The sequence below is a fragment of the Paraburkholderia aromaticivorans genome, from assembly GCF_002278075.1.
GTDB lineage: Bacteria > Pseudomonadota > Gammaproteobacteria > Burkholderiales > Burkholderiaceae > Paraburkholderia > Paraburkholderia aromaticivorans.
This window is the reverse complement of the sequence record NZ_CP022989.1, coordinates 1880239-2337051: the sequence shown is the minus strand read 5'-3', so window position 1 is coordinate 2337051 and position 456813 is coordinate 1880239. Positions and strand designations below refer to the sequence as shown.

Sequence of the window (456813 nt, the reverse complement as noted above, 5' to 3'; positions counted from 1 at the left end):
GAAACGACAGGTTCACGCGGCGGGTCCTTGTAAGGAAAATGTCATGGACTAGCGCGCCGGCTAAGGCTCTGCGGGCGCGTCAAAGGCGCACCGATTATGCCTGGCTGCAATGTCAGCGCCAAGCGTTTGAATGGAGTTCGAGGAAATATTGTGCGTCGCGTCACAACTCGAAACCGTTGTTACGCGGCAGAAAACGAATGGGCGGCGTGGATGGCGGCCCCAGCAATCGGCACAACGAAATGTGCGCTGAGCAGACCAGTCTTCGGCAAGACGCCTATCGAAGGGGAAGCAACGAAGGCAATCCGGCGACCCGAATCAGCGCTCGAGCTTGTAGAAAAAGTAGACCGTGCTTGCCGCGAACATGCCGAATAACGCCACACCCATTGCCATTGCGAGATCCATACAGCCTCCTGAGCCGATCTTGCCCGGTGGTCGAAGTTACCCGGCAGTCAAACGAATTATCAGAAGGATGGCCCTTGCGCGACACCCGCAATTTCCCCAGAAGGGTTTCCCCGTAGCGGAAAGCAGCGCAAAATCGTTGCTTTGGCGGCGCGCCGCGCGGCAAATCTCCGACGCTCACTGTCGTTCACCGTCGCTCCAAGCCGCGATCGCGCCGCCTTCGGAACCGCTTTATCCGCCATCAACCCCTTACCCATCAGCCCATCGACCATGCCCCTCTCCCCGCAACAGGACATTCTCGAGATCGACCAGGACGCGTCCGTGCTCCGTTTCGCCCCGCAAGCCGGCGGCCGTTTGATGTCATGGACGATCGACGGCGAAGCGGTCATTTACTGGCCGGAGCACGCCGACTGGAGCCAGCCCGCGCGGATCCGCGGCGGCAATCCGCTGCTGTTCCCGTTCCTCGGCCGGCACAGGGTGGACGGCAAGATCGGCTACTGGCGCGACGCCAAAGGCACGGTGCGCGAACTGCCGATGCACGGCTTCGCGCGCGACCTGCCGTTCGATGCCCACGCCGACGTGCACGGCGCCGGGCTGCGCCTGATTCTCACCGATAGCAAGGCGACCCGCCACGGCTATCCGTTCGGCTTCCGTTTCGAGACCGCGTACAGCCTCGCCGATGCGCGCACGCTCGACGTCACTTTCACCACCACCAATACCGGCGACGCGCGCCTGCCCTACTACGCCGGTCACCACTTCTACTTCACGTTGCCGCACACACAGCGCGCCGAGACCGCGCTGGAGTTGCCGCGCACCGAACGGCGCTATCAGCAGGACGACGGTTCGATCAGCGCCGCCGAGCCCGGCGAAGCGCGCTACACGCTAGACGAGGCGCGTATTCACGACCGCTTCCATTGCCTCGCCGGGACGCCGGATCAACCGGTGCGCCTCATCGCGCCGGGTCTGAACAGGGTCGTCACGATCGATCTGCAAAGGCCGGGCTCGATACCCTGGTACGCCGTGACAACGTGGACGGAAGCGGCGGAGTCGGACTTCTACTGTGTCGAGCCGTGGCTCGGCCTGCCGGACGCGATTCACAACGGCATGGGTTTGCGCTGGCTGGAACCGGGGCAAACCGAGGTCGCGGCGCTGCGTATTTCCGTCGACAAGCTGGGTTGATCGCGGGAATTGCCACGGAGGCCCGCCGCAGGATTCGCAGCGGGCTTTCGCCACGAATTTCGCTGCATTTCGCCGCACGCCGCCCCGCGCGAGACCGTCGCGCTGCCCGCTTTTCGTCTGCTGCAACGCAAAACCGTTAGAATCGGTCGCTTTGCATCTACCTGCCGCGTGATCGGGATCGGCGCGCGGCAGCGCTTTGCGAGGTCCAATGCTCAACACAAGAAGAATGATGAAACGGCTCGCGTGCGCGTCGTTGGTGGCACTGCTCGCCGCGTGCGGGTCAGCGCCGGTCGGGCCGGGGTTCTATCGCGTGGAACAAGGCGATACGCTGTCGAAGATCGCGCGCAGTAACCGGCAATCGGTACAAAGCATCGTGCGCTGGAACAATTTGACCAATCCGGACAGCATCGAGGTCGGCCAGGTCCTGCGCGTCGCGCCGCCGGGCGGCGCCGCGTCGACCAGTGGCGCCGTGCGCAGCGGCGGCAGCGGCAGCGCTGCTTCCCCCGCGCCGCGCCCAGCGCCCGCCGACAGCGCGCCGTCGGCGGCGCCGGCTTCGACGATCTCGCTGGTGTGGCCCGCCGACGGCACGGTCATCCGCCGTTTCGACGGCGCCAATTCGAAAGGCATCGATATTTCGGCGGCAGCGGGCACGCCCGTCGTCGCTGCGGCGCCTGGTACGGTCGTCTACGCGGGCAACGGCCTGCGCGGCTACGGCAACCTGTTGATTCTCAAACACAACGCCGAGTATTTGACCGCCTACGCGCACAACCGCCTGCTGCTGGTGAAGGAGGGCCAATCGGTCGCGCGCGGCGAGAAAATCGCCGAAATGGGCGACACTGATACCGACCGAGTGATGCTGCACTTCGAACTGCGCTATCAGGGTCGTTCGATCGATCCGTCGCGGGCGCTGCCGCCGCGCTAGCGGCCGGCCGGAAGCGCGGACCGGCGGGTCCGTCGCCAGCTGCCATCCGGCCTGCGCGGTCCGCCTATGCGTGTCTGGCGCCGGCGCTGTTCCGCCTCTGGCGCTCGCCTCGACAGGTGTCCGTCTCCCTCGCCCAGCCATGTCTGGCACGCGCCCTGCAATCGGGCCCCGGGAACCCGGTGTGCTATAAGACGCCCAATCAGGACACGACGTGACCTCACTTCACGTCCCTTTCCGTTATTTGTAAGGAATTTCTATGAAGCGCGCATTTGCGTCCGCCGCGACGGCTGCGACGATCGGTCTCGGCCTGTTGGCGCTCGGCAGCCTCGCCGGCTGCTCCAGCACCACCACCATGACCTACCTGCCGAGCGGCGACACCGGCTTTGCAATCAACTGCAGCGGCAGCGATGCGAGTTCGAGCTGGGCCGAGTGCTACAAACGCGCGGGCGAAGTCTGCGGCAACTATGGCTACGACGTCGTTTCGAAAGACGTCGACAACGGGGCAACCTCGGGTGGCACGGTCGGCGGCATTTTCGGCGCCAATGTGAAAAACCGGTCGATGGTGGTTCGCTGCAAGCAATAACTGCGGCGCCGCGCGAGGCGCGCGGCCGCTCGAACTAGCGGCGCCAGCGTCCCGACCGCGGGTCGATGCGCGCGGCGAAGGCGAGCAGCAGGCCGAGCGCAATCGGGCAGATGCCGAGAAAAATGAGTAGCGCGGTCATGTTCGAGAAAGGAAAGGTAAGCTTTCATGATCTGCCGCACATATGAATTCGCGGTGACTCGGGCCTGAGTCCGACGAAAAAAAAGCCCGGCACGAGGCCGGGCTAACGGGGGTTCGGCGCATATCGGCAAAGGACCGGTTCACCATGCGCCAGAACGAAATCTAACAACCCGCTTTTACAAGCGCAATATATTAATTGCGCATGCAATGTGACGCGGCGTACCGAGTCCGCGCCATGTGAACTAAAGAAGTCGGAAATAAACAGGCTCAATACGCCGAGCATTTCAGCTGAAACGCCGGTAATGCCACGATTCAAAACCCGTGCCTGCCCCGGCAGCGCGCGCGGCGCCCGAACATCGTTGAAAGCGCCGGGAAAAGCCTGAGGAAAGGCGTCTGGCCGATTTCGGCTAACCCATCCAGCATGTTTCGGACGCTTTGCGTCTTGCGTAGCTTTAGTGCGCCAACGCACCCTTTGCAGCAATTAACCGAATGGACCTTGCCTTGAGGGGATTCAATAAACCCGCCGAGTTCGTCACAACAAATTCGCGAATGGCGAAAATACACAAAACAGTAAATCCACCGACAAATGGTGATTCTAAAAATCCACCCGTATTTAATGATTCGACAAATCGAATCATCAGTACTGGCATCAGATCGTTCAAGCTGGCCGATTGGCTAAAATCGGCCGCCTAAAAAACCGTGTCTACATGACGCGCAAACCCAATTCGGTGACGAGCACGGCCGCCTGCGCATGCGAGATCGTCGCGCCCTTGAAGAGCGCCGCATCGACGAGCCGCACGCCGCTCAGGTCGGCTTCGCGCAGGTCCGCGCCGTCGAAGCGCGCGCCTTTCAGATGCGCGTCCTTCAGGCTGCCGCCGTCGAAGACCGCATCGCGGAAATCGACCCCGGCGAGATCGGCGTCGGAAAAATCCAGCTGCTGCAGGGTGGCTTTGCGAAACGACAGGCCGCGCAAGTGCGCGCCGACCAGCAGCGTTTCGACGAAGTTCAGGCCCAGCGCCGTGCACGCCTCGAAATTGGCGCCGGTCAGCTTGCAGCTATGAAACGACGCCGACGCGAGCTTGGCGCGCCGCCAACCGCTGTTGTTCAGGTCGCTCGACTGAAACTGCGCGTCGACCAGATCGGCTGACGCGAAATCCGCTTCGCGGCCGCGGCAACGGACCCAGCGGGTATGCGAAAGCGTCGCGCCGAAAAACGAGGTCTCGGCGATCGTGCAGCGATGAAACTCGGCGCCGCGCAAATCGAGTCGCGACAGGTCCACACCTTCGAAGTCGCAGCCGGTGAAATGAAGCGGCGCCTTATGGCCGGCGACGTTCGCCGCGATGAGTTGCTCGACTTCGGCACGCGTGAGCGTCGCGTCGGACACGATGTGCGGGGGCGCGCCCGCTGCCGGCGCCGTTGAATCCAGTGACATGAAGGTTAGAATCGATTTCGAAAGACGGATAGCCTACCGGAACGCGAGCCCCGCTGGCGGCCCGCGCCGATGGTTTATAGTAACGACCCCGCCAAATCCCGCTTACGATGACTTCCAACGACGCCACCCATAGTCCGCTGTACGCGAAGCTGCTTGCCGAAACCGCCCGGATCGGCTGGCCCGAACTCGAACGCTTCTTTGCGCGCGGCATGCTGCTGCGCGTGGCGCGCGACCTCGACCTGGTGAGCGTTGCCGAGGCCATTGCCGGCGACGACACCACGCAGGTCGCGCAATGGCTATCCGCGGGCTTCGTCGAGCGCGTGCAGGCGGAAACGGCCGCCGACTTCGCCGCGCGCGACCCCGACCTGTGGGCAGTCGTCGTCTCGCCCTGGGTGTGCGTGCAGGAACGCAGTTGAGCGACGCCGCGCCCGACGCGGACCCGTCGGCAGCGGCGCCCGCCGTTCCCGTGCACTGGCACCGCCGGGTGCTCGCGCTGGCGTTTCCCGTCGTCCTCGCCAATCTCACGCAGCCGATTCTCGGCGCGGTCGACACCGCCGTCGCCGGCCATCTGGACGGCGCGTCGTATCTGGGGGGCGTGGCGCTCGGCGGGCTCTTTTTCAACTTCGTGTTCTGGGGCTTCGGCTTCCTGCGCATGGGCACCACGGGTCTGGTCGCGCAGTCGCATGGCGCGAACGACCACGCCGGGTTGCGCGACAACGTCGTACGCGCGCTGCTGCTGGCAGCGGCGATCGGCGCCACGGTGCTGGCGCTGCAAGTGCCGTTGATCGATTACGCGCTGGGCGTGATAGGCGGCAGCGAAGCGGTGCAAACGAATGCACGGCTCTATTGTCACGCGCGCATCTGGGCCGCGCCGCTCGCGCTCGGCAATTACGTGGTGCTCGGCTGGCTGCTCGGCACGCAGCAGGTGCGGCTCGCGTTGCTCTCGCAGGTGTTCATCAACAGCGTGAACATTGCGGCCGTCCTGCTGTACGTGTACGTGTTCGATTGGGGCGTCGCCGGCATCGGCGCGGCCACGGCCACCGCCGACGCACTCGGCTTCGTGCTCGGCGCCGCGCTCTTATGGCACGGCAGGCCGCGTGGCTTGCCCGCGCTGAACCGCGCCGCACTGTTCGACGCGGCCGCCATCAAGCGGCTGGTGGTGCTCAATCGCGACATCTTCGTTCGCACCTTGTGCCTGCTGTCGTCGTTCGGCTGGTTTGCGCACCTGGGCGCGAGGCAAGGCGACGCCACCCTCGCCGCGAATGCGCTGCTGCTCAATTTTCAGACCTTCATGGCCTACGGGCTCGACGGCTTCGCGCACGCCGCCGAAGCGCTGGTCGGCGCGGCGATCGGCGCGCGCGACCGGCATGCGCTCACGCAGGCGGTCAAGGTGACGGCGCTGTGGTCCACATTCGGCGCGCTGGGGTTCTCGCTGGTGTATTGGGGCGCAGGCTCGTGGATCGTCCAACGTCTGACCGACCAGGCCGCCGTGCGCGCTACCGCCGAGATGTATCTGCCGTGGGCGGCACTCTCGCCGGTGGTGTCGGTGTGGGGCTTTCTGCTCGACGGCGTGTTCATCGGCGCGACCCGCACGCGCGAGCTGATGACGTCGATGGTGGCGTCGTTCGCACTGTTCGTGGCGGCTTCGTGGGCTTTGCTGGCGCTGTACGGCAATCACGGCTTGTGGGCCGCGATGCTGATTTTCATGGCGCTGCGTGGTCTGACGCTCGGCCGCTATGTGCCGGGCGTCCTGCGCGGCATGGCGGCTGCGACGGCTTAGGTGGCTTAGGTGGCTCAGGTGGCTCAGGTGGCTCAGGTGGCTCAGGTGGCTCAGGTGGCTCAGGTGGCTCAGGTGGCTCAGGTGGCTCAGGTGGCTCAGGCGGCTCAGGCGGCTCAGGCGGCCAAGGTAATCGCGGCGGGACCGGGCGGGACAGCGGGCGCAATCGCCGCTCGTTTCGCATCGCGGCAGCCCGTTACGGCTTGAAACAAATGCACACATATCGGGCGCACCGCTCGCCCTAGCATGACTTCAGCCCGCGCTCTCCGCGCGAACAGTTTGCGCGGGTCAGAGGTGCCGGCGTGCCCGCGCCGGTGCTTCGTCTGCGCTATTCATCTGCGTTGCCGATTCGGTCCTCAGCGGACGCTCAAGGCGCAACCGGCGCCGGCACCAGCGTTGGCGGCCGCGTGTCGGTGGGGACACCGTGATAGTCGGCGGGATCTTGCGGCGGCTGGCCGCCATGGTGGCCGGACGGATTGTCCGCACAGCCGGCAAGGCCGGCAATCAACAGCAACGCAAGCGTCGGAACACGGATCATAAACAGGTAGTCTCTCGAAGCAAAATTTGAAAAGCGGCGGCCCAGTAGTGACCCGGCAGACGCAAGCGCCGAGAGTCTAACCGCAAAGCGTAATCCCTGATGCCGTGACGAGCGGCGTGCTCCTCCCATTTGGTCGCGTGTGATCTACTATAAAGTCACCGCCGCATGTCAAAGGAGGCTGCCATGGATGCTGAAACGATCGCGGGCCTGATCGGACTCGCAATAGGCCTGCTCGTGTTACTCGCGCTGTCGATTTTTGAAGCGAGAACGTATCGGCGCGAACACGACGGCGAAGGCATGGTGCATCACTGGCTCACTCATCAGCAGATGCCGCATTGGATGCGTCGCCGGCACTGAACGGGAAACCGACCGCCGGACGATGATCTCCAGGCTGCGGCGTGGCTGCGGCGGCCGGGGTTTGGTTGTGCCTCGCGCAGGAAGCAAGCGCGGCGGCCGCACGTCAAAACAATGCGCGGTGGCTTAGGCCCGGCATCGGCGCTTTTCGCGCTAAATCCCCTGCTTGACCCACGCGTCGCAAACCGCTTGCCTGCGAGCGCACGGCCGCGCAACGCTCGAGGTTGAACGCTGCCCGCTCGAAGGTCGACGCCGCCAATCTCACTCATCGCCTTCCGTCCGTCGGGCACACGCCTTGCTGCGCTACAGCCTGCAAGGCGCGCGCAGATTGCGCGCAAATGTCCCGGCGTGAACGCGCCGAACCAACCAGACTAACTGGCTAAGGCTAGACAGGGAGAAACCAGAATGACCATCGGAACCATACTGCTTATCGTGCTCATCCTCCTGCTGATCGGTGCGCTGCCGAGCTGGCCGTATAGCAGCGGCTGGGGCTACCGGCCCACCGGACTCGTGGGCGTCGTGCTGATCATCGTGATCGTCTTGCTGCTGATGGGACGCATATAACGGACGCGGCCGTGAGTCGCATTTGAGCGTGCGTTTCGGTGCGGCGCAAATCGTGATTGACTCTGGCACCCAATGCCACGTAGAATCTCGGATTCGTCGGAGCGTAGCGCAGCCTGGTAGCGCATCTGATTTGGGATCAGAGGGTCGAAGGTTCGAATCCTTTCGCTCCGACCACGAAAAGCAACACGAAACCCGCGTAGCCTCCGGCTTCGCGGGTTTTTGCTTTTGGGCTTCGCGCTTGCGACATGGTGCGATAAGGCGCGATAAGGCGCGATAAGGAACTATCAACTGCGACGATCAACTACGACGACAGGCTGTGACGACCAACTGCGCGACCAACAGCGCGACCAACAGCGCGATCAACTGCGAACACCGACTGCGAGCGCCCTGCTGCGGCGCTTTTCACGGTCCGCCCGAGCCGTCGCCTTGCGGCCGCACGGGCCCGCGTGCGACAGTGATCAAAACCCGGCGCGTGTCGCCTCAGGCACAAGCGCCGCAACAGAGTCAAGGAGACACGCATGGATCTGATCCTTTGGCGTCACGCCGAAGCCGAAGACATCGCCAGCACGGACCTCGCGCGAGCGCTCACCACTCGTGGCCGCAAGCAGGCGCAAAGCGTGGCCAAATGGCTGCGCACCCGGCTGCCCGCTGACGCCGTCGTGCTCGTGAGCCCGGCCGTGCGCACCATCCAGACCGCCGAGACCTTGAGCGATCAGTATCGCGTCGTGCGCGAACTCGCGCCCAACGCCAGCGCGGACAATGTGCTCGAAGCGGCCGGCTGGCCCAAGGGCGTCGCGCAGACGGTGGTGATCGTCGGCCATCAACCGACGCTCGGCCACGTTGCCGCCCGCCTGCTCGGGGATAGCGAAGCGAGCTGGCCGCTCAAGAAAGCGGGCGTATGGTGGATTGCGAGCCGTGAACGTGACGGCGACGACCAGGCCGTGCTGCGCGCCGCGATGAGCCCCGATCTGGTCTGAATCGGTTCAAGCGGGCCTGCCCCATAAGAAACCACGCGGCGCCCGAATGCCGCCGGGCCGGTCGCGGTGGTCGCGGTGGTCGCGGTGGTCGCGGTGGTCGCGGTGGTCGCACTGGTCGCGCGCCTCGCATGCCTTGCACGCGCTACGCGCATCATCGGGATCGCGCAGCCCGGGGCATGTGCCTCTCCAAACTGTTGCGCCATTCCATTGCTTTCGCTAGGGAACACCACCACGCCGCGCCCCTCGCTCGGGAACAGCACCCCCGCTCCTTTCGCGAGACCAACACCCCTCCCAGCTCCTTTCGCGCGGCGCCGACACTCGCCGGCCCCACCGGCGACATTACAAGGCGCGCGCACGCAGCTTACGCGCAGTCATCCAATCGTCACGGCTTTGCCATGCGAGCGTCACCAGGCGTTACTACATTGGCGAAAAAAGAAATCTCCCTTTTTTCGACCAGGACCCCCCATGCGAGAACTGCCGACGCCTACCCTGCCCCTCGCTTCGATCTTCGAGTCGCGCCGTCTGCCGCGCGCGGAGGAGACGGTCACCGCCCAGCATCGTCTGCAGGTGACGTGGGCGCGTACCGACGAGGAACTGCGCGAAGCGCAGCGTCTGCGCTACCGCGTGTTCGCCGACGAAATGGGCGCACGCCTGACGGGCCCCGCGGGTCTCGACGTCGATTCGTTCGATACCTATTGCGACCACCTGCTGGTACGCGATCTCGACACGCTGAAAGTGGTCGGCACGTATCGCGCGTTGCCGCCGCATCAGGCCGCGCGGATCGGCCGCCTGTATGCAGAAAGCGAATTCGACGTGTCGCGCCTGACGCACCTGCGCGCCAAGATGGTCGAAGTGGGCCGGTCATGCGTGCATCCCGACTATCGCAGCGGCTCGGTGATCATGTCGCTGTGGGCCGGTCTCGCCGCCTACATGAAGCACAACGGCTACGAGACGATGCTCGGCTGCGCGAGTGTCGCGATGGTCGACGGCGGCCACTACGCGGCGAATCTCTATTGCTCGCTGCGCGAAAGCGCGCTGACTGCGCCGGAATATCGCGCGTTTCCGCACACGCCGTTGCCGGTCGACGAATTGCAAACGGGCGCCGAAGTGGCCCCGCCGCCGCTCGTGAAGGGCTATCTGCGCCTCGGCGCCAAAATTTGCGGCGCACCGGCATGGGATCCCGACTTCAATACCGCGGATTTTCTGACGCTGTTCCGTTTGTCCGATATCAATGCGCGTTACGCTCGCCATTTCCTCGGCGATGCATTGCCGCGCTGAGCGAACTCGGCCGCACGGCGCGCCTCGATGCGCGCCGGCAAACAAACGGCAGTAAAAAAAACCCGGCGACATGCCGGGCTTTTTCATTCATGCGCGAGGCGCAGCGCCTCAATCGTCCGTATAGACCACGCGATATGGAATGCCGACCTTTTCCCACTCCGCGGCTTCCTGAATCAGGCTGTAGTCGGTGAGCGGATTGTTGGCCACCCACTCGTTCGGCAAACGCACCTCATAACCGCCGTTGACCTGCGCCACCGAAATACCCGGCAAGCCGACATCCGCACGCCGGCGGCACAGCAGCGCAGCGAGCCGCAGACAGAACAGCAGCGGCCATTCCACTTCGCGCGTTTGCGACAGCTTGCCGAGTTTGCCCGCGTGACCGAGCACGAGCGCGGCGAGCCGCGCCTGGTCGGTGCGTGAAAAGCCCGGCATGTCCGCGTTGCTGGCAATGTAGGCCGAATGCTTGTGATACGCGCTGTGCGAGATCGACAGGCCGATTTCGTGCAGCGCCGCCGCCCAGCCGATAAACATGCGGTTTTCCGCCCGGCGTTCTTCGTCGGGTTCCGCGAACTGGTCGTAAAAGCGCACCGCGAGTTCGCCGATGCGCCCCGCCTGGGCCCGATCCACGCCATAGCGGCGCATGAAACCCTCCGCCGTCACCGTGCGCATGTCTTCGTGCTGCGAACGGCCCAGCAGGTCGTACAGCACGCCCAGGCGCAACGCGCCGTCCGTGGTGTCGACATATTCGACGCCGAGTTCGTCGAACACCGCGATCATGATCGACAGGCCACCGGCCAGCACCGGAACGCGATCGCCCTTCAACGCGACGAGCTTCAGCCGATTGACGTTCTCCGCCTTGATCAGCGCGCGCTTGAGCCGTTCGAGCCCACCGCGCGAGATGCCGTGCGTGATGCCCGGATCGTTGAAGCCGTTCGCTTCAACCAGTTCGGCGAGCGCGCGCGCGGTGCCCGACGAGCCGATCGCCTGTTCCCAGCCGGTTTTCTTGTACTCGGCGGAAATGATCTGGATTTCGCGCCCCGCGGCGAGTTCGGCCTGGCGCATGGTGTATTCGTCGACGTTGCCGGCCGGGAAAAACGCGCGGCTATGGCTCACACAGCCGATATACAGGCTCTCCATCTTGATCGGCGTGTAATGCGAGCCGATGATGAATTCCGTCGAACCACCGCCGATATCGACCACGAGGCGCTTACCGGGGCTCGCAGGCACGGAGTGTGCAGCGCCCGCGTAGATCAGGCGTGCTTCTTCGCGCCCGGCAATGACCTCGATCGGAAAACCCAGCGCGGCTTGCGCCTCGCCGAGAAATTCGCCGGCGTTCTTGGCGATGCGCAACGTATTGGTGGCGACCGCGCGCACGTGGTCGGGGTGAAAGTCGCGCAGACGCTCGCCGAAACGCTTGAGCGCGTCCCATCCGCGCACCTGCGACGCGCGGTCGAGCATCTTGTCGCGCGACAGGCCGGCCGCCAGACGGACCGGCTCGCGCAACGCGTCCACCTGATAAATCTGGCTGCCTGCGTCGGTTTCCTCGACCCGGCCGACGATCAGCCGGAAGCTGTTCGAGCCGAGATCGACGGCAGCGAGGAGTTGTGGCGTAGTGACCATCGAGTAAGCGGACTCCATGCGCGCGAGCGCGGCGGCGGAAGATGCGTGGGAAGCCGGGTGCCCACTCGGTGCCTTGGGCGCCTTCTGGCCAGCCGCGCTGTTCAAAGACGCCATTCTAAGCGTACCGGAGCTCACGATGTCACCTCGCAGCGTTGGGGGGAACTATGCTCCCATATGAACTGCGTCATATTGACGACACGCAGCGAATCCGGCGTAAAATTTAAAACATCGAGAATGTCATAACAACGTCATCATACTGTGAGAATTTCCGAGCGTCTTTCCGCCTCTCTTCCCGACATTCCATTCTCGCTGCCGATGTCCATCCGCTACCCCTTATTGAATCGCGAGCTGGGCATTCTGGGTTTCAACGAGCGTGTGTTGGCACAAGCTGCCGACCCAGCCGTCCCTTTGCTCGAACGCCTGCGCTTCATCTGCATCACCAGTAGCAATCTCGACGAATTCTTCGAAGTCCGCATGGCCGGACTGCAGGAGCAGATGCGCGACAACCCCGGCGCGCTGTCGCCGGACGGCATGTCGCTGCAGCACGTCTACGACCTCGTGGTCGAACGCGCGCAGAAGCTCGTGCATCGTCAATACACCATGCTGCACGACACCGTGCTCACCGCGCTCGAAGCGGAAGGCATCTATTTTCACGGCACGGAAGCGTGGAACGAAGCGCAGACCGAATGGGCGCGCAACTACTTCTTCGACGAACTGTTGCCGGTGCTCACGCCGATCGGCCTCGATCCTGCGCATCCGTTTCCACGTGTGCTCAACAAGAGCCTGAACTTCGTCGTCGAACTGGAAGGCAAAGACGCGTTCGGCCGTCAGGCAATGATGGGTATCGTGCAGGCGCCGCGCGCGCTGCCCAGGCTCGTGCGCATGCCGCAAGACCTGTCGGGATATCCGCACGGCTTCGTGCTGCTGAGCTCGTTGTTGCAGCGCTTTGTCGGCGAGCTGTTTCCGAATCTCGTCGTGCGCAGTTGCAATCAGTTTCGCATCACGCGTAACAGCGAACTGTTCGTCGACGAAGACGAAATCACCAACCTGCGTGTCGCGCTGCAGGGTGAATTGCCGGCGCGGCATCTGGGCAATGCGGTGCGGCTCGAAGTGTCGGCGGACACGCCCACGCATGTGGTGCGGCGCCTGCTCGACGAAAGCAGCCTGTCCAATAAGGATTGCTATTACGCCGACGGCCCCGTCAATCTGGTGCGGCTGATGCAATTGCCGGAGATGGTGGACCGCCCCGATCTGAAATTCGTGCCGCACATTCCCGCGATTCCGCCGCAGATCGCGAACAGCACCAGCATGTTCGATGTGATCGATCAGGGCGACGTGTTGCTGCATCACCCGTACGAAAGTTTTCAGCCCGTGCTCGAACTGTTGCTGCAGGCGGCCAAAGATCCGAACGTGGTGGCCATCAAGCAGACCATCTACCGCACCGGCACCGATTCGCCGCTGATGGACGCGCTGATGCAAGCCGCGCGCAATGGCAAGGAAGTCACGGTGGTGGTGGAACTGCTCGCGCGTTTCGACGAAGAAACCAACATCAACTGGGCCTCGCAGCTCGAAGCGGTCGGCGCGCACGTCGTGTACGGCGTGGTGGGCCACAAGTGCCATGCGAAGATGATGCTGATCGTGCGACGCGTGTCGGTGGGCGGCAAGACCACGCTCAAGCGTTACGTCCACCTCGGCACCGGCAACTATCATCCACGTACCGCGCGTCTTTACACCGACTTCGGCCTGATGACCGCCGATCAGAAAATCTGCGAAGACGTGCATCACGTGTTCCAGCAGCTGACCGGCATTGGCGGCGAACTGAAGCTGCACGAGTTGTGGCAATCGCCGTTTACGCTGCATCCCAAACTGGTCGAGGCGATTCGCGCCGAAGCCGAGCATGCGCGCGCTGGCAAGAAGGCGCGCATCGTCGCGAAGATGAACGCGCTGCTCGAACCCACGGTGATCGCCGAGTTGTATGAAGCCGCGCGGGCCGGCGTGAAGATCGATCTGATCGTGCGTGGCGTGTGTTCGTTGCAGCCGGGCGTGGCGGGCCTCTCGGAGAACATCACCGTGCGCTCGATCGTCGGGCGTTTTCTCGAACATCACCGTATCTTCTACTTCTACGACGATGGCAAGGAACAGGTGTATCTGTCGAGCGCCGACTGGATGGACCGCAATTTCTTCCGCCGCGTGGAAGTCGCGTTCCCGGTCAACAACCGGCGTCTTAAGCGGCGCGTGATCGCCGAGGGTCTGTCGGCGTTTCTCGGCGACAATCAGTCCGCGTGGCTGATGCAAAGCGACGGGCATTATCGGCGCCGCCGGCCGGGCAAGTCCTCGCGCAACGCGCAGATGAGTCTGCTGGGGAAATTCTGTTCGTGATGTTGCGCTCGCTTCGGCGAGCCGCGAGGAATCGCGACGCGCGTAAAAAAGCCCGCTACGCGCGGGCTTTTTTACAGGCCGGGTCAGTTACGTCAAACCGGTGCCGGTTGCCGGCGCGCCGTGCGATACACCGGGAAGCGCACCGTAAACGTGCTGCCCCGCCCCTCTTCGCTCTTCACGTCGAGCTGCGCATCGTGACGTTGCAGCACATGTTTGACGATCGCGAGTCCGAGGCCCGTACCGCCTGTGTCGCGCGAACGGCTGCGATCGACGCGATAGAAGCGCTCGGTCAGCCGCGGAATATCCGCGGCGGGAATGCCCAGTCCGCTGTCCGTCACCGAAAACACCGCATGACCGCCTTGCGCGTGCCAAAACACCTTGATGGCGCCGCCGTCCGGCGTGTAGCGGATCGCGTTCGTGACGAGATTGCCGAACGCGCTGAGAATTTCCGTTTCGACGCCGGTGACGGTGAGCCCTTCGTCGGCATCGAACACGATCTTGTGATGATCGCTCGACAGGCTATGCGCGTCGTCGCGCAAATGCCGCAACACCGCGCGCATGTCGATCATCTGATCGCTCGGCGGCTTGTTGTCGCCCTCGAGTTTGGCGAGCACCAGCAGATCGCTGACGATGTGGCGCATGCGCGAAGCTTGCTGCTCCATCAGTTCGAGATAGCGCGAACGTTCGCCCTCGCTCAACGGCAATTCACGCATGGTCTCGAGAAAGCCCGAGAGCACCGTGAGCGGCGTCTTCAACTCATGCGAAACATTGGCGACGAAGTCGCGGCGCATCGCGTCGGTCCGCTCCAGTTCGGTGATGTCCTGCGAGAGCACCAGCTTGCGGTTTTCGCCGTACGGAAAGACCTGCACCGAGAGCACGTTTTGCCGTTTGTCGCCCATGCCGCGCATGATCAGCATCTCTTCGTACCGATGCGAATTCAGGTAACGCACGAACTCCGGCTGACGCACCAGATGGGTGATGTGCTGGCGCAGATCGCGCTTCGCATCCAGTCCGAAATGGAGTTCGGAGATCGCGTTGCACCACTCGATCTGATCATGATCGTCGAGCATCGCCACGCCGTTCGGCGAAGCCTGGATGGCCTGAATGAAACGCGAATGCTGCTGCTCGACCTGACGCACCTGGGCGTGCCAGCGCTTCGCGAGCTTGTGCAAACGGTAGTAGATTTCGCCCCAGATGCCGGGGGCGCTCGGCACTTCGCCGTACACCGGCGCATCGAGCAAATGCCACAGCCGCTGCTTATGGAAGGTGCTGAAAACGCTCTGCGCGAGCAGCATGACGATCGCGAGGACGAGCGCTGCCTTGACGTTCACCAGTGCGCCGACCACCACGCACAGAACAGCCAGCAGCACGACCGACACGATGGAGCGCGCCCAGATGATGTTCATGGTCTAGCGATCGAAGAAAGAAGCGTAAGCGCCGGAAGGGAAAATCGCGGCGCCGAACGTGGCGAAGCGTGACGAACAGCGGCGATGACGCACCCGGTGCGTTCGGCCGGTAAGCCGCCACCGTGAACGTCAGGCGCTCTTCGCGAGCCGGTAGCCGCTGCCGCGCACCGTCTCAATCATAGCATCGCACCCGGCCGGCTTGAGGGCCGCACGCAGGCGCTTGATATGCACGTCGACCGTGCGCTCTTCGACGAACACGTGATCGCCCCACACCTGATCGAGCAGTTGCGTGCGGCTGTGCACGCGCTCCGGGTGCGTCATGAAGAAATGCAGCAGACGGAATTCCGTCGGGCCGAGTTCGAGCTTGATCTCGCTGCCTTCGGCATGCGCGGCCACGCGGTGTGTGGCCGGATCGAGCTTCAGGCCGTTGATCGCGACCACGTCTTCGGTCAACTGCGGCGCACGGCGGCGCAGCACCGCCTTGATGCGCGCCATCAGTTCTTTCGGCGAGAACGGCTTGGTGACGTAGTCGTCGGCGCCGATTTCGAGGCCGAGCACCTTGTCCTGCTCGTCGCCACGCGCGGTCAGCATGATGATCGGGATATGCTTCGTGCGCTCGTTGTTGCGCAGATCACGCGCGAACGCAATGCCCGATTTCCCCGGCAACATCCAGTCGAGCAGCACGAGGTCGGGCAGTACGTCGCTGATCAGGTTTTGCGCCTGCTCCGCGTTGTACGCGCGAATCGGGCAGTGTCCGGCGTGTTGAAGATTGACCGAAATCAGTTCGGAAATGGCGGGCTCATCTTCAATGACGAGAATGCTGCTGGGCATCGGCACCTCTGGTCCTTATGTCTGGATTAACTGAGTGCTTCGCGTTCGAGCGCGTCGCGCGACTTGTGCCGTACGTCGGTGCCCTTCACGATGTAAATGATGAACTCCGCGATGTTCTTCGCGTGGTCGCCGATCCGCTCGATCGCCTTGGCGATGAACAGAAAGTCGAGGCCCACCGAGATCGAACGCGGATCTTCCGTCATGTACGAAATCAGCTTGCGCACGAAAGCGCGGAATTCTTCGTCGATCGCCTTATCGTCGCGCACGATCTGCGCGGCGGCAACCGTGTCGAGGCGCGCGAACGCGTCGAGCGCGCGGCGCAGAATCGACACCGCCATTTCACCCGACAACTTGATCTCGGCGATGTTGATGGTGCGCGAGGCGCCGTCTTCCATCAACCGCTTGGTACGCTTGGCGATTTTTTCGGCTTCGTCGCCGGCGCGCTCGAGATTCGTGATGGTCTTCGAAATCGCGATCAAGAGACGCAGGTCACGCGCGGCCGGCTGACGGCGCGCGATGATATTGCTGCACTCTTCGTCGATCTCCACTTCCATCTTGTTCAGACGCTCTTCCGCGGCGATCACCTGCTCGGCGATGTCGAGATCGAATTCGTTGAGCGCCTGCATGGCCTTGACGATCTGCGATTCGACCAGGCCGCCCATTTCGAGCACCTTGGAGGAAACCAGATTCAGGTCGGCGTCGAACTGGCTGGACAGGTGTTTGTCGGACATGTCGTACTCCCTTGTTTGGCTCGGCGATTTAGCCGAAGCGGCCAGTGATGTAGTCCTCGGTTTCTTTGCGGACCGGCTTGATGAAGATCTTTTCGGTGTCGCCGAATTCGATCAACTCGCCGAGGTACATATAGGCAGTGTAGTCCGAACAGCGGGCCGCCTGTTGCATGTTGTGCGTGACGATCACCACCGTGTAGTCGCTCTTCAGTTCGGCGATCAGCTCTTCGATGCGGCCCGTCGAGATCGGGTCCAGCGCCGAACACGGCTCGTCGAGCAGGAGTACTTCGGGACGGATCGCGATGCCGCGCGCAATGCACAGACGCTGCTGCTGACCGCCCGACAGACCGTAGCCGCTCTGCCCGAGCTTGTCCTTCACTTCGTTCCATAGCGCGGCCTTGGTCAGCGCCCATTCCACGCGGTCGTCCATTTCCGAGCGCGGCAGCGTCTCGAACATCTTCACACCGAATGCGATGTTGTCGTAGATCGACATCGGAAACGGCGTCGGCTTCTGGAACACCATGCCGATCCGCGCGCGCAGCAGCGAGATATCGCGCTTGGAGGTCAGCAGGTTTTCGCCGTCCATCAGGATCTCGCCCTCGGCACGCTGCTCCGGATAGAGCGCGTACATCTTGTTGAGCGTGCGCAGCAGCGTGGACTTGCCGCAACCCGACGGACCGATGAACGCGGTCACCTTGCCTTCCGGGATCTGCAGGTTGATGTTCTTCAGCGCGTGATACTTGCCGTAGAAGAAATTCAGGTCGTTGATCTCGATCTTCGGGCGCGACGGCGCTTGCGACTGGCCGCTTTGCACGGGGTCGAAACCGGCGGGCGCGGTGGGACGCGCGATCGGATTGAGTTGAGTTTCTGCCATATTCATCGGATTACACTCCGCCCTTACTTGTTCGTGAAGATCGTGCGCGCGAGGATGTTCAGTCCCAGCACCGCGAGCGTGATCAGGAAGACGCCGGCCCACGCGAGCGATTGCCACTGCGCGAACGGGCTCATCGCAAACTTGTAGATCGTGACCGGCAGGTTCGCGACCGGCTGGCCCATGTCCAGCGAGAAGAACTGGTTCGACAGCGCCGTGAACAGCAGCGGCGCGGTTTCGCCTGCGATGCGCGCCACGCCGAGCAACACGCCGGTGACGATACCCGCGATGGAAGCCTTCAGCGTGATCGACAGCACCATCTTCCACTTCGGCGTGCCGAGCGCGAACGCCGCTTCACGCAATGCGTTCGGCACCAGTTTCAGCATGTTCTCGGTGGTGCGGATCACGATCGGGATCTGCAGCAACGCGAGCGCGAACACGCCGGCCCAGCCGCTGAAGTGGCCCATCTTCGCGACAACCAGCGCATACACGAACAGACCGACCACGATCGAGGGCGCCGACAACAGAATGTCGTTGATAAAACGCGTGAGGCTCGCGAGCCAGCCTTTCTGGCCGTATTCGGCAAGATACACGCCGGCGAGAATGCCGATCGGCGTGCCCACGAACGTGGCGAGCGCGACCAGCATCAAGCTGCCGACGATCGCGTTGGCAAGGCCACCGCCATCGGTGTTTGGCGGCGGTGTCGATTGCGTGAACAACTCGACCGACAAGCCGCCGACACCCAGGCGCAACGTCGTGTACAGAATCCAGATCAGCCACAGCAGACCGAACGCCATCGCCGCGAGCGACAAGGTCAGTGCGATCGCGTTCTTCATGCGGCGGCGGCCTTGCAGACGCACGCGCATCGCCTCGAGCGCGGCAGCGTCGGTCGAACCCGGCATATTCAAGGTGGGCTGGCTCATTTCGCGCCCTCCCCTTTTTCGAGGCGAAGCAGCATGATCTTCGAAATCGCCAGCACGATGAAAGTGATCACGAACAGAATGAGGCCGAGCTCCATCAGCGCCGACGTATGCAGGCCCGGATCCGCTTCGGCGAATTCGTTGGCAAGCGCCGACGTGATGCTGTTACCCGGCGAAAAGAGCGACACGTTGTCGAGCAGATTGGTGTTGCCGATCACGAACGTGACCGCCATGGTCTCGCCAAGCGCGCGACCCAGACCCAGCATGACGCCGCCGATCACGCCGCTTTTGGTGAAGGGCAGCACGATCTTCCACATCACTTCCCACGTCGTGCAGCCGATGCCGTAAGCCGACTCTTTCAGCAACACCGGCGTGACTTCGAACACGTCGCGCATCACCGAGGCGATGTACGGAATGATCATGATCGCGAGAATCACACCCGCGCACAGGATGCCGATGCCGATCGGCGCGCCCTGAAACAGCGCACCGACCACCGGAATCCCGCCGAGCACCGCGCCGAGCGGTTTTTCGAACCACGTCGCGAAGATCGGCGCGAACACCAGCAGACCCCACATGCCGTACACGATCGACGGAATCGCGGCGAGCAGTTCGATCGCGATGCCGAGCGGCCGGCGCAGCCACGCGGGCGCGAGTTCAGTCAGGAAAAGCGCAATGCCGAAGCTGACGGGCACCGCGATGATGAGCGCGATGATCGAGGTGGCGATCGTGCCGTAGATCGGCACCAGGGCGCCGAATTGCTTGCTGGGTGGATCCCACTCGGCGGTCCACAGGAAGCTGAGACCGAATTGCCTGATCGACGGCAGGGACGCGACGATCAGCGACACGATGATGCCGCCGAGCAGCAGCAAAGTGATGATGGCGGCGAGGCGCGCGAGACCGCCGAAGATCACGTCGCCGGCACGGCCAGGCGCTTTCTGCTGCGACGCGTTGCCGGGCGGGGTCGACCTGCTCGCGCCGGACGCTAATTGGATATCGGACATGAGAGCCTGATGGACCTGTTTCCAGTTGCCGTATGACACGTGTCGTGCGGCCGGTAATGCCGAGGGTTAAAGCCGTTGGCCGTCCCCACATGAGGACGGCCAACGTGTTACGTACTACGGATGCACACCGCCCGACTTACTCGGCGATTGCCTTGCCCGAAGCATCCTTCACCTTCGACTTCCACTGCGTGCGGATTTCCGACACAACCGAATCCGGCAGCGAGATGTAGTCCAGATCGTTCGCGGCTTGCGTGCCGTTCTTGAATGCCCAGTCGAAGAACTTCAGCGTTTCGGTGCCTTGCGGCGCCTTGTCCTGCGTCGTGTGAAGCAGCACGAACGTCGCGCCGACGATCGGCCATGCGTTCTTGCCCGGCTCGTTCGTCAGGATCTGGTAGAACGACTTCGACCAGTCCGCGCCTGCTGCCGCTGCCTTGAAGGTGTCCGTCTTCGGCTCGACCACCGCGCCCGACGAGTTCTTCAGCGCGACATACGTCATGTGGTTCTGCTTCGCGTACGCCCATTCCACGTAGCCGATCGCGCCCGGCAGACGTTGCACGAAGGCCGCGACGCCGTCGTTACCCTTGCCGCCCGTGCCCGTCGGCCAGTTGACCGTCGAACCTTCGCCGACCTTCGACTTCCAGTCCGCGTTGACCTTCGACAGGTAGTTCGTCCAGATGAAGCTGGTGCCCGAACCATCGGCGCGGCGAACCACGGCGATGTCGGTATCCGGCAGCTTGACCTTCGGGTTCAGCGCAACGATCGCCGGATCATTCCACTTCTTGATCTTGCCCAGATAGATGTCGCCGAGCACTTCGCCCGACAGCGTCAGTTCAGCCGGCTTCACGCCCGGCACGTTGACGACCGGTACCACGCCGCCGACCACCGTCGGGAACTGGAACAGGCCTTCCTTGGCGAGCTCGTCGTCCTTCAGCGGAGCGTCCGAACCGGCGAAGTCGACGGTCTTCGCGACGATCTGCTTCACGCCGCCCGACGAACCGATACCCTGGTAGTTAACCTTACCGCCGCCGGACTTCTGATAGGCGTCGGCCCACTTCGTGTAAATCGGTGCTGCGAAGGTGCTGCCCGCGCCGGTGATGTCTGCGGCTTGCGCTGCGATCGCGAAAAGCGCGCCAGCGACGCCAGCGAACACGGTTTGCATCAATTTCATGAGACCTCCAAGGTGTGAGCGGTGTGAGCGAGTAACACGAATACCGCGAAGCTTAGGGTCTCTTTGTGACAGTAACGTGACTAACCGTGAAACGGATGTGACAGTGGGATTACTAGGATGAAAGGCTTTCAAACGGGAGATTGCCGGTGTCTGAGGAGGTCAAAGGCGCCGCTCTACAGATTAGGCGAAAAAGACGGGGCGCGAACGTTTGCGCGTGAAAGGTGGGGGGCAGCGGGCGGCTGGCGGCTGGCGGCTGGCAGTTCGGCGACGGAAGGCGGGGTGGACGGCAGGCGTCCAGCAGCGCGACGGCGGAAGGCGGGGGTGGACGGCAGGCGTCCGGCAGCGCGACGGCGGAAGGCGGAGTGCTGCCAGAAAGATAGCTGGAGGATCCAACTGTTTTGCACGGCGCCTCTTGCCAGCGGACCCGAGCGCCAGCCGGCGGCGGGACGATTCTGCGATGTCCCGCCGCGCTGCGCCCTGCAGGCGCGCGGCTTAGGCTGTCGCCTGCTTCACCGCGCTGGCAATCGACTCCGCATGATGAACGGCGTCGGCGACATTTTCCGCTTCGACCATCACGCGCAGCACCGGCTCGGTGCCGGATGCGCGAATCAGCACGCGGCCGCGGCCGTTCAATGCGTCCTCGGCCTTGGCAATGGCGCGGCGGATCACATCGCTGCCCTTCCAGTCCGCGTCGGGCTTCATACGTACGTTGATCAGCTTTTGCGGGAACAGCGTGACGCCGTCGAGCAACTCAGCGAGCGTTTTATCGCTGCGCTTCATGGCGGCCAGCACCAGCAACGCGGAGACAATGCCGTCGCCGGTGGAATGGCGGTCGAGCGAGAGAATATGGCCGGAGCCTTCAGCCCCAAGTTGCCAGCCGTGTTCGCGCAACTGCTCCAGCACGTAACGGTCGCCGACCGCCGCGCGCACGAACTTCACGCCGGCAGCCTGCAACGCGACTTCCACCGCCATATTCGTCATCAAGGTGCCGACTGCGCCATCCACCTTGCCCTCGGTCGCAATCCGATCCTTGACCAGGATGTACAGCAATTCATCGCCGTTATACAGGCGGCCCGCGGCATCGACCACCTGCAGCCGGTCGGCGTCGCCGTCGAGCGCGATGCCGAGATCGGCATGATTCGCTCGCACCGCGCGCACCAGCGCATCCGGTGCGGTCGCGCCGACACCATCGTTGATGTTGAAACCGTTCGGCGCAACACCGATCGGAATCACATCGGCGCCGAGTTCGTGGAACACATGCGGCGCGACGTCGTACGCGGCGCCGTGCGCACAGTCGACGACCAGCTTCAGGCCGCGCAGGTCAAACGCAGCCGGAAAGGTGCTCTTGCAGAACTCGATGTAACGACCGGCCGCGTCGTCAAGACGGCGCGCCTTGCCGAGTTGCTCGGACGCCGCGCAGGCGAGCGGCTGATCGAGTTGCTCTTCGATCTGCGCTTCCACTTCGTCGGGCAGCTTGTTGCCGTCGGCGGAGAAGAATTTGATGCCGTTGTCGTAGTACGGATTGTGCGATGCGCTGATCACCACGCCCGCGGCGAGCCGCAATGCGCGGGTCAGATAGGCGATGCCGGGAGTCGGCATCGGGCCGGCCAGCATCACGTCCACACCCGCCGCGGAGAAGCCCGCTTCGAGCGCCGCTTCGAGCATATAGCCCGACACCCGCGTGTCTTTACCGATCAACACGGTTGGCCGCGTGCCCGTCCTCGCCCAGCGGTCCGCACCCACCAATACCTTGCCGGCCGCATAGCCGAGCCGCAATACAAATTCCGGCGTAATAGGCCCTTCGCCGACTTTGCCCCGAATGCCGTCCGTTCCGAAATAACGACGTGCCATGTTTTATGTTCCTCCTTGGCTTACGGGCTCAGCCGCGCGTGCGGCTGTGATTCGCCGCTTCGCGCATGGCTGCCCAGACTTTCAATGCATCGACTGTTTGCGCGACGTCGTGCACGCGCAGAATCGCAGCACCTCGTTCGGCGGCGCACACCGCCGCCGCAATGCTGCCCGCGACGCGTTCCGGCGCCGGGCGTCCCACTACCGCGCCGATCATCGACTTGCGCGACATGCCGGCAAGAATCGGATAAGACGGCTCGGCGCGCGGCGCCGTATCCCGCAGGTGGGCAAGCAACGCGTAATTATGCTCGACCACGGCCTTGCCGAAGCCGAAACCCGGATCCACGCTGATGCGCTCGCGCGCGATGCCCGCCTGCGCAAGCGTTGCGACCCGTTCCTCGAGAAACTCCCGCACCGCGCTCACCACGTCGTCATACGCGGGCTCGCCGAGCTGCATGGTCTGCGGCTCACCGAGCATATGCATGACGCATAGTCCGCAGTCACTGCTGCGCACCGCATCGATGGCGCCGGGCATCCGGAAGCCCCAGATGTCGTTGATCAAATCTGCGCCCGCAGCCAATGCGTGACGCATCACTTCCGGCTTATACGTGTCGACCGAAAGCGGCACATTCGCGCCGCGCAATTGCTCGACGAGCGGAATCACGCGTTCGAGTTCCTCGTCGAGCGGCACCGGCGGCGCACCGGGCCGCGTCGATTCGCCGCCGATGTCGATGATGTCCGCGCCGTCGAGCATCATGCGCTCGGCCTGGCGCAACGCATCACCGCGCATCGCGTATTGACCGCCGTCGGAAAAAGAATCAGGTGTGACGTTCAGAATGCCCATGACCAACGGGCGCTCAAAGGTCAGCTTGAAACGGCCACACTGCAATGGCTCGGGAACAGGTAAAGAAGGGAATTCGACTTTCGACACGTGGTGGTGCTTCACGCAAACGGATAAATGCAAAACGGGCCGGTGTGATACACACCGGCCCGCACTTTCTAGTGGTCGCCGATCAGGCCGGTGCCGTTGCGCTACCCGGCTTGACCTCGGTACCCGGGCTGCCGCCCGAAGAGGCGTCGCTTGCCGACGGCGGCGAGCTCTTCGGCGAGCGCGGCGGACGGCCTGCCATGATGTCGTTGATCTGATCAGCGTCGATCGTTTCCCACTCCATCAGTGCGGCGGTCATTGCCTCGACCTTGTCGCGGTTCTCGTCCAGCAGGCGCTTCGCGAGGTTGTACTGCTCGTCCAGCACACGGCGGATTTCGGCGTCGACCTTCTGCTGCGTCGCTTCCGAAATGGTGCGCGTGAAACCGCGGCCAAATGGCGTGGCGTCGTTTTCGTCGTCCACATAGACCATCGGTCCGAGCGCGTCCGTCATGCCGAAGCGGGCCACCATGGCACGCGCGGTTTGCGTCGCCTTGTTGAAGTCGTCCGATGCGCCAGTGCTGATCAGGTTCAGGAACAACTCTTCCGCTACGCGGCCACCGAACAGGATCGCGAGACGATCCAGCAGATAGTCCTTCGAATACGTTTCGTTGTCATGCTCCGGCAACTGCCACGTCACGCCCAGGGCACGGCCGCGCGGAATGATCGTGACCTTGTGCACCGGATCGGCCTTCGGCAGCAACTTGGCGATCACCGCATGGCCCGACTCGTGGTACGCCGTAGCACGCTTCGATTCTTCGCGGATCACGGCCGACTTGCGCTCCGGACCCATGAAGATCTTGTCCTTCGCGTCTTCGAAATCCGTCATTTCAACGATGCGCTTGCCGCGGCGAGCTGCGAACAAGGCCGCTTCGTTCACGAGGTTCGCGAGATCGGCGCCCGAGAATCCCGGCGTGCCGCGCGCGATCACCGCTGCATCGACGTCGTTCGAAATCGGCACCTTGCGCAGGTGGACCTTCATGATGTGTTCACGGCCGCGAATGTCCGGCAGACCCACGTACACCTGACGGTCGAAACGGCCCGGACGCAACAGCGCCTTGTCGAGCACGTCCGAGCGGTTCGTTGCAGCGATCACGATCACGCCCGAGTTCGCTTCGAAGCCGTCCATCTCCACCAGCATCTGGTTGAGCGTCTGTTCGCGTTCGTCGTTCCCGCCGCCCATGCCAGCGCCACGATGACGGCCGACCGCGTCGATTTCGTCGATGAACACGATGCACGGTGCATGCTTCTTGGCCTGCTCGAACATGTCGCGCACACGAGCCGCGCCGACACCGACGAACATTTCGACGAAGTCCGAACCCGAGATGCTGAAGAACGGCACTTTCGCTTCGCCGGCAATGGCTCGCGCCAACAGCGTCTTACCGGTTCCCGGTGGGCCGACCAGCAGCACGCCGCGCGGAATGCGGCCACCCAGCTTCTGAAATTTCTGCGGATCACGAAGGAAGTCGACCAGTTCGGAGACTTCTTCCTTGGCTTCGTCGCAACCGGCGACGTCGGTGAAATTGATTGCGTTGTTGTTTTCGTCGATCAGACGCGCACGGGATTTACCGAACGAGAACGCACCGCCTTTCCCGCCTCCCTGCATCTGTCGCATCATGTAGAACCAGAAACCGATAATCAGGATCGTCGGCCCGAGGTAGTACAGCGCGGACACCAGCGCATTGGGTTCGTCATCAGCCTTGCCGCTCACCTGAACGCCATACTTCATCAGATCGCCGACCATCCAGATGTCGCCGGGCGACACGATCTGGTACTTCTGGCCGTCTGCTGGAGTGACCGTGAGGTTCCGCCCCTGGACAATGACGTTCTTGACTTTGCCGTTCTTTGCGTCGTCCATGAACTGCGAATAGGAAACGCCTTCCTGGACACGGGGCTTGTCGAACTGCTTGAACACCGTAAACAGCACCAGTGCGATAACCAGCCACACTGCTGCTTTCGAAAACATATTGTTGTTCAAAGCACCACTCCTTCACTTAGACGGGCGCCTACATTTGCCTTGCGGCACCACGAAAGCATTCTAATCCAGTCCGCAGACCCCTGCCATAAGGTTTCACTACCACACAAATAGGACAGCGGGCCATTGCAGCACCCGTTTCCGAGGTCGTGATCGCATTAACGGCAGATGCGGAACCGTCCTGCAGCGCCCCTATGCGGGCCGCTTGAGATGCTTACCCAAAATAAACGTTTCTGACGATTTGTCCCGCGACGCCTTTGGCTTGCGGGCCCCCACCACCTTGAACTGATGCTTGAACTTTTCGACAATCTGGCTGTAACCGCTGCCGTGAAAGCATTTGACTAAAAGGGCACCATCCGGCTTCAAGTGATTTTGTGAGAATTCCAGCGCGAGATCGCATAAGTGCTCGATTCGCGCGGCATCCGCCACCGCCACTCCCGACAGGTTGGGCGCCATATCCGAAATTACAAGATCAACCTGGCGTTCGCCGACCAATTCTTCCAGTTGCGCGAGAACCGAGTCTTCGCGGAAGTCGCCCTGAATGAAGTGGACGTCGGCAACCGGCTCCATCGGCAGCAGGTCCAGCGCGATGATCGTGCCGTCGATCCCGCCTTCGCGTTCCGCGTCGCGTTGGGCGCCTTTCGCAAGCTTGTTGCGCGCGTACTGGCTCCAACTGCCCGGCGTGGAACCCAGGTCGACGATGACCTGCCCCGGGCGGATCAGCTTGTCCTGCTCGTCGATTTCCTTGAGCTTGTAGGCTGCGCGGGCGCGATAGCCCTCCCGCTGCGCCATTTTCACGTACGGGTCGTTGATGTGGTCATGCAGCCACGCGGTGTTGAACTTGTTTTTTGCCATTAAACGTTGAACTCTTGCTGCGTGATGTCACGCTTTAGCGGATAATACGCGGTTAATTCGCGCGGCCACCGCCAAAACTGGCGGCCATCCGCGATTCTGTTGTTCTGACGCGCCGCCCTGCTGAATCGCCTCGATCAAGTCATTCGAACGACTGAACCGGGGACCGCAGGTGCCGCCATTTTAGTCGAGTCTCCCACTTTCCATGCCCGCCCTCAAAGTCTCTTCCGACCAACGCGCCGAGTTGCGCTCCCAGGCACATGCGCTCAAACCGGTCGTGCTCGTCGGCGCCGAAGGCTTGACCGACGCTGTGCTCTCCGAGATCAAGGTCCACCTTGGCGCTCATCAGCTCATCAAAATCCGCGTGTTCGGCGACGAACGCGAAGCGCGCCTTGCGATCTACGAACAAATCTGCGACAAGCTGAACGCCGCGCCGATCCAGCATATCGGCAAGCTGCTGGTGATCTGGAAACCGGAAGCCGCACAACCGGCGGTGAAGGCCAAACGCGGCGCGCTGCCGAGCGCGCGTGAAGCCGCGGTGGAAGCCAAGCCAGCCAAGGGCCGCGCGCCGCGCGTCGTGACGGTCGTGAAGCCCAGCGAAATTCCGATGCGCAAGCCCAAGGCAAAAGCAGTGGTGGTGCGCGGTAATGAACGTGTTACCCAAGGCGGCAACATCAAGCGCGCCAAGAAACGCCAAACCAGCGCGAAGCGTTCGCATCAGTCGTCGAAATAAACGAATGACGAGAGGTGCGGACGCACTGCGCACCTCGGCAACGGCTGCCGAATAGGACTTCTCGCAAGCTCAACATTGCTCAGCGAAACCGCGAGCGCAGTTTGCACCCAAGCAGAAGATCTCCGCCAGTGCGTCGCGTCAGCCCGTGACCTTACCCGCCGCGTTGCGGGTACCCTGCTCCGCCGCCGCAACGCCCGCGCCCGCGGGCAACTTCCACACAAGCGCCACGCCAAGCAGGCTCTCGATCAGATAGAACAGACTCGACACGCCGTGCAGGATGCCGAAGCGCGTGGCATACACCGAATGGCCAACGTCGCTGCCCGCTTCGAGCGCAGCAATGCGCATGGCATTCATGAACGGCTGCAACGCGAAGTAGCCAACGAGCACGCAAACGAGCATGCCGGCGATCAGCCAGCGCAAGCGTCGATAGGCATCGCCGCCGCGGCGAACCAGTACGTTCGCAAGACCGAGCAGCAAAATGCCGCACACCGCACCCAGCACGCCTTCAATGCGAAACAGTTGCGCCGCGACCGCGCCCGCCGTCACTCGGTCGAGCGAGCTGAACAGCACGGGTGCGACGGCATAGCCGATAGTCAACAGACTACCGACCCACACCACCGTCAATAACCGGAACAATCGATGCGGCATCTGGGGCACCCGTGGCGCGCTCAAACGTAACTGACCGCGATGATTTCGTATTCGCGCACGCCGCCCGGTGCCTGCACCGACGCCACGTCGCCTTCCGACTTGCCGATCAGGGCGCGCGCGATCGGCGAGCTGATCGAGATCAGGCCATGGTCGATGTCCGCTTCGTCGTCGCCGACGATCTGATATTTGACGGACGCACCCGAATCCAGGTCTTCCAGTTCCACTGTTGCACCGAACACCACGCGACCATCCGCCTCCACCGCCGCCGGGTCGATCACCTGCGCGCCGGCCAGCTTCGATTCGATTTCGGCAATGCGGCCCTCGATAAAGCCCTGCTTTTCCTTCGCCGCGTCGTATTCGGCGTTTTCCGACAGATCGCCCTGGGCACGCGCTTCCGCGATCGAATTGATCACCGAGGGACGCTCAACCGATTTCAGGCGCTGCAATTCGTCGCGCAACATTTCCGCGCCGCGCTTAGTCAATGGAACAGTGCTCATAAACAACTCTATGCAAAAAGACAGCCGTAAAAAAAATCACCGCGGTTAAGTGCATTCCGCGGGGGCCAGAGCACCGGGCAAAACCCGGCGCCAAGCACCTGCGGAACGCCGCTTAACCGCGGCACTTACATCTTGGACAGGTATTCGAAGCCTTAGTTTAGGCGAGCATGGAGGCCTTGTAAATCATAGACTTCCAGGTCCTTCAAATAGCGCAAACCTTCCACGGCGGCACGCGCACCGGACATCGTCGTGTAGTACGTGACCTTGTTCGCCTGAGCGCTCATGCGAATCGAACGCGAGTCGGCGATCGCGGCGCGGGTTTCGTCGACCGTCGTGAAGACCAGCGCGATCTCGCCGTTCTTGATCATGTCGACGATGTGCGGACGGCCGTCCTTCACCTTGTTGACGACCTTGACCGGCACGCCGGCCGCTTCGATCGCGGCGGCCGTACCCTTGGTCGCGACAATCGGGTAACCGAGTTCGTGCAGCATGCGCGCGACTTCGACGGCCTTCGGCTTGTCGGCGTCCATCACGGTCAACAGCACCGTGCCCGACTCCGGCAAACGCGAACCCGCGGCGAGCTGCGATTTGAACAAAGCTTCGCCGAAGGTTTGACCCACGCCCATCACTTCGCCGGTTGAACGCATTTCCGGCCCGAGCACCGGATCGACTGCCGGGAACTTGACGAACGGGAACACCGCTTCCTTCACGCTGAAGTACGGCGGGTCGATTTCCTTCGTCACCCCCTGCTGCGCCAGCGTCTGACCGACCATGGCGCGCGCCGCGATCTTCGCGAGCGGCAGGCTGGTCGCCTTCGACACGTACGGCACCGTACGCGAGGCGCGCGGGTTCACTTCGAGCACGTAGATGATGTCCTGTTTCGAACCATCCGCCTGCGGCACCTGCTGGATCGCGAACTGCACGTTCATCAGGCCGACCACGTTCAGCGCTTTCGCCATCGCACCGGTCTGGCGCTTCAGTTCAGCCACGGTCTCCTTCGACAGCGAATACGGCGGCAGCGAACAGGCCGAGTCGCCCGAGTGCACGCCCGCCTGCTCGATGTGCTCCATCACGCCGCCGATGAACACGGCTTCACCGTCGGAGATGCAGTCCACGTCGCATTCGATCGCGTCGTTCAGGAAGCGGTCGAGCAGCACCGGCGAGTCGTTCGACACCTTCACGGCCTCGCGCATGTAGCGCTCCAGGTCGCGCGGCTCGTGGACGATTTCCATCGCGCGGCCGCCAAGCACGTACGACGGACGCACCACCAGCGGATAGCCGATTTCGTCGGCGAGCTTGAGCGCCTCGTCTTCGGCGCGCGCGGTGCGGTTCGGCGGCTGACGCAGACCGAGGTCCTGCAGCAGCTTCTGGAAACGCTCGCGGTCTTCGGCGGCGTCGATCATGTCCGGCGACGTGCCGATGATCGGCACACCGTTCGCTTCGAGATCGAGCGCGAGCTTCAGCGGCGTCTGACCGCCGTATTGCACGATCACGCCGACCGGCTTTTCCTTGTCGACGATTTCGAGCACGTCTTCGAGCGTCAGCGATTCGAAGTACAGACGATCGGACGTGTCGTAGTCGGTCGAAACGGTTTCAGGGTTGCAGTTGACCATGATCGTTTCGTAGCCGTCTTCGCGCATGGCGAGCGCGGCGTGCACGCAGCAGTAGTCGAACTCGATGCCCTGGCCGATCCGGTTCGGGCCGCCGCCCAGCACCATGATCTTCTTGTTGCTGGTCGGATTCGCTTCGCACTCTTCCTCGTAGGTCGAGTACATGTAGGCGGTTTTCGTGGCGAACTCGGCCGCGCAGGTGTCGACGCGCTTGTACACCGGGCGCACGTTCAGTTCGATCCGGCGTTGACGCACTTCCGCCGGCTTCGCGCCGAGCAGTTTGGCGAGACGCCGATCCGAGAAGCCGCTTTGCTTCAGGTACTTCAGTTCATCCTTCGAGAGGCTCGCGAGCGTGCGGCCTGCGAGCGCCTTTTCCTTCAGGATGATCTGTTCGATCTGTGCGAGGAACCACGGGTCGATCGAGGTTTCTTCGAAAATCTCTTCGGCCGTCATGCCGACACGGAACGCGTCGCCCACGTACCAGATGCGATCCGGACCGGCTTCGCCGATCTCGCGGATGATCTCGTCGCGGTTATCGGTCTTTTCGTCCAGACCGTCCACGCCGACTTCCAGACCGCGCAGCGCTTTCTGGAACGACTCCTGGAACGTGCGGCCAATGGCCATCACTTCGCCGACCGACTTCATCTGCGTGGTCAGGCGCGAATCGGCTTCGCGGAATTTTTCGAACGCGAAACGCGGAATCTTGGTGACGACGTAGTCGATCGTAGGTTCGAACGACGCCGGGGTCTGGCCGCCGGTGATTTCGTTCTTCAACTCATCCAGCGTGTAGCCGACGGCGAGCTTGGCCGCGACCTTCGCGATCGGAAAGCCCGTTGCCTTCGAAGCCAATGCCGACGAGCGCGACACACGCGGATTCATTTCGATCACGATCATCCGGCCGTCTTTCGGATTGATCGAGAACTGCACGTTCGAACCGCCGGTATCGACGCCGATCTCGCGCAGCACCGCGAGCGATGCGTTACGCAGGACCTGGTATTCCTTGTCAGTGAGCGTTTGCGCCGGCGCGACGGTGATCGAGTCGCCGGTGTGGATGCCCATCGGGTCCAGGTTTTCGATCGAGCAAACGATGATGCAGTTGTCCTTCTTGTCGCGGACCACTTCCATCTCGTACTCTTTCCAGCCCAGCAGTGACTCTTCGATCAGCAGCTCGCGCGTGGGCGACAGGTCGAGACCGCGCTTGCAGATCTCTTCGAATTCGTCGCGGTTGTACGCGATGCCGCCGCCCGAACCGCCCAGCGTGAACGACGGACGAATCACCACCGGATAACCGCCGCTGCCGGTTTGCGCGGCGATGTCGGCCTGCACCTGGAGCGCTTCTTCCATGGAGTGCGCGGTGCCCGATTTGGCCGAACCGAGGCCAATTTTCGTCATCGCGTCCTTGAACTTCTGGCGGTCTTCCGCCTTGTCGATCGCTTCCGGCGACGCGCCGATCAGCTCGACCTTGTACTTCTCCAGCACACCGTGCGCGTGCAGATCGAGCGCGCAGTTCAGCGCGGTCTGGCCGCCCATCGTCGGCAGGATCGCGTCCGGGCGCTCCTTCGCGATGATGCGCTCGACCACTTCCCACGTGATCGGCTCGATATAGGTCACGTCGGCCGTGTTCGGGTCGGTCATGATCGTCGCCGGATTGCTGTTGACGAGAATGACCTTGTAGCCTTCCTCACGCAGCGCCTTGCATGCCTGCGCGCCCGAGTAGTCGAACTCGCACGCCTGGCCGATGATGATCGGACCCGCGCCGATGATGAGGATGCTCTTGATGTCTGTCCGCTTGGGCATAACGCTCTCGCTAATGTATTCCTGAATTCTTTCCGTCGGCGCGCGCCGTTCCTACGTTGCGCGCGCTCTGCTCTGTCTGGTCCGGCTCGCCGCGTGTTCGTCGCGTGTTCGTCGCGTGTTCGTCGCGCGTTGGTCGATCACGCGCGGCGCGGCGTGAGCCGTGCACGACGAGGCTTTGGCGCCGCCTTATGCCGCAGCGGTCTTGCCGGCCTTCTTCGTGTCCATCAACGCCGTGAAGCGGTCGAACAGATAGGCGATGTCATGCGGGCCGGGCGACGCTTCCGGGTGACCCTGGAAGCAGAACGCCGGCTTGTCGGTCAGCGCGAAGCCCTGCAGCGTGCCGTCGAACAGCGAGACGTGCGTGGCGCGGGCGTTGGCGGGCAGCGTGTCGGCATCGACCGCGAAGCCGTGGTTCTGCGACGTGATCACCACGCGGCCGTCGTCCAGATCTTTCACCGGATGGTTCGCGCCGTGGTGGCCGGTCTTCATCTTCATGGTCTTGGCGCCGACCGCGAGGCCCATGATCTGATGGCCGAGGCAGATGCCGAAAGTCGGAATGCCGCGCTCGATCAGTTCCTTTGTGGCGCGGATCGCGTAGTCGCACGGTTCCGGATCGCCCGGGCCGTTCGACAGGAAGACGCCGTCCGGATTGAGCGCGAGCGCGTCAGCGGCGCTAGCTTGCGCCGGCAGCACGGTAACGTGGCAGCCGCGCTCGGCCAGCATGCGCAGGATGTTGTACTTGACGCCGTAGTCGAACGCCACGACGCGGTACTTCGGCGCATTCTGCGTGCCGTAGCCGCTGCCCAGACGCCATTCGGTCTGGGTCCACTCGTAGGATTCCTTCGTCGACACGACCTTCGCGAGGTCCATGCCCGAGAGGCCGGGGAATGAGCGTGCGAGTTCGATGGCGCGGGCTTCGTCGTCCGAACCGGCGAGAATCGCGCCGTTCTGCGCGCCCTTGTCGCGCAGAACGCGGGTCAGCATGCGGGTATCCAGACCGGCGATGGCGACCACGCCTTCGTCCTGCAGATATTGCTGGAGCGTGCGCTCCATGCGGAAGTTCGACGCGAGAACCGGCAGATCGCGAATGATCAGGCCGGCGGCATGGACTTTCGTCGCTTCGACGTCTTCGGCGTTCACGCCGACGTTGCCGATATGCGGATACGTGAGGGTCACGATCTGGCGCGCGTAGCTTGGGTCAGTCAGGATTTCCTGATAACCGGTGATAGCGGTGTTGAACACGACTTCGCCGATGGTATGCCCGGGGGCGCCGATCGAGTAACCACGAAAGACCGTGCCGTCGGCGAGCGCGAGCAGAGCGGGAGAAAATGACGGCAACACGGGAGACTCCTTGGGGAACACCCTGTTGCCGACCTGCCTATCCGACTGCGAGCCGCAGCGAAACGCATCTGGGATGCGCGCGCAGACTCGCTCGCGAACTGCCGTTGACGTTGCAAGGGGCGCGATGAGTCCATTGTGTGGACGAATCGGCTGGGAACCAGTCCTGGGGCCCTGCTTGCTACGCCAGTGGCGCGCGGCGGATGAACGGTATGGGAGAGGTAGGCGCTAGGGTGCGGGTTGATAAGCTCAAACCTTGAAATTATAGCTTGAAACTACCCTTCTCTCCAAATCCGAGATAGCGGCAACGCTTGGGGGAGCGCGCCCCCAACTCGCTCAAAGCCTTGCCAGGCTTGGCATCGGCGGCTCCCGCTGGCATTTTTGCCGGCCCGGAACGGGGCAGCGCCGGCAAAATCGCGCACGATCGGTGCAGCGGCGCGGCAGACCGGCTCAAGCGCCCTGTTCGGCGTGGGCTTCGGCCGGGCGCACCAACCGGCGGCCAGGCAATACGTACCAGACCGCGCTCAACACCTGCAGCACCACAAGAACGCCCCACACCGTCAGATGCGCGGTCGCCGGATAATGGCCGTCGGTCGCCGGCCAATACGACAGCATAGCGCCAACGCCGATCTGGAAGCCGAAAATCAGCAGGAAGATGATCAACGTCAGTGTGGTATTCACTCGGCCAATCATCTGCGCCGGGAAGTGCCGCGCCATGACCGCATAGCTGAGAATGCCGGCGCCGCCGAAGATGCCGTACGCCGCCCACAGGAGAGCCGCGGGCAGCGGCGCCTTGAACATGATCAACAACTGCGTCAGAACGTACAGCGCCATGCCGACGCCGCAAAACACATAAAGCGAGATGCCGCGCCGCTCGAGACCGCGCGCCGCCGCGCCGAACCCCACGCAACCGGCCATCATCGCGAAGCCGAGAATCGACACCAGCGCTGCCGCCTCGCGCGGCTCGAAGCCCTGCACGTCCCGCAGCCACGCACCGACCCAGAGCGACTGCATCGCATAGAAGACGCCTTGTGTGACCACCGGGAACGACGCGATCTTCCAGAACGCCGCGCTGCGCAGAATATGCAGCGTGCCTTTGAACTGCGCGCCGAGACTCGCCTGATGATGCGTTTCCTTTGTGTCGGGCGCGAGCGTCCACTGTGCCAAGGCAACCAGCACGGTGAGCAAACCGAGACCGACGCAAACCGAGCGCCAGCTGGCGAAGGTCAGCACCCACGTCAGCGGCGAGCCGACCATCACGCCGCCGAAGCCGCCGATCGCCATCACCAGTCCGTTCATCAGCGGCAGGCGCGCCGGCGCGAAGTGCTGCGCCAATGCCTTGAACGCGGCGCCAAGACAGACCGAGACGCCGACGCCGATCAGCAGGCGCCCGGCCATCATCGTGCCGACGCCGTGCGCTGCGCCGAACACCCAGATGCCGAGCGCGGCAACTAGCAGCGTGGCGGCCGTCACCCGCCGCGCGCCGAAGTGATCGAGCAGGACGCCGGCGGGAATCTGCGCCCCCGCGAAGCCGAGAAAATAGAGACTGGTGAGCAAGCCCAGATCCGCCGCCGACAGGCCGAGATCACGGGTAATGAAAGGTGCAAAGCCGAGATTGACGCCGCGAAACACGTAGGAAACGAAGTAGCCGGCGGAGAACAGCAAAAAGACTCGCAGTTGGGTCGACGACATGAGCTCTTGAATTATCCGGCTGGCCGAATCGGTTTGATCGAAGCACGAAAGATAAAGGAAAAGCGCCGGCTTGACCCGAAATGATCGGAGGAATGAAAAACGCCGTCACCACGGGTGACGGCGTTGGAAAAAGCACGGTGCGTGATCGAAGCGCAATTCATGCGCTGCCCCCGCAACGCATGTGGTCACTACCGTGTGAGCCGCTATTGGTCTACTTACCCTTCTTCGCGTTGGCCGCGGTCTTCGGGCGGCTCTCTGCCGCAGCCTTCGACGCCTTGCTGGACGTGGAAGCCGATACCTTGGTTATCTTGCCCTTATTGGCGCCAGATGCCGTCGGCTTGCTGACCTTCTCTACCGGCTCGGAGACCTTCACCACGGCTGACCGGCCACGACCCTTTTTCTTATCGTAGCGCGAATCGCTTCTCGTGTCCGCGACATGGGTGCCGATCTTCTCGACGCCGCCGCCCTGCACGTCGGTAGCGATGCGCTCAGGGCCCGGCTCGCTCGGCATGGCCTTGCCGACCGGCACGTGCAGCACGATTACCTGGCCACGCGAAACGCTGTCCCGATGCGTGCGATTCCATGACTTCAACTGACCGACCGACACGCCATAACGCACGGCGATGGCGGCCATGGTCTGATTGCGTCGCACGCGGATCAGCATCTTGCGGGTGTCGGGGACGTCGGGCTCCATGGCCAGCACGGCGCTTTCAGCCACGTCGGCGCTGATGTCTTCGTCGTCGTCCGAACCGCGCGGCACCACGATCGTGGAGCCGGGCTTCAGGCGCATGCCGACTGGAATCTTGTTCACTTCCATCAGCGTATCGGCATCCACGCCGATCTTTTGCGCGATCGCCGCCGGCGCCGCGCGCTCGGTGACCGTGTAGGTGGTCCACGACGAAAGCGCGCCGGAATAGGTCTTCAGATTGCGTTCGAACGCGCTGGCGTTGTCGAACGGCAACAGGATTTGCGGCTGCGTGGCGCCGAGAATGACCGGCTTCCTGAACGACGGATTCAGCGAGCGGAATTCGTCAGTGGACAGATTCGCGAGCTTCGCGGCCATGTCCACGTCGATATCGTGCGAGGTGGTCACCGTCACGAAATACGGGTGGTTCGGAATGGACGGCAACGTGAGCCCGTACATTTGCGGATTCGTCACGATGTTCTTCACCGCCTGCAGCTTGGGCACGTAATTGCGCGTCTCGTTCGGCATGCGCAGGCTCAAGTAGTCGGTGGGCAGGCCTGCCGCTTCGTTGCGCGCGATCGCGCGCTGCACGTTGCCCTCGCCCCAGTTGTACGCCGCGAGCGCCAACTGCCAGTCGCCGAACATGTCATGCAGACGCGACAGGTAGTCGAGCGCGGCGCTGGTCGAGGCCAGCACATCGCGGCGCTCGTCCTGCCACATGTTCTGCTTGAGGTTATAGGTGCGACCCGTGCCCGGCATGAACTGCCACATGCCGGCCGCCTTCGCCACCGACAAAGCCTGCGGGCTGTACGCCGACTCGATGAACGGCAGCAAGGCGAGCTCGGTCGGCATATGGCGCGCTTCGAGCTCTTCGACGATGTGGTACAGGTACTTCTGCGAGCGCTCGGTCATGCGCTGCACGTAATCGGGGCGTTGTGCATACCAGTTGACCTGCATGTCGACGAGGTCGGTTTGCAGATCCGGCATCTGGAAACCACGGCGAATACGGCCCCAGAGGTCGGCGTCTGCGCTCGTCAGTTGCGAGACGGAGCCCTGGTCGACGTTGATCGTCTCTTTGGCGGTGGCGCTTTTGCGAAGGGCGTCGGCGACGGCTTGCTGACTGGCGGGGTTGGTTGCGGTGGAAAGGCTGCTCGTCGTTGGTCCCTGGCTCGCGCAGGCGGCGAGCGTCAGGACCAGCAACGCACTAAAGATAAATCGCATGAACGTCTCGGCTTCCACAAGGGCTGGAATTTGCAGCCGATAGTACGAAACGGCAACGTTTACGTCAATCGGAAAATTGCGAAAAAATCAAGTAAATCTTAGGCTTGGCGAATTCTTCCGATTCTTCGCGTGAACAACTCCTTTCATTGGATCGGGTCAACGGAAGCGGTTTTTCCATTCACGCATCAGCGTAAAGGCTGTCAATCGATCGGGCACTTTTTCGTGCAACTGATCTTGCAGGCTCGCCTGCACCGCCGGCTGGCCGGCGCGCAAAAACGGATTCACCGCGCGTTCGTGGGCGATCGTGGTGGGCAGGGTCGGCACGCCGCGCGCGCGTAGCTCGCTCGCCTTGTCGCGCCAGGTTTGCAGTTCGGCGTTGCCCGGCTCACAGGCGAGCGCGAAGCGGATATTCGACAGCGTGTACTCGTGCGCGCAATGAACCTCGGTCTCGCCCGGCAGCGCGGCAAGCGCGTCGAGCGATGCGAGCATCTGCTTCGGCGTGCCTTCGAACAGCCGGCCGCAACCGCAGGCGAACAGCGTGTCGCCGCAAAACACGTGCGGCGTGCCGCCCGGGGCGGCCGCCTGAAAATAGGCGATGTGGCCGCTCGTGTGGCCCGGCACGTCGAGCACGCTCAATTCGAGCGCGGGGGCCGCAATCGACACGTGAGCGCCATTTTTCAGACGCTGCGTGAGGTGCTCGATCGCTTCACCGGCGGGGCCGTAGACGGGCACGGCCTGGCCATTCAGCAGATCGGCTACCCCGCCGACGTGGTCTTGATGATGGTGCGTGAGTAAAATAGCGCTCAGCCGCCAACCTCGTTTCGCCAGATAGGCTTGCACGGGGGCGGCCTCACCCGGATCGACGACCACTGCAGAATGTCCGTCGGAAACGACCCAGATGTAATTGTCATCAAACGCCGGGACCGGTACGTACTCGAGCGCATTCATAGGCGACGCATTCTCTGATATGACTGATCGAGCGATTATAGACTGGCCCGCCTGGACCGATTCGCCGCCCGGCCGCTACGTGCTCGAGTGGGAGCAGACCCAGCTCGACCGCGTGGTGTCGGACGTGTTCGGCTACCATGCGCTGCAACTCGGCCTGCCGCAGCTCGACGCGTTGCGCGAAAACCGCATGCCGTGCCGCGGGCTCGTGCTCGACGCCGCGAGCGGCGCGAGCGCGCCCTACGCTTTTCCGCGCGGCCCCGTCCATGCCGGCGGCAACGGTGCTCGCAACGGTTCTGGCCACGGCGGCGCACAAGGCGGACTGGTCGGTCTGCCGGCGCCGGCCGGGCGCAGTGCCGTGTGGTGCGACCTGCTGGACTTGCCGTTCGAAGCACAGAGCGTCGATCTGATCGTGATGCCGCACACGCTGGAATTCACGAGCGACCCACACCGTCTGCTGCGCGAAGCCGAGCGCGTGCTGATGCCCGAAGGCCAGTTGATCATTCTCGGCTTCAACTCGCTGTCGCTGTGGGGCGCGCGGCAATCGGTCGGCAAGATGACCGGCCGGCCTTTCGTCCCGGCGGCAGTCGACCTGATCGCTTTCACGCGCCTGAAAGACTGGATCAAACTGCTGGGCTTCGACCTTGAACGCGGGCGCTTCGGCTGCTATCGTCCGCCGCTCGGCAGCGAACAATGGCTGTCGCGCTACGGTTTCATGGAAGCCGCCGGCGACCGCTGGTGGCCGATTTTCGGCGCCACCTACATGATCAAGGCGATCAAGCGCGTGCGCGGCATGCGCCTCGTCGGCCCGCTGAAAGTGAAGAAACCCGTCCTTGCCGCGGGCCTCGCGCCCGCCGCCACACCGAATACACGCAACCACACTCAATGACTTCCGATCTCATCGATATTTATACCGACGGCGCCTGCAAGGGCAACCCGGGCCCCGGCGGCTGGGGCGCGTTGCTGCGCTTCGGCGACCAGGAAAAAGAACTGTTCGGCGGCGAAGCGAATACCACCAATAACCGCATGGAACTGATGGGCGTGATCGCCGCGCTCGAAGCACTGAAGCGCCCCTGCAAGGCGGTCGTGCACACCGACTCGCAATACGTGCAGAAAGGCATCAGCGAGTGGATTCACGGCTGGAAGAAGAAAGGCTGGATCACCGCAGCGAGGCAGCCGGTCAAGAACGCCGATCTCTGGAAGCGGCTCGATGCACTCGTTGCGCAACACGAGATCGAATGGCGCTGGGTGCGCGGGCACAATGGACACCCGGAAAATGAGCGCGCCGATCAGTTGGCCAATCGCGGCGTCGCGTCACTCGCGCAGCTTTGATTCCTGCTGTGACGGCCGCGCCGGCTTGCCGGCGCGCACCCTCTTCTTTCGCTGCAATTTTTTGAGGCAGGCTAATCCGACATGCGTCAACTCATCCTCGATACCGAAACCACCGGCCTGAATGCCCGCACCGGCGACCGGATTCTCGAACTCGGCTGTGTCGAGCTGGTGAACCGCCGGCTCACCGGCAACAACCTGCACTTCTACATCAACCCGGAACGCGACAGCGATCCGGGCGCTCTGGCCGTTCACGGTCTCACCACCGAATTCCTGAGCGACAAGCCGAAGTTCGGCGAGATCGCCGACCAGTTCCGCGACTTCATTCAGGGCGCGGACCTGATCATCCACAACGCACCCTTCGATATCGGTTTTCTGGACGTCGAGTTCGCCTTGCTGGGCTTGCCGCCGGTGAGTACCTACTGCGGGGAAATCATCGACACGCTGGCGCGCGCCAAACAGATGTTCCCCGGCAAGCGCAATTCACTCGACGCGCTGTGCGATCGCTTCGGCATCAGCAACGCGCACCGCACGCTGCACGGCGCGCTGCTCGACTCGGAACTGCTCGCCGAAGTCTACCTGGCGATGACGCGCGGCCAGGAAAGCCTCGTCATCGACATGCTCGGGGACTCGCACGCCGGCGGCGATGCGCGCACGCCGCGTGTCGCGCTCGATTCGCTGGATCTGGTCGTGATCGCCGCCAGCGACGACGAACTCGCGGCACACCAGGCGGTGCTCGACGGCCTCGACAAGGCGATCAAGGGCACGAGCGTGTGGCGGCTCGAACCGGCGCCGGCCGCGGATGAGCAAACCGCTTAAAAAAATACTGGACGAGCTCGAAAATCCCTGACATAATTCGGCTCTCTTCGGGTGGTTAGCTCAGCGGTAGAGCACTGCCTTCACACGGCAGGGGTCACTGGTTCGATCCCAGTACTACCCACCAGAATTTTGGTGTGTCGATCACCGGAGACTAAAGGGCTTACGCAGCAATGCGTAAGCCCTTTTTCATTTGCTGTCGCGCCGTTTTCACGCGCCAAAAACCGTACGGAATGCCAGGTAGCTTCGGGAGTGCACTGAAACGGCCGGACACTCGCCTCGTCCCCTTCGAGTCGCATCACTCAAAACGATAGGGTCGCCACGAACCGCCGGCCTCATCGCGCTTTGACGTCAATAACGAATCTTCGTACGTTTGCGGCTGCCAAATACTGCTGATATAGTTGGCACTCGGGCATTCGCCCCGTCCTTTTCCTTCACTTCATTCGACCATCGGGAGGCGCCACATGTTTGCAATGCGTATCGCCGCCCCTGGCACGGTCTCGCGAGCGTTGTCGCGACCTTAAGTCGTTCCGGTCGCCCATTCGCCGCTCACGCGGTTCCGCCTGAAAAGGCAATCCGCGCAATTCCCAGACAGTCCGCAGTTCCCTCGCCGACACACACCGGCGCGTTTTGACTGTCTCGTCCTTTCGCTTCTGACTGGAAACCCCGGTGCGCCCACGCGTCACGGGGTCGTGGCAAATGACCAGAAAAAAACTCGATTTTCGCGGACAAGCCTTCAAGGACGTCCTCGGCTTCACCTTCCATCATTGGGCGCAACAGCCCTGGCGCATCCTCGTTATTACGGCGCTGGTGCTGCTCTCCGCGTTGGCCGACGTGCTCACGCCGATGTTCGCCGGACACCTCGTCGACGCCATCGCGTCCGGCGCGGCCAGCAACGCCGTCGCCTGCCGAGCGGCGCTCACCGCCTTCTGCGTGCTGGGCGCGCTCGGCCTCGGCGCCACACTGCTGCGGCAAGGCGTGTACTTCAACATCATCCGGCTCACGCTCAAGATGATGAGTGAGATCGCCGCGAACGCGTTTCATCGCGTGCAACGCTTTTCGACCGACTGGCATGCCAACAGCTTCGCAGGCTCGACGGTGCGCAAGATCACGCGCGGTATGTGGGCGCTCGACCTGCTCAACGACACGCTGCTGATCGCGCTGTTGCCGTCGCTCGTCATGCTGGTCGGCGCCACGCTCCTGCTGGGCTGGCGCTGGCCGATGATGGGCGCGGTCGTCGGCATCGGCTCGGTGCTGTATATCGCGGTGACCGTGGCCATGTCGCTCGGCTTCGTGGCGCCGGCCGCGCGCCTTGCGAACGCGTGGGATACGCGCATGGGCGGCGCGCTTGCCGACGCGGTCAGTTGCAACGGCGTGGTCAAGGCGTTCGGCGCGGAAGATCGGGAAGAAGTCCTGCTCGCGCGCGTGATCGGCAAGTGGCGGCACCGCACGCGCCGCACGTGGATGCGCGGCACGATCAACGGCGGCGTCCAGGGCGGCATGCTGGTGGCAATCCAGGCCGCGATTCTCGGCGCGGCCCTGTTGTTGTGGGCGCGCGGCGAGGCGAGCGTCGGCGACATCACGTTCGCGCTGACCATGTTCTTCATGCTGCAAGGCTATCTGCGCGACGTGGGCATGCACATCCGCAACCTGCAACGCTCGGTCAACGACATGGAGGAACTGGTATCTCTGGAAAGCCAACCGCTCGGTATCGAGGACCGGCCCGGCGCAGGTCCGATCGCGATCGGCCAGGGCGAGATCCGTTTCGAGCACGTCACCTTCCATTACGGGAGCAGCGGCCAGCCGCTCTACGACAATTTCTCCGTGCGCATTGCGCCGGGCGAGCGCGTCGGGCTCGTCGGGCATTCGGGTTCGGGGAAGACCACGTTCATCAAGCTGATCCAGCGGCTCTACGACATTTCGGAAGGCCGGATCACAATCGACGGTCAGGATATCGCCAAGGTCCGGCAGGCGTCGTTGCGCAGTCAGATCGCGATCGTGCAGCAGGAGCCGGTGCTGTTTCACCGCTCGCTCGCCGAGAACATCGCGTATGCGCGGCCCGGCGCGAGCCGCGCCGAGATCGAGCGCGCCGCCAGGCTGGCGAGCGCGCACGACTTCATCGCCGCGCTGCCCAAGGGCTACGACACGCTGGTCGGTGAACGCGGGGTCAAGCTGTCGGGGGGTGAACGTCAGCGCGTCGCCATCGCGCGGGCGTTTCTCGCCGACGCGCCGATCCTGATTCTGGACGAGGCCACGTCGAGTCTCGACAGCGAAAGCGAAGTGCTGATCCAGCAAGCCATGGAGCGGCTGATGATGGGCCGCACCACGCTGGTGGTGGCACACCGCCTTTCCACCGTGCGTGCGCTGGACCGGTTGCTGGTGCTGGATAAAGGCAAGGTGATCGAGGAAGGCAGCCACGACGCGCTGATCAAACTCGAGAAAGGCCTCTACCGGCGGCTGTTCGAGCGTCAGGCACTGGAATTGATCAAAGGTCTGGGTGAACCGGAACTCGCGAATCAGGCCTCGCGGCCGAGCGTGAACCGGACGGACGATTCCAGCTTGCTGGTCGGAAAGTGAACGACGCCCGGCGTGCTCGACGTCAGCCAGAAACCGCCGGTATGCGCCGGCGGTCTTCTGGCGGCGTTTCGCCGCTGATGGTTCTTCCGGGCGCTCGATGACGACGTGGGCGCCGCTCTTCGCGCGCCCGCCATTCGCCCCTGGGCCGCAAGCTACACGCCCGCAGGCAAGCCCACGCCACGCGCCATCCCGGTGGCCGCAAACACCATCAGCACCAACAAGATCGTCTGGATCACGCTCAAGCGCGCGTAGGAGCGCGCCTTGTGCAGATCGGGCGCGGCGCCTTTCCTGACCGCTGCGCGCCAACGCATCAGCGCGAGCATCGACGGCACTTCGAGGATGAGAATGGCGACGAAGAGCGTCATCTTGACGTGAAAGAGCGGCTCGTGGAGATAGTAGTCGGCGCCCTTCTCGAAGCCCCCGAAGGCGCGCATCAACCCGGAGACGACCAGCACCAATGCCGAGATGCCCCAGCGGGTATCCGCGCGGAAAGCGGATCGCAGCGCGGCCGGCACCGTGGCGCGGCGTAGCGCCCACGTGCGCCGCAAAATCGACGCGAGTGCAAAGCCATAAGCAAGCAGATGGATGGCGGCAAGCAACCAGCGAACCAGCATGGCGACTCCTGCAAAGGACGCAATACGATCGTTGTATGTCTTACTCGCCCGCGCTGAAGCGCCGGGCGTCACGACTTCATTATCGACTACGGCTCGATTTACAACGCCTGCTTCGGCCACGGGGTGTGGCCAACTGCACAAACAGCCGGACTCAGACCTGCCGCAAGGATGTGTCAAGCGCACGGGCCGCGACCCGATCGCGTTCCGTCGTGAGCGCGGTACGGAACACGGTTTGCCGGTTGTGCCCCGCCGCGGCCGGCGAATCCCACAGTAACTCGATTTTCGGACGGCGGCCGAAGGCGCCGCGTGCCAGCGACGGCGCGGCTGCCACCGCAAGCGATGCGCCGGAGCCGTTCGGCTCGCCCACGGCGCCGAACGCCACGGCCGGAGTGGGCGTGGGCGTCGGTCGCGCCGCTTGGCCGGCGGCCCAGCGCACGGACAATTCGCGCGCGTCGTACTGCCCCACCTTGCGGCGCTCCGCCCACACGATGACCGTCCGCGTGACCGGATCGAGCGAGACCGCATAGCGGCCGATCGCAAAGCGGCGCGCGGCGATATTGGTACGCCACAGCGCGCGCGGCCGGCAGATCCACAACACGGCTGCGTACAGCGCCGGCGCGGCCAGCAACCAGCCATTGGACGCCGCCACCGCGTTGGCGGCGCGGCGCCAGCCGGCGCTCGCCGCGAACGCACCGACCGACCAGACCGCGAACAGGAAACCGAGAAAAGCGAACAGACGCAACGCTTGCCGCAGCCATTGCGGCAGCGGATGAAACGGACGCTCGGCCACGGCCCGCGCGCCCGGCAGGAAGATCAGAAGGAACAGGAAGACGAGGTTGATGCAGGCCCACGGCGAGGACACCATAGCCAGCATCGATGCGCCCGCATCCATCTGCGCCATCGAAAAAAGCCAGCGAGCAAGGAGCACGAGACCGATGGCGCGCAACGCGAAAATCGTTCCGGCGCCGGGCGCCGCGTTCGCACGCGTCTCTTTCGTTCTCGCCAAGGCATCCTCCTGTCGTCGGCGGCGCCGCGGCCAAATTCGCGGCACGGCCATTATAGGGATATTACGGAGAGTGGCTCATTCTTACCGGCGCAAACCCCTCACTTTCGTCGGTTCATTGTAAAAAACGCGGCGCGCTTGCAACAACGCCCCGTGGGCCGGTGGCGCACGGGGCGTTGCTGGCGGCTGGCGAAGCGCCGCGAGGCGCTTGTTCGACCGTTTCGACTCTTTTATCGGTCGTGCATCAGCCGGTGTCGATTAGCCTGCGTTGACTTCGCGCAGCACGGTGCGATGCTTCTGACGCAGCAGTTCTTCATACGTGGCGACGTAGTTCCGCGCCATGACCTTCGACGAGAAGCGCGATTCGAACGCCTTGCGCACGTTGGCGCGCGGCAGCGTGTGCAGACGCTTCAATGCGGCGACCGCGCTGATTTCGTCTTCGACGACGAAGCCCGACACGCCGTTTTCGATCACTTCCGGCACCGAACCGCGGTTGAACGCGATCACCGGCGTACCGCACGCCATCGCTTCGATCATGACCAGACCGAAGGGCTCCGGCCAGTCGATCGGGAACACCAGTGCATGCGCGTTGCCGAGGAACTCACGCTTTTCGGCTTCGCCGATTTCGCCGATGTACTCGACGTGCGGGAGCGCCATCAGCGGCTTGATCACTTCTTCGTAATAGGCACGGTCGGCCTTGTCGATCTTGGCGGCGACCTTGAGCTTCATGCCTGCCTGGCCGGCGATACGGATCGCGCGGTCGAGGCCCTTCTCCGGCGAGACGCGGCCGAGGAAAGCGAGGTAGCCCGGCTCGACGTTCGGAATCGGCGTGAGCACGTTTTCCGGCAGGCCGTGATAGACGGTTTGCAGCCAGTTCGCCTGTTGCAGCGGAATACGCTGGTTGTCCGAAATCGACACCACCGGCACGTCGCTGAACGTGTTGAAGATCGGCTGCAGTTCCGGCAGGTCGAGACGGCCGTGCAGCGTGGTCAGGAACGGCACCGGCTGGCGGGCGAACAACGAGAACGGGTAGTAGTCGATGTGGAAATGCAGCACGTCGAACTCGTCCGCGCGGCGGCGCACTTCTTCGAGCAGCAGCATGTGCGGCGCCATCACGTCGCGGATGGTCGGGTCGAGGCGCAGCGCCTGCGGCCAGAACGCTTCGAGTTTCGCCGAGGTTTGCGAATCGCCGCTCGCAAAGAGCGTGACGTCGTGGCCCTGTTCAACCAAAGCTTCGGTCAGATAGGACACCACGCGTTCCGTACCACCATACAGCTTGGGAGGAACCGCCTCGTGCAACGGAGCGATTTGAGCGATTCGCATAATGAAGAACTCCTCGTAAAAAATCAGGCAAAGGTACTGCGTTTGGTAAAAGCGACTCGCTTGCTCGCCAGGGCAGTCTGGCCGGATATGCCGGCGCGGGCCTGATTCTTTCGAGAAATCCTGCGATGGATCGCTTGGGTAGTGAGCCCAGACCCGTGATCAGCGTCTGCGCATGTGCCGGTAAACGCACACATGACACCTACGTTGACAAACTGTCAGAAATTTCGGCGGGCCTACAGAGCATGCATTATCGATGCCGGGAGTCTCGCTGCACCACAACATTTCAAAGTCTTTACGTTGTTACAAAGGGGAAACACTTTGCAAACCCTTGTTTTATAAGACAGTTCTACAGTGTCGACTGGCTCGCAGCGCAGCATTGCCGAGGCACCGCCGGCAGCACCTGCGTCAAGTTTGCCGGCATCCGTTGAAGAAATGCCGCATCGCCGTTGAATGCAATTTGTAATTATATCCAGAAAAGAATCCGCGGACTGCGTTAACGTGACCCGCTGGCGGGTCGAGCAATAGCAGGCCGCGGACGTCCATCGCGAGATCAATCGCGCCAAGGCCCGATAACACAGGGCGCAATCGCTTTTGCATGTTTACAATGCGAAGCATCGGCTTCACGGCCGCCGTCTTTCACGTGGCCCGCGCTTTGCATGCACAACCCCGAACCCATCGACCTTCACGATCAATTGGAACATTTAACCGTCGCCCAGCGTAATGCCCAGGACGCAAAGCTCGCGAGCTATGCGCACCGGCCGCTCGCGTTTCTTTTCCGCTTCATTCGCCGCCATCCGCTCGCGCATGCGATCGTGCTGTGCAGCGTGTTCGCGGCCGTCGGCTGTGCGCTCGCTTCTCAATATGCGATCAAGCATCTGATCGACGTGCTCGGCGAAGGGCGGCACCATCCCGGTCCGCTGTGGGGTGCGTTCGCCATCCTCGTCGGCCTGATCGCCGCCGACAACCTGCTGTGGCGCGTCGGCGGCTGGGTCGCCGCGCATACGTTCGTCGCCGTGACGGGCGACCTGCGGCGCGACCTGTTCCAGTATTTGAGCGGGCATTCGCCCACCTATTACTCCGAGAAACAGCCAGGCATGCTCGCGAGCCGGATCACGGCCACCTCGAACGCGGTCTACACGGCGGAGAACACCACCGCGTGGAACGTGCTGCCGCCCTGCATCGCCGTGCTCGGCGCGATCGTCATGATCACCGCGGTGAATCCGCTGATGGCCGGCGGCCTGATGCTGTGCTCGGCAATCCTGTCGGTCGTGTTGTACAAACTGGCGGGCCGCGGCTCTGCGCGCCATCACCATTTCGCCACCAAGGCGGCCTCGGTGGACGGCGAGCTGGTCGACGTGATCAGCAACATGGGCCTCGTGCGCGCTTTCGGCATGACGTTGCGCGAGCAGCAGCGGTTCGGCGCCACGGTCAAGGCCGAGATGGACGCGCGCCAGCAAAGCCTGCTGTATCTGGAAAAGCTGCGCCTGCTGCATGCCGTGATCACCGCGCTGCTGTCGGCGGGCTTGCTGGGCTGGGCGTTGTGGCTGTGGGATCAAGGCCGGGCGACCTCGGGCGACATCGTGCTCGTCAGCTCGCTCGGCTTCACGATCCTGCACGGCACGCGCGATCTGGCCGTGGCGCTCGTGGATGTCACGCAGCACGTGGCGCGTCTCGCGGAGGCCGTGCGCACGCTGCTCGAGCCGCACGGCATGCCCGACCGCAACGACGCCACCGAGCTCGTGCCGCAAGGCGGCCGCATCGATTTCGAAAGCGTGACGTTCGCCTATCCGCGCCGCCGACCGATTCTCGACCACTTCGACCTGCATATCCAACCCGGCCAGCGCGTCGGCCTGATCGGCAAGTCGGGCGCGGGCAAATCCACGGTGCTGGCGCTGTTGCAGCGTTTCTATGAAACCCAGGGCGGCGCGATCAAGGTCGACGGCCAGGACATCGCCACGGTCACCCAGGAGAGCTTGCGGCACGCGATTGCGCTGGTGCCGCAGGACATCTCGCTGTTCCATCGCACGGTGTACGAGAACATTGCCTATGGGCGCCCGGAAGCGACCCGAGAAGAAGTGCTCGCGGCCGCGCGCGAGGCCCGTTGCGCGGACTTTATCGAGGCTATGCCGGAAGGCTACGACACGATCGTCGGCGATCGCGGCGTGAAGTTGTCGGGCGGCCAGCGTCAACGCATCGCGATTGCACGCGCGATCCTGAAGAACGCGCCGATCCTGCTGCTCGACGAAGCGACTTCGGCGCTCGACAGTTCGTCGGAAGAAGCGATTCAGAAGGCGCTCGACCGGTTGATGGTCGGCCGCACCGTGGTCGCGATCGCGCACCGCCTGTCCACGCTGAACAACTTCGACAGGATCATCGTGATGAGCGCCGGCAAGGTCATCGACGACGGCAGCCCGGACGAGTTGCGCCAGCGCCCGGGCCTGTATCGCGATCTGCTGAGCAAGCAGTATGGCAAGGGCACGACGCTGCACATCGGCGGCAAGAAGGTCGACGAGCAGCACGTGGTCTGAGCCCGCGCACGGCGCACCCAGCGCCGCTGCTTCGTCGCCGATGCGCCCCTCGTCAAATGAAAATGAAAAAGCCGCTCTTCGAGCGGCTTTTCTGCTTTTCCCCCCCGACACCAGCGGCGCCGAACGCGCCTACCCGGCCTGAGTGTCGCGTACGGCCTTTTTCCCCGGCGCGGCGCGCGCCTTCCCGCTTCGGGTGCTCTTTGCACCAGCGACCCCCTGCAAATCGCGCATGAAGTTATCGCGCCACACCGACACATTGTTCTCGCGCAACTGCACCATCATGTCGCGATGACGTGCCTGGCGCTCCACGAGCGGCATGTCGAGCGCCCTCGCGAGCGCTTCCGCCATGCCGTCGATGTCGACCGGATTGACGATCAGCGCGCCGTCCAGTTCCTGCGCGGCGCCGGCAAAGCGCGACAGCACGAGCACGCCCGGATTCTCCGGGTCCTGCGCCGATACGTACTCCTTGGCGACGAGGTTCATGCCGTCGCGCAACGGCGTGACATAACCGACGTGCGCGGTGCGAAACAGCGCGGCCAGCACCGAGCGCTCGTATTGCTTGTGGATGTAGAGAATCGGCGTCCAGTCGAGTTCGGCGAAGCGTCCGTTGATGCGCCCCGATTCCCCTTCCAGCTGCAAGCGGATGTCCTGGTACGCGTGCATGTCGGCGCGCGTCGGCGGCGCGATCTGCAGGAACGACACCTTGTTGCGCTGCGCGGTCGTATGTTCGAGCAGACGCTCGAAGGCGCGAAAACGCTCGACCAGTCCCTTCGAATAATCGAGCCGGTCCACGCTCATGATCAGCTTGCGCGAATGCAGCGTCGCTTTCATCGTGCGCACCGGCTTGCCGCGCTCGCCCGCTTTCGCGAGTTCGGCGATCTCGTCCGGATAGACGCCGATCGGATAGGCCGCCGCGCGCAGCGTGCGGCCGAACGCGTGGATCGTCAGCGGGCCGCTTGCCGAAGCGTCCACCGTGCCGTTCGCCTCGTTGACGATGTAGTCGCAGAACGCGCGCAGATCCGGCGCCGTCTGGAAGCCGAGCAGATCGAACGAACACAGCGCTTCAACGAGTTCGCGATGCGGCGGCACCGCCAGCAGCACCTGCGAAGCCGGAAACGGAATATGCAGAAAAAAACCGATGCGATTCTTCACGCCCGCCGCACGCAGAGCCTGCGCGAACGGAATCAGGTGATAGTCGTGAACCCAGATCACATCGTCTTCGCGCAGCAGCGGCACGAGTTGTTGCGCGAGCCACGCATTGACGCGGCAGTAGCCCTCGAAGTCGTGCCGGTCGTATTGCAGCAGGTCGGCGCGATAGTGGAAGGCCGGCCACAGCGTGGCGTTGGAAAAACCTCGGTAGTACTGGTCGTAATCGCGGCGCATCAGCGCGATGGTCGCGAAGGTCACGGGGCCGCGCTCCTCGACCTTGATCTGCGGCTGGCCCGAACTGAGCACGTCGCCGCTCCAGCCGAACCACATGCCGCCGGTTTCCTTCAGCGCGTCGTACACGCCGACCGCCAGACCGCCCGCCGCCGGGCCGCCCTCCGAGATCGGCGCAACCCGGTTCGATACGATGATCAGTCGGCTCATGAAGCGCGTGTCCCGATGCAGTACGTGGTTTGTTTTGAGCGATGCGGCATGGCCATCACGCGGAACGCGCCGCCGCGACGACCGACGCCAGCCAGTCGAGCAGCGCCGGGACCGAGTCGATGCGCGTGCGCGCCATCGTCTCGCCCGGGCCGACCTTGATCGACACCCCGCCGCGTTCGTTGACGACGGCAAAGCCTTTCTCGTCGGTCAGATCGTCGCCGGCAAAGACCGGCTGGCGGCCGACGAAGGGCGGCTCGTCGAGGAACGCGCGCAACGCGCGGCCCTTGTCGACATCTTTGGGTTTGATTTCGTAGACCATCTTGCCCGGCTGCAACACATAGGAGCCGGCGTAATCGGCGACCAGCCGCCCGGTCGCCTCGCGCGCCACCGGCTCGCGATCGGGCGCGTTCCGGTAATGCAGCGCCACGGCCGCGCCCTTGATCTCGAGCAGCATGCCGGGGTTTTCGTTGACCACCTGCGCGAGCACCTGCTCCATGCGCAGGAGCCGCTCGTCATGAAAGCCGATGCGCTGCGTGTCGCCGTTCGCGTCGCGCCGCTCGGCGCCGTGCAGACCCGCAATCGGCAGATCGGGCATGCCGAGAAAAGCGTCGATGCTGTCGATACCGCGGCCCGACACGACCGCGACGGCGCCGTTGGTCAGGCGGCGCAACTCGCTCAGCAAGTCGATCACGCGGGGTCCCACCAGCACGCCGTCCGGCGTGGGAGCGAGTTCGACGAGCGTGCCGTCGAAATCGAAGAAAAATGCCGTCTCACCTGGAGACAGAACAGCCGGAAGTGCTTGCATCGGTTAGTTTTGCCTTTCAGCCTTGGGCGGCCGGAAAAGTGTGCGCATCTTACCGCGCATCCGTCAATTTTTCGAGAAAGTAAGCCTGGACACAAGCCCAGCCGGACGCGGCGCATGGTCACCGCCGGCGATTGCATTCAAAACGACAACAATCCGGCTTCATGCAGCTTTCAGCCGCCTGCGTCAAATTGCCCCGCAAAACGCGCACCCGCGGGCGGTGCGCGACGTCGTCGCCGATTTTGCGATACAGTCGCAGCCACGCAGATCATTGCCGTTACGACCATATTTGCACACTATGACGGCCCGCGCCGTTGCGCGCGAATCGAGCAGCGCCGCTCATGGGCGCATTGGCGCCGCAATTCAATCGAGTCACTGAACCCTGCTTTGTTCCCGATCTTCTCATTCCGCCACCCGCACACGCACCTCACCTCCTCACACGGGCTGCGCCGCGCGCGGCTGCTTGCGCTGACGATCGTGCTGGGCGCACTCACGGCGCTGGCCGGCTGCACGCATCGCCAGGAAACGTGGCAGTTGACCAATGTGACCGGCCATCTGCCGGATCTCGATTTCACGCTGACCGGCGACGATGGCCGCGCCGTCAAAGGTGACGCGTTCAAGGGCCGCACTTCGCTCGTTTATTTCGGCTATACGCATTGCCCGGATGTCTGCCCCGAAACGATGGGCCGGTTGATGCAGGTGCTCGGCAAGCTCGGCCCCGACGCCCAGAAGGTGCGTATTCTGTTCATCACCGTCGATCCGGCGCGCGACACGGCGCAAGCCTTGCGCGAGTACGTGGGCGCTTTCGACTCGCAACACGCCGAAGGGCTGACCGGCACCGACTGGCAGATCGAGTCGCTCGCCAAGCGTTACCGCGTCACCTACCAGATGGAAAAACGCGACCCGAGCGGCAACTACGAAGTCACCCATAGTTCCGCCGTCTATGTGTTCGACAGCCAGGGCCACGCGCGCCTTTTGGCCACCGACCACGACACGCCCGATGCGATCGCACGAGACCTGCGCCGTATCATTGAAGACCGTTCCTGACCTTTCCCGAGTTCATTCATGTCGATCAAGATCAAGACGTTTGCCGCACTGAGTTGCGCCCTCGCCCTCTCGTTTGGTGTTGCATCAACCGCACAAGCCGCCGGTGCCAACGCGGTCAGCGCGAAAAACGCGTGGGTCCGCTGGCTGCCGAACAACCTGCCCGCCGCCGGCTATGTGACGCTGGTCAACGCGAGCGACAAGCCGGTCGACCTCGTCGACATCTCCAGCAACGACTACGGTGACGCGATGCTGCATCAGACCGTGTCGAACGGCTCGTCGCAGAAGATGGTGATGGTGGACAAGCTGACGGTGCCCGCGCACGGTCAGGTCGCCATCGCGCCCGGCGGCTACCACGTGATGCTCGAAGATGCGAAGCACAAGATCGCGCCGGGCGACACCGTGCATCTCACGCTCAAGTTCTCCGACGGCGAAACGCTCGACACGCCGTTCGCCGTCAAGTCGCCGGCGCAGACGAAGTAGCCTGCCGCGATGAATCTGCTCTACTGGCTCGATCCCTGGGAGTTTTCGCCGACCGTCGTGATCGCCTTGCTGGTGCCGGCGATCCTCTTCGTGCGCGGTGCACGCAAGGCAAAGGTGTCGGTTGCCCGGCGCATCTCCTTCTGGTTCGGGCTGGTGGCGCTCTATGTCGCATTGCATACACGGCTCGACTACTTCTTCGAACACGAGTTCTTCATGCATCGCGCGCAGCATCTGGTGCTGCATCACCTCGGGCCGTTCTTCATCGCGCTGTCGTATCCGGGCGCCGCGTTGCGCGCGGGTATTCCGTTCAGCTGGCGGCAGCGCTTCGTGCGGCCGGCGCTCGAGACGCCGGTCGTGCGCCGGCTGCTCGACGTGGTGATGCATCCGGTCGTCGCGGTGACCTTGTTCGTCGGACTGATCTACTTCTGGTTGATGTCGCCCGTTCATTTCGTCGCGATGCTCGACTGGCGGCTCTATCGCGTGATGAACTGGAGCATGGTGATCGACGGCCTGCTGTTCTGGTGGCTCGTGCTCGATCCGCGCCCGGCGCCGCCGGCCCGTCTGTCGCCGGGCAAACGCGTGCTGGTGGTGATCGCCGCGATTCCGCCGCAGATCATTCTCGGCGCGTTCATCTTCTTCACGCCGCACGAGTTGTATCCGATCTACTCGATCTGCGGCCGTGCGTTCACGTGGTTGAGCCCGATGCGCGATCAGCAGATCGGCGGACTGTTGCTGTGGATTCCCGGTTCGATGATGAGCGTGATCGGCGCGCTAGTGGCCTTGCGCCACTGGATGCGTCTGTCGGCCCGCGGACGCCTGCGTGGCGAACGGCGCGTGAAGCCGGCGCACGCGATGGCGAGCACTGCTTCGGCCACTGCGGGCAAGCGCGGCTGACGCTCTGTGGCTTGCAACGATCGCAACGATTGCGGCGCACTCCACGCCTATGCCTCGCCCGGCGTTGTTGCGCCGCTTCAGGCCGAACGCATCCAGATATGCGGGATGCCGTCTTCTTCGTGCACTTCCGACACCGGCGCGAAACCGAACGCACCGTAGAAGCCTTGCAGATGCGCCTGCGCATGCAACCGGATCGGCGTATCGGGCCACTGCGCGCGAATGTGCGCGAGCGACCGTTCGAGCATGGCGTTGCCCAGACCGATACCGCGAAATGGCGCGGTCGTGAGCACACGGCCGATGCGAATATCCGTGTCGTCCGCATCAGGCAGCAGCACGCGCAGATAACCCGCGAGCGGCGGCCGTTTCTCACCGGCACCGTAGGCCAGCAGATGCCAGGCGTCCACATCGAGCCCGTCGATATCGCCGTATACGCAGTTCTGCTCGACGACGAACACCGCGCTGCGCGCCCCCAGCATTGTGTAGACCTCGAGGCTCGTCAGGTCGTTGAAGGATTTCCAGCGCCAATCGAGTTGCGCCAGCCGCGTGGCGGCGTTGTGCTGCGGTTCGGTCATGACAACGTTCTATAGAAAAGAGACACACCGCACGCATGGCGGTGAGGCGAGATTATGCCGCACGTGACGTGCTTCGCCACCGTGCCGCGCCTAGTTCCGATGCACGGAGCGCGCCTTCGACGCCTGCTTGTGGCTGTACATCGCGGCGTCGGCGGCCGCCAGCAGTTCGGCAACCGATCCGTGTCGGGCAGGATCGTATTGAATCTGCCCGACGCTATAGCGGATGTCATAGCCACGCCGTGCTTCGGCATTGCGCGCGTCCAGCATCTGCGTGAGACGGTGCGTCACTTCCTCGGTGGCGCCGCAGTCCGAATCGGAGAGCAGCACGACGAACTCGTCGCCGCCGAGCCGCCCGATCACATCGCTTTCACGCAGCGCGGTGCGCAGCACGTCGGCGAAGCGCTTCAGCGCGTGATCGCCTTCGGCGTGGCCGAACGTGTCGTTGATCTGCTTGAAATCGTTCAGATCGAAGAACAGCAGCGACGCCGGTTTTTGCATCCGCTTGCACACGTTCAGCGCATGTTGCGCGAGTGCCTCGAAACCGCGCCGGTTCGACAGAAGCGTCAGATCGTCGAGCGTGGCCAATTGCACCGCCGCCAATTCCTGCTCGGCCATGCGCGCCAGATCGCGCAGCAATTCGCGCTCTTCTTCGTCGAGGCCATGCGGCTTGGTGTCGATCAGACAGAGCGTGCCGAGCTTGCTGCCGTTGGGCACCGTCAGCGGACAGCCGGCGTAGAAACGGATATTCGGGTTGTCCGTGACGAGCGGATTGTCGTAAAACCGCTCGTCCGCAAAGGTGTCGGGCACCATCATGATTTCGTCGCCGAGGATCGCGTGCGCGCAGAACGACACGTCACGCGAGGTCTCGCTCGCTGTCAAACCGACGCACGACTTGAACCACTGGCGCTCGGCGTCGACGAGGCTAACGAGCGCGATGGGCACCCCGAAGAGCCGCCTGGCGAGCCGCGTCAGGCGGTCGAAACGCTCTTCCGGCGAGGTATCGAGAATATGCAGCGCACGCAGGGTGTCGAGACGGGCGCTTTCGTTACTGGGTGTCGGCGGACCATGCATGTTGGTATTCCCCAAGGCGACCGGTGCGGCCGAGGCGGTTGGCGGTTAGTTTATAGCGACATGCCTTGTGTTGGGGCAAGACCAGCGCGAGAGAGTTCCCCCGGCTTGCATGCGTGCGGCATCGGCATGCGAACCGATGCGCGCGGCATCGTGCCGAGACGCCGATGCGGCAATGGGGTGACGGCGGGTTGACGACGGGTCGGCTACAGGTCGACAGAGACCGGCTCGACGGGCCGCGCAAGACAGTCGATCAGGTTGCGAGGCCCGCACAAATGCAGCGCGCCGACGACCACCAACGTGCGCTCCGTCCGCGGGAGCAACTCCACGAGGCGTGCCGCCCATGCGCGATTGCGCGCATCGAGAATCGCATGCCGGATGCCTGGCAGATTGAACATCGGCGACTCGGTGGCAATGCGGTGCACTGTCGGCAGATCGCCCTCCAGCCAGGCCGCATGCATGCGCTCGAGCGTGCGCTGCGGTTCGTCGAGATCGGCCATCAGGAGATCGAGCGCCGCGCCGACCGCATCGAGCGGAATCGATTCGAGCGCCGCGGCCACCTCCTGCGCGGTCTCGAGATACCGGTAGGGTTTGGCCTGCGTGACCGCCGAGCGCAGCATGCGCGGCTCGACACCCTCCACCACCTGCTGGAACAGCGTCGGCGCGACGATCAACGCGGCCCACGGACGCAGATCGGCGAGCGGCGCCAGCGGACCTTCAACGGGCCACGCCGCGTGAAGCCGCTGCCATGCGTCGGCGGACAACAAAGGTTGCAGTCGAGCGACGCCGTCTTGCCCGGCGGCCTTCAGAAACGGAAGGATGGTCGGCGGGTCGGACTCGAAGACGAGCGCTTCGGCCCAGTCATATGCTTCGGCAATCCATGGCGGGGTTCGGCGGCTCGCAGCGGGAAAGAGATGCATCGAGCCGAGCAGGCGAACGTGGGTGCCGGTGAGTTGTAGGTACATGCAGCCTCGGTGTGGACAAGCAATCATGCAAAGAAGCCCGCGCGCCGTTCAATCGATCAAGCGTGGAATCAAGCGCGGAATCAAGCGCGGCGCCGCTCCCCAACCCGTTCGCACGGTGAATGCGACGGATAGCAGAAAGGCGTTCTGCCAGAGGTGAAGGTCAACGCGGATCGGTTGATTCGATCGGTTGATGCAGCGCGAACCATGAATTGTGCGCCACATCGGCGACGATACCGGCAGTGCGCAGAATTAGCGCGACTGTCAGGAGCGATTCTGACTCGGTAACGACGAGCTAACGACAGGCTCGCTGGACGAGTTCGGGACAAGCTGCGAGCAAGAAGAATGGATATGCGCTAAACACGCCGATCATCGCGACGGCCAACTGGCTCGAGACAGCGTGCACTCGTGATGAGTACCGCCACCGTGCGAGCGTCTGCATTCGTGCGGCCGGAGAATGCACAAAAAAGAAAAGCCCCGACGGGTCGGGGCTTTTCTTGACATCAACTACTGGAGGCGCGAGCCGGAGTCGAACCGGCCTAAACGGCTTTGCAGGCCGCTGCATAACCGCTTTGCTATCGCGCCGCAAGCGGACTGGAACCTAGCAACAGATTCGCAGATTCTGTCTGGTGGACAACCGGAAAGACCGGACCACCAAACAAAAAGGGAAGCGTTGCTTCCCCTTATGTATGGAGCGGGAGACGAGGCTCGAACTCGCGACCTCAACCTTGGCAAGGTTGCGCTCTACCAACTGAGCTACTCCCGCATTGCACTGCTTCACAACGCGCTGCCTGTTCACTTAGCCAAACTACTTCGCGAAACAATGCGCTGCTTAAAAAATTGGAGCGGGAGACGAGGCTCGAACTCGCGACCTCAACCTTGGCAAGGTTGCGCTCTACCAACTGAGCTACTCCCGCATTGTGCTGCTTTTGCCCTGCTAACTGCTGCCTTGTTACTGCAACTACGCGCTTACTGCCACCGACGTTTCGAACTGCGTGCATCGGAGAAACGAGATTATGGAGAAACGACTGAAACGTGTCAACCCCTTTTGCGAATCTCTTTTACCGAACAGATTTCACTCACGCTGCAGCGAAGTTCGGACACGCGCCAGACGCCTTCACCACGTCGCGCAATCAGGCCGCACCGCTTCGCTCGCGAATCTGCGGCCATGCGAGTTTCATGTAATAGAGCATCGACCAGATGGTCAGGAACGCGGCCAGATAGATGAGCCACAGGCCCCATACACGCGTGTCGATCACCACGCCACCACCGAACGGCAGCGGACCATAAAACAGCAGCATGGGGATCGCCACCATCTGGCAAACCGTCTTGAACTTGCCAAGCGAATTGACCGCGACGCTCTTCGACGCGCCGATCTGCGCCATCCACTCCCGCAGCGCCGAAATCGCGATCTCGCGCCCGACGATCACGAGCGCAATCGCCGAATCGATTCGCGCGAGTTGCACGAGCACCAGCAACGCGGCGGTCACCATCAGCTTGTCGGCGACCGGATCGAGAAACGCGCCGAATGCCGAGGTCTGATTCCACTTGCGCGCCAGAAAGCCGTCGAACCAGTCGGTCAGCGCCGCCAGAATGAAGATCGTCGCGGCCGCCAGATTGCGGTGCGCGGGGCTCATCATCATGTCGGGCAAATAGAACACGCCGACGACGAGCGGAATCAGGACGATCCGCAGCCAAGTCAGGAAAATCGGGAAATTAAACGGCATGGGCAGGCGCAGCGTCTGGCAAGGGAGATGCAATTGTGCCGTGTCACAGGGCCTGCCACAAGCAAAGCGGCGCGCGGGTCCTCAGCCGCGCGCCGCTCGAAGGCCATGAGCGGTCCGCCCAGACCCGCCGCAATCAATGCAACTGGCGGTAAATCTGCTCGGCGAGCGCCTGCGAAATGCCCTCCACGCTCGCCAGGTCTTCGACACTGGCGGCGACCACGCCGCGCAGTCCGCCAAACCGCGCGAGCAGCCGTTGGCGCCGCTTCGCGCCCACGCCTTCGAGTTCTTCGAGCCGCGAGGTCTGGCGCGTTTTGCCGCGCTTCGCGCGCATGCCGGTGATGGCGAAGCGGTGCGCTTCGTCGCGAATCTGCGCGACCAGCATCAGCGCGGCGCTTTCCTTGCCGAGCTCGAGCGGCGCGCGGCCGTCGGCGAAAATGAGCGTTTCGAGGCCGACCTTGCGCCCCTCGCCCTTCGCGACACCGACCAGCATGCCGGTATCGAGACCCAGTTCTGTGAACACCTGGCGCGCGATTTCGACCTGACCCTTGCCGCCGTCGATCAATACGATGGTCGGCAAGACGCCGCCGGCCGCGACCGGCTCCGCAGCGTCCGACGCAAGCGACGGATCCGCGGCCGCGTCGCTTTGCAACGCGGCGGCTTCGTCGGCGGCATTCGCGGCGGCTTGCGCGACCATCTTCTCGTAGCGGCGCGTGAGCACCTGGCGCATCGCGGCGTAATCGTCGCCGGGCGTAATGCCGGTGATGTTGTAGCGGCGGTATTCCGAGGACTGCATCTTGTGATGGTGATACACCACGCACGAGGCCTGCGTCGCCTCGCCCATGGTGTGGCTGATGTCGAAACATTCGATGCGCAGATGCGCGAGATCGTCGCACTCCATGCCGAGCGTGTCGGTGAGCGCACGCGTGCGAGCCTGTTGCGAACCCTGTTCCGAGAGCAGGCGCGCGAGCGCGAGCCGCGCGTTCTGCTCGGCCATGGCGAGCCACGCGCGCCGCTGTCCTTGCGGCTGACGCAGCACGGTCACCTTGTGACCCGCCTGCTCGATCAGCACGTCGACCAGTTCGCGCGTGGCGGGCGCGTGGCTGACCACCAGCACCGGCGGCACGCGGTTGCCCAGATAATGCTGGGCGATGAACGCTTCTAGCACTTCGGATTCGATGCCGCCGGCTGCGCGGCCTTTGCGCGGTTTCGCGGGTGCAGAGTCGGAGTCGGAGTCGCCTTCTTCGGACTCGGTGTCCTGTTCGCCCTGTTCGTCCGGTTCGTCCTGTTCCCGCTCTTCGTCTTCCGGGGGCATATCTCGCGCGATCGCGAGGGCGTCGGCGGTGGCGGCCGACTCCGCCTTGCCATCCATGTCCTCTTCGGCGCGCGAGCCGGGATCGGCAGCGACATCGGCCGGCGCCACGTCGCCTTCCGCCAGCCCGCCCTCATCCGCCGTCAACGCGCTCTCCACATGCGCCGGGAAGTACGCCTTGTCGCCCAGATGCCGTCCGCCGCGCACCATCGCAAGATTCACGCAGACACGGCCGCCGAGCGCGACCACCGCGAGAATATCCACGTCGCTGTCGCTGCCGACTTCGATCGCCTGCTGATGCAGCACTGTCGACAGCGAACTCATCTGGTTACGCACCGCCGCAGCCTGCTCGAATTTCAGCTCGCTCGCGAAGGCGTGCATTTTCTGCTCGAGCTCGCTCATCACTTCGCCCTGGCGGCCGAGCAGAAAGCGCGAAGCGTTGGCGACGTCGCGCGCGTAATCCTCTTCGCTGATGGCCGCGACACACGGCGCCGTGCAGCGGCCGATCTGATGCAGCAGACAGGGCCGCGTGCGATTGTTGAACACGGAGTCTTCGCAGGTGCGCAACTGAAACACGCGCTGCAGGATCTGGATGCTCTCGCGCACCGCCCACGCACTCGGAAACGGACCGAAGTACTGATTCTTGCGATCCACCGCGCCACGGTAATACGCCATGCGCGGAAACTTGTGCCCGGTGAGTTTCAGGTAGGGGTACGACTTGTCGTCGCGAAACAGAATGTTGTAGCGCGGCGCAAGCGCCTTGATCAGATTGTTTTCGAGCAGAAGCGCTTCGGCCTCGGAACGCGTGACGGTGGTTTCGATGCGCGCAATGCGCGTCACCATCATCGCGATACGCGGCGATAGCAGCGTCTTCGTGAAGTAGCTCGAGACGCGCTTCTTCAGGTCGCGTGCCTTGCCCACGTAGAGCACCGCGCCGTGCGTATCGTAATAGCGATAGACGCCGGGCAGATGCGGCAATTGGGTGAGCACTTTTTTCGGCTCGAAAGCGTCGGTTGCTTCGGGTTCAGTCATGCAGAATCGGTTGGGTGGGACGTCTGGCGAAGCCTTGCCCCGTGTGCCGCGCGCTTCCTCGAAGCTCAGTACGCCTCGCGCGCGCAATCGTGAACGGGTGCTTTAGAATCGCCAGTTTAGAGCATTCCGCGTGCGTTCGAACCCTGTCGCCTCGATTCGGCCCACGCGTCCGCGGCCGCCGGTAACGTCGCGCCGCAGCAGGCTCCGATTGCGCGAACTGCGCCGCTCCTTCCATCCGTTCCAATCCGCGATCCAGGCCACCATGTCTTCCGCCACGCCCCAACCTGACCACGCCAACGACGCGCCCGCGGCGATCGCCTGCGACATCTTCTGCGCGGTGATCGACAATTTCGGCGACATCGGCGTGTGCTGGCGCCTCGCGCGCCAACTCGCGAGAGAACACGGCTGGCAGGTGCGCGTGTTCGTCGACGACCTGCAGGCATTTCGGAAGCTGTGCCCGTCGCTGATGCCGCAGCGCGCTCGCCAGACGGTGAGCGGCATCGTCGTCGAGCACTGGCACGAGCCGACCCACGCGGGCGATACGCTCGAAGTAGCCGATGTCGTGATCGAGGCGTTCGCCTGCGAACTGCCGCCCATCTATGTCGCCGCGATGGCCGCGCGCGAGCGCTCGCCCGTCTGGCTCAACCTCGAATATCTGAGCGCGGAGGACTGGGTCGCGGATTTTCATCTGCGGCCGTCGCCCCATCCACGCTATGCACTCACCAAGACCTTCTTTTTCCCCGGCCTCGGCCCGGGCACCGGCGGCGTGCTGAAGGAACGGCAGCTGGACGGCGCGCGCGCGGCTTTCGAAGCGTCGCCAAGCGCGCACGAGGCCTGGTGGCGGCAAGCCACTGGCCACGCGCCGCCGCCCGCCGCGGCCACCGTCGTCTCGCTGTTCGCCTACGAAAATCCCGCCGTCGACAGCCTGCTCGAACAATGGCGCGACGGCGCCCGCCCGGTCGTCCTGCTGGTGCCCGAAGGCCGCATCTCGGGGGCGCTCGCGCGCTTCTTCGGCCTGCCTTCGTTCGCTGCCGGCTCGCACGCCGCACGCGGAAACCTCAGCGCACATGCGCTCGCCTTCACCGACCAGGCCGGCTACGATGCGCTGCTCTGGGTCAGCGACATCAATTTCGTGCGCGGCGAAGACTCGTTCGTGCGCGCGCAATGGGCTGCCAAGCCCTTCGTCTGGCACATCTACCCGCAAGCCGACGACGCCCATCTGCCCAAGCTCGACGCGGCGCTCGCGCACTACGCGCGCACCCTGCCCACCGACGCGCGCGACGCCCTTGGACGTTTCTGGCACGCGTGGAACGGCGCCGGCCGGCCGGACTGGGCGGAATTGCAGCATCACTTGCCGGCGCTCGAGCGCCGTGCGGCCGAATGGGCCGGCGAGCTGGCTCAAGTGGGCGACCTCGCCGGAAATCTGGCCTTGTTCGCAAAAACTCAGTTAAAATAAGCGGTTATCCAACGGCCGACGACGCAAGCGCGGCCCGATCGCAGCGGCAGAATCCGGCCAATTGGCTTGACCGGCCCGTCGACCCCGTATCGAAAGATGCGAGACAGTCCCCACATCAAAGTGTGAATGGCTGAAATGTCAAAAAAGGGACGTATGTTGCGGATCGGCGCCACTCGTGTACCCGCCCGCACAGGGTAAAAAGCAGGTAACGGAATGCTGGGAATGGCACAGGCCGAAAGTCGCGGCCCGAGAGCCAGCCCCCGCGGCAAGCCGGCCACGCCTTTACTCGCTCGCAACCCGCCAGGCCGCTTCAGGCGGCGCGGCGCGCAGCGGGCGAAACGCCGAAGCCGCTTGCGCCGTATGCCGTTGAGCAAAAGTTGAAGCTACTTATTTCGTACAGGACAGTTTTATGAAGACCGCACAGGAACTCCGCACCGGTAACGTCGTGATGATCGGCGCAGACGCAATGGTTGTGCAAAAGGCCGAATACAACAAATCGGGCCGCAACTCCGCCGTCGTCAAGATGAAATTCAAGAATCTGCTGACCGGCGCAGGCATGGAAAGCGTGTACAAGGCTGACGACAAGTTCGACGTCGTCGTGCTGGAGCGCAAGGAAGTCACGTACTCGTACTTCGCTGACCCGATGTACGTGTTCATGGACGCCGACTACAACCAGTTCGAAGTCGAAAGCGAAATGATGGGCGACGCCCTTCATTACCTCGAAGACGGCATGGCTTGCGAAGTCGTGTTCTACAACGAGAAAGCCATCTCGGTCGAACTGCCGACCACGCTGGTCCGCGAAATCATCTACACGGAACCGGCTGTCAAGGGCGACACGTCGTCGGGCAAGGTGTTGAAGAACGCCAAGCTGAACACCGGTTTCGAACTGCAAGTGCCGCTCTTCTGCAACATCGGCGACAAGATCGAAATCGACACGCGTACGCACGAGTACCGCAGCCGCGCTTAAAGCGCCCTGCTCGCTTGAATCCAGCGCCGCCACCGCGGCGCTGAGAAAAAATGGCAAAAAAAAGCGCCCACATTGGGCGCTTTTTCTTTTTCTTGCTGCCGTGTATGGTTGAGGAAAACTTTACCGGCAATCTTCTCGGAATTGCACACCGCCATCCCAAATTTTCCCGTGCCGAGCCCAGCAAGTCATTGATTAATCTACGCAAATCATGTTGGCACAGTTCATGCTTATCTCAGAACATAGGCCGAAACGGCTTTAGAAACGGCTTTAATTTCTTCAACTCGGGAGATGCCACATGAATAACGACATCGCTGAAGGCAAATGGAAGCAGATGGTCGGCAAAGCCAAGACGGCGTGGGGCGAACTGACAGATGACGAATTGACCAAGGCCGAAGGGCGCGCTGAGAAGCTGGTCGGTCTGATCCAGGAACGTTACGGCAAGACGCGCCAACAAGCCGAACTCGAAGTGCGCCGTTTTTTCGATAGCAACCGGGATTTCTGACAGCCCGACTGAAGGAAATACAGGTGCCGCCCAAACTTACAACACGTCAGGATGGGCTTCACAGTGTGCTAACGCACAGGTCGAGCAGTACCCGAATCGGATTGCCGCGCGCCTGCCTGAAGTCCCACACGCCGCAAAGCCAGCCGGGTCCGGCCGCCGCTCTCGCCCCGCACAGGCGTGGCGCGGGCATGCGGCACTGCTTTCGACCGTACCGGCCTGCTTCGCGCCCCGTACCGCGCGCCGATGTACCGGCGCAGCGGGCTGTTCATCCATCTAAAAAATTGCGCTCGCCATGCCACACGCCCTGATTGTTGAAGATGATCCTAATAGCCTGTCGGGCCTGTCCGCCATCCTCGCCGCCGACGGCTTCTCCGTCGACACCGCGACCACCATTGCGGAGGCCCGGGCCGCGTTGACACGCTTCATTCCCGACGTCGTGCTGGTCGACCTGAATCTGCCGGACGGCAGCGGGCTCGATGTGCTGCAGCATCTGCCCGCCCATCCGCCTGGCGGCGCCCTGCCCGTGATCGTGATGACCGGCAATGCGACGGTGGAAAGCGCAATCGAGGGATTGCGGCACGGCATCTGGGACTACTTGCTGAAACCGGTCAACATTCCGCGCTTACGCAGTCTGCTCGCGCGCATCCCGCGTCCGTACGAACTGACGGAAGAAGTGCAGACACTGCGCGCGTCGCTGCGCCGGCTAGGCCGCTTCGGTTCGATGCTCGGCCGGAGCAGCGCGATTCAGCACGTGTACGACACGATCGAGCACGTTGCGCCGACTGAAGCCGCCGTGCTGATTTCCGGCGAAGTCGGCACCGGCAAGCAGACGGCCGCGCGCACTATCCACGATATGAGCCGGCGCCGTAAAGGCCCGTTCGTCACGCTGGATTGCCGCAGCGCTGGCAGCGCGGGCGCGCCGCGCTCGCTCGACAGCCTGCTGTTCGGCCACGAACGCGGTGCGTTCAGCGGCGCCGAGCAGCGCGAACCGGGCCTGTTCGAGCAGGCGAGCGGCGGCACGCTGTTCATCGACGAAATTGCCGAATTGCCGCGCGACCAGCAGGAAGCGCTGTTGCGTGCGCTCGATTCGCAGACCTTCATGCGCGTGGGCGGGACCAATCAGGTCGTGACGGATTTCCGGCTGATCGCCTCCACGCGCAAGGCTCCGCGCGCGGCGGTGGCCGACGGCAGCCTGCACGCAGATCTGGCGCTGCGCCTCGAAGCGGCCGCCGTGACGCTGCCGCCGCTGCGCGAGCGTGGCGAAGATCCGGCGCTGATCGCCCAGGCGGTTGTCGACGATCTGAACCACGAAGGGGCAGCGGGCGGCACGCCGGGAGCCACCAAGCAGATCGGACCGAACTTTCTGCGCGAGTGTCTCGCCTACGAATGGCCGGGCAATGTGCGCGAGTTGCAAGACCGCGTGCGGCGCGCGTATCACGCGTCCGGCGACGTGCTGGAGTCGTTGCGCGCCGATGAGGCGGGCTCGGCCAATGGGCGCGATCTGAACGGCAGCCGGGTGCAGGTGACGGTGGGCACACCGCTCGCGGACGTGGAGGAAATGCTGATTCGCGCCACGCTCGACGCGGTGGGCGGTACACGTCACCGGGCGGCGTCGCTCCTCGGCATCAGTCCGAAGACGTTGTACAACAAGCTGCAACGCATGCGCTTGAACTGAGCGCCGCCCGGCGTCCCGACGTTCGAGATTCGCTTCAGTTGAAAAAACGGCACCTTCGAGGTGCCGTTTTCCTGCCCGCTTATCCGCCGCTCACGCCACTCAGGCGAACGCGCTACGCAACAATGCCTGCGCCTGCAGATACTGCGGCTCGGCGACCAGCTTGCTCCACTTCAAGGCCTTGCCGCGCGGGCGCATGCGCTTGAGCCGCCGCTGCGATTCCTTCGACGGCGTGAAGCGCAGCGCATCCAGCACCTTCTCCGCCTCGTCTGGCTGATTGCAGATCAGCACCATGTCGCAGCCGGCCTGCAGCGCGGCGGTGGCGCCCTCGGTCAGCGTGCCGCCCTGGCGCGCGGCTTCCATGGAAAGGTCGTCGCTGAAAATCGCGCCTTCGAAGCGCAGCTTGTTGCGCAGAACGTCCTGCAGCCAGACGCGCGAGAAACCCGCCGGCTTCGCATCGATTTTCGGATAGACCACGTGCGCGGGAATGACCGACCCCAGCGACAAACCGAGCCAGTCATAAGGCGCCGCGTCGTCATGCAGGATTTCGTCGAGCGAACGGTCGTCGACCGGCATGGCGACGTGCGAATCCGCCTGCGCGAAGCCATGCCCCGGAAAGTGCTTGCCGCAATTGCTCATGCCCGCCAGCGCGAGCCCGTGATTCAGGCTCTTCGCCAGCAAGGTCACCACGCGCGGATCGCGGTGGAACGAACGGTCGCCGATCACCTGCGATTGTCCGTAGTTCAGGTCGAGCACCGGCGTGAAGCTCATGTCGATACCGCACGCGCGCAACTCCGTCGCGAGGATATAGCCGACAGCGGTCGTCACTTTGGTGGCGTGCAATACATCGCTGTCCCACAACGCGCCGAGCTTGCCCATGGCCGGCAGCACCGTGAAGCCGTCGGTGCGAAAGCGCTGCACGCGGCCGCCTTCGTGATCGACGGCGATCAGCAGATCCTCGCGGATCGCGCGGATCGAATCGGTCAGCGCGATCAGCTGCGCGCGGCTCTCATAGTGGCGCGCGAACAGGATCACACCGCCGGTCATGGGATGCGCAAGGCGGCGCTTGTCGTCGTCGTTCAGCGTTTTGCCGACCACGTCGAGCATCACGGGTCCGGGTTTGGTTTTCATCGATTTCCGCTGGAAAAAGCCTGAAGCAAAGGAAGACGCGGCCGGCGTGCGCCGCGCCCGGAATATTTTCTATTCGGCGGCGCCAAGCGCCGCGGCGGGCCGCGTCTGCGCGGTTTCCGCGATCACGAACGACACCGCATAATCACGCTCGTCGCTGATCGTGACGCGCGCCGTGATGCCGCGTGCGTCGAGCCATTCGGCCAGCTCGCCGGAGGCGACCACCATCGGTTCGCCGCTCGGCTTGTTGAGCGTTTGCAGCGCGCGCCACGTCATCGGCCAGCGCATGCCGAGGCCGATCGCTTTCGAAAACGCTTCTTTCGCCGAGAACCGGGTGGCGAGAAAGGCGAGCCCGCGCGCCGCCGAGCGGGCGTGCCGCGCATGATAGACGCGCAGTTCGTCGGGGCCGAGCACCTTTTCGGCGAAACGGCCATGGGTGCGTGTCATGACCGCGGCCACGCGGCTCACCTGAACGATGTCGGTACCGATGCCATAGATCGTCATGCGCGAGCCGCCGCCTCAGGTTATCAGGAGCGCGCGCCGAGACGCGCGGCGACCATGATCGCCTTCATCTCGCGCACCGCGTTGTCCCAGCCGGCAAAGATCGCATGCGCGACGATCGCGTGGCCGATATTCAGTTCGTCGATGCCCTCGATCGCGGCAATCTGCTGGACGTTCGTATAGTGCAAACCGTGCCCCGCGTTGACCTTGATGCCGAGCGTCGCGCCGAAATCGACGGCGCGCACCACGCGCTCGAATTCGCGCTGCTGTTCGGCGGGATCGTGGGCTTCGGCGTAACGGCCGGTGTGCAGTTCGATCACCGGCGCGCCGGCTTCGTGCGCGGCGCGAATCTGCGTTTCTTCCGGATCGATGAAAAGCGACACCCGCGAGTTCGCTGCAGCGAGTTGCCTGCAGGCGGCGCGCACGGTTTCGAACTGGCCGGCGACGTCGAGGCCGCCCTCCGTGGTCAGCTCCTGGCGCTTTTCCGGCACGAGGCAAACGTCGTGCGGCTGGACTTCACAGGCAATGTCGAGCATTTCCTGTGTGACCGCGCATTCGAGATTCATGCGCGTCTTCAGGAGCGGGCGCAGCTTGCGCACGTCGGCATCGACGATATGACGGCGGTCTTCACGCAGGTGCAGCGTGATGACGTCCGCGCCGGCCTCTTCGGCCATCAGCGCGGCGCGGATCGGATCGGGGTAGGAAGTGCCGCGCGCGTTGCGCAGCGTGGCGACGTGATCGATGTTCACGCCCAGGTCAATCACATTCGGCGACGTAAGAAAGAAGCTCATAAGTTCTGCAAGTCGATCAGGATCTGGCGCGTCGCGAGCGGCGTGCCGCCAAGGTAAGTGTTGAGCAGAAAGCGCATCAGCGTCTTGCTTTGCGCCACGGTCTGCGCTCGATGGTAATCGTCCTGCTCCATGTCGAGCAAGGTCTGACCGGCGATCACCGGCCATTGCGCGGGCAGATCGTCGGAAGCCTCGCGCACGCCGCGCTCCGGGTCGAACACATAGCGGCCGTCGGCGCGCACCGCTTTGCGCGCGACGGTGCGATCCAGCGCCATCGCATAGCCGGTTTCGCGCAGCAGCACGCGCTCGAATGAACGCAACACCTGCACGGGTGGCTCGTCGTGCGCGAGACGCGTCATCGTGACGACGTAGTGATGGAACAGTTGCGGATGCGGGTCTTCGCGCGCGCAGAACTTGACCAGCAGTTCGTTGACGTAGAAGCCGCACAGCAGCGCGTCGCCAGCCAGCGGCAACATGCCGCCGACCCACTCGGCACCGGTCAGCGTGCGCACTTCGGATTTTCCCGACCATGACAGCGCGAGCGGCTGAAACGTCTGCAACACACCGCGCAGCGCCGAATGCGGACGCTTCGCGCCCTTCGCGACGAGCGCAAGACGGCCGTGATCGCGCGAGAGCACGTCGATGATCAGACTGGTCTCGCGATACGGATAGCTGTGGAGAACGAAAGCGGGTTGCTCCGCGATCCGATAGTCGGACGCGGAGGTGCGTGGCGCCCGGCGGGACGGTGCGCGGGCCGGCGACTTCTGCGGCTCGCCCTCGGCGCCCGGCGTGGTCTTGCTGGAAGATTTTCGGTTGCTACGAGCGGGTTTGGACGGCTCGCGTGCCGGCGCGGCCGGCTCCGGGTCGTCCGGGTCAGCGTCGGAATTCAGCGTCATCCACGCGTCATTCGTACCCATACGCACGAAGTCCGGCTTCGTTGTCGGCCCAGCCGCTCTTCACCTTGATGAAGGTTTCCAGATACACCGGACCGTCGAACAGCTTTTCCATGTCGTGGCGCGCTTCGGTGCTGATCTGCTTCAGCTTGGCGCCCTTCTGGCCGATGATCATTGCCTTGTGCGTATCGCGGTCGACCATGATGGTCGCGAAGATACGGCGCAGTCGCCCTTCGGTTTCGAACTTGTCGATCAGCACCGTGCTCGTGTACGGCAGTTCGTCACCGGTCCAGCGGAACACTTTCTCGCGCAGGATTTCCGCGGCGAGGAAACGCTCGCTGCGATCGGTCAGGTCGTCTTCGCCGTAGATCGGCGCGCCTTCCGGCAGGAACGGCTTGACGGTCGCCATCAGACGCTTGATGTCGTCGGTATTTTTCGCCGACAGCGGCACGATCTCGGCGAACTTGTGCAGCCCGCTGACCTGCTGCATGAACGGGAACAGCGAGTCCTTATCCGACACGCGATCGAGCTTGTTCGCGATCAGCAGCGCGGGCACCGACGGCGGAATCAGGTCGAGCACTTTCTGATCGTCCGGGCCGAAACGGCCCGCTTCGATCACGAACAGGATCGCATCGACCGAAGTCAGCGTGGACGTGACCGCGCGATTGAGGGAACGGTTCAGCGCGCCGCTATGCTTGGTCTGAAAACCCGGCGTGTCGACGAAAATGTATTGCGCGTCTTCGAGCGTGTGAATGCCCGTGATGCGGTGGCGCGTAGTCTGCGCCTTGCGCGACGTGATACTGACTTTCTGGCCGACCAGCGCGTTCATCAGCGTGGACTTGCCGACGTTGGGGCGGCCGACGATCGCGACCATGCCGCAGCGAAAACCAGTGGGAGTGGGAGCGTTCATATTCGGGCTACGGCAAGTTCGGATCGACACGCGCGATAGGCGCGCCGATGGCAATCAATGGCCCGCGTCGGCGACGCGCGTTTGCACCGCGTCGGCTACGCCGGGTTCGTGTTCGGTCGGTGCTGCGGTGCCGGGTGCGGCCTCGCGGTTGCGAAGTTTGTCGACGCCGCGCGCGGCGGCGGCGTCCGGTTTGGCTTCGGCGGATTTTGCTTCCACGGACTTTGTATCTGGCTTTTCGGCGGGCTTTTCGGCGGGCTTTTCGGCGGATTTCTCCGCCGCTGCTTTGTCCGCGGGACGGTCGCCCGCGTGGCCCGCGTGGGCGGCCGACTTTTCTGCCTTCTCAGCCTTTTCCGCGCGCTCGGCTTTATCTTGTCCGCTGTACTCCACATGCGCGGCGCGAATTACCGCCAGCGGCGCGGCGACAACGCCCGGCGCGGACCGCTCAGTGGCGGAGTCCGCCGTGGCCGCCGTCCGGCCTTCACCGCGACCCGCTGCACGCTCGCTCTTGCGATCCGGACTGCGCAAATCCAGCGCGGCTTGCACGCCGGTCACGCCGGGTACGATCTCCGGTTCGACGTGCTTTGCCGCACGAGCGCTTTTCGAGCGCTTGGGTTTGGCGACCATGGCGGGCGCCGCTGCCATCACCTCGTCGAGCGCTTTCTTGGCCGCCGCCTGCTCCGCCGCGCGCCGGCTTGCGCCGGAACCGGAAACTTTCACATCCAGCTTCGGCACCGTGCATTCGACTTCGAATTGCTGATTGTGCGCCGCACCATGCGTGGCGACGACCGTATAGGTCGGCAGCGCGATCTTGTGGCCTTGCAGATATTCCTGCAGCAGCGTCTTGGCATCTTTGCCGAGCGTGCGCGGGTCGATGTGATCGAGAATCGGCACGTAAAGACGCTTGATGACCGTCTGGGCGGCCTCGAAGCCACCGTCGAGGAACACTGCGCCCAGCACGGCTTCGAGCGTGTCAGCGAGGATCGAGGGCCGGCGAAAGCCACCGCTGCGCAATTCGCCTTCGCCTAGCCGCAGGCCTTCGGAGATATTGAGGGCCTGAGCGATTTCGTAAAGCGACTGCTGTTTGACCAGATTGGCACGGACGCGCGACAGGTCGCCTTCGTCCAGTTTGCCGAAACGTTGGAACAAAAGCGCAGCCACCGCGCAATTGAGAACGGAGTCGCCGAGAAACTCGAGCCGTTCGTTATGCGTGGAGCTATGACTGCGGTGCGTTAAAGCCTGGCGCAACAATTCCGCATTGCGAAATTCGTAGCGCAGACGGCTTTCCAACGGAGATAGGGGCATGGGCAGAGTATAACGCGGGCGCCTGACCCGGCGAAAACGCGGGACAGCCAGCGGAAAAAGCGTGGTGAAGCGACGTTACCGCAGGATCTTAAAGTAGCGTGATAACACGCCGCGAGTCGCATGGCCTTGCACAGGCCAACCCCGCGGCGTGTCGTGCAAACGACGCACGCGAACTCAGTTGAATGAGCCGATGCGTTTCAGATTGCTGAAGTTCATCCAGATAAAAAACGCGCGGCCGACGATATTGTTGTCCGGCGCAAAACCCCAATAGCGGCTATCCGCGCTGTTATCACGGTTGTCGCCCATCATGAAGTAATTGCCCGGCGGCACTTTGCAGATCACACCGCGCGCGTTGTACGTGCAGTTGTCGCGATACGGATAATCTTCCGCGCCGACGATGAACGGCGGCACAGCGGGATTGTTCAGAATCGCATTCTTGCGGCCGTCGAGATTTTCCTCGAATTGCTTCGCGTAGCCCATGCGTTCGTCGTCGAGGTAATCAGGCAGCGGCGTTTCCGGCACCGGCTTGCCGTTGATCGTGAGCTGCTTGTCCTGATACGCGACGGTGTCGCCAGGCAAGCCGATCACGCGCTTGATGTAGTCGACCGATTCGTCTTTCGGGTAACGGAACACCACCACGTCGCCACGTTGCAGCGGACGGCCTGCGGTGATTTTCGTGTTGGTGATCGGCAGACGGATGCCGTAGTCGAATTTATTCACGAGGATGAAGTCGCCGACCAGCAGCGTCGGCACCATCGAACCCGAAGGAATCTTGAACGGCTCGACCACGAACGAGCGCACCACGAACACCACCAGAATCACCGGGAAAAAGCTGGCCGAATACTCGAGCCACCACGGTTGGCGCAGCTTGTCGTCACGCAGGCGCGCACGCGTTTGCGCCGCGTTTTCGTCGGCGAAACGCTCGCCCACGCGTGCCTGCTGGCGGTCGAACTCGGCGACCGCGGCCTCCGCCGCGCGCCGCCGTTGCGGCATGAAAACCAGTTTGTCTGCGACCCATGCGACGCCCGTCAAAATGACGAGCACAAAAAGAATCAGCGCAAAATTCATAGGGTTCCGTTGTTCGTCTTATTTGTCTTCGACACGCAGAATGGCGAGGAAAGCCTCTTGCGGAATCTCGACCGATCCCACCTGCTTCATTCGCTTCTTGCCTGCCTTTTGCTTTTCCAGCAGCTTCTTCTTACGAGAAATGTCGCCGCCGTAGCATTTTGCCAGCACGTTCTTACGCAACGCTTTAATGTTTTCGCGCGCAATAATATTCGCGCCGATGGTGGCCTGAATCGCCACGTCGTACATCTGGCGCGGAATTAGTTCGCGCATTTTCGCCGCGACTTCGCGGCCGCGATACTGGCTTTGCGAACGATGGACGATGACCGACAACGCGTCGACCTTGTCACCGTTGATCAGCATGTCGACCTTCACCACGTCTGCCGCGCGATATTCCTTGAACTCGTAATCCATCGACGCATAGCCGCGCGAGATCGACTTCAGGCGATCGAAGAAATCGAGCACGACTTCGCCCATCGGGATTTCGTAGGTCAACTGCACCTGACGGCCGTGATACTGCATGTTGATCTGCGTGCCGCGCTTTTGCGTGCACAGCGTGATCACCGAGCCGACGTAGTCTTGCGGCATGTACAGATTCACGGTGACGATCGGCTCGCGCACTTCTTCGATCTTCGACGGTTCCGGCATCTTGGCCGGGTTCTCGACCATGATGGTCGTGCCGTCACGCTGCAGGACCTCGTACACCACGGTCGGCGCCGTGGTGATCAGGTCCATGTCGAACTCGCGCTCGAGACGTTCCTGCACGATCTCCATGTGCAGCAGACCCAGGAAGCCACAGCGGAAACCGAAGCCGAGCGCCTGCGACACTTCCGGCTCGTACATCAGCGAGGCATCGTTCAGTTTCAGCTTTTCCAGCGAATCACGCAGCGCGTCGTACTGGTTCGCTTCGACCGGATACAGCCCGGCGAACACCTGCGGCTTCACTTCCTTGAAACCCGGCAGCGGCTCGGCGGCCGGACGGTTCACCAGCGTGACCGTGTCGCCCACCTTCGCCGCGGCCAATTCCTTGATGCCGGCGATGATGAAGCCCACCTGCCCGGCCGACAGCGATTCGAGATTCTTCGACTTCGGCGTAAACACGCCGATATGCTCGACCGGATACTGCGCGCCGGTCGCCATCATGCGGATCTTGTCCTTGGGACGCAGCGTGCCGTTGACGATACGCACCAGCATCACGACGCCGACGTAGTTGTCGAACCACGAGTCGATGATCAGCGCCTGCAGCGGCGCTTGCGGATCGCCCTTGGGCGGCGGCACTTTGGCGATCAATGCTTCGAGCACGTCTTCGACGCCGAGGCCCGTCTTCGCGCTGCAATGCGTGGCGTCGGTCGCGTCGATGCCGATCACGTCTTCGATTTCGGCGATCGCGTTTTCAGGGTTCGCCGCCGGCAGATCGATCTTGTTGAGCACCGGAATCACGTCGACGCCGAGCTCGATTGCCGTGTAGCAGTTCGCCACGGTTTGCGCTTCCACGCCCTGGCTCGCGTCGACGACCAGCAGCGCGCCTTCGCAGGCGGACAGCGAGCGGCTGACTTCGTACGAGAAGTCGACGTGGCCCGGCGTGTCGATCATGTTCAGGTTGTAGACCTGCCCGTCACGGGCTTTGTACGTCAGTGCGGCGGTTTGTGCCTTGATGGTGATGCCGCGCTCGCGTTCGAGATCCATCGAATCGAGCACTTGGGATTCCATCTCGCGGTCGGACAGGCCGCCGCAGATCTGGATGATGCGATCGGCGAGCGTCGACTTGCCATGGTCGATGTGCGCAATGATCGAGAAGTTACGAATATGATCCATTCAGTGCCGATCAAGCGAAAAAGGCGCGCTCGGACAATAGCGGAGCACGCCTTGTAAGTAGGTGAAAAACCTATCTATTTTAGCCGAAAAGGCTATCGCCCGGGCATCTTGCGAAGCCCGGGCGGAAAAGACGGCTCAGCAGCCATCTTGCATGGGACTGCAACAGGCGCATTGGCGCACGTAACCGCTAAAACGCCAACGCTGATCCAGAGGTGAGGTGTGAAACCCGGAGTGGACAGCGCGACGCTTATGCTGCGTTCGAACCCCGGTACAGGTTCAGGTGTGCGCCGCGATCCCGCGTGGCGAGCGCGGCACGAACCCGCGCTACGTCGAGGTGATAGTGACACAGTTCGACGCCGTCACAGACCAGAACCGGTACCAGCTCGTTGTAACGGGCTTCCAGCGAGGGATCGGCGTCGACGTCGATCACCTCGACCTGCGCGCCGAACTCGGCCAGCAAGGGCTCGAGCGCGGCACGCATGTCGTCGCAAAGATGGCACCACGCGCGCCCGTAGAGCGTGAGCAGCACCGCTTTCGTCATTTCTGCGCGCTGCGCGGGCGGATCGGCACGAACTGCGTGTTCTCGCCGCGGCGAACCAGCAACGCGACCATCTTCTGCGAATCGAGGCGCGAACTCACGTCGTCGAACTGCTTCGCGCTCGTGATGTCCGTATCGCCTACCCGCAGGATGATGTCACCCTTTTGCAAGCCGACGCGCGCTGCGGGACCGTCCGCGGCGTCGACCTGCACACCGTTATGCAGCTTCAGCGCCTTCAACTGGTCGGGGGGGATGTCGCTGACGGCGAGGCCCAGCGCGTTCGTGGCACGCTGCTTCGGCGGCTGCGGCTTCTTCTGGTCCGCCTTGGCCGTCTTGTCCGGCTGCATCTCGGCGATCGTCACCGGCAGATCACGTGTCTGGCCCTTGCGCCAGATCGTGATCGTCGACCTCGTGCCCGGCTTCGTGTCGCCGACCATGCGCGGCAGGTCGGTTGCCGTGTCGACCGAATGGCCGTTGAACTTCAGGATGATGTCGCCCGGCTGCACGCCGGCCTTATCCGCCGGACCGCCCGGTTCGACGCTGCTGACCAGCGCGCCCTGCGCCTTCGGCAGGCCGAGCGAATCGGCCACGTCTTTGGTCACTTCGCCGATCGCCACCGCGATCCTGCCCCGCACGACCTTGCCCGACGCCTTCAACTGATCGGCCACGCGCATCGCCTCGTCGATCGGAATCGCGAACGAAATGCCCATGAAACCGCCGGTGCGGCTGTAGATCTGCGAGTTGATGCCGATCACCTCGCCTTGCATATTGATGAGCGGACCGCCCGAGTTACCCGGATTGACCGCCACGTCGGTCTGGATGAACGGCAGATAGTCGCCCGTGTCGCGCCCCTTGGCGCTGACGATACCGGCCGTCACCGTATTCTCGAGACCGAACGGCGAGCCGATCGCGACCACCCATTCACCGACGCGAACCTTGTTCGAGTCGCCGATGGTAATGGTCGGCAGATTGGCCGCGTTGATCTTGACGACCGCGACGTCGGTACGATCGTCGACACCGATCAGCTTCGCCTTGAATTCGCGCTTGTCGGTGAGCGTGACGTAAATTGTGTCCGCGTCGTCGATGACGTGCGCGTTGGTCATCACGTAACCGTCCGCCGACAGGATAAAGCCCGAGCCCACGCCGCTGTTCTGTTCCGGATCGCTGCTATCCGGCGAGTCCTGGCTGCCGCCGCTACCGCCACTGCCGCCGTTGTCGCCGCCGCGCGGCGAACCCGGCGATTGCGGGGACTGCGGCAACGGAATGCCGAAGAAGCGCCGGAAAAACTCCGACATGTCGCCGTCGTCCATGCCCGGCGGCAACCCGCTGCGGGCGCCGCTGCTCGACACGCGTGTGGTCGTGCGAATGTTGACGACCGCCGGGCCGACCTTGTCGACGAGGTCAGTGAAGTCCGGCAGATTGACGGCGGGAGCCGCCGACGCCGTATGCGGCAGGAGCGGCAAACACGCCGCTACCACCGCGGCCGCGAGGAATTTGCGCACCGAGAAAGTCGTCATATCGTAGCAAGCCGAGGGATTCAGGATTCGGAGGATTACTTGGGAGCTTTGTATTCTATGGCAGACGCAAATTGCTGCAATGTGGTCTGGGGCACTTCACCAAGAAGAGTAATCCAGAAGTCACCGCGACGCTTGACGAGCACGTGCGTGGCGCCGCTGCTGCCCGCGCCTTCCTTGCGCGTGTTGTTTTCCACCGGTTCGACAAACACCGAAATGGCCGCGAGGCCATCGGAGAACACCGCCTGATCGACCGGAATGGTCGGCTGGCCCGCGTCGCGCGCAGCCATGGGACGGCGCAGTTCACGGATCTTGCGGAAGCCGGGCACTGTCGGCGCGATCTGCCAGCCTTGCGCAGCCATGTCCACAGGCTCGACCGGCGGGTGCACCACGGTCCAACCCGCCATATTACGAATACCGGTGACGATGCCGGCCTTGTCGACCGGCACGCCGATCCGAATTTGCGAAAACGACAATTGCTCGAGCACCTGGCCATTCGGGTCGAGCGTCTGGGCACGCAGCAGGAGACCGGTTTTCTTGTCTGCCCACAGCTTGTACGCAAAGCGATAGGCGTCTTTCGGATCGAGTTCGATCACCTGGCTATCGACACCGGCGACACGGTCGTCGCCGAGCAGCTTGGGTTCGTAGACCGACAGCACCTGCTCGCCGCTGACGGCAAGCAGCGCCGGGAACGAGTCCTTGTTCTGACGCTTCTCGACGACGCACAGATGCCGCTCCGGCACGAACGTGTAGAGCTCTTCGTTATGACGCAGCATTTTGCGCGGCTTGCCGTCGAGGCTTTCGAGCTGCTCGAACTCGCCATCCGTACGGGTCGCGTAGTGCGCGATCCGCGACGTTTGAACGAAATTGCCGCGCTGGTAGACGAACGCGCCCTCGTAATTTTGCTGCTGCGCGGCCTGATGGATGCGATCGAGAAGATCCGCAGCCGTGCGACGGGCCACGAGCGGATCGTCGGTTTGTGCAAAGACCCGCGGTGTAGCGGACAACAATACGGCTGCGCAGAACAGAAATGCCGGCAGCCGCCCCCAGATAGTCGTTTTATTCAACCGCGGAATCTGCATCAAACTATTGGCCTTGCGTAGAAACAGCGGCAGCACGAATCAGCGGCATCGAGCCCGGCATGACCGGTTGTTGCGCGAATTGCTGGTGAGCTTCCAGATACTGATCGAGACTCGCGTCACGAATGATGTTGGCGTCTTGCGCGACTGGCTGAACCGTAGCCGCCGGCACCGAAGCCATGGCCACGCGTTGCAGCGCATCACCATGCGACTGGACCGAGGCGAGTTGCGCCATGCCCGGGTCGCCCGGCACGCCTTGCAGCTGCGGCACGACGATCCACGTGAGCGTGGCGGCAGCGGCCGCGACCGCAAAGGCCGGCACAACACGGCGGCGCAGCGCCAGCAACCGGCGCGCAACCGGCATGGCGGCGGGCGCCAGCACATGCGGCTCGTTGTCCAGGCGCGCGGCAAAACCGCTCAGGAACGCGCTGCTCGCCGCCGGGCTGACCGCCAGATCGTCAGAACGCAAAGCGTCGCCGATCAGGTGATAGCTCGACCAGGCGGCGCGATCCTCGCCATTCAGCCCGGAAATAAACGTGTCCAGATTCAGATGCTCTTCGCCGACCAGCTCACCATCGACAAAAGCGGACAGACGCTCGCCGCGCGAGCTGGCTTGCGATTGCATCGAGACCGACCCCATGATGCTCCCCATCTTACAAATACCCCGTAGTGACACCACTAATCCAGATATTGCACCCGCGCCCCGCCCGGCCGCCTGGTGGTTTACCAGCGCTTGCCTTCAGGTGTGTCAAGCAACGGACGCAATTTTGCCGCAATGGCTTCGCGAGCGCGGAAAATTCGTGATCTGACCGTGCCGATTGGGCAACCCATCATCTCAGCGATTTCCTCGTAGCTCAAACCTTCAATTTCACGAAGAGTAATGGCGGTGCGCAGCTCTTCCGGTAAAACCGCCATCGCAGCATTGACCGTCTCAGCGATCTGCTTGCTCATCAACATCGACTCAGGCGTGTTGATATCCCTTAGTTGGTCCGCGTCCGAGAAAGTTTCAGCTTCTTCAGCATCTGCTTCGGTCGAGGTCGGCGCGCGCCGTCCCTGGGTCGCAAGGTAGTTCTTTGCCGTGTTGACGGCAATCCGGTACAACCACGTATAAAAGGCCGATTCCCCGCGAAACTGCGGCAACGCCCGGTACGCCTTGATAAAAGCGTCCTGAGCGACGTCTTCCACCTCGGCGGGGTCGCGCACGAGGCGCGAGATCAGCCGGAGAATCTTGCGGTGGTATTTGGAGACCAGAAGCTCGAACGCGGCCTTGTCGCCCTTCTGGACGCGTTCGACCAGCACCTGATCAATTTCTTTTTCGCTCACCTGATAAATCCGTTAACTATAGGGCGCATGGCGGGGCACCATTGTAGCGTCCCCATCAACTAGGCACGTTACGCCGGTAACAGCGGTTACAGTCGTTACAGTCAGGCGCCGGCGCCACGCCGGCCCAGCACGGCCAGTTCCCGGAAGACGGGCGCCGGGAGCGCGTCGGCGGCCAGCAGCAAGGTCCGCGAGCGGCCCTGTTCCGGCCGCAGCGCCAGAATCAGCAAGCGGCCGCTCCACTGCGAACAGCCGGTAATGCGCCCTTGCGCCAGCAGCGCGCCTGTCCGGCCCCATAGGGACAACCCGTGCGCCCCGATTTTCAGCGCGACCGGCCGCGCGCGCTCATATCTCAGTGCACAAAGCGTGAGCCATGCCCATATAACGAGCGTCAACGGAACCGCCTGCGAGGCGCCCAAATGCGACGCGAGGCAAGCAAAAACGGCCGACGTCGCCGTCAGGACGAAAACGGCCAGCGCAGCCCATATAGCAACGGAGCGCCGCAGCGCAATTCGCTGCGGCGCTCCGTCGAGGGTTGCAGATTCAGGGGAAAGCGCCGGCAAAACCGGCGCCGTCGACTGGCGCGCCACCAACTATCAGGCGATCAGGCGCGCTTGAAAACCAGCGTGCCGTTCGTGCCGCCGAACCCGAACGAGTTCTTCAGCGCCACGTCGATCTTCATTTCCCGCGCGGTGTTGGCGCAGTAGTCCAGATCGCAGGCCGGATCCTGGTTGAAGATGTTGATCGTCGGCGGCGACACTTGATGATGCACGGCCAGCACGGTGAACACCGACTCCAGACCGCCGGCGCCGCCCAGCAGGTGCCCCGTCATCGACTTGGTCGAGTTCACGACCATGTCTTTGGCGTGGTCGCCGAAAGCGCGCTTGATGCCGGTGGTTTCAGCCAGGTCGCCGAGCGGCGTGGACGTGCCGTGCGCGTTCAGGTAATTCACCTGATCCGTGTTGATGCCCGCGTTCTTCAAGGCGGCCAGCATGCAGCGGCGCGCGCCGTCGCCGTCTTCCAGCGGCGCGGTCATGTGATAGGCGTCGCCGCTCATCCCGTAGCCGCTGACTTCGGCGTAAATCTTCGCGCCACGCGCCTTCGCGTGCTCGTATTCCTCGAGCACCATGACGCCGGCGCCCTCGCCCAGCACAAAACCGTCGCGATCCTTGTCCCACGGACGGCTCGCCGTGGCCGGATCGTCATTGCGTTGCGACAGCGCACGCGCCGCCGCAAAGCCGCCGACGCCCAACGGCGACACGGTCGATTCCGCGCCGCCCGCGATCATTACGTCGGCGTCACCGTATTCGATCAGGCGCGAAGCCTCGCCGATACAGTGCAGGCCCGTGGTACAGGCGGTGACGATCGCCAGATTCGGTCCCTTGATGCCGAACTTGATCGACAGATGACCGGAAATCATATTGATGATCGACGCCGGCACGAAGAACGGCGAAATACGGCGTGGGCCGCGATTGAGCAGTTCGGTTTGCGTCACTTCGATCATCGGCAAGCCGCCGATGCCCGAACCGACCACGACACCGATACGCTCCGAATTCTCGTCGGTGACTTCGAGGCCGCTGTCCTGCATCGCCTGGATGCCTGCAGCCACGCCGTAATGGATGAACGTATCCATGTGGCGCGCTTCCTTACCGGGGATGTAGTCCTCGATATTGAAGCCCTTCACCTCGCCGGCGAAACGAGTCGAAAAGTTCGACGCATCGAACTTCGTGATATTGGCAATACCCGACTTGCCAGCGACCAGATTGGCCCAGCCGTCGGCAACATTATTGCCAACAGGCGAAATCAGCCCCAGGCCTGTAACAACAACACGACGGCGGCTCACGGTAACCCCTTTTTCATAGATGACAAAAACAAAAGCCACAGCGGCCTCAGGAACCTGCCCTGTGTGCCCCGTGGCTGTTAGGCGCCCACACACCCGGTGCTTCGCACCAGGCCCCCCCGACGGGAGCAATCCCCAAAGGGTACTTCCTGCGGGGCGGAAAACGCGGGGCGGCCCGGCGTTTTCTTGAAAGTCGGCAATCGCGCGAAAAGTTGCGCTTTCAACATCGCTGGCTCCTGCGTGGCAAAACGCGCGGCAAAAAGCGCCAACCCTGCTGGCGTCGGCAACCGACACGGCAGGGTGTCATACGCCGCCAACGCAGAAACGCAGGCGCGAATGACCTTAGGCCTTGACGTTCGCGCGAGCGTAGTCGATTGCTTGCTGAACGGTGGTGATCTTCTCGGCTTCTTCATCCGGAATTTCCATGCCGAACTCGTCTTCGAGGGCCATCACGAGTTCAACGGTGTCGAGCGAGTCGGCGCCGAGGTCGTTCACGAACGAAGCTTCGTTCTTGATCTCAGCTTCTGCAACGCCCAGTTGTTCTGCGACGATCTTCTTGACGCGCTGTTCGATATTGTCCATTACCCCTCCAAGGGAAAAGAAGTTCAAAAATACAGGTGCGCGCATTTTATCAGGTTTGACCCGGCAAAAAAGCGGCGCATCGGGTTGCTGTCAAGGCATGCGCCTGACACATTTACAAACGCATCAAGGCGCGGATAGTAACCGAATTTGGTTACGACATGTACATCCCGCCGTTCACATGCAATGTCGTGCCGGTGATATACCCGGCTTGCGGGGACGCCAGAAACGCCACGGCGTGCGCGATATCTTCCGGACTGCCGAGGCGCCCTAGCGGAATCTGCGTCTTCAGCGCCGTTTGCTGGTCTTCCGGCAAGGTCTTGGTCATGTCGGTATCGATGAAGCCGGGCGCGACGCAATTCACCGTGATGCCGCGACTGCCGATCTCGCGTGCCAGCGCGCGCGTCATGCCCGCCACACCCGCTTTCGCGGCGGCGTAGTTGACTTGCCCCGGGTTGCCGGCCGAGCCGACCACCGACGTGATGTTGATGATGCGGCCGCCCTTCGCCTTCATCATGGGCCGCAGCACAGCGCGCGACAGACGGAACACCGACTTGAGGTTGGTGTCGATCACCGCGTCCCAGTCGTCGTCCTTCATGCGCATGGCGAGTTGATCCTGCGTGATGCCGGCGTTGTTCACCAGCACATTCAGCGCGCCGAATTCCTTCACCGTGCCGTCGATCAGCGCTTCCGCCGCCGCCGCGTCGTTCACGTTGAGCACCGCGCCACGGCCGTTCACGCCGGCCGCACTCAGCGCTTCGCTGATCGCGGCCGCGCCGCTTTCGCTGGTCGCCGTGCCGATCACCGTCGCGCCCTGGCGCGCCAGTTCCATCGCGATTGCACGGCCGATGCCACGCGAAGCGCCGGTCACGATTGCGATCTGTTTATCGAGAGTCTTTTCCATCTTGTCAGTCCGGATGCCCTTCGGAGGGCTGATTGATTCGTGATGCGATGTACTGATGCCAGTGCGCGGCGCGTGCTGTCAGTCACGCACCCGCTTTGCTCAGCCTGCCGTCACCAGGTTGAGCGTCTCTTCGAGCGAAGCCGGATCGAAAATCGACGCGCCGACCAGATTGCCGTCGATACGCTTGGTCAGTCCCGCAAGGACCTTGCCCGGACCGCATTCGATCACGTGGGTGACGCCTTGGGCCGACATTGCCTGAACGCCCTCGACCCACCGCACCGCGCCGGCCGCCTGGCGCACCAGCGCATCCTTGATGCCAGCCGGTTCGTTGACCACCGCGACGTCGACGTTGTTGACGACCGGAATGGCCGGCACCTGCACGTCGACGCTCGCCAGATACTCGCGCAATTGGTCCGACGCGGGCTTGAGCAGCGACGAGTGGAACGGCGCCGAAACCGGCAGCGGCAGCGCGCGCTTGGCGCCCTTCGCCTTTGCGACTTCGCAGGCCTTTTCCACCGCGGCCTTGTGGCCCGCGATCACGACCTGCGCCGGCGCATTGAAATTGACCGCTTCGACAACGCCCGCAACCGATGCTTCGGCGCACACCGCGCGCACCGTGTCGTCGTCGAGACCGAGAATCGCGGCCATGCCGCCTTCACCGACCGGCACCGCCGTTTGCATGGCTTGCGCGCGAAAGCGTACGAGCGGCACGGCATCGCGAAACGCGATTGCGCCCGCCGCGACCAGCGCGGTGTATTCACCCAGGCTATGGCCAGCGAGAATCGCCGGTTTCGGACCGCCGGCCTGCAACCACGCGCGATACATCGCGTAAGAGGCGGTCAGCATGACCGGCTGCGTGTTGGTGGTGAGGTTCAGATCTTCGGCGGGGCCTTCGGCAATCAGCTTGCCGAGATCCTGGTTGAGCGCATCGGAGGCTTCCTGGATCGTCTCACGCACGACCGCGTGATCGGCAAACGCGTTGAGCATGCCGACCGACTGCGAACCCTGGCCGGGAAAAACGAACGCAAATTTCATATCGTCCCCAAAATCGATGTTGTCAGATGTGGGTGGCGCGCCCGGTTAACGGCGAGCGCGCTCAAACGTAGCCGAGCGCCGCGAAGAGCGCTCGCCATCACGTCGCCGCTATCAGTAGCGGATGACCGACGCGCCCCACGTGAAGCCGCCGCCGACGCCTTCGATCAGCACGTTCTGACCGCGCTTGATGCGGCCGTCGCGCACTGCGACGTCGAATGCGAGCGGAATGGACGCAGCCGACGTATTGCCGTGCTCGCCCACTGTGACGACCATGCGTTCCTGCGGCAAGCCGAGCTTGCGGCAGGTGCTTTGCATGATGCGGATATTCGCCTGATGCGGAATCAGCCAGTCGATCTGCTCAGCCGACAGATTGGCCTTCTCGAGCGCTTCGACCGCGACTTTTTCGAGCACGTTGACGGCGAGCTTGAACACGGCCTGCCCATCCATATGCAGGAACGCACTGCCGGCCACGACACCGCCGTTCACGTTGCCCGGCGTGCAGAGAATGTTCGAATGGCTGCCGTCCGCGTGCAGCGCGCTCGCCAGCACGCCAGGCTCTTCCGACGCCTGCAGGATCACCGCGCCCGCGCCGTCGCCGAACAGTACGCACGTGGTGCGGTCTTTGAAATCGAGAATGCGCGAGAAAGTTTCCGCGCCGATCACAAGCGCCGTACGGTGCTGACCGCTGCGAATGAAGCTGTCCGCCGTCGCCACCGCATAAGCAAAACCGGAACAGACGGCCTGAACGTCGAAGGCCGCGCCGTGGTTCTTGATGCCGAGCTTGTTTTGCAACAGGCACGCCGTGCTCGGAAACACGAAGTCCGGCGTGGAGGTTGCGACGATGATCAGATCGATGGACTGCGGGTCGATATCTGCCGCTTCGATCGCGCGTTGCGAAGCAATGAACGCCAGATCGCTGGTCGTGACATCAGGGTCCGCGAAATGGCGCGCATGAATGCCCGTGCGGGCCACGATCCACTCGTCGCTCGTCTCGACACCTTGCTCGGCGAGACGTTCGGTCAGATCCTGATTGGTGACGCGGTTGGGCGGCAGGTAGCTGCCGGTGCCCAGCACGCGGGAGTAAATTGTCGATTGAGCCATTATGCCTTCGAGGATTGCGCAGCGTAGGGCTCGGCTGGCTGGCCTGCGATCGGGCTTGCGTGGCCCGCACCGCTCGCGTCGCGCGCCGCCTGTTCCAGAGAACCCGCGTTCTCTTCCATTGCGCGCGCAAGGCGTTCCAGCACGCCGTTTTTGACGGCATCATACCCGCGTTTGATAGCCCACTCAAACCCGTAGGCATCCGCCGAACCGTGGCTTTTGATCACCAGCCCGCGCAGGCCGAGCAACGCGGCACCATTGTATTGCCGATGATCGACGCGTTTCTTGAAGCGCATCAATACCGGCAATGCGAGCACCGCCATCACCTTGGTCAGCCACGAACGGCCGAACTCTTCCTTGATGATGTTGGACAGCATCTGCGCGAGGCCCTCAGACGTCTTCAGCGCGACATTGCCGACAAAACCGTCGCAGACGATGACGTCGACCGTGCCTTTGAAGATATCGTTGCCTTCAACGTTACCGTGAAAGTTAAGTGTACTCGCGCGCAGCAATTCGCCGGCACGTTTGATGGTGTCGTTGCCCTTGATGACTTCTTCGCCGATATTGAGCAGGCCGATGGTGGGCCGCTCCTTACCCTCGAGCGCCGACACGAGCGCGTGCCCCATCTCCGCGAACTGCAGTAGATGCTGAGGTTCGCAGTCGACGTTGGCGCCCAGGTCGAGCATCATCGTGTAGCCATTGGGATTGGGCAGTGCCGACGCGATAGCCGGGCGTTCAATGCCCGACAGCGTTTTCAGCACATAGCGCGAGACCGCCATCAGCGCGCCGGTGTTGCCGGCGGAAATGCAGGCTTGCGCCTCGCCTTCCTTGACGCGGTTCAGCGCCACGCGCATGGAGGAATCTTTTTTCTTGCGCAGCGCGACTTCGACCGGATCGTCCATGGCGACGATCTCGGAAGCGGATACGACGGTCAGCGCCGGCAGGTCCAGAGCCTTCAACTTCTTCAGCTGCGCACGAATCGCACTTTCAATGCCGACGAGCAGCAACTGCGCATCGGGATGCGAACGAACGAAGTTGACGGCAGCGGGAACGGTCACGGACGGGCCGTGGTCGCCTCCCATGCAATCTATCGTGAGCTTTACTGTCATGGAGTGCGACGAATTTCAGGCACCCTGCATGCAACCGCAGCAGGCGCCGAAGCGCCAATTGCGATCGACACAAAAAAGCGGCAATTGAATGCCGCCTTTTTGCCGAGCCGGGAAAATGTCAAGCGAGCCGATCGCCACGCGAAACGCCAAGTGGCGGCACGCAGAGAAACGCGCAGCGAAACGATTAATCGTTCTTCGTCTTGACAACTTTCTTGCCGCGATAGTAGCCGTTCGGGCTAACGTGGTGACGCAGATGCACTTCGCCCGTGCTCGGCTCCACGGCCAGCGGCGCTGCCGTCAGAAAATCGTGCGAACGGTGCATGCCGCGCTTCGACGGCGACTTCTTATTTTGTTGAACTGCCATGACTAACTCCTAAAAATTTTCCGAATTCTAACACAGCCCGATCCGGTCTCCGCCACTGGCCGAATGGCCAATGCGCCCGCATCGCGCTCCCATGCAACTGTTCAGTGCTTCTTGTCGCCCGGCTCACCGCGCTTGAGACTCTGGAGCGCCGCGAACGGACTGGGCCGCTCGGGCTCACCACCCTCTTCAGCTTCGTCCGGTGCGCCCTCGTCGCCCTCGCCTTCGGCACCGGTCACCCCGGAGACGAGGCTCTCGTGCACTTCGGGGCAGACCTCATGCTTGGGCACGAGCGGCAAGGAAAGCAGCAACTCTTCTTCGATCAAGTCGACGAGATCGAAATGGTTCGAGCCCACGATCACTTCGACTTCATCCTCGTCGAGCGGAAACTCTTCGGCTTCCGCCTCAGTGTTGACGATCCGGTAAGTTGCATCGACGTTGAATGCCTGCAAGTACGGCGTCATGCACCGCTGACACTCGAGCCATGCAGCGCCGTGAATCGCCATCCTCAAATAAGGCTGGGGACCCTCGGTGCCGTCATCCTGCAATTCCGGCTGCGTCGACCCTTCGGCTTGCCAGGTGAACGCGGTATCGCGGTCTGGCGCTTCTGCCGGGACTTCGTTTAACATGCGCGGCAGTTGCGAGACGCGCACGACACCCGCGGCCTGACGCCCACTCCGCGCAAATTCGAACAGATCGATATCGTGCGGGTCGGACAGACCTGCAGGGTTGCCAGGATGTTGAGTCATGTGCGCTCCTGCTTCGGCAAGGGTTTCGCCGGGGTATAAACCGCGCAATACAAACCGCGGGGACAAACTGGTTGCGAGACGACCTGCGAGACCCGCCCGTTGCGCGACGCGCTTACACGTGCTTACACGCCTCACACACACCGAGACCCGCCTAGCGCAAGCATACCGATGAAAAGCCCAAAATCATATCCGTTTTGTCTTTTCGAGTCAAACACTTAAGCCCGTACGCGCGCGAACTTCGCGCGGCGCCGTACGTTCCGCCTCTCTAGCCGCTGATTGTCCATGCCAGATTCCCTGAATCGCCCGCCACGCCTGATTCTGGCGTCGAGTTCGCCTTACCGCCGCGAACTGCTCGAACGCCTGCGGGTGCCGTTCGATGTCATCGTGCCCGCGATCGACGAGACGCCGCTTGCCGGCGAGACACCCGAAATCACCGCGCTGCGGCTCGCGCAAGCCAAAGCCCGCGCGGTAGCCGGTGAGCTCCGCACCGGCGAAGCCGCGCTCGTGATCGGTTCCGACCAGGTCGCCACCTATGACGGCCTGCAGATCGGCAAGCCCGGCACCCACGCCAACGCGCTGGCGCAACTGCAAGCGATGCGCGGCCGGGAAGTCCAGTTCCATAGTGCGCTGTCCCTGTTCGACAGCCGCTCCGGGACGGCGCAAGCCGTCGACGTGATTACCCGCGTGCAATTCCGCGATCTGCCGGATGCCGCGCTCGAGGCCTATTTGCTGACCGAAACGCCCTATGACGTCGCGGGGAGCGCCAAATCCGAAGGACTCGGCATCGTCCTGCTCGATGCCATTCACTCCGACGATCCCACCGCGCTAGTCGGCCTGCCATTGATCGCGCTGTCGCGCATGCTGCTCGCAGCGGGTTATCCACTTTTGGGGGCGCGATGACCGGCACGCTCTATCTGATTCCGAACACGCTCGGCGAAGGCGACGCCGAGGCGCTCGACGCAGTGCTGCCGGCGCCGGTGCGCACCCGCGCGGCATCACTACACTATTACATCGGCGAGAACGCAAAAACCACGCGCGCGTTTCTGAAGAAGGTCGGCACGGAACGGCCGATCCAGGAAATCGAGATCCGCGAATTGAACGTCAATACGCCGGCCGGCGAGATCGACAAGCTGCTCGCGCCGCTTCTCGCCGGCACCGACGCGGGCCTGGTATCCGAAGCGGGCTGCCCGGCGGTCGCCGACCCAGGCGCCCTGCTGGTGCGCCGCGCGCACGAGCGCGGCGTGAAGGTCGTGCCGTTTGTCGGGCCCAGTTCGATTCTGCTGGCCTTGATGGCTTCCGGGCTCAACGGCCAGAGTTTTGCGTTCCACGGCTACTTGCCGGTCGATGCCACGGAGCGGGCCAAGCGTCTGCGAGAGCTCGAGCAACAGTCGCGCAAAGGCAAACAGACGCAGATCTTTATCGAGACGCCTTACCGGAATCGCGCGCTGCTCGACACGTTACTGGCGACGTGCGCGCCCTCCACGCTCGTTTGCGTGGCGGTCGATCTGACGCTGGAGACGGAGACCATCGCGAGCCGCACCGTGGCTGACTGGAAGAAAAAACCCGCGATCGATTTGCACAAGCGGCCGGCTATCTTTCTGATCCTGGCCGTTTGATTCTGACCAGACAGTGTTAGGGACAAATAAAGAGCCCCGCGCGATCAGCAAAAATCGATCGCGCGGGGCTTTTTCATGTCGACCCATCAACATCAACGCAGATTCAGCCTTGCGCCGAGCGCCATGGCGTGAACCGCGCCGCTGCCGACCGCCGCGCCGAACTTGCGCGCAACACGGTCCGTAATGCTTTCTTTCACCGTGTAGTCGACGATATCCGGCGCTTTGAAGAGCTCGCGCGCCACGAAGTCCGCGTCGCCGAAACCGTCGGCGAGGCCAAGTTCGACGCTCTTCTGGCCAGTCCAGAAAAGACCCGAGAACATGTCCGGCGTTTCATGCAGACGTTTGCCGCGCCCCTGGCGAACCGCGTCGATAAACTGCGCGTGGATCTGGTCGAGCATATCTTGAGCATGTTCGTCCATCTTCGGCGTTTCTGGCGAGAACGGATCGAAAAAACCCTTGTTCTCACCAGAAGTGTGCAGACGCCGCTGGATCCCGAGCTTATCCATCAGCCCTGTGAAACCGAAGCTGTCCATCAGCACGCCGATCGAGCCGACAATACTGGCCTTGTCCACGTAGATCTTGTCGGCGGCCGCGGCCGCGTAATAGCCGCCCGAGGCGCACATGTCGCCGACGACGACATACAGCGGAATTGACGGATATTTGGCGCGCAATCGGCGCATTTCGCTATAGATGATCCCCGCCTGCACCGGACTGCCACCCGGGCTATTGCAACGTAGGATCACCCCGGCGGTGCCCGCGTCGTCGAACGCGCTTCGCAGTGCCGTGTTGATATCTTCCGCGTTCGCGTTCGTATCTGCGGAGATCTCACCGTCGAGCGCCACCATGGCGGTGTGACGGCCGGTGGCCGCGACCTTGTCGCCGGAGAAGTCGATGGCTGCCCAGATTGCCAGCAGCAACACGATCAGGAAGACGAAGCGGAAGAAGATTCTCCAGCGCCGCGCCGCGCGCTGTTCGTTAATCGCGGCAAGCGCAATACGCTCGAGCGCCGCGCGTTCCCAGCCGGGCTCATCGGCAGGCGTGCGGGGGCGGCCTGTCAGGGACGGTTCCTTCGGCTCGGGAGTCAAATTGTCGGACATGCGGTGCAGTGGAAAAGTCGAAGAGGAGAATCAGGGCGTGTCCGGGCACAGTTCGCCATCAGGCAGCCAGAAGACGGCGCGGCCTTCCGGCGTATCGCGTTCGTCCACCTGAACCGGCCGCAATCTGCCGCCGCGGCACGGACCCCCGACGCATTTGCCCGTATCCGGCGCGTAAATCGCGCCATGTGTAGCGCACATCAAGTATAAACCGGACGATTCGAAGAACTGCCCCTCGGCCCAGTCGAGTTCCATCGGCACATGGGCGCAGCGGTTCAGGTAGCCGTACGCACGGCCATCGTAGCGAACGAAAAATACCACGACGTCGCCGCCGCCGAGTTTCGCCCCGCGACGCACGCCCGCGCCGCCGTCGACCAGTTCCGCCGACGCGCAAACGCGAACCGCCGGAGCCGCTTCTGGCGTCTGCGCGCTCATGCGTTTTCTCGCAGCCAGCCCGACAGCACACTGACGCTCGATGCCACGAATTTCGGCGACAACGCGCTCAACGAACCCGCAGGATGCGCCCCATATGTGACACCGATGCCCGCAACGCCCGCATTGATCGCCATTTGCAGGTCGTGCGTCGTATCGCCGACCATTACCGTGCGCGCGTTGTCCTGCCCGAGTTCGCGCGTCAATTCATGCAGCATGGCCGGGTGCGGCTTCGAGAACGTCTCATCGGCGCAGCGGGTGCCGTCGAACAGGCTCGTCAGGCGCGACTGGTCGAGCGCGCGGTTCAGTCCGACGCGGCTCTTACCCGTCGCCACGGCCAGCAGATAGCCCAGATCGCGCAATTCCTGCAGCATCTCGCGCACCCCGGCGAACAGCTCGGTGGTTTGATCCTTCACCAGATAATGGAAGCGATAGCGCTCGGCCAAGCGCGGATAGTCGGCGGGATCGAGGGTGGGCGCGGCGATTTGCAGCGCGTCGCGCAAACCGAGGCCGATGACGTAGCTCGCCGCCTCGTCGGCCGGAACCGGCAAGCCGAGATCGCGGCAGGCCGACTGGATGCTGCGCGTGATGTGCGCGGTCGAATCCATCAGCGTCCCGTCCCAGTCGAAGACGATCAGATCAAATTGCTCTCTAGCCATGCGGTGTCGTCTCCGGGTGTGACCCATTTCGTAATTCGTTGAGCTGCGCGATGAAGCTGCGGCATTCGGCCGGCAACGGCGCCTCGAACTGCAGCGGCGCGCCGGTTGCCGGGTGCGTGAGCTTCAGCCGGTAAGCGTGCAGGAACATGCGCTTCAAACCCGGCCTGGCGTTGGCGCGCGCCAGCGCCTTGTTCAGCGCGAAGTCGCCATATTTGGCGTCGCCGACGATCGGCAGCTCCAGATGCTGCAAGTGGACGCGGATCTGATGCGTACGCCCGGTCTTCAGTTCCGCCTCGAGCAGCGCGTACTCCGGCCAGCGGTCGATCAGATTGAAAACCGTGTGCGAAGCGAGGCCGTCCGGCTGCACGCGAACGCGCCGTTCGCCGTCCGCGGTGAGGTACTTGTGCAAAGGCTCCTTGACCGCGCGGCGGCGGCCCCAGTCGCTCGCCCAGTCGCCGTGAACGCAAGCATAGTAGCGCTTATCCATTTTGTTCTCGCGAATCTGCTCGTGCAGATTGACGAGCGCCGAGCGCTTCTTGGCGAGCATCAGAATGCCCGACGTCTCGCGATCCAGCCGATGCACCAACTCGAGGAATTTCGCCTGCGGACGCGCCTCGCGCATCTGCTCAATCACGCCGAACGCGACGCCGCTGCCACCGTGGACTGCCACACCGGCCGGTTTGTCGATCACGAGCAGGTGCTCGTCTTCAAAAATAATTTTGAAATGGGCGGCCGGCACCGGCGCCTGTGCAACCGTTTCGTTTGGTTGAGCGACGCGAATGGGCGGCACACGCACCAGATCGCCCAGCTCGAGACGGTATTGCGCGTCTATCCGGCCCTTATTCACACGCACTTCCCCGCTGCGCAGGATGCGGTAAATATGGCTTTTCGGCACGCCTTTACAGACCCGTAACAGGAAGTTGTCGATGCGCTGTCCGGCCGCGCTGTCGTCGATCTCGATCAAGGAGACCTGGTCGCTTGCGACCGATTTCTGGGATATTTTGCCTAACTCTTTCATTCTGAATATAATTTGCCCAGCAGTCTGCGGCGGCCGGCGCAGTGTTCGGAATTCGGGCGGATTGCGCAGGTGCAAGCGATAAACCGTTATTTTACTTGCGCCGGGGTCTGGTTGCTCACCCTGAAAATGAGATGCAACAAGTTGCACGCACGAAGTCAGTGCCCGGCAGGGACGGCGCCCATAGGCGCGTTCGGTCAAGGTCGGCTTCGACGGTAACGGAATTTTGGTAAAAAAGAATTTAACTTTCAGCTTCGGTATCGGGCGGTCTGACGTCCGGCTGTACGAAGCTGCAGGTTGCGAAAATACGGCGTGCGCCCGAGGCGTCTTGTAGAAAGTACAAGACATGGCGACGTCAAAATGAGGCGAGACACCCCCAGCAGGAAAAGACGCGCCGCCTGCGCGAACTTCCCGCTGCGGCACGGCCGCAGCCTTCGACCCTCCGGTCACGCGCCCAGTTGGCGCACCGGCGCGAGTGGACGAAGGCTTTTGAAGGTCTGCCGGCAGAACCCGCGGCGTGTCGGGTCGTTATTTGAAGCCGTGTTCGCATGTGCCCTGCGGCACCGCGCCCATTTTTCAATGGGGCCCGGCCCTCTCAGGCAATTCTCCCGCCAGTTTTCCCGCTCCAGCGTGCTTGTGAAAACACAATAAGGCGCGGCATGCCGCTGCCCGTATCGCCCTCGCGACTGACAACCGCGCAGCGAACGGACGGGCTAAGCCGCTCTGGAGCCGTTCAATGAAACGAATGTTGTTCAACGCGACGCAGCAGGAAGAACTGCGCGTCGCCATCGTCGATGGGCAAAAACTCATCGATATCGACATCGAAACCGCCGGGCGCGAACAGCGCAAAGGCAATATTTACAAGGGCATCATTACCCGCATCGAGCCGTCGCTCGAAGCCTGCTTCGTCAATTACGGCGAAGACCGCCACGGCTTCCTGCCGTTCAAGGAAGTCGCCCGCCAATATTTCCGCGACGGCGTCGACATGCGCTCGGCGCGCATTCAGGACGCCCTGCGCGAAGGCCAGGAACTGATCGTTCAGGTCGAAAAGGAAGAGCGCGGCAACAAGGGCGCAGCCCTCACCACCTTCATCTCGCTCGCCGGCCGGTATCTGGTGCTGATGCCGAACAACCCGCGCGGCGGCGGCGTGTCGCGCCGGATCGAAGGCGACGACCGTCAGGAATTGCGCGAAACCATGGCGCAACTGCAATTGCCGGAAGGCATGAGCATCATCGCGCGCACGGCCGGCATTGGCCGCAGCGCCGAAGAGCTGCAGTGGGACCTGAACTATCTGATGCAACTGTGGCGCGCCATCGAAGCCGCGTCGCAAAGCGGTTCGAGCGGTCAGCCGATGCTGATTTATCTCGAATCGAGCCTCGTGATCCGCGCGATTCGCGATTATTTCCAGCCGGATATCGGCGAAATCCTGATCGACACCACCGAAATTCATGACCAGGCACGCGCCTTCATGGATATCGTGATGCCGGACAATGTCAGCAAGGTGAAGCGGTATCACGACGACGTGCCGCTCTTCTCGCGCTTCCAGATCGAACACCAGATCGAAACGGCGTACTCGCGCACGGTGCCGCTGCCCTCGGGCGGCGCGATCGTGATCGATCACACCGAAGCACTGGTCGCGATCGACGTGAACTCGGCCCGCGCCACCAAGGGCGCCGACATCGAGGAAACCGCCGCGCGCACCAACCTCGAAGCCGCCGACGAAGTCGCCCGCCAGTTGCGTCTGCGCGACCTGGGCGGCCTGATCGTGATCGACTTCATCGACATGGAATCGGCCAAGAGCCAGCGCGAAGTCGAACAGCGCCTGAAAGACGCGTTGAAGCACGACCGGGCGCGCGTCCAGATGGGCAAGATCTCGCGTTTCGGCTTGATGGAACTGTCGCGTCAGCGTCTGCGTCCGGCGCTGTCCGAAGGCAGCCACGTGACCTGCCCGCGCTGTAACGGCACGGGTCACATCCGCGATACCGAATCGTCCGCGCTGCAAGTGCTGCGGATCATTCAGGAAGAAGCGATGAAGGAAAACACCGCGGCGATTCATTGCCAGGTGCCGGTTGAAGTCACCGCCTTCCTGCTGAACGAAAAGCGCGCTGAAATCAACAAGATCGAGTCGCGCTTCAAGGTCAACGTCGTCCTGATTCCGAACAAGCATCTCGACACGCCGCATTACAAGCTCGAGCGTCTGCGTCACGACGACGCGCGCCTCGACGAACCGCGCGCTTCGTGGAAGATGGCCGAAGAAGCGGCCCGCGAGCTCGAATCGGAAACCGGTTACAGCAAGCGCACGGAAGAAGCGAAGCCGAAGCAGGAAGCGGCGGTCAAGGGCATCACGCCTGAAAAACCGGCGCCGAGCGCACCGGTTCGTCCGGTTGCCGCCCCGGCTCCGGTGGCGGTTACGCCGGCCAGCGGCGGTTTCATCGGCTGGTTGAAGAATCTGTTCGGCATGCAGCCGGCGGCTCCGGCGCCTGCCGCGCCGGCCACGACCGACAAGCCGACGCGTCCGCAACGCAGCGAACGCACGGAGCGCGGTGAGCGCACCGGCGAACGCGGTGGCGAGCGCAACCGCAATCGCCGCAGCGGCGCAGGCGGCCGCGATGCGGCAGGCCGTGCCGAAGGCGCGACCGGCAGCCGTCCGGCTCAAGGCCAGCAACCGTCGCAGCCGCGTCGCGAGGAACGCGAACCGCGTGAAGCACGCGAGGGCCGCGAGCCGCGTGAAGCGCGCGAGCCGCGTGAAGCGCGCGAACCGCGTGGCAATCGTGAACCGCGTGAGGCACGCGAAGGCCGTGAGCCGCGCGAGACTCGCGAACCACGCGAGCCGCGTGAAGGTCGTGAGGTCCGCGAAAACCGTGACCGTGACAATCGCGGCAGCGACCGCGCGGAAGCCGTCGAAGGCGCACCGCGCGCCGAACGTGGCGAGCGCCGCGAACGTGGCGAGCGTGCGGAACGTGGCGAGCGCCGCAAGCCGCAAGCAGAAGCCGCTGACTCACTGACGCAAGGCGACGCACAAACGCCGGAAGAACTGACGCAAAACCAGGCCGCCCTGGGCGAAAACGGTGCGCCGGTCGATCAGGAAGCCGTGGCGCGCGAAGGCGAAGAGCGCCGCCGCCGCCGTCGCGGCCGTCGTGGTGGCCGTCGCGAGCGTGAAGAAGACGTGAACGGCAACCTGGCCGCGGATGTCGCGGAAGCTGAAGGCGACAATGCCAGCGTGACCGACGAAGCGCCGGTTCGCACGGCACATCAGCCTGTCGAGCAGAAAACGGAAGTCGACGCGGCGAAGGACGTGACGCCGGTGGAAGTGGTAGTCGCCGCTGTCGCGACTGAAACCGCGGTGGTCACCGAACTGCACGCTGCAACCGAAACGCCGGCTCTTGCCGTCGAAAAGGCGGCGAAGTCGGAAGCGGTCGTCCCGGTAGCGGAAGCGCCGGCGGCTGCGGCAATCGTCGAGCCGGTTGTCGAAGCGCCGGTGGCGCCGGTCGAAGCAGCGCAAGCCGCGCCGGCCGCGAGCGAAACGGTTTCGCTGGTCGAACCGGTTGCACGTGTCGTCGAAGCCCCGGCTCAGGTTCAAGTCGAAGCGCCGGCGTTTGCGTCGCCGCTCGAAGCGCAAGCCGCGCCGGCTCCGGTCGAAACCACGGCTCCGGCTGCGGTAGTCGAAGCTCCGGCGGCTCAGCCTGCCCCGCATGCCGAGATCGCGGAATCGAAGCCGGTCGTGACAGCGGTCGAGCCGGCGCTGGTCGAACCCCCGCCTGTTGCCGTTGCGCCGCAAGCGCCGCAGGCAGCGCGTCACGCCGCCGTGTCGGCGGAAGCCTTGAAGCCGGTGCTGGAACAAGCCGGCCTCGTCTGGGTGAACACCGACGCCGACAAGCTGCGCGCAGCTCAGGAAGCGGCCGCGCAGACCGTCAAGCCGGCTCGCGTGGTGCGCGAACGCAAATCGTTGCCGCCGCTCGACAGCGCGCCGATGCAACAAGTGGAAACGGGCAAGCACCCGCAGTAAGCTGCCCCGCCCCGCTCGGAAAGCCCGCCTTCATGGCGGGCTTTTTTTTGCCTGCCGCGCCCGAGCGCCCCCGGTATGCCACTCCCCGTATACCCCGACACGACCAGGGGTCCCACTGCCTTTCGAGGCATTTCCGATAGAATGAATCTCCAGCTTTGATTTCGAGCACTAGCCGAAGCAATCATGTCCCGACGCATCATTCCTGTTGCCGATCTCAGCGCCGTGCCGGTCATTACCGGCCCCGCGCAGACGCCTAGCGGCGCGCTGCACGACACGTTCGCGCGCCCGCTGCGCGATTTGCGCATTTCGGTCACGGATCGATGCAATTTCCGGTGCGTCTACTGCATGCCCCGGGCGGTTTTCGACAAGGACTACACGTTTTTACCGCACAGCGACCTGCTGAGCTTCGAGGAAATCGAACGGCTGGCGCGGATCTTCGTCGCGCATGGCGTCGAAAAAATCCGTCTGACGGGCGGCGAGCCATTGTTGCGCAAGAATCTGGAATTCCTGGTCGACCGGCTCGCGCGCCTGACCACGCCGGCAGGCCGCCCGCTCGATCTGACGCTGACCACCAACGGTTCGCTGCTGGAACGCAAGGCGCGCAGCCTGAAAGACGCCGGCTTGAGCCGCGTCACCGTGAGTCTGGACGCGCTCGACGACACGCTGTTTCGCCGCATGAACGACGCCGACTTCGCGGTCGCCGACGTGCTGGACGGCATTGCCGCCGCGCATGCGGTCGGCCTCGCGCCGGTCAAGGTCAACATGGTCGTCAAACGTGGCACCAACGACGGCGAAATCGTGCCCATGGCGCGCCATTTCAAAGGTTCCGGCGCGGTGCTGCGGTTTATCGAATACATGGACGTCGGCACGTCGAACGGTTGGAACATGGCTGAAGTGCTGCCCTCCGCCGAGGTGGTCACGCGCATCGCCGAGCACTTCCCGCTCGCGCCGCTCGAAGCGCACAGCGCCGCCGAGACCGCGCAGCGCTGGGGTTACGCGGACGGCAGCGGCGAGGTCGGCGTAATTTCAAGCGTGACGCGCGCATTTTGCGGCAGTTGCACGCGCGCGCGTCTCTCGACCGAAGGCAAGCTTTACCTGTGCCTGTTCGCGTCGTCGGGGCACGACCTGCGCGCGCTGGTGCGCAACGGCGCGAGCGACGCCGATATCGCCACCGCCGTGGCCGAAATCTGGCAAGGCCGCGGCGACCGCTATTCGCAACTGCGCGGCAGCCAGCCGGCCGATTCGCGTGCGCGCGACGGCCGCCGGGTTGAAATGTCGTACATCGGTGGATGAGCGGCGGCGCATGAAACCAACGCGCGAACACATCACCGGCTTGCTGCTGGCGGGCGGGCGCGGCATGCGCATGGGCGGCGCCGACAAGGGGCTGCAACCGCTGCACGGCGAGCCGCTCGCCGCCCACGTGCTCAAGCGCCTCGCGCCGCAAACCGGCGCCCTGCTGATCAGCGCCAATCGTCATCCCGAAACTTACGCCGCACTCGGCGCGCCGTTCGGCGCCACGGTCGTGGCCGATTCCCTGGCCGGATTTCCGGGCCCGCTGGCAGGCCTGCTCGCCGGGCTGCGCGCAGCCGGAACCGACTATGTGCTCAGCGCGCCCTGCGACTCACCGTGGCTGCCCGCCGACCTTGCCGAGCGCCTCGCGCATGCGCTGGACGCGAACGGCGCCGACATCGCAACGGTCGCCACCGTCGACGCGCGCGACGAGCGGTCCCTGCATCCCGTTTTCGCGTTATTGCGCACGGACCTCGCCGACGATCTGGCGGCATTCATGGAAGCCGGCGAGCGCAAAGTCCGCGCGTGGTACGCGCGCCACAAGACGGAGGAAGTCGTCTTTACCGATGAACACGCGTTTTACAATATCAATTCGCTACAAGAACTCGCCGACCTCGAGCGTGATTGAGGCCCCGGTTGAAATCCCGCTCCGGCCGCACGGCAACTGCCGCTGCCGCCTCCGGTCGCGACGTCCAGCCCTTCATGACCACGCTTAACGAATTCTCCCGCTGCGTCGCGCAGTACGATCCTCACGCGCTACCTGTTTCGGCCGCTCAGGCGATTGTTCGCCAGTGGGCCACCCCGGTCACGGCCACCGAACGCGTGCCGCTGCGCGACGCGCTCGACCGCGTGCTCGCCGCCGATGTCGTGTCGCCGATCGACGTTCCTTCGCACGACAACTCCGCCATGGACGGCTACGCGTTCAACCGCGCGGCACTCGCCACCGGTGCGCCCACCGTCGAGTTGACGGTGCGCGGCAAAGCCCTGGCCGGGCATCCGTTCACGGGTCGCGTCGAGACCACGCAATGCGTGCGCATCATGACCGGCGCCTGCCTGCCGGCCGACTGCGACACGGTCGTGCCGCAGGAACTCGTCGAGCGCGGCGCCGACTCCGGTTCGATCCGCTTTGCCGCCAACGCCGTGGCGGCCGGCGCGAACCGGCGCCTTGCCGGCGAAGATCTGGCGCGCGGCCACGCCGCGCTACGGGCGGGCCGTATCATGCGGGCGTCGGACCTTGGTTTGCTGGCCTCGCTCGGCATCGGCGAAATCAATGTCAAGCGGCGGCTGCGCGTCGCCTTTTTCTCCACCGGCGACGAATTGCGCTCGCTCGGCGAGCCGCTCGACGCAGGCTGCGTGTACGACAGCAACCGCTACACGCTGTTCGCCATGCTGCGTCGCCTGAACATCGACACACTCGACCTTGGCGTGGTGCGCGACGAGCCCACCGCGATGGAAGCCGCCTTGCGCAGCGCCGCAGCGAGCGCCGACGTGGTGCTGACCTCGGGCGGCGTGTCGGTCGGCGAGGCGGATTTCACCAGGCAACTGCTGCAAACTTTCGGCGACGTCGCCTTCTGGAGTCTCGCCATGCGGCCGGGCCGCCCGCTCGCATTCGGCCGCGTCTGGTCCGGCGAGCGGCCGGGTCTCGGGCAACCCGCGTTATTCTTCGGGTTGCCGGGCAATCCGGTCGCCGTGATGGTGACCTTCTATCAGATCGTGCGCGAGGCGCTGCTGCTGATGTCGGGCGCAACGCCGCCACGGCTGCCGTTCATTCATGCGCTGAGCCGCCGGGCCATCCGCAAGCGCCCTGGCCGCACCGAATTCCAGCGCGGCGTGGCCGAGCAGGACGCCAATGGACAATGGCACGTCACGCCAACCGGCTCGCAAAGCTCCGGCGTGCTGAGTTCGATGAGCGAAGCCAATTGCTTCATCGTACTCGGGCACGATCAAGGTGAGATCGCGGAACGGGAGAGCGTCGAAATCATGCTGTTCGACGGCCTCATCTGACGCGCGGCACACGCGACGCTCTGCACCGGCGGTCGTCATCGAGGGTCGTTTACAGCCATTTGCAGCCATTACAGCTTTACCCATTACCACTACGACACACGGGTTTGACTTACATGAAAAAACAGATTTCGTTCATTGCACCGGGACAGACGGCCAAAGCACTGATCCTCGTGTACCTGACGTTCTCGGTACCGATCGTGCTGCTGGGCGTACTAGTGGCGTTCGTGCGTTATGGTTCGGTGGAACTGAGCACGGTGTTCAGCGCGCTGCTGCTGAATGCGATTCTCGGCTTCATCCTGCTATGGATCGCATGCCATGCATACAACTGGGTTGCGTCGCGCTTCGGCGGCATTGAAATCCAGCTGACCGACGCTCCGGAAGAAGCGTAATGCCCGCGACGATCCGCGCCGCCACGCCCGACGACACGGGCGCGATCTTCGCGCTGACGTACGAACTCGCGGAGTTCGAAAGCCTCACGCATGTCTTCGTCGCAACCGAAGGCGGCTTGCGCGACGCGCTGTTCGGCGCGCGGCCCTCCATCGAGGCACTGGTTGCGGAGAACGAAGGGCGCATCGTCGCTTATGCGCTGTTCTTCCACAATTACTCGAGTTTCGTCGGCAAGCGCGGGCTATATCTCGAAGACGTCTACGTGCAACCGTCGCAACGCGGCAGCGGCCTCGGCACCGCATTGATCGAACGCCTCGCCGCGCTTGCCGTGGAACGGCAATGCGGGCGATTCGAATGGACCGTGCTGGACTGGAACCAGCAGGCCATCAGCTTCTATGAAAAGATGGGCGCGACCGTCATGCCGGACTGGCGCGTGGTGCGCCTCGCGGGTGACGCGCTTGAACGGGTGGCGGCGCGGGCAAACGCAGGGCAACTTTGCGCGCCGGTTCCATCACCGCACCGTTAGCCGCGCACACTCATTGCTCGTCGGGATCCACACCCGAGAGCGCATCGCCGAGCAACCCGCTCGCTTCCTCGCCCGGCAAGGCCTCGACGTCGCGCAATCGGCGGCTCATCACACGCGTACGGGTTTCCGCCGCCTCGATAGAACGCGTGACGGTTTCCAGTTGCGCCTTTGTCCTGGCAAGCACATCGCCGAATTTGCCGAACTCGGTTTTCACCGCGCCCAGAACCTGCCACACCTCGCTCGAACGCTTTTCGATCGCGAGCGTGCGGAAGCCCATCTGCAGACTATTGAGCAAGGCGGTCAGCGTAGTCGGCCCCGCGATCGTCACGCGATAGTCGCGCTGCAGCAGGTCCGTCAGTCCCGGCCGGCGCAATACCTCCGCATACAGACCTTCGGTCGGCAGGAACAGCAAAGCGAAATCCGTGGTGTGCGGCGGCGACACATATTTCTCGGCGATCGCGCGGGCCTCGGCGCGAATCCGCGCTTCGAGCGCGCGCGACGCGTCCTCCACTGCGACCGGATCGGCGCGCTCCTGCGCGTCGATCAGACGCTCGTAGTCTTCGCGCGGAAACTTCGCGTCGATGGGCAGCCACACCGGCGTAGCGACGCCGCCCTGCTCCGCGCGCCCCGGCAGCTTGATCGCAAACTCGACGCGCTCCGTGCTCCTCGGCACCGTCGCGATGTTCTTCGCGTACTGGTCGGCGGTGAGCAGTTGCTCGAGCAACGCCTCAAGCTGCACTTCGCCCCACGTGCCGCGCGTTTTCACGTTGGTGAGCACTTTCTTCAGATCGCCGACGCCGGCCGCCAACGTCTGCATCTCGCCCAGTCCGCGATGCACTTGCTCAAGCCGGTCGGACACCAGCTTGAACGATTCGCCCAGACGCTGTTCGAGCGTGGCATGCAGCTTTTCGTCGACGGTGCGGCGCATTTCCTCGAGCTTCGTCGAGTTGTTCGCCTCGATATCTTTCAGTCGCTGTTCGATGGTCGCGCGCACCTCGGCGAAACGGCGATCGTTCGCCTCGGTGAGTTGCCCCAGTTGCAGGCTCAGCGTATCGCCGAACTGTTTGAGCGAGCGGCCCTGCTCGTCGCGCGCCTGCTGCGCCTGCGCCTGCAGACTGTGTCGCACGGCGTCGAGTTGCTGGGCGAACCCGTCTATCTTGCCGCCCTGCACCGTCGTCATACTGCTGAACTGCGCCGCCAGTGTCTGCTGAAAATGCGCGAAGCCGCTGCTCTGTTCAGTGCGCGACACGCGCGCGGTCTCGGTGATGTCATTGCGCAATTGCCGTTCGAGACGCTCGTAGGCGTGCGCTTGCGCGTCGGTCGCGGCGTCCATGCGCTCGTTGAGCAGTTCGAACTGCTCGCTGTCTGCCGCACGGCCATGCCCACGCATCAGCAAGGCCAGCGCGATGACCAATGCGACCGCGAGCACCGCGACGGCCGCCACCAGAATCATGGTCATGAACGCGCCTTGCCGATGACCTCGGGATTGACCGGATTCGGCGGCCGGCCCGCGCGCGGGCCTTCGCCCAGGCCCGCGATCAGATTGTCCGCGGCAAGATTCGCCATGGCGCGGCGCGTGGCTTCAGTGGCGCTGGCAATGTGCGGCGTCAGCACGACGTTCGGCACGCTCAGCAAGTCCTGATTCAGATTCGGCTCGCCTTCGAACACATCGAGACCGGCGGCCGCGATTTGCCTGGAGCGCAGCGCCTCGACCAGCGCCGCGTCGTCGACGATGCCGCCGCGTGCGATGTTGGTGAGCGTCGCGGTCGGCTTCATCAACGCGAGTTCGGCCGCGCCGATCGTGTGATGGCTTTCCTTCGTGTACGGAAGAACCAGCACGACGTGATCGGCACGCCGCAACAGGTCCTGCTTGGACGCGTATTCAGCATTCAGCTCGGCCTCGATCTCCGACGCAACACGCGAACGATTGTGATAAATCACCTGCATGTTGAAGCCCCTGGCACGACGTGCCAGCGCCTGGCCGATCCGGCCCATGCCGATCACGCCGAGCGTCGAGCCATACAGATCGCTGCCGAGAAAGCCGTCATACGCCCACTTCCGCCATTTGCCCGCGCGCAGCCAGTGCTCCGATTCGGCGATGCGGCGCGCCGCCGCCATCATCAACGCCCAGCCGAAGTCCGCCGTCGATTCGTTCAGCACGTCTGGCGTATTGGTGCCGAGCACGTTGGCCGCGTTGAAGGCGGCGATGTCGAAGTTGTTGTAACCCACCGCCATATTCGACACCACGCGCAGACGCGGCGCCGCCGCGAGCACCTCCGCGCCGACCGGATCGCCCGCGGTCAGCGCGCCGTCCTTATCCGCGAGACGGCGAGCCAGCTCGTCGGCAGGCAATACGTCGCCCTGATTCCAGTCGACGTCGAAATACTGTTTGAGCCGTTCGATCACATCGGGAAAAATCGGACGGGCGACGAGGATCTTTTGCATTGCAATTCTCCGTATAGCGTGTCGAGTTCAAATGCCTCGGCGTCAAAAAAAGAGCCAGCCGGTAACGAGAAACAGCGGCAGCAACACCGCGGCGGACCAGCCCAGATAGGCGAAAAACCCGGGCATGCGAACGCCGCGCGATTCCGCGATGGCCTTCACCATGAAGTTCGGCGCATTGCCGATATACGTGTTCGCGCCCATGAACACCGCGCCGGCTGAGATCGCCGCGAGCGTGGTGGCGCCGGTGGTCATGAGCGTTTGCGCGTCGCCGCCGGCCAGGTTGAAGAACACGAGGTAAGTCGGTGCGTTATCGAGAAACGAAGATAGCAGCCCGGTCATCCAGAAGTACATCAAGTCGTGCGGCCGGCCCGACGCGTCATTAACCAGATGGACGATGCCGGCGAAGGCGCCCGCCTCGCCCGCGCGCAGAATCGTGATGACCGGCGCGATCGTCACGAAGATGCCGGCGAACAGCTTGGCCACTTCTTCGATCGGCGCCCAGTTGAAGTCGTTGCCCGCGCGAGCCGCGCGCGGCGTGAGCGCCAACGAGAGCAGCGTGACGCCGAGCAACGCGATATCGCGCACGGCATTCTGCAACGCCACGTGCGTGCCGAACACGTCGAACTCCACGCCCGGCTTCCACAGTCCGCTCATCAGCACGAGCGCGACCACCGCGGCAAGAAGCGCAAAATTGATCTTTCCATCCATGCCGAGCAGCGGCGAATCAGGCGTGGGATCGAGAAAGCGCGAGCGCTCTTCCTCGCGCCGATGAAAATAGTACGAATCGAGCGCATAGAACCCGAACAGCAACACGCCGCAGACGAACAGCATCGGCAGCGCCAGATGCACGGTGGTCCAGAAGAAGCCCACGCCCTGCAGAAAGCCGAGGAAGAGCGGCGGGTCGCCCAATGGCGAGAGCGAGCCGCCCGCGTTCGCCACCAGGAAGATAAAGAACACGACCACATGAACCACGTGCCGGCGATTGTCGTTGGCGCGCAATAACGGGCGGATCAGCAGCATGGCCGCGCCGGTGGTGCCCATGATGCTCGCCAGCACCGTGCCGAGCGCGAGAATCCCCGTGTTCAGACGCGGCGTGCCATGCAGATTGCCGTGCACGCAGATACCGCCCGCCACGGTGTACAGCGCCGTCAGCAAGACAATGAACGGAATGTATTCTTCGAGCAGCGCATGCACGAGCGTGCCGAACGCTGCGCCGGCACCGAAGCTGAGCGCGAACGGCACGAGGAACACGAGCGCCCACGCAGCCGCGATCTTGCCGAAATGGTGATGCCAGAACGCCGGCGCGATCAGCGGAAACACGGCGATCGACAGCAGCACGCCCGCGAACGGCAGCCCCCACAACGCCGACAAAGTGGCGCCGTCGAGCGTAGCGGCCGACGCCGGTTGCGGCCAGCCAGCCAGCGTCAATGCAGCCGCGAGCCCCATGCCCGTAAAGAAGGCACGTCCTTTCATAGCGTTGAAGTCCTTGTTATTGCCGGCAGCCGCGCCTGAAACCAGGCGACCCGCGGCACCGCCGCGCTTGCCGCTCAGGCGCCCTGCACGACGATTACATGCACCCGGTAAGGCCCATGCGCGCCGAGCACGATGGTTTGCTCGATATCGCCGGTACGCGAAGGCCCGGAGACGAAATTGACCGCGCGCGGAAGTTCGCCGCGTTCTTTACGGATCAGTCCGAACGCCTCTTCATGACCCGAGACGATGCGCGAAGCCGGCACGATGGCAATGTGCGTCTCCGGCAGCAGACCGGCCGACGCATATGTTTCCGGTCCGGACAGCAACACGAGCGTGCCGGTCTCGGCGGTGGCGCAGAAGCAGCCGGTGAGACCGACCACGTCGCCGTCTTGCGGCTTGCGGAATTCGACGCTGAGGCCAGCTTCGGCCCAGTGCAGCTCCTGCAGCGTTTGCCAGGCGATCGCCTGCAGCGGCAATGCATGCTGCACGAGGTAGCGATGCGCCGCCGCCGGCACGTCGCTCAGTGCCTGAACCGAATCGACGGTGGTCGCCATTTTCCGCGCCTCTTCGATGAAGCGGGCGACGAGGTCGGCCGGCATCTCCGGACGCGGCCCGGCAGGATGGCGCGCCACGTAGTCGGCGGCGGCCTCGCGCTCGACAGCGGACGGCTCCGGCTCACGCCCTTGTGCTGCGCGGATGCGCGCCAGAATGTTGCGTCGGGCAATCGATGTATCCATGTGCGAAATCCTCGTGTCGACAGCCGTGCGGGATGGCGGGAATTATACCGGCCGCCCTGCGCGCGGCCACCCTGGCCAAACGGGGTATTGCCGCGTATCGCACACGTGGCTTACGCTACAGCAGCTGGGTAGCCAACCAGGAAGCCAAGCGGGAAGCGCGTTACTTCGCCGCCTCTTCCTCGGGCTGCGCAATGCCGAACACCTGGCGCAAATAAGCGAGGTAAGCCTTGTCTTCGCACATGTTCTTGCCCGGCGAGTCCGACAGCTTCGCCACCGGCTGGCCATTGCAGCGAACCATCTTGATGACGATCTGCAGCGGGTTGTAGCCGAGGTCGTTGGTGAGATTCGTGCCGACGCCGAATGCCAGCTTGCAGCGGCCGCGAAAGCGCTCGTAGAGTTGCAGCACTTTCGGAATGTCGAGCGCGTCGGAAAACACGAGGATCTTGGTGCGCGGGTCGCAGCGATTCGCTTCGTAGTGCTTGAGCAGACGTTCGCCCCAGTCGAACGGATCGCCGGAATCGTGGCGCGCGCCGTCGAACAGCTTGCAGAAGTACATATCGAAGTCGCGCAGGAACGCTTCCATGCCGTACACGTCGGACAACGCGATGCCCAGGTCGCCGCGGTATTCCTTGGCCCACATTTCGAAGCCGAAGATCTGCGAGTCGCGCAGCCGCGGACCGAGCGCCTGACACGCCTGCAGATATTCATGCGCCATCGTGCCGAGCGGCGTGAGGCCGTGCTTCATCGCGTAGAAGACGTTGCTGGTGCCGGCGAACTGCTCGCCGAGCCCCTCTTTCAGCTTGAGGATCACTTCCTCGTGCCATTGCTTCGAGAAACGGCGGCGCGTGCCGTAGTCGGCGATCTTGCAGTCGGCGAATTCCGGACGCGCGCCGAGCAGCTTGATCTTCTCGACCAGACGGCCGCGCCCTTCGCTGTAGTCCGGCTTTTGCTGGGTATTGCGGAAGTACACTTCGTTGACGATCGCGAGCATCGGAATCTCGAACAGGATCGTATGCAGCCACGGTCCCTTGATCTCGATGTCGATTTCGCCATTGCCCTTGGGCGATGGTTCGATCGAAATGTATTTCTCGTTCAGATGGAACAGCGCGAGAAACTCGATGAAGTCGCCCTTGATGAAGCGCATGCGGCGCAGGTAGTCGAGTTCGTCGTCGGTGAAGCGAAGCTGGCAGAGCTTGCGCACTTCGTCGCGAATCTCGCCGATATACGGCACGAGATCGACATTCGGCGTACGGCAACGGAAACGGTATTCGACGTTCGCCGCGGGAAAGTGATGCAACACCACTTGCATCATCGTGAACTTGTACAGATCGGTGTCGAGCAGCGAAGTAATAATCATGATGGTGCGAACTGGACTGCAGGAAAAACGGAAGGCCCGACACGAAAGGCCCGACTCAACCATGTGCATACGGCACGCCCCGTGCGCGCCGACCTCACGCATGTTACCCGAATGCGGCCGGCCTCCGCGCGCCGCCGGGCTCTCGCGCCGCGCGCCCGACGCAGGCCTCATTGGAGCGGGGCGAAGGGCGTGTCCCTGGGCGCGCCATAAACTAATCACGAAAACATATAAAAGCCGTGGTGCGATGCTGCATGCGCCTCTTGACGTTACGATACAATAGCGCTTTTGGCGTTTGCGCCTCCCCAGATACCGCATGCAGGAGCTGCCTGAATGACTCACGTTGTGACCGAAAGCTGCATCAAGTGCCGCTATACCGACTGTGTCGATGTGTGCCCGGTGGACTGCTTTCGCGAAGGTCCCAACTTCCTCGCGATCGACCCCGATGAATGCATCGACTGCGCCGTGTGCGTGGCCGAATGCCCGGTGAACGCCATTTATGCCGAAGAAGACGTGCCGGGCGACCAGCAGAACTTCATCGAACTGAATGCCGATCTCGCGAAAAGCTGGCCGAGCATCACCAAGACCAAGGCACCGCTGCCGGAAGCCGACGAGTTCAAGGACGTGAAGGAAAAGCTCGAGCTGCTCGTGCGTTGAGTCTCGTCGCCCCCGCGTACGCAACCGAATTCGAATGAAATCGAGATGAACGCAGGGTATTGACAGCCGCTTAAGCTCCTCCTACAATTTCGTTTCTCTGCTGTTGTTGTTCTGTTCCTCGATAGCTCAGTCGGTAGAGCGCCGGACTGTTAATCCGTAGGTCCCTGGTTCGAGCCCAGGTCGAGGAGCCAAGAATTGCAAAAGCCCGTTAACCAAGACGGGCTTTTTTATGTAGATCAAGCTGTAGTTAATCAAGCTGTACTGCTGTTCCTCGATAGCTCAGTCGGTAGAGCGCCGGACTGTTAATCCGTAGGTCCCTGGTTCGAGCCCAGGTCGAGGAGCCAAAAAATTTGAAAGGCCCGCATTCGTGCGGGCCTTTTTCTTTTTGCGCGTCCCATTTCCCTACGCCGGTTCCCCTCCCCTGTTCAACACCTGGCGCCGCAATTCCAGGCGCGGCAGGTGCGCCGCGCCGCGCTCATCCACAAAAGCCCGATGACCCGCTCGCCGTTATACGATGGCGGTTTCCGGCACGCATCCCGCGCCAAGCCCAGGCGCTCCATTTCTGGCGATCCCATGAAACTCACTCTGTTGCGCATCGCGCTTGCGGCGACTGCCGCGCTTCTGCTGCCCGCGGCACACAGCGAAGAAGTCGGCAGCGTCAATACCAATTTCCATGTCACCGGTTCGGACCGCGTGGTCGTCGAGGCCTACGATGATCCGGTAGTTCAGGGCGTGACCTGCTACGTATCGCGGGCGCGTACCGGCGGCGTCAAGGGGACGCTCGGCATCGCGGAAGATCCCACCGAAGCGTCGATCGCCTGCCGTCAGGTCGGCGAAATCCACTTCACGGGCCCGGTGAAAAAACAGGCCGATGTGTTTTCGGTGAGTATGTCGCTCATCTTCAAGTCGCTGCACGTGGTGCGGGTGGTCGACGCGAAGCGCAACTCGCTGGTGTATCTCACGTACAGCGATCGGGTCGTCAGCGGTAGCGCGAAAAATAGCGTGAGTGCCGTGCCGATGCCGGCCGGCACAACGATCCCGCTGAAGTAAGCGCCCCGCCCTCCGGCAAACCGCAGCCGGCCGATGCGATGGCGGGAAGCCGGCGCATAGCCGCATTAGCCGCATCAGCCAGCCGCGCGAAGCGACACGAGACAGTGCATCACCCGGCGCTGGCAAGCTACTTCAAAAACCGGCCGCATCCGCGAGGGACCGCGAGCTACGGTAAGAAACCGCGCCATCGCGCAGCGGACGGAATCCGCGGCGCGAGCCTCGGCCGATGAAGCAGCGCCGGTCACGACGCGCTACACTGACCGGTCCTGCCGGACCTTCGCCATGACCACCGCCCATCGCTTCCAGGATTCCGCCCGCTACTGGCGCACGCCGCTTCTGCCCGGCGCGGACCTGCTCACGGCCGAGTACCACGATCACGAGTTCACACCGCATTGGCACGACGCGTACACGATTCCGGTGATCGTCGCGGGCGCCGAGGGTTATCGGTATCTCGGTTCCGACTATGTCGCCGAAGCCGGCAGCGTGCCGATCATCAATCCCGGCGAGCTGCACACCGGCTCGAAGGCGGTCGAGGCGGGCTGGCGGTATCGCGTGATGTATGCGCCGGTGGATTTCATCCACGCCCTCGCCAATGAAGTCAGCGGCAAGCCGCAGGCCTTGCCGTGGTTTGCGCCCGGGGTGATCCGCGATCCGGATCTGGCCGCGCGGCTGGCGCACGCGCATCGCCTGCTGGAAGCCGGCGGCGACGCGCTCGCCGCCGAGGCCGCCATGCTCGACGCGTTGTCCACGCTGCTGGTGCGCTATTCGCAGACGCGGCCGGAACGCTCTCGCCTCGCCACCGACGACCCACGCGTGGCGCTCATGCAGGAGCGCCTGACGGGCGAGCTCGCCGAACCCGTCACGCTCGCCGAAGTGGCTCAGGCGGCCGGGCTCTCGCCATTCCACGCGGCGCGTCTTTTCACCCAGACAACCGGTCTGCCGCCGCACGCATGGCGCAATCAGGTGCGCTTGCAGCGCGCGCTCGCGCCACTGCGCGCCGGCGTATCCGTTACGGATGTCGCGGCGGCCAGCGGCTTCACGGATCAGAGCCATTTCACGCGGCATTTCCGGCGCATGTTCGGCGTGCCGCCCGGACGCTGGCAAGGCGCCTGAAGCGGCGTTCGCGCCTGCATTGCTGGCAAGCCGCGCCCGGCCGCAAGAATGTACAAGCCCCGGCCGGCCCCGCTATGCTTCCCGAACCAAGGAGGCAAGATTGACCCATTCCACCCCGAGCCAGCCCACAAGCCACGGGCATTTAAAAGAGTTCACCGCCGGCGCGCGCGACATCATTCCGATGATGGTCGGCGCGGCGCCTTTCGGCGTCATTTACGGCACGCTCGTCGCATCCGGTCCGCTGCACCTGTGGCACGGGCAGTTGATGTCGCTCGTCGTGTTCGCCGGTTCCGCGCAGTTCATCGCACTCGGCCTGATCGCCGGCCACGCCAGTTTCGCCGTGATCTGGGCGACCACGCTCGTGGTCAATTTGCGTCACGTGCTGTATAGCGCCACGCTCGCACCGCACGTGGCCCATCTGTCGGCACGCTGGCGCTGGGCGCTCGGCGCGCTGCTCACGGACGAAGTCTTCGCGGTCGCGTGGGAGCATTACCGGCACCGGGAACCCGGCACGGTCGGCCCGCACTACTTCTTCGGCGCGGGTCTCGCCATGTACCTGAACTGGCAACTCTGGACCGTCGCCGGATTGTTGTTCGGCGCGGCGTTTCCGGGGCTGCAATCGCTCGGACTCGATTTCGCGATGGTCGCCACCTTCATCGCGATCGTCGTGCCGCAACTCGTCGCGTTGCGCTACATCGCGGCCGCCGTCACCGCGGGGACGCTGGCCTTCTTCTGGCAAGCGTGGCCGTACAAGCTCGGGCTGCTGGGCGCGGTATTCGCGGGCGTGGCGATCGGCGTGCTGCTGTCCACCTCGCGCCCGAACCTGCGCGGCACGGGCACCACCGCGGAGGCGTCGCGATGAACTATGTGGTCCTGATTCTCGGCATGGCGGCCATCACCTGGGTGATCCGCGCCGCCGTCTTCGTGCTCGGCGACCGGTTGGTGTTTCCGCCGCTCGTGCGCACCGCCCTCGGTTTCGTGCCGGTTACCGTGCTGACCGCGATCATCGTGCCGATGGCGGTTTCACCGCACGGCAGCGACGCCGAACTGACCTGGCGCAATCCGCAACTGGTCGGCGCGCTGGCTGCGGTGCTCGTCAGCGCGTTGACGCGGCGGCCGCTTCTGACCATCGCGGTCGGCCTGGCGGTGTTTTTCGCCTGGCAAGGTCTGGTGCTCAACTAGGCGCACGCCGCCTGGATGGCGGCGTCGGCTTCATCCGGCCTGCGGCACGCGCGCGCACGCCGGGCGACGCTTTGCTCTAAAGCGGGCGACGCAACCCCGCGCGCCCTTAAGTTTCCCCCCGATCCGCCGTTATGCAGTCGAGGTCCGCTCGTTGGGATACGTCCCGCCGGTTACGCGGCCACAGGCAGGAATCAAACGCGCCGGCATCGAACGCCGCGTCTCCCAAGGCCCGCGCGGCCGGTGGTGTGGCGAGGCCGCGCGGCAGGACCAAACGGGATAACTCATGGGTCAAATCACCCTCACGCTCAAAGACGAGACCATCGCGACACTGCGCAAGGATTTCGACGCGTTTCTGCGGGTATCGCTGAAGCTCGATCCGCAGTTCGCGACGCCGTCGTTTGAGGATTTTCTGCGCGCCAAGCTGCTCGACAATATGGTGCCGCTGACCGAACACGCGGTTCAGCGGATGTTGCAGGGCGGCCAGTACGCCTGGGCGAAGCGGACGCTCGACAAGGAGTTTCCGGATGTCGTCGCGATCCTGATGCGGCAGGCGGGGGAATTCGGCTTTGGCTTCGCGGCCCGCTCGGAATGGACGCCGGAAGAGCTCGCCAAGCAATGCCGGGAGTGGGCGGCGGCGATCGTCAAGGAAGCGGAAGGCGACGCCGCGCTGATCGATCCGCTCGCGGCGCAGATCAAGAGCGCGGCGCAGGACATTCAGGCGCTCGAGGAAGTCATGCAGACACCGGCCTGGCGGCTGGTCGAATCACTGCGCCAGCGCGTCTATGAGGCGAAAGTGGCGTGCGAAACGAGCGTGGGCAGCACCGCGCGCGAAAAGCTCGGCGAACTGCGCGGGCTGTTGCGGCTGGGCATTTCGCACGGTTCGTTCCAGAAACAGGAAGCGCAGCAGATCATGGAATTCCTGCGTTTGCTGAAACCGGAGATTTTCGTCGAAGAGCCGTACGACGTGTTTTCGCGTATGGCGGCCTGGTTGCGCAACTTCTTCGTGCCGCCGCGTCCGACGCCGCAGCAGCAACAACGGCAGTCGCGCTGAAAATCAGCACGGACGGAGACCAGCGCCCAGTCACCGGCAACCTGCATCTCGGGTCGGAGCGCCGCGTGTGCAGCAGGACGGCTCCGGCGCGTTCTGCCACAGGCTGGCCGCAACCGCAGCCGCTGACCCCGAAGCGACCTCACACCCGACCTCACACCCAATAGCGGCAAGGGCGGCGAGCCTAGCGTTCATTTCCCCGCGTTGCAAGGCCGCGTTGCGAGGCTAACGGTCTTTTCCTCGCGTCGCGCCCGGCGTCGATCGCACGGCGCGCCGCCGCGCTCTCAATCCCACATCTTCCTGAGTTTCGCCGCGATCTCGATCTTCGCCTGCGCGGCCGCCGCCAGCCCGGCCGCCGTGGGTGCGCTCGGCACCGGCACGCGCGGCCATGCATAGGCGTCGAACAGCGGCATCAGATGCGCAGGAATGAAGCGCGTGCGCGACGCCCACACGTGCCGATCGCCCATATGCGTCTGGTTGTGCACGTAAAAGCGCTGCGGCACGACGATATGCAGATCCTCTTTTGCGCGCGTCATCGCCACGTAAAGCAGACGGCGCTCCTCGTCGATTTCCTCTTCGCTGCCGGTGCCGAGGTCCGACGGAATGCAGCCGTCCACGCCGTTCAGCACGAACACGTTGCGCCACTCCTGCCCCTTCGCGGAATGGATCGTGGAGAGGATCAGGTAGTCCTCGTCGAGCAGCGGCACGCCGGATTCGTCGCTGGTGGCGTCGGGCGGATCGAGCGTCAGTTCGGTCAGAAAGCGTTCGCGCGACGCATACGTGCCCGCGATGCTCTCCATCTGCAACACGTCCGCATGACGGATCGCCGCGTCCTCGTGGTTGCGCTCGAGATGCGGCTCATACCAGCGGCGCACCATTTCGAATTCGGCGGGCCACGGCGTTTGCCGCCCGTACACGCTCGACATCAGCTTGACGAACGGATGCCAGTCTTCCTGCGCACGAGCCGGCGCGGCGAAGGCGGCCAGGGCGCCGCCGGCGGTGTCGGCGGGGTTGCCGCTGCCCGCGCGCGCGACGATCTCGTCGAGCACCTTCGCCGCGGTGGCGGGCCCGACGCCCGGCAGCAACTGCACGACGCGAAATCCCGCCACCCGGTCGCGCGGATTTTCCGCCCAGCGCAGCACGGCGAGCACGTCTTTCACGTGCACCGAATCGAGAAACTTCAACCCGCCGAACTTCACGAACGGAATGTTGCGCCGGGTCAGTTCGATCTCCAGCGCGGCGCTGTGATGGGCGGCGCGAAACAGCACCGCCTGCGACTTGAGCTTCATGCCCTGCTCGCGCGCCTCGAGCACCTGTTCGACGATGTAGCGCGCCTGGTCGGCCTCGTCGGCGACGCTCACCAGACGCGGGCGCTGCGCCGACGCCTTGTCGGTCCACAAATTCTTCGTGTAGCGCTCGCTGGCCAGCTCGATCACCGCATTCGACGCCGCCAGAATCGGCGCGGTCGACCGGTAATTGCGTTCGAGCGTGACCTGCTTGGCCGGTGGATCGAACTGCGCGGGGAAATCGAGAATGTTGCGCACGGTCGCGCCGCGAAACGAGTAGATCGACTGGGCGTCGTCGCCGACCACGGTCAGGCCGCGGCCGTCCGGCTTCAACGCGAGCAGGATCGACGCCTGCAGACGGTTGGTGTCCTGATACTCGTCCACCAGCACGTGGTCGAAGCGCGCCGACAGGTCGGCCGCGATGGCCGGCTCGGCGGCCATGAGCGACCAGTAAAGCAGCAGGTCGTCGTAGTCGAGCACGCTCTGCTTCTGTTTGGCCTCCACGTAGGCGGCAAACAGCACGCGCAGATCGGCCTCCCATTCACGGCACCAGGGGAACGCGTTGTCGAGCACCTGGCCGAGCGACGCGCCGGTGTTCACCACGCGCGAATAAATGGCAAAGCACGTGCCCTTCGCCGGGAAGCGCCGCTCTTTCGCCGACAGGCCGAGCTCATGGCGCACCAGATTCATCAGGTCGGCGGAATCCTCGCGGTCGTTGATCGTGAAGGCCGGCGCGAGGCCGATCAGGTCCGCGTACTCGCGCAAGAGCCGCGCGCCGACGCTGTGGAACGTGCCGGCCCACGTGAGCCCTTGCGCCAGCGCGGCCCGCGTGCCGAGCGCCGCGCCGGCGATGCGCGTGACGCGGCGGATCATTTCGAGCGCGGCGCGGCGCGAGAAGGTCAGCAGCAGGATGCGGCGCGCATCGGCGCCGTTTACGACAAGGTTGGCGACCCGGTGCGCGAGCGTGTTGGTCTTGCCGGAACCGGCGCCCGCGATCACCAGCAATGCGCCGGGTGGCGCGGTGGGCGTGTCGGCGCCGTATTCGACGGCTTCGCGCTGCGCGTCGTTGAGCTTGGCGAGCCACGCGGCGGTATCGAACGACGGGGATTCGGCGACGGAGAGCACGATCGGTTTGGGCTTGGGGTGGATTCAATATGGCGACGCATACTGTATATCCATACAACCCTCGTAGACAAGCGACCCTTTTTTCGCTCGGCGCTCCGCACGCGCCCGGCGCGCGGCGCGCGGCGGCGGCTGCATCTGAATCGCGCGCAAAAATGGCCCGTGGCTCGAAAGCGCACGGGCCTTTCGTCGAAGCCGCAACGCAATGACATTCACACGCCGGTGCGTTGCGAACAGCGACGTTGCCTACTGCTTCTTCGCATCCTTCAGATTGGCGTCGGCGCTGGCCTTGTCGGCGTCGGCCTGAGCCTCGGTCTTCGTCTTGTCGGCCTTGGCTTGCGCGACGGACGCTTTCTTGTCCGCCTTCGACTGCTCTTTGGCCGCCTTCTTGTCGGCGTGGGTGACCGGCGCCGCGGCCGGATCGCTAGCCTGAGCGAAGGCAACCGATGACAGGCAGCCCGCGATCAAGGCGGCGTAAATTCTGGACTTCAGGGACGGGTTGATACTCATGCGAGACCTCCGTGAAACGAAAAACCTGAACCACGTGATTCTTCAAACGCGCCCGGTCAAAGCGGCCGCGACGGCCATGCACACCGCCACGCGACCGCCTGGACGCTCAGCCTCAGTGCTTGACGTCGGCGCCGTCCGACTGGACGCCCGCCTGGCCTTGCATTTCCATCTTCATTTCGTTATTGGCGGCCTGCTTGTCCGCCTTCTGGTTGATCTTGGCGCCGCGCACCTGATCCTTGTACTGCTCCTTGGCGGCCTTCTGCTGATCCTTCAGCTCGGCCTTGGACGCCTTCTTCGACGCGCGATACTCGGCGTTAGCCTTCGCATTGGCGTCGCGCTTCTGCACCAGCGGGTCGGTCGAACCGGACGCCGTCAGACGCGTCGGCGGCGGCGTCACCGGCTGCACGCCCTGAGCGGCGGGCGCAGCGGGCGCAAGGTCGGCGCCTTGCGCCTGCACCTGCGGCTGGCCGTTCGTCCCCTCAGCCGGTTGCGCGGTCTGCGCGATGGCGGCGCCGGCCGCGAAAGCTGTCACAGCGGCGGCAACGGCGGTATTGATCAGAAGCGTTCGAATCTGGGTCATGACTCATCCTCTCTAAAGTTGTTGTGACGCGGGCGGCCTGTCTGGCGTTGCGCATTGTCGAGGCGCTCGGCGAGCGCGCTCTGCGTGCCTCGCCCGGTCTGCTCGCTACCGAATAAATCCGGCAGGCTTTACCACTGACCTGCACTTTACGAGTGAAGTTCTTGTTTTGCGATCGGCGTTACGCAACGTTTCACTTTCTGACAACCGCATAACATCTGCTTGCAGATGCTCACATCATCACGGCGCACACCTCGAACTTCATCCAGGGCAAGCTTCTGGCTTATGATGCGAACCCTTTTCCCGAAGGCGCAAACGCCATGCCCAATCTCGATTTCACCCTTACCGGCGACTACGTCGAACTGCACAATCTCCTGAAGATAACGGGGCTTGCGGATAGCGGCGGCTCGGCAAAAATGATGGTGGCGGACGGCGCGGTCACCGTCGACGGCCGGGTCGAAACGCGTAAAACCTGCAAAATCCGCGCGGGACAGGTCGTGTCGCTCGGCGATACGCGGATTGCAGTCCACGAGGCCTGACGGCGCGGCCATCTCCCGCGGTTCCGAAAACTCGGAGGGGCGCGCGCACCAAAATCGTGCTTCTTCCATCGACAGCGCCGCGCCTAAGCAATAAGCTCTCAGTTTCGACAAACAAACAATCGGCTGACACCTCCGGCTGGCGCTTGCCTCGCGCTTTCGTCCAGGCTCTCCGAGCCGCCGCCTTCGCCACCGCCCGCGCGACTACCGCGCCCGCCGTCGCGCTGTCGCCACATCCGCCGCCAAGCGCTCCATGACTCAATCCGGCTTCACCCGGGTGGCCGCCCGGCCGCCGACCCTGACCCGCCACGTGGCGGACACCGCCCGTCTCGCCGCGCCGCTCGCCATCGCGCAGCTTTCGCAAATGGCGATGGGCGTCACCGACACGATCCTGCTCGGCTCGCTCGGCCCCGACGCGCTGGCGGCCGGCGGCCTCGGCGCCAACCTGTTCTTCGTGGTGGTCACACTGCTGCAAGGCGTGCTGACCTCCGTCAGCGTGAGTGTGTCGCACGCGCGCGGCGCGCAGGACGAAGGCCGCGTGCCGCATATCTACTGGACGGGCTTGGTGCTGTCCGTGCTCCTGTCGGTGCCGGCGTTCTTCCTGCTCTCGTTCGCCACGCCGATCCTGCTCGCCTTCGGCGAACCCGCGCTGCTCGCCCACAACGTCGGCGAATACGCGGCGGTGCTGCGCTGGGGCTCGCTCGGCAGCCTGATCGGCGTCGGCCTGATGCGCTCGTTCCTGCCGGCCATCGGCGCGGCCAAACGGCTGCTGTGGGTGTCGCTGGTGAGCGTCGGCGTGAACGGCTTTCTCAACTACGGCCTGATCCACGGCGCCTATGGTCTGCCGCGGCTCGGTTTTCTCGGTTCGGCGGCCGCCACTTCCATCACCGTCTGGCTGAGTGCGCTCGTGCTGATGGCGCTACTACACCTGCGGCCGCGCTATCGTCATTTCGTCGTCGCCACCCGGCCGAACGTGCCGCTGATGGGCGAACTGTTCGGCATCGGCTGGCCGGTTGCGATCACCTACGGCGTCGAGTCGACGCTCTTTCTCGCCACCGGCCTGATGGTCGGCCTGCTCGGCGAATCGCAGCTGGCCGCGCATCAGATCGCGCTGAACGTCGCCTCGGTGGCCTTCATGGTGCCGCTCGCGATCGGCCAGGCGGCCAACGTGCGCGTCGGCTTCTGGTCCGGCGCCGGCCAGCCGCTCGCCGCGCGGCACGCCGGGTTCGTGGCGCTCGCGCTCGGCGTCGCTTTCATGACGCTGTCGGGCCTCGTGCTGATCGCCGCGCCGCACTGGATCGTCGGCCTCTATCTGCATCTCGACGACCTGGCCAACGCGGCCACGGTCGCGCTCGCGAGTTCGCTGCTCGGCGTGGCCGCGATCTTCCAGATCGTCGACGGCATGCAGACGGTCGGTTCCGGCTGTCTGCGCGGCCTCAAAGACACCCGTGTCCCGATGATCGCCGCCGCGTTCGGTTACTGGGTGATCGGCTTTCCGACCGGCTACACGCTGGCGTTTCACTTCGGCCTCGGCGCGCGCGGCTTGTGGTGGGGGCTCGCCGCCGGTCTCGCGAGCGTCGCGCTGCTGATGACACTGCGCTTTCACAAACTGAGCCTGCGGCGCGTGCCGGCCGCGCCCGCGGCACAGCCGGTCGAATCCGTTTGAAGCCGGGTTCGCGGCGCGTGCCGGCTCCGCTTCGCGCTGCCTTCACCCAAGGCGTTTCGGCACGGCGCGGCTGGTTGCACGCGCAACCATAGGCACGCGAGTCGTTCGCCGTGGCAGGTAGAATGCGGCGTTCCGACTCACGGCCGCCTATCCGCGCCCATGCGCCGAAAACCCACCTGCGCGCCTCAAAAAGGCCAGCGCCGCCCGAAGGCTCATCTCCCGCCATCACGGCTTGCCGCGCTCACGCGGCAGACTCCGGCGAGCACGCCACCACCGGTGTCGTGCCGCTCGACCGACCCTGCTTCTCGCGATAAAACATAATCAAGGACCACCCCTCATGCTTGCCCGCGTCACCCGTCTTTTCCCGCTCTGGGCCGTGCTCGTTTCGATTGCCGCGTACAGTTCGCCCGCTTCGTTCTCCGGCATCGCGCCGCACGTCACCGCGCTGCTGACCATCATCATGCTCGCGATGGGCGTCACGCTCTCGGTGGCCGACTTCCAGCGTGTCTTCACGCGGCCCGCGCCGGTGATCGCCGGCATCGTGCTGCACTATCTCGTCATGCCGCTCGCCGCATGGGTGATCGCCAAGGCGTTGCGCATGCCGCCGGATCTCACCGCCGGCATGGTGCTGGTGGGCAGCGTGGCGAGCGGCACGGCGTCGAACGTGATGATCTATCTGGCGCGTGGCGACGTTGCGTTGTCGGTGACGATCAGCGCGCTGTCGACCCTGGTCGGCGTATTCGCGACGCCACTGCTCACGCGGCTCTACGTGGACGCCTCGATCGCCGTCGACGTGCACGGCATGCTGATGAGCATTCTGCAGATCGTCGCGTTGCCGATCGTGATCGGGCTGATCGTCAATCATCTGTTCGGCAAAATCGTGCGCAGGATCGAACCGGTTCTGCCGCTGATCTCGATGGTCGCGATCGTGCTGATCATCGGCGCGGTGGTGGGCGGCACGCAGAAGAGCATCGCATCGGTCGGCCTCGTGGTGATGCTGGGCGTGGTGCTGCATAACGGCATCGGCCTGCTCGGCGGCTATTGGGGCGGCCGTCTGCTCGGCTTCGACGAAGCGGTGTGCCGCACGCTCGCCATCGAAGTGGGCATGCAGAACTCGGGCCTCGCCGCGACGCTCGGCAAGCTCTATTTCACGCCGATCGCGGCGTTGCCGGGCGCGCTGTTTTCGGTGTGGCACAACCTGTCGGGCTCGCTGCTCGCCGGTTACTGGGCAGGACGTCCCGCAAAAGGCTCGACGCGTGTGGAGAGCGATCAGGCGTTGCACGCCGAGCACGGCTAATCCGATTTTCACGCAGTGACGCGTGGCGCGTTCGCTTGGCGACCGCGCCACGTCGAACCGCGTCGCCCCCCGCGAGCGGCGAGCGGAACAAAGAAACCCGCTTGCCTGATTCCCCTTAGAATGCATTTCTCGACAGCGTGAACGACTCGCGCGCTGTCGCCCGCTGTCGCCATTAGAAGCCAGCAAACCAGGGGGAAAAGCGTGCCGTCGCATCCAGATCAAAGCAGGGCCGCACTGCAACGCCAGCGCGCGCTCCGCGGACCCCACGGCAAGTCCGCCTGGGGCACAACGAGACAATTCTTCCTGCTGTGCTGCGCCACGGCACTATTGGCCGCCTGTGCCACCAGGCCGCCGGCCACCGAGTTCGACCGGCACGTCACACACGCCCTGCCCGTTACGGAAACAACCCCGCTTCGCACAGCACTCGCGCCGCTCGAAGCCGCGCATCCGGATCAATCCGGTTTCCGGATCCTCCCGAACGGCACGGACGCCTTGCAGATGCGCATTGCCCTCGCGCGCGCCGCGACGCGAACCCTCGACATGCAGTACTACATCGCCAACGAGGACACCACCGGCAAGCTGCTGCTCGGTGCCGCGCTCTATGCGGCCGATCACGGCGTGCGGGTGCGCATGCTGGTCGACGATCTCAACTTCAAGGACATCGACCGCATCATGGCGGGGTTGAACTCGCACGAGAACATCGAGATTCGCGTGTTCAATCCGTTCGGCAGCGCGCAGGAAGGCATGTTCGAACGCACCACGAACGTGTTCACGCAAATCGGCCATTTCACGCGCCGCATGCATAACAAGGCGATGATCGCGGACAATCAGTTGGCGATCGTGGGCGGCCGCAATCTCGGCGACGAATATTTCAGCGCGAGCGAAACGCTGCAGTTCCGCGATCTCGACGTGCTGGCCGCGGGTCCCATCACCGCCGACATCTCCGCGAGCTTCGACGACTACTGGAACAGCAGCATCTCCTATCCGTTGCGCGTGCTGAACAAGCAGACATTCGACGCCAAGGAACTGGACCAGACTCGCGACGAGTTGCGCCAGCACTGGCGCACCAACGCCGATCCGTACAACGCGAAACCGCTGAACGCCACCCCGCTCGCTTCGCAGATCGCCAAAGATCAGCTCAGCCTCACCTGGGCGCCGGCCGAGTTCAAAGCGGACTTGCCGGAGAAGATCGTGCATCCGTCGCCGGACTATGTGAGCCCGCCCATGCAGCGGCTCGGCGAATTGATGCGCGATGCGCAGAAAGACTTCCTCGTCATCTCGCCTTACTTCGTGCCGCATGACGCCGGTGTGAAGACAGCCGGCGAACTGACGCATCGCGGCGTGCGCATCGCCGTGCTGACCAACTCGCTCGCCGCCACCGACGCGGTCGCCGTGCAGGCCGGCTACAGTCCGTTTCGCGTGCCGCTGCTGCGCCAGGGCGTCGAGTTATACGAATTCAAGCCGCAGCAGAACTCGCCGCGCGTGGGCTTCGCCGGCTCGCGCTCGCGCGCCAGTCTGCATGCAAAAACCTATGTGATCGATCGGAAGATTCTGGTGATCGGCTCGATGAACCTCGATCCGCGTTCGGCCAATCTGAACACCGAACTGGCGCTGGTGATCCATAGCCCGCCGCTCGCCGAACAGGTGGCGCAAATCTTCGAACGTGCCACGTCGCCCGAGGAAAGTTATCGCGTCACGCTCGCGGACGACGCGCAACTTGCCTATCTGCGCTCGATCGGCGCGCCGCTCTCCCCGCTCGTGTGGAGCGACGTCGAAGACGGCACGCGCCGCACCTACATATTCGATCCACAGGCCGGTTTGTACCGGAATGCGCTAACAGGTCTATTCTCCCTATTGCCCGTCAACGCAGAACTTTGAAGCGGAGTTGAACATGACTGAAGACGTACGACTGGAGCGCGACACATTCGGCGAAATCGCCGTGCCGAACGCTCGTCTATGGGGCGCGCAAACTCAGCGCTCGCTGCAGAATTTCCGCATTTCGACCGAGAAGCAATCGCCCGAACTCATCACCGCGCTGGCCGTCATCAAGCGCGCCGCCGCCGAAGTCAACCTCGGCCTCGGCGTGCTCGACGAGAGCAAGGCGAAAGCGATCATGCAGGCCGCCGACGAGATCATCGACGGCAAGCACCCGGATGAATTTCCGCTCGCCGTCTGGCAGACCGGCTCGGGCACGCAGACCAACATGAACCTCAACGAAGTGATCGCCAACCGTGCGAGCGAGCTGCTCGGCGGCGAGCGCGGCGAAGCGCGCAAGGTGCATCCGAACGACGACGTGAATCGCGGCCAGTCGTCCAACGACGTGTTTCCGACCGCCATGCACGTGGCCGCGGCCTATGCGATCGTCAAGCATCTGCTGCCGGCGCTGAAGACGCTGCGCGATACGCTCGACGGCAAAGCGAAGGCGTTCGCCGACATCGTCAAGATCGGCCGCACGCACTTGCAGGACGCCACGCCGCTTACGCTCGGGCAGGAGTTTTCGGGTTACGTCGCGCAACTGGAACACGGCATTCGTCACGTCGAATCGGCACTGCCGCATCTGTATGAACTCGCGCAGGGCGGCACCGCGGTCGGCACCGGTTTGAACGCGCATCCGCAATTCGCCGACAAGGTCGCGGCCGCCATCGGCAAGCTGACCGGTTTGCCGTTCGTCTCGGCGCCGAACAAATTCGAAGTGATGGCCGCGGCCGACGCACTGGTGTTCGCGCATGGCGCGTTGAAGACGGTGGCGGCGAGCCTGAACAAGATCGCCAACGACGTGCGCTGGCTGGCAAGCGGCCCGCGCTGCGGGCTGGGCGAACTGTCGATTCCGGAGAACGAGCCGGGCAGTTCGATCATGCCGGGCAAGGTCAATCCGACCCAGTCCGAGGCGTTGACCATGCTCTGCTCGCAGGTGTTCGGCAACGACGTCGCGGTGAATATCGGCGGCGCGAGCGGCAACTTCGAGTTGAACGTATTCCGGCCGATGATCGCGCACAACGTGCTGCAATCGGTGCGCCTGCTCGCCGACGGCGCGCACAGTTTCAACGACAACTGCGCGGTCGGCATCGAGCCGAACCGCGAGCGTATCGATACGCTGCTCAACGAATCGCTGATGCTGGTGACGGCGCTCAATCCGCACATCGGTTACGACAAGGCCGCTAAGATTGCCAAGAAGGCGCACAAGGAAGGCACGACGCTGAAGGCGGCGGCGCTTGCGCTCGGCTTCGTCACCGAGCAGCAGTTCGACGAATGGGTGCGGCCGAACGATATGGTCGGGCATCCGGCGGCGTGATCGGCCGCGTCACTGGGTACGGCACAGCGGGATCGAGTGGCGAGGCCAGGGTGTTTGAACCGCCCGGCATCGTTTGCGACACGGCAGGCCGCGCGGACACACCGCTCCCGCGGCCCTGCGAGTGGCGCGAAGGGCGCCGCTTAAACCTTCCCCTGCGCCACTTCTTCCGGCTTCAGTTCGACGATCGCGTCGAGTGCTTCCTTCACATCGATCGCGTACCTGGCAAGGCGTTTCTGTTCGTCCGTCTCCGGCACGAAGGCCGGCACGGGCACGGGCTGGCCGTTCTCGTTGACGGCGACCATCACGATCAAACAATCCGTGGTTTGCAGCAGTTCGCCGCCCTTCGGGTCGCCCGCCTGCACCGAAACGTGAATGTGCATGCTGGTGCGGCCCGTCGCCACGACCCGGGCGCGCAGCTCGACCAGGTTGCCGACCAGAATCGGCCGGCGAAAGCGGATATTGCCCACGCTGACCGTCACGCAGTAACGCCCGGACCACACCGCCGAGCACGCGTACGCGGTCTCGTCGATCCACTTCATCAACGCGCCGCCGTGCACCTTGCCGCCGAAGTTGACCGAGGTCGGTTCGGCGAGAAAGCGGAAAGTGGTTTCGGAACGGTCCAGCGGCGCTGCGGCAGGGGTGCTCATCTTGACTCCGGTCAATCGATGCATTGAAAGGAGGCGATTATACGAGCGCAATATTGACCGCGTCGCGCGCCCGGGCCGGCGGCCGGGGGAAAGCGGTCGAGCGTGCGTGCGGCGTGGGCTTTTCCCAGTGCTTTTGCTTCGCGCCCGTCATCAACCCGGCTGGGCAGCCTCGAACGCAGTCTCGCTTGGCGGCGTACCGGCCGACATGAAGCGCTCGCGATAATCGAGCGGCAGCACGCCGAAACGCCGCAAGAACGCCCGCCGCAAGTTCTGTTCGCTGCCAAAGCCGCAGTCGAGGGCGATCCGCTTGAGCGGCCGGCGCGATTCGGCGAGCGCCCGCGAGGCCGCTTCCAGCCGCAACGCCGAGACGGTTTTGGCCGGCGTGCGGCCGACCTCGTCGACATAGCGGCGTGCAAATGTACGCGGGCTCATCCGGGTTCGTTCGGCGAGCCGCTCCACCGACAGATCGTCGCGCAAATGCGCCGCCATCCAGCTATGCAAGGCCTCGAACGGTCCGTTCGCCGAGGCCTGCGCCGCCAGCGCCGCGCTGAACTGCGACTGGCCGCCCGGCCGCTTCATGAAGACCACGAGCCGCCGCGCCGCCTGCATCGCGACCGCGTGGCCGACGTCCTCCTCGATCAGCGCCAGCGCGAGGTCGATACCCGCCGTCACGCCCGCCGAAGTCCAGACCACGCCCTCGCCCTCACGGCGCCCCGCGTCGCGGATGAAGATCGGATCGGGCTCCACGTGGACGTTCGGAAAGCGGCGCGCGAGGTGCGGGGCGTCGCGCCAGTGCGTGGTGGCGCGGCGGCCGTCGAGCAGCCCCGCCGCCGCCAGATAGAACGCGCCGGTGCACACCGAGCACACCCGCCGCGCCCGCGTCGCATGGCGTCTGATCCATGCGACCAGCTCCGGCTGCAGCGTGCAGGGTTCGTCGACCGGGACGCCGGGGACGATCAGCGTGTCGATGGGCTGGTCGGCGAGCGAATCGAGCCGTTCGGTGACGATCGGCAGGCCGGGGAAAGTTTGCACTATGCCGCCGTCGATCGATGCGACCGTCGTGCGATAGGCCACGGGTCGCGCCGCACTACCGGCCGAACCGGCGGCTTTACCCGCTTCGCCGGCGCCGGCACCGTCAACGCCGTTCGCGATACCAGCGGCGCCTCCGCCCGCGGTCGCCGCGACCGTCAACTCCGCGCGCCAGAACGCCTCCAGCGGCCCGCACGCATCGAGCAGCACCAGATCCGGCGCAACCGCGAAAACAATATGACGCGCCGCCATCAGGACACCTCCCTCGCCACCTGCCGCTTGCGCGACCACGCGTAGCCGAGCGTGGCGAGCGCCGCCGCGCCGAGCAGCGGAAATATCGCGGCGTTGATCGTCGCCCAGCCGAAGCGGGCCAGCAATTGGCCCGCGAACAGCGAGCCCAGCGCGGAAAACGCAAACGTCGTGAATTCGCTGGTCGCCTGTGTCTTGGCGCGCTCCGACGGCCGGTACGATTGCGCGAGCAGCGTCGAGCCGCCGACGAACATGAAATTCCAGCCCACGCCGAGGCAAGCGAGCGCCGCGTAGAAATGCGGCAGATCGGTCGAACGCAAGGCGAGGACGCCGCATAGCGCCGACAGCGCGATACCCGCGCCGATCACCGGCAGCACGCCGAAGCGTTTGATCAGCCGCGCGGAAAACAGCGACGGCGCGAACATGCCGACCAGGTGCCACTGGATGATCGCGGCGCCGTCGCCGATCGTGTGGCCGCAAGCGAGCGCGGCGATCGGCGTGGCGGTCATCACGAACATCATCACGGCGTAGCCGAGCGCGTTATTGGCAAGAGCCGCCGCAAAGATCGGCTGCCGCACGATTTCGCCGAGCGGCCGCGCCGCCTCGTGACTCGCCGCCGTGCTCACGGCCGGTGCCGCGTCGCGATACAGCGTCGCCAGCAGCGCCACCGACAACAGCCCGAAGCCCGTTACGAGCGCATACGAACCCGCGAACGCGACCGGCGCCAGCCAGTCCTTGCTCCACGCGGCAAGGAGCGGCCCGCAGACCGCGGCCACCACGCCGCCCGCCAGCACGGTCGAAATCGCCCGGCTCTTGCCTTCGATGCCGACCGCGTCGGCGGCCGCCAGTCGGTAGTACTGCGCGAAAGCCTGGAATACGCCGACCGTCGCCGTGCCGGCGCAGAAAAGCCAGAAGCTGTGGTGAAAAATCGCCCACACGGAAACCGCACCGCCGAGCGCACCAACGCCCGCGCCGAGCACGAAACCCGCGCGCCGGCCAATGCGCGCCATCAGGAACGACGCGAAGATCGTGGTCAGCGCGGCGGCGACGGTGATCAGCGAGAACGGCAGCGTGGCGAGCGCCTTGTCGTCGGCGAGCGTGTAGCCGACCAGGCCGGTCAGCGTCAGATCGATCGATACCGATGACGTATACAGCGCCTGGCACACGGCCAGCACACGCGCGGCGCGGCGCTCGTGCGGGCCGGCGTCGCGCAGGCCAGTCGGCTGGGCGGGAAAGACGGAAGCGGCGGACGGTGGTGGCATCGATAGGTTCCGGGCGGCGGAAGTGAGATGACCCGATCGTCACATGGCTGCGGATGGCAGAGATGACAATGATGCATCAATTTCTGCCAGCCGCCGGGGTCGACCTGTGTTTATTCCAGAACGCGCCGGTCGGCCGCTTACTTGCGGACAGTGATGCCTTCGTCGATCGTGCCGTACATGGTGATGCTGCCGGTGCCCGCGCCCGAACCCGAACCCGAACCGGCGCCGCCTTGCGCGCAGGCGCCGAGCAGCAGAGCGGCGGCAATGACGGCAAGAAGAGATTTCATGACAACGTGTTCCCGCAAGGACAGATTTCGATTCTAGCCTGGCGGGCCTGCGCGGTACCGACGCGCCGGCAGGAACGCCCGTCCTCCCGGCCGGCCGACCGCGTGCGCCGGGTTTTCGTAGGTGCCGCATTCGATAGTTCACGCTAAGCTGAAACATCGAATCACCCAGCCCGATACAGTGGAGTGCATGGCGCCCTATTCGCGGCGCCTTCGGAGACGTCAGATGAGCGCCACCCTCGCAGACGAACAGAACCATTTCCCAGGCTTGAGCCGCATCGGTGCGCTGCTCGCCGATCCCGGCCGCGCCGCGATGCTGTGGGCGCTGATGGACGGCAGCGCCCGCCCGGCCGGCGAGCTGACGATGATCGCCGGGCTTTCGCCGTCGGCGGCCAGCGCCCATCTCGCGCGCCTCACCGACGGCGGCCTGCTCGCGCTCGAAGTGCGCGGCCGGCATCGCTATTTCCGGATTGCCTCGCCCGACATCGCCGCGTCGATCGAAGCGCTCGCCAATGTCGCGCAAGTCAGCGCACCGCAGCGTCCGGTGCCGCGCCCGGCGCGCACCGTGCCGCTCGACATGCGCTTTGCGCGCACCTGCTACGACCATATGGCGGGCGAGTTGTCGGTGCGCGTGTTCGAGCGGCTGATCGAACGCGGCCTGCTGACGCTGCATGGCACGTCGCTGGAAGCCACCGCCGACGGCGCCGCCCGCTTCGCCGACTGGGGCATCGACATGTCGGCGCAGAAGAGCCGGCGCCGCCGTTTTGCCTGCACCTGTCCCGACTGGAGCGAGCGGCGGCCCCACTTGGGCGGCGCCCTCGGCGCGGCGCTGCTCGACTCGTGGTCGGCGCACGGGTGGGTGGAACGCACGGAGCGGCCGCGGATTCTGCGCATCACGCCGGCTGGGCATCGTCATTTCGACGCGTTTCTGGCTGCGTAAGGCGGCTCTCGCCGCACTAAGTCTTAGCGAAAAACCGGCAATCCGCTTACGAATCGCTTTACCGAGCGCTGAATCGAGACCTTTTGTTACACGCTAGCGAGGCGGCCTTACAAAAGTGGGGGCCTTGAAACAAACGCCACGGGTACAGTGACTGCACGGACGCCGCAAGTGGCCGCGTCCGTCGGAGATAAATCATGAGAACAGTCACCCCACACTTCCCTTCGAGCCGCCGGGTCGTCGGCTATACGCTGATCGCAGCCGCCACGTTCCTGTTCGCAGCCGAGGCGCCGCTCGCGCAGGAAATCCAGCAGGCACCTCAGGCCGCCGCCGCGATGCAGAACACTGATCCGCCGGGCCGCGTCGCGCGCCTGAACTACACGGCCGGTGCGGTCACCACGGAACCGGCCGGGGCGAGCGACTGGTCGTACGCGCAGATCAACCGGCCGCTCACCACCGGCGACCAGCTGTGGAACGATCAGAACGCCCGCTCTGAGCTTCACATCGGCTCGACGGCGGTGCGCCTCGGCCCGACCACCAGCCTCGACCTGCTGAATCTCGACGACACCAGCGCCCAGCTCAAAGTCGCTCAGGGCACCCTGTCGGCGCGTGTGCGCGAACTCGCGCCGGGCTCATCGTATGAAATCGACACGCCGAATCTCGCCCTCGGCCTGAACGGCCCCGGCGACTATCGCGTCGACGTCGCGCCGGACGGCAGCAGCACCACCGTCACCGTGCGCAGCGGCAGCGCGACGGTGTACGGCGACGGCGGCCAGGTGCCGCTCGAGGCCGGACAGCAGATCCGTTTCGGTGGCACCAACCTGCAACAGCTGGCCGACAACGGCGCACCCGGCCTCGACGGCTTCGACCAGTGGGCCGCAAGCCGCGACGCCGCCGAAGACCGCTCGGTATCGGCGCGCTACGTCTCGCGCGACATCCCCGGCTATCAGGATCTCGACGCCAACGGCACGTGGCGCAGTTCGCCGCAGTACGGCGAAGTGTGGGTGCCGCGCGCGACACCCGCCGGCTGGGCGCCGTATCACGACGGCCATTGGGTATGGCAGGCGCCGTGGGGCTGGACCTGGGTCGACGACGCGCCGTGGGGCTTCGCGCCTTACCACTACGGCCGCTGGGCACAGATCGACGACACATGGGCATGGGTGCCGGGGCCGGTCGCGGTCAGCGAGCCGCCCGTCTATGCGCCCGCGCTCGTCGCTTTCGTGGGCGGCGGTGGCGGCGGCGTGAACTGGGGCGTGGATCTGGCGATCGGCGGCGCGGTGGCGGCCGGCGTCGCGTGGTTCCCGCTCGGCCCGGGCGAGCCGTGGCATCCGCACTGGGGCGATCACGATCACTGGAGCCCCGGTTACTACGACCGCGTCAACCGGACGACGATCGTCAACAACTACAACCGCAACGTGAATGTGACCAACATTCACAACACGTATATCAACTACCGCGCGCCGGGCGGCGTGACCGCAATGCCGGCGACCGCCTTCGTGCACGGCCAGCCGGTGGGACGCTTCGCCCAGAAGGTCGATCCGCGGCAATGGCGCAACGCGCAGATCAACCCGGGCGGCCCGGGAATCGCGCCAGTGCGGGAGAGTTTCGGGCCGGGTCTGCGCAATGCGAATTACCGGCCCCCTGCCGCGACAATGGGACGTCCGGTCGTGGCGACCCACAGTCCGGCGATGCCGGCGGCTTATCACGACAGCCTCGCCCAGCGTTTCGCGCAAAGCGGCGGACGGGTGTCGGGCGCCGGGCAGCCTGTCGTGCGGACGTCGGTGCCGGCGCATATGGCGGGCGGCCCGAGCGCGCTGCCCGTGCAGAACGTGCGGGTCGTGCAGTCGCATATCGCGGGACGGGCGCCTGGTATGGCGGCGGGCGCGCCGGGCGGCCCCGCCGGCGAACAGCAGGCTGGACAGCGGCCGGGCGAAGCGGCGCATGGCGGTGGGCAGCAGTTCGGTCGGGGGCCGGGCGAAGCGCCGCATGGCGGCGAACCGCAAACGCGGCCGGGCATGCCGCCGCAAATGGCCAACCAGCACCAGGAGCCTCGCGAGATGCAACGTCCGTCAAACGGTGTGCCACGTCCGCCGCAAGCGAACGGTGGCAACCCGGCGGCATGGGCACAGCAGCAACAACAGCAGCAGCGCGGTATGCCGCAGCAGGCAGCGCAGCAGCCGGCGGGCAACGAACGCCACGAGCCGGCGTGGACGCAGCCGCACACGCCGATGGCCCAGCAGCACGGCGGTCCGCAACAACAGGCGGGGCGGCCGGATGTCGCTGCGCAGCCTGGCGCGCAGCCGCAGGGAAGAGTGCCGGAGATGGCGCAACAGCAGCGCGGCGCGCCGCATCCCGCGGAGAACCCGGCGGTGCAGCAGCAACAGCAGCCGCGTCAGGATTATCATCCGCAGCCCATGCAGCAGCCGCGTCCTGAGCCGCGCCAGCAGCAGGTGCAGCAACAGCCGCGGCCGGAGTTTCATCCGCAGCCGCAGCAGCAGGCGCGTGCGCAACAGGCGCAGCAGCAACCTCGGCCGGAGTTTCATCCGCAACCGCAGCAGCCGCGCCAGGAACCGCGTCCGCAGCAAGCACAGCAGCCTCATCCTCAGGCGCAGCCTCAACACGCCGACCAGCATTCGGGCGGCGGCAACCGCGACGAGCACCACAAAGGCTAAGCGCATCTTCGTCCGGGTTCGCAGGCCGCATGAAAAAACCCCCGCGATTCGCATCGCGGGGGTTTTCTTCGTGCAGACCGGGCAGCTTGCCCGCTAGCGCTCAAACGGCCATCGGCGCCGTGAGCGGCTCGTGATGCCGGTAATCGACCAGCGAGAAGTCCGACGGCTCGATCTTCTCGAGCCATTCTGGCTCGTACACACCGGTCTTCGCATACTCGGGCACGCGGTCCGAAATCGCGAAAGCCGGGCTTTCGTACGGCTCGCGCTCTAGTTGCTGCTGCAGCATGTCGAGCTGATTCTCGTAAATATGCGCGTCGCCGATGAAATAGGTGAACCAGCGCGGCGTATACCCCGTCAGACGACCGACCAGGTGCAGCAGCGCGGCACCTTCGGTCAGATTGAACGGTGTACCCAGCCCGACGTCATTGCTGCGGATATAGAGGCACAACGAAATTTCCTTGCGCACCACGTTCGGCAGAAACTGGTAAAGCAGGTGGCAAGCCGGCAGCGCGATCTGGTCCAGCACCGCGGGGTTCCAGGCGTGAAACAGAATGCGCCGGTCCGCCGGGTTCTGCATGATCGTGTCGAGGCACTGACGCAACTGGTCGATCGCTTTGTACAGCAGCACTTTGCGGCTGCCGTCTTGTTCGAATTCGGTCACCAGCTGAAAGCCGCGTGCGCTCGCGTCGGCAAGCTGCGCGCTCGCGTCTGCGTTCAACACCTTGTAGGCGGGCCATTGGCGCCACTGCACGCCGTACACGTCGCCGAGATCGTCCGGTCCCTCGCGATAGGGATTGGCCAGCCACTGCGGATTCTGGTTGGCGTTCGCGTCCCACACCTTGCAGCCGAGGTCGCGGAAATCCGCAGCGCTGCGCGAGGCACGCAGAAACCCGACCAGTTCGCCCACCGCCGATTTGAACGCCAGCTTTTTCGTGGTGACCGCGGGAAAGCCTTGTTGAAGGTCGAAGCGCAACATGGCGCCCGGCATGCTGATGGTGCGGATGCCAGTGCGGTTCTCCTGCCACGTGCCGGTGTCGAGAATCGTGCGGACGAGGTCGAGATATTGTTTCATTCGGGTTCCTTCGACGCGGCGCCTGTCGGGATCGATCCGGGCGCCACGGGGATTGAGCGGAAAACCCGATTTTAACAAGCGCGGCCAGACGGCGCCCGGTCGGCGCGCCCGGCATCCAAAATATCGCGGGGAAACTGAAGGGGATGGCGCGCGCATAGCGCGGCGCGGTCACAGCGTGGCTCGAACGCCTTGAATCCTTCGCCGAAACCCGTTTGACCGGCCAACACAAACACGAGGCCGGTCAGACGACTCACAGATGCGGTACCGAAGCCGGCAAATCGCCGTGCGGCGAAGCCAGCGGCTCGCCTTCCATATGCCGCATGCCGTGCGAGCACAGCAGCCGGTACAACGTGACGCGCGAGATGCCGAGTTCCTGCGCGGCGTCGCCCAAGCGCCCGCGGTGGCGCAACAACGCCAGCTCGATTGCCTGGCGTTCGGCCGCCTCGCGCGCCTGCGCGAGCGAGACCGGCACGATCTCCACGTATTCGGCCAGTTCGAGATCGCGCGCCGTGATCGCACGACCTTCCGACATCACGATGGCGCGCCGCACCCGGTTGATCAGCTCGCGCACATTGCCCGGCCAGCCGTAGTTATGCAGTGCCGCGATCGCGTCCGGGGCGAAGCCGCGCAAGCGGCGGCTCGCATCTTTCTTGAAACGTTCCAGCATGTGCCGGGCAAGCAGTTCGATATCCTTACCGCGAGCGCGCAGCGGAGGTTCGTCGATCTGCAGCACGCACAGGCGGTGATACAGGTCGGAACGGAAGCGGCCCTCGATCATCGCCGCCGTCATGTCCACGTGCGTGGCCGAGATGATGCGCACGTCGACGTCGATCGCGCCGTGCCCGCCCAGCCGCTCCACTTTGCGCTCCTGCAGAAAGCGCAGCAGGCTTGCCTGACTTTCGAGCGGCAGGTCGCCGATTTCGTCGAGAAAGAGCGTGCCGCCGTTGGCCGCTTCCACCCGTCCGATCTTGCGCTGATTGGCCCCGGTGAACGCGCCGCGTTCGTAGCCGAATAGCTCGGATTGCAGCAGATGCGGCGGGATCGCGCCGCAGTTGATCGGCACGAAAGGCGCATTGCGCCGCGCCGAGCGTTCGTGAATCGCGACCGCCGTCAGTTCCTTGCCTGTGCCCGATTCACCCGAGATAAACACCGGCGCATCGGTCATCGCCACTTTGCGGATCGAGCGGAACAGCGCGAGCATGGCGTCGCACGAGCCGACCATTTCGCCTTCAGCGCCTTGCGATGCATCGTTCGAAGCGGGCTCGCCCAAGGAAATCATGCCGTATGCATGACCCACCGAGTCGACGATCCGGTCGCCCGAATACGGCACCGTCACATAGTCGAAACAATAATCGCGTACCAGCCGACGCAACGCGGCGTCCTGCAGTTGACCGGGCATGGTGGCCGCAACCCAGCCCACATTCGGCATGGTCAGGCACGATTCGAAGGCAGCGATTTCGTGTGGCTGAAAATCGCTAGACAGATCGAGCAGACCTCCCGCCGCCATTCCGGCGCGAACCGCCCGGCGCACGTCGCGCGCCGACCCTACGACTTCAACGTGCCAGCCGCGCTGATGAAACCGAGTATTCAGTTCCGCGCTCGGATCGCGCGAAACGTAAATCAGTTGTCGCGTTGCGGGTTCCATTATTCAGATCCTCTCGTCAACGAACGTTAAGGATGACGCACGCACCTGAACCGAATTCAGACACGCTGACTCATTCGGGATTCGCGCAATAGCAAAAACCGAACGGCCATTCCATTCCGTGCGGACAGCTGATCCCCAAGAAAGCGGCGTGTGTGTGTTTGAGACGGCCCGTTAGCGGGCTTTTTTAAATCTGAAGCTCTTTTCCGAGAGCTTACTATACGCGCGCCGCTTGGAAAACAGTTATGCGAATTTAATCGTGTACCCCTTACGCACCAAGGCTCTGCGAGCAAAAAACATTATTCAGCCGACGAATAAAAGATTAGTGGAAGCGCTTTACCTGACGTTGACGTGAAGGTAGTTCATACCGCCCGGATTAACAAATTAGAGGTATTTCCTGCCTGTCGTTTCAGCGCTGAAACGTTTTTGTCGAATTTCTCAATCATTGCTTCGAGGTTTCGCTTCGTGTCCTGATCCACCAATGGATTGCGCGCGATGGCACACGTTTCGCTAAATGCCGTGCACCAAGGAGACACATCATGCGACCTGTTTTCCGCATCGATCTGAGCCGCGTTGCACCATACGCGGCCCTCTGCACCGCGATCGCGCTGGCCATGCTGCCGTTTGGCGCCAATGCGCACGACGCCGAACCCGCACTATCGGCCACGCCGGCGGAATCCGCCGATGCCGGTTCCGCCACTTCCTCCGACGCGACGCTCACGCGAGCCGCCTCCATCGATACGAAAGCGCGCGCCTTCACAGGCGCCCGCCAATTCGCCGCCAACGTGCTCAGCATTCCGGCCGATGGTGCATCCATGAACGATTTCTCTCTCGACGACCAGGTGCTCTCGCGGCAACGCGGCGGCGCGCTCGGCATGGTGATGGGCGCCGGCACGCCGCAGCTCATGCGCGGCAACAGCGGCGGCGGCCGCGTGACGCTGTGGGACGAGATCGCCCCGCCCTCGCCTTTACCGATCCCGGTCGACGCGGCGCGCGCGGCCCAGGGCAACGTCGCCAGTTACCAAAGAAAGTAGCCCGAACCGATTAGCGATGCAAACAGGGGTGGCGGTGTAGCGAACACACCGCCCGCACACAAAACAAGACGCAAGCAAGGACCGACATGACCACCTCTATCCGGACGCCGCACGCCTTCAGGTCGCGGGTGTCGTCGGCCATCCTCCTGCCGGCGGCACTGGCAAGCGTCGTCGGTCTGCTTGGCGCCTCTTTTGCCGCCGACGCCCTGGCGCAACAGGCGGTCAATCCTGGCGACATCATCGTCGAGCGCACGATCACGCCGCGCGACGCTTTCATACCGGTGCCGAAAAGCCAGGACCCGGTCGCCGTGCGCGCCACCACTTTCCCGGCCAACTCGTTCAATCCGGCGGTCGCCCAGATCGTGGGCGACACCGATCTGACCAATGCGCACGGGTCCAGCGGCGTGGCGGACGGCGGCGTGCTCGGCGGCACCGGCATGCAGGCTGTCACGCAGATCCTCAGCGGCAAGGCGACCGGCAACAACGTGGCGCTGAATTCCGGCGGCATCGGCCTGCCGGCTCCGGGCATCGGCGGGACTATCACCTCGTCGGTGACGGGCGCGCTGGCGCCGCTATCGAATGCGCTGACCGGCGCGCTCGGCGGTCTGAAATGAACCCGCTCATGAGCCCGCTCAAGCTGCATTCGCTGCATGCGGCGCTGTGCGTCTGCATCGGCGGTGCCGCGCTGGTGGCGAGTCACGCCCATGCGCAATCGGTGCCGACGCTCGGCGCCACCTCGACCATCGCCAACGGCGCGGCCGCCGGCGTCACGGGCGCGTTCGCGGTCAACGAAGCGGCCGGTCTGAACAACGCGCAGGCCAATCAGATCACGGTGTCGAACGGCGGCGCGGCCGACAACGGCAACGCCAGCGTGCAGAGCGCCGCCGTGGCCGCGAAGGTCACGAGCGCGCGGGCTTCGATCGAAGCCAATGCTTTTTCGAATTCATCCGGTGCGGTGCTGGTGAACCAGTCCGCCGGAGCAGGGAATCTGCAGCGCAACAGCACCCAATTGGGCACTGCGGCGCTCGGAGTCGAGACCGTTTCGGATGGGGAGCTATCCGCGACGGCCCCGAAAAACGGCGGTCTGGGTCAATCCATCGGGGTTCGTGGGGTTCGCGAGGCAAACATTTCCAGCGATGCCTTCAAGAACGTCAACGGGATCGTGCAGATCAACCAGACGGCCGGCGCCGGTAATGCCACGGCAAACAGTTTTGTGCTCCGTCCCCCGGCGGGCACTTTTTTTAACTGACCACACTTAAGTATCGGAGCGAATCATGAAGCGCACTCTTATTGCCGCAGCCGTTCTCGTTGCCGCATCCGGCAGCGCGTTTGCCGCACCGCAAAAGGCCTACCTGTTCAATGCCACCCTGGTCGGCGAAGCGGTCGGCGTCGAAGGTCTGGTCGGCCTGTTCGGCTGCGTGCACGTGTCCAGCACGGCGGGCGCGGTGATCAACAACAACCAGACAGTCAACGTCAACGCTACGCTCAACGCGCCGGCGCAGAGCTATACGACCGGCCGCGTGACCACCACCTACAACAACCACGCTTCGTCGATCAAGGGCGGCGGCTCGGTCTTCGCGATGGCATCGCAAAGCCACTCGCAGTCGTCGGTCGGCGCGCAGGGCTATCAGGCATCGGGCGGCTATGTGTACGGCAGCCAGAGCGCCACCGTCGCGGGCGGCGGCTATCAGACCAGCCAGCAGGCAGCGGGGATCGCGGGCAGCTTCTCGCATACCAGCCAGAACTCAGGCGGCCATCTCGCGGCCGGCGGCTCGATCGGCGGCAGCTACAACTATGCGGCCTTCAACACACCGTTCTTCGGCGCCGGGACGTTCCATGCCGCCGGTGGATTGCAGGCCGGCTACAGCGAATCGAGCTACGCCAACAAATCGAGCCTTGCCGGCGGCTTCGAGGCAACGGAGGCATCCGGACAGGGCAAGGTATGGGGCTACAAGGCCAGCGAAGGGTCGGGCTTCGCCGCGGTCGGCGAACAGTCGTCGGGCTACCGGACCAGCCGGACGTCCTCCACCGACGCCTACGCCGCGGCATTCGGCATCGACGCGAGCCTTGCCACGACGGACGTATCCACGAGGGGCTCCGTGACGCAGCACATCAACACGCAAACAGCCGGCACGCTGAACGCCACGACCGGCGCCAATGCGGCCAACGGCGTCTCGGGCAACCTGGGCATCAACATCGCGGAAGGTATCAGCAACGCGCAAAGCAACGACGTGTCGCTGGCCTCGGTCGATATCGGCAACGTGTTCGGCAACGCGCAGATCTTCAATACGCAATCGACCGGTGGCAGCGCGAGGATCAACAACTTCAATCTGAACGCGTCGATCGGGGATGGCTCGCTGTCGGGTGTGACGGGCAACGTCGGGGTGAACGTCGCCTCGGGTATCGGCAACGTGCAGAACAACAGCCTCGCCGGTGCAGTGACGACCACCAAGCCGGGCAATGCGCTGACCACGGCGATGGTCGCCACGGATGACAACTCGCAAACCGCCGGCATGACGGTCACGGGTCAATTCCAGGGCACCGCGATGCTGGGCGCCAACTCGCTCGCCAACGCGTCCGGCAACATCGGCGTGAACATCGCGGGCGGCGCGGGCAACCTGCAGCACAACGGCCTCGCGATCGCCGCGCTGAACAGCGGCCACTAAGCCGGCAGCAGGCATCAGAAGCCAGCAGGCAGTCAGGGGGAGGCGCGCCGGCCGCCATACGCAGCGGCCGGCGCGTATAGAGCAGGAGACCAGCATGTCCGGGTTCAAGGGATTCCCGGCGCTACGGTTCGCTGTAGCGCTGGCAGGCTGCACGCTGTGCGCGGGCCAGAGTTGCGCACAGGCGAGCATCGACACATCCACGCTGGCGGGCGTTCCGTTGAAAAAGACGGTGCGCTCGATGAAGGACATCCGCTACAGCCACATCGTCAATCAGCAGTTCGATTACAGCTGCGGTGCGGCGGCGCTCGCTACGCTCCTCAAGTACGGCTATGGCATCGACATTCCGGAGACCGAACTGATTCGCCGGATGATGGTGTTCTCCACGCCCGAAGTGGTTGTCAAGAATGGCTTCTCCATGCTCGACATGAAGAAATTCGTCGAGACCGTCGGTTTGCGCGGCCGCGGCTTCCGGGTCAACGCCAACGCGCTCCAACACTTGCAGATTCCCGTGATGGTTCTCATGAACATCGACGGGTACGAGCATTTCGTGATCGTCAAGCATGCCCAGGATGGCCGCGTGTTCATCGCGGATCCGGCGCTCGGCAATCGCATCGTGCTCGAAGAGGACTTCATCCGGACCTGGAACGGCCTGGTATTCGCGGTCCTCGGCAAACCCTTCAGGGAGGATTCCCCGCTCTTGCAGGACAACGAGTCGCTCGCGCTCAAGCTGCGCGCCAACGCGCTGGCCAACGGCACGGCCGCGACTCCCTTCGTCGAGTACGGCTTGATCAAGGCAGACCTGTTCTGAACCACCATGAAGCAACACCTCACCCAGCTCGGGTTCGCGATCTGCACGATGATGTGCGGCTTGAGCGGACCAGGCGGCAGCGCCCAGGCAGCATCAGGCGCCGGCTCCGCGCCGGCGCCTGAACCTCTCGCGTCTCACGACATCGGTTCCGCCACCGTCAAGGTGCAACTGGTGGACGACGATGTCCTCGCCGGCCAGACCGGCAAATATGCCGGCGGCACGATGATCTCCGGCTTCGTTCTGAACGTCATTTCGCAATGGCATCTGCCCAACGGCGTGACCGCGCTCGCCCAGGGCACGCTCAGCGCCGCACAGAACGCGTCCGGACAGACGACCAGCGCCGTCAGCACGCTGGCGAGCGTGAGCGGCGGCGGCCCCGGCAGTCACACCAATGCCAATAACGCCGGGGCCAATCCCAATGCCCAGGTCAACGGAGGCCAGAGCATTTCGGTCAACGGTGTGTCGCAAGTCACTCAGGTGGCCGGCGACCGTAACAGCGGCATCAACTCCGCGCTCATCGATTTCAACAACAACGCCGCGATGCTCGCGGGCACCGCCAATGCCCCGTCAGCCGCGGCCAGCAATTCGACCGGCTCCGTCAAAGCCGGCATCTCGTTCGGCAGCGACGGCATCCGTGTCGCGCTGCAGACGCCGGCTGGACTCGCCACCCAGACCATCGCACCCGGCAACGGGCAAATCGCCCAGTTGCTGCAGATCGCGGGCAATAGCCAGCAAGCCGTCAACGCATTGCAGCTGCATTTGCAGACGCAGCAAATGTCGGCCGCCATGCTTCGTCAGTTAGGCGTTCTACAAGCTCTGCAAAACAGGAGATAAGCATGCGGGCCGCCACCCGCCGAGTGCAGCAAGAGCAGTACAGATAAGGCCGCACGCCGTCAGCCACCCTGCTGCATGGGACCGGAGACGGGAGACGGGCGACGCGCGGCCGGAAACACCGGGGGAACACAAATGAATAATCTTTCATCGAAAAAAGTGCCGCGCATGGCACTGGCGGCCATTCCGGCCGCCGTGATGCTATTCGCACTTTCCCAAGGGGCGGGCGCGCAGGCGCTCGCCGGACAATCGCTAGAAGAACGTCTGAATACGTTGATGCGGGTCGTCGACGAGCAGCAGCGGCAGATTCATTCTCTCGAGCGCCAGGTGACCAATCTGGAGATGGCGCAACGCGGCCGCGGCATACCGGGCGCCGGCGCGCCGGCCGGCAGCGAAGCCGTGGCGGAACGACCCGGCGCCGACGGCCTGTCGATGCCGTTGCCGCCGCTCGCCCAGATCAATCCGGGCGCGCCCGCGCCCGGCGGCAATACCGGCACGGCGACCGGCGTGCCCGTCTATCCGCCGCCGCCCGACAGCGGCAGCGCGGGCGGCCTGCCGTCCGCGACCGACGGCAGCGGCGCCATCGGCCAGACGCAGAAGGCGGCCGAACCGGTGCGCACGCAGGCCGAAGAAGCGGTGGTGCAGCGCGAGCACGCCCCGCTCTTCGACCACAAGCTGACGATGGACTGGGGTATCAGCGACACCTACTACGATCGCCGCCAGTTGCAGTTGTCGGGCTTCCTCGCGCTCGACGCGATTTTCCTCGGCAACATCAACCTCGGCGAGACCAAGTCGCACCAGGTGATGGCCGATCTCGATACACGCTACGGCCTGACCGACCGTATGAGCATCGACGTCGACGTGCCGTACATCTACCGGCATAGCAACTTCATTGTGGGCGGCGCGGGCGGCGCGGCGAGCACGATGTCGGACGCGGCGGTGAACAGCAGCAATATCGGCGACGTCAACTTCGGGCTTTACTACCAGTTCCTGAAGGAGACCAACAGCCTGCCGGACGTGGTCGGCAGTCTGCGCATCAAGGCGCCGACCGGCACCTCGCCGTTCGGCCTGAAGCTGGTGCAGGTGGACGCCAACAACACCAATCTGGTGGCGCCGAGCAAGCTGCCCACCGGCACCGGTTTCTGGAACATCACGGCCGGTGTCTCGCTGCTGAAGACCTACGACCCGGTCGTGCTGTTCGGCAGCCTTTCGTACACCTACAACATTGCGCGCTCGTTCGCGGACATTTCGTCGGTGCAGGGACAAACCCAGCCGGCGACGGTCAAGCTCGGCGACATCGTGCAGTTCGGCGGCGGCGTGGCGCTCGCGTTCTCCGACAAGGACTCGGCGAGCATCTCGTACACGATGGCGCTCGAACCCGAATCGAAGACGCGCGCGCCGGGGGGCTCATACGAAAAGGTGCCGGGCAGCGAAACCACCGCCGCGGCGCTGAATTTTGGCCTGAATCACGTCGTGAACAAGCACCTGACCATCAACGGCTCGGTCTCCGTGGGCTTGACGCCCGACGCGCCGAACTTCGTGGTCGGCGTGCGGTTTCCCTATACATTCTGACGTGCCAACGATACGAGGTCGAACGTGCGTGAATCACCTCACCTGACCAGTGTTGCACCGGTAGCCGGAGCGGGGGCGCATCTGCCGCGCGCGCTGCCGGGCGAGAGAGCGTCGGCCCGAACTCCGGCGGTGGCGGCGGAGCCCGGCGGCGCGGCGCCCCTGGCCGCGGTGGCCGGGTGCGGCGTCGAGCGCCTCCTGCTGTACGTGGCGCGCACGGCGGACGACACGCTGATCGCGCATCTGCAGAGTCGCGGCTGGCACGTCGTGGCGGCGCGCTCGGCGTATGAACTCGGCCGGCTGGTGAAACCCGACGTGGCATGCGCGGGCATCGTCGATCTGGCGAGCTTTCCGCCGCGCGAGCTGGCCGGGCTGGAAGCAGGTCTGCGCCAGCAGCAGGTCGGCTGGATCGCGCTCGCCACCAGCGAGCGGCTCAACGATCCGGTGGTGCGGCGTCTCGTGCGCCACTACTGTTTCGACTTCGTGAAGACGCCGGTGGCGAACGCCACGGTCGATTACCTCGTCGGCCACGCGTTCGGCATGGTGACGCTGTGCGACCCCGACGCCGCGCCGCCCGTGAACGAGTCCGGCGACGAGGAAATGGTCGGCACCTGCGAAGCCATGCAGCAGCTCTTTCGCACCATCCGCAAGGTAGCGAACACGGACGCGAGCGTGTTCATCGCGGGCGAGTCGGGCACCGGCAAGGAGCTCACCGCGCTCGCGATTCACGAGCGTTCGCCGCGCCGCAAGGCGCCGTTCATCGCGATCAATTGCGGCGCGATTCCGCACCACCTGCTGCAATCCGAACTATTCGGCTACGAACGCGGCGCCTTCACCGGCGCGAATCAGCGCAAGATAGGCCGGGTGGAAGCCGCCGACGGCGGCACTCTGCTGCTCGACGAAATCGGCGACCTGCCGCTCGAGAGCCAGGCGAGCCTGCTGCGCTTCCTGCAGGAAGGCAAGATCGAGCGGCTCGGCGGGCGCGAATCGATTCCTGTCGACGTGCGGATCATTTCCGCGACTCACGTCGATCTGGAAGGCGCGATGCGCGACGGACTGTTCCGCGCCGACCTGTTTCATCGGCTTTGCGTGCTGCGGGTGGACGAGCCGCCGCTGCGGGCGCGCGGCAAGGACATCGAAATTCTCGCGCATCACATCCTGCACAAGTTCAAGACCGACAGCGCGCGCAAGATTCGCGGCTTCACGCCGTCGGCGATCGAGGCGCTCTATAACTACAACTGGCCCGGCAACGTGCGCGAGCTGATCAACCGGGTGCGCCGCGCGATCGTGATGGCGGAGAACAAGCTGATTTCCGCCGACGACCTCGATCTCGCGCACTTCACCGGGCAGCAGACCATGACGCTCTCCCAAGCGCGCGAAGCCGCCGAAAAGCGCGCAATCGAAGCGGCGCTGCTGCGTCATCGTCACCGGCTGAACGAGGCGGCGGCGGATCTGAACATTTCGCGTGTGACGCTATATCGGCTGATGGGCCAGCATGGGCTGCGCGAAATGAGCGCCGCCGACGAGAAGGCGGCGTTCGCCGTGGACGCCGGCACGCGGGAATGATGCGTTCGCCCGTCGGTCACCGCGGCGAGCCAGACACCGCCGCGTGAACTGGCGGCCTCATCCGGCCGCCGCGCAACGCAGGGTGCGCACGGCCTGTGCGTGCCGGCTCCGATGCCGCCGCGCGCCCTGCCACCACGCCGACACCCGCCCCGGCGGTGAGGACAGGCGCGTCAGGTAGAATCAGCCGGTTACGTTCCCCTTTCCATTCGATGACGACGCTCACCCTGATCGTCGCTCGCGCCAATAACGGCGTGATCGGCCGCGACAACCAGTTGCCCTGGCGACTTCCCGAAGACCTCGCGTTCTTCAAGCGCACCACCATGGGCGCGCCCATCATCATGGGCCGCAAAACGCATGAGTCGATCGGCCGGCCCTTGCCCGGACGCCGCAACATTGTCGTGACGCGGGATGCCACGCGGCGTTTCCAGGGCTGCGATGCAGCCACGACGCTCGAAGAGGCGCTCAAGCTTGCCGCTCAGGATCAGGCGCCCGAAGCGTTCCTGATCGGCGGCGCGCAGTTGTATGAGGAAGGTTTGCGGCAGGCGGACAAGCTCATCATCACCGAAATTTCCGCCGACTTCGAAGGCGACGCCACTTTCCCCGAACTCGACGAAACCGAGTGGGAAGAAGTCGCGCATGAAACCCACCGCGCGGATGCACCGAACGACTTCGACTACGCATTCGTGACGTATCGGCGCAAAGGCGCCCGAGGCGACTGACGCCCTGCAGCCGCCCGTAGCCGCCTGACATCACGCGTGATCAACTCGCTCGAAGCAGACAGTCGCCGCCCCGCCTGAAAAAAAACGCCACGCATTATCTCGCGTGGCGTTTTCGTTTCTCCGGACGAACCGACGGCCGGCCGATCAGCGGCAAGACCGGTTTACTGCCCCGCGATCGTCATCCGCTCGATCAGCACCGAGCCGGTTTTCTTGGTGCCGCGCGTGATCGTATCCGCGCCGATCGCGACGATGTGGTGGAACATCTCCTGCAGCGTGCTCGCCACCGTGATTTCCTCGACCGGATACTGGATCTTGCCGTTCTCGACCCAGAAGCCCGACGCGCCGCGCGAGTAGTCGCCCGTCACGTAGTTCACGCCCTGCCCCATCAGTTCGGTCAGCAACAGGCCGGTGCCGAGCTTGCGCAGCATTTCCTCGAAGTCGTCTTCGGGACGCGTGTTCGAGCTCAGCAGCGACAGGTTGTGCGAGCCGCCCGCATTGCCGGTGGTCTGCATGCCGAGCTTGCGCGCCGAGTAGGTGGACAGGAAATAGCCTTCCACCACGCCGTCCTTCACCACCGAACGCTCCCGGGTGCGCACGCCTTCTTCGTCGAACGGCGCGCTGCCCATGGCGCGGGGAATATGCGGGTTTTCCACCACCTGCACGTGCGGCGCGAACACCGGCTTGCCCAGGCTGTCGACGAGGAACGAGGTCTTCCGATACAGCGCGCCGCCGCTCGTGGCCTGCACGAATGCGCCGAGCAGGCCCGCGGCGAGCGGCGCTTCGAACAGCACCGGCACCTTGCGCGTATCCAGACCGCGCGCGCCGATGCGCGCCAGCGCGCGTTGCGCCGCGTAACGGCCCACGGCTTCCGGATCGGCCAGTTCTTCGGCACTGCGCGTGGACGTGTACCAGTCGTCGCGCTGCATGTTGCGGCCGCTGCCCGCAATCGGCGCGCACGCGATGTAGTGGCGCGAGTACGGGTAACCCGCGAGGAAGCCGCGCGAGGTGGCCAGCACGAACTGCGAGTGCTGCGCCGAGACGCTCGCGCCTTCCGAATTCTTGATCTGCGGATCGGTTGCGAACGCTGCGTCTTCCGCGCGGCGTGCAATTTCCACCGCTTCGTCCGCGGACAGATTCCACGGGTGATAGAGATCGAGATCGCGCGGCGCGGTTTCCAGCAATTCGGCTTCGGCCAGACCCGCGCAGTCGTCTTCAGCCGTGAAGCGCGCGATGTTGTAGGCCGCCGCGACCGTGTCCTTCAAAGCCTGCGACGAAAAGTCCGAAGTGCTCGCGTTGCCGCGCTTGTTGCCGATGAACACCGTCACGCCGACCATCTTGTCGCGGTTGTGTTCGATCGTCTCGACTTCGCCGCGCCGCACGGAGACGGACAGGCCGTCGCCTTCGGAAATCTCGGTCGCCGCGTCGGTGCCGCCGAGCGACTTCGCGTGACGAAGGATGTCCGAGGCGATTTCCTTCAGTTCATCCTGGGTATGCGGAAAAAAGCGCTGCTTGACGTCCATGTCTGCTGCCATTGTCGTTGCCGTCCTGTTCGGGGCCGAGCGGCCCTGGGTGTGTTCGCTACGTTCGCTGTGTTCGCACCGGTCGCGCACATGCCTCGCGCATGCGCGCGTGCCCGTGTCGGGTGACGCATCCCGCGATCATAGCAAGGTACGCGACGCCGTACCTGGCATTCGCTGCGCCTTTCCTGAGCGCCGCGCCGCCATCGCTTCGCGGGGCGCGAGCCCTTGTACGCGGCAGCACGGCGGTTCGGCGGGCGCGGCACGCTACAATATCGGTATGACACGCAAAACCCGCATTCAACCGATCGAATCCGCCGAGCCGGAAGTCGACGAAAACGGCTACGACCGTCCCAGCAAGTCCCAGCTCAAGCGCGAAATGCACGAGCTGCAGGAACTGGGCGCGGCGCTGATCGCGCTGCCCAAAGACGCGCTCAAGCGCATGCCGATGCCCGAAAAGCTCGACGACGCCGTGCGCGAAGCACGCCGCATCACCGATCACGAAGGCAAGCGCCGCCAGGTGCAATACGTCGGCCGCGTGATGCGCTCGCTGCTGGACGAGGAAACCGCCGCGCTGCGCACCGCGCTCGACACCTACAACGGCGTCAACAAGGCGGAAACGGCCAAGCTCCACTGGATCGAGCGCACCCGCGAAAAACTGCTCGCCGACGACGCCGCGCTGACCGATTTCATCCGCCAGCATCCGAACGCCGACCCGCAGCAAGGCCGCACGCTGATCCGCAACGCGCGCAAGGAAGCGCAGCAAAGCAAGCCGCCGCGCTACTTCCGCGAATTGTTCCAGTGGATCAAGAACGCGGACGGCCCGTCCGCGCAGACCGACTCCGACGCCGACGACGCTCTGGACGACGAAGATGACGACCGCGACGCCTGAACCCACCGGTAAGCAGACGCGTAATCACCCCGACGAAATCGTGATCGGCCTCGTGTCGATCAGCGACCGTGCCTCCACCGGCGTCTACGAGGACAAAGGCATTCCCGCGCTGCAGGAATGGCTCGGCGCGGCGCTGACGTCGCCGTGGCAAGTGGTCACCCGCCTGATTCAGGACGATGCGCCGACCATTTCCGCCACGCTGACCGAACTGGTCGACGAGGTCGGCTGCGATCTGGTGCTGACCACCGGCGGCACCGGCCCGTCGCGCCGCGACGTGACGCCCGAGGCGACGCTTGCGGTCGCCACGAAGGAAATGCCCGGCTTCGGCGAGCAGATGCGGCAGATCAGCCTGAACTTCGTGCCGACCGCGCTTCTGTCGCGCCAGGTCGCGGTGATCCGCGAAACGGCGGAGCACGCAGCGCTGATCATCAACCTGCCGGGTCAGCCGAAGTCGATCAAGGAAACGCTGGAAGGTTTGCGCGACGCCGAAGCGGGCGGCGCGGTGAAGGTGCCGGGCATTTTCGCCGCCGTGCCGTACTGTATCGATCTGATCGGCGGGCCGTATGTGGAAACCAACGCCGACGTGGTGAAGGCGTTCCGGCCGAAGAACGCGCAGCGCGCGCCCAGGTCTGCATAGGCTGGAATCAGGGCGCGGATTGGCCGCTGTGATTTGGCCGTCTGGCTTCGATCCGGGGCTTCGGTTTTGAGTCGCGCTCTGGCGCTGGGAACTGGCAGGCGCCAGTCAGCCGCGACCAGCGAGGTGCGCCCAGCCGGAAGGCGGCGCCGCGCCGGCCAGCCACCGGCGCGTTACGCGTCGAAGCAGATCAGCCCCGTTATTCCGCACCGCCGGCGGCATCCGGCGCCGACGGGATCAGGAAGTGTTCGCGGTAGTACTTCAGTTCGTCGATCGACTCGTGAATGTCGGCGAGCGCCGTGTGCATCGCCCGTTTCTGGAAGCCCTTGTAGATGGCCGGCTGCCAGCGGCGGCACAGCTCCTTCAGCGTGCTGACGTCGAGATTGCGGTAATGGAAGAAGCGCTCCAGATCCGGCATCCAGCGGGCCATGAAGCGGCGGTCCTGGCAGATCGAGTTGCCGCACATCGGCGATTTGCCCGGCGGCACGTAGACGCTCAGGAACTCGCGGATCTGTTCGGTGGCGTCGGCCTCGCTCACCGTGGAGGCCTTCACCCGGTCGATCAGGCCCGAACGGCCATGGGTGTTCTGATTCCACTGATCCATTCTGGCGAGCGTCTCGTCGCTCTGATGAATCGCCAGAACCGGGCCTTCGACCAGTCTGTCGAGCGTCGAATTGGTCACCACCACCGCGATTTCGATGATGCGGTCGGAATCGGGCTCGAGCCCGGTCATTTCCATGTCCAGCCAGACGAGATTCATGTCGCTGCGCACGAGCGGCGGCTGTTCGGTGGATGCGAGGATGTCAGTCATGAAGGCAACCCTGATGGCCGGGCAAACGGCTTGCCTGCAAGCCCGCCTGCCGCGGCGATTGTTCGTTTGAGATTGGATTAAGCTGGTGCGAGCCGGTTTGAGCTCACCCTCCCCGCCGCGAAGCGGGAAGAAACATATAATTCTCGCATAGATACCACGGAATCCCCGGATGCCTACCCTGTACTTCACCGTTCTGTTCGTCGTCGCCGTCGTGGCGATGGTCGGCACCAAACTGTGGCTCGCGTCGCGGCAAATCCGCTTCGTGGCCCGCCATCGCGAGCAGGTGCCGAGCCAGTTCGCCGGCACCGTCGCGCTCACCGCGCACCAGCGCGCCGCCGACTACACCGTCGAGCGCACCCGTCTCACCATGATCGAGATCGTCGTCAGCGCGGCCGTGCTGATCGGCCTCACGCTGCTCGGCGGCGTGCAGGCGCTCGATCTGGGCATCTCCGACCGGCTCGGCCGTGGTTACATCGGCCAGATGGCGCTGGTCGCCGCGGTGATCGCGATCACGAGCGCAATCGACCTGCCGTTCGATTACTACCGCCAGTTCGTGGTCGAACAGCGCTTCGGCTTTAACCGCATGAGCAAGGGCATTTTCTTCGTCGACCGGATCAAGGGCGTGTTGCTCGGCGCCGCGTTCGGCCTGCCGCTGCTGTTCGTCGTGCTGTGGCTGATGAACCAGGCGGGCAGCTTGTGGTGGCTGTGGACCTGGATCGTGTGGGTCGTCTTCCAGATGCTCGTGCTGGTGCTGTATCCGTCGTTTATCGCGCCGCTTTTCAACAAGTTCGAGCCGCTCAAGGACGAAGCGCTGAAAAGCCGCATCGAAGCGCTGATGCAACGCTGCGGCTTCGCCGCCAAAGGCCTCTTCGTAATGGACGGCAGCCGCCGTTCGGCACATGGCAACGCCTACTTCACCGGTTTCGGCGCGGCCAAGCGGATCGTGTTCTTCGACACGCTGCTCGCGCGCCTGTCGGGCAGCGAGATCGAAGCCGTGCTCGCGCACGAGCTCGGCCACTTCAAGCGCCGTCACGTGATCAAGCGCATGCTCGTCACCTTCGCGATCAGTCTCGCCATGCTCGCCCTGCTCGGCTGGCTCACGCAGTGCGTGTGGTTCTATGAAGGGCTGGGCGTGCGGCCGTCGCTGGTCGGCGGCAATAGCGGCCTCGCACTGGTGCTGTTCTTCCTCGCGCTGCCGGTGTTCCTGTTCTTCGTCACGCCGCTCGGCAGCCTCAGCTCGCGCAAGCACGAGTTCGAAGCCGACGCGTTCGCAGCGACGCAGACCGACGCGCAAGACCTCGTCAACGCGCTCGTCAAGCTGTACGAGGACAACGCGTCGACCCTGACGCCCGATCCGCTCTACACCGCCTTTTACTACTCGCATCCGCCGGCGTCGCAGCGGATCGACCGCCTGCTGCGGCACGCATGAGCGGCCGCTCCCCGAAAGCGCCGCGCGCGCCGTCCGCCACGCGCGTAGGTGGCCTCGTGGTGGCCGCGCATGGCCGCCACTACCTGGTCGCGCCTGAAGACGGTGGTGCCATGCTCCAATGCTTCCCGCGCGGCAAGCGCAGCGAAGTGGCGGTGGGCGATCGTGTGATTTACGAGCCGGCTTCGGCGGATCAAGGCGTGATCGTCGAGATCGGCGAACGGCGCAATCTGCTCTATCGCTCGGATCAGTACAAGTCGAAACTGTTCGCCGCCAACCTCGATCAACTATTGATCGTGCTCGCCACCGAACCTCACTTCAGCGAAGACCTGCTCGGGCGCGCGCTCGTCGCGGCCGAGGCGAACGAGCTGAAGCCGTTGATCGTGCTGAACAAGACCGACGTCACCGATGCGCTAGAAGGCGCGCGCAAGCGGCTCGAGCCGTATCGCGCGCTGGGCTACACGGTCGTGGAAGTGTCCATCAAGACACAGCCCGAGGCCGCGCGCGCCGCATTGATCGAACATCTGCATGGTCATTCGACGCTGCTGCTCGGCCAGTCGGGTATGGGCAAGTCGACACTGGTCAATCTGCTGATTCCGAATGCGGAAGTCGCCACGCGCGAGATTTCGACGGCACTCAACAGCGGGCGCCATACGACGACTTTCACGCGCCTCTATCCGCTGCCGGACAGTGCGGACGGCATAGGCGGCTCGTTGATCGACTCGCCGGGCTTTCAGGAATTCGGCCTGCATCATCTGACCGAGGGCCGGCTCGAGCGCGCGTTTCCCGAGTTCAGGCCGTTACTGCCGAACTGCCGGTTCTACAACTGCCACCACTTGCATGAACCGGGTTGCGCGATCCTCGAAGCGGTCGCGGACGGCCGCATTCGTCGCGAGCGGCATACGCTGTATGCGCAACTGGTGCACGAAGCCAGTCAGATCGTGCGCTGACATGAAACTAATGCGCGCGCCGAATCTGCTCATCGGGCAGCACTGGGTCAATGTGCTGGCCACCGCGGGTATTGCTTGCGAGTTGCACAACCGTTACCTGAACGGCGCGCTCGGCGATATTCCGGCGGATCAGTGCTCGCCCGAGCTGTGGCTCGTCGATGAACGCGATGAGGCGATGGCGCGGAAGTTGATCGACGCGGCATCGCATGGGCCGGCGGCGGGGACGCCTGGCTGGCGCTGCGGGCAATGTGGTGAGACGCTCGAGGCGCAGTTTACGGTGTGCTGGCAATGCGGGACGGCGCGGGACCCGCGGGATGGGTGAGGCGTGGTTCTGTCGAATGGGCGTGGAGCGGTGGCTTGGGCGGATCGTGGCCGCGACAGTTTAGAACCCGGCGCGTAATCGACTTAAGTGCGCGCGCGTTGAGTGAGCTTCGGACTCACGCTCATCGGCTCTCGTGTTTCTGTTTGAGAGCGGTAGCGGATTAGTTCAGCACCGGGTGCGGGCATAAAAAAAACCGGACAATGTCCGGTTTTTTTTATGCTAGTCCGAACGACTAACGGAACGACCTCAAGCAAGCCACACCGCGATCGTCAGCATCAGCAGCAGAATCATCCACAGCACCACCGCGCGCCACACGAGGCCCACGGCCGATTGCAGCGTGCGCGGCGTGCAGTCGTCGCCGACCTGCATCGGGCCGCCGTCGCCGGTAGCCAACGCGTCGAGGCTGGAGGGCTCGGCGAGCGGCCCGCTCAAACGCGCGCCCAATGCACCGCTGCCCGCGGCCAGCAACACGCCGTCGTTCGCATCCGGCCACTGACGCGCATGGTTGCGCCATGCATAAATCGCGTCTTCGAAATTGCCGACAATCGCAAAGCCCAGCGACGTCAGCCGCGCCGGCACCCAGTCGATCACGAAGAAGGCGCGCTGCGCAAAGCTCGAAAACGCGACAGTGCGATCGTCGACCGGGCGCGCCCATGTGCGCGCCAGATATTCGGCAATCCGATAGAGCACCGCACCCGCCGGGCCGACCGGAATCAGGAACCAGAAGAACACGCCGAACACGTGCCGATGCGAAGCGACCACCGCATGGATCAGCGTATGACGCACGATCTCGCTAACGGGCATGTCGACGGTATCGAGCCCGGTCCACTCGTTCAGGATTTCACGGGCGTGCGGCACGTCGTCGTTGTTCAACGCGAGGTGGATGTCCGTGAAGTAGTGGCTGAACTGGCGAAAGCCGAGCGTGAAGTACAGCACCGCCACGTTCCACAGGAACGCCAGTGCAAAGTGAATGTGATACAGCACGTAGTAGACGAGCGCGACGCCCAGCGTCCAGGGCACCACCACCACGAGCCAGGCGAGCAAGCCATGCTTCGGCTTACCGGCATCGAAGCCGTGCGCCGCCGACTCCGCATGGTACTGAAGCAGCGCCGACACCGGATTGTTCGGCGACAGCGCTCGCACTTGTTCAATGATCAGGGCCAGCAATACAGAGAAAAAAGTCATGCGATGCGCCGTGCTTTTCGAGTTTTACGATTGTTTTATAACGATAGCACAGGGTCGGATGCGACTGAGCGCAGACGTTGACAAACACCCAACAACTGCACAGTCCTGGGCGCTTTACGCCGCGAGGAAGCGATAGAAGTTGCGCAGCATCGCCGCCGTCGCGCCCCAGATGAAGTAGTGCCCGCCGAGCCCGTTCCCGGTCTCTCCGGCGCCGGCTTGAGCCGACGCGGCCCGTGGATATGGCATGGCAAAGAAGCGCCGCTCGCCGCCCTCATAACGGAACACGCGCTCTTCGTGATGGGCGGGGTTCATAAGAAAAGCGAGCGGCACTTCGAAGACTTCGGCCACTTCGAGCGCGTCCGCCTTGACGGTAAACGGCGGATGCACAAGGCCGATGACCGGCGTCACGCGAAAGCCGGTGCCCGTTAGATAGTCAGGCAACGCACCGAGAATTTCCACACGCGAGGGCGCGAGACCGACCTCCTCCTGCGCTTCGCGCAGCGCAGTGGCGGTGGCATCGGCATCGAAAGGTTCGTGACGGCCGCCCGGAAAGCTCACCTGACCAGCATGATCGTTCAGATGGTCGGCGCGCTGGGTCAGCAGCACCGTCAGGCCGGGCTCGCGCACCACCAGCGGCACTAGCACCGCCGCGACGCGCGGATCCGCGTGAATGTCGCGCCACGGCGCTTCGACGATAGGTTCGGGAGTCCAGGCAAGGCGCTGCTCGAAGCGTGCGCGCAGGCCGTCGGGCGTGAGACGGTCGCCCGCCACCGGCGGCAGGTCGGCGCCTGTTGCTTCGACAGGCAGAGTTTCAGGCTCAAAGACGGGGCGGATCAACGGGTCTCTCGAATGAGCGGATAGGGGACATGCCGCTATTTTGACCTGGCAAACAAAAAAGCACCCGTGAGGGGTGCTTTTTCTTACAGCATTTACGCTTGGGAAGCAGCGCGGTCTTTCGAGACCAGCTTTTCCTTGATCCGGGCCGACTTGCCCGAACGGTCGCGCAGGTAGTACAGCTTCGCACGGCGCACGTCACCACGACGCTTGACGACGATGCTTGCCAGCAGCGGCGAGTACGTCTGGAACGTACGCTCGACGCCTTCGCCCGACGAAATCTTGCGGACGATGAACGACGAATTCAGACCACGGTTACGCTTGGCGATCACGACGCCTTCGTAAGCCTGAACACGCTTACGCGTACCTTCAACCACGTTCACGCTGACGATCACCGTATCGCCGGGAGCGAATTCGGGGATGGTCTTCTCGCCGAGGGCGCGCGCGATTTCTTCCTGCTCGAGTTTTGCAATCAGATTCATCACTGACTCCTAAGTCCATCTTGTCGGCGTTCGTACCTGCCTTGCACTAAGTTTCCTTATTGCGCTCGGCTACGGCCCCGATAGAGGATGGGATCACATCAGGCGCCGTGCACGCATGCACGGCGCCGCCTAATGTCCGCTCAAAAGACCCAAGGCTTTACGCCTTCGACTCTTCCTTCGCGAGACTCGCGAGCCATGCCTCGTCGGCACGGCTCAACATCTTGTTCTTCCTGGCCTTCACGATCAGATCCGGCCGTTTGTTCAACGTGTTGCGCAAGGCTTCACGCCGACGCCACGCTTCGATCTCCGCATGATGGCCGCCGAGCAGCACATCGGGCACGCGCACGCCGTTGTATTCCTCAGGACGCGTGTAATGCGGACAATCCAGCAGCACGTCGACAAAACTATCCTGCACCGCGGACTGCGAGTCGTTGAGCACACCGGGCAACTGACGCACCACGGCATCCATCAACGCCATAGCCGGCAATTCACCGCCCGACAGCACGAAGTCGCCAAGGCTGACTTCTTCGTCGACGACACGGTCGAGCAAACGCTGGTCGATCGCTTCATAGCGCCCACACAACAGGATCAGACCGGGTTCGGCAGCGAACTGCATGACGCGGTCGTGATTCAGCGTGGCACCTTGCGGCGACATCATCACGACACGCGGCGCGCCGATACCCTGCTCCGCCTGCGCCGCTTTCGCCGCGCCGATCGCGTCTTCCAGCGGCTTAGCCAGCATCACCATGCCGGGGCCGCCGCCGTACGGGCGATCGTCGATTGTGCGATAGTTGTCGGTCGTGAAATCGCGCGGATTCCACGTACGCAAACCGTAGCGCTTCTGCTTCGCCGCACGGCTGGTGATACCCCAGTCGGTCAGCGCACGAAACATGTCAGGAAAGAGCGTGACGACATCGAACTGCATCGCTCTCTCCGTTCAGCGAATGATTTTAGTAATCGGCTTCCCAGTCGACCGTGATCTGCTTCGCCGTCTGGTCCACCGTTTTGACAAAGACGCCGACGAACGGGATCAAACGCTCGCCGGTGACCGGCTTGCCGCTTTTGTCTGTAGCCGGATATTCGATACGCATTACCGAGTGCGCACCGTTGTCGATCATGTCTGCAACCTTGCCGAGATTGACCCCGGCAACGTTCACCACATCCAGACCGAGCAAGTCGACCCAGTAGAATTCGTCGGCTTCGAGAGCCGGAAATTCGCTGCGGCTGATATAGACGCGGGAGCCGCGCAGTGCCAGCGCCACGTCGCGGTCAGTGACGCCGCCCAGATGGGCCACCACACTGTCGCTATGCGTTTTCGCCTGCAATGACGGCGCCGACTTGCGCTCCTGGCCTTTAACCAGCCACCAGCGCTTCGCGCTTAGCAAAGCGTCGCCGCCATGCCCGGCGTCCGCATGAGCGGCTACCTTGACCCAGCCTTTGAGGCCGTAAGCGTCGACGATTGCACCGACCTCGACCGCGTCGGCCGGCCAGCTTTCTGCCGTTTCCATGCGCATTTCTGCTGCACCGGACCCGGCGTTTGCAACATTGGCTTTCGCCTTGCCTTCGGCTTTTTCGACCGGTTTGCGGACGAATGCACCGAACGGCGCCTGACCAGACGTCTTCGCGCGCGGGGCTGCGGCTTTTTCCTTTGCGCGACCTGAACTGCCGGAATCACGCTCAGTCATGAGAGCACCTCGCTGTCAGCTTCGACGCCTGCTTCAGCAAAACAACGCGCGCATCGGACTGCTCATTGGACCGCTCACGCAAACCGCGCGAGCCGCCGGTCGAGCCGACGACGATACGCAGGCTAGCTGGCATTAAGCAGCCGGCTGCGCCTTTGCAGCTTCCTTCACGAGACGCTCGACGGTCGGCGACAGTTGTGCGCCAACGCCTTGCCAGTACGTCAGGCGGTCTTGAGCGATACGCAGCGACTCACCCTTCGTAGCAACCGGGTTGTAGAAGCCAACGCGTTCGATAAAGCGGCCGTCACGACGGTTACGCGAATCGGTTGCGACGATGTTGTAGAACGGGCGCTTCTTGGAGCCGCCACGAGCCAAGCGGATGATGACCATACTAGAATCCTTGAAAACCGGGGTTCGGAACGACTGAAACACGCGATTATAGCGGGAAACCGACGCCATAACAAACACTTACCGGGATAAACTGAGCGACGGTGTTGCGCCGGCCATCCAGGAAGGGACCCCACACCGCGTCGAAACGCCCGAATTACCTGACGGAGCGCCCTTGAAACTCCTGCCGCCCATTGTGTTTTTGCGCGACTTTTTTAGTGCTGCCGTACGGTTCGGGTTTGCCGGCGCGGCGCGCACTTTGCGAAACAGGACCCTGCGTACAGGCACGGCTCTGTTGCTCGCCGCGGCTGCCCTGCCGGCGCTTGCCGCACTGCCGGTGGAGCGGATCAAACTGCCGCCCGGCTTCCGAATCGAAGTCTTGTCGGACGCCGTGCCGAGTGCACGCGCCATGGCGCTTTCGCCCAAAGGCATACTTTATATAGGCAGCCTCGACGGCCACGTCTACGCCCTCGAATTGCAAAATGGACGCGTAACGGCGCGCCACGTCATCGCTTCCGGGCTGGAAACGCCGGCCGGCGTGGCGTGGCACGATGGCGCGCTCTATGTTTCGGCCGTGTCGAAAATTGTACGCTTCGATGCGATCGACGCCCACCTGAACGATCCGCCCAAACCGTCCGTGGTGACCGACAGCCTGCCCACGGAGACGCACCACGGCTGGAAATTCATCGCCTTCGGCCCGGACGGCAAGCTGTACGTGCCGCAAGGCGCGCCGTGCAACGTATGTCTGAAAGACCGCAACCGTTTCGGCCTGATCGGCCGCATGGACCCGGACGGCAGCCACTATGAAGTCGTGGCACGCGGCATTCGCAATTCGGTCGGCTTCGCGTGGCATCCGGTGACGCATGAACTGTGGTTCACCGACAACGGCCGCGACCTGCTCGGCGACGACATACCGGACGACAAACTCAACCGCGCGCCGCGCGCCGGGCTGGATTTCGGCTTTCCTTACTGCCACGGCGGCGACACACCCGATCCCGAGTTCGGCAAAGATCGTCCGTGCAGTTCGTTCACGCCGCCAGCGGCCAAACTGGGTGCGCACGTCGCGGCGCTCGGCTTGCGCTTTTACAACGGTGCGATGTTTCCGCCCGCTTACCGGAACACGATCTTCATCGCCGAGCACGGTTCGTGGAACCGCGGCAAGAAGGTCGGTTATCGCGTCGTGCACGTCGTCACGGACCCCAACGGCAGCAATGCCCGCCAGGAAGTCTTTGCCGAAGGATGGCTGCAACCCGGAGAGGCCGTGTGGGGCCGTCCCGCAGACGTGTTGCCGCTGCCCGACGGTTCACTCCTGATCAGCGACGACTACGCAGGCGCGGTCTATCGCGTCACTTATTCGGCGCCCTAGCCAGACGTTGGCGACGCGCAACCGCTGGGCGCCCGCAACGCCCAGCCATCCTGCCACACCGCCCACCCGCGCCGCCGGTGCACACCCGATTCCGCCGCTGCTCACAACACCGCCCCGCTGCCGCGCCGCCCGCCACGTGGCCGGCGACCCGCGGCGGGCGTAGAATGCGCGTCGGTCCGCGCGAGCCGCGCGCCGCTCCTTTAGACCGTCCATCACTCTGCTCTCGCCTACATGTCCACCCTTGCTTCGGCTTCCCCGCGCTTCAGATCCAAGACGATAACCGCCGCACTGGCGTTCTTCTTCGGCTGCCTCGGCGTTCATCGGTTCTATCTGTACGGCACGCGCGACGTCTACGGCTGGGCTCACCTGATCGGTACGCTGATCGGCATTCCCGGCGCGATGCTGGTGGTAGCCAGCGAACGGGCCTCGATGCTTGGCTGGTTGCTGGCGTTTCCCGGTGCGGTGTCGTTGCTCGCCGCGTTTCTGGCCGCGATCGTCTACGGGCTGCGTCCGGACGAAAAGTGGGACGCGCAGTTCAACACCCACACTCAGCGCAAGAGCCGCTCTGGCTGGACAGTCATTTTCGTCGTGATCTTTTCGCTGCTGATCGGCGCTTTCCTGCTCATGACAGGGCTCGCCATCTCCTTCCAGACTTACTTCGAAGGCCAGGTTCAGGCGGCCAAAGCACTCTCGCAGTGATTCGCCGCGCACCGCGCTAAAAAAGATCCAGTTGAGGGTCGTTGCGCGCCGGTTCAGCGGCACGCGGCGCTTCCACCCGACGAAAGTGCGACATATCCAGAATGCCGCGGTCACGCCGGTTCAGCCCCAAGCAGCGTACCGCCTTCTGGAATCGCTGCTTGAGGAGGTCCGCCCACAAACCTTCTCCCTTCATTCGCGCGGAGAAGTTCGAGTCGTAGTCTTTTCCGCCCCGCATGTCCCGCACGCGACCCATGACCCGTTCGGCGCGGTCGGGAAAATGGGCCGCGAGCCAATCTTTGAATAGCGGCGCAACTTCCCACGGCAGACGCAGCACGATATAGCTCGCGTTGCTCGCCCCCGCCTCCGCACAGGCCTCCAGCACGCGCTCCATGTCCGGTTCGGTAACGAACGGAATCACCGGCGCGATGCTCACGCCAACCGGAATGCCCGCCTCGCTCAACGTGCGGATGGTGCGCAGCCGCCGTGACGGTGTGGCCGCGCGAGGTTCGAGCGTGCGGGCAATCTCGGCGTCCAGCGTGGTGATGGTGATGGCAGCCATGAATTGCCCGCGCGCCGCCATGGGCGCCAGCAGATCGAGATCGCGTTCGATCAGCGACGATTTGGTGATTGCCGCGAACGGATGGTGACGCTCGCTGAGCACTTCGATCACTCGGCGCGTGAGCCGCAAGTCACGCTCGGCGGGCTGCCACGCGTCCGTATTGACGCCCAACGCGATCGGCTCCGGCACATAGGACTTCTTCGACAGTTCCCGCTCGAGCAACTCCGGCGCGTTGATCTTGGCGTAGATCCGGCTTTCGAAGTCGAGCCCCGGTGACAGCCCCAGATAGCTGTGCGTGGGCCGTGCAAAACAATAGATGCAGCCGTGCTCGCAGCCGCGGTACGGGTTCAGCGACACGCCGAACGGAATATCCGGCGACGCATTGCGCGTGAGGATGGTCTTGGCCCGCTCTTCGAAAACCTGGGTACGCAAGACCCTGGGCTCGTCCTCGCGCTGCGCCTCCGACAGCCAGCCGTCGTCCACCGCTTCACGCTGGTCGACTTCGTAGCGGCCTTGCAAGTTCGTCACCGCGCCGCGGCCCTTGCGAGGCGCGGGCGGCGCGATCGGAAATTCATTGACGGGTGGGGAATCGGAGTCGGTCACGGCTGGAACACGGCTGGAGCACGCAAAATACAAACGGCGCAAACACCTGTACAAATATACAGTGTTTACGCCGTTTGTCGAGCCCCGACGTGCGCGTGCCCCCGCCTTCTAATCCCCGACCGCGATCGTCAGCGTTTCCTTGATCTCTTCCATCACCACGTAGCTTTTGGACTGCACCGCGCCGGGCAGTTGCAGCAGGATGTCGCCCAACAGCTTGCGGTAATCGGCCATTTCGCCGATGCGCGCCTTGATCAAGTAGTCGAAGTCGCCCGACACGAGGTGGCATTCCAACACCTCGGGGATCTTCTGCACCTCGCGGCGAAACTGGTCGAACATGTTGCCGCTCTTGTGATCGAGCGTGATCTCGACGAACACCAGCAGCGCCGCGCCTAACTCCGCCGGGTTCACGCGCGCGTGGTAGCCGGTTATGACGCCATCGCGCTCCATCCGCTTGACGCGTTCGATGCACGGCGTGACCGACAGGCCAACCTGTTCGGCCAGGTCTTTCATGGCCATGCGGCCGTCCTGCTGCAACAGGCGCAGGATCTTGTGATCGAGTTTGTCGAGAGCCCGGACCGGCTGGCGCTGTGTACGCATGATGTTTTTGCTGAAAATCTTGAAAATACAATAACAAAACCTGCCTGACTGTTAATAGTATAGCGGTTAACACTGGGCGATCAGCGTTATACCTCGTGAATCGAACGAATCCAACGACTCGACGAGCACACCGCCCTCAGACCTCATTTTTGAAAATCCTGGAGCATCTATGCGAGTCGTCGTTTTGGGCAGTGGCGTCGTCGGGGTGACGAGTGCGTACTATCTGGCACGCGCCGGTCATGAAGTAACCGTTATCGATCGCGAGGCCGGCCCGGCGCTCGAAACCAGTTTCGCCAATGCCGGCCAGATCTCGCCGGGCTACGCGTCGCCGTGGGCGGCGCCGGGCGTACCGCTAAAGGCGGTCAAGTGGATGTTCCAGAAACACGCGCCGCTGGCGATCCGCCTCGACGGCACGCAATTCCAGTTGCAATGGATGTGGCAGATGCTGCAAAACTGCACGTCGTCGCGCTATGCGGTGAACAAGGGCCGTATGGTCCGCCTCGCCGAATACAGCCGCGACTGCCTGCAGGCGCTGCGCGCCGAAACCGGCATCCAGTACGAAGGCCGCACCGGCGGCACGCTGCAGGTGTTCCGCACCCAGCAGCAATTCGACGGCGCCGCGAAAGATATCGCCGTGCTGCAGGAAGCCAATGTGCCGTACGAACTGCTGTCGCCGGCTGAACTGGCGCAAGCGGAACCGGCGCTCGCCGCGGTATCGCACAAGCTGACCGGCGGTCTGCGCCTGCCGGGCGACGAAACCGGCGACTGCCAGATGTTCACCACGCGCCTCGCCGCGCTGGCCGAACAGCTGGGCGTCAAATTCCGCTACAACACGCCGATCGACGCACTGGCGATGGCGGGCGACCGCATCGCCGGCGTGAAGTGCGGCGAAGAACTGGTGCGTGCGGATTCGTTCGTCGTCGCGCTGGGTTCGTATTCCACCCAATTCCTGTCCGGTCTCGTGAAGATCCCGGTCTATCCGCTCAAGGGTTATTCGATCACCGCGCCGATCGTCAACGAAGCGTCGGCGCCGGTGTCGACCGTGCTCGACGAGACCTACAAGATCGCGATCACGCGTTTCGACGACCGGATTCGTGTCGGCGGCATGGCCGAGATCGTCGGCTTCGACAAATCGCTGCGCCAGGCGCGTCGCGACACTCTGGAACTGTGCGTGAACGATCTTTTCCCGGGCGGCGGCGATACGTCGAAGGCTACGTTCTGGACCGGTCTGCGTCCGATGACGCCGGACGGCACGCCGATCGTCGGCCGCACGCCGGTAGCGAACCTGTTCCTGAACACGGGCCACGGCACACTGGGCTGGACCATGTCGTGCGGCTCGGGCCAACTGCTCGCCGACGTGATGTCGGGCAAGCAACCGGCCATCAAGGCAGACGACCTGTCGGTGCATCGCTATCTCGGCGAGATCGGCGGCGCCCATCGCCCAGCTTATGCGTAACGTTTAACGACGCTTCGCGAGCGGTGGACCTGGTGTGTGATCCCACAGTCCAGCGCGGCAAAAACAACGGCGCCTCACAAGGCGCCGTTTGTTTTTTCAAGCGGAGCAGAAGCAGCGTCAGAACTGATCTTCAGACAACGCCAGCACACTCTCCCCACCCTTCGCGCTGACAATCGACGCCTCCAGCGCCGACGCCTGCGTCAGCACATGCTCCGCATAGAACTGCGCGGTCGCGATCTTCGCGCCGTAGAACGAAGGATCCTCGTCGCGCTTTGCGGCCGCCACCAGCAACGCACGCGCCATCTGCCAGCCGCCGAGCACGATGCCCGCGAGCTTCAGATACGGCACGCTGCCGGCGAACACCGCGTTCGGATCACTCTTCGTATTGGCAACGACGAAATCAACGGCGGCACTCAGCGAGCGATGACCCTGCGCAAGATACTTCTTCATCGACTCGAACGCCGGACCTTGCTGCGCGCCGAGCGCCTCGACCGTTTCAGCCACGCCGGCGAGCAGCGACTTCGCCACCTTGCCGCCGTCGCGCACGGTCTTGCGGCCGATCAGATCGTTCGCCTGGATCGCGGTCGTGCCTTCGTAGATCGGCAGAATGCGCGCATCGCGGTAATACTGCGCGGCGCCGGTCTCTTCGATGAAACCCATGCCGCCATGCACCTGCACGCCGAGGCTCGTGACATCGATCGACAGCTCCGTGCTCCAGCCCTTCACGATCGGCACGAGGTATTCGTAGATCGCCTGATGTTCGGCCCGCGTGGCCTCGTTCGCGTGACGGTGCGCGATGTCGCAGTGCGCCGCGGCCACATAAGCGAGCGCGCGCGACGCTTCGGTGAGGCCGCGCATGGTCGCGAGCATGCGGCGCACGTCCGGGTGCTGGATGATCGCGACCGGTTGTTTCGCGGAGCCATCCACCGGACGGCTTTGCACCCGGTCTTTCGCGTACGCCACCGCCTTCTGGTAAGCGCGGTCCGAGATGCCCACGCCCTGCATGCCGACCGCGAAACGCGCCGCGTTCATCATGATGAACATGTACTCGAGGCCGCGATTCTCTTCGCCGATCAGATGACCGATCGCGCCGCCGTGGTCGCCGAATTGCAGCACCGCGGTCGGGCTCGCCTTGATGCCGAGCTTGTGTTCGATCGACACGCAATGCACGTCGTTGCGCGCGCCGGGCGAGCCGTCTTCATTGACGAGAAACTTCGGCACGATAAAGAGCGAAATGCCCTTCACGCCTTCCGGTGCGTTCGGCGTGCGCGCCAGCACGAGATGGGCGATGTTCTTCGCCATGTCGTGCTCGCCCCAGGTGATGAAAATCTTCGTGCCGAACAGTTTGAACGAACCGTCGCCCTGCGGCTCGGCGCGCGTGCGCACCAGCGCGAGATCGGAGCCGGCCTGCGGCTCGGTGAGGTTCATCGTGCCGGTCCATTCGCCGGAAATGAGCTTCGGCACATAGGTCTGTTTCTGCGCTTCGGTGCCGGCCGTCAGCAGCGCTTCGATCGCGCCGTCGGTGAGCAACGGACACAGCGCGAACGACAGGTTCGACGCGTTGAGCATTTCGACGCAGGGCGTCGCGATGAGCTTCGGCAGGCCCTGGCCTTCGTACTCGAGCGGATGTTGCACGCCCTGCCAGCCGCCTTCGCCGAACTGGCGGAACGCTTCCTTGAACCCGGGTGTCGCGGTGACCACGCCATCTTTCCAGCTGCTCGGATTGCGGTCGCCTTCGACGTTCAGCGGCGCGAGCACTTCGCCGCACAGTTTCGCCGACTCTTCGAGCACGGCCTGCGCGGTGTCCAGGTTCGCGTCTTCGAAGCCCGGCAGCGTCGCGATGTGTTCGAGACCGGCCAGTTCTTTCATCACGAACAGCATGTCCTTGATGGGTGCCGTATAGCTCATTTCCGTCTCCTCCGACTCTAATAAAAAAGGGCGCTGGACTTGATCGGTCCGCGCCCTTCCCGTGTTGCCAGACGCCTTTTACAAGGCGCTTCGGCGCTTAGCCCAGCTCGCTAACGAGTTCCGGCACGACCGTGAACAGATCGCCCACCAGACCGTAGTCGGCGACGCTGAAAATCGGCGCTTCCGGGTCTTTGTTGATCGCGACGATCACTTTGCTGTCCTTCATGCCGGCCAGATGCTGGATCGCACCCGAGATGCCGACCGCGACGTACAGTTGCGGCGCGACGATCTTGCCGGTCTGCCCCACCTGATAGTCGTTCGGTACGAAGCCCGCATCGACTGCGGCACGCGATGCGCCCAGCGCTGCGTTCAGCTTGTCAGCCAGCGGTTCGAGTACCTTGGTGTAGTTTTCGCCGTTGCCCAGACCCCGGCCGCCCGACACGATGATCTTCGCCGACGTCAGTTCCGGACGATCCAGCTTCGTCACTTCACGGCTCACGAACTGCGAGATGCCGCTGTCCGCTGCCGCTTCGATCTTCTCCACCGATGCGCTGCCGCCTTCCGCTGCAACCGCGTCGAAACCGGTCGAGCGGACCGTGATGACCTTGATCGGATCAGCCGATTGCACCGTGGCGATTGCGTTGCCTGCGTAGATCGGGCGCTCGAACGTGTCGGCGCTATCCACGGCCGTGATGTCGCTGATCTGCGCGACGTCCAGCTTCGCGGCGATACGCGGCGCGATGTTCTTGCCGTAGGCCGTGGCCGGCGCGAGGATGTGCGTGTAATCCTTCGCGATGTTCAGCACCGTCGCTTCGACGTTTTCCGCGAGGCCCGCTTCGAGTTGCGGCGCGTCAGCCAGCAGCACTTTGCTCACGCCTGCAATCTTCGCTGCCGCATCCGCCGCGGCCTGCGCGTTGTGACCCGCGACCAGCACGTGAATATCACCGCCGATCTTCTGGGCCGCTGCGATCGTATTCAGCGTCGCGGCCTTGATCGACGCGTTGTCGTGTTCAGCAATTACCAGATTCGTCATTTCGTCCGTCTCCTCACAGCACCTTGGCTTCGGTCTTCAGCTTCTCGACCAGCGTCTTCACGTCCGGCACCTTCACACCGGCGGAGCGCTTGGGCGGCTCGACAACCTTCAGCGTTTTCAGGCGCGGCGTCACATCAACGCCCAGGTCTTCCGGCTTGATGACTTCCAGCGGTTTCTTCTTCGCCTTCATGATGTTCGGCAGCGTCACGTAGCGCGGTTCGTTCAGGCGCAGGTCGGTGGTGATGACGGCGGGCAGCTTCAAAGACAGCGTTTCAGCGCCACCGTCCACTTCACGCGAAACCGTCGCCTTGCCGTCTGCCACGACGACCTTCGAGGCAAACGTCGCCTGCGGCAATCCGGCCAGCGCAGCCAGCATCTGGCCGGTCTGGTTCGAATCGTCGTCGATGGCCTGCTTGCCGAGAATCACCAGCTGCGGCTGTTCCTTGTCGATCAGCGCCTTCAGCAGCTTGGCTACCGCCAGCGGCTGCAGTTCTTCGCCCGACTCGATCAGGATCGCGCGATCCGCGCCGATCGCCAGCGCCGTGCGCAGCGTTTCCTGCGACTGCGTGACACCCGCCGACACGGCGATCACTTCGGTCGCCACGCCCGCTTCCTTCAAACGCACCGCTTCCTCAACCGCGATTTCGTCGAACGGATTCATCGACATCTTCACATTCGCGATGTCGACGCCCGTGCCGTCCGATTTGACTCGAACTTTCACGTTGTAATCGACCACTCTCTTGACTGGCACCAGGATTTTCATGCACACGCTCCAAAGTTACGAATACGTCAACCCAACGAACATTATAACGACTGCCCTCGCGGCAGCCCTGTCGCGGGCGCTCTAGCAGGAGGATATCGCTCCTCAGCGGCGTGACGGCAATATCGAACGATCGTTCTATTTTAATCTCGAAAAAACCCGGGAGACAACCCCGGGTCCCGACTTACGACTCTAATTCTGCATTGCCGTCGTATCTTGCTTGCTCTGCAGGCCGCCGGCTCACCAAGCGGTGATCACGGCCCCGCCGAATTTGCTTTCAACAAACTGCTTCACTTCCGGTGAATGATACGCCGCGACCAGCTTGGCGACCCACGGCTTGTTCCTGTCCGCCTCGCGAATCGCGATGATGTTCACATACGGCCCCTTCGGGTCTTCAATCGCGATGGCGTCCTGCTTGGGCTTCAGACCCGCTTCCATCGCGAAGTTGGTATTGATTGCGGCAGCGTCCACGTCGTTCAGCGAGCGCGGAATCTGCGCGGCGTCGAGCTCGACGATCTTCAGCTTCTTCGGGTTCTCGACGATATCGAGCGGCGTCGCCTTCAGGCCCGCGTCGGCGCGCAGTTTCAGCAAGCCCTGCTTTTGCAGCAACAGCAGCGCGCGGCCGCCGTTGGTCGGATCGTTCGGTACCGCGATCTTCGCGCCCGGCTGCAGTTCGGCCAGCGTCTTCACTTTCTTCGAATAGATGCCCATCGGGTACGTGACCGTATCCGCGACACGAATCAGCTTGTAGCCGCGGTCTTTCACCTGCGCCTGCAGATACGGGTCGTGCTGGTAGCTGTTCGCGTCCAGATCGCCGCCGGCGAGCGCGGCGTTCGGCTGCACGTAATCCGAGAATTCGACGATCTTGATGTTCAGACCGTTCTTCGCCGCGACCGTCTTCACGACTTCCATGATCTGCGCGTGCGGGCCGCCGGTGACGCCGACCTTGATCGAATCTTCAGCGCGAGCCGCGCCGGCAGCGAACAGCGACGCCGCGCCGAGCACGGCGGCCAGTTTGAGAATGAAACGACGTTGCATGATGGACCTTTCCAAACCTATTCGAAATTGTTGTTTTACTTATGGCTCAAACGACGCACGAGCCAATCCCCGAACGACTGCACCAACTGCACGAAGACGATCAGAATCACCACGACCGTCAACATCACTTCCGGCAGGAAACGCTGATACCCATAACGAATGCCGAGATCGCCAAGACCGCCGCCGCCGATCGCGCCGGCCATCGCCGAGTAGCCGACCAGCGAGACGAAGGTGATCGTCAGCCCGGCGACCACGCCCGGCAGCGATTCCGGCAACAACACCTTGAAGACGATCTGGCTGGTGGTCGCGCCCATCGCCTGCGCGGCTTCGATCAGTCCGCGATCCACTTCCCGCAACGCCGTCTCGACCAGACGCGCGATGAACGGCGCGGCGGCGATCGTCAGCGGCACGACGGCGGCCGCTGTTCCGATCGACGAACCCACCACGAGGCGCGTGAACGGAATCACGGCGACCAGCAGAATGATGAACGGCGTCGAGCGGACCGCATTGACGACCACGCCCATCACGCGATTCACCGCGACGTTCTGCAGCACGCCCTGGCGATCCGTCAGATACAACAGAACGCCGAGCGGCAAGCCCACCAGAGCGCCGACCAGCCCGGAAATGCCCACCATGACGAGCGTTTCCCAGAACGACTGGACGAACATGTCCAACATTTCACTCAACATACGACAGCTCCTCCACCACCACGCCCTGTTCACGCAGATACGTCAGCGCCTGCGCCACTTTCGCCGGTTCGCCGCCCGCGAGCACCGCGAGCGAGCCGAACGCCTGCCCCTGGATCTCGTCGATCTGGCCGTGCAGGATGTTGAAGTCGAGTTCGTAACGGCGAATGGTTTCCGACAGGATCGGCTGATCGACGCCGGAGCCGGTGAACGCGAGTCGCAGCAAGTGACCGCTGCCGGTCTTCAGGCGCTCCGCGACGCGCGCCTTCATGGCGGGCGGCAGCTCCTGCGCGATCACGTCGCCGATCAGCGCGCGCGTGACTTCGTGATGCGGTTGCAGGAACACGTCGATGACCTTGCCTTCTTCGACCACACGGCCCGCGTCCAGCACCGCGACGCGGTCGCAGACCTGCTTGATCACGTCCATCTGGTGCGTGATCAGCACGATCGTCAGGTTCAGTTCGCGATTGATGCGCTTGAGCAGGTCGAGAATCGCGCGGGTGGTTTCGGGGTCGAGCGCGGAAGTCGCTTCGTCGGAGAGCAGCACTTTCGGCTTGCTCGCCAGAGCGCGTGCGATGCCGACGCGCTGTTTTTGGCCGCCGCTGATCTGCGCCGGATAGCGGTCTTTTTGCGCCGACAGGCCCACCAGGTCGAGCAGCGGCAGCACGTTCGCTTCGATTTCGTCGCGCTTCATGCCGGCGAGTTCGAGCGGCAGCGCGACGTTCTCGTACACCGTGCGCGAGGACAGCAAATTGAAGTGCTGGAAGATCATGCCGATCTCGCGGCGCGCCTCGCGCAATTGCGCGGCGGGCAGCGTCGTCAGATCGCGGCCGTTGACGACGATATTGCCTTCACTCGGGCGCGTCAGCAGGTTGAGGGTGCGCACGAGCGTACTCTTGCCCGCGCCGCTGCGGCCGATGATGCCGAACACCTCGCCCGCCGGAATCGACAGATTGACGTTGTGCAGCGCCTCGACCCAGCCCCGGGGCCCGGCGAACCGCTGGGAGATATTGCGTATTTCGATCATGGAAAAACGAAACGGCGGAGGCTGCCGGCGAGCATGATGCGCTCCCGACAAGCGGCCGCCGTTGCTTTTATTGGGATTTGAGCCCGCAATTCTACCGCAGCGCTGACATTCCCTTTAATAATCAATTACGATCTTTTCATAACCCATTGGAATTAGAGGGCCGCCCGGTGCCGGATGCTCGCGCGCGGCCCGCCGCTGCGACTATGATCGGGCGGGACGAAATCAGGATAAGCGGCAGCCATGGAGATATCCCCAAGCAGCACCGCGCGGCCCGTCGGGGGCAAGCGGCACGCCGGCGAGCCGCTGCGCTCGTCGGTCACGACCGGCGACGGCGTGGAATTACCGCTGTACCGCTGGCCGGCCGTCGCGCCGATGCGCGCCACCGTGGCGCTGATCCACGGGCTCGCCGAGCACGCCGGGCGTTACGCCGCGCTCGCCGCAAGGCTGAACGCGGCCGGCATAGAACTGGTGGCGATCGATCTGCGCGGCCACGGCCACGCGCCCGGCAAGCGGGCCTATGTGAAGCGCTTCGACGACTATCTGCTGGACGCGCAAGCCTTGCTCGACGCCGCGGCGCAAAGTTGCGCGCCGCTCTTCCTGATGGGTCACAGCATGGGCGGCGCCGTGGCCGCGCTCTACGCGATCGAGCGCCTCCAGGCGAGCGGCCGGCGCCTGAACGGCCTGGTCCTGTCGAGCCCGGCGCTCGCGCCCGGCCGCGACGTGCCGCGCTGGATGCTCAAGCTGAGCCAGGTGATCAGCCGTTTCTACCCGAGCTTCCCGGCGATGAAAATCGACGCCGCGTTGCTCTCGCGCCTGCAACCCGTGGTGAACGCCAATCGCAACGATCCGCTCGTGCATCACGGCGCGATTCCCGCCCGCACCGGCGCGGAACTGTTGCTGGCGATGGCGCGCATCGAACGCGGACGGGCGGGCTTGCGGGTCCCGCTGCTGGTCTATCACGGCACCGCCGACAAGCTCACCGAACCCGACGGCAGCCGCGAATTCGGCCAGCACGCCGGCTCGCCGGACAAGACGCTGACCTTGTACGAAGGCAGCTATCACGAAACGATGAACGACATCGACCGCGACCGGGTGATCGGGGCGTTGATCGAGTGGATCGACAAACGGCTGGCGGCGAGCGCCTGAAAGCCTGAACGACGCGGCTAGCCCGCGTCACGCTTCCAGTCGGGCGGCCGTTTGTCGATGAAAGCCTGCACGCCTTCGAGCGCCGACTCATCCATCATGTTGCAAGCCATCGTCTGGCCGGCAAGCTGGTAAGCCGCTTCGATGCCCATCTCCAACTGACGATAGAAGAGCCCCTTGCCGGCGCTCACGGCTGCGGCGGGCTTCGCGCAGATGCTGGCGGCGAGCCGCGCGAGCTCCGCGTCGAGCGCATCGGCGGGGACCACGCGGTTCACGAGACCCTCCCGCTTCGCGCCCACAGCGTCGATGAAATCGCCGGTTAGCAGCATTTCAAGCGCGGCCTTACGCGACAGGTTGCGCGACAGCGGCACTGACGGCGTCGCGCAGAAGAGCCCGAGGTTCACGCCGGACACGGCAAAACGCGCCGTATCGGCCGCGACCGCCAGATCGCACATCGCGACGAGCTGACAGCCGGCCGCGGTCGCTATACCTTGCACGCGCGCGATCACCGGTTGCGGCAGGCGCTGGATCGTCATCATCAGCTTCGTGCAGCGGGCGAACAGCGTCTGGTAGTACGCGAGCGACGGCGCCGCGCGCATTTCCTTCAGATCGTGCCCCGCACAGAACGCCCGGCCGGCGCCGGCGATCACGACCACGCGCGCGTCCGACCGGCCGATCTCGCTCAACGCGGACTGCAGATCGTCGAGCATGGCTTCGGACAGCGCGTTGAAGGCGTCGGGCCGGTTCATCGTCAAACGCACGACGCCCGGCACGCCGTACGCGTCGGGTTCGATCTCGACCAGTGAAGCATGGCGCGCGTCGGCGTTCATGGCTCGCTCCTGATTGAATGGATGGCGCCCGCGCCTGGCGCGGCGGCTCAGATCCCGGCCAGCGAGCGCACGTGGGCGACCACGCTGCGCCCCAGCGCGGACAGGTTGTAGCCGCCTTCGAGACAGCTGACGATCCGCCCGCGCGCATAGCGCTTCGCGATCTCGCGGATCTGGTCGGTGATCCACGCATAATCGTCTTCGACGAGGCCCATGTTGCCGAGGTCGTCCTCGCGATGCGCGTCGAAACCGGCCGAGATGAACACCATCTCCGGCTTGAAATCATGCAGGCGCGGCAACCACAGCATGTCTACCGCCTCGCGCACCGCCATGCCTTTCGAGCGCGCAGGCATGGGCACGTTGCACATGTTGGGCGCCTGGTTGTCGGCGCCGGTGAACGGGTAGAACGGATGCTGGAAGAAACTGCACATCAGCACGCGCGAGTCGCCCGAAAAAGCCGCTTCGGTGCCGTTGCCGTGATGCACGTCGAAGTCGATGATCGCGACCCGCGAGAGGCCGTGCACTTCGAGCGCATGACGCGCGGCGATCGCGACATTGTTGAAAAAGCAGAAGCCCATGGCGCGTGCCGGCTCGGCATGGTGGCCCGGCGGCCGCACGCTGCAAAAGGCGTTGTCGTAGCGGCCTTCGATCACCGCGTCGGTCGCCGCTACCGCTGCGCCCGATGCGCGCAATGCGGCTTGCAACGTGTGCGGGTTCATCGTCGTATCGGGATCGATTTCGGCCATGCCTTCGGCGGGCGAGCGGCTGCGGATGTAGTCGACGTGGGCTTGCGTATGCACGCGCAGCAGCGCGGCTTCGTCGGCGAGCGGCGCCGACTCGCGCTCGATCAGCGAGTCGATGCGGCTCGCGATCAATTGGTCTTCGATTGCCTGCAGGCGCGCCGGGCATTCGGGATGCCATTGCCCCATATCGTGCAGCAGGCAGTCGGGGTGGGAATAAAAGCCAGTTGCCATGATTCTTTTCGGCGGCGACGCGTTTCTTGGCGCGCGCGGCGTGTCTCCATCCAACGGCGCGCGCCCTCGGCGCGCCAACATTCATCAAGTTACCACACGATGCGGCCGTAACGTGTCAGGCACAGTTTTGCGGAAAGCGTCGGGTATACTGCGCCGATCGGTTTTTCCCCCGTCTCTCCCTTGTCTCCTGCGCACCGCGCCTTAGCTCACTATGACCGTCACGCTTGCTCTGTCTGCACGAAACCGGCTACGCACCAGAACCATGGCCGCCGCACTGTCCGTCGCATCGTGCATGTTCATGGCAACCAGTCCCGCGATCGCGCAAAGCGCCGGCAAGAAACCTCCGGTGCTGCTCGCGCAAGGCCAGCCGCAACCCGCTGTGCCGCAAGGGCAAACGTTTGAAGAAGAGATCATCCCGCAGCGCTACGCGAACAATCCCAATGTCGACGCGTTCATCAACGACATGGTCGCGCGCTACGACTTCGACGAGTCCGCGCTGCACGCGCTCTTTGCCGGCGTGAGCTATTCGGCGACCGCAGTCAAGCTCGTGACGCCGCCGCCCTCCCCGGCGGTCAAGAACTGGCGCGTGTACCAATCGCGCTTTCTCGACCAGGTCCGCATCAATGCCGGCGTGCGCTTCTGGCGCGCGAACCAGGCCACGCTGCAGCGCGCCTATGAAGAGTTCGGCGTGCCGCCGGAGGTGATCGTCGGCATCATCGGCGTGGAGACGATCTATGGGCGCTTCATGGGCAACTTCCGTGTGCTCGACGCGCTGACCACGCTCAGCTTCGACTATCCGGGCACCGCCAATCGCGCGGATCGCCAGGCGACCTTCCGCAAGAATCTCGAAGACTACCTGGTGTGGACGCGCGACTCGCAGATCGACCCGACCACGGTGCTGGGCTCCTATACCGGCGCGATCGGCATTCCGCAGTTCCTGCCGAGCAGCATCGTCCAATACGCGGTGAGCTACGACGGCAACCGGCAGATCGACTTGCGCACGAGCCAGGCCGATGCGATCGGCAGCGTGGCGAATTACCTGCGTCAGAACGGTTGGGAAAGCGGCCGGCCGGTCGTGTGGAAGATCGGCTCGGACGCCGGCAGCCTCGGCGTCGCGCAAGCAGCGGCCGACGGCCAGCCCGAGCCGCACTGGCCGCTCGATCAATTGCTGCGCGCCGGGTTGCTGCTGAACGAACCCGGCGTGGATATCGCGTCGGAAGCCGGCACGCCGGTCACGGTGGTGGATCTGCCTTCGCCCGGACGCGGCACCGAGTTCATGCTGGGCTTGAAGAACTTCTACGTGCTGACGCGCTATAACCGCAGTTTCTTTTATGCGCTCGCGGTCTATCAACTGGGTCAGCGGGTCAAGGCACAGATGGAGGCTGGCGATGCGACGAATGCCGGCAACAACGCGGCGGTGCCGGCTGGCGCTTCACAATAGACGGTAGTGGGCGCGGCAGGTCCGCCTCACGCGAAGACAAAAAAAGCGCCGGTTGTGAATCGGCGCTTTTTTTCATTGACGGCCCAGAAGCCGGCCGGATACGGACCAGAAACGCCGCGACGCGTTCAAGCCGGAAACACACCGGTGGACAGATAGCGGTCGCCGCGGTCGCAAACGATGAACACGATCGTCGCGTTCTCGACTTGCCGCGCGACGCGCAGCGCCACTTCGCACGCGCCGCCCGACGAGATACCGGCAAAGATGCCTTCCACCGACGCCATGCGCCGCGCCATGGCCTCGGCGGCGGCTTGGCTCACGTTCTCCACACGATCCACGCGGCTGCGATCGAAAATTTTCGGCAGATAGGCTTCCGGCCATTTACGGATGCCCGGAATGCGCGACCCCTCTTCGGGCTGCGCGCCGATGATCTCGATCGCCTGGTTCTGCTCTTTCAGATAGGTGGACACGCCCATGATCGTGCCGGTCGTGCCCATGGACGACACGAAGTGGGTAATGCGCCCTTCGGTGTCGCGCCAGATTTCCGGGCCCGTGCCTTCGACGTGCGCGGCCGGATTATCCGGATTGGCGAACTGGTCGAGGATGATGCCCTTGCCTTCGCGCTGCATCTGCTCGGCCAGATCGCGTGCGTACTCCATGCCGCCCGTGACCGGCGTGAGAACGATCTGCGCGCCATAGGCGGCCATGCTCTGACGGCGCTCCACCGACAGATCTTCCGGCATGATCAGCACCATTTTGTAGCCACGGATCGCGGCTGCCATGGCGAGTGCGATGCCGGTGTTGCCGCTGGTCGATTCGATCAGCGTGTCGCCCGGCTTGATGCGCCCGCGCGCTTCCGCTTTCTTGATCATCGACAACGCCGGGCGATCCTTCACCGAGCCCGCAGGGTTGTTGCCCTCGAGCTTCGCAAGGATCACGTTGTTGCGGCTGCGGATCTCGTCGTCGGGAAGACGGACGAGTTGCACGAGTGGCGTATTGCCGATCGTGTCTTCAATCGTTTTGTAAGCCATATCGGTTCTGGTGCTGTCGCTGCGCAGAGTCTTAATCTGTCGATTCTAAACCACCGTGCCCGCGGCTGCCGCGCGGCCCTTCTGTCCGCATGGATGCAGGCGCCTGCCAGCGAGCGCCCGCAACGCAAAAAGCCCGCGGCTGAGAACCGCGGGAGCCAGTCATCTGCATGACAGCTGAAGGAGTGTTCGTGACGACTCCGACCATGACGGGAAACGACGGGACGGACCCGGTGCGCGACCCACCGGGCCGTGCGCCGGATCCGTGTCAGGCTATTTCTTCACGGCCACCGTGGCGTTGTTCTTTGGCGTGTTGGCCGCAGCGGCCGCGCCTTTGGTCTGTGCAGACGCCGCAGCCTGCGGGTTAGCAGCCGCGCCAGCCGGACCGATAGCGAGACCCTCCGCCTGCAGGCGCTCGACGGTATGCCCGCCCATGCCCTTGACGCGCTTGCCGAGGTCGGCCGGGTCCTTGAACGGACCATGCGCTGCACGCTCGTCGAGAATGGCTTTCGCTTTGGCGGGACCGATGCCCTTGATGCCGCGCAGCGCATCCTCATTCGCCGTGTTGACGTCGACCGCCGCATAAGCGTGGCCGAAAGCGGCGAGCATGGCCGCGGTAACCAGAATTTTTCGAAACATATGGAATCTCCCTCGTACAACCGGTTGGCGACCATCACCAACCGGGAGATTCCAGTTTAAAGAGGGATCCGAATTATTTACACCTGGCCGAATAGCCAACGTACGTAGCGATCGACCCCTTCCTGCACGCTCAGAAACGGCGCGTCGTAGCCGGCCGCGCGCAGCTTCGATTGGTCCGCCTGCGTGAAGCACTGGTACTTGCCGCGCAACGCGTCGGGGAACGGAATGTATTCGATCAGCCCGCGCTGCACCTGATCCGCGAGCGACAGCGCCGGCTCGTTGTTCAGCGTTCGCAGCGTATTGACCACCGTGCTGGCGATGTCGTTGAACGGTTGCGCGCGGCCGCTGCCGAGATTGAAGATGCCCGACTTGTCCGGATTGTCGAAGAAGAACAGGTTGACCTTCACCACGTCTTCAACCGAAACGAAGTCGCGCGTCTGTTCGCCCGCGGCATAACCGTTGTATTCGCCGAACAGCTTGACCTTGCCCTCGGCGCGGAACTGGTTGAAGTTGTGGAATGCCACCGACGCCATGCGCGCCTTGTGCGTTTCGCGCGGCCCGTACACGTTGAAATAGCGGAAGCCGGCAATCTGGCTCTTCGCGGTGGGCAGCACGCGCCGGATCACCTGATCGAACAGGAACTTCGAGTAGCCATAGACGTTCAGCGGCTGCTCGACTTCGCGTTCTTCGACGAAACGGCTCGACCCGCCATACGTTGCCGCCGACGACGCGTACAGGAACTGAACGTCCTGCGCGAGGCAGACGTCGAGCACCTCGCGGCTATAGCGGAAGTTGTTGTCCATCATGTAGCGGCCGTCGGTTTCCATCGTGTCCGAACAGGCGCCTTCGTGGAAAATCGCACGCACCTTGCCGAAGTCGCCGCGCTTGAAGCGTTCGACGAACTCGGTCTTGTCGAGGTAGTCGTCGATCTCGCAGTCGACGAGGTTCTTGAATTTGTCCGCGCGCGTCAGATTGTCGACCGCGATGATGCGTTGTTCACCGCGCTCGTTGAGCGCCTTCACGAGATTGCTGCCGATGAAACCGGCCGCGCCGGTGACGATGAGGGTCATGATTGATGATCCTGCGGTAGTGAGCTTGGCATTGGATCGGAGTCAGCGCCTGGCACTCGCTCCGATCGACAGGTTCAGTCGACGCCGCGCGGATCCCTTCGACACGCTGTCCATCAAAGCACAGCGAGGGATCCGGCGGGTCACATCAATGAAAAAGTTCGTCGTAGTCGACAGTGGCGGTGCCCAGTTTGCCGACCACGATGCCGGCCGCGCGATTCGCGAGCCCGACCGCCTCGACCAGCGTGAGGCCCGCGCCGAGCATGGCGGCCAGCGTGGCGATCACGGTGTCGCCCGCGCCCGAGACATCATACACTTCGCGTGCGACAGCCGATGCGTGCAGCACGCCGTCGTCCGAGAAGAGCGTCATGCCCTCTTCCGAGCGCGTCAGCAGCAGCGCCTTGAACTGCAACTCGGTGCGCAATTTCGTCACGCGCGCGAGCAGATCGTCTTCCGATTTCCACTGGCCGACCACCTCGCGCAACTCGGCGCGGTTCGGCGTGATCAGCGTCGCGCCGCGATAGCGTTCCCAGTCGTCGCCCTTCGGATCGACCAGCACCGGCTTGCCCGCGGCATGCGCCTTCGCGATCATCTGCGTGACGTGGGTCAGGCCGCCCTTCGCGTAGTCGGACATCAGGATCACGTCGTGCGACGGCAGCAGTTCGTCGAAGCGGGCAAGACCCGCGAGCAGCACTTCGTGCGCCGGCGAGTTTTCGAAGTCGACGCGCAATAGCTGTTGCTGGCGCGATAGCACGCGCAGCTTGATCGTGGTGAGGAGCGCCGGATCGCGTTCGAGATGCGGCTTCACTCCGCTTTCGCCCAGCAGTTGCACGATGCGCTCGCCGGGTTCGTCGTGGCCGACCACGCACAGCAAGCCGGCTTGCGCCCCGAGCGCGGCCACGTTGCGCGCGACGTTCGCCGCGCCGCCCAGGCGGTCTTCCTGACGCTGCACGTGCACGACCGGCACCGGCGCTTCCGGCGAAATGCGGTTCACGTCGCCGAACCAGTAGCGATCGAGCATGACGTCGCCCACCACCAGCACGCGCGCTGCGGCAAGCCGTTCGCGCGGCACGACGGTGAGCTGCGGCGCGGGCGAGGACGGCGTGGCGCCGGGCACGGTCTCAGGCATCGGCCGGAAGTTCAGAGGGTTGGGCATAAGGGCGTCCAATCGAGTGATAGTCGATGCCGAGTTCGGTCATCGCGTCCGGTTCATACAGGTTGCGTCCGTCGAAAATCAGCGGCGACTTCAGCACCGACTTCAGATGGACGAAATCCGGACTCTTGAATTCTTTCCATTCGGTCACGATCACGAGGGCATCGGCACCCGTGAGCGTTTCGTCCTGCGTGCTCGCGAAGGTCAGACGCGCGAACTGATCCGGTGCGTCATGCAGATCCATGGCGAACACGCGGCGCGCTTCGGTCACCGCGACCGGGTCGTAGGCGCGCACATGGGCGCCGCGCGCGAGCAGTTCCGCGATCAGGCGACGGCTCGGCGCCTCGCGCATGTCATCGGTATTCGGCTTGAACGCGAGGCCCCACACGGCGAACGTGCGGCCGCTCAGATCGTCGCCGAGCTTGCCCGTGATCTTGTGCACCAGCACGTCCTTCTGCTTGTCGTTCACTTCCTCGACCGCTTCGAGGATGCGCAGATTGTGGCCGCTTTCGCTAGCCGTGCGGATCAGCGCCTGGACGTCCTTCGGGAAACACGAGCCGCCGTAGCCGCAGCCGGCATACAGGAAGTGATAACCGATCCGCGGATCGGAGCCGATGCCGCGGCGCACCGCTTCGATATCCGCGCCGACGCGGTCCGCCAGATTCGACATTTCGTTCATGAACGAAATACGCGTGGCGAGCATCGCATTGGCGGCGTATTTCGTGAATTCGGCCGAGCGCACGTCCATGTAGAGCGTGCGTTCGTGATTGCGGTTAAACGGCGCATACAGGCGCTTCATCAGTTCGCGTGCGCGCGAGCCGGCTTCGTCTTCGTCGAGGCCGATCACGATACGGTCGGGGCGCATGAAGTCGTCGACCGCCGCGCCTTCCTTCAGAAACTCGGGGTTGGACACCACCGAGAAGCGATGTTGCGCGCTGCCCGCGAGTCCGCGTTTGGCCAGTTCTTCCTCGACCACCGCGCGCACACGCTGCGCGGTGCCGACCGGTACCGTCGATTTGTCGACGATCACCTTGAAGCCGTTCATCGTGCGGCCGATGTTGCGGGCCGCTTCGAGCACGTATTGCAGATCGGCCGAACCGTCTTCATCCGGGGGCGTGCCGACGGCGATGAACTGCACGTCGCCGTGCGCGACGCTGGCTTCGACATCCGTGGAAAACGTGATGCGGCGCGCCGCGCGCGTGCGGGCGATCATCTCCTGCAAGCCGGGCTCGTGAATCGGCACACCGCCGTTGTTGAGGATTTCGATCTTGCGCGGATCGACGTCGAGACAGAAAACGTCGTGACCGATCTCGGCGAGACACGCGCCGGTGACGAGACCCACATAGCCCGTGCCGATAATGGTGATTTTCATACGCTTTCCGGTAGAAGGTTCCGGTGATGATTCCCGGCGATAAGGCCGGTCATGAACAGGTTGCGAATTTCGCCCGCGCAGGGGCACTTGCCATGCGTCCCGCGACGGCGCGACCGCGCGACCGAAGCCGGCGCGGCCGCCTGAGCGTCAGTTCGATGCGGTGATCGGCTCGACCCGGCGCGGCGCATAGGTTTCCCAACCGCTGCAACCCGGGCACTGCCAGTAGAAGAGCCGCGCCCTGAAACCGCAATTCTGGCACGTATACCGTGGCAGATTTTTGGTGCGCTGGCGAATCAGCGTGCGCATCAATTCGAGTTCGCTGCGGCGCGGTTCTTCCGCGACGGCTTCCTGCGCCTCGAGCAGCCGCGTCATGCCCGCCAGATTCGGCGACTTCTGCATTTGCGAGCGCGCGAGCGCATGCGCGGCCTCGGGTCCGCGCAACGATGCGACGTGCTGATAGGCCACGTCCAGCAGATCGTTGGTCGGATAGCGGTCCACCCACGTGGTGAGCAGATCGGCGCCGTCTTGCGGACGGCCGAGCGCCTCGTAGGCCTTCATCAACTTTTCCGCGACCAGCGGAAGATAGGCTGGATTCTGCTCCTCCACACGCCGCCATTGGGCAATCGCCGCTTCCGGCGCGCCGCCGGCCGCGTCGACGTCGCCGAACAGGATCGTGGCGCGCACGTTGGTCGGGTTCGCCTTCAACGCGAAACCGAGCTGACGGCGAGCCTCGTCGGGCTTCTTCTGTTGCAGCGCTTCCTGCGCGAGCTCGCAGTGGAACTGCGCGATTTCCTTGTCGAGCGACTCCGCGCCCATGGTTTCCAGATGGCGGGCCGTGTCGATCGACTTGACCCAGTCCTTCTCGATTTCGTAGATGGTGAGGAGCGCGCGCTGCGCGCCCAGCGCGTAGTCGCCGGTTTCGAGCGAGCGGAAAGTTTCCTCGGCGCGATCGAGCAGCCCCGCTTTCAGGAAGTCCTGCCCCAACTCGTAGAGCGCGTGATCGCGCTCGCTGACCGGCAGGTCGGCGCGGCTCAACAGATTCTGATGCACGCGAATCGCGCGGTCCGTTTCACCGCGGCGACGGAACAGATTGCCCAGCGCGAAGTGCAACTCGACGGTTTCCGGATCGAGCTTGACCACCTCGATGAAGGCGTCGATCGCCTGGTCCGGCTGCTCGTTGAGCAGGAAGTTCAGGCCGCGAAAATACGAGCGTGGCAGGTTGGCGCTTTCGGACAGCAGCGTCTTGAGGTCGTAGCGCGCAGCCATCCAGCCGAACGCGAAAGCGACGGGTATGACGAGCAGCCACCAGAAGTCTAGATCCATGCGATTAATGCAAATGTGCGGGAAAGCGAAAACGGAAAGCCGCGCTCAAGATGCGCGGCAGGAGAAATTCAGATCAGCGGCGGCATGGGCGGTTGTTCGACCACGACCGGGGTTTCGCGCGCCACGCGCAACTCGCGCTTGAGTCGGCCATTTTCCATACGCAAGCGCAGCATAGCCGGCATCGACGACACCAGCCCGGCCAGCAACCCCACCACGAAGAACGCGAGGCCGATCAGGATCAACGGCGCCGACCATGCGTAGCCGGCGAGGAAATTCAGCGTAGCAGGTTGTGTATTGGAGAGCGCCAGCACCAGCAGCAGCACGAACACCAGCACACGGATCAGCCAGACGATAAATTTCATGTATAGGTCTCTTGACGGCAGTTGCGGGGGGACGCCGGCTTGATGACGCGTCGCGCCACGGTGTTGCCCGCGCCGAAGTGACCCGTATTGTAATTGAAGCCCTCGCGGCTGGGCAGGAATGGGCGGATTGCAGGCTTACACGGCTTGATCGTGCTGCATCTCGCCGCACGTCAATGCATCGGCGGGCGGGTGAGTTTTCCACGGTTTACGGTCCACGCAGGCGGGCTAAGTGGGTCGGTCGCCCGTCAGTCCGGGCGAAACCGAGCAAAACGTACAGGCGAAAAAAAAGCGCCCGAAGGCGCTTTTTCTGGTCTTTTGCCGACTGGCTTTGGCCGCTGACGCTACCCATGCCACGCTGCAAATAACACAGCGAGGCATTTACAGGTCGTCATCCGGCTCTTCGGCCTTCAGCGGCTCACCCGCGCGACGATCAACCCGTTCGCGCAACTCCTTGCCCGGCTTGAAGTGCGGTACGTACTTCTCAGGTACCAACACCTTCTCGCCCGACTTGGGATTACGCCCGACGCGGGAGGGACGGCGGTTAAGGCCGAAGCTGCCGAAGCCGCGAATTTCGATGCGATGACCGTTGGCAAGCGCCTCCGACATCGCATCAAGCATCGTCTTCACGGCGAAATCCGCATCTTTAAGAACAAGTTGCGGAAATCGCGTAGCCAGCTGGGCGACCAATTCCGATTTGGTCATACTGCAGCAGACCTCTCAGACTTACTGGTTCTGGCCGTCGAGCTTGGCCTTCAACAACGCGCCGAGGTTCGTCGTGCCGGTGGCAGCCGAGCTCGAGTCCGACGAAGCCAGGCCGCGGATCGCTTCCTGTTGCTCAGCCGAATCCTTGGCCTTGATCGACAGGTTGATGCCACGCGACTTGCGATCGATGTTGATGATCATCGCGTTGACCTTGTCGCCGTCCTTCAGCACGTTGCGAGCATCTTCCACGCGGTCTTGTGCGATTTCCGAAGCACGCAGGTAGCCTTCGACTTCCGCCGACAGCTGAACCACGGCACCCTTCGCGTCCACCGACTTGACCACGCCGTCGACGATCGAACCCTTGTCGTTCATTGCAACGAAGTTGCTGAACGGGTCGCCTTCGAGCTGCTTGATGCCCAGCGAGATACGTTCCTTCTCGACGTCGATGCCGAGAACGATCGCTTCCACTTCGTCGCCCTTCTTGTACTTGCGAACTGCTTCTTCGCCCGTTTCCGACCACGACAGGTCCGACAGGTGAACCAGACCGTCGATGCCGCCCGGCAGACCGATGAAGACGCCGAAGTCGGTGATCGACTTGATTGCGCCTTGCAGCTTGTCGCCCTTCTTGAAGTTGCGGCTGAAGTCGTCCCACGGGTTCGGCTTGCATTGCTTCATGCCGAGGCTGATACGGCGGCGGTCTTCGTCGATTTCGAGAACCATGACTTCGACTTCGTCGCCCAGTTGCACAACCTTCGACGGTGCAACGTTCTTGTTCGTCCAGTCCATTTCCGACACGTGAACCAGGCCTTCGATGCCCGATTCGACTTCGACGAATGCGCCGTAGTCGGTGATGTTGGTGACCTTACCGAACAGGCGCGTGCCCGACGGGTAACGGCGCGAGATGCCTTCCCACGGATCGTCGCCCAGTTGCTTGATACCCAGCGAAACGCGGTTCTTCTCTTGGTCGAACTTGAGGATCTTTGCGGTGACTTCCTGGCCAACCGACAGCACTTCGCTCGGGTGACGCACACGACGCCATGCGATGTCGGTGATGTGCAGCAGGCCGTCGATACCGCCGAGGTCCACGAACGCGCCGTAATCCGTGATGTTCTTCACCACGCCTTCCACGATCGCGCCTTCCTTCAGCGTTTCGAGCAGCTTTGCGCGCTCTTCGCCTTGGGTCGCTTCGATCACGGCACGGCGCGACAGCACCACGTTGTTACGCTTGCGATCGAGCTTGATGACGCGGAATTCCAGCGTCTTGCCTTCGTACGGGGTCGTGTCCTTGACCGGACGCGTGTCGACCAGCGAACCCGGCAGGAACGCGCGGATGCCGTTGACCATGACGGTCATGCCGCCCTTGACCTTGCCCGTGATCGTGCCGGTCACGAGTTCGTTGTTGTCGAGGGCCTTTTCCAGCGACAGCCACGAAGCCAGACGCTTCGCCTTGTCGCGCGACAGGATCGTGTCGCCATAGCCATTTTCCAGCGCGTCGATCGCGACGGAAACGAAGTCGCCCGCCTGCACTTCTACCTCGCCCGCGTCGTTCAGGAACTCTTCGAGCGGGATGTAGGCTTCGGACTTGAGACCAGCGTTGACGACCACGAAGTTGTGGTCAACGCGCACGACTTCGGCGGAAATCACTTCGCCGGCGCGCATGTCTTGCTTGGTCAGCGACTCTTCGAACAGAGCCGCAAAAGATTCGGTATTCGGGGTAGAGGTTTGCAGGTCGGACATAAAAATCAAAATTTGCATGGTTCTCGCGGTGCCCGGCTGGCCGGACGGTCAGCAACAACGGCCAAGAATGCGAATGCCACGCGGGGTTAAAGGGTTAATACAACGCTGCGCGACGATCGCGAAGCACCTACTGACAACGAACTTCTACTGCGCCCGGCGCTGATGCACAACCGGTACTTTCATCAGGCATGCGGGACTAAAGCTTCATACCATTGCACCACCTGCTCGACCGCCTGGTCGACCGATAATGCAGAGGTATCAAGCAGCTTTGCATCCGCTGCGGGCTTGAGTGGCGCGGCTACGCGCTGACTGTCACGCTCGTCGCGCTCACGCAAATCCCGGAGCAAGTCATCTATATTAGCAGAAAATCCTTTTTGGATCAATTGCTTATGCCGGCGCGCTGCGCGGGCCTCCACGCTGGCTGTCATGAACACCTTCAGCACGGCGTCCTGGAAGATCACGGTGCCCATATCGCGGCCGTCTGCGACCAGTCCCGGTTCCTTGCGAAAAGCCCGCTGGCGCGCCACCAGCGCGGCACGCACCGGCGCGTGCACGGCGATTGCCGAGGCGCGACTGCCGACTTCCTCGGCGCGAATCTCGGCCGACACGTCGGCGCCGTCGAGCTGCGCGAGCCCTTCGCGAAAAGTGATATGCAGATCGTCGATCAGCTTCACAAGCGCGGCGGCGTCTGCCGCCTCGATGTTGTAGCGCAGGCTGGCAAGCGCGGCGAGACGGTACAGCGCGCCGCTATCCAGCAAGTGGAAGCCGAGGCTCGCGGCAACCAGCGCGGCCACGGTGCCTTTGCCGGAGGCACTCGGGCCGTCGATCGTAATGACGGGCGTCTGGTGAAAGGGACGGGTCGGTTTCATCGAAAAAGTCGCACGTCAGTCGATTCGGGGTCGAATCAGGGTTGAGCAAGCGCAATGAAGCGCTCGAAATAATCGGGAAAAGTCTTGCCGACGCACTTCGGATCGTTGATCCGTACCGGCACGCCGCCGAGACTCACCAGCGAAAAGCACATGGCCATACGGTGATCGTCGTAGGTGTCGATGGCGGCGTTCGGAATCAGCTGTTCAGGCGGTTCGATGACGATGAAGTCCTCGCCTTCCTGCACCTTGGCGCCGACCTTGCGCAGTTCGGTCGCCATCGCGGCGAGCCGGTCGGTCTCCTTCACGCGCCAGCTGGCGATATTGCGCAGCGTGGTCGCGCCGTCCGCAAACAGCGCCGCGACGGCGATCGTCATCGCGGCGTCGGGAATCAGATTGCAGTCCATGTCGATCGGCTCGAGCTTGCCGCTGTCATGGCCGACACCGCGCACTTCGATCCAGTCGTCGCCCATTTGCAGATTCGCGCCCATCTTGATGAGCGCATCGGCAAAGCCGACGTCGCCCTGGATGCTGGCCCGGCCGACGCCCTCCACTCTCAGCGGCCCGCCGCCGAGCGCGCCGGCCGCGAGGAAATACGAAGCGGACGACGCGTCGCCCTCCACCATGATCGTGCCCGGCGACTGATAACGCTGCCCCGCCGGCACCACGAAGCGATGCCAGCCATGGCGTTCGACCTTGATGCCGAAGCGCTCCATCAGCTTGAGGGTGATCTCGATGTACGGCTTCGAGATCAGTTCGCCATCCACCTGTACGGTGCTCACGCCGCTTTCGGTGCGCACCAGCGGCAGCGTAATGAGAAGCGAGGTCAGGAACTGGCTCGATACGTCGCCGCGCACGGTGATCGGCGCGTCGGCGTTGATTTGCCCCGGGCGGATCCGCAGCGGCGGATAGCCTTCGTTCTCTTCGTAGTCGATCTTCGCGCCGAGCTGGCGCAGACCGTCGACCAGATCGCCGATCGGCCGCTCGTGCATACGCGGCACACCGTGAATCCGATAGTCGCCGCCATTGACGGCGAGCGCCGCCGTCAATGGACGCACCGCCGTGCCGGCGTTGCCGAGAAACAGGTCCGCCGTGCGCGCCGTGAATGCGCCACGCGTGCCGCTCACGACGCACGTGTCGCCTTCGCGCTTTACCCGCACGCCGAGTTTTTCGAGCGCGTCGAGCATCACGCGGGTGTCGTCGGAGTCGAGCAGATTCGTGATCGTCGTTTCGCCCTCGGCGAGCGCCGCCAGCAGCAGCACCCGATTCGAGATGCTCTTCGAGCCAGGCAGACGAATCGTGCCGGACGCGCGAGAGAACGGTCCGAGATCGAGGAATTCCATGATTGAGTCCAGTTTCCGGTTATTTCGACGCGTCGCTATTGGCGACGCCGGCAGCGCGCTGTTCCTGCCATTCGGTGCGCGCCACGCGCGAGCGCGCGAACACGGCTTCGAGAGCGGCGCCGTCGGCGGCTTCGATCGCCGCGCGCAAGCGCGCGAGCACCGCCGTGTAGGCGTCGAGTTCGTCGAGCAGAGCGACGCGATTGGCCACGCACACGTCGCGCCACATTTCCGGACTCGACGCGGCAATGCGCGTGAAGTCGCGAAAGCCGCCCGCGGCGAACGAAAATTTCAGCGCGGCATCAGGCGAATTGAGGATCTGCTCGACCAGCGCGAACGAAAGCACGTGCGGCAAATGGCTGACCGACGCGAACACGCGGTCGTGCTGCTCGGGCGCCATGTTCCGCACCAGCGCACCGGTGGCGCGCCACATGGCCGCGACGCACTCCACGGCGGCCGGGGCATTCTCCGGCAGCGGACACAACACGACATTGCGGCCCACATACAGGTCAGGCAGCGCCGCCTCCACGCCGCTTGCTTCGCGGCCGGCAATCGGATGCCCGGGTACGAACTGGCCGATGCGCGCGCCGAGCGCCGCACGGGCCGCGGCGACCACGTCCGACTTGGTGCTGCCGGCGTCGGTGACGATCGTCGCCGCCTCGAGAAACGGCGCGATGCGCTCGAGCAGCGGCTGCGTCTGCGCGACAGGCGCGGCCAGCAGGACGAGGTCGGCGCCTGACAGCGCGTCACGCAGCGAGGCGTCGTCGTCCAGCGCCGCCGACCCGTCGATCACGCCCAGCTCCAGAGCGCGCCCGGTGGACGCGGACGAACGTCCGACGCCGATCACCGTGCGCGCGCCCTCGGTCTCGCCCCGCTCGCGCAACGCGCGCGCGAGCGATCCGCCGATCAGGCCGACACCGAAAATTACCAGCTTGTTAAATGAAAACTCGGCCACATCGGTCACAGATTGAGCGCGCCCTTCATGCCGACGAGGCGCGCGGGTCAAGGGTTACTGCTTACGCAGCGGCCAGCGTCTTTTCGAGCGCGGCGATGAACGCTTCGTTTTCTTCCGGCAGGCCGATCGTGATGCGCAGCCACTGCGGCAAGCCGTAGTTGCCAACCGGTCGCACGATCACGCCCTGCTTGAGCAACTCGAGGTTGACGCGGTTGCCGGCCGCGTCGTCGTTGCCGACACGCACCAGCACGAAGTTGCCGTCCGACGGCACATACTCCAGACCGAGCTTGTCGAACGCTTCGGTCAGCCGGCGATAGCCCTGCGCATTCAACGCCGCGCTCTTTTCCAGGAACGCCTTGTCGTTTAGCGCGGCGATCGCCGCGGCTTGCGCCAGCGTGTTCACATTGAACGGCTGACGCAGGCGATTCAGCAGATCGGTCAATTCAGGCTGCGCAATCGCGAAACCCACCCGCAAACCGGCGAGGCCAAAGGCCTTCGAGAAGGTACGCGACACCAGCAGATTCGGATAGCGGCGCACCCACGCGATCGAGTCGTAGCGCTTCTCCTGCGGCAGATATTCCGTGTACGCCTCGTCGAGCACGACGACCACGTTGCGCGGCACCTTGTCGAGAAACGCCTCGAGTTTAGGCCCTTCGATGAACGTGCCGGTCGGGTTGTTCGGATTGGCGACGAAAATCAGGCGGGTGTCGTCGGTAATCGCCGCGAGCATTGCGTCGAGGTCGTGCCCGTACTCGACGGCCGGCACGACGATCGCGCGAGCGCCGAGGCCCTGCGTTGCCAACGCGTACACCGCGAACGAGTACTGCGCATAGACGATCGACTGGCCTTTTTCCACAAACGCGTGCGCGGCGATTTCGAGGATGTCGTTGCTGCCGTTGCCGAGCGTGATCCAGTCGGCCGGCACGCCGTAGCGCTCGCTCAGCGCGGCCTTCAGCTCGAACGCATTGGCGTCCGGATAGCGGCCGAGTTCGCTGGCGGCCTGCGCCATGGCGCGCTGCGCCGATTCCGGCATGCCGAGCGGATTCTCGTTCGACGCGAGCTTCACGATGGTCTTCTCGTCCAGATCGAATTCGCGGGCCACTTCCGAAATCGGTTTGCCTGCGATGTAAGGCGCAATGGCGCGTACGTAGGAAGGACCGAAAGACGCTGTCATGAGAATCTCCGAACGACTATGAGTAATGGAATGTGCGGCTGGCGCGCCGGGTTGCTGCGGGCCGCCGCTTGAATATCATCAGCGGGCGCGCGGATACGAGCCCAGAATCTTCAGGAACGCGGCCTTCTTGCCGAGCTCGGCGAGCGCCGCGGCAACCGCCGGATCGTCGCGATGGCCTTCGATGTCGATGTAGAAGTAGTACTCCCACGTGCCGACACGCGCCGGCCGCGATTCGAAGCGCGTCATGGACACGCTGTGACGTGCCAGTGGCTCCAGCAGTTTGACCATCGCACCCGGTTCGTTCACCACCGACACGATCAGCGACGTCTGGTCGTAACCGCTCGGGCCGGCCGGCTGCTTGCCGATCATCACGAAGCGCGTGCGGTTGTGCGGATCGTCCTGGATCAGCGCATAGGCCACTTGCAGGCCGTAATGGGTCGCGGCCCGGTCGCCGGCGATCGCCGCCACGGTCGGGTCCTCCGCTGCCATGCGCGCCGCTTCCGCGTTGCTCGACACCGCCTGGCGCTCGAGATGCGGCGCGTTGGTCGACAGCCAGCGCTGGCATTGGGCGAGCGCCTGCGCATGCGCGCACACACGCGTCACGCCGGTGAGGCCGCCGTTCAGCGTCAACAGATTGTGATGGATCGGCAAAGCCAGTTCGCCGCCGATCGTGAGTTGCGTTTGCAGCAGCAGATCGAGCGTGCGCGACACCGCGCCCTCGGTCGAGTTCTCGACCGGTACGACGCCGAATTCCGCAGCGCCGGCTTCGACTGAGCGAAACACTTCGTCGATCGACGGACACGGCAGGCCTTCGATCGACTGACCGAAGTACTCGTGCATCGCCTGTTCGCTGTAGGTGCCGACCGGGCCGAGGTAAGCGGCCTTGATGGTCTTCTCGAGCGCGCGGCTCGCTGCCATGATCTCGCGCCAGATCGCGCTGATATGCTCGCTCGCGAGCGGCCCTTCGCTCATGTCCTGCAGACGCGCGATCACCTGCTGTTCGCGCTCGGGCCTGAACACCGGCGCGTTGAAATGCTTCTTGACCTCGCCTACTTCGAGCGCTACCGCGGCGCGCTGGTTCAGGAGCGCGATCAACTGCGCATCGAGCGCGTCGATACGTTCGCGAAGAGGCTTGAGTCGGTTATTGAGTTCGTCGTCCATGCGTGAAAACGGCCCTGCCGGTAGCTACTGCACAAATGCGTGCTGGAAAGGATGCGCGCGCCCTGATGACTCAGGCGCCGCGCTGTTCGAATTCCTTCATGTATTCGACAAGCGCTTTGACGCCCTCGAGCGGGACGGCGTTATAAATCGACGCCCGCATGCCGCCGACGGACTTGTGGCCCTTTAGCTGCACCATTCCCCGCGCTTTCGCGCCGGCCAGGAAATCTTCGTTGCGCGACTCGTCGGCGAGGAAGAACGGTACGTTCATCCGCGAGCGCGAGCCGTGTTCGACCTTGTTCAGATAGAAGCTGCTCGAGTCGATCGCGTCGTACAACAGCTTCGACTTTTCGAAGTTACGCGCTTCCATCGCGGCAAGGCCGCCCTGCTTCTTCAGCCACTTGAACACCAGCCCCGCGATGTAGATCGCATAAGTGGGCGGTGTGTTGTACATCGAATTGTTCTCCGCGACGATCTTCCATTCGAACGCCGACGGGCAGATCGGCTGCGCGCGATCCAGCATGTCTTCGCGCACGACCACCACCGTCACGCCGGCCATGCCGATGTTTTTCTGCGCGCCGCCGAACAGCACGCCGTATTTGGCGATGTCCATGGGACGCGACAGGATATGCGACGACGCGTCGGCCACCAGCGGAATATCGCCGAGATCTGGAATCTCGAACGTCTCGACGCCGTGGATCGTCTCGTTCGTGCACAGATGCACATAAGCCGGGTCGTCCGACAGTTGCCACTCCGAGCGCGCGGGCGCGCGGGTGAAACCCTCGGCCGTCTGGCCGCTCGCCGCCAGATGCACGGTGCCGTACTTCTGCGCTTCCTTGAATGACTTCTGCGACCACGAACCCGTCACGACGAAATCCGCGCGCGGCTTTGCGCCCATCAGATTCATCGGCACGATCGCGTTTTCACCCAGGCCGCCGCCTTGCAGGAACAGGATGCGATGGCTGGCCGGCACCTCGAGCAAATCGCGCAGATCGACGAGCGCTTCCTCGTGGATCGACATGAACTCTTTGCCGCGATGGCTCATTTCCATCACGCTCATGCCACTGCCTCGCCAATCGAGCATTTCGTCGGCGGCTTGACGCAGAACCTCTTCGGGCATGGCCGCGGGACCGGCGGAGAAATTGAAGACACGCATCGTGAGATCCTGAAAGCAGGCGCGAAAAACGAAGATCGCGCAAAAATCGGCGAAATTAACAGCCGGCCGGCAATGGCCGTGCAGCTGACAAGGCAATCTTGCAGGCGCGATTTTCTGGCGCGGGTTTCGGACCGGGTTTCGCACCGAAAAAGAAAATGGCCGTCTGCGCGTGTGCGCAAACGGCCATTATCGCATTGTCACCGCCAAGCCGCCAAACCCGGCATGCCATCAGCCTACGAGGCGGCCTTGCCGATTGGCGGCTGGCGCGATATCAACGCAGCCTTAGGGCTCGAGCTTACTTGGCCGGCTTGACCGAAGCGACTTCCTTGTCGGCCTGGTCACGCGTTGCCTTAATCGATTGCGGCATGTACTTTTGCATCAAGCCGTTCACGACGTCGCGGCCAACCTGGTCTTGCACCTGGATGAACTTGCGGCCGGTCGGGCTCTTGTAGAACGTCGTCAGATCCTTGATTTCCGACGTGCTGTAGTACTTCGCGTACGCGTCGTACTGAGCTTGCATGGCGTCCTGACGGAAACTGTCCGTTGCGAACACCTGGCCTGCGCCGTCAACCAGCTTCGGCACTGCGTTCTTTTGCAGCGTCGGGACGGAAGCCTGCTTCTGCTTGTCCGTCATCGTCTTGTTTTCGCTCAGGGCGTCCGACAGGATTGCCGGAACCAGCTGCTTGGCTTGCATCTGGGCGCTGTTGCCGATCGCGCCGACGAGCTTCTGCGCGTCGATTGCGTCCAACAGGTCCTTGATTGCAGCCTGCTTGGCCGGGTCAACCGGTGCCGCGGCAGCAGCCGGAGCCGCCGGAGCCGAGCTCTGAAGCGCTTGAGCCATGGCGAAGGTCGGCACGAGAGCAGCCAGCAACATCAGTTGTTTGAATCGTTTTTGCATCATTACTCCCTAATAGAAATGAACTTGAACAGCAAGCTGCGCGGGACGCGTATCGGCCCGACACGCCATTATTCCCGGCGCAGCTTTCAACCAATCACTGAGACTGTAAGACGCAGACACGAATCAGGCAGCACCGCCCGATTCGCCGCCATTTTCGCCGCCGTTGCCACCTTCGGCGGGACCCTCGGCGTCGCCTTCCGCGTCACCTTCTGCTTCCGCCTCAGCAACCTGTTGCAGACCTGAAAGCTTGGTCCCTTCGTCAAGGCTGATGAGTGTAACACCTTGGGTTGCGCGTCCCATTTCCCGAATTTCCGACACCCGCGTACGGATCAGCACGCCGGTATTGGTGATCAGCATGATCTGCGCTTCCTGATCCACCAGCGTGGCGGCGACGACCCTGCCGTTGCGCTCCGAGGTCTGGATCGCGATCATGCCCTTCGTGCCGCGCCCATGACGGGTGTACTCGACGATCGGCGTACGTTTGCCGAAACCGTTCTCCGTCGCGGTGAGCACCGACTGCTGCTCGTCGCCGGCCACCAGCAACGCGATCACGTTCTGGCCGTCTTCGAGCTGCATGCCGCGTACGCCGCGCGCTTCGCGGCCCATCGGACGCACGTCGTTCTCATCGAAGCGAACCGCCTTGCCCGAATCCGAGAACAGCATCACGTCGTGCTGACCGTCCGTGATGGCAGCGCCGATCAGGTAATCGCCGTCGTCCAGACCGACCGCAATAATACCCTTGCGCAGCACACGGCCAAAGGCTTCCAGCGGCGTCTTCTTTACAGTTCCTAACGCGGTGCCCATGAAGACAAATTTGTCTGCCGAGAATTCCTTGACCGGCAAGACAACGGTGATCTTTTCGCCTTCCTGAAGCGGGAAGATATTGATGATCGGGCGGCCGCGCGAGTTCCGCGAACCTTGCGGCACTTCATAGACCTTCACGCTGTATACACGGCCGCGATTGGAGAAGCACAGAATGTGATCGTGCGTGTTCGCGATGAACAGCGTGTCGATCCAGTCGTCTTCCTTCATTGCCGTGGCCTGCTTGCCGCGACCACCCCGCTTCTGCGCGCTGTACTCGGACAGCGGCTGCGATTTCACGTAGCCCGCGTGCGACATGGTCACGACCATCTCTTGCGGCGTGATCAGATCTTCCGTGTTCAGCTCGGTCGCGTTCAGCTCGATCTTCGAGCGGCGCGCGTCGCCGAATTCGGCTTTGATCGACGTGAGTTCGTCGACGATGATGGCCGTAATGCGTTCCGGGCGGGCCAGAATGTCCAGCAGGTCGGCGATCTGCGCCATGACTTCGCGGTATTCGCCGATGATCTTGTCCTGCTCCAGGCCGGTCAAACGCTGCAGACGCATCTGCAGAATTTCCTGAGCCTGGGTGTCGGACAAACGGTACAGGCCGTCGGACTGCATACCGAACGACGGATTCAAACCGTCAGGACGATAGGCTTCCCGACCACCCGCCGACGCGTTTTCCGACTCGGCGCGCGCCAGCATCTCGCGCACCAGCGACGAATCCCACGGACGCGCCATCAATTCCTGCTTGGCGATCGGCGGAGTCGGCGCCGCTTTGATGATCGCGATGAACTCGTCGATATTAGCGAGCGCGACCGCCAGACCTTCGAGCACGTGGCCGCGCTCACGCGCCTTGCGCAGCTCGTATACCGTGCGCCGCGTCAGCACTTCCCGGCGATGCGACAGGAAGCACGACAGCATTTCCTTCAGATTCAGCAGCTTCGGCTGGCCGTCGACCAGCGCGACCATGTTCATGCCGAAGGTGTCCTGAAGCTGGGTCGCCTTGTACAGATTGTTCAGGACGACTTCCGGCACTTCGCCGCGCTTGAGTTCGATCACGACGCGCATGCCGCTCTTGTCGGACTCGTCGCGAATGTCGGAAATGCCTTCGAGCTTCTTCTCGTTGACCAGCTCGGCGATACGCTCCAGAAGCGAGCGCTTGTTCACCTGGTAAGGCAGCTCGTCGACGATGATCGCCATGCGCTGCCCGCGGTCGATTTCCTCGAAGTGCGTGAGCGCGCGCATCACCACGCGGCCGCGGCCCGTGCGATAGCCGTCGCGCACGCCGGCCACGCCGTAAATGATGCCGGCGGTCGGGAAGTCGGGCGCCGGAATGATCTCGATCAGCTCGTCGATCGTGGATTCCGGATTCTTAAGCAGATGCTGGCACGCGTCGACAACCTCATTGAGGTTGTGCGGCGGGATGTTGGTCGCCATGCCGACCGCGATGCCGGACGAGCCATTGATCAGCAGATTGGGAATACGCGCCGGCAGGATGGCCGGTTCGTTTTCACTGCCGTCGTAGTTCGGCGTGAAGTCGACCGTTTCCTTGTCGATGTCGGCCAGCAGTTCGTGGCCGATCTTCGCCATGCGGATTTCGGTGTACCGCATGGCCGCGGCGTTGTCGCCGTCGACCGAGCCGAAGTTGCCCTGACCGTCCACCAGCATGTAGCGCAGCGAAAAGTCCTGCGCCATCCGGACGATGGTGTCGTAAACAGCCGTGTCGCCGTGCGGGTGATATTTACCGATAACGTCGCCGACAATACGCGCGGACTTCTTGTACGCCCGGTTCCAGTCGTTGTTCAGTTCGTGCATCGCGTACAGCACGCGCCGGTGCACCGGCTTCAGGCCATCGCGAACATCGGGAAGCGCACGCCCTACGATCACGCTCATCGCGTAATCGAGATACGAACGGCGCATTTCCTCCTCTAGGGAGATTGGCAGAGTCTCTTTGGCGAATTGATCCATTATCCGTATCTTTTACGTGCCAAGACGGCGGCATAACTACATATCGCCGCGTCTTCGCGTAAGCATTGCAGACGCAACGCATCACGCGATTCTAACATGCCGCGAATCCGCTCCCGACGAAGGTACGTATACCTATTAGGCAGCGAATCCGAAACGCGCCTCGACGCCCTGATTTCGAGTGGGAGCAGGCTCGATTCGTGCGTGGGGCAATTCGCCGCTGAGCCATGACTGGCGGCCCCTCCGGGCGATTGCTTCTGTTGCGCATGCACCACAATTGGAAGGTGATTTGATGGGGGGCAGATTTTTTTATCGTTGGAAGGGAACGATATGGCAAAATGCCAACGCACAAAGAGTTAGACACTGCTCGAAGTCTACACAGCACGTTTTTTGTTCTACACCGATGTTATACTTCGAGCAATGTATGACTTGTCTTCGTCAACAGGCTCGCAGTAAACCTGCGGTAATCTCAATTTCGAGAGGAGAAATATGAATAAACTTTCAAAGCTCGCGTTCATTGCAGCTACCGCAGTTATGGCTGCATCCGCCATGGCGCAATCGGTGCCGGCGTCGCGACAAGCCACGAACGACAACTGGGTGAATGGTACCGGCGAATACGTGTGGATGAACGGCACGAACGAGCTTTGCTGGCGCGATGCATTCTGGACGCCGGCAACGGCTAACGCAAAGTGCGATGGCGCCCTGGTTGCCCAGGCTCCGACCCCGCCGGCTCCGGTCGCACCTGCACCGGCTATCACGAGCCAAAAGATTACGTATCAAGCGGACGCTCTGTTCGACTTCGACAAGGCAATCCTGAAGCCGGCTGGCAAGGAAAAGCTGGACGATCTGGCATCGAAGATCGGCGCGCTGAACCTGGAAGTCGTCGTCGCAACGGGTTACACGGACCGTATCGGTTCGGACAAGTACAACGACCGTCTGTCGCTGCGCCGCGCTCAAGCTGTGAAGGCATACCTGGTCAGCAAGGGCATCGAATCCAACCGCATCTACACGGAAGGCAAGGGCAAGCGCAACCCGGTCACGACCGGCTGCAACCAGAAGAACCGCAAGCAACTCATCGCCTGCCTCGCGCCGGATCGTCGCGTGGAAGTCGAAGTTGTCGGTACTTCGAAGCAGTAAGCCTCACCTTACCGCAGTATCAAAGCCCCGCTCCGGCGGGGCTTTTTTTATGTCCGGCCCTTGCGAGCGCCGTATTCGCGCAACCGGCCGAACCTTGATGGGGTGGCATTTTGCCGCCCTGTCCCTCGACCTATATACTCAGGGTTTATCCTCGAGCGCCCGCTCACCGCTCTCTTCGAGGCAGCTTCCGCCATGACCAACGCCGATCCCCACGAACTGCAGAAATTTAGCGACCTCGCACATCGTTGGTGGGACCCGAATGCCGAATTCAAGCCGCTGCACGAGCTCAATCCGATTCGCCTGAGCTGGATCGACACACATGCGCACCTCGCGGGCAAGACCGTGCTGGATATCGGCTGCGGGGGCGGCATTTTGTCCGAGTCAATGGCCGGCCTGGGTGCGCACGTCAAAGGTATCGACCTGTCAACTCAAGCGTTGGGGGTGGCCGATCTTCACAGCCTTGAAAGCGGTGTAACCGTAGATTACGAAGAAATCGCCGCCGAGGCGCTCGCCGCCCGCGAGCCCGGTACGTACGACGTCGTGACCTGCATGGAAATGCTCGAGCACGTGCCTGAACCCGCCGCCATCGTCGAGGCGTGCAAGACGCTGGTGAAGCCCGGCGGCTGGGTGTTCTTTTCTACCCTGAACCGAAACGTGAAGTCGTACCTGTTCGCCGTGATCGGTGCCGAATACATCGCGCGAATGCTGCCCAAGGGCACGCACGATTACGCGCGGTTCATTCGCCCGTCCGAATTGGCGAGCTTCGTCCGCGCCGCCAACCTGCGCACGGCCGATATCAAGGGCATCGTCTATAACCCGCTCAGCAAGCATTTCACGCTGTCCGCCGACACGAGCGTGAACTACATGCTCGCCTGCCGGCGCGACATCTGAACCGCCCCGACCTGCCGGACCTACCGAATCAATGAGCGATCCCACACCCCTGCCCCAACGCGAAGACAACGAAGACGCACTCGGTCTTTGCCTAGCTGTGCTGTTCGACCTCGACGGCACGCTCGCCGACACGGCACCCGACCTCGCGGCCGCCGTCAACAAAATGCGCCACGATCGCGGGCTCGAGATGGTGCCGCTCGAAGATCTGCGCCCATTGGCGTCCGCGGGCGCGCGCGGGCTGATCGGCGGGGCGTTTGGCATTGGCCCCGATCATCACGAGTTCGCGTCGCTGCGCGAGGAATTCCTCGCCAACTACGAAGCGGACCTGTGCATCGAGACCACGCTGTTTCCCGGCATTCCCGAGATTCTCGACGAACTCGACGCCCGTGGCGTGCGCTGGGGCATCGTCACCAACAAGGTTGCGAGGCTTACCGAACCGTTGATCGCGCAACTCGGACTGGAAGAGCGCGCCGGCTGCGTCGTCAGCGGCGACACGACGCCGCATTCGAAGCCGCACCCGGCGCCTCTGCTGCACGCCGCGCGCGAATTGGACATGGTGCCGGAACGCGTTGTGTACGTCGGCGACGATCTGCGCGATGTGCAGGCGGGCTTCGCCGCGGGCATGAAGACCATCGCAGCGGCGTACGGCTACTGCGGCAACGATATTCCACCGACGCAATGGCACGCGCAGCACGTGGTCCAATCGCCGGCTGAATTGCAGAGACTGTTGCGCGACCTCGGCTGAAGCACCGCGGCCGGCAACGCAAAGCCGGCGCACTATCGCGCTCGCCGCGTGAATGAGCCAGGACGTAGCCGTCAATCTATTGTAAAATCTACTTTGGCTCATATGTATTGAGCAACGAACCGCGGGGGCGACCTGGTTTCGACAGGGGTTGCGAAGCGGCTAGGGCATGTCGAGGACCCGTCACCTCGTTAATCAATGGGAAAAACGTAACTGCAAACGACGATACGTTCGCACTGGCAGCCTAAGGGCCGCCGTCCTCTGCCTAGTTTACTGACGGGCTAGAGTCGCAAGACCGGTAGCAATACCGACAGAGGTCATATACGTCAGTTAAGCCTTGGCGGTGTCACGACGTCCGGGTCGAAAACCTAGTGAATCGCCGTAGTGCAGCGTGTTCGTCCGCGTCGCTACGGTTAAATCAAATGACAGAACTAAACATGTAGAACTGGTCGTAGAGTGCTTCTGGACGCGGGTTCGATTCCCGCCGCCTCCACCAGAACACGTTTCAGGCAGTACATTCAAGTCTCACCGAGAACCCGTAAGTGGCCTGCTGCTTGCGGGTTTTTTGTTGTCCGCCGCTTCCTCTCATCAACTCGTACGCTGCCGCTTCCTGACGAACCGAGATCCCGAGCCACCTGCAACGAGGTGAATGGAATAAACGCGTCCGCTCATTCGTTTAATCCTCACGCGCGCGCACGCCGCGTCTCGCGCGAAACCAACACCAAGATCAGGAGCCGACATCATGCGCAAAACTCTCTTCTGCCTCGCCCTCCTCGCGCTGCAACAAAGCGCTTTCGCCGAGGCGCCGAAAATCGTCGACGGGCGCTTCGTCACGGCGGACGGCATGACGCTCTACACCTTCGACAAAGACACCACGCCGGGCGTGAGCACCTGCACCGGCGCCTGCCTGAACAATTGGCCGGCAGCCACGGCCAGCGCGTCGGACAAACCGTCCGGAGAGTGGACGTTGATCGCCGGCGCCGACGGCAAACAGCAATGGGCGTATAAAGGCCATCCGCTTTATCGCTTCGCGGCGGACAAGCAGGCGGGAGATATGAAGGGAGACGGCTTCAAGGACATGTGGCACACGGCCAAACCTTGAGCGCCCGCTACGAGGCAATGGCGGCGGCACCGCCGCCAGGCCAAACCTGACGATCAAACGAGAAGATCAAACGGAAAGGCGCCGGCAGAAAGCCGGCGCCGCACGATAAGCGGACTCGCGTGTCCGCTTATTCGTCTTTAGGACACTGCAGATTGCAGCCATTCGGATCGCCCATATCCCCGCGCTTGCGCATCGCCGATTTTTTGCTGCTCTGGTATTTGTCCGAGGGCGCCGACGCGGCGAAGGGCATTTGCGGATGTTCGGCAAGACGAAACTGATCTTGCAGGATACCGCCCGGCACACCCGGTGAATTCTGCGCGAAGGCAACTGAGGCGGTGGCGAGCAGCACACCAGCCGTCGCCACGGCGGCACATACGTGAAAATTAACTTTCATATTGTTCGGCGCGACATGGCGCGCGGTTAAGGCGGAAGCGGAAGCTTAGAGAGTATCCCAAACGAACGCCATACGCAGCGCGGAACACAGCCTGATGTTTACGGCTGCTTACGCCACGGCTTCGCCGAGGCCCTCTTCCAGCTCGACCACCTTGCCGCAGTCCTGCGGGTCATAACCTTCGAGTTGGTCGACGCTATGACGAAACGCGCTGCCGCGCAGCAGACCGATCACGCTCGCAAGCGGCGCACGCTCGAGGCGCGCGCGGTCGCAGGCGAAATAATAGTCTTCGTCGACAACCGGAATGAAGTCGAGACCGAAGTGATGCGCCGCAGGCTCCACACCGAAGCCCACATCCGCCATGCCGCTCGCAACGAACGCCGCTATCGCCGAATGCGTGAGTTCGGCTGACGCATAACCATTGACCCGGTCCGGATCCACCCCGACTTTCCGTAGCGCGAGCTCGAGTAGCATGCGCGTGCCGGAGCCGGGTTGCCGGTTGACGAAGCGAATGTCGTCGCGTGCGAGATCGCCCAGACCTGCGATTGCCCTGGGATTGCCCTTGCCGAGAAAGAGTCCCTGCTTGCGCCGCGTGAGATGCACGAGCACGTGGCGCTGCGGATCGAGCCAGCGTCGATAGGCATCGGCGCACTCCGCGCGAAACTCGCCGCGCGGCAAATGGAAGCCGGCCAGATCGCATTCGCCGCGCGCGAGCGCGCTGACAGCGTCCGCGCTGTCCCGATACTTGATGTCCACCGGCAGATCGTTGGCGACCAGCGCCGTGACCAGCGCGGCCACGGCATAGCCGTGCGACGCGAAGATGCGCACGTCGTCGGCGGGTGGAGCGAGCCAGCGGTTCAGATCGCTCGCCACCTCGCTGGCAAGCGCCTGCATATTGCCGTCGAGCCGTTCGCCGCACAGGCGCTGCGCACGCAATACCGCTTGCCCGAGTTCGGAGAGCACCGAGCCGCGACCGCGCTCCTTGGCGATCAGCGGACCACCCAAACGCTCTTCGATGCTGCGCAGCAAACCCCATGCATGACGGTAGGACAAACCCTTAAGCGTGGCCGCCTGCGCGATGCTGCCCGACTCGTCCACCAGCGCGAGCAACGGCACGACGTCCGACAGGCTGGCCTCGCGGCCATCCGGGCCCTTCACCACCAACTGCGCCTGGCACTCGATCCTGATCATATATGCTCAACTCTTTCCTATTGCGCGAGCCGAATCGCCCGCCTATTGTTCGGCTATCCCATATCGAATATACGAAGCATAAGTGCACGCATTATGAATGACAAGTGCATATATGACTTTGGAGGAGCCCCCACTTGGATGATTCCATCGCCATCGCGCCGGATCAGCTCGTGCAGCGTCACGCGCAGCCGGGAATGTCGCTGCTAGCGGTCTTGCATGCGATTCAGGACGAACTCGGTTACGTGCCGCCCGCGGCGGTCGCGCCACTCGCGCGCGTCATGAATCTGTCGCGCGCGGAAGTGCACGGCGTCATCACCTACTACCACCACTTTCGCACGCAGCCGGCCGCCCAGGTCACGGTGCAGCTGTGCCGCGCGGAAGCCTGCCGCAGCATGGGGACCGAGGCGCTCGCCCGCCATATCGAGACGCACACCGGCTGCCGCTTCGACGCCGAACACGAGCACGGCGCGACGGTGGAGCTGGAATCGGTGTATTGCCTCGGCCAATGTGCGCTGTCGCCAGCGTTGATGCTCAACGGGATCTTGCACGCCAGGGTCACGCCGCAAAAGTTCGACGCGATTTTCGCGGCCGCCAGCAAGTGCGTGGAGGTGACGGCATGACACGCATCTACGTTCCCCGTGATTCGTCGGCACTAGCGCTCGGCGCTGATGCGCTCGCTCAGGCGATCGAGGCCGAAGCGGCGCGCCGCGGCCTCGCTGTCGAACTCGTTCGCAACGGCTCGCGCGGCCTGCTGTGGCTCGAACCGCTCGTCGAAGTGCAAACGCCCGAAGGCCGCATCGGCTACGCGAATGTCGAAGCCGACGACGTCGTCGCACTGTTCGATGCAGGCTTGCTCGAAGGCGGAGCGCACGCAAAGCAGGTCGGTGCGGTCGACGAGATTCCGTATCTGAAGAAACAGCAGCGTCTGACGTTCGCGCGCATCGGCATCACCGACCCGCTTTCCATCGACGACTATGTCGCCCACGGCGGCCTCGAAGGTTTGCGCAGGGCGTTGCAGACCGACGGCGACGCCGCCTGCGAAGCGCTGATCGAATCCGGTCTGCGCGGTCGCGGCGGCGCGGCCTTCCCTGCCGGGATCAAATGGCGCACGGTACGCGGCGCGAAAGCGGCGCAGAAATACATCGTCTGCAATGCGGACGAAGGCGACTCCGGCACGTTCTCCGATCGCCTCGTGATGGAAAGCGATCCGTACGTGCTGATCGAAGGGATGATCATCGCCGGGGTCGTGACGGGCGCGACGGTGGGCTATATCTACGTGCGCAGCGAATATCCGCATTCGATCGCGACGCTCGAAGCGGCCATCGCGAAAGCACGCGCCGCCGGCTGGCTCGGCGACAGCGTGCTCGGCTCGACGGTGCATCGCTTCGAACTGTTCGTGGCCAAAGGCGCGGGCGCCTATGTGTGCGGCGAGGAAACGGCGCTGCTCGAATCGCTCGAAGGCAAGCGCGGCATTGTGCGCGCCAAGCCGCCGGTGCCGGCGCTCATCGGCCTTTACGGCCAGCCGACCGTGATCAACAACGTCATCACGCTCGCCACCGTGCCGATCATCTTCGCGCGTGGCGCGGCGTTCTACAAAGACTTCGGCATGGGCCGTTCGCGCGGCACGCTGCCGTTTCAGCTCGCGGGCAACGTCAAGCAAGGCGGGCTGGTCGAACTCGCGTTCGGCGTGACGCTGCGTGAATTGCTCTATGAGTACGGCGGCGGCACGGCGAGCGGCCGGCCCGCGCGCGCGGTGCAGGTGGGCGGCCCGCTCGGCACGTACCTGCCGGAAAGCCAGTGGGACATTCCCATGGATTACGAAGCCTATGCGGCAGTCGGCGCGGTAGTGGGCCACGGCGGCCTCGTCGTGCACGACGACACGTCGAATCTCGCCGAACTCGCGCAGTACGCCATGCACTTCTGCGCGCTCGAATCGTGCGGCAAATGCACCCCGTGCCGGATCGGCTCGACGCGCGGCGTCGAAGTGATAGGCCGGATTCGCAACGGCGATACGTCCACCCGGCAAGTGCAGCTGCTGCGCGACCTGTGCGACACGATGGTGTCCGGCTCGCTTTGCGCGATGGGCGGCATGACGCCGTTCCCGGTGCTGTCCGCGCTCGATCATTTCCCCGAAGACTTCGGTCTCGCCAACGTGTCTGAACACGCGCCGAAAGCGGCCTGACCCAGGAGCCCACCATGTCCGACATGCTTAACTCACCTGCCGGCGGCTGCGGCTCCGGCAACTGCGCGTGCAAGGCGCAAGCCCAGCAGCGCGCGACGCGTTCGTTCTTCGACGACACCGATTTCGGCACGCCCGAGCGCCACGCCGATGTCGACGTCACGCTGGAGATCGACGGCCAGTCGGTCACCGTACCCGCCGGCACCTCCGTGATGCGCGCCGCCGTCGAAGCGGGCGTCAACGTGCCGAAGCTCTGCGCGACCGATTCATTGGAACCGTTCGGCTCGTGCCGCTTGTGCCTCGTGGAAATTGAAGGCAAACGCGGCTATCCCGCCTCGTGCACGACGCCGGTCGAAGCCGGCATGAAGGTGCGCACGCAAACCGATCGTCTGCAGTCACTGCGCCGCAACGTGATGGAGCTGTACATCTCCGATCACCCGCTCGACTGCCTCACCTGCCCCGCCAACGGCGACTGCGAACTGCAGGACATGGCCGGCGTCACGGGCCTGCGCGAAGTGCGCTACGGCTTTGACGGCGCGAATCACCTGAAGGATAAGAAAGACGAGTCGAACCCGTACTTCACCTACGACCCGTCCAAGTGCATCGTCTGCAATCGCTGCGTGCGCGCGTGCGAAGAAACGCAAGGCACGTTCGCGCTGACGATCGCCGGGCGCGGTTTCGAGTCGCGCGTGGCCGCCAGCGAAGACGTGCCGTTCATGGAATCGGAATGCGTGTCGTGCGGCGCGTGCGTGGCCGCCTGCCCGACCGCGACGTTGCAGGAAAAGACCGTCATCATGCTCGGCCAGCCGGAGCATTCGGTCGTTACCACGTGCGCGTATTGCGGCGTCGGCTGCTCGTTCAAGGCCGAGATGAAGGGCAACCAGGTCGTGCGGATGGTGCCGCACAAGAACGGCCAGGCCAACGAAGGCCACGCCTGCGTGAAAGGCCGCTTCGCATGGGGCTACGCGACGCACAAGGACCGCATCACCAAGCCGATGATTCGCGCGAAGATCACCGATCCGTGGCGCGAAGTGAGTTGGGAAGAAGCGCTCACGTATGCGGCGTCGGAATTCCGCCGCATTCAGGCGAAGCATGGCCGCGATTCGATCGGCGGCATTACGTCCTCGCGTTGCACGAACGAAGAAACGTATCTGGTGCAAAAACTCGTGCGCGCCGCGTTCGGCAACAACAACGTCGACACTTGCGCGCGGGTGTGTCATTCGCCGACTGGTTACGGCCTCAAAGCAACGCTCGGCGAATCGGCAGGCACCCAAACTTTCGCCTCGGTCGATAAAGCCGACGTGATCGTGGTGATCGGCGCCAATCCGACCGACGGCCACCCGGTGTTCGGCTCGCGCCTGAAGCGCCGTGTGCGCGAAGGCGCGAAGCTGATCGTGGTCGATCCGCGGCGCATCGATATCGTCGATACGGCGCACGTGAAGGCGTCCCATCATCTGCAATTGCGGCCGGGCACCAACGTGGCCATTGTGAACGCGCTGGCGCATGTGATCGTCACCGAAGGCCTGCTCAACGAAGCGTTCGTCGCCGAGCGTTGCGAAACGCGTGCGTTCGAGCAATGGCGCGATTTCGTCGCACTGCCGGAAAACGCGCCGGAGGCGACCGAAGCGGTGACCGGCGTGCCGGCCCAAGCCGTGCGCGAGGCCGCCCGCATCTATGCGACCGGCGGCAACGCCGCGATCTACTACGGCCTGGGCGTCACCGAACACGCGCAAGGCTCGACGATGGTGATGGGCATCGCCAACCTCGCGATGGCGACGGGCAACATCGGCCGTGAAGGTGTGGGCGTCAATCCGCTGCGCGGCCAGAACAACGTGCAGGGGTCGTGCGACATGGGCTCGTTCCCGCACGAACTGCCGGGTTATCGCCACATCAGCGACACGGTCACGCGCACGCTGTTCGAAGAGGCGTGGAACGTCACGCTGCAGCCGGAGCCCGGCCTGCGCATTCCGAACATGTTCGACGCCGCCGTGCATGGCACCTTCAAGGGTCTGTACTGTCAGGGCGAGGACATCGTACAGTCGGATCCGAATACGCATCACGTGTCCGCTGCGCTGTCGGCGATGGAATGCATCGTCGTGCAGGACATCTTCCTGAACGAGACCGCCAAGTATGCGCACGTGCTGCTGCCGGGTTCGTCGTTCCTCGAAAAGGACGGCACCTTCACCAACGCGGAGCGCCGCATCTCGCGCGTGCGCAAGGTCATGCCACCGGTGCCGGGTTACGCCGACTGGGAAGTCACGGTCATGCTCGCGCGCGCGCTCGGCTATGAAATGGACTACGCGCATCCGTCGCAGATCATGGACGAGATCGCGCGTCTCACGCCGACCTTCCACGGCGTGTCGTACAAAAAGCTCGACGAGCTCGGCAGCATCCAGTGGCCGTGCAACGAGAATGCGCCGGACGGTACGCCGACCATGCATATCGATACGTTCGTGCGCGGCAAGGGCAAGTTCGTGATTACGAAGTTCATTGCGACGCCCGAGAAAGTCACGCGCAAATTCCCGCTGCTGCTCACCACGGGCCGCATCCTGTCGCAATACAACGTAGGCGCGCAAACACGCCGCACCGAGAACTCGCGCTGGCACGACGAGGACCGGCTGGAACTGCATCCGCATGATGCGGAAGAGCGCGGCATCAAGACCGGCGACTGGGTCGGCATCGAATCGCGCGCGGGTCAGACCGTGTTGCGCGCGAAGGTGACCGAGCGGATGCAGCCGGGCGTGGTCTATACGACGTTCCACTTCCCCGAATCGGGCGCGAACGTGATCACCACCGACAGCTCGGACTGGGCGACCAACTGTCCGGAATACAAGGTGACCGCGGTGCAGGTGATGCCGGTCGAACAGCCGTCGCAATGGCAGAAAGACTATTCGCGTTTCAACACCGAACAGCTCGACCTGCTCAAGCAGCGCGAGCTGGCCAACGCGACCTCGGGCAAGTGAGGCACGCCATGGACAATCAGAACCTGATCGACATGGCCAACCGGATCGGCGACTTTTTCGATTCGATGCCGGACCGTGAGGAAGCGCTCGCCGGCATCGCCGACCATATCCGCCGCTTCTGGGAGCCGCGCATGCGGCGCGCGTTGCTGGCGGAGCTCGATCACCCGGATGCGAGCGGTATCGCGATGGCGGGCATCGTCAAGGAAGCGCTCGTCAAACATCGCGCGCAACTGACGCCCGCCACGCCCGCGACGGTGTAAGGCGCGCCGCGCTCGCGGCCGCTCATGGCCCGCGCGACTCAGGCGGCCCGCATCACAGGGCCGCCTGCTCCGGTATTTCCCCGCTCACCGCGAACCAGGCTTCGCAATGCCGCAGCAGACCGTGCAGATCGGAGCCGGTGCGTCCGCGCGCGCTGATGTAGCCGTCCGGCCGCACCAGATAGAACGACGGGCGCGTGCGGCCATACGATTCGGAAAGTGCCGGGCCGCCGTCGCCGGTGGTGTCCGTGATGCGCCAGATCCGCACCGCGCCCGGCAACAATCTTTCGACGTCCGCCGCCACGCGCTCCAGTTCCGCGTCCGGCGGTGGCGCATGCTTCGCCGCGGGATCGAGCGGCGTTTCGTCGACGGGCAGCGGCGGCACCAGCAGGAACAGCGAGAAGAACGCCGGGTCGTGCAGATCGAACATGCAGCCGACGCCGGGCGCACGGCCGAGCGGTCCGTCCACCACATGCACCAGCGCGTCCGGTGCGCGCTCGCCCGCACGAGGTCCGCCGTCGAGCACCCGTTCGAGCGTCAGCGGACTGCGCCGGTACTGGATCGACAACTCGCTGATGGTGAGGCGCGCGGCGTCGCGCAACGGCCCCAGTGCGGCGAGGACCGGCATCACCCGTTCGCGCAGCAGCTTCAGCGGTCCATGATCGGCCTCGGCCATTTGCGTAATGAAGCCCGTCTGACGCAGCACGTCGCGTTCGATCGGATGACGTTCGAGGTGATAGGTGTCGAGCAGGCGGTCCGGCGCCGCGCCTTTCAACACGCGCGCGAGTTTCCAGCCGAGATTGAACGCTTCCTGAATTCCGGTGTTCATGCCCTGCGCGCCGGCCGGGCTATGCACGTGCGCGGCGTCGCCCGCGAGGAAGATGCGGCCGACGCGCAGCCGGTCCACCATACGGCTATTCACATGAAAATACGAGGACCAGGCCAGGTCCGACACGTCGACCCGCTCGCGCACGCGCCGGGCAATCAGCGCCTCGCATGCTTCGAGCGACGGCGACGGCACCCTGTTCAGCGGCGGCTCGCCCAGCACCGCGGGCGTCCCAGGCGGCGCGACGGCGGCAGGCTCGATGGCATGATCCGCGATCAGACGATGCCGGCCGTGGCCCATTGGAAATAGCGCCACCAGTCCTTCGCCTGACGCGAAGATATGGAACTCGTCTTCCGGCCAGTCGGTTTCGGCGTGCAGGTCGGCGAGCAGGAAAGTCTGCTCGAGCGTCTTGCCCTCGAAGCCCAAACCCAGCCGGTGACGGATCGTGCTATGCGCGCCGTCGGCGGCGATCATGTACGACGGGCGCATCGTCTCCGTGTGACCGTCCGCGCGGCGCAGCGTCGCCTGAAGGCCGGCGGCGCCCTGCGAGAACATGGTCAGTTCGACACCCCGCTCGATCGTCACGCCGAATGTGGCGAGATGCTCCGTCAGCAGGCGCTCGGTTACGGACTGATCGAGAAACAGCAGATACGGATAGCGCGTGTGCAGCGGATCGAAATCGAGCTGCGCGAGACGCATGCCGTTCGAAAACAGATTGGCGATGCGCGCGCGATGGCCGAGCTCGAGAAACGGTTCGATCAGCCGATGCTGCTCCAGCAATTCGAGCGTGCGCGCCTGGATGCCGATGGCCCGTGAATACGGGTTGGGCTGCATGGCTTTGTCGATCAGACGCACGGGGATGTGGGCACGCGCCAGACTCATCGCTGCGGCAAGCCCGGTTGGGCCCGCCCCGACGATCAGCACCGGCGACGCATCGTTTGCAGCAGCGTCCATGCGGAACTCCGGAGACAACAATGCGTTCTAGTGTACGCCCGGAGGGAGCCCCCTTGGGCAGCGACGCGAACCTGCTCGACGACGGTCGCATTGCATCAAGCGCGCGGCCGGCATGAGGCGGATCACCACGCCACGTCTGTGCCGTCGCCTCGCCGCGGGTTCCTGTCAGCCTCAATGCGTGTGCGGCGCGTGATCCATTGCGCAGCGATGCTGCGTCGTGCCAAGGTCCACTTGCAGCGTCGCGTGATGCATGGAAAAACGTTCGCGCAGCGTGAGAACGATGCCGTCGAGCGATTCGTCGCCGGGGTGGCCGGCCGGCATCACCAGATGCGCGCTGAGCGCATTGCCGGTGGTCGACAGCGCCCACACGTGCAGATCGTGCACGTCGACGACGCCGGGCTGCCCTGCCAGATAGTCGCGCACGCCTTGCAGATCGACGCCGGGCGGCACGGCGTCGAGCGCGAGGCGCACCGAATCGCGCAGCAAACTCCAGGTGCCGGCCACCACGACCGCCACCACGAGCAGGCTCATTACCGGGTCGAGCCACGTCCAGTTGGTGTAGAGAATCACGAGGCCGCTTATCGCGACCGCCGCCGAGATGGCGGCATCGGCCGCCATGTGCAGGAACGCGCCGCGGATGTTCAGATCATCCTGCTGCCCGCGCATGAAAAGCCAAGCGGAAATTCCGTTGATGACCACGCCGCCCATCGCCACGACGAACACCGCGAGCCCCGCCACGGGCGTCGGGTTGATCAGCCGCCCGACTGCTTCGGCGACGATCACGCCGCACGCGAACAGCAACAGTCCGGCATTGACGAGCGAGGCCAGGATCGACGAGCTGCCATAGCCGAACGTGTAGCGTGCCGACGGACGGCGCGTGGCGAGCCAGGCGGCGCCCCATGCGAGCAGCAGGCCGAGGACGTCGGAGAGATTATGGCCGGCATCGGCGAGCAGCGCGGTGGAATGGGCGAGCACGCCGTAGACCGTCTGCGCCACCACGATGGCGATGTTCAGCACCACGGCGAGGGCGAACGCGCGCCCGTGGCCGGCGACGGGGGCGTGAGCGTGGTGGTGGCCGGCGTGGCCGTGGGCGTGACTATGAGTGTGGCTAGCGTTGCCGTGGTTGCCGTGGTTGCCGTGGTTGCCGTGGTTGCCGTGGTTGCCGTGGCTACCTTTGATACCGTGACTATGACCGTCGCTGCCGTGACCGTGGCCGTGCCTCTGCCCCTCTCCCGGCTGGCCCTGCTCATGCGCTTCATGCCCCCCCCCACTTCCCGCCCAGCCAGGTTCCGCCGCAGCGTGCGCGGCTCGCTGCGCTTCGTCACCCGAACGGGCGCCCCTGCTGCCGCGCCCATCGAGCGCTCCAGGCGCGGGCGCGCCCTCGTGATCTGCCGCAGCGCCGCTCGCGGTATCCGGTTTCTTCATGACGGGTCCAGGGCATCGTTGCCGGCCGGTTCGGCCACGTGTTCGAGCATGCCGGCCAGCATCGCGCTGATGTGGCGATCGGCGGCGAGATAGAAGACCTGCTTGCCTTGCCGCTCCGCGCGCACGATCCGCGCCGCGCGCAGCAACCGCAAGTGGTGGCTCACCAGCGACGACGATAAACCGAGCGCCCCGGCGATCGCCCCGACCGCGCGCCGCTCGTCGAGACACGCCAGCACGATGCGCAACCGCGTGGGGTCGCCGAGCAGGCGAAACAGGTCGGCGAGCGGCACGATGGTGTCGACCGAAAGATCGTCGAAGCCGGCAACCGAAGTGGATGAAGCGAGGGAAGACGCCATGACGGAGGGCAGCCAGGAAGTACATATGAACATGTACTCACACATTATAGATATTGGGACGACCGGTCAAATCGGAGCGTGCCACGGCGAGTGTGGGAAAATGCGGCCTTTGCCTCACCCGAACGCCATCCCCCGTCATGCAACCTGTTTTTGACCGCGCTTTCGCGGCGCATCGTGACGGCCGCCTCGAAGACGCCGAACGCGGCTACCGCGCGACGCTCGACGGCAACCCCGCGCACGTCGATGCGTTGCATCTGCTGGGCGTCCTGCGCCACCAGCAGGGCCAGCACGCCGAAGCCGCCGAGCTCGTGCGGCGCGCAGTGAACCTGCGCCCGGAAGACGCCGCGCTGCAACTGAACCTGGGCAACGCGCTGAAGGCGCTGGGCCAGATCGACGACGCGATCGAACAGTTCCGCAATGCGCTGACGCTGGCGCCGTCGTTCCCCATGGCGCACTACAACCTGGGCAACGCCTACGCCGCGGCGGGCCGTCACGAAGACGCCGCCGACGCGTTCGAGAAATCGTTGCGCCTGCAACCGAACGACGCCTCCTCGCATAACAACCTGGGCAACGCGCTGCACGCGCTCGGACGTCACACGGAAGCCATCGCGGCGTTCCGCCGCACGCTCGAGCTGCGGCCCGGTCACGCCGGCGCGCTCAATAACATGGGCATGTCGCTGAACGCGCTCGGTCGCGCGGAAGAGGCGATCCCCTGTTTCCAGACGGCGTTGGCCGCCGAGCCGCGCTTCGTTGCCGCGCACTTCAACCTCGCCAACACGTTCGACGCCACCGGCCGCCCTGCGGAAGCCGTCGCATCGTTCCGCGCGGCGCTGGCGTTGCAGCCGAACCTGCCGCCGGCCATCTTCGGCATGGGCAATGCGCTCGCGGCATTGGGGCGGCATGCGCAGGCGCTGCCCTACCTCGAGCGCGCGGTGGGTCTCGATCCGCAATTCGCGCTCGCGTGGCTGAGTCTGGGCACCGCGCACCTGGCGCTGGGCGCGCATGGCCCCGCCGTGCGCGCATTCGATCAGGCGCTGCGCCTGCGCCCCGAGCTCGCCTCCGCGCACATGAACCGCGCCCTGGCATGGCTCGCGCTGCGCGATTTCGCGCGCGGGCTGCCGGAGTACGAGTGGCGGCTGCAAACCATGGCGCAGCCGGTGATCCAGACGCTGCCGCGCTGGCATGGCGAGCCGATCGCGCAACGCACCTTGCTGGTCCATGCCGAGCAGGGGTTCGGCGACACGCTGCAGTTCGTGCGCTTCGTCCCGCTCGTCGCGCAGCGCGCGGCGCGCATCATACTCGAAGTGCAGGCGCAACTGATACCGTTGCTGGCGCCCGCCGCGCAAGCCTGGCGCGTGACGCTGATCGCCCAGGGCGCGCCGCGCCCCGCCGCCGATCTGCAATGTCCGCTGCTGAGCCTGCCGCTCGCACTCGGCACCACCTACGACACCATTCCCGCCCGCACGCCCTATCTCGGCGCGCCGCCCGCCTACGGGCGCAAATGGCGCGGCTCGCTCGGCGGCCAGGCAAAGCGCAAGATCGGCGTTGCATGGTCGGGGCGCATCCAGCAAAACGAAACACGTTCGATGCCGCTCGCCGCGCTCGATCCGCTGTTCGCGCTCGAAGGCATCGACTGGATCGTGCTGCAACCCGAGTTGAGCGCCGACGAGCGCGCGGCGCTCGACGCGCATCCGCGCGCGGCGTCGATTCATCGCTTCGACGCCAGGATCGGCGACTTCGCGGACACGGCGGCGATCATCGAACGGCTCGACGCCGTGGTGTCGATCGATACCGCCATCGCGCACCTGGCCGGCGCGCTTCGCAAGCCGCTCTGGCTGATGCTGCCGTTCGCGGCGGATTGGCGCTGGTTTGCCGGCGAGGCACGCAGCCCCTGGTATCCGGGTGCGACGTTGGTGCGTCAGCCGCAACCCGGGGCGTGGGACGAGGTCGTCGAGGCCGTGGCGAACGAATTGCGCAAGCACTGACCGGACGGTTGAGCCAAACAAAAAACCCTCGCGTTCTGACGAACGCGAGGGTTTTGTTTTTTACCGGATGAACCGCGAACCGCGCAGCTCAGGCCGTCCGGTACTGATCGCGCGATTCCGGCGTGCGATACAACACCAGCGTCGCAATCAACCCGCACATCGCGGCCACGCCGAGGAACAGGCCCGGCGCCGCCTTATTGCCGGTGCTGTGAATCAGCAGCGTGGAGATAGCCGGCGTGAAGCCGCCGATCGTCGTAGCGAGGCTGTAGGCGAGCGAGAAACCGGCGGTCCGTACTTCCACCGGCATGACTTCGGTCAGCGCCACGACCATCCCGCCGTTATAGCTGCCGTACAGGAACGACAGCCACAATTCGACTTCCAGCAGACGCGCGAACGACGGATCCGCCACCAGCCATTGCAGCGCCGGATACGCGGTGACGATGGTCAGAATCGTGAAGGCCAGCAGCACCGGACGGCGGCCGATGCGATCCGACAGCGCGCCCGCGAGCGGCAGCCAGATCAGATTCGACAGACCGATACAGACAGTGACGACGAGCGTATCGATCGACGACAGTTTCAGCACTTCCTTGCCGAAGGTCGGCGTGTAGGCCGTGATCATGTAGAACGACACGGTGGTCATGATCACCATGCCCATGCCGCCCAGCACGATGCCCCAGTTCGCGGCCATCGTCTTCATGATCTCGCCCATCTTAGGGTGATGCTTGCGCGCCTTGAATTCCTCGGTTTCCTGCAGCGAACGGCGGATCAGGAACAGGAACGGCACGATCAGGCAGCCGATCAGGAACGGCACGCGCCAACCCCAGGCGCTCATCTGGTCGGCCGGCAGCATCTTGTTCAGGAGCACGCCGATCAGCGCGGCGAACACCACGGCAACCTGCTGGCTGCCCGACTGCCACGCGCAGTAGAAGCCCTTGTTGCCCTTGGTGGCGATCTCCGACAGATACACCGAGACGCCGCCCAGTTCGACACCGGCGGAGAAGCCCTGCAACAGCCGGCCTAACAGCACGAGCACGGGCGCGAGGACGCCGATCGTCGCGTAACCTGGAATCGACGCCACCGTGAGCGTGCCGAGCGCCATCAGGCCGAGCGTGAGGATCAGGCCTTTGCGCCGGCCGTGATGGTCGATGTAGGCGCCGAGGACGATCGCGCCGAGCGGCCGCATCAGGAAGCCCGCGCCGAACACCGACAGCGAGAGCATCAACGAGGCGAATTCGTTGCCGCTCGGGAAATAGGTCTTGGCGATCGCCGAAGCGTAGTAGCCGTAGACCATGAAGTCGTACATCTCAAGAAAGTTGCCGCTGACCACGCGGAAAACTGTCTTGACCTTGGATTCTTCCGACCCGGAAGTAGCGTGTGACGCAGTTGACATGACATTCTCTGAAGGGCCCGCTGCCACGAAACGGGCTGTGGCGGCCAGGCAGTTGAATCGATCCACCGCGCTCGGCAAGCGGATGCCTCGGACGGATACTGGAACGCGCGCCGGGGGCGCTGAATTTTCATGCTGAACGCATTCTCCCGATATCAGGGTAAACGTTGTGAAACATGCGACGCTCGCTCCACGTAATGTTACCGGTGATGATATTGTCGTGTATTGCATACAGTTTCATTACAGTGTCACCTGTGGTCACATTTTTGCAGTCCGGCATTTCCGTTGAGCACTACCGATGCGAACCACCCCTGGTCTTTCGCTGCGCCCCGCGACGCTCGCGGATGCAGCGCTCATTGCTTCGATCCACAGCAGCAGTTGGCAGGCCACCTATCGCGGCCTGTTGCCCGAGGCCTTTCTTGACGGCGAAGTCACGCGGGAGCGCGCCGCCTACTGGGAAGCGCGCCTGAGCGCGCCCGGCGGCGAACGGCGCATCGTGCTGATCGCCGAACTTGGCGGCGAACCGGCCGGTTTTGTGTGTGTTGAACGCCAACCGGAGTCAGCGTGGGGCGTGCTGCTCGATAACCTGCACGCGCGGCCGGCCTATCAGGGCATGGGGGTCGGCAAGCTGCTGATGCAAGCCGCCGAGGACTGGGCTCGCGCGCAAGGCGAGGTGCAACTCTATCTGTACGTGCTCGAAGGAAACACGCCGGCTATCGGCTTTTACGAACGGCAGGGCTGGCAGTTCGTCGGCGCCGAGCCGGATCATATGGGCGGCGTGGACATTACGGCGTTGCGTTACGTATACAGACTCGACCGATAGAACGGCTGCGGTTCGCCGTCCCGGGTTCGACCGATCATGGACGCATCGGCACCTCATTTCGGAACCGTCCGATCGTCATCCCGGCTGCTTCCAGGCATCATCTTCCGCACTCCGATGGCTTCATAGCGACACGTCCTTGCGCCTCGTTTGCTCGTCGTGAGCACGACGCCGGCGCCTGGCGTTGACGTGTGCCGTGCCGTTCAGGTATGGCGTCCGCGCGCATCGCACCGAGGCCTGAGTCCCCGCAGACCACGGGAGCGCCGATCCGCGCTCCTTTTACGAGGCGCTGGAAAAGACCGATGTCCACTATTCCCTTCACCCCGATCGAAGGCTACCTGGCACTGCCGCGCATTCGCCCGCTCGGTCATGTGCCGGCGCCCTTCGGCCGGGACTGGGCGCTGCTTCCGCCGGGCTACAGTGTGCGGGCGGAACTCAAGGCGCTGTACGCAGCCATGCTGCGCACGTTCTGCCTGAGTGATCAGGCCATCCGCTCACTCTGCCGATGGTCGCCACTCGGGGAACCACGCGCGAGCGCATCTGCGGATCGGTCTGAGTCTGCTGCGATAGCGGCGCAGACAACGGCCTTCGGCGTATCGCCCGAGGCGGCCATGCACATGGCCGTTGAAACTCCCGTTACCGCGCACGCGGTCGAGCCTGCTTATGCAACGGCGGCGCGCGGGTATGGCAACCATTGGGGGGCGTTAGCGGGCGGCGCCTGCGTACTCGGTGGCGCCGCGGTGCTGGCGTGGATCGGGTTCGATCATCTGGCGCCTCGTCACCCGGGCGCGCATGTCGCGGGCAACGTAGCGACTCATCGGGGCTCGCAGTCGGTGGACCTTCGGCCGCCCGCACCGCTTGCCAATCGCGCGGTGACCAACCCTACGGTGAGTGCGCCCGCGGCACGCGCGGCGTCCGTGCGCTCGGTTTCAAACCCGGCCGCGGCGTTTGCGCCGGCGGCCAGCCTTCCGGCGGCACCGGCATCGTCAACAGCTCCGACCCAGGCAGTGCCGTCCGCTCCTACGCGCATCTCCACTGATAGACCGGGCTCACGTCGCCAGAGCCACCTTCGCGAGAAGGCCGGCAGGCCGCACGAACAAAACCGCCAGCATGGCGCGCGGTTCGTCGCCGCAAACCAATCGCCGCACGCAGCGGCGTACGCCGGCGACCTGCCTCGCATCGCGGCTCCGGGGGTGGCGGCAAGTTTGTCGCCAAGGCCTTCGGCTGCGGGATCGTATTCGCCTCCCGCTCCGGCTCGACTCGGTGTCGACGAATATGCCGGCGTGTCGATGTCCGCAGCCATGCGCCGGCGTGACCTTGCCCCGCCACCGCACGCCGGCTCCTCGATCAACACGTCCGGCACCAATGGAACGGAGTGGATGAACCATCTGTCTCAGCGGCGAGTGACCGAGATCCCCGATCAATTCGCGAAGTGAGCACGACACGCTTTCAGCGGCGTGGCAAAAAAAAGCCCGGCCATTCGTGCGAATGGCCGGGCTTTTTTACGCTCCCGCATTTACTTCTGAATGGGCAATCCCATTTCGGTTTGCCGCTGCAGTTGCATCACTTCGCCCTGCACCTGACGCAATTGCGCCTGTGCCCTTTCCTTCTCCGCGTGCAACGCGGCCGCTTCGCCTTGCGTTTGCCGCTGATAGTCGTTGACCTTGGCCTGCTGCGTGCGAGCCACCTCGAGGTCGGCTTGCAGGCGTTTGGCGCGATCTTCGGATAACGCGATGATGTCTTCGATGTAAGCCTTCTGCGCCTGCAACTGCGTGCGACGAATCTCGACGTCGGCGAGTTGCGCGGTCTGCTGCGCAAAGCCGGCATAGACTGCTTCCGCGCGCGCCACGTCTTCAGTCTTGATGACGCGCCAGAAATGCTTGTCCTGAAATAACGCGATGTAGTACGTCATTTCCAGCGGATAGAAAAACAGACTGGCGCCATAACTGCCGTTATACGTGGTGCGCAGTTCGCTCAGCTTGGCCTCGTGAATCATCTGCATCAGCTCGGCGACATTGCCTTGCGCGTCGCCCGCCGTGGCCGGTGTGGCTGACGCCGCGCTGCGCAGCGCGTCGGCGACGGGCTGCGGCGTCAGGGTGTTGATAGCCGGCCTCGTGCCGGCCATCGGCGCGGCCTCGCCGCCTTGCGCCGCCAGCACGAGACCGCCCTGCTGCAACAGCGCACACGAAGTCGCGAGCAGCACGGCGCGCCGAACAACTAAGGGGTACTTCATACGTGCATGCTCCATGCGAATCCAGATCAGCCGCAGATTATCGCGCGGATTGGCCTTTAAGCGAAGTATTCAAATGTCGCGCAGACGAACTTTAAATCGAGATAAATGGCGGGCGAATGATTTAGCCGAATCATTGCGACAGTCCCGAAATAAAACCCGTTTGGATATGGTCAAAATGCAATCGCCCGGTCTCGTTCGGATAATTCCGAACATATTGGGGATTGGCGCGAATCCAACAGAAAACGGGCGTGAAATAGCGAGATAGAGTGCCGATCGCGATGAACACGGACTTCGCTTCAGAATAACTCGCATTCCTGACTATCTGGTTCGACGAGGAACTCGCCGAGATTTCAAAGAACAAGGATTTCCGTCGATCGCGACGCCTCGAGCGGCACGCAACGCGAAGCAAAGTTCGAAGAGGCAAGCCAGTTGCCGAACAGCAACGCCACGGAAGCACAGTACGGCAAAACGCATGAGGCGCACCATCGCGAATAGCAATGGTGCGCCTCGAAGGAACCAGCTTCTGTCATTCGGCCTTCGAACCGTGCCGCCAAAGGCGCAGGTTCGAAGGCCGAGCGAGCCGCATTAAAAACGCGTTTCGCGCGCCACCCGCAGGAAGGTATCGAGCAACGGCGTGCAGTCGAGCAATTCGTCGCCGCCCGCACGATGAAACTCCGGATGCCATTGCACACCCATCACGAACGGCGCCCGCCGGTAACGCACGGCCTCGATGATCCCGTCCGATGCCGACACGGCTTCGATATTGAGATCGCGGCCGAGCGTTTTGACCGCTTGATGGTGAATCGAATTGACGATCGCGTCGCGCCGGCCCGGGAACATATTGGCGAGCGTCGAACCGTCCGGGAAGTGAATCCCGTGCCGATGCTGATCGTAGTTTTCGTTGACGTGGGCGCCTGCGGTCGGCACATCGGTGGCGATGTCCTGATACAAGGTCCCGCCGAACGCCACATTGATCAGTTGACAGCCACGGCACACGCCGAGCACTGGCTTGCCCGACTCGATGAACTCGTGCAGCAGTTCGAGCTCGTACATGTCGCGCACGCGGTCGCCGGGCCACTCGTGGCTGGCGGCCTGCTCCGCGTAAGACTGCGGCGAGACATCCGCGCCGCCTTGCAGCAGAAGGCCGTCGAGATGCTTCGCGTAGTCACGCAAGCGGATATTGCTCGGATGCAGCATGCCCTGATGGCCGACCGTCGGAATCATGAACACCAGCACGTCGCGCGACATCACCCAATGCGCAATCGATTCCTCGAGATACTGCAAGGTCTTGCCGCGCAATCCCTTCGCGCCCGGCTCCGGATGGAAGATGCGCGCCGACACGCCGATACGCAGCGTGCGCTGCGTGATCCGCTGGCCCGCGCGATCGAACAGTTGACGCGCGCGCGCCGCGATGATGCGGCCGAACACGGTCCACGCCGAATCGCTGTGCTTCAGATAGCGCGGCGGCGACGGCGGCAATGCGTTGGGCGGCGGCGGATTGGACGCGCTGAAGTCAGGCGCCGCGCCGAAACCGGGCGGCGGCGAGCCGGCCTTCTGCTCGGCGGGGCGCGGGACCTCTTCGATGATGGTGGCGTCTTCCACCGAGGTGATCAGCTCGCCCTCGACGGGTTCGCTGCTCGCGAACGTCGGCGCGGGTTTCGGTGCGGGTTTCGTGGCGAACGTTCCAGCGCGACGCGCTTCCTTTTCATGAACCTCGGCTTCCTGCTGCGCGGTCGATGCGGCAGCCGAACTGCGTGCCTGCGCCGCGTCGCGTTGCCGCGCCGCTTGCGCATCGGTGGGCGTGACGGCCGACGCGCTGTCGGGATCGTCAGTCGACGATCGCACGGCCGCCTGCCCGGCAGCCGGCGTGGCGGCAGCCCCAGCGGCTGCGTGAGTGGGCGACGCGGCCGACGGCGTCAGCGTGTCCTTGATCGGAGACTGAATGGCATCTTCGTGCGAGAGCGGCAGCGAGGCCGCCGGTTCCTCCGGCGTAAAGCCGGGTGTCGACGCGCCGGCCGTTGCGCCGGACGGCACTGGCGACGCCGAAGGCGTGGGATTGCCGGGCGTGCCGGCGCTTTCAGGTTTGTTTTCGCTCATGACAGTCAGACAGGCGCCTTCCACGCGAACGAATGAATATGCCCTGATTATCCGCTAGCGAGGCAAGCCCCGCAAACCCGCACACAATTGCTCACATTGTTGTGACGCCTCGAAGGAATCCCCACCGAGTGGCTGCGACGCGAGTCTGTCTTAAGGATCCGGTTGTTCGTCGAAAGTTTCGCGCAAGGCGATCTGCATCGCCGCATGGATCTTGACGCACCAGCGCCACACGAGCGCCAGCAGCAACGCGGCGCAGATGAGCACCGCGGCGAGCAGGCCGGTCGGCGGCAAAATGCCGCCCGAGAGCGCCGCGACCAGCAGGAACACGCCGACCATCGAGACCACCGGCACCAGATCGGAGATTGCGTAACGGATCGCGCTCGTGAAGCGCCCCGCCGTAGCCGGTTGCACGCTGACCTCGGCAAGCAGCAAAGCCAGCGACTTGGTCTTGCGATACACGGCCACCAGAAACGGCATCGACACCACCAGCGCGGCGCTCCACAGCACGACGCGCTGCATCGGCTCCGAACTGAGCCAGTGCGCGAGCAGCGAGCTGGTATACGGCGCGCTATACGACACGACCAGAAAAATCGCCGCGACGAGCGCCAGGTTGACGGCAATCTGCAGAATGATTCGCCGCGTCATGCTGAACAGCGTCGGCTCGCCGCTTTTCGTGCTCAGACTGCCCAGCCATTGCCCGTACAGGCTGAACACGTTCGCGAGCGTGCGCGGCATGGCGTGCCCGAGGCGCTGGGTCAGCGGATCGGCCGCGCGGATCAGATACGGCGTGAACAGCGTGGTCAAGGCGGACACCGCCACCGCGATCGGATAGAGAAAAGCGCTTGTCACCTTGAGCGTCAAGCCGAGCGAAGCGATGATGAACGAGAACTCGCCGATCTGCGACACGGTCATGCCGACGCGCATGGCCGTGCGGCCGTCCTTGCCGGCGAGAAAGGTGCCGAGCCCGCACGACACGATCTTGCCGACGATCACCGCCACCGTGATCACCGCGATCGGCCATGCGTAGTCGACCAGCACGGCCGGGTTGAGCATCAGGCCGATCGTCACGAAGAAGATCGCGGAAAAGGCGTCGCGCAGCGGCGCGATCAGATGCTCGATCCGATGCAGATGGCGCGATTCGGCCATGATCGCGCCGATCAGGAACGCGCCGAGCGCGATGCTGTAGTCGAGCTTCACGACCAGCAGACAGAAGCCGAAGCAGAAACCGAGCACGGAGACGAGCAGCATCTCGTCGCTCTTCGCGCGCGCCACGTAGTTCAACGCGCGCGGCACCACCAGAATGCCGACCACCAGCGACACCGTCATGAACAGAAGCAGTTTGCCGAGCGTGACCACGGCGACGCCCGCGCTCAACTGCCCGGTCTGCGCAATGCCCGACAGCAGGACCAGCATCGCAATGGCGAGGATGTCTTCGACGATCAGAATGCCGAACACCAGTTGCGCGAAGCTTTCGCGCTTCAGACCCAGTTCCGAGAGCGCCTTGACGATGATCGTGGTCGACGAGATCGCGAGGATCGCGCCGAGAAACAGCGAATCCATCGAACTCCAGCCGAACGCGCTGCCGATTTCGTAGCCGAGCCACAGCATCAGCACGATTTCGGAGAGCGCCGCGACGATCGCCGTCGCGCCGACCTTGAAGAGTTTGCGCAGACTGAATTCGAGGCCGAGCGAAAACATCAGGAACACCACGCCGAGTTCGCCGAGCGTCTGGATGGTCTGCTCGTCGTGGATCAACTGGAACGGCGGCGTGTACGGCCCGATGATCACGCCGGCGGCAATGTAGCCCAGCACCACCGGCTGTTTCAGGCGATGGAACAGCACGGTGACGACGCCGGCGAGCGCCATCACGACCGCCAGGTCCTGAATGAAGCCGATGCCATGATGCATGAGCGATTCCTTACAAAAAGTAATGTTCCAGACGCGCAGTGTAACAAACGAACGCGCCGCGCTGAATCGCGCAAACCGCCGAACGGCGCCGGATTGCCGTGGTAGCACGAGTTGGCCCGCAGGGCGCCTGCAGCTGTCGACACCTCACCGAACCCGCGCAGCAGAATGTTTTTGACACGCTGGACTCCTGTGAAATATCACAATAATATTTGCCGAATATTTTCAGTGGAGTCGAGTTATGCAGCAGGTGTCCTTCAACGTCGCAGAGCCGGCCGGCGGCAGCCGTGCCGATATCGCCGAGGTGAATCGTCTGACCATCGCCGGATGGGCCGGGCGCGACCAGGCCGCCATCGAGCATCACATTGCCGAGCTGGCCGAACTCGGCGTCAGGCGGCCCTCCACCACGCCTTGCTTCTATCGCCTCGGCGCCGAATTGCTGACGCAGGCCGAGCAGATCGACGTGGTCGGCGTGAAGTCCAGCGGCGAAGCCGAATGCGTGCTGGTGCATTCGAAGACGGGCTTGCTCGTCACCGTCGGTTCGGACCACACCGACCGGGAAGTCGAGGCTTACGGCGTCACCGTCTCCAAGCAGGTGTGCCCGAAACCGGTCGCGCGCGACGCCTGGCGTTTCGACGAGGTCTCCGGCCACTGGGATCAACTGGAATTGCGCGCCTACGCCGTGACCAACGGCGAGCGGCGCGTCTATCAGCAAGGCAGCGTCGCCGCGCTGCTGCCGGCCGCCGACCTGCTCGCGCGCGCGCCGCTCGCATCCGGCGCGGCGATGTTTTGCGGCACGTTGCCGGTACAGGGCGGCATCGTCGGCATGGCCGACGGCGACGCGCTCGAACTCGAATTGCACGATCCCGTCCTGAACCGCACGCTGCGTCACGCGTACCGCGTGCGCGCGCTACCTATCGTCGAATGAGGCACCCATGAGCTCCCCTTCGCAATCCGCCGCCGACGCGTCTTCCGACGCGTGGCTCGAAGCCGCCGCCCTGCGCAAGATCACGTGGCGCATCATGCCGTTCCTGTTTCTCGTCTACGTGCTGTCATATCTGGACCGCGTCAACATCGGTTACGCGAAGCTGCAGTTCACCGGCGACCTTGGCCTGTCGAATGCGGCGTACGGACTCGGCGCGGGGATCTTTTTCTTCGGCTACTTCGTGTTCGAAGTGCCGAGCAACCTGCTGCTCAGGAAGTTCGGCGCGCGCGCCACGATCGCCCGCATCACGATGCTGTGGGGCGTGCTGTCGTGTCTGATGATGTTCGTGCGCTCGGAAACCATGTTCTACGTGCTGCGCTTTCTCCTCGGCGTCGCCGAAGCCGGCCTGGTGCCGGGCGTGGTGCTGTATCTGACCTTCTGGTTTCCGTCCGACCGGCGCGCGCGCATGGTCGCCGTGTTCATGGCGGCGATTCCGGTGGCGGGCATCATCGGCGCGCCGCTGTCGGGGTTTCTGATGTCGGCGCTGCATGAAGCGCACGGCTTGCGCGGCTGGCAGTGGATGTTCCTGATCGAAGGCATTCCGTCGATTCTCGCCGGCTTCTGGGCGCTCGCCGTGCTGCGCAACACGCCTGCCGAAGCCGCGTGGCTGAGCGCCGACGAAAAGCGCGTGATTCTCGGCCGCCTCGCGCGGGAAAACAGCGCGGCCGCGGCGGCCGGCGCGGAGCAGAGCCTCGCAGTCGCGCTGCGCTCGGGCCGCTTCTGGCTGCTCACGCTGATCTATTTCTGCCTCGTCACCGGCAATGCGGGCTTCTCGTTCTGGCTGCCGCAGATCGTCAAGGATCTCGGCGTGACGAACCTCGTCACCAATGGCTTCGTCACCGCGATTCCGTATCTGGCGGCGGGCATCGGCATGATCCTGATCGGGCGCTCGTCGGATATCACCGGCGAGCGGCGCTGGCACTATGCCGTGTGCTGCTTCATCGGCGCGGCGGGCCTGCTCGGCAGCGCCTCGGTAACCGACTCGATTCCGCTCGCCGTCACCGGATTGTCGATCGCGTATATCGGCATCCTCGCGGGCTTCGGCATCTTCTGGTCGATGTCGACGACGTTCCTGCAAGGCACGGCCGCCGTCGCCGGGATTGCCGTGATCAACTCGATCGCGAACCTGGCGGGCTACGTGAGCCCTTATGTGCTCGGCCTCGTCAAGGACGCGACGCATAGCGTGACGTTCGGGCTCGTGCTGATCGCGGGGGCGTTGATCGTAGGCGGCCTGGTCACGCTGATGATGCCGCGCGTCAAGGTGCAGCATGCGCCGGCGGTTTCGCCGAGCCGCGCCTGACAGGCGGGGATGGACGCGATCTGGCCACGCCCCCGGCGGGGAACGAGGGCGTCGTGCGAAACGAACGCAGGCGCGAACGGCGCGGGCGCGGGACCGCGATTCCGGCGCCTGCTGTCTGGAGAGCGCCGGCCGATCGCTCACCGGCCGTGTTGCGCGCCCGGCCCGCGCCGCGCCCGCAAAACCTTGCTCTACAATGCGGACGACATCGCCCGCTTCCTCTTCACATGACGCTTTTGCAGACCGCCCGTCCTTCCAGCCCCAGCCGCGCGAGCGCCGCCGCGAGTCTCGCCGAGCAGGCCTACGCGTTCGTCAAGCGCGAGATCATCACCTTGCGCCTGCGGCCGAGCGAGGTGCTCAACGAAGCGGAACTGATGGCGCTGACCGGCATCGGCAGGACACCGGTTCATCAGGCGCTGCACCGGCTGGTGCACGAAGGCATGCTGACCATCATGCCGCGCAAGGGCATCATGGTCCGCCCGGTTTCGCTCGACGACGTGCTCGCGATCATCGACGTGCGCCTCGTCAACGAAAGCTACTGCGTGGAGCTGGCCGCGCGGCACGCCCAACAGCATGATTACGACGCAATGCAGGCGCTACTGGACCGCTCGGCCGTGTGCGTCGCCGCGCACGATATCGAAGGCATGATGGATATCGACCGCGAGTTTCATCTGGCGATCTCGGCCGCCTCGCGCAACCCCGTGCTGGCCGACATCCTGCGCGGGCTGCACGAGCGCTCGCTGCGCTTCTGGTTCATTTCGCTGTCCGAGCCGCATCATCTGGAAGACGTGCACGAGGAACACCTCGAACTGTTTCGCCTGCTGCGTGAACGCGACGCCGAAGGCGCTCGCCGATCGGTGCAAAAGCATATCGAAGCGTTCCGCGCCACACTCTTCAATCGCATCTGATTCGAAAGCATTTAAGCCACCGCGTTTGTTAAGCCACATCGTTTGAGGCGCTACGCGGCTTCACTCGGTCCAACCGGATTCTCACCGACATCATGGCCACTGAATTCACGCCCTTCCCGCCGCTAGTCCAACTTGCCGCCGACCTCGCCGCCGGACGCACCACGAGCCGCGCGCTCGTCGAAACGGCGCTCGAACGGATCGCCGATCCGGCCGGCCAGGGCTCAGCCGTCTTCATGCACGTCGACGCCGACAGCGCCCGCGCCGCCGCCGACGCGCACGACCGCCTGCGCGCCGCCGGCACCGTGCTCTCGCCGCTCGCCGGGATTCCGGTGTCGGTCAAAGACCTGTTCGATATCGAAGGCCAGCCGACCCGCGCCGGTTCCGTCGTCCTTGCCGACGCCCCCGCCGCCAAGGCGGATGCCGTGGCGGTGGCGCGCCTGAAGCGCGCCGGCGCGGTGCTCGTCGGCCGGACCAACATGAGCGAGTTCGCCTTTTCCGGACTCGGCCTGAACCCGCACTACGGCAATCCGCTGTCGCCGTATCGGCGCGGTGTGAAGGGCGATGAACGGATTTCGGGCGGTTCGTCGTCGGGCGCGGCGGCTTCCGTCGCGGACGGCATGGCGGCCATCGCGCTCGGCACCGACACCGGCGGCTCGATCCGCATTCCGGCTGCGCTGTGCGGCCTGACCGGCTTCAAACCGACCGCCGATCGCATTCCAAGGCAAGGCGGCGTGCCGCTGTCGTCGACCCTCGATTCGTTCGGGCCGATCGGCGTTTCGGTGGCGTGCTGCGCGCTGGTCGACCGCATGCTGGCCGGGCTCGAACCGCGCATTCCGGCCGCCCGCCGGCTCGAAGGCGTGCGCCTCGGCGTGCTGACCAATTTCGTCACGGACGGTGTCGAGCCGGCCGTCGCCGCGGCGGTGGACACCGCGCTCAAGCATCTGGAAGCGGCCGGCGCGATTGTCAGCGAAGTGCGTTTCGCGCCGCTCGACCGTCTGCCGGAAATCAACCGCTTCGGGTTTTCGCCGATCGAGGCGTATGCGTGGCACCGTCCGTTGCTGGACAAGCATCGCGATCAATACGACCCGCGCGTGCTGGTGCGGATTCTGAAAGGCCAGCCCGCCAGCGCCGCCGACTATCTGGACCTGCTCGCCGAACGCGAGGCCATGCTCGCCGAAGCCGCGCGCACGCTGTGGCAGCGTTTCGACGCCGTCGTGGCGCCGACGGTGCCGGTGGTGCCTCCGCGCGTCGCCGATCTGGTCGACGACGATGACGCGTTTGGCCGCACCAACGCGCTGATCCTGCGCAATCCGAGCGTGTTCAACTTCCTCGACACCTGCGCGCTGTCGCTGCCGTGCCACCTGCGCGGCGACGCGCCGGTCGGCCTGATGCTGGCCGGCGCGCCGCACGCCGACGACGCGCTGCTGGCGATCGGCCGCGGCGCCGAAGCGGTGCTCAACGCGATTCGCTGATCGGGAAATACCTCGTAAAAGCAGGATAAGCGGCGGGGCGGAGGTTCGCGCTAGAATCGCGGGCACTCCGCCCTTTTCGTTTCCAGAGACAGCCACACGATCCATGAATAACGACACTGCGATGCTGCGCCGCGAGCGCTCCCTGCTGGTTCTGCTTGCCCTGATCTGCCTCGCCCTGGTGGGCGGCGCGCTGTATCTGCAGTACTTCCTGCACGAAGACCCGTGCCCGCTGTGCATCATCCAGCGGTATTTCTTCCTGCTGATCGCGATCTTCGCATTCCTCGGCGCGCGCTTTAACAGCTGGCGCGGCGTGCGTCTGCTGGAAGTGCTGGCGGCCTTGTCGGCGCTGGCGGGCATCGTGACGGCCGCGCGCCACGTGTATGTTCAGGCGAATCCGGGCTTTAGCTGCGGCTTCGACGCGCTGCAGCCGCTGGTCGACAGCCTGCCGCCCGCGCATTGGCTGCCGGGCGTGTTCAAGGTTGCCGGACTGTGCGAAACCGCCTATCCGCCGATCCTGGGCCTGACGCTGCCGCAATGGTCGCTGGTCGCGTTTGTGATCGCGTTCATCCCTTTGGCGCTGAGTCTCGTGCGCAACCGTCGCCGGATCGCCTGATCGGGCTGTTGCCGTCCCGGCTCTGGCCCACTTGCATTGACAGCGCCGGATTTCGCGCCGCCACCTGCGGCAGCGCGAAATCCGGCGTTTTTTCGTCCACGATCCCCCGATCCGGCGGCTGATGGACGCTCGCTTTGCCCCGCCGCACCCCGCCCCGCCTGGCTTTCCGCCCCGCACCCCGCCCACGCAACTTCCGGCCTCGGCGCGAATCGTACCTATCTCATGACCGCTTCCGAATAAGCTTCATGCGACATCGGAAATATTTTTGGGACAAGGTAATGCTATCGTCGAACCTGGATGGCGATCTACGTGCGCGAGGCCGGCTTTGGCGCGACCCCATGCGTAACGCGCGCCCGGTCCGCACTGTCTTTCGGATTCGCCATGACAACGCAAACCATCCGCTTTTATCACCAGGGGTCCGTCCGTGAGGTCGCGGACGTTCCCGCGTCGCGCACCGTGCTTCAGCACCTGCGCGAGGATCTGCACTGCACCGGCACCAAGGAAGGCTGTGCGGAAGGCGACTGCGGCGCCTGCACGGTCGTCATCGGCGAACTGGACGCTCAAGGCGGCCTCGCGCTGAAAGCGGTCAACGCCTGCATCCAGTTCCTGCCCACGCTCGACGGCCGCGCGCTCTTCACGGTCGAAGACCTGCGCGCCGCCGACGGTACGCTGCATCCCGTGCAGCAAGCCATGGTCGACTGCCACGGTTCGCAATGCGGCTTCTGCACGCCCGGCTTCGTGATGTCGATGTGGGCACTGTACGAAAACCAGCCGGTCGCCGTCGGCCTGCCCACGCGCGACGAAATCAATACCGCGCTCTCCGGCAATCTGTGCCGCTGCACCGGCTACCGGCCGATTGTCGACGCCGCGCAGAAGATGTTCGACTATCCGCACTATCCGCGCGTGACGCTGGACCGCCAGAGCGTCGCGCAACAGCTGCGCAAACTGCAACGGCGCGATACCTTCGAATACCGTGCGCCCGACACACGCGGCGCCGCGTTCGGCTCACCCGCCTTCTATGCGCCGGTTTCACTCGATGCATTCGCCAGACTGCGCGCCGAGCATCCGCAGGCACGTCTGCTCGCCGGCAGCACCGACGTCGGGCTGTGGGTCACCAAGCAATTCCGCGATCTCGGCGACCTTCTGTACATCGGCAACGTCGCCGAATTGAAGGCGATCGAGCGCGATGCGCAAACGCTGACGATCGGCGCCGCCGTCACGCTGGAAGACGCTTACGCGGCACTTGCCGTCGACTACCCCGAACTCGCCGAACTGTGGACGCGCTTTGCGTCGCTGCCGATTCGCAATGCCGGCACGCTCGGCGGCAATGTCGCTAACGGCTCGCCGATCGGCGATTCGATGCCGGCGCTGCTCGCGCTCGGCGCCGAAGTCGTGCTGCGCCATGGTCAGCAAACGCGCACGCTGCCGCTCGACGCGTTCTACCTCGGCTATCAGAAGACCGCCCTCGCCGCCGGCGAATTCGTCGCGGCGCTGCGCGTGCCGCGGCCGGTCGGCAACCTGCGCTTTCGCACCTACAAGGTGTCCAGGCGCTACGATCAGGATATCTCCGCCGTGTGCGCGGCGTTCGCGCTACACGTCGACGAACACGGCGCGATCCGCGCGGCCCGCGTCGCGTTCGGCGGCATGGCCGCCACGCCGAAGCGGGCCGCGCAAACCGAAGCCGCTCTGACTGGCGCAACATGGGATGAAAGCACCGCGCGGCAAGCCATGAATGCGCTCGCCGCCGATTACCAGCCGCTCACCGACATGCGCGCTTCGAGCGCCTATCGACTGAAGGTGGCGCGCAATCTGTTATGGCGCTTTCACCTCGAAACGCGCGATGACGCGCCGCTCGCCCTCTTCGACGTGAATGCGTTCGCGTTCGAAGCCGGCGCGCCGGACGCCGCCGTTGCGAAGGAGCCGTCGTGATGAACCGGACCGATGCTTTCATCGAACCTGCCGCCACGCACGCCGCCGCTCAGGAAAGCGACGCGTCGATCGGCGTTTCGCTGCCGCATGAATCGGCCGCGCTGCATGTGAGCGGCGAAGCCACCTACACGGACGACGTGCCCGAGTTGCAAGGCACGCTGCACGCGGCGCTCGGCCTGTCGCGCCATGCGCACGCGCGCATCGTGTCGATGGATCTGGACGCGGTCAGGAAAGCACCGGGCGTGATCGCCGTGCTGAGCGCCGAAGACATCCCCGGCGAGAACAATTGCGGCCCGGTGCTGCACGACGATCCGATTCTTGCCGTCGACACAGTGCAGTATCTCGGCCAGCCGGTGTTCGCCGTGATCGCCGAAAGCCACGAGCTCGCACGCCGTGCAGCCGCGCTCGCAAAAAGCGACGACGTGATCCGCTACGAACCGCTCGAAGCCGTGCTCACACCCGCCGAAGCGAAGGCCCGCCAGCAGTTCGTGCTGCCGCCGCTGCATCTGACACACGGCGAACCGGCTGCGAAGATCGCGGCCGCGCCGAACCGGATCAGCGGCACGTTCGAAGTGGGCGGCCAGGAACAGTTCTATCTGGAAGGCCAGATCGCGTATGCGGTGCCCAAAGAAATGGACGGCATGCTCGTCTACAGTTCGACCCAGCACCCGAGCGAAATGCAGCAGGTGGTCGCGCATATGCTCGACTGGCCGGCGCACAACGTGGTGTGCGAATGCCGGCGCATGGGCGGCGGCTTTGGCGGCAAGGAGTCGCAATCCGCGCTGTTCGCCTGCGTGGCCTCGCTGGCGGCGAAATTGCTGCGCCGTCCGGTCAAACTGCGCGCCGACCGCGACGACGATTTCATGATCACCGGCAAGCGCCACGACGCGCTCTACGCGTACGAGGCGGGCTTCGACGACAGCGGCCGCATTCTCGGCGCGCGCGTGGAAATCGCTTTGCGCGCGGGCTATTCCGCCGACCTGTCCGGCGCCGTCGCCACACGCGCGGTCTGCCACTTCGACAACGCGTACTACCTGTCCGATGTCGATATCGTGGCGCTGTGCTGCAAGACCAACACGCAATCGAACACCGCGTTCCGCGGCTTCGGCGGTCCGCAAGGCGCGCTCGTGATGGAGGTGATGCTCGACAGCATCGCGCGTCAGTTGAACTGCGACCCGCTCGACGTGCGGCTCGCCAACTACTACGGCATCGGCGAGCGCGATACGACACCCTATGGGCAGCGCGTCGAGGACAACATCATCGCGCCGCTGACCGACGAACTGCTCGGCACTAGCGACTATCGCGCCCGCCGCAAGGCGATCGCGGCGTTCAACGCGGGCAGCCCGGTGCTCAAGCGCGGCCTCGCGTTTTCGCCGGTCAAGTTCGGCATCTCGTTCAACGTGCCGTTTCTGAATCAGGCCGGCGCGCTGGTGCACGTGTACAAGGACGGCTCGGTGCTCGTCAACCACGGCGGCACGGAGATGGGCCAGGGGCTCAACACCAAAGTCGCGCAAGTGGTCGCCAATGCGCTCGGTCTGCCGCTTTCCCGCGTGCGGGTCACGGCTACCGACACCTCGAAGATCGCCAACACATCGGCGACCGCGGCCTCCACCGGCAGCGACCTGAACGGCAAAGCCGCCGAGGCGGCCGCGAAAACGATTCGCGACAGGCTCGCCGAACTCGCGGCCAGACAGCTCGGCGGCAACGCCGGCGACGTGCAATTCGCCAACGGCCAGGTGGCGGTGAACGGCGGCGCGATGCCGTTCGAACAACTGGTCGGCGCGGCCTATCTGGCGCGCGTGCAGTTGTGGTCGGACGGCTTCTACACCACGCCGAAAGTGCATTGGGACGCGAAAACGCTGACCGGCCACCCGTTTTACTATTTCGCCTACGGCGCGGCGGTGTCGGAAGTCGTGATCGACACGCTGACCGGCGAATGGAAACTGGTGCGCGCGGACCTGCTGCACGACGCCGGCCAGTCGATCAACCCGGCGATCGATATCGGCCAGGTGGAAGGCGGCTTCATTCAGGGCATGGGTTGGCTCACCACCGAGGAACTGTGGTGGAACCGCGATGGCCGTCTGATGACGCACGCGCCGTCCACGTACAAGATTCCCGCGGTAAGCGACACGCCCGCCGCGTTCCATGTACAGCTCTATCAGAACCGCAACGCCGAGCCGACCGTGTTCCGCTCGAAGGCCGTCGGCGAGCCGCCGTTGCTGTTGCCGTTCTCCGTGTTCCTCGCGATTCGCGATGCGATCGCGGCGGCCGTGCCGGACGCGCGCGAGGCGCCTGCGTTGCGTGCGCCGGCCACGCCCGAGGCCATTCTCGACGCACTGGACGCATTGCGGCCGCAGCCCGCGCCCCAATCGGCAACGGAACCGGCGACGACCGACACGACCGACACGACCGCGTGAAACGATAAGCCCACGGCCTGACACGACACGAACGCGTCAGACCACAGTCAACCGGCTGCACGGACACCCCGCGCGGCCCTGTATGGAGAACGCCGGATGCAAGCCTGGCTGCCTGACCTGCAACAACTGCTCGCGCATGGCGACGCCGCCGTGCTGGTGACGGTCGCGCGCGTCGAAGGGTCGGCGCCCCGCGAAGCCGGCACCAAGATGATCGTCACGCGCGATTCGGCGAAGCACACCATCGGCGGCGGACACCTCGAATGGAAAGCCATCGAGACCGCGCGCCAGGTGCTGCGCGACGGCATGCGCTCGCCGCACATGCGCCGGCTGGAGCGCTTCGCGCTCGGCCCGAGCCTCGGCCAGTGCTGCGGCGGCGCGGTGATACTCGCTTTCGAGCGGCTGGATGTGGGCGACCTCGGCTGGATCACGTCGCTCGCAAAGCGCGTGGCCGCGGGCCTTTCGACGGTGCGTAGCGTATCATTCGGCCCCGCGCCGGATGCGGTGATGCTGTCCGACCCCGAGCCGGGCGTCGACGGAGCTGACTGCCTGCTGTGGGACGGCGCCGGTTTCGACGACAGCGGCGCGCTGCTCACGGAAACCATCGCGCCTGGCGACTTTGCGGTCGTGCTGTTCGGCGCCGGCCATGTGGGCGCCGCGCTGGTTCGCGTGCTGGCCACGCTGCCTTGCGCGGTCCGCTGGGTGGACGAGCGCGACGCGCAATTTCCGCCCGCCCAATCGCTGCACGCGCCGAACGTGAAGATCGATCCGAACGACGCCCCTGACGAAGCCATCGACGAGGCCGCGCCGAACACGTACTTCATCGTGATGACGCACAACCATGCGCGCGATCTCGAGTTGGCCGAACGCATCCTGCGACGCGGCGACTTCGCGTTCTTCGGCATGATCGGCTCGCACAGCAAGCGCAAGCAGTTCGAGCACCGGCTGGCCGCGCGCGGCATCGATCCGTCGCTGATCGCGCGGATGAAGTGCCCGCTCGGCGTGGACGGCATCGTCGACAAGTCGCCGGAGATCATCGCGATCTCGGCGGCGGCGCAGGTGCTGCAGGCCGTCGAGGCGAACGCGGGCACGCATCGCGCCACGCAGGCGGTGTGATGCGCGGCGGCGCGGAGTCTTGCCGCGTCGCCATCGAGCTATTGCATCCGGCGCATCCGGCGCATCCGGCGCGAATCCATTCCAACGAACTCCTGACCGACCATGACTACAACAACCGTTACCTCCACGCCGCTGGCCGAGAAAACCGCACGGGCGCCGAAGGCCGAACTGCACATTCACATCGAAGGCTCGCTCGAGCCCGAACTGATTTTCGCGCTTGCCGAGCGCAACGGCGTGAAACTCGCCTACGACTCGATCGACGCGCTGCGCGCCGCCTACGCGTTCACCGACCTGCAATCGTTTCTCGACATCTACTATGCGGGCGCGAGCGTACTGCTGCACGAGCAGGACTTCTACGACATGACGATGGCCTACGTGGAACGGTGCCTCGCGGACAACGTGATTCACAGCGAAATCTTCTTCGATCCGCAGACGCACACCGAACGCGGCGTGCCGATCGCGACCGTCGTGGCCGGCATCGAGCGCGCGCTCGCCGATGCGGAAAAGCGCGGCATGACGAGCAAGCTGATTCTGTGCTTCCTGCGCCATCTGCCCGAAGAAGATGCGCTCGCCACCTTCGAAGAAGCGCTGCCTTTGTTCGAGCAATACAAGCATCGTCTGATTGGCGTGGGCCTCGATTCGTCGGAACGCGGCCACCCGCCCTCGAAGTTCGAACGCGTCTTCGCCAAGGCGCGCGCGCTCGGCCTGAAACTCGTCGCCCATGCGGGTGAAGAAGGGCCACCCTCGTATATCTACGAAGCACTCGATCTGCTGAAAGTGGACCGCGTCGATCACGGCGTGCGCAGCATCGAGGATCCGGCACTGGTCGCGCGTCTGGCCGACTCGCGTGTTGCATTGACCGTGTGCCCGCTGTCGAACCTGAAGCTCTGCGTATTCGACGATCTGACCAAACACACGTTGAAGGACCTGCTCGATCGCGGCGTGGCCGTGACGGTGAATTCCGACGATCCGGCTTACTTCGGCGGCTACGTGAACGCCAACTATCTCGCCACCATCGACGCGTTGAAGCTCAACGATGCCGAGGTCTACACGATCATCCGCAACAGCTTCGAAGCGTCGTTCGTCACGCCCGAGCAACGCCGCGAACTGATCGCGAAGCTCGACGCGCACTGGCACCCAGGCGGCCCGCGCTGACGGGCCGATGTATCGCAGCCGGCGGCGGCACGGGGCATGTGAGAGCCCTTGATCGAACCGTCGCCCGCGCTGTTCAGCTTCTCACATTCGGAGACGGTTTTCCCATGACTCAATCTGCCAGCCCGGCCAAAGCAGCCCAATCGGCATTCCGCGCGCAACTGCTGACCTTCAACGGCGATCCCGCGCAATCGCCGCACGCGGCGATCTTCAACGAGGACGGCCTCTTGATCGTCGAGGACGGCCATGTCGTCGCGGCGGGCGCGTATGCGGCGCTCGCGCCGCAACTCGCGCCCGGCACCCAGGTGCAGGACATGCGCGACAAGCTGATCGCGCCGGGTTTCATCGACACGCACATTCACTATCCGCAGACGGACATGATCGCGTCGCCCGCGCCGGGTTTGTTGCCGTGGCTCGAGACGTACACGTTCCCGACCGAGCGCCGCTTCGCCGATCCGGCTTATGCGCGCGACACGGCGAGCTTTTTCGTCGAAGAACTGCTGGCGTGCGGCACCACCACCGCGCTCGTGTATTGCACGGTCCATAAGGAATCGGCCGACGCGCTCTTCACCGAGAGCGAAGCGCGCAATCTGCGCATGGTGGCCGGCAAGGTGTTGATGGACCGCAACTGCCCCGAGTTCCTGCGCGACACCGCGCAGTCGGGCTACGACGACAGCGCCGAGCTGATCGGCCGCTGGCACAATCGCGGCCGCCAGATGTACGCGCTCACGCCGCGATTCGCACCGACTTCGACCGAAGCGCAACTGGAAGCGTGCGGCGTGCTGGCGGGCAAGCATCCGGATATCTTCATCCAGAGCCACGTCGCGGAAAATCACGACGAGGTGAAATGGGTGGCCGATCTGTTCCCGGGCCACCGCAGCTATCTGGACATCTACGACCACTACGGCCTGCTGCGCCGCCGCGCCGTGTACGGCCATTGCATCCACCTCGACGGGGAAGACCGCAAGCGCATGGCGCAAACCGGCACGCTCGCCTCGCATTGCCCGACTTCGAACCTGTTCCTCGGCAGCGGCCTGTTCGACTTCGACAAGGCCGATGAAGCCGGCATGCCGATCGCGCTCGCGACGGACGTCGGCGGCGGCACCTCGTTCTCGATGCTGCAAACCATGAACGAAGCGCACAAGGTGGCGCGCCTCACCGGCCATCATCTGACGGCCACGCGCATGTTCTATCTGGCCACCGCCGGCGCGGCGCAAGCGCTCGATCTCGCGGACAAGGTCGGCACGTTGAAGCCGAAGTCGGAAGCGGACTTCGTCGTGCTCGATCCGCGCGCAACGCCGCTGCTCGCGCGCCGCACCGCGCGCACCGAGTCGCTCGAGGAACTGCTGTTCGCGTTCGCGCTGCTCGGCGATGATCGCGCGATCTACGAAACGTATGCGGCCGGCAAGCGCGTGCATCGCCGTGATGATGGGCGGCAGGCTGCGGCGGGCGCGGCGAGGATCGCGGCTTGAGCGATCTGATTCAAGCGGTTGAATAAAGAAACGGCGCGTCGATTGCGAGGCGCCGTTTTCATTCATGCCTGCGGTGAAGGCCGCTGCGCATCGCGCGGGCCAATCACCGCTGCATGCACACCTCATGCAACGCATTCAGCCGCCGCACCGGATCGGCGACATACGGGTTCGACTCGTCCCACGCATAGCCCGCCAGCACCGCGCTGATCATGCGGCGAATCGACGGCGTCTGCTCCGGATAGAAAATGATGTCCTGCAGCGCGCCCGTGTACCAGCGCTCGACGAACGCGCGGAACGTATCGATGCCCTTGCGCAACGGCACGTCGTAATCCGCCGACCAGTCCACCGGCTCACCATCCAGTTGCCGGTTCAGGGTCTGCACCGCGAGATGCGCCGAGCGCAGCGCGATCGTCACGCCGGACGAAAACACCGGATCGAGAAACTCGCCCGCATTGCCGAGCAGCGCGTAACCCGGCCCGTGCAGGCGCTCCACGTTCGCCGCATAGCCGCCGATGTGACGCACCGGCATCAGGAACGGCGCGTTGCCGATCAGGCGGTTCAGCGTCGGCTCCTGCTGGATCAACTCACGCAGTGTCGCGTCCCGCCCGGCGTCCGGCACGTCGAGAAAACTCGCCTCGGCGACACAGCCCACCGACGAGCGTCCGCCCGCCAGAGGAATCATCCAGAACCACACGTCGCGACGCTCCGGATGCGTCGCCACGCAGATCTTGTTGCGGTCGGTGACGCCGGCCGGAATGCCGTCCTGCACGTGCGTGAAGAGCGCGGCGCGCGTGGGCATGCGCGTCGGCGCTTCGAGGTTCAGCAAGCGCGGCAACACGCGGCCGAAGCCGCTTGCGTCGAATACGAAACGCGCTTCGACCTGATACGCGCGATCCGCTTCGTCGACCACGTCGACCAACGGCGTGGCGCCGGTGTGAACCGCGCGCACCGTGTGCCCGAAGCGCACGGCGGCGCCCTGCTCCGCTGCGCAGCGAATCAGGATGTCGTCGAATACCGCGCGTTCGACCTGGTAGGTGGTGCCCCAACCCGGTGAATGCTTGTCGCGGAAGTCGAACGCCGACGACTGGTCGCGATACACGAAATGCGCGCCGTTCTTGTACTGGAAGCCGGCTTCGACCACGGCCTGCAGCATGCCCGCCTCTTCGAGGTAGGCCATGCTTTGCGGCAGCAGGCTTTCGCCGATGGAGAAGCGCGGGAAATGCTGGCGCTCCAGCACCAGCACGGAACGCCCGGCCTTGCGCAGCAGCGCCGCCGCGACAGCGCCCGCCGGTCCGGCACCGATGATCACGACATCGACCGTCGTGCGCTTTGACGAATGTGTACTCAAATTTGCCTCAATCGTTTGGCTTGCCCGGAACAGCGATTCGCTGCATCCTTACATCTCGTTGCAATTACACTCTGACAGCAAGAACAATATTTCGCCGGGGAGCCCAGCGTGTCGCCATCCGAATCATCCAGCGTCCCTTTCGTGCCGGAAACGGCGTTCGGGATCTGGTTCCTGCGTACCTACACCTGGGAACACCATGTGCTGCGGGTCGCGATCAACGACCTCAAACGTTTGATCGACACGCCCTTGCCCGAGGCACCCGTGATCGTCGACGTCGGCTGCGGCCAGGGGCTGTCGTTCCGTCTGCTCGCCGAGGCGTTCAAGCCGCGGCGCATCGTCGGCATCGACTTTCACGAACCGTCCTTGACGCTCGCCGCGCAAGCGGCCCGCGCCTGTCGCGACAAGCTCGCCGATATCGAACTGCTGCATGGCGACTGCGCGAAGCTGCCGCTGCCCGACGCGAGCGCCGATATCGTGTTCTGTCATCAAACCTTCCATCATCTCGTCGAGCAGGAACGCGCGCTCGCCGAGTTTCGCCGCGTGCTCAAACCCGGCGGCGTGCTGCTGTTCGCCGAATCCACGGATGCGTACATCAAATCGTGGGTGATCCGGCTGCTGTTCCGTCATCCCATGCAGGTGCAAAAAAGCGCCGACGGCTACCTCGACATGATCCGCCGCGGCGGCTTTAACTTTAGCGAGCGCAACATCTCGCTACCCTACCTCTGGTGGAGCCGCGCGAAAGACTTCGGTCTTCTCGAACGGCTCGGCCTGTACCGTCCGCAACCCGGCAAGCGTCGTGAAACGCTGGTCAATGTCGCGGCGGTCAAAGCCGGCTAGAGCCCGGCAACGCACCCGGCATGGTCATGCAGCAAGGCACGCGCCTGATGCGGTAAAACAGCGCGGGGCGGCGGCGAGTGCCTCGCCTTCCCGCTCCTTCTCACTACCTCTCGCGCGGGTTCGTGCTGCTCCTTCGCGCCAGTTCATGCCGGCATCGCGCCGATGCGCACGGATCCGCGTTCACTTGCGCAGCGTCACCACTTCGCCCGTCAACGCCACGCCGGCGATCACCGCGCCCGCGCCGCAGGTGTACTCGGTCGCGCTCTCACGCAATTCGTTCTTGTAGTTGCTCTTGATGTTGATCACCGCGTTGCCGCCTTCCTTGCGCGCGCGTTCCTGCAACTCGATCACCGCCGAGAGGAAAACGTGCTGGCAGGCTTGCAAATCGCTCTTGCCGAACGCGTTGGTCTTCTTGTTGGTCGCGAATTCGCCCATCGTCTTCGAAACGGCCGGATGGTGCTGACCCGCGAAATACAGCGAGATGTCCTCGCTCACTTTGCCGGGCTCGCTTTGCAAGGCCTGATCCACCGGATAGTAGTTGACCGTGTCGCGGGCAAAAGCCGGCGCGGCGCTTAGCGTGGCAAACGAAGCAAACAATGCGGCAAACAGCACGTGGCGTTTCATTGAGACTCCTTGGTCGTTGTCGTTGCTCTGGTGAGTTCTATTGCGGTCTATTTTCGATTCGGCTCAGTTCGAATCCAGCACGACGAGTTGCCCCTTCACCGCGATCGCGGCGGCGCTAGGACTGACGCCGCACGTGAAGTCGGTCGACGAATTGCTCTCGGTGCTATGAAAGCGCGTCGACACGTCGACGACGGCATTGGCGTGGCGTTCGTTCGCCGCCGCGCGCAACTTCCGCACGGCTTCGGCAAGCGCTTCGTGACAGGCTTCGTCGGGACCGGCGACCTTGCGCGCGATCCGCACCGAATACGACACGTCGCCCAGTTGCGTCTTGACCGCCGGGTGGTCCTGCTGGCCGAAATACACCGGCACGCCGCCGCGCGATTCGCCGCCGGCTGCCGCGAGCGGCAGCGACTTCACTTGCGTGGCGCATCCCGTCTGCGTCAAAGCCACGATCGCCAGCGCGCCCAATACAGCGATTCTTTTCATTTTTTTGCCCTCGTTTTTTAAAGTCGCGGCCGTTTCAGCCGCCCTGCCATGCTTCGAACATCAGGCTCGCGCAACTGCCGCCGAACCCGAATGAAACCGACATCGCCGTGCCGATGCGCGCCTCGCGCGTCGCACGCACGAGCGGCATGCCCTCGACAGCCGGTTCAGGCGTGTCGATGCCCGCCGTGCCCGCGATGAAACCATCGCGCATCATCAGCAGCGTATAGATCGCCTCGTGCGCGCCGCACGCGCCGAGCGGATGCCCCATCATCCCCTTGGTCGACGAAAACGCCGGCATGCGGCGGTCGGACGCCGCGCCGAACACTTCGTGCAACGCGCGTAGTTCTTCCAGGTCGCCGAGCGGAGTGGACGGTGCGTGCGTATTGACGTAGTCGGGCCGCTTGCCCGCTTCGTTCAGCGCACCGCGCATGGCGCGCGCGATCCCCGCCGCGCGCGGCGCGACCATGCCGGAGCTGTCCGTGCAGTCGCCGAATCCGGTGAGTTCCGCGTAGATACGCGCGCCGCGTGCGAGCGCATGATCGAGCGCTTCGAGCACCAGCACGCCGCCGCCCGAGGCGATCACGAAACCGTCGCGCTCCGTGTCGTACGGGCGCGACGCGCGATGCGGCGCGTCGTTGAAGCGGCGCGACAACGCGCCCATCGCGTCGAACATGAGCGTCATGTTGTCGTGCAGCGACTCGCTGCCGCCGGCCAGCACGATCTGCTGGCGGCCGGTCTGGATCAACTGCATGGCCTGGCCGATCGCAAGCGCCGAGGTCGTGCACGCCGATGACGGCGAATAGCCGACGCCTTCCAGCCCGAACACCTGCGCGACGTTGGCCGACGCGGTGCTGCTCATCGCATGCGGCACCGTGTACGGCGGCACCTTGTCGACGCCGCGAGCCTGGGCGACGGCCATGGCCGCGTCGTAACTGGATATCGTGCCGACGCCCGATCCGATCACCGTGCCGGCGCGCGGCGAGCGCAACGCCGCCAGATCGAGCCCCGCGTCGCCGATCGCCTTGCGCGCCGCATGGCAGGCGAATCGCGCGGTGTCGCCCATGAAGCGTTCGAGCTTGCGCTCGAACGGCGGCTCGTGCGCAACCGACGCAACCCCCGCCACCTGAGAAGCAAACCCACGCTCACGCCACGCGTCGATCCGCTCGATACGCGAGCGGCCCGTGCGCAACGCGGCGCAGACTTCGTCGAGCGTATTGCCCAGGCACGACACGATGCCCATGCCGGTCACGACCACGCGTTGCAGCGCCACGCTCATCGAACGCGCCTGAAAATCAGCGACGTATTGATGCCGCCGAACGCGAAGTTGTTGCTCATCACATGCCCGGCATCGATCTCGCGTCCGGTGCCGACGATGTAGTCCAGCGGTGCGCAGGCCGGATCGACGTTCGTCAGATTCAAGGTCGGCGCATACCAGTTGCGCTTCATCATCTCGATGGTCCACCAGGCTTCGAGCGCGCCGCACGCGCCGAGCGTGTGGCCGACATAGCTCTTGAGCGAACTGATCGGCATGCGCGCGCCGAAGGTCTGCGCGGTCGCATGGCTTTCCGCGATGTCGCCGCGATCCGTCGAGGTGCCGTGCGCGTTCACGTAGGCAATGGCTTCAGGCGGCAGTCGAGCGTCGGTGAGCGCGAGCTGCATCGCGAGCGCCATGGTTTCGGCGGTCGGCTGCGTCATATGCGCGCCGTCCGAGTTGCAGCCGAAGCCGACGATCTCAGCGTGAATCCGCGCGCCACGCGCCACCGCGTGTTCGTATTCTTCGAGCACCAGCGTGGCCGCGCCCTCGCCGACCACGAGGCCGTCGCGCGCGGCATCGAATGGACGCGGCGTCAAATGCGGCTCGTCGTTGCGCGTGCTGGTGGCGTACAGCGTGTCGAACACGGCGACCGCCGGACCCGACAGTTCCTCCGCGCCGCCCGCCAGCATCAGCGTCTGCTTGCCGGCCTGGATCGCCTCATACGCATAGCCGATTGCCTGGCTGCCCGAGGCGCACGCGCACGAAGTCGGAATGATCCGCCCTTTCAGATCCCAGAACAGGCTCACATTGACCGCGGTGGTATGCGGCATCATCTGTACGTAGCTGTTGGAGGTGACGTCGCTCATCGAGCCGGTTTCGAGCATCGTGCCGAATGCACGGATGGGCTGCACCGAGCCCGACGACGAACCGTAGGCGACGCCCATGCGGCCGTCCTTGATCAGCGCGTCGTCGGCAAGGCCCGCGTCGGCGAGCGCCAGTTCGCTCGCGCGCACCGAATACATCGAGACCGGCCCCATCGAGCGGGTTTTCTTGCGCGGATAGTACGCGGGCGTCGTGAAGTCCGGCAGCGGACACGCGAGCCGCGTATGCAGCGACTCGAAGTAATCCCACTCGGGCATGCGCCGCACGGCGTTCACGCCGCTCCTCAAACGCGTTTCGATGACGTCCCAGCTATCGCCCAACGCCGTGACGCCGCCCATGCCGGTTATGACGACCCGCTTCATCAGATCATCCCGCCATTGACGCCGATCACCTGGCGCGTGACATACGAGGCCGCGTCCGACATCAGGAAGCTGACCACGGACGCCACCTCGGCAGGCTGGCCGACGCGGTTCATCGGCACCGTCTTCAACGCCTGTTCGAGCGGCATGTCGTCGAGCATACCGGTTTCGATCAGACCCGGCGCGACGCAATTGACGGTGATGCTGCGCGACGCCAGTTCGACGGCGAGCGCCTTGGTCGCGCCGATCAGGCCGGCCTTTGCCGCGCTGTAGTTGACCTGGCCGCGGTTGCCCATCACGCCGGACACCGAAGCGATCGTGACGATCCGGCCGCCCTTGCGGGCCCGCACCATCGGCATGGTCAACGGGTGCACGACGTTGTAGAACGAGTCGAGACCGGTTTCGATCACGATGTCCCAATCTTCTTCGGTGAGCGCCGGGAACGCGGCGTCGCGGGTCACGCCCGCGCTGCATACGATGCCGTAATACGGGCCGTGTGCCGCGACATCCGCTTCGAGCACTTCGCGGCACACGGCGCGCTCGCGCACGTCGAATTGCAGCACGCGCGCGGTGCCGCCCTGCGCGGCGATGCCCGTCGCCACCGCGTCGGCTTCGCTGCGCCCGGTGCGGCAATGCACGGAGACCGCGAAGCCGTCGGCGGCCAACTTGTACGCAATCGCGCGGCCAATGCCGCGGCTTGCGCCGGTAACGAGAACGCGCCGGCTCATGAATTGAAACTCCCTTCGATGAATGACTGAAAATCGGGCGGTTGAAATACCTTGATGACGGCTTCGGCGCAGTCCACGTCGCCATGGCGGATCGTGCATTCGTAGGCGCCGTGGCCTTCTTCGCTGCGCAGCAGTTCCGTCACGTGAATCGACAACTGCGCGCCGCCGGCGAACGACGGCTGCAATGCCTTGTAGCTGCGCGAGCCGAGTAGCACGCCGGGCCGCGCGCGGCCGCCGCCGCGCATGGCCAGCAACGCGACGTGCGCGGCAATGGCCTGGGCCATCAGTTCGATGCCGATCCAGGCGGGCATGGCGCCGTCGGCATCGGCATACCACGCGTCGGCGCGCACCGTGGCGCGCGCGCTCAGCGTCTCTTCGTCGAACGTCTGCACCGCGTCGATCAGCAGCATGGTGCCGCGATGCGGGATGATCGCTTCGATCGGCTGCTGGAGCAGTTCGTCAACGGTGGGCGTGGGGGGCATCGCGCGGGTCATAGGGCAACTCATCGGGCAACTCGTCGGGCAATTCATCGCGCAAGAACGAGGCTGACGTTGCTGCCGCCGAAAGCGAACGAATTGCTCATCGCGTATTGCGCGCCGCCTTGCGAGAGGAAGCGCTCGTTTTCGACCAGATCCAGCGCGGGCAGCGCGGGATCGCTTTCGCCGTCCCACAGATGGCGCGGCAAAGGCACGTTCTCACGCGCCAGCGTCAGCCAGGCGAAGCCGAGTTCGGTGGCGCCCGCCGCGCCGAGCTGGTGACCGGTCAGCGGCTTGGTGCCGCTCGTCGCGACGCCGCCGGGAAACACGCGCGCCATCAGGTTGGCTTCCATCTCGTCATTCTTGCGCGTGGCGGTGGCGTGCAGATTCACGTAGCCGATCGCCGACGATTCGATGCCCGCATCGGCAAGCGCCGCGCGCAGCGCGAGTTCGCCGCCCACGCCCTGCGGATCCGGCGAGGAAATGTGATGCGCGTCGCTCGATTCGCCCACGCCCGCGAGGCGCACCGCCGCTTCGTCGCGGCTCATCAGGAACACGGCCGCGCCTTCGCCGACGTTGATCCCGCAGCGATTGCGGCTCATCGGATTGGCGCGCGTGGCGCTGGTCGATTCGAGCGATGCGAAACCCTGCACCGTCAACTCGCACAGCGAATCGACGCCGCCCACCACCACGGCATCGCACAGGTGCAACTGCAGCAGCCGGCGCGCCGATGCAAACGCCTTCGCGCTGGACGTGCACGCGGTCGAGATGGTGAACGCCGGACCATGCAGGCCGAGCCCGGCGGCGGCGAACGGCGCGGCCGTGCCGATTTCCATTTGCCGGTAATTGAAGTTGGCGGGCAGATCGCCTGCTTGCGCCTGATAGACGAAGGCGGCTTCGGCCGCTTCGATGCCCGACGTGCTGGTGCCGAGCACCACGCCGACACGGTGCGCGCCGTAGCGCTCGCGCGCCGCTTCCACAGCGGGCATGATCTGCGCCAGCGCGGCGAGCAGCAAGCGGTTATTGCGGCAGTCGTAGCGGGCGAGTTCGGCGCGCGGCGCGAGCTCCAGCGGCGTGAGCACGCTGCCGACGAACGCCTCGCCGATCCCCGTATGCGCGTTCGCCATACCCGGCGAGCGGCCGGCGGCGAGCGCCGGGACAATGCTCTCGAGGTCGCCGCCGAGCGCGTTGATCATGCCGAGCGCGTGCAAATAAACTGATGGCGCCTTCATGCGACCCTCCTTGATTCCGATGGCATGCCGATCGGCGCGAGCAGCACCGAGACCGCGATGCCGAGCGCGAGCGTCGCGCCGAAACTCTTCAGCGCGGGCATCGCGCTCATGCCGAGCATGCCGAACGACAACAACGTGGTGGCCGCCGACAACAACACGCCCGTCCACACCGCGCCGAGGTCGGCGTCCGCGCGCAGACAGCCTTCGCGCAGGAACACGGCATAGTTTGCGCCCACGCCCAGCACGAGCATCAGCGCGAGCCAGTTGAACAGATTCAGCGGCACGCGCGCGTAGCCGAATACGGCGAGCGTGACGCCGACGGCGAGCAGCACCGGCAACACCACGGCAATGCCGCCGCGCACGCTATAGCGCAGCATCAGCAGAACCAGCACGAGGCACAATGCGCCGCCGAGCCACCAGCCGCTATCCACGCGATACGCGCCGAACAGCTTCGACACGCTCGCAGCCTTGTCGACGAACGCGACGCCAGGCAAACCTCGCGCGGTCGCGATCAGCGCGGGTTCGTTGCGCGGCGTCACGCCTTGCGGAATGACGACCGCGGCATAGGCTTTCGCCGACGCATCGACTTCGCCGAGCCAAAGGTGTCTGTACGGTTGCGACCACGGCGCCGCGAGCCACGTATCGATCGTCAGCGGGGTTTGCGGTTTCGCGTACGCGGCGAGCCAGGCGTCGGCCACTTCATCCTTGAAGCCGGCTTGCAGGAGCGTGGCGCGCAATGCGGCGCGATCGTCGAACACACGTTGCGCGAGCAACGCGCGGTCTTCATTCTGCTGTTTCGCGGACGGCACGAATTGCGCGACCGACTGATAGCTGCCGACCTTGTTCGCCGTGCCGTTCAGCGCATCCAGTTTCGTGCCCAACGCTTCGGCGCGCTGGAGCACGAGCTCCGGCGTCTCGCCGCGCACCACGAAAAACTGCGCGCTGTTATCCACGCCGACCGCCTCGCGCACCTTGTCTTCCTGCGCGACGAGCGCGGGATCGCGCTGGATCAGCAGATGGATATCGTCGTCGCTGGTCAGACGCAGCCAGCCGGGAATCGCCAGCAACAGCAACAGTGCCGCCACGAACCACGCCCGCTTGCCGCCGATCGTGCGATGCCACCCGGTCAGCACGCGCGCCGCGCCCGCGAACACGCGCTGCGGGCTGCGTTTGGGCGCGCGCGTGAGCAGCGCGGGCAGCAGCCACAGCACGGAGGCGAACGCCGTGGTGATGCCCGCGATCGCGAAACAGGCAATCTGCTTGAGCGCAGGAAACGGCACCCACGTGAGGATTGCGTAGCCGAGCAGGCTCGTCGCGAGCGCCACGCTCAACGCGGGACGCACGGCGCGCGCGCCACGATGCGCGTCCCAATCGCGTTGCGCGCCGAGATAGACGACGAAGTACTGAATCGAATAGTCGACGGCCTCGCCAATCAGGCTCGCGCCGAATACGAGCGTCAACAGATGCAGCTTGCCGAACACCAGCATCGTCACCGCCAGCGCGCAGACAATGCCGAGCGCGGTCGACACGAAGCCGAACAACAGCAGACGCGGTGAGCGGAACACCCACATCATCAGCAGCGCGATGCCGCACAGCGAAGCAATGCCGATCAGATGCACTTCATGCTCCGACGCACCGCGCGCCGCTTGCGCGTAAAACACGGCGCCGGTTCGCGCCACCGAGACATCCGGGAACGCCTGCTTCAACGCGCCTTCGCCTTGGGCCAGCGCCGCGAGCACGGCGTGCTGCGTCTTCGTTTCGTAGGCGGAGCCCGGCAGCGTCGCGACGATCAGCACGCTGGTGGCGGCGCCGCGATGCGACACCAGCATGTTGTCTTCGAGTTCGAGATTCGAGGTGGCGAGCGGCAGGCCGCCGAGCCAATGTTCGAGCCAGCCGAACGGGTCGTCGGCGAGCGGCGTGGTGAGTCCGCCGCGCAGCGGGCTGTAGATGCGCTGGGCAAGCGTGTCCCGCAGCGTGGCGCCCACGGCGTTGCCCGCCAGCGCCGTTCGGTCGCCCGGCGCCAGCAAGCCGAACCGGTACGGCATGTATAGCGCCGCGATCTGCGACAGGTCGAACGGCGGCAGTTCCGCCGTCACGGAACCGAACGCGCCGCTCTTTTGCAATGAAGCGCCCAGTTGCTTCGCAGCGGCTTTCGCGTGCGCGTCGTCATTGCTGGTGACCAGAAAAACCGTGCGGTCGCCGAGCGCGCTCGCCAGCGTATCGACCGCCTTTTCGGCGACCGGATCTGCCTCGGTCGCGGGTAAGAGCGCGAGCAGATTGGTTTGCAGCGGCGACGGTCCGGCGAAACGCCAGCCGCAATACAGCGCCGCCACGAACGCGAGCAGCAACCACGCGGCGCGCATGCCCCACGCCTGTTTCGTGGACCGCTGTTGCAGCATCTCCATCACGGCGCCCCGAGCAGGCCGCGCTCAGCCGCGGTGAGTTCGGTGACGGCCGCGCTCTTTGTAAACTCGAGTTGGGTGACGTCGCCGTTCGCCAGCGTGATGCGCAAGTTCTGTAGATAGTCGCCGCCGCTCATCGCCAGACCTTTGATCGACTGGGCGATCTGCGGCTGGTTCGGTGTGAGTTGCATGCGCCATTGCGCGGCGCTGCCCTGGGCTTCGACGTCGAATTGCGAGTACAGCGCCGACAGATCGCCGCCGAGCATGGCGCGCATCATCTTCGAGACTTGCGCGACGCCGCGCGTGCCCTGTGCGCCGTGAGTCGTGACGCGCCCGCCATTGGCGTCGACTTCGGCGACGCCGGCGTCGGTGATGATGTAGGTGGCCTGGTAGGGCTTGTCGATCTGCCAGATCACGCCGCGCTCGCGGAAAAACACCAGCGAGCCGGTGCTGACGAGCGGCTGCTTCATCGCGGCGAGCGTTTGCGTCTGCGTGAACTGGGCGCGCACGCCCTTGGCTTGCGCGAGGCGCGCGGCGATCTGCGCGACGAGCGCGGGGTTGCCCGCGGCAGGCGCGCCCTGGGTCGCCGATGCCGCCGCGGCAGGCTGCGTCCATGCGGTCACGGCGAACACAGCGAACACAGCGGCTACGGTCGTCACGCTCAACGCGCTCAATGCGCCCACGAGCGCGGCACGCACATTCATCGTCCCCATACGCGCTCCAGCTTGTCGAACACGACCGGCGGCGAAACGAACTGCAACTCCTGGGTCGCGGCATCGACCGCGACCTGGATCGTATAGCCCTTGGTCAGCCGCGTGCCAGACGCGCAATCGACGATTTCATAGCCTATTTTCAGGCGGTTTTCGTGTTCGAGCAGTTGCGTGCGCACTTCGATCTGCTGACCGTAGGTGGCCGGCCGTACGTACTTCAGATGCGCCTCCACGATCGGCCACAGGTAACCGGACGCCTGCATCTCGCGATAGTCGTAGTCGAAAGCGCGCAGCAGCGCCGCGCGGCCGATCTCGAAGTACTTCAGATAGTGACCGTGCCAGCACACGTTCATCGCGTCGACGTCGTGGAACGGCACTTCCACGGTCGCGCTCGCGCTCAACACCTTGCGGGACCCGGTCATACGTTCGATCCTCCACGATCGTCCCGCAGCAGATCGCACGCGGCAATGCGCGCGGTCAGCGCGCGCAGCTCGTGTTCGAGCGCGCGGTCTTCCTCGACGAAGGGCGACTGCGCGCTTACGCTGTCGATAAACGTTCGCAGCGGCGCGGGCACCGGCGTTGCGCTGTCGATCTTCAACCGCAGGCGAGCGGCCTGCACCGTCGCGAGCGTATGCGCGGCGGCGACCTGCTCCGTCAGTTCCAGCACGCGCAAACAGTCGCGTGCGGCGATCGTGCCCATGCTGACCTTGTCCTGGTTGTGCGCCTCGGTGGAGCGCGAGAACACGCTGGCGGGCATGGTGTTCTTCAATGCTTCCGCGGTCCATGCGGACGACGAAATCTGCACCGCCTTGAAACCATGATTGATCGCGGCGCGCGCGGATGTCGCGCCCGACAGATTGCGCGGCAAGCCGTTATTGAAATTGACGTCGACGAGGAGCGCGAGCTGCCGGTCCATCAGATCGGCCAGATTGGCGACGGCCACCTTCAGCGAATCCATCGCGAAGGCAATATGACCGCCGTAGAAGTTGCCGCCGTGCAGCACGCGTTCGTTGTCGGGATCGATCAACGGGTTGTCGTTCGCGCTGTTCAGTTCGTTCTCGATATCGCGGCGCACCCACGAGAGCGCGTCGCGCGCCACGCCGATCACATGCGGCGCGCAGCGAATCGAATAACGGTCCTGCAGACGGTGGCCCGGCGTGTCGTCGCGCCCGGCCAGGTCGTCACGGATCCATGCCGCCGCTTCGGCCTGGCCGGCGTGCGGCTTCACTTCGAACAGCATGGCGTCGAAATGCGCGGCGCGGCCGTCGAGCGCGACGGTGCACAGCGCCGTCAGCCGCGCGGTAAGCCTCGTGAGATGGTCGGCGCGCGCGAACGCAAGACAGGCGAGACCCGTCATCACGGCGGTGCCGTTCATCAGCGCGAGCCCCTCTTTCGGCGCCAGCGTGAGCGGCGTTTGACCGAGCTCGGTCCACACGTCGCGCACGCTGCGCAACTGCCCTGCGAACATCACGTCGCGTTCGCCCGCCAGCGCGGCGGCCACATACGAGAGCGGCGTGAGATCGCCGCTCGCGCCGACCGAGCCTTCCGACGGAATGCGCGGCAACACACGATGGTTGACCAGATCGGCCAGACGTTCGAGCAACACCGAACGCACGCCGGAAAAGCCATATGCGAGCGAATTGAGCCGCGCGGCGATCACCGCGAGCGTTTGCGCGTCGTCGAGATACTGGCCCATGCCGCAGCCGTGATAACGCGTGAGTTGCAGCGGCAGCGCTTCGACCAGGTCCGTCGGCACGTCGACCACGCAGGCGTCGCCGTAACCGGTGTTCACGCCGTACACGGTCGCGCCCGCGGCCAGATGCCGGCGCAGAAAATCCGCGCCGCGCTGGATGCGCGCGCGCCATGCCGGATCGGCGCTCAACGCAACCGGCGCACCGTGCTGCGCGATCGCGACGACCTCCTCGATCGTCAGCTTGCGCCCGCCGATGACGACCGCCGCCGGCTTCAAGCCGGCGCCCGCGTTCGGCACATCGATCAGATCATGTTCGGCCATTCGCGCCTCGCTTGGGGCTGGCCCAGAAATCGAAGAAGTTGAACCATTGGTAAGGTGCCTTGCGGCAATAGTGTTCGAGACGCACGGCATAGCGCTGCGCCCACGCGGCGAGATGCTGCGCGCGTTCGCGGCGCGGCAGTTCGATGCGCTCGGCGAACGGCTCGAAGTAAAGACGGTAGCCGTCGTGCTCTTTCAGACAGAAGAACAGATAGACAGGGCAGCCCAGCGCGTGCGCGAGCACATAAGGCCCCTGCGCGAACGGCGCGGTCGAGCCGAGAAATTGCGCCTCGGTCGTGCGGCCTGCTTCGTGCGCGGGCACGCGGTCGCCGACGATCACCAGCAACTCGCCGGCATCCACGCGCTCCTGCATCATCACCGCGGTATCGGGTCCGAAGTCACGGACTTCGAGCAGATGCCGCGCGAACTCGCTATTGGCCGACGCCAGCACGCTATTGAAACGGCGCGCGTGCTCCGTGTAGACGACCGCTGTGACCTTCGCATACGCGCCCTGCGCGGCGAGCGCGCGGGTCATCTCCAGATTGCCGAGATGCGCGCCGATCACGAGCGCGCCCTTGCCGCTCGCCACCAATGCTTCGAACGCCGAAGGATCTTCGAACTTGACGTCGGCGTTGTTGACGCGGCCCGACCAGGCGGCGAGCTTGTCGAAGCCCGACTGCGCGAACGCCAGCATATGGCGGTACGCGGACAGCCAGCCGGGACGGGGCGTGCCGCCCTGCGGCGCGGCTGCGCCGAGATGCCTGAAATAGTTGCTCGAAGCCTCGCGCGCGGCGCGGCCGGTGAGCAGAAAATACGCGACGATCGGATGCAGCCAGAGCGCGGTGAAGCGCCGGCCGAACAGCTTGCAACTGAGCGCGAGCAGCGACATGCCCAGATGGCTGCCGCGTTCGGCGATACGCCACCAGTCCTGAGCGTTCTGCTCGCCCGGTTCGCTCTGCCTTTCGGCGTGCGCGGCGCGGCGCGGGATCACCTTGTGCGCGAGCAGCATCGGCAGACGCCACAGCATGCCGAACACGAGCCGCGTATGACTGCGGCTGATGCGCACGTTGTCCCACAGCACGTCGAAATGCGAGACGCCGTCCGTTGCATAGGTGACGCGCGTCGGGATCGAGCGGAACGCGGCGCGCCGCCAGTACAGACGCACGAGGATTTCGATGTCGAAGTCCATGCGCGTGGGCAGCCTCACGCTGTCGATCAAATTGCAGGCCAGCGCGAGCGGATAGAGGCGAAAGCCGCACATCGAATCGCGGATGGTCAGCGAAAGCGTTTCGATCCATACCCACACATGCGTCAGATAGCGGCCATAAAGACGCGCTTTCGGCACGCTCTCGTCGTAGACGGGGCGCCCGAGAATCACCGCGCCCGGTTCGGCGCGCGCCGCTTCGATGAAACGCGGCACGTCCGTGGCGTCGTGCTGGCCGTCGGCGTCGATCTGCAACGCGTGCGTGTAACCCGCCTTGCGCGCGGCGCGCAGCCCCGCCATCACCGCCGCGCCTTTGCCGCCGTTGACCGGCAGACGCAGCAGCGAGAGTTGCCCCGCGTATTGCTGCGCGAGCGCGGCGAGCACCTGCTGGGTAGCCTCGTCGCTGCCGTCGTCGACGACGAAAAACGGCAGGCCGTGAACCGCGAGATGGGCGACGGTCGCGCCGATCGCGTCCTGATGGTTGTAGATCGGAATGACGATGCAGGGGGAGAAAGCCGTCATGCCGGCGCCCCGTAGACGATTACGCCGGACGCGCATTCGCGGCCGTTCGCGCGGTACGCGAACTGCACGCGCCGGCGCGCCGCCTCGTGCGCGAGCGTGAGCTCGAGCACCGCGCCCGGCGACACCGGCGCCATGAACTTCAGACGATCGACGGACGCCACCGCGCGCACGGCCGGCAAGTGATCGGCGGCAAGACGTATGGCCCAGTCGACCTGGACGACGCCGGGCAGAATCGGCAGGCCGGGAAAATGGCCGGCGAAATGCGCGAGCGTGGGCGGCACGCGCAGCTCGTAATGCAGCGTGTCGCCGCTGCGCGCTTCGGCCAGCACCTCGACGCCTTCGCTGCGCGGCTCGAAGGCGGCCGCCACGGCGGCCACCGGCAGTTTGCCGCGCGCGTCGAACGGCAACGTGACGCGAAAACGCCAGTGGCGCGGCAACACCACCACGTCGAAATATTCGGCGAGATGCCGGCGCAGAACCTTTGCGAGCGCGACGCGGCCTTCGTCACGCAATGCCGCGCCGCCCGCTTCAGTCAACGCCACCACGGCGCCGACGCGCTCGCGCGAGGCGCCGGCAAGCGGCACGATCGCGGCTTGCGCCACATACGGATGCAGCGCGAGGCGCGCCTCCAGTTCGGGCAAGGACACGCGTTTGCCGTCCAGCTTGAGCACGCGGTCGAGCCGGCCTTGCAGACGGAAACGGCCATCGGCGTCGAAGGCGATCCTGTCGTCGGTACGATGCCAGCCCGCGTGATCGAGATGCGGTGAGCGGACGTTCAGTGCGCCGTCTTCGTCGCGGCGCACTTCGATGCCCGCCACCGGCTGCCACGCGTCGGTCTGATCCTGGCGTCGCCACGCGATGCCGCCGGTTTCCGTGCTGCCATAAATCTCGAGCGGCGCGGCGCCATAGGCCGCGGCGTATTCCTGCGCGGCCTCGAGCGCGAGCGGCCCGCCCGACGAGAAGAAGACGCGCGGCGCCGGCATCAGGTCGGCGAAGCCGGGCAACGCGGGCCAGCGCGACAATTGCGCGGGTGTCGAAACGATCACCGCCGCGCCGCATTGGTCGATCTGCGTTTGCAGATGCAGCGGTTCGATGCTGATCGCGCGGTCGAATGCGCGGCCGGCGGCAAGCGGCCACAACACGCGAAACAGCAAACCGTAGATGTGGTGATGCGGCACGCTCGCAAGCATCGTCGCGTCGCCGATCAGCGCGCCCCACTGCTGTTCCAGCGTATGCACTTCGGCGTTGAATTGCGCGAGCGTCTTGCGGATCGGCTTGGGGCGGCCGCTGCTGCCGGAGGTGTAGAGCGTGAGCGGGGCTCGAGCGTCGATGTGCGCTTCGTGGTTGACGGCGGCTTCGGCGCCGGGCGCAAACGGCGGCAAATCCGCGTCGGTCAGCACGGCGTCGTAAGCATCGGCGAGATCGGCCAGATAGCCCGGCGTCGCATTGGCCGGAATCACCGGCTCCTTGCCGCACGCAAGCAACGCGAAGAGCGCGCAGGCGAAATCGAACGGATCGTCGATACACAACGCATAGCGTTGCGCGCCCTGCGTTTGCACGAGCGCGATCAACGCGGCGACGCGCGCGCGAAACGCCGCGCGATCGAGCACGGTGGCGCCGTCGCGGCAAACCGGTGTCGGCAACGCGGCGCTCGCATCGACCACCGACAACAGATCGTGCAACGCGATCATGCCGCCTCCGACCGCGCGGCGCGCGGCAGCACGACCAAGTAACGCCAGATGACCTCGGCCACCAGCAATACGCCGATCAGCCCATAAGCGATCGCGCCGTTATAGAGCGACCAGTTCGCACGGCTCCAGTACAGCGCCGTATAAGCGGAAAACGCGCCGTTCAGCGCGAAGAATCCACACCACACCTGGGTCACGCGCCGCGTATGGCGCACCGCGCCTGGCGGCAAGTCCGGATTGCCGAGGCGCGCGAATTTTTCGATCATCGACGGCCCGCGCACGAGCGTCGCGCCGAACGCAATCAACAGGCCCAGATTGACGAGCGACGGATAAAGACGCAACAGCAGTTCGCTATTGGTCAGCACGATCGCCGCGGACGCGCAGCTCAGCAAACCGACCACCGTCCAGTCGATCGCGGAGAGCCGCCGCAGCGAGCTCGCGACCGGCCCGCTGCCGGCCCAACGCTGTAGCCAGAGAATCGCGAACAGCATGCAGCCGACGTAACGCGGCGTGTCCCAGCGCCACGCGCACAGGATCAGCGCGGGGTACGCGAGCTTCAACAGGATCTGCACGGCGGTTTTGCCCAGCTGGCGCGCGGTGCCGGGCGAGGCACCGTCGGCCCGCTGCGCCGCCGCTTGCGTTCGCGAGCGCGCGGCGGACATCAGCCTTGTGCCGCCAGCAGGGATTCGACCGCACCGATCACATCGCCGACGGTACGCACCGACTTGAACTCTTCCGGCTTGATGCGGCGTCCGGTCATTTCCTGCAGTTTGATCGCGAGGTCGACGGCGTCGATGCTGTCGAGATCGAGGTCTTCGAACAGATGCGCGTCGGGCGTGACACGCTCAGGCTCGATCGCGAAGTTCTCTTTGAAGATGGCGCGGATGCGCTCCAGAATCTCTGCCTCGGACACGATTTACTCCCCCTTTCTGGTTGTTTCGTTCACAGCGTGCGCCGCTTCGCGCTGGCTCGTCACGAGCGCCGCCAGCGTGCTGATCGAGCGGAAGTGTTCGCGCGTGCGCTCGTCGTTCGCTGCGATGGTCAGTTGGTATTGTTTGCGCAGCACGATGCCGATTTCGAGCGCATCGATCGAATCGAGACCGATGCCGTCGGTGTCGAACAACGGTGCATCGTCGTCGATATCCGCCGGGCTCAGATCTTCCAGATCGAGCGCTTCGATCAGAAGCTGTTTAATTTCCAGTTTTAAAGAATCCATAATCGAACAGGTGCTGAGTAATGTGTGCTTCGACGGCGCTCGTCACGCTGCGCGCAGCCAGAGCCGGTGGAGTGTCATGGGCCGCGAGCCGGTCGACGCCGAGCGGCTCGAGCACGTTCACGCGCATTCGGAACGCGCGTGCCGGCACGTCGTACCAGCGCATCTGCTTGGTGAATGCGGGCGGATCGCAGTCCATCAGCACCGGGACGATGGGTGCGCCGACTTTCAGCGCCATGTGCGCAAAACCGCGCGAAAAAGCGTGCAGCCGGTTCGGCGCGGGGCTGCGCGTGCCTTCCGGAAAAATGATCATCGTATAGCCCGCCGCGAGCTGTCTCGCGCCGGCCTCGACCAGCTCCGCCGGATCGGCATTGCTGACGTATTCCGCCGAGCGCACGATGCCCCAGAAACACGGGTTGCTCCAATGCGCGTTTTTCACCACGCAACAGGCATGCGGCGTAAGCGACAGCAGCACCATCACGTCGAGATAGGTCGGGTGATTGGCGACCACGATCGCCGGCCTGCCGGTGCGCAACGCCTGTACGCCCGACACCTCGAGTTCCATCACGCCGATGCGCTGCAACACCGCGACCAGCGCGCGGAAAAACCAGTGGATCACGCTCGTCACCGCGAACTGCCGTGACGCGCGATGCGGCCACACCCATGCAAGCGGAAACACCACCACGGAAAACAGTACGCCGCATATGCCGAAGACCACGAAGGCCATGCCGGTTGCGCAGAACCGCCAGAGATAATCAAGCCGCGCGGTCATGCCAACTCCAATGCCAGATGGCGCCGGCGCCTTGCCATGCAGCGGACAGGCCGGTTTCCAGACAATGCTGCACGGCCTGGCTCTGGGTCGCGAACCGGGTTGGCGAGGCGGCCTCGCTCGCCGTGGCTTCGCTCTCCGGCGCGGACTCCCGCGAACTCTCGCGGGACACGATGCACTCCAGTGCGCCGGTTGCCGTTTTGCTACCGAGCAGGATCGCGATCGCACCGCCCGGCACTTCGTCTTCAATCGTGCCGTACGCCGGGTCGGCCGGCTCGTCGGCATAGACCAGCAGCAGCGGCGAATCCGGCTGTGTCGCGTACTGCGCGTGGGCTTCCAGCAGCGCGTACCCGAGCGTTTCAGCACCGGCCGAAATCGCGCTCGCCGCCGAGCGGTCGCCACGCGCAATGCCGAACACGCCGGTCATCGCATTGAGCACAGACAGGCTGAAGGCGGTCGGCGACACCGGCTCGCCCGCGCTGATGGCGCGCAGGATATCCGTGGTACGCCGCAGTTCGCCGTGGCGCGAGGCGAAAACGACCCGCGTCGCGTTGTGCGCGACACAGTCGTGCGCGACCTTCAGCGCCACTCTGGACAGAGTGCTCAGACGACGCCGCACGATGGGCTCGATGAAGCCGATATCGGGTGCGGCAGATGCGGCAGCAGGCCAGCTAGACCAGCGAGCGACCGGAATAGTCCAGTGCAGATCGGGCATATCGGTGTTCGCGCGTAGAAGCGAGGAGAGGCTGAAGCGCCTGACGGACTACGGCACCGTCACAGCGTGTACGCGCCGCGCGGACCGGCAACCTCCAGCCGGGGTCGATCCAATCTTCTGATCTTATATAGGGTTCAGCCATATAACGGCACTTGGCCCCGTTTATTGAGGTACCCTCGCCGTTTGTCTGGAGAATCGTCTCCGGCTCCCTATGGTCGCGGAATCATACTGAATATTCTGGGATAAATCAGCCATAAAAGACGTATCCATCTGTATCCGTATCTGTCGTGCGACGCCCGGCGAAAAAGCCGTTGCGCACGCCGACGGGATGTTTTCCGGATGCGCGGCCAAATGCAAAACCCACTAGCGGCGTGACTTGCAGTCGTCTGGACGCGAAAACAATTCGCGGCTCTCCGCCATTACTTTCAATTAACTTTCTGAAAAAATGTTTCAGATTGGCGGGATTGCATTGCGCTGGCAAAGCACTCACACGCCGCGAGCCATTTGCACAGAAATATACGACGCCGGGTCCGTCTCAACTTCGTTCGGCGCGCAACAACCGTGAATGCGGCGGACGCAATCCCTCATGGGGCGCGACTGCGCCTGTTATACTCCGTCCCTCATTGGGGAGTAGCCGCCCCGCGGCACGTGCGCACCACGGTCATCCGGATGCGCCACACGTGTGGTTCGCGGGGGCGCCTGTCAACAGACTTGGCCTGTACGGCCATGGCAGCCGCAGCCTCTGGCCTGGCGAGACCGATGATCCACACACCGCCGCAACAGGGCCCGGCGTGTCGTGGGTCGTCGCTCGTTCATATCTCGGCCCGGGGAATCGACACAACGTGGATCACGCTTTTCTCATTTCGACCGGAGCGGTCGCGCTCGCCGAGATCGGCGACAAGACGCAATTGCTCTCGCTCGTTCTGGCGGCCCGCTATCGCAAGCCGCTGCCGATCATTCTGGGCGTCCTCGCCGCCACGCTCGTGAACCACGCCTGCGCGGGCGCGCTCGGCGCCTGGCTCGGCTCGCTGCTCACGCCGACCATCATGCGCTGGGCATTGGCCGCGTCGTTCATCGGCATGGGGCTGTGGATACTCGTTCCGGACAAGCTCGACGACGAAGAAGCCAATACCAGCCGCACGCACTTCGGCGTGTTCGGCGCGACCGTGGTCACGTTCTTTCTCGCGGAAATGGGCGACAAGACGCAGATCGCGACGGTGGCCCTCGCCGCGCGTTTTCATGACTTCTTCGGCGTGGTGGCCGGCACCACGCTCGGCATGATGATCGCCAACGTGCCCGCGATCCTGCTCGGCGACCGTTTCGCTCATCGGCTTCCGACCAAACTGGTGCACGGCATCGCGGCGGTGATGTTCGTGATTCTCGGGACGATGGCGTTGTTCGGCGTGGGCGTTTAGGCGGGTGGGCGGCCAGGCGGGGTCTAGGTCGGCCGTTGGTGCGTCGTTGGTCGGCCCGCGGCCGGCGCGTGGTCTCCGGTCGTGGTTTGCCGTTTGCCGTTTGCCGTTTGCCGTTTGCCGTTTGCCGTTTGCCGTTTGCCGTTTGCCGTTTGCCGTTTGCCGTTTGCCGTTTGCCGTTTGCCGTTTGCCGTTTGCCGTTTGCCGTTTGCCGTTTGCCGTCGCCGGTCGCGCTCGCCGGGGTCCGCTCGCCGTTCTCGGTGCGCCGTTCCGCTAGCGCGGCAGTTTAGGCCGTTTCGCGCTTGGCCGGGCTCCACCAGGACAAACGGCCCGGCAGCTCATCCCTGCGGGGCCGTTCGTTTTGTTCGCTGCCGGCGCTCGCGCTTCCACGCGTCGCCCGTCGACAGAAGCTACTGCACGACTTTCGCGCCGGAGGCCGGCGCCGGCGCCGCCGCGGGCGCGGCGCCGGTAGCAGCAATTTCATTCGATGCCGCCCCATTCCCGTTGAGCGGAATCTTCACCGTGTGAACCACACCGTTGCCGAGCGGGAAATCGGCAAGCGCGCTACGCACCAGAAAGGGCATGGCGCGAACCAGCGACGACTCGCCGCCCGAATTGCGCGCCGTCACGTTGTAGACCTCCTTGCCGGTTGTCCGCTCGGTGATCCGTATGCCGAGCAGATGCGTGAAGATCGGATAGCTCTGATTCACGTACGTGGTGGGATACGGTCCCCACGGACCCCACGGATCGAACGGCCGCCCCCAGTACGGCGCAGGCCACGGGTTGTAATACACCGGTTCAGCGACCGTCACCATATCCGAACGAATCCCGTACGACAGTCCGACCAGATAGCGCGCCTGCGCGCTGTCGACCTGCCGGAACGCGTGCGTGGCGAGCTCGCTGGCGACAAAGCGCTCGTAGGTGCTGAGTTCGAGATTGTTCTGCTGGTCCGCGGCCCGCGTGAATGCATAGGTACGGGTGGCATCGTTGCCGCTCCAGTCGGAGAAGGCCGTGACCTGGGTGGTCACGTAGGTCGTGCAGCCGGAAAGCAGCACCGTCAGCGCGGCGAGCAGCAGCGTGGCGCGGCGGGTCCATCGATCGATTTTCATGGTCTACCTCGTGAAACTTCTCAATGCCTCTGTATTGTTCGTCATGACCGGCCCGCTCGGCGCGCAAGCCTTTTTGCACCGCGCGGCCGCCCGATAATACGCTGACCAGGCATATCGGTAAAAAGTTCGCTCCGCACAATTCGCCGAGGCTTTGTACAATGGCTCGACATGCCCGGCTCGCACGCCAGAAGCGCGCCTGCCGGCTCGAGTTCCAACACTACAGAACGCCATGGCCGATACCGCAACGCCCAATGTGATTCGCCGCGCCGACTACGCGCCGCCCGCCTTCCTGATCGACACCGTCGCCCTGGAGTTCGATCTGGTTCCCGAACGCACGGTTGTCAGGAACACGATGCGCGTGCGCCGCAATCCGGAGGCGTCGCGCGCCGCGCATCTGGAGTTGATGGGCGAACAGCTCGAATTCGTCAGCGCCGCCATCGACGGCCAGCCGTTCGCCAATGCCCACGCGCACGAACACGGCCTGCTGCTCGACAATGTGCCGGACCACTTCGAACTGACGCTCACGAGCATCTGCAATCCGGCCGAGAACACCACGCTGTCGGGCCTTTATGTGTCGGGCGGCAACTTCTTCACGCAGTGCGAGGCCGAGGGCTTTCGCCGCATCACGTACTTCCTCGACCGCCCGGACGTGATGGCGACCTTCACGGTCACGCTGCGCGCCAGCAAGGCCGATTATCCGGTGCTGCTGTCCAACGGCAATCTGCTCGAAGAAGGCGATTTGCCGGACGGCCGCCACTTCGCGCGCTGGGAAGATCCGTTCAGAAAGCCGAGCTACCTGTTCGCGCTGGTCGCCGGCAAGCTCGTCGCGCTGGAAGAGCGCGTGAAGAGCGGCTCGGGCAAGGAAAAGCTGCTGCAGGTATGGGTCGAGCCGCACGATCTGGACAAGACCCGTCACGCCATGGATTCGCTGATCCATTCGATCCGTTGGGACGAGGAACGCTTCGGGCTCGAACTCGATCTGGACCGCTTCATGATCGTCGCGGTGAGCGACTTCAACATGGGCGCGATGGAGAACAAGGGGCTCAACATCTTCAACACGAAGTACGTGCTGGCGAATCCCGAAACGGCAACGGACACGGACTTCGCGAACATCGAGGCCGTGGTCGGCCACGAGTACTTCCATAACTGGACCGGCAACCGCGTGACGTGCCGCGACTGGTTCCAGCTGAGCCTGAAAGAAGGCCTGACGGTATTCCGCGATCAGGAGTTCTCGGCTGACATGGCCGGCGGCGCGACCGACGAAGCCGCGCGCGCCACCAAGCGCATCGAGGACGTGCGCGTGCTGCGCCAGATGCAGTTCGCCGAAGATGCGGGTCCAATGGCGCATCCGGTGCGCCCGGAAAGCTACGTCGAGATCAACAACTTCTACACGATGACGGTCTACGAAAAAGGCTCGGAAGTCGTGCGGATGTATCAGACCCTGTTCGGCCGCGACGGCTTCCGCAAGGGCATGGACCTTTACTTCAAGCGCCATGACGGCCAGGCCGTGACCTGCGACGATTTCCGTCATGCGCTCGCCGACGCGAATGACCGCGACCTCGCGCAATTCGAGCGCTGGTATAGCCAGGCCGGCACGCCGCGCGTGTCCGTGCGCACGCAATACGACGCCGCGCAGCATCGTTACAGCGTGACGCTCACGCAAGGCTATGGCGAAGCCGCGCCGGCCGCGCGCGAGACGCAAAAGGGTCCGCTGCTGATTCCGTTCGCGATCGGCCTGATCGGCAAAGACGGCCGCGACCTGCCTCTGCAACTGGAAGGCGAAGCGCAGGCCGGCAAGGCGACCACGCGCGTCCTCGAATTCACGCAGACCGAACAGACCTTCACGTTCGTCAACGTCGCGCAGGAGCCGCTGCCCTCGCTGTTGCGCAATTTTTCGGCGCCCGTGATCGTCGAATACGACTACTCGGCGGAACAGTTGGCGTTTCTGCTGGCCCACGACAGCGACCCGTTCAACCGCTGGGAAGCCGGCCAGCGGCTTGCCACGCGCGAGCTGCTCACGCTCGCCGGGCGCGCCGCCACCGGCGTGCCGCTGCAACTCGACGACTCGGTGGTCGCCGCGTTCGCACGCGTGCTGACCGACGAAACGCTCTCGCCTTCGTTCCGCGAACTCGCGTTGATGCTGCCTTCGGAAGCGTATCTGGCCGAGCAGATGGCCGAATCGAATCCGGCCGCCGTGCACGCCGCGCGGCAGTTCGTGCGCAAGCGCCTCGCCAATGCGCTCAGGAGCGACTGGCTCAAGCTGTACGAGCAGCACCGCACGCCGGGCGCGTATGAGGCCACGCCGGAAGCGTCCGGTCATCGTGCGCTCAAGAACCTCGCGCTGTCGTACCTCGCGGAACTGGACGATCCGGCCGAGGCCGTGCGTCTCGCGTCCGCGCAATACGACGCGGCGAACAACATGACCGACCGCGCGGCGGCGCTGTCCGCGTTGCTCAACGCGTCGGCGGCCAACGGCGGCAGCGCCGAGGCGCAGCAGGCGCTGGACGACTTCTACCAGCGCTTCGAAAAGGAGCCGCTCGTAATCGACAAGTGGTTTGCCTTGCAGGCCACGCAGCGAGGCAGCGCGCAACGTCCGGTGATCGACATCGTGCGCAAGCTGATGTCGCACCCGGCCTTCAACCTGAAGAACCCGAACCGCGCGCGCTCGCTGATTTTCAGCTTCTGTGCGGCGAACCCCGCGCAGTTCCATGCCGAAGACGGGTCAGGCTACGCGTTCTGGGCCGACCAGGTGATCGCGCTCGACGCCATCAATCCACAAGTGGCCGCCCGTCTCGCCCGCTCGCTGGAACTGTGGCGCCGCTTCACGCCGACGCTGCGCGACGGCATGCGTGCGGCGCTGGAGAAAGTCGCCGCTCAGGTGAAATCGCGCGATGTGCGCGAGATCGTGGAGAAAGCATTGGCCTGATGTCCGCCAGAGCGCGGTTCCCGCATCGAAAAGCCGGCGCGTGTTGCCGGCTTTTTTTCGTCTTGCGTTCGCCGGCGCGGCGGTGCGCGGCCGCAACGTCGGCCATCCGGACGACTGGCCGGCTCGCGTCGGCGGGGTGAAAGTAAAAGTCTTCACTTAACGGCTTACGTTTAACGCACTGCATTATATTCTCCCATGATCGCGACATTCGGCGACAAAGCTACGGCGAGCATTTTTCAAGGCAGGTTCGTGTATTCATTGCCGCTTCACATGCCGACGCTCGCGCGCCGCAAGTTGCTGATGATCGACTCCGCAGAATCCGTCCGCGACCTGCACGCGCCACCCGGCAACCGGCTGGAAGCACCGCAGGGCCAACGCAGCGGGCAGTGGAGTATCCGGATCAATGCGCAATGGCGCATCTGTTTTCATTTCGTCGACGGGCAGGCGCTGAATGTCGAAATTGTCGACTATCACTGATTATTGGGAGACCGGCATGGTTATCAAACGCTCCGATCTGGACAGCATCGATTTCTCGGACATTGACACCGGCAACAGCATCCCGGAAATTCATCCGGGCGAGATTCTGCGCAGCGAGTTCCTCGAACCGCTCGGCATGTCCGTCAATGCACTCGCACTGGCGCTGCGCGTACCGGCGCCGCGCATCAACGACGTCGTGCGCTGCAGGCGCGCTATTTCGGCCGACACCGCGTTGCGGCTCGAGCGCTACTTTGGCGCGAGCGCGCAGTTCTGGCTCAACCTGCAAATCGCTTACGACCTGCGCGTCGCCACCGCGGCCGCCGGCGAACAGATCGAACGTGAAATCGAGCCCATGCCGAAAGCGGACCGCCCGAAACTGCCGAAGGTGTCGAGCGAACACGCCCGGGCCGCGGCGCTCGCCGCGAGCGTGAGCGGCAAGCTCACAGCCAGCAAGGCGCGCCGCAAAGCCTGATTTCCGGCATGCATCGGTGGGTCCGGCGGCATGGCCGTATAAGGTTCGCGCGCAAAAGCACGGAGCCGACACAACGAACGGTTAAAATCGAACTATTCCTCAAGCCTTCCCGGAGTACAGCAATGGCATTGCAACGTCGTACCACTCTCACGAAGTACCTGATCGAGCAGCAGCGCGAGACCAACAACCTGCCGGCCGATCTGCGCCTTTTGATCGAAGTTGTCGCGCGTGCATGCAAGGCGATCAGCTACCACGTCAGCAAGGGCGCGCTGGGCGATGCGCTCGGCACGGCGGGCAGCGAGAACGTTCAAGGCGAAGTGCAGAAGAAGCTCGACATCCTGTCGAACGAAATCCTGCTCGAAGCGAATGAATGGGGCGGCAACCTCGCGGGCATGGCGTCCGAGGAAATGGAACAGTTCTTCCCGATCCCGGCGAACTATCCGAAGGGCGAATACCTGCTCGTGTTCGATCCGCTCGACGGTTCGTCGAACATCGACGTCAATGTTTCGATCGGCACGATCTTCTCCGTGTTGCGCTGCCCGGACGGCCAGCAGCCCACCGAACAATCGTTCCTGCAACCCGGCACGCAGCAGGTCGCCGCGGGGTATGCGGTGTATGGTCCGCAAACCGTGCTGGTGCTGACCACCGGCAACGGCGTGAACTGCTTCACGCTCGACCGGGAACTCGGCTCGTGGGTGCTCACGCAAAGCGATATGCGTATTCCGGTCGAAACTCGTGAATATGCGATCAACGCGTCGAACGAGCGTCACTGGTATCCGCCTGTCCAGCAGTACATCGGCGAGTTGAAGGACGGCAAGGAAGGCTCGCGTCAAAGCGACTTCAACATGCGCTGGATCGCGTCGATGGTGGCGGACGTGCACCGTATCCTGAATCGCGGCGGCATCTTCATGTATCCGGCCGACAAGCGCACGCCGGACAAGCCGGGCAAGCTGCGCCTGATGTACGAGGCGAACCCGATGGCGTTCATCGTCGAGCAGGCGGGCGGCGCCGCGACCAATGGCGAAAAACGCATCCTGGACATCCAGCCGAAAAGCCTGCATGAGCGCGTGGCCGTGTTCCTCGGCTCGAAGAGCGAGGTGGACCGGGTCACCCGCTACCACCTCGAAGCAAAAAAGTGAGTTTAGGGGCTTGCCAAACTCCTAAATAAGTCCATATAATCTCGTTTCTCCTGATGCCGGAATAGCTCAGACGGTAGAGCAGCGCATTCGTAATGCGAAGGTCGGGGGTTCGATTCCTCTTTCCGGCACCATCAAGATTCAAGCAAAAAGCCCAGTCTTCGCGACTGGGCTTTTTGTTTTCCGCGCCTGCTTTCCTGAGTGGTTGGCGCACGCTAGCGCTCGAGCATCCCGTGCTGCCCGTTACCCACGAAAATCCAGCCGATCGTATTGCGCGGTCGTGACGAGGTTGCGCGCCACGATGGAATCTTCCACGCGCGCCGGCTCCTGCCGCTGAGTGCTGTAGGCCGCGACCGCTTCGTGCGGTGCCGAAGAAAACCACAAAATCCGGCCGGCACACTCGATTCCGACCTGACGACCTTTCCAGTACACAGCGTTTTCCATGGCGACATTCTCCGAAGGGCGAAGACTGCCATCATCCGTGTTCGTGATGGCGCGTCCGTTGGCCACCGCACTGTGGGCCGCAGATAGCTGCTATCAATAACAGGCCGTGATGCCTGGCGGACAGGGCGCGCGCCGCCCTCGCCTTCACTGGCATCATCACGACTTCGACAGGCATGTTCCGTGCGACCTCATTAGCGTTCGCCCGCTCCGGCCGCCCACGCTTATTCGCTACTCATCGATATGGACGCCATCCGCAACAAGCCTCGCCCAGCACCGCCCGCTTCCGGCACGGCCGCATTCACCGGCTTCGTACGCGTGCGCGGCGCTCGCGAGCACAACCTGAAGAACGTCGACGTGCAGATTCCACGTGACGCGCTGGTCGTCTTCACCGGCGTGTCCGGTTCAGGCAAATCGTCGCTGGCGTTCGGCACGTTGTATGCCGAGGCGCAGCGGCGCTATTTCGAATCCGTCGCGCCGTATGCGCGGCGTCTGATCGACCAGGTCGGCGTGCCGGAAGTCGACGCTATCGAAGGCCTGCCGCCCGCGGTCGCCTTGCAGCAGCAGCGCGGCACGCCGAGCACGCGCTCGTCGGTGGGCAGCGTGACCACGTTGTCGAGTCTGGTGCGCATGCTGTATTCGCGCACCGGCGACTATCCGCCGAAGCAGCCCATGCTGTTCGCCGAAGATTTCTCGCCGAACACGGTGCAAGGCGCCTGCCCGACTTGCCATGGACTCGGCCGCGTGTACGAGGTCACCGAAAAATCGATGGTGCCCGACGACTCGCTGACCATTCGCGAACGCGCGATTGCCGCATGGCCGCCCGCGTGGCATGGACAGAATCTGCGCGACATTCTGGTGACGCTCGGTTACGACGTCGATACGCCGTGGCGCGACTTACCGAAGAAAGACCGCGACTGGATCCTCTTCACCGACGAACAGCCGACCGCGCCCGTCTACGCGGGCCTCACGCCGAAGGAAACCCGCGCCGCGCTCAAGCGCAAGGACGAGCCGAGCTATCAGGGCACGTTCACCGGCGCACGCCGCTACGTGCTGCACACGTTCGCGAACACCCAAAGCGCGCTGATGAAGAAACGCGTCTCGCAGTTCATGATCGGCAGCGTCTGCCCGGCCTGTCATGGCAAGCGACTCAAGAAAGAAGCGCTGTCCGTGAAGTTCGCCGGGCTCGATATCGGCGAGTTTTCGCAGTTGCCGCTCGCCCGGCTTGCCGCGATGCTCGAACCGATCGCACGCGGCGAATGGCCCGAAGCGGACGCCGCGAATTCAGGCAACAGCGCAGGCAACGGCGCAGGCAACAGCGCGGGTAAAGCCGCCAGCAAAGGCAGCGTGCTCAGCAAGAGCGCCATGCGCGATGCCGTCGACAAGCGGGTCGCCGCAGGCGGTTCCGCGCACAAAGCCTCGCCCGACGTGCGGCGCACGCCCAACCTGTCCGAGGAGAAGCGCGTCGCTGCCCAACGCATCTCGGCCGAACTGCTCGAGCGCCTGACGACGCTGGTCGATCTGGGCCTCGGCTATCTCGCGTTGGAGCGCAGCACGCCCACGCTATCGTCCGGCGAACTGCAGCGCCTGCGACTCGCCACACAGTTGTCGTCGCAATTGTTCGGCGTCGTGTACGTGCTCGATGAGCCATCAGCCGGTCTGCATCCCGCCGATGGCGAAGCACTCTTCAGCGCGTTGCAAGGATTGAAGGCGGCGGGCAATTCGCTGTTTGTCGTCGAACACGATCTGCAGATGATGCGGCGCGCCGACTGGCTGGTCGACGTCGGTCCCGCAGCGGGTGAAGCCGGCGGCCATGTGGTTTACAGCGGGCCGCCCGCCGGACTCGCGAAGGTGGAGGCGTCGCAAACGCGCCGGCATCTGTTCGCGCCGCCAGCGCCTGTCGAACGCATGCCGCGCGAGCCTGCGGGCTGGCTGCGGCTTGCCGGCATCACGCGCAACAATCTGCACGGGCTCGACGCCGCGTTTCCGCTCGGCTGTCTGACTGCCGTCACAGGCGTGTCCGGCTCCGGCAAATCGAGCCTCGTGAGCCAGGCATTGCCTGAGCTGATCGCAAGCCACCTTGGACGCGCCTTCGAAAACCCGGACGACGACGAGCAAGACCCGTTGCTCGCCGCTACCGCCATGCCGACCGGCGGCCACATCGCCGCAGGGATGGACGCCGTGCGACGGCTCGTACGCGTCGATCAGAAACCGATCGGCCGCACGCCGCGCTCCAACCTCGCCACTTACACGGGCCTGTTCGACCACGTGCGCAAACTGTTCGCCGATACGCCGCTCGCCCGCAAGCGCCGCTACAGCGCGGGCCGCTTTTCGTTCAACGTAGCGCAAGGCCGTTGCCCGACTTGCGAAGGCGAAGGCTTTGTCAGCGTCGAACTGCTGTTCCTGCCGAGCGTCTACGCGCCCTGCTCGACGTGTCACGGTAGCCGCTACAACACGCAGACGCTGGAAGTCACGTGGCGCGATAAAAATATCGCCGAGGTGCTCGGCTTCACGGTCGACGCGGCCTGCGACTTCTTCGCCGACGAAGCCAGCGTGATGCGCGCATTGAAAGTGCTGCGCGACATCGGCCTCGGCTATCTGCGGCTCGGCCAGCCGGCCACCGAGCTGTCCGGCGGCGAAGCCCAGCGCATCAAACTCGCCACCGAACTGCAACGCGCGCAACGCGGCGACACGCTGTACATCCTCGACGAACCGACCACCGGCCTGCATCCCGTCGACGTCGACCGGCTCATGGTGCAACTCCAGGGACTCGTGGATGCGGGCAATACGGTAGTGGTCGTGGAGCACGACATGCGGGTGGCCGCGCAAAGCGACTGGGTGATCGACGTCGGCCCGGGCGCCGGCGATGCCGGCGGCAAAATCGTGGCAAGCGGCACGCCAGCCCAGGTCGTGCGCGCGAAAGACAGCCGCACCGCCGAGTACCTGCGGGAACAACTCGTAGCGTGATGACGGGGGCAGCGTGAGCGCGGTCTGAGCTGGAGGCGCGAGCGCGACAAAATACGCCTACATGGCCGAGTCCGGCGATTCACGTGCGGGCGGCAGCCGGCGCAAGAATCTGCTGCGTGCGCTCGATGGCTCGCTCAAGCAATTCGACGCCGACCACATCGACCTATCGTACGACCTGCACACGTGGGATCGCGTCACGCAGATCGACGCCGCCGCGCTCGGGGTCACAAAGACCGTGCGACAAAAGCCCCGCGTTAGCCCACCGTTTCCGACGCACCGGTGGGCCGAACTTTTATTCACGCACTAATCAGGAAAAGTGTTTTCCTCGTCAACGAAACCCGCAAATCGATCGTTTACGAAACAATGAGGGCTGAATGGCTGAATTGAAGCGGTCGGTAATTAACGAACGTTCGGCCCTTTAAGGAGAAAATCCTACGAATGCGGCAGCGCACAAAATCCAGGACGCCTCGTTGATATCAGTCAATTGAAACTGGCTAGTGTGAAGAAACAGACAGTGTGTGCTGGATCGCCCGTGGGATAAGGCTGGGAAGGATGGTGGAGAAATATCGGAATGATTTGACCGGTGCAGTCCGATCGGCGCATCAACAGTGAACCGATAAATTCTATTCAAACATTCCGTTCCATTGTTGGCCTGTGCCGTTAAAGCAACAAAGAAGATGTGATCCGCATCAGCCTCTAGTGCAAAACGGGGACCGAGGCAGATAATCGGTTTGTAAAGGAGAAAGATCATGGATGCCAAACCACCGAAAGTTCCGACCCCGGATAAAGTCTTTTGCCCGGATCCGGAACCCGCTGGCGTCGAGTTTCTGGGTGCTGAACTGCCTGAGCACGTTCGCGCCTTTTTCGACGAACAACGCAAGTCGTGCGATTCGAAATAACTGTGCAGTTGCGCTATGCAGCATCAGCGTCCGCGCGCCCGGCGCGCGGTGGATGCTCGCACGCGCCCAGGTTCGCATGCTCTGGCCGATTCGTGACGCGGGGTCAGTCGGCCTGATTCGCATGACGCGCGGCCGCGTGGCCCGCGTTTGTTTCCGCGCGCCTTCAGAAACCGAGCCCATGTAATTCGGCCACCGTTTGCTTCGCGTGAAATGAAGAGACGCCGCATGATCGGCGCATCGTCTATTCTTCTGGTTTTTCTTCCGCAGCCGCTCGGCTACTGCCCTCTTCCATGAACCGTTCATACCGCTTCGGTGCGTCATGCGCGCTCGCGCTATTCGCCACACTTGCATTCATGCCGGCTCCGGCCGTCGCAGATGGTGACGATACCGCGCTCACCAATCTGATTGCGCTGGCTTCGCAGCGTCTGGCGCTCGCGGAACCGGTGGCGCGCTGGAAATGGGCAAACCATCAGGACATCACCGACACGCCGCGCGAGAACGCACTCCTCGCCGATGTGGAAAAACGCGCCGCTGCGGCGAACGTCGACCCCGCATTCGCCCGCGCCTTCTTTCAGGATCAGATCGACGCCAGCAAGGACGTGCAAAACGCACTGTTCGCCACCTGGCGCAGTACGCAAGCGCCTGAGGGGCCCGCGCCCGATCTCGCGACCAGCACGCGACCGCAGCTGGACCGGCTGACGCAATCGCTCGTGGCCGGCCTCGCGCGCGTCCAACCGCTGCGCGCTGCGCCGGATTGTCCGTCGCGCGTCGCGCAATCGCTCGCCAACTGGAAATCGCTGACGCGCTACGATTCTCTTCGCTCGAGCGCTTTGACCCGGGCGCTTGGGCACGTCTGCGAAACGGGCGGAGTGGGCGCGACGGGCTAATTGGCGCCGGCATAAAGCGCGCCACTCGCATCCGCAAGTCCGCCATGGTGGTGCAGCGCACCCGCCCGCCTTGAGCGGCGAGCAATCTATTGGCTGAAAACCGAGCACGGCAAAGCGGAACCGCTAGATCCCGAGCGCTCGGGCTTCGTCAGGCGACATTCGCCACGAGCGTTCCGCCCGACACGCTCAATGGCATCACACGCAGGCCGCGGGCAAGATGGCTTTGCAGAATACGATACGTCGACAGCTCGAACGTTCCCACGGCGCTCGACGCATGCAACTCGGCAGCCTCCGTGAGCGAAGCCGCATGGCCCACATAGCGCCAACGGTCGACGACATGAAACGCGCGCGCCTGCGAGGCTTCCTCGCGTTCCTCGAAGACGATCGGCCCCTCGAACGGCCAAGGCGCGTCCGCGGGATCGCTCTTCGCGACGCGCGGCACCCGGTTATGGCCGGGTCGCAGCTTCGCGATCCATTGCGCCTCCGCGAGCATTGCGCCCAATTCGCCGCCGGTTGCCCGCCATTCGACACGCCGCACCTGTTGCGCAAGCCGGATATCCTTGGACGAGCGCCGCTCACCGGTCAAATGTGACCGCAGTCGTTGCCGCACGCGCACGCTTCGCCCGACATAGAGAGGCAAGTCCTGCTCTCCATAGAACGCATACACGCCGCACCCCGCAGGCGCGGTGTCGAGCAGGTCTTCGGTGATGCCGCCGGCAAGCCGGTAGCGCCGCGTGGTGCGCTCGATCTGCGCGCGCAGTACATCGAGCGGCACGAGGCCGTGCAGACGTTGCCAGAATTGCCAGATCAGATCGGCGTCGGCGAGTGCGCGGTGGCGATCCGCCGGCACCAGCGTATGGCGCTCGACCAGAGCGTCGAGACCGTGGCGCTTCTCCGCCGGGAACAGCGCGCGCGACAAACGCACGGTGCACAACACATCGGGATCGAAGGCGAGCCCTACCCGGCGAAACTCGCCGCGCAGAAAACCGCGATCGAAACTCGCGTTATGCGCGACGAACAGTTTGCCGTTCAGACGCTCGAAAAGAGCCGGTGCGATCGCTTCGAAAGTCGGTGCTCCCCGCACCATCGCATTGGTGATGCCGGTGAGCTGCTGAATGAATGAAGGAATCGGTTGCTGAGGATCGACCAGACTGCTCCAGCGCGACACGCCGGCCGGTCCAACTTCGACCACACCGACTTCGGTGATGCGATGCTCGGCAGTCGAGCCGCCAGTGGTTTCAAGGTCGACGAAGACGATCGGACCATCCAGGGCCGGTTCCGGCAAAAACTGTTCAGACATGGAAAAGATTACTTTGGACGCGTGGCTTTGCGGCAAGTATGCACCAGTTGGCCCGAGTGTACCCGGCCTCCATCGTATTACGGCGGCCGTGCCGCGGCGTGACGGCGGCTTTTTTCCTGTGAGCGTGCGGTGGTGCTGAAAGCACAATTCGTTATGCTTCTTCGCCATAGACGGTCAGAAATCGCAAAGAAAGTTGCGGGTGACTTTCTCCGTCTTTCAAACTATTCCGGACCAGATAGTTAAACTCAAGCTGCAGCAAAAGGCAGCCAGTGCGGTGAACAAAAGCGCTCGCGTTTTTCGAAGGCTGTCGTGCATCTCGCTGCCCGGTGAAGCGCGCAATGGCGTTCACCGACTATTACAGCGGCTGGAAGTTCGATGCTTGCTCGCCCTTCGGCCACGCCATGACGTCGAAGGAAAACGCGCTGGTGGTTCTTTAGCGACTTGAAGCCCTCCGTGCGAATTTCCGAAATGTGCGAATAGATCCTCGCCGCCCAAATGCCACTTTATAGAACCAAGGCCCTTCGGATCGCTAAATCATTTGACGATACTGTTTCCATTTCCACTTTTCTTCGATGAATTATCAAAGTCAGGCATTGCCGAAAACCGTCGAACGAATTCAGGATATGAGGATTTCTGGAAGTCTATATGTCGCCATTAAAATGCGCGAATCGATTGTTCAGCGGCAACGCAATAACCTGAACGTCAATATTACTTAAAGAACCGTTGAAATAGATACATAATCGGGAAAATTTTCAGCGCAACTCACGGACGATGTAACAAAAGATGTTTTCCGTAAGTGTTTGTCCGACTTGCTGCATCGCATCCACGACGTGATGATGGAAACAGTAGTCGGTAGTAACGCGCTTTAGGAGATTGCCATGTTGTTCAACGAAATTCGCCGTCTCGTCACCTGGCTGACCCACTCGCACGCGAACACGGCTTCCGAGTCGCCCGCGCCGCTCGCCGATGCACCCTCCGCGTTCGAATTCGATCCGATGTGGCACGGAGACCATTGGCAGAACCTGCTGTCCTCGCCCATGGACGCCCGCCGCTATGTCATGGAAGACTGGAGCATCTCCACGACGGACAACTGGAACGAAGCGGACGGCGCAGCGCCTGCGCACTGAGCGCATTCACCTATTCACGAAGGGCGGGCGAAAAAAAGCGCGACTGTTAAAGTCGCGCCGACAAAGGTTTGGAGATCTTTTTCGTCAACGAAAAAGTCCGCTTCGGAAAGCAGAAATCAAAGTATAGCCGCTCGGCTCATTTCGATTATTCACACAAATAACAATCATCTATTGCAATAACCACAACAATTCTTTATTACGATTTATTGCGTTGTTTTTTTGCATCGATTACTGTCGCAAATCAGCAACGCAACTTCATCGCTGCTCCAGCCCCGCCTCTTCAAAACCGCCGGAAGCCTTAGCCTATAAGGCTTAAACCGCCTTCGCATATCGTTTCACAACGCGTAATACTTTATTGCGAAAATCGGAACGTCCCGTTTGCGAAGTGCCTCTCTACACTCTGCTTAACCGGAAACCGGCGCAAACGTGTTCTACGCGCTTCTCACTCGGATTACGCCTCTCGCAGCGCCCGGGTGATGGTCTCCTTAAGCCTGGGTTCAATGCCCACTCTCGCTCTCGGAGTTACAAGATGAAAAAGACACTCATGGTCACGGCCCTCACGGGGGTTTTCGCAACGGCTGCCCACGCCCAAAGCAGCGTCACGCTGTATGGCTTGATCGACGCCGGCATCACTTACACAAACAACCAGCACGGTCATAGCAACTGGCAGGAAACGAGCGGCTCGGTGAACGGCAGCCGCTGGGGCCTGCGCGGCTCTGAAGATCTGGGCGGCGGTCTGAAGGCCATTTTCACGTTGGAAAACGGCTTCGGCATCAATGACGGCACGCTCAAGCAAGGTGGCCGCGAGTTCGGCCGTCAAGCGTTCGTGGGCCTGACCAGCGACCAGTTCGGCGCTGTCACCCTGGGCCGTCAATATGACAGCATGGTCGACTACGTCGGCCCGCTGGCGTTGACCGGCACGCAATACGGCGGCACGCAGTTCGCGCACCCGTTCGACAATGACAACCTGAACAACTCGTTCCGCGTGAACAACTCGGTCAAGTACCAGAGCGTGAACTACGGCGGCTTCAAGTTCGGCGCGTTGTACGGCTTCTCGAACCAGGCCGACGGCTTCGCGAACAACCGTGCGTATAGCGCGGGTGCGTCGTACAACTGGGGCGGCCTGAACCTCGCCGCTGCTTACCTGCAACTGAACAGCAATGGCGCAACCGGCGCGGCTGCGGCGTTCAACTCGGGTGGCGCGGTGTCGAGCGACAACACGTTCTTCGCCGGCCGCCAGCAGACGTGGGGCGCAGGTGCGAACTACGCGTTCGGCCCGGCAACGTTTGGTCTCGTGTACTCGCAAACGAACCTGTCGAACCTCGCGGGTATCGGCGCCAGCGCATCCGGTCAAACGGGCGGTATCGGCTTCGCCAACAACAGCGCTCACTTCCAGAACTTTGAAGCGAACGCCCGTTATGCTTTGACGCCGGCCGTCAGCATTGCCGGTTCGTACACGTACACCCGCGCAAGCCTGGCTGGTACGCGTCCGCACTGGAACCAGTTCAACCTGCAAACCGCATACGCGCTGTCCAAGCGTACCGACGTGTACCTGCAAGGCGAGTATCAGCAAGTCAACGAAAACGCCATCGTCGATGCCGACATCAACGGTCTGGCCGCTTCGAGCAACAACAAGCAAATTGCCGTGACCGCGGGTCTGCGTCACCGCTTCTAAAGCTGCGAAGCGTAACCGCCGTCTCGAAGGCGCCGTTCGCGGCGCCTTTTTTATGCCGCGTCGTCCACGGTGTCGGGCGGGAACAAGACGGCCTGGCCAACCGGGGCAGGCCTAACTGCCGGTGTCAGGAGCCGGATATTTGACGTCCAGTATGTCGATCGGCTGGGGGCCGGCCGGGGTATACAACGTGACCGTATCGCCGATTTTCGCCTTGAGCAGCGCACGCGCAATCGGCGAGATCCAGCTCACGTGCCCGATATCCAGATCGACCTCGTCGATGCCGACAATCGTCACGGTGTGCACCTCGCCGTCTTCCGTCGCGTACTCGACAGTCGCGCCGAAGAATACCTGGTCGACGTTCTCCTGCTTGCTGCTGTCGACGATTTCAGCAAGATCGAGGCGTTTGGTGAGAAAACGGATGCGCCGGTCGATCTCGCGCAGCCGCCGTTTGCCGTAGATGTAATCGCCGTTCTCGGAGCGATCGCCGTTCGAGGCCGCCCACGACACCAGTTTGACCACCTCCGGCCGCTCGACGTCGATCAGATGCAACAGTTCGTCTCGCATGCGCCGGTAGCCGGCGGGCGTGATGTAGTTTTTCGTACCAGCGGGAACGTCCGGCTGGGCGACGTCGAGATCGTCGTCATTCTCTTCGCTCGACTCTTTGACAAAGGCCTTGTTCATGATGATCCGGTAACTGCAGCAAGCGACTGCCTATCAAGGGTACACGATCACGACGATGAGACAAATCGCAGTTACATGCTTCCCTTTTTCAAAACCTTTGCTATAATCTCGTTTCTGCGTGCGGCTGTAGCTCAGTTGGATAGAGTACTTGGCTACGAACCAAGGGGTCGTGGGTTCGAATCCTGCCAGCCGCACCACTTATTCGAGGGCCTTCCTCCTGGAAGGCCCTTACGTTTTACCCAGTTCATTGCAGTAATGCATCACCCGTTTAGCGTGCGGCTGTAGCTCAGTTGGATAGAGTACTTGGCTACGAACCAAGGGGTCGTGGGTTCGAATCCTGCCAGCCGCACCACCTATAAAGGGCCTTCCGATCGGAAGGCCCTTTGTTTTTTTGGGTCCGGCAATTCCAGGTCTCACAGCGTTCCGCCGCGATCCTGAAGGTCGCGCCGCAGCGCAGCATGCGCCATTAACGCGGCGGCGACTGAATATCCCCGATCTGCCCATCCGGGCTGGGGGCATCCCCGAATGAATGTCCCGCTACATGATCGCCGGCGATCTCCCGCTCTCCGATCGGTTGAGCCCGGCTGCCAGTCAGCGCCTGCGCCTCGTGCAGCACATCGTCCACGGTATGGCCAAAGCGACTTTCGACGAACGCCCGCAGCAGCGCAACCCGCAACGAGTCGCCCCGCCCTTCCACGGTTCGGTGACCGCCTTCGAATTCCGCGATGCAGTGTGCCGCGCCGCGGTGGGTTCTCTCGCGCACCTCGAGCCGCTGCGCGCGCTCCAGCACGGCCGCCGCAGCTTCCCATGAAGTAGACGGCGTGAAACGGCCATCCCACGGACGACCGCGGTCATTGCCGCGAATCGAAACGGTTTCGCCGCTATCGGTAAAGTGGATTTCGCGCACGAAGTCGTGCAGGCTGCGGGCGACCCAATAATCGAGTGCCAGTCCGGTGAGGTCAGCTACATTCACAAGCGTTCTCCCTGAGTTTCAGGTGAGACCCGTGCGCAGCAAGCACGTTCAGATTGGAGCGAAGAGATTGGAAACGCCCCGACGCCGGCCCTGAAACCGGCCCTGAAACCGGCTCAGGGCAACCGTCGCCGATCAATAATCCGCCCGCTCGCGGTCGATCCGCATCCCGCCGTCGTGACGGTGATGGCCTTCCTCGCTCGGCCGCTCGCGCGCAATGCGCATGACATCCGGGTTGGTCCGCACGCGGCGCATCACATTGGCCAGGTGCACGCGGTCGCTGACCTGAATCACGAAGCGCAACACCGTGGATTCCTGCGACAGGTCTTCGTCCATTGCAATGTGGACGATGTTCGCATCCGCCGACGTGATATCCGCCGCGACGCGTGCAAACACGCCCTTGGTATTCTTGACCAGCACCTTCACGGCGACATCGAACAGACGCCCAGGTTGCGGCGCCCACGCAACGTCGATCCAGCGGCCGGGGTCGCGCCGGTGGATACGCTGCGCGACACGGCAGTCGGTGGTATGAATGGCCATGCCCAGACCGATGCCGATATAGCCCATGATGTCGTCGCCCGGAATCGGACGGCAGCATGCGGACAGTTGCACCGACATCCCCTCGGTCCCGGTGATGACGACCGGTGGCGCGTGCGGGGCGTTGCTGTCGGAGCGCGAACCGTCGTCGTCGGCGTCGCGGCCGCTCATCAGCACTTCGATGCGCTTGGCCATGACCGCCGCGACACGCCGGCCGAGACCGATGTCCGCGAAAATTTCCTGACGGTTCTTGTTGCCCGTCCACTGCACGAGCTTTTCCCACGCTTCCGGCGTCACATCCGAGAGCGCCAGCCCATAGCCCTTCAACGACTGATCGACGAGCCGCTCCCCGAGCTGCACAGACTCGTTCAGGCGCATGGTCTTCAGATAATGGCGGATTGCCGAGCGCGCCTTGCCGGTGCGCACGAAACCGAGCCACGCCGGATTCGGCTTCGAATATGGCGCCGTGATGACTTCGACGATATCGCCGCTCTTCAGCTCGGTGCGCAGCGGCAGCAGTTCATTGTTGATCTTCACCGCGACGCACTGGTTGCCCAGGTCGCTGTGGATCGAATACGCGAAGTCGAGCGCCGTGGCGCCGCGCGGCAGCGCCATGATTTTCGACTTCGGCGTGAAGACGTAGACCGCGTCCGGGAACAGGTCGATCTTGACGTGCTCGAGGAATTCGCTCGAATCGCCCGCTTCGCTTTGAATGTCGAGCAACGACTTGAGCCACTGATGCGCGCGCTTCTGCACATCGTTCAGATCCGCGCCGCCGTTCTTGTAGAGCCAGTGCGCGGCCACGCCCGCTTCGGCGATCTCGTGCATCTTGCGCGTACGCACCTGGAACTCGATCGGCGCGCCGAACGGGCCGACCAGCGTGGTGTGCAGCGACTGATAGCCGTTCACCTTCGGGATCGCGATGTAATCCTTGAACTTGCCCGGCACCGGCTTGTACAGCGCGTGCAGCGCGCCGATGCAGGTGTAGCACTCCAGCGCGCTATCCACCACGACACGGAAGCCATACACGTCGAGCACCTGCGAGAACGACAACTGCTTGTCGCGCATCTTCTTGTAGATACTGAAGATGGTTTTCTCGCGACCAGTGACTTCGGCGTCGAGCTTCGCATCCGCAATGGCGCGCTGCACCGACTCGAGAATCTTGCCGACCACTTCACGCCGGTTGCCGCGCGCCGCCTTGACGGCTTTTTCGAGCGTGGCGTACCGATGCGGATTGAAGTTCGCGAAGCTCAGGTCCTGCAGCTCGCGATAGGTATTGTTCAGGCCGAGCCGGTGAGCGATCGGCGCATAGATATCCAGCGTTTCGCGCGCCACGCGGCGGCGCTTTTCCGGCGGCACCGCGCCCAGCGTGCGCATGTTGTGCAGTCGGTCGGCGAGCTTCACCAGGATCACGCGGACGTCGCGCGCCATGGCGAGCAGCATCTTGCGGAAGTTTTCCGCCTGCGCCTCTTCGCGATTGCGAAACTCCATCTTGTCCAGCTTGGACAAGCCGTCGACCAGTTCCGCGACCTTCGCGCCGAAACGCTCGGCGAGTTCGGCCTTGGTCACGCCCTGGTCTTCCATCACGTCATGCAGCAGCGCCGCCATGATCGACTGCGCGTCGAGATTCCAGCCGGCGCAGATTTCTGCGACGGCGACCGGGTGCGTGATGTACGGCTCGCCGCTCTGGCGGTACTGGCCGAGGTGGGCTTCGTCGCTGAAATGGAAGGCCGCCTTGACTTCCTTGATCTCTTCCGGCTGCAAATAGCCGGACAAGGCGGACGTCAGCTTGGCGATGGAGACGACGTCATGCCGGCGCGGTTGCTCCGGCGTGGCGGTCGGGCCGAACAGATGGCGAAACGACTGTTCGAGGACCGCGTCGATGTACTTGCGTGCAGACGAGGGCGAGTCGGCGTCGTGTTCCACTTCCGTGGCGGTGGGCGGGGTAGCACTCATGTTCGCCTCCGTAGCGGTTAGGGTTGGACGCCGGTCTGCACGTTGATCAATTACAGGTGAGGCAAATGCGCAATCGAAAACCGAACACTGCGCCTTAAACAGGCACCTTCTTCAGCATTTCGACGCCGACCTGGCCAGCCGCGATTTCGCGCAGCGCGACGACCGTGGGCTTGTCGCGGCTTTCGATCTTCGGCGTGTGGCCTTGAGCGAGCTGACGCGCGCGATAGGTTGCGGCAAGCGCGAGTTCGAAACGGTTCGGGATCTGTTTGAGGCAGTCTTCGACGGTAATGCGGGCCATGTTGGGTTCCTTCTCAGTATGTTGCTTATTCTACCTTATGTGCTGGCGTCACCGCCGCGCTCACACGTGCGGCAGGTGAATGCCGAGCTGCACGAAAAGCTGCGTGTGGCGCGCGTATTGCGAGGCGAAGCGCGAACGCGTCGCCGCCACCAGGCATTGCAACTCGCTCAGCGCGCGATCGAAGTTCTCGTTGATCACCACGTACTCCGCTTCCGCCGCGTGCGCCATCTCGCTGCCGGCCGCGAGGAGCCGCCGCGTGATCACGTTCGGCTCGTCCTGGCCGCGCTTCTTCAAACGCTCTTCGAGCGCTTCGAGCGACGGCGGCAAGATGAAGATTTCGACCGCGTTGTGAAACTGCTTTTTCACCTGTTGCGCCCCCTGCCAGTCGATTTCGAGCAGCACGTCATGGCCGCTTTTCATCTGGTCTTCGATCCACACGCGCGAGGTGCCGTAGTAGTTGCCGTGCACTTCGGCGCTTTCCAGAAACTCGCCGGCATCGTGACGCTTCATGAAATCGTCGACGGTGGTGAAGTGGTAGTGCTCGCCGTCCTGCTCCTTCGGACGCGGCGGGCGCGTCGTGTACGAAATCGACAGACGGATCGCGTCGTCGCCGGCGAGCAGCGCGTTCACCAGCGTCGACTTGCCCGCTCCCGAGGGCGCGACGACCATGAACAGGTTGCCAGGGTAAGCACCGGCGTACGGATTGCGCGGCGTTTCGCGCGTGTGGTGGTCGGTCATTTTTGTCGTGCTCCAGCCTTATTCCAGATTCTGTACTTGCTCGCGCATCTGCTCGATGAGCAGCTTTAACGTCATCGACGAATCCGCCAGTTCCTTCGCGGCCGCCTTCGAACCGAGCGTGTTCGCTTCGCGGTTGAGCTCCTGCATCATGAAGTCGAGGCGCTTGCCGACCTTGCCGCCTTTCTGGATCACGTGACGCGTTTCGTTCAGGTGAGCGGTGAGGCGCGAGAGTTCTTCGGCGATGTCGATACGGATGCCGTACATCGTCACTTCCTGGCGAATCCGTTCGTTGATTTCTTCGCGCGAGACGATGGTGGCCGCCGTATCCGGCGCGGCGATGCCGAGCGCTTCCTGCAAGCGTTCGACAATCTTCTGCTGATGCTTGGCGATCAGCTCCGGCACGAGCGGGGTGATCTTCGTGACGATCGCTTCCATTTCGGTGACGTTGGCGAGCAGCATGGTCGCCAGTTGCGCGCCTTCGCGAGCGCGCACGTCGATCAGGTCCGTGATGGCCTGCTTGCCGCAGGCGAGCACGGCGTCGCGCAGCACGTCTGGCGCCACGCCACTCTCGGCCAGAATGCCGGGCCAGCGCAGAATTTCGCCGGTGCGCAGACGCCCTGCTTCCGGAAACGTCGAGAGCACCGTGCGTTCCAGCAACGCGAGTTGCCCAAGCGCGTCACGATTGATCGAACCCGCGTTGGCGGACTGATCGCTGCGCTGCAGATTGATACGGATATCGACCTTGCCGCGCGACAGCTTGTTCATCAACATCTCGCGCAGCGTGGGTTCGCACGCGCGCACGTCTTCCGGCATGCGGAAGTTCAGGTCGAGAAAGCGCGAGTTCACGGTGCGCAGTTCGACCGATACGCTCACGCCGCCTGTGCCCGAGGCCGGGACGAGTTCGCGCGTGGCGCTCGCATAGCCAGTCATGCTGTAGATCATCGTATTTCTCGCGATTGTGGCCATGCGTTCGACGATGGCCGGAGAGTCGAATCGCCCGGCGTGTACGAGACGCGGGGCGGGGAAACGCCATTATCCCATTTTTGGCGATGAGCCCCGTGGAGAGCCAAGGCGCACGCGGGCAGCCGCCTCGCCCGATCGGCTGTAAAATCGCGCTTTCCCTCCCGCTTTTCTTCCTGACCGATTCCAACATGACCGACAACACCCAACGCCCCAGCGGCCGCCAGGCCCATCAGCTGCGCGACGTGCGCATCACGCGCCACTACACGAAGCACGCGGAGGGCTCGGTGCTGGTCGAATTCGGCGATACGAAAGTGATCTGCACCGCGAGCATCGCCGAGAGCGTGCCGTCGTTCCTGCGCGACCGCGGCCAGGGGTGGCTTACGGCCGAATACGGCATGCTGCCGCGCGCCACGCACACCCGCAGCGACCGCGAGGCCGCACGCGGCAAGCAGACGGGCCGCACCCAGGAAATCCAGCGCCTGATCGGCCGCGCGCTGCGCTCGGTGTTCGATCTCGAGAAACTCGGCGCGCGCACCCTGCATATCGACTGCGACGTGATCCAGGCCGACGGCGGCACGCGCACGGCCAGCATTACCGGCGCGTTCGTGGCGGCGCATGACGCGGTGGCCAAACTGCTGGCCACGGGCCGCATCGAAAGCTCGCCGATCACCGATTATGTCGCCGCGATTTCGGTGGGCGTCTACGACGGACTGCCGGTGCTCGACCTCGATTACGACGAAGACTCGCAGTGCGATACCGACATGAACGTGGTGATGACGGGCGCCGGCGGCTTCGTCGAAATTCAGGGCACCGCCGAAGGCGTGCCCTTCTCGCGCGACGAAATGACCGCGCTGCTGGATCTGGCAAGTGACGGCATCAATACGCTGATCGCGAAGCAAAAGGCGGCGCTGGAGCAAAAGGGTGAATGACAGGGCCAATCAGGCGAGTCCGGACGACGGCGTGGCCGCGTCCGCTTCGCCGTTGAAGCGAGTCGTGCTGGCGTCGAACAACGCGGGCAAGCTGCGCGAATTCGCGGCGTTGCTCGGCGCCGCCGGCATCGAACTGATTGCGCAGGGCGAGCTGAACGTGCCGGAAGCCGAAGAGCCGCATCCCACGTTCGTCGAAAACGCGCTCGCCAAGGCACGGCACGCGGCGAAGCTGACCGGCCTGCCCGCGCTTGCCGACGACTCCGGCCTGTGCGTGCGCGCGCTGCGTGGCGCACCGGGCGTCTATTCGGCCCGCTACGCGCAACTGGCCGGCGGTGAAAAGAGCGACGCGGCGAATAACGCCCACCTTATGACGGCATTGCAGGGCGAAACCGACCGGCGCGCGTATTACTTCTGCGTGCTGGCCCTGGTGCGTCACGCGGACGATCCCGAGCCGCTGATCGCGGAAGGCCGCTGGCATGGCGAAATACTGGATGCGCCGCGCGGCGCGCATGGCTTCGGCTACGACCCGTACTTCTTCCTGCCATCGCTGAATGCGAGCGCCGCCGAACTCGAACCGGCGGTGAAGAATGCCAGCAGCCACCGCGCGATTGCGTTGCGGCAACTGCTCGCGCGCCTGACGGAGGAAGCGTGATTCCGATCAAACCGGCGCCCGCCGATATCGGCAACGGCGTCATCAAGGCTTTCACGTCGCCGGGCAGCATCCGGCTGACGTCGTTGCCGCCTTTGGCGTTGTATGTGCATTTCCCGTGGTGCGTGCGCAAGTGTCCGTATTGCGATTTCAACTCGCACGAATGGAAAGGCGACACGTTCCCGGAGAACGAATATCTCGACGCCTTGCGCGCCGATCTCGAGATGGCGTTGCCGCTCGTCTGGGGGCGCCAGGTGCATACGGTGTTCATCGGCGGGGGCACGCCCAGCCTGCTTTCGGCGGCCGGGCTCGATCGCCTGCTGTCGGACGTGCGCGCGCTGCTGCCGCTCGACGCCGACGCGGAAATCACGCTCGAAGCCAACCCCGGCACGTTCGAAGCCGCCAAGTTCGCGCAGTTTCGCGCAAGCGGTGTGAACCGGCTCTCGGTGGGCATTCAGAGTTTCAACGAAGCGCATCTGAAGGCGCTCGGCCGCATTCACGATTCGGCGCAAGCGCGCCATGCCGTCGACGTGGCTGCGACCACCTTCGACAACTTCAATCTCGACCTGATGTTCGCATTGCCGGGGCAGACGCTCGCCGAATGCCAGGCCGATGTCGAGACGGCCTTGTCGTTCGCGCCGCCGCATCTGTCGCTCTACCACCTGACGCTCGAACCGAACACGCTGTTTGCGAAATTTCCGCCCGCCCTGCCTGACGACGATGCATCCGCCGACATGCAGGACTGGATTCACGAACGCACATCGGCTGCGGGTTACGAGCGTTATGAGGTGTCGGCGTATGCGCAGCCGCATCGGCAGAGCAAGCATAATCTGAACTACTGGCGTTTCGGCGACTATCTCGGTATCGGTGCGGGCGCGCATACCAAGCTGTCGTTCCCGAATCGCGTGCTGCGCCAGGCGCGCTACAAGCATCCCACCACGTTCATCGAGCAGGCGAAGGCCGGCAATGCGGTGCAGGAGGAGCATGAAGTCGGCACGCGCGATCTGCCGTTCGAGTTCATGCTGAATGCGCTGAGGCTGGTGGAGGGATTTCCGGTGCATCGGTTCATCGAGCGCACGGGCATGTCGATGACGTCGATCGAACCGGCTTTGCAGGAAGCCGAACGGCGCAAGCTGATCACGCGAGACCACGAAAAAATTGCGCCGACGCCGCTTGGCCAGGCGTTCCTGAACGATCTGCAAGAGCTGTTTCTGAAAGATCCGAAGTGATTGCGGTTCGACTGCATGCCGCAGTCAGGTTTTTTCAGGTTACAATTTAGGGCTTGGAGGTGTGGCCGAGTGGTTTAAGGCACCGGTCTTGAAAACCGGCGAAGGAGCAATCTTTCCGTGAGTTCGAATCTCACCGCCTCCGCCAGGATATCAATGGAAACGGGCCGAGAGGCCCGTTTTTCGTTTCTACCCGCCAAAGAATCCGCGAAAGAACCCACCAAACACGCGAATGTCCTCGGATGGGCAAATTAGTGCTTGTGGCGCATCAGGTCCCGGAGGTGATGTTCCTGGAACCAGCGGGACAGGCGCGCCTCGTTCTCGGACGTGACCCAGAGCGCCGTGCCAAACACAATCAAAATAGTTCCTATCAAAGTCGCCAACAATGAGTCGCTCATGGCAGCCTCCAAACGTCACGGCCACGCTTAAATTTTAGGCGACATCTCGAACCAATGGGAGCACCGGTGGTTATAGGAGGTCGAGGATGAGTCGTAGCAAACGAAACCATTCGCTCCCCGTCATCACCACCGCGCAGACCGAAGCCCCCGAAAAGCCAGATGGCATCGCATGCCTTCACCCGACCTCGCGCCGACGCCAAGCTTGTTCCGCAAGTTGACCAGGCAGCGATCAAAATATTTCGACCACGAGGATCGACGGCAAAGCCACGAGCGTCATTGGAAATCACCCCTCTTCCGGTGACGCTAAACCGCAACTGAAGTTGAACAGTGATGTAACGTGAACTAGCCTTAACGTCTACCGGGAAGCAAGACTTTGCATCAAGCGCCCGTCGAAAGTGCGAGCCCCTGCCGTGATCAGCCGACTCTCCCGGTCCCGGTCCAAACCGCACGACGTGGAAAAACGGAACAGATTCGAGTGGAACGTCCGCAGTGCCGCGCTACTTTGGCCTCCTTCGCGCCGGCGCTTACGTAGGCGACTTCGTCGCCGTGATGCCGAACTATCGGAGACAGCATGTCAGTGGACAACATCCAGACCATCATCGTTGTCATGATGGAGAACAGGTCGTTCGACCATGTTCTCGGCTACCTGAGCCTCAACGGGAAGGACGTCAACGGACTCTCGGCCGACCCCGCCTGGCAACAGAATTTCACGAACCTCTACGACGACAAGACATATGCCATCCACGCTCTTTCGCCGTCGACCCAACTCATCCCCGATCCGCCGCATGACCGCGCGCCGATTGCCACGCAAATAAACACACCGTGTGCGAACGGAGGCTGCCCGGAACTGGGTGGATTCGTCGCGAGCTACGCAACGCGACACCCGCCGCCAGCCGACCTTTCGATGGTGATGGGCTACTACACCGCCGACGCGCTCCCCGTTTACGATTTCTTCGCCAAAAATTTCACGGTTTGCGATAGCTGGTTCGCGCCGCTTCCCACCGGTACCCAGGCAAACCGCCTGATGGCAATGGCGGGAGAAAGTGCGATTAGCGACAATGTTTCGGGTTTTCTTCCTGAGCAGTCGCTGGTTTATGACTGGCTGACCGCACATGGCGCAAGTTGGTGTGTCTATCAGTCAGGAGGCTTCTTCCCGTTCTTTAGCTTGATGCCCAAATGGCTACCTGAAATAGTGACTTCGCTCGCTTTGCCGCTCGATGGCAACGGAGGGAGGTTCAGGCGGTATTCGCGCTTCAAGGCCGACTGGACGAACGGCTTGAGCATGCCTCAAGTCATCTTCATCGAGCCGGAATATACGGATGGGCCACACCTGGCACCGAATGACGATCACTCGCCAACTGGCGTTGCACCAGGACAAGCGTTCCTTGCCGACATCTATCAAACGATTTCTGCGTCGAAGCGGTGGGACGAGACGCTGATGATTGTCACGTACGACGAGCACGGGGGCTTCTTCGACCATGTGAGTCCCCTTGCGATTCCCACCAATGTCGCCGGTTACCAGTTTCAAACCACCGGGCTGCGGGTGCCCGCATTCCTGATTTCGCCCTATGTCACACCTGGCGGCGTTTTTTCCGGCGATCTGGACCATACGTCGATACTTCAACTGCTCGCGGATAAATTCAACGCCGGCGGCACATACTCCGCTCCGGTCAGTGCACGCACACAACTCGCGAAGCTCAGCTCCGCGCTGTCTGACGTGAAAACGCCGGGCGCCGCGCCCAGGCTCAACGTTCCCATACCGCGGAAGTCACCTGCACCGCCTCCTGCCGCGTCGCCAACAGGTCTCTCGGCATGTGCTCAAGCGTTTCGCAGCGTCGCGCTGAAAGTTCAACAGGATCATCCGGAGTTGCTCTCGTCGCCGAACTGGGGAGACCTTGCTGGCGTTGTTGCAACCTACAAGGGTGGGTCGTGAAGCAAGCTCGCCTCGACGCATCCCCCTTTTTCACCGGTGCGTCGACCTGAAAGGAAAGGCGTGTGGAGGCCGCTACCGTCATCGCCCCTCTACACGCTCGAACATCAACGCACCGACTGCTGTTTACCGTGCGAAGAAAGCGGGTCCCGTGGACCGCGAGTACAGTTTGCCGCAATGCGTGCGACCAGCGGTGCGAGGCGAGGATTGAATACCGGGATTGACGAAGCACGACATTCAGCACGAGCAACGATTGCGTCGATAGTGACTCGTGCGACGGCGCGTTGCGCGCGTGCGGCGAAGTGCTTCAAACGACGGTCGCTCACCGGTTGCCGAGCCCATATCAGCGCCGCGAACCAACCGATAATCGTCCATCCGAGCAGGACGTTCACCATGGTCAACGCGAACGCATAGTCACGGTTTCTTGCGTCCGCAATCACGGCGGGCGCGAAGTAAAGCATCAGCGCACCCAACAGAGCCGCACCTTCAACAATCTTCAGCATTTCGACACCTCGCTACAGCCTTGTTCAGCAGAGAATCCTGAAACTTAGTGACGCAAGTACACGTCACCCACCGACGCGTCGGGTTGACGGCTGCCGGACGCGAAAGATTGCGCGACCACGCCGCCGTACGAATCATTGACCAGGCCGAGCGCCTCGTTGCGTTCCGTTGCAACCGTTTGCGCGCTTTGGCCTCGTTGCGATGCCGGCGCCCCGACGGACGCACGATAAGAAGGCGCGGGCCCGTAGCCGCTCGCAAACGCAGGCGCAGCGATGGAGCTAACGGTTGCGACGAGCAACGCCGCAAGAAGTTTGCTTCTCATGATGAATCTCCAATCCGGTTCTAAGAGCGTCGCAAGTCGGAGGAGACGCGCGCCGCTGACAGGATGGAGTTTAGGTGGGATCTATCTTTTTTCTATGCCGATAGTTTGAAATCAGAATTGCTACGAGCCGAACAATGTGGCCAGAAGGTGCGGTCATGCTCACCCGGTCAGTCTATGCTTCGCATCGCTCATCGCCCCTCAACACTTCGGCTCTGACTTCAGCGCGTCCGCACCGGCGTCGTCTGAGCGTTGTCAGTGCGGAGGTAGTCTTCGGACAACTTCAGCGGGAATGACGCCATAGGCGGCTGGCGCATGGCGACACGCCGCGTCATTTTTATGCCGCTCATTGCCGATGCTTCGTATTGATCTAAACCAGCGCAGTCGCCTCGACCTCGATCTTGAAACCGTAATGCAGTTGAGGAACCGGCACGACGGCGCGCGCCGGCCGAGCGTCGCCCGCCCACCGCGCGTAGATCTGATTGAAGCTCATCCAGTGCTCGACATCGACAATGTAGACGCGCACCTGCACCAGCTGCGCGATGCTACTGCCCACGCTCTCGAGAGCAGCGCGCACGTTGGTCAACACCTGTTCGGCCTGATCCTCGAACGAAGCCTCGGAGAGCTTGTCGCCTTGCGCGGTGATCGGCAACTGTCCCGAGACGAACACAAACCCATTCGCGATCGCGACGTGGCTGTAATGACCACCCGGATTGGACAGCGTGCCGGGATTTTCTGTGCGCGGAAGATGCAAGTCGTGCTGACTACCAGCCATGAAAACCACTCCAGATGTGACGGCGCGTGAAGCCGCACGCGGCTCGTTCGCGCGCCAAGCATTCCGCTTCGCAGAGACGATGAAGCGATCGCGCCAGAGATCATGCAACGCCAGGCGCTGCCCGTTCAGGCACAGCGTCTCACACGATTATCACGCTCTAACTGACGAGCCGCTCGACCGCGTGCCTCACACGCCAAGCATTTCGAGCTTCTCGCGCGCATCCGCGCAACGGCGATTCAGGTCGCGATGCATCAACTGACTGTCGAGCAGCGCCGATACGTCAGACAACCCGTAATCAAAGCGCAAGACGTATTCGATGTCCGTGTAATCGTGATAAGCGCCGCTGTCTGCCAGCTTCTGCGCTTCAGCGAAAGCGGCGTGTTGCCGTTCGCCGTTCATCAAATCTCTGATCGCCATGATTGCCGCTCCGAGGAACAGTGGCTCCATCATAGCAATGCAAATTGACACGCACGGTCGCGCGCACACAACACCTGGTGTTTTCCGTAGACGCCGTGCGGCTCGCGCGCCATCGCACCTTAAACGGCAGCGACCGGCGCCTTGGCTCCATGCCACCTGACGACCAGAATCCGGCCGAGATAACAGAGCAGACCCGCTACCCCTACCGTGACGCCCATACCTTTGGGCGAGCCGTCCTGCCAGAGTCCGACCGCGAGGCTCGACAACGCGCCGAGCGCCAATTGCACGGCGCCGAACACGGCGGCCGCCGCGCCGGCATTCAACGGATAGCGATGCATCAGATCGGTCGTGCAGTTCGCCGACAGAAGACCGACCACGCCGACCACGAAGAACAGGCCGAACACGATCGACCACAGACCGCCCCAACCAGTCAGCGATACGAGACAGACGAACAGCGAGGCAATGCAACTCACGGTGGCGGCGAAAGAGATGATCGGCAGCGAACCGAGCCGGCCGACGAGGCGCGTATTCATGAAGTTGCCGAACATGATGCCGACGATATTCAGCGCGAACAAAAACCCGTAGTGCTGCGCCGAAACATGAAAATACTCGATGTACACGAACGGCGTCGCCGTGATGTAGGCGAACATCGACGCGAACGCCATGCCGCCGCACAGCATGTGCCCCCACGCAACCGGATCGCGCAATAGCTTGCCGTACGCGCCGAACGATTTCAGCAGCGCGGACTGCGCGCGCTTCTCGCGCGGCCACGTTTCCGGCACCTTGAGAAACGCGGTGAACGCGCACACGGTGCCGAACAGCGTCAGCACGATGAACACGACACGCCAGCCGCCGATCAGCAACAACTGCCCGCCGATCAGCGGCGCAAGCAGCGGCCCGATCGATGTGACGATGGCGAGCATCGACAACACGCGGGCGGCATCGGTCGGTCCGTGGGCGTCGCGTGCAATGGCCCGCGCCAGCACCGAAGCCGCGCCCGCGCCCAGCGCCTGCACGAAGCGGAACATCACCAGCGAGCCGATCGAGAACGACAACGCGCACGCCACGCTGGCAAGCGCATACATGACGATGCCGCCGAGCAGCACCGGCCGGCGCCCATACGTATCCGACAGCGGACCATAGAGCAGCATGCCGATCGAAAAGCCGAACATGAAGCTGGTGAGCGTGGTCTGCGCGGCGCCGGTGCTGATGACGAAAGCCTGCGCGATGGTCGGCAGGCTCGGCAGATACATATCGATCGAAATCGGCCCGCACGCGGCGAGCGCACCGAGCAACAGAATCAGCCGGCCATCGGGCCGGCTTCTGGTGGCGTGAGACATGGGAATCCAGATGAAGCGCCGCGCCGCCATCGGCAGCGGACCGGGTGAAACGGGGAAAGCAGCAGCTCGATCGCCTCGATTGTACTCGACGGTTATCCGGCTGGCAGGCTTGGGCCGTGATTGCGAGGCTGGTCGCGACGATGCCCGCACAGGCATCGACGACGCACGGCGAGCGCACCGCCTATCGGTTAAGCTGCCGCCTTAGCGTTTGCGGCAACGCGCCACGTGTTCGCGGCGCCCTTCCCCCCTATTTCCGTCTCAATTCCGCGATGACCGCCTTCCTGCTGATCTGGAGCCCCAAGAAATGGCCCTGGCCCGAGTTGCCCGACGTAGCCAAACGCGTCGCCACCGGCGTCGCGGTGGCTGATGTTTGGGGCTGCGGATTTGCGCGCGGCATCTTGCCGGGCGACCGGGTCTTCCTGCATCGTGTCGCGCAGGAACCCAAGGGCATCTTCGGCTCCGGTTATGTGACGCGTGCACCGTACGAGGTTCCGGATGCCGCGACGAAGCGAGGCTATCGTTTGTGCATCGACTTCGTATACGACTGGCTCGTCGACGCCCACGAAGGCGTGGTGATCTCGCGCGAGATGTTGCGCACGCATCCTTTCTCCGTGCAGACGTGGGACGCGCAGAGTTCCGGAACCGTGATCAAGCCGATCGCCGAAGGCGCACTGGAAAAGCGCTGGGCGGAGCTCACCGGCAAGCGCAAACCGCCGCCGCTCGATACGCCTGCGGGCCCGCCCCGTTCGAGCAAGGTCACGGCTCACGCGGCGGCGAAAAAACGCGCAGCCACGAAAAGCACGCACAAAAGCTGAGAGAGCGCACGCCCCGCAGGCATGCGAGGAAAACCTCTTCACGCTGACTCCGGTACAATTTCTCCACTTATCCCGGCGCCGCGCGACCCGCCAACAGGCGATCTGCGCCGCTGCGCCACCCCAATTCCAGTTAAACGCCATGTCCAGAAACGAAACCCTCTTCGAACGCGCGCAACGCACCATTCCCGGCGGCGTGAATTCGCCGGTCCGCGCCTTCCGCTCGGTCGGCGGCACGCCGCGCTTCATCGAGCGCGCGCAGGGCCCCTACTTCTGGGACGCGGACGGTCAGCGTTATATCGACTACATCGGCTCGTGGGGCCCGATGATCCTCGGCCACGTTCATCCGGAAGTTCTCGAAGCCGTGCAGCGCGTGCTGGGCAAGGGCTTCTCGTTCGGCGCGCCGACCGAATCGGAAGTGGAAATCGCCGAAGAAATCTGCAAACTGGTGCCCTCCATCGAACAGGTGCGCATGGTGTCGAGCGGCACCGAAGCGACCATGAGCGCGCTGCGTCTGGCTCGCGGCTTCACGAACCGCAGCCGTATCGTCAAGTTCGAAGGCTGTTATCACGGCCATGCGGACAGCCTGCTCGTGAAGGCCGGTTCGGGCCTGCTGACTTTCGGCAATCCGACCTCGGCGGGCGTGCCGGTGGATATCGCCAAACACACCACGGTGCTCGAATACAACAACGTCGCTGAACTCGAGGAAGCGTTCAAGGCGTTCGGCAACGAGATCGCCTCGGTGATCGTCGAACCGGTGGCCGGCAACATGAATCTCGTGCGCGCCACGCCCGAGTTCCTGCAAGCGCTGCGCCGCCTGTGCAGCGAGTACGGCTCGGTACTGATTTTCGACGAAGTGATGTGCGGCTTCCGCGTCGCCCTGGGTGGCGCGCAAGAGGTTTATGGCATCACGCCGGATCTGACCTGTCTCGGCAAAGTGATCGGCGGCGGCATGCCGGCCGCGGCCTTCGGCGGCCGGCGCGACATCATGGCGCACCTCGCGCCGCTCGGCGGCGTCTACCAGGCGGGCACGCTCTCGGGTAACCCGATTGCGGTGGCGGCCGGCCTGAAAACGCTGCAACTGATCCAGGCGCCCGGCTTCTACGACACGCTCGCCGCGCGCACCACCCGCCTCGTGCAAGGTCTCGCGAATGTCGCGCGTGAAGCCAGGGTGCCGTTCGCGGCCGATTCGCTCGGCGGCATGTTCGGCCTCTATTTCACCGAGTCGATCCCGACGAGCTTCGCCGAAGTCACGCAGAGCGACGTGCCGCGGTTCAATGCGTTCTTCCACAAGATGCTGGATGCCGGCGTGTACTTCGCGCCGTCGGCCTATGAAGCGGGCTTCGTTTCGATCGTGCACGACGACGCGATCGTCGACGCGACGATCGCCGCCGCGCGGGGCGCATTCGCCTCGCTCGTGGCCTGAAGCCGGCGAGACGACGCAGCGTCGAGACTGAAGCTCATGACAGCCTAGCCACCGTACCCGACCACACCCGATGTTTTCGCAAACCGATTTCGTCCATATGGAGCGCGCGCTCGCGTTGGCAAAGCGCGGCATGTACACCACCGACCCCAATCCCCGGGTTGGCTGCGTGCTCGTCAAGAACGGCGAGGTGATCGGCGAAGGCTTCACTCAACCGGCCGGTCAGGATCACGCCGAGATCCGCGCATTGAAGGATGCGCGCTCGCGCGGCCATGATCTGCGCGGCGCCACCGCCTACGTGACCCTGGAGCCGTGCAGCCACTTCGGCCGCACGCCGCCGTGCGTCAACGCGCTCATCGAAGCGCAGGTCGCGCGCGTGGTCGCGGCGATGGAAGACCCGAACCCGCTGGTATCGGGACGCGGCCTCGCCATCTTGCGCGACGCCGGCATCGAAGTGCGCTGCGGACTGCTCGCCAGCGAAGCGCACGAACTCAATATCGGTTTCGTCTCGCGTATGACGCGCGGCCGTCCGTGGGTACGCATGAAGGTCGCGGCCTCGCTGGATGGGCGCACCGGCTTGCCTTCCGGCGTCAGCCAATGGATTACGGGCGAAGCGGCACGCGCCGACGGGCACGCCTGGCGTGCCCGCGCGTCGGCGATCCTGACCGGCATCGGCACGGTCAGGGAAGACGATCCGCGCATGACGGTGCGCGCCGTCGACACGCCCCGCCAGCCGCAGCGCGTACTGATCGACAGCCAGCTCGACGTGCCGCCGCAGGCGCAGATTCTGGCCGGTCCGCCCACGCTGATCTTCTGCGGCAACCTCGATCAGCGCCATACCGATCGCGCCGACGCGTTGCGCGCGCGCGGCGCCGAGATCGTTCAACTGGCGAATCCGGCCGGCAAGGTCGATCTGCCCGCGGTGCTGAAAGTGCTCGGCGAGCGCAATGTGAACGAACTGCATGTCGAGGCGGGCTACAAGCTGAACGGCTCGCTGCTGCGCGAAGGCTGCGTCGACGAACTGCTCGTTTATCTCGCGCCGAGCCTGCTCGGGATGGATTCGATGAGCATGTTCAGTCTGGGCGCGCCAGAAACGCTCGAGGGCCGCGTCAAGCTGAACTTTCACGCGGTCGACCGGATCGGCGACGATCTGCGGATTCTCGCGCGCCTCGTGGCCGGGCCCGCGCCCGCAGCCGCACCCGAGCCCGGTGGCGATCCCGCGTCCCAACCCGTTTCGAAATGATCAAGGATTAGCACGATGTTCACAGGAATCGTCGCGGCCGTGGGCCGCATTGAATCAGTCAAGCCGCTCGGCACGGACGGCGACGCGGGCGTGCGCCTGAACGTCGAAGCCGGCGGCCTCGATCTCGGCGACGTGCAGCTCGGCGACAGCATCACGATCCAGGGCGCCTGCATGACCGTGGTCGCCAAGACCGACCATTCGTTCGAAGTCGACGTGTCGCGCGAAAGCCTGAACTGCACGGCGGGCCTCGGCGAGACCGGCGAAGTCAATCTCGAGAAGGCGCTGCGCGCGCACGACCGGCTCGGCGGCCATATCGTCTCCGGCCACGTGGACGGGCTCGGCACGGTCACGCATTTCGCGCCGGTCGGCGAATCGCACGAACTGCGCGTGCTGGCGCCGCGCGAGATCGGCCGCTATCTGGCGTACAAAGGCTCTATCACTGTCAACGGCGTCAGCTTGACCGTCAACTCGGTTAAAGATCGCGACGACGGCTGCGAATTCTCGATCAACCTGATTCCGCACACGGTCGAAGTGACCGCGCTCAAGCGTTTGCGGGAAGGCACGCAGGTGAATCTGGAGATCGATCTGATCGCGCGCTACGTGGAGCGCATGCTGAACGCGCCCAAATAACAGGCCGCAAGCCCGGCCACGCATGGGCTGGCGGCGGTGCCCCGCCGCTTTCAGCCGGTTCATGCGTCTATCGTTTTCGACGAGCATAGCAACCGCGGACGGCGCATCGCCAGTCGGCCAAACGGCCTATACCGTTCGGCGGAGGCGACTTGGGCCCGCGCGTGGCGTAAAATACGCCCTTTCTTCGAAACTCTCGCCAACATGACGCTCGCCTCCACTCCAGAGATCATCGCCGAACTGAAAGCAGGCCGGATGGTGATCCTCGTCGACGAAGAAGACCGCGAAAACGAGGGCGACCTCGTGATCGCCGCCGAATTCGTCACGCCGGAAGCGATCAATTTCATGGCCCGCTACGGCCGTGGCCTGATCTGCCTGACGCTCACGCAGGAACGCTGCAAGCTGCTGAACCTGCCGCTGATGACCTACCGCAACGGCACCCAGTACGGCACGGCGTTCACGGTCAGTATCGAAGCGGCCGAAGGCGTGACGACCGGCATCTCGGCGGCCGACCGCGCCCGCACGATCGCCACCGCGGTCGCGCCGGACGCCAAGGCCGAGCACATCGTGCAACCGGGCCACGTGTTCCCGATCATGGCGCAGCCCGGCGGCGTGCTGGTGCGCGCCGGCCATACCGAGGCGGGCTGCGACTTCACCGCGCTGGCGGGCCTCACGCCGGCCGCGGTGATCTGTGAAGTCATCAACGACGACGGCACGATGGCGCGCCTGCCCGACCTGCTGGAATTCGCGAAGGAGCACGGTCTGAAGATCGGCACGATCGCGGATCTGATCCACTATCGCAGCCGCACGGAATCGATCGTCGAGCGCATTTGCGAGCGCACCATGCAGACGGCGCACGGCGCGTTTCGCGCGGTGATGTACCTGGATCAGCCGAGCGGCCAGCCGCATATCGCGCTGGTACGCGGCGCGCCGTGCGCGGATCAGGACACGCTGGTGCGCGTGCACGAGCCGCTGTCGGTGCTGGATCTGCTCGAAGTGGGCGAATCCACCCACTCCTGGACGCTGGACGCGGCCATGAAAGAGATCGCCAAGCGCGATTGCGGCGTGATCGTGCTGCTGAACTGCGGCGATTCGAAAGACCATCTGATCGACGTTTTCAAGGCGTTCGACTCGAAGGAAAGAGCCGAGGCGCTCAAACGCCGGCCGGTCGACTTCAAGACGTACGGCATCGGCGCGCAGATTCTGCGCGAACTCGGTGTCGGCAAGATGCAGGTGCTGTCGAACCCGCGCAAGCTGGGCAGCATGTCGGGCTACGGTCTCGAAGTCACGGGCTTCGTACCGATGCCGGGCAGCACCGAGCAGGCTCCGCAACAAGGCTGATCCGACCATTCACGCGCTTGGCGCCCACTCAAAACACTACGGAATTCACATGGAAATCGGACAATACCAACCGAATCTCGACGGCGACGGACTGCGTATCGGCATCGTCCAGGCGCGTTTTAACGAACCCGTTTGCAACGGCCTCGCGGACTCCTGCATCGAAGAACTCGAACGACTTGGCGTGACCGGCGAAGACGTGCTGCTCGTCACGGTGCCGGGCGCGCTGGAAATCCCGCTGGCGCTGCAAAAGCTCGCGGAAAGCGCGCAATTCGACGCACTGATCGCGCTCGGCGCGGTGATTCGCGGCGAAACGTATCACTTCGAGCTGGTCTCGAACGAGAGCGGCGCGGGCATCACGCGTATCGGCCTCGACTTCGGCATTCCGGTCGCCAACGCGGTCCTGACCACCGAAAACGACGAACAGGCAGTTGCACGCATGACCGAAAAGGGTCGTGATGCAGCGCGCGTGGCCGTCGAAATGGCGAATCTCGCCGTCGCGCTCGAGCAACTCGGCGGTGATGACGACGAAGAAGAAGACGAAGAGGAAGAGGCATGAAGAGCGCACGCCGACGCTCCCGCGAACTGGCCACGCAGGGGCTTTACCAGTGGCTGCTGTCGGGCTCGCCCGGCGGTGAAATCGACGCGCAACTGCGCGGTGCGCAAGGCTTCGACAAAGCCGACCACGAGCATCTGGACGCCATCCTGCACGGCGTGATCCGCGATTCGGAATCACTGTCCGCGGCCATCGCCCCGTGTCTGGACCGCCCGATCGAGCAGCTCTCGCCCGTCGAGCGCGCCGTGCTGCTGGTGGCCGCGTTCGAACTGAAGAATCACGTCGATATTCCTTATCGTGTGGTCATCAACGAAGCGGTTGAACTCGCCAAGACATTCGGTGGCGCCGACGGCTACAAGTACGTGAACGGCGTGCTGGACAAGCTCTCGGCCCAACTGCGCGTGGATGAAACGCAGGCGGCTCGCAAGCGTTGAGCGCAAGGCGCATGACTACGGCCTAATCCCTGTCATGCGCCCTACCGAACGCGGCGAAGCGAAACCGCTTGCAAGGACGGCGTGTTGAGCGTGACTACACGCGCGGCACGCCTTCCCGCTTTTGCATCTGAACTGGATTTGATCGTATGAACTCCGTGACCGAACCCCTGGTGCGGCTTGCCGCACGCGTGGATGCCATCCAGCCTTTCTATGTGATGGAACTGGCCAAGGAGGCCGCGCTTCTCGAGCGCGATGGACGCGACATCATTCACATGGGAATCGGTGAACCCGATTTCACCGCGCCCGAGCCGGTCATCGAGGCGGCCGCGAGCGCGCTGCGCCGCGGCGTCACGCAATATACCAACGCGCTTGGCCTGCACGCGCTGCGCGAGGCGATCTCCGCGCATTACGCCGACTTCTACGGTGTCAGCGTGGATCCGGCGCGGATCGTCGTTACCGCCGGCGCATCGGCGGCATTGCTGCTGGCCTGCGCGGCGCTCGTCGATCGCGACGACGAAGTGCTGATGCCCGACCCTTGCTACCCGTGCAACCGTCATTTCGTGATCGCCGCCGAAGGCAAGCCGGTGATGGTGCCAAGCGGTCCGGCGGAGCGTTTCCAGCTGACCGCCGCCGACGTCGAGCGCCTCTGGAACGAGCGCACCCGTGGCGTGCTGCTCGCGTCGCCGTCGAACCCGACCGGCACGTCGATCGAACCGGCTGAACTGGAGCGCATCGTCAAGACCGTGCGGGCACGTGGCGGCTTCACGATCGTCGACGAAATCTACCAGGGGCTGAGCTATGACGCGAAGCCCGTCTCGGCGCTCTCGTTCGGCGACGACGTAGTTACCGTCAATAGCTTCTCGAAGTACTTCAACATGACGGGCTGGCGTCTGGGCTGGCTGGTGGTGCCGCCCGGCATGGTCAGCGCGTTCGAAAAGCTCGCGCAAAACCTGTTCATCTGCGCTTCCGCGCTCGCCCAGCACGCGGCGCTCGCCTGCTTCGAGCCGGACACGATTGCGATCTACGAAGCGCGCCGCCTGGAATTCAAGCGTCGCCGCGACTTCATCGCCCCGGCCCTGCAATCGCTCGGTTTCTCGGTGCCGGTCATGCCAGACGGCGCGTTCTACGTGTACGCCGATTGCCGCACGGTCGCGCATCCCGCGGCCGGTGACAGCGCGGCGCTCACCAAGGCCATGCTGCACGATGCGGGTGTGGTGCTGGTGCCTGGCATGGATTTCGGCACGCATGCGCCGAAGGAGTACATCCGGTTGTCGTACGCCACCGCCTATCCGAAGCTGGAAGAAGCGGTCGAGCGATTGGCGAAGCTCTTCGGCAAGGGCTGAGCGAAACAGCCTGCGCTCAATCGCCAGACGAAAAAAAGGACACGCCTCTCGGTGTGTCCTTTTCTTTTTTGCCGCTCTGGCATCTGACGACTGGCGCCGCCAGCGTTATGCGGCCAACCTCAGGCTCAGGTTCAAGCACCCAGCTCCGAAGCGGATGCCACGTGCTTGGTCGCGTTGGCGCTCGCATCGTCCTGCTCGGACACCGGCGTCTTCGCCGAAGTCGCCGCGCTCAACGGATGGCTACCCTCGAGCGTCACCTGCACGCGCTTGCCATTGTTAGCCGACGCAGTCGAGCTGCTATTGGTCGACGCGGTCAGAACCGGCGCCTGCGGCGCGTTGATCGGCACCTTGCGGCCACGCGCCACGTCGCGCAGACGGCCACGCTCGGCCATCACCTTGGCGCCGTAGCCGCCGTCGTCCTGCGAAGTCGAGCCGACATACAGGCGCAAGCCGCCCGGCAGCGAACCGCCACGCGCGATGCAATCCTTCAGCACCAGTGCGCCCACCTTGATGTTCGCGACCGGCTCAAGCGCGGCGCTCTGCCCGCCGAAATACTGGAACTTGTCCGAGTGCACCTTCGACATGACCTGCATCAGGCCCTGCGCGCCGACGCCACTCTCGGCATACGGGTTGAAACCCGATTCGATCGCCATCACCGACAGCAGCAGCAGCGGATCGAGACCGACTTCGTGGCCGGTGTCGAACGCGGCCTTCACGAGCTCGCTGACGGGCTCCTGAGCGACGCGATAGCGCCGAGCCAGATAGGACGCAACCAGGTCCTGCTCGCGGGTCGAGATCAGCACGCGATCGTCGCGCGCGTCGGCGGACACGCGTTGCGACGGAATCAGCCGCGCCAGCGCGGTGACGCTTTGCATGGTGCGCGGGTCGAGGCCGTTGAGCGCCGCGACGCCCATACCGGTCGAGCCGGTGGCGTCGAATGCGCCGTCGAAGCTGGTGTTGCTGACAGTGAGGCTGGTGGTGCCGTTGCTGCCGGTGGTGCCGTTGCTGCCGGTGGTGCCGGTGGTGCCGTTGCTGCCGTTGCTGCCGGTGGTGCCGTTGCTGCCGGTGGTGCCGTTGCTGCCGGTGTTGCCGTTGCTACCGATGTTGGCACTCCCGACGGCATCGGAACCGTTCGAGCTGGCCGACAGCGAGTCGTCGGAGGACGCGCCACGGGGCGGTCCGAAAGCCGGCAGCGGATTGCCCTGCAGCAGACGTGCAGGCCCGGCTTGCACGGCGGCTGAGATGACCGGCATCAACTTGGCGGCCAGCGTGCCGCGCAGGGCCGGCATCAGCCACAGTGCGACTGTCAGCACGACCGCGATACCGCCGACAATGCTGAACAGGTGATGACTCATTCGCGTCCCGCGACGCAGCACACCGCGCACAACTTGCGCAATACGCTCATCGGGACGCCACGATAACCAGGCGTTCATTCAGATCTCCCATGTTGCATGATCCGCGAACCCCGCCAGATGAACAGGCGGTACAGCACATTCGCAGAGTCAAGACATCGCGTGCTCTGTCTGGTTAGGGCAGCAGCGACGTCGGGAAAACGGCAAATACCGTTTGTGGGGAGCCGTCCTGATAGAGGTCCGCGGCATGTCGAACAACCATGCGGGCGGTGGCTCCCACGCGAAAAACCAGCGTCAGTTGGCGCTGGCGAGGACTTCAGTAAGACCGTCAGATACCGTGCAGGGGTTCGGTAAACGGTGACGCGTTGCGTCTGATGGGACCGGGGGCAGTGGTAAAAAGGTTCACGCCCTGCAACCAATGTGGACGGATTCTATGCAGGGTTTTATAGATCGTCAACACTATAGATGAGCAAATGTATAACTAATTGTAATAATGAACAGTGTTTAAACCGTCCAGAACCGCGCGGCATGCGCCTTTTCGGCGATCTCGACTCCGCCGTCTCGCCGAGGCCGTTTGGCCGATCTACGTGCGCTTGCCAACACAGGTAAAATCGACAATCGTCCTGGCGCCGCGAAACCCTGCCGCGCCCCTCCTTCCCGCCGCTTGCGCGGCAATGAACCGCACCAGATGAAATACAAAGACCTGCGAGATTTCGTCGGCCGTCTCGAGACGATCGGTGAACTGCGCCGCATCTCACAAAACGTCTCACCTGTCCTGGAAATGACCGAGCTGTGCGACCGCGTGCTGCGCGCCGGCGGCCCGGCTCTGCTGTTTGAGAGCAAGGCGCAGCATGGGTTCCCGGTGCTCGGCAACCTGTTCGGCACCCCGCGGCGGGTCGCGCTTGGCATGGGGATCGACGCGCAAGCGGGCGAAGGCGATGGTGCCGCACTCGAGTCGCTGCGCGACGTGGGCCGGCTGCTCTCCGCGTTGAAGGAACCGGAGCCGCCGAAAGGGCTGAAGGACGCCGGCAAACTGTTCTCGCTGGCGAAGGCGGTTTGGGACATGGCGCCCAAAACCGTGAGCGCGCCGCCTTGCCAGGAAATCGTCTGGGAAGGCAACGACGTGGACCTCGCGAAGCTGCCCATTCAGACCTGCTGGCCGGGCGACGCCGGCCCGCTGATTACATGGGGTCTGACCGTGACAAAAGGTCCGAATAAGCCCCGACAAAACTTAGGCATATATCGCCAGCAACTGATCGGGCGCAACAAACTGATCATGCGATGGCTCGCGCATCGCGGCGGCGCGCTCGATTTCCGCGAATTCGCGCTGCAGAATCCCGGCAAGCCGTATCCGGTGGCCGTCGTGCTGGGCGCAGACCCGGCGACCATCCTCGGCGCGGTCACGCCGGTGCCCGACACGCTCTCCGAATACCAGTTCGCCGGCCTGCTGCGCGGCGGTCGCACGGAACTCGCGAAGTGCCTCACGCCGGGCGTCGACGGCTTGCAGGTGCCGGCGCGCGCCGAAATCGTGCTGGAGGGCTTCATCTATCCGCAGGCGGGCACGCCCTCGCCCGCTCCCGCAGGCGCGCCGCCGCGTCCGGTAAAGGGCGCGTCGGCGGCCTACGAGCATGCGCTCGAAGGCCCGTACGGCGACCACACCGGCTACTACAACGAGCAGGAGTGGTTCCCCGTCTTTACGGTCGAGCGCATCACCATGCGGCGCGACGCGATCTATCACTCCACCTACACCGGCAAACCGCCTGACGAGCCCGCCGTACTCGGCGTCGCGCTCAACGAAGTATTCGTGCCGCTGTTGCAGAAGCAGTTCACCGAGATCACGGACTTCTATTTGCCGCCCGAAGGCTGCAGCTACCGCATGGCCATCGTGCAGATGAAGAAGAGCTATCCCGGTCACGCCAAACGCGTGATGTTCGGGGTATGGAGCTTCCTGCGGCAGTTCATGTACACGAAGTTCATTGTCGTGGTCGACGAGGACGTGAATATCCGCGACTGGAAGGAGGTGATCTGGGCGATCACCACACGTATCGATCCGGCGCGCGACACGGTGCTGGTGGATCGCACACCGATCGACTACCTGGATTTCGCCTCGCCTGTCGCCGGACTCGGATCGAAGATGGGTCTCGACGCGACCAACAAATGGCCCGGCGAAACCGATCGCGAATGGGGCCGCCCAATCGTGATGGACGACGCGGTTAAACAGCGCATCGACACCTTGTGGAACGAGTTGGGCCTCTAAGGCAGGCCGTACAACAGGACTGAAATAACGAAACCAACGGAGCAGTTGCGCGGATGCATGCCTTTTCAATGATGTCGGATGGATTTTTTCTGTCGTTGTCGCTGTGTCTGGATATCGGTCTCGTGAACGTCGCCATGATTTCGCTGACGCTCTCACATGGCTTCAAGCCGGGCTTCTGGCTCGGCCTCGGCTCGTGCATCGGCGATCTGATTTATGCGGCGCTCGCGCTCGCGGGCATGGCGGCGTTGCTGCAGTTCGAATCGGTGCGCTGGGTGGTGTGGATCGGCGGCGCGGCGACCCTGCTCTTCCTGACGTGGAAGATGGCGCGTGAAGCAATGTACCCGGCCACGGCGCCGGCGGTGGCCGGCGAGGCGGACGCCCATGCACCGCAGCTGTCCGCGTGGCGCGGGTTTTTGCGCGGCGTCTTGCTAGCGGTGTCGTCGCCGTCGGCGATTCTCTGGTTTGCTGCAGTGGGCGGGGCGCTGATCGCGAAAGCGGGCGCCACGAGCGTGACGAGCGCACCGGTATTTCTCGGCGGCTTCTTTCTCGGCGGTCTGTGCTGGACGATCTTTATCTGCGGACTCGGCAGCCACGGACGCAAACGCGCCGGCACCGGTTTGCTGCGCGCCTGCCACGTGCTGTCGGCGCTACTGTTCGCTTACTTCTCGTATAGCGTGATCGTGAACGGGTATCGCGATCTGATCGTGCAAACCGCGCACGCGGCAAGCTGATGTGAAAACGGCTCGCGGCGTGCGAGCCGTTTTCGATCAGGCGTCACCTGCCAGGTCCGGCGAGCAACCGCGCCCGCCGACGCGAGGTATCAGGCGAGATACTGCGCGAGCTTTTCCAGATCGACGTTGCCGCCGCTGACCAGCACGCCGACACGCTTGCCCCGCACCGGCACGATGCCGTTGAGCACCGCGGCGGCGGCGAGGCAGCCCGTCGGTTCGACCACGATCTTCATGCGCTGCGCGAAAAAGCGCATCGTCTCGATCAACTGGGCGTCGCTGACCGTTTCGATCTGCGCGACCAGCTTCCGGATGATCGCAAACGTGTAGTCGCCCAGATGCGTGGAGGCGGCGCCGTCGGCAATCGTGCGCGGCGTGTCGATATGCACGATCTCGCCTCGCGCCAGCGACTGCTGGCCGTCGTTGCCCGCTTCCGGTTCGATGCCGATCACCGTGCATGCCGGGCTCAACGCAGCTGCGGACAACGCGCTGCCGCCGATCAGTCCGCCGCCGCCGAGGCACACGAACAGCATGTCGAGCGGGCCGGTTTCGTCGATGAGTTCTTTCACCGCCGTGCCCTGGCCGGCGATCACATGCGGATGGTCGTACGGCGGAATCAGCGTCATGCCACGTTCGTCGGCGAGACGCCGGCCGATCTCTTCGCGGTTCTCGGTGTAGCGGTCGTAGGTGATCACCTCTCCGCCGTAGCCCTTGGTCGCCGCGACTTTGGCCGCGGGCGCGTCGTGCGGCATGATGATCGTCGCGCGGATGCCGGCAAGGCGTGCCGACAACGCAATCGCCTGCGCATGGTTGCCCGAGGAATACGTCAGCACTCCGGCTTTGCGTTGCTCCGCGTCGAAATGCGAGATCGCGTTATAGGCGCCGCGAAACTTGAACGCACCCATGCGCTGAAAATTCTCGCACTTGAAGAACACCGACGCGCCGGTTCGTTCGTTGAACGTGCTCGAAGTCAGAACGGGGGTACGGTGGGCGACGCCTTCGAGACGCGCTGCGGCGTCGAGTACGTCGTCGAAAGTGGGAGCGGGAAGCGCTTGCATCGGCGAAACTCTCCAGAGCGGTGGCGAAACAGCCATTCTCCCAGCTTCGACCCGGCTTTGGAACGTTGCGCGCGAAACGAAAACACAAACGGCGTAACACGGCAATCAAGCCGGCGTTACGCCGTCAATACAGCCCTGTTCAGCTGCGCGCGATCAGCGGCGATAGTAGCCGTGACCGTAATAACCGCGGTAATAGCCGTGGTGATAATAAGGACGGCCGTAGCCGCCGTAATAACCACCCACTACGACTGCCGGCGGCGGCGCATAAACAACCGGCGGCGGCGCATAGACCGGCGCAGGCGCGTAATAGACCGGCGGCGGAGCAGCATAAACCGGATAAGCCGGCGCAATCGGAACGCCAATGCCGATACCGACGGAAACGTGCGCCTCAGCGGCGCCGGCGAGTCCCAGGCCGAGTGCTGCGGCAACCACAAACGGAACGATCTTTTTCACTTTTATTCTCCTGGCGCGCCCTACCGGGGAATCGCCGACTTCGCATGCCTCGCATGCCACGAAATCAATGTATCGAAAAAGATCAGGTGTCGCTGTTCGCATTTGTTGCAAATTGCAATGCGGTACAAGGCCTCGTAATTTCCCCTGAGACAGTGCGTCGCGGACGAGCTTCGCAAAGCGCTGAAAACTCAGCGTTTGCACCGGATGGACAGGTCGCCGTCCGTCGCGGCGACTCCGTGACGGTGCACGTCATTGGCTTGCCAGTAATCTTTGATTACAAATTAGCCTCAGCTCCGTTTGCGTCAATTGAGCCCTGGAAATGAAAAATGCCCGGCTATTGGACCGGGCACTCCTTACCGTCGAAGGGCGTTTTTTCAGCCGACCTTCACATAGGCAAATTCGCGGGACACGCTAGGTGGGACATAAGCACCGCTAATCCGCACGCGCGGCGTCAGGCGCTTTTTCTGGTCCCACCAGCGACGGCGCTGTGCATGTGTCAGGAACCGCAAGTGCTTTCGGTAAGAAAAAATATTCATCGTGAACCTCCCGAATCTGACTGCGAGACGAAATACCCAGAACAGCAACTGCCAAACCGTCTAACCATGCAAGTGCAGCAATTGTGAGCAGTTTTCAAGCCCGTGGGGCGCACGGCGCCGGATGACAGGCGGAACGCGCCATATCGCGGACGCACTGATCAGACCAAAACCGCCGCCACGCTGCGCCGCAGGCGTGAAGGATGCGCGATACTTCAGCTTTCCCGGTCAAATCTTCCGTCTGGAGCAGCCACCCATGTCCCAGTCCTCTCTGCCGCGACTCGGTTTCGTCGGCGCGGGCCGGCTCGCGCGCTGTCTTGCGCTGAGCTTTTCGCGGGCCGGTTACCCGGTCACGGCCGTAGCCAGCCGCTCGGCGGCTTCGGCCAGCCGGCTCGCCAGTCAGATCGAGCATTGCGCGGCACTCGAGAACCCTCAACAGGTGGTCGACGCCGCCGATATCGTCTTTTTAGCCGTTCCCGACGACAGCATCGGTACGTCAGCGCACACACTCCGGTACGACGCGGACGGGGCGGTTGGCCCGCACGGCAAGGCGCTCGTGCATTGCAGCGGCGCCTCGCCGATCGAATTGCTCGCCCCGGCCCGCGACCAGGGCGCCTCGGTCGGCGGCTTTCATCCACTCTACCTGTTTAGCGGCGAGCTCGCCGATCTCGAGCGCATTGCCGGCTGCTCGGTGACGATCGAAGCCGAGGGCGCGCTCAAAGACGCGCTGACGGCGCTGGCCGTCGCGCTACGCTGCCATCCGCTGTCGATTCCGCCGGGCGGCCGAATGCTCTATCATGCCGCCGCGCACTACGCCGCCAGCTTCGCGCTGTGCAGCCTCGCGGAGTGCGTCGCGCTGTGGCGCACCTTGGGCTTTGCCGAGGACGACGCGCTGCGCGCCCTGCTGCCGATGCTCTCCGGCACCATCGAAACCGCGCGCGACAAGGGCCTGCCCAATGCGCTCGCCGGCCCGGTATCGCGAGGCGACACGGGCGTCGTGCAGAAGCAGTTGGCGCTGCTGGAAGGCCTCGGGGGCGACCATGCGGCCCTCTACGGATTGCTCACGCGGCGCGCGGTGGGACTGGCCGAGCGCCGCGCCACGCCGCCCACCGCGATCGACGCGATCTCCGGGGCCGTGGAAGAATCGCTCAGCCGGTCGCTGAATCAGGCCGCGGCAGGTGCAAGCGTCAAGTAAGCCGTGATAATGTGACGTCCGGCGCCGCGCGCAATCCGCCAGCGCCGCGCATCGGGACCAACAGACGAGAACGCACAATGATCAAGGTCAGCATCCTCTATCCGTATCGGGAAAACGGCCACTTCGACGTGGACTATTACTGCGTCACGCATATGCCGCTCGCGGCGAGGCTGTTCGGGCCGTCCCTGAAGGGCTGGTCGGTCGACGTCGGGATCAACGCCGGGCCGCCCGGAACGCCACCGCCGTACGTCGCCGCGGGCCACTTCCTGTTCGACAGCGCGGACGACTTCTACAAAGTCTTCAAAGCGGCCTCCGAGCAACTGATGGCCGACATCCCCAACTACACCGACGGCGGCAATGGCACGATTCTGATCAGCGAGCTCAAGATTTCCGTGTGATGCCCAGCGGAAGCGGGACGAATGACGGCCTCTAATGGCGGTCAGCGTCGTCGAACGTGAACCTGCGAGCCGCCCAGCATCGCAGCACAGCCTGGCCGCTAGAGACGACGTATCACGCGCCCTACCGCGGAAGGGCGCGGGCAAACCAGATCAAACCGCCGGCGCGCCGATCGGACAGCGCCGGCGCCCTGCGGCCGATCGGCGGCCGTCATACGAAGGATAAGGACACGAGATGTTTGGCGATATCGCCCGTTTTCTGCTCAATACCGTCTTCACGCTGTTCGGCGCCGCACTGCTGTTGCGCGCATGGCTGCAGGTCGTGCGCATGCCGCCCTACAACCCCGTCACGAACGCGGTGCTGCAAGCCACCAACTGGATCGTGCTGCCGTTGCGGCATATCCTGCCTAGCACGCGCAAGATCGACTGGGCGAGCCTCGTCGCGGCCCTGCTTGCGGCCATCGTGTATGTGGTGCTGATGGTGGTCCTGACCGGCGCCGATCCGCTCACGCTGTTGCCGACGCTGCTGATCGTCGCGGTGCTGACGCTGATCAAGTGGGCACTGAATCTGATCATCTGGATGACGATCCTGATGGCGCTGCTGTCGTGGCTCAATCCACGTTCGCCGGCCATGCCGATTCTGTACCAGTTGACGGCGCCGTTTCTGAATCCGCTGCGCCGCGTGGTGCCGCAACTCGGCGGCATCGACCTCTCGCCGATCCTGCTGTTCGTGATCGTGCAGGTGCTGCTGATGGTGGTCACCCGCGCGGCGGTTCAGCTGACTTACTTCGTGATCTAAAGCCACCGGTTGCAAGCTCGATTCAGCCGCCGCCTGCCTGGAAAGGCGGCGGCGGCTTCGCTTCATGCTCCGCTTATTGCTTCGTCAACTGACCGTAGGCGACCGTCGTGTTGGTCACGGTCTTGATCATGAAGAAAATCGTGCGGACGTACAGGTTGCTCCCCGTGATCGGCAGGAACGTAATCGCCGCATTGCCGGTGTAGGTCGCGCCGGATTTCAGCGTACAGGACGCCGTCGTACCGGTGACGTTCAACGTATAAAGGTTCTTCGCCGACGACGGCGTGGCGAGCAGCAACGTGCCGGACACCGGGCAGTTGCTGAGGGTGCCGCTTAGCGTGCCGTCGCTTGCAATGGTCAACGACGACCCGGTCTGCGCCCACGTGCCCGCGACGCTCGACTGCGTGACAGCCAGCGCATTCGCGGCGTCGTAGTTCCAGGACAGGTTCACCGTGTTGCCGTTCTCGACATAGCTGCCGGTGAACGTCTGGTTGTTGACGAACGAGCCCGAACCGTTGGTGGCCGGATAGTAGAAGTTGGAGATGAACGCCGACCCCGAGCTGAGCGTCCAGTTCGGCGAGGTGGCGGCGATCACGCCGAAGAATTGCGAGATCCCGAAACCGGCCACGGTATTCAGGTAAGAGATATTGCCCTGCGGATCGACGAGCGCCGTGGTCTTGTCGACGCCGAACTGGCTGACCCAAATCCCTTCGACACCGTTGCCCACGGCCGCAGCCGAGCCGCTCTGAGGGCTGGCCAGACTCGGCAACTGTTCACCGTTGAGCGCCGGCGACGAGGCCGGAGCAGGCGCGCTTGCCACAGCCGGCGCGCTTGCCGTAGCAGGCGCACTCGCCACCGACGGTGACGAAGCGCTGCTGGACGAAGGCGTCGCAGCCGAATTACCCCCGTCGCCACCACCGCCGCCACAAGCCGACAGAGCGAGCGAAGCAAGCAGGGATAACGTCAATTTAGCCTTGTTTTTCATATCCATTTTTGTTTTTAGGGGCGAGTGCGCGGTGAATCCGATTCATCGCCTCACGCCGTGAGTAGATTGACCTCGATGTTTGCTATCAGCGCCGTTTCGATAAATCATTCCACCAATCCACTTGACAGAATCAAATCGCGCAAATCGATGTAAGAATTGGAAAGGACGCTAGAGAAGTAAACGGCGCGATTTCAACAAGCTTTAGTATTTGTTTGAATTCTTTAAAAACCGGCGTGGTGATGCCGGTGCAATTTGATGCATAACGAATCAAAATCGATTCGGCTTCGCGCATCCAACCGATTGGCTTGGTATTAATATGCGCTTCGATCTGCATTCAATTGCCGCGAACTGATTGACAATTAACGCGTTTAATCGACGCGTTGCGTGCCGCGCGCGACTCGGGCGCGGCGGATGAGTCCGCGCCGTCCGTAAGGCCACGGGTGATGCGCTGCGAAGCCTTGTCGCAACCGCTCGCACGGGACACGTCTACGGAATACGACCGTCGAGGAACCGGACGGCTTGACGCCCACCATCGGGATGGACTTCGACCCGCCGCAAGGATAACTTCCAAAGCAATAGCCAACATGCCGGCAGAATTTCGCCAGCGACGGGGCGCTGGACACAACACTCACCTCACAAGGGGTTCCGCGACAACCAGACTCTTCGGCGGCCCGTCGTCCTTCGCGTTTGCCAAATCTCGCGAAACGCGCGTAGAATGGCGTGCTCTGCGGGCGTCGTATAATGGTAATACCCTAGCTTCCCAAGCTAGAGCCGTGGGTTCGATTCCCATCGCCCGCTCCAGACACCTTCCGTTAAGCGCCGTGATCCATCCGGCAGCACCGCGAAAGTATCTGCCTCTGCCGCAGTTTCTGCCCATCCCGCCTCAAGAAGCCTTTTCTCCATCACCGCATTCAACAATGGATTCGCTTGCCCAAGCGGCGAGCAGGCGCGGGATTGCAATAGCGGTCGTGTAAGTGCCGAGTACTCCAGCGATTCTTCAACGCAATTTTCAGATAGATGCTGAATTGAACGTGCGGCGCCGCGCGATTGCCATCGCATGACGAAGTGAAATCCGCGGGTTAGCGATGCAAGACTTGTGCTGATGGCTGTCATTTGCCCAGATAATCGTCACTGGAAATAGCTTTCAGAATGATTAAATCAAATGGGCGAGCGACTTCGTCATTTTTTTCGTTATTTAAATGTAATATCGCCGACGGTTCCCTATGCGTCGCCGCCCCCCCCCCGTCTGGACGCCCCCTTTCCGGGTGTGCTACCTTACGCGCACTTGCAACGCCCGCTCCACGTTCCTGCTGATGACTTGAGCAGAATCCAGCACGAGCCGCCTCCATGAAGGCGGCTTTTTTGTCATGGCGGCGGCCCGGCGCTGCGATCCGTAAGCACTGCGCCTGCCGGCCGCGCGTGCGACTCGCGCGTCCTGCCGCGCGAGCCCGGACACGCGCCGTGCAGCACGCCAGGCAAGCCGCGAAGCCCTCACCCTTGTAGCAGCATCGACGATGATCCACGATCCAAACGACGCCGGCCCGCCGGACGAACTCCCGACGCCCACAACCGAAGTCGAAGACCCACTCGCCGGCGAAGCCACACCGCAAGAAGCCTTGCATCGGCGCCGCATCCGCAGTTTTGTCACACGCGCTGGCCGCGTCTCGACCGGCCAGCGCCGCGCCATGGACGAACTCGGCCCGCGCTTCGTGGTGCCCTTCGCACCACAGCAGCCAGACTGGCATAGCGTGTTCGGCCGTGAGGCGCCACGGGTGCTGGAAATCGGCTTCGGCATGGGAGCGACCACGGCGGAAATCGCCTCGCACCGTCCCGACGATGATTTCCTCGGCGTCGAAGTGCACGAACCGGGCGTGGGCGCATTGCTGAAGCTGATGGGCGAACAGAATCTGTCGAACATCCGCATCATTCAGCATGACGCGGTCGAAGTGCTCGAACAGATGATCGCGCCCGACAGCCTGGACGGCGTGCACATCTTTTTCCCGGATCCGTGGCACAAGGCGCGGCACCACAAGCGCCGGCTGATCCAGCCGAAGTTTGTCGCGCTGCTCGTATCGCGTCTGAAGCCGGGCGCCTATCTGCATTGCGCGACCGACTGGCAGAACTACGCTGAACAGATGCTCGAAGTACTGGGCGCCGAAGCGGCGCTGGAGAACACCGCCGACGGCTATGCGCCGCGTCCGGAGTACCGGCCGGTAACGAAATTCGAGCGTCGTGGCCTGCGGCTCGGGCACGGCGTGTGGGATCTGGTGTTCCGCAAACGCGCCGCCGAGTAAGACTGCGCGCAGAGACTCATACAGCGATAAGAAAAAGGTCCGCAAACGCGGACCTTTTTCATGGCGCGGGCACAACTGACGCGCTCACTCCGTCCAGCTCAATGCGCCGCTATAGCCGACCAGCAGGATCAGCAAACCGAAGCCGATCCGATACCACGCGAACGCGGTGAAATCGTGCGCCGCGATATAGCGCAACAGCCAGCGCACGCATGCAAACGCGCTGACGAACGCCGCCACGAAGCCGAGCGCGAAGGTGCCGAGCGCATCGACGGAAAGCAGATGCCAGTCTTTGTGCAGTTCGTACGCAGTCGCGCCGAAAATGATCGGAATCGCGAGGAAGAACGAAAACTCCGTGGCGACGCGCCGGTCGAGACCGAACAGCATCCCGCCGATGATCGTCGAGCCCGAGCGCGACATGCCAGGAATCAGCGCGAAACATTGTGCGAGGCCCACTTTCAGCGCGTCCAGCGGGCTCAGGTCGTCCACGCTCAGGACGCGCGCCGCCGTGTCACCGCGCGTGCGCTGACGCGCCTCCGCCCACAGAATCACCACGCCACCCGCCACCAGCGCGAACGCCACCGGCACCGGCGAGAACAGCGCCGCCTTGATGGATTTTTCGAACAGCAAGCCGAGCACGATCGCCGGAATGGTGGCGATGACCACGTTCAGCGTAAAACGGCGTGCATCCGGCCGGCTCGGCAAGCCGGACACCACACTGCCGATGCGGCGGCGAAATTCCCAGCACACGGCGAGAATCGCGCCGAGCTGGATCACGACATCGAAGGTTTTCGCGTGCTCGTCGGTGAAGTTCAGCAAACTCCCCGCGACGATCAAATGCCCGGTGCTCGACACGGGCAAAAACTCCGTCAACCCTTCGACGACGCCCAGAATCAGCGCCTTGCAAGCCAATAGCCAGTCCATCCCTGCCCCTCATCGCGGTAGATAGTCGGAACGAACAGGGCCGGCACGCTATCGCGCGGCCCTGCCGGCCGCGCGCCGCGTCATTTTTCGACGATTTGCACGCGTATGCCGTTTGTAAGGATGGTGATTGTACCGGGTTCGTAATTCACACCGGCAAATTGCAGCTGTTCAGGCTTGAAGGTGTAGATCGGATAGTTGGTCAGCAACTGCGTGGCGAGCAATCCCGCCGCGGCGTTGATCTGCTGCGTGTAGGCCTGTGCCTGCCCGCTCACGCTCACGTTGTCGACATTAGGCGATCTGAGCACGACCGATTTGCTGGCGGCGTCGTAGGCCAGTTCGCTCGACAGCATGAACACGCCGTCCACCGGCTGCGGCATGAAGGGACTCGCGAAGCGGGCGTCGAGCTTCACGGAGACACGGTTCGCATCCGGCAAGAGGCCCACCACGGGATGGGTCAGCGCGACCTCGAACACTTGCGAGACCGTGCGCTGATACGGGAACTTGCGCTGCACCGCGTCCTGCACCTGCTGCTGAGAGAAGGTGTAGTGCGAGGGGATAAATGGAAAAGTCGAGGTTGCGCAGGCCGCGAGCGAAACGGTGATGCCGAGCGCGCCAGAGCCTGTCAGCGCGGCAAGCAGAAAGCGGCGCCGGGCCGGCGCAGCGGGTCGGGTCATGCGAAATCTCCTGTGGAAACCTGTTCGGGCATGCGATTGCGTGGTTCGTCTTCGGCGTGTGGCGCTTCGTTCGTGCGTGCAGTCGTGCGCGCCTATCGGCGGGCCGCCGGTGGCGCGGGCGGTTGAGTCTGGGCTTCGAGCAGCGTCAGCCACGCGAGTGCTTCCCCGCGGTTCGTGCCGCACATTTCCGTCTGCGGCTGCAAACCGGAACAGCACGCCGGCCGCTGCGGCTGACCGAAGATCGCGCAGCGCAGATCGTCGCCGAGTTGCACGCAGCGCACGCCCGCCGGCTTGCCGTTCGGCATGCCTGGAATGGGACTCGAAATCGACGGCGCAATACAGCACGCGCCGCAGTCGGGGCGGCACGCATGATCCGCCACATGAAAAGCAGACGCGCCGTTCACAACGCGCTTCGACACTTCAGATGCTTGATTCACCACATTCTTCCTGATCCCCACACCGGGCAATGCATTATCAGACCCGCATTGTGCCACCGCATTCCATGCGACCTTTTTACGCAATCGCGCGAATCCGCGCTCACGTACACTCGAGGGGTCCGAAAGGCCATGCTCAAGAAGCGTCCGCGCTGTTCGATCCGGTCTCGCGAATCGCCGCCGGTTGCGCCTCTTCCTCGATGGCCGCCAGCCCTCGAGCCCCTCATGTCCAACGACAACACGCTGTTCCGCCCCGACCTGCTCGCCAGATACAGCGCGAACGGCCCACGGTATACGTCCTATCCGACCGCCCCGCAGTTCCGCGACGATTTCGATCCGGCCGACTATTTACGCGCCGCCGCCGATCCGGGCGCCTCGTCGACGGATCTCTCGCTGTACTTTCACATTCCGTTTTGCGATACCGTGTGTTTCTACTGCGGTTGCAATAAGGTCGCCACGAAAAACCGCGCCCACGCGCGTCCGTACCTCGACCAATTGAAGCGCGAAATGGTGTTGCAAGCGGCGTGTTTCGACACACGGCGGCCGGTATCGCAATTGCATTGGGGCGGCGGCACGCCGACCTTTCTCTCGCACGACGAGACGGCCGAGTTGATGGCGGCCACACGTGAGCACTTCACGCTGCTGCCCGATGCCGAAGCCGAATATTCGATCGAAGTCGATCCGCGCGAAGCGTCGCCCGAAACTATCGCGCATTTGCGCAAGCTGGGTTTCAACCGGTTGAGCCTCGGCGTGCAGGATTTCGATCCGGTCGTGCAGCAGGCCATCAACCGCGTTCAGCCGCTGGAGATGACCGCATCGGTCATGCAGGCCGCGCGCGACACCGGCTTTCACTCGATCGGTGTCGATCTGATTTACGGGCTGCCGCATCAAACGGTCAAGAGCTTCAGCCGCACGCTCGACACGATGATCGAGCTCGCGCCCGATCGTCTCTCGGTATTCGCCTATGCCCACATGCCGCAACTCTTCAAGATGCAGCGGCAGATGGACCCCGCCACGCTGCCCTCGCCCGATGTCCGGCTCGCAATCCTGCAGCGCGTGGTCGAACGCCTGACGGGCGCGGGCTATGTGTATATCGGCATGGACCACTTCGCGCTGCCGACCGATGAGCTCGCGCGCGCGCAAGCGCAGCGAACCTTGCATCGCAATTTCCAGGGCTACAGCACGCGCGCCGACTGCGATCTGATCGGCTTCGGCGCGTCGTCGATCGGCAAGGTCGGCGACGTCTATGCGCAGAACGCCAAAGATTTACCGGGCTATGCCGCGGCGATCGATTCAGGCAAGCTCGCCATCGCACGCGGCGTGCGCCTCAGCGCCGACGACCGTCTGCGCCGCGACGTCATCACGCAATTGATGTGTAATCTGGAGTTGCGCTTCGATGAATTCGAAGCGGCTTACGGCATCCGCTTTGCCGAAACGTTCGAGCCGGAGCTGGCGCGCTTGCACAGCTTCGAGCAGGACGGCCTGGTGTCGCTCGGCACAGGTAAGCTCGAAGTGCGGATGGCCGGCCGCATGCTCGTGCGCAACATCGCCATGGTGTTCGACCGCTACCTCGGCCAGCAGACACTCGAGCGGTTTTCCCGCACGGTTTGAAGGCTTTGACGTGGATGAAAGCAACCGGCTTGCCCGTCGTCCGATTTTCGGCCATAATCTGCGTCTTCGCCGCGCTCCAGCTTCTGGCGCGTGCGCCGCAAGACCTGCCCAGGTGGTGAAATTGGTAGACGCAGGGGACTCAAAATCCCCCGCCGCAAGGCGTGCCGGTTCGATTCCGGCCCTGGGCACCAAAGAATTCGCAAGCCCGCTGTTTCAGCCTCCCCTCGAACCCCGCCAGCACATGCTGCCCGCGGGGTTTGTCGTTTCTGGCGCTACCTGAAAACCCCGACGAACCTCAACGACCTTCAGCGGCGTGAGCGCGAATCGCGCCGCTCACGCCGTTCACACGCTTTACCGCGCCCGCCTTACGGCCCCCGCTTTATTGCCCGACGACCCGCGCGCCACCCAGCGCCGCAGCGCGCCGGCGCTTGAACACGTACCCGGCCCACATCACCACGAGCCACGCCGGCACCAGCCACACGGAAACGGACAGACCCGGCGTCATCGCCAGAATCACGAGGATCAGCGCCATGAACGCGAGGCAGATCCAGTTGCTGACCGGGAACCAGAACGACTTGAACACGAGCGTCTCGCCTGCCGCGACCATCGCCTTGCGCGACTTGAGATGCGTCAGGCTGATCAGCGCCCAGTTGAGCACGAGCGCCGCCACCACCAGCGCCATCAGCAGGCCGAGCGCTTCAGCCGGAATCAGATAGTTGACGATCACGCAGGTGAACGTGGCGAGCGCCGACAAACCGATCGCCATATACGGCACGCCGCGCCGGTTCACTTTCATCAACGCGCGCGGCGCATTGCCCTGCTCCGCGAGGCCGTAGAGCATGCGGCTATTCGCATAGACGCCGCTGTTGTACACCGACAGCGCGGCGGTCAACACCACCACGTTGAGGACGTTCGCGGTCAGCGACGAACCGATCTGCGAGAAGATCATCACGAACGGACTGCCGCCGGCCGCCACCTCGTTCCACGGGTACAACGACAGCAGCACCGTCAGCGAGCAGATGTAGAAAATCAAAATCCGGTAGATCACCTGATTCACGGCCTTTGGAATGCTTTTCTGCGGCTCGTCGGCTTCGGCTGCCGTAATGCCGATCAGCTCCAGCCCGCCGAAAGAAAACATGATGACGGCGAGCATCATGAACAGGCCATGAAATCCATGCGGAAAGAAACCGCCGTGGCTCCAGAGATTAGAAACGGACGCTTGCGGGCCGCCGTGGCCGCTGATCAGCAGATAGCCGCCGAACACGATCATGCCGATCACCGCGACGACCTTGATGATCGCGAACCAGAACTCGGTTTCGCCGTACGCTTTGACGTTGGCGAGATTGATTGCGTTGATCAAAGCGAAGCACGCCAGCGCCGACACCCACGTCGGCACACCGGGCCACCAGTAATGAATGTAAGTACCGACGGCGGTCAGCTCGGCCATACTCACGAGCACGTACAACACCCAGTAATTCCAGCCGGACAGAAAGCCGGGAAAATCGCCCCAATACTTGTACGCGAAGTGGCTGAACGAACCGGCCACCGGTTCCTGCGCCACCATTTCGCCCAACTGCCGCATGATCATGAACGCGATGATGCCGCCGATAGCGTAGCCAAGAATCATCGACGGGCCGGCTGTCTGCAACACGCTGGCGGAGCCGAGAAAGAGGCCCGTGCCGATCGCGCCGCCCAGCGCGATGAGCTGGATGTGGCGATTCTTGAGCCCCCGCTTCAGGCCGTCTTGCTGCTGTGCACTATTCAAATTGCGCCCCAGTGTATGGATATCGATCACCCGATCGGACTTATGGTCCGGCCCGGCAGAACCTGAAATTTTACCGTGGCCGAAATGACCTAAATACTGGGAGCAACCCGCGCTTGGTTCTGCGCCGCACTTAACGGCAAGGATAGTGATTGTCACTGGCGCAGGGCTTCTGTATGTTGCCCTAGTCGAGCTTTGCGCCTCCGGAGATTCAACATGTCGCCCAAACGCCTGCTTTGCGCCGCTGCTTTGTGTCTCTGCTTCCCGGCGGCCGTCGCTCTCGCCCAAACCACCGCGCCGGCCACGGCGCCTGCCGCCGCGCCGGCCGTGCAACCCGCTGCCGAGCCGGCCAACGAGCCGGGCATGGAGACGAGCGCACCCGAAGCGCCGACTCCGGCCCCGGCACCCGCCGCACCGCCCGCCAAGGCCGCCGCCGCGCCGGCCCCCGCCGCGCCCATGACCGGCCCCGTGCGCAACGTCGTGCTGGTTCACGGCGCATTCGTCGACGGATCGAGCTGGAACGGCGTGGTCGCCAAACTGCAGCAGAAGGGCTATCACGTGAGTTCCGTGCAGAACCCGCTCACGTCCCTCGCCGACGATGTCGCCGCGACGCGCCGCGTCCTCGCGCGCCAGCAAGGTCCGACCATGCTGGTCGGGCACTCGTGGGGCGGTGTCGTGATCACCGAGGCGGGCGCGAACGCGCCGAACGTGGCCGGTCTCGTCTATGTCGCGGCGATCGCGCCGGATCTGCACGAGTCGACCGTGGATCTGATGAAGCGCGCCGCGCCGATGCCCGCGGGCGCGGGCATCATCAAGGATCCGAGCGGTTTTCTCTGGCTCGACCGCACCAAATACCATGCCGATTTCGCCGCGGACGTCCCAGAAAACGTCACGCGCGTGCTTGCCACCGCGCAGGTGCCGATTGCCGCGACGGCCTTCAGCGAAACGGTGAGCCAGGTCGCATGGAAAGAAAAGCCGTCGTGGTACGTGATCACGACGCGCGACCGGGCGGTATCGCCGGAAGTCGAAAGATTCATGGCCGAGCGGATGGGCGCGAAGGTGGTGCCGATGGCGTCGAGCCATCTGGCGCCGGTGTCGCACGCGGGCGCGATTGCCGACGTGATCGATCGCGCGGCGCGTGAATTGAGCCGGCAGCAGTAGGTCTCTTCAGGTGTAGGCGCGAATACTTTTCGCCCGTGTGCCGGCTCGGCGTTCTCCTGCAGTTTGATTCGGATACCGTAGCGTCCCGCACCTCGGGCGATCAACGCAACATGAACGACATCGCCGACAGGCAATTCAGCATACGCACCACGTGTTCCGCCGATGCCGCGTGAAAGCGCAGCGTGAGCGCATCGACGCGCGTGAGCGTCGGCCATTGGCAGAACAGATCCGCAAGCGCGCTGGTTTGCACGCGCAGTTCGCATTCCATCGGCTTCGCTTCGGCGCGTGTCGATTCACGCGCAGATCCATTGGCGAGATGCTGTTGAACCACCTCACGCGCGGCGTTTTCAATGGCCTCGCGAGCGTTTGCCGGAGACTGTGTGACGCCGCTCGCATGGCCCGTCGCGCTCTTGGTGACGACAAAACGCGCGCCCGCGAAACGCGGCGCGGTTTCTTCGGCGAAGACGTCGTCACCGGATAACAGCGCGACCTGTGCCCCATATTCTTCCGCCAGCGCGCCATATAGGGCCGCCTCGCCCACTTCGACGCCGTTCAGCGAAACGCGTGCGAACGCGAAACTATTGATCGTGTGCGCGAGGATGCCGCGCGTTTGCGACATGGCGTGATAGCCGATCATGAAGACCAGCGCCGCGCCGTATTCGAGTCCGGCCATCATGCCGAGCGTGCGCGGTTTGCCGAGCACGACCTGAGCGCGCGCGTCGAGCAGGTCCGGCAGCAGATTGCGAAAGCCGCCGTGAGAATCGTTGACCCACACCTGCGTCGCGCCGCCGGCGAAGGCGCCTTTAATCGCGGCGTTGGCTTCGAGCGTCATCCAGCGGCGCGCGGCTTCGTATTCGCCGTTACCCGCGCGCGTTTGCTCGGGGTGAAACACGCCGGCAATGCCTTCGATATCGGCGGAAATGAGGACTTTCATCAGGGGGTGGACTGGAGTAGTTGGGCGAGATCGGGGACGCTGTCACGCAGCGACAGACGCCGATGGCCGTCGCGGCCGGTCACGGACGCGGCACGCCACAAGGCGTCGAGAATCGCCTGCTCGACGCTGTCCGCGCAGGCGCGAAAGACCGGATCGAGACGTTCGTCGGCAAGCAGCGGCGGCAGCGTGACGAAGTCGGCCCCGTGCGGCACGCTATACGCCGTTGAAAACGCCAGCGCGATATCGCCGCTGCCGTGACCGTACACCGAACCGGTGCGTGCGAGACCCGCTGCCGCGCGCATTGACAGCCGCTTGAGCTGGCGCGCGCCGAGTGGCGCATCGGTGGCGACGATCATGATGATCGAGCCTTGCTCGGGTTTCGTTGGCGACAAGGGTGCCGATACCGCAGTAGCCGCCGTCGCCGCGCGTTCGGCCAGCATGCGGCCGAGCGGCGTGCCGTCGATGGTCAGCATCGGCAGGCGGCCGAAGTTCGCCAGCACGAGCGCGCCGACGGTATAGCTGCGGCCTGCCGCGCTCGCCACGCGCGACGCGTTGCCGATGCCGCCCTTCAGATCGAAGCACGACATGCCCCGGCCCGCGCCGACCGATCCGCTCGCGACATCCGCGCCGGCGGCCGCGTAGGCAGCGTCGAAATGCTGTTCAGTGACGGCGAGCGCCTGGATATCGTTGAGGTAGCCGTCATTGCATTCGAACACCAAAGGATTGACCGTCGACCACTCACGACCGATCCGCGGATTCGCACGCACAGCCGCGCGAATCTGCGCCTGCGCGACGGCGGCGACGCCGAACGTATTGGTCAGCGCGATCGGCGTTTCCAGCGTGCCGAGTTCTTCGACCTGCACGAGCCCGACGCTTTTGCCGAACCCGTTGATCACCGCGGCCGCCGCCGGCACCTTGCCGAGAAACGGATCGCCGTCATGCGGCCGGATCACGGTCACGCCGGTTTGCACGGCGCCTTTGTCGAGCGTGCAATGTCCGACTGTCACGCCGTGCACATCGGCAATCGTGCCGAGCGGACCCGCCGGCAATGTGCCGATATGCGGCACGTGGTGAATCTCAGCCGGGTTCATGGCCGGTCGAGCTTCGGATCGAGCGCATCGCGCAAACCATCGCCGAGCAGGTTGAACGCCAGCACCGTCAGGAAAATCGCCAGACTCGGAAACAGCGCGATATGCGGCGCCGTCACCATGTCGGCGCGCGCCTCATTGAGCATCGCGCCCCACTCCGGCGTCGGCGGTTGCGCGCCGAGGCCGAGAAACGACAGGCTCGCCGCCGTGATGATCGAGGTGCCGATACGCATCGTGAAGTACACCACCACCGAGGAAATCGTCCCCGGCAAAATGTGACGCACGATGATGGTCCAATCCGACGCGCCGATGCTGCGCGCCGCTTCGATATACGTGAGCTGCTTGAGCATCAGCGTATTGCCGCGCACGAGCCGCGCGAACGCCGGAATGCTGAAGATCGCGACCGCGCAGATCACGTTGATCATGCCGTTGCCGAGAATCGCCACCACGCCGATCGCCAGCAGAATGCCCGGAAAGGCAAACAGCACGTCGGCCACGCGCATCGTAATGCGATCCCACCAGCCTTCGTAGTAGCCCGCCAGCAAGCCGAAGAAGGTGCCGATCACCGCGCCGATCGCAACGGAGAGAAAACCCGCTTCGAGCGAAATGCGCGAACCCGCCAGAATGCGGCTGAAAATATCGCGGCCGAGTGAATCCACGCCGAACCAGTGCGCCGCGGACGGCCCCGCGTTCAACGCGTCATAGTCGAAGAAATTTTCCGGATCGTACGGCACGATATGCGGCGCGACGATCGCCAGCACGATCAACAACAGCACGAAAACGCCGGCGGCGAGCGCCACATGCTGCTTACGGAATTTGCGCCAGAACTCGCTCCACGGCGTGCGGATAGCAGGTTCGGCTTTGACGGGGTTGGCCGCATTCGGCTCGGTGGCGGTCGTGCTCATGCGGGCCTCACTTGAAACGGATGGTCGGATTGATCACGGCGTACAGCACGTCCACGACCAGATTGATGATGATGAATTCCAGCGAGAACAACAGCACTTCGGCCTGAATCACCGGATAGTCGCGCATCGAGACGGCATCCACCAGCAGGCGCCCGAGCCCCGGCCAGTTGAACACCACTTCCACCACGATCGAGCCGCCCAGCAGAAAACCGAATTGCAGACCCATCATGGTGATGACGGGAATCATCGCGTTGCGCAGGCAGTGTTTGACGATCACGAGAGGTTCGGGCACGCCCTTGGCGCGCGCGGTGCGCACGAAGTCTTCGTTCATCACTTCGACGAACGAGGCGCGGGTGAAGCGCGCCATCACCGCCGCGACCGCCGCGCCGAGCGTGAGCGAGGGCAGCACGTAGCTCTGCCATGAACCGTCGCCGACAATCGGCAGCCAGCCGAGCTTCACCGAAAAAATCTCCATCAGCAGCATGCCGAGCGCGAAGGCGGGAAACGAAATGCCCGACACGGCGAGCGTCATGCCGAGCCGGTCGGGCCAGCGGTTGCGCCACACGGCCGAGACGATGCCGATGCCCATGCCCAGCACGACCGCCCACACCATGCTGGCGAGCGTGAGCAGCAGCGTCGGCATGAAGCGCTCGCCGATTTCCTGGCTCACTGGCCGCTTGCTGCGCGTCGAAATGCCGAAGTCGCCGTGCGCGATCTTCACGAAGAAGTTGGCGAACTGCTGCGGCATCGGCTTGTTCAGGCCGAGGTCGGCACGCACCAGCGCGACCGTCGCCTCGTCCGCATCGGGACCGGCGGCGAGCCGCGCCGGATCGCCCGGCAACAGATGCACGAACAGGAACACCAGCACGGCGACGATAAAGAGCGTCGGCAGCAGGCCAAAGAGACGTTTGACGAGGAAGTTCAGCATGAAACCCAATCCGGCAATGATGCGGGCAACGAAAGATCTTGCGCGACGCGTAGTGGAGCAAAGCAGTGATCGGGCAGCGCGGGCGTGCTGGTGAAACGGCATGCCCGCGCGCCCGGCCGGCGCATTACTTGATCGCGATCTCGTCGAAATTGAACGAGCCGTCCGGCGCCACGTAAGCACCCGACAGACGCTTGCTGCGCGCGTACACCACCTTCTCCTTGACGAGGAAGATCCACGGCGCGTCGGTCCAGATGCGTTTTTGCGCGTCGGTGTAGAGCTCGGCTTTCTTCGTGCGGTCGGTGGTTTCGAGCGCCTGCTTCAGATCGCTGTCGACGGTGTCGTTCTTGTAGTACGCCGTATTGACCATCTTCGGCGGGAACGAGACGGACGCGAGCAGCGGCGTGATCGCCCAATCCGCTTCACCCGTCGACGAGGACCAGCCCGCGTAGTACATGCGCACCGGCGCGGTCGCGGCGTCCTGCGCGCTTTCCACCTTGGCGACGCGCTGGCCCGCCTCGAGCGCTTCGACCTGCGCCTTGATGCCTACTTGAGCGAGCTGCTGCTGCACGAACTGGATCACCTTCTGCGCGGTCGAGTAGTTATACGCGGACCACAGCGTGGTTTCGAAACCGTTCGGATAGCCCGCTTCCTTCAGCAGTGCGCGCGCCTTGGCCGGATCGTACGGCCACGGGCCCTGCTTCACCGCGTAGTCGACGCCTTGCGGCACCACGCCGTCGGCGGGCGTCGCGTAACCGGCGAACACCACCTTGGTGAGCGCGTCCTTGTTGACCGCGTAGTTCAGCGCTTCGCGCACCTTCGGATTGTCGAACGGCTTCTGGTTCACGTTCAGGCTGATATAGCGCTGAATGATCGACGGCGACGCGATCAGATCGACCTTCGGGCTCGTCTGCAATTGCGCGGCCTGCTCGAACGGCACCTGGAACGCGAAATCCGCTTCGCCGGTACGCATCAACGCAGCGCGCGTGTTGTTGTCGACCACCGGCTTCCAGTCAATCGCGTCGACCTTCGGGTAGCCCTTCTTCCAGTAGCCGGCGAACTTCTTCACCGTCAGGTCGCCCGCCGGATCCCACTTCACCAGTTCGAACGGACCGGTGCCGACCGGATGGAACGCGATGTCCTTGCCGTATTTCTTCAGCGCGTCCGGCGAGATCATCACCGCCGACGGATGCGCCAGCACGTTGACGAAGGCCGAGAACGGCGCCTTCAGCGTGATCTTCACCGTGTACGGATCGACCACTTCGGTCTTCTCGATACGGTTGAACATGTTGTAGCGCTTGAGCTTGTTCGCCGGATCGGTCACGCGGTCGAAGTTCGCTTTCACCGCGGCGGCGTTGAAGTCGGTGCCGTCCTGGAACTTCACGCCGTGGCGCAGCTTGAACGTGTAGACCTTCGCATCCGGGCTCGCTTCATAGCTGTCGGCCAGCACGTTGACCAGCTTCATGTCCTTGTCGAACCCGAACAGCCCCTGATAGAACGACTTGGCGACCGCTTGCGACAGCGTGTCGTTGGCATCGTATGGATCGAGCGTCGTGAAGGTCGAGGCGACGGCCATCACGGCCGTGGTGTCGGCGTGCGCCGCATTGCCCGCGAGCATCGCGAACGCCACCGCGCCGCCGCTGATCAGCGCGCGCAAACGAAACGGAGAAGACGGGACCAGCAGGTTCATGAGGTTGGCTCCAGGCTGCGAAATGAAAACAGGTTGGTGTGCTGCGAGAGAAAGCGTATTGCTTCAGGTTTTGAGTACGTGTTTTTAGTACGCACCGCCCACGTGATGCCGGGCGACGAAATGGTCCGGCCCGACCGCGACGAGCGGCGCCACGACCGGTTCATCGTTCAGCGCGCGGATCGGGCTCGGAATCTCGTCGGCGGCGAGCATGCGTTTGGCGTGACGGCGCGCCGGATCGGCCACCGGCACCGCGCCCATCAGCTTGCGCGTGTACGGATGCTGCGGCGCTTCGAACACCGCGCGGCGCGGACCGATCTCGACGATCTGGCCGAGATACATCACCGCGACGCGATGACTGACGCGTTCGACCACGGCCATGTCGTGCGAAATGAACAGATACGCGACGCCGAGTTCACGCTGCAGATCGAGCATCAGGTTGACGATCTGGGCCTGCACCGACACGTCGAGCGCGGAAACGGATTCGTCGGCGATCACGACTTTCGGATTCAACGCGAGCGCGCGTGCAATCGCGATCCGTTGCCGTTGACCACCGGAGAATTCGTGCGGATAGCGCCGCGCGGCTTCGGGCGGCAAGCCGACTTTTTCGAGCAGCCACGCCACGCGCGCCTGGGCTTCGGCGCCTTGCGCGACGCCGTGCACGAGTAACGGCTCCATGATCGAGAAGCCGACCGTCAAGCGCGGATTCAGCGAGGCGAACGGGTCCTGGAAAATGAACTGGATATCGCGGCGCAGCGCCTGCAACGCGGGACCGGTCAGCGAACTGATTTCCTTGCCGTCGAATTCGATCGAGCCGCTTTGACTTTCGACAAGGCGCAACAGCGAGCGGCCCGTGGTCGATTTGCCGCAACCCGATTCGCCGACGAGCGCAAGCGTCTCGCCGGGCCGCAAATCGAAGCTGACTTTTTCCACCGCATGCACGCGGCCCGTCACCCGGCCGAACAGCCCGCTCTTGACCGGAAAGCGTGTGATCAGATCGCGCACGCGCAGAATCGGCGGCGTGGTGTCCAGCACCGGCGGCTGCGCTTCTTCGGCGACGGCGGCAGCGGGACGCACCGCCTGGTCGGTGCCGCTCAGGCTCGCCTGCTCGACAGTCAAAATCGGGAACCTGGCCGGCTGATCCGTGCCTTGCATTGCGCCAAGACGCGGCACGGCGGCGAGCAGAGCCTTCGTATAGGGATGCGACGGCGCGGCGAACAACGCATCGGAGGCGCCCTCTTCCACCTTCTCGCCGCGATACATCACCAGCACGCGGTCCGCCACTTCGGCAACCACGCCCATGTCGTGCGTGATGAAGATCACGCCCATGTTCATCTCGTCCTGCAGGCCGCGAATCAGTTGCAGGATCTGCGCCTGGATCGTCACGTCGAGCGCGGTGGTCGGCTCGTCGGCGATCAGCAACGCGGGCTTGCACGACAGCGCCATCGCGATCATCACGCGCTGGCGCATGCCGCCCGACAGTTGATGCGGGAAACGCGCCGCCACGCGCCGCGCTTCCGGAATACGCACGAGTTCGAGCAGGCGCAGCGTTTCGGCGTGCGCGGCGGAACGGCTCTTGCCCTGATGCAAGGCGATCGCCTCGCTGATCTGATCGCCCACCGTGAAGACCGGATTGAGCGAGGTCATCGGCTCCTGAAAGATCATCGCGATGTCGGCGCCGCGAATCGAGCACATCGTGCCCGACGACGCTTTCGCGAGGTCGAGCACGCTGCCGTCGCGGCGCCGGAAAGCGATGCTGCCGCCGGCAAGGCGCCCACCGCCATGCTCGATCAGCCGCATCAACGCGAGCGAAGTCACCGATTTGCCCGAACCGGATTCGCCGACGATCGCCAGTGTCTCGCCGCGCTCGACCGTCAGCGACAGATTGCGCACCGCGTTGAACGTGGCGTCGCCGCGCCGGAAGGCGACGGACAGATCGTCGACCGCGAGCACGCGTTGCGGCGGCAAGGTGTCGATAAGCGGACGGGCGGTGTGCGATGAAGTCGGCACGGTGGTTCCTTTGAATTCGAACGCGGCTAGCGAAAGTTCAGGCGAAGTTCAGGCTTCATGCGCACGCATGGACTAGCGGTAAATCGCCGTCACCGGCGTTTCACCGAGCCGCGCAAACCCGCGATACATGCCTTCGGTATTGAACGGCAGCGTGACGTTGCCGCGCGCATCGACGGCAATCAGGCCGCCGCGGCCGTCGATCTTCGGCAAGCGGTTCATCACCACGTCGGCGGCGGCTTCCTGCAGCGACACATTGCGGTAGGCCATTTGCGCGGCGACGTCGTAGGCCGCGACCATGCGCATGAACATCTCGCCCGAGCCCGTGGTCGAGACGGCGCAGGTCGCGTCGTCCGCATAGCAGCCCGCGCCGATCAACGGCGTATCGCCGACCCGGCCCACCTGCTTGTTGGTGACGCCGCCCGTCGATGTCGCCGCCGCCACGTGGCCGTGCCGATCGAGCGCGACCGCGCCGACCGTGCCGAACTTGCGGTTCGGATCGATTGGCTCGTGCGGCGCCGGATCGTCGTCATTCGAAGACGGCGCGGCGGCGAGCGCAGCACCGTCGTGATCGAGCATCGCGCGTTGCTGGTCGCGGGCGAGCAGCCATTGACGATGGCGGGCTTCGGTATGGAAATACTCGGGCTCGACGAATTCGAGCCCCTGCGCGGCGGCGAACGCTTCCGCACCGGCGCCTGTGAACAGCACATGCTCGCTGCGTTCGAGCACGCGGCGCGCCGCCAGAATCGGATTGCGCACGCGCGTCACGCAGCAGATCGCGCCGGCGTCGAGCGTGCGGCCGTCCATGATCGCCGCGTCGAGTTCGTGCGTGCCCGCCGCCGTATATACCGCGCCGCGGCCCGCGTTGAAGAGCGGACAGTCTTCGAGCAGACGCACGGCTTCGCTGACGGCGTCGAGCGCGCTGCCGCCGTCGGCGAGCACACGCTGGCCGGCGCTCAGCACGGCATTCAAGGCGGCGTGGTAATCGGCTTCGGCGCTGGCCGACATCGACGCGCGCAGGATCGTGCCTGCCCCGCCGTGAATGGCAATGACTGCGTTGGAGTTCATCGTTTGGTTTTGCTGGTGCGAGTAGTTCGGGCGGTTCGGGTAGTTCGGGTCGCGTTGCGCGCGGGCCGCGCGCTCGTGCCGGCGGCCTCGGCTTGCGGGTCGACGAGCCACGGCAGCAGGAATTCGCTGACTTCGGCGGCGGCCTTCACCGAGCGTTTCGTCCGATAGGCCACCGCATCGCACAGCGCTTCGATCACGGCGAGCACGGCCGAATCGGCGTTCGCCGCGAGCCGCCGATCGGCGCGGATAAAGAGCGAGAGATCGGCGAACTGCGCGAGCGGCGAACGCGGACTGTCGGTCAGCGCGAGCACGCGAGCGCCGCGGCCCGCTGCGCGATGCGCGAGTTCGATCGTGTCTTCGACGTAACGCGGAAACGCGATGCCGATGACCAGATCGCCCTCCGTGCAGGCAAACAGACGCCGCGCGGCGTGCGATGGTCCGCCCATCAGCGCGAGCGACTGCACGTTGTCGTGATACGGCATAAGGCCGTGTTCCATCAGGCCCGCGAGAAACGCGCTCGCGCCATAGCCGAGCACGAACACTCGGCGCGCGGCGATGATGGCTTCGACGGCGGCTTCCGCCGCGGCGCTGTCGATCGCGGTGCGGGTGGCGTGCAGATTGTTGGCGGCCTGTTCGAGCGATGCGTCGACCACATCGTCGCCGGCTGCAAGCGATTCCTGCGCGCTGCGCAAGCGCTCGACCGGCGCGAGCGTCGCCTCGAAGCCGCGCACCAATGCCTCGCGGAACTGCGGATAACCGTCGAAGCCGAGCGCGCGGGCGAAGCGATTCGCCGTCGCCACCGACGCGCCGACCACGCTGGCCAGCTCGTCGATCCGCATGGTCGCCGCGCGGAACAGATTGGCCAGCACGTATTCGCCCATGCGCCGATGGATCGGCGTGAGGGTCGGCATGGCGGCGTCGATACGCGCGGCAATGGCCTGCTCGGCGGGATTGGAAGCCACGGACGGTTGATGGATCATGCTGGCGGCGCGGTATCCCCCGAGAAGACAACCCCGGGAGCGTAATGAAAATGAATGAAAGTATATTTACATAGAAATCTCATCCGAAAAAATTCATTTTCATTTTCGAGGGTTTTCACGGAGGCGCCGCGCGCCACAGACGCCTTCACCCGCGCCAGCATGACGCAGCATGAAAATCGTTTTTCAGCAGACCGCGGCGTGTTGCTCCGGGATACGGGCAAGCCGCGCCGCCGGCGACATGACGATGATCAGCGCCTGCACGAGGAAGGCCGCTACCGCCGCGACCAGACACGCGTCCATGCCCCAGCGCGCGCTGATCGCCGCGCCGAGCAATGCGCCGAGCGGCCGCGCGCCGTACGTGGCGGTGCTGTTGAGGGCGGATACGCGACCCATCATCCGTTCGGGCGTGATCGCCTGGCGCAGCGTGGTCGAGCCGACCACCCACAGAATCGGGCCGGCGCCGAGCAGGAAGAAGCTCGCCATTGCCAGCCAGAACGCCGGCACGACGAGTGTCGCCACCATCACGAGCGAGGCGAGCAAGCCGCATGACGGCCCGATGATCAACACGCGGCCGAATGCCACGCGTCGCGCAATGGCGGGCGCGGCCAGCGCGCCGCACACCATGCCGACACCGTAGGCGCCGAGCGTCACCCCGACCGCCGAGGCGCTCAGACCCAGCCGATGCACCGCGTACGGCACATAGACCGCTTGCAGCACGAAGAAGCCGAGGTTGAAGAACACGGCGGTCGCGAGCATGGGACGCAGCAGCGCATCGCGCAGCACGAAACGCGTTCCGTCGCGCAGCTCGAGCATGAAGTGCCGCTGCGGCGCGGCCGCGCGCGGCGGTTCACGCAAGCCCGCCAGCAACGCGACCGCCAGCGCCGACAGCGCGGCCGCGCAGCCATATGCCCAAGCCGCGCCGATCCAGCCGACCAGCAGCCCGCCGAGCGCCGGTCCGGCCGCATACGCCACGCTGCGCGCAAGTTCGAGCCGGCCGTTCGCGCCAGCATACGCTTCACGCGGCACAAGCGCGGGCACGAGCGACGGCGCCGCGACGTTGTAGGCCACCGTGCCGGTCGCGGCGATGAAGCCGAGCGCGGCGAGCAGCGGCAGGCTCAGCGCATGTGAGATCAAGAGCAGAAGCACGCATAGCATCGCGAATACCCGCACACTTTCGGCGAGCGTCATCAGCGTGCGGCGCGAGCGGCGGTCGGCCCACACGCCGAGCGGGATCGACAGCAACAGGAACGGCAGCGTCTGCGCGGTTTGCAGCAAACCCGTGTCGCGCGCATCGGCGCCCAGTGCGAAAACCGCCACGAGCGGTGCGGCGGCGAGGCTGATCTGCTCGGCGGATTGCGCGACCAGATTCGACCACGCGAGCCGCTGAAATGCGGCCGGCAGACGCTGCGCGGATGAAGCGGACGAGGTGGCGTGCATCGACGAACTCCTGCGACGGGACATGAAGGAGGTCATCGTGGTCCGACTCGCGCCGCGGGGCGCTCCGCTTCTTGCGGTGTTATTCTTCGCTCGCCATGAATCTCGAAAGCATTCTCTTCACTCAAGGGTTCGGCTCGCGCCGTCAATGCCGCGCGCTGATCGCCGACGCTCGCGTGAGCGTCGGCGGCGTTGTCCGCACCGATGCCGACGCCGATTTCCCCACCGGCGACGCTACGTTCTCCTTCACCGTGGACGGCGTCGTCTGGCCGTATCGCGAGCACGCCTATCTGCTTCTGAACAAGCCGGCGGGCTACGAATGTTCGCGCGATCCGCAACATCACCTGAGCGTATTCAGCCTGTTGCCGCCACAGTTCGCCGAGCGCGGCGTGCAGTGTGTCGGGCGGCTGGACCAGGACACGACGGGCCTGCTACTCCTCTCCGACGACGGCAAGTTCGTGCACCTGTTCACATCGCCGAAACGCAAAGTGCCGAAGGTGTATGTCGCGACCACGCGCCATCCCGTCGACGACGCGCAGCTAAGCGCGCTGCGCGACGGCGTGTTGCTGCACGGCGAGGCCAGACCGATTGCCGCAATCGACGTAGCGGCGCGCGGCGATCACACGCTCGCGCTCACCGTGATGGAAGGCAAGTATCACCAGGTCAAACGGATGATCGCGGCGGCGGGCAACCGGTGCGAGGCACTGCATCGCGAGCGGATCGGCGGACTCGCGTTGCCCGAAGCACTTGCGCCGGGCGCGTGGCAATGGCTCGACGAAACCGACCTCGGATCTCTACGGAGCGGGTAAACCGGTAGCGCCCCTTTAAGGCCTTGATGCAACAGGAAAACGCATGCGCGGCTGCGCACACAGCGCGCGTGGCGGCCGCTCGCGCGCTGCGTCGCAGCATGATCTTGCTTACAGGTCGCCCTATACTCGTTTAAACAAAGACTACAAAGAGTTCAAGGAGGGGCGCCATGGTCATCCACGACAGTTTCCAGGTTTCGTCCGTGATGGTTGCTTTTCTGTGCCTCGGACTGGTTCTGATCGGCGCAATGCTGGTCGTCATGCGGTTGCGGCACAAGTATCATCCGAACCTGATCGGCGCATTGATCGGCGCGATGCTGTGTTTCGTGCTGCTGGAAGCATTGCCCGCGCTCACGTAGCCGCGCGAGGCCGCGCGGCGCCAACGCAGTGGGGCGCGGCGCGGGCGGGATTGTCCGGGCGGTGCCCCGGGTGGCGGCTTGTTTGCCGCGTCTTTCTACTTTCTTTGAAGCCTGCGTGGCGGCCTTCGCCTTCACGCCTTCACGCCTTCACGCCTTCACGCAAAAAATCTTCCACGCTCGGATAGCGCAAGCGCACGTTCAATTCCTGTTTGAGGCGCCGGTTCAACAGCCGCCTCGATTCACGCATGAAAGACAGCAAGGTCGGCTCGATCCGCTGCTCCGCTTCGGCCCGTGTAATGCGCGGCGCGCGCGGAAGGCCGAACGCGTCGGCCACCTCGTCGAAGTACTCGCCCATTTTTAGCGATGAGTCGTCGCACGCGTGGACCACGCGCCCCGGCCGCCCATGCGTGATGAGGCGCACGAGGATCGCGGCCAGGTCGTCCGCGTGAATGTGGTTGGTGTAGACGTCGTCGGCGTCGATCAGGGCCGGCGTGCCTTTTTCGAGCCGCGCGAGCGGCAGACGGTTGCCCGCATAAATGCCGGGAATGCGCGCGATGCTTGCCGCCACACTGCCGCGCGCCGTCGCACGCCGCAATTGCCGCTCGGCAGAGACGCGGCGCTTGGCGCGCGCGTTCGCCGGCCGCGTCGCGCACGTCTCGTCGATCCACGCGCCGCCGCAGTCGCCATAGACGCCCGTGGTGCTCGCGTACACGAGGCGCACGGGTGCGGGCGAAGCGGCGGCCCGGCGCACCCTGTCGGGTACAATACCGGCTGTTTCAGATTCCGCCCACGAGGCACGAACGCGGCGCAGCCGCCCGACCGGCGCCACCCTGCCCCGCGCGGCCCGCAGCGCTGAAGCGCCTTGTGTGCCCAGCGTGGCAAGCAGGGCGCGGCTACGGCGGTCGTCGTCGCCGGTTTTCTGCGGCGGCGCGAGATGCAGCACTGTTGGCGCGAGGCCGGCGAGCCGTTTCAGGCTGCGGCGCACATCGAGATCGCCGACCAGCGGCGTGACGCCGGCAGCGCGCAATTCGGCGCGGCGACCGGCATGACTGGTCAGCGCAAAGACATGCGCGCGCGGCTGCAGCAAGGGCACGCAGCGCATGCCGACATCGCCGCAACCTACGATTAACACACGTGGCCGGCGGAAGTTTCGTGTCGCTTTCATGGTGGACGCATTGTAGCCGCCAAGCGCGGAAGGTACCGCGCGCTGGCGACGGCAAGCCCGATAACGATTACCGACTTTTCGATTTCGAACACTCTATGGCATTTAACGTCACGCTCCGGCAAAGCGGCCGGCAGTTTCAGGTGGAACAGGACGAACCGGTGCTGAGCGCCGCCTTGCGCCAGGGCATCGGCCTGCCGTACGGCTGCAAGAACGGCGCTTGCGGCTCATGCAAAGGCACGGTGGTCAGCGGCGAAATCGAGCAGCGTGCGCATTCGTCGTCCGCTTTGTCGAACGACGAAAAGACGCGCGGCATGGCGCTCTTCTGCTGCGCGACTGCCTGCACCGATCTCGAAGTGGACATTCGGGAAGTGGCTGGCGTGGGCGACGTGCAGGTCAAGAAACTGCCGTGCCGCGTGAACGCGATCGAGCGCAAGGCCGACGACGTCATCGTGCTGAAGCTGCAATTGCCCGCCAACGAGCGTCTGCAATATCTCGCCGGCCAGTACCTCGAATTCATTCTGAAAGACGGCAAGCGCCGCAGCTATTCCATGGCGAACGCGCCGCACACGGAAGGCCCGATCGAATTGCACATTCGCCACATGCCCGGCGGCGCCTTCACGGATCATGTGTTCAACACCATGAAAGAGCGCGACATTTTGCGTTTCGAAGCGCCGCTCGGCACGTTCTTCCTGCGCGAAGATTCGGACAAGCCGATCGTGCTGCTCGCGTCGGGAACGGGCTTCGCGCCGCTGAAAGCGATCATCGAGCACGCCGTGTTCAAGAACCTGAACCGGCCCATGACGCTGTACTGGGGCGCACGCCGCAAGAAGGATCTGTATCTGCTCGAGCTCGCCGAGCAATGGGCGCGCGAGATTCCGAATTTCAAGTTCGTGCCGGTGCTGTCGGAGCCGGACGCGAGCGACGCATGGACGGGCCGCGTCGGCTTCGTGCATCGCGCGGTGCTCGAGGACTTGCCGGACCTGTCGGCCTACCAGGTGTATGCATGCGGCGCGCCGGTGATGGTGGAATCTGCGCAACGCGATTTCACGCAACATCATGGGCTGCCGGAAGACGAGTTCTACGCGGATTCGTTCACGAGCGCAGCGGATCTGGCCAACCCGGTTTGAGCTGGGCGGCATCGGCGCGTAAGCGCCGATGCTCGCGGGGGCGTGGTTCTGGAAACGCGGCTAGATCCGTGGCCACGCGAGTCTTGTCCGCCAAACAGTGTTCAAACGATCGCCGTCACATTTTAGTCAGCCGGGCGTCTCATAATCGGCGAGCCACACGGCTTTGCATGATGGAAAAAATATCCGTCCGACGCAAATTCATGGTTTACATCAGCGCTTTCCTTGTCGTATTCTTTCGCGCATGAACCGCATCCAGTCCGAACTTCGACGTCGCCGCTCGCCGCTTCCCTAGGGACGCCGCTGGCTTCGTCACGGATTCGCGCCACACAAAGGCGCAAGCTGTTCGAATCATGAAAGCCACGGCATGCCGTGGCTTTTCTGTTTTTTTCGGCTCTTATTTGTAGCTGGCCAAACTTCATCCACCCTTCACCGCCGTTGTCTGGAGCCTGTCGTCATGAATTTCAATGAGTATCCGATCGAGTCGCTGATGTACATCACGAACCGGCCCGAAATCGTCTTCACGCACGGCAAAGGCTCGTGGCTCTACGACAACAACGGCAAGCGATATCTGGACTTCATCCAGGGCTGGGCGGTCAACAGTCTCGGTCACTGCAACGACGGCATGATCGAAGCGCTGAACAAACAGGCGCAATTGCTGATCAACCCGTCGCCGGCCTTCTACAACGAGCCAATGGCGAAACTCGCCGGCCTGCTCACGCAACACAGCTGTTTCGACAAGGTGTTCTTCGCGAACAGCGGCGCCGAAGCCAACGAAGGCGCGATCAAGCTCGCGCGCAAATGGGGCAAGAAGTTCAAGGACGGCGCGTTCGAGATCATCACGTTCGATCACAGCTTCCACGGCCGCACGCTCGCCACCATGTCGGCCAGCGGCAAGCCGGGCTGGGACACGATCTACGCACCGCAAGTGCCGGGCTTTCCGAAGGCGGACCTGAACGACATCGCATCGGTGGAAAAGCTCATCAACGCGAAGACCGTGGCCGTGATGCTCGAACCGATCCAGGGCGAAGGCGGCGTGATTCCCGCCACGCGCGAGTTCATGCAGCAACTGCGCGAGCTGACGAAAAAGCACAACCTGCTGCTGATCGTCGACGAAGTGCAAAGCGGCTGCGGCCGCGCGGGCACGCTGTTCGCGTACGAACTGTCGGGCATCGAACCGGACATCATGACGCTCGGCAAGGGCATTGGCGGTGGCGTGCCGCTCGCCGCGCTGCTCTCGAAAGCGCACGTCGCCGTGTTCGAAGCAGGCGACCAGGGCGGCACCTACAACGGCAATCCGCTGATGACCGCGGTCGGCTACTCGGTGATTTCGCAACTCGCGGCGCCGGGCTTTCTCGAAGGCGTGCGGGCGCGTGGCGAGTATCTGCGCTCGAAACTGCTGGAGTTGTCGGAAGAACGCGGCTTCAAGGGCGAACGCGGCGAAGGCCTGCTGCGCGCGCTGCTGCTCGGCAAGGATATCGGCAACCAGATCGTCGAAAAGGCGCGCGACATGCAGCCTGACGGTCTGCTGCTGAACGCGGCGCGTCCGAACCTGCTGCGCTTCATGCCGGCGCTGAATGTGACCCACGAAGAAATCGACCAGATGATGGCGATGCTGCGTTCGATTCTCGACACGCTGTAATCGAACGGGACTGCGTGTATGACGTCGAGCGCAACGCTGTCGATCCGATGCTTCGAAGCGAGCGACACCGATGCCGTGGTCGCGCTGTGGCAACAAGCCTTCCCCGAGTACAGGGACGTCACGAGGCCGCAGCGCAATCCGCATCTGTCGATCGCCAACAAGTTGGCGACGCAGCCGGAACTGTTCTTTGTCGCGGTGCTGGAAGAGCGGATCGTCGGCACGGTGATGGGCGGCTACGATGGCCACCGCGGCTGGCTGTATTCGCTTGCGGTGGATGAGTCGCTGCGTCGGCATGGCATCGGCACGCGCCTCGTCGCGCATGTCGAAAAGACGCTGACAGCACGTGGCTGCCCGAAGCTGAATCTGCAGGTTTTGTCCGCGAAGGCCGACGTCCGCGCGTTTTACGAGGCGCTCGGTTATCGCGCCGACGCGGTGATCAGTCTCGGCAAGCGTCTGGGTAAATTTGCGGATCCGGTGGCAGCCACCGTGTAGCCTCACGCCACGCCCAATAAAAAAGGTCGCATGCGTTTTCGCATGCGACCTTTTCTTTTACGCCAGGCAAACTAACCCGGCTTATTCACCCAGATAAGCTGCCCGCACCTTCGGATCATTCAGCATCTGCTTCGCGTCGCCCGACATGGTGACCAGACCCGAGTCCATCACGTAGCCGCGATTGGCCGCCTGCAACGCGAGACGCGCGTTCTGCTCGACCAGCAGCACGGTCATGCCTTCAGCCGAAATCGCCCGCACCACTTCGAAGATCTTCTCGACCATGATCGGCGACAGACCCATCGACGGTTCGTCCAGCAGCAACAGCTTGGGACGCGAGATGATCGCGCGCGCCATCGCCAGCATCTGCTGTTCGCCGCCCGAGAGCGTGCCCGCGTATTGCGTGGCGCGCTCCTTCAGACGCGGGAAGAAGCCGAACATGCGATCCACGTCCGCCTTGATGCCGTCCGTGTCGGTACGCAGATAAGCGCCCATCTGCATGTTCTCGACGATCGACATGCGCGCAAAGATACCGCGGCCTTCCGGCACCATCGCGAGGCCGCGCTTGAGCAGCAGATGCGGCGGAATGCCCTTGATCGACTCGCCCATGTACTCGATGTCGCCGATCGTGTAGGGCTTAAGCCCCGTGATCGCCTTCATCGTCGTGGTCTTGCCCGCGCCGTTCGCGCCGATCAGCGTGACCAGTTCGCCCTGCGCGACTTCGAGATCGATGCCCTTGACTGCCTGAATGCCGCCGTAATTGACCTGCAGGCCCTTGATTTTCAACATTGCCGTTGCCATTAGTGGACCCCCGCACCCAGATAAGCTTCGATCACCTTCGGATCCTTCTGCACGTCCTGCGGCAGACCCTGGGCAATCACCTTGCCGTAGTCGAGCACCGTCATCTGGTTGCACAGACCCATCACGAGTTTCACGTCGTGCTCGATCAGCAGGATCGTCTTGCCGTCCGCGCGGATCTTGTCGAGCAGCTTGGTCAGCTCGACCTTTTCCGTCGCATTCATGCCGGCGGCCGGTTCGTCCAGCGCAAGCAGCTTCGGATCCGTTGCCAGTGCACGGGCGATTTCGAGGCGGCGCTGGTGGCCGTACGACAGATTGCGCGACGTGTAGTCCGCGTACTGCGCAATGCCGACGTATTCCAGCAGTTCGATCGCGCGCTCCTTGATCTCGCGCTCTTCCTTGCGTTCCGCGGGCGTCTGGAACACCGCGCCGAGCAGGCCGTGCTTGGTGCGCACGTGGCGCCCGACCATCACGTTTTCCAATGCGGTCATGCCGCCGAACAGACGGATGTTCTGGAACGTACGCGCGATGCCGGCCTTTGCCACCTGGTAGACGGCGGTCGGCGTGTAGTTTTCGCCGTCGAGCTTGAACTCGCCCGAATCCGGCGTGTAGAGACCCGTGATCACGTTGAAGAACGTGGTTTTGCCGGCGCCATTCGGCCCGATCAGACCGTAAATCTGACCGGACTTGATCTCAAGCCCGACATCGGACAGCGCCTGCAAACCGCCGAAGCGTTTGTTCACGCCTTTTACGGACAGTCGAATGTTATCGCTCATATTTATTCTCCTTGTCCGTTAAATCCGCACCGGCTTCTTGCCGTTACGCTTCGACAGCTTCGCAATCTTGTCTTCATGCTTGGGCGACGGCCACAAGCCTTCCGAGCGGTACAGCATGATCAGCACCATCGCGAGTGCGTAGACCAGCTGACGGATCACTTCCGTATCGACGATTTCATGGCCGAAGATCATGTTCTGCAGCGGACCCATGGTCGAGCGCAGGAATTCCGGCAGTACGGCGAGCAGCACCGCGCCGAGAATCACGCCCGGAATGTGGCCCATGCCGCCCAGCACCACGCACGCCAGCACCACGATCGATTCCGGCAGCGTGAACGATTCCGGCGACACGAAACCCTGGAACGAACCGAACATCGCGCCCGACAGGCCGCCGAACGAAGCGCCCATCGCGAACGCCAGCAGCTTCACGTTGCGGGTGTTGATGCCCATCGCCTTGGCGGCGATTTCGTCTTCGCGGATCGCGGCCCATGCACGGCCAATACGCGAATGCTGCAAGCGCGTACACACCCAGATCACCAACAGCGCGGCGAGCACGAACAGGTAGTAGTACGAGTAGACCGACGGGAACTGGAAGCCGAACAGCGAGTGCGTCTGCGCGAGGCTGAAGTCGCCCACGTGCACCGGGTCGATCGCCGTGATCCCCTTCGGGCCGTTGGTGATGTTCACCGGACGGTCGAGGTTGTTCAGGAAGATCCGCACGATTTCCCCGAAGCCCAACGTCACGATGGCGAGGTAGTCGCCACGCAGACGCAGCGTCGGTGCGCCGAGAATCACGCCGAAGAACGCGGCAACCGCCATCGCACAGGGCACGATGATGAGGAACGGCACATGCAGGCCATTCGGCGCGAGATGCGCGATCCACTCGAACTGCGCGGCCAGATGCGGCGAGCTGAGCAACGCGGACGTATAGGCGCCGACCGCGTAGAACGCGATGTAGCCCAGGTCGAGCAGGCCGGCGAAGCCGACCACCACGTTGAGGCCGAGCGCGAGCATCACGTACAGCATCGCGAAGTCGAGCACGCGGACCCAGTAGTTGCCGCCTGCGGCGCCGATGATCATCGGTGCCGCGATCACGAAGATCGCGGTGATGATGCCGACCGTCAGCGTCTTGGTGAGGTTCTTTTCAGGGATGAGCGTCGTGGACGGCTCGATCGGTTGAATTGAGGTCATGTTTGCTTTCTCCCAGGATCAGGCGCGATCCGCCACGCGTTCGCCGAGCAGACCCGACGGACGGAACACCAGCACGATGATCAGCACGATAAAGGCGAACACGTCCTGATAGTTACTACCGAACACACCGCCGGTGAGGTTACCGATATAGCCGGCGCCCAGCTGTTCGATCAGGCCAAGAATCACGCCGCCCACCATCGCGCCGCCGAGATTGCCGATACCGCCGAGCACCGCCGCGGTAAAGGCCTTCAGGCCGGGGATGAAGCCCATATAGAAGTGTGCGTTGCCGTATTCCGACGCGATCATCACGCCAGCCAGAGCGGCAAGCGCCGAGCCGATCATGAAGGTGGCCGAGATCACGAAGTTCGGATTCACGCCCATCAGCGACGCGTTACCCGGGTTCTCGGCGATCGCCCGCATCGCACGGCCGAGCTTGGTCTTGTGAACCAGCAGCAGCAGGCCGCCCATCACGAGGAACGCCACCACGATGATCACGATTTCAGTCATCGAGATCACGGCGCCAGGCGTCGTGTCCGTGGCCTTGATCACGTTGAGCGGGTCGGTGGGCAACAGCTGCGGGAACGGCAGCGGGTTGCGCGACCAGATCATCATGGCCAGCGTCTGCAGCAGGATCGACACGCCGATCGCGGTGATCAGCGGGGCGAGTCGCGGCGCTTTACGCAACGGCCGGTAGGCCACGCGCTCGATCGTGTAGCCGACCGCCGCGCACACAATGGCCGCGATGATCAGTGCGATGATGAGCGTCGGCACATTGCCGAGGCCGGGGAAGTGGTTCTGCAGCACGCCTATGGCTGAGAGCGCAACCATCGCGCCCACCATCAACACATCGCCGTGAGCGAAGTTGATGATGCCCAGAATGCCGTAAACCATCGTATAGCCCAGTGCGATGATGGCGTAAACGCTGCCAAGCACCAGCCCGTTGAGAACCTGCTGGATGAAAATATCCATTTAATGCTCCTTAGCCCGTGCGACTGGATTCGCGTTCTTCATCAGCCGGTGGGCGGTGATGCGGTACGCCAATCTCAACGGCACTGCGGGTACTGATGTAAAAGACCGGTAAGGGTTATCCGCTGCCGGTTCGCCTTGGCGACTGGATGACAGTCGCGGGCTCGCCTTGGGCGGATGCAAAAACGGCACCGTTGGGTGGTTTCGGTGCCGTCAGGCTGAACGTCCCGTCATCACATCTTCACGACGTCGAGGACCGCTTTTTTGCCGTCCTTGAAGTCGTAAAGCGTAATGGCGCCCTCTTTCAAATCACCCTTGTCGTCGAACGCGATGTGACCGATCACCCCGTTGTAATCGGTCGACGGCATCGCAGCCAGCACCTTGGGCGCCTCGATCGAATTAGCGCGCTTCATTGCATCGACAATCACGTACACAGCGTCATACGTGAACGGTGCGTAAATCTGCACCGGTGTGTGGAAGCGGTCCACGTACTTCTTTTCGAAGTCCGCTCCCTTGTCCATTTTCGAAAGCGCGAGTCCCGCCTCCGAACAGACCAGGTTTTGCACGGCGGTTCCCGCCAGCTCACCCACCTTGTCGGTACACACACCGTCGCCGCCAAGGATTTTTGCCCTGATACCGAGCGCCGCCGCCTGCTTCGTAAACGGCCCGCCCGTCGCGTCCATGCCGCCGAACATGATCGCGTCCGGCTGAACACTCTTGATCTTTGTGAGGATGGCCCGGAAATCCGTGGCCCGGTCGTTCGTCGCTTCCCGCGCGACGATCTTCGCTCCGCTCGCCTGTACGGTCTTCGCGAATTCGTCCGCGAGCCCCTTACCGTAGGCGGTTGCATCGTCCACTATCGCGATGCGTTTGGCGCCCAACGCCTTCGTGGCGTAATTGGCGAGCGCCGGACCTTGTTGCGCGTCGGTGGCGACGACCCGGTAGGTCGTCTTGAAACCCTGTTGCGTGTACGCCGGATTCGTCGACGACGGCGAGATCTGCACAATGCTCGCATCGCTATAAATCTTCGAAGCCGGAATCGACACACCCGAATTCAGGTGACCGACCACCGCCACCACATGATCGTCGACCAGCTTTTGCGCGACCGCCGTTCCCGTTTTCGGGTCCGCGGCGTCGTCTTGCGCATCGAGCTCCAACTGGATCTTGTGGCCGTCGATGGTCAAACCCTGCGTATTGATTTCCTCGACCGCCAGACGCGCGCCGTTTTCATTGTCCTTGCCCAGGTGCGCAATGCCGCCCGTCAAAGGGGCCGCATGACCGATCTTTACGATAGTCGCTTCACTCGCCGGTGCCGCGGCCGCCCTGGCCGCCGATGCACCCGCTCCCGCCTCGCCATCCTGTTTCTTGCCGCACGCGGTCAACAACACGACCGCGGCCGCGATGGACACGGCGTAAGCAAACTTGACTCGCATTAAGTAGGTCTCCTGCGCCTTGCAAAATCTATTGTTCGGGGACCCTAAGGCCTTGAGAACGCGCGCATTGTAACTCCAATTTTGCGACGGGCAATATTGTTGAACCGGTGGGGTTTTCCTGCATTGCAACCTTATTTTGAGACCAACATCGGTGAAAAGGCGCAACCAGGTTGCGCCTGTTTTTCGTGCATCAGTTGCACCAGCGTCGCGCCCCATGGCATCAAGTGTTGCGGCGACTTTCCTGCAGGCCCGATTGCAGCGTGCCCGGCATTAGGTATGACGTTTCTCTAGATATCGAGACGCACGCACTATCTTAGTGCGCCAAAAAACGCGGAGCCGCTTTAACCCTCTTAAAAACGGGGCCGCATCAGTTATAAATCTATAAAAAACCGGATCACATTTCAAAGAAATTTGTGCGAGAGGACACCAGAATCATCCTCCCGCAATGATCTGGCACTTTATTTAATTCGAGGCGGATGAAGTGCGGACGCAAAAAAAAGCGCGCCCTCGGGCGCGCTTTCTTTCAGCAGTCAGCGAATTGTCAGGCCGGCAAGCCTAAACCACGTGGCAGCGGAAACGCGATGTTTTCCTCGATGCCCTCCAGCGCGCGCACGTTGCGCACGCCGAGTTCACGCAGACGGGCGATCACCGCCTGAGCCAGCACCTCCGGCGCCGAGGCGCCGGCCGTGACGCCGATGCGGCGCTTGCCTTCGACCCAGACCGGATCGATCTGATCGGGCGAGTCCACCATATAGGCCGGCACGCCGAGCTTTTCGGCCAGTTCGCGCAGCCGGTTGGAGTTCGAACTATTCGGGCTGCCGACCACGATCACGACGTCGCATTGTGGCGCCATGAACTTCACCGCGTCCTGGCGGTTTTGCGTGGCGTAACAGATATCCTGTTTCTTTGGTTCGCGGATGGACGGGTACTTGGCCTTCAAGGCGCCGATGATCTGGGCGGCGTCGTCGACCGACAGCGTGGTTTGCGTGACGAAGGCGATCCGCTCGGGATCGGCCAGCTGCAACGCCTGCACATCTTCGATGTCTTCCACCAGATGCATGCCCTCGCCCGCCTGGCCCATCGTGCCCTCCACTTCAGGGTGACCCTTATGGCCGATCATGACGATGTCGAAACCGTCCTGGCGCATCTTGGCGACTTCGATATGCACCTTGGTCACGAGCGGACACGTGGCGTCGTACACCCGCAGCCCACGCGTCTCGGCTTCGGCACGCACGGCCTTCGACACGCCATGCGCGCTGAAAATGACCGTATTGCCCGGCGGCACCTCTTCCAGCCGTTCGATGAAGATCGCACCCTTCTTGCGCAGATCCTCGACCACATAGGCGTTATGGACGATTTCGTGACGCACGTAGATCGGCGAACCGTGCAGCGTGATAGCCCGCTCGACGATCTCGATCGCCCGGTCGACGCCAGCGCAGAACCCGCGCGGCTGCGCCAGCAGGATCTCGGTTTCAGCAAGAGTCGTGTCCGTGATGCTCATGTTTACAGAATCCCGATGATTTTCACTTCAAACGCCAGCGCCTGGCCGGCAAGCGGGTGGTTGAAATCGAACAGGGCGGACGTTTCGCCGACTTCTTTCAGGACGCCCGCGTAGCGACCGCCACCCGGCGCGTTGAATTCGACCAGGTCGCCCGGCGAAAAATCCTCGCCGATCATGCTGTTTTCGCGCAACGTGGCAAGCGATACCCGCTGGATCAATTCCGGATTGCGGGGCCCGAACGCCTGGCCCGGCGCTAGCTGAAAGGTCGAATGGTGGCCGACCTTCAAACCCAGCAGAATATCTTCCAGCGGCGGCGCCAGCTGGCCGGCGCCGAGCAGCAGCGTGGCCGGCTTGTCGTTGAAGGTATTGATGACTTCGGCGCCATCGGCAAGGGAAAGCCGGTAGTGAAGCGTCACGTGTGAACCGGGTTTCACTTCGGAAATGTCGATGATGCTCATGCAATGCTCGCTCAGTCGAAGCGCGCTGCACGCGTGCGCCGCTGGCGCAGTCGACGCGTGTGGCAAACCCGTCGGGGTGCCGTGCGCAAAGCGCCTATTGTAAGCCACATAGCGGGCGGCGGCTTGCGCGAGTCGCGCGAGTCGCGCGCATCGCGGCGCGGCCGCAGCGTTAAGCCGCACCCCAAACCCGAAACGGAGGACAACGATATATATGCCAGATCACGCCACCCTGATTGACGAGGCGCCCCTAGCCGCGGCGGCCCCCGACCTCGAAGCGCTCGATGCGGCGGCCTGCGGCGCGTCGGCGCCCGTGCCGCTCGTGCGAGGCAAATGGCTTAAAGACGACATGCCGCGCGAGCGGCTGATCGAACATGGCCCCGGCGTGCTGTCGGATACTGAAATGATCGTGCTGATCCTGGGCTCGGGGCTGCCGGGCCACGACGTCTTCGATGTGGCGCGTGCATTGCTCGACCGCTTCGGCTCGCTGCGCGCGATGCTCGACGCGACCTACACGGATTTCGACGGCCTGCGCGGCATTGGCCCAGCGAAAAAGGCGCAACTGCTCGCCATCATGGAAATGGCACGGCGCTCGCTAGTCGGGAAAATGCGTACGCGCTCCCTGATGAATTCGCCCGAAGCCGTGGAAAGCTACCTGCGTCTGCTGATCGGCGGGCGTTCGCAGGAAGTTTTCGTCTCGCTCTTTCTCGACGCCCGGCATCGGCTGATTCGCTGCGAAGAAAGTGCCCAGGGCACGCTCACGCGCATGGCGGTGTATCCACGCGAGATCGTGCGGCGCGCGCTGAACCTGAATGCGGCCAGCCTGATCGTGGCGCATAATCACCCCTCCGGCGCCGTCCAGCCGAGCGCGAGCGACTGTCGTTTGACGCGCACGCTGCGCGACGCCCTCACACTGATCGACGTGCAACTGGCCGATCATCTGGTGATCGGCGCCGACAGCGTCTACTCCTTTGCCCGCGCCGGCTGGCCGTGACACGTCATCGACAAACGTCGCGCAGGCGCTGTGCCGAGTCTGGCATCGCAAATAAGGTTTGATTTTGCGGCTTTTTTTCCGCTATAATTCCGGTTTGCCTATTTCCAACCCCCTGTTCCGAAGCCACCAAGGCGTTCCGGAAAGGAAACGTGCCTAGAGTTGTCACAAGCTCAGCGCGAGTCTTTTCGGGAAACTTTCACGGCGTTCGAACTCAGAATTAGCGTATTAGGAGTGCTCTCATGGCACGCGTATGCCAAGTAACTGGGAAAGCGCCGATGAGCGGCAACAACGTTTCCCACGCGAACAACAAAACCAAGCGCCGGTTCTTGCCGAACCTGCAAAGCCGCCGTATCTGGGTGGAAAGCGAAAACCGTTTCGTGCGTCTGCGCATTTCGAACGCCGGTCTGCGCTTGATTGACAAGAACGGTATCGACTCCGTGCTCGCAGATCTGCGCGCACGCGGCGAAGCCTAAGGAGTAAATCATGGCAAAAGGCGCACGCGACAAGATCAAGTTGGAATCGACCGCAGGCACGGGTCACTTCTACACGACGACGAAGAACAAACGCAACATGCCGGAAAAGATGCTGATCAAGAAGTTTGATCCGGTCGTCCGTAAGCACGTTGAGTACAAGGAAACCAAGATCAAGTAAGTCTTGGCTCCTCTGCCTGACAAAGGCAAAAGACATGCAAAAAAGCCTCGCATTCGTGCGAGGCTTTTTTGTTTTTGGCACGCATTTGTTCCGGCCTTTGCGTCGCCGTTTTTCCATATTCTCCAAGACGAACAGTCTTATGCCGTTTGGCCAGCTTTCCCTCGTCCGTCGCGGCGCGTATCCTTTCTCGTTTTAGCGGCGAGCAAATTGCACGCCGCGATCGCAAAACGAAAAGACGGAGATGTAGGCAATGGAATTCGATGTGGCGATTGTCGGTAGCGGTCTGGCTGGTTTGAGCGTGGCGCTCAATCTTGCGCAGAACCGGCGGGTTGCAGTGGTCGCCAAGCGATCCATGACCGAAGGCGCGAGCGACTGGGCGCAAGGCGGCATTGCGGCGGTGCTGGATTCGGCGGACAGCATTGAAAATCACGTGCGCGATACGCTGATCGCCGGCGGCGGCCTGTGCGACGAAGCGGCCACGCGCTTCATCGTCGAACATGGGCGCGCCGCGATCGAATGGTTGATCGAGCAAGGCGTGCCGTTCACCAAAGACGACGCAGCCGAGCTGGGTTTCCACCTGACGCGCGAGGGCGGCCATAGCCACCGCCGGATCATTCATGCGGCAGATGCAACGGGCCATGCCGTGGTGGCCACTCTGAGCGAACGGGTGCGCCGTCATCCGAACATCACGCTGCTCGAAGATCACTATGCAATCGACCTCATCACGTCCGACCGCCTCGGCTTGCCAGGACGGCGTTGCCACGGCCTGTACGCGCTCGATCTGCAAAGCGGCCGCACCGTCACGATCGAGGCGCCGCATACCGTGCTCGCCACGGGCGGCGCGGGCAAGGTTTATCTCTACACCACGAATCCCGACACCGCGACGGGCGACGGCATTGCGATGGCGTGGCGGGCGGGTTGCCGCGTGTCGAATATGGAGTTCATCCAGTTCCATCCGACCTGCCTGTTCCATCCGTATGCGAAGTCGTTTCTGATTTCGGAAGCGGTGCGAGGCGAAGGCGGCATTCTCAGACTGCCGGACGGCACGCGCTTCATGCCGAACCACGACGAACGCGCCGAACTCGCGCCGCGCGACATCGTCGCGCGTGCAATCGACTTCGAAATCAAGAAGCGCGGTATCGATTGCGTGTATCTGGACATCAGCCATCAACCGCCTGAATTCCTGCGTGAACACTTCCCGACCATTCTGGCGCGCTGCCTGGAATTCGGTATCGACATCACCAAGGAAGCGATTCCAGTCGTGCCGGCCGCGCACTATACGTGCGGTGGCGTCGTGACCGATCTGGCGGGGCGCACGGACCTGGCGGGACTCTACGCGGTCGGCGAGACGTCCTGCACGGGTCTGCATGGCGCGAACCGGCTGGCCAGCAACTCGCTGCTCGAATGCCTCGTGATCGGACGCTCAGCAGCGCAGGCCATCGAAGAGGAAGGTTTTAGCGCCGCCGTCCATGCGCCGCTGCCGGATTGGGACGAGAGCCGCGTGTCCGATCCGGACGAAGAAGTTGTGGTCGCGCACAACTGGGACGAACTGCGCCGGTTGATGTGGAATTACGTCGGCATCGTACGGACTGACAAGCGGCTCGCACGAGCGAAGCACCGGCTCGCCCTGCTGCGCGACGAGATCCACGAGTATTACGCGAACTTCAAGGTGAGCCGCGACCTGCTCGAATTGCGCAATCTGGTCGATGTAGCGTCATTGATCGTTGAAGGCGCGCGTTCGCGGCGGGAGAGCCGTGGCTTGCACTTCAGCCGTGACTGGCCGGCGACATTGCCCAAGGCGCTGCCGACCGTGCTCTCGCCGGAGCATGTCCGCAACCGCAACGTGTGATTAACAACGTGTGACTAAAACAGGCTGAAACGCAAAGGCCATCGCCGGCATGATCCGGCGATGGCCTTTCGCTAATTGACTGCGACCGCTGGCGCTTGAACGTCAGACAATCCGCATCGAGTAATCCGTTGCTCGTACGTCTTTGGTCAGTGCACCGATCGACACACGATCCACACCGGTTTCCGCAATCGTGCGCACCGTGTCGAAGTTCACGCCGCCCGACACTTCCAGCACCGCCCGCCCCGCTGTCACGCGCACCGCTTCACGCATCGCATCGAACGAAAAATTGTCCAGCAAAATAGATTGCGCGCGATGAGCCAGCGCGGTTTCCAGTTGCTCGAGCGTCTCGACTTCGATCTGGATCGGCACGCCCGCATTCAGCGCCAGCGCCGCGTCCATGGCCGCGCCCACGCCGCCAGCCGCGGCAATGTGGTTTTCCTTGATGAGAATGCCGTCGTACAGCGCGAGACGTTGATTCGCCCCGCCACCCACGCGCACCGCGTACTTCTGCGCGAGCCGCAAGCCAGGCAAAGTCTTACGCGTATCGAGAACGCGCGTTTGCGTATGAGCGATGGCATCGACATATCGGCGTGCGGCGCTCGCCACGCCCGACAGCAATTGCAGGAAGTTCAGCGCGTTGCGTTCGGCCGTCAACAGTGCGCGAGCAGGCCCACGCAGTTCACAGACCGTCGTATCGGCCTTCATCCGGTCGCCTTCACAATAGCGCCATTGGACCTCGATACGCGGATCGACCTGCCGTAGCACCGCGTTGAACCACAGCACGCCGCATAGCACCGCATCCTCACGCACAATGATGCGCGCGTCACGCACCTCGTCCGCAGGAACGAGGCGGCCGGTCTGATCACCCGAGCCGACGTCTTCGGCAAGTGCATCGGCAACATTGCGCGCCACCGCGGCTTCGAATGCCGCGCCGTACTGCGCCTGAATTTCAGCAAGCAGCGGCGACACCGCATCGCCTTGATTGCGCTCAACCGCTGCCATTACGCGGCCCCCACGTTCGAATACAGCTTCGCGTCGCGCGCGAGGTCGCCACTCGCCTGCACGCGCTTCTTGTGACGCGCCGCGAAGTCCAGCATCCGGTCGATCGGCAGACGCGCCCGCTCGCCGATCGCACGATCGACGAAGATTTCGTTGTGGCCGCGCTCGAGCACATCGGCCAGATTGGCGAGACCGTTCATTGCCATCCACGGGCAGTGCGCGCAACTCTTGCAGGTCGCGCTGTTGCCGGCCGTCGGCGCGGCAATCAAGGTCTTGCCGGGTGCGGCGAGTTGCATCTTGTGCAGAATGCCGAGATCGGTCGCCACGATGAAATGCGTCGCGTCGAGTTTTTGCGCGGCGTCGATCAATTGCGTGGTGGAGCCCACCACGTCCGCTTGCGCGACCACATTGGCCGGCGACTCAGGGTGTACCAGGACCTTTGCGCCCGGATATTCGGCGCGCAGCAGATCGAGTTCGATGCCTTTGAATTCGTCGTGCACCAGACACGAACCCTGCCACAGCAGCATGTCCGCGCCGGTCTTGCTCTGGATATAGCTGCCGAGGTGGCGGTCCGGCGCCCAGATGATCTTTTCGCCGCGCGCATGCAGATCGGCAACGATCTCCAGCCCGATCGACGACGTCACCATCCAGTCCGCACGCGCCTTCACGGCAGCGCTCGTGTTCGCATACACGACCACCGTGCGATCCGGGTGCGCGTCGCAGAAAGCCGAGAATTCATCGACCGGGCAGCCCAGATCGAGCGAACAGGTCGCGTCCAGATCCGGCATCAGAATGCGTTTATCCGGACTCAAAATTTTCGCCGTCTCTCCCATGAAGCGCACGCCCGCCACGACCAGCGTCTGCGCGTCGTGATCGCGGCCGAAGCGCGCCATCTCCAGCGAATCGGCCACGCAGCCGCCCGTCTCGTCGGCCAGTTCCTGCAATTCCGCGTCGACATAATAGTGCGCGACAAGCACCGCTTTCTCGCGCTCGAGCAATCCGCGGATGCGGGCCTTCAGCGCCACCTTCTCATCCGCCGACGGCATGTCCGGCACCTTCGCCCACGCCTGCCCAATCCCGCAGGTGGTGCCCTGCGCCTGCGGCCGGTCGTATTCGACGCTCCTGATCGCCTGCTGATCCATGATCTCCTCTGCCTTCGCTCTGCCGCCGCGGACTGTCAATCGGTTGTCGTCGCAGTTTGCGCGGCCCAAAAAGCAAAACCCCGCCAACGCGGGGTTTTGTGACGTACTGAGATTTTAATGGATTTCGCTATCAGGCATAACGGCGCAATCTCATCGCAAACTCTTGCAGCGCTTTGATGCCGCTTTGCTCAGCGCGATGACACCAGTCCTGCAACTGAATCAGCAACTGGTCGCGCGATGCATTGGAGCGCTCCCACATGGCAGCCAGTTCGTTGCGCATGTCGATATAAGTCTTGAGCTTCTGGCTGCTCGCGAAAATTTGCGGCAACTGGCGCTTTTGCGGTTCGTCGAGACCTGCTTCTTCCTTGTGGAACCAGCTACGCGCGCCGCGCATGAGCTGGTATTTCTCGCGCGCGCCGACTTCCTTCAGATGCGCCAGTTCCTGACGATAAGCGCGCTTGAGCGCCTTGCCGTAACGCGCCATCACTTCGTAGCGGTTGGCCAGTACGGCTTGCAGCGTGTCCTGATCGAGCACCAGCTTGCCGGTGGTCAGACGCGGCGTGGGCGCCACCTTCTTCACCTTGGCGAGGCGGAACGCGGACATGATGCGGATGTACATCCAGCCGATATCGAACTCGTACCACTTGTTCGACAGCTTGGCCGACGTCGCATACGTGTGGTGATTGTTATGCAGCTCTTCACCGCCAATGATGATGCCCCACGGGAAGATGTTGGTGCTGGCATCCGACGAATTGAAGTTGCGGTAGCCCCAGAAATGCGCGAGGCCGTTGACGACACCGGCTGCCCAGAACGGGATCCATACCATCTGCACGGCCCAGACCGTCAGACCGACGACGCCGAACAGCGCGACGTTGAGCACCATCATCAGGCTCACGCCGAGGATCGGGTACTTGGTGTAGACGTTGCGTTCCATCCAGTCGTTCGGCGTGCCGTGGCTGAATTTGCGCATCGTTTCTTCGTTTTTCGCTTCGGTGCGATACAGTTCCGCGCCTTCGAGCAGCACCTTCCAGATGCCGCGCGTTTGCGGGCTGTGCGGATCTTCTTCCGTCTCGCATTTGGCGTGGTGCTTACGGTGAATCGCGGCCCATTGGCCGGTCAGCATGCCCGTGGTCATCCACAACCAGAAGCGGAAGAAATGACTGACGACCGGGTGCAGCTCCAGCGCGCGGTGCGCCTGGCAGCGGTGCAGATAGACTGTCACGCCGATGATCGTGATGTGTGTCACGATCGCCGTGTACAGCACGAGTTGCCACCACGAGAAGTGCAAGAGACCGTGGGCAAGAAAATCGAGCAAAGAATTCAACAAGGCAATTTACCTGTGGAACGAGAGGTACGAGATACACGCAAATTGCGCGTGTCAAGAAAGTGAAAGCATACAGCGGGATTGGACGATATTCTACTGGAAGCGTTCCAAGTGTTTGTAACAAATAGGGATTTTTTGTGCGGCATCAACAGAAAGAACGCGCCGAGGGTCTCTTTTGAGACCCGCCGGCGCGCTTGAAGTGCCCGTCAATGGGCGCTGTCAGCTTGGTTGACCGGCGGCGCGGTCATTATTACCGGTTGCGGCATCCCGTCGCTGGCATTGCCGACGATCCGCACTTCGCGTTGCGCGAACGGAATCGAGATGTCGTGTTCGGAGAACAGACGCCAGATATTGCGGTTGACAGCCGAGCGGACGGCCGAGGTTCCAGTGGCGGCGTCCTCGATCCAGAACCCCAGTTCGAGGTTGATGCCGTCCGCGCCGAAACTCGCCAGATAGGCGGTCGGCGCCGGCTCCTGCAGCACGCGCGGCACACCGCCGGCGGCCTGCGCGAGCAGCGCCATGGCCTGCTCGACATTGGACGTGTAGGCGACCTGCACCGCCAACTTCGCATATCCGCGTGTCAGGTACGACGACTGGTTCTGCACCACGTCGGTAATCAGTTTTTCGTTGGGGATCAGGGTCTCGATGCCGTCCAGCCCGCGCACGACGGTATAGCGCGTGCGGATCTGCGTGACCATGCCCTGCAGGCCGCTCACGTTGATCGTGTCGCCGATGCGCAGCGACCGGTCGATCAGGATGATGAATCCCGACACGTAGTTGCTGGCGATCTTCTGCAGACCGAACCCCAGCCCGACACCCAGCGCGCCGCCGAACACGCCCAGCACGGTGATATCGATGCCGACCAGCGAGAGGCTGATCAGCACCGCCGCCAGCACGAAGGCCGCCCGGCCGACCCGCGCCACCACCACTTTCAGATTGGCGTCGAGCGTGTTCGAGCGCATCAGGCGGTCTTCGAAGGTTGAACCGAGCCACATTGCGACGATCATCGTCACGCCCACCCACAGCAGGCCCGTGATGAGCGAGAGCAGGGTCATGTGCGCGTTGGCGACGCGGAACTGGACGCTCGCCATCCACGCGATCACGTCGTCCTGAATGCCCATGACGGTGAGCGCCATGCCGATCCAGACGATCAGCGAGACGATCTTTTCGACGAGAAAGAGCCACGGATGAGTTTCGCCGTCGTGGCTGAAAACCCGTCGCGCAAAGAAAAACACGATGTAAATCAGACCGATGCCGAATAGCGGCACCAGGGCCAGATCGAGCAGCGCGGTATGCATGAACGGACCGGCGATCGATCGCGCGAGCCAGACGAGGATCGCGCCGATCAGCGGAAAAAACGCGCGGTTCAGGCTTTCCGCGCCGAAGCGCAAGGTCTGGTAGCGCGTCAGGCGACGCAGATCCAGCGCGCGGCGCAGCAGGCGCGCGAGCAGCCACGCGATCGCCAGCGTGCCGAGCAGGACGCCGACCTGCCACAGGATCACCGGCTGTCCGAAGTCGCGCGCGAGGTCGCTGAACATATGAGGGAAAAGATGGTTTTGCATGATGTCGCCGAACTTGCCGGCGCGCGGACAGGTTCATGAATTGAACCCGCGCGCCGGCAAATGCCTGTTGCGCCTAGCTCTGGCGTTCCAGCACGGCGGCGAAGAAGCCGTCCGTGGCGTGGCGGTGCGGCCACAGCGAAAGGTAATCGCCCATTTCCAGATCGATGCGCTGCTCGGCCAGCACGTCGCGCGCCGGCACCAGAGCGAAATCCGGATGATCGGCGAGGAACTGCTGCACCACGGCTTCGTTTTCGACGTCGAGAATCGAGCACGTGGCGTAGACGAGGCGGCCGCCCTTTTTGACCAGCCGCGCGGCGCTCGCCAGAATCGACGCCTGCTTCGGCGCCAGTTCGGCCACCGAATCCGGCGACTGGCGCCACTTCAGGTCCGGGTTGCGGCGCAGCGTGCCGAGGCCGCTGCACGGCGCATCGACCAGCACGCGGTCGATCTTGCCCGCGAGGCGCTTGATCTTGGCGTCGTGTTCACTGTCGATCAGCACGGGATTCACATTCGACAAGCCGCTGCGCGCAAGGCGCGGCTTGAGCTTGGCAAGACGCCGCTCGGAAATGTCGAACGCATAGAGCCGGCCGGTGGAGCGCATTGCCGCGCCCAGCGCCAGCGTTTTGCCGCCCGCGCCCGCGCAGAAGTCGACGATCATCTCGCCGCGCTTGGGCGCGACCAGCGAGCAGAGCAGTTGGCTGCCCTCGTCCTGCACCTCGACCCAGCCATGCTGGAACGCGTCGAGCTTGGTGAGCGGCGGCTTGCCGACCACGCGCACGCCGAACGGCGCGAACGGCGTTGCGCCGGCCTCGATGCCGGCCTTCGACAGCGCATTCAGCACGTCGTCGCGGCTTGCCTTGATCGGATTCGCGCGCAGATCCAGCGGCGCCGGATAGTTCAGCGCCGCGGCCAGTTGCGCCAGCTCTTCGGGCTCGAACCGCTTGCTGAGCGCCTGATAGATCCAGTCGGGCAGATTCAGGCGAATCCGCAGCGGCAGGCTTTCCGGGTCGATCTTAGAGACGTGTTCGAGCCAGCTCAACTCCTGTTCCGACACGAAAGGCTTGAGCGCGTTACGCCCCGCCGTCTGCATCAAGCCGAGCAACGCCATGCGGCGCGCCGGGCTGCCGGCGCCGCCCTCGGCCAGATGGGCGAATTCCATCCGGCGGCGCAGCACCGCGAAAACCGCCTCGGCAATCACGCCGCGTTCGCCGTGCCCGAGCTTCGGGTGAGCGCGGAAGAAACGGCTCGTGGTGGCGTCGGCGGGGCCGGTGAATTTCAGGACTTCGGCCAGCAAAGTCTCGGTTTGTCCAATCAGAAAACCATGCAATCTCATGCGCCCTCTCCGGCGGTGTGACCGGCAAAGAGCCATTGCGGCTCCGGCGGCGTAAGCGTGACACGCAGCCCTTCGAGAGCAAGGCGCCCTTCGACGAACCAGCGCACCGCGCGTGGATAAATGATGTGTTCGGTTGCCAGCACGCGTTCGGCGAGCGTGGCGGGGGTATCGCCCGTCTCGACGGGCACCGCCGACTGCACCACGATCGGCCCGTGATCCAGCTGCGACGTGACAAAATGCACGGACGCGCCGTGCAGCCGCACGCCCGCGTCGAGCGCCTGTTGATGGGTTTTCAGACCCGGAAAGCTCGGCAGCAGCGACGGATGCACATTCAGCATGCGCCCGGCGTAGCGGTCGACAAAACCGGCCGTGAGCACCCGCATGAAGCCGGCGAGCACCACCAGATCGGGTGCGAAGCTGTCGATCTGGCGAGCCAGCGCGGCGTCGAAGCTGTCGCGGTCGGGAAACTGGCGGTGGTCGACCACCGCCGTGGCAATGCCGTGCGACGCCGCGAACACAAGGCCCGCGGCGTCAGGACGGTTGGCAATCACGGCGGCGACTTGCGCCGGCCAGGCCTCGTCCGAGCAGGCTCGAACGATGGCTTCCATGTTGCTTCCCCGTCCGGAAATCAGGATGACGAGTTTTTTCATCCGCGGATTTTATCATTCGAGGACACCGAAACCGCGACGCGCCGCCGTCCACTGCGCTGAACGTTTATAATCGTTTGTTTTGCGGCACCCCGGCCGCTCCACCTCAAACCCGCTATCGTGAGAGTCTTCCGCGGTCTTCCCAATGCTGAAAGCCGTGCGCCCTGCGCACTGACCATCGGCAACTTCGACGGTGTCCACCGCGGCCATCAGGCTTTGCTCGCCCATGTGCGGGCGGCTGCCGATGCGCGCGGCCTGCCCGTCTGCGTGATGACCTTCGAGCCGCACCCGCGCGAATTCTTCAACCCGGCGGGCGCGCCGCCGCGCATCGCCATGCTGCGCGACAAGCTCGAGGCGCTGCGCACCAACGGCGTCGACCGGGTGGTGGTCGAGCACTTCAATCACACGTTCGCGAGCCAGTCGCCAGACGCGTTCGTCGAACGGATCATCGTCAACGGACTGCACGCGCGCTGGGTGATGATCGGCGACGACTTCCGCTACGGCGCAAAACGCGCGGGCGACTTCGCGTCGCTGAAGGCCGCGGGGCAGCAACACGGTTTCGAAGTCGAACAGATGGCCACGGTGGCCGATCCGTCGGGCGCGCGCATTTCGAGCTCGGGCGTACGCGCGTCGCTGGTGGCGGGCGACCTGGACGCGGCGCGCGCCGCGCTGGGCCGCGATTATGTGATCAGTGGCCACGTCGTGCACGGCATGAAGCTCGGCCGCGATCTCGGCTTCCCCACGCTGAACCTGCCGATCGCCCACAAGCGCCCGGCGCTCGCGGGCATCTTCGTGGTGCGCGTGCACGGCGTGGCGGACGAACCGCTGGCGGGTGTCGCGAGCCTCGGCCTGCGTCCCACGGTGGACGATTCCGGCCGCGTGCTGCTCGAAGTCCACCTGCTCGACTGGCATGGCGACGCGTATGGCAAACTCGTGCGCGTCGAATTCCTGAAGAAGCTGCGCGACGAGGAGAAGTATGTCGACCTCGAAACGCTGACGGCCGCCATTGCGCGCGACGTCGCCAACGCGCGCGCGTGGTTCGCGGCCGTCGGGGCGGGTACGCCGGGCAGCCGTTCCACCGGCTTCGCCACCTCGGCCACTGACCGAATTAGATAGCCGCCGTGGTCCACGCAAGCGCTTAAGCGCCGCATGTGTGGACCCTCGCCGCGCGCATCGAAGGGCGTCCGTGAATCACGCGACATGCCTGCCGGGCGCGCCCAACGCCCCCGCGCATCGTGCGCATTCCGCGCCCCGCTGCGCATAGAAAGAATTCACCGCGACCTCATCATGAGCAATAAGAAAGCCGATTCGAAACCGCAGTCACGCTACCCGGTCAACCTGCTCGACACGCCGTTCCCGATGCGCGGCGACCTGCCCAAGCGCGAGCCGCAATGGGTCAAGGAATGGCAGGAGCGCAAGGTCTACGAGAAGATCCGCGCCGCCAGCAAGGGCCGCAAGAAGTTCATCCTGCACGACGGCCCGCCGTACGCGAACGGCGACATTCACCTCGGCCACGCGGTGAACAAGATCCTGAAGGACATGATCGTGAAGGCGCGCAATCTGGCGGGCTTCGACGCGGTCTACGTGCCGGGCTGGGACTGCCACGGCATGCCGATCGAAATCCAGATCGAAAAACAGTTCGGCAAGTCGCTGCCGGCGGCTGAAGTCATGCAGAAGGCACGCGCCTACGCGACCGAGCAGATCGAGAAGCAGAAAGTGGGCTTCCGGCGTCTGGGCGTGCTCGGCGACTGGGACAATCCGTACAAGACCATGAATTTCTCGAATGAGGCCGGCGAAATCCGCGCGCTCGCGAAGATCATGAAAAAAGGCTACGTATTCCGCGGCCTGAAGCCGGTGAACTGGTGTTTCGACTGCGGCTCGGCGCTTGCCGAAGCGGAAGTCGAGTACAAGGACAAGACCGATCCGACCATCGACGTGCTGTTCAGCTTCGCCGAACCGGAAAAGACCGCGCAGGCGTTCGGCTTGAATGCGCTGCCGCGCAACGAAGGCGGCATCGTGATCTGGACCACCACGCCGTGGACCATCCCCGCCAACCAGGCGCTGAACCTGCACCCGGAGATCGTCTACGCGCTGGTCGATACGCCGCGCGGTCTGCTGATCCTCGCCGAAGAGCGCGTTCAAGCGTGCCTGAAACTGTACGGCCTGGAAGGCACGATCGTCGCCACCACGCCGGGCGCGAAGCTCGTCAATCTGCGCTTTCATCACCCGCTCGCGTCCGCGCATCCGGGTTACAAGCGCACCGCGCCGGTCTATCTCGGTGACTACGTGACGACTGAAACCGGCACGGGCATCGTGCACTCGTCGCCGGCCTACGGCGTTGAAGACTTCGTGTCGTGCAAGGCGCACGGCATGGCGGACTCGGACATCATCAATCCGGTGATGGGCGACGGCCGCTACATCGAATCGCTCGCGCTGTTCGGCGGCCTGTCGATCTGGGCGGCCAACCCGCAGATCGTCGAAGCGCTGCAAGGCGCGGGTTCGCTGATGCGCACCGAGAAGTACACGCACAGCTACATGCACTGCTGGCGCCACAAGACGCCGATCATCTACCGCGCCACGTCCCAATGGTTCGCGGGCATGGACGTGAAGCCGAACGATACCGACAAGACGCTGCGCGAAACCGCGCTCGAAGGCATCGAGAACACCGCCTTCTATCCGGCGTGGGGCAAGCAGCGCCTGTTCAGCATGATCGCGAATCGCCCGGACTGGACGCTGTCGCGTCAACGCCAGTGGGGCGTGCCGATGGCGTTCTTCGTGCACAAGGAAACCGGCGAACTGCATCCACGTACGCTGGAATTGCTCGAAGAAGTCGCGCAACGCGTCGAGAAGGCCGGCATCGAAGCCTGGCAATCGCTCGACCCGCGCGAGCTGCTCGGCGACGACGCCAACATGTACGAGAAGAACCGCGATACGCTCGACGTGTGGTTCGATTCGGGCACCACGCACTGGCACGTGCTGCGCGGCTCGCATAAAGACGAACTGCAATTCCCGGCCGATCTGTATCTGGAAGGCTCGGACCAGCACCGCGGCTGGTTCCACTCGTCGTTGCTGACCGCCTCGATGCTCGATGGCCGCCCGCCGTACAACGCGCTGCTCACGCACGGCTTCACCGTGGACGGCGAAGGCCGCAAGATGAGCAAGTCGCTCGGCAACGGTATCGACCCGCATGAAGTGGCGAACCGCCTCGGCGCGGAAATCATCCGCCTGTGGATCGCGTCGACCGATTACTCGGGCGAACTGGCGATCTCGGAAGAAATCCTGAAGCGTGTGACGGAAGGTTATCGCCGTATCCGCAACACGCTGCGGTTCCTGCTCGCGAACCTGTCGGACTTCGACTTCGCGCAGCACGCCCGTCCGGTCGAAGACTGGCTCGAGATCGACCGCTATGCGGTGGCGCTGTCGGCGAATCTGCAAAACGACATCCTCTCGCACTACGAGAAATACGAGTTCCATCCGGTGGTCGCCAAGCTGCAGACGTTCTGCTCGGAAGACCTCGGCGGCTTCTATCTGGACGTGCTGAAAGACCGTCTGTACACGAGCGCCGCGGACTCCGTCGCGCGCCGCTCGGCGCAGACCGCGCTGTATCACATCGCGCACGGCCTGCTGCGTCTGATGGCGCCGTTCCTGTCGTTCACCGCGGAAGAAGCGTGGAAAGTGTTCCAGCCGAACAGCGAAACGATCTTTACCGAGACGTATCACGCGTTCCCCGCCGTGCCGGACGCCGGCGCGCTGCTCGACAAGTGGACGCTCCTGCGCGCCGCTCGCAGCGACGTGACCAAGGCGCTGGAAGAAGCGCGCGTGGCGAACCTGATCGGATCGTCCCTGCAGGCGGAAGTGGAAATCCGCGCAAGCGGCGCGCGTTACGACGCGCTCACGAGCCTCGGCGACGACCTGAAGTTCGTGCTGATCACCTCGGCGGCGAGCGTCGCGCAGGTCGGCAGCGAAGCGGAAGAAGGCGTCGAGGTCATCGCCTCGAAGTATCTGAAGTGCGAACGCTGCTGGCATTACCGCGCGGACGTCGGCGCGAACGCCGAACACCCCACGCTGTGCGGCCGCTGCTTCAGCAATCTGTTCGGCAACGGTGAAAGCAGGAGCGCGGCATAATGGCGAGAACCATGTCGAAAACCGCGTCGAAAACATCTGTTGCAAACGGATCGCTCGCGCCCTGGCTCGGGGTTGCGCTAATCGTCATCCTGTTCGATCAGTTGACGAAAATCGCGGTCCAGAAGGTCTTCGCCTACGGTGTCGCGCATGAGGTCACGTCGTTCTTCAACCTGATCCTCGTGTACAACCGCGGCGCGGCGTTCAGCTTCCTCGCCATGGCGGGCGGCTGGCAACGCTGGGCGTTCACCGCGCTCGGCGTGGTGGCCGCGCTGGTGATCTGCTATCTGCTCAAGCGCCACGGCGGGCAGAAAATGTTCTGCACGGCGCTCTCGCTGATTCTCGGCGGCGCGCTCGGCAACGTGATCGACCGGCTCGCGTATGGGCACGTGATCGACTTCCTCGATTTCCACGTGCGCGCGTGGCACTGGCCGGCGTTCAATCTTGCCGACAGCGCGATCACGGTCGGCGCGATTCTGCTCGTGCTCGACGAACTGCGGCGTGTACGCGGCAGCGCACGCTGAGGCAGCAGGCGCTCGCGCCCGGATTCGCGCACCAGTACGGCTTGAAAGGCGCGGCGGCGGGGCACACAACGCCCCGCCCCGCTGACCGCCACCACGCTTTGTCGGAGGCTTTCGTTGGCAACCGCAGAACTCGCAGGAAAACACCTCGTCCTCGGCATGACGGGCGGCATTGCCTGCTACAAGATCGCCGAACTCACGCGTCTATTGACCAAGGCCGGCGCGACCGTGCAGGTCGTCATGACCGACGCGGCCACGCAGTTCATTACGCCCGTCACCATGCAGGCGCTGTCCGGCCGTCCGGTCTACACGAGCCAGTGGGATGCGCGGGTGCCGAACAATATGGCGCACATCGATCTGTCGCGTGAAGCGGATGCGATCGTGATCGCGCCCGCCTCCACTGATTTCCTCGCCAAACTCGCGCACGGCATGGCCGACGACCTGCTGTCAACGCTGTGCGTCGCGCGCGATTGTCCGCTGCTGGTCGTGCCGGCCATGAACCGGCAGATGTGGCAGCACCCGGCGACGCAGCGCAACGTCGCGCAATTGCGCGCGGACGGGGTTCAGGTGCTTGGGCCGGATTCCGGGCCGCAAGCGTGCGGCGAAGTCGGCGACGGCCGCATGCTCGAAGCCGCCGCCACGTACGAGGCCATCGCCTCGTTCTTCGCGCCGAAGCTCCTGGCCGGCAGGCGTGTGCTGCTGACCGCGGGGCCGACGTTCGAACCGCTCGATCCGGTACGCGGCATCACCAACCGCTCCAGCGGCAAGATGGGTTTTGCGCTGGCGCGCGCCGCGCAACAGGCGGGCGCCGAGGTGCATCTGGTCGCCGGCCCGGTCGCGCTGGAAACGCCTTGGGGCGTATTCCGCCAGGACGTGCAAACCGCCCAGCAGATGCACGACGCGGTGATGCACGCGGTCGCGGACGCCGACATCTTTATCGGTGTGGCCGCGGTAGCCGACTGGCGCGTGGATCACGCCAGCGAGCACAAGATCAAGAAAACGGCGGATCGCGCGCTGCCGAGCTTCGCTTTCGTCGAAAATCCGGACATTCTGGCCTCCGTGGCCAAACTGCCGCATCCGCCGTTCGCGGTCGGCTTTGCCGCGGAAAGCGGTGACCTCGAAGTCCATGGCGAAGAAAAACGCGTGCGCAAGAATGTGCCGCTGCTGATCGGCAATCTGGGCCCGCTGACTTTCGGCCTCGATGATAACGAAGTCATCCTGTTCGAAGCCGGCGGCGCAACGAAGCTGCCACGCGCCGACAAGCAGACGCTCGCGCGCGCGCTGATCGCGGAGATCGCGAAGCGTCTGCCCGACACAAGTCTGATTCGCTGAGCCTTCCCAGCGGCAAGTCCGCGCGGCCGCCGGGAGTCGCGGCAGCGACCTGATTCATCTGGAGCGGTACTGACATGACGCGACTATCCGTACTCGATCAAACGCCGGTGATCGCCGGGCACTCGGTAGCGGACGCGATTGCCGCCACCGTCGAACTCGCGCAACTCGCCGACGACCTCGGCTACACGCGTTACTGGTGCGCCGAGCATCACGGCCTGCGTGGCGTGTCGAACCCTTGCCCCGAGGTGATGCTGGCGCGCCTCGGGAGTGTGACGCGGCGCATCCGGCTGGGCTCCGGCGGCGTGATGCTGCCGTACTACAGCCCGTTCAAGGTCGCCGAGCAATTCATGATGCTCGAGGCACTGTTCCCCAAGCGTATCGATCTGGGCGTAGGGCGCGCGCCGGGCGGCGACATGCGCACCGCACAAGCGGTCGCTGCCGGCGACTACAATCGCGGCGACATTTTCCCGCAGCAGGTCGCCGATCTGCTCGGCCTGATGCACGGCACGCTGCCGGGCGATCACATCGCGAGCGGCGTGCTGCTGCAGCCGCAAATCGATACGCGTCCGCAAGTCTGGATGCTTGGTTCGAGCGAATTCGGCGGCCTGCTGGCGGCGCAACTCGGCATTCCGTTTGCGTTTGCGCACTTCATCAACGCGCATTTCGGGCACCAGGTCGCGCATGCGTATCGTGAGCGCTTCAAGGCCGGCCAGGACGGACAGCAGCCGTATCTGGCAGCCGCCGTGTTCGTGATCTGCGCTGACACCGAGCAGGAAGCCGCCGATCTGGAGAAAGCCGTCGATCTGCGCCGTGTACAGATGGCCTACGGTTTGAACGAGCCGATTCCATCCATCGAACAGGGCATTGCGCAGGAGTACGGCGAGCGCGAGCAACTGGTGATCTCACGCGAAAAACCGCGCAGTATCATCGGCACGCCGGGAACCGTCACTGAGCGGCTCCGTGCGTTGCAGGAGCAGTTCGAAGCCGACGAACTGATCGTGCTCACCGTTGCGGGCAGCTATCGCGCCCGGCTGCGCTCCTATGAACTTCTTGCTGAAGCGTTCCAGCTCGAACGCCCGGCCCCCACCCCGTAACCTTCGAACCTGCATGAAACTCGACCTGAAAATCCTCGACGCGCGCATGCGCGACCAGCTCCCGGCTTATGCCACCACCGGCAGCGCGGGACTCGACCTGCGCGCGTGCCTCGACGAACCGTTGGCGCTCAAACCCGGCGAAACCGCGCTCGTGCCGACGGGACTGGCCATTCACGTCGGCGATCCGGGCTATGCGGCATTGATTCTGCCGCGCTCGGGTTTAGGCCATAAGCACGGGATCGTGCTGGGCAACCTCGTCGGTCTGATCGATTCGGATTACCAGGGTCAACTGATGATCTCGACGTGGAATCGCGGCGAGACCACGTTCGTGCTGAATCCAATGGAACGCCTCGCGCAGTTGGTGATCGTGCCGGTCGTGCAAGCGGAGTTCAATATCGTCGACGACTTCGAAACCAGCGAGCGTGGCGCGGGCGGTTTCGGCAGCACGGGCAAGCATTAAGCTGGATTCCCCCAAAACCGTGCTGGCTTAGCCCAACCCAGCACGGCTCTCTCCCGCCACTCAAGCCTTCCACACGTCTTTCCGCGGCGCGAATAGAATTCGGAGTTGTCCGATTTGGACCTTCAACTCCCCCACCTATAAATCAACCACCAGCAGCACCGATCCACCCGGCCACACTTGCTGATTCATTGCCGGCCGCCTCACGTTCCAGCATCCCAGTTCCGTCAAAGCCAGACCAAGGAGGTTCACGTCACGAGCAGTGTTTTCAATTTATCGATTTGTTTAGGCATCCATATCATATTCAATCCGGTGCGGATGCTTTGCCATTGTGGACAGTACTCTTCTTCGCCCATCCGGGCGATCAGTCCAGAGTCCACTGGACAAACCTGAATGGAGCCAGCATGAAGATCGAATATGATGCAATCGTCGGCCCGGGTGCCAATGAATGGTATGGCACGATCATCGTCTCCAACCTGCGCTATGAAGACGGCAGCGCCGTCAACGTCGGCCAGTTCCTCGAATTCAACTTCCATTCACCGGCCAATCTGGATGCCACGGCCATCCAGCCACAGTTCATCAGTTGGGTCACCGGCGCGACTACCGTGGAAGCATCGCAAATCGGCGACGGCGACTTCGACGTCACCGCGACCATACCGTTCATCACACCCTATACGATGCAACCGCCCGATCAGATCACGATCGGCATCAACGGCAATCTTGTCGCCAATCCCGACACCTGGCTCGATTCATTCGTATTCGCCGCCGATCACGAACCGACGATCTTCGGCACGGTGTCAGCCGCATGCGAGGCGGCGCCCGACCTGGCGTTGGCGAGCGTGACGCCCGTACTCACACTCGCACAGGGCAGCATGGTCACCACTTTGCCGCTGAGCTACGGCGAAAGCGTCACGGCGAGTCTCGAACAGGGCGGCTATACGGTAAGCGGCGATAGCGTCTCCACTGACGATGAGACTGTTGTTGCTGCGCTTGTCATCAATCCCGCCTCGGTTGAAGTCACCGCGGGCAATACCGCGACGATCGGCGTGACATTCGGGCCGGTCGAGCGCTATTGCGCGCTTGATATCGCGATCGGATCGCTCACCGGTCTGTCGAGCGAAACGCTCAGCGTCACACTGATCGACAGCAAGACTGGCAACACGCTCGCGGCATTCGATGCAAGCACGAACAGCGTGACGTCGCTGCGAAAACTGCCGCCGGCGGGCACCGCGCATATATCGCTGCAGAACGTCGCACTGAACGATGTCCGCTACTCGTTCGAGGTGCCGGCCATCACGCTCACGAACGCACTGCAGCAGGTGACCATCAACGATTCCATGGTGACGAGCAAGCCCGTCAACACCTCCGGCTACGTCGAGGTGGCGATCAAGGTCACGGCCGACCAGACGCTCGATCGCCAGATCGACTTGCGCCTCGTCGCCAGCGACATGAGTTATCTGCAGACCGTCGCCGTCCAATCGCAGCAAACCGCTTTCTCGGCGCTCGTCCGCCCGGGTCATTACACGGTGGAGGCTACCGACTTCCTGTCGGCGGGCGTCGTGTATGCGGTCGGCACGCCAGCGCAATTGAACGTGAGTGGTGACGGCCGCATTGAACTCGACGTGAGCATCGGCGCGTCCGCCAATCTCCACGTGCGCGGCTTCCCTGCGTACCTGTGCTTCGGCGGATGTGCCGATCTGCAGACGAGCAATCTGGCCGACTTCGCCGCGGCGCGCGCGACGTCGGTCTTCGATTACGCCGGCACCGACGGCGCCGGCGACTCGAACGTTTTCCTGGCGGACGACGTCCAGACAAGAACGACGATCACCCTCGCCCGCAACATCGAAACGCAACTGGACAACGTTCAGCCGGTGCTGCCGGTGATGGTGTCGTACACCTGCAACCTGTCGCTCGGCGACACGCCGACAATCCTCGCGAATGCCGACGCTCACGCACACAGCTTCGCGAACTACATCCTGGCGCTGAACATCGCCACCGAGGCGATCGACAACGATCACCCGGTTCCGGCGGGGTTCATCGTGAACCCGGACTTTCTCGGCGCGTGCGAGCAGGCCAACTTTGGCGCGAACTACGCGATGCCGGTGCGCGGTCCGCTGCAAACCGCGCTCGACCATTGGTCGATCTCGGTAGCCATTCCCGCCAATATCACCGAGGACATCGCCGGCTACGTCCTCGCCGTGAACTGGCTGACCCGCACCGTGGCGCCAAGCGTGACGTTCGGCTGGCAGATCAACCTCTGGGGCGTCGGCTATTCGGAGTGGATTTATGAGGAGACCGATCAAACCGCGCAAATGGCGCAGCAAACAGCGGCCTATGTCGCCAGCCTCGGCGTATATGACGGCCCTTATGCACCCGACTTTCTCGCGATCGACCGCTACGAAGCGGACGACTTCACGCAGCGCGCGTACGTGAACGGCTATTGCTATGGCCCTCGCGAATGGAAACGCTACTTCGATTTCTGCAAGGCAGTGAGCCGCGCGCTCAAATGGCCGGTGATGCCATGGCAGATTCCCGCGAGCCGCATTCCGAATACGACCGACCCGGTCGCGACGGACTTCGACTCTCAACATTGGGGAACCGGTGGCAGCTGCTTGCTGGGCGATCCGGCAATCGGCACCGACTACCGCAACGTGCATCCGACCATCCTGGCGTTGAAATTCCCATCGGTGTTCCAGCCATCCATGGGCGCTACGGCCGAAGATATGTTCCTGCGGTCCGAACCGTTCGACATTTCGAATCCGATGTATGGCGACTTCCCGTTGCGCGGCATCTTCACCGTCTTGCTGGGCGGCGGCGCGACAACGGGCATCGTCTCGGCGATCGGCAATCCCGAGGCGTGGGCGAGAGACAAGCTGAACGCCTACATGAGCAAGCCGATCAGTTTCGATCGATAGCATCGGCACCAAAAAAAACGGCGTGGACCTTTGAGTCCACGCCGTTTCTTAGTACTACCGTGTACGCTTATTCGACTTCCACCGCTTCCGGATTCGGATTGCGCGGCGCCGGATGTTCGTCGAAGGTCAACTGCACCTTGTCTTCCGCATCCACGTCGACCGTTACGCGGCCGCCGTTCATCAGCTTGCCGAACAGCAGTTCGTCGGCCAGCGCACGACGGATCGTGTCCTGGATCAGACGCTGCATCGGCCGCGCGCCCATGAGCGGATCGAAACCGTGCTTGGCCAGGTGCTTGCGCAGCGCGTCGGTGAAGAGCGCGTCGACCTTCTTCTCGTGCAACTGATCTTCCAGTTGCATGAGGAACTTGTCGACCACGCGCATGATGATTTCTTCATCGAGCGAGCGGAAGCTGATCACCGCATCCAGACGGTTACGGAACTCAGGCGTGAACATGCGCTTGATGTCGACCATTTCGTCGCCGGTTTCCCGACGATTCGTGAAGCCGATCACCGACTTGCCCATCGCTTCGGCGCCCGCATTCGTCGTCATGATGATGATGACGTTACGGAAATCTGCCTTGCGCCCGTTGTTGTCCGTCAGCGTGCCGTGGTCCATGACCTGCAGCAGCACGTTGTAGATGTCCGGATGCGCCTTCTCGATTTCGTCGAGCAGCAGCACGCAATGCGGCTTCTTCGTGACGGCCTCGGTCAGCAGACCGCCCTGGTCGAAACCGACATAGCCCGGCGGCGCGCCGATCAACCGGCTGACCGCATGACGTTCCATGTATTCCGACATGTCGAAGCGGATCAGCTCGATGCCCAGCGTGAACGCCAGCTGCTTCGCCACTTCCGTCTTGCCGACACCCGTGGGGCCGGAGAACAGGAATGCGCCGATCGGCTTGTCCAGCTTGCCGAGACCCGCGCGCGCCATCTTGATCGCGGCCGACAGCGCGTCGATCGCCGGGTCTTGCCCGAACACCACGCTCTTCAGATCGCGATCCAGCGTTTGCAGCTTGCTGCGATCGTCTTGCGACACGCTTTGCGGCGGGACACGCGCGATCTTCGAGATGATTTCCTCGATCTCGTTCTTGCCGATGGTCTTCTTCTGCTTCGACTTCGGCAGGATGCGTTGCGCCGCGCCCGCTTCATCGATCACGTCGATCGCCTTGTCCGGCAGATGACGATCCGTGATGAAGCGTGCCGACAACTCAGCCGCCGCCGACAGCGCGCCCGACGAATACTTCACGCCGTGGTGCTCTTCGAAACGCGACTTCAGGCCACGCAGGATCGCCACCGTCTGTTCGACGGTCGGCTCGGTCACGTCGACCTTCTGGAAACGGCGCGACAATGCCGCGTCTTTTTCGAAGATGCCGCGATATTCCGTGAACGTGGTCGCGCCGATGCACTTGAGCGTGCCCGACGACAACGCCGGCTTCAGCAGATTCGACGCGTCCAGCGTGCCGCCCGACGCAGCACCCGCGCCGATCAGCGTATGAATTTCGTCGATAAACAGGATAGCGTGCGGACGTTCCTTCAATTCCTTGAGAACCGTCTTCAGGCGCTGTTCGAAGTCGCCGCGATACTTGGTGCCGGCGAGCAGCGCGCCCATGTCGAGCGAATACACCTGCGCATCCGCCAGAATGTCCGGCACTTCGCCGCGCGTAATGCGCCATGCGAGGCCCTCGGCGATCGCGGTCTTGCCGACGCCGGCCTCACCGACCAGCAACGGATTGTTCTTGCGGCGGCGGCACAGCACCTGCACCACACGCTCGACCTCCGACTCGCGCCCGATCAGCGGATCGATGCGGCCGTCTTTCGCCATCTGGTTCAGGTTCTGGGTGAACTGCGCAAGCGGGGTTTCCTTCTGCGCGGCGGCTTCGTCGGACTCGGCATTCGCGTCGCTCGCTTTCGCGGCGTCCGTGCTGCTCGTCTTGGCGATGCCGTGCGAGATGAAGTTGACCACGTCCAGACGCGTCACGCCCTGCTGTTGCAGGTAGTACACCGCGTGCGAATCCTTCTCGCCGAAGATCGCGACCAGCACGTTGGCGCCGGTCACTTCCTTCTTGCCATTCGAGGTGGATTGCACATGCATGATCGCGCGCTGGATCACACGCTGGAAACCCAGCGTGGGCTGCGTGTCGACGTCGTCCGTGCCAGGCACGGTCGGCGTGTTGTCATGAATGAAGTTGCGCAGGTTCTGGCGCAGATCCTCGATATTGGCCGCGCATGCACGCAACACCTCCGCCGCTGTCGGATTGTCCAACAGTGCCAGCAAAAGATGTTCGACCGTTATGAACTCGTGCCGCGCCTGGCGTGCTTCCATGAACGCCATGTGCAGGCTGACTTCCAGTTCCTGGGCAATCATGCTTCCTCCATCACACACTGCAGCGGATGCCCGGCCTGCCGTGCGTGGGTAACGACTTGCTCGACTTTGGTCGACGCGATGTCCCGCGTATAGACCCCACAAACTCCCCTGCCCTCGCGATGCACCTTCAACATAACCTGCGTTGCGGTTTCACGATCTTTATTGAAGTATTCCTGCACGATCATCACGACAAATTCCATTGGCGTGAAGTCGTCATTCAGCAGCACCACCTTGTACATGGATGGCGGCTTGAGCTTTTTCTCCTGCCGCTCCAGTACGGTGCCGTCCTGCTTGTCCGGGATAATCGCCATACACCCATTCTAAACAACTAGGACAGGCCCGCAATCCTGTCAAAACCCGGCCGACCGGCCGGTGAGCCCGTTCGCGACCACCTGGTGGGTGATTACCCTCCATGCGTGCGTTAATTCGACGAGCCGATTTGCGGAGCCGGCCCCTATCCTGTGATGCTTGCGGCCGTGCTGCGCCGCAGTCGGATCGAGTATCGCACAACCTGCCGTAGCTGGCTGACGGCTCGCCCGACCTCATCGGCGCCGGCGTAACCCGTTGAACAGCATGTGCGTCGATTATGCGACTTTTCAAGACAGCCCGCTTGCGCAACCGCACATAACGAAAGCGGGAAAAACCCTGGAAAGTGCCTGTTTGCAACGCGGCAACGGCATCTCAAAATTTTCTTGACACCCGAATAAAGAGCCTCAACAATCAAGCTGGCACTTTTTTCACCAAGCCATAATTTCGAAAAAATGCCGATGGTGAGCTTGTGAGGAGGGAGCGGCTGCATCGCGCGGTCGTCGAGCTTTTCGAGGGCTCGTGGTAGTGACATGAGTTACAGGGGAAGTTGGAATGGCAACTGGTACGGTCAAATGGTTCAATGACGCAAAAGGTTTCGGATTCATCACGCCTGACGAAGGCGGCGAGGATCTGTTTGCACACTTCTCGGCCATCCAGATGAATGGGTTCAAGACCCTCAAGGAAGGCCAAAAGGTAACCTTCGAGGTCGTGCAAGGCCCGAAAGGCAAACAGGCATCGAACATCCAGGCACCTGCCTGATTCTGCTCGATTCCCGTCCTTTGAAACCCGGCTGCGCGCCGGGTTTCTTTTTTTGAGCGCCATCTTCTGGTTGTGCTGATAGTGCCAGGCGCGACTGCATCCCAAATATCGGGCAATTGTTCATCCGCTATCCCTGTCACATTCCGCCCAACACTTCACGCCCGCCAATCTCGCTATCGATTGGAAGTGCGTATCGAACTCAGACCACCACTCCGGTACTCAATATAGAGCGCCCCTCAATGCGGCGTCGCGAGTGCGCGCTTGCGCGATAACGAGCGAGCCTGCGCCAGAAATAAACAACCCCGGCCGCCTCTCGGCGCCGGGGTTCAAATGCGAACTGAGTCAGCTTAACGCGAACCTAACGCGAACTGCTTACAGATTCTCGATCAACACCTGACCAAAGCCGGAGCACGACACCTGGGTCGCGCCTTCCATCAAACGCGCGAAGTCGTACGTGACGCGCTTTTGCAGAATCGATTTTTCCATCGACTTGATGATCAGATCCGCCGCCTCGGTCCAGCCGAGATGGCGCAGCATCATTTCGGCCGAGAGAATTTCCGAGCCCGGGTTCACGTAGTCCTTGCCGGCGTACTTCGGTGCGGTGCCGTGCGTGGCTTCGAACATCGCGACCGAATCGGACATGTTCGCGCCCGGCGCGATACCGATACCGCCCACCTGCGCGGCCAGCGCGTCCGACACATAGTCGCCATTCAGATTCAGCGTGGCGATCACGTCGTATTCAGCCGGACGCAGCAGGATCTGCTGCAGGAACGCGTCCGCGATCACGTCCTTCAGGACGATGTCGCCACCCGTCTTCGGATTCTTGATCTTCATCCACGGACCGCCGTCGATCAGTTCCGCGGCAAATTCCTTTTGCGCCAGCGCATAACCGTAGTCGCGGAACGCGCCTTCGGTGAACTTCATGATGTTGCCCTTGTGCACCAGCGTGACCGAGCGGCGATCGTTGTCGATCGCGTACTGGATCGCCTTGCGCACGAGACGCTCCGTGCCTTCGCGCGACACCGGCTTGATACCGATCCCCGACGTTTCCGGGAAGCGGATCTTCTTCACGCCCATTTCTTCGCGCAGGAACTTGATGACCTTCTTCGCCTGTTCCGACTCAGCCGGCCACTCGATACCCGCGTAGATGTCTTCCGAGTTCTCGCGGAAGATCACCATGTTGGTCTTCTCCGGCTCACGCACCGGCGAAGGCACGCCCTTGAAATACTGCACCGGCCGCAAACACACGTACAGATCCAGCTCCTGGCGCAACGCGACGTTCAGCGAACGGATGCCGCCGCCCACCGGCGTGGTGAGCGGTCCCTTGATCGACACGACGTATTCCTTGAGCACCTGCAGCGTCTCTTCAGGAAGCCACACGTCCGGGCCGTACACCTTGGTCGACTTCTCTCCGGCGTAGATTTCCATCCAGTGAATTTTCCGCTTGCCTGCGTACGCTTTTTCGACCGCCGCATCCACGACCTTGATCATGACCGGCGTGATGTCGAGGCCGGTGCCGTCGCCTTCAATGTACGGAATGATCGGCTGGTCGGACACGTTGAGCGAGAAATCGGGATTGACGGTGATCTTGTCACCACCGGTCGGAACCTTGATGTGCTGATACGGCATGATCGGACTCCAGTGAAGGCTGTGCTGAAAGCTGATGGGAGACTGCGAAATCGGGGGCGCTCCTCGCTACGCGCAATGCCGCACGCCGGCAAGCGGCCTGGCCGCTATTCTAGCCCACGCGGACGCCGCGCCAAGGCCGCGACGGCTCGGGGTTTTCCAACATGGACGAACTCGAACCGGCGATGCGTAATTCTTATGTCTTATATAAGACATGGAGCCAGTCACCGCGAATTATGCTTTATTATCCCGCCCTTGACCATCCGCGTCCCGGGCCGCTCGAGCACAGCGGCAGTACCCGCCGCATCCGGTGCCTCGCGACTCACATTCCCTCACTATGCGCCTCCTTGCTCTGAACAAACCGTTCGGCACCATCTGTCAGTTTTCGCCGCATGAAACGCGCGCGTCACTGGCCGACTGGGTCAAGGTGCCCAACGTCTATCCGGCGGGCCGCCTCGACTCCGACAGCGAGGGCCTGCTGCTGCTCACCGACGACGGCGCGCTGCAGGCGCGCATCGCCGAGCCGCGTCACAAACTCGTCAAACGGTATTGGGCGCAAGTGGAAGGCGCGGTCGATGCGGCCACGCTCAAGAAGCTCGCGCGCGGCGTCGATCTCGGCGACTACGTCACGCGGCCCTGTCGCGCCGAATACGTGGAACCGGCGCAGACGCTCTGGACGCGCACTCCGCCGATTCGCTATCGCGCCGCGATACCGACCACATGGATCGAGCTGTCGATCACCGAAGGCAAAAATCGCCAGGTGCGTCGCATGACAGCCGCCGTGGGATTCCCGACTTTGCGCCTCGTGCGCGTGGGCATCGGCGCGCTCGACGTGTTTGCGCTTGGGCTGCAGCCGGGAGAGAGCGTCGAATTGCCGCCGAACGCGCCGTGGGAAGGCGTGACGTGATGACGCGCGCGTGTGGCCACATTCCTGCGAATCGGCTGCACGCCTTCACCTCACACTGTGAATCAATCAGCTAACTCGTTGTATCAGCAAACAAAATAGCGTGTGAAACCATCGCAAAAAAGCGTGAAACACTTTCGTCTGCGACAACGCTGTGGCACGTGATCTGAATCAATCCATCGGCATATAAGTTTTCCGCAAAATTCGCGTCAACCGGTGCGCGAGCTCAGGCGTTATTCGACGCAGATGCCGCCCGAAGCTATCCGGCATTCAGCCTTAAGGGCCTTTGTGCAAGCCGCTCTCGCGGTAAGTGCGGGGAGTCTGAGCGCTAACGCAGACGTGTCGAAAATTTGTTCGATACGGCTGTCAACCGAAAGGTGGATGGCACGTTTACCGACATGACTCTATATATAACCGGGTCATTTGGTTAATTAACTAAAGCTGAGGATTCACAAAATGAACAAACTGATCGCCGCTCTGGTCGCTGGTCTCTTCGCAACGGCAGCATTCGCACAAGCTTCGGCACCGGCAGCAGCTTCGGCAGCTCCGGCAGCTCCGGCAGCAGCAGCTTCGTCGGCAAAGAAGACCACGAAGCACGCTCACAAGAAGTCGCACAAGAAGGCAGCAGCAGCAGCTGCAGCTTCGGGCGCTTCGGAGTAAGTTTGTTGTAAAAACGCAGTCAAGAACACGCTTCATTGCCGTTCTTACGGCGTTGAAAGGCAGATCACCGCAAGGCGATCTGCCTTTTTGTTTTTGACGCGCTCGCGTAACATTCGCGGGTTAATTTCCAGCAAGGAGTCATGCCGTGCGATTTCCCATGCGCTCGTTGATTGCGCGTTTCGCTGTTGCCGTTGCCCTGCCGCTCGCCGCGTTGACATTTACCGCGACTACCGCCGCGCCTGCTCATGCGCAGCAGTTGCCGGCCGGCGCGAAACAGCCCGGCGAATTTCCCCGCGCGAAGCTGACCGCGGGCATGTTCGTGATCGACGCTGCTGTCGCCGCGAACGACGCGGACCGCGAGCAGGGCCTCATGTATCGCACGACCCTCGCGCCGAACGAAGGCATGCTGTTCGTCTTCAACGAAAACGCCGTGCACTGCTTCTGGATGAAGAACACGTTGATCCCGCTGTCGATCGCGTTCATGCGCGCCGACGGCACGGTTACCGACATCGACGAGATGCAGGCCGAGACCACCAACAATCACTGCCCGAAGAACAACGGCGTGTATGCGTTGGAGATGAGCAAAGGCTGGTTCACGTCGAAGGGCATCAAACCGGGGATGAAAATCCAGGGCCTGCCCGCCGCGCAATAAGACGCGCCGGCGGCGCGCGATTATTCGCGAGCGTTGTCGCTGCCGTTTCGTCATACCGCTTTCCGGAAGCCGGTGCCTTGTCATGAGGCGCCGGCTTTTTTTTGCCGCGCCGCGGCATCGGGGCGTTGCCATACCGCGCCGGCTGCCCGTATCGCGTCGCACCGCCATATCGCGTCGTCTCGCCATATCGCGTCGTCTCGCCGAATCGCGTCGCTTGGCCGTATCGCCCCGCATGGCGGCGTCTCGCGTCGCACCGCCGCGCCTGGCTCAGGCAGCCCGAAGCCTTGCCAGCAGGCGTTCGCGCCCGACCGGCGAGATTCCTGCAAAAGACGGGCCGACGCGCTATCCTAGTAATCTTAGTAAAGCAGCACCCAAGGCTCCCCGGACAGCACAGACTGCTGCCCGGCAAGCGTTTCAGGCGCGCCATTCCAAGGAGGTTCACGTGCCCCGCAAGACTCCCATCGAGCGCTACCGGAATATCGGCATCAGCGCTCACATCGATGCCGGCAAAACCACCACCACTGAACGCATCCTGTTCTACACCGGCGTGACCCACAAGATCGGCGAGGTTCACGACGGTGCGGCGACGATGGACTGGATGGAACAGGAGCAGGAGCGCGGCATCACCATCACGTCGGCGGCCACCACCGCTTTCTGGAAGGGCATGGCCGGCAACTATCCGGAACATCGGATCAATATCATCGACACCCCGGGCCACGTCGACTTCACGATCGAAGTGGAGCGCTCCATGCGCGTGCTCGACGGCGCCTGCATGGTGTACGACTCGGTTGGCGGCGTGCAGCCGCAGTCGGAAACCGTGTGGCGCCAGGCGAACAAGTACAAGGTGCCGCGCATTGCGTTCGTCAACAAGATGGACCGCGTGGGCGCGGACTTCTTCCGCGTGCAGCGGCAGATCGGCGACCGGCTGAAGGGCGTCGCGGTGCCGATCCAGATTCCGATCGGCGCGGAAGAACACTTCCAGGGCGTGGTCGATCTGGTCAAGATGAAGGCGATCTTCTGGGACGAAGAGAACCAGGGCATCAAGTTCGAGTATCGCGACATTCCGCCGGAACTCGCGGCGACCGCGAAAGAATGGCACGACAAGATGGTCGAGGCCGCGGCCGAAGCGAATGAGGAACTGCTCGACAAATATCTTGGCGGCGAAACGCTGACCGAAGAGGAAATCAAGCAGGCCATTCGCGCCCGCACCATCGCCAATGAAATCGTGCCGATGCTGTGTGGCAGCGCCTTCAAGAACAAGGGCGTGCAGGCCATGCTCGACGCGGTGATCGACTATCTGCCCTCACCGGTGGACGTGCCCGCCATCACCGGCCACGACGAGCACGACAACGAGATCGAGCGTCATCCGAACGACACCGATCCGTTCTCGGCGCTCGCGTTCAAGATCATGACCGACCCGTTCGTCGGCCAGCTGATTTTCTTCCGCGTCTATTCCGGCGTAGTGAATTCGGGCGACACGGTCTACAACGCGATCAAGGAAAAGAAGGAACGCCTTGGCCGGATCCTGCAGATGCACGCCAACGAGCGCAAGGAAATCAAGGAAGTCTACGCGGGCGACATCGCCGCGGCCGTCGGCCTGAAGGAAGCCACCACGGGCGACACGCTGTGCGATCCGAACCACGTGATCATCCTCGAAAAGATGATCTTCCCGGAGCCGGTGATCTCGCAGGCCGTGGAGCCGAAGACCAAGGTCGACCAGGAAAAGATGGGCATCGCGCTGAACCGTCTTGCTCAGGAAGACCCGTCGTTCCGCGTGCAGACGGACGAAGAATCCGGCCAGACGATCATCTCGGGCATGGGCGAGTTGCACCTGGAAATTCTGGTCGACCGCATGAAGCGCGAGTTCGGCGTGGAGGCCACGGTCGGCAAGCCGCAGGTCGCGTATCGCGAGACGGTGCGCAACAAGGCCGAAGATGTCGAAGGCAAGTTCGTCAAGCAGTCGGGCGGCCGCGGCCAATACGGCCACGCGGTGATTACGCTCGAGCCGGCGCCGCAAGGCAAGGGTTACGAATTCGTCGACGCGATCAAGGGCGGTGTGATTCCGCGCGAATTCATTCCGGCCGTCGACAAGGGCATTCAGGAAACGCTGAAGGCCGGCGTGCTGGCGGGCTATCCGGTAGTCGACGTGAAGGTGACGCTCACGTTCGGTTCGTATCATGATGTCGACTCGAACGAAAACGCGTTCCGCATGGCCGGCTCGATGGCCTTCAAGGAAGCGATGCGCAAGGCCAAGCCCGTGCTGCTCGAACCGATGATGGCCGTTGAAGTGGAAACGCCGGAAGACTTCATGGGCAACGTGATGGGCGATCTGTCGAGCCGTCGCGGCATGGTGCAAGGCATGGAAGACATCGCCGGCGGCGGCGGCAAGCTGGTGCGCGCCGAAGTGCCGCTCGCGGAGATGTTCGGTTACTCCACGTCGCTGCGCTCCGCGACGCAAGGCCGCGCGACTTACACGATGGAGTTCAAGCACTACGCTGAAACGCCGAACAACGTCGCTGAAGCCGTGATCAACGCGAAGCAGAAGTAACGGCGCTACGCCGCAGGCGTCGCACGCCAGCGGCTCGAAGCCCGTCCCCTGCGGACGGGCTTTTTTTCGTCCGCGACGCCACGCACGGGGCCTCTTCACACGCGCGTTTTTGAACGTGCAAAAATGCCAGATGGCGCCGTGCCGAACGTCGGGACTCACGCTTACGAGGAGACACATCATGAGTCAGGATCACGAACATCCGCATTACAAGGACGTGCCGCCGGCCGTGCCCGATTGGCGCGAGCACGGCGTGAAGGTCATCAAGGGCGATCAGCTCGACACCAACACGGCGCAAACGCCGGGCATGAATCGCGCGGCGGCGATCAATGCGGCACGCGTCGGCGCGCAGAAGATCTGGGCCGGCACCGTGACGATCCATCCGAATGCGAAGACCGGCGCGCATCATCATGGCGCGCTCGAAAGCGTGATCTACGTGGTGCGCGGCCAGGCGCGCATGCGTTGGGGCGAGCATCTGGAATTCACCGCCGAGGCCGGCCCCGGCGACTTCATCTTCGTGCCGCCCTATGTGCCGCATCAGGAGATCAACGCGAGTACCGACGATCCGCTCGAATGCGTGCTGGTGCGCAGCGACAACGAAGCGGTCGTGGTCAATCTGAACATCGACGCGGTGGAACAGCCCGAAACGGTGTTCTGGGTCGATCCGATTCACAAGCATCCACACGATCATTAACGCCCGCCCACGCAACTCATGACGCCGACCGCTTCGCTGCGCCCTCGCCTCTTCGCGCTATACGCCGTGCTGATCGCCGCCAATCTCGGCGCATGGGCGTGGGCGCTGATCGCGTTTCGCCACTATCCGCTGCTGTTCGGCACCGCGCTGCTCGCCTATGGCTTCGGCCTGCGTCATGCGGTCGACGCCGATCACATCGCGGCGATCGACGCCGTCACGCGCAAGCTCATGCAGGCCGGCAAGCGGCCGCTCGGCGTCGGGCTGTCGTTTTCGCTGGGGCATTCGACCATCGTGATCCTGGCGACGATCGGCATCGCGTGGACCGCGCATTCGCTGCAAGGCCGTTTCGAGACTTTCAAGGCGGTGGGCGGCACGATCGGCACGCTCGTCTCCGCGAGTTTCCTGCTGGTGCTGGCGGCCGTCAATCTCGTGATCTTGCGTGACGTCTGGCGCCGTTATCGCCATGTCCAGCGCGGCGGCGAACTGCCTGCTCAAACGCCGGATCCGATTGCGCCGGCGGGTCTGCTGTCGCGCGCGCTGCGCCCGCTCTTCGGGCTCGTGACGAAAAGCTGGCACATGTACCCTGTCGGCGTGTTGTTCGGCCTAGGCTTCGATACCGCAACCGAGATCGGTTTGCTGGCGATTGCCGCGTCCGAAGCGGGCCGAGGACTGCCGCTCTATTCGATCCTCGTGTTCCCCGCGCTCTTCACCGCCGGCATGACACTCGTCGATTCGACCGATAACGTGCTGATGGTCCACGCCTACGGCTGGGCCATGGACGACCCGAAACGCAAGCTCTACTACAACGCGAGCATCACCTTTGTCTCGGCGGTGGTGGCGATTGTGATCGGCGGAGTCGAAGCCCTGGGCCTGCTGTCGGACAAACTCGGGCTGAACGGCGGCGTATGGGATGCGGTCGCCGGCGTGAACGAACGCTTCGGCGTGCTGGGTTACGGCATCGTCGCGCTGTTCATGGCGTGCTGGATCGGCTCGGTGCTGTTTCACCGCTGGCGGCGCCCGAACGCGGTCGCGCGGTAAATCCAACAGGTTTCCCGCTGCGATCGGTAACGTTGCCATCGCGGCATTGTCCGTCGCGCTGCCGCAGCGGCGGGCACCTCAACCGCCCGCCGCGTGCGAATCACGCATGCATCGCGCCACGCAAGCGTCGAGCGTTGTGGTGACGATACACACCGGCCCGTTTATCCGCGAATCGGCAGGCCCGCGCCGCCGCAAGCGCTCCGTAGCCTTGACCAATCGCTTACACTGAGACCGCTTTGCATCGCCGCTTTCGTCATTGCGCGACTGTCGCGCATCCGGCGCGGCCTTTCAGAACCGGCAACAGAACGGACTGGACACTCCATCGATGAAGACTCCCGCGAACCGAATTCTCGCTCTCGACGCAGCCCGACTCACCGCCGACGCCTACGGCAACCACGCCATCGACGAATTCCTCGCCGGCCGCATCACGCGCCGCGATCTGCTGCGCTACGCCAGCGTGATCGGTTTGTCGCTGGCGGGCGGCGGCGTGCTGAATGCGCCGCGAGCGCGTGCGCAAGGCACCGCGGCCGCGTCGAATCAGACGATTCGTGTGGCTCACCTGACGCCTGCCGGCGCGGTCGATCCGCTCACCGTGACGGACGCCGCCAGTCTTGCCTTGCTGAACCAGACCGGTGAATTCCTGATCGACGACGACGGTGAAAAGCTCATGCTCAAACCGGCGCTCGCCTTGTCATGGAAACCCAACGACAAAGGCGACGTGTGGACCTTCAAGCTGCGTCCGAACGTCAAGTTCCACGACGGCCAACTGTTCACCGCCAAGGACGTGGTCGCCACCTTCGAGCGCCTCGCGGATCCGGCGAGCGGCTCGGCGGCGCTTTCCGTGCTCAAGGGCGTGCTGTCCAAAGGCGGCACGAAAGCGGTCGACGACCACACGGTTGCGTTTCATCTGGATGCGCCGAACGGCAACTTCCCGTACTACGTTTCCTCGGACAATTACAACGCCGTGATCCTGCCCGCGAACTACGCCGGCGGTTACGAGAAGAGCTTCATCGGCACGGGGCCGTTCAAGCTCGAAAAGTACCAGGCGAAGGTGGGCGCATCGTTCGTGCGCAATCCCGATTACTGGGGCGAGAAAGCGTTACCGCAACGCGTACAGTTCTCCTTCTACGCCGACGAACAGGCTCAACTGCTCGCACTGCAAGGCCATCAGGCCGATGTGATGGGCACCTTCACCGTGCAGGGCGGCGCCGGCATTCTGAACAATCCGGATTACAAGGCCGTGGGCGTGAAGTCGAGCGCGCACCGGCAGATTCACATGCGCAACGACAATCCGCTGTTCAAGGACAAGCGCGTGCGCCAGGCACTGGCGTTGTCGATCGATCGCGATGTGCTGGTGCGAGGCCTCTTCAAAGGGCGCGCGCAACTCGGCAACGACAGTCCGTTCGCGCCGGTGTTTCCGTCGTCGGATGCGGGTGTCGCGCAACGCAAGCTCGACGTCGCGAAAGCGAAGCAACTGCTCGCGCAAGCGGGTGTGCCGAATGGCTTCGATGTGACGCTAACCACCGAAAAATACATGGAGATTCCCGATCTCGCCGTGGTCGTGCAGAACGCGGCGAAAGCCATCGGCGTGCGCATCAACCTGAAGGTCGAGAGCCAGTCGCTGTATTACGGCGCGGGCACGCCGGGCAAATCGGATTGGCTCGACTCGCCGCTCGGCATTACCGACTACGGTCATCGCGGCGTGCCGAACGTTTTTCTGAATGCACCGCTCACCAGCACCGGCACGTGGAACGCGGCGCACTTCAAGAATCCGCAATACGACCAACTGGTCGCGCAATTCGTCGCGGCCGTCGATCTCGGCTCGCAGAAGAAAATCTCCGGGCAGATCCAGACGCTGCTGCTCGATGAAACGCCCATCATCATTCCATTCTTCTACGATCAGCTGATCGCCATGCGCAAGGGTGTGAACGGCGTGCGCTTCACCGCGCTCGCGCAACTCTACTTCGACCGCGCGGTGTTGAGCGCGTGATGTTGATGGCCTAAGCGCCAGCGCGCATTCGGCAGGAGAGCACGATGTCGACCACGGTGACCCCTTCCGCAAACTCTGCGTCGCGCGGCAACGCAGGCCGCGTCGTGCGTTTTCTGGCCACGCGTGTCGGCCTGTCGCTGATCACGCTGTGGCTGCTGTCGGTGATCGTCTTCGCGGGCGGCCAACTGCTGCCCGGCGATATCGGCCGCGCGGTGCTCGGCCCGCTTGCCGACGCGCGCGCGGTCGCCGCGCTCAATCATCAACTCGGCGCGGACCGCCCGCTGATGACGCAATACGCCGAGTGGATTTCGCATTTCGTGCGCGGCGACATGGGCCTCTCGTATGCGTATCGCGAGCCGGTCGGGCCGTTCATCGCCGACGCGCTCGCGCATTCCGCGAGGCTCGGCTTGCTCGCGTTCATCGTGGTCGTGCCGCTCGGCATTGCGGGAGGCGTATGGTCGGCCATGCACGCCGGACGCTGGCTCGATCGCACGATCAGCATTGCCGGATTGTCGGCGACGGTGGTGCCGGAATTCGTTTCGTCGATCGTGCTGATCCTCGTGTTCGGCGTGTGGCTGCGCTGGCTGCCGATCGAAGCGTCGTATCCGCCCGAAGCGAGCGCGCTCGAACAGCTGCGCCATCTGGTGCTGCCGGTGCTGCCGCTCGTGCTGGTGTTCTTCGGCTACATCGCGAGAATGGCGCGCGCCGGCACCGTCGAGGCGCTCGACGCCGACTACACGCGCACCGCGATTCTCAAGGGCCTGCCGCGCCATATCGTGATCTGGCGGCATGTCTTGCGCAACGCGTTGCTGCCCACCATCACGGTGGCCGCCACGCAACTCGGTTATATGATTGGCGGGCTCGTGGTGGTCGAGACACTGTTCCACTATCAGGGCATCGGCTCGCTGATTTACAACGCCGCCAAGGCCAAGGACTTTCCGATGCTCGAAGCAGGCGTACTGACGATCGGTGTGGTCTACACCGCCGCCAATCTCGTTGCGGATGCGCTGCATGTGTTGCTCAATCCGCGGCTGCGGGTGAGGAGCGCCGAATGAGCGCCATCGTTCCGCCGGCCGCGTCGCCGGCTCCACGTCCGGTTGACGAGCCGCGCTTCGACCAGTTGCGCGTGCTGCTGCGCTCACCGACCTTCGTGGTCGGCGTGGTGATCGTCACGTGGTGGATCGTGTGCGCCGTCGCCGGGCAATGGATCGTGCGCCTCGACCCTTACGCGTCCGATCCGCTCAACTCGTTGACGCCGCCTGACCGCACGCACTGGTTCGGCACCGATCAACTCGGGCGCGACGTGTTCTCGCGCGTAATCGTCGGTGCGCGCGACATTCTCACCATTGCGCCGCTCGCCACGCTGCTGGGTACATTGGCGGGCACCGCGTTGGGATTGATCGTCGGCTACTTCGAAGGCTGGGTCGACAACGTGGTCGGGCGCGCGATCGACGCCGTGCTCGCGCTGCCGCTCGTGATCGTCGCGCTGCTCGCGCTGGCTGCCGTCGGCGCGTCGAATTTCACGGTCATCCTCGTGATCGGCATCACCTTCACGCCGATCACCGCGCGCACCGTGCGCGCCGCGGTGTTCGCTGAACGGCATCTCGACTACGTCGCCGCGGCGCAGCTGCGCGGCGAGCGCGCGCCTTACATCATGTTCGCGGAGATTCTACCGAACGTGTTGCCGCCGATCATCGTCGAGGCGACAGTGCGGCTCGGTTACGCGATTTTCGCGGTCGCCACGCTGTCGTTTCTCGGCTTCGGCATCCAGCCGCCATCGGCGGACTGGGGTCTCGCCCTATCCGAGTCGTACACGCTGATGGCGGGCGGCGCATGGTGGACCGTGGTGTTCGCGGCCGGTGCGATTGCGAGCCTGGTGGTCGGCGTGAATCTGATCGCCGACAGCGTACAAGGCGTGCTCGACCAATGAACGGCCCGCCGCCCTCCTCGTTCCCGGCCTTCGACGTCTCGAAGAGCGATCGCACGGATGCGCTGACCGTCATCGGTCTGACGGTCACGTACCGCATGCGCGGGCGCGATCGCGAAGTGCTGCAAGACATTTCGTTTCGCGTGCGGCGCGGCGAGGCGTACGGTCTCGTCGGCGAGTCCGGCTGCGGCAAGTCGACCGTCGCAATGGCGACGCTACGCTATCTGCCGCGCAACGGCAAAGTGAAAGCCGGCAAAATCATCATTGCCGGCGAGGACGTCCAGAAGCTCGACGCCGACGCGCTGCGCAACATGCGCGCGAGGACGATTTCGATGGTCTATCAGGATCCGGGGCGCGCGCTCAATCCCTCGCTCACGGTCGCGCGGCAAGTCTCGGAAGCATTCGAAGCCGCCGGCGTCGCGCGCGACGAAGCCTTGCGGCGCACGCTCGAGATGCTGCAGCGCGTGCGCATTGCCGCGCCCGAGCGGGTGATGCACAGCTATCCTCATCAGTTGTCGGGCGGCATGCAACAGCGCGTGGTGATCGCCATGGCGCTCGCTTCGAACCCGGCGCTGCTGATTCTCGACGAACCGACCACCGGCCTCGACGCTACGGTCGAGGCCGAAGTGCTCGACCTCGTTGCGCAGTTGCGAGCGGAACTCGGCACGGCTGTGCTCTTCATCAGCCACAACCTCGCGGTGATCGGACGGATGTGCGAACGCGTCGGTGTGCTTTACGCGGGCAAGCTGGTTGAGGAAGGCGCGACGCAGGATGTCTTCACGCGGCCGCGCCATCCGTATACGGTCGGACTGTTGCGTTGCCTGCCCACGGCCGGGCGCAGCAAGGATAGCGAGCGGCTCGACACGATTGCCGGCAGCCTGCCCTCGCCGGGTTCGGTGACGCAGGGCTGCATCTACGCGGACCGCTGCCGCCTCGCCGACGACCGCTGCCGCCGTGACGCGCCGCCGCCGTATCGCGTGAGCGCCGCGCAAGGCGATCAGATGTCACGCTGTCATTACCACGAACGCGCGATCGAATTGCCGCGTGCGAGCCCGCAAGCCTTGCCGGAGCGCGCCGGCGCGTCGCTCGACAGCGAGCGTGCGGCTCTCGTGCTGCGCGCGGAAAATCTCTCGAAGACGTTCCACCTGTCCGGCGCCTCGCTGCGTGCGGTGGACAATGTCTCGATCGATCTGGCCAGCGGCGAAACGCTCGGCCTCGTCGGCGAATCGGGCAGTGGCAAGACGACGCTCGCCAAGCTGATGCTCGGTCTGCTCACACCGGATCCGGGCGGCAAGCTCGAACTCGACGGCGTGCCGCTCGCCGCACGCGTCACGCGACGCAACGACGATCAGATCAAGTCGCTGCAGATCGTGTTCCAGAATCCGGACTCGGCGCTCAATCGCGCGCATTCGGTGAAACGGTTGATCGGGCGCGCGTTGTCGCGCCTCACCAGACTGCGCGGGCCCGCGATCGACGAACGGCTTGCCGCGCTGGCAGCCGCCGTGCGTTTGCCGCAGCGCTATCTCGGCTCGCGCACGCGGCAACTCTCCGGCGGACTCAAGCAGCGCGTGGCGATAGCGCGCGCGTTTGCCGGCGAGCCGCGCGTGGTGGTGTGCGACGAACCGACTTCCGCGCTCGACGTGTCCGTGCAGGCCGCGATCCTGAACCTGCTCGCCGATCTACAGCGCGAACGTGGCGTGAGTTACGTTTTCATCTCGCATGATCTGCATGTGGTTCGCTATCTGTCGGATCGCATCGCGGTACTGTATCTGGGCAGACTGCTGGAAATCGGACCGGCGGCGGCCGTGTTCGGCGGACCGCACCACCCTTATACCGAAGCGCTGCTGTCTTCGGTGCCGACGCTCGGTGGCCACAGCGGCACGGCCCGCATCCGGCTATGGGGCGAACTGCCGAGCGCGGCATCGCCGCCATCGGGTTGCGTGTTCCACACGCGCTGCCCTCGCAAGCTCGGTGCGATCTGCGAGCAGCAGGACCCGCCGTTCCTCGACGCCGACGACGCAGCGGCGCCGTCGGCGCATCGAATCCGCTGCCACATTCCCGTCCACGAACTGCGCGCGCTGCAGGCCGCTTCGCGCGACGACGCGGACAACGTCGCGAGGAAGATCCCCGGCAACGGCTCGGCAAACGCACCCGAGAACGCCGGGCGCAACGAATAGCGCTGCGCGATAGGCCCTCGCGGCCGTGCGTTTCATCGCCGAAACGTTTACGCGGGTTTTTTCCTCGCGCGCATCGCACATCCCTATCCGGCACCCGTGGCCGCAAGGCTTTGCGCTCAATGGCATGGATATCGCTAAGTACGGGTCGGACAGGCGAAGCCAGCGCGGCCCGGATTATCGGCAGACGCGCGCGATAAATGGCGACGCGCGGTCGAGCGGCGGCGGGAAAACTGCTATTGGGTGATTGGCCGGAGTCGGCAGGACGGACTCCAGGGCGACGCGTCCCGCGTGCAGCCCGGCCCGTCGTCGCAGACTCAGGGGTGGGCGAGGTGCCATCGTTCCCTCGGGAGAGACGTGATGAAGACCACGAGATTCAATCAGTACTACTGTGGGGTTATACGCGGTACTGCGATCGTAGCGGGCGTGGTGGCGCTGGCGACTCAGGTCGCGTATCCGGCCTCGACGGATGTGATTCCCAAGTGGATCGTACTCGCCGAAGCGCCGCTGCCGGCCAGCGCCGTGCATGGCATCACGCAACTCGCGCAGGACGACAGCGCGACGCCAGGCGGATTGACCACGGGCGCCGCGGCCGCCGAACCGACCGCCGCCGACGATGCCGCGCTGGTATTTCAGCCGCACGACTGCAACAGAGCCAGCATCAGTGGATGCGCGCCTCATGGCGGCGGCAGCGGCAGCAACGGTGCGGCGAGTTCGGGCAATGGCGGCGCCGGTGCGAACGGCAGCGCAGGCGCCGCCGCGGGGGCGGCGGGCTCGGGCAGCGGCAACTCCGGCGCAAGCGGGAGCGGCAAGGGGAACGGCAACGGAAGTGGTAATGGAAGCAGCGGCGGCGGAGGCAGCGGTGGCGGAAGCAGCGGCGGCGGAAGCAGCGGCGGCGGAAGCAGCGGCGGCGGAAGCAGCGGCGGCGGAAGCAGCGGTGGCGGAAGCAGCGGTGGCGGAAGCAGCGGTGGCGGAAGCAGCGGTGGCTGCGGTTGCGGAGGCTCCAGCGGTGGTGCCGGCGCAGGAGGCGGTAAAGGTGGTGGTTTCGGTGGTGGTTTCGGTGGTGGTTTCGGCGGCGGCTTCGGTGGCGGTTTCGGCGGAGGCTTTGGCGGAGGCTTCGGCGGCGGTCACGGAGGCAAGGGCAGCAGCGGAAACGGTGGTGGCAATGGCGGAGGAAACGGGCACTAGCGGTCGCCCGCTCCACGAGTAGGGGGCCCCCGCGCCCTGCTCCCGCTCGCGGCCATTCCCCGGCATCCCGCCTCGTTGTCCGCCGGCATCGGCGGTGATGTCTCGATCCCCCGGTCGAGCGTCACCGCCCGAGGCCGGTCGGTTCCGGCGTTCCATGCAAGCCAGCCGAGAAGGTGCCGTAAAGTCTATCCACGCCATGCGCATCGCGCGCACGCACGCACGCACGCACGCACGCACGCACGCAGCGCGGCTATAACACAAACAACCAGCCGCCCATGCGCGCATGAGAGGAACCAAACCGGGACGATCGCCTCATATCAGATTCAACGTTCGATATGAGGGCACCACACTATGCAGCGACACGTCTTACCCTCCGCAGCACGCGCGGCCACCGGTCTGTTGATGGCCGCCGCGTTCGGCCTCGCATCGCTCGCTCATGCGCAAACACCAGCGCAAACACCCGCACCGACAACACAAACAGCACAAGCGGCGGGACAGCCTCTGTCGCCGACGCTGTCCCAAGCTGCTCCCGCGGTCGATCCCACCTTCTCCGCCTATTCGCTCGCGCAGACCTGCAAGCAGAAGAGCGACAACGTCGCGCAAGGCCAATGCGTCGGCGCGATCCGCGGCATCATCCACGGCTATCAGTACGGCGTGCTGTTCCTCGGTCAGCGCGCCGCCCTGCCGGCCAATGAAACGCAGCGCGTGTCGCTGTGTCTGCGCAATACGCAGGTGTCGTCGATCGTCGACGAATTCGTCGCGGACGCCGCCCAGGTCAACGAAGATTCGCTCAAGCACACTCCGGCGGAAGTCGCGGTGCTGGGTTCCGTGCACATGCACCACAGCTGCAACTAATCTGTGCGCGCGCCGCGCGGCCGTTGCCTGCTGGCGAAACGAGTGAAACGCCCGCAGCGGCCGTTGCGCGCCAACCGTGCGGCGCCTTAGCGCGTCACCTTTTCGCGCCGCCTGACTCACAGCATTTCGAGCGGACGCTTGCCGCGCGGCGGCTTGAAGTAAGCGTCGATAGCGGCCAGCTCATCCGCGCCGAGTTGCAGTTGCGACGCGCGATGGTTGTCGCGCACGTGCTCGACGCGGCCCGCTTTCGGAATCGCGAACACACCGGGCTTGAGCAACACCCATGCGAGCGCCACCTGGAACACCGAGACGCCGCGCGCGCCGGCGATATCGTCGAGCGGCGAGCGTTTCGGCAAGCGTGCGTGATCGACCGGGCTGTACGCCATGAGCGGCATCTTGCGCGCGGCGAGCCACGGCAGCAGATCGAATTCCGCCCCGCGGCGCGCCACGTTGTAGAGAATCTGATTGGTCGCGCAAGCATCGCCGCCTGGCGTAGCGGCGAGTTCTTCCATGTCCTCGGTGTCGAAGTTGCTGACGCCCCAGTGGCGAATCTTGCCCGCCCGCCGCAACGCCTCGAAGCCCTCGACCGTTTCCGCGAGCGGCACCGAGCCGCGCCAATGCAGCAGATACAGATCGAGCTGATCCGTCTTCAGACGCTTGAGGCTCTGCTCGCAGGCCGCGATCACGCCGCGCCGGCTGGCGTTATGCGGATACACCTTGCTGACCAGAAACACCTTGTCGCGCAGGCCGGCCAGCGCGACGCCCAGCAACGATTCGGTCGCGCCGTCGCCGTACATTTCCGCCGTGTCGATCAACGTCATGCCGAGTTCGATGCCACAACGCAGCGCGTCGATTTCAGCGGCCCGCCGCGCCGGCATTTCACCCATCTCCCACGTGCCCTGCCCCAGTTTCGGAATGCGTTCGCCGTCGGGCAGGCTCACGCTTGCGATGTCGCTCGTCATGCTGACTCCTCGAAGTGGCTCAATGGTCGGCCATGCCGCGGCGCATGCGAATGCGCGGCACATGCCACGAAAAACATAGCGACGAGTTTAGCCGTTCGACGGGCATTCGATCGCCCCCCAGGCAAAAGCCCGCTATAACACAACGCGCCGATGTCATAGAATTGCCGCTTGCCCTTCTTGCGTGAGCTCCATGACCTCTGCCTCGGAAGACCGCTGGCGCGACCTGCGCCCGGACCCGGAAAACGACACGCCGCTGTACCTGCAACTTGCCCGCAAGCTCGGCGCCGCTATCCACGAGAACCGCTGGAACGCCGGCGAGGCACTGCCCTCCGAGCGCGTGCTCTCGGAAGCGCTGGGCGTATCGCGGATTACTTCACGCAAGGCGATTGCCTTGCTGGTCGAGCAAGGTCTGATTCGGCGCACGCAGGGCGCCGGCAGTTTCATCACGCCGCGCTATGAGGATCCGTTGTCGCGTCTGTCGAGCTTCAGTGAAATGCTGCGGCGGCGGGGCTTTACGCCGAGTTCGAAGTGGCTCTCGCGCGAAATCCTGCCGGCAAACCGCGACGAGGTGATTCAGCTCGGCCTGTCGCCGGCCGCCGCGGTAACACGCTTGCGGCGCTTGCGGCTGGCCGACGGCATCGTGATGGCGGTCGAGAATTCCACCTTCCCGGCCGCGGTGATTCCCGATCCTCAAGCAATCGGCGATTCGCTGTACACGTACCTGGAGAATCGCGGACTGACGATTGTCCGCGCGCTTCAGCATTTTCGGGCCGTGAATGCGAGCGAGGAAATCGCGCAGCAGATGAGCATCGCCCCGAACGAGGCGCTGCTGTTGATCACCCGCGTGGGCTACACCGCCGATCAGCGGGCCATCGAATTGACCGACACCTACTGCCGCAACGATTACTACGACTTCGTGGCGGAATTGAGAAAGTAGCGGGTCGAGTCTTTGCGCCTTGGATCAGTCATGTGCGCGGTGTTTGCCGGCGGGCTCCCGGCAACCCCCCCTGAAGCGCCTGAACCCTCACTCCCATCTTGCCGCGTGCGCGCCCACCCGGCTCGGCGGCAGCGCGAAATACGCGGGCGTCTCGTCTAGCACCTCGGCCGGTTGCACGGCTAGTACGCGCCCAAACTCCGACTCCACGGTCGCGAGGCAATCGCGCACCTCCTCGAGCGTGACGTCGGGTGCTTTCCAGCCCTCGGGAATCTGCCCGAACGACTGCAGCCACCGGCCCGTTTGCGCAAGCGAGACGCGCACGTGCCAGCTTCCGCCTTCGGTAGCACGCCGTGCCAGCGCGGCCATCGCAGCGAAGGCCGCCAGATAGCCGGTCGCATGATCCAGCGCCTGACACGGCAGGTGCTTGGGCTCGTTCCACCCAGCCGCCTGCCGTTCGGCGAACGCGATTCCGCTCGCCGACTGCACCAGGCTGTCGAACCCGCGCCGCTGAGCCCAAGGCCCCTCGTGACCGTAAGCCGACACCGACACGTAGACGATCCCCGGCCGCTCGCGCGCCAGTTCCTCGGGACCGAAACCGCGCGCGGCGAGCGCCCCCGGACGATATGCCTGCAGAAATACATCGGCTGCGCCGGCGAGGCCGCGCAACACCTCGCGCCCTGCCGTCTCGCGCAGATCGGCGAGCGCCGAACGCTTGCCGCGCCCGTTGTCGATCACCAGCGGCGCAATATTCGGCAGATGCGGTCCGTTGATCATCAACACGTCCGCGCCATGCTGCGCGAGCGCGCGCCCGGCGACAGGCCCGGCAATGATGCGCGACAGATCCAGCACGCGCACCCCCGCCAAAGGCCGCTCCGCGCGACGCCGACGCGGCGGCTCGACCGGCGCGTCGCCAATGCGCTCGATCTCGAAGAGCGGCAAGCCCGCAAGCGCTTTCGCCTGATCGAGCGCCGCCCACTCATCGGGCGTGCGAATCAATGCGGCGCAGAGGCCTGCGTCAGCCAGCGTCTGGTCGAGCGTCGCGCCGTCCCAGCCGCGAATCGCGGAGGCCACCGCTTCGCGATCGTTCGCACAGCCGAGCACGCTCAAGACACCCTGCAAGTGATGCGGGAAGTTCGTGTGCAGTTGAATCCAGCGGCCGTCGCGCGTCTCGTAGAAACCCGTCACCGGATCGCGCAAGGCGGGCGGCGGGCCGCCGTCGATGCGCAAATAGCGTTCGCTGCGAAACGATGCCAGCGCGCGCCGCATCTCCACCGTCACGTGTTGCCGGCGCCCCGTGCGCATGCGGTGGTATTCGGCGGCCGCAAGCCCGGTCGCGGCGATGCTCGCCGAGGCCAGGCTGCCGACCCGGTACACCGATGGCAAGCCGGGTTCGGCACCGTTCAGCGTGACAGATCTCAGCGCGCTCGGGTCGCAGCCGGCGAGAGTCCAGACATGTTTGAGAGCAAGGTCAGGCGTCATGGCGTTTCATCACGAAGCGAAGGGAAGTGAGTCGCGAGTGAACCGAGTCTAGAAGTCCGCCACGTTGCAATCAATCTTGATTATGATAATCAATATATATTGATTTCTTCGGTTTCCACGCTTTTCCATGCCGACCTCGAACTCCCTGACCGCGGCTGAAGCCGCCGCCGCGCTCGGCATCAGCTTGCCGACGCTCTACGCCTACGTGAGCCGCGGCATGCTCAGCTCGTCGCCGGATGCGCAAGGCAAGCATCGTCTCTACGACGCCGGCGAAGTACGCCGCCTCGCTCGCCGCAAGGAAGACGGCAAGCGCGCGGGCAAGGTCGCGCAGAAGGTGCTGGACTGGGGGGTGCCGGTGCTCGAATCGTCGATCACGCTGGTCGCCGAGGGCCGTTTGCTGTATCGCGGGCACGACGCCATGGAGCTCGCGCAAAGCGCATCGCTCGAGGACGTCGCCGCGTTGCTGTGGGAATGCAGCGCGAGGCGGATCGCCAATGCGCCGGCCGTGCCGTTCGCCACCGCTCAGTGGGCCGCATGGCTCAAGCTGTGGAGCGACAGCACGCCGCTCGATCGCGCGCTCGTGCTGCTGCCGGCCGCGGCGGCCCAAATGCCGCGCGTGTGGGCGCTCGGCCGCGATGCGCAACTCGATACGGCCTGCGCCGTCATGCGTTTGCTGGCCGCCGCGATGATCTCCGCGGCGCCGTCGAACGAGCCGCTGCATCGGCAACTGGCTTTGACGTGGCATGTGCGTAACCGGCCGCAAGCCAACCTGCTGCGCGCGGCGCTGGTGGCTTGCGCGGATCATGAGTTGAACGCGTCGACCTTCACGGTGCGCTGTATCACGTCGACGGGGGCGCACCTGTTCGGCGCGGTGGCCGGAGGTCTCGCCGCCCTGTCGGGCCCGCGTCATGGCGGCGAGACAGTGCGGATCGCCGCGCTGCTCGAAGAGGCGTCGCGCGCGCCCGATCTCGACCGCTATCTGGCGAACCGCCTCGCACGCCACGACCACGGCGGACAAGGGCCGATCCTGTCGGGGTTCGGTCATCCGCTTTATCCGGAGGGCGACCCTCGCGCGCGGCTGCTGCTCGGCATGCTTGCCGACTGCGCGCCGGCGCGCTCACCGTTGGCTGACGTGTTGAGACTGGCGCACACCGTGCGCGACACGACCGGAGCGGAACCGACAGTGGACTTCGCGCTCGCCGCCATCGAAAGGGTGCTGGCGCTGCCCGCTGGAGCCGCGTTCACGCTGTTCGCGGTCGGCCGGACGACCGGCTGGATTGCCCACGCCATGGAACAGACGCGCGATGGCCGGTTGATCCGGCCGCGGGCGCGCTATATCGGAGAATACGAAGCTGCCGGGCTGAATTGAGGCCCGGCTGCCTTGACGCTCTCAGCCGGCGAAGCGTCAGGCTGCGCCCAGCCAGCGCGGCAACCAGCTCAGCGCCGGCAAGCCCAGCGTCGGCCGGGTGGTGGGGCGCCCGGAACCGCTTGCCAGCGCAAAGCGTGCGCCGGCCGCCCCCGCGCTGATCCAGGCCGCGGCCCGGCGCGGCAACTCGATCGACTCGCCGGCAGCGAGCCAGTGATCCTCGCTGTGGCCTTCGACAGTCAGCCAGATCTCGCCCGAGATCACCTTGAAGATCGACGGACGCGCGACACGCCAGGCCGCCGCGGGCTCGCCATGTTCCAATTCGAAAATCCGCACTTCACGCATCGCTTTTCTCCTTCAAAGAACTTCGCTGTTGTATCGATTATTGACGTGCGATGATCGGATACCCATGCACAGTTCCGAACACTTCGATCGGAACTGTGCAGTTGAAAAACCGGACAGTTGGCGTGAACCTAGTGTCGTTCGCGAGTGCAGAGTCCGTGCGCATCCGACGCGTCATCCGGTGAAGGAAAAATCCGTATGAAACTCGAAATCCAGCTCGATCGGAACAACGGTGTGCCGTTGACCGAGCAGATCGTCGCGGGCGTCACGGCGTGGATCCGGTCGCGCACCGCCCACCCCGGCTCGAAGCTGCCGTCGATCCGCCAGTTCGCCACCGAATACGAGGTGAGCCGCTTTCCGGTCATCGAGGCTTACGACCGGCTGGTGTCGCTCGGTTATATCGATTCGCGCCACGGCTCGGGCTTTTACGTCTCCGACCGGCAGCCGGCGGGCACGCATTGCCAGGGCACGTCGGACCCGCGCCGCGCCGAAGATGAATCGGACCACCTTCTGCAGCAGTTCAACCACCCTGGCGAAACGCTCAAGCTGGGCAGCGGCTTCATTCCCGAAGCGTGGCGCGACATGGACGGCATCGCGCAGGCGATCCGCCATGTATCGCGTGCCGACCCGGCCAGCATGGTCGATTACGCCACCCCGCTCGGCAACCTGACTTTGCGCGAACACCTGCAAAGCCGCATCGGCCAGTTGGGGATTCAGGCGGATGCGTCGCAGATCCTCATCACCAACGGCGCCAGTCAGGCATTCGATCTGTTGATGCGCTACATGCTCAAGGCGGGCGACACGATCTTCGTCGAAGACCCCGGCTACTACAACCTTTACGGACTGCTGAAGCTGCATGGCGTGACACTGATCGGCATCCCGCGCACGCGCAACGGTCCCGATCTGGACGTGATGCAGGAGCAGTTGAAGTCGCACCGGCCGAAGCTACTGTTCGTCAACACCGTGTTCCACAATCCGACCGGCACCACGGTGGCGCCGCCGGTGGCCTTCCGGCTGCTGCAACTAGCGCGCGAGCACGGTTTCTCGATCGTCGAAGACGATATCTACGCCGATTTTCAGACTGACCTCACCGACCGCCTGGCCACGCTCGATCAGCTCGAACACGTGATCTACCTGGGCGGCTTGTCGAAGACGCTGTCGTCGTCGCTGCGCATCGGCTGTGTGGTGGCGAGCCACGCGATCATCAAGGATCTGGTCGATATCAAGATGCTGACGAGCATCGGCGGCTCGCGTTTTGCAGAAGCAGTTGCCGTGTCGATGCTCGAGCGCGGTGCATATCGCAAGTATCTGGAGCGTCTGCGGCGGCGTATGCGCGACGCGCTCGGCTCGACGATTCAAACGCTCGAGGACACCGGCTGGGAGATTTTCGATAAACCCGTGGGCGGGAAATTCGTGTGGGCTCGCGTGCCGCACGTCGCCAATGCTGAACGGCTGGTGGAGTGCGGTGCGCCGCTGGGCGTGACCGTGGTGCCGGGCAACTATTTCCGGCCGAATATGGAGGTGAGTCCGTGGACCCGGATTCATATCGCGTTCGGCAACGACCCACGCGCGCAGACGTTCTTTCGCGCTGCGGCGGTGTTGCCGGCGTCGGGGTGAGGTGGCGGGATGGGCTTCGCGGTGACGTTTCGGGGTGACGTTTCGGGATGACGCTTCGCGGTGACGTTTCGGGTTGACGCTTCGGGTTGACGCTTCGGGTTGACGCTTCGGGTTGACGCTTCGGGTTGACGCTTCGGGTTGACGCTTCGGGGTGACGCTTCGGGGTGACGCTTCGCGGTGACGTTTCGGGATGACGTTTCGGGATGACGTTTCGGGATGACGCTTCGCGGTGACGTTTCGGGTTGACGCTTCGGGTTGACGCTTCGGGTTGACGCTTCGGGGACATGCTTCCGGTTGACGCTTCGGGGCCATGCTTCCGGTTGATGCTTCGGGATGAGACGCCGGGATGAGGCTTCGGCGTGCGGCGCCCGCACAGGCAGCAAGGACCTATCCGCGATTTCGTGGGCGGGGCATATCATGAGGGATCAAGGTCATGGATATGCCGATGAAAAAGAAACGGACAGCAGCGTCTCAGGCAGCGGCCCGCGGGCCGCTGCCTGAACTGCCAGATGAGTTGATGGATCAACTGGTCAAAGGGCCTATGTCGCCCGGCGACGTTCAAGACCTGATGCTGGCATTCAACAAGGCCATCATCGAACGGGCGATGGGCGCCGAGATGAATCTGCATCTGGGTTACCCGTCCGGCCAGGTCAAGCCGCTCGGTCAGGTCAACGAACGCAACGGCGCCAGTGGCAAAACCGTCATGACCGACCGCGGCCCGGTTCGGGTCGAGATCCCACGCGACCGGGACGGCAGCTTCGAGCCGATCCTCATTCCCAAGCACGAGCGCCGTTTTACCGGCTTCGACGAGCGCATCATCGCGATGTACGCGCGTGGCATGAGTGTGCGTGAGATCCGCGCTTTTCTAGCCGAGAGCTACGGAACCGAGGTCTCGCCCGATTTCATCAGTTCGGTGACCGACGAAGTCATGGCCGAAGCCTTCGCCTGGCAAAGTCGTCCGCTCGAGACGATGTATCCGGTGGTGTTCTTCGACGCGCTGCGGGTCAAGATTCGCGACGGCGGCATGGTCAGCAATAAGGCCGTGTACCTGGCGCTGGGCATCCAGGCCGACGGCCAGCGCGACGTGCTGGGGCTCTGGATCGAGCAGACCGAAGGCGCGAAGTTCTGGCTCAAGGTGTTCAACGAACTCAAGACGCGCGGCTGTCAGGACATCCTGATCGCCGTGGTGGATGGTCTGAAGGGTTTGCCCGAGGCAATCGCTGCGGTCTACCCCCGTGCCACCGTGCAGACCTGCATCGTGCATTTGATCCGCAATAGCCTGGAATTTGCCAACTACAAGGACCGCAAAGCGCTCGCCCAAGCGTTGAGACCGATCTATGCTGCCGCCAGCGCAGAGGCCGCAGAGCAAGCGTTACGCGACTTCGCCGAAGGGCCATGGGGCGCCAAATACCCGATGATCGTCCAATGCTGGCAGCGTGCCTGGGAGCACGTCATACCGTTCTTCGTGTTCCCCCCGGACATTCGACGGGTGGTGTACACCACCAACGCCATTGAGAGTTTGAACATGCAACTGCGCAAGATCATCAAGACGCGAGGCCATTTCCCGAACGACGAGGCGGCCGTCAAGCTGCTCTGGCTCGCGCTACGCAACATGTTGGCGAAATCGGTGCGGAGCACCTTTGATTGGAAATCCGCGATGAACCAGTTTGCTATTCTGTTCGGTGAACGATTTACGCAGGCCCGTTGAGCACGAGGGTTTTTAACCGCCTCGCCCACGAAAATGCGGACAGGTCCGGCAGCAACATCGCGCCACTAGCCGACCCAATATCCACGCGCACTGCGCCGGGCGGCGCTTTTCCCTAGAATAGCGAGTCCCAGCCCGTCCTGCGCGCCCAGCCGCCCCCCATGTCCACGCCGACTTCGCCCGCCCCCGCATCCAGTACCTCAAGTACCCCCTCGCCTCGCTCGCTCACCGTGATGCTGTGGGTCGTCGCCACCGGCTTCTTCATGCAGACGCTCGACTCGACCATCGTCAACACCGCGCTCCCCGCCATGGCGACGAGCCTCGGCGAGTTGCCGCTACGCATGCAATCGGTGGTGATCGCCTATTCGCTGACGATGGCCGTGATGATCCCGGTCTCCGGCTGGCTCGCCGACAAACTCGGCACGCGCCGCGTGTTCTTCAGCGCGATCCTCGTGTTCGCCGTCGCTTCGTTGCTGTGCGCTAACGCGCACACGCTCAATCAACTCGTGGTGTTCCGCGTCATGCAAGGCGTGGGCGGAGCGATGCTGTTGCCGGTCGGCCGGCTCGCAGTGCTGCGCACCTTCCCGGCCGAACGCTATTTGCCGGCGCTCTCGTTCGTGGCGATTCCGGGTCTCATCGGACCGCTGATCGGTCCGACGCTCGGCGGCTGGCTCGTGAAGATCGCATCGTGGCACTGGATCTTTCTGATCAACGTGCCAGTGGGCATAATCGGGTGCATCGCCACCTTCATCTTCATGCCGGACAGCCGCAACGAGCACGTGGGCAAGTTCGACATGAAAGGCTACCTGCTGCTGATCGTGGGCATGGTGGCGATTTCATTCGCGCTCGACGGACGTACCGAGTTCGGCATTCAGCACGCCACGGTGCTGGTCCTTCTGATCCTGAGCCTCGCCTGCTTTGTCGCCTACGGCCTGCACGCCGTGCGCGAGCCCTCGCCGATTTTCTCGCTGGATCTCTTCAAGATCCACACCTTCAGCGTCGGCCTGCTCGGCAATCTGTTCGCGCGGATCGGCAGCGGCGCGATGCCCTATCTGATTCCTCTGCTATTGCAGGTGAGTCTCGGCTATAGCGCCTTCGAAGCCGGCATGATGATGCTGCCGGTCGCGGCCGCGGGCATGGCGTCCAAACGTCTCGTGACGCAGCTGATCATCAAGTACAGCTATCGGCGGGTGCTGATCATCAACACGGTGCTGGTCGGCTTGACGATGGCAAGCTTTGCGCTCACTTCCGCGAACCAGCCGCTGTGGCTGCGGCTCGTACAACTGGCGTTCTTCGGCGGCGTCAACTCGATCCAGTTCACCGCAATGAACACGTTGACGCTCAAAGACCTGGGCACCGGCGGCGCGAGCAGCGGCAACAGCCTGTTTTCACTGGTACAGATGCTGTCGATGAGTCTCGGCGTGACCGTGGCCGGCGCCCTGCTCGCCACCTTCACGGGCCTGCTGCCGCGTGTGACGGCGGCCAATTCGCTGCCCGCGTTTCACGCGACGTTCCTGTGTGTCGGCATCATTACAGCAGGCTCGTCGTGGATCTTCGCGCAACTGTCACCGGACATACGCACGCCCGCGAAAAAGACCGATCCCTCCGAACGGACCTGACGCTCGCCGGCCCGCCGCCGACCCGCAACGGGGCGCGGGCCGCACCAGCGAAGTGCGGATCGTCGCGCTTACGCACGCGCCGGCGCACAATCGTCTTATCTGAGTGTGACAGCCGGGCATGTGCGCTGTGTTTCCGTACGCGCATAGTTCTTGCTCCCCGATCCTGTAAACTGACATTTTGCGCGTGCGGACTCGTGTCGAGCATGCAGGCGCGCCGCCACTCCCACACGACTGACATGATGAGCATGATCGAACTCGATCCTCCCGGCTTCCAGCCGCCGCGCCCCATGGCCGGCGACGAGGGTTCCCGGCGCACCGTTTTATACGGCGGCTACACTGTTTTCAGCGTGTTCCAGCCCGTCTTCTCCGTGTCGCACCGGCGCGCAATCGGTTATCACGCGTCGCTGCGCGCCCGTGACGAACACGGGTTGCAAGTGCCGTCGCACGAGGTTTTCACGCAAGCCGCGCGGCGCGGCGACCTGCTCGAACTCGGGCGGCTTGCCGAATCACTGCATCTGGGCAACTTCAACGCGTTCGACAGTCACGACGAATGGCTCTTTCTTAGCCTGCACCCGGCCGCCCTGATGGACACCAGTTACGGCGATGCGTTGCTGGCCGGACTCAAGGCGCTTGGCCTCCCGCCGCAGCGCGTGGTGCTGGAAGTTTCCGAACAGGCGGGCGGCGAAACCACCCGCTTTGCGGAAATCATCGATGCGCTGCGCAAATCCGGCTTTCTGATCGCGCTCGACGGCTTTGGCGCGAAGCATTCGAACATTGACCGCGTGTGGAACCTGCGGCCGGACATCGTCACGCTCGACCGCTGCATTCTCGCGCAAGCCAGCGAGCATTCGCATATTGAACGCGTGCTGCCTGGCCTCGTCTCGCTGCTGCACGAATCCGGCCAGCTGGTGCTGATGGGCGGCCTGAGCACTGAACGCGACGCGCTGATCGCGCTCGAATGCAACGTGGACTTCGTGCAAGGCGCGTTTTTCGCGGGCCCGAGCGTCGAACCGGTCAAACCGCAAGCGGCGGCCGGCTTGATGGACTCGCTCTCCGCAGCGCTGCGTGAACGGGTCGCCGCGCGCGAACGCGCACAATCCGCGCGGCTCGCACCGTATGTCACCGCGATCGAGACGGCAGCCGCGCAACTGGTGGCCGGCGAGTCGGTCGCACAAGCCACCGCATCACTCCTCATGCTCGGTGAGACGGCACGCTGCTTCGTGCTGGACGGATCGGGCCGGCAGATTGGCGACAACGTGCTGCCGCCGGGGCGCGCCTCGCAACGCGCCAAGCGTTTCCGCCCGCTGCTGCATTCGGAGGGCGCGAGTTGGGAACGCCGGCCGTACTTCATTCAGGCGATGCGCATGCCCGGCCATGTGCATCTCACGCCGCCCTACCTGTCGATCAACGAAGCCCACCTGTGCGTGACGGCCTCGATTGCCGCGCACACGCCGACGGGTACACAGGTGCTATGCGTGGACATCAACTGGGAACTCGCGGCTCATCGTAATTGAGGCCGCGGCGCTTTGTTGGATCCGCGTGAGCAGTTGCCTGACTGCTGCGCGGCCCAGCATGAGGTTGGTGGCCCGCAGGCGCGCCGAGCTGGTCACCACGCGCATGGCGACGATTTTGGCGGTGCCGCCCGCGAGGTTATTCGTGGACACGTCGAGGACCCCCACGACGTCGCCCTCGAAGAGCATGGCAACGCACAACGTACCCGCAACCGAGACCGTCTCGGCATTGCTCGCATGCTCGACGAGCGACGTTACCGTGTCCATCCACCCCGCCACCGCCGGTTCCGACGTGCTCGACGGCATGCTCACCGGCGCGTCGCTGACCACTTCCGGCGCTTCACTGAAGAGTCGCAACAGGCCCGCGCGATCCTGCGCCTCCAGTGCCGTGCGCAACCGTTCCACGATCCGTGCATGCGCGGACGGATCAGGCCGCTCCACCGGCACACCCGCCCGCTGCAGACGGGCCCTGGCCCGATGGACGATCTGCCGGCAGGCAGCCGGCGTGCGCTCGAGAATCGCCGCGATCTCCGCGTAATCACAGTCGAAGGCTTCGTGCAGGACAAACGCCGCCCGTTCGTCGGGTTTCAGCCGCTCTAGCAGCAGCATTACGCCATACGACATCTCCGCCGCGCGCAAGGCCAGTTCCTCAGCCGAGGGCGCGACCTCGTCGAGCCACGGTTCCGGCAACCAGCCGGCCGCCTGCGACGCACGTTCGCGCTGCACGTGCCGCAGCCGGTCGATCGCCGCGCGCGTGGTGATCGTGGTGAGCCAGGCGACAGGCGTCTGCACCTCTTGCGTGTCCGCGAGATGCCATTTCAACCCGACGTCTTGCACCACGTCTTCTGCTTCGGCGCGGCTGCCGAGCATGCGGTACGCCAGCGCGAGCAGGCGGGCGCGCGCGGCCTCGAAGCTGGATGCCTTCTCGATTGCTTGTTCCGTCATACGTAGACCTCCAGATCGTGCGTCATGAAAAGCGCGTGGCGCCGTGCCCGCGAATGGGGCCGGGCACGCGACAACGTCATTCCTTCCATCTTGACGGCTGGGCACCGAACGATGTGACAGCGTCGCGCAAAAAATATTTCTGTCACGTCGCCCGCTGTCCGGCCGTCATAGGAACAACAACCGGCGCAATGAGTGCGAGGACGCTCCGCGCAACCCGCCGTCACCCTGGCGGCCTACACGAGGTCAACATGCATTCCAGCTATCCAAACATTACCGGCCTTGGCCTCGTGCCCACCGTGATCGAACAGTCCGGCCGCGGCGAGCGCGCGTATGACATCTATTCGCGGCTTCTGCGTGAGCGGATCGTGTTTCTGGTCGGGCCCGTGAACGAGCAGTCGGCCAGTCTGATTGTTGCGCAGTTGCTGTTTCTGGAATCCGAGAATCCCGACAAGGATATTTCTTTTTACATCAATTCGCCGGGTGGTTCCGTGTACGACGGCCTCGCGATCTACGACACCATGCAGTTCATCAAACCGGAGGTATCCACCTTGTGTACGGGCTTCGCCGCGAGCATGGGAACCTTTCTTCTGACGGCCGGGCAGCGCGGCAAGCGGTACGCGTTGCCAAACGCGCGCATCATGATTCACCAGCCCTCGGGCGGCAGCCAGGGCACGGCCGCCGACGTCGAAATTCAGGCGAAGGAAGTGCTCTATCTGCGAGAGCGCCTGAATGCCATGATGGCCGAGCGCACCGGACGCAGCATCGAGGAAATTGCCCGCGACACCGACCGCGACAACTTTATGTCGGCGCATGCGGCCAGAACCTATGGTCTCGTCGACGAGGTGCTCGAAACGCGCGCGGCGCCAGGTGCATCGTCGTATCTTCACGAACGGTAGTGCGGTGGCCGGGTAGTTATCCCGGGTAGTTATCCCGGGTAGTTATCCCGGGTAGTTATTCCCGCGTAGTTATTCCCGGGTAGTCAGTCCTGGGTGGTCGATCCTGGCCAGTCAGTCCCACCCACAGTGCCCGGTTGCTGCGCCGAACCAATTCGGCACAGCGCGCACCGCAGCATATATCGTCCTGAAAAGGCCTCGAAAAACGTCGCAAGGAGCGCGCGCTGTCGCGGGTTCGCGCGGCGCGCATCAGTGTGCGCGGAACACAAAAGCTGAACACCTCCGCTGGAATCGCTATCATGGTCGCGATTCGTCGAATTTGACGATCGCTTCAATGGAGATATACATGGCGTCATCCAACGAAACCGTCAGCATGGCGCTATTCTGCGACTTCGAAAACGTCGCGCTTGGCGTGCGTGACGCGAAATACGACAAGTTCGATATCAAGCTGGTGCTCGAACGGCTACTGCTCAAGGGCAGCATTGTCGTGAAGAAAGCGTATTGCGACTGGGACCGCTACAAGAGTTTCAAAGGCGCGATGCACGAGGCCAATTTCGAATTGATCGAGATTCCGCACGTGCGCCAATCGGGCAAGAATTCCGCCGACATCCGGCTCGTGGTCGACGCGCTCGACCTCTGCTACACGAAATCGCACGTCAATACGTTCGTCATCATCAGCGGCGACTCTGACTTTTCGCCGCTGGTGTCGAAGCTGCGTGAAAACGCCAAGCAGGTGATCGGTGTCGGCGTGCAGCAATCCACGTCCGATCTGCTGGTCGCGAACTGCGACGAGTTCTTTTTTTACGACGACCTCGTGCGGGAAAGTCAGCGCACGGTCGCCAAGCGCGAGTCGTCGCGTCCGCCACAGGCTGCGCAGCCGGCGGCCAAACGCGCGCCCGACGAAGAAAAGACCCGCAACAAGGAAGACCTCGAAAAACGCCGTACCAAGGCGGTCGAGATTGCCGTGCAAACGTTTGACGCGCTTGCGTCGGAACGCGGCGACAGCGGCAAGATCTGGGCGTCGGTGCTGAAGAACGCGATCAAACGCCGCAAGCCGGATTTCAACGAGACGTACTACGGTTTTCGTGCCTTCGGCAATCTGCTGGAAGAGGCCCATGCCCGCGGGCTACTCGAATTCGGCCGTGACGAGAAGTCGGGCGCGTATGTATATCGGAGCACCGCGGCGAACGTGGCCGGCGAGCATGCAAGCGAGGCCGCCGACGTGACCGAATCGGCGGAACAGTTGTATGAGGCGCAGGTGGCCGAAGCGGTAAGCGCCGAGTCCGGCGGCAAGCACGAGTCGCGCCGTCGCGGGCGAGGCAATCGCAAAGGCGGCCGCGGCCAGCAGGAGAACGTTCACGAAGAGCGCGTCGGCGCCGAGCACGGCAGCAACGCTTCGGCTCAAATGGACGACATGCACGCGCAATCGCCGAAGAACGGCGAGTTCGTTTTTGAACTACCGGAAGCGCCGTTGGCATTGCAGGAAACCTTGGCGTCTGAAGAGTCGGCCGGCGTTGACAGCGGGGCAGACGAACCGCACACGAGCGGCAAACAGGCAGCGCGCGGCAAAGCACGTGCACCCCGCAAGACCGCTGCGAAAAGAGCGAAGAAAGCTGCGCCGCGGAGCATCGACGATATTCCTGAGATCGCAGCGCCTGCCGAACCGGCGGCCCCTTCTGCCACGGCCGAAGAGCCGCCCGTGCCAGCAAAGAAGGCTGCACGCAAAGCCGCACCGCGCAGTCGTCGTCCCCGCAAGTCGGCTGCGACGGGCGATGGGCAGTAAGCGGCACACCTCGGCGCAATGCGCGGCGGTTTTGACGCGAATTCCGCTGCCAAGGAAAGCCCGGCTCTCGACTCGGCCGCACCCGTGCCACGCTGAGTAATGCGTTGCAACTTGAGTGACCCCGCATCAAGCCGAAAGCCCCTGTTTCTCCGAAAAAGGAACAGGGCTTTTCACGCGCTCTGAACCGCCGCAAGCTGATCGGGGACACTATGCGGTGCCGTCCACCAAGCGCGTGGAACAGCCACTGCGTCTGCGCGATGCAAGCCCTCGCTCTATGCAAGAAAACAGAGAGACCCGCTGCCGCTCACAGCAACCCGAACACCGCAACGCCATTGGTGGCGCCTACGTAAACTTTGCCGCGCGCGATCATCGGCGTGATGAATTTGTTGCCCGCGCCCCACTGATCGCGCGTGCCGGCCTGATTGCTGTTGTACAACTCGACGGCGAGATTGCTTGCGTTGTACGCGTGCAAAGCGCCGGTCGTCCCGTTCTCCGCCGCCCAGACGATCCCGTTGCTCGCGCCGTTCGCCGACACGGCCGGCGTCGCGCCCGGATACGCAAAGGTGGTCGGACTCCTCGATGCAGCGGTGGTCGCGAGCAAAGCTCCCGAGACCGGCAACGCTTTGAGGTTGTCGTTCAGGCCGCCGTAATAGACCACGCCGTTGTAGTAAGCCGGCGATCCCCAGATACCACCCGCCAGCGTGCCGATCAACTCCTGCCAGATATTGTTGGCGGTCGGGCTGAATTTGCCCATCGAATCACGGTCGACCACATAAATGTGGTTGTCCTTGCCGGCCGCTACCGCGAGATGCTTGACCACGCCGCCTGCCGTCGTCTGGTCCGGTAACACCATGGCGCCGCCCGAGCCGAAATCGTTGTCCGTAGCCGCTTCCTCGACCACGTTGGACATCGCGAAGTAATCGGTGACCTGCAGGTTGCCCAAGGAGAGCTTCATCATCGAGTTGCCGAAATCACCATCGACGGGAAAGCCCTGTGCATTGAGCGTGGCGCCGAACGTGCCGTTGCCGTCCACGACGTAAAGCGACGTGCCATCCGACGCCATGCCGGAGCCGGCCATCCAGATCGAGCCCTGACTGCCGTTCGGCGTGATGTTGAGCGCACTGGTCTGTTTCAGGGTGTCGGCGCTATAGGCCATCAGCCACCCGGTGTACGCACCCGTCATGCAGTGCGCGGTCCAGCCCATGTAGATGTTGCCGCCAACCAGCGTGAGCGCCGCACGCTCCGTATGCAGCGACGGGTTGAAGTTAATCACGCCGCTCACGTTGCCCGCGCCGTTACCCGGATAAGTTGCCGCAATCTCAGTGGGACCGCCCAGCACTTCGGCGCCGGTCGCGAGATCGAGCGCATGCAGTCGGTGGTGGTAGCCGCCACCGCTGTCTTTCGTCATGGCCACCGCATACAGCACGCCATTCGTGCCGCGATTGCGGTCGATCACCGGCGTCGACGTAATGCCGATCTCCGGGGTAATGTCCTGGCAACCGCGATCGTCGCTCGGCGTTTCGCCGTTACCGATCAACGAGACTTTCCATAGTTGCGCGAACGATGTGGCGTCGTAGGCGTAGACGCTATCGTGTTCGGTAACCACGTAAACCACGTCGTGCGACGTCCCGCCGATCGCCAGACTGGTAACGAAAAGCGGCTGCCCGTCGACCTTGCCGTCCGCGGCCAGAAACGCGACTTTGCCGAAGTTGGTCGAATTGACATTTGTCTGCGTGAGCGTGGTCTCGGCGAGCATCTGACCGGTGCGGCCGAGATCGTTGTGATGCATGAGGACGTCGGTGGGGTAGGACGCCGCTACCGCAGCCGGGGCAGCGCCCGCGCCAGTCGTTCCGGTGCCTGCGCCCGCTCCGGCGCCGGTGGTCGAGCCGGTGCCCGTGCTGCTCATTCCCGAGCCGGTGCCGCTGGTGCCGCTGCCCGTACTGCCAGAACCCGACCCGGAGCCGCTTGCCGTACCGCTTCCACTCCCGCCCGCCGACCCCGACGCCACGGTGGGTGCGCCACCGCCACCGCCGCCGCACGATACGAAACAGATGGCAACGGCGATCAGGGCCGCCAAGGTGCCTCGGCGAGACCATGGGCCTAGCCCGGACGTATCAACGCCCGCTTGCGAGATTCGCATTTTCGCCTCGTCTCATGAACGATGCGACGGTCGGCTCCGCACAACGAACGGTGTGGGTCGTGAATCACGTCGCATGCCGTAAGAGAGGAGATCGCCCGATGCGTCTTCGATCGCTGACGGTGTGAGTGCCCCCTACGGTTGAATAACCGTACGCTGTTTACAAAGGCGTTTGCCGCCATCGTCTCGCCGCCCTCCGCCAGACGAGGCAATCCGCGAGAGCGACGCGGCCTCGCTGCAGCGAGCGCTTCATTAAACTCGATCAGTAGTACGGATAAGGTGCATAGATTACCGGCGGCGGCCCGTAGTAACGGGGCGGCGGCGCAACATATACCGGCTGAGGCGCATAGACCGGCATCTGCGGCTGTGCGATCGTGTTGCCCTTCGATGTCATGCACTGCGCGTACGCCGCGTCGTATCGCGCCTGCATACTGTTGGCCGAATACTGCGCGCCGTTTGCGCCAGCCGCGCCGCCGAGCAACAAGCCGCTGCCCGCGCCAATGGCCGCGCCCGCGCCGGCATTGCCCGCCGCCGCACCGAGGAGCGCGCCGACCGCGGCGCCGCCCAGCGTGCCGACCGCGGCGCTATTGACGCTGTTCGTGGTCGAACTCTGCGCGGCGCCGGCCGCGTCCGACGAATGGTAGGCGTAGTCGCGGCATGAGTAGTCGTCCTGCTGGAACTGATTGAGCGGCTCGCCGCTGCGCGGCAGCGCGACTATGGAAGGACCGCTCGGCGGCACCACGGCACAGCCGCCAAGGAGCGCCAGTGCGACCGCGCCCGCAGGGAGCGCGACGCGTATCGATTTAAGACTTGAGATCATGGGGGCGCACGTTTGTTCAGGAGAGAAACATACGTTAGGCCAATTCGCGCCCGCCTTGTTTACGAGATAGTTACCGTATTTTTACCGTCTATATCGAGACACGCCGTTGACAGGCCGAAAGCGCGTGGCGGCCCCGGATGCCGTTACGAACTGTGACAAAGATGATCCGAGTCGCCAGACGCCTGGCGAGGCCCCGTCCGAAGAACCATTCCGACGGGACCATCGCCACCTATCAGGCGATCTCGAACCGATCGAGCTCCATCACTTTGGTCCAGGCTGCCACGAAGTCGCGGATGAACTTTTCCTCCGCGTCCTCGCTTGCATAGACTTCGGATAGAGCCCGCAGTTGGGCATGCGACCCAAAGATCAGGTCGACACGCGTGCCCGTCCATTTGAGTTCGCCGGTCTTGCGATCACGCCCTTCGAACACGTCCCGGGCGGAAGACAGCGGCTTCCATTCCGTATCCATGTCGAGCAAATTACGGAAGAAGTCGTTGGACAGCGTCTCCGGCCGGTGGGTCAAAACGCCGTGCGATTCCTGCCCCGCATTGACGTTCAACGCGCGCAAGCCACCGATCAATACCGTCATCTCGGGAGCCGTCAGCGTCAGCAATTGCGCCTTGTCGATCAGCAAGGCCTCCGCCGGTGCGCGGTACTTGCCCTTGAGATAGTTGCGGAAGCCATCGGCAAGCGGTTCGAGCGCCGCGACGGATTGCACGTCGGTCTGTTCCTGCGAGGCATCCATGCGGCCCGGCGTGAACGGCACGTTCACCGGATGACCGGCGCTCTTCGCCGCCTGCTCGACGGCCGCGCTACCGGCCAGCACGATCAGGTCGGCCAGCGAGATCTTCTTGCCGCCGCACTGCGCTCCGTTGAACTCGCTCTGGATGCCTTCGAGGACCTTCAGCACCTTCGCCAGTTGCTCGGGCTGATTGACCGCCCAGTCTTTCTGCGGCGCGAGGCGAATACGCGCACCATTGGCGCCGCCGCGCTTGTCGGAGCCGCGGAACGTGGAGGCCGACGCCCACGCGGTCGATACCAACTGCGAAACCGACAGTCCCGAGGCCAGAATCTTCTGCTTGAGCGAGGCGATGTCCTGCTCGTTCACCAGCGGATGGTCGATCGCGGGAATCGGGTCCTGCCAGATCAGTTGTTCGGCCGGCACTTCCGGTCCAAGATAGCGGGCGCGTGGTCCCATGTCACGGTGGGTCAACTTGAACCACGCCCGCGCGAACGCATCGGCGAGCTGGTCCGGGTTCTCCAGGAAACGCCGCGAAATCTTCTCGTAGGCGGGGTCGAAGCGCAGCGAGAGGTCGGTGGTGAGCATCGTCGGCCGCAGCTTCTTCGAGGGGTCGTGAGCATGCGGGATCGTTTCGTCCGCGTCTTTGGCAACCCACTGATGGGCGCCGGCGGGGCTCGTGGTCAGCTCCCATTCGTACTTGAACAGGTTTTCGAAGAAGCCATTGCCCCACTTCGTCGGCGTGGTGGTCCAGGTCACTTCCAGACCGCTGGTGATCGTGTCGCCGCCCTTGCCGGTGCCGAAGCTGTTCTTCCAGCCCAACCCCTGGTTCTCGAGATCGGCGGCCTCGGGTTCCGGGCCGACGTTGTCGGCGGGACCCGCGCCGTGCGTCTTGCCGAAGGTGTGACCGCCGGCGATCAGCGCGACGGTCTCTTCGTCGTTCATGGCCATGCGAGCGAAGGTTTCGCGAATGTCGTGCGCCGCGGCGAGCGGGTCCGGATTGCCATCGGGACCTTCCGGGTTGACGTAGATCAGGCCCATCTGCACGGCACCCAGCGGATTTTCCAGGTTTCGCCCGCTGTTGTCGCGGCTCACCTCTTCGCCGTGTTTTTGTTCGTCGGCGACGATCACGCCGCCGTCGTCGTTATCGCCGGCCGCACCTTTGCCATAGCGGACGTCGCCACCGAGCCACGTCTTCTCGTTGCCCCAGTAGACGTCCTGATCCGGTTCCCAGGTGTCCTCGCGACCGCCCGCGAAGCCGAAGGTCTTGAAGCCCATGGTCTCCAGCGCGACGTTGCCCGTGAGGATCAATAGGTCCGCCCACGAAATCTTCTGGCCGTACTTCTGCTTGATCGGCCAGAGCAGGCGGCGAGCCTTGTCCAGGCTGACGTTGTCAGGCCAGCTGTTGAGCGGCGCGAACCGTTGCTGGCCGCGCCCCGCGCCGCCGCGGCCGTCGCCGATGCGATAGGTGCCGGCGCTATGCCATGCCATGCGGATGAACAGCGGGCCATAGTGGCCGAAGTCCGCCGGCCACCAGTCCTGCGAATCGGTCATGAGCGCCGCAAGATCCTTCTTCACCGCGGCCAGGTCGAGACTCTTGAATGCCTCGGCATAGCTGAAGCTGCTGCCCAACGGGTTGGACTTGGCGGAGTGCTGGCTGAGCAGGTCCAGCCGCAACTGCTTCGGCCACCAGTCGCGGTTCGTGGTGCCGCCGCCGGCGGCATGGTTGAACGGGCACTTTGCTTCGCTTGACATGCGTTACCTCCTTTGGGAGACGTACACTGGGATGTTCTACTGTGGCATTCGGACTTCCAGGCGAACCGACAATCCAGCGCCCGCGGGTCTGCCCGAAACCTCGTGGAGCGCGCTTTCTGTTATGCCGCTGTCGGTCACCCGCGGCACATCGGCGTGCCGCGACACGAGATGTCGTGGCGGGATCTGGACGCGAAGCGCTCACCGTTTCAGACCTGCTGGGATCTAAAATATAGATGAGAGTTTCTCGCCATAGAAAGCGTTTCCTGCAATGCCGTTGATAGGTCGTGACTATAACTTGGCCGCTGGGAAGCCGCTCGCTCGGTGCCAGGGAAAGCGGCGTTGCAAGCAACGCCGCGAGCGTGGAGAAGCCCAGTGATCGCGCACGCTCGTGAGGGCCATCGCACACGGCCACTCGCATCGATTGAAGACGCGCGACTCGCCGATATTCGCTTAGGTATCCGATGTGTTTTCGACGCGCTGGCACGCGCGAGGGCCGCGTCTCTTCTACTCTGCCGACCGGCCGAAGAGAGAAAAATGCTTCGACGATTTGTACGGGACGTCGTCGCCGATCATGCCGAACTCGATCGGAAAACGCACGTAGAAGACATGCACGTTTTCGGCGCGCACATGCTCGAGAAGCTGCTCCGCCTCCGTTTCCGTCACCGCGAGAATGATCTGTACCGGCTGATCGTCGAGCTTGAGCATGTGGGCCGCGTGACGCGAACCGGCGTGCCCGATCCCTTCAGCGCAATTGATGACGCTCGCCCCACTGATCCCCAGCCGGCGCACCTCATGCAGCAGCCATTCGCATACGGTTTGATGGCCATGCTTCCGGCTGTGCTCCGTATAGAACGTCAGTTGATAGCCGTTCATCGTGTCTCTCCGCCGCCTGACGCAGGGTCGCTTCCCCGCTTGCTTCATTCTAGTCCATGACCCACGCGACACACGAAGCGCCCTGCACTGTCGCGCCCTCGCGGCGGCCGATGCCCCAAGCCGGCCTCGGCGTAGCACCGGCCCGCTACTCGCCGCTCTCTTGCGAGCCTGCGCCAAGCACTTCATATTCGATAGGACAGCGCGTGTAGAAGAGTTGAACACCGCCATGCCGAAGGCTATCGAGCAGTGCGTCGATGCGTTCGTCCTCGGCGGCCACCGTCACGACCACGGACTGGTCGACCAACTCGAAGAAGCGCGCCGCATGATATTTGCCATGCGCGTCGATGCTTTCGCTGACCTCGATCACCGTCGCCCCCTCAATGCCGGCTTCCTTCGTCTTCTCCAGAATCCAGTCGACGACGGTCATGTGGCTTTTGCGGTGGCTCTGATTGGCTGCAAACACGGTCAATTGACTGCCTTTCATGAGGAACTCCGGTTGGTCCATGAAGCATGCATGAGTCGTCGTCGCGGGCAGGACGCGGCGACCCGCCCACGCCCCATGTTGCGCGCTACGGAACGCGGGTGCAAAAAAGCCCTCTCGCGGAGGGCTTTCCTGTCAGCGACGGTTTGCAAAGCTTATCGCGGGAGACCGCCTCAGCTTTTGCACAACCGCAAACTCACGCGAAGTTCTTCGACGCGAATTCCCAGTTGACGATGTTCCAGTACGCCTCGACGAACTTCGGACGCGCATTGCGGTAGTCGATGTAGTAAGCGTGTTCCCACACGTCGATCGTCAGCAGCGCCTTGGCGTCCGTGGTCAGCGGCGTAGCGGCGTTGCTCGTCGACACCAGGTCGAGCGAACCGTCGGCCTTCTTCACCAGCCATGCCCAGCCCGAGCCGAACGTGCCGACCGCGGTCTTGGCGAACTCTTCCTTGAACTTGTCGAACGAACCCCACTTGGCGTTGATCGCGTCAGCGAGCGCGCCGGTCGGAGCACCGCCACCTTGCGGCGACAGGCTGTTCCAGAAGAACGTGTGGTTCCACACTTGAGCCGCGTTGTTGAACACGCCGCCCGATGCCTTCTTGACGATTTCCTCAAGCGACAGATTCTCGAACTCCGTGCCCTTGATCAGATTGTTCAGGTTGGTCACATAGGTCTGGTGATGCTTGCCGTAGTGAAACTCGAGCGTCTCTTCCGACATGTGCGGAGCGAGTGCGTTTTTCGCGAACGGCAACGGCGGGAGCGTATGTTCCATGGTGCTTTCCTTCTGTCTGAATCTGTTGTGGGGGAGTCTGCGGATAACGCTATAGAGCACTCGATTGTAGGCGAGTTGGAATAACCCCGCAAACCAACGGACTTTATGTCCGGCATCGGCGAACATGCCGCACAGGTAGCGTAAATAATGCAATCGCACATGGTGTGCCCGGTCCTCGCAACCGTCATAAAGTGCGAACGCTCAAACCGTCGGCGAAGTGTCAGAAACCGTCGGTGAGGCGCGGCTGCACATCGGCCAGCGCGATATCTGCGCTGCCTTCGGCGAGGTGCACCGTCAGGCGCCGCCCCGGCTTCAACGACGACGGCGCACGCACCGCGCGCCCGCTCTGGGCATCGAGCACGGCCGCATAACCGCGCTCCAGCGTACGCTGCGGACTCAGCACTTCGAGACGCGCGGCCAGCGTGTCGATACGGGCGGTTTGGCGTTCATGCTGGCGTAACAAAGCGGCGGCGAGGCGCTGCGCGAGATTGCCGAGCTTCGCCTGATGCCCGGCGAGATCCGGACGCCAACGTTGCCAGCGCATCTGTAGCAGCGAAAACCGCGCTCGGGCGTCACGCACCGGGCGCGTACCCGCCGACGCGAGCCGCACGCTCAATTGCTGCAGATGGGTGCGTTGCCGCGCGAGACGCTCAGCCGGCGACACCAGCCTGCGCGCGAGCCAGTCGAGTTGCTGGGCGCGCCGCTCCATCATGCGGCCAAAACCGCGTGCGAGTGTCGCGTGGCGATGATCGAGTTCACGCAACAGCAGCACGCGCTGCGGACTCACCAGTTCGGCCGCGCCGGTGGGCGTCGGCGCGCGCACGTCGGCGGCAAAATCGGCGATCGTGAAATCGGTTTCGTGACCGACGCCGCTCACCACCGGAATGGCGCTTTCCGCGATCGCGCGCGCCAGCACTTCTTCGTTGAACGCCCACAGGTCTTCGATCGAGCCGCCGCCACGGCAGACGATCAGCACGTCGACTTCGCGCCTTGCGTTGGCGGCGTCGACCATCGCGGCAAGCCTCGCGCTCACGCCCACGCCCTGCACCGGCGCCGGATACACGATCACCGGAATATGCGGCGCGCGGCGCGACAGCGTGGTCAACACATCGCGCAAGGCCGCGGCCTGCAACGACGTCACGATGCCGATGGCGCGCGGATGCGGCGGCAAGGGGCGTTTTCGTTCGGCGGCAAAGAGACCCTCCGCTTCGAGTTGCGCTTTCAGCCGGAGGAACGCTTCATAGAGCCGCCCCTGGCCGGTGCGCCGCACGGCCTCCACATTCAATTGCAGTTCGCCGCGCGGCTCGTACATCGTCACCAGCGCGCGCACTTCAATGCGGTCGCCTTCGCGCGGCGTGAATTCGGCGTATTGCGCCCGCCCGCGGAACATTACGCAGCGCATCTGCGCCTGCGCGTCCTTGATCGAGAAATACCAATGGCCGCTCGCCGCGCGAGTGAAGTTCGACACTTCGCCGGCAACCCAGACGAGCGGAAACGAGCGTTCGAGCATCGTGCCGATCGCGCGATTGAGCGCCGAAACGGGAACGACGACTTCACCGCCGGGCGCGGCCGACGAGAAAAAAGGGCTATCGGGATTCATGCGAGGAATATGGATGGCTGGCCGGACAGACGATAGACCGAGTGGCCATTGGCGTCCAGCGCGGCGCGCGAATTGTTAAAAGTGTCCACATGGCGGGACCCGCCGCAAGAAAGCCGCCAAATTGCCCGCGCGGCCGCATAATTTCAAAGCATGTCTTTGATTTATATGGTGTTTGTATCCCGTTAAAGAGAATGATTGCCGATAACGCGCACGTGGAACGGCCCTCTCCGCCTGTCGGGCGGGAGGTTCTCCACAAAGTTATCCACAGGCTGCAGGCAGCGTCGGATACGCCGTTGCGACGCGCGCCGCATGGCGCGCGACTTGCCGGGCGGGACGCACGCGCGCTAGAGTGGCGCGTTCGACGGCATGCCGCACGCCTGCATGGCGTCCGGCATTGCGGCACCTGCGCCTCGTGCCGCTGTTTCCTTCCGCCTCATTTTCGATCGCCCGGAGAACCGCGTTGATGCTTGCCCCGCGTAGTGCGCCCAGCTCCTTCATGTCGTCGCCCAGGCTCCTTCGGGTGAGCGCCGCGCCGCTCCTCCGTGCGACCTGCCCATGAGCGAAATCAGCAACCGTCTCGAAGCGCGCCTTGCGCGCGAATGGCAGCAGCGCGGCCCCCTCGCGTGGGCGCTGACGCCGTTCGCCTGCGTGTTCGGCGCGATCGCCGCCGCGCGCCGCGCCGCCTTTTCGTTCGGCTGGTTGAAATCGGTGCGCGTCGGCGTACCCGTGGTGGTGGTCGGCAATGTGACCGTCGGGGGCACCGGCAAGACGCCGACCGTGATCGCGCTGGTCGAAGCGTTACGCGCCGCGGGCTTCAAACCCGGCGTGGTGTCGCGCGGCTACGGCGCGCGCGTGAAGACGCCGACGCGTGTCACGCCCGGTTCGGCGGCGAGCGTGGGTGGCGACGAGCCGCTGCTGATCGCCCGCCGCACCGGCGCCCCGGTTTGGGTCTGTCCGGATCGCGTGGCCGCCGCGCAGGCGCTGTGCGCCGCGCACCGCGAAGTCGACGTGATCGTCAGCGACGACGGCTTGCAGCATTACCGGCTCCAACGCGATGCCGAACTGCTGGTGTTCGATCATCGGCTCGGCGGCAATGGCTTTCTGCTGCCGGCCGGGCCGCTGCGCGAGCCGCTGTCGCGCCGCCGCGACGCGACGCTCATCAACGACCCTTACGCGCGCACGCTGCCCGCCTGGCCAAACACCTTCGCGCTGAAGCTCTCGCCGGGCGACGCGTGGCATCTGGACAATCCCGCGTTGCGCCGTCCGCTCGCGCAATTCAGCGGCGATCGCGTGCTGGCCGCGGCCGGCATTGGCGCGCCGGAGCGCTTTTTCGCCACGCTGCGCGCCGCAGGCCTGACGCCGGCCACCCGTGCGCTGCCGGACCACTACGCGTTCGAGCGCAATCCTTTTGCCGACGTGGATGCCGATGCCATCCTGGTAACAGAAAAGGATGCGGTAAAATTAGGGTCCTGGCACGACGCGCGCATCTGGGTAGTCCCGGTCGAAGCCGCGCTCGATCATCGCCTCATTGCATTAGTTGTGGAGAAAGTCCGTGGACGCTCGCCTGCTTGAAATTCTCGTCTGCCCGATCTGCAAGGGCCCGCTCAGCTACGACCGCGCCGCGCAGGAGCTGATCTGCAACGCGGACAAGCTCGCCTATCCGATCCGCGACGGCATCCCCGTCATGCTCGTCGACGAAGCGCGGCAAACCGTGGAAGGCACACCGGTCGATCTGAATCCGGGCTCCGTGGCCTAGCTCCGGCCGGCTCGCATGCACGGGGGCGCCGCCATGCGGGCTCCGCGCGTTTCGATCCGCCTTTGCCGTCTTTCCGGTCCGCGCCGTTGCCGTTAGCGTTGGCGCGGCCGCCTTCCTCCGGTTTCACCGCCGCCCGCCGTTCCGTCCGTCTTTGCGCCTGTCTCGCCGATGACCCACGCCAACACCGCCACTCCTCCGTTTATCGCCGTCGTACCGGCTCGCCTCGCGTCGACGCGCCTGCCCAACAAGCCGCTCGCCGACATCGGCGGCAAGCCGATGGTGGTGCGGGTCGCCGAACGCGCGCGCGAATCGGGCGCGCAGCAGGTGCTGGTCGCCTCAGACGCCCAAGCGGTGCTCGACGCCGCCCGCGATCACGGCTTCGAAGCCGTGTTGACGCGCGCGGACCATCCGTCCGGCACGGACCGCCTCGCGGAAGTCGCGGCGCAATTCGGCTGGAGCGACGACACGATCGTGGTCAACGTGCAGGGCGACGAGCCGCTGATCGATCCGGCGCTCGTGTGCGGCGTTGCGTCGCACCTCGCGGCGAGCAGCGGCTGCGCGATCGCCACGGCCGCGCACCCGATCACCGATCCCGCCGAGATTTTCAACCCGAACGTCGTCAAGGTCGTGCTCGATGCGCGCGGCGTCGCGCTGTACTTCTCGCGCGCGCCGATCCCGTGGGCACGCGACGCCTATCAGCCGCACTGGCCCAATGTCGCGGCGATGCCCACACCGCCCGCGCCCGCGGTGGTTCATCGGCATATCGGCCTGTACGCTTATCGCGCGCAATTCCTGCGCACTTACCCGAGCCTCGCGATCTCGCCGATCGAACAGGTCGAAGCGCTCGAACAACTGCGCGCAATGTGGCACGGCGAGCGCATCGCGGTGCTCGTGACACACGAGGCGCCGCTGCCCGGCGTCGACACGCCTGCCGATCTCGCGCGCGTGCAGGCTTTATTCGGGTCTTGAGCGGAAAAACCCATGGCATAATCGGACGGTTGTGCGCGCCTCCCGAGACGAACGAGGTTCAGGGTTTGCCCGGTCGCGCCTTTGCGGTCTCGCAGCGCCGTGTGTTCGACGTGCAGCGCGAGACCCGTAACGGCAAGCCGACGCGGAGCCCTTCGACGCATCGTGGGATGGCTGCAGCGCCACCAAAGAATTCACATAGATCTGGAGATATCACATGCGTTTGATCCTTTTGGGTGCGCCCGGCGCGGGTAAGGGCACTCAGGCCACCTTCATCAAGGAAAAGTTCGGCATTCCGCAAATTTCCACCGGTGACATGCTGCGCGCGGCCGTCAAGGCAGGCACGCCGCTCGGCCTCGAAGCCAAGCGCTTCATGGACGCCGGCGAACTGGTGACGGACGAGTTGATCATCAACCTGGTGAAGGAGCGCCTGCAGCAGCCGGACTGCGCGAACGGCTATCTGTTCGACGGTTTTCCGCGCACCATTCCGCAAGCCGAAGCCATGAAGCAGGCCGGCGTCGCGATCGACTACGTGCTGGAGATCGACGTGCCGTTCGAGGAGATCATCGTGCGTATGAGTGGCCGCCGCTCGCACGCCGCGTCGGGCCGCACGTACCACGTCAAGTTCAACCCGCCGAAAGTGGAAGGCGTGGACGACGTGACCGGCGAACCGCTGATCCAGCGCGACGACGACAAGGAAGAAACGGTCAAGAAGCGTCTGGAAGTGTATGAAGCGCAGACCAAGCCGCTGATCGAGTACTACAACAGCTGGGCGAAGAACGGCGATTCGTCGACCCCGTTGAAGGCGCCCCAGTACCGCCGCATTTCGGGCCTTGGCAGCGTCGAGGAAATTCGTGAGCGCGCGTTCGAGGCGTTGAAGTAAGTTCGCTTTAATCCGCGTTTGCCTGAGCAAAACCCGCCCTTGCCGGCGGGTTTTTTTATTGCATCGCGCGGCGTGGATGCGCTGCGCCCTCTCTCTGCGTCACGCCCGGAATTGGTTAGCCATCCATATCGGTTTGCTTGCGCGCCGCGTGCCGCGACACGCGCGTCAAGCGGCAGGCCACCGCGCTTTCCGCGTTGCACCATAGTCGTTACAATCGATCATCGAAAAAATATTCGATCCAGACATTACTGAACCGTAGCAAGGAGAAGACATGGAGATTCGAGACAATGTATTCCTGATCACCGGCGGTGCATCGGGCCTGGGCGCGGCCACGGCGCGCCTTCTCGCCGACAACGGCGGCAAGGTGGTGCTCGCCGACCTGAATGTCGACGCCGGCGAGGCGCTCGCCAGCGAACTCGGCGGCGTCTTCGTCAAATGCGACGTCAGCCGCGAAGACGACGCCACGCAAGCCGTCGAAGCCGCCACCGGGTTCGGCACGTTGCGCGGCCTCGTCAATTGCGCGGGCGTGGCGCCTGCCATCAAGACGGTGGGCAAGGACGGCCCTCATCCGCTCGACTCGTTCGCGCGCACCATCTCGATCAACCTGATCGGCACCTTCAACATGATCCGGCTCGCCGCCGCGGCCATGTCGAAGAACGAGCCCAATGCGAATGGCGAGCGTGGCGTGATCATCAATACGGCGTCGGTGGCCGCCTTCGACGGCCAGATCGGCCAGGCGGCTTACGCGGCGTCCAAAAGCGGCGTGGTCGGCATGACGCTGCCCATCGCGCGCGATCTGTCGCGCAACGCAATCCGCGTGATGACAATTGCGCCGGGCATTTTCGAAACGCCCATGCTGCTCGGCATGCCGCAGGAAGTGCAGGACGCGCTCGGCGCGATGGTGCCGTTCCCGCCGCGTCTCGGCAAACCGGTGGAGTACGCGATGCTGGCCAAGCAGATCTTCGACAATCCGATGCTCAATGGCGAAGTGATTCGCCTGGACGGCGCGATCCGCATGCAGCCGAAGTGACCGTCCATGCAGCGTGCCGCTCGATAGCGGCACGTCAATGAAAAACGCCTGCACATATCCATGTGCAGGCGTTTTGCTTTGAACCGTACCAACGGGCGTTGCCGCGTGTCTACTCGCGGTCGTTGTGTTGCGTACGCTGACGCAGTTCGTGCAGCTGCGACTCCACCACGGTCGCGTCTTCGGCATCCGGCCGGTCGCCGAGATAGCGCTCCAGGTCTTCGAGCGCCGGGCGCAGGTAGTCGAGCCGCGCATAAGCGAAGCCGCGATCACGCACTTCCTCGATACTCTCCGGCAGCAGGATCACGAGGCGCTGCTGCACCGCCAGCAAGCGCTGCCAGCGTTCCGTCTGAAGATAGGTGGACTTCAGATTGCGCAGCATGCGGGCGATGATCTCGCGACGCGTGGCCGGTTGCAGCAGCATGCGCAACGCCCGGCTCACCGATTCGCCCGCCGACGCCACATAAGGCTCCAGCATTTCCACCATCTCCGATTCGGACAGTGAGTGCCCGCTGGTCGGATCGAGCATCACGTCGCCGTCGGGCGTTGTCACGCGCAACAGGAAGTGGCCGGGAAACGACACGCCGCGCGCCGGAACGCCGATCTGTTCGGCCATCTCCAGATACAGCACGGCCAGCGAAATCGGAATGCCGCGGCGCCGCTTGAGCACCGCATTCAGATGGCTGTTGTCGGGATCGTAGTAATCGTTCAGATTGCTGGCGAAACCCAGCTCACGGAAGAAGAACCGGTTCAGGATACCGACTTTCTGCTTGATGTCGGCGTCGTCCGGCATGCGCCGCTGCAGGCGCACCACCAGTTCGTCGATCTCGGCGAGCGTGCTTTGCAGATCGAGATCGGGGTAGGCGTCCTGCGCGAGCGAAAGCGCCGCCTCGGTCAGCGGAAGACTCTCGTCTTCGGCGACCAGCGTGCTGAAATAGTCGAGAACGCGCGTCATCGTGATCACTTCGCTCGCCTTTTGAAATAAGCGTACTTGAAGCCCATCAGCCAAAGCATACCGAAATATAGCGCGGCGAACAGAACGAGGCACGCTGCGAGCAACACCATGCGATCGACCGGCCGGCTGTGCAGGCCGATCCAGTCAAAGCTGATTGCCAGCCAGTGCATGGCGCCGGCCAGCACCAGACAGGCGCCGAGCAACTGCACGAAGAATTTGAGCCAGCCGCTCGACGGCGTATAGATGCCGCGCTTGCGCAGCCCGAGAAACAGCAGCAATGCATTGCCGCAAGCGCCGAGCCCGACGCTCAGCGTCAAACCCGCGTGCGCGAAAATCGGCACGAACAGGTAGTTGCTCAACTGCGTGAGAATCAGCACGCCGACACCGATTTTCACCGGCGTCTTGATGTCCTGCTTCGCATAGAACCCCGGCGCGAGGATCTTGATGAGAATCAGGCCGATCAGGCCGACGCCGTAAGCGGACAGCGCGCGCGAGACCATCACGACCGAGTTGCCGTCGAACTTGCCGTAGTGAAACAACGTGGCGGTCAGCGGCTGCGCGAAGAAAAACAGCGCCACGGCGCTCGGCGCCGCGAGCAGAAAGGTGACGCGCAAGCCCCAGTCGAGCAGCGACGAATACTCGTGCGGATCGGCGTCGACGTGCGCCTTCGAGAGGCTCGGCAGCAGGATCGTGCCGAGCGCGACACCCAGCAGCGCGGTCGGGAACTCCATCAGCCGGTCGGCGTAGTTGATCCAGGACACCGCCCCCGGGCCGATGCGCGACGCGATATTCGTGTTGATGATCAGGCTGATCTGCGCGACCGAGACGGCGAACATCGCGGGCACCATCTTGGACAGCACGCGCTTCACGCCGCGATGCGCGAGCGCCTTCACCGGATTCAGGCCGATGCGCGGAATCATGTCGATCTTCTTCAGACCCGGCAACTGCACGACGAACTGCAGCACGCCGCCCGCGATCACCGCCCACGCGAGCGCATAGACCGGCGTTTGCAGGCGCGGCGCGACGAGCACGGCGGCGACGATGAACGCGACGTTCAGCAGAACCGGCGCGAATGCGGGCAGCGAGAAGTTCTTGTACGTATTCAGCACGCCCGACGCCAGCGACGTCAGCGAAATGAAAATGATGTACGGGAACATGATGCGCGTCATGGTGACCGCGAGCGCGTACGCCTGCCCTTCGTGCGCAAGGCCCGAAGCGACGATGAACACCACGCCCGACGCGCCGACCACGCCGATCAGCGAGAGAACGGCGAGCGCCCAGGCGAGCACCGTCGACGTGGCGTCGACTAGCGCCTTGGTGGCGTCGTGGCCTTGCTGGTTCTTGAACTCGGCGAGAATCGGCACGAAGGCCTGCGAGAACGCGCCTTCGGCGGAGATGCGGCGCAGCAGGTTCGGAATGCGGAAGGCGACGTAGAACGCGTCAGTGTATTGACTGGCACCGAACGCGCGTGCGATCAGCGTTTCGCGGGCCAGTCCGGTCACGCGCGACAGCAACGTGAAGCCGCTGACCGTCAGCAGGGCTCGGAATAGATTCATGGGGCGCTTATTATACGGGTGCCGCAAGTGCGGACGACGAGCCGGAACGCGATTCGGACCGATTTGCCGCGCAGACGTTCGCTCCGGGGGGCGGATGCGCGCGTTTTTTGTGGCGCGCCGCACCATGTCGTCGGCCGGGTACGTCCGCGCATCCGCCCTTTCCGCGCGGACTTCGACCGGTGGCCAGAGACCGGCCGCGCGCTGGGCGCCAGACTTGACGCAACCGGGCGGCACAGCATCGTAGCGCTTTCCCGTTGCCACGTGCCTGATTTTGTTGCTATAATCGCCGGTTTCGAAGCTCGCTTAACTTTCGGGCCGCTTCCGTACGGGGTCGAGGTCGGCGCCACGCCACCTGCGAACACGCTCGAATAGCCCGAAAACACAGGCCTGCCTTCGCGTAGTCCGAGCGATTTTTTCGACACTTTTGCGCTCTTGGGCAATCGCTTCCAAGAGTTCGATCTAAAAGCAGCACCTCACCACTTGAAGGTCAGGTACTGGAAACAGGAACAGGATAAGGAACCGTCATGGCTAACTCCGCACAAGCACGCAAGCGCGCCCGCCAGGCCGCCAAGGCAAACTCGCACAACTCGGCACTGCGCTCGAAGTTCCGCACGGCTATCAAGGCTGTCCGCAAGGCGATCGACGCCGGCGACAAGGCCAAGGCCGCAGAAATCTTCCAGGCATCGTCGAAGACCATCGACATCATCGCCGACAAGAAAATCGTTCACAAGAACAAGGCTGCTCGCCATAAGAGCCGTCTCGCTGCAGCCATCAAGGGTCTGCAAGCGCCCGCAGCGCAGTAATTCCGGTCAGCCCGCTTCGGTGGGCTACCTCCTGTTTCCGCTGCAAAGAAAGGCCCGCCTCGGCGGGCTTTTTTGCCTGGAATCGGTCGGCGCCAATAGTTCGCCTCACCCGCCGATAACTAGGCTTCAGCCATAAAAAAACCCGCTGCCGGCGGGTTTTTGTTTTTTGCCGCTTCAGCCGGCTGGCGCTTAGCGCGTGTTCTTGGGCTGCTGCGTGCCATGCTCCGGCGGCAACTCGCAAGCCTCGGTCACGACGAGGTCGTTGTCTTTCGCGAAGTTGAGAACGAAGTCGAAAGCCATTGGCTCGATGTCACGCAAGCGCGAGTCGAGAATCACGCATTTGAGGTCGCCGAGCATGGTCGGTCGAACGTAAAGCGAGTACTGCATGTAGGCGTTCGGCCCCTTCCTTGCACCGGGACCGAAGCACGCCATGACGCCTGCGAGGCGCTCCGACCAGTCGCTCGGTCGAAACCTTTTTCCGGTCGACGTAATGCCCTGAATGAAATATTCGGTTGGAGCTGCTTCGGCCATGTAGGAATACCTGTGTGACTGCCCAGCGGGATGACGACAAAGCTGACGGCGAAACGGCTTTGAATTGCCTCAACTCGCCGGGACATGCCGCGATGGCGAACCGCACCACCAGAACCGCGAAGGGCCGGCTGAGCCGCCTTTGCGTTTGTCATGACGGCACACCGCGAGGAGGCTTTTTCGAGCCGCGCGAGCCGTGTCCCGCAAGCGAAATACCGGCCTGCTGGGCTTTGGGATAACCCGTAGATTATAGCGCAGCGGACCTTTTTCCGCAGCGCACACAAGACATGTCTGAGGTATCCACAAGGCTTTCAGACAGCTTGACCCGCCTTTTGGCCGACTCGTCAAATCGGGCGAAATCCTTTATGCTGCATTGAGTTACCACAAACGACGGCGGCGCCGTCCGGCAATCCTGCCGGGTGAGACCGCCGTATTTGTTTCATGACCGCCAAGAAAATTCGCCACTACCTGCAGTTCAAGGATTTCTCGCTGGAAGACTACGAGTACGTGCTGGAGCGCGCGCGCATTCTAAAGCGCAAATTCAAGAACTACGAGACTTACCATCCGCTGCACGATCGCACGCTGGCGATGATCTTCGAAAAAAATTCGACACGCACGCGCCTGTCGTTCGAAGCCGGCATCTTCCAGTTGGGCGGCCACGCCGTTTTCATGAGCACACGCGACACGCAGCTCGGCCGCGGCGAACCGATCGAAGACGCTGCGCAAGTGATCTCGCGCATGGTCGACATCATCATGATCCGCACGTTCGGCCAGGACATTCTCCAGCGCTTTTCCGAGAATTCGCGCGTGCCGGTGATCAACGGGCTGACCAACGAATATCACCCGTGCCAGGTGCTGGCGGACATCTTCACGTACTTCGAGCATCGCGGCCCGATTCGCGGCAAGACGGTCGCATGGGTCGGCGACGCCAACAACATGCTGTACACGTGGATCGAAGCCGCGCAGATTCTCGGCTTCAAGCTGCGCCTGTCCACCCCGCCGGGCTACAAGCTCGACCGCGCCATGGTCGCCGCAGAAAGCGCGCCGTTCTACGAAGAATTCGACGATCCGAACGAAGCGTGCGCCGGCGCCGACCTCGTGACCACCGACGTTTGGACCAGCATGGGCTTCGAGGCCGAAAACGAGGCGCGCAAGAAAGCCTTCGCCGACTGGTGCGTCGACGCCGACATGATGGCGCGCGCCAACCCGGATGCGCTCTTCATGCACTGCCTGCCGGCCCACCGCGGCGAGGAAGTCAGCGCGGAAGTGATCGACGGTCCGCAAAGCGTCGTGTGGGACGAGGCGGAAAATCGTCTGCACGTGCAAAAGGCACTGATGGAATACCTGCTGCTCGGCAAGCTGAATCACTGAGCGAGCCGCTGCTCCGCACCTTGAGCAGCATCTGCGTGAAGCGCGACGGGGCCTTGAATACGAGGCAAGGCACCCACGTCTAGCGCCACGCATCGAGCCGGCGTCCACTGCGGCAAGCGGACCCGGCTTCGTCGCCGCACTGCCCCAAAAACGCGGGCAACGGGCGGTTTAGTGTCAAAATAGTGGTTTTCCGCGCTCCGGGACTGCCGGCGCGCCTTGTTTTCCCGCTTTCTCCAGCTACGAGTTCACCATGAGCGATATCAAGAAAGTCGTGCTCGCCTATTCGGGCGGCCTCGACACCTCCGTCATCCTGAAGTGGTTGCAGGACAATTACGACGCCGAAGTCGTCACGTTCACGGCCGACATCGGCCAGGGCGAAGAGCTGGAACCGGCGCGCAAGAAAGCCCTGCAACTCGGCATCAAACCCGAAAACATCTTTATCGAAGACCTGCGCGAAGAATTCGTGCGCGACTTCGTGTTCCCGATGTTCCGCGCCAACACGATCTATGAAGGCGAGTATCTGCTGGGCACGTCGATCGCGCGTCCGCTGATCGCCAAGCGTCAGATCGAAATCGCGCGCGCCACCGGCGCACAAGCGGTTTCGCACGGCGCGACCGGCAAGGGTAACGACCAGGTTCGCTTCGAACTCGGTTACTACGCGCTGGAACCGGGTATCAAGGTGATCGCGCCGTGGCGTGAATGGGACCTGCTCTCGCGTGAGAAGCTGCTCGCGTACGCCGAAAAGGCCGGCATTCCGATCGAAATGAAGCACAAGCAAGGCGGCGCGCCGTATTCGATGGACGCGAACCTGCTGCACATTTCGTTCGAAGGCCGTCACCTGGAAGATCCGAAAGCGGAAGCGGAAGCCGACATGTGGCGTTGGACGGTGTCGCCGGAAGAAGCGCCGGACCAGGCCGAATACCTCGATATCGAGTACGAGCATGGCGATCCGGTTGCTATCAACGGCAAGCGTCTGTCGCCTGCGGAAATGCTCACGGAACTGAACCGGCTGGGCGGCAAGCACGGCATCGGCCGTCTGGATCTGGTGGAAAACCGTTACGTCGGCATGAAATCGCGCGGCTGCTATGAAACGCCGGGCGGCACGATCATGCTGAAGGCGCACCGCGGCATCGAGTCGATCACGCTCGACCGTGAAGTGGCTCACCTGAAAGACGACCTGATGCCCCGCTATGCGGCGCTGATTTATAACGGCTACTGGTGGAGCCCGGAGCGCCGCGCGCTTCAGGTGCTGATCGACCACACGCAAGAGAAGGTCAACGGCTGGGTTCGCGTGAAGCTGTACAAGGGCAGCGTGACGGTCGTCGCGCGCGACTCGAAGGAAACGCTGTTCGACAAGACCATCGCAACGTTCGACGACGACGGCGGCGCCTACAATCAGGCCGACGCCGGTGGATTCATCAAGCTGAACGCGCTGCGTATGCGGATTGCGGAAAACGCTCGCCGTCAGCGCGATTGATGAAAAAGAGCGGTTTGGCAGCGGGCCGACTTCGCGCGAGCGAGGTTAGCCGCCGCGAGGCGCAGCCGAAGCCAATCGCAGAAGCACAAGAAAAAGCGCCGGGAGCCAACTCCCGGCGCTTTTTTTTCGAACAGCAAAGCCGCAACACCCTAGCCGGCTCAAAACCTCACAAACAGACCGGCTCCGCCTCCAGCTCCACCCCAAATCTCTCGAGCACATCTCGCTGAATCGCTTTGGCAAGCGCCAAAACCTCCGCGCCGCTCGCACCGCCGCGATTCACCAGCACCAGCGCCTGCCGTTCATGCACGGCTGCCGCGCCCATCGCGCGGCCTTTCCACCCGCATCGATCGATCAGCCAGCCGGCCGCAAGCTTCACCCGCCCGTCCGGCTGCACATAGGACACGACATCCGGTTCCCTGATCTTCAGCGCCTCGAACTGCGCCGCCTCGACCACCGGATTCTTGAAGAAGCTGCCGGCATTGCCGAGTTCCAGCGGATCGGGCAGCTTGGCGCGCCGCACGGCCACCACCGCATCGAAAATAGCTTGCGCGGTCGGCGGCGTATCGGCATGGCCGTTCGCGGCCAATTCGCGAGCGAGATCCGCGTACCCGGCACGTGGCTGCCAAAGCTTCGGCAAACGGAAGGTAACCGACGTAATCACGAAACGGTCGCGCCCTTCCCGCTTGAAAAAACTGTCGCGATAGCCAAAGCGGCAGGCCAGCGCGTCCATTTCGACCACAGCGCCCGTGGCCAGCTCCGCCGCGCGTAGCGACGCGAAGCGCTCGCCCATCTCCAATCCGTACGCGCCGATGTTCTGAATCGGCGCCGCGCCCACCGTGCCGGGGATCAGCGCGAGGTTCTCGAGGCCAGGCATTCCTTGCGACAAAGTCCAGGCAACGAACTCATGCCACGGTTCACCGCCGGCCGCTTCGACGTACCATGCATCATCGTCCTCGCGCACGACGCGGCGGCCCCGCAGCGCGATCAGCAATACCAGTCCGCCAAAGTCGCCGGTCAGGACGACGTTGCTGCCGCCGCCCAGCACGAGGCGCGGCAGGCCGGCTGCGCGCGGATCGCGCACTGCGGCCATCAATTGCTCTTCACGCTCGATGCGGCACGCAACCTGCGCGCGCACATCGAAGCCGAAGGTGTTGTGCGCCTTCAGCGGATAGCCGGCAATGAACGCGGCGGATTCGGTTTGGGACATCGGAATGAGAACGGTGAAACTGTCGAATGAAACAACGAATAAAGCCGCCGAGGAAACCGTCTTGCGGCGCCCGCAGCGCGGCAATGCGCGGCGGCCTTGGGCAAAAGGGAGCGGCGTCGGTAAAATGACGTCCGGTCCGTGATTATAGCGAGTGCCTCGTGAGCAGCCGGCCGGTTGCGTCGCGCACCGCAGCACTATTGGGAGAAAGCAATGCCATCGTTTGACGTCGTCTGCGAAGCGAACATGATCGAAGTCAAGAACGCGATCGAGCAGGCCAACAAGGAAATTTCAACGCGCTTCGACTTCAAAGGGTCGGACGCGCGCGTCGAACACAAGGAAAACGAAATCACGGCCTACGCGGACGACGATTTCAAACTCGGCCAGGTGAAAGACGTGCTGCTGTCGAAAATGGCCAAGCGCAACGTGGACGTGCGCTTCCTCGACTATGGCAAGATCGAGAAGATCGGCGGCGACAAGGTCAAGCAGGTCATCAAGATCAAGAAAGGCGTGTCGGGCGATCTGTCGAAGAAAATCGTGCGCCTCGTGAAGGACAGCAAGATCAAGGTCCAGGCGAGCATTCAGGGCGACGCGGTGCGTATCACCGGCGGCAAGCGCGACGATCTGCAAAGCGTGATCGCCATGCTGCGCAAGGACGTGACGGACACGCCGCTCGATTTCAATAACTTCCGCGACTGAGGCTTCGGCGCGCGAACGCCGCGCGCCCATACATCAACCCGTCAGACGTCGCTCCCCGCCGTCGGCTTTGCGGCTGCATCCGCCTTTTTCTTGTCGCCAATCCGGCTTTCCTGCCCGCGCATCAGCTTGGCAATGTTGCCGCGATGACGCCACACCAGCAGCGAGCTCATCACGACGATGGCCAGCGCGATGATGTGCGGCCCGAACAGGAAGCCGTCGAAGATCGGCGCGAACACCGCCGCGGCCAATGCCGCGAGCGACGAATAACGCGTGAAGAACGCCACGATCAGCCAGGTCAGCAACGTAGCCACGCCGAGGATCGGATTGATGGCGAGCAGCACGCCCGCCGCGGTCGCCACGCCCTTGCCGCCCTTGAAGCGGAAGAAAACCGGATACAGATGGCCGAGAAACACGGCAACCGACGCGATCGCCACCGACGTCTCGTCGAGCCCATAGCGCGCGCCGAAATGCACGACGAACCACACCGGCAGCCAGCCTTTGAACGCGTCGCCGATCAGTGTGAGAATCGCCGCCTTCTTGCTGCCGCTGCGCAGCACGTTGGTGGCGCCCGGGTTGCCCGAGCCATAGGAGCGTGGGTCGTCGAGGCCCATCGCGGCGCTCACGATCACGGCGAACGACACCGAACCGATCAGGTAGGCAACGACGGCAACGATCAGGTTTTGCATCTGGGACTCTTATAAGGATCGGCGGTCTGAAACTCGATACCCCAACCGCAACAGGGCGCGCAACTCGGAACAAAGCGGCGCACATTCTACCGAACCGGCGCTCCCGGAAAACATTCAGGCAAACGTCAATCGACGCTCGCGCACTGAACCGGCTTCGCCGCCAGCAACTCCGTCAGCACCTTCGGCTCGATGCTGACCAGAAAACCGCGCCGCCCGCCGTTCAGCCAGATCTTGTCCATGTCGAGAATGCTCGACTCGACGTACACCGGCATCGGCTTCTTCGTGCCGAACGGCGACGTGCCGCCGATCAGATAGCCCGAATGCCGGTTCGCCACTTCAGGCTTGCACGGCTCGACGCGCTTCGCGCCGATCTGCCGCGCGAGGTTCTTGGTGCTGACGGTACGGTCGCCGTGCATCAGCACGATCAACGGCTTGGCGTGCTCGTCTTCCATAACCAGCGTCTTGACGACGTGATGTTCGTCCACGCCGAGCTGGCGCGCCGATTCTCCGGTGCCGCCATGCTCGACATAATCATAAGGATGCTCGCCGAAAGTGACGCCGTGGCGGCGCAGAAACTGCGTGGCCGGCGTTTCGGAAACGTGTCGGGATTTGCTCATCGGCGCATTGTAATGGCGACTTTACGCAACGGCTATTTGCCGAATGGTCAATTGTGCGGGCCGGGCGATTATGGCACGATCGTTCGAAAATATTCCGGCGCACTGCCTGCCGGACACCGGGTCACATTCAGGAGACAGCGTTGAGCCTCGATTCATCCCCTCGTTACTCGATCGACATTCCCGCGCTGCTGGCCGCGCTGCCCGCGCGGATTTCCGACATTCCGGCGCTAGCCGCCGCGCGCGATCCGCACCATATCGCATTGATCGAGGATGCGCGCAGCCTGAGCCGCGCGCAACTGCTGGCGGCCGTCGACGCGGCCACCGCGCTGCTGCGCGAATGGGGCGTGCGGGGCGGCGATCGCGTGATGATCGTCGCGGAAAACAGCATCGCGCAGATCGTACTGCTGTTCGCGGCCGCGAGGCTCGACGCGTGGGCGTTGGTGTCGAATGCGCGCCTGTCGGCGGCCGAACTCGACTCGATCCGGGCGCACGCGCAGCCGCGCGTGGTCGCGTATGCCACGGAAAGCTCGACCGACGCCGCACGGCACGCTCAGCGGCATCAAGCCACCGCCGCGCCGGCAATCACGCCGGACATAGGCGCCTGGTCGTACACGGTGGACCGCGCGGCGATCGCCGAACCGGTCGAGGCCGCCAACCACCGCCAATGCGCCGCGCTGATTTACACCACCGGCACCACCGGCGCACCGAAGGGCGTGATGCTCTCGCATCGCAATCTGCTGTTCATCGCCGCGATCTCGAGCCGCTTGCGCAAAGTCGGCCCGGACGACGTCGTCTACGCCGTGCTGCCGATCTCGCACGTGTATGGCTTCGCGTCGGTGTGCCTCGGCAGCCTGCATGCGGGTGCCACCTTGCGGCTCGTGCCGCGCTTCGCGCCGCAAGCCGTGCGCCGCGCTCTCGCCGAAGAACGCGTGTCGATCTTCCAGGGCGTGCCGGCCATGCACGCCAAACTACTGGAGCATCTGAAAACGCACGGCCACCCGTGGTCCGCGCCGCGATTGCGCTTCGCGTATTCAGGCGGCTCGCCGCTCGACGCCGCCTTGAAAGCGCAGGCCGAAAGCGTCTACGGTTTGCCGCTGCACAACGGTTACGGCATGACCGAAAGCAGCCCGACCGTGTCGCATACCATGCTCGACGCGCCGCGCAGCGACTGCTCGGTCGGCGAGATCATTCCAGGCGTCGAGGTGCGTTTCGTCGGGCTCGACGGTATCGATGCCGCACAAGGCGAAATCGGTGAACTATGGGTGCGCGGTCCGAACGTGATGCTCGGCTACTATCGCAGTCCCGAGCAGACACGTGCGGCCGTGACCGAAGACGGCTGGCTCAAAACCGGCGATCTCGCGCGCCAGGATGCGGACGGCGCGCTGCATATCGTCGGGCGCAGCAAGGAGCTGATCATCCGCTCGGGCTTCAATGTGTATCCGGCCGAGGTCGAGCATGTGCTGAATGCGCATCCGCAGGTCGTGCAGTCGGCGGTGATCGGGCGCGCGGTGGAGGGTAACGAGGAAGTCGTCGCGTTTGTCGAGTTGATGGCCGCTGCGAAGGTGACGCCCGCCGAATTGATCGACTGGTGCGGCGAGCGGCTCGCGCCGTACAAGCGGCCGGCCGAAGTCAAAGTGCTGGCCGCGTTGCCGGCCGCGTCGACGGGCAAGATTCTCAAGCATCGGTTGCGCGAGTTTCTTTGAGCGAAGCGCAACCGCGAGCGCGAGCGCGAGCGCGCATCAGCCTCGCGGATGATGCTGCGCATGCAGCGACTTCAACCGTTCGCGGGCCACGTGCGTGTAAATCTGCGTGGTAGAAATATCCGTGTGGCCAAGCAGCAATTGCACGACACGCAAGTCGGCGCCGTGATTGAGCAGATGCGTCGCGAACGCGTGCCGCAACGTATGCGGCGACAGCGGCGCATTCACGCCGGCCGCCGCCGCGTGGCGTTTGATGATGTTCCAGAACTGCTGGCGCGTCATGCCCTCCGCGCGGCTCGTCACGAACAGCGCGTCCGTCGCGCGCGCGCCGAGCAAGGCGGGCCGCGCCTCGCGCAGATAGCGTTCGATCCAGCTGTGCGCCTCTTCGCCGAACGGAATCAGGCGCTCCTTCGAGCCCTTGCCCATGACGCGCACCACGCCTTCGTTCAGGCCCACTTCCACGGTTTTCAGCGTGACGAGTTCGGTCACGCGCAAACCGCTCGCGTACATCAGCTCCAGCATCGTGCGATCGCGCAGGCCCAACGGCGTATCGATGTCGGGCGCGCCGAGCAGCGCTTCGACTTGCGCCTCGGTGAGCGTCGACGGAAAACGTGGCGGCTGTTTCGCCGAGCGGATGCGCACCGTCGGATCGACCTTCGCGCGATGCTCGCGCACCGCCCAGCCGTAGTAGCGGCGAAACACCGACAGCCGCCGGTTCGCCGAAGTCGATTTGTCCTTTTGCCGCGCGGCGCTATACGCATTCAGATCGGCTTCGCTCGCGGTGTCGAGCGAGGCGTTGCGGCTCCGCGCGAGCCATTCGCAAAAGAGACGCAGATCGCGGCGATACGCGTCGAGCGTGTTGCGCGACAGGCCGTGTTCGAGCCACAGCGCGTCGCAGAACGCATCGATCGACGCCGAGCTGGCAACAAAGAGGGGTGACGCAGCCGGCGCGTCGTCGATCAAGGTATCGCTCATGCGTAGGGAATGCCTTCGTGCGCCAGCAGCCAGCGCTTGATGTTGCGGAAGAAACCATCCTCGGCGTGATTCGCAAAGCCGCCGATGCCGCTCGAACTCACGACCCGGTGACAGGGAATCACGATCGGAAAGTAATTCGCGCCGCACGCCTGACCGACCGCGCGCGGCGCGCTGCCGAGCTGCCTTGCCAATTGCCCGTAGGTCAGCACGACGCCCGGCGGAATGTCGCTGATGGCTTGCCAGACACGCTTCTGAAACGCGGTGCCGACCGACGCAAGCGGCAACTCGAATTTCGCCGACGCACGATCGAAATATCGCTCGATCTGCTCGGCCGCCAGCCTCGCCAACGGCGTGTCGGGTGCGACGTTTTGCATGGAATCCGGCAGATAGACGATCTCGCGCACGGCCTCGCCTTCGAGACGAATGCCGACCTTGCCGAACGGCGCATCGATCACTGCGTTGAACATGATTGCCTGCTCCTCACTCGCGCGGCGCTCCGGTTTGCAAGCTCGTGCATCTGCATGTCGTGCAGTGCGCGAGGCGCGCCCGGGCCGGATGGTTTGCCGCTACTTTACGCCGCTTCCAACGCCCATTCCACATGCTCGCGCACGACGGGCGATGCGTCGCCGGCGCGCGCTCTCAGCGCGTGCACGATCGCCTCGCGCGCCGTCCCGCTCAAGCTGTCAGGCGACGCACGCAGCGCGTTGCCCATGCCCACCGCGAGATTGCGCAGCCAGCTCTCGTAACCGATCCGGCGAATCGCACTGCCTTGCATGCGCGTATCGAATTCGTCCGCGCTCCACGAGAAAAGCTCGACGAGCGAGGCGCGATCGAGCCCATGCCGCACGTCGAAATCGGCGACCGGCGCGGCCTGCGCGAACTTGTTCCATGGACACACGAGCTGACAATCGTCGCAGCCGTACACACGGTTGCCGATGAGCGGCCGCATGTCCAGCGGAATGCTGCCCTTCAACTCGATCGTGAGATAGGAGATGCACAGGCGCGCATCGACCTTGTACGGCGCGACGATCGCGCCGGTCGGACAGGCGCCGATGCAGCGTGTGCAACTGCCGCAATGCGAGCCCGGCGTTTCGGGCGCGACCTCGGGCAAGGTGTCGGCATCGGTCGGCAACGGCACGTCGACATAGATTTCGCCGAGGAAAAACAGCGACCCGGCGTCGCGTTGCAACAGCAGCGTGTGCTTGCCGCGCCAGCCGATACCAGCCTTCTGGGCAAGTTCCACCTCCAGCACGGGCGCCGAATCGGTAAATACGCGGTAGCCGAACGCGCCGATCGCCGCCTCGATTTTTTCGGCCAGCTGCTGCAGACGGTTGCGCATGACCTTGTGATAATCGCGGCCGCGCGCATAGACCGACACCACCGCCGCCGACGGATCCGCGAGCCGCGCATGCTCGGCGGCGCGCCAGTCCTGCGTCGGTGCGCCGTCCTGCAACGCGCTTTCGGGCGCCTTTCCATTCAGCGTCAAAGCGGGCAGATACGCGATGCGCGCGGTGATCACACGTCGCGTGCCGGCCACAAGCTCGGCGGGCCGCGCGCGTTTCATGCCGTGTTTCGCCATATAATCCATCTCGCCGTGGCAACCCGCTTCCAGCCAGGCTGCAAGCGGCGCTTCGGCGGCGGAAAGATCGGTGTCGCTAATGCCGATCGCTCCGAAACCCAGTTCACGGCCCCATGCTTTGATGTTCAGCGCGAGCGCATTCAGCGCCGTTTCATCGAAATGACGCTCGGCTCGCGCATCGTCGTCAGACGCAGGCGTGCAGGAAACAGGGGACTCCGGACTTCGGTTCATCACGCCATTTTACGAGAATGCCTGTCAATCCCGATCTCGCGATCCAACCGCCCGCCAATATCCTGCTCGAACGCACCTTCGCGCTCGCGGACGAGGCTGCCACGCTCGCCTTCGGCGAGCGCTTCGCGAAGGCGATCGAAAGCGTACGCGAGGCCTCGCGGCATGCGCCGGGCGTTCAGGACCACACGGCATTCCACGGACTGCAAGTGCAGCTCGTCGGCGACCTCGGTGCCGGCAAAACCACGCTCGTGCGCGCCACCTTGCGCGGCCTCGGCCACACCGGCCGCGTGCGCAGTCCCACTTACACACTCGTCGAACCCTACGTGCTCGAACGGCCCGCCGGGGAACTCGCGCTCTATCACTTCGATCTGTATAGATTCACTGATCCGGCCGAATGGGCCGACGCGGGCTTTCGCGAGTACTTCGACAGCGGCGCCGTCTGCCTCGTCGAATGGCCGCAACGCGCGGGGTGTCTCCTGGGCGTGCCGGATCTCGTCTTCTCGCTCGACCTCGACAACGAGAACCCGGGCGACGGCCGTGTCCTCGTCGCACGGGCATACAGCGAACCAGGAAAGGCATGTCTCGAAAGATGTTGATCAAACCGTTCCGCTCGATCGAATCGGCGGCTACCGCAACGCATAACTGGCGGCGCCGGCAGATTCTGCGCGCGGGTGCATCCACGCTCGTGCTCGGCCTCGTCGCGCCGCGTCTCGCGTGGGCGAGCTCGGTGCTCGGCGTGCGGGTCTGGCCGGCGCGCGACTACACGCGCGTGACGATCGAATCCGATCAGCCTCTGCAGAACGCCCAGCAGTTGCTGCAGGGACCGGACCGGCTGGTGGTCGACCTGAGCGGCCTCGATCTGGATCAGGCGTTGAAAGACCTCGTTTCGAAGATCACGCCGAACGATCCGCAGATTCAATCGGTGCGCGTCGGGCAATATCAACCGCATGTGGTGCGCATGGTGTTCGACCTGAAAGGCTCGGTGAAGCCGCAGGTGTTCACGCTGCCGCCGGTCGGCGCGTACAAGTACCGGCTGGTGTTCGACCTGTACCCCGCGGTCGCGCCTGATCCGTTAATGGAGCTGCTCGCACAGACCGAACGCAAGCAGCAAACGCTGAACGACGAGAACAGCGCGGCACCGCCGGCCACGTTGAGCGGCCCGGGCACCACACCGCCCACCGCCGATAACAGCGAGGCATTCTTCGAGCGTTACGCGCAGAACGGCGGCGGCGGGTCCGCGCCGGGCGTGCCGCGTCCGCCGGTGCACGTCGCGCCCGCACCCGCTGCGCCCATCCTCGGCAAACCCGCCACGCCGGCGGCGCCGGCGGCCATCGCGCGCAATAAGGGCAACAGCGGCAACAGCGCCAGCACGCTGGGCGCGGACGACGTCGGCAACGACGATACCTACGCATTCACCAATCCCAAATCCGGCAAGAGCAACACGGTGCGTCTGCTGACCGTAGCGATCGATCCGGGCCACGGCGGCGAAGACCCGGGCGCGATCGGCGGCTCAGGCACGTACGAGAAACACGTCGCGCTCGACATCGCGAAGAAACTGCGCGCGAAGATCGACGCGCAACCGAACATGCGCGCCATGATGACGCGCGACGCCGACTTCTTCGTGCCGCTGAACGTGCGCGTGCAGAAGGCGCGGCGCGTCGGCGCGGACCTGTTCGTATCGATCCACGCCGACGCGTTCACCACGCCCGACGCAAAGGGTTCGTCGGTGTTCGCGCTGTCCGAGCATGGCGCCTCGAGCGCCGCGGCGCGCTGGATGGCGAACAAGGAGAACTCGTCGGATCAGATCGGCGGGATCAACATCAAGTCCGCCGACGCCACGGTCAACCGCGCGCTGTTCGATATGTCCACCACCGCGCAGATTCGCGACTCGATGCGTTACGGCAACTTCGTGCTGAAGGAAATCGGCGGCATCAACAAGCTGCACAAGGGTTCGGTCGAACAGGCGGGGTTCGCGGTGCTGAAGGCGCCGGACATTCCGTCGATCCTCGTGGAAACGGCTTTCATCAGCAACCCGGACGAAGAGCGCCGCCTGAACGACGACGCGTATCGCGACAAGATGGCCGATGCGATCATGTCCGGTATCAAGCGCTATTTCGCGGCGAATCCTCCGCTCTCGAAGAACCGCATGACGTGATGCTTTCGCTTGCAACGATGCAATGAAATACGGCCGCTCGATGCGGCCGTATTTTTGTCGTGGGTTTTTTTGCCCTCGGTTTCGTCCTCGGTTTCGTCCTCGGTTTCGTCCTCGGTTTCGTCCTCGGTTTCATCCTCGGTTTCATCCTCAGTCTGACGCCCCAGTTGCCTGACGCGCCGGCGACAACCGCTGCGCGACCCAGCCGCCGAACACGTTGACGGCCAACCCCGCCATCACCAGCAACGCGCCGGCGATCTGCGCCGCGGACAGTCGCTCGTCGAGAAACAGCGACGCCGACGCGAGCCCGACGATCGGCACCAGCAGCGAAAACGGCGCAACCTGGCTCGCCGGATAGAGCGACAGCAGGCGGCTCCACAATCCGTAGCCGACCAGCGTGGCGATGAACGCGAGATACACGATGGCGAAGACCGACATCGCGCTGATGCCGGAGAGCGCCGCGACGATCCGCTGCGGCCCCTCGAACGCGTACGACAGCGCGAAAAACGGCAGCGGCGGGATCAAGCTGCCCCACACCACCAGTCCGACGAGATCGACCTTGCCGACCTTCTTCGTGACGATGTTGCCGAGCGCCCACGAACACGCGGCGCACAGCGTGAGGACAAAACCGGCCAGCGTCATGGCATGACCGCCTTGCAGGCCGATCACGGCCAGCCCGCCCGCCGCGATCGCCAAACCCACGACGTTCGGCAAGCGGAACCGCTCATGCAGGAAGAAGGCCGCGAAGATCAGCGTGAAAAACGCCTGCGCCTGCAACACCAGCGACGCGAGCCCGGCCGGCATGCCGACATACATGGCCGAGAACAGAAAGGCGAACTGCCCGAACGAGATCGTCGCGCCGTACGCGAACAGCCAGCGCCACGCCAGGTTGGGCCGTTTGACGAAAAACACCGCCGGCAGCGCGGCGAGCGTGAAGCGCAGCGCGCCGAGCAGCATGGGCGGCACGCCATGCAGGCCGACCTTGATCACGACGAAGTTAACGCCCCACGCCACGACGACGACCAGCGCGAGCAGCAAATCCCTGGGGGACATCCGGGTCTCCAATTGATTGTCCGATCCGGCAGTTTAGCGGAGCCGACGGCGGCGAGCGACGGACCACATGACGGATTCCCGGCGTGTCGACATGGCGCTCAAGCCTCATCATTGCGCCCTCCGCAGTAGAATCGTCCATTAAGCAAAAATTTCCACCCACCTTTCCAGCCGAGCCCGCCCATGTCCTCCTCGATCAAAGCAGTCCTCAAACCGCATCTGCGCGACGTCGGCAGCCTGACCGTGCGGCGCGTGCTGCCGGCCATGGCGGCGCGCCTGATCGGCCCGTTCATCTTCTTCGACCACATGGGCCCGGCCACGCTCGAACCGGGAGTCGGTCTCGACGTGCGCCCGCACCCGCATATCGGCCTCGCCACGGTGACCTACCTGTTCGAAGGCGCGGTCATGCATCGCGACAGCCTCGGCTCGGCGCAGAAAATCGTCCCCGGCGACGTCAACTGGATGACGGCCGGGCGCGGCATCGTCCACTCCGAGCGCACGCCGGAAGAGGACCGCGCGAGCGGCCTGACCATGCACGGCATTCAGACGTGGGTCGCGCTGCCGCTCGAAGACGAGGAGATCGAGCCGTCGTTCGCCCATCACGCCGCCGATACGCTACCGGTGGTCGAGCGTAACGGCGTGACGCTGCGGGTGATCGCGGGCACGGCGTTCGGCGCAACCTCGCCGGTCGCGACGTTCTCCGGCACGCTGTATGTGGCCGGCGAATTCGCGCCGGGCGGCGCTTTCGCGCTCGAACCGGAACACGAGGAACGCGGCGTCTATCTCGTGGACGGCGACCTGGAAATCGACGGCACGCCGCTCGAAGTTGGCCAGATGGCGGTGCTCGCGCTAGACGAGACAGTGACACTGGCGAGCACCCACGGCGCGCGCGTGATGCTGCTCGGCGGCGAGAAGCTGGAGGGCGAGCGCTTTATCGAGTGGAATTTCGTTGCCAGTTCGCGCGAGAAAATCGAAGCCGCGAAGCTGGCATGGACCAATCAGGAAATGGGCAAGGTGCCGGGCGAAACCGAATGGATTCCGCTGCCTGAGCGCAAGTGAGCGCGAGCCGGCTCTCGCGGCTCAAGCCACGACGCGATCAAGCGGCTCGGGCAGCATTGAATCCGCGGCGTTCGGCCCCATTTAACCCACAGACCGTTTTATCGACGAGGACGCAATGGACACCACTCTGGCCACTTTCGAACAGGACGTCATCACGGCGTCGACACTGGCCCCCGTGCTGGTCGATTTCTGGGCGCCCTGGTGCGGCCCCTGCAAGACCCTCGGCCCGATGCTCGAAAAGCTCGAAGCCGAAGCCGCCGGCAAATGGAAGCTGGTGAAGGTCAACGTGGACGAGAATCAGGAACTGGCCGCGCACTTCCAGGTGCGCAGCATTCCGCACGTCCTCGCATTTGCCGACGGACAGCCCGTCGACCAGTTTGTCGGCGTGCTGCCCGAAGGTCAGTTGCGCGAGTTTATCGAGCGGCTCGTGCCGCAGGGCGCGGACGCCGCGCGTCTGGAGGCGCAAACCGCGTTGGCCGAAGGCCGCCGCGAAGACGCGTACGACGCGTTGCAAGCCGCCCTTGCCTACGACCCGGGTTTCGACGAAGCGCGCATGGACCGCATTGAAATGCTGCTCGAAGACAACCGTATCGACGAAGCCCGCAACGAAGTCGATCTGCTGTCGCCGAAAACCACGCAAGGCATCGACGCGCGCTTCAACGCGATCAAGACGCGCCTCGACGCCGTGGACGCCGCCGCGGATCTGCCGCCCACGGATGCGCTGGAGGCGAAAGTCGCGGCCGACCCCGCCGATCTGGAAGCGCGTTTCGATCTGGCCAGCGCACTGATCGCTCGCCGTAAATACGCGGAAGCGCTCGAGCAACTGCTTGCGATCGTGCAACGCGACCGCACGTTCCGCGACGATATCGGCCGCAAGACCATGCTGTCGGTGTTCGATCTGGCCGCGCATCAGCCGGAGCTGGTGTCGCAATGGCGGCGCAAGCTGAGCGCCTCGCTGTTCTGATCAGCATGGTCAATATTCGGGAGCGGCCGGTGTGCCGCGCCCGAATGGCCTGCATGCCTGAAACTGGGAAGCGCCGCGGCAACTGCCGCGGCGTGATTCACCTCAAGCCGTCGCCTGCTTCGCCAGCGCCCGCAACACATGCGCGGCCGCGGCAAAACCGAAGCTCGCCGTCACGCACACACTCGAACCAAATCCCGCGCAGTTCAAACCAACCGGTCCCGTGTGACCCGGTGACGTGCTCACGTGCTCGGCTTCTGCGTCGATATCGCAGACGGCGGCTTCGGGGTAGATCAACGGCTCGTCGGAATACACCGCGCTCACCTTGAACTTCGCCTTGGGGCCGCGTGGAAAACCGTGCTGCTTGCGCAACTGTCCACGCACTTTCGAGAGCAACGGGTCCTGGATCGTCAGCGCGAGATCGTCGATGCGAATGCGCGTCGGATCGAGCTGGCCACCCGCGCCGCCGACCGTGATCAACGGCTGCTTCTTCTCTACACACCATGCGATCAGTGCGGTCTTGGTGCGCACGCTGTCGATCGCATCGATCACGTAATCGAAGCCGCCACCGAGCGTGGCGTCGAAGTTATCCGGCTCGACAAAGTCTTCGACCTGGCGCACGTCGCAAAACGGATTGATCGCCAGGATGCGTTCGGCCATTGCTTCGACCTTCGGTTTTCCGTAGTTGCCGTCGAGCGCATGGATCTGCCGGTTAGTGTTGCTCTCGGCGACGTTGTCGAGATCGATCAGGGTGAGCGTGCCGACCGCGCTGCGCGCGAGCGCCTCGGCCACCCACGAGCCCACGCCGCCAATGCCGATCACCGCGACGTGCGCGCCTTCGAATGCGGCAAGCGCCGGCGCGCCATACAGGCGGGCAATACCGCCGAAGCGCCGCGCGCGGTCGGCGGTTTCACTCCCGGCGAGGCTGGTAGTAAGATCGGATGGCGCGATGGTGCTGGACATGGTGGCAGGGCTCGTTGGTCAGGCAAAAACACATAGTGGCGACGCGCATGCGTACGCAGCCCCGTATTTTGCCTGAACCCATCGAGTTGCATTGGCGTGGAAAGAACAGCAGCGAGGGGCGCGGCGCGCCGGCATGGCCCGTTCACCACACCGGACCTTGACGTGGCTGCGCGCAAAAAATTAGCGCCTTAGCTATACTGATTGAACTGTAGCGTTCGCATAAGAACATGACCTCACTCGCCAAACTTCGAAAAAACTATTCGCTGGGTTCTTTGGACGTCGGCGATGTCGACCGCAACCCGTTTCGCCAATTCGATACGTGGTTCAAACAGGCGGTAGACGCCCAACTGCCCGAGCCGAATACCATGACGGTGGCCACGGTCGATTCGCGCGGCCGGCCTTCGGCGCGCATCGTGCTGATCAAGGGCGTCGACGAACGCGGCTTTGTGTTCTTCACCAATTACGAAAGCCGTAAAGGCCGCGAACTGGCGGCCAATCCCTACGCCAGCCTGCTGTTCTACTGGATTGAACTGGAGCGCCAGGTACGCGTCGAGGGCCGCGTCGTCAAAACCAGCGCGGAAGAAAGCGATGGGTATTTCGCATCGCGCCCGCTCGGTTCGCGCATCGGTGCGTGGGCGTCCAATCAAAGTCAGCCAATTGAAAGCCGTTCGCAGCTCGAAACACGCGAACGCGAATTCAGCCTGCAATTCGGCGATCAACCGCCGCGTCCGCCGCACTGGGGCGGCTATCGTTTGGTGCCCGAAGCAATCGAGTTCTGGCAGGGCCGGCCGTCGCGTCTGCACGACCGCCTGCTCTACACTCGATCGGGCGAAAACAGCGACTGGCAAATCTCCCGCCTGTCGCCCTGAATCGGAATACAACGCCGGCAGTGCGTTGCCAACGCAGCAGCGCGCGCCGGCCGGATGGCATCTCGCGGCATGGGAGTTGCGCCGCATCGAGCTGCGGTCCACACAAGCTTTGCTTTAATTCAACGGACACGGAGAGATCACATGTTCTGGGAGAAGAAGCTGGCGCAGTGGGTGGAAGATGTAAAAACCAAGGCTAACGTTCCGGCGCGCCTCGTGCTGTGGGACGGTCAGCAACACGACTTCGGGCAGTTTGCCGCGCCTCAGGTCACGCTCCATGTCAAAAGCGCCACGGCGCTGCCCTATCTGCTCGAACCGAGCCTCGACAATCTCGGCGAGGCATACGTGAAGGGCAAGATCGACATCGAGGGCAAGCTGTCGGACATCATCAATGTCGGTTACGAACTGGCGCGCAACACGGTCACGAGCGCGGGCAAGCTGGCGCGCGTGCGGCGTTACTTCAATCATTCGAAGGCGTCGGACAAGAAAGCGATCCAATATCACTACGACGTCTCGAACGAGTTCTACAAGCTGTGGCTCGACGAGAACATGGTGTACTCGTGCGCGTACTTCGAGAACGGCAACGAAGATCTCGCCACCGCGCAGATCAAGAAAATCGACCACATCCTCACCAAGATCCAGTTGCAGCCGGGGCAGCGCCTGCTCGATATCGGCTGCGGCTGGGGTGCGCTCGTGCTGCGCGCGGCGCAGAAGTTCGGCGCGAAGTGCGTGGGCGTGACGCTCTCGCAGAACCAGTTCGATCTCGCCACCGCGCGCGTGAGAGCCGCGGGCCTCGAAAGCCAGATCGAGATTCGTCTGCAGGACTACCGCGACGTTCAAGGGCAATTCGATCGCATCACGAGCGTCGGCATGTTCGAACACGTGGGCCGCAAGAATCTGCCGGGCTACTTCGAGAGGATCCGCGATCTGCTGGTGGACGACGGTATCGCGATGAATCACGGTATTACGTCGAGCGATGCGGACAGTGGCGAGACCGCGCTCGGCGGCGGCGAATTCATCGACCGCTATGTGTTCCCGGACGGCGAGCTGCCGCATATCAGCCTCGCGCTCGAAGCCATGCAGCGCGGCGGGCTCGAAGCAGTTGACGTCGAAAGCCTGCGCCGTCACTATGCGCACACGCTGGACATCTGGGCGGAAAATTTCGAAACGCATGCGGAAGAAGCCCGCAAGCTGGTCGACGACGAGAAATTCCGCATCTGGCGCGTGTACCTCGCCGGTTGCGCCTATGCGTTCGAAAACGACGACGTCTCGATCTACCAGGTGGTGTGCCGCAAAGCCGGCCGCAGCGCGAAAACCCTGCCGTGGTCGCGCCGCTATATGTACGACAAACCGCTGTAATCCGGTTGCGCCGCGGCGCCGTGCATGAGCGGGCGACGCAGCGCAACCTTTGAACAGCAGGTCGAACACCGATGGACCAGAGCGGGACAAGCGAAGTTGGAGAGCCGGTCGAAGGCGAGTTGCCCGCTGCGGGTGAAGCCGTGCAGTTCGATCTATTCGGGATGCCGGCGGAGGCGCCGGCATCGAAAGACGAGGCCCGGATCAAGCCGCCACGCGCGTACACCGGCGGCGCCGTATCGCAGCCGGACGGCGCCGGCGCCGCGCCTGACGCCGACACCGCCCACCTCCCCGCCGACACCCCGAAAAAGCGCCGCGGCCGCGAAATCCTCGCCGCCCCGCCCTCGCCCGATCTGCTCGCACTCGCGGCCGAATTGCCTGCGCAGATCCACCTCGGCACGTCGACGTGGTCGTTTCCGGGCTGGAACGGCATCGTCTACGGCGACGAGTACAGCAACAGCAAGCTTTCCCGCGAAGGTCTCACGGCCTACGGCGCGCATCCGCTACTGAAGACCGTCAGCATCGACCGGTCGTTTTATCAGGCGCTCACGGTCACCGAGTATTTGCGCTACGCGCAGCAAGTGCCCGAGCACTTCCGCTTCATCGTCAAAGCGCCGATGACCATCACCGACGCCACCGTGCGTGCCGAACGCGGCGAGCCGGTCTCGATGAACCCGTGTTTCCTGAACCCGCAAATGGCGATCGACGAATTCGTCACGCCTTGTCTCGAAGGGCTCGGCGCCAAGGCCGGCGCACTGGTGTTCCAGCTCTCGCCGCTGCCGGATCCGATGCTCGCGCAGCCGGCGGCATTCATCGAACGGCTGGGCGAATTCCTGATGGCCTTGCCCAGGCTGCCCGACGGCACCCGCTACGCGATCGAAATCCGCGATGCGAGCCTGCTCACGCCGCGCTTCATCCGCACGCTCAAAACGGCGGGCGTGCGCTATTGCGTGGGGATTCACGCGCGCATGCCCGACCCGCTGCGCCAGGCCGCGGCGCTCGCGCTGCTCGACGGCGAACCGGCCGGGCCGCTGATCGTGCGCTGGAGTCTGCACGGCGGTTTCAAATACGAACAGGCCAAGGCAAAGTACGAGCCGTTCAACCAGCTGGTCGACCCGGATCCCGCGACCCGCGCTTCACTCGCCGAACTGGCCGCGCGCTACGCGCTGGCCGGCCAGCCGGTGGTGATCGCGATCAACAATAAAGCGGAAGGCTCGGCGCCGCTGAGTTGCATGGAGTTGGCGCGGGCAATCATCGAGGCGTATGCGCGGCTGGCTCATGAACACGAGCATGAACACGAGCACGAGCACGACCGTAAGCCCACGCCGGCCGACGAGAACGAGAAACCGCCCCACTCCGGCGCTTAAGGAAAAAGCGCCCAACCGGCCTCTCGGCCCGCTAGCTCACCTTGATCCGGTGAGCAAACTTCTGACGAAACTTCGCCACCTTCGGCGCCACCACGAACGAGCAATAGCCTTGGTTCGGGTGATGCGCAAAATAGTTCTGGTGGTAAGCCTCGGCGGGCCAGTAGTTGCCGTCCAGCGGCAGCACCTGGGTGACGATCTGGCCGTCGTAAACCTGCTGTTCGCCAATCTCGCGGATCGCCTGCAGCGCCGTTTCCCGCTGCGCTTCGGAATGCGTGAAGATCACCGAGCGGTATTGAGTGCCGACGTCATTGCCCTGGCGGTTTAATTGCGTCGGATCGTGGATTGCGAAAAAAATGTCGAGAATCTCGCGATAGCTGATCTTCGCCGGATCGAAGTCGACTTTCACGACTTCCGCGTGGCCCGACTCGCCATCGCACACGTCCTCGTAAGTCGGGCGCCGGGTCTGGCCGCCCGCATAACCCGATTCCACCGCGTTCACGCCTTCGACGCCCAGATACACCGCTTCGAGGCACCAGAAACAACCGCCGCCGAGAGTGGCGACTTCGCCTGTCTGACTCATACTGCGCGCTCCTTGAACTCATAATCGGCCGATGCCGGTCCACGCTTTGCCGCAACGCTCATGCCACGACCGAGCTTTCCAGCTTAGCGGGTTTTTCACTCACTAGCTGAGGCTCACGGCCTGTCCGCCGCGATTGCAGTTAAAATTGGGACAAATCGACGATTTTCACTATGACTTTCGAATCATTTGTTTTCGGCCGCACGCGCGGCAGGTTCATCCCGGGGTTCGGCCGGTTTGCGCCAGGGGCGTGCGCCCAATGAAGCGCGCCAGCCCGCCCAACTTCGACCAGAACGCCTTCAAACAGGCGCTCAGCCAATTCGCCACCGGCGTCACCGTCATTACGACGCGCGCGGCGTCCGGCCAATTGATCGGCATCACGGCCAGTTCGTTCAATTCGGTTTCGCTCAATCCGCCGCTGGTGTTGTGGAGTCTCGCCACGCGCTCGGCGTCCATGCCCGTGTTCCGCGCCAACAGTCACTACGTGGTCAACGTGCTGGCCGCGTCGCAGCTCGATCTGTGCAAGCGCTTTGCGACCGTCAAGGGCGACCGCTTCGAAGGCGTGTCGCACGCGGAAGGCGACACCGGCATGCCGGTGCTGGACGGCGCGCTCGCCTGGTTCGAATGCCATAACCGCAGCCGTTACGAAGAAGGCGACCACGTGATTTTCGTCGGCGAAGTGGAGCGCTGCGGTGTGCATGAGCATGCTGCCGAAATCGCGCCGCTCGTATTTCAGAACGGCCTGTTTCACGGACTCAAGCCGCTCTGATTGCGCCGCGGTCCTCGCACTCAGCGGTCGTTGTGCGTCGCGCTATGCCCACTGGCTTTCTTCACCAACGACACCGGCACGCCCGAATCCTCCTTGAGTGTTTGCAGCACGATATTCGAACGAATATCCATCACGCCCGGCGCCTTGTAGAGCCGCTGCAGCACGAAATCCGAATAGTGTTTGAGATTGTGCGCGAGCACGCGCAGCAGATAGTGCGTCTCGCCGGTCACGACGAACGCGCCGACCACTTCCGGCCAGTCGCGCACCGCTTCCGCAAAGCGCTCGTGCCAGTTCTCCTGGTCGTTGCGCATGGACACCTGCACGAACGCTTCCAGTTCAAAACCCAGCACTTCGCGATTCAGACACGCGCGGTAATGTTCGATGACGCCCTGCTCTTCGAGCAGGCGCAGGCGTCGCAGACAGGCTGACGGCGAGAGCGAGATGCGCTCCGCGAGGTCGAGATTGCTGATCCGTCCTTCTTGCTGAAGCACCGTCAAAATACGGCAATCGGTGGCGTCGAGCGAGATCGCGTTCATATTCGGTCTCCCTTTCCCATTTATCTCAAATTATGTTCCAAGACACGGCGTAGAAGGAGATTTTTTCGCAATCACATTTCGTGTCAAGCCACCTATCATTTCCGGATAGACACAAACCGTTGATGCGACTATGCCAACTCTCTGGGACATCACCCCTGCCGTCGATTGCGCCACGCCCGTGTGGCCGGGCGATACGCCGGTGGGTATCGAGCGCGTGTGGCGCATGGAGGCGGGCTCGCCCGTCAACGTCGCGCGGTTGACGCTGTCGCCGCACACCGGCGCGCACACCGATGCCCCGCTGCACTACGACGCCGAAGGTGCCGCGATCGGCGAAGTCCCGCTCGACGCCTACCTCGGCCGATGTCGCGTGATTCATTGCATCGGCGCGGCGCCTGTTGTGACGCCACAACACTTGACCGGCTCGCTCGACGACCTCCCGCCGCGAGTCTTACTGCGCACTTACAGAAATGCGCCGACCACAGCCTGGGACAGCGCGTTCTGCGCGGTCGCGCCGGACACCATCGACTTGCTGGCGTCACGAGGCGTGAAGCTGATCGGCATCGACACGCCGTCGCTCGATCCGCAGGAGTCGAAGACGATGGACGCTCACCATCGCATCCGCGTGCATCGCATGGCGATTCTCGAGGGCATCGTGCTCGACGACGTCGCCGCCGGCGACTACGAACTGATCGCGCTGCCGCTCAAGCTGACCACACTCGACGCAAGCCCGGTGCGCGCGGTATTGCGCGCGCTGCCCGAGTCTCACTGACTACCTCTGATCTGACTGACGGAATCACCATGAACCACCGTGAAGAAGCACTGGCGCTCGATAACGCCGACCCGCTGGCGCCGTTGCGCGATCAATTCGCGCTGTCGTCGACGACCATCTATCTCGACGGCAACTCGCTCGGCGTGCCGCCGACCGCCGCCGCGCAGCGGGCGCAGACCGTGATCGCCGCCGAGTGGGGCGAAGGCCTGATTCGCAGCTGGAACACCGCTGGCTGGTTCGCTCTGCCGCGCCGCCTCGGCAACAAGCTCGCGCCGCTGATCGGCGCGGCGGAAGACGAAGTGGTCATCACCGATACGATTTCGATCAATCTGTTCAAGCTGCTCTCCGCTGCGGTGCGGGTAGCGAATGCACGCGACCCAAAGCGTCGCGTGATCGTTTCAGAGCGCTCGAATTTCCCGACCGATCTGTACATCGCGCAAGGACTGATCGAGCAGCTCGACCGTGGCTATGAATTGCGTCTGGTCGACGATCCTGCCGAACTGCCCGCCGCGATCGGCGATGACACCGCGATTGCGATGATCACGCATGTGAACTACCGCACCGGCTACATGCACGACATGGCGGCGCTCACCCAGCTGATCCACGACAAAGGCGCGCTCGCGCTGTGGGACCTCGCGCATTCGGCGGGCGCGGTGCCGGTCGATCTGAACGGCGTCGGCGCGGACTACGCGGTCGGCTGCACATACAAATATCTGAACGGCGGCCCGGGTTCGCCGGCGTTCGTGTGGGTGCCCAAGAGGCATCAAAACGACTTTGCTCAGCCGCTGTCCGGCTGGTGGGGTCATCGCGCGCCGTTCGAGATGGACCCGGCGTATCAGCCCGACGACGGCATCGGCCGCTTCTTGTGCGGCACGCAGCCCATGGTGTCGATGTCGCTCGTCGAATGCGGGCTCGACGTGTTTCTGCAAACCGACATGCAAGCGGTCCGGAAGAAGTCGCTGGCGTTGACGGATCTGTTCATCGAACTCGTCGAAGCGCGCTGCGGCGAATTTTCGTTGAAGCTCGTCACGCCGCGTGAGCATGCGCAGCGCGGCTCGCATGCGAGCTTCGAACATCCGCATGGTTATGAGGTGATGCAGGCGTTGATCGCGCGCGGCGTGATCGGCGACTATCGCGAACCACATGTGCTGCGGTTTGGTTTTACGCCGCTGTACACACGCTTTGTCGATGTATGGGATGCCGTGGAGACGTTGCGCGAGGTACTCACGCAAGAGACCTGGCGTGCGCCTGAATTTGCCGCACGCGGCGCTGTGACCTGAGGAGCGCGCGATGAACGATCACATGCAAACACCGGGATTGCCGGAAGAGCAGCCGGTACAGGGATGTCCGTTTGGGCATGGGAGTGTTGCGTCGCACTCGGCCTCGGCGACCTCGGCGGCCTCCGCGGCCGCCACGCCGGGCGATGGCTGGCATGACGCGCAGCTCGATTTTTCGGAGTCGATGAGCTACGGCGATTATCTGTCGCTCGGGACGGTGCTGGATGCGCAGCATCCGTTGTCGCCGGATCACAACGAGATGCTGTTCATCATCCAGCATCAAACGAGCGAGTTGTGGATGAAACTGGCGTTGTATGAGTTGCGCGCGGCGTTGCAGGCCGTGCATCGCGATGAGTTGCCGCCGGCGTTCAAGATGCTTGCGCGCGTGTCGCGGATCATGGAGCAGCTCGTGCAGGCATGGAGCGTCCTCGCGACGATGACGCCGTCCGAATACACGGCGATGCGACCTTATCTCGGGAGTTCTTCGGGGTTTCAGTCGTATCAGTATCGGCAGATCGAGTTTTTGCTCGGCAACAAGAATGAGCTGATGCTGAAGCCGCATGCGCATCGGGCCGATGTGTTCGCTGAGGTGAAGGCTTCGCTGGAAGCGCCTTCGTTTTATGACGAAGTGGTGCGGTTGCTGGCGCGGCGCGGGTTTGCGATTTCACCTTCACGGCTTCAGAGGGACTGGACGCAGCCCACCACTCATGATGCTTCTGTTGAAGCGGCGTGGCTGGAGGTTTATCGGAATCCCTCACAGTATTGGGAACTGTATGAGATGGCTGAAGAGCTTGTCGATCTCGAGGATGCGTTTCGGCAGTGGCGGTTCCGGCATGTGACTACGGTTGAGCGGATTATTGGCTTTAAGCAGGGCACGGGCGGCACGAGTGGCGCGACTTATCTGCGAAAGATGCTCGACGTGGTGTTGTTTCCTGAGCTTTGGCATGTGAGGACGATGCTGTAAGTCGCGTTTTCCCTGCGGCGAAGAACGGCAGGCCGAAGACGAGCGTTGCCACAGCCGCCGTGCCACGTGCGGCAATTTTTTACGAACGAAATTGACCGCTTTAGCTGAAAGCTCGCGCTTGGAACTACGCCGGTGGATACGCAGCGGCGACGCTGCGCGGCAGACCGGACGCGAGAGCGGGTGCGTCGTCGACAGCCACACCGCGCGCCGCGGCTTCTTCGGAGGCATCGCGGCTCGCGTCGTTCAGTTGCTGAAAGCGGCGGAATTTCGAAGGCGCCATGCCCTTCACCGCGAGAAACTGCCGGTTGAAATTCGACAGGTTGTTAAAGCCCGCCTTGAAGCAGATATCCGTCACGCTCAACGTGTCGTCGGTGAGCAACTGGCACGCGAGATTGATACGCATGCGGTTCACGTACTTCACGAACGGCAGCCCGGTATGGCGGCGAAAATAACGCGAGAACGCGCTGACACTCTGTCCCGCGAGTTGCGCCAGATCCGACTCCCGCAACTCATCAGCGAGGTTTCCCCCGATATACGACAGCACATGGTTGATCCGCGTCGAAGCAAACCCGGTCGGGTCGGCCTGATACGCAGGGCTCGCCAACGTCTCTCGATCTTCCGCGTTCACCAGTAGCTCGAGCATCGACATGAACAGCACGAGCCGGCGCAACCCGCGCGCGGCCAGCAATTCAAGAAACAGCGGCTGTATCGCCGCACTCGTCTGCGCACCGAAGGACACGCCGCGCCGTGAATCAGCGAGCAGTGCCTCAACCTGACGCCACTCCGGAAAACAATCGACGCAGCTCGACACGAACTCCTCGCCGAACTGCACGACCAGATTGCGCTGCGCGATGGTCTGCCCTTGCGGCACCTCGCTCACCCAGTTGTGCGGCAGGTTCGGGCCGATCAGCACCAGATTGCCAGGCGCGAAACTGCCGATGTGATCGCCGACGAACATCTTGCCGGTCGTCGCCACGATCAAATGAATTTCATATTCGGGATGAAAGTGCCAACGCACGGTGCGATACGGATAGCCGTGCGACCACACTTTGAACGATTCGTCGCGCCGTACGGCCACGAGTTCGAGATCGGGTTGCACTGTCTGCCTCCATGAGAGCGGCCTGCCAAAGGCGCCGCCGGTCTTTGTCTTATATAGCGAAACGTAACCCTCAAACGCGCGCTCCACCACTCAAAATGAAACCGTGGATCGATACTTTTTTGCACTCGGGTTAGTCCTGGAGCCCCGCGGGTCAAATTTGATGCATTGCAATACGAGCGGTAACGCGCTTCCGTCACGCAAAGACGCACCGCGAAGCGCGCCGGAAAGCCTCGCCGCGCCGCGCTGCGCCACAAAAAGCCTGCGGCGCCGCCTTGACTTTCGTTTCAGCGGGTACGATCATTCGCTCACGTACAGAGCAAATGCTCCACTTCGGCAAAACGCCGGATGCCGGGCACTCAGGAAAAAACGCACGCTGCGAGTCGTGCGAGCAAAGACATCCAGGAGACGCACATGAACAGCGGGCAAGACAGCGGCGCGGACGCACACGTGATCCTGCACATCGGCGCGGGATCGTTTCATCGCGCCCATCAAGCGTGGTATCTGCATCGGTTGAACGAAGCGAAGCTGCCCGGCGAACCGCACTGGTCGCTGACGGTCGGCAATATCCGCAGCGACATGAACGCGGTGCTCGAAGCACTCGCCGCGCAAGACGGCGTCTACACACTCGAGACCGTCACGCCCCAAGGTGAGCGCGCATACGAAACGATCCGCTCGATCGAGCGCGTCGTGCCGTGGACCGAAAGCCTCGACGCGCTGATCGAAGCGGGCGCGGATCCGGCCTGCAAGATCATCGCGTTCACCGTCACCGAAGGCGGCTATTACCTCGACGACGAAGACGCACTCGACACCGCCAACGCCGATCTCGCCGCCGACCTCAACGGCGGCCACACCACCATCTATGGCGCACTCGCCGCGATTCTCGACGCGCGCATGAAGCGCGGCGCGGGCCCGGTCACGCTGCAGACCTGCGACAACCTGCGCAGCAACGGCGAGCGCTTCCATGCGGGCATGAGCGAATTTCTCGAACGGCGCGGCGCGGCGGAACTGGCGCAATGGTTCGACGACAACACCGCCTGTCCGAGCTCGATGGTCGACCGCATCACGCCGCGTCCCACGCCGGACGTGCGTGAACGCGTCAAGGCCGCCACCGGCGTCGACGACGCCTGCCCGGTGATGGGCGAAGCATTCATCCAGTGGGTGATCGAAGACCGGTTTATCGCGGGCCGCCCGGCGTGGGAGAAGGTCGGCGCGGAACTGGTCGACTCGGTGGTGCCGTACGAGGAGGCGAAGATCCGCATTCTGAACGCGCCGCACAGTTGCATCGCATGGGCGGGCACGCTGGTCGGGCTGAACTACATTCACGAAGGCACGCTCGACGCGGACATTCACCGATTCGCCTTCGACTACGTCACGCAAGACGTGATTCCGTGTCTCACGCCGAGTCCACTCGATCTCGAACGCTATCGCGACGTGGTACTCGAGCGCTTCGGCAATCCGTATATTCAGGACACGAATCAGCGTGTCGCGGCGGACGGCTTTTCGAAACTGCCCGGCTTCATCGCGCCGACGCTGGCGGAGTGTTTCGAGCGCGGCGTCACCCCGGCGGCGACGGCGATGCTGCCCGCGCTGTTCTTCCGTTTTCTGGAGCGCTGGAACGCCGGCAAGCTGCCCTATGCGTATCAGGACGGCGTCATGGATGAGCGCGCCGCGCGTGGCTTTTTCGCGGCGCCCGATCCGTTGAAGGCGTTCGCCGCCGACCGGCTGCTATGGGGCGGCATGGCGCAGACGCCGGAACTGGAATCGGCACTGGAGGGCGCGCTGGCGCGCGTCGATGTCTGGCTGGCCAAACGCGGCGCGGCTTGAGCGCCGAGCGCGCCAACCTCGCATTCAATCAGCACAGGAAGCGCCGCGCGTCGCGCGGCATCGAAGCACGCGGTGCCAGGCTTAATGCGCATGGCACCGCGCGCCATGTGCGGCTAAAGTAGCGCATCCCTAACGACGAAGGTTCCGCGCCCATGTATCTCGGCATCGACCTCGGCACGTCCGAAGTGAAAGTTCTGCTGCTCGCCTCCAACGGACGCGTGATCGGCACCGCAGGCTCACCGTTTACCGTGTCGCGCCCGCATCAGCGCTGGGCCGAGCAGAATCCCGAAGACTGGTGGGCAGGCACGCGCACCGCGCTCGCCGCTTTGCGCGCCAGACATCCCGACGAGTTCGCGCAGATTCGCGGTATTGGCCTGTCGGGTCAGATGCACGGCGCCGTGCTGCTGGATGCGCAGGACCGCGTGTTGCGGCCCGCCATCCTGTGGAACGACATGCGCAGCGACAAGGAATGCGCGGAACTGACCGAACGCGCGCCGGAGTTGCACAGCGTGGCCGGCAATCTCGCCATGCCAGGGTTCACCGCGCCGAAGCTGCTGTGGGTCGCACGCCACGAGCCCGACATTTTTGCCCGCACCGCCTGCGTGCTGCTGCCGAAGGATTACTTGCGCCTGCAACTGACCGGCGGCAAAGTGTCCGATCCATCGGATGCGGCCGGCACGCTGTGGCTCGACGTCGCCAGGCGCGACTGGTCCGATTCGCTGCTAGCGGCCTGCAACATGTCACGCGCGCAGATGCCGAGCCTCGCCGAAGGCAGCGAGCCGTCCGGCACGCTGCTGCCCGCGGTGGCGCGCGAATTTGGCCTGAGCGACGGCGTAGTGGTCGCGGCCGGCGGCGGCGACAATGCCACCAGCGCGATCGGCATCGGCGCGACGCAACCCGGCGACGGCTTCGTCTCGCTCGGTACGTCGGGCGTACTGTGCGTGGTGGGCGACAGCTTCCGGCCGAATCCGGCTTCGGCAGTCCATGCGTTCTGTCACGCGATTCCGGATCGCTGGCATCAGATGAGCGTGGTGCTATCCGCCGCGAGTTGTCTGCGCTGGGTCTGCAAGCTCACCTCCACCGACGAGCCGACCCTGCTCGCCGAAATCGAGGCGCTCCCGGCGGACGCGTTGAACACCGCGCCGCTCTTTCTGCCTTATCTGTCCGGCGAACGCACCCCGCACAACGACCCGTATGCGCAAGGCGTGTTCTTCGGCATGAACCACGCCACCGATCGCGCGCTGCTCGGCTACGCGGTGCTCGAAGGCGTCACGCTCGCGCTCACCGACGGCCTCGACGCGCTGCGCGCGGCCGGCACCGAAGCGAAGGCGCTGTCCCTGCTCGGCGGCGGCGCCCGCAGCGACTACTGGGCGCAGTTGCTCGCCGACTCGCTCGATACCGCGACGCGCAAGCACGGCGGCGGCGAAACCGGCGCGGCGCTCGGCGCGGCACGGCTCGGCTGGCTGGCGGCCGGCGGCGATCCGGCCACGGTGCTGACCAAGCCGCCGATCGAAAAGGAGTTCACCCCGAACCCGCGCCGCCATGCCGACCTGCGCGCGCGGCTCGAAGCGTATCGTGCACTTTACCGCCACGTGCGGCCGTTGTTCGATCCCGCGCGGCAACCGCTTGCCTGACCGGCAATCCGCCGCCGGTTTGCGCGCCAGCTTCAGTTCAAGCGCGCAGACCGGCTGCTATCATCGGCGCACTTCAAGCGAACCGTCACCGTGCCCAAGTCCACAGAAAAATTAGATCTTGCTACCCGCGCCGCGTGGCTTTACTACGTCGCCGGCAATACCCAGAACGAGATCGCCGAAAAGCTTCAGGTGTCGCGCCCGGTCGCGCAGCGGCTGGTCGCCTTCGCGGTGGAAAAGAATCTGATTCGCGTGCGCGTCGATCATCAGCTGGCCGACTGCCTCGCGCTCGCCGATCAACTCTCGAAGCGCTATGGGCTGAGCATGTGCGAAGTGGTGCCGGTCGACAGCGATACGCCAGAGGAAGTCGACCGCAAGCTGGCGGTGGCCGGCGCCCAGGTGATGGAGCGCTACCTCGGCGAGGAAAAGCCGATGGTGGTCGCGGTCAGCAGCGGCCGGACGCTGAAGGCCGCCGTCGATCAGATCGCGCAACTGGACCGTCCGCAGCACCGGCTGGTGTCCATGGTCGGGGCGATCGCCCAGGACGGCTCCTCGAACCGCTACGACGTCGCGCTGCACATTTCGGAGAAGACGGGCGGCAAGCATTTTCTGCTGCCGGCGCCGCTGCTCGCAGACAGCGAAGCGGAGCGCGCGCAGTGGTGCAATCACCGCCTGTACCGGATCGTCGACTCGCTGTCGGCGCAGGCCGACGTGGCGTTCGTCGGCATCGGCAATATCGGGCCGAATTGTCCGTTGCACGAAGACGGCTTCATTACGTCGGCGGAAGTGAAGGAATTGATGCAGAACGGCGCGGTGGCCGAAATGCTCGGACTGCCGATCGATTCGGCCGGTGCGCGCGTCGAATCGCCGATCGGCCGGCGCGTGACGAGCATCGCACTGGATTCGCCGCCACGGCGTCCCACCATCGGCTTCGCCGGCGGCGAGCGCAAGCGCGAGGCGCTGATTGCGGTGCTCAAAGGCGGCTGGCTCTCCGGACTGGTCACCGACGAGTCGTGCGCGCGGGCCGCGCTCGAAGCCTGAGCGGAAGTTGGCACACCGTCGGACGCAGCGCTGAAAGCGGTCCACGTTCGTCTTACATGACCGGCAAGCCTTCGGTGATGATGATGCGATAGTCGGCGCCTTGCAGGCGCGTATCGCTGACGGCCTGATACTCCGGGCTGTGATACCAGGCGAGCGCTTCATCGTAGCTGGTGAATTCGAGGATCAGAATGTCTTCGATCGCCGGACCTTCCACCACTTCCCTGCGCCCATGGCTCGCCAGCATCATCACCGGATGCTGCTCGAAGGTTGCAGGCGCAACCTGTTTGTACTCTTCCAGTTTGGCGGGATCGAGCGTTTTCTCGCGCGTAATGACGACGTAGGCGGGCATGAGCGTTCCAGAGCGTGATTGAAAAGGAAAGCGGCGCGCCCGCCGCTTTCCCAATCGTCACGCGGCTAGCACTTCAACGATCTTACGCTGGAATGCTTTGCCTGCGCTGTCGAACAAATCGCAATGCTCGGGCGTCGTGCCGGGATTTTGCCGCTCGCCGGTTCGCCGCGAAACAACAACATCATCGGACATGACCGACAGCGCATGCCGAAGGGATCAGGCCCGCGCCGGGGACGTGCCGCCGGACAACCACTCGTGTTCGAAATGGTAGTTCGGCGAGCCGGTACCGCCTAGCGCCCGACCCATACCGGCGACCGCCTTGGAAACGGCATAACCCGCGAGATCGGGTAAGACGTGGCAAATCCGCCCGCAGGGGCCGGCCAGGTTAAACAACTGCCCGACCGAGGAAATGAGCGGCGTATTCAGAAAGTCGTTGCTCTTGGACACGCAGTCGATCATCGCTGAGCCGATCAAACTCATCGCGCTCTTCGTGTTCGAGTCCGCGGGTTGGTCAGGCTTGCCGCATTTGGAAGGATATGAAGCCGTCGACATCACGTTCCGGCTGGTGACCATCGAGGTTGAGCTCATGGCATCTGAGTCGCGTACCCTTTCGCGAGTGGCGCCGGAGCCAGCGTAGTCACGTTCCGTGTTGCTGAAGGTGGCGTTAAACCCGGACATCCGCTGCTCCCGCCCGTGTCCGCCGAATGCGGACCGGGCAGATGGCACGTCCGAAGCATTCGAATTACTGAATCGCGCACTGGAAAAATACGTGTCGATTCTCGTCGACGTGAGTCGTTGCATTCTGATTTCCTCTGTTGATTTTGCGTGCCAGATAACCCGTCTGGCCGGGTATTGGTCAGCGGCTCGCGACGAGTCGCCGTTCAATGCTGGAGCCGGTTGAGAGCGGGTCCGCTGCCGATCGCGCGGACCCGCTCGCCGCCTGCGTTAAGGGAGCAGACAGTCAAGCAGCGTGGAAGAAAAGATGCGGTGCGGATCGTGGCGGTTAAGCGTATTGCGCGCCGTGTTCCAGGTGGCCCCTGACGGCTGTCCCTCGGAATACAGATTCGGAATCGTGCTGCCAATCATCACGCTGTCCTGCCACGCGGCGGCATTTGTATAGGCCCAGCCTTTCGACCATTCGGGGCGCACGGTCGCATATGAGCCTGCGTAGTTCGACATCATCCATTGCTCGATTTCGCGATAGAAACCGTTCGCCGCCGGCGTGCCGGGCATCGTCAAAATGTCGAAGTAGACGGCGATGCTCCACTCCGGATGGTCTGGACGCGGCTTGAGTGCGGCAAGCGACGGTGTGGCGGCACCCGGCCCGGCATCGGCCGGTTGGTCGAGCCCGGTCACGCGGATTTCGACAGGGCCATTCATTGGGTATTCGCCGCGTTGCCTGTAGGCCTCGACCCGGTTCTGGTAGAACTGCACGAACTCGTGGATGACGCGTTGCACGTCAGCACGCCGGGCAAGCACGGCGTAGCCGTTTGCGGTCACGCGCAGCGTCGAAGGACGGACGTATTGCAGAACGTTGCGCGACCAGCCCCAGATGTCGCCACTGAACGTGACGCCCAGCCCCGCCATGACGATACCCATCTGCAGCTGCCCAAAAGCCGGCGTCAGGTGGCGTTCGCCCCCGATCACGATGCGTTTGATCAGCTCCGCCAGCGGCTGCGGGATGGAATCGGAAAATGAATAGTTATAGGGCTTCGTCACCTCCCGCGAGAAGAGCGGCTTGCGGGATTGCACCGTCCACACCTTGAGCCACGGGCAACTCGTGAACGGAAACCAGATCGCCTCCATCCGGCCTGTGCGCTCGAGGAACGATTCGATCGTACGTCCTCCGGACTTCGCCGGGGCGAACAGTTCGGATGCTGGAATATCCACGAAACTCTGGCAGCGCAGCCGCTGGTTGACGCCCGCTTCGAGCGTCGCCTCGACGATCAGCGCGCGGCCGAGATGAACAAGCAACGCACCGATGTCCGGATCGGTTCGCTTGAACGTGCGCAGCGCATACTGCTGTTTCTGGGCATCGAACACGACCGCCGTAAGCGACAGGATCAGATTGCTCAGCGAGCCATAGGTATGCCCCTTCAAAGCGGTTTCGCCGGAAGCGGGTATGGCTGTTCCGTGCGCACCGATCGCAAGAGCGCCGCCTAGCGTAATGTCACCTGGAGCTGGCGAGGCCGTCACGCCCAGACCGAATTTTTCCAGCGTGGCGAGTAACGCTTCCATCGAAATGCCGGTTTGCGCCGTGACGCGTGCGGGCTGAGATGACGTGTCCACGGTTACTGCGTTGAGCGACCTCGTCATGTCGAGCAGGACGACTTGTGACGCCCCGCTGGTCCGGTCGATCGTTAGCGGGGACCAGTTGTGCATATAGCCGCGCGGCCTGATGCGATATCCGTTCGCGCGCGCCCAATTGACAATCGTGACGACAGCAGCGGGCGTGTCGGGCGACGCTGTCCAGACGTCCGCTATCGCGATTTCACCGCTCCAATTCTGGAATGCCTGTTTATACAGCGGAATACCGGCGGGAAAATTGGCCGGAACAGGCGCGGCGCCTTGCGCGTGCGCGGCGATCTGATAAACCGGCGTCCATCCGGTCACGACCCCAGCCACCGAGAGCCGGACGATATCGGCAATGAATTTACGTCGTGGCGCTGGTGTAAGAACATCTTGAAGAGAGTGGGTCACGTTCGCTCGAATGCCTGTTGATGGGAAGAAGATTTCAGTCCCCATGCTATTTTCTTTAGGCGTTCGCGAGGCGATGACTATTCATGACATGACCATAACGATCACGATACACGCGGTTGACCGGATGCGGCGATCTGTTGCGTTGAGCAGATGGGATAGGCGGGACGTTAGCGCTTGCGCGTCACTCGATTGATCAGGATGGATCTGTCGACCAACGCAGCCACGCATTACTGATGAAAAAAATGCCGTGCTCGAAGGGCGCGGCATAGAGTCGTTGCAGCGTTCGGAAGTCAGGGCCGCAAGAAGGCGGCCCTTGGAAAACTCACGCGGCCAGCACTTCGACGATCTTGCGCTGGAATGCTTTCCCCGCGCTGTCGAACAAATGGCAATGCTCCGGCGTCGCGCCGAGTTTTTGCGTCTCACCCTTGGTATGCCGCTCGAGCGGCGGAATCCGCGCGATCAGCCCGTCCGGCGCAACGCTCGACTCTGCATACAGATACGCCGCGTCGCCGAGCGATTCGACCGCCATGGTGCGGGCCGAAACGCCGTCCTCGGCCATGCCGACATGCAAATGCTCGGGGCGAATGCCGACCGTCACCTTGTCGCCCTGTTTGACCGCGGCCGGTTCCACCGCGACGCGCTGTGTCTCGCCGGTTTCGTAGCGCACCGTGACACCGTCGTGCGTGACCGACTGCACGACACCTTCCATGAAATTCATCTTCGGCGAACCGATGAATCCCGCAACAAAACGGTTGGCCGGCGCGTGATACAGCATGGTCGGGCTGCCGACCTGTTCCAGATTGCCCGCCGACAGCACGACGATCTTGTCCGCCAGCGTCATGGCTTCGACCTGATCGTGCGTCACGTAGATCATCGTGGTCTTCAGTTCGTCATGAAGACGCGCGAATTCGAGGCGCATTTTCACGCGCAACGCGGCGTCGAGATTCGACAGCGGCTCGTCGAACAGAAATACTTTCGGCTTGCGCGTGATCGCGCGGCCGATCGCCACGCGCTGACGCTGTCCGCCGGACAACTGCTTCGGCTTGCGGTCGAGCAGATGGTCGATGTGCAGGATCTTCGCCGCGTTGCGAACGGCCGCGTCGATTTCCGGCTTCTTGGTGCCGGCGAGTTTCAGGCCGAACGCCATGTTGTCGTAGAGCGTCATGTGCGGATATAGCGCGTACGACTGGAACACCATCGCGATCCCGCGCTTGGCGGGCGCCACGTCGTTCACGCGCATGCCGTCGATGGTCAGATCGCCGCCGCTGATATCTTCGAGGCCGGCGATCATCCGCATCAGCGTTGATTTACCGCAACCGCTCGGGCCCACGAACACGACGAACTCGCCGTCGGCGATATCGAGGTTGATGTCGCGCATCACTTCGTTGTCGTCGTACGCCTTCCGGATGTTGCGCAGAGTTACGCTTGCCATGATGTGTCTCCGTGTAATGCTATGTGTTGCTTGTCCGTTGCTTCGGTTGCCTGAATTTCCCCAGGCTGCCGCGTTGATTCGTATGCTGGTGCCGCGCTTTCCCGTGCCATGTATGCCGTTTTACGGCGCGGCGGCCGTCACGCTCAGCGTCCATTGCGCGACCAGTTCCGGCAGCTGCTGCATGTCGTCGAATACGTGACGCGCGCCCGCCGCATGGAGCTTGTCGATCTGCGCATCGCTCGCATGACCGCCGCCTATGAAACCGAGCACCGTCATACCCGCCGCGCTCGCCGCCGTCACGCCCGTCACGCTGTCCTCCACCACGAGGCACCACGAGGGCGCGAGCCCGAGCCCCCGGGCCGCCGCCAGATAAACATCGGGCGCGGGCTTCGGATTCGGCACCGCATCGGCGCAAAACAGCCGGTCGCCGAAAAACTTCACGAGCCCCGTGCGCGCCAGCACGGTTTCCACATACGGCCGGAAGCTGTTGCTCGCGCAACCTTTGGTGAGCGGCACTTGAGCCAGCGCGGTTTCGATGCCTTCGACCGTCGGCGCCTGCATCGCCGCGGCTTCCACCCCCCGGCGGATCGCGTCGATATCGTCGAGCGTGAGGCTTCTGCCGAGTTGCGCGGCAGTGCCTTGCAGCACTTTTTCGATGCGCAATCCGAGCAGCGGCAGCACCACCGGTTCGACATCGGCGCCGGGCCAGCGCGCTTCGAGTTCGCGCACCAGCATGCGCGCCGCCACGGCTTCGCTGTCGATCAGCACGCCGTCGCAATCGCAGATCAGCGCGAAATTGCCTACCGTCGTGCCTGCCGTCATTTGACCGCCCCGAACGTGAGGCCGCGCACCAGTTGCTTCTGCGACAGCCAGCCGACAATCAGGATCGGCGCGACCGCCAGCAGCGAAGCAGCGGACAGCTTGGCCCAGAACAGGCCTTCAGGACTCGAGTACGAGGCGATGAACACGGTCAGCGGCGCGGCGTTCGAACTCGACAGGTTGATACTCCAGAACGCTTCGTTCCACGACAGGATCACGAGCAGCAGCGCGGTGGAGGCCAGCCCGGGCAGCGACATCGGCATCAGCAGATAGACGATTTCCTGCCACGTCGCCGCGCCGTCGATCCGCCCGGCCTCGAGAATGTCGCGTGGAATTTCGGCGAAGTACGTGAAGGACATCCACACCGCAATCGGCAGATTGATCAGCGTGTAGACGATCACGAGACCCGACACCGTATCGAGCAGCCCGCTGTTCTTCCACAGCAGATAGATCGGCACCAGCACGCCGACCGACGGCATCATCTTGGTCGAGAGCATCCACAGCAGCACTTTCTGCGTGCGGCGGGTGGGAAAGAACGCCATCGCATACGCAGCCGGCACGGCGAGAATCAGGCACAGAATCGTCACGCCCGCGGAGATCAGCACCGAATTCAACGCGAACGAAAAGTAATTGCTGCGCGCGAATACCTCGCGAAAGCTATCGAACGTCGGAATGAAAAATAGCGACGACGAATAGGCCTGCTGCTCCGTTTTGAATGCGGTGATCGTCATCCAGAAGATCGGAAAGAACAACAGCAAGGCGACGAGCCACGCGATTGCGCCGGGGATGCCGCGGCGAATCGCGGCGAACGGCGACTTGGCCGGCACGGTCATGGGCGTCGTGTTCGACACCGGTGTAGAGGCAACCTGGCTCATTTTTCGTACTCCCCTTTCAGGTTCTTCGCGAGCATCCGCACGAGGAAGAACGACACGATATTGGCCAGCACCACAGCGAGAATGCCGCCCGCCGAGGCGAGACCGACGTCGAACTGTTGCAGGCCCAGCGAATAGATCAGGTACGACAGGTTGGTGGTCGCGGTGCCCGGACCGCCGCCCGTGGTCGTGTAGATTTCGGCGAAGATCGACAGCAGGAAAATCGTTTCCATCATCACCACCACCGCTATCGCCCGTTTCAGGTGAGGCAGCGTGATATAGAAGAACATCGAGAAGGGGCCCGCGCCGTCGATGCGGGCCGCTTCCTTCTGCTCCTGATCGAGCGACTGGATCGCCGTGAACAGAATCAGGAAGGCGAACGGCAGCCACTGCCACGCGACGATCAGGATCACGGCGAACAGCGGATAGTCGGCGAACCAGTCGATCGGCTGCATGCCCATGGCGCGCATGCCCTGCGCGATCAGGCCATACACCGGATGCAGGATCATGTTCTTCCAGATCAGCGCGCTGACGGTCGGCATTACGAAGAACGGCGCGATGGCGAGCAACCGCGCGATGCCCTGGCCGTAGAACTTACGGTCGAACAGGATCGCCATGAGCACGCCGCCGACCACGGTGATCAACAGCACCGAGATGATCAGTTCGAGCGTGTGTCCGATCGACGGCCCGAACGACGGATCGCTGGCGAGAAACTTATAGTTGTCGAAACCCGCGAAGCCTTTGAGGTCCGGGTTCAACAGGTTGTAGCGCGAGAACGAAAACCAGATCGTCATCGCGAGCGGAATCGCCATCCACAGAACGAGCACCGCGACCGACGGCGAGACCAGCCAGCGGGCGGAATTGGCTTTGTGAGTTTCGCGTTCTTTTTCTGTCTGGGGATGGGCATGCATGAGAGGTAGGCGCAAAGGACGCATGATTGACCACCTGTTCGGTAATGCGCGGGCCGCCGTCTGAAACCGCATGAAAACCGCAGCGACACCCTGCGATGTCGCGGCGCATGCGCAGGCGGGGACGGCCCGCTGTGCTGCGTGGGCCGGCTGACGGGCGTCAGCCGGCGCGTGCCACGTAACTCGAGTGGCTTACTTCTGGTAGCCGGCCTGCTTCACCGCGCGATCCGCCGTGGCGTTGCCGGCTGCCAGCGCCTGATCGACCGTCATCTGACCGGCAATCGCGCCGGAGATGCTTTGACCGACCACGGTGCCGAACGACTGGAACTCAGGAATCCCGACGAACTGCACACCGGTGTACGGCACCGGCTTGAGCGTCGGATGATCTGGATCCGCCGTTTCGATCGCCTTCAGCACGAAGTCGCCGAACGGCGCGGCCTGCTTGTACTCGGGACGTGCGTACGTGGATTGACGCGTTCCCGGCGGCACCGAGGCCCAGCCTTCGTCCTTCGCGACCAGTTCGATGTACTGCTTCGACGTGGCCCACGTGATGAACTTCTTGGCGGCGTCGGCCTGCTTCGACGACTTTGGAATCGCCAACGCCCAGGCCCACAGCCAGTGCGAACCCTTCGGCGTGACCGCGATCGGCGCCGCGGCAAAGCCGACCTTGTCGGCGATCTGCGATTGCTGCTTGTTGTAGAGCATGCCGGCCGCAACCGTCGCGTCGATCCACATTCCGCACTTGCCGGACGACATCAGCGTGAGGTTTTCGTTAAAGCCGTTCGAACTCGCTCCCGGAGGGCCGTCTTTCTTCAGCAAGTTGACGTAGAAGGTGATCGCCTTCTTCCATTCCGGCGAGGTGAGCTGCGCGTTCCATTTCTCGTCGAACCAGCGGCCGCCGAACGTATTCACCACCGTCGTGCCGTAGGCCATGTTCTCGCCCCAGCCCGCCTTGCCGCGCAGACAGATGCCGTAAATGCCGTTGGCTTTGTCCGTGAGCTTGTCGGCGAATTGCGCGATCTGGTCGTAGGTCGGCTGATCGGGCATCTTCAGCCCCTTGGCCGCGAACAGGTCCTTGCGGTAATACGTCATCGAGCTTTCGACGTAAAACGGCAGCGCGTACAACTGGCCGCCGCTCGACAGGCCGTCGCGGGCCGTCTTCACGACGTCGTTCAGATCGTAATCAGCGGGCAGATTGGTGAGCGGCGTGAGCCAGCCGCGCTTGCCCCATTGCGGCGTTTCGTACGCGCCGATCGTCATCACGTCGAACTGGCCGCTGCCGGTCGTGATGTCGGTCGTGGCGCGCTGACGCAGCACGTTTTCTTCGAGAATCACCCAGTTCAGCTTGATGTCCGGATTCGCCTTTTCGAATTCGGGCGAGAGCTTCTTCAGCTCGATCATGTCCGGATTGTTCAGCGTGGCGATCGTCACCGTGGCCGCCGACGCATTCAATGCAAAGCATGCGACAGCGCCGGCGCTGACCGCCTTTAGCGTGGATTTGAGGGCTGGCTTCATGTGTTGTCTCCTTTCTCGTACGTTATGTAATGCAGCGTTTGTTCTACGAAAATGACGATGAACGGCGCGAACTCAGCTCATCCAGTTGCCGCCGTCGACGTTCAAGGTTTGCGCGGTGATGTAGTCGGCGTCCGCCGATGCCAGAAACAGGGCGGCGCCGGTCAGATCGTCCGGCACGCCCATGCGGCCGAGCGGCACCGCTTCGCCGACAAGGCGTTTCTTCTCGCCGAGCGGCCGGTTTTCGTAGCGTGCGAACAGCGCGTCGACTTCGTTCCACATCGGCGTATCGACGACGCCCGGCGCAATGCCGTTCACATTGATGTGGTGACGCGCGAGCGCCAATGCCGCGGATTGCGTATAGCTGAGCACGGCCGCCTTGGTCGCGCAGTAGTGCGAGACGAGCGCCTCGCCACGCCGGCCGGCTTGCGACGACATGTTGATGATCTTGCCGCCGTGCCCCTGCTCGACCATCTTTCGCGCGACGGCTTGCATCAGGAAAAACATGCCCTTGACGTTGACCGCGAAAAGGCGGTCGAACACATCCCACGATTCGTCGAGGATCGGGCGCATATCGAAGAGCGCCGCGTTGTTGAACAGAATGTCGACCTGGCCGAAGCGCTCCAGCGTGCTCGCCACGATTCGTTCGATATCGTCGCGGCGCGTGACGTCGGCGCTCACGGTCAGCACACGTTCGTCGTAGGCGCTGCGCAGCGCGCCGCCGAAACTGTCTGCCGCCTTCACGTCGACCAGCACGCAGCGCGCGCCTTCGTCCAGATATCGGCGGGCCACGGCTTCACCAATTCCGCTTGCCGCGCCCGTCAGAATGGCCACCTTGTCTTGCAATCGTGCCGCCACTGCTTGTCTCCGGTTCGTTTCGCTTTTTGAGGCGTGGTGAGCGAACGCTCGTCGCGCGAACAATTGCTCTGTTTGTGATCGAATGATCGGATACGCACCGGGTCATGTCAAGGCGCCCGAGCAGATTTCGATGGTGCAGCGCGGCAGGACATCCGCAGTTGTAGCCGCCTCGAACCCCACTAATACGGGAAATCGAAGACAGCTAATCCACTTTGCGCTCGTCCCGCTGACAAAATTTCGAGATACGTTATATCATTGCGACCTCGCTTCGCCTCGAAGCCCCGCCGTTTGATCGCCTTTTCGTCAGGAGCATTCGCCGATGGCCACCTCGATTGCAGAACATCACGCCGTGCGCCTCGCACATGCCGAAGCGCACGCCGTGTTGCACGGGCTCGTGCTGACGCCGCTGCGTCGTCAGGTGTATGAGGCGATCGTCGCCAGCGAGCGGCCAATCGGCGCCTACGAACTGCTCGACGCGCTCGAGCCGCAGCGCGGCCGTGTACCGCCCACGACCGTCTACCGCGCGCTGGACTTTCTGCTCGCGCATGGCTTCGTCCACCGGATCGAATCGAAGAACGCGTTCGTGGCCTGTTGCGAAGTCGGGGTGCCGCATCGCAGCCAGTTCCTGATGTGCGACCGCTGCGGCGCGACGGTCGAGATTCCCGGCGGCGATCTCGCCGACCAGCTGTCGCATAGCGCGCCGGCGCACGGCTTCCAGGTGCATCGCCAGGTGGTCGAACTGAGCGGGCTGTGCGCGCTGTGTGCCCGCGCGGCGCCGCCGGCAGGCGCTTGCGCATGAAGTCGTGTGTCGAGCCGGCCGTAACGTCGGCGCGCCCTTCTCAACGTTTGTGATTCTTTCAACTCTCACGCAGCAGGACAGAACAATGAAGAAATTCGGCTCGATGTTGAACGGGGCGCAGCTTGCGCTGAAGCTGTCGAAGTACCTTGCCGCGAGCGCCGCAGTGCTCGCGTTCGGCCCGGCTGCAATGGCCGCCGATACGAAGATTCCAGTGGTCGCCGCGGAGAATTTTTACGGCGACGTGGTGCAGCAACTAGGTGGAGATCGCGTCGACGTGACGAGCATCCTCAGCAATCCGGACCAGGATCCGCATCTGTTCGAAGCCAGCCCGAAGACGGCGCGCGCGTTGCAGCACGCAAGCCTTGTGGTCTACAACGGCGCCGACTACGATCCGTGGATGGCAAAATTGCTGGCTGCGTCGAAAGGGATCCGGCGCGCCACGATTGTCGCGGCGGACCTCACCGGCAAGAAGAGCGGCGATAATCCGCACCTCTGGTATGACCCGGCGACCATGCCGAAAGTGGCGCGCGCGGTGAGCGAAGCGCTCGTCGCGGCTGACCCGGCGCACAAGTCGGCGTACGATGCGAACCTCGCGAAGTTTCTCGATTCGCTGAAACCGGTCGACGCCAAGGTCGCCGAGCTGCATGGCCGCTACGCGGGCGTGCCGGTCACGGCCACCGAGCCGGTGTTCGGCTATATGTCCGACGCGGTGGGCCTGACGATGCGCAATCTGCGCTTCCAGCTCGCCACCATGAACGACACAGAAGCCAGCGCGGCCGATATCGCCGCGTTTGAAGGCGATCTGCGCGAAAAGCGCGTACGTGTTCTGATCTATAACAGCCAGGCAACCGAGGCCCTGACCAAACGCATGTTGAAGCTCGCGCAGCAATCGAAGGTGCCGACCATGAGCGTCACCGAGACTGAACCGGCCGGCAAGACCTATCAGACGTGGATGCTCTCGCAGCTCGACGCGCTGGGCAAGGCACTGGCCGCGGGCGATGCGAGCGGCGCGGGCAGCGCGAATGCGGCGGCCTCAGGCGCGAAAGGAAAAACCCAATGACTCCGACCGGCCGCGGCGCACCTGCGCGCGCCCCCGCCACCGCCCCCGTGCTCGAACTCGAACACGTGACGCTCGAACTCGGCGAGCGCACGATTCTGCGCGACACCGGCTTCGTGGTGAACCAGGGCGAATTCATCGGCGTGCTCGGGCCGAACGGCGCGGGCAAGACGACGCTGATGCGCGCCGTGCTCGGTCTCGTGCCTGCGGCCCACGGTGTGATCCGCGTGCTGGGGCAACCGGTGGAGCGCGGCAATGCGTCGATCGGCTACATGCCGCAGACCCGCAGCGCGCTCGCCGGACGCCGCGTGCGCGGCCGCGATTTCGTCGCGATGGCCGCCGACGGTCATCGCTGGGGTTTGCCGCATGCGGACGCCGCCACCCGCGCCGATGTCGAGCGCGTGCTGGATCTGGTGGGCGGGCGCAAGCTGGCCGAGCGTCCGCTGTCCGAGCTATCGGGCGGCGAGCGTCAGCGGCTGCTGCTCGCGCAATGCCTGCTCGGCAACCCGAAATTGCTGCTGCTCGACGAGCCGCTGATCAGTCTCGACCCGCATCATCAGAAGAGCGTGGTCGAACTGGTGCGGCACGTACAGCAGGAACTCGGCATCGCCGTGCTGTTTTCGGCGCATGAACTGAATCCGCTATTGAACTCGATCGATCGCGTGCTGTATCTCGGCAGCGGCGTCGCGGCGCTCGGCACCGTCGACGAAGTGATCACCCGGCCGGTGCTGTCGCGCCTCTATGGTTCGCCGATCGACGTGATGCGCGTGAATGGCCGCATCTTCGTGATGTCGGGCGACGTCGAAGTCGAGAAACACGATCACGAGCACGAACACGACGAAAACGGCGGCCACAGCCACTCGCATCCTCATTCACATTCGCATGGCCATTCGCACGGCCACTCACATCAGCACGACTCAAGCGACGGACACACGCACGATGTTTGAATACGATTTCATGGTGAACGCATTCGCGGCGTCGGGGATCGTCGCGGTGCTAGCGGGCGTGGTCGGGTATTTTCTGGTGATGCGCGGACAGACCTTCGCGGGCCACGCGCTCTCGCACGTCGGCTTCACTGGCGCGACCGGTGCCGTGCTGATCGGCATCTCGCCGATCTGGGGGATGATCGGCTTCACGCTCGCGGCGGGTGTTGGCATGGGCGCGCTCGGCGAACGCCTCGCCGGACGCGATGTGGCGATCGGCGTGATCCTCTCGCTGTCGCTCGGCTTCGGTTTGCTGTTTCTGCACTTCTTCACCGCGTACGCGACCCAGGTCACCGCGCTGCTGTTCGGCAACGTGCTAGGCGTGAACGCGTCGACGCTCGTCGTGCTGGCGGCCTTGGGCGTGGTGAGTCTGCTGGCGCTCGCGGCGATCATGCGGCCGCTGCTGTTCGCATCGTTGCAGCCGGAGCTGGCCGAAGCCAAGGGCGTGTCGTTGCGCCTCGTGTCCGTGCTGTTTCTCGCGATTGCCGCGCTCGCCGTGGCGGCGTGCACGCAGATCGTCGGCGTGCTGCTGGTGTTCACGCTGATGGTCGGGCCGGCCGCCGCCGCGCAAAACATGACGACGCGTTTGTCGGCCGGCCTCGTGCTCGCCGCCGTGTTCGCACTGCTGCAGGCGTGGCTCGGTCTGACGCTCGCGTTCTATACCGATTGGCCGACGAGCTTCTGGATCACCGTGTTGTCGGCGCTGGTGTACGGCGGGAGTTTGTTGAGACGGCGTTGAGCGAGGACGCTGGCGGCGGCGCATCCGCACGCCGCCGCCCTCCTACTGCGCGAGACTTCAGCCGAGCAACACGTTCGCGTGATGCGCGAGGTGATCCTCGATGAACGTCGAGATGAAGTAGTAGCCGTGGTCATACCCCGCGTGACGGCGCAACGTCAGCGGCTGACCGGCGGCCTGGCAGGCGGCCTCGAACACGTCCGGATTGAGCTGCTCCGCGAGGAACTGGTCCGCGAGACCCTGATCGACCAGGATCCCCGCCGAAAACCTGCGCGATGCCCGCGCCACCAGTTCGCTCGCGTCGTACTGCTTCCACGCTTCGCGGTCTTCGCCCAGATAGCCGCTGAACGCTTTCTCGCCCCACGGACAGCGCGTCGGCGCGGCAATCGGCGCGAACGCCGACACCGACCGATAGATCTCCGGATTGCGCAGCGCCAGCATCAACGCGCCGTGCCCACCCATCGAATGCCCGAAGATGCCGAGCCGCGCGCCGTCCACCGGCAGATTCGCGAGCACCGTTTCGCGCAGCTCGTCGCGCACGTACGAGTACATGCGATAGTGCTGCGCCCACGGCTGCTGCGTGGCGTCCACGTAAAAGCCCGCGCCCACCCCGAAGTCCCACGCCGCGCTTTCGCCCGGCACGCCCGCGCCGCGCGGACTGGTGTCGGGCGCGATGAGCGCCATGCCGTGCCGCGCCGCGAAGCGCTGCGCGCCGGCTTTGACCGGAAAGGTTTCTTCCGTGCACGTGAGGCCCGCGAGATAGAACAGCGCGGGCACATTCGCGTTGGCTTGCAAGGCCTGCGGCGGCAGATAGATGGAGAAACGCATCGGCAGGCCGATGGTCTGCGAGTCGTGTCGATAGATGCGCTGCTCGCCGCCATGACAGGCGTGCGACGACAGAAGTTCAAGCATCGCCATGCTCCTCGTTGTGCCGCATTGGATTAGTACAGCACGACCGAGCGGATCGACTCGCCCTTCTTCATCAGATCGAAGCCTTCGTTGATGCGTTCGAGCGGCAGACGGTGCGTGATCAGATCGTCGATATTGATCTTGCCTTCCATGTACCAGTCGACGATCTTCGGCACATCCGTGCGGCCGCGTGCGCCGCCGAATGCCGAGCCTTTCCATTCGCGTCCCGTCACCAGCTGGAACGGACGCGTGCTGATCTCCTCGCCCGCCGCCGCCACGCCGATGATGAACGACTGGCCCCAGCCCTTGTGCGTGCACTCCAGCGCCTGACGCATCACCTTGGTGTTGCCGATGCATTCGAACGAATAGTCGGCGCCGCCATCGGTGAGTTGCACGATGTGATCGACCACGTTCTCGACTTCGTTCGGGTTGATGAAGTGCGTCATGCCGAACTTCTTCGCGAGTTCGACGCGCCCCGGATTGATGTCGACGCCGATGATCTTGTCCGCGCCGACCATCTTCGCGCCCTGGATCACGTTCAGGCCGATCCCGCCGAGGCCGAACACCACCACGTTCGCGCCCGCTTCGACCTTCGCCGAATACACGACCGCGCCCACGCCCGTCGTCACACCGCAGCCGATGTAGCAGATCTTGTCGAACGGCGCGTCCTCACGCACCTTTGCCACCGCGATTTCCGGCACGACGATGTAGTTCGAAAACGTGGACGTGCCCATGTAGTGAAACAAAGGCTTACCGTCGAGCGAGAAGCGCGATGTGGCATCCGGCATCAAGCCTTTGCCTTGCGTCGAGCGAATGGCCTGACAGAGGTTGGTCTTGCGCGACAGACAGAATTTGCACTGCCGGCATTCCGGCGTGTAGAGCGGAATGACGTGGTCGCCCTTTTTCAGGGTGCCGACGCCCGGACCGGTATCGACGATCACGCCCGCGCCTTCATGGCCGAGAATCGCCGGGAAGATGCCTTCCGGATCCGCGCCGGAGAGCGTGTAGTAATCGGTGTGGCAGATGCCCGTGGCCTTCACTTCGATCAGAACTTCACCGGCGCGCGGACCTTCCAGATCGACTTCCTCGATCGTCAACGGTGCGCCGGCTTTCCATGCGATTGCTGCTTTGGTCTTCATCGTGAATGCTCCTATGAGTCTGTCAATGCGAGGCGCGCCGCGCCGACTTCGTTGCGGCGCGCACGAGCTGCGATTCGGTACTGCGGTTGATCTGTGTGCCGCACCGAGGTGGGCGGTGCCGCCACCACCCGGCGCCGTGCGCCGAGCTACACCTTAGCGCGCGAAACACGTCATGGTATTGCAAAGTGCGTCACGGCATTGCCTGAACCTGACATGGCTTCGCTCACCGCGACGGCTTGCCGGCGAACCATGTCTCGACGCGTCCATAGAGATCGAGAAAGCGTGCGTAGCGCTCGGCAAGCGCCGCGTCGCCCTGCGGACCGGCGACACGCGTCGCGCCCGGGGCGAGCGCGGCGAGATCGCGCGCGTGCCAGTGCCCGCTCGCGAGGCCGCCGAGAATCGCCGCACCGCGCGGCGCCGCGTTCGGACAATCGACCGCATGCAGTTCGACATTCAGCGCATCGGCAAGCAACTGGCGCCAGCGCGCGTCGATGGAACCGCCGCCCGCCAGCTTCAATGTCGTCACCGTCGCGCCGCTCGCGCGGATCGCGTCGAGGCCGGCACGCAGCGAAAACGCGACGCCTTCGAACGCGGCGCGCATCATCGTGCCGCGCGTGTGATCGAGCGCGAGGCCGAGCCAGCCGCCGCGCGCCATCGGGTTGAGCCAGGGCGTGCGTTCGCCCGTGAGGTACGGCAGGAACGTGAGGCCGGAGGCCGCCGCCGCGCTCGCGCCAGCTGCGTCGACTGATGCGTCGCCGAATGCATCTCGATAGGCATCGGCCCATTCATACGCCAGCCACCCGCGTACACGTTCGAGCGCGATGCCGACGTTCTGCATCGCCGCCATCCGATACCAGTGATCGCTCGCCGCCCGATAGCGATGCAAGCCCTTGACCGCCGCCGGCGCGTGCTCGGCCAGCACGACGATTTGTCCGCCGGTGCCGGTGGTGAGCAACGCGTCGCCGTCGTGCGCGAGTCCACTGCCGAGTGCAGCACAGGGCGTATCGGCTGCGCCGGTCGCGAGCACGATGCCGGCGCGCAGACCCAGCGCCTGCGCCGCTTTCTCCGATAGCACGCCGCCCGCGGCATAAGACGGCGCCAGCGGCGCGAACCACTCATGCGGAATCTCGAGCCGCGCAAGCAGCGCTGCGTCCCACCTGCCGGCCGGATCGGCCAGCGCGGTGGCGCAGGCGTCGGATGGATCGGTGACCACCGCGCCGCCCAGCGCGACGCGCAGCCAGTCTTTCGGTTGCAGCGCCCAGCGTGTGCGTCTCGCGGACTGCGGTTCCTGCAGCACGATCCAGCGCAGCAGCGGACCCGCCATGCCGGGCGCAACCGGATTCGGCTGCGGTTCGGGCCACTCGCCGAGCAAGGCCAGCGCGCGCGTGTCGGGCCACAGCATGGCGGGCCGCACGGCTTCGCCCGCTGCGTCGATCAGCACGACGCCGTGCATCTGCCCGGAAAAACCGATGGCCCGCACATCGCGGCGCAATCCGTCAGGCAAACGCGCGGCGGCTTCGCATAGCGCGCGCCACCACGTCTGAACCGAAGTTTCCGCCCAACCCGCATGCGGCGTTTCGATTGCATAAGCGGCGCTCGCCACCGCCTGCTCGCGACCGTTTTCGTCAACGATCGCCACTTTGAGAGAACCGGTGCCAAGGTCGATGCCGAGAAAACTCATGGGTAATCGAGTGTGAATGGGGAACGAGGTGAGCACGCGAAAGCGTGCCTGAAAAAGCGTATTTTTTCTCGCTGATGCGCGACTTTCGAAAGATGCGCCCAGATGCGCCGGGAATCCCGAATTAAGGGTTAACCCACCCGCGCGGCGAGCCGCGTCAAAACAGGACTATGCGTCGTGCGAGATACACCTCATTGATTCTCACACATATCGCGTCAAGCCGCGCTCGTGCGACGCGCGGCCTCGCATCGCCGCTGCAAGGGGCTGACCGCCGATGGAGGCGGTTCGCACATTTATATTGGCTTTCAAACGGCCCGCACGCATATCGTCACCGGGAATGCCGGAATAGGCCCCAATGGTCTTGTTGCGCCTTTTCGTCCCCGATACCTTGGAGCCATCCCAAAAACGAGATGGTGGAGACAGACGATATGCAATCGAACACGGTTCACCCGTGCGACGAGCGACTGCCCGCAGGCCAGTTGCTCACCCTCGGCATCCAGCACGTTCTGGTGATGTACGCCGGCGCGGTCGCGGTCCCGCTGATCATCGGCGCGGCGCTCAAGTTGCCGAAGGACCAGATCGCGTTCCTGATCAGCGCCGACCTGTTTTCCTGCGGCATCGCCACGCTGATCCAGACACTCGGCCTATGGATCTTCGGGATTCGTCTGCCGGTCATCATGGGCTGCACCTTCGCGGCCGTCGGGCCGATGGTCGCGATCGGCACCAATCCTTCGCTCGGCATTCTCGACATTTTCGGCTCGACGATTGCGGCCGGTGTGGTCGGGATCCTGCTCGCGCCGGCGGTCGGCAAGTTGCTGCGGTTCTTTCCGCCGGTCGTGATCGGCGTGGTGATCTCGGTGATCGGTCTGTCGCTGATGGAAGTCGGCATCAACTGGGCGGCCGGCGGCGTGGGCAATCCCGATTACGGCAATCCGGTCTATCTCGGCCTCTCGCTGGTCGTGCTGATGCTGATTCTGCTGATCAACAAGTTCGCCCGGGGCTTCCTCGCCAATATCTCGGTGCTGCTCGGCATTGTCGCCGGCTTCGTGATCGCGCTGGTGCTCGGCCGCGTCAACATGGAAGGCGTCACGCACGCACCGTGGGTCGGCTTCGTCATGCCGTTTCACTTCGGCCTGCCGCACTTCGATCCGCTGTCGATCGCGACGATGGTCACCGTGATGTTCGTCACCTTCATCGAATCGACCGGCATGTTCCTCGCGGTCGGCGACATGGTGGATCGTCCGGTCGATCAGAAGACGCTGGTGCGCGGTCTGCGCGTCGACGGCCTGGGCACGTTGATCGGCGGCATTTTCAACTCGTTCCCGCATACCTCGTTTTCGCAGAACGTCGGCCTGATCGGCGTGACCGGCGTGAAGAGCCGCTTTGTCTGCGCCATGGGCGGCGTGATCCTGGTGCTGCTGGGTCTGTTCCCGAAGATGGCGCAAGTGGTCGCCTCGGTGCCGCCGTTCGTGCTCGGCGGCGCGGGCATCGTCATGTTCGGCATGGTCGCGGCGAACGGCATCAAGGTGCTCTCAAAGGTCGACTTCGTGAAGAACCACCACAACCTGTTCATCGTCGCGGTCAGTATCGGCCTGGGGCTCGTGCCGGTGGTGTCGCCGCACTTCTTCTCGAAGCTACCGCCGGCGCTCTCGCCGCTGCTGCATAGCGGGATTCTGCTGGCTTCGGTGTCGGCGGTCGTGCTGAACCTGATCTTCAACGGCGTGAAGAGCGAGAAGAGGGCACGTTGCGAGATTCGCAGCGCGGGACACGATTTCGACGGACGCGGCGGCACCGAGCCGCGACGCGACGAGATGCTGCGCGCAGCCGACCTGCACTGAACCGCGCGCAATCAGGCGCCGCGCGAGCGCCGCGGATAAAAAAACGCCACGGCATGCCGTGGCGTTTTTTTATGACCGGCTGGGCAAGGCGGCTTCGCTGAAACAGCAACCCGCCCTGCGCGCCCGAAGCGATAACTCTTAACCTGCGGTGGCCGCCGACGCCGTCACCGGCGCGCTCGCCGCGCCGTAGTCGACCGGTGCGTCAGCCGGACGCGGCTCTTCACCGTTGTGCTCGACCCAACCGCCGCCAAGCGCCTGATACAACGTCACGAGGTTCTGCAGACGTTCCATCCGCGCGGAGACGAGCAACTGCTGCGCCGAATACAGAGCCGTCTGCGCGGTGAGCACCGACAGATAACTGTCCACGCCATTGGTATAGCGCAGATTCGACAGATCCAGCCGGCGTTGTTCCGCAAAAGTATTGCGCTCCAGCGCCTGGATCTGCTGATCGTACGTGCCGCGCGCCGCCAGTCCGTCCGCCACTTCGCGGAAGGCCGTCTGGATCGCCTTTTCATACGTGGCGATCTGGACTTTCTTCTGGATGTTGGCGAGATCGAGGTTGGCGAGATTCTGTCCGCCCTCGAAGATCGGCAGCGTGATCGACGGCGCGAAGCTCCACGCCGCCGAACCCGGCTTGAACAGCCCCCCCAGCGACGGACTCAGCGTACCGAAGCTGCCCGTCAAGGACACCTTCGGGAAGAACGCGGCACGCGCGGCGCCAATATTCGCGTTGGCGGCCAGCAGGTTCTCCTCGGCCTCCATGATGTCCGGACGACGCGTCAGCAGATCGGACGGCAGACCCGCCGGAATATCCGTGAGCAGATTCTGGTTGTCCAGCGTCATGCCCGGCGGCAGATCGGCCGGCAACGGCTCGCCGATCAGCAGCACGAGCGCGTTATCCGCCTGAGCCCTCAGACGCTGTTGCTGCTGCAGGTTGGCCGAAGCCTGCTCGACCACGGTTTGCGACTGACGCAGATCCAGTTCGGAACCCGTACCGTTGTCGAACTGCAGCTTGGCGATCCGATACGACTCCTGCGAGGTCTTTAACGTGTTCTCCGTGACTTTCAGCAGATCGTCGAGTTCGAGCACCGTCATGTACTGGTTCGCCACCTGCGAGACCAGCGAAATTTCCGCCGCCTTGCGGGCCTGGGCCGTGGCCAGGTACTGCGCCAACGCCTGATCCTTCAGGCTCTGAATCCGCCCGAAGAAGTCGATTTCCCACGAGGCGTTCAGCCCGACCGAGTACGAATTGGAAATCGTCTGGCCGAAGACCGACAGGTCTTTCGGTGTGCGCTGCTTGGTTTGCGACGCCGCGGCGTCGAGCGTCGGCAGCAGACCGGCGCGAACGATCCGGAACTGCGCCGCCGATGCCTGCATGTTCAGCACCGACACGCGCAGATCGCGGTTGTTCTTCAGCGCGATCTCGATCAACCGCTGCATGTGCGGATCGACGAAGAAATCGCGCCAGCCGATATCCGCCGCGGCCTGGCCGTTGGCGCTGCGCGCGGCATTCGTCGTGCCGGGCTCTTGCTTGCCCGTCCGGGTCGCGTCCGTCTGGCTCGCGCCCGGTTGGGTCGCGCCCGGCTGCGTGTCGTACACGCCGCCGGTCGGGAAGGTGCTCGTCGTGGGCACGGCGGGGCGCTCGTACTTCGGCGCCATCGTGCAACCCGCGGCGAACAGCGCGACCGCCACTGCAATCAGAGAGTGTTTTTGCATCTCAATGTCCGTCCTTGCCCGAGCCTTGATCCGTCGACCCGCCAGTTGAACCGCCGCCCTGGCCGTCATGCGGATGGTGCTGGTTGTAGTGTGCGAGCGCCTCATCCGGGTCTTCCTTCTCACCGCCGAACTTCGCACGGATCACGACGAAGAACATCGGGATCATGAAAATCGCGAGGAAGGTCGCCGTCAACATCCCGCCGATCACGCCGGTACCGATCGCGTGCTGGCTGGCCGAACCCGCGCCGTTACTGATGGCGAGCGGCATCACGCCGAGAATGAACGCGAGCGAGGTCATCAGAATCGGACGCAACCGCAGACGCGCTGCTTCCAGCGCGGCCTCGATCGGCCCCATGCCTTCACCCTGCTGCAACTCGCGGGCGAATTCCACGATCAGAATCGCGTTCTTCGCCGACAGGCCCACCGTGGTCAACAGACCCACCTGGAAGAACACGTCGTTCTCGAGCCCGCGCAGCGTCGCGGCCAGCAGTGCGCCGATCACGCCGAGCGGCACCACCATGATCACCGAGAACGGGATCGACCAGCTTTCATACAGCGCCGCGAGACACAGGAACACGACGAGGATCGAGATGCCGTACAGGATCGGCGCCTGCGAACCCGACTGACGTTCCTGCAGCGACAGACCCGTCCACTCGTAGCCGACACCCGCCGGCAGCTTCGCCACGAGCGCTTCCATGGCCGTCATGGCCTGACCGGTCGACTTGCCCGGTGCCGCCGCGCCCTGGATTTCCACCGCGGAAATACCGTTGTAGCGCTCCAGCTTCGGCGAGCCGTAGGTCCACGTGCCGCTGGCGAACGACGAGAACGGCACCATGCTGCCTGCGCCATTACGCACGTACCACACGTTCAGGTCTTCCGGTTTCATACGGAACGGCGCATCGCCTTGCAGATACACCTTCTTGATCCGGCCGTCCGTATCGAGGAAGTTGTTCACGTACTGCGAGGCCCACGCGATCGAGAACGTCTGGTCGATCGCGGAGAGCGACACGCCGAGCGCCGAAGCCTTCTCGTGGTCGATGTTCACCTTGAACTGCGGCGTGTCGTTCAGGCCGTTCGGACGCACCTGAGCCAGCGTCGGATCTTTCGCCGCCATGCCCAGCAGCATGTTGCGTGCTTCCATCAGCTTCTCGTGACCGACGCCCGCGCGATCCTGCAATTCGAAGTCGAAGCCCGCGGCCGTGCCGAGTTCGGGAATCGACGGCGGATTCACCGGATACACCAGCGCGTTCTTGTAACCGCCGAAGTGCATGAAGAGACGGCCCACCAGCGCCTGCACCTTCTGGTCCGAGTGCTGACGTACCGCGTAGTCCTTCATCCGCACGAACACGAGACCTGCGTTCTGGCCGCGACCGGCGAAGCTGAAGCCGTTCACCGTGAAGGTCGATTCGACGATGCCCTTCTCGGTATTGAGCAGGTAGTCGGACACGTCCTTCAGCGCGCGCGCCGTGGTTTCCTGCGTCGAGCCCGACGGCGTTTGCACCAGCACGAACATCGTGCCCTGGTCTTCGTCAGGCAGGAACGACTTCGGCAACTTTACGAACAGCAGGCCGACCGCGAAGATCACCACCATATAGATGATCAGCCAGCGGCCCGAGCGCTTGATCACGTGGTGCACGCCCGAGTGATACTTGTCGCGGCTCCTGTTGAAGGTGCGGTTGAACCAGCCGAAGAAGCCGGTGGTTTTTTCCTGATGACCCTTTTCGATCGGCTTGAGGATCGTCGCGCACAACGCCGGCGTCAGAATCAACGCGACCAGCACGGACAACACCATCGCCGCCACGATCGTCAGCGAGAACTGCCGGTAGATCGCGCCGACCGAACCGCCCGAGAACGCCACCGGCACGAACACCGCCGACAGCACGAGCGCCACGCCGACCAGCGCGCCGGTAATCTGATCCATCGCCTTGCGGGTGGCTTCACGAGGCGATAACCCCTCCTCCTGCATCACCCGCTCGACGTTTTCCACCACCACGATCGCATCGTCCACCAGCAAGCCGATCGCCAGCACGAGCCCGAACATGGACAGCGTGTTGATCGAGAAACCCACCAGCCCCATGATCGCGAACGTGCCCAGCAGCACCACCGGCACGGCGATCGTCGGGATCAGCGTGGCGCGCAGGTTCTGCAGGAACAGGTACATGACCAGGAACACCAGCACGATACCTTCGAGCAGCGTCTTGACCACTTCTTCGATCGACAGGCGCACGAACGGCGTGGTGTCGTACGGATACTGCACGACCAGACCATGCGGGAAGTACTTCGACAGTTCGTCGACCTTCGCGCGCACCGCCTTGGCGGTAGCCAGCGCGTTCGCACCGGTCGCGAGCTGAATACCGAAGCCTGCGGTCGGCTGGCCGTTATACTTGGTGTCGAAGTTGTAGTTTTCGCCACCCAGCTCGATACGCGCGACGTCCTTGATGCGGACTTGCGAACCGTCCGTGTTCACCTTCAGCAGCACGTTGCCGAACTGTTCAGGCGTATTCAGCAGCGTGGCTTCCGTGATGGTGGCCTGCAGCACCTGGCCCGGCACCGACGGCGTGCCGCCGAGCGAACCGCCCGCGACCTGCACGTTCTGCGCCGTCAACGCGGTTTCCACATCCACCGGCGTGAGGCCGAAATTGGTGAGCTTGTTCGCGTCCAGCCAGATCCGCATGGCGTACTGCGAGCCGAACAGCGTCACCGTGCCCACGCCGTCGATACGGCTGAGCGGATCCTGGATGTTCGACGCGACGTAGTTCGCCAGGTCGTACTTGTTCATGCTGCCGTCCTGGGACACGAACGCCAGCACCAGCAAGAAGCTGCTGCTCGACTTCGTGACCTTGGTGCCCAACTGCTGCACGGCCTGCGGCAGGAGCGGCGTGGCGAGCTGCAGCTTGTTCTGCACCTGCACCTGCGCGATGTCAGGATTGGTGCCGGCCGCGAACGTCAGCGTGATGGTTGCCGTGCCCGAGTCGTCCGATGTGGACGACAGGTAGAGCAAGTGGTCGAGACCACTCATCTGCTGCTCGATCACCTGCGTGACGGTATTTTCCACCGTCTTCGCCGATGCGCCCGGGTAGGTCGCGCTGATCTGCACGGCCGGCGGCGCAATGGTCGGATATTGCGCGATCGGCAGCGTAAAGACCGACGCGATACCCGCGAGCATCAGAATGATGGCGATCACCCATGCAAAAATCGGGCGATCAATGAAGAACTTTGCCATGAGGCGGGCTCCCTGTTATTACGCGCCCGATGCGGCGGAGGCAGGTTGTGCCGTCTGCGCTGCACCGCTGGCGGCCGGCGCGCCCTGAGCGGGGGCGCCGGAAGCGGGTGTGGCGGGAAGTTGCGCGGCAACGGTCTTGACCTGCATGCCCGGGCGCGCCTTGTCGGTGCCCTGCACGATCACGCGGTCGCCCGGATTCAGGCCGCTTTCGACCACCCAGTTCGAACCGTACGTGCCCGACGTAGTCAGCTGTCGCAACGCCACCTTGTTGTCGTTACCGACGACCAGCGCGGTCGGCTGACCCTTCTGGTCGTGCGTCACGCCGACTTGCGGCACGACGAGCGCGTTGTCGTTGACACCTTCTTCAATGCGCGCGCGCACGAACATGCCCGGCAGCAGCACCTTGTCGGTGTTCTTGAAGATCGCGCGCACCGTGACCGAGCCGGTGCCCTGGTCGACCGTCACGTCGGTGAACTGCAGCTTGCCCTTTTCCGAATAGGTGCGGCCGTCTTCGAGAATCAGCGACACCTTGGCGGCGTCCGGACCCGAAGTCTTCAGGCGCCCTTCCTGCATTTCGCGGCGCAGCTTCAGGCCGTCGAGGCTCGATTGCGTCAGGTCCACGTAGACCGGGTCGAGTGTCTGCACGGTGGCCATCAGCGTAGCGGCACTCGCTTGCACGTAGGCGCCCGGCGTGACTTGCGACACGCCGATCTGGCCGCTCACCGGCGAGACCACGTCCGTGTAGCCCAGGTTGATCTGCGCCGTGTCGACCGCCGCCTTGCCCGCGGCGACGTCAGCCGCGGCCTGGCCTTCCGAGGCGACCGCGTTGTCGTAGTCCTGCTTGCTGACCGCGTTGGCGGCAACCAGCACCTTGTAGCGGTTGGCCTGCGCCGTGGTCGACACGAGGTTGGCCTGCGCCTTCGCGAGCGTCGCCTTGGCGTTATTCAGCGTGGCGATGTACGGCGCCGGATCGATCTTGTACAGACGCTGCCCCGCTTTAACCTGGCTGCCTTCCGTGAATTCGCGGCGCAGCACGATGCCGTCGACCCGTGCGCGCACTTGCGCGACGAGGAAGGCGCTGGTGCGGCCGGGCAATTCGGTGACGACGGGCACGGCCGTCGGTTGAACGGTGACGACGCCGACTTCGGGCGTTTGTGGCGGCGGCGCAGATTGTTTTGGTCCGCACGCTGCCAGCAATACGGCAGCCGTCGCGGCACTGATTAAGCGGAATGGAACCCGTTCGACGCGCATGGAGCGACCTCTGTCTAGGACTGAGAGAATGAAAAAGTACGCGCATCCCTACGCCGGGGACGGCAGCGCACACATGCGTCTCGCGACGCTGACCAGATGCCCGATGCACGCAAACCGAACCTGCTGGGCATCCTGAACGAAATGCGCCATACCGGGGAAATGCCGCACGGCGCCGCCCGTTCCGGTACGGCGCAAAGAGCGTTTTGAAAGGCAACAGTGACGGATATTAACGGTTCGTCACGGCTTGGGCTATCCGATCGTGGGATGCTATTATATATACATTCACGAATGCATGTAAAAGTGCATTTACATCTCTTGCGGGCGGGGGGCTTGCAAGATCGCTTCACAATTCGCTTAGGCGTAGACAGATTGTCATCGGGCGTACTTAAAAGAGCCCGGGAAAACCCCACAATCAGGGCAGGTCATTCCAACATGGTCCGAAGAACCAAAGAAGAGGCGCTGGAGACGCGCAATAGCATTCTCGACGCGGCCGAGCGCGTTTTTTTCGAGAAGGGCGTGTCGCGCACATCGCTCGCTGACATCGCGCACGCCGCCGGCGTCACGCGCGGCGCAATTTATTGGCATTTCGCGCACAAGAGCGATCTGTTTACCGAGATGTTCGACCGCGTGCTGCTGCCGCTGGACGAACTCAAGGCCGCCTCACAAGATCCCAACGAGCCCGATCCGCTTGGGCGTCTGATGGAAATCTGCAAGGTTTGCCTGCGCGACACCGCTAACGATCCGCGCCGCCGGCGCGTGTTCGACATCCTGTTTCTGAAATGCGAGCTGGTCGAGGAAATGGGCCCGGTGATGGTCCGCTATCAGACCAACATGCGCGAAGGGCTCGCGAAAATCGAAGGCGGTCTGCGCAACGCCATTTCCAAAGGACAAATGCCCGCCGATCTGGATACGAAACTGGCGGCGGCCATGGTGCACGCGTTTGTCAGCGGTTCGCTGCGCGACATGCTGTTCCTGCCCGACGCCACGGATTTCGGCGCCCATGCGGTGCAGATGGTCGAAGGCATGTTCGACGCGCTGAAGCTGAGCCCGGCGTTGCGCAACGGGCACGCGCGCCGGACAGCCGGCGGTTAGCTAGGCCGCCGCCCGCGTGGCTCGCGCCTTCTGATTCGACGCGTAGATATTGCCGCGCTCCAGCGGCGCCCCGCCCCGCACTGCCGCGATCCACTCGTCCGTGCTCGCCACCGCCGCGAAGCGCGACTGCAGCACCACGCTGAAGACCCGGTGAATGTCCTGCGCGCTGGCGAAACCCGCGCTGTTCTCGTACGGCACCGAGCCCGTCGCGTCATGCAGAAATTCGACGGCGAGCCCGGCGTGAACCGCGTGGTTGATGGTCGACGCGTCGCAATTGTGCGTCATGTAGCCGGTCACTGTCAGCGTGTCGATTTGACGCGCGGCGAGCCAGTCCGCTAGATCGGTGCCGGTGAAGGCGCTCGGCAGGGACTTCTCCACGTAATGGTCGCGAGCCCGCTCGGCCACGGCCGGATGCAACTGCGCCCCGCTGCCGCCGCGCGCGAACAACGGCGAGCTGGCCGGCGCCAGGTTCTGCACGACCACCACCGGCACGCCGGCCGCTCGGGCCGCATCCATCGCGCGGCCGATGTTGGCGAGCGAGCTCTGCACGTCCGGGTATTCGATCGGCAGATCGCCGCTCACGTATTCGTTCTGCACGTCGATGACGATCAGCGCACGGCGCGGTGTGGTCATGGCAAGGCTCCTGGGTCGGGTACTGGGAATGATCTGCCGCCACGCGTGCCGGTCCGTCCGGGCCGGCTTGCGAACGAGCCGCGGCGATGACTGCATTGTTGCGCCACCGGCTATTTCCCGACAGCGACCCGAATGACAAGATTCGCTAGAATCGGGCCATCGTCGGATTTCACGAGGTGCTTGATGGCCACGCCCGTTTCCGCTGTCGCGACACACGGCGAAGCGCCCCGCCACGTCGTCGCGGTGGTCGCGTTCGATCGCATCAGTCCGTTCCATCTCTCGGTGCCGTGCGTGGTGTTCGGCGAGGACCGCAGCGGCGGTGGCGTGCCGGAATTCGATTTTCGCGTCTGCGCCGCCGAGACGGGCGCGCTGACCACCACGGCCGGCTTTTCGATCGGCGTCACGCATGGACTCGAAGCGCTCGCCGACGCCGATACGATCATCGTGCCGAGCTGGCGCGACCCGGCCGAAACGCCGCCAGCCGCGCTGCTCGACGCATTGCGCGCCGCCCATGCGCGCGGCGTGCAACTGGTCGGGCTTTGTCTCGGCGCATTCGTGCTGGCGGCCGCCGGCATTCTCGACGACCGGCCAGCCTCGACGCACTGGGCGTGGGCCGACGACTTCGCGCGCCGCTACCCGCGCGTGCGCCTCGATCCCGATGTGCTCTATGTCGACGACGGCAACGTGCTGACCTCGGCCGGCACCGCCGCCGGCCTCGACTGCTGTTTGCATGTGATGCGCAAGATGTGCGGCGCGCGGGTGGCCAATCATGTGGCGCGCAGGCTGGTGGTGCCGCCGCATCGGCAAGGCGGCCAGGCGCAATACGTTCAGCAGCCGATGCCGCCGAATGTGCGCGGTGACAGGCTGTCAGGCCTGCTCGACTGGGTGAGTGGCAATCTGACGTTGCCGCACACGCTCGACACGCTCGCCGGGCGCGCGTTGATGAGCCGCCGCACTTTCACGCGACGCTTCCGCCTTGCCACCGGCACGACTGTGGGCGCGTGGCTGCTGGCACAGCGGCTCGCACGCGCGCAGCAACTGCTGGAGAGCACCGACGAGTCGGTGGAAGCGATCGCGGCGATCGCGGGCTTCGGCTCGACCGCTTCGTTACGGCAACATTTCGCGCAGGCGTTCCGCACGTCGCCGTCCGCATGGCGAAGAGAGTTTCGCGGCGTGTAAGTGCGCGAGCGCGGCGCGAGCCGGCAGACGACGTTTCGTAGCAGGCCACCGGAATTTCGTAGTCGCGCCGGCGCGACAGCTGCGACGCGGGTCGTGCGCCCGAACGACCCGCGAGCCGACCGATAATCAATGCTCGCTGATCCAGCGCGCCACATACAACAGCAGCGCCACCAGAAAAATCATCGCCGCCCAGGCCCAGTTCGGGACGGCATGCGGACTGGGCTCGTGATGCGAGACCCCCTGCGAGCTTCCGTGCGAGGCGCTTGCCGCACGCCCGGGCAACGCATGGCCATGATCCGGGCGCACGCGCCGCGTCATGCCGCTGAGCGTGATCGGCCGCAAAAACACATGCTGGCGCCGCACCGCCGACCCCCGCGCGCGGTTCGGACCTTGTCCATGCTTGGCGCGCACGACGGCGTCGAACTCGGTGAAGAAGTCGTCGGCCAGTTGCCGCAGCGCGTTTTCGAGTTGACGGGTAGGCAGTTCGGCGAGCGGGCCGGACGAGGTCGCCCAGATGGTGTAGTCGATCCGCGTGGCGCGCGCCTTGTCGGCGCCGTGCCCGACTTCGTCCGCGCGCAAACGCACTTCGATCTGGCCGCGCAATGCGCCAATGCCTTCGGCGCGGGCCTTGAAGTTGATGGTGCGGCGCTGCGCGTCCGCCGGCCCGGAATCCTGCCCGGCCACGTGGGCGCGTGCTTCATAACGCGCGCGCAGCGGGCCGAGCGGCACGGTCA

General features: G+C 63.9%; 417 protein-coding genes, 13 tRNA genes, 1 other RNA gene, 1 pseudogene and 1 riboswitch (2 of these 433 cut by a window edge). Of the genes and pseudogenes, 196 read left to right on the top strand and 236 right to left on the bottom strand.

The annotated features are described in order from the left end of the window. Positions 1-16, bottom strand: the 5' end (the start) of a protein-coding gene (locus tag CJU94_RS10765; RefSeq protein WP_095418672.1) for an undecaprenyl-diphosphate phosphatase. The gene continues 815 nt to the left of window position 1, outside the view; only the first 16 of its 831 coding nucleotides appear in the window; it begins with the start codon at positions 14-16; the stop codon falls past the left edge of the window. A gap of 653 nt (positions 17-669) precedes the next feature. Between CJU94_RS10765 and CJU94_RS10760 the strand changes: the two genes are divergently transcribed. The 3 genes from CJU94_RS10760 to CJU94_RS10750 all read left to right on the top strand — a co-directional run bounded on the left by CJU94_RS10760 (position 670) and on the right by CJU94_RS10750 (position 3083). Beyond that, entirely contained in the window at positions 670-1578 is a 909-nt protein-coding gene (locus CJU94_RS10760) for an aldose epimerase family protein (protein WP_095418671.1), read from the top strand. Positions 1579-1786: 208 nt separating this feature from the next. Continuing rightward, complete coding sequence (locus CJU94_RS10755; protein WP_095418670.1) at positions 1787-2500, top strand: peptidoglycan DD-metalloendopeptidase family protein; 714 nt, start codon at positions 1787-1789, stop codon at positions 2498-2500. Positions 2501-2756: 256 nt separating this feature from the next. After that, the gene (locus CJU94_RS10750; RefSeq protein ID WP_095418669.1) at positions 2757-3083 is read left to right on the top strand and encodes a hypothetical protein; all 327 of its coding nucleotides are present in this window, start codon (positions 2757-2759) and stop codon (positions 3081-3083) included. Positions 3084-3673: 590 nt separating this feature from the next. Here the strand turns inward: CJU94_RS10750 and CJU94_RS40815 are convergent. Both CJU94_RS40815 and CJU94_RS10745 read right to left on the bottom strand, forming a co-directional pair. Further along, complete coding sequence (locus CJU94_RS40815) at positions 3674-3871, bottom strand: hypothetical protein (RefSeq protein WP_157763732.1); 198 nt, start codon at positions 3869-3871, stop codon at positions 3674-3676. 53 nt (positions 3872-3924) lie between these two features. Next, complete coding sequence (locus CJU94_RS10745; RefSeq protein WP_095418668.1) at positions 3925-4653, bottom strand: pentapeptide repeat-containing protein; 729 nt, start codon at positions 4651-4653, stop codon at positions 3925-3927. A gap of 107 nt (positions 4654-4760) precedes the next feature. On the opposite strand from CJU94_RS10745, the gene CJU94_RS10740 reads away from it, so the two are divergent. Beyond that, positions 4761-5069, top strand: coding sequence for a DUF2288 domain-containing protein (locus tag CJU94_RS10740; protein ID WP_095418667.1), 309 nt, complete (start codon positions 4761-4763; stop codon positions 5067-5069). Further along, the gene (locus CJU94_RS10735) at positions 5066-6433 is read left to right on the top strand and encodes an MATE family efflux transporter (RefSeq protein ID WP_095418666.1); all 1368 of its coding nucleotides are present in this window, start codon (positions 5066-5068) and stop codon (positions 6431-6433) included. The genes CJU94_RS10740 and CJU94_RS10735 overlap by 4 nt, the downstream gene beginning before the upstream one ends. A 364-nt stretch (positions 6434-6797) precedes the next feature. On the opposite strand, the gene CJU94_RS41380 is transcribed toward CJU94_RS10735, so the two are convergent. Further along, a complete protein-coding gene (locus tag CJU94_RS41380) occupies positions 6798-6968 on the bottom strand; it encodes a hypothetical protein (protein WP_167397526.1) in 171 nt (56 codons plus the stop codon). A gap of 183 nt (positions 6969-7151) precedes the next feature. Here CJU94_RS41380 and CJU94_RS41375 point away from each other — a divergent pair, with 183 nt between their 5' ends. From CJU94_RS41375 to CJU94_RS10715, 5 genes are all read left to right on the top strand, one after another. Further along, entirely contained in the window at positions 7152-7325 is a 174-nt protein-coding gene (locus tag CJU94_RS41375) for a hypothetical protein (RefSeq protein WP_167397525.1), read from the top strand. A 402-nt stretch (positions 7326-7727) separates the two neighbouring features. Beyond that, positions 7728-7886, top strand: a complete 159-nt coding sequence (locus CJU94_RS10730) for a DUF3309 family protein (RefSeq protein WP_091792618.1) — start codon at positions 7728-7730, stop codon at positions 7884-7886. 97 nt (positions 7887-7983) lie between these two features. Beyond that, a tRNA-Pro gene (locus CJU94_RS10725) sits at positions 7984-8060 on the top strand. A 344-nt stretch (positions 8061-8404) separates the two neighbouring features. Continuing rightward, positions 8405-8863 (top strand): phosphohistidine phosphatase SixA, encoded by a 459-nt coding sequence (sixA, locus tag CJU94_RS10720; protein ID WP_095418665.1) that lies wholly within the window; start codon positions 8405-8407, stop codon positions 8861-8863. A 465-nt stretch (positions 8864-9328) separates the two neighbouring features. Beyond that, positions 9329-10141, top strand: coding sequence for a GNAT family N-acetyltransferase (locus CJU94_RS10715; RefSeq protein ID WP_095418664.1), 813 nt, complete (start codon positions 9329-9331; stop codon positions 10139-10141). A gap of 108 nt (positions 10142-10249) precedes the next feature. Here the strand turns inward: CJU94_RS10715 and ppx are convergent, their stop codons facing one another. Then, positions 10250-11875: an exopolyphosphatase gene (gene ppx, locus CJU94_RS10710; RefSeq protein ID WP_095418663.1), complete on the bottom strand. Its 1626-nt coding sequence runs from the start codon at positions 11873-11875 to the stop codon at positions 10250-10252. Between the two features lie 201 nt (positions 11876-12076). On the opposite strand from ppx, the gene ppk1 reads away from it, so the two are divergent. Beyond that, positions 12077-14140 carry a polyphosphate kinase 1 gene (gene ppk1, locus CJU94_RS10705; RefSeq protein WP_095418662.1) on the top strand — a complete coding sequence of 688 codons (2064 nt, stop codon included), beginning with the start codon at positions 12077-12079 and terminating at the stop codon, positions 14138-14140. Between the two features lie 92 nt (positions 14141-14232). Here ppk1 and phoR read toward each other — a convergent pair whose 3' ends face one another. From phoR to CJU94_RS10645, 11 genes are all read right to left on the bottom strand, one after another. Next, complete coding sequence (gene phoR / locus CJU94_RS10700; protein WP_095418661.1) at positions 14233-15546, bottom strand: phosphate regulon sensor histidine kinase PhoR; 1314 nt, start codon at positions 15544-15546, stop codon at positions 14233-14235. Between the two features lie 129 nt (positions 15547-15675). After that, on the bottom strand, positions 15676-16377 hold the full coding sequence (gene phoB / locus CJU94_RS10695; protein ID WP_095418660.1) for a phosphate regulon transcriptional regulator PhoB: 702 nt from the start codon (positions 16375-16377) through the stop codon (positions 15676-15678). A 26-nt stretch (positions 16378-16403) separates the two neighbouring features. Continuing rightward, the gene (phoU, locus tag CJU94_RS10690; RefSeq protein ID WP_091792610.1) at positions 16404-17108 is read right to left on the bottom strand and encodes a phosphate signaling complex protein PhoU; all 705 of its coding nucleotides are present in this window, start codon (positions 17106-17108) and stop codon (positions 16404-16406) included. Positions 17109-17136: 28 nt separating this feature from the next. Next, complete coding sequence (pstB, locus tag CJU94_RS10685; RefSeq protein ID WP_095418659.1) at positions 17137-17985, bottom strand: phosphate ABC transporter ATP-binding protein PstB; 849 nt, start codon at positions 17983-17985, stop codon at positions 17137-17139. A 17-nt stretch (positions 17986-18002) separates the two neighbouring features. Next, a complete protein-coding gene (gene pstA, locus CJU94_RS10680) occupies positions 18003-18899 on the bottom strand; it encodes a phosphate ABC transporter permease PstA (protein ID WP_095418658.1) in 897 nt (298 codons plus the stop codon). Continuing rightward, a complete protein-coding gene (pstC, locus tag CJU94_RS10675) occupies positions 18896-19897 on the bottom strand; it encodes a phosphate ABC transporter permease PstC (protein WP_095418657.1) in 1002 nt (333 codons plus the stop codon). The genes pstA and pstC overlap by 4 nt, the downstream gene beginning before the upstream one ends. Positions 19898-20033: 136 nt before the next feature. Continuing rightward, a complete protein-coding gene (gene pstS, locus CJU94_RS10670) occupies positions 20034-21065 on the bottom strand; it encodes a phosphate ABC transporter substrate-binding protein PstS (RefSeq protein WP_095418656.1) in 1032 nt (343 codons plus the stop codon). Between the two features lie 492 nt (positions 21066-21557). Further along, positions 21558-22916 (bottom strand): phosphoglucosamine mutase, encoded by a 1359-nt coding sequence (glmM, locus tag CJU94_RS10660; RefSeq protein WP_095418655.1) that lies wholly within the window; start codon positions 22914-22916, stop codon positions 21558-21560. Positions 22917-22944: 28 nt separating this feature from the next. Further along, on the bottom strand, positions 22945-23757 hold the full coding sequence (gene folP / locus CJU94_RS10655) for a dihydropteroate synthase (protein WP_244220954.1): 813 nt from the start codon (positions 23755-23757) through the stop codon (positions 22945-22947). Positions 23758-23926: 169 nt separating this feature from the next. Continuing rightward, the gene (gene ftsH / locus CJU94_RS10650; protein WP_006051983.1) at positions 23927-25816 is read right to left on the bottom strand and encodes an ATP-dependent zinc metalloprotease FtsH; all 1890 of its coding nucleotides are present in this window, start codon (positions 25814-25816) and stop codon (positions 23927-23929) included. A gap of 189 nt (positions 25817-26005) precedes the next feature. Beyond that, a complete protein-coding gene (locus CJU94_RS10645) occupies positions 26006-26668 on the bottom strand; it encodes an RlmE family RNA methyltransferase (RefSeq protein WP_091792604.1) in 663 nt (220 codons plus the stop codon). Between the two features lie 202 nt (positions 26669-26870). Here CJU94_RS10645 and CJU94_RS10640 point away from each other — a divergent pair, with 202 nt between their 5' ends. Beyond that, positions 26871-27398 carry a YhbY family RNA-binding protein gene (locus tag CJU94_RS10640; RefSeq protein WP_095418653.1) on the top strand — a complete coding sequence of 176 codons (528 nt, stop codon included), beginning with the start codon at positions 26871-26873 and terminating at the stop codon, positions 27396-27398. A gap of 138 nt (positions 27399-27536) precedes the next feature. Here the strand turns inward: CJU94_RS10640 and CJU94_RS10635 are convergent, their stop codons facing one another. From CJU94_RS10635 to gloB, 7 genes are all read right to left on the bottom strand, one after another. Next, positions 27537-28046: a DUF4149 domain-containing protein gene (locus tag CJU94_RS10635; RefSeq protein ID WP_095418652.1), complete on the bottom strand. Its 510-nt coding sequence runs from the start codon at positions 28044-28046 to the stop codon at positions 27537-27539. 20 nt (positions 28047-28066) lie between these two features. Continuing rightward, positions 28067-28543 carry a transcription elongation factor GreA gene (greA, locus tag CJU94_RS10630; RefSeq protein ID WP_012433846.1) on the bottom strand — a complete coding sequence of 159 codons (477 nt, stop codon included), beginning with the start codon at positions 28541-28543 and terminating at the stop codon, positions 28067-28069. Positions 28544-28695: 152 nt separating this feature from the next. Then, complete coding sequence (gene carB, locus CJU94_RS10625; RefSeq protein WP_095418651.1) at positions 28696-31950, bottom strand: carbamoyl-phosphate synthase large subunit; 3255 nt, start codon at positions 31948-31950, stop codon at positions 28696-28698. A gap of 186 nt (positions 31951-32136) precedes the next feature. Then, positions 32137-33291 (bottom strand): glutamine-hydrolyzing carbamoyl-phosphate synthase small subunit, encoded by a 1155-nt coding sequence (gene carA / locus CJU94_RS10620; protein WP_095418650.1) that lies wholly within the window; start codon positions 33289-33291, stop codon positions 32137-32139. A gap of 447 nt (positions 33292-33738) precedes the next feature. Beyond that, positions 33739-34980, bottom strand: coding sequence for an MFS transporter (locus CJU94_RS10615; RefSeq protein ID WP_095418649.1), 1242 nt, complete (start codon positions 34978-34980; stop codon positions 33739-33741). Between the two features lie 211 nt (positions 34981-35191). Beyond that, positions 35192-36886 carry a transglycosylase SLT domain-containing protein gene (locus tag CJU94_RS10610; protein ID WP_095418648.1) on the bottom strand — a complete coding sequence of 565 codons (1695 nt, stop codon included), beginning with the start codon at positions 36884-36886 and terminating at the stop codon, positions 35192-35194. 156 nt (positions 36887-37042) lie between these two features. Next, positions 37043-37834, bottom strand: a complete 792-nt coding sequence (gene gloB, locus CJU94_RS10605; RefSeq protein WP_095418647.1) for a hydroxyacylglutathione hydrolase — start codon at positions 37832-37834, stop codon at positions 37043-37045. A 19-nt stretch (positions 37835-37853) separates the two neighbouring features. Here gloB and CJU94_RS10600 point away from each other — a divergent pair, with 19 nt between their 5' ends. From CJU94_RS10600 to CJU94_RS10580, 5 genes are all read left to right on the top strand, one after another. Beyond that, on the top strand, positions 37854-38720 hold the full coding sequence (locus tag CJU94_RS10600; RefSeq protein ID WP_095418646.1) for a class I SAM-dependent methyltransferase: 867 nt from the start codon (positions 37854-37856) through the stop codon (positions 38718-38720). Beyond that, a complete protein-coding gene (gene rnhA, locus CJU94_RS10595; RefSeq protein ID WP_095418645.1) occupies positions 38717-39163 on the top strand; it encodes a ribonuclease HI in 447 nt (148 codons plus the stop codon). Before CJU94_RS10600 ends, rnhA begins: the two co-directional genes overlap by 4 nt. Before the next feature lie 81 nt (positions 39164-39244). After that, positions 39245-39979, top strand: coding sequence for a DNA polymerase III subunit epsilon (dnaQ, locus tag CJU94_RS10590; protein WP_095418644.1), 735 nt, complete (start codon positions 39245-39247; stop codon positions 39977-39979). A gap of 49 nt (positions 39980-40028) precedes the next feature. Further along, positions 40029-40103, top strand: a tRNA-Val gene (locus CJU94_RS10585). Between the two features lie 572 nt (positions 40104-40675). Next, positions 40676-42553 (top strand): ABC transporter ATP-binding protein, encoded by a 1878-nt coding sequence (locus CJU94_RS10580; RefSeq protein WP_095418643.1) that lies wholly within the window; start codon positions 40676-40678, stop codon positions 42551-42553. Between the two features lie 152 nt (positions 42554-42705). On the opposite strand, the gene CJU94_RS10575 is transcribed toward CJU94_RS10580, so the two are convergent. The 3 genes from CJU94_RS10575 to CJU94_RS10565 form a co-directional block, all read right to left on the bottom strand. Continuing rightward, entirely contained in the window at positions 42706-43167 is a 462-nt protein-coding gene (locus CJU94_RS10575; RefSeq protein ID WP_095418642.1) for a DUF2214 family protein, read from the bottom strand. Positions 43168-43318: 151 nt separating this feature from the next. Next, complete coding sequence (locus tag CJU94_RS10570; protein ID WP_095418641.1) at positions 43319-44173, bottom strand: hypothetical protein; 855 nt, start codon at positions 44171-44173, stop codon at positions 43319-43321. 255 nt (positions 44174-44428) lie between these two features. Further along, the gene (locus tag CJU94_RS10565; RefSeq protein ID WP_095418640.1) at positions 44429-45493 is read right to left on the bottom strand and encodes a glycosyltransferase family 4 protein; all 1065 of its coding nucleotides are present in this window, start codon (positions 45491-45493) and stop codon (positions 44429-44431) included. 656 nt (positions 45494-46149) lie between these two features. On the opposite strand from CJU94_RS10565, the gene CJU94_RS10560 reads away from it, so the two are divergent. Then, positions 46150-48021, top strand: a complete 1872-nt coding sequence (locus CJU94_RS10560; protein WP_208645305.1) for an ABC transporter ATP-binding protein — start codon at positions 46150-46152, stop codon at positions 48019-48021. Between the two features lie 129 nt (positions 48022-48150). Here the strand turns inward: CJU94_RS10560 and otsA are convergent, their stop codons facing one another. Both otsA and otsB read right to left on the bottom strand, forming a co-directional pair. Beyond that, positions 48151-49611, bottom strand: a complete 1461-nt coding sequence (otsA, locus tag CJU94_RS10555) for an alpha,alpha-trehalose-phosphate synthase (UDP-forming) (protein ID WP_095418639.1) — start codon at positions 49609-49611, stop codon at positions 48151-48153. 55 nt (positions 49612-49666) lie between these two features. Then, positions 49667-50416 (bottom strand): trehalose-phosphatase, encoded by a 750-nt coding sequence (gene otsB / locus CJU94_RS10550; protein WP_095418638.1) that lies wholly within the window; start codon positions 50414-50416, stop codon positions 49667-49669. Between the two features lie 384 nt (positions 50417-50800). Here otsB and CJU94_RS10545 point away from each other — a divergent pair, with 384 nt between their 5' ends. From CJU94_RS10545 to CJU94_RS10535, 3 genes are read left to right on the top strand one after another with little or no spacing between them, the layout of a single operon-like run. After that, entirely contained in the window at positions 50801-51460 is a 660-nt protein-coding gene (locus CJU94_RS10545; protein ID WP_425272142.1) for an SCO family protein, read from the top strand. Positions 51461-51478: 18 nt separating this feature from the next. Next, positions 51479-51940 carry a copper chaperone PCu(A)C gene (locus CJU94_RS10540; protein ID WP_095418637.1) on the top strand — a complete coding sequence of 154 codons (462 nt, stop codon included), beginning with the start codon at positions 51479-51481 and terminating at the stop codon, positions 51938-51940. Positions 51941-51949: 9 nt separating this feature from the next. Further along, on the top strand, positions 51950-52834 hold the full coding sequence (locus CJU94_RS10535; protein ID WP_095418636.1) for a cytochrome c oxidase assembly protein: 885 nt from the start codon (positions 51950-51952) through the stop codon (positions 52832-52834). Between the two features lie 77 nt (positions 52835-52911). Here the strand turns inward: CJU94_RS10535 and CJU94_RS10530 are convergent, their stop codons facing one another. The 8 genes from CJU94_RS10530 to uvrC all read right to left on the bottom strand — a co-directional run bounded on the left by CJU94_RS10530 (position 52912) and on the right by uvrC (position 59504). Continuing rightward, on the bottom strand, positions 52912-53406 hold the full coding sequence (locus tag CJU94_RS10530; RefSeq protein ID WP_095418635.1) for a GNAT family N-acetyltransferase: 495 nt from the start codon (positions 53404-53406) through the stop codon (positions 52912-52914). A 90-nt stretch (positions 53407-53496) separates the two neighbouring features. Next, a complete protein-coding gene (locus CJU94_RS10525; RefSeq protein ID WP_095418634.1) occupies positions 53497-54477 on the bottom strand; it encodes a sensor domain-containing diguanylate cyclase in 981 nt (326 codons plus the stop codon). Positions 54478-54680: 203 nt separating this feature from the next. Then, on the bottom strand, positions 54681-55439 hold the full coding sequence (locus tag CJU94_RS10520) for a TraB/GumN family protein (protein WP_095418633.1): 759 nt from the start codon (positions 55437-55439) through the stop codon (positions 54681-54683). A 508-nt stretch (positions 55440-55947) separates the two neighbouring features. After that, a tRNA-Cys gene (locus CJU94_RS10515) sits at positions 55948-56021 on the bottom strand. Positions 56022-56126: 105 nt separating this feature from the next. After that, positions 56127-56202, bottom strand: a tRNA-Gly gene (locus CJU94_RS10510). A gap of 75 nt (positions 56203-56277) precedes the next feature. Beyond that, positions 56278-56353: transfer RNA gene (locus tag CJU94_RS10505), tRNA-Gly, on the bottom strand. Between the two features lie 216 nt (positions 56354-56569). Next, positions 56570-57163 carry a CDP-diacylglycerol--glycerol-3-phosphate 3-phosphatidyltransferase gene (gene pgsA, locus CJU94_RS10500; RefSeq protein ID WP_095418632.1) on the bottom strand — a complete coding sequence of 198 codons (594 nt, stop codon included), beginning with the start codon at positions 57161-57163 and terminating at the stop codon, positions 56570-56572. Positions 57164-57296: 133 nt separating this feature from the next. After that, a complete protein-coding gene (gene uvrC, locus CJU94_RS10495; protein WP_095418631.1) occupies positions 57297-59504 on the bottom strand; it encodes an excinuclease ABC subunit UvrC in 2208 nt (735 codons plus the stop codon). Between the two features lie 262 nt (positions 59505-59766). On the opposite strand from uvrC, the gene earP reads away from it, so the two are divergent. From earP to CJU94_RS10480, 3 genes are all read left to right on the top strand, one after another. After that, positions 59767-60960 carry an elongation factor P maturation arginine rhamnosyltransferase EarP gene (gene earP, locus CJU94_RS10490; protein ID WP_095420291.1) on the top strand — a complete coding sequence of 398 codons (1194 nt, stop codon included), beginning with the start codon at positions 59767-59769 and terminating at the stop codon, positions 60958-60960. Between the two features lie 409 nt (positions 60961-61369). After that, on the top strand, positions 61370-61927 hold the full coding sequence (gene efp / locus CJU94_RS10485; protein WP_007180988.1) for an elongation factor P: 558 nt from the start codon (positions 61370-61372) through the stop codon (positions 61925-61927). 295 nt (positions 61928-62222) lie between these two features. Next, positions 62223-62429 (top strand): CsbD family protein, encoded by a 207-nt coding sequence (locus tag CJU94_RS10480; protein WP_095418630.1) that lies wholly within the window; start codon positions 62223-62225, stop codon positions 62427-62429. Positions 62430-62487: 58 nt separating this feature from the next. Here the strand turns inward: CJU94_RS10480 and CJU94_RS42245 are convergent, their stop codons facing one another. Beyond that, on the bottom strand, positions 62488-62619 hold the full coding sequence (locus CJU94_RS42245) for a hypothetical protein (RefSeq protein ID WP_279636581.1): 132 nt from the start codon (positions 62617-62619) through the stop codon (positions 62488-62490). A 102-nt stretch (positions 62620-62721) separates the two neighbouring features. Between CJU94_RS42245 and CJU94_RS10475 the strand changes: the two genes are divergently transcribed. Beyond that, the gene (locus CJU94_RS10475; RefSeq protein ID WP_095418629.1) at positions 62722-64104 is read left to right on the top strand and encodes a sigma-54-dependent transcriptional regulator; all 1383 of its coding nucleotides are present in this window, start codon (positions 62722-62724) and stop codon (positions 64102-64104) included. A 99-nt stretch (positions 64105-64203) separates the two neighbouring features. Here the strand turns inward: CJU94_RS10475 and nagZ are convergent, their stop codons facing one another. From nagZ to CJU94_RS10360, 22 genes are all read right to left on the bottom strand, one after another. Then, positions 64204-65232, bottom strand: a complete 1029-nt coding sequence (gene nagZ, locus CJU94_RS10470; protein ID WP_095418628.1) for a beta-N-acetylhexosaminidase — start codon at positions 65230-65232, stop codon at positions 64204-64206. A gap of 69 nt (positions 65233-65301) precedes the next feature. Further along, positions 65302-65733: a holo-ACP synthase gene (gene acpS / locus CJU94_RS10465; RefSeq protein WP_095418627.1), complete on the bottom strand. Its 432-nt coding sequence runs from the start codon at positions 65731-65733 to the stop codon at positions 65302-65304. A gap of 23 nt (positions 65734-65756) precedes the next feature. After that, entirely contained in the window at positions 65757-66521 is a 765-nt protein-coding gene (pdxJ, locus tag CJU94_RS10460) for a pyridoxine 5'-phosphate synthase (RefSeq protein WP_095418626.1), read from the bottom strand. After that, a complete protein-coding gene (recO, locus tag CJU94_RS10455) occupies positions 66518-67435 on the bottom strand; it encodes a DNA repair protein RecO (RefSeq protein WP_095418625.1) in 918 nt (305 codons plus the stop codon). The genes pdxJ and recO overlap by 4 nt, the downstream gene beginning before the upstream one ends. Next, positions 67422-68321, bottom strand: coding sequence for a GTPase Era (gene era, locus CJU94_RS10450; RefSeq protein ID WP_095418624.1), 900 nt, complete (start codon positions 68319-68321; stop codon positions 67422-67424). Before era ends, recO begins: the two co-directional genes overlap by 14 nt. Positions 68322-68375: 54 nt before the next feature. Beyond that, positions 68376-69623, bottom strand: coding sequence for a ribonuclease III (gene rnc / locus CJU94_RS10445; RefSeq protein ID WP_095418623.1), 1248 nt, complete (start codon positions 69621-69623; stop codon positions 68376-68378). A 174-nt stretch (positions 69624-69797) separates the two neighbouring features. Then, complete coding sequence (lepB, locus tag CJU94_RS10440; protein ID WP_095418622.1) at positions 69798-70691, bottom strand: signal peptidase I; 894 nt, start codon at positions 70689-70691, stop codon at positions 69798-69800. Positions 70692-70709: 18 nt separating this feature from the next. Continuing rightward, the gene (lepA, locus tag CJU94_RS10435) at positions 70710-72503 is read right to left on the bottom strand and encodes a translation elongation factor 4 (protein ID WP_095418621.1); all 1794 of its coding nucleotides are present in this window, start codon (positions 72501-72503) and stop codon (positions 70710-70712) included. Positions 72504-72750: 247 nt separating this feature from the next. Further along, positions 72751-73044 carry a glutaredoxin family protein gene (locus CJU94_RS10430; RefSeq protein ID WP_095418620.1) on the bottom strand — a complete coding sequence of 98 codons (294 nt, stop codon included), beginning with the start codon at positions 73042-73044 and terminating at the stop codon, positions 72751-72753. Then, positions 73041-74558 carry a DegQ family serine endoprotease gene (locus CJU94_RS10425; RefSeq protein ID WP_095418619.1) on the bottom strand — a complete coding sequence of 506 codons (1518 nt, stop codon included), beginning with the start codon at positions 74556-74558 and terminating at the stop codon, positions 73041-73043. Before CJU94_RS10425 ends, CJU94_RS10430 begins: the two co-directional genes overlap by 4 nt. A gap of 35 nt (positions 74559-74593) precedes the next feature. Beyond that, positions 74594-75637 (bottom strand): MucB/RseB C-terminal domain-containing protein, encoded by a 1044-nt coding sequence (locus tag CJU94_RS10420; protein WP_095420290.1) that lies wholly within the window; start codon positions 75635-75637, stop codon positions 74594-74596. A 4-nt stretch (positions 75638-75641) separates the two neighbouring features. Next, positions 75642-76274 carry a sigma-E factor negative regulatory protein gene (locus CJU94_RS10415; protein WP_095420289.1) on the bottom strand — a complete coding sequence of 211 codons (633 nt, stop codon included), beginning with the start codon at positions 76272-76274 and terminating at the stop codon, positions 75642-75644. Positions 76275-76357: 83 nt separating this feature from the next. Continuing rightward, the gene (gene rpoE / locus CJU94_RS10410) at positions 76358-76957 is read right to left on the bottom strand and encodes an RNA polymerase sigma factor RpoE (protein ID WP_006051939.1); all 600 of its coding nucleotides are present in this window, start codon (positions 76955-76957) and stop codon (positions 76358-76360) included. 101 nt (positions 76958-77058) lie between these two features. Next, positions 77059-77544 carry a protein YgfX gene (locus CJU94_RS10405; protein WP_341868339.1) on the bottom strand — a complete coding sequence of 162 codons (486 nt, stop codon included), beginning with the start codon at positions 77542-77544 and terminating at the stop codon, positions 77059-77061. Between the two features lie 14 nt (positions 77545-77558). Further along, on the bottom strand, positions 77559-78797 hold the full coding sequence (fabF, locus tag CJU94_RS10400) for a beta-ketoacyl-ACP synthase II (protein ID WP_095420287.1): 1239 nt from the start codon (positions 78795-78797) through the stop codon (positions 77559-77561). A 339-nt stretch (positions 78798-79136) separates the two neighbouring features. Beyond that, positions 79137-79376, bottom strand: coding sequence for an acyl carrier protein (gene acpP / locus CJU94_RS10395; RefSeq protein ID WP_004197638.1), 240 nt, complete (start codon positions 79374-79376; stop codon positions 79137-79139). Positions 79377-79527: 151 nt separating this feature from the next. Next, complete coding sequence (gene fabG / locus CJU94_RS10390; RefSeq protein ID WP_095418618.1) at positions 79528-80277, bottom strand: 3-oxoacyl-ACP reductase FabG; 750 nt, start codon at positions 80275-80277, stop codon at positions 79528-79530. 99 nt (positions 80278-80376) lie between these two features. Beyond that, on the bottom strand, positions 80377-81312 hold the full coding sequence (gene fabD, locus CJU94_RS10385; protein ID WP_095418617.1) for an ACP S-malonyltransferase: 936 nt from the start codon (positions 81310-81312) through the stop codon (positions 80377-80379). Between the two features lie 111 nt (positions 81313-81423). Continuing rightward, a complete protein-coding gene (locus CJU94_RS10380) occupies positions 81424-82413 on the bottom strand; it encodes a beta-ketoacyl-ACP synthase III (protein WP_095418616.1) in 990 nt (329 codons plus the stop codon). Then, complete coding sequence (plsX, locus tag CJU94_RS10375; RefSeq protein WP_095418615.1) at positions 82413-83519, bottom strand: phosphate acyltransferase PlsX; 1107 nt, start codon at positions 83517-83519, stop codon at positions 82413-82415. Before plsX ends, CJU94_RS10380 begins: the two co-directional genes overlap by 1 nt. 184 nt (positions 83520-83703) lie before the next feature. Continuing rightward, positions 83704-83883, bottom strand: a complete 180-nt coding sequence (rpmF, locus tag CJU94_RS10365; RefSeq protein WP_006051932.1) for a 50S ribosomal protein L32 — start codon at positions 83881-83883, stop codon at positions 83704-83706. Between the two features lie 101 nt (positions 83884-83984). Next, positions 83985-84629, bottom strand: coding sequence for a DUF177 domain-containing protein (locus CJU94_RS10360; protein ID WP_095418614.1), 645 nt, complete (start codon positions 84627-84629; stop codon positions 83985-83987). Between the two features lie 282 nt (positions 84630-84911). Between CJU94_RS10360 and CJU94_RS10355 the strand changes: the two genes are divergently transcribed. Together CJU94_RS10355 and CJU94_RS10350 are read left to right on the top strand one after the other, a co-directional pair. Next, complete coding sequence (locus CJU94_RS10355) at positions 84912-85529, top strand: Maf-like protein (protein ID WP_095418613.1); 618 nt, start codon at positions 84912-84914, stop codon at positions 85527-85529. Then, positions 85526-86245, top strand: a complete 720-nt coding sequence (locus tag CJU94_RS10350; RefSeq protein WP_095418612.1) for an SAM-dependent methyltransferase — start codon at positions 85526-85528, stop codon at positions 86243-86245. Before CJU94_RS10355 ends, CJU94_RS10350 begins: the two co-directional genes overlap by 4 nt. Before the next feature lie 92 nt (positions 86246-86337). Here CJU94_RS10350 and CJU94_RS10345 read toward each other — a convergent pair whose 3' ends face one another. Genes CJU94_RS10345 through CJU94_RS10330 form a run of 4 tightly spaced genes read right to left on the bottom strand, consistent with a single transcriptional unit; the run spans position 86338 to position 89448 of the window. Then, positions 86338-87342 carry a S49 family peptidase gene (locus tag CJU94_RS10345; RefSeq protein WP_095418611.1) on the bottom strand — a complete coding sequence of 335 codons (1005 nt, stop codon included), beginning with the start codon at positions 87340-87342 and terminating at the stop codon, positions 86338-86340. Positions 87343-87372: 30 nt separating this feature from the next. Then, entirely contained in the window at positions 87373-87774 is a 402-nt protein-coding gene (locus tag CJU94_RS10340; RefSeq protein ID WP_095418610.1) for a Rieske (2Fe-2S) protein, read from the bottom strand. Next, positions 87771-88430, bottom strand: coding sequence for an HAD-IA family hydrolase (locus CJU94_RS10335; RefSeq protein ID WP_095418609.1), 660 nt, complete (start codon positions 88428-88430; stop codon positions 87771-87773). Before CJU94_RS10335 ends, CJU94_RS10340 begins: the two co-directional genes overlap by 4 nt. Further along, entirely contained in the window at positions 88423-89448 is a 1026-nt protein-coding gene (locus CJU94_RS10330) for an RluA family pseudouridine synthase (protein ID WP_095418608.1), read from the bottom strand. The genes CJU94_RS10335 and CJU94_RS10330 overlap by 8 nt, the downstream gene beginning before the upstream one ends. Positions 89449-90181: 733 nt before the next feature. On the opposite strand from CJU94_RS10330, the gene CJU94_RS10325 reads away from it, so the two are divergent. The 6 genes from CJU94_RS10325 to CJU94_RS10300 all read left to right on the top strand — a co-directional run bounded on the left by CJU94_RS10325 (position 90182) and on the right by CJU94_RS10300 (position 97658). Then, positions 90182-93451 (top strand): Rne/Rng family ribonuclease, encoded by a 3270-nt coding sequence (locus CJU94_RS10325; RefSeq protein WP_095418607.1) that lies wholly within the window; start codon positions 90182-90184, stop codon positions 93449-93451. A 183-nt stretch (positions 93452-93634) separates the two neighbouring features. After that, positions 93635-94744, top strand: coding sequence for a GTP 3',8-cyclase MoaA (gene moaA / locus CJU94_RS10320; protein WP_095418606.1), 1110 nt, complete (start codon positions 93635-93637; stop codon positions 94742-94744). A 10-nt stretch (positions 94745-94754) separates the two neighbouring features. Continuing rightward, positions 94755-95369: a molybdenum cofactor guanylyltransferase MobA gene (mobA, locus tag CJU94_RS10315; protein ID WP_095418605.1), complete on the top strand. Its 615-nt coding sequence runs from the start codon at positions 94755-94757 to the stop codon at positions 95367-95369. A 74-nt stretch (positions 95370-95443) separates the two neighbouring features. Continuing rightward, positions 95444-96745: a molybdopterin molybdotransferase MoeA gene (gene moeA, locus CJU94_RS10310; protein WP_095420285.1), complete on the top strand. Its 1302-nt coding sequence runs from the start codon at positions 95444-95446 to the stop codon at positions 96743-96745. Between the two features lie 113 nt (positions 96746-96858). Beyond that, on the top strand, positions 96859-97134 hold the full coding sequence (locus CJU94_RS10305; RefSeq protein WP_006053283.1) for a hypothetical protein: 276 nt from the start codon (positions 96859-96861) through the stop codon (positions 97132-97134). Then, positions 97134-97658 carry a GNAT family N-acetyltransferase gene (locus CJU94_RS10300; protein ID WP_095418604.1) on the top strand — a complete coding sequence of 175 codons (525 nt, stop codon included), beginning with the start codon at positions 97134-97136 and terminating at the stop codon, positions 97656-97658. Before CJU94_RS10305 ends, CJU94_RS10300 begins: the two co-directional genes overlap by 1 nt. A gap of 10 nt (positions 97659-97668) precedes the next feature. Here the strand turns inward: CJU94_RS10300 and CJU94_RS10295 are convergent, their stop codons facing one another. The 5 genes from CJU94_RS10295 to pncB all read right to left on the bottom strand — a co-directional run bounded on the left by CJU94_RS10295 (position 97669) and on the right by pncB (position 103670). Beyond that, a complete protein-coding gene (locus CJU94_RS10295; protein WP_095418603.1) occupies positions 97669-99117 on the bottom strand; it encodes a DNA recombination protein RmuC in 1449 nt (482 codons plus the stop codon). Beyond that, positions 99114-100103, bottom strand: coding sequence for a 2-hydroxyacid dehydrogenase (locus CJU94_RS10290; protein ID WP_095418602.1), 990 nt, complete (start codon positions 100101-100103; stop codon positions 99114-99116). The genes CJU94_RS10295 and CJU94_RS10290 overlap by 4 nt, the downstream gene beginning before the upstream one ends. 42 nt (positions 100104-100145) lie before the next feature. Next, positions 100146-101576, bottom strand: coding sequence for a sodium:proton antiporter (locus CJU94_RS10285; RefSeq protein WP_095418601.1), 1431 nt, complete (start codon positions 101574-101576; stop codon positions 100146-100148). A gap of 74 nt (positions 101577-101650) precedes the next feature. Next, complete coding sequence (locus CJU94_RS10280; protein ID WP_095418600.1) at positions 101651-102313, bottom strand: LutC/YkgG family protein; 663 nt, start codon at positions 102311-102313, stop codon at positions 101651-101653. A gap of 160 nt (positions 102314-102473) precedes the next feature. Further along, a complete protein-coding gene (gene pncB, locus CJU94_RS10275) occupies positions 102474-103670 on the bottom strand; it encodes a nicotinate phosphoribosyltransferase (protein WP_095418599.1) in 1197 nt (398 codons plus the stop codon). Between the two features lie 330 nt (positions 103671-104000). On the opposite strand from pncB, the gene fdxA reads away from it, so the two are divergent. The 8 genes from fdxA to CJU94_RS10235 all read left to right on the top strand — a co-directional run bounded on the left by fdxA (position 104001) and on the right by CJU94_RS10235 (position 108720). Continuing rightward, entirely contained in the window at positions 104001-104324 is a 324-nt protein-coding gene (gene fdxA, locus CJU94_RS10270) for a ferredoxin FdxA (RefSeq protein ID WP_091792539.1), read from the top strand. Positions 104325-104439: 115 nt separating this feature from the next. Continuing rightward, positions 104440-104515 (top strand) — tRNA-Asn (locus CJU94_RS10265). Between the two features lie 77 nt (positions 104516-104592). After that, positions 104593-104668 (top strand) — tRNA-Asn (locus CJU94_RS10260). A 229-nt stretch (positions 104669-104897) separates the two neighbouring features. Then, positions 104898-105374 carry a CreA family protein gene (locus CJU94_RS10255; RefSeq protein WP_095418598.1) on the top strand — a complete coding sequence of 159 codons (477 nt, stop codon included), beginning with the start codon at positions 104898-104900 and terminating at the stop codon, positions 105372-105374. A gap of 282 nt (positions 105375-105656) precedes the next feature. Continuing rightward, on the top strand, positions 105657-106487 hold the full coding sequence (locus tag CJU94_RS10250) for an AraC family transcriptional regulator (protein WP_095418597.1): 831 nt from the start codon (positions 105657-105659) through the stop codon (positions 106485-106487). Positions 106488-106587: 100 nt separating this feature from the next. Beyond that, positions 106588-107349: an AzlC family ABC transporter permease gene (locus tag CJU94_RS10245; protein ID WP_095418596.1), complete on the top strand. Its 762-nt coding sequence runs from the start codon at positions 106588-106590 to the stop codon at positions 107347-107349. After that, on the top strand, positions 107346-107669 hold the full coding sequence (locus tag CJU94_RS10240) for an AzlD domain-containing protein (protein ID WP_095418595.1): 324 nt from the start codon (positions 107346-107348) through the stop codon (positions 107667-107669). Before CJU94_RS10245 ends, CJU94_RS10240 begins: the two co-directional genes overlap by 4 nt. Positions 107670-107952: 283 nt before the next feature. Continuing rightward, positions 107953-108720 carry a DUF4088 family protein gene (locus CJU94_RS10235; protein ID WP_095418594.1) on the top strand — a complete coding sequence of 256 codons (768 nt, stop codon included), beginning with the start codon at positions 107953-107955 and terminating at the stop codon, positions 108718-108720. A 281-nt stretch (positions 108721-109001) separates the two neighbouring features. On the opposite strand, the gene CJU94_RS10230 is transcribed toward CJU94_RS10235, so the two are convergent. The 3 genes from CJU94_RS10230 to CJU94_RS10220 form a co-directional block, all read right to left on the bottom strand. After that, the gene (locus CJU94_RS10230) at positions 109002-111128 is read right to left on the bottom strand and encodes an ATP-dependent helicase (protein ID WP_095418593.1); all 2127 of its coding nucleotides are present in this window, start codon (positions 111126-111128) and stop codon (positions 109002-109004) included. 243 nt (positions 111129-111371) lie between these two features. Beyond that, positions 111372-111635: a hypothetical protein gene (locus CJU94_RS10225; protein WP_095418592.1), complete on the bottom strand. Its 264-nt coding sequence runs from the start codon at positions 111633-111635 to the stop codon at positions 111372-111374. Positions 111636-111747: 112 nt separating this feature from the next. Next, on the bottom strand, positions 111748-112215 hold the full coding sequence (locus tag CJU94_RS10220; RefSeq protein ID WP_095418591.1) for a hypothetical protein: 468 nt from the start codon (positions 112213-112215) through the stop codon (positions 111748-111750). Positions 112216-112532: 317 nt separating this feature from the next. Between CJU94_RS10220 and CJU94_RS10215 the strand changes: the two genes are divergently transcribed. The 5 genes from CJU94_RS10215 to fumC all read left to right on the top strand — a co-directional run bounded on the left by CJU94_RS10215 (position 112533) and on the right by fumC (position 119003). After that, positions 112533-112751 carry an RNA-binding S4 domain-containing protein gene (locus CJU94_RS10215; protein ID WP_095418590.1) on the top strand — a complete coding sequence of 73 codons (219 nt, stop codon included), beginning with the start codon at positions 112533-112535 and terminating at the stop codon, positions 112749-112751. A gap of 250 nt (positions 112752-113001) precedes the next feature. Beyond that, a complete protein-coding gene (locus tag CJU94_RS10210; RefSeq protein ID WP_095418589.1) occupies positions 113002-114414 on the top strand; it encodes an MATE family efflux transporter in 1413 nt (470 codons plus the stop codon). 337 nt (positions 114415-114751) lie between these two features. Further along, positions 114752-115711 carry a ketopantoate/pantoate/pantothenate transporter PanS gene (panS, locus tag CJU94_RS10205; RefSeq protein ID WP_095418588.1) on the top strand — a complete coding sequence of 320 codons (960 nt, stop codon included), beginning with the start codon at positions 114752-114754 and terminating at the stop codon, positions 115709-115711. Positions 115712-115912: 201 nt separating this feature from the next. Beyond that, on the top strand, positions 115913-117589 hold the full coding sequence (locus CJU94_RS10200) for a phospholipase D family protein (protein ID WP_095418587.1): 1677 nt from the start codon (positions 115913-115915) through the stop codon (positions 117587-117589). A 13-nt stretch (positions 117590-117602) separates the two neighbouring features. Further along, positions 117603-119003 carry a class II fumarate hydratase gene (fumC, locus tag CJU94_RS10195; protein WP_095418586.1) on the top strand — a complete coding sequence of 467 codons (1401 nt, stop codon included), beginning with the start codon at positions 117603-117605 and terminating at the stop codon, positions 119001-119003. Between the two features lie 140 nt (positions 119004-119143). Here fumC and CJU94_RS10190 read toward each other — a convergent pair whose 3' ends face one another. The 4 genes from CJU94_RS10190 to CJU94_RS41370 all read right to left on the bottom strand — a co-directional run bounded on the left by CJU94_RS10190 (position 119144) and on the right by CJU94_RS41370 (position 122477). Then, positions 119144-119650, bottom strand: coding sequence for an acyl-CoA thioesterase (locus tag CJU94_RS10190; protein ID WP_095418585.1), 507 nt, complete (start codon positions 119648-119650; stop codon positions 119144-119146). A 150-nt stretch (positions 119651-119800) separates the two neighbouring features. Further along, the gene (locus tag CJU94_RS10185; protein ID WP_095418584.1) at positions 119801-120931 is read right to left on the bottom strand and encodes a GlxA family transcriptional regulator; all 1131 of its coding nucleotides are present in this window, start codon (positions 120929-120931) and stop codon (positions 119801-119803) included. Beyond that, on the bottom strand, positions 120931-122190 hold the full coding sequence (locus tag CJU94_RS10180; protein WP_095418583.1) for an MFS transporter: 1260 nt from the start codon (positions 122188-122190) through the stop codon (positions 120931-120933). The genes CJU94_RS10185 and CJU94_RS10180 overlap by 1 nt, the downstream gene beginning before the upstream one ends. A 137-nt stretch (positions 122191-122327) precedes the next feature. Then, positions 122328-122477: a hypothetical protein gene (locus tag CJU94_RS41370; RefSeq protein ID WP_167397524.1), complete on the bottom strand. Its 150-nt coding sequence runs from the start codon at positions 122475-122477 to the stop codon at positions 122328-122330. Between the two features lie 223 nt (positions 122478-122700). Here CJU94_RS41370 and CJU94_RS10175 point away from each other — a divergent pair, with 223 nt between their 5' ends. Continuing rightward, positions 122701-123414: an ArsR/SmtB family transcription factor gene (locus CJU94_RS10175; protein WP_095418582.1), complete on the top strand. Its 714-nt coding sequence runs from the start codon at positions 122701-122703 to the stop codon at positions 123412-123414. A gap of 194 nt (positions 123415-123608) precedes the next feature. Beyond that, on the top strand, positions 123609-126083 hold the full coding sequence (locus CJU94_RS10170) for a DUF6600 domain-containing protein (RefSeq protein WP_095418581.1): 2475 nt from the start codon (positions 123609-123611) through the stop codon (positions 126081-126083). Between the two features lie 100 nt (positions 126084-126183). Here CJU94_RS10170 and CJU94_RS10165 read toward each other — a convergent pair whose 3' ends face one another. After that, positions 126184-127155 carry a thymidylate synthase gene (locus tag CJU94_RS10165; RefSeq protein ID WP_095418580.1) on the bottom strand — a complete coding sequence of 324 codons (972 nt, stop codon included), beginning with the start codon at positions 127153-127155 and terminating at the stop codon, positions 126184-126186. A gap of 250 nt (positions 127156-127405) precedes the next feature. Beyond that, positions 127406-128800, bottom strand: coding sequence for a sigma-54 dependent transcriptional regulator (locus CJU94_RS10160; RefSeq protein WP_095418579.1), 1395 nt, complete (start codon positions 128798-128800; stop codon positions 127406-127408). 536 nt (positions 128801-129336) lie between these two features. Here CJU94_RS10160 and CJU94_RS10155 point away from each other — a divergent pair. The 9 genes from CJU94_RS10155 to CJU94_RS10115 all read left to right on the top strand — a co-directional run bounded on the left by CJU94_RS10155 (position 129337) and on the right by CJU94_RS10115 (position 137990). After that, positions 129337-129831 (top strand): hypothetical protein, encoded by a 495-nt coding sequence (locus CJU94_RS10155; protein ID WP_095418578.1) that lies wholly within the window; start codon positions 129337-129339, stop codon positions 129829-129831. A gap of 86 nt (positions 129832-129917) precedes the next feature. Further along, positions 129918-130445 carry a hypothetical protein gene (locus tag CJU94_RS10150; RefSeq protein ID WP_095418577.1) on the top strand — a complete coding sequence of 176 codons (528 nt, stop codon included), beginning with the start codon at positions 129918-129920 and terminating at the stop codon, positions 130443-130445. Next, positions 130442-131080 carry a hypothetical protein gene (locus CJU94_RS10145; RefSeq protein ID WP_208645304.1) on the top strand — a complete coding sequence of 213 codons (639 nt, stop codon included), beginning with the start codon at positions 130442-130444 and terminating at the stop codon, positions 131078-131080. Before CJU94_RS10150 ends, CJU94_RS10145 begins: the two co-directional genes overlap by 4 nt. Positions 131081-131105: 25 nt before the next feature. Then, the gene (locus CJU94_RS10140) at positions 131106-132497 is read left to right on the top strand and encodes a hypothetical protein (RefSeq protein WP_095418576.1); all 1392 of its coding nucleotides are present in this window, start codon (positions 131106-131108) and stop codon (positions 132495-132497) included. A gap of 94 nt (positions 132498-132591) precedes the next feature. Further along, complete coding sequence (locus CJU94_RS10135) at positions 132592-133305, top strand: C39 family peptidase (RefSeq protein WP_095418575.1); 714 nt, start codon at positions 132592-132594, stop codon at positions 133303-133305. A gap of 6 nt (positions 133306-133311) precedes the next feature. Next, positions 133312-134139 carry a peptidase C39 gene (locus tag CJU94_RS10130; RefSeq protein WP_095418574.1) on the top strand — a complete coding sequence of 276 codons (828 nt, stop codon included), beginning with the start codon at positions 133312-133314 and terminating at the stop codon, positions 134137-134139. 132 nt (positions 134140-134271) lie between these two features. Continuing rightward, entirely contained in the window at positions 134272-135708 is a 1437-nt protein-coding gene (locus tag CJU94_RS10125) for a hypothetical protein (RefSeq protein WP_208645303.1), read from the top strand. Positions 135709-135732: 24 nt separating this feature from the next. Further along, a complete protein-coding gene (locus CJU94_RS10120) occupies positions 135733-137271 on the top strand; it encodes a sigma-54 dependent transcriptional regulator (protein WP_095418573.1) in 1539 nt (512 codons plus the stop codon). 209 nt (positions 137272-137480) lie between these two features. Further along, complete coding sequence (locus tag CJU94_RS10115) at positions 137481-137990, top strand: dihydrofolate reductase (RefSeq protein WP_095418572.1); 510 nt, start codon at positions 137481-137483, stop codon at positions 137988-137990. 161 nt (positions 137991-138151) lie between these two features. Here the strand turns inward: CJU94_RS10115 and pmbA are convergent, their stop codons facing one another. Beyond that, positions 138152-139522: a metalloprotease PmbA gene (gene pmbA / locus CJU94_RS10110; protein WP_095418571.1), complete on the bottom strand. Its 1371-nt coding sequence runs from the start codon at positions 139520-139522 to the stop codon at positions 138152-138154. 265 nt (positions 139523-139787) lie between these two features. Between pmbA and yjgA the strand changes: the two genes are divergently transcribed. Both yjgA and mog read left to right on the top strand, forming a co-directional pair. Then, positions 139788-140399, top strand: a complete 612-nt coding sequence (gene yjgA / locus CJU94_RS10105) for a ribosome biogenesis factor YjgA (RefSeq protein ID WP_095420282.1) — start codon at positions 139788-139790, stop codon at positions 140397-140399. Beyond that, on the top strand, positions 140380-141036 hold the full coding sequence (gene mog, locus CJU94_RS10100; protein WP_095418570.1) for a molybdopterin adenylyltransferase: 657 nt from the start codon (positions 140380-140382) through the stop codon (positions 141034-141036). Before yjgA ends, mog begins: the two co-directional genes overlap by 20 nt. Positions 141037-141232: 196 nt before the next feature. On the opposite strand, the gene orn is transcribed toward mog, so the two are convergent. Further along, the gene (gene orn, locus CJU94_RS10095) at positions 141233-141844 is read right to left on the bottom strand and encodes an oligoribonuclease (RefSeq protein ID WP_095418569.1); all 612 of its coding nucleotides are present in this window, start codon (positions 141842-141844) and stop codon (positions 141233-141235) included. A 169-nt stretch (positions 141845-142013) separates the two neighbouring features. Between orn and CJU94_RS10090 the strand changes: the two genes are divergently transcribed. Genes CJU94_RS10090 through CJU94_RS10080 form a run of 3 tightly spaced genes read left to right on the top strand, consistent with a single transcriptional unit; the run spans position 142014 to position 144542 of the window. After that, the gene (locus CJU94_RS10090) at positions 142014-143273 is read left to right on the top strand and encodes a M48 family metallopeptidase (protein WP_095418568.1); all 1260 of its coding nucleotides are present in this window, start codon (positions 142014-142016) and stop codon (positions 143271-143273) included. Continuing rightward, positions 143270-144220 carry a ribosome small subunit-dependent GTPase A gene (gene rsgA / locus CJU94_RS10085; RefSeq protein ID WP_095418567.1) on the top strand — a complete coding sequence of 317 codons (951 nt, stop codon included), beginning with the start codon at positions 143270-143272 and terminating at the stop codon, positions 144218-144220. Before CJU94_RS10090 ends, rsgA begins: the two co-directional genes overlap by 4 nt. 1 nt (position 144221) lies before the next feature. Further along, complete coding sequence (locus CJU94_RS10080; protein WP_095418566.1) at positions 144222-144542, top strand: putative signal transducing protein; 321 nt, start codon at positions 144222-144224, stop codon at positions 144540-144542. A 246-nt stretch (positions 144543-144788) separates the two neighbouring features. Here the strand turns inward: CJU94_RS10080 and CJU94_RS10075 are convergent, their stop codons facing one another. The 6 genes from CJU94_RS10075 to rpsP all read right to left on the bottom strand — a co-directional run bounded on the left by CJU94_RS10075 (position 144789) and on the right by rpsP (position 149115). Continuing rightward, positions 144789-145727: a CobD/CbiB family protein gene (locus CJU94_RS10075; RefSeq protein ID WP_095418565.1), complete on the bottom strand. Its 939-nt coding sequence runs from the start codon at positions 145725-145727 to the stop codon at positions 144789-144791. A gap of 114 nt (positions 145728-145841) precedes the next feature. Continuing rightward, positions 145842-146564 carry a CoA pyrophosphatase gene (locus tag CJU94_RS10070; protein ID WP_095418564.1) on the bottom strand — a complete coding sequence of 241 codons (723 nt, stop codon included), beginning with the start codon at positions 146562-146564 and terminating at the stop codon, positions 145842-145844. Positions 146565-146656: 92 nt separating this feature from the next. Continuing rightward, complete coding sequence (gene rplS, locus CJU94_RS10065) at positions 146657-147043, bottom strand: 50S ribosomal protein L19 (protein WP_020069334.1); 387 nt, start codon at positions 147041-147043, stop codon at positions 146657-146659. A gap of 157 nt (positions 147044-147200) precedes the next feature. Beyond that, positions 147201-147968, bottom strand: a complete 768-nt coding sequence (gene trmD, locus CJU94_RS10060) for a tRNA (guanosine(37)-N1)-methyltransferase TrmD (RefSeq protein WP_095418563.1) — start codon at positions 147966-147968, stop codon at positions 147201-147203. 25 nt (positions 147969-147993) lie between these two features. Then, on the bottom strand, positions 147994-148728 hold the full coding sequence (gene rimM, locus CJU94_RS10055; RefSeq protein WP_095418562.1) for a ribosome maturation factor RimM: 735 nt from the start codon (positions 148726-148728) through the stop codon (positions 147994-147996). 132 nt (positions 148729-148860) lie between these two features. Continuing rightward, positions 148861-149115 (bottom strand): 30S ribosomal protein S16, encoded by a 255-nt coding sequence (gene rpsP / locus CJU94_RS10050; protein WP_007180912.1) that lies wholly within the window; start codon positions 149113-149115, stop codon positions 148861-148863. A 172-nt stretch (positions 149116-149287) separates the two neighbouring features. Between rpsP and CJU94_RS10045 the strand changes: the two genes are divergently transcribed. Continuing rightward, a complete protein-coding gene (locus tag CJU94_RS10045; protein ID WP_095418561.1) occupies positions 149288-150478 on the top strand; it encodes a PQQ-dependent sugar dehydrogenase in 1191 nt (396 codons plus the stop codon). 231 nt (positions 150479-150709) lie between these two features. Next, on the top strand, positions 150710-151177 hold the full coding sequence (locus CJU94_RS10040) for an NINE protein (RefSeq protein ID WP_095418560.1): 468 nt from the start codon (positions 150710-150712) through the stop codon (positions 151175-151177). Between the two features lie 16 nt (positions 151178-151193). Here the strand turns inward: CJU94_RS10040 and CJU94_RS10035 are convergent, their stop codons facing one another. Together CJU94_RS10035 and CJU94_RS10030 are read right to left on the bottom strand one after the other, a co-directional pair. Continuing rightward, positions 151194-152339 (bottom strand): PA0069 family radical SAM protein, encoded by a 1146-nt coding sequence (locus CJU94_RS10035; RefSeq protein WP_095418559.1) that lies wholly within the window; start codon positions 152337-152339, stop codon positions 151194-151196. Positions 152340-152447: 108 nt separating this feature from the next. Next, positions 152448-152936: an Lrp/AsnC ligand binding domain-containing protein gene (locus CJU94_RS10030; RefSeq protein WP_007180908.1), complete on the bottom strand. Its 489-nt coding sequence runs from the start codon at positions 152934-152936 to the stop codon at positions 152448-152450. Between the two features lie 169 nt (positions 152937-153105). Here CJU94_RS10030 and CJU94_RS10025 point away from each other — a divergent pair, with 169 nt between their 5' ends. Beyond that, on the top strand, positions 153106-154392 hold the full coding sequence (locus CJU94_RS10025; RefSeq protein WP_095418558.1) for a D-amino acid dehydrogenase: 1287 nt from the start codon (positions 153106-153108) through the stop codon (positions 154390-154392). A gap of 117 nt (positions 154393-154509) precedes the next feature. On the opposite strand, the gene CJU94_RS10020 is transcribed toward CJU94_RS10025, so the two are convergent. The 6 genes from CJU94_RS10020 to CJU94_RS09995 form a co-directional block, all read right to left on the bottom strand. Further along, positions 154510-156300: an acyl-CoA dehydrogenase gene (locus tag CJU94_RS10020; RefSeq protein WP_095418557.1), complete on the bottom strand. Its 1791-nt coding sequence runs from the start codon at positions 156298-156300 to the stop codon at positions 154510-154512. 97 nt (positions 156301-156397) lie between these two features. Then, positions 156398-157333 (bottom strand): electron transfer flavoprotein subunit alpha/FixB family protein, encoded by a 936-nt coding sequence (locus tag CJU94_RS10015; protein WP_095418556.1) that lies wholly within the window; start codon positions 157331-157333, stop codon positions 156398-156400. Positions 157334-157346: 13 nt separating this feature from the next. Then, a complete protein-coding gene (locus CJU94_RS10010; protein ID WP_095418555.1) occupies positions 157347-158096 on the bottom strand; it encodes an electron transfer flavoprotein subunit beta/FixA family protein in 750 nt (249 codons plus the stop codon). A 237-nt stretch (positions 158097-158333) separates the two neighbouring features. Beyond that, positions 158334-159131, bottom strand: a complete 798-nt coding sequence (locus CJU94_RS10005) for a MetQ/NlpA family ABC transporter substrate-binding protein (protein WP_095418554.1) — start codon at positions 159129-159131, stop codon at positions 158334-158336. Positions 159132-159166: 35 nt separating this feature from the next. Continuing rightward, the gene (locus CJU94_RS10000) at positions 159167-159820 is read right to left on the bottom strand and encodes a methionine ABC transporter permease (RefSeq protein ID WP_095418553.1); all 654 of its coding nucleotides are present in this window, start codon (positions 159818-159820) and stop codon (positions 159167-159169) included. After that, entirely contained in the window at positions 159810-160844 is a 1035-nt protein-coding gene (locus CJU94_RS09995) for a methionine ABC transporter ATP-binding protein (protein ID WP_091800121.1), read from the bottom strand. Before CJU94_RS09995 ends, CJU94_RS10000 begins: the two co-directional genes overlap by 11 nt. Before the next feature lie 240 nt (positions 160845-161084). Here CJU94_RS09995 and CJU94_RS09990 point away from each other — a divergent pair, with 240 nt between their 5' ends. Continuing rightward, positions 161085-161990 carry an alpha/beta hydrolase gene (locus tag CJU94_RS09990; protein WP_095418552.1) on the top strand — a complete coding sequence of 302 codons (906 nt, stop codon included), beginning with the start codon at positions 161085-161087 and terminating at the stop codon, positions 161988-161990. A gap of 17 nt (positions 161991-162007) precedes the next feature. Here CJU94_RS09990 and CJU94_RS09985 read toward each other — a convergent pair whose 3' ends face one another. Continuing rightward, positions 162008-162817 carry an enoyl-CoA hydratase gene (locus CJU94_RS09985; RefSeq protein WP_095418551.1) on the bottom strand — a complete coding sequence of 270 codons (810 nt, stop codon included), beginning with the start codon at positions 162815-162817 and terminating at the stop codon, positions 162008-162010. Between the two features lie 47 nt (positions 162818-162864). Then, positions 162865-163788, bottom strand: coding sequence for a histone deacetylase family protein (locus CJU94_RS09980; RefSeq protein WP_095418550.1), 924 nt, complete (start codon positions 163786-163788; stop codon positions 162865-162867). A gap of 292 nt (positions 163789-164080) precedes the next feature. On the opposite strand from CJU94_RS09980, the gene mltB reads away from it, so the two are divergent. Beyond that, positions 164081-165229, top strand: a complete 1149-nt coding sequence (mltB, locus tag CJU94_RS09975; RefSeq protein ID WP_095420281.1) for a lytic murein transglycosylase B — start codon at positions 164081-164083, stop codon at positions 165227-165229. Between the two features lie 125 nt (positions 165230-165354). On the opposite strand, the gene cysM is transcribed toward mltB, so the two are convergent. The 15 genes from cysM to serC all read right to left on the bottom strand — a co-directional run bounded on the left by cysM (position 165355) and on the right by serC (position 181222). Further along, positions 165355-166257 (bottom strand): cysteine synthase CysM, encoded by a 903-nt coding sequence (gene cysM, locus CJU94_RS09970; RefSeq protein WP_007180896.1) that lies wholly within the window; start codon positions 166255-166257, stop codon positions 165355-165357. 270 nt (positions 166258-166527) lie between these two features. Further along, positions 166528-166893 (bottom strand): ComEA family DNA-binding protein, encoded by a 366-nt coding sequence (locus CJU94_RS09965; RefSeq protein ID WP_091800106.1) that lies wholly within the window; start codon positions 166891-166893, stop codon positions 166528-166530. 77 nt (positions 166894-166970) lie between these two features. Next, complete coding sequence (gene rfaD, locus CJU94_RS09960) at positions 166971-167963, bottom strand: ADP-glyceromanno-heptose 6-epimerase (protein WP_095418549.1); 993 nt, start codon at positions 167961-167963, stop codon at positions 166971-166973. A 145-nt stretch (positions 167964-168108) separates the two neighbouring features. After that, positions 168109-169116, bottom strand: coding sequence for a D-glycero-beta-D-manno-heptose-7-phosphate kinase (gene rfaE1, locus CJU94_RS09955; protein WP_095418548.1), 1008 nt, complete (start codon positions 169114-169116; stop codon positions 168109-168111). Next, a complete protein-coding gene (locus CJU94_RS09950; RefSeq protein ID WP_095418547.1) occupies positions 169082-170485 on the bottom strand; it encodes a UDP-glucose dehydrogenase family protein in 1404 nt (467 codons plus the stop codon). The genes rfaE1 and CJU94_RS09950 overlap by 35 nt, the downstream gene beginning before the upstream one ends. Positions 170486-170632: 147 nt before the next feature. Then, positions 170633-171808 (bottom strand): lipopolysaccharide assembly protein LapB, encoded by a 1176-nt coding sequence (lapB, locus tag CJU94_RS09945; protein ID WP_091800097.1) that lies wholly within the window; start codon positions 171806-171808, stop codon positions 170633-170635. 68 nt (positions 171809-171876) lie between these two features. Beyond that, positions 171877-172170: a LapA family protein gene (locus tag CJU94_RS09940; protein WP_095418546.1), complete on the bottom strand. Its 294-nt coding sequence runs from the start codon at positions 172168-172170 to the stop codon at positions 171877-171879. A 378-nt stretch (positions 172171-172548) separates the two neighbouring features. Beyond that, entirely contained in the window at positions 172549-172872 is a 324-nt protein-coding gene (locus CJU94_RS09935) for an integration host factor subunit beta (protein WP_007180889.1), read from the bottom strand. A 21-nt stretch (positions 172873-172893) separates the two neighbouring features. Beyond that, positions 172894-174627, bottom strand: a complete 1734-nt coding sequence (gene rpsA, locus CJU94_RS09930; protein ID WP_091800091.1) for a 30S ribosomal protein S1 — start codon at positions 174625-174627, stop codon at positions 172894-172896. Positions 174628-174791: 164 nt separating this feature from the next. Next, positions 174792-175478, bottom strand: coding sequence for a (d)CMP kinase (cmk, locus tag CJU94_RS09925; RefSeq protein ID WP_095418545.1), 687 nt, complete (start codon positions 175476-175478; stop codon positions 174792-174794). A 35-nt stretch (positions 175479-175513) separates the two neighbouring features. Then, positions 175514-176818 carry a 3-phosphoshikimate 1-carboxyvinyltransferase gene (aroA, locus tag CJU94_RS09920; protein ID WP_095418544.1) on the bottom strand — a complete coding sequence of 435 codons (1305 nt, stop codon included), beginning with the start codon at positions 176816-176818 and terminating at the stop codon, positions 175514-175516. 19 nt (positions 176819-176837) lie between these two features. Next, entirely contained in the window at positions 176838-177779 is a 942-nt protein-coding gene (locus CJU94_RS09915; RefSeq protein WP_095418543.1) for a prephenate dehydrogenase, read from the bottom strand. A 52-nt stretch (positions 177780-177831) separates the two neighbouring features. Beyond that, entirely contained in the window at positions 177832-178944 is a 1113-nt protein-coding gene (hisC, locus tag CJU94_RS09910) for a histidinol-phosphate transaminase (protein ID WP_095418542.1), read from the bottom strand. Positions 178945-179022: 78 nt separating this feature from the next. Then, complete coding sequence (gene pheA, locus CJU94_RS09905; protein WP_095418541.1) at positions 179023-180105, bottom strand: prephenate dehydratase; 1083 nt, start codon at positions 180103-180105, stop codon at positions 179023-179025. Between the two features lie 70 nt (positions 180106-180175). Further along, positions 180176-181222: a 3-phosphoserine/phosphohydroxythreonine transaminase gene (gene serC / locus CJU94_RS09900; protein WP_244220952.1), complete on the bottom strand. Its 1047-nt coding sequence runs from the start codon at positions 181220-181222 to the stop codon at positions 180176-180178. On the opposite strand from serC, the gene CJU94_RS41745 reads away from it, so the two are divergent. Further along, complete coding sequence (locus tag CJU94_RS41745) at positions 181112-181570, top strand: hypothetical protein (RefSeq protein ID WP_244220984.1); 459 nt, start codon at positions 181112-181114, stop codon at positions 181568-181570. The genes serC and CJU94_RS41745 overlap by 111 nt on opposite strands. On the opposite strand, the gene CJU94_RS09895 is transcribed toward CJU94_RS41745, so the two are convergent. Together CJU94_RS09895 and gyrA are read right to left on the bottom strand one after the other, a co-directional pair. Further along, complete coding sequence (locus tag CJU94_RS09895; RefSeq protein ID WP_095420280.1) at positions 181554-182156, bottom strand: DUF2059 domain-containing protein; 603 nt, start codon at positions 182154-182156, stop codon at positions 181554-181556. The two genes, CJU94_RS41745 and CJU94_RS09895, sit on opposite strands and share 17 nt — an antisense overlap. A gap of 123 nt (positions 182157-182279) precedes the next feature. Further along, complete coding sequence (gene gyrA / locus CJU94_RS09890) at positions 182280-184928, bottom strand: DNA gyrase subunit A (RefSeq protein WP_095418539.1); 2649 nt, start codon at positions 184926-184928, stop codon at positions 182280-182282. Positions 184929-185414: 486 nt separating this feature from the next. Here gyrA and ompA point away from each other — a divergent pair, with 486 nt between their 5' ends. From ompA to CJU94_RS09865, 5 genes are all read left to right on the top strand, one after another. Then, the gene (ompA, locus tag CJU94_RS09885) at positions 185415-186062 is read left to right on the top strand and encodes an outer membrane protein OmpA (RefSeq protein ID WP_012433983.1); all 648 of its coding nucleotides are present in this window, start codon (positions 185415-185417) and stop codon (positions 186060-186062) included. Between the two features lie 192 nt (positions 186063-186254). After that, a complete protein-coding gene (gene ubiG, locus CJU94_RS09880) occupies positions 186255-186953 on the top strand; it encodes a bifunctional 2-polyprenyl-6-hydroxyphenol methylase/3-demethylubiquinol 3-O-methyltransferase UbiG (RefSeq protein WP_095418538.1) in 699 nt (232 codons plus the stop codon). A gap of 31 nt (positions 186954-186984) precedes the next feature. Continuing rightward, complete coding sequence (gph, locus tag CJU94_RS09875) at positions 186985-187698, top strand: phosphoglycolate phosphatase (protein ID WP_095418537.1); 714 nt, start codon at positions 186985-186987, stop codon at positions 187696-187698. Between the two features lie 123 nt (positions 187699-187821). Continuing rightward, positions 187822-188191, top strand: a transfer-messenger RNA (tmRNA) gene (gene ssrA / locus CJU94_RS09870). Positions 188192-188437: 246 nt separating this feature from the next. After that, positions 188438-188797 carry a COG4315 family predicted lipoprotein gene (locus CJU94_RS09865; RefSeq protein WP_095418536.1) on the top strand — a complete coding sequence of 120 codons (360 nt, stop codon included), beginning with the start codon at positions 188438-188440 and terminating at the stop codon, positions 188795-188797. Between the two features lie 127 nt (positions 188798-188924). Here CJU94_RS09865 and CJU94_RS09860 read toward each other — a convergent pair whose 3' ends face one another. Both CJU94_RS09860 and CJU94_RS09855 read right to left on the bottom strand, forming a co-directional pair. Beyond that, positions 188925-189191: a hypothetical protein gene (locus tag CJU94_RS09860; protein ID WP_095418535.1), complete on the bottom strand. Its 267-nt coding sequence runs from the start codon at positions 189189-189191 to the stop codon at positions 188925-188927. 108 nt (positions 189192-189299) lie between these two features. Continuing rightward, positions 189300-190379 (bottom strand): substrate-binding domain-containing protein, encoded by a 1080-nt coding sequence (locus CJU94_RS09855; protein WP_095418534.1) that lies wholly within the window; start codon positions 190377-190379, stop codon positions 189300-189302. A 134-nt stretch (positions 190380-190513) separates the two neighbouring features. Here CJU94_RS09855 and CJU94_RS09850 point away from each other — a divergent pair, with 134 nt between their 5' ends. Genes CJU94_RS09850 through CJU94_RS09835 form a run of 4 tightly spaced genes read left to right on the top strand, consistent with a single transcriptional unit; the run spans position 190514 to position 195781 of the window. Further along, on the top strand, positions 190514-190999 hold the full coding sequence (locus CJU94_RS09850) for an NAD(P)H-dependent oxidoreductase subunit E (RefSeq protein WP_095418533.1): 486 nt from the start codon (positions 190514-190516) through the stop codon (positions 190997-190999). Then, a complete protein-coding gene (locus CJU94_RS09845; protein WP_095418532.1) occupies positions 190996-192561 on the top strand; it encodes a formate dehydrogenase beta subunit in 1566 nt (521 codons plus the stop codon). Before CJU94_RS09850 ends, CJU94_RS09845 begins: the two co-directional genes overlap by 4 nt. Positions 192562-192575: 14 nt before the next feature. Continuing rightward, positions 192576-195521: a formate dehydrogenase subunit alpha gene (gene fdhF, locus CJU94_RS09840; protein ID WP_095418531.1), complete on the top strand. Its 2946-nt coding sequence runs from the start codon at positions 192576-192578 to the stop codon at positions 195519-195521. An 8-nt stretch (positions 195522-195529) separates the two neighbouring features. Continuing rightward, positions 195530-195781, top strand: coding sequence for a formate dehydrogenase subunit delta (locus CJU94_RS09835; protein ID WP_095418530.1), 252 nt, complete (start codon positions 195530-195532; stop codon positions 195779-195781). 52 nt (positions 195782-195833) lie between these two features. Here CJU94_RS09835 and CJU94_RS09830 read toward each other — a convergent pair whose 3' ends face one another. From CJU94_RS09830 to CJU94_RS09820, 3 genes are all read right to left on the bottom strand, one after another. Further along, positions 195834-197558 carry an FAD-dependent monooxygenase gene (locus tag CJU94_RS09830; RefSeq protein WP_095418529.1) on the bottom strand — a complete coding sequence of 575 codons (1725 nt, stop codon included), beginning with the start codon at positions 197556-197558 and terminating at the stop codon, positions 195834-195836. A 171-nt stretch (positions 197559-197729) separates the two neighbouring features. Beyond that, complete coding sequence (locus CJU94_RS09825; RefSeq protein ID WP_244220936.1) at positions 197730-198983, bottom strand: cation diffusion facilitator family transporter; 1254 nt, start codon at positions 198981-198983, stop codon at positions 197730-197732. Then, entirely contained in the window at positions 198980-199339 is a 360-nt protein-coding gene (locus tag CJU94_RS09820; RefSeq protein ID WP_244220935.1) for an ArsR/SmtB family transcription factor, read from the bottom strand. Before CJU94_RS09820 ends, CJU94_RS09825 begins: the two co-directional genes overlap by 4 nt. Before the next feature lie 137 nt (positions 199340-199476). Between CJU94_RS09820 and CJU94_RS09815 the strand changes: the two genes are divergently transcribed. Beyond that, on the top strand, positions 199477-201324 hold the full coding sequence (locus CJU94_RS09815; protein WP_095418527.1) for a tetratricopeptide repeat protein: 1848 nt from the start codon (positions 199477-199479) through the stop codon (positions 201322-201324). Between the two features lie 88 nt (positions 201325-201412). Here the strand turns inward: CJU94_RS09815 and tcuC are convergent, their stop codons facing one another. Beyond that, the gene (tcuC, locus tag CJU94_RS09810) at positions 201413-202714 is read right to left on the bottom strand and encodes an MFS transporter (protein ID WP_095418526.1); all 1302 of its coding nucleotides are present in this window, start codon (positions 202712-202714) and stop codon (positions 201413-201415) included. Between the two features lie 295 nt (positions 202715-203009). Here tcuC and CJU94_RS09805 point away from each other — a divergent pair, with 295 nt between their 5' ends. Together CJU94_RS09805 and CJU94_RS09800 are read left to right on the top strand one after the other, a co-directional pair. Beyond that, entirely contained in the window at positions 203010-203534 is a 525-nt protein-coding gene (locus tag CJU94_RS09805; RefSeq protein WP_095418525.1) for a GNAT family N-acetyltransferase, read from the top strand. A gap of 299 nt (positions 203535-203833) precedes the next feature. Continuing rightward, positions 203834-204967, top strand: coding sequence for a hypothetical protein (locus CJU94_RS09800; protein WP_095418524.1), 1134 nt, complete (start codon positions 203834-203836; stop codon positions 204965-204967). An 80-nt stretch (positions 204968-205047) separates the two neighbouring features. On the opposite strand, the gene CJU94_RS09795 is transcribed toward CJU94_RS09800, so the two are convergent. The 3 genes from CJU94_RS09795 to CJU94_RS09785 all read right to left on the bottom strand — a co-directional run bounded on the left by CJU94_RS09795 (position 205048) and on the right by CJU94_RS09785 (position 209769). Next, complete coding sequence (locus tag CJU94_RS09795) at positions 205048-205764, bottom strand: DUF2968 domain-containing protein (protein ID WP_095418523.1); 717 nt, start codon at positions 205762-205764, stop codon at positions 205048-205050. Positions 205765-206349: 585 nt separating this feature from the next. Beyond that, complete coding sequence (locus CJU94_RS09790) at positions 206350-207861, bottom strand: gamma-glutamyl-gamma-aminobutyrate hydrolase family protein (RefSeq protein ID WP_095418522.1); 1512 nt, start codon at positions 207859-207861, stop codon at positions 206350-206352. Between the two features lie 150 nt (positions 207862-208011). After that, complete coding sequence (locus CJU94_RS09785) at positions 208012-209769, bottom strand: cation:proton antiporter (RefSeq protein ID WP_095418521.1); 1758 nt, start codon at positions 209767-209769, stop codon at positions 208012-208014. Between the two features lie 238 nt (positions 209770-210007). On the opposite strand from CJU94_RS09785, the gene CJU94_RS09780 reads away from it, so the two are divergent. From CJU94_RS09780 to guaD, 10 genes are all read left to right on the top strand, one after another. Further along, the gene (locus CJU94_RS09780) at positions 210008-210694 is read left to right on the top strand and encodes a DUF2848 domain-containing protein (RefSeq protein ID WP_095418520.1); all 687 of its coding nucleotides are present in this window, start codon (positions 210008-210010) and stop codon (positions 210692-210694) included. A 7-nt stretch (positions 210695-210701) separates the two neighbouring features. Continuing rightward, positions 210702-212051, top strand: a complete 1350-nt coding sequence (locus tag CJU94_RS09775; protein WP_095418519.1) for an MFS transporter — start codon at positions 210702-210704, stop codon at positions 212049-212051. 224 nt (positions 212052-212275) lie between these two features. Then, a complete protein-coding gene (locus CJU94_RS09770; RefSeq protein WP_095418518.1) occupies positions 212276-212956 on the top strand; it encodes a GntR family transcriptional regulator in 681 nt (226 codons plus the stop codon). A 92-nt stretch (positions 212957-213048) separates the two neighbouring features. Further along, on the top strand, positions 213049-214428 hold the full coding sequence (locus CJU94_RS09765; protein WP_095418517.1) for an amidase: 1380 nt from the start codon (positions 213049-213051) through the stop codon (positions 214426-214428). Positions 214429-214531: 103 nt separating this feature from the next. Continuing rightward, a complete protein-coding gene (locus CJU94_RS09760; protein WP_095418516.1) occupies positions 214532-215041 on the top strand; it encodes a disulfide bond formation protein B in 510 nt (169 codons plus the stop codon). Positions 215042-215422: 381 nt separating this feature from the next. Next, a complete protein-coding gene (xdhA, locus tag CJU94_RS09755) occupies positions 215423-216970 on the top strand; it encodes a xanthine dehydrogenase small subunit (protein WP_095420279.1) in 1548 nt (515 codons plus the stop codon). After that, a complete protein-coding gene (gene xdhB / locus CJU94_RS09750) occupies positions 216970-219387 on the top strand; it encodes a xanthine dehydrogenase molybdopterin binding subunit (protein WP_095418515.1) in 2418 nt (805 codons plus the stop codon). Before xdhA ends, xdhB begins: the two co-directional genes overlap by 1 nt. Before the next feature lie 96 nt (positions 219388-219483). After that, a complete protein-coding gene (gene xdhC, locus CJU94_RS09745; protein ID WP_095418514.1) occupies positions 219484-220500 on the top strand; it encodes a xanthine dehydrogenase accessory protein XdhC in 1017 nt (338 codons plus the stop codon). A gap of 102 nt (positions 220501-220602) precedes the next feature. Beyond that, positions 220603-221655, top strand: a complete 1053-nt coding sequence (locus CJU94_RS09740) for an adenosine deaminase (RefSeq protein WP_095418513.1) — start codon at positions 220603-220605, stop codon at positions 221653-221655. Positions 221656-221759: 104 nt separating this feature from the next. Then, positions 221760-223124, top strand: coding sequence for a guanine deaminase (gene guaD, locus CJU94_RS09735; protein WP_095418512.1), 1365 nt, complete (start codon positions 221760-221762; stop codon positions 223122-223124). A gap of 103 nt (positions 223125-223227) precedes the next feature. Here the strand turns inward: guaD and CJU94_RS09730 are convergent, their stop codons facing one another. Continuing rightward, positions 223228-224472, bottom strand: a complete 1245-nt coding sequence (locus tag CJU94_RS09730) for an NAD(P)/FAD-dependent oxidoreductase (RefSeq protein WP_095418511.1) — start codon at positions 224470-224472, stop codon at positions 223228-223230. Positions 224473-224580: 108 nt separating this feature from the next. Between CJU94_RS09730 and CJU94_RS09725 the strand changes: the two genes are divergently transcribed. Further along, positions 224581-225309: a class I SAM-dependent methyltransferase gene (locus tag CJU94_RS09725; protein WP_095418510.1), complete on the top strand. Its 729-nt coding sequence runs from the start codon at positions 224581-224583 to the stop codon at positions 225307-225309. A gap of 180 nt (positions 225310-225489) precedes the next feature. Here the strand turns inward: CJU94_RS09725 and CJU94_RS09720 are convergent, their stop codons facing one another. The 19 genes from CJU94_RS09720 to CJU94_RS40810 all read right to left on the bottom strand — a co-directional run bounded on the left by CJU94_RS09720 (position 225490) and on the right by CJU94_RS40810 (position 243075). Next, on the bottom strand, positions 225490-225933 hold the full coding sequence (locus CJU94_RS09720; protein WP_095418509.1) for an excinuclease ABC subunit A: 444 nt from the start codon (positions 225931-225933) through the stop codon (positions 225490-225492). 63 nt (positions 225934-225996) lie between these two features. Next, positions 225997-226419, bottom strand: coding sequence for a signal peptidase (locus CJU94_RS09715; protein ID WP_095418508.1), 423 nt, complete (start codon positions 226417-226419; stop codon positions 225997-225999). Positions 226420-226453: 34 nt separating this feature from the next. Continuing rightward, positions 226454-227695 (bottom strand): beta-ketoacyl-[acyl-carrier-protein] synthase family protein, encoded by a 1242-nt coding sequence (locus CJU94_RS09710; RefSeq protein ID WP_095418507.1) that lies wholly within the window; start codon positions 227693-227695, stop codon positions 226454-226456. After that, positions 227692-228918, bottom strand: a complete 1227-nt coding sequence (locus CJU94_RS09705) for a beta-ketoacyl-ACP synthase (RefSeq protein ID WP_095418506.1) — start codon at positions 228916-228918, stop codon at positions 227692-227694. Before CJU94_RS09705 ends, CJU94_RS09710 begins: the two co-directional genes overlap by 4 nt. Then, positions 228918-229643, bottom strand: a complete 726-nt coding sequence (locus CJU94_RS09700) for a 3-ketoacyl-ACP reductase FabG2 (protein WP_095418505.1) — start codon at positions 229641-229643, stop codon at positions 228918-228920. The genes CJU94_RS09705 and CJU94_RS09700 overlap by 1 nt, the downstream gene beginning before the upstream one ends. Next, positions 229640-230125: a hotdog family protein gene (locus CJU94_RS09695; protein ID WP_095420278.1), complete on the bottom strand. Its 486-nt coding sequence runs from the start codon at positions 230123-230125 to the stop codon at positions 229640-229642. Before CJU94_RS09695 ends, CJU94_RS09700 begins: the two co-directional genes overlap by 4 nt. Before the next feature lie 44 nt (positions 230126-230169). Then, the gene (locus CJU94_RS09690; protein ID WP_095418504.1) at positions 230170-231351 is read right to left on the bottom strand and encodes a beta-ketoacyl-[acyl-carrier-protein] synthase family protein; all 1182 of its coding nucleotides are present in this window, start codon (positions 231349-231351) and stop codon (positions 230170-230172) included. Continuing rightward, a complete protein-coding gene (locus CJU94_RS09685) occupies positions 231348-233756 on the bottom strand; it encodes an MMPL family transporter (RefSeq protein ID WP_095418503.1) in 2409 nt (802 codons plus the stop codon). The genes CJU94_RS09690 and CJU94_RS09685 overlap by 4 nt, the downstream gene beginning before the upstream one ends. Continuing rightward, positions 233756-234466 carry a LolA family protein gene (locus CJU94_RS09680; protein WP_095418502.1) on the bottom strand — a complete coding sequence of 237 codons (711 nt, stop codon included), beginning with the start codon at positions 234464-234466 and terminating at the stop codon, positions 233756-233758. Before CJU94_RS09680 ends, CJU94_RS09685 begins: the two co-directional genes overlap by 1 nt. Next, positions 234454-234885, bottom strand: a complete 432-nt coding sequence (locus CJU94_RS09675; protein WP_095418501.1) for an acyl-CoA thioesterase — start codon at positions 234883-234885, stop codon at positions 234454-234456. The genes CJU94_RS09680 and CJU94_RS09675 overlap by 13 nt, the downstream gene beginning before the upstream one ends. Further along, a complete protein-coding gene (locus CJU94_RS09670) occupies positions 234882-236477 on the bottom strand; it encodes an HAL/PAL/TAL family ammonia-lyase (protein ID WP_095418500.1) in 1596 nt (531 codons plus the stop codon). Before CJU94_RS09670 ends, CJU94_RS09675 begins: the two co-directional genes overlap by 4 nt. Then, positions 236464-238200: a glycosyltransferase family 2 protein gene (locus CJU94_RS09665; protein WP_095418499.1), complete on the bottom strand. Its 1737-nt coding sequence runs from the start codon at positions 238198-238200 to the stop codon at positions 236464-236466. Before CJU94_RS09665 ends, CJU94_RS09670 begins: the two co-directional genes overlap by 14 nt. Continuing rightward, complete coding sequence (locus CJU94_RS09660; RefSeq protein WP_095418498.1) at positions 238197-239891, bottom strand: ApeI family dehydratase; 1695 nt, start codon at positions 239889-239891, stop codon at positions 238197-238199. Before CJU94_RS09660 ends, CJU94_RS09665 begins: the two co-directional genes overlap by 4 nt. Then, a complete protein-coding gene (locus CJU94_RS09655; protein WP_095418497.1) occupies positions 239888-240550 on the bottom strand; it encodes a COG4648 family protein in 663 nt (220 codons plus the stop codon). Before CJU94_RS09655 ends, CJU94_RS09660 begins: the two co-directional genes overlap by 4 nt. After that, on the bottom strand, positions 240550-240801 hold the full coding sequence (locus CJU94_RS09650) for an acyl carrier protein (RefSeq protein ID WP_020069032.1): 252 nt from the start codon (positions 240799-240801) through the stop codon (positions 240550-240552). The genes CJU94_RS09655 and CJU94_RS09650 overlap by 1 nt, the downstream gene beginning before the upstream one ends. A 3-nt stretch (positions 240802-240804) precedes the next feature. Further along, complete coding sequence (locus tag CJU94_RS09645; RefSeq protein WP_095418496.1) at positions 240805-241104, bottom strand: phosphopantetheine-binding protein; 300 nt, start codon at positions 241102-241104, stop codon at positions 240805-240807. Next, complete coding sequence (locus CJU94_RS09640) at positions 241079-241873, bottom strand: lysophospholipid acyltransferase family protein (RefSeq protein ID WP_095418495.1); 795 nt, start codon at positions 241871-241873, stop codon at positions 241079-241081. The genes CJU94_RS09645 and CJU94_RS09640 overlap by 26 nt, the downstream gene beginning before the upstream one ends. After that, positions 241857-242585, bottom strand: a complete 729-nt coding sequence (locus tag CJU94_RS09635) for a beta-ketoacyl synthase chain length factor (RefSeq protein ID WP_095418494.1) — start codon at positions 242583-242585, stop codon at positions 241857-241859. The genes CJU94_RS09640 and CJU94_RS09635 overlap by 17 nt, the downstream gene beginning before the upstream one ends. A gap of 247 nt (positions 242586-242832) precedes the next feature. Continuing rightward, on the bottom strand, positions 242833-243075 hold the full coding sequence (locus tag CJU94_RS40810; protein ID WP_157763730.1) for a hypothetical protein: 243 nt from the start codon (positions 243073-243075) through the stop codon (positions 242833-242835). A gap of 123 nt (positions 243076-243198) precedes the next feature. Then, positions 243199-243421, top strand: a riboswitch (yybP-ykoY riboswitch). 6 nt (positions 243422-243427) lie between these two features. Here CJU94_RS40810 and CJU94_RS09630 point away from each other — a divergent pair. Continuing rightward, positions 243428-244000 (top strand): TMEM165/GDT1 family protein, encoded by a 573-nt coding sequence (locus CJU94_RS09630; protein ID WP_095418493.1) that lies wholly within the window; start codon positions 243428-243430, stop codon positions 243998-244000. Between the two features lie 407 nt (positions 244001-244407). Here CJU94_RS09630 and CJU94_RS09625 read toward each other — a convergent pair whose 3' ends face one another. Next, complete coding sequence (locus CJU94_RS09625) at positions 244408-245106, bottom strand: DUF4136 domain-containing protein (RefSeq protein ID WP_095418492.1); 699 nt, start codon at positions 245104-245106, stop codon at positions 244408-244410. Between the two features lie 229 nt (positions 245107-245335). Here CJU94_RS09625 and pepN point away from each other — a divergent pair, with 229 nt between their 5' ends. The 5 genes from pepN (at position 245336) to CJU94_RS09600 (ending at position 250251) form a co-directional block, all read left to right on the top strand. Continuing rightward, complete coding sequence (gene pepN, locus CJU94_RS09620) at positions 245336-248032, top strand: aminopeptidase N (RefSeq protein WP_095418491.1); 2697 nt, start codon at positions 245336-245338, stop codon at positions 248030-248032. 195 nt (positions 248033-248227) lie between these two features. Then, positions 248228-248509, top strand: coding sequence for a type II toxin-antitoxin system RelE/ParE family toxin (locus tag CJU94_RS09615; protein WP_095418490.1), 282 nt, complete (start codon positions 248228-248230; stop codon positions 248507-248509). Between the two features lie 16 nt (positions 248510-248525). Further along, positions 248526-248981 carry a HigA family addiction module antitoxin gene (locus CJU94_RS09610; protein WP_095418489.1) on the top strand — a complete coding sequence of 152 codons (456 nt, stop codon included), beginning with the start codon at positions 248526-248528 and terminating at the stop codon, positions 248979-248981. A 122-nt stretch (positions 248982-249103) separates the two neighbouring features. Next, complete coding sequence (locus CJU94_RS09605; RefSeq protein WP_095418488.1) at positions 249104-250120, top strand: class 1 fructose-bisphosphatase; 1017 nt, start codon at positions 249104-249106, stop codon at positions 250118-250120. Positions 250121-250175: 55 nt separating this feature from the next. Then, positions 250176-250251, top strand: a tRNA-Thr gene (locus CJU94_RS09600). A 109-nt stretch (positions 250252-250360) separates the two neighbouring features. Here the strand turns inward: CJU94_RS09600 and CJU94_RS09595 are convergent. Further along, positions 250361-250561, bottom strand: a complete 201-nt coding sequence (locus tag CJU94_RS09595) for a hypothetical protein (RefSeq protein WP_095418487.1) — start codon at positions 250559-250561, stop codon at positions 250361-250363. Between the two features lie 240 nt (positions 250562-250801). Here CJU94_RS09595 and CJU94_RS09590 point away from each other — a divergent pair, with 240 nt between their 5' ends. The 4 genes from CJU94_RS09590 (at position 250802) to CJU94_RS09580 (ending at position 255311) form a co-directional block, all read left to right on the top strand. Continuing rightward, complete coding sequence (locus CJU94_RS09590) at positions 250802-253525, top strand: excinuclease ABC subunit UvrA (protein ID WP_095418486.1); 2724 nt, start codon at positions 250802-250804, stop codon at positions 253523-253525. Positions 253526-253586: 61 nt separating this feature from the next. Further along, a complete protein-coding gene (locus tag CJU94_RS09585) occupies positions 253587-253832 on the top strand; it encodes a hypothetical protein (RefSeq protein ID WP_095418485.1) in 246 nt (81 codons plus the stop codon). Positions 253833-254274: 442 nt separating this feature from the next. Then, positions 254275-254424, top strand: a complete 150-nt coding sequence (locus tag CJU94_RS41365; protein WP_007180815.1) for a hypothetical protein — start codon at positions 254275-254277, stop codon at positions 254422-254424. 290 nt (positions 254425-254714) lie between these two features. Then, positions 254715-255311, top strand: coding sequence for a chorismate mutase (locus tag CJU94_RS09580; RefSeq protein WP_095418484.1), 597 nt, complete (start codon positions 254715-254717; stop codon positions 255309-255311). 148 nt (positions 255312-255459) lie between these two features. Here CJU94_RS09580 and CJU94_RS09575 read toward each other — a convergent pair whose 3' ends face one another. Next, positions 255460-256611 carry an exonuclease domain-containing protein gene (locus CJU94_RS09575; protein WP_095418483.1) on the bottom strand — a complete coding sequence of 384 codons (1152 nt, stop codon included), beginning with the start codon at positions 256609-256611 and terminating at the stop codon, positions 255460-255462. Between the two features lie 355 nt (positions 256612-256966). Further along, positions 256967-257145 (bottom strand): annotated as a pseudogene (locus CJU94_RS42400) (cold shock domain-containing protein); the annotation flags it as partial. A gap of 344 nt (positions 257146-257489) precedes the next feature. Here CJU94_RS42400 and CJU94_RS09570 point away from each other — a divergent pair. Next, positions 257490-257738: a hypothetical protein gene (locus tag CJU94_RS09570; RefSeq protein ID WP_095418482.1), complete on the top strand. Its 249-nt coding sequence runs from the start codon at positions 257490-257492 to the stop codon at positions 257736-257738. 529 nt (positions 257739-258267) lie between these two features. After that, positions 258268-259413: a porin gene (locus CJU94_RS09565; protein ID WP_095418481.1), complete on the top strand. Its 1146-nt coding sequence runs from the start codon at positions 258268-258270 to the stop codon at positions 259411-259413. A gap of 111 nt (positions 259414-259524) precedes the next feature. On the opposite strand, the gene greB is transcribed toward CJU94_RS09565, so the two are convergent. Then, on the bottom strand, positions 259525-260094 hold the full coding sequence (gene greB / locus CJU94_RS09560) for a transcription elongation factor GreB (protein ID WP_095418480.1): 570 nt from the start codon (positions 260092-260094) through the stop codon (positions 259525-259527). Between the two features lie 120 nt (positions 260095-260214). On the opposite strand from greB, the gene CJU94_RS09555 reads away from it, so the two are divergent. Further along, positions 260215-260291, top strand: a tRNA-Arg gene (locus CJU94_RS09555). A gap of 78 nt (positions 260292-260369) precedes the next feature. Beyond that, positions 260370-260446, top strand: a tRNA-Arg gene (locus CJU94_RS09550). 114 nt (positions 260447-260560) lie between these two features. Here CJU94_RS09550 and CJU94_RS09545 read toward each other — a convergent pair. The 5 genes from CJU94_RS09545 to CJU94_RS09525 form a co-directional block, all read right to left on the bottom strand. Next, on the bottom strand, positions 260561-261067 hold the full coding sequence (locus CJU94_RS09545; RefSeq protein ID WP_095418479.1) for a phage protein NinX family protein: 507 nt from the start codon (positions 261065-261067) through the stop codon (positions 260561-260563). A 132-nt stretch (positions 261068-261199) separates the two neighbouring features. Next, on the bottom strand, positions 261200-263557 hold the full coding sequence (locus CJU94_RS09540) for a RelA/SpoT family protein (protein WP_095418478.1): 2358 nt from the start codon (positions 263555-263557) through the stop codon (positions 261200-261202). A 94-nt stretch (positions 263558-263651) separates the two neighbouring features. Beyond that, positions 263652-263855: a DNA-directed RNA polymerase subunit omega gene (gene rpoZ / locus CJU94_RS09535; RefSeq protein WP_006025620.1), complete on the bottom strand. Its 204-nt coding sequence runs from the start codon at positions 263853-263855 to the stop codon at positions 263652-263654. Positions 263856-263915: 60 nt separating this feature from the next. Further along, positions 263916-264593 (bottom strand): guanylate kinase, encoded by a 678-nt coding sequence (gmk, locus tag CJU94_RS09530; protein WP_095418477.1) that lies wholly within the window; start codon positions 264591-264593, stop codon positions 263916-263918. 18 nt (positions 264594-264611) lie between these two features. Continuing rightward, positions 264612-265535 (bottom strand): YicC/YloC family endoribonuclease, encoded by a 924-nt coding sequence (locus tag CJU94_RS09525; protein WP_095418476.1) that lies wholly within the window; start codon positions 265533-265535, stop codon positions 264612-264614. Positions 265536-265744: 209 nt separating this feature from the next. Between CJU94_RS09525 and rph the strand changes: the two genes are divergently transcribed. The 4 genes from rph (at position 265745) to CJU94_RS09505 (ending at position 268508) form a co-directional block, all read left to right on the top strand. Then, positions 265745-266485 carry a ribonuclease PH gene (rph, locus tag CJU94_RS09520; RefSeq protein WP_095418475.1) on the top strand — a complete coding sequence of 247 codons (741 nt, stop codon included), beginning with the start codon at positions 265745-265747 and terminating at the stop codon, positions 266483-266485. Further along, positions 266478-267137, top strand: a complete 660-nt coding sequence (gene rdgB, locus CJU94_RS09515) for an RdgB/HAM1 family non-canonical purine NTP pyrophosphatase (protein ID WP_095418474.1) — start codon at positions 266478-266480, stop codon at positions 267135-267137. Before rph ends, rdgB begins: the two co-directional genes overlap by 8 nt. Then, on the top strand, positions 267134-268363 hold the full coding sequence (gene hemW / locus CJU94_RS09510) for a radical SAM family heme chaperone HemW (RefSeq protein ID WP_095418473.1): 1230 nt from the start codon (positions 267134-267136) through the stop codon (positions 268361-268363). Before rdgB ends, hemW begins: the two co-directional genes overlap by 4 nt. A 55-nt stretch (positions 268364-268418) precedes the next feature. Further along, a tRNA-Ser gene (locus CJU94_RS09505) sits at positions 268419-268508 on the top strand. A 103-nt stretch (positions 268509-268611) separates the two neighbouring features. Here CJU94_RS09505 and CJU94_RS40805 read toward each other — a convergent pair. After that, positions 268612-268758, bottom strand: coding sequence for a hypothetical protein (locus CJU94_RS40805; RefSeq protein WP_157763729.1), 147 nt, complete (start codon positions 268756-268758; stop codon positions 268612-268614). A 571-nt stretch (positions 268759-269329) separates the two neighbouring features. On the opposite strand from CJU94_RS40805, the gene CJU94_RS09500 reads away from it, so the two are divergent. Further along, positions 269330-270691, top strand: a complete 1362-nt coding sequence (locus CJU94_RS09500) for an alkaline phosphatase family protein (protein WP_244220933.1) — start codon at positions 269330-269332, stop codon at positions 270689-270691. 104 nt (positions 270692-270795) lie between these two features. Here the strand turns inward: CJU94_RS09500 and CJU94_RS09495 are convergent, their stop codons facing one another. The 5 genes from CJU94_RS09495 to CJU94_RS09475 all read right to left on the bottom strand — a co-directional run bounded on the left by CJU94_RS09495 (position 270796) and on the right by CJU94_RS09475 (position 274040). Further along, the gene (locus tag CJU94_RS09495) at positions 270796-271191 is read right to left on the bottom strand and encodes a superinfection immunity protein (protein WP_095418472.1); all 396 of its coding nucleotides are present in this window, start codon (positions 271189-271191) and stop codon (positions 270796-270798) included. A 44-nt stretch (positions 271192-271235) separates the two neighbouring features. Further along, positions 271236-271511: a hypothetical protein gene (locus CJU94_RS09490; RefSeq protein ID WP_095418471.1), complete on the bottom strand. Its 276-nt coding sequence runs from the start codon at positions 271509-271511 to the stop codon at positions 271236-271238. A gap of 367 nt (positions 271512-271878) precedes the next feature. Continuing rightward, the gene (locus CJU94_RS09485) at positions 271879-272283 is read right to left on the bottom strand and encodes a RidA family protein (protein WP_095418470.1); all 405 of its coding nucleotides are present in this window, start codon (positions 272281-272283) and stop codon (positions 271879-271881) included. A gap of 186 nt (positions 272284-272469) precedes the next feature. Continuing rightward, on the bottom strand, positions 272470-272700 hold the full coding sequence (locus CJU94_RS09480; protein WP_038457419.1) for a hypothetical protein: 231 nt from the start codon (positions 272698-272700) through the stop codon (positions 272470-272472). Between the two features lie 119 nt (positions 272701-272819). Further along, complete coding sequence (locus tag CJU94_RS09475) at positions 272820-274040, bottom strand: Bcr/CflA family multidrug efflux MFS transporter (protein WP_095420277.1); 1221 nt, start codon at positions 274038-274040, stop codon at positions 272820-272822. Between the two features lie 269 nt (positions 274041-274309). Between CJU94_RS09475 and CJU94_RS09470 the strand changes: the two genes are divergently transcribed. The 8 genes from CJU94_RS09470 (at position 274310) to CJU94_RS09435 (ending at position 281816) form a co-directional block, all read left to right on the top strand. Continuing rightward, a complete protein-coding gene (locus CJU94_RS09470) occupies positions 274310-274855 on the top strand; it encodes a hypothetical protein (RefSeq protein ID WP_095418469.1) in 546 nt (181 codons plus the stop codon). Positions 274856-274994: 139 nt separating this feature from the next. Then, positions 274995-276278: a glutamate-1-semialdehyde 2,1-aminomutase gene (hemL, locus tag CJU94_RS09465; RefSeq protein ID WP_095418468.1), complete on the top strand. Its 1284-nt coding sequence runs from the start codon at positions 274995-274997 to the stop codon at positions 276276-276278. Between the two features lie 70 nt (positions 276279-276348). After that, entirely contained in the window at positions 276349-277518 is a 1170-nt protein-coding gene (gene ribD, locus CJU94_RS09460) for a bifunctional diaminohydroxyphosphoribosylaminopyrimidine deaminase/5-amino-6-(5-phosphoribosylamino)uracil reductase RibD (RefSeq protein ID WP_095418467.1), read from the top strand. 15 nt (positions 277519-277533) lie between these two features. Next, entirely contained in the window at positions 277534-278148 is a 615-nt protein-coding gene (locus tag CJU94_RS09455) for a riboflavin synthase (protein ID WP_095418466.1), read from the top strand. A gap of 201 nt (positions 278149-278349) precedes the next feature. Continuing rightward, positions 278350-279486, top strand: a complete 1137-nt coding sequence (gene ribBA / locus CJU94_RS09450; protein WP_095418465.1) for a bifunctional 3,4-dihydroxy-2-butanone-4-phosphate synthase/GTP cyclohydrolase II — start codon at positions 278350-278352, stop codon at positions 279484-279486. A 49-nt stretch (positions 279487-279535) separates the two neighbouring features. After that, a complete protein-coding gene (gene ribH, locus CJU94_RS09445) occupies positions 279536-280042 on the top strand; it encodes a 6,7-dimethyl-8-ribityllumazine synthase (RefSeq protein WP_011489560.1) in 507 nt (168 codons plus the stop codon). Then, on the top strand, positions 280039-280473 hold the full coding sequence (nusB, locus tag CJU94_RS09440; RefSeq protein ID WP_095418464.1) for a transcription antitermination factor NusB: 435 nt from the start codon (positions 280039-280041) through the stop codon (positions 280471-280473). The genes ribH and nusB overlap by 4 nt, the downstream gene beginning before the upstream one ends. Positions 280474-280619: 146 nt before the next feature. Beyond that, complete coding sequence (locus CJU94_RS09435; RefSeq protein ID WP_095418463.1) at positions 280620-281816, top strand: pyridoxal phosphate-dependent aminotransferase; 1197 nt, start codon at positions 280620-280622, stop codon at positions 281814-281816. A 131-nt stretch (positions 281817-281947) separates the two neighbouring features. Here the strand turns inward: CJU94_RS09435 and CJU94_RS09430 are convergent, their stop codons facing one another. Then, on the bottom strand, positions 281948-283249 hold the full coding sequence (locus CJU94_RS09430; RefSeq protein ID WP_095418462.1) for a lytic transglycosylase domain-containing protein: 1302 nt from the start codon (positions 283247-283249) through the stop codon (positions 281948-281950). A 607-nt stretch (positions 283250-283856) separates the two neighbouring features. Here CJU94_RS09430 and CJU94_RS09425 point away from each other — a divergent pair. After that, positions 283857-285425 (top strand): UbiD family decarboxylase, encoded by a 1569-nt coding sequence (locus tag CJU94_RS09425; protein WP_095418461.1) that lies wholly within the window; start codon positions 283857-283859, stop codon positions 285423-285425. Between the two features lie 53 nt (positions 285426-285478). Further along, a complete protein-coding gene (locus CJU94_RS09420; protein WP_095418460.1) occupies positions 285479-286156 on the top strand; it encodes a LysE family translocator in 678 nt (225 codons plus the stop codon). Positions 286157-286245: 89 nt separating this feature from the next. Here the strand turns inward: CJU94_RS09420 and CJU94_RS09415 are convergent, their stop codons facing one another. From CJU94_RS09415 to CJU94_RS41360, 3 genes are all read right to left on the bottom strand, one after another. Further along, positions 286246-287211: a threo-3-hydroxy-L-aspartate ammonia-lyase gene (locus tag CJU94_RS09415; RefSeq protein ID WP_095418459.1), complete on the bottom strand. Its 966-nt coding sequence runs from the start codon at positions 287209-287211 to the stop codon at positions 286246-286248. Positions 287212-287364: 153 nt separating this feature from the next. Continuing rightward, on the bottom strand, positions 287365-287664 hold the full coding sequence (locus CJU94_RS09410) for a hypothetical protein (protein ID WP_095418458.1): 300 nt from the start codon (positions 287662-287664) through the stop codon (positions 287365-287367). Between the two features lie 374 nt (positions 287665-288038). Continuing rightward, positions 288039-288200, bottom strand: coding sequence for a hypothetical protein (locus CJU94_RS41360; protein ID WP_007180743.1), 162 nt, complete (start codon positions 288198-288200; stop codon positions 288039-288041). Positions 288201-288453: 253 nt separating this feature from the next. Between CJU94_RS41360 and CJU94_RS09405 the strand changes: the two genes are divergently transcribed. The 3 genes from CJU94_RS09405 (at position 288454) to CJU94_RS09395 (ending at position 290586) form a co-directional block, all read left to right on the top strand. Further along, positions 288454-289392 carry a Rossmann-like and DUF2520 domain-containing protein gene (locus CJU94_RS09405; protein ID WP_095418457.1) on the top strand — a complete coding sequence of 313 codons (939 nt, stop codon included), beginning with the start codon at positions 288454-288456 and terminating at the stop codon, positions 289390-289392. Positions 289393-289469: 77 nt separating this feature from the next. Further along, the gene (locus CJU94_RS09400) at positions 289470-289790 is read left to right on the top strand and encodes an EthD family reductase (protein WP_095418456.1); all 321 of its coding nucleotides are present in this window, start codon (positions 289470-289472) and stop codon (positions 289788-289790) included. Between the two features lie 232 nt (positions 289791-290022). Next, positions 290023-290586, top strand: a complete 564-nt coding sequence (locus CJU94_RS09395; RefSeq protein WP_091799790.1) for a YggT family protein — start codon at positions 290023-290025, stop codon at positions 290584-290586. A gap of 73 nt (positions 290587-290659) precedes the next feature. On the opposite strand, the gene CJU94_RS09390 is transcribed toward CJU94_RS09395, so the two are convergent. Both CJU94_RS09390 and CJU94_RS40800 read right to left on the bottom strand, forming a co-directional pair. After that, on the bottom strand, positions 290660-291574 hold the full coding sequence (locus CJU94_RS09390; RefSeq protein ID WP_095418455.1) for a hypothetical protein: 915 nt from the start codon (positions 291572-291574) through the stop codon (positions 290660-290662). A gap of 124 nt (positions 291575-291698) precedes the next feature. Continuing rightward, positions 291699-291902 (bottom strand): hypothetical protein, encoded by a 204-nt coding sequence (locus tag CJU94_RS40800; RefSeq protein ID WP_157763728.1) that lies wholly within the window; start codon positions 291900-291902, stop codon positions 291699-291701. A gap of 393 nt (positions 291903-292295) precedes the next feature. On the opposite strand from CJU94_RS40800, the gene CJU94_RS09385 reads away from it, so the two are divergent. Together CJU94_RS09385 and trmB are read left to right on the top strand one after the other, a co-directional pair. After that, positions 292296-292369, top strand: a tRNA-Gly gene (locus CJU94_RS09385). Between the two features lie 713 nt (positions 292370-293082). After that, the gene (trmB, locus tag CJU94_RS09380; protein ID WP_095418454.1) at positions 293083-293862 is read left to right on the top strand and encodes a tRNA (guanosine(46)-N7)-methyltransferase TrmB; all 780 of its coding nucleotides are present in this window, start codon (positions 293083-293085) and stop codon (positions 293860-293862) included. Between the two features lie 84 nt (positions 293863-293946). Here the strand turns inward: trmB and CJU94_RS09375 are convergent, their stop codons facing one another. From CJU94_RS09375 to CJU94_RS09365, 3 genes are all read right to left on the bottom strand, one after another. Then, positions 293947-294783, bottom strand: coding sequence for an undecaprenyl-diphosphate phosphatase (locus CJU94_RS09375; RefSeq protein ID WP_095418453.1), 837 nt, complete (start codon positions 294781-294783; stop codon positions 293947-293949). Positions 294784-294863: 80 nt separating this feature from the next. Further along, the gene (locus tag CJU94_RS09370; RefSeq protein WP_095418452.1) at positions 294864-295457 is read right to left on the bottom strand and encodes a DUF1439 domain-containing protein; all 594 of its coding nucleotides are present in this window, start codon (positions 295455-295457) and stop codon (positions 294864-294866) included. 92 nt (positions 295458-295549) lie between these two features. Then, positions 295550-295897: a YkgJ family cysteine cluster protein gene (locus tag CJU94_RS09365; RefSeq protein ID WP_425272186.1), complete on the bottom strand. Its 348-nt coding sequence runs from the start codon at positions 295895-295897 to the stop codon at positions 295550-295552. A 219-nt stretch (positions 295898-296116) separates the two neighbouring features. On the opposite strand from CJU94_RS09365, the gene hemN reads away from it, so the two are divergent. Both hemN and CJU94_RS09355 read left to right on the top strand, forming a co-directional pair. Next, positions 296117-297502: an oxygen-independent coproporphyrinogen III oxidase gene (gene hemN / locus CJU94_RS09360; RefSeq protein WP_095418451.1), complete on the top strand. Its 1386-nt coding sequence runs from the start codon at positions 296117-296119 to the stop codon at positions 297500-297502. A 106-nt stretch (positions 297503-297608) separates the two neighbouring features. Beyond that, positions 297609-297693 (top strand) — tRNA-Leu (locus CJU94_RS09355). Positions 297694-297881: 188 nt separating this feature from the next. Here the strand turns inward: CJU94_RS09355 and CJU94_RS09350 are convergent. Next, positions 297882-299267: an amino acid permease gene (locus CJU94_RS09350; protein ID WP_095420275.1), complete on the bottom strand. Its 1386-nt coding sequence runs from the start codon at positions 299265-299267 to the stop codon at positions 297882-297884. 213 nt (positions 299268-299480) lie between these two features. Here CJU94_RS09350 and CJU94_RS09345 point away from each other — a divergent pair, with 213 nt between their 5' ends. Beyond that, on the top strand, positions 299481-300425 hold the full coding sequence (locus CJU94_RS09345) for an alpha/beta fold hydrolase (RefSeq protein WP_095418450.1): 945 nt from the start codon (positions 299481-299483) through the stop codon (positions 300423-300425). A gap of 100 nt (positions 300426-300525) precedes the next feature. Here the strand turns inward: CJU94_RS09345 and CJU94_RS09340 are convergent, their stop codons facing one another. The 9 genes from CJU94_RS09340 to CJU94_RS09300 all read right to left on the bottom strand — a co-directional run bounded on the left by CJU94_RS09340 (position 300526) and on the right by CJU94_RS09300 (position 311456). Further along, the gene (locus CJU94_RS09340) at positions 300526-301359 is read right to left on the bottom strand and encodes a M55 family metallopeptidase (protein WP_095418449.1); all 834 of its coding nucleotides are present in this window, start codon (positions 301357-301359) and stop codon (positions 300526-300528) included. After that, complete coding sequence (locus tag CJU94_RS09335) at positions 301359-302450, bottom strand: DmpA family aminopeptidase (protein ID WP_095418448.1); 1092 nt, start codon at positions 302448-302450, stop codon at positions 301359-301361. Before CJU94_RS09335 ends, CJU94_RS09340 begins: the two co-directional genes overlap by 1 nt. Then, complete coding sequence (gene gsiD, locus CJU94_RS09330; protein ID WP_095418447.1) at positions 302447-303352, bottom strand: glutathione ABC transporter permease GsiD; 906 nt, start codon at positions 303350-303352, stop codon at positions 302447-302449. Before gsiD ends, CJU94_RS09335 begins: the two co-directional genes overlap by 4 nt. Before the next feature lie 7 nt (positions 303353-303359). Then, positions 303360-304280, bottom strand: a complete 921-nt coding sequence (gsiC, locus tag CJU94_RS09325) for a glutathione ABC transporter permease GsiC (RefSeq protein ID WP_095418446.1) — start codon at positions 304278-304280, stop codon at positions 303360-303362. 124 nt (positions 304281-304404) lie between these two features. Next, a complete protein-coding gene (gene gsiB / locus CJU94_RS09320; RefSeq protein WP_095418445.1) occupies positions 304405-305967 on the bottom strand; it encodes a glutathione ABC transporter substrate-binding protein GsiB in 1563 nt (520 codons plus the stop codon). Between the two features lie 84 nt (positions 305968-306051). Beyond that, the gene (locus CJU94_RS09315) at positions 306052-307974 is read right to left on the bottom strand and encodes a dipeptide ABC transporter ATP-binding protein (RefSeq protein ID WP_095418444.1); all 1923 of its coding nucleotides are present in this window, start codon (positions 307972-307974) and stop codon (positions 306052-306054) included. Positions 307975-308046: 72 nt separating this feature from the next. Continuing rightward, the gene (locus CJU94_RS09310) at positions 308047-309039 is read right to left on the bottom strand and encodes an isoaspartyl peptidase/L-asparaginase family protein (RefSeq protein WP_095418443.1); all 993 of its coding nucleotides are present in this window, start codon (positions 309037-309039) and stop codon (positions 308047-308049) included. After that, entirely contained in the window at positions 309036-310019 is a 984-nt protein-coding gene (locus CJU94_RS09305; protein WP_095418442.1) for a MurR/RpiR family transcriptional regulator, read from the bottom strand. Before CJU94_RS09305 ends, CJU94_RS09310 begins: the two co-directional genes overlap by 4 nt. A gap of 183 nt (positions 310020-310202) precedes the next feature. Beyond that, positions 310203-311456 (bottom strand): MFS transporter, encoded by a 1254-nt coding sequence (locus CJU94_RS09300; protein ID WP_095418441.1) that lies wholly within the window; start codon positions 311454-311456, stop codon positions 310203-310205. Between the two features lie 95 nt (positions 311457-311551). Here CJU94_RS09300 and CJU94_RS09295 point away from each other — a divergent pair, with 95 nt between their 5' ends. Both CJU94_RS09295 and CJU94_RS09290 read left to right on the top strand, forming a co-directional pair. Then, complete coding sequence (locus CJU94_RS09295) at positions 311552-312262, top strand: pseudouridine synthase (protein ID WP_095418440.1); 711 nt, start codon at positions 311552-311554, stop codon at positions 312260-312262. Between the two features lie 167 nt (positions 312263-312429). Further along, positions 312430-312618: a hypothetical protein gene (locus tag CJU94_RS09290; protein ID WP_095418439.1), complete on the top strand. Its 189-nt coding sequence runs from the start codon at positions 312430-312432 to the stop codon at positions 312616-312618. Between the two features lie 139 nt (positions 312619-312757). On the opposite strand, the gene CJU94_RS09285 is transcribed toward CJU94_RS09290, so the two are convergent. Further along, a complete protein-coding gene (locus CJU94_RS09285; RefSeq protein ID WP_095418438.1) occupies positions 312758-313783 on the bottom strand; it encodes an NAD-dependent epimerase/dehydratase family protein in 1026 nt (341 codons plus the stop codon). A gap of 95 nt (positions 313784-313878) precedes the next feature. Between CJU94_RS09285 and CJU94_RS09280 the strand changes: the two genes are divergently transcribed. The 3 genes from CJU94_RS09280 (at position 313879) to CJU94_RS09270 (ending at position 317041) form a co-directional block, all read left to right on the top strand. Continuing rightward, the gene (locus tag CJU94_RS09280) at positions 313879-314910 is read left to right on the top strand and encodes a CDP-6-deoxy-delta-3,4-glucoseen reductase (protein ID WP_095418437.1); all 1032 of its coding nucleotides are present in this window, start codon (positions 313879-313881) and stop codon (positions 314908-314910) included. A gap of 454 nt (positions 314911-315364) precedes the next feature. After that, complete coding sequence (locus CJU94_RS09275; RefSeq protein ID WP_095418436.1) at positions 315365-316549, top strand: acetylornithine transaminase; 1185 nt, start codon at positions 315365-315367, stop codon at positions 316547-316549. Positions 316550-316567: 18 nt separating this feature from the next. Beyond that, complete coding sequence (locus CJU94_RS09270) at positions 316568-317041, top strand: GNAT family acetyltransferase (protein WP_095418435.1); 474 nt, start codon at positions 316568-316570, stop codon at positions 317039-317041. Positions 317042-317122: 81 nt separating this feature from the next. Here CJU94_RS09270 and CJU94_RS09265 read toward each other — a convergent pair whose 3' ends face one another. From CJU94_RS09265 to CJU94_RS09235, 7 genes are all read right to left on the bottom strand, one after another. Continuing rightward, entirely contained in the window at positions 317123-317839 is a 717-nt protein-coding gene (locus CJU94_RS09265) for an ABC transporter ATP-binding protein (protein WP_095418434.1), read from the bottom strand. Beyond that, complete coding sequence (locus CJU94_RS09260) at positions 317839-318612, bottom strand: ABC transporter ATP-binding protein (protein WP_095418433.1); 774 nt, start codon at positions 318610-318612, stop codon at positions 317839-317841. The genes CJU94_RS09265 and CJU94_RS09260 overlap by 1 nt, the downstream gene beginning before the upstream one ends. Before the next feature lie 18 nt (positions 318613-318630). Next, positions 318631-319800 carry an ABC transporter permease subunit gene (locus CJU94_RS09255; protein ID WP_095418432.1) on the bottom strand — a complete coding sequence of 390 codons (1170 nt, stop codon included), beginning with the start codon at positions 319798-319800 and terminating at the stop codon, positions 318631-318633. An 18-nt stretch (positions 319801-319818) separates the two neighbouring features. Then, on the bottom strand, positions 319819-320769 hold the full coding sequence (locus CJU94_RS09250; protein WP_012434109.1) for a branched-chain amino acid ABC transporter permease: 951 nt from the start codon (positions 320767-320769) through the stop codon (positions 319819-319821). Between the two features lie 230 nt (positions 320770-320999). Continuing rightward, positions 321000-322199: a branched-chain amino acid ABC transporter substrate-binding protein gene (locus CJU94_RS09245; RefSeq protein ID WP_095418431.1), complete on the bottom strand. Its 1200-nt coding sequence runs from the start codon at positions 322197-322199 to the stop codon at positions 321000-321002. 541 nt (positions 322200-322740) lie between these two features. Continuing rightward, entirely contained in the window at positions 322741-323700 is a 960-nt protein-coding gene (gene ispH, locus CJU94_RS09240) for a 4-hydroxy-3-methylbut-2-enyl diphosphate reductase (RefSeq protein ID WP_095418430.1), read from the bottom strand. Between the two features lie 2 nt (positions 323701-323702). Then, positions 323703-324158 (bottom strand): FKBP-type peptidyl-prolyl cis-trans isomerase, encoded by a 456-nt coding sequence (locus CJU94_RS09235; RefSeq protein ID WP_075302429.1) that lies wholly within the window; start codon positions 324156-324158, stop codon positions 323703-323705. Positions 324159-324369: 211 nt separating this feature from the next. Here CJU94_RS09235 and radC point away from each other — a divergent pair, with 211 nt between their 5' ends. The 4 genes from radC to nadB all read left to right on the top strand — a co-directional run bounded on the left by radC (position 324370) and on the right by nadB (position 327649). Further along, positions 324370-325149, top strand: coding sequence for a RadC family protein (radC, locus tag CJU94_RS09230; protein ID WP_095418429.1), 780 nt, complete (start codon positions 324370-324372; stop codon positions 325147-325149). Positions 325150-325388: 239 nt separating this feature from the next. Further along, on the top strand, positions 325389-325622 hold the full coding sequence (rpmB, locus tag CJU94_RS09225) for a 50S ribosomal protein L28 (protein ID WP_012434114.1): 234 nt from the start codon (positions 325389-325391) through the stop codon (positions 325620-325622). Positions 325623-325632: 10 nt separating this feature from the next. Continuing rightward, positions 325633-325800 (top strand): 50S ribosomal protein L33, encoded by a 168-nt coding sequence (gene rpmG, locus CJU94_RS09220; protein ID WP_007180630.1) that lies wholly within the window; start codon positions 325633-325635, stop codon positions 325798-325800. A 250-nt stretch (positions 325801-326050) separates the two neighbouring features. Further along, positions 326051-327649, top strand: coding sequence for an L-aspartate oxidase (nadB, locus tag CJU94_RS09215; RefSeq protein ID WP_095418428.1), 1599 nt, complete (start codon positions 326051-326053; stop codon positions 327647-327649). 102 nt (positions 327650-327751) lie between these two features. Here nadB and nadC read toward each other — a convergent pair whose 3' ends face one another. The 6 genes from nadC to purN all read right to left on the bottom strand — a co-directional run bounded on the left by nadC (position 327752) and on the right by purN (position 334659). Continuing rightward, positions 327752-328651 (bottom strand): carboxylating nicotinate-nucleotide diphosphorylase, encoded by a 900-nt coding sequence (nadC, locus tag CJU94_RS09210; protein WP_095418427.1) that lies wholly within the window; start codon positions 328649-328651, stop codon positions 327752-327754. After that, positions 328651-329790, bottom strand: a complete 1140-nt coding sequence (gene nadA, locus CJU94_RS09205) for a quinolinate synthase NadA (protein WP_095418426.1) — start codon at positions 329788-329790, stop codon at positions 328651-328653. Before nadA ends, nadC begins: the two co-directional genes overlap by 1 nt. Positions 329791-329920: 130 nt before the next feature. After that, the gene (locus CJU94_RS09200; RefSeq protein ID WP_095418425.1) at positions 329921-331117 is read right to left on the bottom strand and encodes a DesA family fatty acid desaturase; all 1197 of its coding nucleotides are present in this window, start codon (positions 331115-331117) and stop codon (positions 329921-329923) included. Positions 331118-331320: 203 nt separating this feature from the next. Next, the gene (locus tag CJU94_RS09195) at positions 331321-332676 is read right to left on the bottom strand and encodes a mechanosensitive ion channel family protein (protein WP_095418424.1); all 1356 of its coding nucleotides are present in this window, start codon (positions 332674-332676) and stop codon (positions 331321-331323) included. Between the two features lie 73 nt (positions 332677-332749). After that, positions 332750-334009, bottom strand: coding sequence for an RsmB/NOP family class I SAM-dependent RNA methyltransferase (locus tag CJU94_RS09190; protein ID WP_095418423.1), 1260 nt, complete (start codon positions 334007-334009; stop codon positions 332750-332752). Further along, positions 334006-334659: a phosphoribosylglycinamide formyltransferase gene (gene purN, locus CJU94_RS09185; protein ID WP_095418422.1), complete on the bottom strand. Its 654-nt coding sequence runs from the start codon at positions 334657-334659 to the stop codon at positions 334006-334008. Before purN ends, CJU94_RS09190 begins: the two co-directional genes overlap by 4 nt. A 117-nt stretch (positions 334660-334776) precedes the next feature. On the opposite strand from purN, the gene CJU94_RS09180 reads away from it, so the two are divergent. The 7 genes from CJU94_RS09180 (at position 334777) to CJU94_RS09150 (ending at position 345097) form a co-directional block, all read left to right on the top strand. Next, positions 334777-335772, top strand: a complete 996-nt coding sequence (locus CJU94_RS09180) for a bifunctional riboflavin kinase/FAD synthetase (protein ID WP_095418421.1) — start codon at positions 334777-334779, stop codon at positions 335770-335772. Between the two features lie 171 nt (positions 335773-335943). Beyond that, positions 335944-338781: an isoleucine--tRNA ligase gene (gene ileS, locus CJU94_RS09175; protein WP_095418420.1), complete on the top strand. Its 2838-nt coding sequence runs from the start codon at positions 335944-335946 to the stop codon at positions 338779-338781. Between the two features lie 11 nt (positions 338782-338792). Beyond that, on the top strand, positions 338793-339302 hold the full coding sequence (gene lspA, locus CJU94_RS09170) for a signal peptidase II (protein ID WP_095420274.1): 510 nt from the start codon (positions 338793-338795) through the stop codon (positions 339300-339302). Between the two features lie 114 nt (positions 339303-339416). Then, entirely contained in the window at positions 339417-340631 is a 1215-nt protein-coding gene (gene coaBC / locus CJU94_RS09165; protein WP_095418419.1) for a bifunctional phosphopantothenoylcysteine decarboxylase/phosphopantothenate--cysteine ligase CoaBC, read from the top strand. Between the two features lie 74 nt (positions 340632-340705). Further along, a complete protein-coding gene (locus CJU94_RS09160) occupies positions 340706-341725 on the top strand; it encodes an LLM class flavin-dependent oxidoreductase (protein WP_095418418.1) in 1020 nt (339 codons plus the stop codon). A 13-nt stretch (positions 341726-341738) separates the two neighbouring features. Continuing rightward, positions 341739-342185, top strand: coding sequence for a dUTP diphosphatase (gene dut / locus CJU94_RS09155; protein WP_095418417.1), 447 nt, complete (start codon positions 341739-341741; stop codon positions 342183-342185). A gap of 401 nt (positions 342186-342586) precedes the next feature. Further along, positions 342587-345097: a hypothetical protein gene (locus CJU94_RS09150; RefSeq protein ID WP_095418416.1), complete on the top strand. Its 2511-nt coding sequence runs from the start codon at positions 342587-342589 to the stop codon at positions 345095-345097. A 67-nt stretch (positions 345098-345164) separates the two neighbouring features. On the opposite strand, the gene clpA is transcribed toward CJU94_RS09150, so the two are convergent. Together clpA and clpS are read right to left on the bottom strand one after the other, a co-directional pair. After that, a complete protein-coding gene (gene clpA, locus CJU94_RS09145; RefSeq protein WP_011489636.1) occupies positions 345165-347462 on the bottom strand; it encodes an ATP-dependent Clp protease ATP-binding subunit ClpA in 2298 nt (765 codons plus the stop codon). Next, positions 347459-347773 (bottom strand): ATP-dependent Clp protease adapter ClpS, encoded by a 315-nt coding sequence (gene clpS / locus CJU94_RS09140; protein ID WP_006050100.1) that lies wholly within the window; start codon positions 347771-347773, stop codon positions 347459-347461. The genes clpA and clpS overlap by 4 nt, the downstream gene beginning before the upstream one ends. Before the next feature lie 550 nt (positions 347774-348323). On the opposite strand from clpS, the gene CJU94_RS09135 reads away from it, so the two are divergent. Beyond that, the gene (locus CJU94_RS09135; RefSeq protein WP_007180614.1) at positions 348324-348530 is read left to right on the top strand and encodes a cold-shock protein; all 207 of its coding nucleotides are present in this window, start codon (positions 348324-348326) and stop codon (positions 348528-348530) included. A 372-nt stretch (positions 348531-348902) separates the two neighbouring features. On the opposite strand, the gene icd is transcribed toward CJU94_RS09135, so the two are convergent. Next, positions 348903-350159, bottom strand: a complete 1257-nt coding sequence (gene icd / locus CJU94_RS09130; protein ID WP_095418415.1) for an NADP-dependent isocitrate dehydrogenase — start codon at positions 350157-350159, stop codon at positions 348903-348905. A 334-nt stretch (positions 350160-350493) separates the two neighbouring features. Between icd and CJU94_RS09125 the strand changes: the two genes are divergently transcribed. The 12 genes from CJU94_RS09125 to CJU94_RS09070 all read left to right on the top strand — a co-directional run bounded on the left by CJU94_RS09125 (position 350494) and on the right by CJU94_RS09070 (position 364783). Further along, the gene (locus tag CJU94_RS09125; RefSeq protein WP_095418414.1) at positions 350494-351063 is read left to right on the top strand and encodes a pseudouridine synthase; all 570 of its coding nucleotides are present in this window, start codon (positions 350494-350496) and stop codon (positions 351061-351063) included. A 453-nt stretch (positions 351064-351516) separates the two neighbouring features. Further along, positions 351517-351720, top strand: coding sequence for a hypothetical protein (locus tag CJU94_RS09120; protein ID WP_095418413.1), 204 nt, complete (start codon positions 351517-351519; stop codon positions 351718-351720). Positions 351721-351865: 145 nt separating this feature from the next. After that, positions 351866-352372 carry a DUF192 domain-containing protein gene (locus tag CJU94_RS09115; RefSeq protein WP_095418412.1) on the top strand — a complete coding sequence of 169 codons (507 nt, stop codon included), beginning with the start codon at positions 351866-351868 and terminating at the stop codon, positions 352370-352372. A gap of 442 nt (positions 352373-352814) precedes the next feature. Beyond that, positions 352815-354920 (top strand): elongation factor G, encoded by a 2106-nt coding sequence (fusA, locus tag CJU94_RS09110; RefSeq protein WP_095418411.1) that lies wholly within the window; start codon positions 352815-352817, stop codon positions 354918-354920. A 178-nt stretch (positions 354921-355098) separates the two neighbouring features. Continuing rightward, positions 355099-355611, top strand: coding sequence for a cupin domain-containing protein (locus CJU94_RS09105; RefSeq protein ID WP_095418410.1), 513 nt, complete (start codon positions 355099-355101; stop codon positions 355609-355611). 18 nt (positions 355612-355629) lie between these two features. Continuing rightward, positions 355630-356649 (top strand): HoxN/HupN/NixA family nickel/cobalt transporter, encoded by a 1020-nt coding sequence (locus CJU94_RS09100; RefSeq protein WP_095418409.1) that lies wholly within the window; start codon positions 355630-355632, stop codon positions 356647-356649. 325 nt (positions 356650-356974) lie between these two features. Further along, positions 356975-358639, top strand: a complete 1665-nt coding sequence (locus tag CJU94_RS09095; protein ID WP_095418408.1) for an ABC transporter substrate-binding protein — start codon at positions 356975-356977, stop codon at positions 358637-358639. Positions 358640-358683: 44 nt separating this feature from the next. Next, complete coding sequence (locus CJU94_RS09090; RefSeq protein WP_095418407.1) at positions 358684-359694, top strand: ABC transporter permease; 1011 nt, start codon at positions 358684-358686, stop codon at positions 359692-359694. Next, positions 359691-360569: an ABC transporter permease gene (locus CJU94_RS09085; protein ID WP_095418406.1), complete on the top strand. Its 879-nt coding sequence runs from the start codon at positions 359691-359693 to the stop codon at positions 360567-360569. Before CJU94_RS09090 ends, CJU94_RS09085 begins: the two co-directional genes overlap by 4 nt. Further along, positions 360566-362743 (top strand): ABC transporter ATP-binding protein, encoded by a 2178-nt coding sequence (locus CJU94_RS09080; RefSeq protein WP_095418405.1) that lies wholly within the window; start codon positions 360566-360568, stop codon positions 362741-362743. The genes CJU94_RS09085 and CJU94_RS09080 overlap by 4 nt, the downstream gene beginning before the upstream one ends. Positions 362744-363100: 357 nt before the next feature. Next, positions 363101-363928, top strand: coding sequence for a hypothetical protein (locus tag CJU94_RS40795; protein ID WP_157763727.1), 828 nt, complete (start codon positions 363101-363103; stop codon positions 363926-363928). Positions 363929-364279: 351 nt separating this feature from the next. Beyond that, positions 364280-364783 carry a hypothetical protein gene (locus CJU94_RS09070; protein WP_095418403.1) on the top strand — a complete coding sequence of 168 codons (504 nt, stop codon included), beginning with the start codon at positions 364280-364282 and terminating at the stop codon, positions 364781-364783. Between the two features lie 116 nt (positions 364784-364899). On the opposite strand, the gene CJU94_RS09065 is transcribed toward CJU94_RS09070, so the two are convergent. After that, positions 364900-365745 (bottom strand): aldo/keto reductase, encoded by an 846-nt coding sequence (locus CJU94_RS09065; protein ID WP_095418402.1) that lies wholly within the window; start codon positions 365743-365745, stop codon positions 364900-364902. A gap of 190 nt (positions 365746-365935) precedes the next feature. On the opposite strand from CJU94_RS09065, the gene CJU94_RS09060 reads away from it, so the two are divergent. After that, positions 365936-366682, top strand: a complete 747-nt coding sequence (locus tag CJU94_RS09060; protein ID WP_007180601.1) for a GntR family transcriptional regulator — start codon at positions 365936-365938, stop codon at positions 366680-366682. A gap of 87 nt (positions 366683-366769) precedes the next feature. Here the strand turns inward: CJU94_RS09060 and CJU94_RS09055 are convergent, their stop codons facing one another. Then, positions 366770-368161, bottom strand: a complete 1392-nt coding sequence (locus CJU94_RS09055; protein ID WP_095418401.1) for a CoA transferase — start codon at positions 368159-368161, stop codon at positions 366770-366772. 127 nt (positions 368162-368288) lie between these two features. Between CJU94_RS09055 and CJU94_RS09050 the strand changes: the two genes are divergently transcribed. Next, complete coding sequence (locus tag CJU94_RS09050; RefSeq protein WP_095418400.1) at positions 368289-369530, top strand: citrate/2-methylcitrate synthase; 1242 nt, start codon at positions 368289-368291, stop codon at positions 369528-369530. Positions 369531-369566: 36 nt separating this feature from the next. Here the strand turns inward: CJU94_RS09050 and CJU94_RS09045 are convergent, their stop codons facing one another. Then, a complete protein-coding gene (locus tag CJU94_RS09045; RefSeq protein WP_095418399.1) occupies positions 369567-369872 on the bottom strand; it encodes a DUF2917 domain-containing protein in 306 nt (101 codons plus the stop codon). 195 nt (positions 369873-370067) lie between these two features. Between CJU94_RS09045 and CJU94_RS09040 the strand changes: the two genes are divergently transcribed. From CJU94_RS09040 to CJU94_RS09025, 4 genes are all read left to right on the top strand, one after another. After that, positions 370068-371486, top strand: a complete 1419-nt coding sequence (locus CJU94_RS09040) for an aminotransferase-like domain-containing protein (protein ID WP_095418398.1) — start codon at positions 370068-370070, stop codon at positions 371484-371486. Between the two features lie 439 nt (positions 371487-371925). Next, positions 371926-373194, top strand: a complete 1269-nt coding sequence (locus CJU94_RS09035) for an IS256 family transposase (RefSeq protein WP_425272189.1) — start codon at positions 371926-371928, stop codon at positions 373192-373194. Positions 373195-373352: 158 nt separating this feature from the next. Beyond that, entirely contained in the window at positions 373353-374810 is a 1458-nt protein-coding gene (gene mdtD, locus CJU94_RS09030; protein WP_095418397.1) for a multidrug transporter subunit MdtD, read from the top strand. Between the two features lie 239 nt (positions 374811-375049). After that, on the top strand, positions 375050-376324 hold the full coding sequence (locus CJU94_RS09025; RefSeq protein ID WP_095420273.1) for an EAL domain-containing protein: 1275 nt from the start codon (positions 375050-375052) through the stop codon (positions 376322-376324). Here CJU94_RS09025 and CJU94_RS09020 read toward each other — a convergent pair. Next, positions 376280-377266, bottom strand: coding sequence for a sigma-70 family RNA polymerase sigma factor (locus CJU94_RS09020; protein ID WP_095418396.1), 987 nt, complete (start codon positions 377264-377266; stop codon positions 376280-376282). The genes CJU94_RS09025 and CJU94_RS09020 overlap by 45 nt on opposite strands. 248 nt (positions 377267-377514) lie before the next feature. On the opposite strand from CJU94_RS09020, the gene clpP reads away from it, so the two are divergent. Further along, positions 377515-378162: an ATP-dependent Clp endopeptidase proteolytic subunit ClpP gene (gene clpP, locus CJU94_RS09015; RefSeq protein WP_095418395.1), complete on the top strand. Its 648-nt coding sequence runs from the start codon at positions 377515-377517 to the stop codon at positions 378160-378162. Between the two features lie 343 nt (positions 378163-378505). Further along, positions 378506-379942, top strand: a complete 1437-nt coding sequence (locus CJU94_RS09010; RefSeq protein WP_095418394.1) for an NYN domain-containing protein — start codon at positions 378506-378508, stop codon at positions 379940-379942. 304 nt (positions 379943-380246) lie between these two features. Here the strand turns inward: CJU94_RS09010 and CJU94_RS09005 are convergent, their stop codons facing one another. From CJU94_RS09005 to xseA, 7 genes are all read right to left on the bottom strand, one after another. Continuing rightward, entirely contained in the window at positions 380247-382082 is a 1836-nt protein-coding gene (locus CJU94_RS09005) for a PQQ-binding-like beta-propeller repeat protein (protein ID WP_095418393.1), read from the bottom strand. Positions 382083-382341: 259 nt separating this feature from the next. Beyond that, a complete protein-coding gene (locus tag CJU94_RS09000; protein WP_095418392.1) occupies positions 382342-382899 on the bottom strand; it encodes a glycine zipper family protein in 558 nt (185 codons plus the stop codon). A 232-nt stretch (positions 382900-383131) separates the two neighbouring features. Beyond that, the gene (katG, locus tag CJU94_RS08995; RefSeq protein WP_095418391.1) at positions 383132-385393 is read right to left on the bottom strand and encodes a catalase/peroxidase HPI; all 2262 of its coding nucleotides are present in this window, start codon (positions 385391-385393) and stop codon (positions 383132-383134) included. 504 nt (positions 385394-385897) lie between these two features. Further along, on the bottom strand, positions 385898-386266 hold the full coding sequence (locus CJU94_RS08990; protein WP_095418390.1) for a DUF190 domain-containing protein: 369 nt from the start codon (positions 386264-386266) through the stop codon (positions 385898-385900). A 145-nt stretch (positions 386267-386411) separates the two neighbouring features. Then, entirely contained in the window at positions 386412-386750 is a 339-nt protein-coding gene (locus CJU94_RS08985; protein WP_095418389.1) for a DUF190 domain-containing protein, read from the bottom strand. A 193-nt stretch (positions 386751-386943) separates the two neighbouring features. Further along, positions 386944-387522, bottom strand: a complete 579-nt coding sequence (gene sodB, locus CJU94_RS08980; RefSeq protein ID WP_095418388.1) for a superoxide dismutase [Fe] — start codon at positions 387520-387522, stop codon at positions 386944-386946. Positions 387523-387742: 220 nt separating this feature from the next. Then, positions 387743-389122, bottom strand: coding sequence for an exodeoxyribonuclease VII large subunit (xseA, locus tag CJU94_RS08975; protein ID WP_095418387.1), 1380 nt, complete (start codon positions 389120-389122; stop codon positions 387743-387745). Between the two features lie 555 nt (positions 389123-389677). Here xseA and lpxK point away from each other — a divergent pair. The 5 genes from lpxK (at position 389678) to CJU94_RS08945 (ending at position 393757) form a co-directional block, all read left to right on the top strand. Next, the gene (gene lpxK, locus CJU94_RS08965) at positions 389678-390694 is read left to right on the top strand and encodes a tetraacyldisaccharide 4'-kinase (protein WP_095418385.1); all 1017 of its coding nucleotides are present in this window, start codon (positions 389678-389680) and stop codon (positions 390692-390694) included. Next, positions 390675-390878 (top strand): Trm112 family protein, encoded by a 204-nt coding sequence (locus CJU94_RS08960; RefSeq protein WP_007180583.1) that lies wholly within the window; start codon positions 390675-390677, stop codon positions 390876-390878. Before lpxK ends, CJU94_RS08960 begins: the two co-directional genes overlap by 20 nt. A gap of 168 nt (positions 390879-391046) precedes the next feature. After that, complete coding sequence (kdsB, locus tag CJU94_RS08955) at positions 391047-391847, top strand: 3-deoxy-manno-octulosonate cytidylyltransferase (protein WP_095418384.1); 801 nt, start codon at positions 391047-391049, stop codon at positions 391845-391847. Between the two features lie 214 nt (positions 391848-392061). Continuing rightward, positions 392062-392727 (top strand): adenylate kinase, encoded by a 666-nt coding sequence (gene adk, locus CJU94_RS08950; protein WP_095418383.1) that lies wholly within the window; start codon positions 392062-392064, stop codon positions 392725-392727. Positions 392728-392998: 271 nt separating this feature from the next. Continuing rightward, on the top strand, positions 392999-393757 hold the full coding sequence (locus CJU94_RS08945; protein WP_095418382.1) for a 3-hydroxyacyl-CoA dehydrogenase: 759 nt from the start codon (positions 392999-393001) through the stop codon (positions 393755-393757). A gap of 109 nt (positions 393758-393866) precedes the next feature. On the opposite strand, the gene CJU94_RS08940 is transcribed toward CJU94_RS08945, so the two are convergent. Together CJU94_RS08940 and murJ are read right to left on the bottom strand one after the other, a co-directional pair. After that, positions 393867-394709 carry a SirB1 family protein gene (locus CJU94_RS08940; RefSeq protein WP_095420272.1) on the bottom strand — a complete coding sequence of 281 codons (843 nt, stop codon included), beginning with the start codon at positions 394707-394709 and terminating at the stop codon, positions 393867-393869. 5 nt (positions 394710-394714) lie between these two features. Next, positions 394715-396265: a murein biosynthesis integral membrane protein MurJ gene (gene murJ, locus CJU94_RS08935; RefSeq protein WP_095418381.1), complete on the bottom strand. Its 1551-nt coding sequence runs from the start codon at positions 396263-396265 to the stop codon at positions 394715-394717. 524 nt (positions 396266-396789) lie between these two features. Between murJ and rpsT the strand changes: the two genes are divergently transcribed. Beyond that, positions 396790-397068 carry a 30S ribosomal protein S20 gene (rpsT, locus tag CJU94_RS08930; RefSeq protein ID WP_006050052.1) on the top strand — a complete coding sequence of 93 codons (279 nt, stop codon included), beginning with the start codon at positions 396790-396792 and terminating at the stop codon, positions 397066-397068. Between the two features lie 189 nt (positions 397069-397257). Here rpsT and CJU94_RS08925 read toward each other — a convergent pair whose 3' ends face one another. Beyond that, entirely contained in the window at positions 397258-397599 is a 342-nt protein-coding gene (locus CJU94_RS08925) for a DUF3579 domain-containing protein (protein ID WP_095418380.1), read from the bottom strand. A 438-nt stretch (positions 397600-398037) separates the two neighbouring features. Between CJU94_RS08925 and argF the strand changes: the two genes are divergently transcribed. Both argF and CJU94_RS08915 read left to right on the top strand, forming a co-directional pair. Then, entirely contained in the window at positions 398038-398967 is a 930-nt protein-coding gene (gene argF, locus CJU94_RS08920) for an ornithine carbamoyltransferase (RefSeq protein ID WP_095418379.1), read from the top strand. A 250-nt stretch (positions 398968-399217) separates the two neighbouring features. Beyond that, entirely contained in the window at positions 399218-400444 is a 1227-nt protein-coding gene (locus CJU94_RS08915) for an argininosuccinate synthase (RefSeq protein WP_095418378.1), read from the top strand. 166 nt (positions 400445-400610) lie between these two features. Here CJU94_RS08915 and murB read toward each other — a convergent pair whose 3' ends face one another. Next, on the bottom strand, positions 400611-401651 hold the full coding sequence (gene murB / locus CJU94_RS08910) for a UDP-N-acetylmuramate dehydrogenase (protein ID WP_095420271.1): 1041 nt from the start codon (positions 401649-401651) through the stop codon (positions 400611-400613). 210 nt (positions 401652-401861) lie between these two features. Between murB and CJU94_RS08905 the strand changes: the two genes are divergently transcribed. Continuing rightward, on the top strand, positions 401862-402347 hold the full coding sequence (locus CJU94_RS08905; protein ID WP_095418377.1) for a YajQ family cyclic di-GMP-binding protein: 486 nt from the start codon (positions 401862-401864) through the stop codon (positions 402345-402347). A 41-nt stretch (positions 402348-402388) separates the two neighbouring features. On the opposite strand, the gene plsY is transcribed toward CJU94_RS08905, so the two are convergent. Both plsY and ybaK read right to left on the bottom strand, forming a co-directional pair. Continuing rightward, entirely contained in the window at positions 402389-403033 is a 645-nt protein-coding gene (gene plsY, locus CJU94_RS08900) for a glycerol-3-phosphate 1-O-acyltransferase PlsY (RefSeq protein ID WP_095418376.1), read from the bottom strand. A gap of 125 nt (positions 403034-403158) precedes the next feature. Then, complete coding sequence (gene ybaK, locus CJU94_RS08895; protein WP_095418375.1) at positions 403159-403650, bottom strand: Cys-tRNA(Pro) deacylase; 492 nt, start codon at positions 403648-403650, stop codon at positions 403159-403161. 140 nt (positions 403651-403790) lie between these two features. On the opposite strand from ybaK, the gene CJU94_RS08890 reads away from it, so the two are divergent. Further along, positions 403791-405353 (top strand): class I adenylate-forming enzyme family protein, encoded by a 1563-nt coding sequence (locus tag CJU94_RS08890; protein WP_095418374.1) that lies wholly within the window; start codon positions 403791-403793, stop codon positions 405351-405353. Positions 405354-405389: 36 nt separating this feature from the next. Here CJU94_RS08890 and xerD read toward each other — a convergent pair whose 3' ends face one another. The 3 genes from xerD to queG all read right to left on the bottom strand — a co-directional run bounded on the left by xerD (position 405390) and on the right by queG (position 408135). Continuing rightward, a complete protein-coding gene (gene xerD, locus CJU94_RS08885; RefSeq protein ID WP_095418373.1) occupies positions 405390-406325 on the bottom strand; it encodes a site-specific tyrosine recombinase XerD in 936 nt (311 codons plus the stop codon). Continuing rightward, positions 406322-406792: a methylated-DNA--[protein]-cysteine S-methyltransferase gene (locus CJU94_RS08880; RefSeq protein ID WP_095418372.1), complete on the bottom strand. Its 471-nt coding sequence runs from the start codon at positions 406790-406792 to the stop codon at positions 406322-406324. The genes xerD and CJU94_RS08880 overlap by 4 nt, the downstream gene beginning before the upstream one ends. A gap of 104 nt (positions 406793-406896) precedes the next feature. Continuing rightward, positions 406897-408135 (bottom strand): tRNA epoxyqueuosine(34) reductase QueG, encoded by a 1239-nt coding sequence (gene queG, locus CJU94_RS08875; protein ID WP_095418371.1) that lies wholly within the window; start codon positions 408133-408135, stop codon positions 406897-406899. A 17-nt stretch (positions 408136-408152) separates the two neighbouring features. On the opposite strand from queG, the gene tsaE reads away from it, so the two are divergent. After that, the gene (tsaE, locus tag CJU94_RS08870) at positions 408153-408731 is read left to right on the top strand and encodes a tRNA (adenosine(37)-N6)-threonylcarbamoyltransferase complex ATPase subunit type 1 TsaE (RefSeq protein ID WP_095418370.1); all 579 of its coding nucleotides are present in this window, start codon (positions 408153-408155) and stop codon (positions 408729-408731) included. Then, the gene (locus CJU94_RS08865; RefSeq protein ID WP_095418369.1) at positions 408713-410290 is read left to right on the top strand and encodes an N-acetylmuramoyl-L-alanine amidase; all 1578 of its coding nucleotides are present in this window, start codon (positions 408713-408715) and stop codon (positions 410288-410290) included. The genes tsaE and CJU94_RS08865 overlap by 19 nt, the downstream gene beginning before the upstream one ends. A 147-nt stretch (positions 410291-410437) precedes the next feature. On the opposite strand, the gene CJU94_RS08860 is transcribed toward CJU94_RS08865, so the two are convergent. Further along, the gene (locus CJU94_RS08860; protein ID WP_095418368.1) at positions 410438-411340 is read right to left on the bottom strand and encodes an EamA family transporter; all 903 of its coding nucleotides are present in this window, start codon (positions 411338-411340) and stop codon (positions 410438-410440) included. Positions 411341-411520: 180 nt separating this feature from the next. On the opposite strand from CJU94_RS08860, the gene CJU94_RS08855 reads away from it, so the two are divergent. After that, complete coding sequence (locus CJU94_RS08855; protein WP_095418367.1) at positions 411521-412396, top strand: pirin family protein; 876 nt, start codon at positions 411521-411523, stop codon at positions 412394-412396. A 115-nt stretch (positions 412397-412511) separates the two neighbouring features. After that, on the top strand, positions 412512-413360 hold the full coding sequence (trxA, locus tag CJU94_RS08850) for a thioredoxin (protein WP_095418366.1): 849 nt from the start codon (positions 412512-412514) through the stop codon (positions 413358-413360). 102 nt (positions 413361-413462) lie between these two features. Here trxA and tcdA read toward each other — a convergent pair whose 3' ends face one another. Continuing rightward, a complete protein-coding gene (gene tcdA / locus CJU94_RS08845; protein WP_095418365.1) occupies positions 413463-414320 on the bottom strand; it encodes a tRNA cyclic N6-threonylcarbamoyladenosine(37) synthase TcdA in 858 nt (285 codons plus the stop codon). Between the two features lie 227 nt (positions 414321-414547). On the opposite strand from tcdA, the gene pdxH reads away from it, so the two are divergent. The 3 genes from pdxH to CJU94_RS08830 all read left to right on the top strand — a co-directional run bounded on the left by pdxH (position 414548) and on the right by CJU94_RS08830 (position 417909). Continuing rightward, positions 414548-415189, top strand: a complete 642-nt coding sequence (gene pdxH, locus CJU94_RS08840) for a pyridoxamine 5'-phosphate oxidase (RefSeq protein ID WP_095418364.1) — start codon at positions 414548-414550, stop codon at positions 415187-415189. A 141-nt stretch (positions 415190-415330) separates the two neighbouring features. After that, positions 415331-416545, top strand: coding sequence for an SAM-dependent methyltransferase (locus tag CJU94_RS08835; RefSeq protein WP_095418363.1), 1215 nt, complete (start codon positions 415331-415333; stop codon positions 416543-416545). Between the two features lie 71 nt (positions 416546-416616). Further along, positions 416617-417909 carry a DUF72 domain-containing protein gene (locus CJU94_RS08830; RefSeq protein ID WP_095418362.1) on the top strand — a complete coding sequence of 431 codons (1293 nt, stop codon included), beginning with the start codon at positions 416617-416619 and terminating at the stop codon, positions 417907-417909. Between the two features lie 31 nt (positions 417910-417940). On the opposite strand, the gene msrA is transcribed toward CJU94_RS08830, so the two are convergent. Continuing rightward, entirely contained in the window at positions 417941-418489 is a 549-nt protein-coding gene (gene msrA / locus CJU94_RS08825; protein ID WP_095418361.1) for a peptide-methionine (S)-S-oxide reductase MsrA, read from the bottom strand. A gap of 256 nt (positions 418490-418745) precedes the next feature. Between msrA and CJU94_RS08820 the strand changes: the two genes are divergently transcribed. Further along, positions 418746-419255 (top strand): flavin reductase family protein, encoded by a 510-nt coding sequence (locus CJU94_RS08820; RefSeq protein WP_095418360.1) that lies wholly within the window; start codon positions 418746-418748, stop codon positions 419253-419255. Between the two features lie 20 nt (positions 419256-419275). Here the strand turns inward: CJU94_RS08820 and CJU94_RS08815 are convergent, their stop codons facing one another. Further along, positions 419276-419791, bottom strand: a complete 516-nt coding sequence (locus CJU94_RS08815) for an Lrp/AsnC family transcriptional regulator (protein ID WP_095418359.1) — start codon at positions 419789-419791, stop codon at positions 419276-419278. A 130-nt stretch (positions 419792-419921) separates the two neighbouring features. Between CJU94_RS08815 and kynB the strand changes: the two genes are divergently transcribed. From kynB to kynA, 3 genes are read left to right on the top strand one after another with little or no spacing between them, the layout of a single operon-like run. Beyond that, the gene (kynB, locus tag CJU94_RS08810) at positions 419922-420560 is read left to right on the top strand and encodes an arylformamidase (protein WP_095418358.1); all 639 of its coding nucleotides are present in this window, start codon (positions 419922-419924) and stop codon (positions 420558-420560) included. A gap of 29 nt (positions 420561-420589) precedes the next feature. Further along, the gene (gene kynU, locus CJU94_RS08805) at positions 420590-421840 is read left to right on the top strand and encodes a kynureninase (protein WP_095418357.1); all 1251 of its coding nucleotides are present in this window, start codon (positions 420590-420592) and stop codon (positions 421838-421840) included. A gap of 10 nt (positions 421841-421850) precedes the next feature. Beyond that, positions 421851-422801 carry a tryptophan 2,3-dioxygenase gene (gene kynA / locus CJU94_RS08800; RefSeq protein ID WP_095418356.1) on the top strand — a complete coding sequence of 317 codons (951 nt, stop codon included), beginning with the start codon at positions 421851-421853 and terminating at the stop codon, positions 422799-422801. 124 nt (positions 422802-422925) lie between these two features. On the opposite strand, the gene CJU94_RS08795 is transcribed toward kynA, so the two are convergent. Next, a complete protein-coding gene (locus tag CJU94_RS08795; RefSeq protein WP_095418355.1) occupies positions 422926-423900 on the bottom strand; it encodes an AraC family transcriptional regulator in 975 nt (324 codons plus the stop codon). A 411-nt stretch (positions 423901-424311) separates the two neighbouring features. Between CJU94_RS08795 and dalD the strand changes: the two genes are divergently transcribed. From dalD to CJU94_RS08780, 3 genes are all read left to right on the top strand, one after another. Further along, complete coding sequence (gene dalD, locus CJU94_RS08790) at positions 424312-425724, top strand: D-arabinitol 4-dehydrogenase (RefSeq protein ID WP_095418354.1); 1413 nt, start codon at positions 424312-424314, stop codon at positions 425722-425724. A 152-nt stretch (positions 425725-425876) separates the two neighbouring features. Further along, complete coding sequence (gene xylB, locus CJU94_RS08785; RefSeq protein WP_095418353.1) at positions 425877-427358, top strand: xylulokinase; 1482 nt, start codon at positions 425877-425879, stop codon at positions 427356-427358. A gap of 90 nt (positions 427359-427448) precedes the next feature. Beyond that, a complete protein-coding gene (locus tag CJU94_RS08780; protein ID WP_095418352.1) occupies positions 427449-428396 on the top strand; it encodes a sugar-binding transcriptional regulator in 948 nt (315 codons plus the stop codon). Between the two features lie 52 nt (positions 428397-428448). On the opposite strand, the gene CJU94_RS08775 is transcribed toward CJU94_RS08780, so the two are convergent. From CJU94_RS08775 to CJU94_RS08735, 10 genes are all read right to left on the bottom strand, one after another. Next, positions 428449-428745 (bottom strand): DUF1330 domain-containing protein, encoded by a 297-nt coding sequence (locus tag CJU94_RS08775; RefSeq protein ID WP_011489704.1) that lies wholly within the window; start codon positions 428743-428745, stop codon positions 428449-428451. A 57-nt stretch (positions 428746-428802) separates the two neighbouring features. Continuing rightward, positions 428803-428937 carry a hypothetical protein gene (locus CJU94_RS42240; RefSeq protein ID WP_279636635.1) on the bottom strand — a complete coding sequence of 45 codons (135 nt, stop codon included), beginning with the start codon at positions 428935-428937 and terminating at the stop codon, positions 428803-428805. Between the two features lie 24 nt (positions 428938-428961). Beyond that, positions 428962-429546, bottom strand: a complete 585-nt coding sequence (locus tag CJU94_RS08770; RefSeq protein ID WP_095418351.1) for a hypothetical protein — start codon at positions 429544-429546, stop codon at positions 428962-428964. Between the two features lie 144 nt (positions 429547-429690). Continuing rightward, positions 429691-431490 carry a cholesterol oxidase substrate-binding domain-containing protein gene (locus CJU94_RS08765; RefSeq protein WP_095418350.1) on the bottom strand — a complete coding sequence of 600 codons (1800 nt, stop codon included), beginning with the start codon at positions 431488-431490 and terminating at the stop codon, positions 429691-429693. Between the two features lie 277 nt (positions 431491-431767). Continuing rightward, positions 431768-432877, bottom strand: coding sequence for an ABC transporter ATP-binding protein (locus CJU94_RS08760; RefSeq protein WP_091799482.1), 1110 nt, complete (start codon positions 432875-432877; stop codon positions 431768-431770). 120 nt (positions 432878-432997) lie between these two features. Beyond that, the gene (locus CJU94_RS08755) at positions 432998-433699 is read right to left on the bottom strand and encodes an HAD family hydrolase (RefSeq protein ID WP_095418349.1); all 702 of its coding nucleotides are present in this window, start codon (positions 433697-433699) and stop codon (positions 432998-433000) included. Beyond that, positions 433696-434529, bottom strand: a complete 834-nt coding sequence (locus CJU94_RS08750; RefSeq protein ID WP_244220951.1) for a carbohydrate ABC transporter permease — start codon at positions 434527-434529, stop codon at positions 433696-433698. Before CJU94_RS08750 ends, CJU94_RS08755 begins: the two co-directional genes overlap by 4 nt. Positions 434530-434567: 38 nt before the next feature. After that, complete coding sequence (locus CJU94_RS08745) at positions 434568-435503, bottom strand: carbohydrate ABC transporter permease (protein WP_095418347.1); 936 nt, start codon at positions 435501-435503, stop codon at positions 434568-434570. Positions 435504-435668: 165 nt separating this feature from the next. Continuing rightward, positions 435669-436991 carry an ABC transporter substrate-binding protein gene (locus CJU94_RS08740; RefSeq protein WP_095418346.1) on the bottom strand — a complete coding sequence of 441 codons (1323 nt, stop codon included), beginning with the start codon at positions 436989-436991 and terminating at the stop codon, positions 435669-435671. A 72-nt stretch (positions 436992-437063) separates the two neighbouring features. Next, the gene (locus tag CJU94_RS08735) at positions 437064-437846 is read right to left on the bottom strand and encodes an L-iditol 2-dehydrogenase (protein ID WP_095418345.1); all 783 of its coding nucleotides are present in this window, start codon (positions 437844-437846) and stop codon (positions 437064-437066) included. A gap of 319 nt (positions 437847-438165) precedes the next feature. On the opposite strand from CJU94_RS08735, the gene CJU94_RS08730 reads away from it, so the two are divergent. The 4 genes from CJU94_RS08730 (at position 438166) to CJU94_RS08715 (ending at position 441424) form a co-directional block, all read left to right on the top strand. After that, positions 438166-438645, top strand: coding sequence for a Fur family transcriptional regulator (locus CJU94_RS08730; protein ID WP_095418344.1), 480 nt, complete (start codon positions 438166-438168; stop codon positions 438643-438645). An 85-nt stretch (positions 438646-438730) separates the two neighbouring features. Beyond that, positions 438731-439705, top strand: coding sequence for a metal ABC transporter solute-binding protein (locus CJU94_RS08725; protein WP_095418343.1), 975 nt, complete (start codon positions 438731-438733; stop codon positions 439703-439705). Then, positions 439702-440649, top strand: coding sequence for an ABC transporter ATP-binding protein (locus CJU94_RS08720; protein WP_095418342.1), 948 nt, complete (start codon positions 439702-439704; stop codon positions 440647-440649). The genes CJU94_RS08725 and CJU94_RS08720 overlap by 4 nt, the downstream gene beginning before the upstream one ends. Then, positions 440642-441424 (top strand): metal ABC transporter permease, encoded by a 783-nt coding sequence (locus tag CJU94_RS08715; RefSeq protein ID WP_095418341.1) that lies wholly within the window; start codon positions 440642-440644, stop codon positions 441422-441424. The genes CJU94_RS08720 and CJU94_RS08715 overlap by 8 nt, the downstream gene beginning before the upstream one ends. Before the next feature lie 57 nt (positions 441425-441481). Here the strand turns inward: CJU94_RS08715 and fghA are convergent, their stop codons facing one another. The 3 genes from fghA to CJU94_RS08700 all read right to left on the bottom strand — a co-directional run bounded on the left by fghA (position 441482) and on the right by CJU94_RS08700 (position 445150). Beyond that, a complete protein-coding gene (gene fghA / locus CJU94_RS08710) occupies positions 441482-442333 on the bottom strand; it encodes an S-formylglutathione hydrolase (RefSeq protein WP_095420270.1) in 852 nt (283 codons plus the stop codon). A 29-nt stretch (positions 442334-442362) separates the two neighbouring features. Further along, positions 442363-443469 carry an S-(hydroxymethyl)glutathione dehydrogenase/class III alcohol dehydrogenase gene (locus CJU94_RS08705; protein WP_020069206.1) on the bottom strand — a complete coding sequence of 369 codons (1107 nt, stop codon included), beginning with the start codon at positions 443467-443469 and terminating at the stop codon, positions 442363-442365. Positions 443470-443692: 223 nt separating this feature from the next. Further along, positions 443693-445150, bottom strand: coding sequence for a xylulokinase (locus tag CJU94_RS08700; RefSeq protein ID WP_095418340.1), 1458 nt, complete (start codon positions 445148-445150; stop codon positions 443693-443695). Positions 445151-445575: 425 nt separating this feature from the next. Between CJU94_RS08700 and CJU94_RS08690 the strand changes: the two genes are divergently transcribed. Then, positions 445576-446985 carry a nucleobase:cation symporter-2 family protein gene (locus CJU94_RS08690; RefSeq protein WP_095420269.1) on the top strand — a complete coding sequence of 470 codons (1410 nt, stop codon included), beginning with the start codon at positions 445576-445578 and terminating at the stop codon, positions 446983-446985. A 138-nt stretch (positions 446986-447123) separates the two neighbouring features. On the opposite strand, the gene CJU94_RS08685 is transcribed toward CJU94_RS08690, so the two are convergent. From CJU94_RS08685 to CJU94_RS08675, 3 genes are read right to left on the bottom strand one after another with little or no spacing between them, the layout of a single operon-like run. Continuing rightward, a complete protein-coding gene (locus tag CJU94_RS08685) occupies positions 447124-448701 on the bottom strand; it encodes an efflux transporter outer membrane subunit (protein ID WP_095418338.1) in 1578 nt (525 codons plus the stop codon). A 1-nt stretch (position 448702) separates the two neighbouring features. After that, positions 448703-451924 (bottom strand): efflux RND transporter permease subunit, encoded by a 3222-nt coding sequence (locus CJU94_RS08680; RefSeq protein ID WP_095418337.1) that lies wholly within the window; start codon positions 451922-451924, stop codon positions 448703-448705. Between the two features lie 18 nt (positions 451925-451942). Beyond that, positions 451943-453175: an efflux RND transporter periplasmic adaptor subunit gene (locus CJU94_RS08675; RefSeq protein ID WP_095418336.1), complete on the bottom strand. Its 1233-nt coding sequence runs from the start codon at positions 453173-453175 to the stop codon at positions 451943-451945. Between the two features lie 432 nt (positions 453176-453607). Here CJU94_RS08675 and CJU94_RS08670 point away from each other — a divergent pair, with 432 nt between their 5' ends. Next, entirely contained in the window at positions 453608-454267 is a 660-nt protein-coding gene (locus CJU94_RS08670; protein ID WP_095418335.1) for a TetR family transcriptional regulator, read from the top strand. On the opposite strand, the gene CJU94_RS08665 is transcribed toward CJU94_RS08670, so the two are convergent. Then, positions 454268-454900 carry a cysteine hydrolase family protein gene (locus CJU94_RS08665; RefSeq protein ID WP_095418334.1) on the bottom strand — a complete coding sequence of 211 codons (633 nt, stop codon included), beginning with the start codon at positions 454898-454900 and terminating at the stop codon, positions 454268-454270. A 183-nt stretch (positions 454901-455083) separates the two neighbouring features. Between CJU94_RS08665 and CJU94_RS08660 the strand changes: the two genes are divergently transcribed. Then, positions 455084-456079 (top strand): helix-turn-helix domain-containing protein, encoded by a 996-nt coding sequence (locus CJU94_RS08660; RefSeq protein ID WP_095418333.1) that lies wholly within the window; start codon positions 455084-455086, stop codon positions 456077-456079. A 126-nt stretch (positions 456080-456205) separates the two neighbouring features. Here the strand turns inward: CJU94_RS08660 and CJU94_RS08655 are convergent, their stop codons facing one another. Next, a protein-coding gene (locus CJU94_RS08655; protein ID WP_095418332.1) for an SRPBCC family protein crosses the window boundary here: on the bottom strand, positions 456206-456813 show its 3' portion. 142 nt of this gene lie beyond the right edge of the window; the window shows 608 of its 750 coding nt (coding positions 143-750); its start codon lies off the right edge, out of view; it ends in the stop codon at positions 456206-456208.

What these genes read in the sequence shown, in the direction of transcription:
- CJU94_RS10760 (WP_095418671.1), top strand. Translation starts at nt 670, where the DNA reads ATGCCCCTCTCCCCGCAACAGGACATTCTCGAGATCGACCAGGACGCG.
- CJU94_RS10755 (WP_095418670.1), top strand. Translation starts at nt 1,787, where the DNA reads ATGCTCAACACAAGAAGAATGATGAAACGGCTCGCGTGCGCGTCGTTG.
- CJU94_RS10750 (WP_095418669.1), top strand. Translation starts at nt 2,757, where the DNA reads ATGAAGCGCGCATTTGCGTCCGCCGCGACGGCTGCGACGATCGGTCTC.
- CJU94_RS40815 (WP_157763732.1), bottom strand. Translation starts at nt 3,871, where the DNA reads ATGCCAGTACTGATGATTCGATTTGTCGAATCATTAAATACGGGTGGA.
- CJU94_RS10745 (WP_095418668.1), bottom strand. Translation starts at nt 4,653, where the DNA reads ATGTCACTGGATTCAACGGCGCCGGCAGCGGGCGCGCCCCCGCACATC.
- CJU94_RS10740 (WP_095418667.1), top strand. Translation starts at nt 4,761, where the DNA reads ATGACTTCCAACGACGCCACCCATAGTCCGCTGTACGCGAAGCTGCTT.
- CJU94_RS41380 (WP_167397526.1), bottom strand. Translation starts at nt 6,968, where the DNA reads ATGATCCGTGTTCCGACGCTTGCGTTGCTGTTGATTGCCGGCCTTGCC.
- CJU94_RS41375 (WP_167397525.1), top strand. Translation starts at nt 7,152, where the DNA reads ATGGATGCTGAAACGATCGCGGGCCTGATCGGACTCGCAATAGGCCTG.
- CJU94_RS10730 (WP_091792618.1), top strand. Translation starts at nt 7,728, where the DNA reads ATGACCATCGGAACCATACTGCTTATCGTGCTCATCCTCCTGCTGATC.
- sixA (WP_095418665.1), top strand. Translation starts at nt 8,405, where the DNA reads ATGGATCTGATCCTTTGGCGTCACGCCGAAGCCGAAGACATCGCCAGC.
- CJU94_RS10715 (WP_095418664.1), top strand. Translation starts at nt 9,329, where the DNA reads ATGCGAGAACTGCCGACGCCTACCCTGCCCCTCGCTTCGATCTTCGAG.
- ppx (WP_095418663.1), bottom strand. Translation starts at nt 11,875, where the DNA reads ATGGCGTCTTTGAACAGCGCGGCTGGCCAGAAGGCGCCCAAGGCACCG.
- ppk1 (WP_095418662.1), top strand. Translation starts at nt 12,077, where the DNA reads ATGTCCATCCGCTACCCCTTATTGAATCGCGAGCTGGGCATTCTGGGT.
- phoR (WP_095418661.1), bottom strand. Translation starts at nt 15,546, where the DNA reads ATGAACATCATCTGGGCGCGCTCCATCGTGTCGGTCGTGCTGCTGGCT.
- phoB (WP_095418660.1), bottom strand. Translation starts at nt 16,377, where the DNA reads ATGCCCAGCAGCATTCTCGTCATTGAAGATGAGCCCGCCATTTCCGAA.
- phoU (WP_091792610.1), bottom strand. Translation starts at nt 17,108, where the DNA reads ATGTCCGACAAACACCTGTCCAGCCAGTTCGACGCCGACCTGAATCTG.
- pstB (WP_095418659.1), bottom strand. Translation starts at nt 17,985, where the DNA reads ATGAATATGGCAGAAACTCAACTCAATCCGATCGCGCGTCCCACCGCG.
- pstA (WP_095418658.1), bottom strand. Translation starts at nt 18,899, where the DNA reads ATGAGCCAGCCCACCTTGAATATGCCGGGTTCGACCGACGCTGCCGCG.
- pstC (WP_095418657.1), bottom strand. Translation starts at nt 19,897, where the DNA reads ATGTCCGATATCCAATTAGCGTCCGGCGCGAGCAGGTCGACCCCGCCC.
- pstS (WP_095418656.1), bottom strand. Translation starts at nt 21,065, where the DNA reads ATGAAATTGATGCAAACCGTGTTCGCTGGCGTCGCTGGCGCGCTTTTC.
- glmM (WP_095418655.1), bottom strand. Translation starts at nt 22,916, where the DNA reads ATGGCACGTCGTTATTTCGGAACGGACGGCATTCGGGGCAAAGTCGGC.
- folP (WP_244220954.1), bottom strand. Translation starts at nt 23,757, where the DNA reads ATGGGCATTCTGAACGTCACACCTGATTCTTTTTCCGACGGCGGTCAA.
- CJU94_RS10645 (WP_091792604.1), bottom strand. Translation starts at nt 26,668, where the DNA reads ATGGCAAAAAACAAGTTCAACACCGCGTGGCTGCATGACCACATCAAC.
- CJU94_RS10640 (WP_095418653.1), top strand. Translation starts at nt 26,871, where the DNA reads ATGCCCGCCCTCAAAGTCTCTTCCGACCAACGCGCCGAGTTGCGCTCC.
- CJU94_RS10635 (WP_095418652.1), bottom strand. Translation starts at nt 28,046, where the DNA reads ATGCCGCATCGATTGTTCCGGTTATTGACGGTGGTGTGGGTCGGTAGT.
- greA (WP_012433846.1), bottom strand. Translation starts at nt 28,543, where the DNA reads ATGAGCACTGTTCCATTGACTAAGCGCGGCGCGGAAATGTTGCGCGAC.
- carB (WP_095418651.1), bottom strand. Translation starts at nt 31,950, where the DNA reads ATGCCCAAGCGGACAGACATCAAGAGCATCCTCATCATCGGCGCGGGT.
- CJU94_RS10615 (WP_095418649.1), bottom strand. Translation starts at nt 34,980, where the DNA reads ATGTCGTCGACCCAACTGCGAGTCTTTTTGCTGTTCTCCGCCGGCTAC.
- CJU94_RS10610 (WP_095418648.1), bottom strand. Translation starts at nt 36,886, where the DNA reads ATGCGATTTATCTTTAGTGCGTTGCTGGTCCTGACGCTCGCCGCCTGC.
- gloB (WP_095418647.1), bottom strand. Translation starts at nt 37,834, where the DNA reads ATGAATGCGCTCGAGTACGTACCGGTCCCGGCGTTTGATGACAATTAC.
- CJU94_RS10600 (WP_095418646.1), top strand. Translation starts at nt 37,854, where the DNA reads ATGACTGATCGAGCGATTATAGACTGGCCCGCCTGGACCGATTCGCCG.
- rnhA (WP_095418645.1), top strand. Translation starts at nt 38,717, where the DNA reads ATGACTTCCGATCTCATCGATATTTATACCGACGGCGCCTGCAAGGGC.
- dnaQ (WP_095418644.1), top strand. Translation starts at nt 39,245, where the DNA reads ATGCGTCAACTCATCCTCGATACCGAAACCACCGGCCTGAATGCCCGC.
- CJU94_RS10580 (WP_095418643.1), top strand. Translation starts at nt 40,676, where the DNA reads ATGACCAGAAAAAAACTCGATTTTCGCGGACAAGCCTTCAAGGACGTC.
- CJU94_RS10575 (WP_095418642.1), bottom strand. Translation starts at nt 43,167, where the DNA reads ATGCTGGTTCGCTGGTTGCTTGCCGCCATCCATCTGCTTGCTTATGGC.
- CJU94_RS10565 (WP_095418640.1), bottom strand. Translation starts at nt 45,493, where the DNA reads ATGCGAATCGCTCAAATCGCTCCGTTGCACGAGGCGGTTCCTCCCAAG.
- CJU94_RS10560 (WP_208645305.1), top strand. Translation starts at nt 46,150, where the DNA reads ATGCACAACCCCGAACCCATCGACCTTCACGATCAATTGGAACATTTA.
- otsA (WP_095418639.1), bottom strand. Translation starts at nt 49,611, where the DNA reads ATGAGCCGACTGATCATCGTATCGAACCGGGTTGCGCCGATCTCGGAG.
- otsB (WP_095418638.1), bottom strand. Translation starts at nt 50,416, where the DNA reads ATGCAAGCACTTCCGGCTGTTCTGTCTCCAGGTGAGACGGCATTTTTC.
- CJU94_RS10540 (WP_095418637.1), top strand. Translation starts at nt 51,479, where the DNA reads ATGTCGATCAAGATCAAGACGTTTGCCGCACTGAGTTGCGCCCTCGCC.
- CJU94_RS10535 (WP_095418636.1), top strand. Translation starts at nt 51,950, where the DNA reads ATGAATCTGCTCTACTGGCTCGATCCCTGGGAGTTTTCGCCGACCGTC.
- CJU94_RS10530 (WP_095418635.1), bottom strand. Translation starts at nt 53,406, where the DNA reads ATGACCGAACCGCAGCACAACGCCGCCACGCGGCTGGCGCAACTCGAT.
- CJU94_RS10525 (WP_095418634.1), bottom strand. Translation starts at nt 54,477, where the DNA reads ATGCATGGTCCGCCGACACCCAGTAACGAAAGCGCCCGTCTCGACACC.
- CJU94_RS10520 (WP_095418633.1), bottom strand. Translation starts at nt 55,439, where the DNA reads ATGTACCTACAACTCACCGGCACCCACGTTCGCCTGCTCGGCTCGATG.
- pgsA (WP_095418632.1), bottom strand. Translation starts at nt 57,163, where the DNA reads ATGCCGTTTAATTTCCCGATTTTCCTGACTTGGCTGCGGATCGTCCTG.
- uvrC (WP_095418631.1), bottom strand. Translation starts at nt 59,504, where the DNA reads ATGACTGAACCCGAAGCAACCGACGCTTTCGAGCCGAAAAAAGTGCTC.
- earP (WP_095420291.1), top strand. Translation starts at nt 59,767, where the DNA reads ATGTCTTCCGCCACGCCCCAACCTGACCACGCCAACGACGCGCCCGCG.
- efp (WP_007180988.1), top strand. Translation starts at nt 61,370, where the DNA reads ATGAAGACCGCACAGGAACTCCGCACCGGTAACGTCGTGATGATCGGC.
- CJU94_RS10480 (WP_095418630.1), top strand. Translation starts at nt 62,223, where the DNA reads ATGAATAACGACATCGCTGAAGGCAAATGGAAGCAGATGGTCGGCAAA.
- CJU94_RS42245 (WP_279636581.1), bottom strand. Translation starts at nt 62,619, where the DNA reads ATGCCCGCGCCACGCCTGTGCGGGGCGAGAGCGGCGGCCGGACCCGGC.
- CJU94_RS10475 (WP_095418629.1), top strand. Translation starts at nt 62,722, where the DNA reads ATGCCACACGCCCTGATTGTTGAAGATGATCCTAATAGCCTGTCGGGC.
- nagZ (WP_095418628.1), bottom strand. Translation starts at nt 65,232, where the DNA reads ATGAAAACCAAACCCGGACCCGTGATGCTCGACGTGGTCGGCAAAACG.
- acpS (WP_095418627.1), bottom strand. Translation starts at nt 65,733, where the DNA reads ATGACGATCTATGGCATCGGTACCGACATCGTTCAGGTGAGCCGCGTG.
- pdxJ (WP_095418626.1), bottom strand. Translation starts at nt 66,521, where the DNA reads ATGAGCTTCTTTCTTACGTCGCCGAATGTGATTGACCTGGGCGTGAAC.
- recO (WP_095418625.1), bottom strand. Translation starts at nt 67,435, where the DNA reads ATGGGTACGAATGACGCGTGGATGACGCTGAATTCCGACGCTGACCCG.
- era (WP_095418624.1), bottom strand. Translation starts at nt 68,321, where the DNA reads ATGAACGCTCCCACTCCCACTGGTTTTCGCTGCGGCATGGTCGCGATC.
- rnc (WP_095418623.1), bottom strand. Translation starts at nt 69,623, where the DNA reads ATGCCCCTATCTCCGTTGGAAAGCCGTCTGCGCTACGAATTTCGCAAT.
- lepB (WP_095418622.1), bottom strand. Translation starts at nt 70,691, where the DNA reads ATGAATTTTGCGCTGATTCTTTTTGTGCTCGTCATTTTGACGGGCGTC.
- lepA (WP_095418621.1), bottom strand. Translation starts at nt 72,503, where the DNA reads ATGGATCATATTCGTAACTTCTCGATCATTGCGCACATCGACCATGGC.
- CJU94_RS10430 (WP_095418620.1), bottom strand. Translation starts at nt 73,044, where the DNA reads ATGACGAAAGCGGTGCTGCTCACGCTCTACGGGCGCGCGTGGTGCCAT.
- CJU94_RS10425 (WP_095418619.1), bottom strand. Translation starts at nt 74,558, where the DNA reads ATGACGACTTTCTCGGTGCGCAAATTCCTCGCGGCCGCGGTGGTAGCG.
- CJU94_RS10420 (WP_095420290.1), bottom strand. Translation starts at nt 75,637, where the DNA reads ATGCAGATTCCGCGGTTGAATAAAACGACTATCTGGGGGCGGCTGCCG.
- CJU94_RS10415 (WP_095420289.1), bottom strand. Translation starts at nt 76,274, where the DNA reads ATGGGGTCGGTCTCGATGCAATCGCAAGCCAGCTCGCGCGGCGAGCGT.
- acpP (WP_004197638.1), bottom strand. Translation starts at nt 79,376, where the DNA reads ATGGACAATATCGAACAGCGCGTCAAGAAGATCGTCGCAGAACAACTG.
- fabG (WP_095418618.1), bottom strand. Translation starts at nt 80,277, where the DNA reads ATGGAAAAGACTCTCGATAAACAGATCGCAATCGTGACCGGCGCTTCG.
- fabD (WP_095418617.1), bottom strand. Translation starts at nt 81,312, where the DNA reads ATGAAATTTGCGTTCGTTTTTCCCGGCCAGGGTTCGCAGTCGGTCGGC.
- CJU94_RS10380 (WP_095418616.1), bottom strand. Translation starts at nt 82,413, where the DNA reads ATGGCTCAATCGACAATTTACTCCCGCGTGCTGGGCACCGGCAGCTAC.
- plsX (WP_095418615.1), bottom strand. Translation starts at nt 83,519, where the DNA reads ATGACAGTAAAGCTCACGATAGATTGCATGGGAGGCGACCACGGCCCG.
- rpmF (WP_006051932.1), bottom strand. Translation starts at nt 83,883, where the DNA reads ATGGCAGTTCAACAAAATAAGAAGTCGCCGTCGAAGCGCGGCATGCAC.
- CJU94_RS10360 (WP_095418614.1), bottom strand. Translation starts at nt 84,629, where the DNA reads ATGACTCAACATCCTGGCAACCCTGCAGGTCTGTCCGACCCGCACGAT.
- CJU94_RS10355 (WP_095418613.1), top strand. Translation starts at nt 84,912, where the DNA reads ATGCCAGATTCCCTGAATCGCCCGCCACGCCTGATTCTGGCGTCGAGT.
- CJU94_RS10350 (WP_095418612.1), top strand. Translation starts at nt 85,526, where the DNA reads ATGACCGGCACGCTCTATCTGATTCCGAACACGCTCGGCGAAGGCGAC.
- CJU94_RS10345 (WP_095418611.1), bottom strand. Translation starts at nt 87,342, where the DNA reads ATGTCCGACAATTTGACTCCCGAGCCGAAGGAACCGTCCCTGACAGGC.
- CJU94_RS10340 (WP_095418610.1), bottom strand. Translation starts at nt 87,774, where the DNA reads ATGAGCGCGCAGACGCCAGAAGCGGCTCCGGCGGTTCGCGTTTGCGCG.
- CJU94_RS10335 (WP_095418609.1), bottom strand. Translation starts at nt 88,430, where the DNA reads ATGGCTAGAGAGCAATTTGATCTGATCGTCTTCGACTGGGACGGGACG.
- CJU94_RS10330 (WP_095418608.1), bottom strand. Translation starts at nt 89,448, where the DNA reads ATGAAAGAGTTAGGCAAAATATCCCAGAAATCGGTCGCAAGCGACCAG.
- CJU94_RS10325 (WP_095418607.1), top strand. Translation starts at nt 90,182, where the DNA reads ATGAAACGAATGTTGTTCAACGCGACGCAGCAGGAAGAACTGCGCGTC.
- moaA (WP_095418606.1), top strand. Translation starts at nt 93,635, where the DNA reads ATGTCCCGACGCATCATTCCTGTTGCCGATCTCAGCGCCGTGCCGGTC.
- mobA (WP_095418605.1), top strand. Translation starts at nt 94,755, where the DNA reads ATGAAACCAACGCGCGAACACATCACCGGCTTGCTGCTGGCGGGCGGG.
- moeA (WP_095420285.1), top strand. Translation starts at nt 95,444, where the DNA reads ATGACCACGCTTAACGAATTCTCCCGCTGCGTCGCGCAGTACGATCCT.
- CJU94_RS10305 (WP_006053283.1), top strand. Translation starts at nt 96,859, where the DNA reads ATGAAAAAACAGATTTCGTTCATTGCACCGGGACAGACGGCCAAAGCA.
- CJU94_RS10300 (WP_095418604.1), top strand. Translation starts at nt 97,134, where the DNA reads ATGCCCGCGACGATCCGCGCCGCCACGCCCGACGACACGGGCGCGATC.
- CJU94_RS10295 (WP_095418603.1), bottom strand. Translation starts at nt 99,117, where the DNA reads ATGACCATGATTCTGGTGGCGGCCGTCGCGGTGCTCGCGGTCGCATTG.
- CJU94_RS10290 (WP_095418602.1), bottom strand. Translation starts at nt 100,103, where the DNA reads ATGCAAAAGATCCTCGTCGCCCGTCCGATTTTTCCCGATGTGATCGAA.
- CJU94_RS10285 (WP_095418601.1), bottom strand. Translation starts at nt 101,576, where the DNA reads ATGAAAGGACGTGCCTTCTTTACGGGCATGGGGCTCGCGGCTGCATTG.
- CJU94_RS10280 (WP_095418600.1), bottom strand. Translation starts at nt 102,313, where the DNA reads ATGGATACATCGATTGCCCGACGCAACATTCTGGCGCGCATCCGCGCA.
- pncB (WP_095418599.1), bottom strand. Translation starts at nt 103,670, where the DNA reads ATGATTATTACTTCGCTGCTCGACACCGATCTGTACAAGTTCACGATG.
- fdxA (WP_091792539.1), top strand. Translation starts at nt 104,001, where the DNA reads ATGACTCACGTTGTGACCGAAAGCTGCATCAAGTGCCGCTATACCGAC.
- CJU94_RS10255 (WP_095418598.1), top strand. Translation starts at nt 104,898, where the DNA reads ATGAAACTCACTCTGTTGCGCATCGCGCTTGCGGCGACTGCCGCGCTT.
- CJU94_RS10250 (WP_095418597.1), top strand. Translation starts at nt 105,657, where the DNA reads ATGACCACCGCCCATCGCTTCCAGGATTCCGCCCGCTACTGGCGCACG.
- CJU94_RS10240 (WP_095418595.1), top strand. Translation starts at nt 107,346, where the DNA reads ATGAACTATGTGGTCCTGATTCTCGGCATGGCGGCCATCACCTGGGTG.
- CJU94_RS10235 (WP_095418594.1), top strand. Translation starts at nt 107,953, where the DNA reads ATGGGTCAAATCACCCTCACGCTCAAAGACGAGACCATCGCGACACTG.
- CJU94_RS10225 (WP_095418592.1), bottom strand. Translation starts at nt 111,635, where the DNA reads ATGAGTATCAACCCGTCCCTGAAGTCCAGAATTTACGCCGCCTTGATC.
- CJU94_RS10220 (WP_095418591.1), bottom strand. Translation starts at nt 112,215, where the DNA reads ATGACCCAGATTCGAACGCTTCTGATCAATACCGCCGTTGCCGCCGCT.
- CJU94_RS10215 (WP_095418590.1), top strand. Translation starts at nt 112,533, where the DNA reads ATGCCCAATCTCGATTTCACCCTTACCGGCGACTACGTCGAACTGCAC.
- CJU94_RS10210 (WP_095418589.1), top strand. Translation starts at nt 113,002, where the DNA reads ATGACTCAATCCGGCTTCACCCGGGTGGCCGCCCGGCCGCCGACCCTG.
- panS (WP_095418588.1), top strand. Translation starts at nt 114,752, where the DNA reads ATGCTTGCCCGCGTCACCCGTCTTTTCCCGCTCTGGGCCGTGCTCGTT.
- fumC (WP_095418586.1), top strand. Translation starts at nt 117,603, where the DNA reads ATGACTGAAGACGTACGACTGGAGCGCGACACATTCGGCGAAATCGCC.
- CJU94_RS10190 (WP_095418585.1), bottom strand. Translation starts at nt 119,650, where the DNA reads ATGAGCACCCCTGCCGCAGCGCCGCTGGACCGTTCCGAAACCACTTTC.
- CJU94_RS10185 (WP_095418584.1), bottom strand. Translation starts at nt 120,931, where the DNA reads ATGGCGGCGCGTCATATTGTTTTCGCGGTTGCGCCGGATCTGGTGCTG.
- CJU94_RS10180 (WP_095418583.1), bottom strand. Translation starts at nt 122,190, where the DNA reads ATGCCACCACCGTCCGCCGCTTCCGTCTTTCCCGCCCAGCCGACTGGC.
- CJU94_RS41370 (WP_167397524.1), bottom strand. Translation starts at nt 122,477, where the DNA reads ATGAAATCTCTTCTTGCCGTCATTGCCGCCGCTCTGCTGCTCGGCGCC.
- CJU94_RS10175 (WP_095418582.1), top strand. Translation starts at nt 122,701, where the DNA reads ATGAGCGCCACCCTCGCAGACGAACAGAACCATTTCCCAGGCTTGAGC.
- CJU94_RS10170 (WP_095418581.1), top strand. Translation starts at nt 123,609, where the DNA reads ATGAGAACAGTCACCCCACACTTCCCTTCGAGCCGCCGGGTCGTCGGC.
- CJU94_RS10165 (WP_095418580.1), bottom strand. Translation starts at nt 127,155, where the DNA reads ATGAAACAATATCTCGACCTCGTCCGCACGATTCTCGACACCGGCACG.
- CJU94_RS10160 (WP_095418579.1), bottom strand. Translation starts at nt 128,800, where the DNA reads ATGGAACCCGCAACGCGACAACTGATTTACGTTTCGCGCGATCCGAGC.
- CJU94_RS10155 (WP_095418578.1), top strand. Translation starts at nt 129,337, where the DNA reads ATGCGACCTGTTTTCCGCATCGATCTGAGCCGCGTTGCACCATACGCG.
- CJU94_RS10150 (WP_095418577.1), top strand. Translation starts at nt 129,918, where the DNA reads ATGACCACCTCTATCCGGACGCCGCACGCCTTCAGGTCGCGGGTGTCG.
- CJU94_RS10145 (WP_208645304.1), top strand. Translation starts at nt 130,442, where the DNA reads ATGAACCCGCTCATGAGCCCGCTCAAGCTGCATTCGCTGCATGCGGCG.
- CJU94_RS10140 (WP_095418576.1), top strand. Translation starts at nt 131,106, where the DNA reads ATGAAGCGCACTCTTATTGCCGCAGCCGTTCTCGTTGCCGCATCCGGC.
- CJU94_RS10135 (WP_095418575.1), top strand. Translation starts at nt 132,592, where the DNA reads ATGTCCGGGTTCAAGGGATTCCCGGCGCTACGGTTCGCTGTAGCGCTG.
- CJU94_RS10130 (WP_095418574.1), top strand. Translation starts at nt 133,312, where the DNA reads ATGAAGCAACACCTCACCCAGCTCGGGTTCGCGATCTGCACGATGATG.
- CJU94_RS10125 (WP_208645303.1), top strand. Translation starts at nt 134,272, where the DNA reads ATGAATAATCTTTCATCGAAAAAAGTGCCGCGCATGGCACTGGCGGCC.
- CJU94_RS10115 (WP_095418572.1), top strand. Translation starts at nt 137,481, where the DNA reads ATGACGACGCTCACCCTGATCGTCGCTCGCGCCAATAACGGCGTGATC.
- pmbA (WP_095418571.1), bottom strand. Translation starts at nt 139,522, where the DNA reads ATGGCAGCAGACATGGACGTCAAGCAGCGCTTTTTTCCGCATACCCAG.
- yjgA (WP_095420282.1), top strand. Translation starts at nt 139,788, where the DNA reads ATGACACGCAAAACCCGCATTCAACCGATCGAATCCGCCGAGCCGGAA.
- mog (WP_095418570.1), top strand. Translation starts at nt 140,380, where the DNA reads ATGACGACCGCGACGCCTGAACCCACCGGTAAGCAGACGCGTAATCAC.
- orn (WP_095418569.1), bottom strand. Translation starts at nt 141,844, where the DNA reads ATGACTGACATCCTCGCATCCACCGAACAGCCGCCGCTCGTGCGCAGC.
- CJU94_RS10090 (WP_095418568.1), top strand. Translation starts at nt 142,014, where the DNA reads ATGCCTACCCTGTACTTCACCGTTCTGTTCGTCGTCGCCGTCGTGGCG.
- rsgA (WP_095418567.1), top strand. Translation starts at nt 143,270, where the DNA reads ATGAGCGGCCGCTCCCCGAAAGCGCCGCGCGCGCCGTCCGCCACGCGC.
- CJU94_RS10080 (WP_095418566.1), top strand. Translation starts at nt 144,222, where the DNA reads ATGAAACTAATGCGCGCGCCGAATCTGCTCATCGGGCAGCACTGGGTC.
- CJU94_RS10075 (WP_095418565.1), bottom strand. Translation starts at nt 145,727, where the DNA reads ATGACTTTTTTCTCTGTATTGCTGGCCCTGATCATTGAACAAGTGCGA.
- rplS (WP_020069334.1), bottom strand. Translation starts at nt 147,043, where the DNA reads ATGAATCTGATTGCAAAACTCGAGCAGGAAGAAATCGCGCGCGCCCTC.
- trmD (WP_095418563.1), bottom strand. Translation starts at nt 147,968, where the DNA reads ATGCAGTTCGATGTCGTCACGCTCTTTCCTGACATGTTTCGTGCGCTG.
- rimM (WP_095418562.1), bottom strand. Translation starts at nt 148,728, where the DNA reads ATGACTGAGCGTGATTCCGGCAGTTCAGGTCGCGCAAAGGAAAAAGCC.
- rpsP (WP_007180912.1), bottom strand. Translation starts at nt 149,115, where the DNA reads ATGGTCATCATCCGCTTGGCTCGTGGCGGCTCCAAGAAGCGCCCGTTC.
- CJU94_RS10040 (WP_095418560.1), top strand. Translation starts at nt 150,710, where the DNA reads ATGTCCACCCTTGCTTCGGCTTCCCCGCGCTTCAGATCCAAGACGATA.
- CJU94_RS10030 (WP_007180908.1), bottom strand. Translation starts at nt 152,936, where the DNA reads ATGCGTACACAGCGCCAGCCGGTCCGGGCTCTCGACAAACTCGATCAC.
- CJU94_RS10025 (WP_095418558.1), top strand. Translation starts at nt 153,106, where the DNA reads ATGCGAGTCGTCGTTTTGGGCAGTGGCGTCGTCGGGGTGACGAGTGCG.
- CJU94_RS10020 (WP_095418557.1), bottom strand. Translation starts at nt 156,300, where the DNA reads ATGAGCTATACGGCACCCATCAAGGACATGCTGTTCGTGATGAAAGAA.
- CJU94_RS10015 (WP_095418556.1), bottom strand. Translation starts at nt 157,333, where the DNA reads ATGACGAATCTGGTAATTGCTGAACACGACAACGCGTCGATCAAGGCC.
- CJU94_RS10010 (WP_095418555.1), bottom strand. Translation starts at nt 158,096, where the DNA reads ATGAAAATCCTGGTGCCAGTCAAGAGAGTGGTCGATTACAACGTGAAA.
- CJU94_RS10005 (WP_095418554.1), bottom strand. Translation starts at nt 159,131, where the DNA reads ATGCAACGTCGTTTCATTCTCAAACTGGCCGCCGTGCTCGGCGCGGCG.
- CJU94_RS10000 (WP_095418553.1), bottom strand. Translation starts at nt 159,820, where the DNA reads ATGTTGAGTGAAATGTTGGACATGTTCGTCCAGTCGTTCTGGGAAACG.
- CJU94_RS09995 (WP_091800121.1), bottom strand. Translation starts at nt 160,844, where the DNA reads ATGATCGAAATACGCAATATCTCCCAGCGGTTCGCCGGGCCCCGGGGC.
- CJU94_RS09990 (WP_095418552.1), top strand. Translation starts at nt 161,085, where the DNA reads ATGGAGATATCCCCAAGCAGCACCGCGCGGCCCGTCGGGGGCAAGCGG.
- CJU94_RS09985 (WP_095418551.1), bottom strand. Translation starts at nt 162,817, where the DNA reads ATGAACGCCGACGCGCGCCATGCTTCACTGGTCGAGATCGAACCCGAC.
- CJU94_RS09980 (WP_095418550.1), bottom strand. Translation starts at nt 163,788, where the DNA reads ATGGCAACTGGCTTTTATTCCCACCCCGACTGCCTGCTGCACGATATG.
- mltB (WP_095420281.1), top strand. Translation starts at nt 164,081, where the DNA reads ATGTTCATGGCAACCAGTCCCGCGATCGCGCAAAGCGCCGGCAAGAAA.
- cysM (WP_007180896.1), bottom strand. Translation starts at nt 166,257, where the DNA reads ATGGCTTACAAAACGATTGAAGACACGATCGGCAATACGCCACTCGTG.
- CJU94_RS09965 (WP_091800106.1), bottom strand. Translation starts at nt 166,893, where the DNA reads ATGTTTCGAAAAATTCTGGTTACCGCGGCCATGCTCGCCGCTTTCGGC.
- rfaD (WP_095418549.1), bottom strand. Translation starts at nt 167,963, where the DNA reads ATGACCCTCATCGTCACCGGCGCGGCCGGTTTCATCGGCAGCAATCTC.
- rfaE1 (WP_095418548.1), bottom strand. Translation starts at nt 169,116, where the DNA reads ATGCCCAACCCTCTGAACTTCCGGCCGATGCCTGAGACCGTGCCCGGC.
- CJU94_RS09950 (WP_095418547.1), bottom strand. Translation starts at nt 170,485, where the DNA reads ATGAAAATCACCATTATCGGCACGGGCTATGTGGGTCTCGTCACCGGC.
- lapB (WP_091800097.1), bottom strand. Translation starts at nt 171,808, where the DNA reads ATGGATCTAGACTTCTGGTGGCTGCTCGTCATACCCGTCGCTTTCGCG.
- CJU94_RS09940 (WP_095418546.1), bottom strand. Translation starts at nt 172,170, where the DNA reads ATGAAATTTATCGTCTGGCTGATCCGTGTGCTGGTGTTCGTGCTGCTG.
- CJU94_RS09935 (WP_007180889.1), bottom strand. Translation starts at nt 172,872, where the DNA reads ATGACCAAATCGGAATTGGTCGCCCAGCTGGCTACGCGATTTCCGCAA.
- rpsA (WP_091800091.1), bottom strand. Translation starts at nt 174,627, where the DNA reads ATGCAAATTTTGATTTTTATGTCCGACCTGCAAACCTCTACCCCGAAT.
- cmk (WP_095418545.1), bottom strand. Translation starts at nt 175,478, where the DNA reads ATGAAACCGACCCGTCCCTTTCACCAGACGCCCGTCATTACGATCGAC.
- aroA (WP_095418544.1), bottom strand. Translation starts at nt 176,818, where the DNA reads ATGGAATTCCTCGATCTCGGACCGTTCTCTCGCGCGTCCGGCACGATT.
- hisC (WP_095418542.1), bottom strand. Translation starts at nt 178,944, where the DNA reads ATGACAGCGTCTTTCGGTCCTTCCTACGTACGCGCCATTGCGCCTTAC.
- pheA (WP_095418541.1), bottom strand. Translation starts at nt 180,105, where the DNA reads ATGGACGACGAACTCAATAACCGACTCAAGCCTCTTCGCGAACGTATC.
- serC (WP_244220952.1), bottom strand. Translation starts at nt 181,222, where the DNA reads ATGCCCGAAGAGGTTCTGCGTCAAGCCGCCGACGAAATGCTCGATTGG.
- CJU94_RS09895 (WP_095420280.1), bottom strand. Translation starts at nt 182,156, where the DNA reads ATGCAAAAACGATTCAAACAACTGATGTTGCTGGCTGCTCTCGTGCCG.
- gyrA (WP_095418539.1), bottom strand. Translation starts at nt 184,928, where the DNA reads ATGGATCAATTCGCCAAAGAGACTCTGCCAATCTCCCTAGAGGAGGAA.
- ompA (WP_012433983.1), top strand. Translation starts at nt 185,415, where the DNA reads ATGAATAAACTTTCAAAGCTCGCGTTCATTGCAGCTACCGCAGTTATG.
- ubiG (WP_095418538.1), top strand. Translation starts at nt 186,255, where the DNA reads ATGACCAACGCCGATCCCCACGAACTGCAGAAATTTAGCGACCTCGCA.
- gph (WP_095418537.1), top strand. Translation starts at nt 186,985, where the DNA reads ATGAGCGATCCCACACCCCTGCCCCAACGCGAAGACAACGAAGACGCA.
- CJU94_RS09865 (WP_095418536.1), top strand. Translation starts at nt 188,438, where the DNA reads ATGCGCAAAACTCTCTTCTGCCTCGCCCTCCTCGCGCTGCAACAAAGC.
- CJU94_RS09860 (WP_095418535.1), bottom strand. Translation starts at nt 189,191, where the DNA reads ATGAAAGTTAATTTTCACGTATGTGCCGCCGTGGCGACGGCTGGTGTG.
- CJU94_RS09855 (WP_095418534.1), bottom strand. Translation starts at nt 190,379, where the DNA reads ATGATCAGGATCGAGTGCCAGGCGCAGTTGGTGGTGAAGGGCCCGGAT.
- CJU94_RS09845 (WP_095418532.1), top strand. Translation starts at nt 190,996, where the DNA reads ATGACACGCATCTACGTTCCCCGTGATTCGTCGGCACTAGCGCTCGGC.
- fdhF (WP_095418531.1), top strand. Translation starts at nt 192,576, where the DNA reads ATGTCCGACATGCTTAACTCACCTGCCGGCGGCTGCGGCTCCGGCAAC.
- CJU94_RS09835 (WP_095418530.1), top strand. Translation starts at nt 195,530, where the DNA reads ATGGACAATCAGAACCTGATCGACATGGCCAACCGGATCGGCGACTTT.
- CJU94_RS09830 (WP_095418529.1), bottom strand. Translation starts at nt 197,558, where the DNA reads ATGGACGCTGCTGCAAACGATGCGTCGCCGGTGCTGATCGTCGGGGCG.
- CJU94_RS09825 (WP_244220936.1), bottom strand. Translation starts at nt 198,983, where the DNA reads ATGAAGAAACCGGATACCGCGAGCGGCGCTGCGGCAGATCACGAGGGC.
- CJU94_RS09820 (WP_244220935.1), bottom strand. Translation starts at nt 199,339, where the DNA reads ATGGCGTCTTCCCTCGCTTCATCCACTTCGGTTGCCGGCTTCGACGAT.
- CJU94_RS09815 (WP_095418527.1), top strand. Translation starts at nt 199,477, where the DNA reads ATGCAACCTGTTTTTGACCGCGCTTTCGCGGCGCATCGTGACGGCCGC.
- tcuC (WP_095418526.1), bottom strand. Translation starts at nt 202,714, where the DNA reads ATGTCAACTGCGTCACACGCTACTTCCGGGTCGGAAGAATCCAAGGTC.
- CJU94_RS09805 (WP_095418525.1), top strand. Translation starts at nt 203,010, where the DNA reads ATGCGAACCACCCCTGGTCTTTCGCTGCGCCCCGCGACGCTCGCGGAT.
- CJU94_RS09800 (WP_095418524.1), top strand. Translation starts at nt 203,834, where the DNA reads ATGTCCACTATTCCCTTCACCCCGATCGAAGGCTACCTGGCACTGCCG.
- CJU94_RS09795 (WP_095418523.1), bottom strand. Translation starts at nt 205,764, where the DNA reads ATGAAGTACCCCTTAGTTGTTCGGCGCGCCGTGCTGCTCGCGACTTCG.
- CJU94_RS09790 (WP_095418522.1), bottom strand. Translation starts at nt 207,861, where the DNA reads ATGAGCGAAAACAAACCTGAAAGCGCCGGCACGCCCGGCAATCCCACG.
- CJU94_RS09785 (WP_095418521.1), bottom strand. Translation starts at nt 209,769, where the DNA reads ATGCATCATGGCATCGGCTTCATTCAGGACCTGGCGGTCGTGATGGCG.
- CJU94_RS09780 (WP_095418520.1), top strand. Translation starts at nt 210,008, where the DNA reads ATGCAGCAGGTGTCCTTCAACGTCGCAGAGCCGGCCGGCGGCAGCCGT.
- CJU94_RS09775 (WP_095418519.1), top strand. Translation starts at nt 210,702, where the DNA reads ATGAGCTCCCCTTCGCAATCCGCCGCCGACGCGTCTTCCGACGCGTGG.
- CJU94_RS09770 (WP_095418518.1), top strand. Translation starts at nt 212,276, where the DNA reads ATGACGCTTTTGCAGACCGCCCGTCCTTCCAGCCCCAGCCGCGCGAGC.
- CJU94_RS09765 (WP_095418517.1), top strand. Translation starts at nt 213,049, where the DNA reads ATGGCCACTGAATTCACGCCCTTCCCGCCGCTAGTCCAACTTGCCGCC.
- CJU94_RS09760 (WP_095418516.1), top strand. Translation starts at nt 214,532, where the DNA reads ATGAATAACGACACTGCGATGCTGCGCCGCGAGCGCTCCCTGCTGGTT.
- xdhA (WP_095420279.1), top strand. Translation starts at nt 215,423, where the DNA reads ATGACAACGCAAACCATCCGCTTTTATCACCAGGGGTCCGTCCGTGAG.
- xdhB (WP_095418515.1), top strand. Translation starts at nt 216,970, where the DNA reads ATGAACCGGACCGATGCTTTCATCGAACCTGCCGCCACGCACGCCGCC.
- xdhC (WP_095418514.1), top strand. Translation starts at nt 219,484, where the DNA reads ATGCAAGCCTGGCTGCCTGACCTGCAACAACTGCTCGCGCATGGCGAC.
- CJU94_RS09740 (WP_095418513.1), top strand. Translation starts at nt 220,603, where the DNA reads ATGACTACAACAACCGTTACCTCCACGCCGCTGGCCGAGAAAACCGCA.
- guaD (WP_095418512.1), top strand. Translation starts at nt 221,760, where the DNA reads ATGACTCAATCTGCCAGCCCGGCCAAAGCAGCCCAATCGGCATTCCGC.
- CJU94_RS09720 (WP_095418509.1), bottom strand. Translation starts at nt 225,933, where the DNA reads ATGAAACGCCACGTGCTGTTTGCCGCATTGTTTGCTTCGTTTGCCACG.
- CJU94_RS09715 (WP_095418508.1), bottom strand. Translation starts at nt 226,419, where the DNA reads ATGAAAAGAATCGCTGTATTGGGCGCGCTGGCGATCGTGGCTTTGACG.
- CJU94_RS09710 (WP_095418507.1), bottom strand. Translation starts at nt 227,695, where the DNA reads ATGAGCGTGGCGCTGCAACGCGTGGTCGTGACCGGCATGGGCATCGTG.
- CJU94_RS09705 (WP_095418506.1), bottom strand. Translation starts at nt 228,918, where the DNA reads ATGAAGCGGGTCGTCATAACCGGCATGGGCGGCGTCACGGCGTTGGGC.
- CJU94_RS09700 (WP_095418505.1), bottom strand. Translation starts at nt 229,643, where the DNA reads ATGAGCCGGCGCGTTCTCGTTACCGGCGCAAGCCGCGGCATTGGCCGC.
- CJU94_RS09695 (WP_095420278.1), bottom strand. Translation starts at nt 230,125, where the DNA reads ATGCCCCCCACGCCCACCGTTGACGAACTGCTCCAGCAGCCGATCGAA.
- CJU94_RS09690 (WP_095418504.1), bottom strand. Translation starts at nt 231,351, where the DNA reads ATGAAGGCGCCATCAGTTTATTTGCACGCGCTCGGCATGATCAACGCG.
- CJU94_RS09685 (WP_095418503.1), bottom strand. Translation starts at nt 233,756, where the DNA reads ATGGAGATGCTGCAACAGCGGTCCACGAAACAGGCGTGGGGCATGCGC.
- CJU94_RS09680 (WP_095418502.1), bottom strand. Translation starts at nt 234,466, where the DNA reads ATGGGGACGATGAATGTGCGTGCCGCGCTCGTGGGCGCATTGAGCGCG.
- CJU94_RS09675 (WP_095418501.1), bottom strand. Translation starts at nt 234,885, where the DNA reads ATGACCGGGTCCCGCAAGGTGTTGAGCGCGAGCGCGACCGTGGAAGTG.
- CJU94_RS09670 (WP_095418500.1), bottom strand. Translation starts at nt 236,477, where the DNA reads ATGGCCGAACATGATCTGATCGATGTGCCGAACGCGGGCGCCGGCTTG.
- CJU94_RS09665 (WP_095418499.1), bottom strand. Translation starts at nt 238,200, where the DNA reads ATGACGGCTTTCTCCCCCTGCATCGTCATTCCGATCTACAACCATCAG.
- CJU94_RS09660 (WP_095418498.1), bottom strand. Translation starts at nt 239,891, where the DNA reads ATGATCGCGTTGCACGATCTGTTGTCGGTGGTCGATGCGAGCGCCGCG.
- CJU94_RS09655 (WP_095418497.1), bottom strand. Translation starts at nt 240,550, where the DNA reads ATGTCCGCCGCGCGCTCGCGAACGCAAGCGGCGGCGCAGCGGGCCGAC.
- CJU94_RS09645 (WP_095418496.1), bottom strand. Translation starts at nt 241,104, where the DNA reads ATGGATTCTTTAAAACTGGAAATTAAACAGCTTCTGATCGAAGCGCTC.
- CJU94_RS09640 (WP_095418495.1), bottom strand. Translation starts at nt 241,873, where the DNA reads ATGACCGCGCGGCTTGATTATCTCTGGCGGTTCTGCGCAACCGGCATG.
- CJU94_RS09635 (WP_095418494.1), bottom strand. Translation starts at nt 242,585, where the DNA reads ATGCCCGATCTGCACTGGACTATTCCGGTCGCTCGCTGGTCTAGCTGG.
- CJU94_RS09625 (WP_095418492.1), bottom strand. Translation starts at nt 245,106, where the DNA reads ATGAAAATCGATCGATGGACCCGCCGCGCCACGCTGCTGCTCGCCGCG.
- pepN (WP_095418491.1), top strand. Translation starts at nt 245,336, where the DNA reads ATGGCCGATACCGCAACGCCCAATGTGATTCGCCGCGCCGACTACGCG.
- CJU94_RS09615 (WP_095418490.1), top strand. Translation starts at nt 248,228, where the DNA reads ATGATCGCGACATTCGGCGACAAAGCTACGGCGAGCATTTTTCAAGGC.
- CJU94_RS09610 (WP_095418489.1), top strand. Translation starts at nt 248,526, where the DNA reads ATGGTTATCAAACGCTCCGATCTGGACAGCATCGATTTCTCGGACATT.
- CJU94_RS09605 (WP_095418488.1), top strand. Translation starts at nt 249,104, where the DNA reads ATGGCATTGCAACGTCGTACCACTCTCACGAAGTACCTGATCGAGCAG.
- CJU94_RS09595 (WP_095418487.1), bottom strand. Translation starts at nt 250,561, where the DNA reads ATGGAAAACGCTGTGTACTGGAAAGGTCGTCAGGTCGGAATCGAGTGT.
- CJU94_RS09590 (WP_095418486.1), top strand. Translation starts at nt 250,802, where the DNA reads ATGGACGCCATCCGCAACAAGCCTCGCCCAGCACCGCCCGCTTCCGGC.
- CJU94_RS09585 (WP_095418485.1), top strand. Translation starts at nt 253,587, where the DNA reads ATGGCCGAGTCCGGCGATTCACGTGCGGGCGGCAGCCGGCGCAAGAAT.
- CJU94_RS41365 (WP_007180815.1), top strand. Translation starts at nt 254,275, where the DNA reads ATGGATGCCAAACCACCGAAAGTTCCGACCCCGGATAAAGTCTTTTGC.
- CJU94_RS09580 (WP_095418484.1), top strand. Translation starts at nt 254,715, where the DNA reads ATGAACCGTTCATACCGCTTCGGTGCGTCATGCGCGCTCGCGCTATTC.
- CJU94_RS09575 (WP_095418483.1), bottom strand. Translation starts at nt 256,611, where the DNA reads ATGTCTGAACAGTTTTTGCCGGAACCGGCCCTGGATGGTCCGATCGTC.
- CJU94_RS09570 (WP_095418482.1), top strand. Translation starts at nt 257,490, where the DNA reads ATGTTGTTCAACGAAATTCGCCGTCTCGTCACCTGGCTGACCCACTCG.
- CJU94_RS09565 (WP_095418481.1), top strand. Translation starts at nt 258,268, where the DNA reads ATGAAAAAGACACTCATGGTCACGGCCCTCACGGGGGTTTTCGCAACG.
- greB (WP_095418480.1), bottom strand. Translation starts at nt 260,094, where the DNA reads ATGAACAAGGCCTTTGTCAAAGAGTCGAGCGAAGAGAATGACGACGAT.
- CJU94_RS09540 (WP_095418478.1), bottom strand. Translation starts at nt 263,557, where the DNA reads ATGAGTGCTACCCCGCCCACCGCCACGGAAGTGGAACACGACGCCGAC.
- rpoZ (WP_006025620.1), bottom strand. Translation starts at nt 263,855, where the DNA reads ATGGCCCGCATTACCGTCGAAGACTGCCTCAAACAGATCCCGAACCGT.
- gmk (WP_095418477.1), bottom strand. Translation starts at nt 264,593, where the DNA reads ATGACCGACCACCACACGCGCGAAACGCCGCGCAATCCGTACGCCGGT.
- CJU94_RS09525 (WP_095418476.1), bottom strand. Translation starts at nt 265,535, where the DNA reads ATGATCTACAGCATGACTGGCTATGCGAGCGCCACGCGCGAACTCGTC.
- rph (WP_095418475.1), top strand. Translation starts at nt 265,745, where the DNA reads ATGACCGACAACACCCAACGCCCCAGCGGCCGCCAGGCCCATCAGCTG.
- CJU94_RS40805 (WP_157763729.1), bottom strand. Translation starts at nt 268,758, where the DNA reads ATGAGCGACTCATTGTTGGCGACTTTGATAGGAACTATTTTGATTGTG.
- CJU94_RS09500 (WP_244220933.1), top strand. Translation starts at nt 269,330, where the DNA reads ATGTCAGTGGACAACATCCAGACCATCATCGTTGTCATGATGGAGAAC.
- CJU94_RS09495 (WP_095418472.1), bottom strand. Translation starts at nt 271,191, where the DNA reads ATGCTGAAGATTGTTGAAGGTGCGGCTCTGTTGGGTGCGCTGATGCTT.
- CJU94_RS09490 (WP_095418471.1), bottom strand. Translation starts at nt 271,511, where the DNA reads ATGAGAAGCAAACTTCTTGCGGCGTTGCTCGTCGCAACCGTTAGCTCC.
- CJU94_RS09485 (WP_095418470.1), bottom strand. Translation starts at nt 272,283, where the DNA reads ATGGCTGGTAGTCAGCACGACTTGCATCTTCCGCGCACAGAAAATCCC.
- CJU94_RS09480 (WP_038457419.1), bottom strand. Translation starts at nt 272,700, where the DNA reads ATGGCGATCAGAGATTTGATGAACGGCGAACGGCAACACGCCGCTTTC.
- CJU94_RS09475 (WP_095420277.1), bottom strand. Translation starts at nt 274,040, where the DNA reads ATGTCTCACGCCACCAGAAGCCGGCCCGATGGCCGGCTGATTCTGTTG.
- CJU94_RS09470 (WP_095418469.1), top strand. Translation starts at nt 274,310, where the DNA reads ATGACCGCCTTCCTGCTGATCTGGAGCCCCAAGAAATGGCCCTGGCCC.
- hemL (WP_095418468.1), top strand. Translation starts at nt 274,995, where the DNA reads ATGTCCAGAAACGAAACCCTCTTCGAACGCGCGCAACGCACCATTCCC.
- ribD (WP_095418467.1), top strand. Translation starts at nt 276,349, where the DNA reads ATGTTTTCGCAAACCGATTTCGTCCATATGGAGCGCGCGCTCGCGTTG.
- CJU94_RS09455 (WP_095418466.1), top strand. Translation starts at nt 277,534, where the DNA reads ATGTTCACAGGAATCGTCGCGGCCGTGGGCCGCATTGAATCAGTCAAG.
- ribBA (WP_095418465.1), top strand. Translation starts at nt 278,350, where the DNA reads ATGACGCTCGCCTCCACTCCAGAGATCATCGCCGAACTGAAAGCAGGC.
- ribH (WP_011489560.1), top strand. Translation starts at nt 279,536, where the DNA reads ATGGAAATCGGACAATACCAACCGAATCTCGACGGCGACGGACTGCGT.
- nusB (WP_095418464.1), top strand. Translation starts at nt 280,039, where the DNA reads ATGAAGAGCGCACGCCGACGCTCCCGCGAACTGGCCACGCAGGGGCTT.
- CJU94_RS09435 (WP_095418463.1), top strand. Translation starts at nt 280,620, where the DNA reads ATGAACTCCGTGACCGAACCCCTGGTGCGGCTTGCCGCACGCGTGGAT.
- CJU94_RS09430 (WP_095418462.1), bottom strand. Translation starts at nt 283,249, where the DNA reads ATGAACGCCTGGTTATCGTGGCGTCCCGATGAGCGTATTGCGCAAGTT.
- CJU94_RS09425 (WP_095418461.1), top strand. Translation starts at nt 283,857, where the DNA reads ATGAAATACAAAGACCTGCGAGATTTCGTCGGCCGTCTCGAGACGATC.
- CJU94_RS09420 (WP_095418460.1), top strand. Translation starts at nt 285,479, where the DNA reads ATGCATGCCTTTTCAATGATGTCGGATGGATTTTTTCTGTCGTTGTCG.
- CJU94_RS09415 (WP_095418459.1), bottom strand. Translation starts at nt 287,211, where the DNA reads ATGCAAGCGCTTCCCGCTCCCACTTTCGACGACGTACTCGACGCCGCA.
- CJU94_RS41360 (WP_007180743.1), bottom strand. Translation starts at nt 288,200, where the DNA reads ATGAATATTTTTTCTTACCGAAAGCACTTGCGGTTCCTGACACATGCA.
- CJU94_RS09405 (WP_095418457.1), top strand. Translation starts at nt 288,454, where the DNA reads ATGTCCCAGTCCTCTCTGCCGCGACTCGGTTTCGTCGGCGCGGGCCGG.
- CJU94_RS09400 (WP_095418456.1), top strand. Translation starts at nt 289,470, where the DNA reads ATGATCAAGGTCAGCATCCTCTATCCGTATCGGGAAAACGGCCACTTC.
- CJU94_RS09395 (WP_091799790.1), top strand. Translation starts at nt 290,023, where the DNA reads ATGTTTGGCGATATCGCCCGTTTTCTGCTCAATACCGTCTTCACGCTG.
- CJU94_RS09390 (WP_095418455.1), bottom strand. Translation starts at nt 291,574, where the DNA reads ATGGATATGAAAAACAAGGCTAAATTGACGTTATCCCTGCTTGCTTCG.
- CJU94_RS40800 (WP_157763728.1), bottom strand. Translation starts at nt 291,902, where the DNA reads ATGCAGATCGAAGCGCATATTAATACCAAGCCAATCGGTTGGATGCGC.
- trmB (WP_095418454.1), top strand. Translation starts at nt 293,083, where the DNA reads ATGATCCACGATCCAAACGACGCCGGCCCGCCGGACGAACTCCCGACG.
- CJU94_RS09375 (WP_095418453.1), bottom strand. Translation starts at nt 294,783, where the DNA reads ATGGACTGGCTATTGGCTTGCAAGGCGCTGATTCTGGGCGTCGTCGAA.
- CJU94_RS09370 (WP_095418452.1), bottom strand. Translation starts at nt 295,457, where the DNA reads ATGACCCGACCCGCTGCGCCGGCCCGGCGCCGCTTTCTGCTTGCCGCG.
- hemN (WP_095418451.1), top strand. Translation starts at nt 296,117, where the DNA reads ATGTCCAACGACAACACGCTGTTCCGCCCCGACCTGCTCGCCAGATAC.
- CJU94_RS09345 (WP_095418450.1), top strand. Translation starts at nt 299,481, where the DNA reads ATGTCGCCCAAACGCCTGCTTTGCGCCGCTGCTTTGTGTCTCTGCTTC.
- CJU94_RS09340 (WP_095418449.1), bottom strand. Translation starts at nt 301,359, where the DNA reads ATGAAAGTCCTCATTTCCGCCGATATCGAAGGCATTGCCGGCGTGTTT.
- CJU94_RS09335 (WP_095418448.1), bottom strand. Translation starts at nt 302,450, where the DNA reads ATGAACCCGGCTGAGATTCACCACGTGCCGCATATCGGCACATTGCCG.
- gsiD (WP_095418447.1), bottom strand. Translation starts at nt 303,352, where the DNA reads ATGAGCACGACCGCCACCGAGCCGAATGCGGCCAACCCCGTCAAAGCC.
- gsiC (WP_095418446.1), bottom strand. Translation starts at nt 304,280, where the DNA reads ATGCTGAACTTCCTCGTCAAACGTCTCTTTGGCCTGCTGCCGACGCTC.
- gsiB (WP_095418445.1), bottom strand. Translation starts at nt 305,967, where the DNA reads ATGAACCTGCTGGTCCCGTCTTCTCCGTTTCGTTTGCGCGCGCTGATC.
- CJU94_RS09310 (WP_095418443.1), bottom strand. Translation starts at nt 309,039, where the DNA reads ATGAACTCCAACGCAGTCATTGCCATTCACGGCGGGGCAGGCACGATC.
- CJU94_RS09305 (WP_095418442.1), bottom strand. Translation starts at nt 310,019, where the DNA reads ATGATCCATCAACCGTCCGTGGCTTCCAATCCCGCCGAGCAGGCCATT.
- CJU94_RS09300 (WP_095418441.1), bottom strand. Translation starts at nt 311,456, where the DNA reads ATGCACGCCACCTCGTCCGCTTCATCCGCGCAGCGTCTGCCGGCCGCA.
- CJU94_RS09295 (WP_095418440.1), top strand. Translation starts at nt 311,552, where the DNA reads ATGAATCTCGAAAGCATTCTCTTCACTCAAGGGTTCGGCTCGCGCCGT.
- CJU94_RS09290 (WP_095418439.1), top strand. Translation starts at nt 312,430, where the DNA reads ATGGTCATCCACGACAGTTTCCAGGTTTCGTCCGTGATGGTTGCTTTT.
- CJU94_RS09285 (WP_095418438.1), bottom strand. Translation starts at nt 313,783, where the DNA reads ATGAAAGCGACACGAAACTTCCGCCGGCCACGTGTGTTAATCGTAGGT.
- CJU94_RS09280 (WP_095418437.1), top strand. Translation starts at nt 313,879, where the DNA reads ATGGCATTTAACGTCACGCTCCGGCAAAGCGGCCGGCAGTTTCAGGTG.
- CJU94_RS09275 (WP_095418436.1), top strand. Translation starts at nt 315,365, where the DNA reads ATGAATTTCAATGAGTATCCGATCGAGTCGCTGATGTACATCACGAAC.
- CJU94_RS09270 (WP_095418435.1), top strand. Translation starts at nt 316,568, where the DNA reads ATGACGTCGAGCGCAACGCTGTCGATCCGATGCTTCGAAGCGAGCGAC.
- CJU94_RS09265 (WP_095418434.1), bottom strand. Translation starts at nt 317,839, where the DNA reads ATGGCAACGGCAATGTTGAAAATCAAGGGCCTGCAGGTCAATTACGGC.
- CJU94_RS09260 (WP_095418433.1), bottom strand. Translation starts at nt 318,612, where the DNA reads ATGAGCGATAACATTCGACTGTCCGTAAAAGGCGTGAACAAACGCTTC.
- CJU94_RS09255 (WP_095418432.1), bottom strand. Translation starts at nt 319,800, where the DNA reads ATGACCTCAATTCAACCGATCGAGCCGTCCACGACGCTCATCCCTGAA.
- CJU94_RS09250 (WP_012434109.1), bottom strand. Translation starts at nt 320,769, where the DNA reads ATGGATATTTTCATCCAGCAGGTTCTCAACGGGCTGGTGCTTGGCAGC.
- CJU94_RS09245 (WP_095418431.1), bottom strand. Translation starts at nt 322,199, where the DNA reads ATGCGAGTCAAGTTTGCTTACGCCGTGTCCATCGCGGCCGCGGTCGTG.
- ispH (WP_095418430.1), bottom strand. Translation starts at nt 323,700, where the DNA reads ATGAGCATCACGGACACGACTCTTGCTGAAACCGAGATCCTGCTGGCG.
- CJU94_RS09235 (WP_075302429.1), bottom strand. Translation starts at nt 324,158, where the DNA reads ATGAGCATCATCGACATTTCCGAAGTGAAACCCGGTTCACACGTGACG.
- radC (WP_095418429.1), top strand. Translation starts at nt 324,370, where the DNA reads ATGCCAGATCACGCCACCCTGATTGACGAGGCGCCCCTAGCCGCGGCG.
- rpmB (WP_012434114.1), top strand. Translation starts at nt 325,389, where the DNA reads ATGGCACGCGTATGCCAAGTAACTGGGAAAGCGCCGATGAGCGGCAAC.
- rpmG (WP_007180630.1), top strand. Translation starts at nt 325,633, where the DNA reads ATGGCAAAAGGCGCACGCGACAAGATCAAGTTGGAATCGACCGCAGGC.
- nadB (WP_095418428.1), top strand. Translation starts at nt 326,051, where the DNA reads ATGGAATTCGATGTGGCGATTGTCGGTAGCGGTCTGGCTGGTTTGAGC.
- nadC (WP_095418427.1), bottom strand. Translation starts at nt 328,651, where the DNA reads ATGGCAGCGGTTGAGCGCAATCAAGGCGATGCGGTGTCGCCGCTGCTT.
- nadA (WP_095418426.1), bottom strand. Translation starts at nt 329,790, where the DNA reads ATGGATCAGCAGGCGATCAGGAGCGTCGAATACGACCGGCCGCAGGCG.
- CJU94_RS09195 (WP_095418424.1), bottom strand. Translation starts at nt 332,676, where the DNA reads ATGCAAAACCATCTTTTCCCTCATATGTTCAGCGACCTCGCGCGCGAC.
- CJU94_RS09190 (WP_095418423.1), bottom strand. Translation starts at nt 334,009, where the DNA reads ATGAGATTGCATGGTTTTCTGATTGGACAAACCGAGACTTTGCTGGCC.
- purN (WP_095418422.1), bottom strand. Translation starts at nt 334,659, where the DNA reads ATGAAAAAACTCGTCATCCTGATTTCCGGACGGGGAAGCAACATGGAA.
- ileS (WP_095418420.1), top strand. Translation starts at nt 335,944, where the DNA reads ATGAGCAATAAGAAAGCCGATTCGAAACCGCAGTCACGCTACCCGGTC.
- lspA (WP_095420274.1), top strand. Translation starts at nt 338,793, where the DNA reads ATGTCGAAAACCGCGTCGAAAACATCTGTTGCAAACGGATCGCTCGCG.
- CJU94_RS09160 (WP_095418418.1), top strand. Translation starts at nt 340,706, where the DNA reads ATGACGCGACTATCCGTACTCGATCAAACGCCGGTGATCGCCGGGCAC.
- dut (WP_095418417.1), top strand. Translation starts at nt 341,739, where the DNA reads ATGAAACTCGACCTGAAAATCCTCGACGCGCGCATGCGCGACCAGCTC.
- CJU94_RS09150 (WP_095418416.1), top strand. Translation starts at nt 342,587, where the DNA reads ATGAAGATCGAATATGATGCAATCGTCGGCCCGGGTGCCAATGAATGG.
- clpA (WP_011489636.1), bottom strand. Translation starts at nt 347,462, where the DNA reads ATGATTGCCCAGGAACTGGAAGTCAGCCTGCACATGGCGTTCATGGAA.
- clpS (WP_006050100.1), bottom strand. Translation starts at nt 347,773, where the DNA reads ATGGCGATTATCCCGGACAAGCAGGACGGCACCGTACTGGAGCGGCAG.
- CJU94_RS09135 (WP_007180614.1), top strand. Translation starts at nt 348,324, where the DNA reads ATGGCAACTGGTACGGTCAAATGGTTCAATGACGCAAAAGGTTTCGGA.
- icd (WP_095418415.1), bottom strand. Translation starts at nt 350,159, where the DNA reads ATGCCGTATCAGCACATCAAGGTTCCGACCGGTGGTGACAAGATCACC.
- CJU94_RS09125 (WP_095418414.1), top strand. Translation starts at nt 350,494, where the DNA reads ATGCGCCTCCTTGCTCTGAACAAACCGTTCGGCACCATCTGTCAGTTT.
- CJU94_RS09120 (WP_095418413.1), top strand. Translation starts at nt 351,517, where the DNA reads ATGAACAAACTGATCGCCGCTCTGGTCGCTGGTCTCTTCGCAACGGCA.
- CJU94_RS09105 (WP_095418410.1), top strand. Translation starts at nt 355,099, where the DNA reads ATGAGTCAGGATCACGAACATCCGCATTACAAGGACGTGCCGCCGGCC.
- CJU94_RS09100 (WP_095418409.1), top strand. Translation starts at nt 355,630, where the DNA reads ATGACGCCGACCGCTTCGCTGCGCCCTCGCCTCTTCGCGCTATACGCC.
- CJU94_RS09095 (WP_095418408.1), top strand. Translation starts at nt 356,975, where the DNA reads ATGAAGACTCCCGCGAACCGAATTCTCGCTCTCGACGCAGCCCGACTC.
- CJU94_RS09090 (WP_095418407.1), top strand. Translation starts at nt 358,684, where the DNA reads ATGTCGACCACGGTGACCCCTTCCGCAAACTCTGCGTCGCGCGGCAAC.
- CJU94_RS09085 (WP_095418406.1), top strand. Translation starts at nt 359,691, where the DNA reads ATGAGCGCCATCGTTCCGCCGGCCGCGTCGCCGGCTCCACGTCCGGTT.
- CJU94_RS09080 (WP_095418405.1), top strand. Translation starts at nt 360,566, where the DNA reads ATGAACGGCCCGCCGCCCTCCTCGTTCCCGGCCTTCGACGTCTCGAAG.
- CJU94_RS40795 (WP_157763727.1), top strand. Translation starts at nt 363,101, where the DNA reads ATGAAGACCACGAGATTCAATCAGTACTACTGTGGGGTTATACGCGGT.
- CJU94_RS09070 (WP_095418403.1), top strand. Translation starts at nt 364,280, where the DNA reads ATGCAGCGACACGTCTTACCCTCCGCAGCACGCGCGGCCACCGGTCTG.
- CJU94_RS09065 (WP_095418402.1), bottom strand. Translation starts at nt 365,745, where the DNA reads ATGACGAGCGACATCGCAAGCGTGAGCCTGCCCGACGGCGAACGCATT.
- CJU94_RS09060 (WP_007180601.1), top strand. Translation starts at nt 365,936, where the DNA reads ATGACCTCTGCCTCGGAAGACCGCTGGCGCGACCTGCGCCCGGACCCG.
- CJU94_RS09055 (WP_095418401.1), bottom strand. Translation starts at nt 368,161, where the DNA reads ATGACGCCTGACCTTGCTCTCAAACATGTCTGGACTCTCGCCGGCTGC.
- CJU94_RS09050 (WP_095418400.1), top strand. Translation starts at nt 368,289, where the DNA reads ATGCCGACCTCGAACTCCCTGACCGCGGCTGAAGCCGCCGCCGCGCTC.
- CJU94_RS09045 (WP_095418399.1), bottom strand. Translation starts at nt 369,872, where the DNA reads ATGCGTGAAGTGCGGATTTTCGAATTGGAACATGGCGAGCCCGCGGCG.
- CJU94_RS09040 (WP_095418398.1), top strand. Translation starts at nt 370,068, where the DNA reads ATGAAACTCGAAATCCAGCTCGATCGGAACAACGGTGTGCCGTTGACC.
- CJU94_RS09035 (WP_425272189.1), top strand. Translation starts at nt 371,926, where the DNA reads ATGCCGATGAAAAAGAAACGGACAGCAGCGTCTCAGGCAGCGGCCCGC.
- mdtD (WP_095418397.1), top strand. Translation starts at nt 373,353, where the DNA reads ATGTCCACGCCGACTTCGCCCGCCCCCGCATCCAGTACCTCAAGTACC.
- CJU94_RS09025 (WP_095420273.1), top strand. Translation starts at nt 375,050, where the DNA reads ATGAGCATGATCGAACTCGATCCTCCCGGCTTCCAGCCGCCGCGCCCC.
- CJU94_RS09020 (WP_095418396.1), bottom strand. Translation starts at nt 377,266, where the DNA reads ATGACGGAACAAGCAATCGAGAAGGCATCCAGCTTCGAGGCCGCGCGC.
- clpP (WP_095418395.1), top strand. Translation starts at nt 377,515, where the DNA reads ATGCATTCCAGCTATCCAAACATTACCGGCCTTGGCCTCGTGCCCACC.
- CJU94_RS09010 (WP_095418394.1), top strand. Translation starts at nt 378,506, where the DNA reads ATGGCGTCATCCAACGAAACCGTCAGCATGGCGCTATTCTGCGACTTC.
- CJU94_RS09005 (WP_095418393.1), bottom strand. Translation starts at nt 382,082, where the DNA reads ATGCGAATCTCGCAAGCGGGCGTTGATACGTCCGGGCTAGGCCCATGG.
- CJU94_RS09000 (WP_095418392.1), bottom strand. Translation starts at nt 382,899, where the DNA reads ATGATCTCAAGTCTTAAATCGATACGCGTCGCGCTCCCTGCGGGCGCG.
- katG (WP_095418391.1), bottom strand. Translation starts at nt 385,393, where the DNA reads ATGTCAAGCGAAGCAAAGTGCCCGTTCAACCATGCCGCCGGCGGCGGC.
- CJU94_RS08990 (WP_095418390.1), bottom strand. Translation starts at nt 386,266, where the DNA reads ATGAACGGCTATCAACTGACGTTCTATACGGAGCACAGCCGGAAGCAT.
- CJU94_RS08985 (WP_095418389.1), bottom strand. Translation starts at nt 386,750, where the DNA reads ATGAAAGGCAGTCAATTGACCGTGTTTGCAGCCAATCAGAGCCACCGC.
- sodB (WP_095418388.1), bottom strand. Translation starts at nt 387,522, where the DNA reads ATGGAACATACGCTCCCGCCGTTGCCGTTCGCGAAAAACGCACTCGCT.
- xseA (WP_095418387.1), bottom strand. Translation starts at nt 389,122, where the DNA reads ATGAATCCCGATAGCCCTTTTTTCTCGTCGGCCGCGCCCGGCGGTGAA.
- lpxK (WP_095418385.1), top strand. Translation starts at nt 389,678, where the DNA reads ATGAGCGAAATCAGCAACCGTCTCGAAGCGCGCCTTGCGCGCGAATGG.
- kdsB (WP_095418384.1), top strand. Translation starts at nt 391,047, where the DNA reads ATGACCCACGCCAACACCGCCACTCCTCCGTTTATCGCCGTCGTACCG.
- adk (WP_095418383.1), top strand. Translation starts at nt 392,062, where the DNA reads ATGCGTTTGATCCTTTTGGGTGCGCCCGGCGCGGGTAAGGGCACTCAG.
- CJU94_RS08945 (WP_095418382.1), top strand. Translation starts at nt 392,999, where the DNA reads ATGGAGATTCGAGACAATGTATTCCTGATCACCGGCGGTGCATCGGGC.
- CJU94_RS08940 (WP_095420272.1), bottom strand. Translation starts at nt 394,709, where the DNA reads ATGACGCGCGTTCTCGACTATTTCAGCACGCTGGTCGCCGAAGACGAG.
- murJ (WP_095418381.1), bottom strand. Translation starts at nt 396,265, where the DNA reads ATGAATCTATTCCGAGCCCTGCTGACGGTCAGCGGCTTCACGTTGCTG.
- rpsT (WP_006050052.1), top strand. Translation starts at nt 396,790, where the DNA reads ATGGCTAACTCCGCACAAGCACGCAAGCGCGCCCGCCAGGCCGCCAAG.
- CJU94_RS08925 (WP_095418380.1), bottom strand. Translation starts at nt 397,599, where the DNA reads ATGGCCGAAGCAGCTCCAACCGAATATTTCATTCAGGGCATTACGTCG.
- argF (WP_095418379.1), top strand. Translation starts at nt 398,038, where the DNA reads ATGACCGCCAAGAAAATTCGCCACTACCTGCAGTTCAAGGATTTCTCG.
- CJU94_RS08915 (WP_095418378.1), top strand. Translation starts at nt 399,218, where the DNA reads ATGAGCGATATCAAGAAAGTCGTGCTCGCCTATTCGGGCGGCCTCGAC.
- murB (WP_095420271.1), bottom strand. Translation starts at nt 401,651, where the DNA reads ATGTCCCAAACCGAATCCGCCGCGTTCATTGCCGGCTATCCGCTGAAG.
- CJU94_RS08905 (WP_095418377.1), top strand. Translation starts at nt 401,862, where the DNA reads ATGCCATCGTTTGACGTCGTCTGCGAAGCGAACATGATCGAAGTCAAG.
- plsY (WP_095418376.1), bottom strand. Translation starts at nt 403,033, where the DNA reads ATGCAAAACCTGATCGTTGCCGTCGTTGCCTACCTGATCGGTTCGGTG.
- ybaK (WP_095418375.1), bottom strand. Translation starts at nt 403,650, where the DNA reads ATGAGCAAATCCCGACACGTTTCCGAAACGCCGGCCACGCAGTTTCTG.
- xerD (WP_095418373.1), bottom strand. Translation starts at nt 406,325, where the DNA reads ATGAGCGATACCTTGATCGACGACGCGCCGGCTGCGTCACCCCTCTTT.
- CJU94_RS08880 (WP_095418372.1), bottom strand. Translation starts at nt 406,792, where the DNA reads ATGTTCAACGCAGTGATCGATGCGCCGTTCGGCAAGGTCGGCATTCGT.
- queG (WP_095418371.1), bottom strand. Translation starts at nt 408,135, where the DNA reads ATGAACCGAAGTCCGGAGTCCCCTGTTTCCTGCACGCCTGCGTCTGAC.
- tsaE (WP_095418370.1), top strand. Translation starts at nt 408,153, where the DNA reads ATGCCTGTCAATCCCGATCTCGCGATCCAACCGCCCGCCAATATCCTG.
- CJU94_RS08865 (WP_095418369.1), top strand. Translation starts at nt 408,713, where the DNA reads ATGTCTCGAAAGATGTTGATCAAACCGTTCCGCTCGATCGAATCGGCG.
- CJU94_RS08860 (WP_095418368.1), bottom strand. Translation starts at nt 411,340, where the DNA reads ATGTCCCCCAGGGATTTGCTGCTCGCGCTGGTCGTCGTCGTGGCGTGG.
- CJU94_RS08855 (WP_095418367.1), top strand. Translation starts at nt 411,521, where the DNA reads ATGTCCTCCTCGATCAAAGCAGTCCTCAAACCGCATCTGCGCGACGTC.
- trxA (WP_095418366.1), top strand. Translation starts at nt 412,512, where the DNA reads ATGGACACCACTCTGGCCACTTTCGAACAGGACGTCATCACGGCGTCG.
- tcdA (WP_095418365.1), bottom strand. Translation starts at nt 414,320, where the DNA reads ATGTCCAGCACCATCGCGCCATCCGATCTTACTACCAGCCTCGCCGGG.
- pdxH (WP_095418364.1), top strand. Translation starts at nt 414,548, where the DNA reads ATGACCTCACTCGCCAAACTTCGAAAAAACTATTCGCTGGGTTCTTTG.
- CJU94_RS08835 (WP_095418363.1), top strand. Translation starts at nt 415,331, where the DNA reads ATGTTCTGGGAGAAGAAGCTGGCGCAGTGGGTGGAAGATGTAAAAACC.
- CJU94_RS08830 (WP_095418362.1), top strand. Translation starts at nt 416,617, where the DNA reads ATGGACCAGAGCGGGACAAGCGAAGTTGGAGAGCCGGTCGAAGGCGAG.
- msrA (WP_095418361.1), bottom strand. Translation starts at nt 418,489, where the DNA reads ATGAGTCAGACAGGCGAAGTCGCCACTCTCGGCGGCGGTTGTTTCTGG.
- CJU94_RS08820 (WP_095418360.1), top strand. Translation starts at nt 418,746, where the DNA reads ATGAAGCGCGCCAGCCCGCCCAACTTCGACCAGAACGCCTTCAAACAG.
- CJU94_RS08815 (WP_095418359.1), bottom strand. Translation starts at nt 419,791, where the DNA reads ATGAACGCGATCTCGCTCGACGCCACCGATTGCCGTATTTTGACGGTG.
- kynB (WP_095418358.1), top strand. Translation starts at nt 419,922, where the DNA reads ATGCCAACTCTCTGGGACATCACCCCTGCCGTCGATTGCGCCACGCCC.
- kynU (WP_095418357.1), top strand. Translation starts at nt 420,590, where the DNA reads ATGAACCACCGTGAAGAAGCACTGGCGCTCGATAACGCCGACCCGCTG.
- kynA (WP_095418356.1), top strand. Translation starts at nt 421,851, where the DNA reads ATGAACGATCACATGCAAACACCGGGATTGCCGGAAGAGCAGCCGGTA.
- dalD (WP_095418354.1), top strand. Translation starts at nt 424,312, where the DNA reads ATGAACAGCGGGCAAGACAGCGGCGCGGACGCACACGTGATCCTGCAC.
- xylB (WP_095418353.1), top strand. Translation starts at nt 425,877, where the DNA reads ATGTATCTCGGCATCGACCTCGGCACGTCCGAAGTGAAAGTTCTGCTG.
- CJU94_RS08775 (WP_011489704.1), bottom strand. Translation starts at nt 428,745, where the DNA reads ATGCCCGCCTACGTCGTCATTACGCGCGAGAAAACGCTCGATCCCGCC.
- CJU94_RS42240 (WP_279636635.1), bottom strand. Translation starts at nt 428,937, where the DNA reads ATGTCCGATGATGTTGTTGTTTCGCGGCGAACCGGCGAGCGGCAAAAT.
- CJU94_RS08770 (WP_095418351.1), bottom strand. Translation starts at nt 429,546, where the DNA reads ATGCAACGACTCACGTCGACGAGAATCGACACGTATTTTTCCAGTGCG.
- CJU94_RS08765 (WP_095418350.1), bottom strand. Translation starts at nt 431,490, where the DNA reads ATGGGGACTGAAATCTTCTTCCCATCAACAGGCATTCGAGCGAACGTG.
- CJU94_RS08760 (WP_091799482.1), bottom strand. Translation starts at nt 432,877, where the DNA reads ATGGCAAGCGTAACTCTGCGCAACATCCGGAAGGCGTACGACGACAAC.
- CJU94_RS08755 (WP_095418349.1), bottom strand. Translation starts at nt 433,699, where the DNA reads ATGACGGCAGGCACGACGGTAGGCAATTTCGCGCTGATCTGCGATTGC.
- CJU94_RS08750 (WP_244220951.1), bottom strand. Translation starts at nt 434,529, where the DNA reads ATGACCGTGCCGGCCAAGTCGCCGTTCGCCGCGATTCGCCGCGGCATC.
- CJU94_RS08745 (WP_095418347.1), bottom strand. Translation starts at nt 435,503, where the DNA reads ATGCGTCCTTTGCGCCTACCTCTCATGCATGCCCATCCCCAGACAGAA.
- CJU94_RS08740 (WP_095418346.1), bottom strand. Translation starts at nt 436,991, where the DNA reads ATGAAGCCAGCCCTCAAATCCACGCTAAAGGCGGTCAGCGCCGGCGCT.
- CJU94_RS08730 (WP_095418344.1), top strand. Translation starts at nt 438,166, where the DNA reads ATGGCCACCTCGATTGCAGAACATCACGCCGTGCGCCTCGCACATGCC.
- CJU94_RS08725 (WP_095418343.1), top strand. Translation starts at nt 438,731, where the DNA reads ATGAAGAAATTCGGCTCGATGTTGAACGGGGCGCAGCTTGCGCTGAAG.
- CJU94_RS08720 (WP_095418342.1), top strand. Translation starts at nt 439,702, where the DNA reads ATGACTCCGACCGGCCGCGGCGCACCTGCGCGCGCCCCCGCCACCGCC.
- CJU94_RS08715 (WP_095418341.1), top strand. Translation starts at nt 440,642, where the DNA reads ATGTTTGAATACGATTTCATGGTGAACGCATTCGCGGCGTCGGGGATC.
- fghA (WP_095420270.1), bottom strand. Translation starts at nt 442,333, where the DNA reads ATGCTTGAACTTCTGTCGTCGCACGCCTGTCATGGCGGCGAGCAGCGC.
- CJU94_RS08705 (WP_020069206.1), bottom strand. Translation starts at nt 443,469, where the DNA reads ATGAAGACCAAAGCAGCAATCGCATGGAAAGCCGGCGCACCGTTGACG.
- CJU94_RS08700 (WP_095418340.1), bottom strand. Translation starts at nt 445,150, where the DNA reads ATGAGTTTTCTCGGCATCGACCTTGGCACCGGTTCTCTCAAAGTGGCG.
- CJU94_RS08690 (WP_095420269.1), top strand. Translation starts at nt 445,576, where the DNA reads ATGCAATCGAACACGGTTCACCCGTGCGACGAGCGACTGCCCGCAGGC.
- CJU94_RS08685 (WP_095418338.1), bottom strand. Translation starts at nt 448,701, where the DNA reads ATGCAAAAACACTCTCTGATTGCAGTGGCGGTCGCGCTGTTCGCCGCG.
- CJU94_RS08680 (WP_095418337.1), bottom strand. Translation starts at nt 451,924, where the DNA reads ATGGCAAAGTTCTTCATTGATCGCCCGATTTTTGCATGGGTGATCGCC.
- CJU94_RS08675 (WP_095418336.1), bottom strand. Translation starts at nt 453,175, where the DNA reads ATGCGCGTCGAACGGGTTCCATTCCGCTTAATCAGTGCCGCGACGGCT.
- CJU94_RS08670 (WP_095418335.1), top strand. Translation starts at nt 453,608, where the DNA reads ATGGTCCGAAGAACCAAAGAAGAGGCGCTGGAGACGCGCAATAGCATT.
- CJU94_RS08665 (WP_095418334.1), bottom strand. Translation starts at nt 454,900, where the DNA reads ATGACCACACCGCGCCGTGCGCTGATCGTCATCGACGTGCAGAACGAA.
- CJU94_RS08660 (WP_095418333.1), top strand. Translation starts at nt 455,084, where the DNA reads ATGGCCACGCCCGTTTCCGCTGTCGCGACACACGGCGAAGCGCCCCGC.